Annotated in this window: 395 protein-coding genes and 2 tRNA genes (2 of these 397 only partly in view); 140 read left to right on the top strand and 257 right to left on the bottom strand. The window is 41.0% G+C overall.

Features of this window, described 5'->3' with window-relative positions; translation table 11 throughout:
- Window positions 1-1168: the 3' portion of a TlpA disulfide reductase family protein gene (locus IM797_RS08115; protein ID WP_194126593.1), read on the top strand. The gene continues 26 nt to the left of window position 1, outside the view; 1168 of the gene's 1194 nt are visible here — the last part of the coding sequence; its start codon lies off the left edge, out of view; the stop codon is at window positions 1166-1168.
- 62 nt (window positions 1169-1230) lie between these two features.
- On the opposite strand, the gene wrbA is transcribed toward IM797_RS08115, so the two are convergent.
- Window positions 1231-2442: an NAD(P)H:quinone oxidoreductase gene (gene wrbA / locus IM797_RS08110; RefSeq protein ID WP_228098757.1), complete on the bottom strand. Its 1212-nt coding sequence runs from the start codon at window positions 2440-2442 to the stop codon at window positions 1231-1233.
- Between the two features lie 97 nt (window positions 2443-2539).
- Between wrbA and IM797_RS08105 the strand changes: the two genes are divergently transcribed.
- The 4 genes from IM797_RS08105 (at window position 2540) to arr (ending at window position 5809) form a co-directional block, all read left to right on the top strand.
- Entirely contained in the window at window positions 2540-3322 is a 783-nt protein-coding gene (locus tag IM797_RS08105) for an AraC family transcriptional regulator (RefSeq protein WP_194126592.1), read from the top strand.
- Window positions 3323-3383: 61 nt separating this feature from the next.
- Window positions 3384-4412, top strand: coding sequence for a cytochrome-c peroxidase (locus tag IM797_RS08100; RefSeq protein WP_194126591.1), 1029 nt, complete (start codon window positions 3384-3386; stop codon window positions 4410-4412).
- 92 nt (window positions 4413-4504) lie between these two features.
- On the top strand, window positions 4505-5332 hold the full coding sequence (locus tag IM797_RS08095) for an SGNH/GDSL hydrolase family protein (protein ID WP_194126590.1): 828 nt from the start codon (window positions 4505-4507) through the stop codon (window positions 5330-5332).
- A gap of 33 nt (window positions 5333-5365) precedes the next feature.
- Window positions 5366-5809 (top strand): NAD(+)--rifampin ADP-ribosyltransferase, encoded by a 444-nt coding sequence (arr, locus tag IM797_RS08090; protein ID WP_194126589.1) that lies wholly within the window; start codon window positions 5366-5368, stop codon window positions 5807-5809.
- Window positions 5810-5812: 3 nt separating this feature from the next.
- Here the strand turns inward: arr and IM797_RS08085 are convergent, their stop codons facing one another.
- Window positions 5813-7567 (bottom strand): ABC transporter ATP-binding protein, encoded by a 1755-nt coding sequence (locus IM797_RS08085; RefSeq protein WP_194126588.1) that lies wholly within the window; start codon window positions 7565-7567, stop codon window positions 5813-5815.
- Between the two features lie 2 nt (window positions 7568-7569).
- Window positions 7570-8349, bottom strand: a complete 780-nt coding sequence (gene truA, locus IM797_RS08080) for a tRNA pseudouridine(38-40) synthase TruA (RefSeq protein ID WP_370583070.1) — start codon at window positions 8347-8349, stop codon at window positions 7570-7572.
- Window positions 8350-8426: 77 nt separating this feature from the next.
- Between truA and IM797_RS08075 the strand changes: the two genes are divergently transcribed.
- Together IM797_RS08075 and IM797_RS08070 are read left to right on the top strand one after the other, a co-directional pair.
- The gene (locus IM797_RS08075; RefSeq protein ID WP_194126586.1) at window positions 8427-8894 is read left to right on the top strand and encodes a DUF4293 domain-containing protein; all 468 of its coding nucleotides are present in this window, start codon (window positions 8427-8429) and stop codon (window positions 8892-8894) included.
- A gap of 84 nt (window positions 8895-8978) precedes the next feature.
- Window positions 8979-10859: a DEAD/DEAH box helicase gene (locus IM797_RS08070; RefSeq protein WP_194126585.1), complete on the top strand. Its 1881-nt coding sequence runs from the start codon at window positions 8979-8981 to the stop codon at window positions 10857-10859.
- 69 nt (window positions 10860-10928) lie between these two features.
- Here IM797_RS08070 and IM797_RS08065 read toward each other — a convergent pair whose 3' ends face one another.
- The 4 genes from IM797_RS08065 to IM797_RS08050 form a co-directional block, all read right to left on the bottom strand.
- A complete protein-coding gene (locus IM797_RS08065; protein WP_194126584.1) occupies window positions 10929-11273 on the bottom strand; it encodes a hypothetical protein in 345 nt (114 codons plus the stop codon).
- Between the two features lie 63 nt (window positions 11274-11336).
- A complete protein-coding gene (locus IM797_RS08060; protein WP_194126583.1) occupies window positions 11337-12335 on the bottom strand; it encodes an NAD(P)H-dependent glycerol-3-phosphate dehydrogenase in 999 nt (332 codons plus the stop codon).
- Between the two features lie 75 nt (window positions 12336-12410).
- Entirely contained in the window at window positions 12411-13769 is a 1359-nt protein-coding gene (locus IM797_RS08055; RefSeq protein ID WP_194126582.1) for an efflux RND transporter periplasmic adaptor subunit, read from the bottom strand.
- 40 nt (window positions 13770-13809) lie between these two features.
- Window positions 13810-15180 carry a TolC family protein gene (locus tag IM797_RS08050; protein ID WP_194126581.1) on the bottom strand — a complete coding sequence of 457 codons (1371 nt, stop codon included), beginning with the start codon at window positions 15178-15180 and terminating at the stop codon, window positions 13810-13812.
- A gap of 94 nt (window positions 15181-15274) precedes the next feature.
- On the opposite strand from IM797_RS08050, the gene IM797_RS08045 reads away from it, so the two are divergent.
- Together IM797_RS08045 and IM797_RS08040 are read left to right on the top strand one after the other, a co-directional pair.
- On the top strand, window positions 15275-15892 hold the full coding sequence (locus IM797_RS08045) for a polysaccharide deacetylase family protein (protein WP_194126580.1): 618 nt from the start codon (window positions 15275-15277) through the stop codon (window positions 15890-15892).
- 291 nt (window positions 15893-16183) lie between these two features.
- Window positions 16184-18460 carry an aconitate hydratase gene (locus IM797_RS08040; RefSeq protein WP_194126579.1) on the top strand — a complete coding sequence of 759 codons (2277 nt, stop codon included), beginning with the start codon at window positions 16184-16186 and terminating at the stop codon, window positions 18458-18460.
- A 73-nt stretch (window positions 18461-18533) separates the two neighbouring features.
- Here IM797_RS08040 and IM797_RS08035 read toward each other — a convergent pair whose 3' ends face one another.
- Together IM797_RS08035 and IM797_RS08030 are read right to left on the bottom strand one after the other, a co-directional pair.
- Window positions 18534-19871, bottom strand: coding sequence for a GH1 family beta-glucosidase (locus IM797_RS08035; RefSeq protein WP_194126578.1), 1338 nt, complete (start codon window positions 19869-19871; stop codon window positions 18534-18536).
- Between the two features lie 31 nt (window positions 19872-19902).
- Entirely contained in the window at window positions 19903-21723 is a 1821-nt protein-coding gene (locus tag IM797_RS08030) for a DNA mismatch repair protein MutS (protein WP_194126577.1), read from the bottom strand.
- A gap of 125 nt (window positions 21724-21848) precedes the next feature.
- Here IM797_RS08030 and rlmH point away from each other — a divergent pair, with 125 nt between their 5' ends.
- Window positions 21849-22322, top strand: coding sequence for a 23S rRNA (pseudouridine(1915)-N(3))-methyltransferase RlmH (rlmH, locus tag IM797_RS08025; RefSeq protein ID WP_194126576.1), 474 nt, complete (start codon window positions 21849-21851; stop codon window positions 22320-22322).
- 252 nt (window positions 22323-22574) lie between these two features.
- Here rlmH and IM797_RS08020 read toward each other — a convergent pair whose 3' ends face one another.
- Window positions 22575-23111 carry a DUF5606 domain-containing protein gene (locus tag IM797_RS08020; RefSeq protein WP_194126575.1) on the bottom strand — a complete coding sequence of 179 codons (537 nt, stop codon included), beginning with the start codon at window positions 23109-23111 and terminating at the stop codon, window positions 22575-22577.
- Between the two features lies 1 nt (window position 23112).
- Window positions 23113-23574: a peptidylprolyl isomerase gene (locus tag IM797_RS08015; RefSeq protein ID WP_194126574.1), complete on the bottom strand. Its 462-nt coding sequence runs from the start codon at window positions 23572-23574 to the stop codon at window positions 23113-23115.
- Window positions 23575-24531: 957 nt separating this feature from the next.
- Here IM797_RS08015 and IM797_RS08010 point away from each other — a divergent pair.
- Window positions 24532-25713 (top strand): asparagine synthetase B, encoded by a 1182-nt coding sequence (locus tag IM797_RS08010; RefSeq protein ID WP_228098756.1) that lies wholly within the window; start codon window positions 24532-24534, stop codon window positions 25711-25713.
- Here the strand turns inward: IM797_RS08010 and IM797_RS08005 are convergent.
- The 3 genes from IM797_RS08005 to lpxK are packed head-to-tail and all read right to left on the bottom strand — an operon-like array spanning window position 25710 to window position 29591.
- The gene (locus IM797_RS08005) at window positions 25710-27743 is read right to left on the bottom strand and encodes a putative porin (protein ID WP_194126572.1); all 2034 of its coding nucleotides are present in this window, start codon (window positions 27741-27743) and stop codon (window positions 25710-25712) included. The genes IM797_RS08010 and IM797_RS08005 overlap by 4 nt on opposite strands.
- Entirely contained in the window at window positions 27743-28558 is an 816-nt protein-coding gene (locus IM797_RS08000) for a purine-nucleoside phosphorylase (RefSeq protein WP_194126571.1), read from the bottom strand. The genes IM797_RS08005 and IM797_RS08000 overlap by 1 nt, the downstream gene beginning before the upstream one ends.
- Window positions 28530-29591, bottom strand: coding sequence for a tetraacyldisaccharide 4'-kinase (lpxK, locus tag IM797_RS07995; protein WP_194126570.1), 1062 nt, complete (start codon window positions 29589-29591; stop codon window positions 28530-28532). Before lpxK ends, IM797_RS08000 begins: the two co-directional genes overlap by 29 nt.
- Before the next feature lie 113 nt (window positions 29592-29704).
- Between lpxK and pruA the strand changes: the two genes are divergently transcribed.
- Window positions 29705-31333, top strand: coding sequence for an L-glutamate gamma-semialdehyde dehydrogenase (gene pruA, locus IM797_RS07990; protein WP_194126569.1), 1629 nt, complete (start codon window positions 29705-29707; stop codon window positions 31331-31333).
- A gap of 99 nt (window positions 31334-31432) precedes the next feature.
- On the opposite strand, the gene IM797_RS07985 is transcribed toward pruA, so the two are convergent.
- From IM797_RS07985 to IM797_RS07975, 3 genes are all read right to left on the bottom strand, one after another.
- Window positions 31433-32104, bottom strand: coding sequence for a carbonic anhydrase (locus IM797_RS07985; RefSeq protein ID WP_194126568.1), 672 nt, complete (start codon window positions 32102-32104; stop codon window positions 31433-31435).
- A 5-nt stretch (window positions 32105-32109) separates the two neighbouring features.
- Complete coding sequence (locus IM797_RS07980) at window positions 32110-33714, bottom strand: SulP family inorganic anion transporter (protein WP_194126567.1); 1605 nt, start codon at window positions 33712-33714, stop codon at window positions 32110-32112.
- 83 nt (window positions 33715-33797) lie between these two features.
- The gene (locus IM797_RS07975; protein WP_194126566.1) at window positions 33798-34136 is read right to left on the bottom strand and encodes a hypothetical protein; all 339 of its coding nucleotides are present in this window, start codon (window positions 34134-34136) and stop codon (window positions 33798-33800) included.
- A gap of 200 nt (window positions 34137-34336) precedes the next feature.
- On the opposite strand from IM797_RS07975, the gene IM797_RS07970 reads away from it, so the two are divergent.
- The 6 genes from IM797_RS07970 (at window position 34337) to IM797_RS07945 (ending at window position 41397) form a co-directional block, all read left to right on the top strand.
- A complete protein-coding gene (locus IM797_RS07970; protein WP_194126565.1) occupies window positions 34337-35575 on the top strand; it encodes a porin in 1239 nt (412 codons plus the stop codon).
- A gap of 44 nt (window positions 35576-35619) precedes the next feature.
- Window positions 35620-37161: an acyl-CoA carboxylase subunit beta gene (locus tag IM797_RS07965; RefSeq protein ID WP_194126564.1), complete on the top strand. Its 1542-nt coding sequence runs from the start codon at window positions 35620-35622 to the stop codon at window positions 37159-37161.
- Window positions 37162-37177: 16 nt separating this feature from the next.
- Window positions 37178-37606 (top strand): GNAT family N-acetyltransferase, encoded by a 429-nt coding sequence (locus tag IM797_RS07960; RefSeq protein ID WP_194126563.1) that lies wholly within the window; start codon window positions 37178-37180, stop codon window positions 37604-37606.
- 39 nt (window positions 37607-37645) lie between these two features.
- Window positions 37646-38761, top strand: a complete 1116-nt coding sequence (locus IM797_RS07955; protein WP_194126562.1) for a M42 family metallopeptidase — start codon at window positions 37646-37648, stop codon at window positions 38759-38761.
- An 87-nt stretch (window positions 38762-38848) separates the two neighbouring features.
- On the top strand, window positions 38849-40399 hold the full coding sequence (locus tag IM797_RS07950) for a helicase HerA-like domain-containing protein (RefSeq protein ID WP_194126561.1): 1551 nt from the start codon (window positions 38849-38851) through the stop codon (window positions 40397-40399).
- A gap of 98 nt (window positions 40400-40497) precedes the next feature.
- Complete coding sequence (locus tag IM797_RS07945; protein ID WP_194126560.1) at window positions 40498-41397, top strand: sugar phosphate nucleotidyltransferase; 900 nt, start codon at window positions 40498-40500, stop codon at window positions 41395-41397.
- A gap of 72 nt (window positions 41398-41469) precedes the next feature.
- Here IM797_RS07945 and dnaK read toward each other — a convergent pair whose 3' ends face one another.
- Both dnaK and IM797_RS07935 read right to left on the bottom strand, forming a co-directional pair.
- Window positions 41470-43386, bottom strand: coding sequence for a molecular chaperone DnaK (dnaK, locus tag IM797_RS07940; RefSeq protein ID WP_194126559.1), 1917 nt, complete (start codon window positions 43384-43386; stop codon window positions 41470-41472).
- A gap of 178 nt (window positions 43387-43564) precedes the next feature.
- The gene (locus tag IM797_RS07935; RefSeq protein WP_194126558.1) at window positions 43565-44776 is read right to left on the bottom strand and encodes an SAM-dependent methyltransferase; all 1212 of its coding nucleotides are present in this window, start codon (window positions 44774-44776) and stop codon (window positions 43565-43567) included.
- A gap of 57 nt (window positions 44777-44833) precedes the next feature.
- Here IM797_RS07935 and IM797_RS07930 point away from each other — a divergent pair, with 57 nt between their 5' ends.
- A complete protein-coding gene (locus tag IM797_RS07930) occupies window positions 44834-45388 on the top strand; it encodes a 2'-5' RNA ligase family protein (protein WP_194126557.1) in 555 nt (184 codons plus the stop codon).
- A gap of 55 nt (window positions 45389-45443) precedes the next feature.
- Here IM797_RS07930 and rplQ read toward each other — a convergent pair whose 3' ends face one another.
- The 31 genes from rplQ to IM797_RS07775 form a co-directional block, all read right to left on the bottom strand.
- Window positions 45444-45998, bottom strand: a complete 555-nt coding sequence (rplQ, locus tag IM797_RS07925) for a 50S ribosomal protein L17 (RefSeq protein WP_194126556.1) — start codon at window positions 45996-45998, stop codon at window positions 45444-45446.
- Between the two features lie 86 nt (window positions 45999-46084).
- Window positions 46085-47077 (bottom strand): DNA-directed RNA polymerase subunit alpha, encoded by a 993-nt coding sequence (locus IM797_RS07920; protein WP_194126555.1) that lies wholly within the window; start codon window positions 47075-47077, stop codon window positions 46085-46087.
- A gap of 77 nt (window positions 47078-47154) precedes the next feature.
- The gene (gene rpsD, locus IM797_RS07915; RefSeq protein WP_194126554.1) at window positions 47155-47763 is read right to left on the bottom strand and encodes a 30S ribosomal protein S4; all 609 of its coding nucleotides are present in this window, start codon (window positions 47761-47763) and stop codon (window positions 47155-47157) included.
- A 65-nt stretch (window positions 47764-47828) separates the two neighbouring features.
- Window positions 47829-48218 (bottom strand): 30S ribosomal protein S11, encoded by a 390-nt coding sequence (gene rpsK, locus IM797_RS07910; protein WP_041878538.1) that lies wholly within the window; start codon window positions 48216-48218, stop codon window positions 47829-47831.
- Between the two features lie 21 nt (window positions 48219-48239).
- A complete protein-coding gene (gene rpsM, locus IM797_RS07905; protein ID WP_194126553.1) occupies window positions 48240-48617 on the bottom strand; it encodes a 30S ribosomal protein S13 in 378 nt (125 codons plus the stop codon).
- 84 nt (window positions 48618-48701) lie between these two features.
- Window positions 48702-48818 carry a type B 50S ribosomal protein L36 gene (gene ykgO, locus IM797_RS07900; protein ID WP_082434884.1) on the bottom strand — a complete coding sequence of 39 codons (117 nt, stop codon included), beginning with the start codon at window positions 48816-48818 and terminating at the stop codon, window positions 48702-48704.
- Window position 48819: 1 nt separating this feature from the next.
- Entirely contained in the window at window positions 48820-49038 is a 219-nt protein-coding gene (gene infA / locus IM797_RS07895) for a translation initiation factor IF-1 (RefSeq protein WP_008244555.1), read from the bottom strand.
- 71 nt (window positions 49039-49109) lie between these two features.
- Window positions 49110-49895: a type I methionyl aminopeptidase gene (gene map / locus IM797_RS07890; RefSeq protein ID WP_194126552.1), complete on the bottom strand. Its 786-nt coding sequence runs from the start codon at window positions 49893-49895 to the stop codon at window positions 49110-49112.
- An 8-nt stretch (window positions 49896-49903) separates the two neighbouring features.
- Window positions 49904-51241 carry a preprotein translocase subunit SecY gene (gene secY, locus IM797_RS07885; RefSeq protein ID WP_194126551.1) on the bottom strand — a complete coding sequence of 446 codons (1338 nt, stop codon included), beginning with the start codon at window positions 51239-51241 and terminating at the stop codon, window positions 49904-49906.
- Window positions 51242-51244: 3 nt separating this feature from the next.
- On the bottom strand, window positions 51245-51691 hold the full coding sequence (gene rplO, locus IM797_RS07880) for a 50S ribosomal protein L15 (protein ID WP_194126550.1): 447 nt from the start codon (window positions 51689-51691) through the stop codon (window positions 51245-51247).
- 111 nt (window positions 51692-51802) lie between these two features.
- Window positions 51803-51982: a 50S ribosomal protein L30 gene (gene rpmD / locus IM797_RS07875; RefSeq protein WP_194126549.1), complete on the bottom strand. Its 180-nt coding sequence runs from the start codon at window positions 51980-51982 to the stop codon at window positions 51803-51805.
- A 4-nt stretch (window positions 51983-51986) separates the two neighbouring features.
- Entirely contained in the window at window positions 51987-52505 is a 519-nt protein-coding gene (gene rpsE, locus IM797_RS07870) for a 30S ribosomal protein S5 (protein WP_008244566.1), read from the bottom strand.
- 18 nt (window positions 52506-52523) lie between these two features.
- The gene (gene rplR / locus IM797_RS07865; protein ID WP_194126548.1) at window positions 52524-52877 is read right to left on the bottom strand and encodes a 50S ribosomal protein L18; all 354 of its coding nucleotides are present in this window, start codon (window positions 52875-52877) and stop codon (window positions 52524-52526) included.
- 5 nt (window positions 52878-52882) lie between these two features.
- Window positions 52883-53440 (bottom strand): 50S ribosomal protein L6, encoded by a 558-nt coding sequence (gene rplF, locus IM797_RS07860; protein WP_090777437.1) that lies wholly within the window; start codon window positions 53438-53440, stop codon window positions 52883-52885.
- Window positions 53441-53458: 18 nt separating this feature from the next.
- On the bottom strand, window positions 53459-53857 hold the full coding sequence (gene rpsH, locus IM797_RS07855) for a 30S ribosomal protein S8 (RefSeq protein WP_194126547.1): 399 nt from the start codon (window positions 53855-53857) through the stop codon (window positions 53459-53461).
- 115 nt (window positions 53858-53972) lie between these two features.
- Window positions 53973-54242, bottom strand: a complete 270-nt coding sequence (rpsN, locus tag IM797_RS07850) for a 30S ribosomal protein S14 (RefSeq protein WP_012780786.1) — start codon at window positions 54240-54242, stop codon at window positions 53973-53975.
- Entirely contained in the window at window positions 54242-54808 is a 567-nt protein-coding gene (gene rplE / locus IM797_RS07845) for a 50S ribosomal protein L5 (RefSeq protein ID WP_194126546.1), read from the bottom strand. Before rplE ends, rpsN begins: the two co-directional genes overlap by 1 nt.
- Window positions 54808-55146 (bottom strand): 50S ribosomal protein L24, encoded by a 339-nt coding sequence (rplX, locus tag IM797_RS07840; RefSeq protein WP_012780784.1) that lies wholly within the window; start codon window positions 55144-55146, stop codon window positions 54808-54810. The genes rplE and rplX overlap by 1 nt, the downstream gene beginning before the upstream one ends.
- A 1-nt stretch (window position 55147) precedes the next feature.
- A complete protein-coding gene (gene rplN / locus IM797_RS07835) occupies window positions 55148-55516 on the bottom strand; it encodes a 50S ribosomal protein L14 (protein ID WP_008244575.1) in 369 nt (122 codons plus the stop codon).
- 1 nt (window position 55517) lies between these two features.
- Window positions 55518-55772, bottom strand: coding sequence for a 30S ribosomal protein S17 (gene rpsQ / locus IM797_RS07830; protein WP_133556531.1), 255 nt, complete (start codon window positions 55770-55772; stop codon window positions 55518-55520).
- 13 nt (window positions 55773-55785) lie between these two features.
- Window positions 55786-55995 carry a 50S ribosomal protein L29 gene (gene rpmC / locus IM797_RS07825; RefSeq protein WP_194126545.1) on the bottom strand — a complete coding sequence of 70 codons (210 nt, stop codon included), beginning with the start codon at window positions 55993-55995 and terminating at the stop codon, window positions 55786-55788.
- 72 nt (window positions 55996-56067) lie between these two features.
- Window positions 56068-56490, bottom strand: coding sequence for a 50S ribosomal protein L16 (gene rplP, locus IM797_RS07820; RefSeq protein WP_008244578.1), 423 nt, complete (start codon window positions 56488-56490; stop codon window positions 56068-56070).
- Window positions 56491-56528: 38 nt separating this feature from the next.
- The gene (rpsC, locus tag IM797_RS07815; RefSeq protein WP_194126544.1) at window positions 56529-57386 is read right to left on the bottom strand and encodes a 30S ribosomal protein S3; all 858 of its coding nucleotides are present in this window, start codon (window positions 57384-57386) and stop codon (window positions 56529-56531) included.
- 5 nt (window positions 57387-57391) lie between these two features.
- Complete coding sequence (rplV, locus tag IM797_RS07810) at window positions 57392-57754, bottom strand: 50S ribosomal protein L22 (protein WP_194126543.1); 363 nt, start codon at window positions 57752-57754, stop codon at window positions 57392-57394.
- A 7-nt stretch (window positions 57755-57761) separates the two neighbouring features.
- Window positions 57762-58028 carry a 30S ribosomal protein S19 gene (gene rpsS, locus IM797_RS07805; protein WP_008244581.1) on the bottom strand — a complete coding sequence of 89 codons (267 nt, stop codon included), beginning with the start codon at window positions 58026-58028 and terminating at the stop codon, window positions 57762-57764.
- Window positions 58028-58852: a 50S ribosomal protein L2 gene (gene rplB, locus IM797_RS07800; protein ID WP_194126542.1), complete on the bottom strand. Its 825-nt coding sequence runs from the start codon at window positions 58850-58852 to the stop codon at window positions 58028-58030. The genes rpsS and rplB overlap by 1 nt, the downstream gene beginning before the upstream one ends.
- Window positions 58853-58876: 24 nt before the next feature.
- Window positions 58877-59164 (bottom strand): 50S ribosomal protein L23, encoded by a 288-nt coding sequence (gene rplW / locus IM797_RS07795; RefSeq protein ID WP_194126541.1) that lies wholly within the window; start codon window positions 59162-59164, stop codon window positions 58877-58879.
- Window position 59165: 1 nt separating this feature from the next.
- Window positions 59166-59795, bottom strand: a complete 630-nt coding sequence (gene rplD / locus IM797_RS07790; protein ID WP_194126540.1) for a 50S ribosomal protein L4 — start codon at window positions 59793-59795, stop codon at window positions 59166-59168.
- A 4-nt stretch (window positions 59796-59799) separates the two neighbouring features.
- Window positions 59800-60417: a 50S ribosomal protein L3 gene (gene rplC / locus IM797_RS07785; protein ID WP_194126539.1), complete on the bottom strand. Its 618-nt coding sequence runs from the start codon at window positions 60415-60417 to the stop codon at window positions 59800-59802.
- A gap of 182 nt (window positions 60418-60599) precedes the next feature.
- On the bottom strand, window positions 60600-60995 hold the full coding sequence (locus IM797_RS07780) for a DUF1634 domain-containing protein (protein ID WP_194126538.1): 396 nt from the start codon (window positions 60993-60995) through the stop codon (window positions 60600-60602).
- On the bottom strand, window positions 60995-61831 hold the full coding sequence (locus IM797_RS07775) for a sulfite exporter TauE/SafE family protein (protein WP_194126537.1): 837 nt from the start codon (window positions 61829-61831) through the stop codon (window positions 60995-60997). Before IM797_RS07775 ends, IM797_RS07780 begins: the two co-directional genes overlap by 1 nt.
- 80 nt (window positions 61832-61911) lie before the next feature.
- On the opposite strand from IM797_RS07775, the gene IM797_RS07770 reads away from it, so the two are divergent.
- Entirely contained in the window at window positions 61912-62520 is a 609-nt protein-coding gene (locus IM797_RS07770; RefSeq protein WP_194126536.1) for a hypothetical protein, read from the top strand.
- A 139-nt stretch (window positions 62521-62659) separates the two neighbouring features.
- Here the strand turns inward: IM797_RS07770 and rpsJ are convergent, their stop codons facing one another.
- From rpsJ to IM797_RS07745, 5 genes are all read right to left on the bottom strand, one after another.
- Entirely contained in the window at window positions 62660-62965 is a 306-nt protein-coding gene (gene rpsJ / locus IM797_RS07765) for a 30S ribosomal protein S10 (protein ID WP_008244591.1), read from the bottom strand.
- 61 nt (window positions 62966-63026) lie between these two features.
- Entirely contained in the window at window positions 63027-65141 is a 2115-nt protein-coding gene (gene fusA / locus IM797_RS07760; RefSeq protein ID WP_194126535.1) for an elongation factor G, read from the bottom strand.
- A gap of 18 nt (window positions 65142-65159) precedes the next feature.
- A complete protein-coding gene (gene rpsG, locus IM797_RS07755; RefSeq protein WP_121269375.1) occupies window positions 65160-65627 on the bottom strand; it encodes a 30S ribosomal protein S7 in 468 nt (155 codons plus the stop codon).
- A gap of 16 nt (window positions 65628-65643) precedes the next feature.
- Window positions 65644-66057, bottom strand: coding sequence for a 30S ribosomal protein S12 (gene rpsL / locus IM797_RS07750; RefSeq protein WP_008244597.1), 414 nt, complete (start codon window positions 66055-66057; stop codon window positions 65644-65646).
- A gap of 191 nt (window positions 66058-66248) precedes the next feature.
- Window positions 66249-66470 carry a VF530 family DNA-binding protein gene (locus IM797_RS07745; protein WP_194126534.1) on the bottom strand — a complete coding sequence of 74 codons (222 nt, stop codon included), beginning with the start codon at window positions 66468-66470 and terminating at the stop codon, window positions 66249-66251.
- A gap of 124 nt (window positions 66471-66594) precedes the next feature.
- On the opposite strand from IM797_RS07745, the gene IM797_RS07740 reads away from it, so the two are divergent.
- Entirely contained in the window at window positions 66595-67230 is a 636-nt protein-coding gene (locus IM797_RS07740) for a hypothetical protein (protein WP_194126533.1), read from the top strand.
- 153 nt (window positions 67231-67383) lie between these two features.
- Here the strand turns inward: IM797_RS07740 and IM797_RS07735 are convergent, their stop codons facing one another.
- The 3 genes from IM797_RS07735 to IM797_RS07725 all read right to left on the bottom strand — a co-directional run bounded on the left by IM797_RS07735 (window position 67384) and on the right by IM797_RS07725 (window position 70661).
- On the bottom strand, window positions 67384-69354 hold the full coding sequence (locus tag IM797_RS07735; RefSeq protein WP_194126532.1) for a M1 family metallopeptidase: 1971 nt from the start codon (window positions 69352-69354) through the stop codon (window positions 67384-67386).
- Between the two features lie 72 nt (window positions 69355-69426).
- Window positions 69427-70164: a hypothetical protein gene (locus IM797_RS07730; RefSeq protein WP_194126531.1), complete on the bottom strand. Its 738-nt coding sequence runs from the start codon at window positions 70162-70164 to the stop codon at window positions 69427-69429.
- 101 nt (window positions 70165-70265) lie between these two features.
- Window positions 70266-70661, bottom strand: a complete 396-nt coding sequence (locus IM797_RS07725) for an ArsC family reductase (RefSeq protein ID WP_228098755.1) — start codon at window positions 70659-70661, stop codon at window positions 70266-70268.
- 68 nt (window positions 70662-70729) lie between these two features.
- Here IM797_RS07725 and IM797_RS07720 point away from each other — a divergent pair, with 68 nt between their 5' ends.
- The 5 genes from IM797_RS07720 to IM797_RS07700 all read left to right on the top strand — a co-directional run bounded on the left by IM797_RS07720 (window position 70730) and on the right by IM797_RS07700 (window position 79079).
- Complete coding sequence (locus tag IM797_RS07720) at window positions 70730-72190, top strand: sensor histidine kinase (protein WP_228098754.1); 1461 nt, start codon at window positions 70730-70732, stop codon at window positions 72188-72190.
- Between the two features lie 20 nt (window positions 72191-72210).
- Window positions 72211-72897 (top strand): LytTR family DNA-binding domain-containing protein, encoded by a 687-nt coding sequence (locus IM797_RS07715; RefSeq protein WP_194126530.1) that lies wholly within the window; start codon window positions 72211-72213, stop codon window positions 72895-72897.
- Window positions 72898-73150: 253 nt separating this feature from the next.
- Window positions 73151-76633, top strand: a complete 3483-nt coding sequence (locus tag IM797_RS07710; RefSeq protein ID WP_194126529.1) for a response regulator — start codon at window positions 73151-73153, stop codon at window positions 76631-76633.
- 2 nt (window positions 76634-76635) lie between these two features.
- Window positions 76636-77460 (top strand): protein-glutamate O-methyltransferase CheR, encoded by an 825-nt coding sequence (locus tag IM797_RS07705; RefSeq protein WP_194126528.1) that lies wholly within the window; start codon window positions 76636-76638, stop codon window positions 77458-77460.
- Between the two features lie 29 nt (window positions 77461-77489).
- Complete coding sequence (locus IM797_RS07700) at window positions 77490-79079, top strand: response regulator (protein ID WP_194126527.1); 1590 nt, start codon at window positions 77490-77492, stop codon at window positions 79077-79079.
- Here the strand turns inward: IM797_RS07700 and pth are convergent.
- From pth to IM797_RS07685, 3 genes are all read right to left on the bottom strand, one after another.
- Window positions 79069-79629: an aminoacyl-tRNA hydrolase gene (gene pth / locus IM797_RS07695; protein WP_194126526.1), complete on the bottom strand. Its 561-nt coding sequence runs from the start codon at window positions 79627-79629 to the stop codon at window positions 79069-79071. The genes IM797_RS07700 and pth overlap by 11 nt on opposite strands.
- A gap of 131 nt (window positions 79630-79760) precedes the next feature.
- A complete protein-coding gene (locus IM797_RS07690) occupies window positions 79761-80339 on the bottom strand; it encodes a 50S ribosomal protein L25/general stress protein Ctc (protein ID WP_194126525.1) in 579 nt (192 codons plus the stop codon).
- 27 nt (window positions 80340-80366) lie between these two features.
- Window positions 80367-81308 (bottom strand): ribose-phosphate pyrophosphokinase, encoded by a 942-nt coding sequence (locus tag IM797_RS07685; RefSeq protein WP_194126673.1) that lies wholly within the window; start codon window positions 81306-81308, stop codon window positions 80367-80369.
- Window positions 81309-81953: 645 nt separating this feature from the next.
- Between IM797_RS07685 and IM797_RS07680 the strand changes: the two genes are divergently transcribed.
- Window positions 81954-84977, top strand: a complete 3024-nt coding sequence (locus IM797_RS07680) for a DUF2723 domain-containing protein (RefSeq protein WP_194126524.1) — start codon at window positions 81954-81956, stop codon at window positions 84975-84977.
- Between the two features lie 352 nt (window positions 84978-85329).
- Here IM797_RS07680 and IM797_RS07675 read toward each other — a convergent pair whose 3' ends face one another.
- From IM797_RS07675 to IM797_RS07615, 13 genes are all read right to left on the bottom strand, one after another.
- The gene (locus IM797_RS07675; RefSeq protein ID WP_194126523.1) at window positions 85330-86295 is read right to left on the bottom strand and encodes an acetyl-CoA carboxylase carboxyltransferase subunit alpha; all 966 of its coding nucleotides are present in this window, start codon (window positions 86293-86295) and stop codon (window positions 85330-85332) included.
- Between the two features lie 47 nt (window positions 86296-86342).
- Window positions 86343-88250, bottom strand: coding sequence for an alpha-amylase family glycosyl hydrolase (locus IM797_RS07670; protein WP_194126522.1), 1908 nt, complete (start codon window positions 88248-88250; stop codon window positions 86343-86345).
- A gap of 17 nt (window positions 88251-88267) precedes the next feature.
- A complete protein-coding gene (locus IM797_RS07665) occupies window positions 88268-89641 on the bottom strand; it encodes an MFS transporter (protein ID WP_194126521.1) in 1374 nt (457 codons plus the stop codon).
- An 11-nt stretch (window positions 89642-89652) separates the two neighbouring features.
- Window positions 89653-91401, bottom strand: coding sequence for an alpha-amylase family protein (locus tag IM797_RS07660; RefSeq protein ID WP_194126520.1), 1749 nt, complete (start codon window positions 91399-91401; stop codon window positions 89653-89655).
- On the bottom strand, window positions 91398-93710 hold the full coding sequence (locus IM797_RS07655; protein ID WP_194126519.1) for a glycoside hydrolase family 65 protein: 2313 nt from the start codon (window positions 93708-93710) through the stop codon (window positions 91398-91400). The genes IM797_RS07660 and IM797_RS07655 overlap by 4 nt, the downstream gene beginning before the upstream one ends.
- Window positions 93711-93750: 40 nt before the next feature.
- Window positions 93751-94416, bottom strand: a complete 666-nt coding sequence (gene pgmB / locus IM797_RS07650; RefSeq protein WP_194126518.1) for a beta-phosphoglucomutase — start codon at window positions 94414-94416, stop codon at window positions 93751-93753.
- Between the two features lies 1 nt (window position 94417).
- On the bottom strand, window positions 94418-96265 hold the full coding sequence (locus IM797_RS07645; protein WP_194126517.1) for a glycoside hydrolase family 13 protein: 1848 nt from the start codon (window positions 96263-96265) through the stop codon (window positions 94418-94420).
- Window positions 96266-96399: 134 nt separating this feature from the next.
- Window positions 96400-97866, bottom strand: coding sequence for a SusE domain-containing protein (locus IM797_RS07640; RefSeq protein ID WP_194126516.1), 1467 nt, complete (start codon window positions 97864-97866; stop codon window positions 96400-96402).
- Window positions 97867-97877: 11 nt separating this feature from the next.
- Window positions 97878-98654, bottom strand: coding sequence for a hypothetical protein (locus tag IM797_RS07635; protein WP_194126515.1), 777 nt, complete (start codon window positions 98652-98654; stop codon window positions 97878-97880).
- 6 nt (window positions 98655-98660) lie between these two features.
- A complete protein-coding gene (locus IM797_RS07630; protein ID WP_194126514.1) occupies window positions 98661-99158 on the bottom strand; it encodes a DUF5004 domain-containing protein in 498 nt (165 codons plus the stop codon).
- Between the two features lie 23 nt (window positions 99159-99181).
- Entirely contained in the window at window positions 99182-100552 is a 1371-nt protein-coding gene (locus IM797_RS07625) for a RagB/SusD family nutrient uptake outer membrane protein (protein ID WP_194126513.1), read from the bottom strand.
- Between the two features lie 17 nt (window positions 100553-100569).
- On the bottom strand, window positions 100570-103632 hold the full coding sequence (locus IM797_RS07620) for a TonB-dependent receptor (RefSeq protein ID WP_194126512.1): 3063 nt from the start codon (window positions 103630-103632) through the stop codon (window positions 100570-100572).
- Between the two features lie 504 nt (window positions 103633-104136).
- On the bottom strand, window positions 104137-105150 hold the full coding sequence (locus IM797_RS07615; protein ID WP_194126511.1) for a LacI family DNA-binding transcriptional regulator: 1014 nt from the start codon (window positions 105148-105150) through the stop codon (window positions 104137-104139).
- A gap of 276 nt (window positions 105151-105426) precedes the next feature.
- Between IM797_RS07615 and IM797_RS07610 the strand changes: the two genes are divergently transcribed.
- Complete coding sequence (locus IM797_RS07610; RefSeq protein WP_194126510.1) at window positions 105427-106563, top strand: acyl-CoA desaturase; 1137 nt, start codon at window positions 105427-105429, stop codon at window positions 106561-106563.
- A 9-nt stretch (window positions 106564-106572) separates the two neighbouring features.
- Here the strand turns inward: IM797_RS07610 and IM797_RS07605 are convergent, their stop codons facing one another.
- The 6 genes from IM797_RS07605 to IM797_RS07580 form a co-directional block, all read right to left on the bottom strand.
- Window positions 106573-107262 carry a GDSL-type esterase/lipase family protein gene (locus tag IM797_RS07605; RefSeq protein ID WP_194126509.1) on the bottom strand — a complete coding sequence of 230 codons (690 nt, stop codon included), beginning with the start codon at window positions 107260-107262 and terminating at the stop codon, window positions 106573-106575.
- Window positions 107263-107405: 143 nt separating this feature from the next.
- On the bottom strand, window positions 107406-108818 hold the full coding sequence (locus IM797_RS07600; protein ID WP_194126508.1) for a calcineurin-like phosphoesterase family protein: 1413 nt from the start codon (window positions 108816-108818) through the stop codon (window positions 107406-107408).
- Between the two features lies 1 nt (window position 108819).
- Window positions 108820-110370: a DUF5689 domain-containing protein gene (locus IM797_RS07595; RefSeq protein ID WP_194126507.1), complete on the bottom strand. Its 1551-nt coding sequence runs from the start codon at window positions 110368-110370 to the stop codon at window positions 108820-108822.
- Between the two features lie 21 nt (window positions 110371-110391).
- Window positions 110392-111957 carry a SusD/RagB family nutrient-binding outer membrane lipoprotein gene (locus tag IM797_RS07590; RefSeq protein ID WP_194126506.1) on the bottom strand — a complete coding sequence of 522 codons (1566 nt, stop codon included), beginning with the start codon at window positions 111955-111957 and terminating at the stop codon, window positions 110392-110394.
- An 11-nt stretch (window positions 111958-111968) separates the two neighbouring features.
- On the bottom strand, window positions 111969-115286 hold the full coding sequence (locus tag IM797_RS07585) for a SusC/RagA family TonB-linked outer membrane protein (RefSeq protein ID WP_194126505.1): 3318 nt from the start codon (window positions 115284-115286) through the stop codon (window positions 111969-111971).
- Window positions 115287-115353: 67 nt separating this feature from the next.
- Window positions 115354-116964, bottom strand: coding sequence for a glycerol-3-phosphate dehydrogenase/oxidase (locus IM797_RS07580; RefSeq protein ID WP_194126504.1), 1611 nt, complete (start codon window positions 116962-116964; stop codon window positions 115354-115356).
- A gap of 129 nt (window positions 116965-117093) precedes the next feature.
- On the opposite strand from IM797_RS07580, the gene IM797_RS07575 reads away from it, so the two are divergent.
- From IM797_RS07575 to xrtN, 5 genes are read left to right on the top strand one after another with little or no spacing between them, the layout of a single operon-like run.
- Window positions 117094-117714 carry a hypothetical protein gene (locus IM797_RS07575; RefSeq protein ID WP_194126503.1) on the top strand — a complete coding sequence of 207 codons (621 nt, stop codon included), beginning with the start codon at window positions 117094-117096 and terminating at the stop codon, window positions 117712-117714.
- The gene (locus tag IM797_RS07570; protein WP_194126502.1) at window positions 117711-118013 is read left to right on the top strand and encodes a transcriptional regulator; all 303 of its coding nucleotides are present in this window, start codon (window positions 117711-117713) and stop codon (window positions 118011-118013) included. Before IM797_RS07575 ends, IM797_RS07570 begins: the two co-directional genes overlap by 4 nt.
- A 51-nt stretch (window positions 118014-118064) precedes the next feature.
- Complete coding sequence (creD, locus tag IM797_RS07565; protein WP_194126501.1) at window positions 118065-119402, top strand: cell envelope integrity protein CreD; 1338 nt, start codon at window positions 118065-118067, stop codon at window positions 119400-119402.
- A gap of 4 nt (window positions 119403-119406) precedes the next feature.
- Window positions 119407-121932, top strand: a complete 2526-nt coding sequence (locus IM797_RS07560; RefSeq protein WP_194126500.1) for an XrtN system VIT domain-containing protein — start codon at window positions 119407-119409, stop codon at window positions 121930-121932.
- Entirely contained in the window at window positions 121920-123131 is a 1212-nt protein-coding gene (gene xrtN, locus IM797_RS07555; RefSeq protein WP_194126499.1) for an exosortase N, read from the top strand. Before IM797_RS07560 ends, xrtN begins: the two co-directional genes overlap by 13 nt.
- 7 nt (window positions 123132-123138) lie before the next feature.
- Here xrtN and IM797_RS07550 read toward each other — a convergent pair whose 3' ends face one another.
- The 6 genes from IM797_RS07550 to IM797_RS07525 form a co-directional block, all read right to left on the bottom strand.
- Window positions 123139-124110: a polyprenyl synthetase family protein gene (locus IM797_RS07550; RefSeq protein ID WP_194126498.1), complete on the bottom strand. Its 972-nt coding sequence runs from the start codon at window positions 124108-124110 to the stop codon at window positions 123139-123141.
- Between the two features lie 11 nt (window positions 124111-124121).
- Window positions 124122-125537 carry a rhodanese-like domain-containing protein gene (locus IM797_RS07545; RefSeq protein WP_194126497.1) on the bottom strand — a complete coding sequence of 472 codons (1416 nt, stop codon included), beginning with the start codon at window positions 125535-125537 and terminating at the stop codon, window positions 124122-124124.
- A 69-nt stretch (window positions 125538-125606) separates the two neighbouring features.
- Window positions 125607-126623, bottom strand: coding sequence for an asparaginase (locus IM797_RS07540; protein WP_194126496.1), 1017 nt, complete (start codon window positions 126621-126623; stop codon window positions 125607-125609).
- Window positions 126624-126626: 3 nt separating this feature from the next.
- The gene (locus tag IM797_RS07535; protein WP_194126495.1) at window positions 126627-127394 is read right to left on the bottom strand and encodes a TatD family hydrolase; all 768 of its coding nucleotides are present in this window, start codon (window positions 127392-127394) and stop codon (window positions 126627-126629) included.
- A 123-nt stretch (window positions 127395-127517) separates the two neighbouring features.
- The gene (locus tag IM797_RS07530; protein ID WP_194126494.1) at window positions 127518-128528 is read right to left on the bottom strand and encodes an FKBP-type peptidyl-prolyl cis-trans isomerase; all 1011 of its coding nucleotides are present in this window, start codon (window positions 128526-128528) and stop codon (window positions 127518-127520) included.
- 75 nt (window positions 128529-128603) lie between these two features.
- Window positions 128604-129614 carry a bifunctional oligoribonuclease/PAP phosphatase NrnA gene (locus IM797_RS07525; protein WP_194126493.1) on the bottom strand — a complete coding sequence of 337 codons (1011 nt, stop codon included), beginning with the start codon at window positions 129612-129614 and terminating at the stop codon, window positions 128604-128606.
- A gap of 139 nt (window positions 129615-129753) precedes the next feature.
- Between IM797_RS07525 and IM797_RS07520 the strand changes: the two genes are divergently transcribed.
- From IM797_RS07520 to IM797_RS07510, 3 genes are all read left to right on the top strand, one after another.
- Entirely contained in the window at window positions 129754-130173 is a 420-nt protein-coding gene (locus IM797_RS07520) for a nucleoside-diphosphate kinase (protein WP_194126492.1), read from the top strand.
- 118 nt (window positions 130174-130291) lie between these two features.
- Entirely contained in the window at window positions 130292-131035 is a 744-nt protein-coding gene (locus IM797_RS07515; RefSeq protein ID WP_194126491.1) for an FKBP-type peptidyl-prolyl cis-trans isomerase, read from the top strand.
- A 52-nt stretch (window positions 131036-131087) separates the two neighbouring features.
- Window positions 131088-131261 carry a hypothetical protein gene (locus IM797_RS07510; protein ID WP_194126490.1) on the top strand — a complete coding sequence of 58 codons (174 nt, stop codon included), beginning with the start codon at window positions 131088-131090 and terminating at the stop codon, window positions 131259-131261.
- Between the two features lie 7 nt (window positions 131262-131268).
- Here IM797_RS07510 and IM797_RS07505 read toward each other — a convergent pair whose 3' ends face one another.
- Together IM797_RS07505 and IM797_RS07500 are read right to left on the bottom strand one after the other, a co-directional pair.
- The gene (locus IM797_RS07505) at window positions 131269-131559 is read right to left on the bottom strand and encodes a DUF721 domain-containing protein (protein ID WP_194126489.1); all 291 of its coding nucleotides are present in this window, start codon (window positions 131557-131559) and stop codon (window positions 131269-131271) included.
- Window positions 131552-132655: a DNA replication/repair protein RecF gene (locus tag IM797_RS07500; protein WP_194126488.1), complete on the bottom strand. Its 1104-nt coding sequence runs from the start codon at window positions 132653-132655 to the stop codon at window positions 131552-131554. Before IM797_RS07500 ends, IM797_RS07505 begins: the two co-directional genes overlap by 8 nt.
- Window positions 132656-132833: 178 nt before the next feature.
- On the opposite strand from IM797_RS07500, the gene IM797_RS07495 reads away from it, so the two are divergent.
- The 3 genes from IM797_RS07495 to ytxJ all read left to right on the top strand — a co-directional run bounded on the left by IM797_RS07495 (window position 132834) and on the right by ytxJ (window position 134725).
- Window positions 132834-133502, top strand: a complete 669-nt coding sequence (locus IM797_RS07495; RefSeq protein WP_194126487.1) for a tetratricopeptide repeat protein — start codon at window positions 132834-132836, stop codon at window positions 133500-133502.
- A 192-nt stretch (window positions 133503-133694) separates the two neighbouring features.
- Window positions 133695-134186, top strand: a complete 492-nt coding sequence (gene ribH, locus IM797_RS07490) for a 6,7-dimethyl-8-ribityllumazine synthase (protein WP_194126486.1) — start codon at window positions 133695-133697, stop codon at window positions 134184-134186.
- Between the two features lie 206 nt (window positions 134187-134392).
- Window positions 134393-134725: a bacillithiol system redox-active protein YtxJ gene (gene ytxJ, locus IM797_RS07485; protein WP_194126485.1), complete on the top strand. Its 333-nt coding sequence runs from the start codon at window positions 134393-134395 to the stop codon at window positions 134723-134725.
- Here ytxJ and IM797_RS07480 read toward each other — a convergent pair.
- On the bottom strand, window positions 134715-135119 hold the full coding sequence (locus tag IM797_RS07480) for an OsmC family protein (protein ID WP_194126484.1): 405 nt from the start codon (window positions 135117-135119) through the stop codon (window positions 134715-134717). The genes ytxJ and IM797_RS07480 overlap by 11 nt on opposite strands.
- Before the next feature lie 99 nt (window positions 135120-135218).
- Between IM797_RS07480 and lipA the strand changes: the two genes are divergently transcribed.
- The 3 genes from lipA (at window position 135219) to IM797_RS07465 (ending at window position 137577) form a co-directional block, all read left to right on the top strand.
- Window positions 135219-136097, top strand: a complete 879-nt coding sequence (gene lipA, locus IM797_RS07475) for a lipoyl synthase (protein ID WP_194126483.1) — start codon at window positions 135219-135221, stop codon at window positions 136095-136097.
- A 66-nt stretch (window positions 136098-136163) separates the two neighbouring features.
- Window positions 136164-136715, top strand: a complete 552-nt coding sequence (locus IM797_RS07470) for an RNA polymerase sigma factor (RefSeq protein WP_194126482.1) — start codon at window positions 136164-136166, stop codon at window positions 136713-136715.
- A 1-nt stretch (window position 136716) separates the two neighbouring features.
- Window positions 136717-137577, top strand: coding sequence for an anti-sigma factor (locus tag IM797_RS07465; protein WP_194126481.1), 861 nt, complete (start codon window positions 136717-136719; stop codon window positions 137575-137577).
- Here IM797_RS07465 and IM797_RS07460 read toward each other — a convergent pair.
- From IM797_RS07460 to IM797_RS07445, 4 genes are all read right to left on the bottom strand, one after another.
- Window positions 137574-138488: an NAD(P)H-hydrate dehydratase gene (locus IM797_RS07460; protein ID WP_194126480.1), complete on the bottom strand. Its 915-nt coding sequence runs from the start codon at window positions 138486-138488 to the stop codon at window positions 137574-137576. The genes IM797_RS07465 and IM797_RS07460 overlap by 4 nt on opposite strands.
- Window positions 138489-138499: 11 nt before the next feature.
- Window positions 138500-141343, bottom strand: a complete 2844-nt coding sequence (uvrA, locus tag IM797_RS07455) for an excinuclease ABC subunit UvrA (RefSeq protein WP_194126479.1) — start codon at window positions 141341-141343, stop codon at window positions 138500-138502.
- A gap of 95 nt (window positions 141344-141438) precedes the next feature.
- Window positions 141439-142491, bottom strand: a complete 1053-nt coding sequence (locus IM797_RS07450; RefSeq protein WP_194126478.1) for a 2Fe-2S iron-sulfur cluster-binding protein — start codon at window positions 142489-142491, stop codon at window positions 141439-141441.
- An 88-nt stretch (window positions 142492-142579) separates the two neighbouring features.
- The gene (locus tag IM797_RS07445) at window positions 142580-143335 is read right to left on the bottom strand and encodes a lytic transglycosylase domain-containing protein (RefSeq protein ID WP_228098753.1); all 756 of its coding nucleotides are present in this window, start codon (window positions 143333-143335) and stop codon (window positions 142580-142582) included.
- A 465-nt stretch (window positions 143336-143800) separates the two neighbouring features.
- On the opposite strand from IM797_RS07445, the gene IM797_RS07440 reads away from it, so the two are divergent.
- Together IM797_RS07440 and IM797_RS07435 are read left to right on the top strand one after the other, a co-directional pair.
- Window positions 143801-145276, top strand: a complete 1476-nt coding sequence (locus IM797_RS07440; RefSeq protein ID WP_194126476.1) for a pseudouridine synthase — start codon at window positions 143801-143803, stop codon at window positions 145274-145276.
- Between the two features lie 8 nt (window positions 145277-145284).
- Complete coding sequence (locus IM797_RS07435; protein WP_194126475.1) at window positions 145285-146403, top strand: lactonase family protein; 1119 nt, start codon at window positions 145285-145287, stop codon at window positions 146401-146403.
- A gap of 56 nt (window positions 146404-146459) precedes the next feature.
- Here the strand turns inward: IM797_RS07435 and bshA are convergent, their stop codons facing one another.
- The 3 genes from bshA to tilS form a co-directional block, all read right to left on the bottom strand.
- Window positions 146460-147608, bottom strand: a complete 1149-nt coding sequence (gene bshA / locus IM797_RS07430) for an N-acetyl-alpha-D-glucosaminyl L-malate synthase BshA (RefSeq protein WP_194126474.1) — start codon at window positions 147606-147608, stop codon at window positions 146460-146462.
- A gap of 113 nt (window positions 147609-147721) precedes the next feature.
- The gene (locus IM797_RS07425) at window positions 147722-148204 is read right to left on the bottom strand and encodes a hypothetical protein (protein ID WP_194126473.1); all 483 of its coding nucleotides are present in this window, start codon (window positions 148202-148204) and stop codon (window positions 147722-147724) included.
- Between the two features lie 58 nt (window positions 148205-148262).
- Window positions 148263-149627 carry a tRNA lysidine(34) synthetase TilS gene (tilS, locus tag IM797_RS07420; RefSeq protein ID WP_194126472.1) on the bottom strand — a complete coding sequence of 455 codons (1365 nt, stop codon included), beginning with the start codon at window positions 149625-149627 and terminating at the stop codon, window positions 148263-148265.
- Window positions 149628-149828: 201 nt separating this feature from the next.
- On the opposite strand from tilS, the gene IM797_RS07415 reads away from it, so the two are divergent.
- A complete protein-coding gene (locus tag IM797_RS07415) occupies window positions 149829-152162 on the top strand; it encodes an OstA-like protein (protein WP_194126471.1) in 2334 nt (777 codons plus the stop codon).
- Here IM797_RS07415 and rdgB read toward each other — a convergent pair.
- Together rdgB and IM797_RS07405 are read right to left on the bottom strand one after the other, a co-directional pair.
- Window positions 152137-152712 carry an RdgB/HAM1 family non-canonical purine NTP pyrophosphatase gene (gene rdgB, locus IM797_RS07410; protein WP_228098752.1) on the bottom strand — a complete coding sequence of 192 codons (576 nt, stop codon included), beginning with the start codon at window positions 152710-152712 and terminating at the stop codon, window positions 152137-152139. The genes IM797_RS07415 and rdgB overlap by 26 nt on opposite strands.
- A complete protein-coding gene (locus tag IM797_RS07405; protein ID WP_194126470.1) occupies window positions 152712-153227 on the bottom strand; it encodes a hypothetical protein in 516 nt (171 codons plus the stop codon). The genes rdgB and IM797_RS07405 overlap by 1 nt, the downstream gene beginning before the upstream one ends.
- 176 nt (window positions 153228-153403) lie before the next feature.
- On the opposite strand from IM797_RS07405, the gene IM797_RS07400 reads away from it, so the two are divergent.
- From IM797_RS07400 to IM797_RS07390, 3 genes are all read left to right on the top strand, one after another.
- Window positions 153404-153925 carry a hypothetical protein gene (locus IM797_RS07400; RefSeq protein WP_370583069.1) on the top strand — a complete coding sequence of 174 codons (522 nt, stop codon included), beginning with the start codon at window positions 153404-153406 and terminating at the stop codon, window positions 153923-153925.
- 68 nt (window positions 153926-153993) lie between these two features.
- Complete coding sequence (locus IM797_RS07395; RefSeq protein ID WP_194126468.1) at window positions 153994-155352, top strand: peptidylprolyl isomerase; 1359 nt, start codon at window positions 153994-153996, stop codon at window positions 155350-155352.
- Window positions 155353-155358: 6 nt separating this feature from the next.
- Entirely contained in the window at window positions 155359-156321 is a 963-nt protein-coding gene (locus tag IM797_RS07390; protein WP_194126467.1) for a MoxR family ATPase, read from the top strand.
- Between the two features lie 5 nt (window positions 156322-156326).
- On the opposite strand, the gene IM797_RS07385 is transcribed toward IM797_RS07390, so the two are convergent.
- The 7 genes from IM797_RS07385 to mutL all read right to left on the bottom strand — a co-directional run bounded on the left by IM797_RS07385 (window position 156327) and on the right by mutL (window position 164288).
- Complete coding sequence (locus IM797_RS07385; protein WP_194126466.1) at window positions 156327-157202, bottom strand: glycerophosphodiester phosphodiesterase family protein; 876 nt, start codon at window positions 157200-157202, stop codon at window positions 156327-156329.
- 100 nt (window positions 157203-157302) lie between these two features.
- On the bottom strand, window positions 157303-158157 hold the full coding sequence (locus IM797_RS07380) for a DUF4440 domain-containing protein (RefSeq protein ID WP_194126465.1): 855 nt from the start codon (window positions 158155-158157) through the stop codon (window positions 157303-157305).
- A gap of 81 nt (window positions 158158-158238) precedes the next feature.
- Window positions 158239-159702, bottom strand: coding sequence for a cysteine--tRNA ligase (cysS, locus tag IM797_RS07375; RefSeq protein ID WP_194126464.1), 1464 nt, complete (start codon window positions 159700-159702; stop codon window positions 158239-158241).
- 18 nt (window positions 159703-159720) lie between these two features.
- A complete protein-coding gene (locus IM797_RS07370; RefSeq protein WP_194126463.1) occupies window positions 159721-160833 on the bottom strand; it encodes an endonuclease/exonuclease/phosphatase family protein in 1113 nt (370 codons plus the stop codon).
- Window positions 160833-161696, bottom strand: a complete 864-nt coding sequence (locus IM797_RS07365; protein ID WP_194126462.1) for a rhomboid family intramembrane serine protease — start codon at window positions 161694-161696, stop codon at window positions 160833-160835. Before IM797_RS07365 ends, IM797_RS07370 begins: the two co-directional genes overlap by 1 nt.
- Window positions 161689-162426, bottom strand: a complete 738-nt coding sequence (locus IM797_RS07360) for a rhomboid family intramembrane serine protease (RefSeq protein WP_194126461.1) — start codon at window positions 162424-162426, stop codon at window positions 161689-161691. The genes IM797_RS07365 and IM797_RS07360 overlap by 8 nt, the downstream gene beginning before the upstream one ends.
- A 5-nt stretch (window positions 162427-162431) precedes the next feature.
- Window positions 162432-164288, bottom strand: a complete 1857-nt coding sequence (mutL, locus tag IM797_RS07355) for a DNA mismatch repair endonuclease MutL (protein WP_194126460.1) — start codon at window positions 164286-164288, stop codon at window positions 162432-162434.
- 135 nt (window positions 164289-164423) lie between these two features.
- Between mutL and IM797_RS07350 the strand changes: the two genes are divergently transcribed.
- Window positions 164424-166238: a serine hydrolase gene (locus tag IM797_RS07350; protein WP_194126459.1), complete on the top strand. Its 1815-nt coding sequence runs from the start codon at window positions 164424-164426 to the stop codon at window positions 166236-166238.
- A 14-nt stretch (window positions 166239-166252) separates the two neighbouring features.
- Here IM797_RS07350 and IM797_RS07345 read toward each other — a convergent pair whose 3' ends face one another.
- Window positions 166253-167215 carry an isopenicillin N synthase family oxygenase gene (locus IM797_RS07345; protein WP_194126458.1) on the bottom strand — a complete coding sequence of 321 codons (963 nt, stop codon included), beginning with the start codon at window positions 167213-167215 and terminating at the stop codon, window positions 166253-166255.
- 245 nt (window positions 167216-167460) lie between these two features.
- On the opposite strand from IM797_RS07345, the gene msrA reads away from it, so the two are divergent.
- Window positions 167461-168060, top strand: a complete 600-nt coding sequence (gene msrA, locus IM797_RS07340; protein ID WP_194126457.1) for a peptide-methionine (S)-S-oxide reductase MsrA — start codon at window positions 167461-167463, stop codon at window positions 168058-168060.
- Window positions 168061-168276: 216 nt separating this feature from the next.
- Here msrA and IM797_RS07335 read toward each other — a convergent pair whose 3' ends face one another.
- Entirely contained in the window at window positions 168277-169563 is a 1287-nt protein-coding gene (locus IM797_RS07335; RefSeq protein WP_194126456.1) for an SGNH/GDSL hydrolase family protein, read from the bottom strand.
- 17 nt (window positions 169564-169580) lie between these two features.
- Entirely contained in the window at window positions 169581-170786 is a 1206-nt protein-coding gene (locus IM797_RS07330; RefSeq protein ID WP_194126455.1) for an OmpP1/FadL family transporter, read from the bottom strand.
- A gap of 326 nt (window positions 170787-171112) precedes the next feature.
- Between IM797_RS07330 and IM797_RS07325 the strand changes: the two genes are divergently transcribed.
- Window positions 171113-171745: an NAD(P)H-dependent oxidoreductase gene (locus IM797_RS07325; protein WP_194126454.1), complete on the top strand. Its 633-nt coding sequence runs from the start codon at window positions 171113-171115 to the stop codon at window positions 171743-171745.
- A gap of 163 nt (window positions 171746-171908) precedes the next feature.
- On the top strand, window positions 171909-174638 hold the full coding sequence (locus tag IM797_RS07320; protein ID WP_194126453.1) for a carboxypeptidase regulatory-like domain-containing protein: 2730 nt from the start codon (window positions 171909-171911) through the stop codon (window positions 174636-174638).
- A gap of 20 nt (window positions 174639-174658) precedes the next feature.
- On the opposite strand, the gene IM797_RS07315 is transcribed toward IM797_RS07320, so the two are convergent.
- Both IM797_RS07315 and IM797_RS07310 read right to left on the bottom strand, forming a co-directional pair.
- Window positions 174659-176224, bottom strand: a complete 1566-nt coding sequence (locus IM797_RS07315) for a PspC domain-containing protein (RefSeq protein ID WP_194126452.1) — start codon at window positions 176222-176224, stop codon at window positions 174659-174661.
- On the bottom strand, window positions 176221-176553 hold the full coding sequence (locus IM797_RS07310; RefSeq protein WP_194126451.1) for a PadR family transcriptional regulator: 333 nt from the start codon (window positions 176551-176553) through the stop codon (window positions 176221-176223). The genes IM797_RS07315 and IM797_RS07310 overlap by 4 nt, the downstream gene beginning before the upstream one ends.
- A gap of 305 nt (window positions 176554-176858) precedes the next feature.
- Between IM797_RS07310 and IM797_RS07305 the strand changes: the two genes are divergently transcribed.
- Entirely contained in the window at window positions 176859-177017 is a 159-nt protein-coding gene (locus IM797_RS07305; protein ID WP_194126450.1) for a hypothetical protein, read from the top strand.
- Between the two features lie 19 nt (window positions 177018-177036).
- Here IM797_RS07305 and IM797_RS07300 read toward each other — a convergent pair whose 3' ends face one another.
- Complete coding sequence (locus tag IM797_RS07300; RefSeq protein WP_194126449.1) at window positions 177037-178179, bottom strand: putative sensor domain DACNV-containing protein; 1143 nt, start codon at window positions 178177-178179, stop codon at window positions 177037-177039.
- 21 nt (window positions 178180-178200) lie between these two features.
- Window positions 178201-180510: a TonB-dependent receptor gene (locus tag IM797_RS07295; protein WP_194126448.1), complete on the bottom strand. Its 2310-nt coding sequence runs from the start codon at window positions 180508-180510 to the stop codon at window positions 178201-178203.
- 101 nt (window positions 180511-180611) lie between these two features.
- Here IM797_RS07295 and IM797_RS07290 point away from each other — a divergent pair, with 101 nt between their 5' ends.
- Entirely contained in the window at window positions 180612-181274 is a 663-nt protein-coding gene (locus IM797_RS07290; RefSeq protein WP_194126447.1) for a metal-dependent transcriptional regulator, read from the top strand.
- 22 nt (window positions 181275-181296) lie between these two features.
- Here the strand turns inward: IM797_RS07290 and IM797_RS07285 are convergent, their stop codons facing one another.
- From IM797_RS07285 to IM797_RS07275, 3 genes are all read right to left on the bottom strand, one after another.
- Window positions 181297-184173 carry a glycosyl hydrolase gene (locus IM797_RS07285; RefSeq protein WP_194126446.1) on the bottom strand — a complete coding sequence of 959 codons (2877 nt, stop codon included), beginning with the start codon at window positions 184171-184173 and terminating at the stop codon, window positions 181297-181299.
- A 119-nt stretch (window positions 184174-184292) separates the two neighbouring features.
- On the bottom strand, window positions 184293-185801 hold the full coding sequence (locus IM797_RS07280; protein ID WP_194126445.1) for a RagB/SusD family nutrient uptake outer membrane protein: 1509 nt from the start codon (window positions 185799-185801) through the stop codon (window positions 184293-184295).
- 31 nt (window positions 185802-185832) lie between these two features.
- Window positions 185833-189030, bottom strand: coding sequence for a TonB-dependent receptor (locus IM797_RS07275; RefSeq protein ID WP_194126444.1), 3198 nt, complete (start codon window positions 189028-189030; stop codon window positions 185833-185835).
- Window positions 189031-189243: 213 nt separating this feature from the next.
- Between IM797_RS07275 and IM797_RS07270 the strand changes: the two genes are divergently transcribed.
- Window positions 189244-190533, top strand: coding sequence for a DUF2130 domain-containing protein (locus IM797_RS07270; protein WP_228098750.1), 1290 nt, complete (start codon window positions 189244-189246; stop codon window positions 190531-190533).
- Window positions 190534-190539: 6 nt separating this feature from the next.
- Here the strand turns inward: IM797_RS07270 and IM797_RS07265 are convergent, their stop codons facing one another.
- Window positions 190540-191289 (bottom strand): SDR family NAD(P)-dependent oxidoreductase, encoded by a 750-nt coding sequence (locus IM797_RS07265; RefSeq protein WP_194126443.1) that lies wholly within the window; start codon window positions 191287-191289, stop codon window positions 190540-190542.
- A 129-nt stretch (window positions 191290-191418) separates the two neighbouring features.
- On the opposite strand from IM797_RS07265, the gene IM797_RS07260 reads away from it, so the two are divergent.
- Window positions 191419-191739, top strand: a complete 321-nt coding sequence (locus tag IM797_RS07260) for a hypothetical protein (RefSeq protein WP_194126442.1) — start codon at window positions 191419-191421, stop codon at window positions 191737-191739.
- 6 nt (window positions 191740-191745) lie between these two features.
- Here the strand turns inward: IM797_RS07260 and rlmF are convergent, their stop codons facing one another.
- The 8 genes from rlmF to IM797_RS07220 all read right to left on the bottom strand — a co-directional run bounded on the left by rlmF (window position 191746) and on the right by IM797_RS07220 (window position 197903).
- Window positions 191746-192687 (bottom strand): 23S rRNA (adenine(1618)-N(6))-methyltransferase RlmF, encoded by a 942-nt coding sequence (gene rlmF, locus IM797_RS07255; RefSeq protein WP_194126441.1) that lies wholly within the window; start codon window positions 192685-192687, stop codon window positions 191746-191748.
- Window positions 192688-192843: 156 nt separating this feature from the next.
- Window positions 192844-192918 (bottom strand) — tRNA-Val (locus tag IM797_RS07250).
- Window positions 192919-192954: 36 nt separating this feature from the next.
- Window positions 192955-193032 (bottom strand) — tRNA-Val (locus IM797_RS07245).
- A gap of 122 nt (window positions 193033-193154) precedes the next feature.
- Window positions 193155-193880: a DNA repair protein RecO gene (gene recO, locus IM797_RS07240; RefSeq protein ID WP_194126440.1), complete on the bottom strand. Its 726-nt coding sequence runs from the start codon at window positions 193878-193880 to the stop codon at window positions 193155-193157.
- Window positions 193870-194229 (bottom strand): diacylglycerol kinase family protein, encoded by a 360-nt coding sequence (locus IM797_RS07235; RefSeq protein WP_194126439.1) that lies wholly within the window; start codon window positions 194227-194229, stop codon window positions 193870-193872. Before IM797_RS07235 ends, recO begins: the two co-directional genes overlap by 11 nt.
- A 75-nt stretch (window positions 194230-194304) precedes the next feature.
- Window positions 194305-196461 carry a peptidase domain-containing ABC transporter gene (locus tag IM797_RS07230; protein WP_194126438.1) on the bottom strand — a complete coding sequence of 719 codons (2157 nt, stop codon included), beginning with the start codon at window positions 196459-196461 and terminating at the stop codon, window positions 194305-194307.
- A 5-nt stretch (window positions 196462-196466) separates the two neighbouring features.
- Window positions 196467-197639, bottom strand: coding sequence for an HlyD family secretion protein (locus tag IM797_RS07225; RefSeq protein ID WP_194126437.1), 1173 nt, complete (start codon window positions 197637-197639; stop codon window positions 196467-196469).
- 57 nt (window positions 197640-197696) lie between these two features.
- On the bottom strand, window positions 197697-197903 hold the full coding sequence (locus IM797_RS07220; protein WP_194126436.1) for a hypothetical protein: 207 nt from the start codon (window positions 197901-197903) through the stop codon (window positions 197697-197699).
- Between the two features lie 237 nt (window positions 197904-198140).
- On the opposite strand from IM797_RS07220, the gene IM797_RS07215 reads away from it, so the two are divergent.
- From IM797_RS07215 to IM797_RS07200, 4 genes are all read left to right on the top strand, one after another.
- Window positions 198141-199739, top strand: a complete 1599-nt coding sequence (locus tag IM797_RS07215) for a tetratricopeptide repeat protein (RefSeq protein ID WP_194126435.1) — start codon at window positions 198141-198143, stop codon at window positions 199737-199739.
- A 258-nt stretch (window positions 199740-199997) separates the two neighbouring features.
- A complete protein-coding gene (locus IM797_RS07210; protein ID WP_194126434.1) occupies window positions 199998-202769 on the top strand; it encodes a TonB-dependent receptor in 2772 nt (923 codons plus the stop codon).
- A 33-nt stretch (window positions 202770-202802) separates the two neighbouring features.
- Entirely contained in the window at window positions 202803-204056 is a 1254-nt protein-coding gene (locus IM797_RS07205; RefSeq protein ID WP_194126433.1) for a right-handed parallel beta-helix repeat-containing protein, read from the top strand.
- A gap of 80 nt (window positions 204057-204136) precedes the next feature.
- Complete coding sequence (locus tag IM797_RS07200; protein WP_228098749.1) at window positions 204137-205159, top strand: phytase; 1023 nt, start codon at window positions 204137-204139, stop codon at window positions 205157-205159.
- A gap of 83 nt (window positions 205160-205242) precedes the next feature.
- Here IM797_RS07200 and IM797_RS07195 read toward each other — a convergent pair whose 3' ends face one another.
- On the bottom strand, window positions 205243-206505 hold the full coding sequence (locus IM797_RS07195) for a PepSY domain-containing protein (protein WP_194126431.1): 1263 nt from the start codon (window positions 206503-206505) through the stop codon (window positions 205243-205245).
- A 131-nt stretch (window positions 206506-206636) separates the two neighbouring features.
- On the opposite strand from IM797_RS07195, the gene IM797_RS07190 reads away from it, so the two are divergent.
- A complete protein-coding gene (locus IM797_RS07190; protein ID WP_194126430.1) occupies window positions 206637-207125 on the top strand; it encodes an AraC family transcriptional regulator in 489 nt (162 codons plus the stop codon).
- On the opposite strand, the gene IM797_RS07185 is transcribed toward IM797_RS07190, so the two are convergent.
- The 3 genes from IM797_RS07185 to IM797_RS07175 all read right to left on the bottom strand — a co-directional run bounded on the left by IM797_RS07185 (window position 207122) and on the right by IM797_RS07175 (window position 211137).
- Complete coding sequence (locus IM797_RS07185; protein ID WP_194126429.1) at window positions 207122-207598, bottom strand: OsmC family protein; 477 nt, start codon at window positions 207596-207598, stop codon at window positions 207122-207124. The genes IM797_RS07190 and IM797_RS07185 overlap by 4 nt on opposite strands.
- Window positions 207599-207677: 79 nt before the next feature.
- Window positions 207678-210215 carry a phosphocholine-specific phospholipase C gene (locus tag IM797_RS07180; RefSeq protein WP_194126428.1) on the bottom strand — a complete coding sequence of 846 codons (2538 nt, stop codon included), beginning with the start codon at window positions 210213-210215 and terminating at the stop codon, window positions 207678-207680.
- 100 nt (window positions 210216-210315) lie between these two features.
- Window positions 210316-211137: an ATP-binding protein gene (locus tag IM797_RS07175; protein WP_194126427.1), complete on the bottom strand. Its 822-nt coding sequence runs from the start codon at window positions 211135-211137 to the stop codon at window positions 210316-210318.
- Window positions 211138-211391: 254 nt separating this feature from the next.
- Between IM797_RS07175 and IM797_RS07170 the strand changes: the two genes are divergently transcribed.
- The 4 genes from IM797_RS07170 (at window position 211392) to IM797_RS07155 (ending at window position 215053) form a co-directional block, all read left to right on the top strand.
- Window positions 211392-212537 carry a glycoside hydrolase family 105 protein gene (locus tag IM797_RS07170; protein WP_194126426.1) on the top strand — a complete coding sequence of 382 codons (1146 nt, stop codon included), beginning with the start codon at window positions 211392-211394 and terminating at the stop codon, window positions 212535-212537.
- Window positions 212538-212589: 52 nt separating this feature from the next.
- Window positions 212590-213867 carry a sorbosone dehydrogenase family protein gene (locus tag IM797_RS07165; protein ID WP_194126425.1) on the top strand — a complete coding sequence of 426 codons (1278 nt, stop codon included), beginning with the start codon at window positions 212590-212592 and terminating at the stop codon, window positions 213865-213867.
- A 5-nt stretch (window positions 213868-213872) separates the two neighbouring features.
- Window positions 213873-214319, top strand: coding sequence for a cytochrome c (locus IM797_RS07160; RefSeq protein ID WP_194126424.1), 447 nt, complete (start codon window positions 213873-213875; stop codon window positions 214317-214319).
- 278 nt (window positions 214320-214597) lie between these two features.
- A complete protein-coding gene (locus IM797_RS07155) occupies window positions 214598-215053 on the top strand; it encodes a hypothetical protein (RefSeq protein WP_194126423.1) in 456 nt (151 codons plus the stop codon).
- A gap of 206 nt (window positions 215054-215259) precedes the next feature.
- Here IM797_RS07155 and IM797_RS07150 read toward each other — a convergent pair whose 3' ends face one another.
- From IM797_RS07150 to IM797_RS07130, 5 genes are all read right to left on the bottom strand, one after another.
- Window positions 215260-216906: a hypothetical protein gene (locus tag IM797_RS07150; RefSeq protein ID WP_194126422.1), complete on the bottom strand. Its 1647-nt coding sequence runs from the start codon at window positions 216904-216906 to the stop codon at window positions 215260-215262.
- Window positions 216907-217024: 118 nt separating this feature from the next.
- The gene (locus IM797_RS07145) at window positions 217025-217732 is read right to left on the bottom strand and encodes a hypothetical protein (RefSeq protein ID WP_194126421.1); all 708 of its coding nucleotides are present in this window, start codon (window positions 217730-217732) and stop codon (window positions 217025-217027) included.
- Between the two features lie 5 nt (window positions 217733-217737).
- Window positions 217738-219285 (bottom strand): RagB/SusD family nutrient uptake outer membrane protein, encoded by a 1548-nt coding sequence (locus IM797_RS07140; RefSeq protein ID WP_194126420.1) that lies wholly within the window; start codon window positions 219283-219285, stop codon window positions 217738-217740.
- Between the two features lie 5 nt (window positions 219286-219290).
- Complete coding sequence (locus IM797_RS07135; protein ID WP_228098748.1) at window positions 219291-222410, bottom strand: TonB-dependent receptor; 3120 nt, start codon at window positions 222408-222410, stop codon at window positions 219291-219293.
- A 245-nt stretch (window positions 222411-222655) separates the two neighbouring features.
- Entirely contained in the window at window positions 222656-224155 is a 1500-nt protein-coding gene (locus IM797_RS07130) for a polysaccharide lyase 6 family protein (RefSeq protein ID WP_194126419.1), read from the bottom strand.
- A gap of 205 nt (window positions 224156-224360) precedes the next feature.
- Here IM797_RS07130 and IM797_RS07125 point away from each other — a divergent pair, with 205 nt between their 5' ends.
- The 9 genes from IM797_RS07125 to IM797_RS07085 all read left to right on the top strand — a co-directional run bounded on the left by IM797_RS07125 (window position 224361) and on the right by IM797_RS07085 (window position 238816).
- Window positions 224361-225152: a heparin lyase I family protein gene (locus IM797_RS07125; RefSeq protein ID WP_194126418.1), complete on the top strand. Its 792-nt coding sequence runs from the start codon at window positions 224361-224363 to the stop codon at window positions 225150-225152.
- A gap of 241 nt (window positions 225153-225393) precedes the next feature.
- The gene (locus tag IM797_RS07120) at window positions 225394-225942 is read left to right on the top strand and encodes an RNA polymerase sigma-70 factor (RefSeq protein ID WP_194126417.1); all 549 of its coding nucleotides are present in this window, start codon (window positions 225394-225396) and stop codon (window positions 225940-225942) included.
- A gap of 70 nt (window positions 225943-226012) precedes the next feature.
- Window positions 226013-227182: a FecR family protein gene (locus IM797_RS07115; RefSeq protein ID WP_194126416.1), complete on the top strand. Its 1170-nt coding sequence runs from the start codon at window positions 226013-226015 to the stop codon at window positions 227180-227182.
- A 238-nt stretch (window positions 227183-227420) separates the two neighbouring features.
- Window positions 227421-230618: a SusC/RagA family TonB-linked outer membrane protein gene (locus IM797_RS07110; protein WP_194126415.1), complete on the top strand. Its 3198-nt coding sequence runs from the start codon at window positions 227421-227423 to the stop codon at window positions 230616-230618.
- A gap of 11 nt (window positions 230619-230629) precedes the next feature.
- Window positions 230630-232084, top strand: coding sequence for a RagB/SusD family nutrient uptake outer membrane protein (locus IM797_RS07105; RefSeq protein WP_194126414.1), 1455 nt, complete (start codon window positions 230630-230632; stop codon window positions 232082-232084).
- An 8-nt stretch (window positions 232085-232092) separates the two neighbouring features.
- A complete protein-coding gene (locus tag IM797_RS07100) occupies window positions 232093-232563 on the top strand; it encodes a hypothetical protein (RefSeq protein WP_228098747.1) in 471 nt (156 codons plus the stop codon).
- 11 nt (window positions 232564-232574) lie between these two features.
- Entirely contained in the window at window positions 232575-235394 is a 2820-nt protein-coding gene (locus IM797_RS07095; protein WP_194126413.1) for a pitrilysin family protein, read from the top strand.
- Window positions 235395-235399: 5 nt separating this feature from the next.
- Complete coding sequence (locus IM797_RS07090; protein WP_194126412.1) at window positions 235400-237178, top strand: hypothetical protein; 1779 nt, start codon at window positions 235400-235402, stop codon at window positions 237176-237178.
- A gap of 72 nt (window positions 237179-237250) precedes the next feature.
- Window positions 237251-238816 carry a calcineurin-like phosphoesterase family protein gene (locus IM797_RS07085; RefSeq protein ID WP_194126411.1) on the top strand — a complete coding sequence of 522 codons (1566 nt, stop codon included), beginning with the start codon at window positions 237251-237253 and terminating at the stop codon, window positions 238814-238816.
- 46 nt (window positions 238817-238862) lie between these two features.
- Here IM797_RS07085 and IM797_RS07080 read toward each other — a convergent pair whose 3' ends face one another.
- Both IM797_RS07080 and IM797_RS07075 read right to left on the bottom strand, forming a co-directional pair.
- Window positions 238863-239243: a VOC family protein gene (locus IM797_RS07080; protein ID WP_194126410.1), complete on the bottom strand. Its 381-nt coding sequence runs from the start codon at window positions 239241-239243 to the stop codon at window positions 238863-238865.
- Between the two features lie 125 nt (window positions 239244-239368).
- On the bottom strand, window positions 239369-242770 hold the full coding sequence (locus IM797_RS07075; protein ID WP_228098746.1) for a DEAD/DEAH box helicase: 3402 nt from the start codon (window positions 242768-242770) through the stop codon (window positions 239369-239371).
- Between the two features lie 44 nt (window positions 242771-242814).
- Here IM797_RS07075 and IM797_RS07070 point away from each other — a divergent pair, with 44 nt between their 5' ends.
- A complete protein-coding gene (locus tag IM797_RS07070) occupies window positions 242815-245160 on the top strand; it encodes a phosphocholine-specific phospholipase C (RefSeq protein ID WP_194126409.1) in 2346 nt (781 codons plus the stop codon).
- Here IM797_RS07070 and IM797_RS07065 read toward each other — a convergent pair.
- Window positions 245129-245404 (bottom strand): isoleucyl-tRNA synthetase, encoded by a 276-nt coding sequence (locus tag IM797_RS07065; RefSeq protein WP_194126408.1) that lies wholly within the window; start codon window positions 245402-245404, stop codon window positions 245129-245131. The two genes, IM797_RS07070 and IM797_RS07065, sit on opposite strands and share 32 nt — an antisense overlap.
- 188 nt (window positions 245405-245592) lie before the next feature.
- On the opposite strand from IM797_RS07065, the gene IM797_RS07060 reads away from it, so the two are divergent.
- From IM797_RS07060 to IM797_RS07035, 6 genes are all read left to right on the top strand, one after another.
- Complete coding sequence (locus IM797_RS07060) at window positions 245593-249243, top strand: CheR family methyltransferase (RefSeq protein ID WP_194126407.1); 3651 nt, start codon at window positions 245593-245595, stop codon at window positions 249241-249243.
- Between the two features lie 268 nt (window positions 249244-249511).
- The gene (gene ileS / locus IM797_RS07055) at window positions 249512-252913 is read left to right on the top strand and encodes an isoleucine--tRNA ligase (protein WP_194126406.1); all 3402 of its coding nucleotides are present in this window, start codon (window positions 249512-249514) and stop codon (window positions 252911-252913) included.
- A gap of 54 nt (window positions 252914-252967) precedes the next feature.
- Window positions 252968-253351, top strand: a complete 384-nt coding sequence (locus IM797_RS07050; RefSeq protein ID WP_194126405.1) for a TraR/DksA C4-type zinc finger protein — start codon at window positions 252968-252970, stop codon at window positions 253349-253351.
- 2 nt (window positions 253352-253353) lie between these two features.
- Window positions 253354-253956, top strand: a complete 603-nt coding sequence (locus IM797_RS07045; protein ID WP_194126404.1) for a lipoprotein signal peptidase — start codon at window positions 253354-253356, stop codon at window positions 253954-253956.
- A gap of 81 nt (window positions 253957-254037) precedes the next feature.
- Window positions 254038-254748, top strand: coding sequence for an SIMPL domain-containing protein (locus IM797_RS07040; RefSeq protein ID WP_194126403.1), 711 nt, complete (start codon window positions 254038-254040; stop codon window positions 254746-254748).
- Window positions 254749-254880: 132 nt separating this feature from the next.
- Window positions 254881-255195, top strand: coding sequence for a hypothetical protein (locus IM797_RS07035; protein WP_194126402.1), 315 nt, complete (start codon window positions 254881-254883; stop codon window positions 255193-255195).
- A 100-nt stretch (window positions 255196-255295) separates the two neighbouring features.
- Here IM797_RS07035 and IM797_RS07030 read toward each other — a convergent pair whose 3' ends face one another.
- From IM797_RS07030 to serS, 4 genes are all read right to left on the bottom strand, one after another.
- Window positions 255296-258475 (bottom strand): efflux RND transporter permease subunit, encoded by a 3180-nt coding sequence (locus IM797_RS07030; protein ID WP_194126401.1) that lies wholly within the window; start codon window positions 258473-258475, stop codon window positions 255296-255298.
- A 15-nt stretch (window positions 258476-258490) separates the two neighbouring features.
- Window positions 258491-259609 (bottom strand): efflux RND transporter periplasmic adaptor subunit, encoded by a 1119-nt coding sequence (locus tag IM797_RS07025; RefSeq protein ID WP_194126400.1) that lies wholly within the window; start codon window positions 259607-259609, stop codon window positions 258491-258493.
- Between the two features lie 7 nt (window positions 259610-259616).
- Window positions 259617-260966: a TolC family protein gene (locus IM797_RS07020; protein ID WP_194126399.1), complete on the bottom strand. Its 1350-nt coding sequence runs from the start codon at window positions 260964-260966 to the stop codon at window positions 259617-259619.
- Window positions 260967-261190: 224 nt separating this feature from the next.
- Window positions 261191-262462, bottom strand: a complete 1272-nt coding sequence (serS, locus tag IM797_RS07015) for a serine--tRNA ligase (RefSeq protein WP_194126398.1) — start codon at window positions 262460-262462, stop codon at window positions 261191-261193.
- Window positions 262463-262607: 145 nt separating this feature from the next.
- Here serS and rsmI point away from each other — a divergent pair, with 145 nt between their 5' ends.
- The 3 genes from rsmI to lnt are packed head-to-tail and all read left to right on the top strand — an operon-like array spanning window position 262608 to window position 265663.
- Window positions 262608-263321 carry a 16S rRNA (cytidine(1402)-2'-O)-methyltransferase gene (gene rsmI, locus IM797_RS07010; RefSeq protein ID WP_194126397.1) on the top strand — a complete coding sequence of 238 codons (714 nt, stop codon included), beginning with the start codon at window positions 262608-262610 and terminating at the stop codon, window positions 263319-263321.
- 45 nt (window positions 263322-263366) lie between these two features.
- Window positions 263367-264032 carry a PH domain-containing protein gene (locus IM797_RS07005; RefSeq protein ID WP_194126396.1) on the top strand — a complete coding sequence of 222 codons (666 nt, stop codon included), beginning with the start codon at window positions 263367-263369 and terminating at the stop codon, window positions 264030-264032.
- An 8-nt stretch (window positions 264033-264040) separates the two neighbouring features.
- Window positions 264041-265663, top strand: a complete 1623-nt coding sequence (gene lnt / locus IM797_RS07000) for an apolipoprotein N-acyltransferase (protein ID WP_194126395.1) — start codon at window positions 264041-264043, stop codon at window positions 265661-265663.
- Here the strand turns inward: lnt and IM797_RS06995 are convergent.
- Both IM797_RS06995 and IM797_RS06990 read right to left on the bottom strand, forming a co-directional pair.
- Window positions 265660-267300 (bottom strand): NAD+ synthase, encoded by a 1641-nt coding sequence (locus tag IM797_RS06995; protein ID WP_194126394.1) that lies wholly within the window; start codon window positions 267298-267300, stop codon window positions 265660-265662. The two genes, lnt and IM797_RS06995, sit on opposite strands and share 4 nt — an antisense overlap.
- Before the next feature lie 36 nt (window positions 267301-267336).
- Window positions 267337-268005 carry a porin family protein gene (locus IM797_RS06990; protein WP_194126393.1) on the bottom strand — a complete coding sequence of 223 codons (669 nt, stop codon included), beginning with the start codon at window positions 268003-268005 and terminating at the stop codon, window positions 267337-267339.
- Window positions 268006-268106: 101 nt separating this feature from the next.
- Here IM797_RS06990 and gldB point away from each other — a divergent pair, with 101 nt between their 5' ends.
- Window positions 268107-269096, top strand: a complete 990-nt coding sequence (gene gldB, locus IM797_RS06985) for a gliding motility lipoprotein GldB (protein WP_255526772.1) — start codon at window positions 268107-268109, stop codon at window positions 269094-269096.
- Between the two features lie 2 nt (window positions 269097-269098).
- Window positions 269099-269875: a patatin-like phospholipase family protein gene (locus IM797_RS06980; protein WP_194126391.1), complete on the top strand. Its 777-nt coding sequence runs from the start codon at window positions 269099-269101 to the stop codon at window positions 269873-269875.
- Here the strand turns inward: IM797_RS06980 and IM797_RS06975 are convergent.
- The 7 genes from IM797_RS06975 to IM797_RS06945 are packed head-to-tail and all read right to left on the bottom strand — an operon-like array spanning window position 269855 to window position 276766.
- Window positions 269855-270571, bottom strand: coding sequence for a 2-phosphosulfolactate phosphatase (locus IM797_RS06975; protein ID WP_194126390.1), 717 nt, complete (start codon window positions 270569-270571; stop codon window positions 269855-269857). The genes IM797_RS06980 and IM797_RS06975 overlap by 21 nt on opposite strands.
- Before the next feature lie 31 nt (window positions 270572-270602).
- A complete protein-coding gene (gene gcvT / locus IM797_RS06970) occupies window positions 270603-271682 on the bottom strand; it encodes a glycine cleavage system aminomethyltransferase GcvT (protein ID WP_194126389.1) in 1080 nt (359 codons plus the stop codon).
- Window positions 271683-271723: 41 nt separating this feature from the next.
- A complete protein-coding gene (locus tag IM797_RS06965; protein ID WP_194126388.1) occupies window positions 271724-272926 on the bottom strand; it encodes a glycosyltransferase family 4 protein in 1203 nt (400 codons plus the stop codon).
- A 17-nt stretch (window positions 272927-272943) separates the two neighbouring features.
- On the bottom strand, window positions 272944-273555 hold the full coding sequence (locus IM797_RS06960) for a ribonuclease HII (protein WP_194126387.1): 612 nt from the start codon (window positions 273553-273555) through the stop codon (window positions 272944-272946).
- Between the two features lie 28 nt (window positions 273556-273583).
- Window positions 273584-274675, bottom strand: a complete 1092-nt coding sequence (locus IM797_RS06955) for an ABC transporter permease (RefSeq protein WP_194126667.1) — start codon at window positions 274673-274675, stop codon at window positions 273584-273586.
- Complete coding sequence (locus tag IM797_RS06950; RefSeq protein WP_194126386.1) at window positions 274675-275811, bottom strand: glycosyltransferase; 1137 nt, start codon at window positions 275809-275811, stop codon at window positions 274675-274677. Before IM797_RS06950 ends, IM797_RS06955 begins: the two co-directional genes overlap by 1 nt.
- Window positions 275786-276766, bottom strand: a complete 981-nt coding sequence (locus IM797_RS06945; RefSeq protein WP_194126385.1) for a hypothetical protein — start codon at window positions 276764-276766, stop codon at window positions 275786-275788. The genes IM797_RS06950 and IM797_RS06945 overlap by 26 nt, the downstream gene beginning before the upstream one ends.
- Window positions 276767-276809: 43 nt before the next feature.
- Between IM797_RS06945 and ruvC the strand changes: the two genes are divergently transcribed.
- Complete coding sequence (gene ruvC / locus IM797_RS06940; protein ID WP_194126384.1) at window positions 276810-277373, top strand: crossover junction endodeoxyribonuclease RuvC; 564 nt, start codon at window positions 276810-276812, stop codon at window positions 277371-277373.
- A gap of 53 nt (window positions 277374-277426) precedes the next feature.
- Here ruvC and IM797_RS06935 read toward each other — a convergent pair whose 3' ends face one another.
- The 11 genes from IM797_RS06935 to IM797_RS06885 all read right to left on the bottom strand — a co-directional run bounded on the left by IM797_RS06935 (window position 277427) and on the right by IM797_RS06885 (window position 285557).
- Window positions 277427-278275, bottom strand: a complete 849-nt coding sequence (locus tag IM797_RS06935) for a DUF4349 domain-containing protein (protein WP_194126383.1) — start codon at window positions 278273-278275, stop codon at window positions 277427-277429.
- A 137-nt stretch (window positions 278276-278412) separates the two neighbouring features.
- Entirely contained in the window at window positions 278413-278628 is a 216-nt protein-coding gene (locus tag IM797_RS06930) for a hypothetical protein (RefSeq protein ID WP_194126382.1), read from the bottom strand.
- 59 nt (window positions 278629-278687) lie between these two features.
- Entirely contained in the window at window positions 278688-279470 is a 783-nt protein-coding gene (locus IM797_RS06925; RefSeq protein ID WP_194126381.1) for a 5'-nucleotidase, lipoprotein e(P4) family, read from the bottom strand.
- A 318-nt stretch (window positions 279471-279788) separates the two neighbouring features.
- Entirely contained in the window at window positions 279789-280673 is an 885-nt protein-coding gene (gene atpG, locus IM797_RS06920; protein ID WP_194126380.1) for an ATP synthase F1 subunit gamma, read from the bottom strand.
- Window positions 280674-280700: 27 nt separating this feature from the next.
- On the bottom strand, window positions 280701-282275 hold the full coding sequence (gene atpA / locus IM797_RS06915) for a F0F1 ATP synthase subunit alpha (protein ID WP_194126379.1): 1575 nt from the start codon (window positions 282273-282275) through the stop codon (window positions 280701-280703).
- Between the two features lie 57 nt (window positions 282276-282332).
- Window positions 282333-282881, bottom strand: coding sequence for an ATP synthase F1 subunit delta (atpH, locus tag IM797_RS06910; RefSeq protein ID WP_194126378.1), 549 nt, complete (start codon window positions 282879-282881; stop codon window positions 282333-282335).
- Window positions 282882-282915: 34 nt separating this feature from the next.
- Window positions 282916-283413, bottom strand: a complete 498-nt coding sequence (locus IM797_RS06905; RefSeq protein ID WP_194126377.1) for a F0F1 ATP synthase subunit B — start codon at window positions 283411-283413, stop codon at window positions 282916-282918.
- 88 nt (window positions 283414-283501) lie between these two features.
- On the bottom strand, window positions 283502-283714 hold the full coding sequence (gene atpE, locus IM797_RS06900) for an ATP synthase F0 subunit C (RefSeq protein WP_084237872.1): 213 nt from the start codon (window positions 283712-283714) through the stop codon (window positions 283502-283504).
- 41 nt (window positions 283715-283755) lie between these two features.
- Window positions 283756-284880, bottom strand: coding sequence for a F0F1 ATP synthase subunit A (gene atpB, locus IM797_RS06895; RefSeq protein WP_194126376.1), 1125 nt, complete (start codon window positions 284878-284880; stop codon window positions 283756-283758).
- Between the two features lie 17 nt (window positions 284881-284897).
- Window positions 284898-285329 (bottom strand): hypothetical protein, encoded by a 432-nt coding sequence (locus tag IM797_RS06890; protein ID WP_228098745.1) that lies wholly within the window; start codon window positions 285327-285329, stop codon window positions 284898-284900.
- A 6-nt stretch (window positions 285330-285335) separates the two neighbouring features.
- Window positions 285336-285557 (bottom strand): AtpZ/AtpI family protein, encoded by a 222-nt coding sequence (locus tag IM797_RS06885; RefSeq protein ID WP_194126375.1) that lies wholly within the window; start codon window positions 285555-285557, stop codon window positions 285336-285338.
- Between the two features lie 211 nt (window positions 285558-285768).
- Between IM797_RS06885 and IM797_RS06880 the strand changes: the two genes are divergently transcribed.
- The 3 genes from IM797_RS06880 to uvrC are packed head-to-tail and all read left to right on the top strand — an operon-like array spanning window position 285769 to window position 292631.
- The gene (locus IM797_RS06880; protein ID WP_228098744.1) at window positions 285769-288567 is read left to right on the top strand and encodes a tetratricopeptide repeat protein; all 2799 of its coding nucleotides are present in this window, start codon (window positions 285769-285771) and stop codon (window positions 288565-288567) included.
- A 1-nt stretch (window position 288568) separates the two neighbouring features.
- Window positions 288569-290791: a transglycosylase domain-containing protein gene (locus IM797_RS06875; protein WP_194126373.1), complete on the top strand. Its 2223-nt coding sequence runs from the start codon at window positions 288569-288571 to the stop codon at window positions 290789-290791.
- 25 nt (window positions 290792-290816) lie between these two features.
- Window positions 290817-292631 carry an excinuclease ABC subunit UvrC gene (gene uvrC / locus IM797_RS06870; protein ID WP_194126372.1) on the top strand — a complete coding sequence of 605 codons (1815 nt, stop codon included), beginning with the start codon at window positions 290817-290819 and terminating at the stop codon, window positions 292629-292631.
- Window positions 292632-292666: 35 nt separating this feature from the next.
- On the opposite strand, the gene gldN is transcribed toward uvrC, so the two are convergent.
- The 7 genes from gldN to IM797_RS06835 all read right to left on the bottom strand — a co-directional run bounded on the left by gldN (window position 292667) and on the right by IM797_RS06835 (window position 300143).
- Window positions 292667-293650 (bottom strand): gliding motility protein GldN, encoded by a 984-nt coding sequence (gldN, locus tag IM797_RS06865; protein ID WP_228098743.1) that lies wholly within the window; start codon window positions 293648-293650, stop codon window positions 292667-292669.
- Between the two features lie 3 nt (window positions 293651-293653).
- Window positions 293654-295195: a gliding motility protein GldM gene (gene gldM / locus IM797_RS06860; RefSeq protein ID WP_194126371.1), complete on the bottom strand. Its 1542-nt coding sequence runs from the start codon at window positions 295193-295195 to the stop codon at window positions 293654-293656.
- Between the two features lie 45 nt (window positions 295196-295240).
- Window positions 295241-296056, bottom strand: coding sequence for a gliding motility protein GldL (gene gldL / locus IM797_RS06855; RefSeq protein ID WP_194126370.1), 816 nt, complete (start codon window positions 296054-296056; stop codon window positions 295241-295243).
- Window positions 296057-296097: 41 nt separating this feature from the next.
- On the bottom strand, window positions 296098-297465 hold the full coding sequence (locus tag IM797_RS06850) for an SUMF1/EgtB/PvdO family nonheme iron enzyme (RefSeq protein WP_194126369.1): 1368 nt from the start codon (window positions 297463-297465) through the stop codon (window positions 296098-296100).
- Window positions 297466-297569: 104 nt separating this feature from the next.
- Window positions 297570-298340 carry a uroporphyrinogen-III synthase gene (locus IM797_RS06845; RefSeq protein ID WP_194126368.1) on the bottom strand — a complete coding sequence of 257 codons (771 nt, stop codon included), beginning with the start codon at window positions 298338-298340 and terminating at the stop codon, window positions 297570-297572.
- An 18-nt stretch (window positions 298341-298358) separates the two neighbouring features.
- Window positions 298359-299342, bottom strand: a complete 984-nt coding sequence (locus IM797_RS06840; protein WP_194126367.1) for a DUF4271 domain-containing protein — start codon at window positions 299340-299342, stop codon at window positions 298359-298361.
- Between the two features lie 24 nt (window positions 299343-299366).
- Complete coding sequence (locus tag IM797_RS06835) at window positions 299367-300143, bottom strand: SGNH/GDSL hydrolase family protein (RefSeq protein WP_194126366.1); 777 nt, start codon at window positions 300141-300143, stop codon at window positions 299367-299369.
- Window positions 300144-300368: 225 nt separating this feature from the next.
- Between IM797_RS06835 and IM797_RS06830 the strand changes: the two genes are divergently transcribed.
- From IM797_RS06830 to IM797_RS06815, 4 genes are all read left to right on the top strand, one after another.
- A complete protein-coding gene (locus IM797_RS06830; RefSeq protein ID WP_194126365.1) occupies window positions 300369-300821 on the top strand; it encodes a hypothetical protein in 453 nt (150 codons plus the stop codon).
- Window positions 300811-301011 (top strand): helix-turn-helix transcriptional regulator, encoded by a 201-nt coding sequence (locus tag IM797_RS06825; RefSeq protein WP_194126364.1) that lies wholly within the window; start codon window positions 300811-300813, stop codon window positions 301009-301011. Before IM797_RS06830 ends, IM797_RS06825 begins: the two co-directional genes overlap by 11 nt.
- Before the next feature lie 381 nt (window positions 301012-301392).
- Window positions 301393-302067 (top strand): DUF6266 family protein, encoded by a 675-nt coding sequence (locus tag IM797_RS06820; protein ID WP_194126363.1) that lies wholly within the window; start codon window positions 301393-301395, stop codon window positions 302065-302067.
- A 2-nt stretch (window positions 302068-302069) separates the two neighbouring features.
- Window positions 302070-302711, top strand: a complete 642-nt coding sequence (locus tag IM797_RS06815) for a DUF6266 family protein (protein WP_194126362.1) — start codon at window positions 302070-302072, stop codon at window positions 302709-302711.
- A 113-nt stretch (window positions 302712-302824) separates the two neighbouring features.
- On the opposite strand, the gene IM797_RS06810 is transcribed toward IM797_RS06815, so the two are convergent.
- The 17 genes from IM797_RS06810 to IM797_RS06730 form a co-directional block, all read right to left on the bottom strand.
- Window positions 302825-304579 (bottom strand): HEPN domain-containing protein, encoded by a 1755-nt coding sequence (locus IM797_RS06810; RefSeq protein WP_194126361.1) that lies wholly within the window; start codon window positions 304577-304579, stop codon window positions 302825-302827.
- 12 nt (window positions 304580-304591) lie between these two features.
- On the bottom strand, window positions 304592-304840 hold the full coding sequence (locus IM797_RS06805; protein WP_194126360.1) for a hypothetical protein: 249 nt from the start codon (window positions 304838-304840) through the stop codon (window positions 304592-304594).
- Window positions 304841-304895: 55 nt separating this feature from the next.
- The gene (locus IM797_RS06800) at window positions 304896-305156 is read right to left on the bottom strand and encodes a hypothetical protein (RefSeq protein ID WP_194126359.1); all 261 of its coding nucleotides are present in this window, start codon (window positions 305154-305156) and stop codon (window positions 304896-304898) included.
- Between the two features lie 530 nt (window positions 305157-305686).
- Window positions 305687-306523, bottom strand: coding sequence for a DNA damage-inducible protein D (gene dinD, locus IM797_RS06795; RefSeq protein ID WP_194126358.1), 837 nt, complete (start codon window positions 306521-306523; stop codon window positions 305687-305689).
- Window positions 306524-306694: 171 nt separating this feature from the next.
- Entirely contained in the window at window positions 306695-309487 is a 2793-nt protein-coding gene (locus IM797_RS06790; RefSeq protein ID WP_194126357.1) for an outer membrane beta-barrel protein, read from the bottom strand.
- 9 nt (window positions 309488-309496) lie between these two features.
- Window positions 309497-310228: a hypothetical protein gene (locus IM797_RS06785; protein WP_194126356.1), complete on the bottom strand. Its 732-nt coding sequence runs from the start codon at window positions 310226-310228 to the stop codon at window positions 309497-309499.
- A 110-nt stretch (window positions 310229-310338) separates the two neighbouring features.
- A complete protein-coding gene (locus IM797_RS06780) occupies window positions 310339-310581 on the bottom strand; it encodes a helix-turn-helix domain-containing protein (protein WP_194126355.1) in 243 nt (80 codons plus the stop codon).
- 26 nt (window positions 310582-310607) lie between these two features.
- Complete coding sequence (locus IM797_RS06775; protein ID WP_194126354.1) at window positions 310608-311750, bottom strand: thioredoxin family protein; 1143 nt, start codon at window positions 311748-311750, stop codon at window positions 310608-310610.
- Between the two features lie 20 nt (window positions 311751-311770).
- Complete coding sequence (locus IM797_RS06770; RefSeq protein WP_194126353.1) at window positions 311771-312949, bottom strand: retropepsin-like aspartic protease; 1179 nt, start codon at window positions 312947-312949, stop codon at window positions 311771-311773.
- A gap of 20 nt (window positions 312950-312969) precedes the next feature.
- On the bottom strand, window positions 312970-314124 hold the full coding sequence (locus IM797_RS06765) for a TlpA disulfide reductase family protein (protein ID WP_194126352.1): 1155 nt from the start codon (window positions 314122-314124) through the stop codon (window positions 312970-312972).
- A gap of 81 nt (window positions 314125-314205) precedes the next feature.
- The gene (locus IM797_RS06760; protein WP_194126351.1) at window positions 314206-315597 is read right to left on the bottom strand and encodes a TlpA disulfide reductase family protein; all 1392 of its coding nucleotides are present in this window, start codon (window positions 315595-315597) and stop codon (window positions 314206-314208) included.
- A 46-nt stretch (window positions 315598-315643) separates the two neighbouring features.
- Window positions 315644-317164 (bottom strand): PKD-like family lipoprotein, encoded by a 1521-nt coding sequence (locus IM797_RS06755; protein WP_194126350.1) that lies wholly within the window; start codon window positions 317162-317164, stop codon window positions 315644-315646.
- Between the two features lie 26 nt (window positions 317165-317190).
- Window positions 317191-317952, bottom strand: coding sequence for a DUF4843 domain-containing protein (locus tag IM797_RS06750; protein WP_194126349.1), 762 nt, complete (start codon window positions 317950-317952; stop codon window positions 317191-317193).
- An 11-nt stretch (window positions 317953-317963) separates the two neighbouring features.
- Window positions 317964-319406 (bottom strand): RagB/SusD family nutrient uptake outer membrane protein, encoded by a 1443-nt coding sequence (locus IM797_RS06745; protein ID WP_194126348.1) that lies wholly within the window; start codon window positions 319404-319406, stop codon window positions 317964-317966.
- A 12-nt stretch (window positions 319407-319418) separates the two neighbouring features.
- On the bottom strand, window positions 319419-322721 hold the full coding sequence (locus IM797_RS06740) for a SusC/RagA family TonB-linked outer membrane protein (protein WP_194126347.1): 3303 nt from the start codon (window positions 322719-322721) through the stop codon (window positions 319419-319421).
- 277 nt (window positions 322722-322998) lie between these two features.
- Window positions 322999-324135: a FecR family protein gene (locus IM797_RS06735; RefSeq protein ID WP_194126346.1), complete on the bottom strand. Its 1137-nt coding sequence runs from the start codon at window positions 324133-324135 to the stop codon at window positions 322999-323001.
- 70 nt (window positions 324136-324205) lie between these two features.
- Complete coding sequence (locus tag IM797_RS06730) at window positions 324206-324790, bottom strand: RNA polymerase sigma factor (RefSeq protein ID WP_194126345.1); 585 nt, start codon at window positions 324788-324790, stop codon at window positions 324206-324208.
- 206 nt (window positions 324791-324996) lie between these two features.
- Between IM797_RS06730 and hemW the strand changes: the two genes are divergently transcribed.
- Window positions 324997-326139 carry a radical SAM family heme chaperone HemW gene (hemW, locus tag IM797_RS06725; protein ID WP_194126343.1) on the top strand — a complete coding sequence of 381 codons (1143 nt, stop codon included), beginning with the start codon at window positions 324997-324999 and terminating at the stop codon, window positions 326137-326139.
- A gap of 8 nt (window positions 326140-326147) precedes the next feature.
- Entirely contained in the window at window positions 326148-326933 is a 786-nt protein-coding gene (locus tag IM797_RS06720) for an SDR family oxidoreductase (protein WP_194126342.1), read from the top strand.
- Here the strand turns inward: IM797_RS06720 and IM797_RS06715 are convergent.
- The 4 genes from IM797_RS06715 to IM797_RS06700 are packed head-to-tail and all read right to left on the bottom strand — an operon-like array spanning window position 326930 to window position 333383.
- Entirely contained in the window at window positions 326930-328045 is a 1116-nt protein-coding gene (locus IM797_RS06715) for a formylglycine-generating enzyme family protein (RefSeq protein ID WP_370583068.1), read from the bottom strand. The two genes, IM797_RS06720 and IM797_RS06715, sit on opposite strands and share 4 nt — an antisense overlap.
- A gap of 40 nt (window positions 328046-328085) precedes the next feature.
- Window positions 328086-329354 carry a DUF1501 domain-containing protein gene (locus tag IM797_RS06710; protein WP_194126341.1) on the bottom strand — a complete coding sequence of 423 codons (1269 nt, stop codon included), beginning with the start codon at window positions 329352-329354 and terminating at the stop codon, window positions 328086-328088.
- A 17-nt stretch (window positions 329355-329371) separates the two neighbouring features.
- Entirely contained in the window at window positions 329372-331375 is a 2004-nt protein-coding gene (locus IM797_RS06705; protein ID WP_194126340.1) for a DUF1800 domain-containing protein, read from the bottom strand.
- A gap of 58 nt (window positions 331376-331433) precedes the next feature.
- Complete coding sequence (locus tag IM797_RS06700; protein WP_194126339.1) at window positions 331434-333383, bottom strand: DUF1800 domain-containing protein; 1950 nt, start codon at window positions 333381-333383, stop codon at window positions 331434-331436.
- Between the two features lie 156 nt (window positions 333384-333539).
- On the opposite strand from IM797_RS06700, the gene IM797_RS06695 reads away from it, so the two are divergent.
- The 6 genes from IM797_RS06695 to IM797_RS06670 all read left to right on the top strand — a co-directional run bounded on the left by IM797_RS06695 (window position 333540) and on the right by IM797_RS06670 (window position 340085).
- Window positions 333540-334091 carry a fasciclin domain-containing protein gene (locus IM797_RS06695; RefSeq protein ID WP_194126338.1) on the top strand — a complete coding sequence of 184 codons (552 nt, stop codon included), beginning with the start codon at window positions 333540-333542 and terminating at the stop codon, window positions 334089-334091.
- Between the two features lie 171 nt (window positions 334092-334262).
- A complete protein-coding gene (locus tag IM797_RS06690) occupies window positions 334263-335144 on the top strand; it encodes a cupin-like domain-containing protein (RefSeq protein ID WP_194126337.1) in 882 nt (293 codons plus the stop codon).
- Between the two features lie 102 nt (window positions 335145-335246).
- Complete coding sequence (locus IM797_RS06685) at window positions 335247-336128, top strand: cupin-like domain-containing protein (protein WP_194126336.1); 882 nt, start codon at window positions 335247-335249, stop codon at window positions 336126-336128.
- Window positions 336129-336207: 79 nt separating this feature from the next.
- Complete coding sequence (locus IM797_RS06680; protein ID WP_194126335.1) at window positions 336208-337305, top strand: VWA domain-containing protein; 1098 nt, start codon at window positions 336208-336210, stop codon at window positions 337303-337305.
- A gap of 23 nt (window positions 337306-337328) precedes the next feature.
- Complete coding sequence (locus tag IM797_RS06675) at window positions 337329-338822, top strand: sigma 54-interacting transcriptional regulator (protein WP_194126334.1); 1494 nt, start codon at window positions 337329-337331, stop codon at window positions 338820-338822.
- Between the two features lie 21 nt (window positions 338823-338843).
- On the top strand, window positions 338844-340085 hold the full coding sequence (locus IM797_RS06670; protein WP_194126333.1) for a metallophosphoesterase: 1242 nt from the start codon (window positions 338844-338846) through the stop codon (window positions 340083-340085).
- 60 nt (window positions 340086-340145) lie between these two features.
- Here the strand turns inward: IM797_RS06670 and IM797_RS06665 are convergent, their stop codons facing one another.
- The 3 genes from IM797_RS06665 to IM797_RS06655 form a co-directional block, all read right to left on the bottom strand.
- A complete protein-coding gene (locus IM797_RS06665; RefSeq protein WP_194126332.1) occupies window positions 340146-340835 on the bottom strand; it encodes a response regulator transcription factor in 690 nt (229 codons plus the stop codon).
- 111 nt (window positions 340836-340946) lie between these two features.
- The gene (locus tag IM797_RS06660) at window positions 340947-342614 is read right to left on the bottom strand and encodes a sensor histidine kinase KdpD (RefSeq protein ID WP_194126331.1); all 1668 of its coding nucleotides are present in this window, start codon (window positions 342612-342614) and stop codon (window positions 340947-340949) included.
- A gap of 9 nt (window positions 342615-342623) precedes the next feature.
- A complete protein-coding gene (locus IM797_RS06655; protein WP_228098742.1) occupies window positions 342624-344522 on the bottom strand; it encodes a prolyl oligopeptidase family serine peptidase in 1899 nt (632 codons plus the stop codon).
- A gap of 138 nt (window positions 344523-344660) precedes the next feature.
- Between IM797_RS06655 and IM797_RS06650 the strand changes: the two genes are divergently transcribed.
- Genes IM797_RS06650 through rfbC form a run of 3 tightly spaced genes read left to right on the top strand, consistent with a single transcriptional unit; the run spans window position 344661 to window position 347346 of the window.
- Entirely contained in the window at window positions 344661-346472 is a 1812-nt protein-coding gene (locus tag IM797_RS06650) for a tetratricopeptide repeat protein (protein WP_194126330.1), read from the top strand.
- Between the two features lie 15 nt (window positions 346473-346487).
- Window positions 346488-346790 (top strand): DUF4286 family protein, encoded by a 303-nt coding sequence (locus tag IM797_RS06645; protein WP_194126329.1) that lies wholly within the window; start codon window positions 346488-346490, stop codon window positions 346788-346790.
- 1 nt (window position 346791) lies between these two features.
- Window positions 346792-347346 carry a dTDP-4-dehydrorhamnose 3,5-epimerase gene (gene rfbC / locus IM797_RS06640; protein WP_194126328.1) on the top strand — a complete coding sequence of 185 codons (555 nt, stop codon included), beginning with the start codon at window positions 346792-346794 and terminating at the stop codon, window positions 347344-347346.
- 386 nt (window positions 347347-347732) lie between these two features.
- Here the strand turns inward: rfbC and IM797_RS06635 are convergent, their stop codons facing one another.
- The 27 genes from IM797_RS06635 to IM797_RS06505 form a co-directional block, all read right to left on the bottom strand.
- Window positions 347733-348575, bottom strand: a complete 843-nt coding sequence (locus tag IM797_RS06635; protein ID WP_194126327.1) for a flagellar motor protein MotB — start codon at window positions 348573-348575, stop codon at window positions 347733-347735.
- 48 nt (window positions 348576-348623) lie between these two features.
- Window positions 348624-349286 carry a DUF2461 domain-containing protein gene (locus IM797_RS06630; RefSeq protein ID WP_194126326.1) on the bottom strand — a complete coding sequence of 221 codons (663 nt, stop codon included), beginning with the start codon at window positions 349284-349286 and terminating at the stop codon, window positions 348624-348626.
- Complete coding sequence (locus IM797_RS06625; RefSeq protein ID WP_194126325.1) at window positions 349283-349681, bottom strand: DUF983 domain-containing protein; 399 nt, start codon at window positions 349679-349681, stop codon at window positions 349283-349285. The genes IM797_RS06630 and IM797_RS06625 overlap by 4 nt, the downstream gene beginning before the upstream one ends.
- A complete protein-coding gene (locus IM797_RS06620) occupies window positions 349674-349919 on the bottom strand; it encodes a hypothetical protein (RefSeq protein WP_194126324.1) in 246 nt (81 codons plus the stop codon). Before IM797_RS06620 ends, IM797_RS06625 begins: the two co-directional genes overlap by 8 nt.
- 116 nt (window positions 349920-350035) lie before the next feature.
- Entirely contained in the window at window positions 350036-351313 is a 1278-nt protein-coding gene (locus IM797_RS06615; protein ID WP_194126323.1) for a DUF4302 domain-containing protein, read from the bottom strand.
- An 11-nt stretch (window positions 351314-351324) separates the two neighbouring features.
- Window positions 351325-352605 (bottom strand): DUF4302 domain-containing protein, encoded by a 1281-nt coding sequence (locus IM797_RS06610; protein ID WP_194126322.1) that lies wholly within the window; start codon window positions 352603-352605, stop codon window positions 351325-351327.
- Between the two features lie 17 nt (window positions 352606-352622).
- Window positions 352623-353471, bottom strand: a complete 849-nt coding sequence (locus tag IM797_RS06605; RefSeq protein WP_194126321.1) for a substrate import-associated zinc metallohydrolase lipoprotein — start codon at window positions 353469-353471, stop codon at window positions 352623-352625.
- Between the two features lie 25 nt (window positions 353472-353496).
- Complete coding sequence (locus IM797_RS06600; protein WP_194126320.1) at window positions 353497-354957, bottom strand: RagB/SusD family nutrient uptake outer membrane protein; 1461 nt, start codon at window positions 354955-354957, stop codon at window positions 353497-353499.
- A gap of 16 nt (window positions 354958-354973) precedes the next feature.
- On the bottom strand, window positions 354974-358585 hold the full coding sequence (locus IM797_RS06595; RefSeq protein WP_194126319.1) for a SusC/RagA family TonB-linked outer membrane protein: 3612 nt from the start codon (window positions 358583-358585) through the stop codon (window positions 354974-354976).
- Window positions 358586-358618: 33 nt separating this feature from the next.
- Window positions 358619-359581 carry a FecR family protein gene (locus tag IM797_RS06590; protein WP_194126318.1) on the bottom strand — a complete coding sequence of 321 codons (963 nt, stop codon included), beginning with the start codon at window positions 359579-359581 and terminating at the stop codon, window positions 358619-358621.
- Window positions 359582-359684: 103 nt separating this feature from the next.
- Window positions 359685-360311 (bottom strand): RNA polymerase sigma-70 factor, encoded by a 627-nt coding sequence (locus IM797_RS06585; RefSeq protein WP_194126317.1) that lies wholly within the window; start codon window positions 360309-360311, stop codon window positions 359685-359687.
- 171 nt (window positions 360312-360482) lie between these two features.
- Window positions 360483-361019 carry a DUF420 domain-containing protein gene (locus IM797_RS06580; protein WP_194126316.1) on the bottom strand — a complete coding sequence of 179 codons (537 nt, stop codon included), beginning with the start codon at window positions 361017-361019 and terminating at the stop codon, window positions 360483-360485.
- 10 nt (window positions 361020-361029) lie between these two features.
- Window positions 361030-361737: an SCO family protein gene (locus tag IM797_RS06575; protein WP_194126315.1), complete on the bottom strand. Its 708-nt coding sequence runs from the start codon at window positions 361735-361737 to the stop codon at window positions 361030-361032.
- Window positions 361737-362087 (bottom strand): cytochrome C oxidase subunit IV family protein, encoded by a 351-nt coding sequence (locus IM797_RS06570; protein WP_194126314.1) that lies wholly within the window; start codon window positions 362085-362087, stop codon window positions 361737-361739. Before IM797_RS06570 ends, IM797_RS06575 begins: the two co-directional genes overlap by 1 nt.
- Window positions 362088-362106: 19 nt before the next feature.
- Entirely contained in the window at window positions 362107-362814 is a 708-nt protein-coding gene (locus IM797_RS06565; protein ID WP_194126313.1) for a cytochrome c oxidase subunit 3, read from the bottom strand.
- A gap of 30 nt (window positions 362815-362844) precedes the next feature.
- Complete coding sequence (locus IM797_RS06560) at window positions 362845-363435, bottom strand: cytochrome c oxidase subunit 3 (protein ID WP_194126312.1); 591 nt, start codon at window positions 363433-363435, stop codon at window positions 362845-362847.
- Window positions 363436-363445: 10 nt separating this feature from the next.
- Window positions 363446-364321, bottom strand: a complete 876-nt coding sequence (gene cyoE / locus IM797_RS06555) for a heme o synthase (RefSeq protein WP_194126311.1) — start codon at window positions 364319-364321, stop codon at window positions 363446-363448.
- 17 nt (window positions 364322-364338) lie between these two features.
- Complete coding sequence (locus IM797_RS06550; RefSeq protein WP_194126310.1) at window positions 364339-365397, bottom strand: heme A synthase; 1059 nt, start codon at window positions 365395-365397, stop codon at window positions 364339-364341.
- 87 nt (window positions 365398-365484) lie between these two features.
- Complete coding sequence (locus tag IM797_RS06545) at window positions 365485-367383, bottom strand: cbb3-type cytochrome c oxidase subunit I (RefSeq protein ID WP_194126309.1); 1899 nt, start codon at window positions 367381-367383, stop codon at window positions 365485-365487.
- Window positions 367384-367404: 21 nt separating this feature from the next.
- A complete protein-coding gene (locus IM797_RS06540) occupies window positions 367405-368637 on the bottom strand; it encodes a cytochrome c oxidase subunit II (protein ID WP_194126308.1) in 1233 nt (410 codons plus the stop codon).
- A gap of 69 nt (window positions 368638-368706) precedes the next feature.
- Complete coding sequence (locus IM797_RS06535) at window positions 368707-369921, bottom strand: quinol:cytochrome C oxidoreductase (protein WP_194126307.1); 1215 nt, start codon at window positions 369919-369921, stop codon at window positions 368707-368709.
- Between the two features lie 15 nt (window positions 369922-369936).
- Window positions 369937-370434 carry a cytochrome c gene (locus tag IM797_RS06530; protein ID WP_228098741.1) on the bottom strand — a complete coding sequence of 166 codons (498 nt, stop codon included), beginning with the start codon at window positions 370432-370434 and terminating at the stop codon, window positions 369937-369939.
- 100 nt (window positions 370435-370534) lie between these two features.
- Window positions 370535-371071 carry a DUF3341 domain-containing protein gene (locus tag IM797_RS06525; RefSeq protein ID WP_194126305.1) on the bottom strand — a complete coding sequence of 179 codons (537 nt, stop codon included), beginning with the start codon at window positions 371069-371071 and terminating at the stop codon, window positions 370535-370537.
- A 2-nt stretch (window positions 371072-371073) separates the two neighbouring features.
- Entirely contained in the window at window positions 371074-372546 is a 1473-nt protein-coding gene (nrfD, locus tag IM797_RS06520) for an NrfD/PsrC family molybdoenzyme membrane anchor subunit (protein ID WP_194126304.1), read from the bottom strand.
- Window positions 372547-372569: 23 nt separating this feature from the next.
- Entirely contained in the window at window positions 372570-375647 is a 3078-nt protein-coding gene (locus tag IM797_RS06515) for a TAT-variant-translocated molybdopterin oxidoreductase (RefSeq protein WP_194126303.1), read from the bottom strand.
- A gap of 46 nt (window positions 375648-375693) precedes the next feature.
- Window positions 375694-376992 (bottom strand): c-type cytochrome, encoded by a 1299-nt coding sequence (locus IM797_RS06510; RefSeq protein WP_228098740.1) that lies wholly within the window; start codon window positions 376990-376992, stop codon window positions 375694-375696.
- A 252-nt stretch (window positions 376993-377244) separates the two neighbouring features.
- Complete coding sequence (locus IM797_RS06505) at window positions 377245-378225, bottom strand: deoxyhypusine synthase family protein (protein WP_194126302.1); 981 nt, start codon at window positions 378223-378225, stop codon at window positions 377245-377247.
- Between the two features lie 115 nt (window positions 378226-378340).
- On the opposite strand from IM797_RS06505, the gene IM797_RS06500 reads away from it, so the two are divergent.
- On the top strand, window positions 378341-379474 hold the full coding sequence (locus IM797_RS06500; protein ID WP_194126301.1) for a BamA/TamA family outer membrane protein: 1134 nt from the start codon (window positions 378341-378343) through the stop codon (window positions 379472-379474).
- 11 nt (window positions 379475-379485) lie between these two features.
- On the opposite strand, the gene IM797_RS06495 is transcribed toward IM797_RS06500, so the two are convergent.
- A complete protein-coding gene (locus IM797_RS06495) occupies window positions 379486-380109 on the bottom strand; it encodes an SAM-dependent methyltransferase (RefSeq protein ID WP_194126300.1) in 624 nt (207 codons plus the stop codon).
- A 35-nt stretch (window positions 380110-380144) separates the two neighbouring features.
- Here IM797_RS06495 and IM797_RS06490 point away from each other — a divergent pair, with 35 nt between their 5' ends.
- The gene (locus IM797_RS06490; RefSeq protein ID WP_194126299.1) at window positions 380145-381014 is read left to right on the top strand and encodes a transglutaminase-like domain-containing protein; all 870 of its coding nucleotides are present in this window, start codon (window positions 380145-380147) and stop codon (window positions 381012-381014) included.
- Here the strand turns inward: IM797_RS06490 and IM797_RS06485 are convergent.
- The 3 genes from IM797_RS06485 to IM797_RS06475 all read right to left on the bottom strand — a co-directional run bounded on the left by IM797_RS06485 (window position 381009) and on the right by IM797_RS06475 (window position 383584).
- Complete coding sequence (locus IM797_RS06485; protein WP_228098739.1) at window positions 381009-381929, bottom strand: alpha/beta hydrolase; 921 nt, start codon at window positions 381927-381929, stop codon at window positions 381009-381011. The two genes, IM797_RS06490 and IM797_RS06485, sit on opposite strands and share 6 nt — an antisense overlap.
- Window positions 381929-383003, bottom strand: a protein-coding gene (gene prfB / locus IM797_RS06480) for a peptide chain release factor 2 (protein WP_194126298.1) whose coding sequence is annotated in 2 segments (ribosomal slippage) — window positions 381929-382942 and window positions 382944-383003 — 1074 coding nt in all. Because the reading frame shifts where the segments join, the coding sequence is not laid out codon by codon here. Before prfB ends, IM797_RS06485 begins: the two co-directional genes overlap by 1 nt.
- Window positions 383004-383080: 77 nt before the next feature.
- A complete protein-coding gene (locus tag IM797_RS06475; protein ID WP_194126297.1) occupies window positions 383081-383584 on the bottom strand; it encodes a hypothetical protein in 504 nt (167 codons plus the stop codon).
- Window positions 383585-383634: 50 nt separating this feature from the next.
- Between IM797_RS06475 and pgi the strand changes: the two genes are divergently transcribed.
- Both pgi and IM797_RS06465 read left to right on the top strand, forming a co-directional pair.
- Window positions 383635-385284: a glucose-6-phosphate isomerase gene (gene pgi, locus IM797_RS06470; RefSeq protein WP_194126296.1), complete on the top strand. Its 1650-nt coding sequence runs from the start codon at window positions 383635-383637 to the stop codon at window positions 385282-385284.
- A gap of 122 nt (window positions 385285-385406) precedes the next feature.
- A complete protein-coding gene (locus tag IM797_RS06465) occupies window positions 385407-385937 on the top strand; it encodes a DUF4251 domain-containing protein (protein ID WP_194126295.1) in 531 nt (176 codons plus the stop codon).
- A gap of 62 nt (window positions 385938-385999) precedes the next feature.
- Here the strand turns inward: IM797_RS06465 and IM797_RS06460 are convergent, their stop codons facing one another.
- The 10 genes from IM797_RS06460 to IM797_RS06415 form a co-directional block, all read right to left on the bottom strand.
- A complete protein-coding gene (locus tag IM797_RS06460) occupies window positions 386000-387097 on the bottom strand; it encodes a glutaminyl-peptide cyclotransferase (RefSeq protein WP_194126294.1) in 1098 nt (365 codons plus the stop codon).
- Window positions 387078-387440 carry a YraN family protein gene (locus tag IM797_RS06455; RefSeq protein WP_194126293.1) on the bottom strand — a complete coding sequence of 121 codons (363 nt, stop codon included), beginning with the start codon at window positions 387438-387440 and terminating at the stop codon, window positions 387078-387080. The genes IM797_RS06460 and IM797_RS06455 overlap by 20 nt, the downstream gene beginning before the upstream one ends.
- 1 nt (window position 387441) lies before the next feature.
- Window positions 387442-389430, bottom strand: coding sequence for a DNA primase (dnaG, locus tag IM797_RS06450; protein ID WP_194126292.1), 1989 nt, complete (start codon window positions 389428-389430; stop codon window positions 387442-387444).
- A gap of 61 nt (window positions 389431-389491) precedes the next feature.
- The gene (locus IM797_RS06445) at window positions 389492-390424 is read right to left on the bottom strand and encodes a hypothetical protein (RefSeq protein WP_194126291.1); all 933 of its coding nucleotides are present in this window, start codon (window positions 390422-390424) and stop codon (window positions 389492-389494) included.
- Between the two features lie 7 nt (window positions 390425-390431).
- The gene (locus IM797_RS06440; RefSeq protein ID WP_194126290.1) at window positions 390432-391619 is read right to left on the bottom strand and encodes a M20 family metallopeptidase; all 1188 of its coding nucleotides are present in this window, start codon (window positions 391617-391619) and stop codon (window positions 390432-390434) included.
- 34 nt (window positions 391620-391653) lie between these two features.
- Entirely contained in the window at window positions 391654-392106 is a 453-nt protein-coding gene (locus IM797_RS06435) for an SPOR domain-containing protein (RefSeq protein WP_194126289.1), read from the bottom strand.
- 69 nt (window positions 392107-392175) lie between these two features.
- A complete protein-coding gene (gene secA, locus IM797_RS06430; RefSeq protein ID WP_194126288.1) occupies window positions 392176-395484 on the bottom strand; it encodes a preprotein translocase subunit SecA in 3309 nt (1102 codons plus the stop codon).
- A gap of 151 nt (window positions 395485-395635) precedes the next feature.
- Window positions 395636-395938 carry a hypothetical protein gene (locus tag IM797_RS06425; RefSeq protein WP_194126287.1) on the bottom strand — a complete coding sequence of 101 codons (303 nt, stop codon included), beginning with the start codon at window positions 395936-395938 and terminating at the stop codon, window positions 395636-395638.
- Window positions 395939-396095: 157 nt separating this feature from the next.
- A complete protein-coding gene (locus IM797_RS06420) occupies window positions 396096-396713 on the bottom strand; it encodes a hypothetical protein (RefSeq protein WP_194126286.1) in 618 nt (205 codons plus the stop codon).
- Window positions 396700-397203, bottom strand: coding sequence for an RNA polymerase sigma factor (locus IM797_RS06415; protein WP_228098738.1), 504 nt, complete (start codon window positions 397201-397203; stop codon window positions 396700-396702). Before IM797_RS06415 ends, IM797_RS06420 begins: the two co-directional genes overlap by 14 nt.
- Before the next feature lie 118 nt (window positions 397204-397321).
- On the opposite strand from IM797_RS06415, the gene IM797_RS06410 reads away from it, so the two are divergent.
- From IM797_RS06410 to purD, 3 genes are all read left to right on the top strand, one after another.
- Window positions 397322-398218 carry a LysR family transcriptional regulator gene (locus IM797_RS06410; RefSeq protein WP_194126285.1) on the top strand — a complete coding sequence of 299 codons (897 nt, stop codon included), beginning with the start codon at window positions 397322-397324 and terminating at the stop codon, window positions 398216-398218.
- 74 nt (window positions 398219-398292) lie between these two features.
- Complete coding sequence (locus tag IM797_RS06405; protein ID WP_194126284.1) at window positions 398293-399237, top strand: YeiH family protein; 945 nt, start codon at window positions 398293-398295, stop codon at window positions 399235-399237.
- A gap of 276 nt (window positions 399238-399513) precedes the next feature.
- Window positions 399514-400785 carry a phosphoribosylamine--glycine ligase gene (gene purD / locus IM797_RS06400; RefSeq protein WP_194126283.1) on the top strand — a complete coding sequence of 424 codons (1272 nt, stop codon included), beginning with the start codon at window positions 399514-399516 and terminating at the stop codon, window positions 400783-400785.
- Between the two features lie 70 nt (window positions 400786-400855).
- Here the strand turns inward: purD and IM797_RS06395 are convergent, their stop codons facing one another.
- Together IM797_RS06395 and IM797_RS06390 are read right to left on the bottom strand one after the other, a co-directional pair.
- A complete protein-coding gene (locus IM797_RS06395; protein WP_194126282.1) occupies window positions 400856-401998 on the bottom strand; it encodes a TlpA disulfide reductase family protein in 1143 nt (380 codons plus the stop codon).
- An 89-nt stretch (window positions 401999-402087) separates the two neighbouring features.
- A complete protein-coding gene (locus IM797_RS06390; RefSeq protein ID WP_194126281.1) occupies window positions 402088-403269 on the bottom strand; it encodes a formimidoylglutamase in 1182 nt (393 codons plus the stop codon).
- 74 nt (window positions 403270-403343) lie between these two features.
- Between IM797_RS06390 and IM797_RS06385 the strand changes: the two genes are divergently transcribed.
- The 5 genes from IM797_RS06385 to IM797_RS06365 all read left to right on the top strand — a co-directional run bounded on the left by IM797_RS06385 (window position 403344) and on the right by IM797_RS06365 (window position 410040).
- Entirely contained in the window at window positions 403344-404309 is a 966-nt protein-coding gene (locus IM797_RS06385) for an NAD-dependent epimerase/dehydratase family protein (RefSeq protein ID WP_194126280.1), read from the top strand.
- A gap of 70 nt (window positions 404310-404379) precedes the next feature.
- Window positions 404380-405678 (top strand): HAD-IB family phosphatase, encoded by a 1299-nt coding sequence (locus tag IM797_RS06380; RefSeq protein ID WP_194126279.1) that lies wholly within the window; start codon window positions 404380-404382, stop codon window positions 405676-405678.
- 45 nt (window positions 405679-405723) lie between these two features.
- The gene (locus IM797_RS06375) at window positions 405724-406689 is read left to right on the top strand and encodes a tryptophan 2,3-dioxygenase family protein (RefSeq protein ID WP_194126278.1); all 966 of its coding nucleotides are present in this window, start codon (window positions 405724-405726) and stop codon (window positions 406687-406689) included.
- 76 nt (window positions 406690-406765) lie between these two features.
- A complete protein-coding gene (locus IM797_RS06370) occupies window positions 406766-407830 on the top strand; it encodes a branched-chain amino acid aminotransferase (protein WP_194126277.1) in 1065 nt (354 codons plus the stop codon).
- 89 nt (window positions 407831-407919) lie between these two features.
- A complete protein-coding gene (locus IM797_RS06365; protein ID WP_194126276.1) occupies window positions 407920-410040 on the top strand; it encodes a DPP IV N-terminal domain-containing protein in 2121 nt (706 codons plus the stop codon).
- A gap of 1 nt (window position 410041) precedes the next feature.
- On the opposite strand, the gene IM797_RS06360 is transcribed toward IM797_RS06365, so the two are convergent.
- Both IM797_RS06360 and IM797_RS06355 read right to left on the bottom strand, forming a co-directional pair.
- On the bottom strand, window positions 410042-411832 hold the full coding sequence (locus tag IM797_RS06360) for a hypothetical protein (RefSeq protein ID WP_194126275.1): 1791 nt from the start codon (window positions 411830-411832) through the stop codon (window positions 410042-410044).
- Window positions 411833-411888: 56 nt separating this feature from the next.
- Window positions 411889-413637: a hypothetical protein gene (locus tag IM797_RS06355; protein ID WP_194126274.1), complete on the bottom strand. Its 1749-nt coding sequence runs from the start codon at window positions 413635-413637 to the stop codon at window positions 411889-411891.
- A 160-nt stretch (window positions 413638-413797) separates the two neighbouring features.
- Here IM797_RS06355 and IM797_RS06350 point away from each other — a divergent pair, with 160 nt between their 5' ends.
- From IM797_RS06350 to IM797_RS06310, 9 genes are all read left to right on the top strand, one after another.
- Entirely contained in the window at window positions 413798-415354 is a 1557-nt protein-coding gene (locus IM797_RS06350; protein ID WP_194126273.1) for a MiaB/RimO family radical SAM methylthiotransferase, read from the top strand.
- A gap of 22 nt (window positions 415355-415376) precedes the next feature.
- A complete protein-coding gene (locus tag IM797_RS06345) occupies window positions 415377-416615 on the top strand; it encodes a sigma-54-dependent Fis family transcriptional regulator (protein ID WP_194126272.1) in 1239 nt (412 codons plus the stop codon).
- A 25-nt stretch (window positions 416616-416640) separates the two neighbouring features.
- Window positions 416641-417144: an LptE family protein gene (locus IM797_RS06340; protein ID WP_194126271.1), complete on the top strand. Its 504-nt coding sequence runs from the start codon at window positions 416641-416643 to the stop codon at window positions 417142-417144.
- 34 nt (window positions 417145-417178) lie between these two features.
- Window positions 417179-418228, top strand: a complete 1050-nt coding sequence (locus IM797_RS06335; RefSeq protein ID WP_194126270.1) for a hypothetical protein — start codon at window positions 417179-417181, stop codon at window positions 418226-418228.
- 14 nt (window positions 418229-418242) lie between these two features.
- Window positions 418243-418581: a preprotein translocase subunit SecG gene (gene secG, locus IM797_RS06330; protein WP_194126269.1), complete on the top strand. Its 339-nt coding sequence runs from the start codon at window positions 418243-418245 to the stop codon at window positions 418579-418581.
- Between the two features lie 214 nt (window positions 418582-418795).
- Entirely contained in the window at window positions 418796-419086 is a 291-nt protein-coding gene (gene groES, locus IM797_RS06325; RefSeq protein ID WP_194126268.1) for a co-chaperone GroES, read from the top strand.
- Between the two features lie 106 nt (window positions 419087-419192).
- Complete coding sequence (gene groL, locus IM797_RS06320; protein WP_194126267.1) at window positions 419193-420833, top strand: chaperonin GroEL; 1641 nt, start codon at window positions 419193-419195, stop codon at window positions 420831-420833.
- Between the two features lie 85 nt (window positions 420834-420918).
- On the top strand, window positions 420919-421575 hold the full coding sequence (locus tag IM797_RS06315) for an MgtC/SapB family protein (RefSeq protein ID WP_194126266.1): 657 nt from the start codon (window positions 420919-420921) through the stop codon (window positions 421573-421575).
- Window positions 421576-421637: 62 nt separating this feature from the next.
- Window positions 421638-423065 (top strand): L-serine ammonia-lyase, encoded by a 1428-nt coding sequence (locus IM797_RS06310; protein WP_194126265.1) that lies wholly within the window; start codon window positions 421638-421640, stop codon window positions 423063-423065.
- Here IM797_RS06310 and IM797_RS06305 read toward each other — a convergent pair.
- Genes IM797_RS06305 through IM797_RS06280 form a run of 6 tightly spaced genes read right to left on the bottom strand, consistent with a single transcriptional unit; the run spans window position 423062 to window position 429151 of the window.
- Window positions 423062-424408, bottom strand: a complete 1347-nt coding sequence (locus IM797_RS06305) for a DUF58 domain-containing protein (protein ID WP_194126264.1) — start codon at window positions 424406-424408, stop codon at window positions 423062-423064. The genes IM797_RS06310 and IM797_RS06305 overlap by 4 nt on opposite strands.
- Window positions 424409-424411: 3 nt before the next feature.
- On the bottom strand, window positions 424412-425389 hold the full coding sequence (locus IM797_RS06300) for a MoxR family ATPase (protein WP_194126263.1): 978 nt from the start codon (window positions 425387-425389) through the stop codon (window positions 424412-424414).
- Window positions 425390-425393: 4 nt separating this feature from the next.
- Complete coding sequence (locus tag IM797_RS06295) at window positions 425394-426569, bottom strand: DUF4350 domain-containing protein (protein ID WP_194126262.1); 1176 nt, start codon at window positions 426567-426569, stop codon at window positions 425394-425396.
- A complete protein-coding gene (locus IM797_RS06290; protein ID WP_194126261.1) occupies window positions 426566-427312 on the bottom strand; it encodes a DUF4129 domain-containing protein in 747 nt (248 codons plus the stop codon). The genes IM797_RS06295 and IM797_RS06290 overlap by 4 nt, the downstream gene beginning before the upstream one ends.
- A gap of 1 nt (window position 427313) precedes the next feature.
- Window positions 427314-428198: a hypothetical protein gene (locus tag IM797_RS06285; protein WP_194126260.1), complete on the bottom strand. Its 885-nt coding sequence runs from the start codon at window positions 428196-428198 to the stop codon at window positions 427314-427316.
- Window positions 428195-429151 (bottom strand): stage II sporulation protein M, encoded by a 957-nt coding sequence (locus IM797_RS06280; protein ID WP_194126259.1) that lies wholly within the window; start codon window positions 429149-429151, stop codon window positions 428195-428197. The genes IM797_RS06285 and IM797_RS06280 overlap by 4 nt, the downstream gene beginning before the upstream one ends.
- Before the next feature lie 93 nt (window positions 429152-429244).
- Between IM797_RS06280 and IM797_RS06275 the strand changes: the two genes are divergently transcribed.
- Entirely contained in the window at window positions 429245-429982 is a 738-nt protein-coding gene (locus IM797_RS06275) for an RDD family protein (RefSeq protein ID WP_194126258.1), read from the top strand.
- Window position 429983: 1 nt separating this feature from the next.
- Here the strand turns inward: IM797_RS06275 and IM797_RS06270 are convergent, their stop codons facing one another.
- The 5 genes from IM797_RS06270 to IM797_RS06250 all read right to left on the bottom strand — a co-directional run bounded on the left by IM797_RS06270 (window position 429984) and on the right by IM797_RS06250 (window position 433044).
- Window positions 429984-430691 carry an SGNH/GDSL hydrolase family protein gene (locus IM797_RS06270; protein WP_194126257.1) on the bottom strand — a complete coding sequence of 236 codons (708 nt, stop codon included), beginning with the start codon at window positions 430689-430691 and terminating at the stop codon, window positions 429984-429986.
- A 43-nt stretch (window positions 430692-430734) separates the two neighbouring features.
- Window positions 430735-431076 (bottom strand): DUF2752 domain-containing protein, encoded by a 342-nt coding sequence (locus IM797_RS06265; RefSeq protein WP_194126256.1) that lies wholly within the window; start codon window positions 431074-431076, stop codon window positions 430735-430737.
- Between the two features lie 2 nt (window positions 431077-431078).
- A complete protein-coding gene (locus tag IM797_RS06260; protein ID WP_194126255.1) occupies window positions 431079-431612 on the bottom strand; it encodes a DUF5684 domain-containing protein in 534 nt (177 codons plus the stop codon).
- 84 nt (window positions 431613-431696) lie between these two features.
- Window positions 431697-432392, bottom strand: a complete 696-nt coding sequence (gene lipB / locus IM797_RS06255) for a lipoyl(octanoyl) transferase LipB (protein ID WP_194126254.1) — start codon at window positions 432390-432392, stop codon at window positions 431697-431699.
- Between the two features lie 10 nt (window positions 432393-432402).
- On the bottom strand, window positions 432403-433044 hold the full coding sequence (locus tag IM797_RS06250; protein ID WP_194126253.1) for a 4'-phosphopantetheinyl transferase superfamily protein: 642 nt from the start codon (window positions 433042-433044) through the stop codon (window positions 432403-432405).
- A gap of 149 nt (window positions 433045-433193) precedes the next feature.
- Between IM797_RS06250 and dcd the strand changes: the two genes are divergently transcribed.
- The 4 genes from dcd to IM797_RS06230 all read left to right on the top strand — a co-directional run bounded on the left by dcd (window position 433194) and on the right by IM797_RS06230 (window position 438166).
- Window positions 433194-433730: a dCTP deaminase gene (dcd, locus tag IM797_RS06245; protein ID WP_194126252.1), complete on the top strand. Its 537-nt coding sequence runs from the start codon at window positions 433194-433196 to the stop codon at window positions 433728-433730.
- A 77-nt stretch (window positions 433731-433807) separates the two neighbouring features.
- The gene (locus IM797_RS06240; RefSeq protein WP_194126251.1) at window positions 433808-436516 is read left to right on the top strand and encodes a carboxypeptidase-like regulatory domain-containing protein; all 2709 of its coding nucleotides are present in this window, start codon (window positions 433808-433810) and stop codon (window positions 436514-436516) included.
- 9 nt (window positions 436517-436525) lie between these two features.
- On the top strand, window positions 436526-437287 hold the full coding sequence (locus tag IM797_RS06235; RefSeq protein ID WP_194126250.1) for an enoyl-CoA hydratase/isomerase family protein: 762 nt from the start codon (window positions 436526-436528) through the stop codon (window positions 437285-437287).
- Window positions 437288-437290: 3 nt separating this feature from the next.
- On the top strand, window positions 437291-438166 hold the full coding sequence (locus IM797_RS06230) for an SDR family oxidoreductase (RefSeq protein WP_194126249.1): 876 nt from the start codon (window positions 437291-437293) through the stop codon (window positions 438164-438166).
- Window positions 438167-438176: 10 nt separating this feature from the next.
- Here the strand turns inward: IM797_RS06230 and IM797_RS06225 are convergent, their stop codons facing one another.
- Entirely contained in the window at window positions 438177-439223 is a 1047-nt protein-coding gene (locus tag IM797_RS06225; protein ID WP_194126248.1) for a 3-oxoacyl-ACP synthase III family protein, read from the bottom strand.
- Between the two features lie 81 nt (window positions 439224-439304).
- On the opposite strand from IM797_RS06225, the gene IM797_RS06220 reads away from it, so the two are divergent.
- Entirely contained in the window at window positions 439305-439586 is a 282-nt protein-coding gene (locus tag IM797_RS06220) for an ATP-dependent Clp protease adaptor ClpS (RefSeq protein WP_133575372.1), read from the top strand.
- Here the strand turns inward: IM797_RS06220 and IM797_RS06215 are convergent.
- The gene (locus IM797_RS06215) at window positions 439583-440188 is read right to left on the bottom strand and encodes a thioredoxin family protein (RefSeq protein ID WP_194126247.1); all 606 of its coding nucleotides are present in this window, start codon (window positions 440186-440188) and stop codon (window positions 439583-439585) included. The two genes, IM797_RS06220 and IM797_RS06215, sit on opposite strands and share 4 nt — an antisense overlap.
- 97 nt (window positions 440189-440285) lie before the next feature.
- Here IM797_RS06215 and IM797_RS06210 point away from each other — a divergent pair, with 97 nt between their 5' ends.
- The 4 genes from IM797_RS06210 to IM797_RS06195 are packed head-to-tail and all read left to right on the top strand — an operon-like array spanning window position 440286 to window position 446558.
- Complete coding sequence (locus IM797_RS06210) at window positions 440286-442778, top strand: outer membrane beta-barrel family protein (protein WP_194126246.1); 2493 nt, start codon at window positions 440286-440288, stop codon at window positions 442776-442778.
- 12 nt (window positions 442779-442790) lie between these two features.
- On the top strand, window positions 442791-445205 hold the full coding sequence (locus tag IM797_RS06205; RefSeq protein ID WP_370583067.1) for an outer membrane beta-barrel protein: 2415 nt from the start codon (window positions 442791-442793) through the stop codon (window positions 445203-445205).
- A gap of 34 nt (window positions 445206-445239) precedes the next feature.
- The gene (locus IM797_RS06200) at window positions 445240-445794 is read left to right on the top strand and encodes an NUDIX hydrolase (RefSeq protein ID WP_194126245.1); all 555 of its coding nucleotides are present in this window, start codon (window positions 445240-445242) and stop codon (window positions 445792-445794) included.
- Between the two features lie 14 nt (window positions 445795-445808).
- Window positions 445809-446558 (top strand): 1-acyl-sn-glycerol-3-phosphate acyltransferase, encoded by a 750-nt coding sequence (locus IM797_RS06195; RefSeq protein ID WP_194126244.1) that lies wholly within the window; start codon window positions 445809-445811, stop codon window positions 446556-446558.
- Here the strand turns inward: IM797_RS06195 and IM797_RS06190 are convergent.
- Both IM797_RS06190 and IM797_RS06185 read right to left on the bottom strand, forming a co-directional pair.
- Window positions 446555-447307: a LytTR family DNA-binding domain-containing protein gene (locus IM797_RS06190; RefSeq protein ID WP_194126243.1), complete on the bottom strand. Its 753-nt coding sequence runs from the start codon at window positions 447305-447307 to the stop codon at window positions 446555-446557. The two genes, IM797_RS06195 and IM797_RS06190, sit on opposite strands and share 4 nt — an antisense overlap.
- Window positions 447304-448341, bottom strand: coding sequence for a sensor histidine kinase (locus tag IM797_RS06185; RefSeq protein WP_194126242.1), 1038 nt, complete (start codon window positions 448339-448341; stop codon window positions 447304-447306). Before IM797_RS06185 ends, IM797_RS06190 begins: the two co-directional genes overlap by 4 nt.
- Window positions 448342-448582: 241 nt before the next feature.
- On the opposite strand from IM797_RS06185, the gene IM797_RS06180 reads away from it, so the two are divergent.
- The 3 genes from IM797_RS06180 to IM797_RS28655 all read left to right on the top strand — a co-directional run bounded on the left by IM797_RS06180 (window position 448583) and on the right by IM797_RS28655 (window position 451359).
- Window positions 448583-448753: a hypothetical protein gene (locus IM797_RS06180; RefSeq protein ID WP_194126241.1), complete on the top strand. Its 171-nt coding sequence runs from the start codon at window positions 448583-448585 to the stop codon at window positions 448751-448753.
- Between the two features lie 210 nt (window positions 448754-448963).
- Window positions 448964-449341, top strand: a complete 378-nt coding sequence (locus tag IM797_RS06175; protein WP_194126240.1) for a BlaI/MecI/CopY family transcriptional regulator — start codon at window positions 448964-448966, stop codon at window positions 449339-449341.
- Window positions 449338-451359 (top strand): TonB family protein, encoded by a 2022-nt coding sequence (locus IM797_RS28655; RefSeq protein ID WP_194126239.1) that lies wholly within the window; start codon window positions 449338-449340, stop codon window positions 451357-451359. Before IM797_RS06175 ends, IM797_RS28655 begins: the two co-directional genes overlap by 4 nt.
- 82 nt (window positions 451360-451441) lie before the next feature.
- Here the strand turns inward: IM797_RS28655 and IM797_RS06165 are convergent, their stop codons facing one another.
- The 4 genes from IM797_RS06165 to IM797_RS06150 form a co-directional block, all read right to left on the bottom strand.
- Window positions 451442-452212, bottom strand: a complete 771-nt coding sequence (locus IM797_RS06165; RefSeq protein WP_194126238.1) for a succinate dehydrogenase/fumarate reductase iron-sulfur subunit — start codon at window positions 452210-452212, stop codon at window positions 451442-451444.
- Window positions 452213-452231: 19 nt separating this feature from the next.
- A complete protein-coding gene (locus IM797_RS06160) occupies window positions 452232-454211 on the bottom strand; it encodes a fumarate reductase/succinate dehydrogenase flavoprotein subunit (RefSeq protein ID WP_194126237.1) in 1980 nt (659 codons plus the stop codon).
- A gap of 30 nt (window positions 454212-454241) precedes the next feature.
- Window positions 454242-454922: a succinate dehydrogenase cytochrome b subunit gene (locus IM797_RS06155; protein WP_194126236.1), complete on the bottom strand. Its 681-nt coding sequence runs from the start codon at window positions 454920-454922 to the stop codon at window positions 454242-454244.
- 238 nt (window positions 454923-455160) lie between these two features.
- A complete protein-coding gene (locus IM797_RS06150) occupies window positions 455161-456711 on the bottom strand; it encodes a trypsin-like peptidase domain-containing protein (protein ID WP_194126235.1) in 1551 nt (516 codons plus the stop codon).
- Between the two features lie 201 nt (window positions 456712-456912).
- Between IM797_RS06150 and dapF the strand changes: the two genes are divergently transcribed.
- A complete protein-coding gene (dapF, locus tag IM797_RS06145; protein ID WP_194126234.1) occupies window positions 456913-457698 on the top strand; it encodes a diaminopimelate epimerase in 786 nt (261 codons plus the stop codon).
- A gap of 1 nt (window position 457699) precedes the next feature.
- On the opposite strand, the gene IM797_RS06140 is transcribed toward dapF, so the two are convergent.
- Window positions 457700-459991: a helix-turn-helix domain-containing protein gene (locus tag IM797_RS06140; RefSeq protein WP_194126233.1), complete on the bottom strand. Its 2292-nt coding sequence runs from the start codon at window positions 459989-459991 to the stop codon at window positions 457700-457702.
- 24 nt (window positions 459992-460015) lie between these two features.
- On the bottom strand, window positions 460016-461373 hold the 3' portion of the coding sequence (locus IM797_RS06135; protein ID WP_194126232.1) for a DUF4153 domain-containing protein. 445 nt of this gene lie beyond the right edge of the window; the window shows 1358 of its 1803 coding nt (coding positions 446-1803); its start codon lies beyond the right edge, outside the window — the gene reads right to left on this strand; the stop codon is at window positions 460016-460018.

The raw sequence follows: 461373 nt of genomic DNA, 5'->3' as shown, positions 1-461373 counted from the left end.
TGCCCTTGTGCTTGCTCCCTTATTCGGAGCAGCACAAGCTGGCAATTCCTTTACCTTAACAGGAAAAGTATCAGATTATCAACGTGCAGTTGACAATACCGTTTATCTACAGTTTAAGCAAAACGGAAAAGAAATCAAAGACAGCGCTAAGCTGATCAATGGCACCTACAGCTTCAAAGGTATAATCTCCTACCCTGTTAACGCTATCCTCCAATTGAAAGTTGCCGACAGCGTAGCACAATACCACAAACAAACCCGGATTCTAAAAGATTATGCCTGCGAGTTTTACCTTGACCAGGGTAAACTCCTTGCAAATGCCCCACAAAAACTAAACAGCACGGTTATTCAAGGCTCTGCTGCCGATACAGACCGCCAGCAATTGAAAGCAATCTTAGATCCTTACTACGACGCCAGTAACAAACTTTACAGTAAGGAGGGAACTCCTGCTTACAAAAGTAAAGACAGCATTGCCATAGCAAAATACACCAAAAAGAGCTATGCCCTTCAAGATAAAATTGATTCTGCCAAGAAAGCCTTTCTGTTCAGCCATCCGCAATCGGGTATGGTACTTGATATGCTTAGCGAATACACCCGAACCATTTTGGAACCGGCAGAGATCGAACCTTTTTTTAACAAGATCCAACCTGCTTTAAAAGCCTCGGCCGAAGGCCAGGCTTATGCCAGCCGCATAGAAAAATCTAAGGTTACAGCCCTTGGTGCTCAAGCAGAAAACTTTGTTTTAAAAGACAGGAATGGTAAAAACGTCAGCCTGGCCTCGTTAAAAGGCAAATTGGTTTTACTTGATTTCTGGGGAAGCTGGTGTTTTCCATGCCGCTCTACCCACCCCCATTTGCGCAAGTTATACGCCGAATATAAAGATAAAGGGTTTGAGATTCTGGGTGTAGCCAGCGAGCGGGGCAAACCAGACGAAAACTATAAAAAATGGACAGCAGCATTGGATCAGGATCAGATGACCTGGGTTAATGTATTAAGCGAGCAAGCAGAAAAAGGACAACAAACTGTTCCGGGCAAGTACAATGTCAACGCCTATCCAACCAAAGTATTGATCGATCAGAACGGTATCATCGTTAAGAAATTTGTAGGTAGCGGCGCAGCAAATGCCGAAGCACTGGATAAGCTGGTTGAACAGCTCTTATCTAAAAACTAACCAAAAAAGGATGCTTCTCGTAATGAAAAGCATCCTTTTTCAATATCAATCCAACTCAAAATTTATTCATCCAGCTCAAACACCGCCTGTATCTCAACCGCAGAATTCATTGGCAAAGACGACGCCCCTACCGTAGCCCGCGTGTGCATGCCTGCCTCGCCAAATATCTCCACCAGTAAGTTCGACGCTTCGTTCATCAGTATCGCATGTTTCGTATATCCGGCAGGCGTATAAAAGAACCCCGTCAGCTGTACCGCTTGCTTTACACGATCCAGATCACCGCCAGCAGCCTGTTTCAATACCGCCAGTACATTAAGCAAAGTTTGCCTGGTGGCCAGCTTGGCTTGCTCCTCAGTTACTTCCTTCTCAATCATTCCGGGATGTTCCAGTTTACCTGCTTTCAACGCAATCTGGTTAATGAATACCTGGTTTCCAACAATTTTAAAAGGTTTGTAATTCCCTACCGGAGCCGGAGCATCTGGTAAAGTAATGTTTAGTGCTTTCAAGCGCGCTTCAATCACCTGTGTTTTCATCGTGGTATAGTTTGATTGTTGATTTATTCCTACAGCCATACGCATCATCTGATACCCTTTTGCTGCTTTAGCTAAGGCGTAGCCTTGCAGTGCCGCAATGTGTTTTTCACCTTCAGATGGACGGGCAGACCCCGTCACACTGGCTAAAGATGAAGCACCAAATGCCGTATTGCCCTGTCCAATGCTCTTGTCGATATCTGCCGTGCCCATAATCCCAGTAGGTACAATCAGCATCCCATGAACCGCAAGCGTATTCCAAAAGGACAATATCGCAGCTTCCCGTCCGGCACCACTACCGGCCGACATAAACACCGTAGCCGGTATACCTTCCAGTTTACGGGCCGTCCAAATCGCTACCGACTGGTCTAAAAAGTAACGCATATCTGCACTCATGTTGCCAAAATGTACCGCAGACCCAAAGGCAATGCCATCATAATCCGGCAATTCATCTATGCTGGCATAAGGTATTGCCGCAAATGCTTTTTCCTTTTCTTTATCCAAAGCCTTAATCCTTGGCACTTGTTTCAGCACTGCTTTTGCACCTGGCAACCTATTCACACCAGCTGCAATTTCCTGTGCCATTTTGTAGGTTCCACCACTTTCTGTATTGAAAAGAACCAGTATTTTTAAAGTTGCGTCTGCTGTTTTCATAATTGTCTGAGCTTTGAGTAATGCGCTGCTAAACAAGAACAATAAGCCAAGCAAGCTTGTTTTTAAACGCATAGAATTGATCATATTCATGTATTAAATGTTTATATAGATTTATCCCGACAAAGGTCTGTAAAACAATCTGTCACTAAATATCTATATTTGCCAATCACATGTTATAATACGACAAATGGAACGTGCCCGATTTTGCCACTTAACCGTCGATGCGGTTCAAAAACAAGCTTATGTATGGCACGAGGCCGATTGGAAGTTTTCAGATGAGTGGCATTCGCACCATATGGGGCAATTGATCTTTGTAGAAAAGGGCGTTCAATATTTACATACCGCCGAACGGACGTATTTACTGCCTACACACCATTGTGCCTGGATCCCGCCGGGTTTAGCACACCGTACTTCCAGCCCGGTTAGTCCCGTTTATCTACGTTGCATTTTTCTAAACCACACGGTTGATGATTCCTTTTTTAAGGAGCTCAATATTTTTCACACGCCGAAAGTATTGAGAGAGATGATCCTGTTTACCGAACAGTGGTCCCGGCTGGAAGAAGAAGATCAGCTGGAACTTGATTTCTTAAAAGCCCTGGCAGGCATTTTACCAGTTACCTTTCAATCTGCACTGCCCCTGGTTTTACCTGTCCCACAGAATCCCAGGATTGCCAGTATGATTGATTACCTGACAGGGCACATAGCCAACGATATTAAAATCCCTGAAGTCGCCTCAAAATTCAATCTTTCTGCCCGTACCATGGAGCGGTTATTTAAGCAAGACATCGGCATTACCGTAGCAGGCTACATCAAGCTTTACAAAATCATTAAGGCAGTTGAGTTGCTTTCCGTTACCGGAGAAACTGTAAAAAGTGTAGCGCTTCAAGTGGGGTATGACAGTGTATCTACTTTCAGCAATACGTTTTACAATGTACTGGGTTTACGTCCGCAAGACATGATTGTTGGATAAATTACTTACTTTTGCGGCTTCAAAGTTTAGCCCGTCAATACGTGCTATACAATAGGGTGATATGGCAGGACAACAAAAAGGGAAAATCATTATATTAGTTATGCTGGCTGTCAGCTTCGGTATCCTGGCTTTTGGCTTTTTGTTTTCGTCTTCCGATTCAAAAATGGCGCCCAATCAGCCTTTAAATTTCCCTAAACTACCTGCAGATACCAACATCGCTACACTAAAAGGAATTTCCTTAGGCCGCACACTATTTCAAGACCCAGGCTTATCTGCCGACCGCAGCGTGTCATGTGCTTCCTGCCATAAAAATGAAAATGCGTATTCCGATCCTGGAATCATTTTCAGTAAGGGAAGCGACACTGTTCATGCCGCCAGGAATACACCGGCTTTGATGAACCTGCAATGGAAAAAAAGTTATTTTGCTGATGCAAGGGCACATCTTCTATCACAAACAGTAGCCAATGCCATTCAAAGTCCTGTAGAAATGGCTTCCAGCATACCGGTAGTTTTAGCGCGACTAAATAAATCGGACAGTTATAAAAAGCAATTCCAAAAGGTATTTGGAACGGAAGAAATTACCGAAGAACGACTCATGAAGGTATTCAAAGATTACCTCGAGACCCTGGTTACCTCCAATTCCCGGTACGATGCCTATTCCAGACAGGAAAGCTTGAATTATACGCTTGAAGAGCATAGAGGATTAACTTTATTCAGACAAAAATGCAGCCCTTGTCACGCAGGTGAATTATTTACCGACGAATCATTGAGAAATGCAGGTACCGGAACAACCGCCGACCAAGGTAGGGGAACGCTGACTAAAAAAGCGGAAGATATGGGAAAATTTAAAGTGCCAAGCCTCAGAAACATAGGGCTGAGTTCACCTTACATGCATGACGGCCGTTTCACGACCTTAGCACAGGTGTTGGAGCATTACAGCAATGGCATAAATCAGACTAAAGGATTAGACAGTGCGCTGTATACCAACGGCAAGGCAGGAATTCCGTTAAACAGCACTGAGAAAAAGCAACTTCTGGCATTTTTGAATACCCTAACCGATCCGATATTTATCCGACAGGGAAATTATTAATGCAATTGTCTTTAAACCAACCTACTTCTCTTGCTAAGACAATTCAATAAAAAAAGCTAATTTCAAACTTCAAAACAATACCATAAACTTTAATGAAAAAACTGTTATTCCTATTGCCTTTATTACTGCTATTCACCTCTTTTAGCGGTCAGCAAGTGTTGTGGACTGCCATTGGCGATTCCATTACTTATATGAATGAACATCCGGAAGAAACGCAAAATCGGATCAGCAAAGGTTATATGACCATGGTTACTGAAAAGCTTCCTGCTGTAAAATACATTAATCAGGGCCACAATGGCTGGACTGCAGGAGGAATTGCAGAGAAAATAGAGAAACTTGACTTGAAAAAATCTGACATCTACTCTGTGTTCCTGGGAACCAACGACTGGTGGCATGGCCGGACAATAGGCACTCTGGCCGACTATACCAATGGAAAAGGTAATGAAACTTTTTATGCCTCTTACCGCATCATCATCAATAAGCTGCGCGAACTTAATCCTAAAGCTGAAATCATCCTCATGACACCAATGCAACGTGGAGATTTTGTGTATATCAAAAACGCAAAAAACAATGCTTACGGTTCCTATAAACCTAAAGATGGGCAATCCTTAGCTCAGTTCGCCAATGCAGTAAAAGAGATTGCTGAATATGAAAAACTAAAAGTAGTAGACTTATATAACGAGAAAAAACTGGCTGTAAAACATGTAGTAAAATATAAGCGCCTGAAAGATACTAAAACCGGATTTTACAAAAACTTTAGTTACCCGGCATACATCGGCCTACCATTCGATCCGTTAAAAGATGAATACCCATACCCGGTTGAAGCCGGTGCAATGACATATGATGGATTGCACCCTTCGGATCAGGGCTATAATATCATTTCTAAATTGATGATTAAGGCAATCAAACCTATACTTTGATTTAAAATCTCAGCATACTTTTATAACCATCCTATGGCTACGATTCAATCAGAAAACAAAAACGAAACTCCAGGCTCTGCTCCATTTGCCCAAACTTATTTTCACGGAACAAAGGCAGATTTAAAGATTGGAGATTTTATTGAAGTTGGTTTTATATCCAACTTTGCCGATAGACAACTAAAACACGTTTATGCAACATCCACTTTACATGCAGCCATTTGGGGAGCAACGCTTGCCGCAGGTGATGGCCGGGAAAGAATTTACCTGGTTGAAGCAACGGGCTACATCGAGGATGATCCGAATGTAACGGATAAAAAATTTCCCGGGAACCCTACAATGTCATACCGCTCAGAACATCCGTTTAAAGTAGTTGGCGAAGTAACCATCTGGCAAAGACACTCGCCTGAGCAGGTTGAAGCAATGAAAAACGGATTGAAAAATCTTAAAGAAAAAGGTATAGATACGATTGAAGAGTAACGCTTAATTTTTAAACTGCAAATCATATAACTTTTTATAATAGCCATTTAGCCTCAGCAATTCCTGATGTGTGCCAATTTCTTTAATTTCCCCTTTATCCAGCACCATAATCTGATCGGCCTTTTGAATGGTCGATAGACGGTGTGCAATCACAATAGAGGTGCGTCCCTGCATCAGGTTCTCAATGGCATGCTGAATCAGCATTTCTGTTTCTGTATCTACAGAAGAAGTCGCCTCATCCAATACCAGGATAGAAGGATTATAAACCAGCGCCCGGATAAAGGAAATAAGCTGTGCCTGACCTGCAGACAATGTAGCCCCACGTTCCATTACATTGTATTGATAACCGCCAGGTAAGCGCTCAATAAAATCATGTGCACCTACTTTCTTCGCCGCATCTACCACCTGTTCCATGCCAATGTCCGGATTATTGAGTGTGATGTTGTTGAAAATCGTATCGGAAAACAAAAACACATCCTGCAATACCGTAGCAATATTGCTGCGCAGGAAATTCAGTTCATAGTCCTGGATTTTAACGCCATCAATTTTGATCTCTCCTTTTTGAATTTCATAAAAACGGTTTAGAATATTGATTGTAGATGATTTACCTGCCCCTGTGGCACCAACCAAAGCAATGGTTTTACCGGCCTTTACCTGGAAGGAAATATCTTTCAGAACATAGTGATCATCATTATATGCAAACCATACATGATCGAATGAAATGGCTCCCTGCATCTTTGCAGGAACAAAAGTTCCGTCATTCTTTGTTACTTCCTGTGTATCGAGCACTTTAAATACCCGCTCAGCCCCTACCATTCCCATTTGCAGGGTATTGAATTTATCGGCAAGCTCGCGGATGGGGCGGAACAGCATACTGATGTACATGATAAATTCGGCAATAGTTCCTGGTGTAACGGATAGTGGTTTGGCCAATATGCTTCTGGATCCGTACCATACAAGGAGGCCGAGCGACATGGCAGAAATGATCTCTACTACGGGGAAAAATATCGAATAATACCAGTTGGAGCGAATATTGGCATCGCGGTAGCGGGCATTAATCTTAACAAACTTTTTATACTCCTGCTCTTCACGTGCAAAATACTGGATGATGGAAATACCGGAAATATGCTCTTGCAGATAGGTGTTTAAATTAGACACCTCGGTTCTGATTTCCTGGAAAGCAGACTTGATGGCTTTTTGAAATATAGAAGTGGCGATGATGAGTAAGGGCATAGGTAACAAAACAACCAGGGTCAATGCCCAGTCGCGGTACACCATCACACCGATGATCACAATGACCATCAAAATATCTCCAATGATGACAATTAACCCTTCCGAGAAGATTTCGGCAATAGTTTCCAGATCTGAAACGGTACGGGTAATCAATTGCCCGATAGGTGTATTGTCAAAATACTTGAGCCTTAGACTACTGATATGGTTAAACACATTGATCCGCAGATCACGAATGGCCGACTGTCCGAGCGTATTGGTCAGTAAAGTATGACTAAACTGAATGCCTGCCTGCACAATTAACAAGACCAGCATGAGTACGGTCATGTTTAAAAGTCCACCATACTGCCCGGTCATGATGTAATGGTCAAGGGTATATTGAATCAGGAAAGGACGGGCCGGCGCAATGAGGGCTAGCAGAATGGTTAAAATGATCGACAGGATAAAAATCCTGCGATAAGGCTTTACATATTGAAAAACCCGTTTTAACAAACCTACATTTAAGGCATCTCCGGTTATTTTAGACATAGTTATTGGACAAAGGGATAAATGACATTCACCAGATATAAGCCACAGGCTGGAACACTCTGCCCGGCATTGCTTCTGTTTTTACTCACAATAATTTCTTCAAATTGTCTGGCATTAATTTCCTTTTTCCCGATGCGAATTAAAGTGCCTACCACAGCTCGCACCATATTTCTGAGAAAGCGGTCGGCCCGTATGGTGAACTTCAAACCATCTTCCTCAACCTCAAAAAAAGCTTCAGTTATTTTGCAGTTATTGGTAAACGTTTGCGTATGGGATTTGCTAAAACAAGAGAAATCAATGTGATTGAGCAATATTTTGGCAGCTTGGTTCATCGCTTCCACATCTAATTCACCCTTAAAAAGCCAGGAACGGTTTAATTTAAAAGGATCTTTATGGAAATGAAGGTGATAATGATAGGCACGTTCTGTAGCCCCAAAGCGGGCATGAGCCTCATTCTCGACTTCAAATACACGTTTTACTGCAATTTGATAAGGAAGCAGGGAATTGATGCCAGTTACGGAACGTTCAATGGCTACAGGTTTTTCCCCCTCTGTTTCGTCTACTGGAATTTTCAGGTCAAAATGTGCATAAAACTGGGTGGCATGTACGCCGGCATCGGTACGGCCACAACCCAAAGAGGCTATAGGCTGGCGGAAATAAATGCTCAGTGCTTTATCCAGACATTCCTGTACGGTACTAGCATTGGGCTGGATTTGCCAACCATGATAAGTACTCCCGTCGTACGATAATTCAATAAAATAACGTTGTGTCTTCAATACCACAAAATTATCTTTTTAATCGGATATCAGATTGGTTACTATCCTCCTTTTAATATATTTGTTGAAATTATTGAACTGATATGATACAAAGAGTGCAATCTATATGGCTTCTTTTAGCCACCTTAACGCTGATCAGCTTACTGTTTTTGCCTTTAATTACCAAAAATGTAGATGCTACAGCCTATAGCATTTATACTAACGGACTGCATCAAAAAACGAACGCTGCCTCGGGCAATGGCTTAATTATAGAACCTTTCTTACCACTGATGATTGCAAACATTGCTTTAGCTGCAATTTGCTTTTTCAATATTTTCGCGTTTAAAAACAGGTCTGCTCAAAAAAGAATTGCTGCAGTAAGTATTGTTTTGGTTCTGGTACTTGCTGGCTGGAGCAGCGTTTACGGGCAACATTTACCTGGCGGACTAACCAATGCCTCAGTAGGTTCAGGTGCCATTTTATTACTTTTAGCGATCATATTTTGTGCACTGGCGATACGTGGAATACGTAAAGACGAGCAATTATTAAGGTCGGCCGACAGGCTTAGATAATTAAGCAGCTCATTTTTATTTAGTTAGGCCGCGTTGAAATACCAATAATTAAACTTACCTTTGCGGCTTAATAAATTATAATACATGATAAACCCATTTAGTAAATTGGGGATAAGTGATGACGTTGTTAATGCTGTAAAGGATTTAGGTTTCGAAAATCCAACACCTATTCAGGAACAAAGTATTCCTGTGCTGTTAGAGGGCAATAACGATTTTGTTGGTTTGGCCCAAACAGGAACAGGAAAAACAGCCGCATTTGGTTTGCCGCTGTTAGAATTGATAGACTTTAAGAGCAATAAGCCTCAGGCATTGATTTTATGCCCTACCAGAGAGCTTTGCTTGCAAATTACTAGCGACATCAAGAATTTCTCAAAAAACATCAGTGGTGCTAATGTCGTTGCCGTTTACGGTGGCGCAAACATTATGCAGCAGCTGCGTGAAATTAGAAACGGTGTACAAATTGTAGTGGCTACACCGGGCCGCATGTTGGACATTATTGGCCGTAAAGCTATTGATTTCACAAACGTGAAATACGTAGTGTTAGACGAAGCCGACGAAATGTTAAACATGGGTTTCCAGGAAGACATTAACGATATTTTGTCTACTACACCTGACGACAAAAAAACATGGTTATTCTCAGCAACTATGCCTCCTGAGGTTAGAAGAATAGCTAAGAACTACATGGACTCACCGGTTGAGTTAACCATGGGTACTAAAAACACAGGTAACGTAAATATTGAGCATGAGTACTATATTGTACGTGCAAGAGATAAATACGCAGCTTTAAAACGCATTGTGGATTTCAATCCGGAAATTTTTGCAGTTGTTTTCTGTAAAACCAAATTGGATACACAAGATGTAGCTGAGCACCTGATTAAAGATGGTTACAATGCCGATGCTTTACACGGAGATTTGTCTCAACAACAACGTGATAAAGTAATGCAGCGTTTCCGTGAGCGTAACATGCAGTTGCTGATTGCTACTGACGTTGCTGCGCGTGGTATTGATGTAAACAACGTGACACACGTAATCAATTACTCATTACCTGACGAAATTGAAAGTTATACCCACCGTAGTGGCCGTACTGGTCGTGCTGGTAAAACAGGTATTTCGATTTGTATCGTAAACTCTAAAGAAATTGGTAAAATCCGTCAGATTGAAAGAATCATTGGTAAACAGTTTACTAAAGCTGAATTGCCTACTGGTTTTGATGTTTGCGAAAAACAACTGTTCTCTTTAGTTCACAAAGTTCATAATGTAGAAGTTAACGAAAGCCAGATTGAGCAGTATATGCCGCGCATTATGGCTGAGTTTGAAGAACTGAGCAAAGATGAGGTGATCAAACGTTTTGCATCTTTAGAGTTTAACCGCTTTTTAGAGTATTACAAAAATGCACCTGATTTGAACTCTTCAGCTGATGACAGAGGTGAGCGCGGTGAACGTGGAGAAAGAGGTGCAAGAAGCAGCGAAGGTTATACCCGTTTGTTTATCAACGTCGGTTCTGTTGATGACTTTACAAGAGGCGACTTGTTATCTTTTGTATGTAATAACGGTAAAATCAGTGGAAAAAGCATTGGTAAGATCGACCTAAAGGGTGTTTATTCATTCTTTGAAGTTGAAAATGCAACTGTGGAATCTTTATTCAACAACTTTAAAGGTGTTGAGTTTAACAACCGCGGTGTTAGAATTGAAAAAACAGCTGATGGTGAAGGCGGCGGTGGCGCTGGTCGTAGTCGTGGCGGCTTTGGTGGCGGTGGAAGACGTGAAGGCGGAAGTTACGGCGGTGGAAGACGCGAAGGCGGCGAACGCAAAAGCTATGGCGGTGGCGGCAAACGTGAAGGCGGGAATAGCGGTGGTGGTTTCAGGGATTTCTCTGGAAGAAGCCGTGAAGACAGAGGTGGAAATGCTGGTGGTGGCAGACGCGAAGGTGGAAGCAGTGGCAGCGATAGAAGACGCAGATCTTAATTCACAAGCGATAAAAAAAGCCCTTTGGAAATTCCAAAGGGCTTTTTTCATTTCAATGGTAAATACGGATTATTTTTTAACCTCTGGTCTGTCTTTAATCTGTGAAGCTTTCAGATAAACCTTTTTACCTTTTTTGTTGACGTAGTATTTTCTATTTTTACCATCGATGTATACATCTGTTCCATCCGGTGCCATTTTACCTTTGAAGGTTTGATCAGCTACTTTAGAGCTTCCTTTAACTGCAACTTCAGCGGTTTTGTTTCCAACCGTAGTAGCCGTTTTACCTATTGCTTTTCCGGTTTTATCCAGGGCTTTACCTACTCCTGTTTCCTTCTTTTCTTGTGCATTTGAATTGAAGGTGAGTGCGCCGCAAATTGCCAGGGTTAATAAACCCGATACATACTTTGTTTTCATTTTTGCATGATTTTTAAAACGTTATGCAACATGAACAATTAACGAGCCAATTTTGTTTGGATATTAATTGAGTTGTTCTGTTAACAAGCGCATTTCAATATGAGGTGAATGCTTTTCGTATAAGATGGCATATACAGCACGGCTGATCGGCATGTCAACTTTATATTTTTTATTGATTACATGCATACAGCTAGCTGCGTAATAACCTTCTGCCACCATATTCATTTCCAATTGGGCCGACTTGACCGTATAACCCTTACCGATCATATTACCAAAGGTTCGGTTCCGGCTAAATTGCGAGTAGGCAGTTACCAACAAATCTCCCAGGTATGCAGGCTCTTTAATGTCCCTGGAAATTGGATGTACAGCATCCACAAACCTGCTGATTTCGCGGATAGCATTGGAAATTAATACTGCCTGGAAGTTATCGCCATAGCCCAAACCATGACAGATGCCGCTGGCTACGGCGTATATATTTTTCAACACTGCAGCATATTCAGTACCGAATATGTCATCAGAAACATTGGTTTTGATATAACGGGTTTGCAAGAGACCAGAAAACCGTTTTGCGGCTTCCAGATCTACAGAAGCAATAGTCAGATAACTCAATTTTTCAAGCGCAACTTCTTCCGCGTGACAAGGCCCTCCTATTACGAGGATATCAGACAAAAGTACGCCATATTTTTCATGTAAAAATTCGCCGATAATCTGGTTTTCATCAGGAACAATTCCTTTGATAGCAGAAATGATTTTCTTGCCTTTCAACTGCTCGGGCGTAAGCCCATTGAGCGTAGCCTTTAAAAAAGCCGCAGGTACGTTTAAAATGATGTAATCAGCTTGCCTGATGATCTCAGACAAGTCGTCGGAAATATTTTTTTCCGGCATCCGTATCTCAACAGAGCTCAGGTAATTCGGGTTGTGCTTGTATTTCTGTAAATGCGTAATGGCATCTGCATTGCGCATCCACCAATAAATCTCTTTTTCTGCGATGTTATCAGAAAGCATTTTTATAATAGCAGTAGCCCAACTACCCCCACCAATCATTGCGACTTTAGGTATCATACATTATAAATAAAAAATCCCGGTTTAATGTTTTAAACCGGGACAATTTACTCAATAAAAAAGGATTGGTAAAGACTACTTCTTATCAGAATCGGCAAACAATTGATCCTTAGTCGTTTTCTTTACCTTCATCCCATCTTTTAATTTGTTCTGAATGGCCGAATATGGCCCAGTTACGACATCCTGTCCGGCTTTAAGACCCGATTTTATAATGATGAACTGATCGTTCTGAATGCCGGTAGTCACTTCTACCTGCTTTACCGTTTCGCCATTAAATAGATAAACGTATTGTTTAACTTTTTTGTCGGCCAGTTTAGACTTCTGCTTGTCACTATCCTCCTGGTTGTCGGTAGCAGGCTTTTTATCTTTGTCGTTCTTCTTCTTATCAACGGTAAATACAGCCTGAATTGGTACGGACAAGCCCTCAACAGTTTCACTTTCGATATCAACCGTAGCAGATAGTCCTGGCCTGAAAGGCGAAGGCAAATCCTTAGCTCCGCCTTTAACACCACTATAAGAATCTGCCAGGATACGCACTTTCACCACAAAATTGGTTACCTGATCAACAGAACTGGTTGCAGTACCTACATCCTTTGAAGAACTGGCAATTTCCGTGACAGTACCTTTAAATTTCTTGTCGGCAAATGCATCAACTTCTATCGTTGCCTGATCTCCAACATGCACCCTATTGATGTCATTTTCGTTAACGTCTACGTTAACTTCCATAGAAGAAAGATTAGATATCCTCATGATCTCTGTTCCTGCCATTTGCGCCGTCCCAAGGATACGGTCGCCCAGCTCTACAGAAAGTTTCGAAATTACACCGTCAACTGGTGCAAAAATAGTAGCCTTTGCTAAATTTGCAGTGGCTTCCTGAACGTTGGCGCCAGTTTGCTCCAGGTTAAATTTAGCACTTGTCAAATCTTCCTTTGCACGGCCCAGATTTGTTTTTGCAGTCAAATAGGCTGCTTTAGCTGCATCAAATTCAGAAGCTGAAATCACCTGCTTTTTAAACAATTCTACATTTCGTTTATACGTAGCTTCTGCATTTACGAAATTACCTTCGGCTTGTTTAAGCAATTGTCCTGCACCTGCCATACCAGCTTTTTGTGCACTGTAAGAAGCGACAGCACGATCGTAACCGGACTTAAGAACATCCGGACGTACTTTAATGAGCAACTGTCCTTTTTTAACCACGTCTCCTTCTTTAACCAAAAGTTCCGTAACCTCTCCCGAAACCTCAGAACTCAGTTTAACTTCCGTTTCTGGCTGTATTTTACCACTGGCAGTCACCGTTTCAATAACTTTCCTATTTGCAGCTTTATCTATAGTGACCTGCTCTGTCTTATCTGCGCCAATAAGTCCGGTAAACTTAGCGACAACCAGTAGCACCGCAACTATACCTACTATAATTAAAATGGTTTTCAGTTTCATTTGTGTTTGTTAATTTGTATGCTCTATCTATTTTTATGTTCTAAAAAGCAATTTGCTTGCCTAAATAATAATCAATCACTTTTGACCGGAATAACAGATCATATTTAGCCCGGATCATGTCAATTTCTGCTGAATTTTTCTTGGTAAGTGAAGTACTATAGTCTAATGAATTTACTAAACCTACATTATACCGTTGCTCAATTACGGAATAAGCCTCTTTTTGCGCTTCAAAAGCTTTTTTTGCAGATGCAAAAGTACTTTCAGCTGCCCTCAGATCCGCTACCGCCTGATAAATGATCTTATTTAAATTATTTTTGGTGATCTGTTCATCAGCCTGGGTTTGCAGTAAATTGATTTTCGCTTTTTTAATGCCTGACTTTGCTTGCAAGCCATTAAAAATCGGAATGCTTAAACTTAAACCCAATCCCTTTGAAACATTGTTTTCAATCTGATCTCTAAAAGCCCTGTTTTGAATTCCTGCTGGCATATTGTAATTATAACTATAAAACGAACCGTAACTCCCGTTTAAGGAAAGTGTTGGATAAAGGCTCCCTTTAGCAATGTCTATTCCCTTTTTCGCAGCCTCAGTTTGCAAGGCCGCCAGCTTAACATCCGGAAAAATCTGCAATGCATCGGTATATACCCTTTCTGCATCGTAAACTGCAGCAGTTCCGGCAAAATTAAGACCTGCAGGCGCCTGAACTTCAAACCGGGTTGAGGAAGGAATATCCATCAGCTGGGCCAGCGTTATATATGAAATGGTCAAAGCATTGGTTGCAGTAGTTACATTTAATTCTGCCGTAGCCACTTGCGATTTCGATTCAGCAAGATCGGCAAGCGTTTTATTACCCACATTTAAAAGCTCTTGTTGTTGCTGCAATTGCTTTACTGCAACTGTAAGCTGATCCTTGGCTGCTTTTAAACGATCCTTATTGTATAATATCTCCATATATGAAGTCACCACATTTAAAGTCAGGTCATTCTTAACCTTGTCAACACCGGCTTTTCCAGCTTCCAATAAAATTTTATTTTGTTTGATCTGATTGATTTTGGAAAGACCGTTAAATAAATCCAGACCGATGCCAATGCCAGGGCTTAAACTATAAGTTTGAGTATTTTCATAAATACCAGTATTACCAATATTGTTCCTTCCCCAGGCTAAATTCTGATTTGCTGAAGCATTTACCCGCGGATAAAGCGCTAATTTGGCCTGTTTTAAGTTCTCTTCTGCGAGGTCCTGACTCAGTTTAGATTTCGTTACCTGCAGGTTATTTTGTAAAGTAACTTCGATAGCGCGTTGTATAGTGATGACCTCCTGTGCTGATGAATGCAGGGTAATACCTGTAGTAAGCGCCAGAGATAAAATTAAAGTCAGTCCAAACCGAGCATTAATAAAGGGAATTGATTTCATATTTCTATTTTCGTTGAGCACGAAGCTCTTTTTTCAAATGTATACATTTCGCAATTTTATAGGCAGCGTACCTGTATTTTATTACTTTTGATTCATGTACCTGGTCAAATCCCCACTGTTATTAAAATGGTATTATCCAAGCTTAATCTGGAATAAGTCCCGTAATGAAAAAGTTATTTATTTAACCTTTGACGACGGACCTATACCCGATGTTACAACCTTTGTTCTAAATACTTTAAAAAGTTTTGATGCCAAAGCCACCTTTTTCTGTATCGGAGACAATATCCGAAAACATCCTGACATTTTTGAAGCGCTAAAATCTGCTGGCCACAGCATTGGTAATCATACTTTCAATCATTTAAAAGGATGGAAAACAGCCGATCAGATCTATGTACAGAATTTCCTAAAGTGTCAGGAACTAACCGGAACCAATTTGTTCCGTCCGCCATATGGCCGGATTAAAAAATCGCAGATCAGCACCATTAAGGCATTGAAACCTGATGTAAAAATGATCATGTGGGATGTATTGAGTGGAGATTTTGATTTGCAACTGTCTCCTGAAAAATGTTTTCAAAATGTGATTAATCATACGAGTAACGGGTCAATTATTGTGTTTCACGATAGCTTAAAGGCTTTTGAAAGACTAGCGTATGCATTACCCAAAGTCCTGCGGCACTTTCATAAACTTGGCTATTCGTTTGGAACACTCTAGCATAAAGCCCCATTCACTAAGTTCAGGCCAAAACTAAAAAAACCGATACGGGCGATGATACGACAATTTGGCCTGATATACAGCAATCAAACTGTTCATTTTTGATCAGTACCGTTCAAAAATGAACAGTTCGACTTCAGAAAGCCTGAAAATCATGGGCGAACCCATTATTTAGAATTTTTATAAATAATATAATGATCCGCAGATGATGACCAAGGCCTGTTTTTTTTCGTAAATTCGCTACAATTAAATAATAGTTAGAATAAGTTACCCTTTTAAAACATATTATCAATGGCTTTTGATATAGAAATGATCAAAAAGGTGTATGCAAACTTTGGCCCCCGAGTTGAGGCGGCCCGTAAATTAGTAGGCAGACCTTTAACACTTTCAGAAAAAATACTTTATACCCATTTATGGGATGAGAATACCAATACCTCTTATGTAAGGGGTACGGATTATGTAGATTTTGCTCCTGACCGTGTGGCCATGCAAGATGCAACTGCTCAAATGGCTTTATTGCAATTTATGCAGGCAGGCAGACCTCAGGTTGCTGTACCTTCTACTGTTCATTGTGATCACTTAATCACAGCGAAATTAGGTGCTGAAATTGATTTGCCTGCAGCAAACACTGAAAGTAAAGAGGTTTTTGACTTTTTAGCTTCTGTATCAAACAAATATGGCATCGGTTTCTGGAAACCAGGTGCTGGTATTATCCACCAGGTTGTTTTAGAAAATTATGCATTTCCGGGCGGGATGATGATCGGTACAGACTCTCACACTGTAAACGCAGGTGGTTTAGGTATGGTTGCCATTGGTGTTGGTGGTGCTGACGCCTGTGATGTGATGGCTGGATTACCTTGGGAGCTTAAATTTCCTAAATTAATCGGCATCAAATTAACTGGTAAATTGAATGGATGGGCATCTGCGAAAGATGTGATCCTTAAAGTTGCCGGTATTTTGACAGTTAAAGGCGGTACTGGTGCTATTGTTGAATATTTTGGCGATGGTGCAGAAAACTTAAGCTGTACTGGTAAAGGTACCATCTGTAACATGGGCGCTGAAATTGGTGCTACGACTTCAACTTTTGGCTATGATGAGAGCATGGAACGTTATTTACGTGCAACCAACAGAGCTGATGTTGCTGATGCAGCCAACGGAATTAAAGAACACTTAACAGGTGATGCAGAAGTTTATGCAGAGCCTGAAAAATATTTTGACCAACTGATTGAGATTAACCTTTCTGAGCTTGAACCGTATTTGAACGGTCCATTTACACCAGATCTGGCTACGCCAATTTCTAAAATGAAAGAAGTGGCTATTGCAAACGGATGGCCTTTAAAAGTAGAATGGGGCTTAATTGGCTCGTGTACCAACTCATCTTACGAAGATTTATCAAGGGCAGCGTCTATTGCCCAGCAAGCGATTGATAAAGGTTTAACTACAAAGGCGGACTTTGGTATCAATCCGGGTTCTGAGCAGGTACGTTATACTGCAAACCGTGACGGCTTATTGGGTACTTTTGAATCGTTAAATGCAACTATATTTACCAACGCCTGTGGACCATGTATTGGTATGTGGGACAGGGTTGGTGCTGAGAAACAAGAAAAAAACACCATTGTACATTCCTTTAACAGAAACTTTGCCAAACGTGCAGATGGTAATCCAAATACTTTTGCTTTTGTAACTTCTCCTGAAATTGTTGCTGCAATTGCCATCGCTGGGGATTTAAGCTTCAATCCCCTGACAGATACACTGACAAACGATAAAGGTGAACAAGTTAAATTGGATCCGCCTAAAGGTGATGAGTTGCCAACAAATGGTTATGCTGTGGAAGATGCAGGTTATCAAAAACCCGCGGAAGACGGTAGTAATGTACAGGTCGCTGTATCCCCTACCTCACACAGGTTACAATTGTTAGATCCGTTTACAGCATGGGAAGGTACTGACCTGAAAGGCTTAAGACTGTTAATCAAAGCCAAAGGTAAATGTACAACGGATCACATCTCTATGGCTGGCCCATGGTTGAAGTTCCGTGGTCATCTGGATAATATTTCCAACAACATGTTAATTGGTGCCGTAAACTTCTTCAACGACAAAACAGACAATGTTAAAAATGAACTGACAGGAGAATATGGTCCGGTACCTGCAACTCAACGTGCTTATAAAGCTGCAAACATTGGCTCTATAGTAGTTGGTGATGAAAACTACGGTGAAGGATCCAGCCGTGAGCACGCTGCCATGGAACCTCGTCACTTAGGCGTTCGTGCTGTACTGGTAAAATCATTTGCCCGTATTCATGAAACCAACCTGAAAAAACAAGGTATGCTTGGTTTGACGTTTGTAAACAAAGATGATTACGATAAAATTTTAGAAGATGACGTAATTGACATTGTTGGCTTAACGACATTTGCACCAAATGTTCCGTTGACACTGGTATTACATCATGCAGATGGTTCAACAGAAGAGATTTCTGTAAACCACAGTTACAATGCACAACAAATTGAGTGGTTTAAAGCGGGTGGCGCATTAAACATCATCCGCAGAGAAGCTGCAGCAAAGAATGCTTAATTAGCCCAAGCTAATTCATTTCATAGATTTAAACTCCCGGCGATTAACCGGGAGTTTTTTTATGACTTTTAATTTATCGATTTAAGAACTTCTGAAACCAGTGTCCGGAGTCTTTAACAATCCGCTCCTGTGTTTTAAAATCGGTATGTACCAATCCAAACCGCGCATTAAAACCCTCAGCCCATTCAAAATTATCGGTTAAAGTCCATGCCATATACCCGGTAACATTGAGCCCGTCCTGCTTAGCCTTTAATAAAGCTGCCAGATGTTGTTCAAAATAGGCAATTCGTGCCTCATCGTGAACCTGATGTTCACTTACTTTATCGTGATACGCCGCCCCATTTTCAGTAACCATCAGGCTTTTGATTTTAGGGTAAGCTGCATATTGCTTGATGATATTGATAAAACTATCGGGATTAATCTCCCATCCCATGGCCGTATGTGGCTTTTTTCGGTTAGCTGCTTTAACTTCCCAGGCCTGTACAACGGGAATAAATGCATTGTATTTGATGGTTAAAGGGAAATAGTTTTGAATGCCGATAAAGTCGAACTCGAACGTTAAGCGTTCGGTATGCCGCCAGGTTGAATGCTGTACTGCGAACTTCTCCAGTACATCCCAGTCTGCAGTTGGATAACCTAAGCCCATAAGCGGCTCCACAAACATTCTGTTCATCAGGCAATCGATTCTTTTGGCTGCCAGTAAATCCGAATCACTCTGGGTATAAGGTAATATTTCTGAGCAAGAGAAACTGGTTCCGATATGTGCATTTTTAACTTCAGCCCTTAAAATCCGACCGCCATCGGCTTGAGCTATCGCAGCGTGATGAACCGCCGAGAAAAAATTGGTCAGTCCGGTTTTTCCTGGTGCATGAATACCCAGCATATAACCTAGTGAAGTAAAGCCAAACGGTTCATTGAGTACAATCCAATTCTTTACCCGATCTCCATATTCACGGGCGCAAAAAGTAACAAATATATTGAAACTATCATTTATCGAATAGGCAGTCCAGCCACCCTCGTCCTCCAGTGCTTGTGGCAAATCCCAATGGTATAAAGTAATATATGGAACCAGGTTTTGTGCCAGGCACTCGTCAATTAAACGATGGTAAAAAGCAATTCCTTCGGGATTCACTGCTCCATCACCCAAGGGAAAAATACGGGACCAGGAAATGGAAAATCTGAAAACGCCAAAGCCAAGCATTTTTACCAATGCCACATCATCTTTGTAGCGGTGATAAAAATCGCAAGCCACAATCGGTTGATGGCCTTTTTTTATCTTTCCTGACCTTTTGGAAAAGGTATCCCAAATAGAGGCTCCCCTACCATAAGTTTCTGCAGCACCCTCAATTTGAGCAGCCGCAGTGGCCACTCCCCAGACAAAATCGTTTCCAAAATCGGAGGCCTTAATCATATCGCTTTATTTTAAAAGACAATATGGGAAATTACTGTGAATTTAATGTTAAGCCAATCTCTTTTAATAACAATGCAGCATTGAATGTAGTGCAGGGTCCATTTTTAAGTTGATAATCAAAATTCATTTCGCCTTCAGCAATCTGTATATCAAAATGATAATTGCGAACCTGCAAAGGATAGCTCTGCTGCATCTCAGACAATTGCAAATCATGCGTAGCAAACAAAGCAGGCGTCTGCTGTTCGATCAGCTTCTCAATAAACACTTTAGACCCCAGGTATTTATCTTTGCTATTGGTTCCCCTCAACATTTCATCAATCAGCACAAATGAATTGGGATGCACATGTATCGCATCCAAGATCATTTTAAGCCGGTTTAATTCTGCCTTAAAGGTAGATGTCTGATCATTCAGCGAATCTTTGATCCGCATGTACGACAGTACCTTAAAAATGGACACAGACATACGTTTAGCGCATACAGGAGCCCCGGCAAAGGCCAGGGTCATATTGATACCGACTGTTCTTAGAAAAGTGCTCTTACCTGCCATATTGGATCCTGTAACAATATCTACCGTAGGTTTTGACTCGACTTGAAAATCGTTCATTACCCGCACTTGCTCCGGGATCAGGGGATGACCAAGCGCTGTCGCTTCCAAATGAAAATCTCCTTCAATTGTTGGGAAGGTCCATTCCGGCTGATTATAAGTTAGCGTAGCCAAAGAAATCAGCTCTTCAAACTGACTGATCCTTCCCATGGCTTTAATGGTTTGTTGGGCCGACTGATCGTGCCAGTTGCATAAAGAGATAGAACACCTGAGGTCCCAAACGAGAAAGATGTTCAGCACCATACTTACAATAATATTTAACCTGGCATCAAAGGCCTGGATAATAGCAGCTAATTTTCTAATCTGTTTACTGATGGGTATAGTTTGATTGGATTCATCAAAAAATTCTTCGATGTAAGTACTTTTCCAATTCACATCCTCCGTCCATTTGATGGTATCGGCAAATGCAGCCAATAAACTTGATTCTCGACTAAAACCATAATATACCTGGTTGATAGGCGTCATATTTAACAAAGTCAGCGCTGCGTTAAAAACAGCAACCAGGGCAAAGATTTGCCAGACTACGCCCCCAAATATCAATCCGGTGGTGAAAATTCCAATGGTGATAAACGGAACCACTTTAATATAAAAGCGTAAAGACTTTTTACGCGTAAAATTCAACTGCTCTGGCAATTGATGCTGTAACTTATTAATAATAATCTGCAACTGACCAGGTTTATGGTTCTGCAGCTCAGCACGGAAATGGTAAGTCTGGTCAATTTGACCTTTCAATTCTTGAATCGCTTCTTGTCGTTTTTCAATGCCGAGCTTGTCTTTAGGCTGGCTTAAATTGGCGGCCAGTAAATCCATCCCTTGCTGTGTATTGCATCGATTAATAAACGCATATAGCGAACCGGAGCCAAAAATATCAAGATCGGACGAGTAAGGGTGATATTCATCGGCATAAGCTTCGCCATGATCATACCCATTTTTTCCCTGCTTAAGCTGATCAATCTCATTTTGATACACCCACAACAGTTTACCTGCGTAGGTCAGCTCGTTTTGTACTGCCGTTTGTTTTTTAACCAGGAATAGGAAAAAGACAACAGGAACAATCAAGAATGCAGTTAAAAAAGTCGAAAAACCAAAATTAATAATCAGTGCAATGAGCAGAATTTCTGTAATAAACAAACCTAATCTGGAAAAGGAAATGGTATTGAGCCTTTTTTTAAGGGTATCAATCTGCACTTGCTGCGCATTTACGTGATTTTGGTAGTCATTGAGGATACTAATTTTTGTTTTTACCATTATATTTGAATTCCTGTTAGATTTTGCTTTAAACTTGGACGATGATCAACACCAGATGTTACGAATTGCGAGTGTATAAAGATAAAGAATAGATTGATGCAGGCAAATTGATCAAATATAGTTAAATGAAGATAACCCTGCTCGTTGTTGGTAAAACGGAAGATAAATACCTGATCGAAGGCATTGATAAATACCTGAATCGTTTGAAACATTATATTGGTTTCAATCTGCTGGTTATACCCGATGTAAAAAACACAAAAAATCTGACCGAGGCACAGCAAAAAACAAAAGAGGCAGAACTGATCTTAAAGCAGCTCAGCAATCTGGATACTGTGATTTTAATGGATGAGAAAGGAAAAAAGTACACTTCTATGGCCTTTTCTAACTACCTGAACAAACAAATGATCGGTAGCGTTCAGCACTTGATTTTTGTTATTGGCGGACCTTATGGATTTGATGACAGTGTATATAAACGTGCAAATGGAAGCATGTCCTTATCAGACATGACCTTTTCCCATCAAATGGTACGTTTGTTTTTTGTAGAGCAGCTTTACCGCGCTTTTAGCATATTAAAGGGAGAACCCTATCATCATGAATAATTTGCATTGATTTTGTGGAAAATAAAACAATGTTTCATCATTAAATAAAAGGAGGTCATTATGCGTTTACCATCGGAATATAAAAGGGATTATAAATTTAAGAGTGATAAAAAGAACGACCGGTTGAGTTACATTATTGCTATCGTAATTTCGGCAATCGCTTTCGCTGTTATCTGGTTCTTATTTTAAAAATTGTTTTTCAACAAAAAAGGCGTTCAATAGAACGCCTTTTTAAAATATAATTCAGGAAGTCTAAACTCCTTTTTTGCTAGTCATATTCGCTTTTTTTGCTGGTTGAGCAGTTTTACTAGGCGCCTTGGCATTTGCAGGTTTAGCTGCAGCTTTAGGCTTTTTATCTAACTTTTCTTCGGCTTTAAGCGCTTCATGTTCTGCCGTATCCTTTGGAGCTTCCTCGGTAAACAAAGGCAGATCTTTCAATAAATGATACCAGCTAACAATTTTCTTCATATCAGAAGTATATACTTTAACCGGATCATGCCCCGCTGCAACTTCTTTAAAGAAAGCTTTCAACACATTGGCATCAGCTTTTAAATCAGGTACGTTTTTAGCAGCAGCGATATTTGCCATTACATCAAGTAATTTCAAATCATCGTCTTCACCATACACAGTAATGTCTTCTAATGAAGCCAGCTTGGTTGTAGTAATATTGGCTACAATCTTAACCTTTTGGGCATCCAGACTTTCCAGCACATATCCACCTTTATTCTGACCTACCAGTTTAAATAAACCGGGTCTTCCGGATACTGCTACAATTCCTCTTAAATTCATATTAATCCGCTATTACTTCTATACCTAAAATCTTATCTCCTTGTCTGATATCATCTACAATATCAACATTTTCAATCACCTTACCGAAGCAAGTATGATTTCTGTCTAAATGCGCAGTATTCTCTCTGCTGTGCACAATGAAAAATTGTGAACCGCCAGTATTCCTTCCTGCATGTGCCATAGACAACACACCACGGTCATGGTATTGATTTTCACCAGTAAGCTCACAATCAATTTTATAACCCGGGCCACCTGTACCTGCTAAATGTGCTTTTGCAGGATCTTTTGAGTTTGGACAACCGCCTTGAACCACAAAGTTAGGGATCACCCTATGGAAAGTAACGCCATCATAAAATCCTTCTTTAGCTAATTTTTTAAAGTTAGCAACGGTATTAGGTGCATCCTGATCGTAAAACTCAACGGTCATGTTGCCTTTATCTGTTTTAATTATTGCTTTGCTCATGATATTTTTTTGTAAAAGCCAAACTTAGATAAAATTGCGTTTATATGCAATTTTATCAATCCGTAGCCATCAAATGAATGACAAACGAAAGTGGATGTGAAATTAATAAAATAGTATGATTGATAATAAAGGGAGAATGTTAAAAAACGTTAAGACTATTGTGGAAAACTAAAATGAAATAAATCAAGACATTAAGATGGTTTTATAAAAATTAATACTAGTTTTAAAAAAAGAAAGGGTTGTTCCATCCGGACACTCCCCTATTCTAACCAAATATAAACCTGTATGAACGGGTTTTTCTTTAAACTTCCTACTGCTCAAATGAACTTACACTCAGTAGCTCATTGCATGGAATTGTGTTGTCTTTATTTTAAGAAACCTATCAATCTAATTCATGCTATTGATATGTTCTGATGTATTAACGATACAAATATACAAATATTACACCATAGTGTACTTTACACACGTAAATATTTAACTTTTTTTAACACGTGAATACTTCTCACACAATCAAAACACTAATAGTTAACCCTTCACAAGCGTATTTTTTAATTAAAATTAGTTTTTACACCTTAAAAAAAGCATGTACAAACGTGACATTTCAAAACAAGAGAAGCATTCATGACAAAATTGCTTACAAAAAAGATAAAATCACATAACAAAACCTCGTTTTAAAAAGAAAAAACAACAAACAAAGCATGAATACCTAATAATTCAAAGCAATCGCTACAAAAATTGGCATAAAAATTAAAAATAATGCGCCCGACAACCTAATTTAAAACTAAGGGTGAATTCAATAACTGTTATTAAAGCAGCCTATAATTTGCTTTTTTTTATAACGTTATATAATTACATTCGTATTTATGCCATATCCTTATGATTTCTAAACGACTTTGTGTTCTAATTATTCTACTGATGTTCAATATTTTGGTCAGAGCCTCATCCATTTTAATTTATATGGACGAAGATCAAAAAAACCATTTGAAAGCATACGGAATTGCTTACTGGGGAATTAAACAACAGGCAGACGTAAGCTGGTTATTGAATTATAGAGGAGGAAGCTTCCTCATTAAATACAATAAAGCGGTAGAAGACGAATGTAAAGCAAGGGGAGTTTCTTACCAGGTACTTGCAGATGGAAAAGTTACGGGTATATTGAACGAAATCAGTGATCCACAGGTAAACATGGAAATGGTAAAACTTGAAAAAGCACCTAAGATTGCCGTGTATTCGCCGAAAAGTAAATTGCCTTGGGATGATGCCGTAACACTGGTACTCACCTACGCTGAAATTCCTTATGATATTATATATGATGATGAAATTTTAAAAGACAAACTTGCGGCGTACGATTGGCTGCATTTACACCACGAAGATTTTACTGGTCAATATGGCCGGTTCTGGAGCAATTTCAGGAATGCAACCTGGTATCGGGACGATGTCAAAAACCAGGAAGAAACAGCGAAAAGAAATGGATTTAAAAAAGTTTCAGAAATGAAGCTGGCTGTCGCTAAACACATTAAGGAATTTTGTTCTGGCGGTGGTTTTCTATTTGCTATGTGCTCTGGAACAGATAGTTTTGATGTCGCTTTAAGTGCAGACGGTGTAGACATCTGCGAAAGCATGTTTGATGGAGATCCGGCAGACCCTCAGGCACAGGCTAAGCTCAATTTTAATAAGACATTTGCCTTTAAAGATTTTCATCTAGATTTAAATCCGAATAATTATGAATTTTCGGACATTGACGTTACCCAAACCCGCAGTTTAAATCAAAGCAATGACTACTTTACCTTATTCGACTTTTCAGCCAAGTGGGATCTGGTGCCAACCATGCTCACACAGAACCATGATAAAGTAATTAAAGGTTTCATGGGCCAGACGACTGCATTTAGGAAAGGTCTGGTTAAACCCAGCATTACCGTACTTGGTGAAAACAAAGGCGCGGAAGAGGTAAGATATTTAAATGGTGTCATCGGTAAAGGTCAGTTTACCTTCTATGGTGGACATGATCCTGAAGATTATCAGCATCAGGTTGGAGATCCACCAACGGATTTAAACCTTCACCCAAATTCACCTGGATATCGCTTAATTCTGAATAATGTATTATTTCCAGCTGCTAAGAAAAAACAACAAAAGACCTAATCATAGAAGTTCCAGCTTATACCGAATTTAAGCATCACACGGTCCGGCATCGGATATTGATTTACGGTATAATAACCTTTAGACAATAAACCCTGGTTGACATAGTCGCACTTCACAAATAAATTGGCTTTTCTAAGACTGGCTTTAACCCATACATCCACAATAGGCGTGCTGTCAAAAGTTTTTTGAGAATTGATATAGAATTGTCCTGCGTCAGGAGAGTAAGAATAGTTTTTGTACGGCGAGTTATAACGTATATCGAAACCAACATGGGTTTTCAGCGCTTTAAAAAATGTTTGATCCAGATAAAAAGTATTGAAAGTATACAACTCTGGCGTCCGCAATACATCAGGATTATCCGTTTTTTGATAAACCAGATAACTCTCCAAATGGAATCTGCCAAAATTAAATTTCTTACCAACAGTCAGTTTTAATAGGTTAAGACTTCCATTAAGTTGTTTAGGTGCAATGGTGATACTATCTAAAGCAACTTTCGGGTTATCGTTGGCCATGCCAAAATACAAATACTTATTAATCAGATAATATTCTGCACTTGCATCCAGCTTCAATTTCTCATTTAGATATTTGAATGAGAAATTAATCGTTTTAGTCCGGTCAAAACCATTCCCCTTTCCGTCACCAATCCATTGGTAATGATTACCAAAAAAGCGGTTATAAACTTCTTCAGGCGATTTATTCTGGAAATATGCACCCAGTACAACCCGGCCCACCGAGTTACTCAGCAATACATTACTTTTAGCGTCGTATAAAAAATCGCCCATGTTATTTCCCTGGATGATCTGATCGACATTTACGTTCAGGTCAATCCTATTGCTAAACCTATATCCAGCAGCTCCCAATAGTGTAATATTTTGAAAAGAGGTGGTATATTTATAATAGTTTGTCCGATCCGGATACATCACACCTTGGGCATAATTGTAAAATTCGTGCTTGATACCCGCGTCGATTTTTAGCTCATTTTTAATAATAGCACTTGACTTTGCACGAAGAAAAAAGCTGTAAATAAACTCATTCTGTACACGCGTGTACCGTGTACTATCATTGGTATAAGTAGCACTCGCAAGCCCTTTTGGCAAAACAGTAAAATTATCTGTTTCATCTTTTTGAAAAGCATAAGAATTTGCATCATACCTAAACGAATAAGAAATCTTATTTGTAGGCAGGATTTTATCGGATATTTCCTGAGAAAGACTATCAATGCGGCCAACAAAATAGGTCTGCTTGACTAAAAACGAAGTCTGACGCCAGATTTGCCTGGAATTACTTAATCGGACATTCTCTGCCATCCGGTCAATCGGGAAATATTTACTGGTATAAAGGTCAAGATTAGGGGTCGAGCCATTTTCCTGCGCCTTAAGCGTATTAAAAATTAGGTTAGTCCACAAATTATATCGTTTATTGGGCGATTCATACCAGCTGAAAAGCGCGCCATTTAAATCATCCCCTCTTTGCCTGTTATAATAGCCATCAGCACCGATCCGGTTAAAATTAGCACCAATATTGAAATTCTTTTTGATATTTTGCGAATGGGTAACCTTAAAATATTGCTCTTTCAGTCCGGCCGCTACATAGTATAACCTTGTGAAAGGTGTTCTTGCCTTATAATATATGATATCGTCATGCGTCAATGCATAATAATCAAGTGTATGAAAGCCGGCATCAAAACCAATTGTCTTCCTTGGTTCAAACAAAAGTGGCATAGCAGCCAAGCCTACGTTACCTGTTCCGATCGTTGGATTTCTGGGTTGAATTAAGGGATTGAAATTTTGAATTCCATTTAAACTCGTATCCAACGCCAGTGTTTGAATGCTATCTTTGGTCAGTTTAAGCGTAGTATACCGGATGTATTTTGAGGTAAAGATCACTGAATCTTTACCCTCTTCTTCTTTTTTCCGTAACGAATCCAGTTCTTTATTGTCTTTAACACTGGTCTTTAAATCTTGCGCACGCAATTCTCCCACACCCAAAACAGCCAGCAGCAGAACAAATAGAATAAGGCCTCTATACATTACAAAGTAGAAATTAACTGGCTTAATATTTTTGTCATCTCAGGTTCTGCCTTACGGGCTGTCTCCAAAATCTCTTCCAGGCTAACCGGGCTTAAAACCTCTGGGAAGCCTTCATCTGTAAGTACAGAAATGGCAAAAACAGGAATATGCATATGGTTTGCAACAATCACTTCAGGCACAGTGCTCATTCCTACTGCATCTCCACCAATGATGCGGAGATAATTATATTCAGCTTTAGTTTCCAGATTAGGTCCGGTTACCGATACGTACACGCCCTGGTGACATTTAATTTTTTCATCTACTGCGATTCTCATAGCGATGTCAATTAACCTACGACTGTAAGGCTGACTCATATCTGGAAAACGAGGTCCCATATCGGCATCATTATGACCTCTCAGTGGGCTTTCAGGCTGCAAATTGATGTGATCATTAATAATCATCAGATCACCCTTTTTAAAATTAGAATTCAAAGAGCCTGCCGCATTGGATACAAACAGGCAGTGCACGCCAAGCGCCTTCATTGCGCGTATAGGAAAAGTGATTTGCTGCATGCTATAACCTTCGTAATAATGCAGACGACCTTGCATGGCTATTACTTTTTTTCCGTTTAGTGTTCCAAAAATAAGCTTGCCTGAGTGAAATTCTAAAGTAGAAATTGGAAAATTTGGAATGTTTGAGTACATCAAACTGTAAGCAACCTCTATCTCATTAACCAGTCCGCCAAGACCAGTACCAAGAACAATACCTATTTCCGGTTCAAAATTCTCCGTTTTACGTTTTATATATTCAACGGTTTCGTGTAGTGCTTGAAACATAATCTAAAATCTTTTGATCAAATGTAACTTTATCTTCCTCTTGTAACGCAATTTTAATTGGCAAATAAAAGACAGGCAAATTTAGCAGTAATTCTTTGAAAGAATCATCTAATAAACGTTGCGCATCCTTTTCTGTTGTGATGATTAATTTTTCTTTTGATGGATTGCGATTGAATGCATCCACCAGAGTTTTAATATTTTGTAAACTGAACCGATAATGGTCCGGGTATTCATGGTGGTCAATGTGCGCCGTATAGCCTTTAAGGTGATTGACGAGTGGTGAAGGATTTGCTATTCCAGTCAATAAGTACACCCTTGTTGTTTCATAAACCGTAGAACAGGCCTGTTCCGCTTCAGAGAATAAGTGGATTAAATTCCCATATTGAAGTGCTGAAAAAGAAATTGTGTGATTTGACGACTTGTTAAATTTTTCGACGATTTTCATTCTCTCTACATTGGAAATCTGCGTTGGCGATTTGGTGATCAAAACGGCCTGCGCTCTTTTATAACCAAAAAAAGGTTCCCTCAAATTCCCCCCAGGCAGTAAAAACTGTGGCCTTAGAAGCTTCTGAAATTCAAACAATAAAACACTAAATCCTGGCTTCACCCGACGGTGTTGATAAGCATCGTCCAAAATCACCAGATCATGTTGATCTTTAAGCAGGTTAATACCTTTAACGCGGTCCTCACATACCGCTACGGTAACGTGCGGAAATTTATGATAAAACTGCATAGGTTCGTCTCCAATGCTCAAAGCAGTTGCACTTTCATCGGCTAAAATAAAACCCTTGGTTTCCCGCCCATATCCACGACTTAAAATGGCGATTTTATGACCGTGCAGCAAACGCACCAGATATTCTGTTACCGGACTTTTTCCTGAACCGCCAACCACCAGATTACCTACACATATAATTGGAATATCGAAAGCTATAGATTTAAATATACCCATATCATACAGCTTATTGCGCAATACAATCACAATTCCGTAAAGGACTGAAAAAGGAAGTAGTAGTAACCTGAGATATTTAACCATGCTTTCGCTTCAAAAATAAGAATTATTACAGCGCCTTGCACCAAGTTAATACAGAATCATCAATACCACTGTAATAAAAATTACCTTACCTTTGTAGAAATAACTTATTAAATATGCTTAAAGGATTTTTTAACGTACCAGCTCCTGTAAATGAGCCCATTTTGGGTTACGCACCAGGAAGCAAAGAACGTGAACTTTTAGAGGCTGCCCTAGCCGATGCCCGTTCAAAACAAATTGAAATACCCATGTATATTGCAGGGCAGGAAGTTCATACCGATAAAAAAGGAATTGTAACTCCTCCACACGATCATCAGCATGTACTTGGTCAATTTAGCAAAGGCGACAAGACTCATGTAAAACAAGCAATTGATGCTGCATTAGCAGCTAAAGCAAATTGGGAAAACCTGGCATGGGAACACCGTGCGGCCGTATTTTTGAAAGCTGCTGATCTGATTGCAGGTCCTTACCGTTATAAATTAAATGCAGCAACCATGCTGGGCCAGAGTAAAAATGCATACCAGGCAGAAATTGATTCTGCATGTGAGCTGATCGACTTTTTGCGGTTCAACGTGAGCTACATGTCAGATATATACAAACAACAACCTCCGGTTTCTCCAAAAGGATCATGGAACCGAGTTGAACAACGTCCCCTGGAAGGTTTTGTTTTTGCCTTAACACCTTTTAATTTCACAGCTATTGCGGGAAATTTACCTACTTCTGCAGCAATGATGGGAAATGTAGTGGTTTGGAAACCAGCTAATACTCAAATCTATGCAGCAAATGTACTGATGCAGATTTTTAGAGAAGCTGGTTTGCCGGATGGTGTAATTAATCTGGTTTACGTTTCCGGACCCGAAGCAGGTGAAGTGATCTTCAACCATCCTGATTTTGCAGGCATCCACTTTACAGGGTCAACTGGTGTATTCCAGGACATCTGGAAAACTATCGGAAACAACATCCACAAGTTTAAAACTTATCCGCGTATTGTTGGAGAGACCGGCGGTAAAGACTTCATCATGGTTCATGGTTCTGCCGAAGCTGAATCTGCGAGTACGGCAATTATCCGAGGTGCTTTTGAATATCAGGGACAAAAATGTTCTGCGGCATCACGTGTTTACGTAGCAAAAAGCATCTGGACAAAAGTAAAGGAATATATGTTGCGTGATCTGGCAACCTTTAAAATGGGTGGTACAGAGGATTTCAGCAATTTCATCAACGCTGTAATCGACAACAATTCATTCGATAAATTGGCTAAATATATTGATGAAGCAAAAAAAGATAAATCAGTTGAAATCATTGCCGGTGGAAACTATGATAAGAGCAAAGGCTATTTTATCGAACCTACGGTACTGGTTGTAGACGATCCGATGTATACGACCATGTGCGAAGAGCTATTTGGTCCAGTACTGACAATTTACGTTTATGAGGATGCAGATTTTGATAAGGTCCTGGATATTGTTGACTCAACGTCTATCTATGCCTTAACAGGTGCATTTATCGCTCAGGATCGCTATGCAATTGAAAAAGCTACCCATAGATTACGTAACGCTGCCGGTAATTTTTACATCAATGACAAATGTACTGGTGCCGTAGTTGGGCAACAACCATTTGGTGGTGCCAGAGGTTCTGGTACAAATGATAAAGCCGGATCTATGATCAATCTTTTACGTTGGGTTTCTCCACGTACAATAAAAGAGACGTTTGATATGCCAAAAGATTACAGGTATCCATTCTTAGGATAAAAATCATCAACAACAAAAATAAAGCCTCCCGATTTGTCATCGGGAGGCTTTTGCAATATCAAGCCGCTGTTTGCGATCAAACAACAGGATGATGTTTGATTATTTGTGAGCTTGCATTTTAAATACCGGAGAAATATCGTCAGGTCCGGATGCACTAACCTTCAAATCGGTAATCAATCCACTCTCTAAGCTATATACCCAGGCATGAACACTCAATTCTTGTCCAGAAGCCCATGCATTTTGTACAATAGAAGTGCTCATTACATTTGCAGCACCTTCAATTGCATTGAGCTCAACCAAACGGTTTGATCTCTTCTGCGGATCTTTAATGGTTTGCATCTCACGCTCGTGTAGCCTGATTACATCTTTGATATTCCTTAACCAATTGTCAATCAAGCCAACTTGCTTATCACCCAACGCAGCATTTACACCACCACAACCGTAGTGACCGCAAACAATAATGTGTTTCACTTTCAGTACGTTAACAGAATAATCCAGTACACTCAACAGATTCATGTCCGTATGCGTAACCACATTTGCAATATTACGGTGTACAAAAATATCACCAGGCATGGTATTCGTAATCTGATTGGCCGGTACACGACTATCAGAACATCCGATCCAAAGTACCGGTGGAGCCTGACCAGCAGAAAGCCTGTCGAAAAAAGCAGGATCTTCCTGAAGCGTTGCAGCAACCCAGTCCCTATTCCCTTGTAATAAACCTTCGTATGTTATTTTATCTGTCTCTTGTTTTTCTAATTTCGCGCACATAATAATTAATTATTAATTTCTTCTATGACTTTATTATTCAATTTTGGCACAGTATACTGTGTCTTTATATTTTCTAAAATTACAATAATCCCCTTAGTATAAGCATTGTGCTTATAATTAAAAATCGTTTCCAATACATCCGGGTCTATATACCTCGAATTTGTTCCGTCAATAATGACATTGGTTTCTCTAGGGATTTTATTGAGCACCACCTGAATGGCAGCTTTGTTTAAGAATGAAACTTCTTCTGCTAATTTAATTCTGATGTTCTTTTTATCTCCCTCTTCCTGAATTTTATAAAAATACGGATTACGCATATTGGTACGTAATAAATAAAATACGGAGAACAACATCCCAATAGCTACACCTTTCAACAGGTCAGTAAGCAATACTGCTATAATGGTGATCACAAAGGGTACAAACTGGTCCCATCCTTTATGAAACATGTGCTTAAATAAAGCAACCCGTGTAAGTTTATAACCGGTAACCAGGAGTATCGCTGCCAAACATGCCAAAGGGATCATATTGATCACACCCGGGATAAGTAGGAAGGATAAAAGTAACCAAACACCGTGAAAAATAGCAGACATTTTGGTACGGCCACCCGCATTCACATTTGCTGAGCTTCGTACAATTACCGATGTAAGCGGTAAACCACCGAGCATACCGCTAGCCATGTTACCAACACCCTGTGCAACTAGCTCTCTATTTGTAGGCGATACCCTTTTTATCGGGTCAATTTTATCAACAGCCTCTATACTAAGCAATGTTTCTAAACTTGCCACCACAGCAATGGTAACAGCAACGATCCAGACTTTTCCATTCAGAATCTCAGAAAAGTCAGGTGCTGTAAAAAGACCTGTAAATTCCGACCAGCCATTGACTACCGGTATTTCTACCATTTGTTTCGCACTTAAAGCAAATCCTGTAGATTGAAAAGCAATGCTTAATCCAACCCCCAAAACAACGACTACCAACGGCGCTGGTACAACGCTTAGCTTTTTAAATTTAGGCCAAAAGATAAGGATCAGTATAGATAATCCACTGATCACTATAGCAGCCAGGGTAAAATGACTCAATGCATTTTGAATGGCCGAAAACGTATTGTTATGGTCTGCCTGGAAAAAGCTCTCATCACCAAAAAAGTCAGAATCAACACCAAGGGCATGAGGCAATTGTTTCAAAATAAGGGTTAAACCAATAGCAGCCAACATTCCCTCAATAACACTTGACGGAAAATAATTACCAATTGTCCCTCCTTTTAAAAACCCAAGAATAAGTTGCATCCCCCCTGCCAGCACTACAGCTAGCAAAAAGGTCTGATAGCTACCCAACTGCCCGATCGCTCCCAGAACAATCGCAGTCAAACCAGCCGCAGGTCCACTTACACTTAATTGTGAGCCACTAAAGCTAGCCACCACAATACCACCAACTACGCCGGTAACAAGACCAGCAAATAGCGGCGCGCCTGAAGCCAATGCAATACCTAAACAAAGTGGCAATGCCACTAAAAATACGACAATGCTTGACGGTAAATCCCGCTTCAGATTTTTTTTCAATATATATTTCTTCACTTCCAATCTTGAAAAGATTGAGTCTCCTCTTTGCATAAAAACTATGTTTTAATTCTTTTAAACTAATTTATAAAAATGCATAAACGTGCCAGCGTACTGGTCGTCAAATACATCTAAAACTAGCTTAGGTTAGGAGGCGGTGTTGGTACAGAGGGGTGGAAAGGATCCACGTACCGTTTAAAGTGCTCTATAAAGCTACTGTTTATACCGTAGATACTGAGTACAGCTGCAAAGCTATAATCGTAATGTAAATCAATTTTGAAATCGCAAATCTTAACTTTTGCTTTCGCACTATCATTATCCGAACTATGCTCTACTTCAATTTGCATAATTACGGCTTTCATGATTTCTTTATCGATGTGGTTAAAAAATAAGGGCGCACCAGATATCATCATCTTTGCAGAAAAGATGGCCAGAAAGGCAATGATTATCGATATACGGTATTTCCTTATAAACATTAAATGTGTGTATTTGTTCTAACCTTTTCAAAAATAACTCCAAAACATACCTATTTGCAAATTATCATGTAATAAAAATGTAAATTAGTTAAAATAGAGGGTTTGGAATAGCCTATTGCATATAAATAATTAAAAAGCATAGCCCTAGGAAATAGAAGCATTAAATGTAATTTTGGCAGCTCAAAATCTTTACATTAACTATGAAAAAATCATGGCTTGGCGTGGCGTTTCTTTGTCCGCTATTTAGTTTTGCACAGAGCAACAATTCACCTTCATCTTATGATCCACATGAAATTGCCATTACAGGTTATTTGCAGACGCAATTTCAAAAAGCACAATCAGCGGGCATAAACTCCTTCTCTGGTGGTGATTTTTCAAAAAATTCAGACAGTCGGTTCATGATCAGACGTGGGCGGTTAAAAATTGATCGCGCCGATAAGTTCTCCAGCATCGTATTTCAAATTGATGCAACGCAAAATGGCCTGCAGTTGATGGATGCTTTCATTCAACTGCATCAGCAAAATTCCAAGTCATTAATGTTTACAGCGGGTTTATTCAATCGTCCTTTTGGGTATTCTATTGTTTACTCCTCGGGCTACAGGGATTTTCCAGAAAGAGCAAGGGTCTTTCAAACATTAATGCCCAGGGAACGCGATTTAGGTGCCATGATTGGTTTCAGACCTGATGGCAAATTTCATTTCTTAACCTTGGAGCTTGCCGCTGTAAATGGAAGCGGTCTTACAGCCAGAGATTATGATTCGAAAAAAGACATCATCGGGAATATAAGTTTCAAATTTGATAGTCTGGCAAATAAAAAACTTCACATTGGCTTCGGCACTTCCTTTTATAAAGGGTCCGTGCGTAATGATACTGAGAACTATTATTCCGATAATGACAATTCAGGTTATGTAAAGAATACAAGTAAGGAAAATATAGGCTGGAATGCGAAACGAAATTATTTTGGAGGTAACGTGCAAATCCAGTATGACAATACTTTTGGCATGAGCCAACTTAAAGCAGAGTTTATAGGTGGCACGCAGCCCGGGATAGCAAACTCATCCAGTGTTACCGGGCCTAATGCCAGTCAGAGTTTCGCCACACAGCCGGCCACAGACTTATATATGCGAACCTTTGCCGGCTATTATTTCTGGTTTACGCAACAAATCGCTAAAACAAAATTCAGAGCCTTACTGGCATATGATGTTTATGATCCAAACGTACACCTTAAAGAAGCACAGATCGGTGCACCAAACAGCAATACCACAGCAGGAGACATCAAATTTAGCACATTGGGCTACGGAGTGGCATACCTGTTAAATTCCCGTTTAAAATTTACACTCTATAACGAGCATGTGGTTAATGATGCGACCTTGTTACCCGAATACCTGGGTGATTTAAAAGATGATGTATTTACAGCCAGACTACAATACCGCTGGTAGCCGTAATATTTATATATTTATAAAATTTGACAAAAGCAGGTTACATGAAGAATAAAATAGATTTACTGCAGGATAAGATTAAACAAGCACAGGTTGGCGGTGGTACAGCAAGAATTGAAAGTCAGCATAAGAAAGGAAAACTTACGGCAAGAGAACGAATCCATTTCCTATTGGACGAAAATTCTTTTGAAGAAATCGGAATGCTGGTTACCCATCGCAGCACAGATTTCGGAATGGAGCGGGAAAAGTACCCTGGAGATGGCGTTGTAACGGGATATGGTAATATTAACGGCAGACTTGTATATGTCTTTTCTCAGGATTTCACCGTATTCGGTGGCTCACTCTCAGAAACCCATGCTGAAAAAATATGCAAGATCATGGATATGGCTATGAAAAATGGTGCGCCTGTAATTGGTCTGAATGATAGTGGTGGCGCAAGGATTCAGGAAGGGGTAGTTTCCTTAGGCGGCTATGCAGACATATTTTATCGCAATGTTCAGGCATCTGGTGTTGTGCCACAGTTATCTGCCATCATGGGTCCCTGCGCCGGAGGTGCTGTATACTCCCCTGCCATCACGGACTTCATACTGATGGTTGAAAACACCTCTTATATGTTTGTAACCGGTCCTAATGTAGTTAAAACGGTAACGCATGAAGAGGTAAGCTCCGAAGAATTAGGGGGCGCATCAACACATGCTACAAAATCCGGGGTTACACATTTTGCCTGTGTCAACGAACTGGATGCCATCAATCATGTGAAGAAACTATTGAGCTATATGCCTCAGAACTGTGAAGAAACACCTTCATCTCTACCTTACGATTTTGGCAATGAAATGCGTCCGGCGTTAAATGATATCATGCCTCAAAATGCCAATCAGCCCTATGACGTTAGAAGCATCATTGCTGAGACCACAGATGCAGATAGCTTTTTAGAGGTGCATGCAGCTTATGCAGAAAACATCGTTATTGGCTTTGCACGTCTGGCAGGTAGAAGCATTGGAGTTGTAGCCAATCAACCGGCATACCTTGCCGGGGTTCTTGATAACCACGCCTCTACCAAAGCAGCCAGATTTGTGCGCTTTTGTGATTGCTTTAACATACCACTGCTTGTTTTTGAAGATGTCCCTGGTTTTTTACCGGGTACAGACCAGGAATGGAATGGAATCATTACCAATGGCGCCAAATTGTTATATGCTTTTAGTGAGGCAACCGTACCAAGGATTACAGTAATTACCAGAAAAGCTTATGGGGGCGCTTACGATGTCATGAACTCCAAGCACATAGGTGCCGATATGAATTACGCCTGGCCAAGTGCTGAAATTGCAGTGATGGGTGCAAAAGGTGCTGCAGAAATTATCTTTAAAAAAGAAATTGCTACTGCGGTAAACCCAGACGAAAAATGGTTGGAGAAAGAAAAATTATATTCTGAAACTTTTGCAAACCCTTATCGGGCTGCAGAACGGGGCTTTGTTGACGAGGTAATAGAACCTTCAGAAACCCGTAACAAACTCATTAAAGCATTTAAAATGTTGGAAAATAAAGTTGTTAACATGCCGCGAAAAAAGCATGGCAACATACCATTGTAAATGATATTCTTAATTTATGGCTGTACAAATTGAGCAAATCAGATATGAATTAACCTGGCGTATCAGACGGGATGCGATGTATCCCGACGCAGCGTATGAAGTGGTACAACTTAAAGACGATCCAAATGGTTTACATTTTGGCCTATATGCTGAGGATCAGCTGACCGCAGTTGTGTCCCTATTTGATGAAGATGGCATTTACCAATTTAGAAAGTTTGCCACCATTCCAAAGGCACAGGGAAAGGGTTATGGTACTTTGCTGCTGAACCATATTATTGATTATACAAGACAAAGAACCGCAAAAAAAATATGGTGTAACGCAAGGTTATCTGCCATTGAATTTTATACCAGATTTGGCTTTACCGCCAAAGGTGAATCCTTTACTAAAAATGACATTGACTTTGTCATGATGGAGTTACAACTTGATAATAAACTTGAAGGTTAACACCTGATTTATATATTTGTTCATCACAAAAACAGAATAATGGCAAAAAAGAAAGACGAAAAACAGAATCATGTTTCTGTTGTCAATAAAAAATCACTTGAATTTTTTGAAGCATATATCAATAATCCTTCTCCAACCGGATTTGAGTATCCTGGTCAGAAATTATGGTTGGATTATCTGAAACCTTACATCGACGAGAGCTTTATAGACAATTATGGAACCGCGGTAGGTGTAATTAACCCAAAAGCAGATTTTAAAGTTGTGATTGAAGCTCACGCTGATGAAATCTCCTGGTTTGTGAATTACATCACTGCTGATGGATTAATTTATGTCATTCGGAATGGAGGTTCAGATCATCAGATCGCTCCTTCTAAACGCGTAAATATACATACAGACAAAGGCTTGGTCAAAGCCGTTTTTGGATGGCCGGCAATTCATACCCGCCATGGTGGAGAGAAAGAGGAAGCCCCAGCATTAAAAAATATCTTTTTAGATTGCGGATGCACCACTAAAGAGGAAGTAGAAAAGCTTGGCATACACGTTGGTTGTGTAATCACCTATGAAGATGAATTCATGGTACTAAACGACCGTTATTATGTTGGTCGCGCTTTAGACAATCGTGCCGGTGGCTTTATGATTGCCGAAGTAGCGCGTTTACTGAAAGAAAACAACAAAAAACTTCCTTTCGGATTGTATATCGTAAACTCAGTACAGGAAGAGATTGGTTTACGTGGGGCTGAAATGATCGCAGACAGAATTAAACCTCATGTGGCTATTGTTACTGATGTAACCCACGATACCACCACGCCAATGATCAATAAGATCACGCAGGGCGACCTGGCTTGTGGCAAAGGACCTGTAGTTTCTTATGCCCCTGCTGTGCAAACCAATTTGAACAAATTACTGATTAAAACGGCGGAAGAGAATAATATTCCTTTCCAACGTCAGGCTTCATCTCGTTCAACAGGTACAGATACTGATGCATTTGCCTATTCAAATGGTGGCGTTCCTTCTGCATTAATTTCGCTACCCTTACGCTACATGCATACCACGGTAGAAATGATTCATAAAGAAGATGTAGATAATGTAATTAGCTTAATTTACCACGCTCTTTTAAACATTAAGAAAGATCACGATTTTAAATATAATAAATAGTAGCGAAATACCTGTTAATTGAAGCGCGCTTGACAAAATCAGGCGCGCTTTTCTTATTTTTATAAAACAATCATCAAAATTTGCTTTATGAGCGACCAATGTATAAACTTCATCAATAAGATTAAGGCATCTTATCAACCCTCTGGTTCCGCTATTTATCTGGGAGCAGGAATCCTTGACGGAGAGGTATTAGCCGCCGCGGAGATCAATCTCTCTTTAGATATGATGAATCGCCACGGCTTAATTGCAGGGGCAACTGGAACTGGAAAAACAAGAACCTTGCAATTGTTAGCGGAACAATTATCTGATGCTGGAGTTCCCGTTTTTATGCTAGATGTCAAGGGAGACCTTTCAGGTTTGCATCAGGGAGGAGAAAACAATCCAAAAGTAGCAGAAAGAGTAAAAGAATTGAATAAACCTTTTACGCCTTCCGGATTCCCAGTGGAACTTTATTCTCTCTCTGGTAAACTGGGTGCTCAAATGCGTGCTACCGTCCTGGAATTCGGTCCAACCTTATTAGCAAAGGTTCTTGACCTAAACAATACACAAACAGGTGTCTTATCCGTAATTTTCAAATATGCCGACGACAATAAACTTCCGATCATTGACCTGAAAGATCTTAAAAAGTTAGTTTCTTATTTATCCGAAGGAACAGGTGCTGAAGAAATTAAAAGCGATTATGGTAAGATCTCAACAGCTACTTCAGGAACCATCCTTAGAAAAATTGTAACTATAGAACAGCAGGGACTCGGCGCCATGTTTGGAGAAACGTCATTTGATACCGAAGATCTCTTTAACAAAATTGATGGCAAAGGCACCATTAGCCTGCTAAACATTTCTGACGTACAGAGCCAGCCAGTTTTGTATTCTACCTTTCTCCTGAGTCTTTTAGCGGAGATTTTTTACAATATGCCCGAAGTTGGTGACCTCGATAAACCCAAACTGGTTTTCTTTTTTGATGAGGCTCACCTACTGTTCAAAAACTCATCGAAAGCATTTCTGGAACAAATTGAAACCATCATTCGGTTGATCCGTTCCAAAGGAATCGGTATTTTCTTTTGCACCCAATCGCCAACAGATGTACCAGAAAGCATCTTGTCGCAACTAGGAAACCGCATTCAACATGCTTTACGTGTATTTACACCAAATGATGCTGATGCACTTAAGAAAACTGTGAACACCTATCCTCGATCTGATTTTTATAACATAGACAAAATATTAACCTCACTAGGCACCGGACAAGCCGTCATTACGGTATTAAATGAAAAAGGTATTCCGACAGAACTAGCCTCAACGCTACTGAGTCCGCCAAGATCAATTATGGGACCATTAAATGTTGCAGATTATGCTTCGCTTGTGAATTCAAGTGAAATGACTATAAAGTACAAAGATACTGTTGATCCGGAAAGTGCATATGAAATATTAACTAGACGGATAGATGATAAACTAAAAGATGCACAACAGAGTCCGGAAATCGATCAGGAAGTACCAAACAAAGCTGAAAAAAGCATCGTGGAACAGGTCATGGGCGCCACGATTACCCGACAGATTGGCAAAGAAATTGTCAGAGGGCTATTCGGGATGCTAACTGGAAAAAAACCAAGAAGCAGCGGTGGGAAAAGTATCTTTGGGTTTTAGCTAAAAAACTATGCCGAATAAACCAAAAACCTATAACTTAGCAATTTAAAACGTGTAAATTAAACTTTGAATATAAACATTATTACTATTTTCGTTGAATGAAACCTACTTTACTTATACTCGCAGCTGGCATGGCAAGTCGCTATGGCAGCATGAAACAAATTGATGGCTTTGGCCCAAATAATGAAACCATTATTGATTACTCTATATATGATGCAATTAAAGCCGGATTTGGCAAAGTAGTATTCATTATAAAAGAAGAGTTTCTGGAAGATTTTAAAGCCATTTTTGAACCAAAATTAAAGGGCAAGATTGAAACGGACTATGTATTCCAAAATTTTGACCTTAAACAGTTTGGTATCGAAGAAGAAATTTATCGCGAAAAGCCTTGGGGTACTGCCCATGCTATTTTAGCTGCAAGACATGCTATTAAAGAACCTTTCTGCGTAATCAATGCCGATGATTACTATGGCTTTGATGCATTCCAGAAAATGGTTGATTTCTTAAATGATGAGGCTAATGATAGCAATTACGCCATTATTGGTTATCAAATTGGTAAAACGCTCTCTGATTTCGGATCGGTGTCACGTGGCGTTTGCAAAACCAATGATGCCGGTTACCTGGAAGAAATTACAGAGCGCACCCAGGTTTATAAAAAAGATGACGCAATCGTTTACGAAGAAAATGGCACTGAATATCCTTTAGCATATGAGACACCAGTTTCAATGAATTTCTGGGGCTTCACTCCTGCCGTATTCGGACTGACAGAAAAGTTATTTAAAATCTTTGCTATAGAAAACAAAGAAAAGCCTAAAGCAGAGTTCTTTATTCCCTTAATCGGAGAAAACCTGGTTAAAACTGACACAGCAAGCTTTAAAGTAATTCCAACCGATAACCAATGGTTTGGTGTTACCTATAAAGAAGATAAGCCCTTTGTTCAGGCATGTATAGACCAACTCGTTAAGGATGGTACTTATCCTGCAGATCTTTGGAATTAAGTGTATAAAAAACATTAAACAAGAAAGGCCCGATCAATTGATCGGGCCTTTCTTGTTTATATCAATTAACAATTACTTCTTGTCGTCTTTTACTTCTTCAAAATCAACATCAGTAACGTTATCACCGCTATCTTGTGCCTGTCCACTAGCCTGCGCATCAGCACCAGCTTCTGGTTGAGCACCATCCTGACCAGCTTTATACATATCTTCAGAAGCAGCATTCCAAGCTGTTTGTAAAGCTTCCTGAGCAGCATCGATGTCTGCAAAATTTCTCGAAGCATGTGCTGCTTTCAATTTTGTCAAACCTTCTTCGATAGGTGCTTTTTTATCAGCAGAGATTTTATCACCGAACTCTTTCAGTTGTTTCTCTGTAGAGAAAATTAAAGCGTCAGCACTATTGATTTTTTCTGCTTCTTCCTTAGCTACTCTATCCGCATCTGCATTCTGCTCAGCTTCTTCTTTCATCTTTTTGATCTCTTCATCAGTCAGACCAGAAGAGGCTTCAATACGAATTTTTTGCTCTTTACCTGTTGCTTTATCTTTAGCTGATACATGCAGGATACCATTTGCATCAATATCAAACGCAACTTCTACCTGCGGAACTCCACGTGGAGCTGGTGGGATACCATCCAAAATGAAACGGCCAATAGTACGGTTCTGAGCAGCCATTGGACGCTCGCCTTGTAAAATATGGATCTCAACTGAAGGCTGGTTATCAGCTGCTGTAGAGAAAGTTTCTGCTTTTTTAGATGGAATTGTTGTATTTGCTTCGATCAGTTTAGTCATTACACCACCCATAGTTTCAATACCTAAAGAAAGTGGGGTAACATCTAACAACAATACATCTTTAACTTCTCCAGTCAAGACACCACCTTGGATTGCAGCACCAATAGCTACAACCTCATCAGGGTTTACACCTTTAGAAGGTTCTTTCCCAAAGAAAGCTTTAACTGCTTCCTGGATAGCAGGCATACGGGTAGAACCACCAACAAGGATGATTTCATCAATGTCACTAGTTTTCAAACCAGCATTTTTCAAAGCAGATCTGCATGGATCAATTGTACGTTTGATCAAATCACCAGCCAACTGCTCAAATTTAGCACGGCTCAACGTTCTTACCAAGTGTTTAGGACCGGTTGCATCCGCAGTGATGTAAGGCAAGTTGATTTCAGTAGAAGTTGTACTGGAAAGCTCAATTTTAGCTTTCTCAGCAGCTTCTTTTAAACGTTGTAATGCCATTGGATCTTGATGTAAGTCCATGCCATACTCATTTTTAAATTCGCCTGCTAACCACTCAATAATGATGTGATCAAAATCATCACCACCTAAGTGTGTATCTCCGTCTGTTGATTTTACTTCAAATACACCATCACCCAATTCCAATACAGAAACGTCATGAGTACCACCACCACAGTCAAACACAACAATTTTCATGTCTTTGTGTGCTTTATCTAAACCGTAAGCTAAAGCAGCAGCCGTTGGCTCGTTGATGATACGTTTTACAGTTAAACCAGCAATTTCACCAGCTTCTTTCGTAGCTTGACGTTGTGCGTCGTTAAAGTATGCAGGTACAGTAATAACCGCCTCTGTAACTTCATGACCTAAAAAGTCTTCAGCTGTTTTTTTCATCTTCTGCAAGATCATTGCAGAAAGTTCTTGTGGCGTATATTTACGGTCGTCAATTTCTACACGTGGTGTATTATTATCACCTTTTACCACTTTATAAGGTACACGCCCTATTTCTTTAGCAACTTCAGCGTAGCTGCTGCCCATAAAGCGTTTAATCGAATAAATTGTTTTTGTTGGGTTTGTGATCGCCTGACGTTTAGCCGGCTCGCCTACCTTACGCTCTCCATTTTCTGCAAAAGCAACAATGGATGGTGTAGTACGTTTACCCTCACTGTTGGCTATAACTACAGGTTCGTTACCTTCCATTACGGCTACGCAAGAGTTTGTTGTTCCTAAGTCTATACCAATAATTTTTGACATGTTATTTATCTCTGTTTATGTTATGAAATCTTTTTATTTATACTATTGTTATCTGATTAACAACCAATGTGCCAATTGAGTTTTGGCAGATTTTATTGAAAATATCCATGAATTATAGAATTTTATGTCCGAATGCTGTTACAAAAATGTGACAGTATGACAGAAATCAATCCTAACCTTAGTTATCGAGTTCTAAAAGACGTTCCAAATGATGATAACCAATTCCGAAGTAAGCTTTTGTCTCTGCGATTTTCTTCTTGATGTCGGCCTTTCTCCCTTCCCTGGCCTGCTCCTGCTGTGATGTAATCATTGTTTTTGTACCTACAATCAATACATTTTTAGGCGTGTGTGCATCGGATATAAATTCAAAAACTTTTGTTTTATATCCAAAATACTCCAGAATCAGTGCACGAATACCGTCAGTAACCATTTCAGCCTGACGCTCCATAAATATTCCGTGCTTCGTCAGTACAGAAATTTCATTTTTTACCTTATTTTTTTCCATTTCTCTTCTGATCTGCTTATGGCAGCAGGGAGCTACTACAATCAGTTTAGAGTTCGCTTTAATACCTTTAAAAATAGCGTCATCTGTAGCAGTATCACAGGCATGTAGTGCAATCAAAAGATCAATGTCAGTAACATTATAATCTTGTATGGTTCCTTCCACAAACCGCAAGTGTCTAAAAGCTGAACGTTCAGCAATGGCGTTGCACAAAAGAACCAAATCTTCCCTATATTCCACACCAGTAACACTCGCGTGTCCGCCCATTACCACATTGAGGTAATCATACAACGCAAACGTGAGATAACCTTTTCCAGAGCCCATATCAACAACACTCTTAATGCTGCCTGCAGGTAATTCTTTAATCAGGCTATTTAAAATTTCTACGTACTGGTTAATCTGTTTGTACTTATCCTGCGCATTTTTGAAAACATTTCCATCGGCATCGGTCAGCTTAAGCTCAGTAAGATATTGTTTCCCGGCAGGCTGAATCAAACGTTTCTTTTCCTTGTTGTGCGACAAGTCGGGTTGAAGTGCTTTTCCAATTAGACGCTCACGCAAGGTGATCAATTGCTTTTTCCCCTGTTCAATAATGACTTCTTTCTCCGAGGTAAATAAAGTCGAAATTTTAAAATCATTACTCGCAAAATTGCCAATCAAGTTAACCCCTTCGACTATAGGAAAATTTTTAATGATATCGCGCGTCTTATAGCGGTAAGTGAAAGAGAGCATATCCACTCTTTTTATCTTCACTTTACGCACATAAACATTTTTAAGCTCCTTTTCATTTCCCTGGTAGTTTCCCATAGAAACTTTAACAAATGCGTTGTTTAGAATACTCTCCGACAGCTGATCCTTAAATTGCTGTAAACTGAATTGATTAGACATGAAATTTGATTACAGTGCAAAGATACCCTTTTAGACAGGGATTCGTAAATTAGCTTTATGGAATACCTATTTTTTGTCGCCATTCTTCCTCCACCAAAGATAACTGATGACATTGAGGAAATCAGGAACCAGTGTTCAGTAGACTATAAGGTATATACCGCCCTAAAGCCGCCGGTACATATTACATTAATACCGCCATTTAAATTGGAAAAAGAGTTAGAAATAAAGCTAGTCTCCAGTTTGGAACAAAGTAGTCGTTTTGAACCTTTTGAGCAACAACTGCAGGATTATGGAGGCTTTCCACCACGAGTTGTATTTATAAATGCCAATAAGAATCCAGGCATAATGGCCTTAAATAAAATCCTTAAAGAGAAATTAAACCGCTTTCTTAAAGAAAGTGCCGGATCATTTAATCCACACATCACCATCGCGTACAGGGACGTAGAACCTTTAGTTTATGGACAGATTATGGAGGCCTACAGCAAACGACGCTTCCGGGAAACTTTCACTGTAGACAAGTTTACTTTATTAAGGCATGACGGCCAGAAATGGAATCGCTACAAAGAATTTGAATCAAAGCCTGGACACGATCAATATACCCTAGATATCTAAAAACAAAAACCCCAACCGATATGGTTGGGGTTTTCTTATAATGATCAGGGAATAATTATTCGCCTTTATCTTCTTTAGGTGCTTCAGCTTCTGGAGTTTCTTCAACTGCAGGTGCTTCTTCAACAGCCGCTTCAACTTTAATATCAGCAGTTTTTTCATCTTTTGCTTCAGAAGCATCAGATTTTTTAGCTTTACTTCTACCGCGACGAGTTGTCTTCTTCTCAGCAGATTCAGCTTCTTTACCATAAACCTCATTGTAATCAACCAATTCGATCAATGCCATTTCAGCATTATCTCCTAAACGATTGTTTAACTTAATGATTCTGGTATAACCACCCGGACGGTTTGCAACTTTAGCTGCGATATCGCGGAATAATTCAGTAACAGTTTCTTTATCTTGCAAATAGCTAAATACAATACGACGTGAGTGTGTGGTATCCGTTTTAGATTTTGTAATGATTGGCTCAACATACATACGCAAAGCTTTTGCTTTCGCTAAAGTAGTTGAAATCCTTTTGTGTTTAATTAACGATGAAGCCATGTTAGCCAACATCGCTTTACGATGTGAATCTGTTCTTCCTAAGTGGTTGTTTTTCTTACCGTGTCTCATTTTTTGATTTATTGAGTGTATACCGTCTCTGTGAACTTAATCTGAGGGAATTATACACCATTAACAATATGTTATTTATTTGCTTGTTATTCTTCGTCTAATTTAAACTTCGATAAGTTCATACCGAAAGATAAACTTTTAGATTTTACAAGCTCCTGGATCTCTGTTAAAGATTTTTTACCGAAGTTTCTGAATTTTAACATATCAGCAACATCATAAGAAACCAGATCAGCAAGGGTGCGGATATCAGCTGCTTTAAGGCAATTCAATGCACGAACCGATAAATCTAAATCAACCAATTCAGTTTTCAGGATCTTACGCATATGTAAAATTTCCTCGTCAACTTCTTTAGTCTCTTCTTTAGCTTGAGATTCCAATACCAGGTTCTCATCAGAGAACAACATAAAGTGCTGGATCAAGATTTTAGCAGCTTCTTTAAGTGCCTCCTCAGGATGGATAGACCCATCTGTAGAGATATCCAATATTAATTTTTCATAATCTGTTTTTTGTTCAACACGATAATTTTCGATCGTGTATTTTACATTTTTCATTGGGGTAAAGATCGAATCGATCGCAATTACGCCAACAACAGCATCATTGATTTTATTTTCTTCAGCAGGTACATAACCACGTCCTTTATTAATGGTCAATTCCACTTCTAAAGTAACAGATTTCTCCATGTTACAGATAACGAAATCAGGGTTAAGAACCTCGAAATTATTAGAGAATTTAGTAATGTCACCAGCAACAAACTGCTCCTGTCCATTTACCAAAATAAATACTTTCTCTGAATCGCCAGCATCACCAGATTTTTTGAAACGTACTTGTTTCAAATTAAGAATGATTTCTGTCAAGTCTTCTACAACACCTTTCATTGTAGAGAACTCATGAGATACGCCTGAAAAACGAATACTTGTAATGGCATAACCTTCTAAAGAAGAAAGCAATATTCTTCTCAAGGCATTACCAATTGTTACACCGAAACCGGGCTCTAAAGGACGGAACTCAAATGTACCATCGAAATCAGTAGATTTCTGCATGATTACTTTATCGGGTTTCTGAAATGCTAAAATTGCCATTTATAATGTTTTTAGATCGTTATTAAAATTATGTAACGTAAAACAGTTAATTGCCCGTAGGCAATTAACTAAATATATTACTTAGAGTATAACTCTACTATAAGGTTTTCTTTGATATTTTCTGGTATCTCGTCGCGGTTTGGATAAGCCAGGAACTTACCTGTAAGTTCTCTTGCATCCCAGTCTAACCAATTGAATTTATTGATTACTCTACCAGCTACAGAATTTGTAATAGCTTCTAAAGTTTTAGACTTTTCGCGTACTGCGATAACATCACCAGCTTTCAATTGATAAGATGGAATATTTACTACTTCACCGTTAACTGTTACGTGTTTATGGCTAACTAACTGGCGTGCAGCTGAACGAGTTGTAGCAATCCCTAATCTGTAAACTGTGTTATCTAAACGAGCTTCTAATAATTGTAATAAGTTATCACCTGTAATACCTCCACGTGCAGACGCTTTAGTAAATAAGTTACGGAACTGACGCTCTAATACACCATAAGTATATTTCACTTTTTGCTTTTCCATTAACTGTACTGCGTACTCAGATTGTTTTCCTCTTCTTTTGGAAGCACCGTGCTGTCCAGGAGGATAGTTTTTTCTGTCTAGTACTTTATCAGGGCCGAAAATTGGCTCTCTGAACTTACGGGCGATTTTGGACTTTGGTCCTGTATATCTTGCCATTGCTTTTTGTTTTAAAGTATCATACAGCCTTACGCTGCAGACTCTTAGCTTTAAAAATTAATAAATTAAACTCTTCTCTTCTTAGGAGGACGACATCCATTGTGTGGAAGCGGTGTAATATCTTTGATCGAGGTTACTTCGATGCCTGAAATTTGCAATGTTCTAATTGCAGATTCACGACCAGAACCTGGACCTTTAACAAATACTTCTACTTTACGCAGACCTAAGTCAAATGCTACTTTACCGCAATCAGATGCAGCTTGTCCTGCAGCATATGGAGTGTTCTTTTTAGAACCTTTGAATCCCATTTTACCTGCTGAAGACCATGAAATAGTTTGACCATTGTTATTTGTTAAGGTAACAATGATATTGTTAAAAGTAGCATTGATGTGTGCCTGTCCAACAGGCTCGATAACAACAATACGCTTTTTGGTAACTTTTTTACTCTTAGCCATAATTATTATTCAGTACTAATTTTATTTAGTAGCTTTTTTCTTGTTAGCAACTGTTTTTCTCTTGCCTTTACGTGTACGAGAATTGTTTTTAGTACGTTGACCACGTACCGGCAAACCTTTTCTGTGACGTAAACCACGGTAACATCCGATATCCATTAAACGTTTAATGTTTAACTGAACTTCCGAACGTAAAGCACCTTCTACTTTTACACCGTCGTTGATGATGGTACGAATTGCTGATAACTCATCATCAGACCAATCCTGTACTTTCTTGTTAAAATCGATACCTGCTTCCGTCAATATACGTTGTGCAGTTGCTTTACCTACTCCGAAGATATAAGTTAGCCCAATTTCACCTCTTTTGTTTCTTGGTAAATCAATACCTGATATCCTTGCCATATTTTATACTAATGTTTGATTATTTGATGGTACGCCAGATTGAGTAACCTGTACATCCAATCTAAATCATACTTCAATAACTTCTTAACCTTGACGCTGCTTAAATTTAGGGTTCTTTTTGTTAATTACATAAAGCTTACCCTTACGACGAATAATTTTGCAATCAGCGCTGCGTTTTTTAATTGATGACCTAACTTTCATTTTATTTATATCTATAAGTAATCCTGCCTTTTGATAAATCGTAAGGCGACATCTCTAATTTGACTTTGTCCCCTGGTAAAATTTTGATGTAGTGCATCCGCATTTTTCCAGAAATATGAGCGATTATCTCATGTCCGTTTTCAAGTTCAACCCGAAACATCGCATTTGATAATGCTTCTCTTATTACACCGTCTTGTTCAATTGAGGCTTGTTTAGCCATATAATATTGATTTTTACTTAATTAGCTGCTATTAAACAGGGTTGCAAAATTAAATAAAAAAATTTAATTATTTATCTTTTTTCTTTTAAAACTTCTTCAATAAGAGAAAAGGTAGATAAAACATCTGCATTACCCTTTTTTACTGCAACAGTGTGTTCAAAATGGGCCGACGGTCTGTTATCCTTACTGGTCACAGTCCATCCATCTGACCAAAATTTTACACCTGCTGTTCCTGCATTGATCATCGGTTCAATGGCAATTACCATCCCCTCTTCCAACTTCATACCACTTCCCCGCTTTCCATAATTTGGCACTTCTGGTTTTTCGTGTAATTTAACACCAACACCATGACCTACCAATTCACGTACTACTCCAAATCCATTAGTCTCAGCATGAGCCTGCACAGCAAGCCCGATATCTCCGATCCTCGATCCAACAACGGCCTTTTCAATAGCAAGCTTTAAGCATTCCTGTGTTACTTCTACAAGCTTTTGCTTCTCTGCATCAATTTCCCCTATGGAGAAAGTATAAGCAGAGTCGCCATAGAAATTGTTCTTGATTACACCACAATCAACTGAAATCAAATCACCTTCCTGAATCACATAATCACCTGGAAATCCATGAACAACCTGCTCATTTGGTGAAATACATAAAGAGTAAGGAAAACCGTTATAATTCAGGAACGCGGGGATTGCCCCATGATCCTGAATAAAAGTTTCTGCAAGATCATTCAACTGCTTTGTAGTCACTCCCGGCGCAATGATTCTGGCTACTTCCGCCAGTGTCTCTGATACCAGGAGAGAACTTATTCTAATCAGCTCTATCTCTTCCTGAGATTTATAATAGATCTTAGACATCAGTAATGTTAAATCACTGCATTACTACCGCTCGCAGCAGGTATACCTGTACGACCAGTTACTCTACCAGTTTTCATCAATCCGTCATAATGACGCATCAACAGATAACTTTCGATTTGCTGTAATGTATCTAAAACTACACCTACCAGAATTAATAAAGAGGTTCCACCGTAGAAATGTGCAAACTCGGACTTAATTCCAAATTTAACCGCTAATGAAGGCAAGATAGCAATGATAGCCAGAAAGACAGCACCTGGGAAGGTGATCTTCGAAATCACATCATCGATAAATGAGGAAGTTGCTAAACCTGGTTTGATACCTGGAATGAACCCCCCGTTTTTCTTCATGTCATCCGACATTTGAGTCGGGTTGACCGTAATAGCGGTATAAAAGAATGTAAATGCAATAATTAAAAATGCAAAGGTTAAACTATAAGCTAGTGAAGTATAATCACTGAACTGTATCAACCAAGTGTTTTGTAATGAAGGGAAGAAACCTGTTAACGTTGCAGGAATAAACATCAATGCCTGAGCAAAAATGATCGGCATAACACCTGCAGCATTCACTTTTAACGGAATGTACTGTCTAACTCCACCAAACTGTCTGTTTCCAACAATTCGTTTCGCATATTGAACAGGCACCTTACGTACCCCCTGAACAATCATGATGGTAAACATAACTACCGCAAATAAGGCAACAATCTCCAATACAAGAGCGATCAATCCACCGCCTTCACCAACCAATCTCGAAGTGATCTCCTGGTAAAGTGCAATTGGCAAACGTGCTATAATACCAACCATAATGATCAGTGATATACCGTTACCAATACCTTTATCAGTAATTTTTTCTCCCAGCCACATCACAAATAATGTACCTGCGGCTAAAACAAAAGTGGCTAAAACAAAGAACAAGGTATGATCAATAACGATCGCCTCTACCGGAACCTGGGTTTTAACATAACCAACAGCCTGTACTGCTGTAATAGCTACAGTCAGGTAACGGGTTATCTGATTAAGTTTATTTCTACCACTTTCACCTTCTTTTTGCATTTTTTGAAAAGAAGGGACAGCAATTCCCAAGAGCTGAACTACAATTGACGCAGAAATATAAGGCATTACCCCTAAGGCCAGAATAGATACACGTGAAAAAGATCCACCTGCAAACATATCCAATAAACCCAAAAGGCCGGACTTCGTGTTATCACCTAAAAGATTTGCATCTACTCCAGGTAAAACCACGTGAGAGACAAACCTGTAAATCAAAAGAATCATGAGCGTATAAACTATACGCTCTTTCAATTCCTGAATTTTCCAAATATTACTTAAAGTAGTGAACAGCTTCTTCATTAATTACAATTTTTCGATTGAGCCACCAACAGCCTCAATAGCTTTTTGTGCAGTTGCAGAAAAAGCATGTGCTTTAACTTCTATCTTAGATTTAACTTCACCACGACCTAAAATTTTAACCAAGTCGTTTTTAGATGCCAAACCATGTTGTTGCAAGGTAGCGAAATCTATGCTTGACAAGTTAAATTTCTCTGCCAAACCTTGTAATACGTCTAAGTTTACACCTACGTACTCTACACGGTTAATTGGCTTGAAACCTACTTTTGGTACACGACGTTGTAATGGCATCTGTCCACCTTCAAAACCAATTTTAGTTTTGTGGCCAGAACGAGATCCAGCACCTTTATGACCACGGGTGGAAGTTCCACCACGGCCAGATCCTGTACCACGACCAATTCGTTTATTATTTTTAGTGGAACCTACTGCAGGTTTTAAATTACTTAAGTTCATTTTTGAAACTTATTGTGCTGCCCTTCGCTTTCACTAATCAGGGCAACGGTTAAACAATATATAAAGGTTGCAAATGTAATTATATTAACCACATTTACAACCTTTAAATAATTATATACTCTCTATAGCTACTAAGTGATTCACTTTTCTTACCATTCCAATAATGGCAGCGTTCGCTTCTACTTCTACACTCTGGTTCATTTTAGTTAAACCTAAAGCTTGCATCGTTCTTTTCTGGCGTTCGCTTCTATCGATAATGCTTTTTATCTGGGTTATTTTGATCTTAGCCATAATATTATCCGTTAAAAACTTTATTTAAATCAACACCACGTTGTTGTGCTACTGTATAAGCATCACGCATTTTAGTTAAAGCATCAACAGTTGCTTTTACCACGTTGTGAGGATTTGATGAACCTTTTGATTTCGCCAATACGTTGTGTACACCAGCGCTTTCTAATACAGCACGCATCGCACCACCAGCAATAACACCGGTACCAACCGCTGCAGGTTTGATCAATACAAAACCTCCAGAAAATTTACCGATTTGCTCGTGAGGAACAGTACCGTTTAACAAAGGAACTTTTACTAAGTTTTTCTTTGCATCATCGATACCTTTTGCAATTGCCTCTGTTACCTCTTTCGCTTTACCCAATCCGTAACCCACGATACCGTTTTCATCTCCAACAACCACGATTGCCGAGAAGCTGAAAGTACGACCACCTTTGGTTACTTTGGCTACACGTTGTATGCTAACTAAACGATCTTTTAATTCGATCTCGCTAGTCTTAACTCTTTTTATATTGATAGTTGACATTCTTATCTAATTTTCAGATTAAAATACTAAACCAGCTTCGCGAGCACCTTCAGCCAGCGATTTAACGCGACCGTGGTATAAATAGCCGTTTCTATCGAAAACAACTTCTTTAATACCTGCTGCTATTGCTTTTTCAGCTACTAATTTACCTACAGCTACTGATTGATCAGATTTGCTGCCAGTACCAGAAAAGTCTTTAGATAAAGATGACGCTGATACAATTGTATTGCCGGTTACGTCGTTAATGATTTGAGCATAAATTCCTTTATTGCTTCTATAAACCGATAAACGTGGACGGCTTTCGGAACCTGTTAATCTTTTTCTGATTCCTTTTTTTATACGATCTCTACGAGATAATTTTTTCCCTGCCATGATGATTATTTTTTAGAAGCTGATTTACCTGCTTTTCTTCTTAACACTTCGCCTACAAACTTGATACCTTTACCTTTATATGGCTCTGGTGCACGTAACGAACGGATTTTCGCCGCTACCTGTCCGATCAGTTGTTTGTCAATACTTTCTAAAATGATTTTAGGAGTCTGACCTTTTTCTGAGGTTGTTGTTACTTTAATTTCTTCTGGCAATTGGAAAACATAGTGGTGGGAATAACCCAAAACCAAGTCTAAAGTGTTGCCTGTGTTTGTAGCACGGTAACCAACACCAACTAGTTCTTGAGAAATTTTGTAACCTTCAGTTACACCTACAACCATATTGTTAATCAAAGCACGGTATAAACCATGTAATGCTTTGTGTCTTTTTTGCTCTGAAGGGCGTTGTACTGTTAATACACCTTCTTCTTGACTTACAGTGATATCTGAATCTACTGCTTGAGTTAATTCTCCCTTAGGGCCTTTAACAGTTACTACATTATCTTTAGATACGGTAATTGTTACGCCTGCAGGTACATTAATTGGGGCTTTTCCTACTCTTGACATTTTGTTATCCTCCTTTAATTAATAAACGTGACACAAAACTTCGCCACCAATGTTAAGTCTGGCCGCTTCTTTATCTGTCATTACACCTTTAGATGTAGACAAAATTGCGATACCCAAACCGTTTAATACTCTCGGCATATTCTCTACACCGGCATATTGCCTCAAACCTGGCTTGCTAATACGGGTTAACGTACGGATAGCTGATATTTTTGTAATAGCATTATATTTTAAAGCTATTTTAATCGTGCCCTGAACAGTACTGTCCTCGAATTTGTAGTTGGCAATGTAACCTTTATCAAAAAGAACTTTAGTGATTTCTTTTTTCAGGTTTGACGCAGGAATCTCAACAATTCTGTGATTTGCCTTGATGGCATTTCTTACTCTTGTAAGATAATCTGCTATTGGATCTGTATTCATTTTTGTATAGTTGTGATAGTGGTTTCCTTTCCGAACCATTCGGAACGACCTTCCATCGGTTAAATTTTTATTTCATTACCAAGGTCTTGAAACCAAGGTAAAAAAGTAAGCTGTATTACCAGCTTGCTTTTCTTACTCCAGGAATTTTACCTGCTAAAGCCATATCGCGGAACAATACCCTTGATATACCGAAAGTACGCATATATCCACGAGGACGACCAGTTAACTTACAACGGTTGTGCAAACGTACAGCCGATGAGTTTTTTGGTAATTTATCTAATCCTTCGTAATCACCTGCAGCTTTTAATTCTGCACGTTTCTCAGCATACTTAGCAACCAATTTTTGGCGCTTAATTTCGCGAGCTTTTACACCTTCTTTTGCCATTATTGCTCTGTTTTTTGATTTTTAAATGGTAATCCAAATTGTTTTAACAATTCCAATGCCTCAACATCAGTGGTAGCAGAGGTTACAAAAGTAATATCCATACCTAAAATCTTATTGATTTTGTCGATGTTGATCTCAGGGAAGATGATCTGCTCAGTTACACCTAAAGTGTAATTTCCTTTTCCATCAAAACCTTTATCGTTGATACCTTTGAAATCACGGATACGTGGCAAAGCTACGGAAATTAAACGATCTAAAAACTCATACATGTTGTTGTCACGTAAAGTTACACGTACACCTACTGGCATACCTTTACGCAATTTAAAGTTTGAGATATCTTTTTTAGATTTTGCTCCAACTGCTTGCTGACCTGCGATTGTAGTCATCTCTAAAATAGAGCTGTCCATAATCTTTTTGTCAGTTACAGAGAAACGCCCAACACCCTGGTTGATTGCGATTTTCTCTAACTTAGGAACCTGCATAACGCTCTTGTAATTGAACTTGTCTTTAAGTGCAATTACAATTTCCTCTTTATATTTACTTTTTAATCTTGGTACGTAAGCCATTATTTGATCTCCTCTCCTGATTTTTTAGATACCCTAACTAATTTCCCATCAGCATTAAGCTTTCTGCCAACGCGCGTAGTTGCACCTGTTTTAGGATCAATCAGCGCTACGTTAGAAATATGAAGAGCAGCCTCTTTTTTAATGATACCACCATTAGGGGTAGCAGCATTTGGTTTTGTATGTTTTGATACAAGGTTAACACCTTCTACAAGAATTCTGCTTTTAGAAATTAATACTGAAAGCACAGTACCTTGTTGGCCCTTTGAATCGCCAGCTATAACCTTTACTAAATCTCCTTTACGGATTTTAATTTTTGGTGTAGTTACTTTATTTTTCATTTTATAATACCTCCGGTGCTAATGATACAATTTTCATGAATTGTTTTTCACGCAGTTCTCTTGCTACCGGGCCAAAAATACGTGTACCACGCGGCTCATCTTGTGCATTTAATAATACTGCTGCATTGTCGTCAAAACGAATGTAAGAACCATCCTTACGTCTGATCTCTTTTTTCGTTCTTACCACTACTGCTTTAGAAACTGTTCCTTTCTTAATGTTTCCTGAAGGCAATGCGCTTTTAACGGTAACAACGATTTTGTCACCGATAGAAGCATATCTTTTTCCAGTACCACCAAGTACACGGATAACCAATACTTCTTTTGCGCCGCTATTATCGGCTACGTTTAATCTTGATTCCTGTTGTACCATCTTATTTAGCCCTTTCTAAAATTTGCACCAATCTCCAGTTCTTGTTTTTACTCAGCGGACGAGTCTCCATGATCAGTACTGTATCTCCAATACCGCAATCGTTTTTCTCGTCATGAGCCATAAATTTGGTAGTTTTCTTAACAAACTTACCATAGATCGGGTGTTTCACTTTACGTTCTACCGCTACAACAACAGATTTATCCATCTTGTTGCTTACCACCAACCCGGTTCTTGTTTTTCTTAATTGTCTTTCCATTTCGACTCTAAAGTTATTTAGTTTCAGTAGCAGACTGAGCTTTACGCTTAGTCACTTCAGTATTTAATCGGGCAATATCCTTCCTTACCTTATTGATGCGGCTTGGATTTTCTATAGCCGAAATTGTATGCGCAAACTTTAACTTCACTAAGTTTTCGGTCTCTTCTGCAATCCTGGCTACTAGCTCTTCTTGTGAAAGCCCTGTAATTTCTGAGTTCTTCATTTTATTAATTTTTATTTTGCGGGTCCAGAGGTTATAATAACAAGTTACTTACAACATTCAACCCTACACTAATTATGCTTCTACGTAATCTCTACGTACTACAAATTTTGTTTGAATCGGTAATTTTTGAGCTGCTAAACGCATCGCTTCTTTAGCAATTTCTAAAGGAACACCTTCTGCTTCAAAAATAATACGTCCGGGTCTAACAACGGCAACCCAGTATTCAGGGGCACCTTTACCTTTACCCATACGTACCTCAGCTGGTTTCTTAGTTACCGGTTTGTCCGGGAATATTCTAATCCATACCTGACCTTCACGTTTCATGAAACGAGTTACCGCGATACGGGCTGCCTCTATCTGACGACTGGTGATCCAGGTCGACTCTAAAGATTTGATCCCAAAAGATCCGAATGATAATTCAGCACCACGAGTTGCTAAACCTTTCATTCTGCCCTTCTGCATCTTTCTGAACTTCGTTCTTTTTGGCTGTAACATTTTATTTTAATATTATCGTTAAACGATCTGTTAACTAATTATTTACGAGGACCTCTATTCTGAGTATTTCCGCCTCTATTATCTCTTCCTGCACCAGGACCGCCTTGACCAGGACCTCTTCCGCCACGATTACCACCACCGCGGTTATCGTTTCTTCTGTCGCCACCGCCACGGTTATCTCTGTCTCTGCCGCCACCAAAAGCACCTTCTGGTCTGCCACCTTTACCTGGAGCATTGCTCGTAGCACCGATGTTTGGAGAAAGATCACGTTTACCGTAAACTTCACCTTTACAGATCCATACTTTAACACCTATTTTACCATAAGTAGTCAAAGCTTCTGCTAATGCATAGTCAATGTCTGCACGGAAAGTATGCAAAGGAATTCTTCCTTCTTTATACTGTTCGCTACGAGCCATCTCAGCACCACCTAAACGACCAGAAGTCATAATCTTGATACCTTCAGCACCCATACGCATTGTTGATGCGATCGTAGATTTCATTGCTCTACGGAATGAGATCCTTGCTTCTAATTGTTTTGCAACACCTTCTGCTACCAATTGTGCATCAAGCTCAGGACGTTTGATCTCAAAAATGTTGATTTGAATTTCCTTTTTAGTCAATTTCTTCAACTCTTCTTTGATCTTGTCAACCTCAGCTCCTGCTTTACCGATCACAATACCCGGACGAGCTGTGTGGATAGTTACCGTGATACGTTTTAACGTACGCTCGATTACCACTTTAGCTACACCGCCTTTTGCGATACGTGCAGAAAGGTATTTTCTTATTTTTTCGTCCTCAACTAATTTATCAGCATAGTTGTTGCCACCGAACCAGTTAGAATCCCAACCTTTGATGATTCCTAACCTGTTACCTATTGGATGTGCTTTTTGTCCCATTTCTGTTAATTAGTTTGAGTTTCAACGTTTTTACTATCTACTACCAATGTTACATGGTTTGAACGCTTACGTATTCTGTAACCACGTCCTTGTGGTGCTGGTCTTAATCTTTTTAACTGACGACCACCGCCTACCATTATCGTTTTCACGTATAATTGGTTTTCTTCAGGGCGAGAACCTTCATTTTTGTTTTCCCAGTTTTTGATAGCTGATAATAAAAGTTTCTCAACTCTTATTGCTGCATCTTTATTGGTAAACTTTAAAATATGTAAAGCTTTCTCAACACGCTCACCTCTGATAAGATCTACAACCAAACGCATTTTACGTGGTGAGGTTGGACAATTGTTTAATTTCGCTACTGCTTCCATCTCTTAATTATTTTTTCTTTTCAGAGTGACCCCTAAATGTTCTGGTTGGAGCAAACTCTCCCAGCTTGTGACCAACCATGTTTTCTGTTACGTATACCGGTATAAATTTATTACCGTTGTGTACTGCAAATGTATGACCCACAAAATCTGGTGAGATCATTGATCTGCGAGACCAAGTTTTAATGACAGACTTTTTGCCTGAATCATTCATAGAGACTACTTTCTTCTCTACGTTATGGTCAATATAAGGTCCTTTTTTAATCGAACGAGCCATTATTTCTTCCTTTTCTCTATGATGAAACGATTTGAGTATTTTTTAAGTGAACGAGTTTTAAATCCTTTCGAATAAACACCGTTTCTTGACCGAGGTTGACCTCCTGATGAGCGACCCTCACCACCACCCATTGGGTGATCTACTGGGTTCATCGCTACCGGACGTGTTCTTGGACGACGGCCTAACCAACGTTTACGACCAGCTTTACCTAATACCTCATTTGCATGATCTGAATTGGAAACAGCTCCGATTGTAGCTAAACAAGTAACTAAGATAGATCTTACTTCACCTGAAGGCATTTTCAATGTAGCATATTTACCATCACGAGCTGCCAATTGTGCATAAGCACCAGCGCTACGTGCCAATTGAGCACCACGACCTGGATTGATCTCCACATTGTGGATAATAGATCCCAATGGAATGTTACTCAATTTCAAAGTATTCCCAACTTCTGGAGTTGCAGTATCACCCGACACAACTTTCTGTCCAACTTGCAATCCTTCCGGTGCAATAATATAACGCTTCTCACCATCCGCATAATGTAATAATGCGATACGTGCTGTACGGTTTGGATCGTATTCAACAGTAGCTACTGTTGCAGGAATATCAAATTTCTCACGTTTAAAGTCAATTAAACGATAAGATTTTTTGTGACCACCACCCATGTAGCGCATAGTCATCTTTCCTGTATTGTTACGTCCTCCCGATTTTTTAGAAGATACAACCAATGATTTTTCGGGCTTGGTTGCTGTAATCTCCGTAAAGCTGGCACCAACTCTAAAGCGGGTTCCCGGAGTAACTGGTTTAAATTTTCTTAAGCCCATAGTTTATAAATATTTCAATTCTTATTAAATATTCGAGTAATAATCAATTGTTTCTCCTGCTGCCAGGGTTACAATCGCTTTCTTGTATTTCGGGCTACGTCCCGTCACTAATCCACCTTTAGTATTTCTAGACTTTACTTTACCATTTACAACCATTGTATTGATGGCTAAAATGTTAACGCCGTACATCTTTTCGATGGCTGCTTTAATCTGCAACTTGTTAGCTTTAGGCTCTACTTTAAAAGTAAAACGGTTAGACTTTTCTGTTAGTGCAGAAGCTTTTTCTGTTAATATTGGTTTCTTTAAAAACATATTACTTGGCAAATGCCTCCTCCAAAGTTTTAAGAGAATCAGCAGTTAACAAAAGTTTGCCACAATTCAATACATCATAAGTATTCAATTGATCTGCAGTGATAACTTTCGCTTTCTGGATGTTTCTGCTTGATAAATAGATATTGTTATTTTGTGAAGGTAAAACCAACAATGTCTTTTCGCCAGCTAAATTTAAAGCGCTAACTAAATTGATGTAGTTTTTAGTTTTGATTGAATCAAAAGAAAAGTCTTCCAAAACAACAACACTGTTGTCTTGTGCTTTGTAACTCAATGCTGATTTACGAGCCAATACTTTTAATTTTTTATTCAATTTGAAACTATAATCACGTGGCTGAGGACCAAACACGCGACCACCACCATTAAACAATGGAGATTTAATACTTCCGGCACGAGCACCACCAGTACCTTTTTGTTTGTATAGTTTACGGGTCGAACCAGCAATCTCATTACGTTGTTTAGACTTGTGTGTACCTTGACGTTGATTAGCCAAATACTGTTTAACATCTAAATAAATTGCGTGGTCAACAGGCGTTATGCCAAAAACCGACTCAGGAAGTTGCACCTTGGCACCTGTCTCTTTTCCTGAAATGTTTAATACTTTAACTTCCATCTGCTTACTTATCTAAGATTACGTAAGAACCCTTAGCTCCTGGAATGGAACCACTAACTACCACAAGGTTTTGATCAGCATAAACTTTCAAAACTTGTAAATTCTGAATTTTTACTCTGTCACCACCCATTCTGCCCGCCATACGCATACCTTTAAATACACGAGCTGGATACGAGGCTGCACCCAATGAACCTGGAGCACGCATCCTGTTGTGCTGTCCGTGAGTTTGACCTCCAACACCACCGAAACCATGACGTTTTACAACACCCTGGAAACCTTTACCTTTTGACGTACCAACTACATCCACAAAATCACCCTCATTGAAGATACTAACCGTTACTGTGTCGCCTAAACTTAACGACTCTTCAAACGGTTCAAACTCAACAAGTTTACGTTTTGGGGTAGTGCTTGCTTTCGCAAAGTGGCCTTTAAGAGGCATGGTTGTGTTCTTCTCTTTGGCTTCGTCGAAACCTAACTGAACTGAAACGTAACCGTCTTTCTCTTCGGTCTTTACCTGTGTTACTACACAAGGCCCAGCTTCGATCACCGTACAAGGAATATTCTTCCCATCGGCGTCGAAAATGCTGGTCATTCCTACTTTTTTTCCAATAATACCTGACATTTTCTTTTTTTAATTTAACACCCATCGAAGCAGTAGGGCTTCGTTCAAGGTGGATACACATCCCACTTAAGGGAGGGCAAAAATAAGAAAGAAATCTTAATTTTCAAACAGTTAGCTAATTATTTTTTCAAATAAAAGCTAAAATTCTGTTTTGATGGTGTAACATGCAATTAAAGTTAGATTTAACCTACCAGCTTGTCACTCAAACTATAAAGGATAATACACAAAACAAACAGTCCGATCAGTACATACAGGTAATCACGCTCTATCAAAAAGCTGAAAACCGAGAAAATCACCCGTGCTACAGGCGTAAAAATCAACAACAATACGCCAAATTGAATAATCGCACTACCATCAAAATGGGCCAGACCATGAAATATTGCAGCAACAGAAGACAAGCCTGACTTATCCGGATTAAACTTGCCATAATTAATGGTGCCATCATAGTTTGAATACAGATAGATGAACCCACCAAGCAGCACCACACTGATGGAAGCAATTACTCCTACACGAAGCAAAGTGCCCAATATCAGTTGTATATCTTTATCGGCGAAGAAATTCTTAGTTTGTTTACGCATTATAACCTCCCTGATAATCCATTATATATCATTTGAAATGCCAAAAAAGCAACCACAATCGCAAATACAATTTTCAGCTTGTCGGTCTTAGTTTTCACCAGGATCTTCGAACCTATTGTAGCACCCAGTAACACCCCCACAGTTACCGGCATAGCAATCCCCGGATCAATTTGTCCGCGGTGCAGATAAACGATGGCACTGGCAGCCGCAGTTACACCCATCATGAAATTACTTGTCGTTGTCGACACCTTAAAAGGAATACGCATGATGTTATCCATAGCAATAACTTTTAAAGCACCGGAACCAATGCCAAGTAAACCAGAAATAACCCCCGCCACAAACATCATCAAAAAACCACCAACCACATTGTGAACGGCATATTTTTTCACTCCATTTTCCGTCGGATATGTCCCGTTAAGTTTAAAAAAAACAGCCAGCTTCCCGGAAGTATTGTTATCAGAATGGTCTACTTTTTTCCGAACCATCATCGCTGCTGAAAACAGTAAAATCAGTCCAAAAATCACAGCAATATAGCCTGGATTGATGTAAACAGTAATTACTGCCCCTAAAATAGCGCTTATAGTCGTTGCAATTTCCAGAAACATTCCAATTCGGATATTCGTAATCCCTTCCTTAACATATGCAGCTGCAGAGCCTGAAGAAGTCGCGATTACAGAAATGATAGAGGCTCCAATCGCATAATGAATATCAACGCCCAAGCCTAGCGTAAGCAGGGGAATAATGATCACTCCACCGCCAAGTCCGGTCAAGGATCCGACCAGTCCGGCTAAAAAAGCACCAATTAAAACAATAACTGTAAATAGTAATACCGACATTGCTGCAAATATACTATCTACAATCAGAACACAATAAAATTAAAATATGATTGTTAAATTAGTAGCAAACTATCCCGCATATGAGAAAAATTATATTCCCTATCCTCTCCTTTATCTTATTAAGTTTTACCATTCAGGCGCAGGTAATTACAGATTCTTCCGCCACAGATCCCTCATTAAAAGGACAATATCAATTGATGCTGGCAAAATCAAAAACCATCAATGGTTACAAACTTGTAAATCCTTCGCGAATTGCAGCTTTTTGGAAAAACCTGCAGGACACGCTTCACACCGAGCGCAAACAACTTCAAACCACTAAGCTTAAACTACGGGAACAGGAAAAAAATATCACAGAACTGAAAGCGCAAATCAGCGGAAAAGAAAGTTCATTGGCAAGCACCAATGCCCGTGTTAATGAAATCAGCTTCCTGGGCATGTCTTTCAGCAAGTCCAGTTACAACACTACCGTATGGACACTCATCATAGGTCTTGCTGCCGCACTGGCCTTTATCATTCTGAGGTCGGCCAGACACATCCACGAAGCGAAGTACAGAAGTACACTGTACGAGGAGATCTCCCAGGAGTATCAAAACTATAAAACAAAAGCCAACGATAAAGAGAAAAAACTTGCCCGTGAACTTCAGGATGAGAGAAACAAGTTCGAAGATTACAAAAGCCGGGAACGTTAATAATCCCCTGTTAGTCCGGGATCTCTCAATTGCAAGACCGATTTTCTATTCCAGAATGCCAGGCTTAGCCGGCCATGGGGACAAACAAAAAGGCCTCTGTATAAATACAGAGGCCTTTTTGCTCAATAAAGTATCGTCATTAAACTTTAATTTCAACTTCAACACCGCTAGGCAATTCAAGTTTCATCAAAGCGTCAACGGTTTTAGAGTTAGAGCTATAAATATCTAACAAACGTTTGTATGCGCACAATTGAAACTGCTCACGTGCTTTTTTGTTCACGTGTGGTGAACGCAAAACAGTGAAAATTTTCTTTTCTGTAGGCAACGGAATTGGTCCGCTAACCACTGCACCCGTAGGCTTAACAGTCTTAACGATTTTCTCAGCAGATTTATCTACCAAGTTATAATCGTAAGATTTTAATTTGATTCTAATTCTTTGGCTCATGATATTTATTTATTTTAAGACAACCGGTTAGAGCTATTAATAACCGGTTGCCGATTTGTTTTTATTCTACAGATTTAATTCTGCCTTTTGATTTAGCAATTACTTCATCCTGTACGTTTCTTGGTGCTGGTTCGTAGTGATCAAACTCCATTGTAGAAGTTGCACGGCCAGAAGTAATGGTACGTAACTGAGTTACATAACCAAACATTTCAGAAAGTGGTACAGTTGCTTTAATTACCTGAGATCCGTTACGGGTATCCATACCTAATAGTTGGCCACGACGACGGTTCATGTCACCGATTACATCACCCATATTTTCTTCTGGGGTCAGGATTTCGATTTTCATGATTGGCTCCATCAATACTGGATTACATTTAGGTAAAGCCTCACGGTAAGCCATTTTAGCTGCAAGCTCAAATGACAAAGCATCTGAATCGACTGCGTGGAATGAACCATCAATTAGGCGAACTTTCATGTCTGGTAGTGGATAACCAGCCAATACTCCATTAGCCATAGATGCTGCAAATCCTTTTTCAACTGAAGGGATAAATTCACGAGGAATTGAACCACCTGTAATTTCATTTACGAATTGCAATCCACCTTTTTCGAAATCAGCATCGATCGGAGAGATAACAACCTGGATATCCGCGAATTTACCACGACCACCTGATTGTTTTTTATAAGTCTCACGATGCTGAACAGTACCATTGATAGCCTCTTTATAAGCTACTTGTGGCGCTCCCTGGTTAACCTCAACTTTGAACTCACGTCTTAAACGATCGATCAAGATATCTAAGTGAAGCTCACCCATACCTGAAATTACAGTCTGTCCAGTCTCCTGATCAGTCTGAACCCTAAAGGTAGGATCTTCTTCTGCTAATTTACCAAGACCAATACCCAATTTATCAACGTCAGCCTGAGTTTTAGGCTCAATTGCTAGACCGATAACCGGCTCTGGGAAGTCCATAGACTCCAGAATGATCGGGTTTTTCTCATCACAAAGTGTATCTCCGGTTTTGATATCTTTAAATCCAACTACAGCAGCAATATCACCAGCACCTACGTTAGGAATTGGGTTTTGCTTGTTAGCATGCATTTGGAAGATACGGGAAATACGTTCTTTATTTTCAGAACGTGCATTATAAACGTATGAACCAGCTTCTAAGTTACCTGAATAAACACGGATAAAGCACAAACGACCTACGAAAGGATCTGTTGCGATTTTAAATGCTAAAGCCGCAAAAGGTTCGTTTACATCTGGTTGACGGGTTACTTCTTCACCTGTTTCAGGGTTGGTACCTGTGATACCATCCACATCCATTGGCGAAGGCAATAATTCCATTACCAAATCTAACATGGTTTGAACACCTTTGTTTTTGAAAGATGAACCACAAACCATAGGAACGATTTTAGCGTCCAAAGTAGCTTTACGCAATGCATCAAGAATTTCACGCTCAGTGATTGAATTTGGATCTTCGAAGAATTTCTCCATCAAAGACTCATCATAATCAGCAACAGCTTCTAATAAATTCTCTCTCCATTCAGCAACCTCATCTACCATATCAGCTGGAATAGGCACTTCAGTAAAAGTCATACCTTTATCGTGCTCATTCCAAACAATACCACGGTTATTGATCAAATCAACAACACCAGTAAAGTTATCTTCAGCACCAATTGGCAACTGCAATGGAACAGCATGACTGCCTAACATATCTTTAACCTGTTTAACAACTTTTAAGAAGTCAGCACCGGAACGGTCCATTTTGTTAACAAAACCGATACGTGGAACTGCATAGTTGTTAGCCAAACGCCAGTTGGTTTCAGATTGAGGCTCAACACCATCAACTGCTGAAAACAAGAACACCAATCCGTCAAGTACACGTAATGAACGGTTTACCTCTACGGTAAAATCCACGTGTCCAGGAGTATCGATAACGTTCACCTGATATTTGTTACCGCGGTAAGGCCAGAAAACAGTAGTAGCAGCAGACGTGATGGTTATCCCACGTTCCGCTTCTTGTACCATCCAGTCCATGGTCGATGCACCTTCGTGTACCTCACCAATCTTGTGGTTTACCCCAGCATAATAAAGAATACGCTCAGTAGTTGTGGTTTTACCCGCATCAATGTGAGCCGCGATTCCAATATTTCTTGTGTATTTTAAATCTCTTGACATTTTATGATTCTAGTATAATTAGAAACGGAAGTGAGAGAACGCTTTATTGGCTTCAGCCATTTTATGCGTGTCTTCTTTTTTCTTAACTGCTGCACCTTCACCTTTAGCTGCTGAAACGATTTCACCTGCTAATTTCTCTTTCATTGTTTTCTCACCGCGTTTACGAGCATATGAAATTAACCATTTCATACCTAAAGCGATTTTACGGTCAGGTCTAACCTCTGTTGGAACCTGGAAGTTAGCACCACCAACACGGCGTGACTTTACCTCTACTGCAGGCATAACATTAGTTAAAGCACGTTTCCATACTTCTAATCCATTCTCACCAGCTTTTTTCTCTGCCAATTCTACAGCATCATAAAAAATTGAATAAGCGATAGATTTCTTTCCGTCAAACATCATGTTGTTTACGAAACGGGTCACCTGAACATCGTTAAATTTTGGATCAGGAAGAATGATTCTCTTTTTTGGTTTTGACTTTCTCATTTTTGTTTCCTCCTAATTATTTCTTTTTACCTTTTGTTGGTGCCGCAGCTACTTGTCCTGGCTTAGGACGTTTTGTTCCGTATTTAGAACGACGTTGGTTACGACCAGCAACACCTGAAGTATCTAATGCTCCACGGATGATGTGATAACGTACACCTGGCAAATCTTTAACACGACCACCACGGATCAATACGATCGAGTGCTCCTGTAAGTTGTGACCTTCTCCAGGAATATAGGCATTCACCTCTTTTCCATTGGTCAAACGTACACGGGCAACTTTACGCATTGCTGAGTTTGGTTTTTTAGGGGTAGTGGTGTACACACGTGTACATACACCTCTTCGCTGTGGACAGCTGTCCAACGCCGGAGACTTACTCTTGAACTCCAGTGCTACTCTACCTTTTCTAACTAATTGTTGAATGGTTGGCATTGTTCTTTTGTTGTTTTCTATTAATGTTTAAAAACTTTACCCCTATAATAAGGGACTGCAAAGGTAAGACAATACAATTTATAAATCAAGGGGTTAACAGAAATTTAATTTGACCCTAATTTCAATCAAGTCGCATGAACCCTGCAACTTAACCCCATTCAAAAATAGAAATGCACAATTTGGCGTGCCAGTTAGTGAAAAGTATTTAAATACAGCTTCTCCACCTTTTTTCGTGCCCAGTCTGTTTTCCTTAAAAACTTCAAACTGGAATTCATCGTAGGATTGTTGTTAAAGCAATCGATTTTAACCAACATACCCATTTCTTCCCAGCCATAGTGCCATACCAGTTGCTTCAAAATAAACTCCAGGGTTTTGCCATGTAGCGGATTGTTTACTTGTTCCTGTGTTGCCATGCCACAAAAATAATAAGAATAACTAAATTTACAGCCGGGCTAAATTTAATTGGCACATTTAAAGCAACAGATTTACTCCAATATGCAGGAGGGAAATCGAAAACTACTTAAAACAAATCAAAAGATGGATTTAAAATTAGGAGATTTTGTTCGTTTCGTAGACGAAAACATAGAAGGGTATATTACCAGGATTATCGATAAAACAACCATTGGCGTAACCGACTCCAATGATTTTGAAATTCCGGTACTGGCCAGCAAAGTAACCCTGGTACATGGCGACATACCAGACAATGATATCGTCTCTAACCGCACTAACACCCCTATAGCCGAAGCCGTTTTCATTACAGAAGGTGTTTACCTCGCCCTCGTTGCAGATCAGCACAGCAATTCTGTAGTACACTTTCACCTGGTTAATGAAAGCTCATTTCAGCTGCTATCCAGCTTTACAACAGAGAAAAACGGAACGTTTAAAGGTGATTTCGCTGGAGTCATTTCAGCCAATTCGAATAAAAAAATCTATTCTGCTCAATTGGGCGACATCCAGATCTGGCCAAAATTCAGATTGGAAATACTATTCAACACGCCTGCCAATTTTGAGCCTAAAGCGCCTTTGATCTTCCAAACCTATATTAAAGGAAAAGATCTTTCTGTAGCTAAAGAAGAAATTGCGCCCTTAAAACAAAAAGGATGGATCATTAAGCTGGAAGAACCAGAAACAATAGTGGATGCAGAGAAATTGAAAGCAAGTTTCTTTAAATAAACGTAAATTAAGCCATTCTCCTCTAAGGCTGGAACAAGCTGTGCTGAAGAAGCGCAAATTATTCCCAGGTCTTCTAGGAGAACGGCTTATCTAAGTTATCGCATGGTCGCCAGGCTAAGAATGCCAATATTTATTAGACATACCTGGTGATATTTAAAAAGGTCCAGTTTTAGTATTATTCTCAGCGTTTACATCCGGTAATACATGATTTGGATTTAATGTAAACGAAACTACTTCCTCATTTGTCGGGTAATAAACCGTCCAGGTCTTATTCCGCATCCACACGTCAACGGGAACTTTAAGTGTTTCTGTTTTGCCATTTTTTGTTTTTACTTCCAGAATAATCGGCATAGGCAATTTTTCCAGGTTAGCAACCACAATATCATAACCGGTAATCTGACCATTGGTTTTAACTTCTTTTACCTCGGTAATCGCCTGGTCCATCTTCCAGTTATCCAAAAACCAACCTCTCCAAAACCAGGATAAATCCTCACCCGCTCCGTTTTCTATAGATCTGAAAAAATCATCAGGCGCAGGATGTTTAAAAGCCCATGCTTCAATATATTTCTTAAAGGCATAATCAAAACGATCCGCACCTAAAATTTCATTTCTTAAGATTTTTAAACCCGCTGCCGGTTTGTAATATAAATTTAAGCCAATATTGACTTCGCGCATGGCATCCGGACTCAACATGATGTATTCGGCTTCAGGTTTTTCCGTCCGTTTGGCCAGCATGTGCATATTGGAAGGGGATACATCATACTCTCCTTTGTTAAATGCAGCCGTAGACAATCCGTTGATCATCATATTAAAACCCTCGTCCATCCAGCCATATTTACGTTCATTACTTCCTACAATCATCGGAAACCAGGTATGTCCAAACTCATGGTCAATTACCCCCCATACACTTGATCTTTTAGCCGTCCAGCCACAAAAAACAATTCCCGGATACTCCATCCCACTTACATTACAAGCAATATTCACGGCCATTGGATAGGGATACTCAAACCATTTATCAGAATAATGTTCAATAGCCGCTTTCACATATTCAACTCCCCTGCCATAACTGTCCTGGCCATTGCTTTCAACCGGCTGAGCAGAAACAGCCAGTGATTTTTTACCACTGGGTAAGTTAATTCGTGCCGCGTCCAACACAAAGGCTTTCGACGAGGACCAGGCCACATCACGGGTGTTCTTCATTTTGAACTTCCAGCATAACTTATCTTTCAATGGCCGCGATTTCGGATCGGTCACTTCTGATTCTGAACGGATTGCAATAGTTTTATCACTTAATTTTGCAGCATTCCAACGCTGTAGTTGTTGAGCAGTGAAAACATCCTGAGGATTCAGGAGCTCTCCCGATCCCATAACGATATGGCTTGCAGGTACAGTAACCGAAAAATCAACATCGCCATATTCACAATAAAACTCGCCAGCACCCCAATAAGGTAAAGTGTTCCAACCCAAAATATCATCGTACACACACATTCTGGGAAACCACTGGGCGATGCTGAAAATCTCGCCATTTTTAGTTGTCAGGTGCCCCATCCGATCAGAACCATTTACAGGTACAACAAACGAAAAGTTCATTTTAAGGGTAATCACATCTCCCCCAGCGCCCATTGGCTGATCCAGACGGATCTGCATACGGGTATCCTCAATCAGGGAACTAAATTTTACTGGCTTTAACTTCTGGGAAACAGAAATGCCACTAACCTGGTAACCACCCTCCACTTTTTCGCCCCGGGCACCATAACGGCTACCCGATTCGATAACGGCATTCCCCCGGGATCCGTAAGCAAATAAATTCTGATCCAGCTGCAACCAGAGGTAATGCAATTTATCCGGGCTGTTATTTTTGTAGGTGATCGTTACTGTTCCTGAAACGATATGCTTAGTCTCATCAAGATCCGCGGTGATGCTGTAGTCTGCCCTATTTTGCCAGTACTTTGGTCCGGGCGACCCATTAGCTGATCGATATTCATTACCATTATGGGTATAAAAAAGTGGGGCAAATGCCGCATGTGGATCGTAGCCTGCTGATTGCTGCGAACGATCCTGACTAAAAACAGTCAGCCCGCACACACACCACAGTGCCCACAATAAAATTGATTTATGAAACATAATTTAGTTAGTCTTAGATTTTAAATAAAGGTATAAAATCAACGACTAACCAATAGCATTGTAACGGTTTTATTAGTCGGCCTTCAGTTTAGGTACCGAAGATAGTTTCCGTTGCTCCGGTGGAAGTTTTAACCAGGTATGGTAAGCCTGCACCGTATAATAAGCATAGTTAAACGGACGCTCGCTTTTTACCAATTCCTCTGGTGGACGATATAAAGCCATAAAGTTTTTCAAATCTTCACCTTTAAGCTTAACCAAACCAGAAACATAGAATTCTGTAAAAACCTCATTGATCTCATTCAAATACTGATCACGCTCCTCCAGCAATCGAATTTTTTCTTGTTGCCTTTTATATTTACCGTAACCCAGGTTAAACAACAGTCCGCCGGCACGGTCGCCATTCTTCTTTCCCTGTAAACCATCAGTTGCGACACGCGTATAAGGCCGTGCTTCTGGATCAGGGGACAACAAAGATGAATTTACTTTGGCACCAACAATATCCACCTGCTTCAATGCTTTGGAATTTTCTGGAAGATATATCAATTTAGGACTCAAATTGATCAGGTAAAGTGTATCTGTATGATAGCCCATAAAAGACAATTCCAGCAAATCGCCTACTTTAGCAGCTATGGTAAACTGCCCGGTAGCTCTGGTTAAAGCAAGCTGATTATTCGTCAGATTTTTGACCTTAACATATTGTAATGGAAATTTTTTATCATCAAAATCGTAAACCGTACCCGAAACAGCACTTTGCGCCCAGATTTTTAACGGTAAAATAAGTATGAAAAGTAAAAATAACTTTTTTTGCATGACCCAAATATAAAGCTCTCGAGCGGTGTAAATTATACTTTAACAAACTTTAACAAGCAAAAAATGAGCCATTAAGCAGATACCGAAAATAATCAGAAAGCCTACTTCAGTGCTTTTTCGTAGGCTGCTTCACTAAAACTAATCAACAAGGGCTTCCCATCTACTTCTACCACAGGACGCTTAATGGCGCTGGTATGTTGCAGCAACAGCTTAACGGCCGATGCCTGATCAGTGATCCCATCCTGCTCTTCCTTCGCTAAACCTCTCCAGGTAGTCCCTTTTTTATTTAAAACAGTTTCCCAACCAAAAGTATCACACCATTGGTTCAATTTTTCTACCGAGATCCCCTTTTTCTTGAAATCATGAAACTCAATATCAAATCCATTTTCCTCAAGCCATACCCTGGCTTTTTTTACTGTATTGCAATTTGGAATTCCGTAAACGATCATAATCACAAAAGTAAAAATTAAATTCATCACTTTTTTCCAGCCTTTCATCACATTTTAATTTTTGAATGCGATAGCCTTTGTAACATTGTACATCAAACCAATAAAGCAAACTGACGATGAAACTTAAAGACATTGCAAAAATAGAATTCTGGGTAGCTACGGCACTATACGGCATTGCCGTACTAATGCTCATCTCAAACTCCGGAGAAGGTGTTTCCTCCACCTACCTGTCCAGCTTTTTCTTACCCGAACTTTTCAGATACTCCATAATTTATTTTAGTTTTCTGCTGCTGAATTTCTGTGTCCTCCCAACTTTATTTCAACAAAAAGACAAATCGCTTCCCATTGTGCTCTTAACCGCCTTGCTGCTTACAACCGGAATAATCACAGGTATTTTCAATACTTATAAAGAAGCATACATGTTTCAACAGTTTGACAGTTTAACAGATGCTTACAACTATTTTTTCCTTAAAGGCTTTAAATATTCAATCTGGCTCATCCTCACCATCAGCATTTACGTATGCCTGAAAAAACTCATTGTTTATTTTAATGATGCAGATAAAAGAATTCAGGATGCCAACAATCAAATGAAGCTCGACGCCGTATTTGGTGCCGGTGTATGGTTTGTTGGACTCCTGCTCCTACTGGCAACAGGAGCACCTTTCGAAATGATCCTATGCTGGACACTCGTAACATTTGCCGCAACAGCTACCGTAGTCTATTCCATCTACCACCTGATCCCATTGGTAAAAAGTAATGGAAAGTCTTTCAAATCCTATTTCTGGAAACTATTCCTGCTAACAATTATATCCTGCATTCCACTCGGACTAATCGCCATGTTATTTGGGCATAGAATTTTACCCGCAGTGGTTGTACTCGTTCATACAGGTACGCAAGTAATAGTCAGTGCTGCCTTATCCTGGCACATCTATAAAAAAAGGACTGCAGCCACCACTGAGCTCACCAAATTAAGAACAGAACTGGGCCAATCAGATGCAAGCTTAAGCTTTTTGCGTTCACAGATCAACCCGCATTTCCTTTTTAACGCACTAAACACTTTATACGGAACTGCCCTACAGGAAAAAGCCGAGCGTACAGGTGAGGGCATTCAGAAACTTGGCGATATGATGCGATTTATGCTGCAGGAAAACCATCAGGACAAAATCTCATTGGTAAGAGACATCGACTACCTGAACAACTACATTGCGCTGCAAAAATTAAGAATATCCAGAACTTCGGATATCACTATAGAAACACAAATTGAAGACCATCTCGACAACCTGCAAATCGCTCCCATGTTACTCATCCCTTTTGTAGAAAATGCATTTAAACATGGCATCAGTTTGCAGGAACCTTCACACATTAAGATCTCCCTGCAAACCCAGGCGCAAACCTTGTATTTTGATGTATATAACAGCATCCATTTAAAAAAGGACAACGATCCCGAGAAACTGCAAAGTGGCATCGGATTACAGAATGTAAAACGCCGCTTAGAACTCCTATATCCTAAACAGCACGAACTGATCATCAGAGAGAATGCAAAGGAGTTCTTTATACACCTAACCCTCCAATTCTAAAGAAATACTTACCTTTAAAAATGATTGCAATTGCGATAGACGATGAACCTATAGCTTTGGATGTGATAAATTCACATGCATCTAAAGTGCCTTTTATTGAATTGAAAGCAAGTTTCACCAATGCTTTTGATGCCATAACCTATCTGCAGCACAACAAAACAGACCTCATCTTCCTGGATATTAAAATGCCCGATATCAATGGTATTGACTTTCTGAATAGCCTGACCAATCCTCCAATGGTTATTTTCACCACAGCTTATTCAGAACATGCTGTCAAAAGTTTTGAGCTGGATGCCATTGACTATCTACTCAAACCCTTTTCCCTTGCCCGATTTCTAAAGGCCAGCAACAAAGCGCTGGAAATCTATAATTATAGAAATCAGGCCGACACCTCGCCTGCAGATCCATTTTTATTTATTAAAGATGGTTATGAACAAATTAAAGTTCTCATTAACGAAATTCTTTTCATTGAAGCCTCTGGAAACTATACTCAAATCCATTTAAAAGGGAATAAACTCCTGAGTACACGAGTTACACTAAATGAAATGTTACTCCTGCTTCCGCAAAAAAAATTCATCCGTGTTCATCGCGCTTTCATCATCTCAAGAGCCCAAATCACGAAATTCGATCGCAATCAAATCTGGATTGAAGATCAGATTGTTCCCATTGGCCCCACTTATACGCAGGCCTTACAAGAGCTTGGATAAATTCATAAAAAAATTTTCTCTCACAAAGATTAACCATTCGTTTGGCAGTGAAACACGCATTTGATAATGTCAAAGAACTTGTCGAAATTAGCTCCCGGATGATTTGGAGCGCTCTTACAAGTCCCAGCGCAACAACTTAAAAATCAAAATGATAGAAACCAAACAACGATGACCATTTCCAGAGGTTAAGCAAAAAAATCCAACGAAATAAAATAATTAACATTACTGAAAATTTTCAATCATCAATCTCCATATGTTTAAACTCACTTTTAAACAACAAGTACTAACCGGATTCGCCATTTCATTGACATTTGTACTGGTTTCTGCTATCACCTCTTACTTCAGCATAAATAAGTTGAAAGATGATACCAAATGGCAAAGCCATACCTATGATGTCATCAACCTCGTCAAAGATGTAGAGTTTAGTGTGCTCAACTCTGAAACTGGCATCCGGGGTTATATCTTATCCGATAACAGAGATTATCTGGCTCCCTACAATAAAAATTCAGCTAAAATACTTCCGCAAATCCTGGCTTTAAAAAACCTGATTAGTGACAATCCGGAACAAATTGCAAGAGTAGACTCCATTGACTTCTATGGCCATGAGAAAGTAGAAGAAATGAAGGAAGTATTGCATATTTATGCGATCAATGGAAGAGAAGCCGCTGCAACCCGTGTCATGCACGGACCAGGCCAGAATTTCAAAAACCAGATTCTTAAAATCAGTACTCAAGCCATCGATGCAGAGCTTAAACTGTTGGCAAAAAGAAAAGCTGAAATCCTCCGTAGCAGCCAACAAAGTGAATGGGTGGTGATGGGCAGTGCATTTATCATATTCTGCCTGATCTTATTTCTATTTACTTATATCAAACGAACCTTTGATCAGCAAAAAGAAACAGAAGAACAAATTCGAAATTCTAATCTACAATTGGAACAGGTTTCTGCAGAGAACGAACAAAAAAACTGGTTGTTGTCTGGTGCTACCGCAATTAACGAGTCCATGCGCGGTGAACAGGAAATTGAAGAACTTGCAGTTAACATCATCACACAGATTTGTAATTACGTTAAAGCACCGATTGGTGCCTTCTTCCTGGTTAACCCAGCCAGACAAACATTTAAATTCGCCGGAGGCTATGCTTATCAGAACACCAAGTCAACACATAAAGAATATTTCCTGGGCGAAGGACTGATCGGACAGGCGGCTGCGGAGAAACAAAGCAAAATACTTGAGAACATCCCGGCTGACTATATCAAAATCAATTCTGGACTTGGAGATACGCCGCCAACCTGCATATTCGTGCTACCTATCGTTTTTGAGGATGAGGCGATTGCCGTGATCGAACTTGGCCTCAGCCATGCACCGGATAAATCGGCCTTACTATTCCTCGAAACCATAACAGAGAGCATCGGCGTAGGTGTCAATAGCGCAGTCGCACGCGTTAAATTAAGAGCGCTCTTTGAACAAACGCAACAACAGGCCGAAGAGCTGGAAAGCCAGCAAGAAGAGTTGCGCACCACCAATGAAGAGCTGGTTTACAAATCAGAACAATTACAGGCTTCTGAAGAGGAACTGCGTGTTCAACAGGAAGAACTTAGACAAACCAATGCCGAACTCGAAGAAAAAGCACAACAGCTTGAGGAACGAAATATCGCTGTAAACCAGGCCAAAGAAGCGATGAGCCTCAAAGCAGAAGAACTGGAAATTTCTAGTAAATACAAATCGGAATTCCTGGCCAATATGAGCCATGAGCTCAGAACACCTTTAAACAGTATCCTGATCCTGGCCAGAATATTAAAAGAAAACCGTCCCGAAAACTTAACTGATGATCAGATCAAATATGCCGGTGTAATTCACAATGCAGGTACCGATTTGCTCACCCTCATCAACGATATTCTTGATCTTTCTAAAATTGAATCGGGTAAATTAGACCTGACCATTGAACAGATCGGTCCCGAGGCCGTCAAACAAGATATGGACTCCTTGTTCGGAGAGCTTGCAAAAAGTAAAAAAATCAAATTCAATGCTGTGCTTTCCAATAATCTGCCTGATAAAATCTCAACAGACCAGGCGCGTCTGGAGCAGATCATCAAAAACATGCTTTCCAATGCCTTTAAATTTACGCCAGAGCATGGAGAGATTACCATTGACATTAGCAAAGCCAGTCAAAACACACAATTCTTCTCTGAACAACTGAGAAATTCCAGGGATGAAATTATCGCGTTTTCGGTAAAAGATTCCGGAATTGGAATTCCTCTGGATAAACAGAAGCTCATATTTGAAGCCTTCCAGCAAGCAGATGGCTCAACCAGCCGAAAATACGGTGGCACCGGATTAGGCCTCTCCATAAGTAAAGAACTGGCCTTTATCCTGGGCGGGGAAATTCAAGTTAAAAGTAAGCCGAATGAAGGCAGTTGCTTTACCTTATACATTCCAAAAAACCATACCGGAGCGCAGGAAGAAAAACAGCCGTTACAGCAGGCCGAAACAATTAAGACGATTCCATTAATCCCTCATGAGCCAATTCTGGCGCCAATAAATCCAAACAGAACCGAATCACAGAAGTTACTGATCGTAGAAGATGATATTGTTTTTGCAGATGTATTAAATGATTATGCGATTGAAAAAGGGTTTAGACCAATTCTGGCACATAGCGGTGATATTGGCCTGGAAATGGCCTTCTCCGAACTTCCCGATGCCATTGTGCTGGATATCATGTTACCTGTAATAGATGGATGGACTATATTGAAAAAACTGAAGGCTGATCCGAGAACAAAACACATCCCGGTTCACATGATGTCCGCCGGAAATGAAAAAGCAGGAAAAGCTCAAAAAGAAGGTGCCATTGGCTTCCTTAAAAAACCAATAGAAAAAGACCAGCTTGATGAAGCGTTCCACCTGCTGAGCTCAGCGTATTCAAAATACAGCCTGAACAGGGTATTGGTTATCGAAGATCAGGAGTTACATAGCAAATTACTCACCCAACAGCTAACAGATAAAGGTGTTGAAGTGAACCAGGCCTTTACTGGAAAAGAAGCGCTCGATTTACTGGAAGAAAGCACATACGACTGCATTATTTTAGATTTAAAATTACCAGACATCTCCGGCTTCGATCTGCTGGACCAGATCAAATCCAAACCCAACCTGCAACATGTACCGGTGATCATCAATACTGCTATGGAACTGGATCAGGATAAAATGGCCCACATTATGAAATATACTGAAGCCATGGTATTGAAATCCAATAAGTCCAACGACAGGCTAATTGACGAAGTTAGCTTGTTTATGAACAAGCTAAAGCAAGGTCAGAACCAGAGTCCGGCCCTGGCTGGGAAAGCAAAAAATGCCTCTACAATGGAAAAGGTGCTGAAAGACAAAACCATCTTAATCACCGACGATGACATGCGTAACATTTTCGCGCTATCCAGTGCCCTGCAGGCTTATGATCTTAAAATTGTAATTGCCAATAATGGTCGTGAAGCCATCGAAAAGCTTGAGGAAAACGATCAGATTGATTTGGTACTGATGGACATCATGATGCCTGAAATGGATGGATATGAAGCCATGCGTGTAATCCGTACAAAAAAAGAATTCTCAAAACTACCGATCATTGCCTTAACCGCCAAAGCAATGAAAAACGACCGTGAAAAGTGCATTGAAGCAGGTGCAAATGACTACATCTCAAAACCTGTGGATATGGATAAACTACTGTCCATGTTAAGAGTTTGGCTAAGTTAATTATGCATACAGAAACAGATACCATATCCTATAGTGAGTTGACAGAACTGATCACGCTGATCAAAAATGTACACGGTTTTGATTTCAGCGATTATTCTGCGGCTTCATTAAAAAGGCGGGTAACCCGGATCATCCAGCTTCAAAAACTGACGCTTTTTGATTTGCGTACCTTACTAACCAATGACCCTGATTATTTCGAATCCTTCCTGATCGAGGTCACTGTAAATGTGACGGAAATGTTTAGAGATCCCCAGTTTTACAAATCTGTATCAGAAAACATCATTCCCTATCTCCGGTCCTACCAACGCATTAAAGTGTGGAACGCAGGTTGTTCTACCGGGGAAGAACTCTATTCCTTTGCCATCCTGTTCTCAGAAGAAGACCTCTATGAAAGATGTTTCTTTTATGGAACAGACATCAATGTAGATGTGCTTGAACACGCAAAAACAGGAATCTATGACCTTCAAAAGATGCGGCATTATTCAGAGAATTACCAAAAAACAGGGATCATGCATACCCTCTCCAATTACTACACTGCAAAATACGATGCCGTATCCATCAACCATTCCTTGAAAAAAAATGTGCTGTTCTCTGTACATAACCTGGCTTCTGATGGGGTATTTAATGAATTTCAAGTCATATCCTGCCGCAACGTACTTATTTATTTCAATACCGATCTTCAAAAAAAAGTCATTGAGTTATTTTACAATAGTTTAGCTAATTTTGGCTTTTTATGCTTGGGGTCTAAAGAGACCTTGAGAAGCACAGAGTTAAGCAGGTTTAAAGTAATAGACAAGAAAAACAACATTTATCAAAAGATAGGGTAAGCTTCAACAAGATCCCAACAAACACATCTATGGAAAAAATTAACATATTAATTGTTGATGACAGGCCTGAAAATATAATCGCTCTGGAAGCTCTGCTGCAAAGAAACGACATCAACCTCATCAGCACCACCAATCCCAACGAGGCCTTAAGGCTATCTTGGGAAATGGATATTGCCATAGCTATGGTGGATGTTCAAATGCCGGAAATGGATGGATTTGAACTCGTAGAAATTCTAAAAAGCAATCCCAGAACTAAAGATATACTCATCATTTTTGTTACTGCAATTTCTAAGGAAACAAAGTATGCAGTAAAGGGATTAAATACCGGAGCCGTAGATTATTTATACAAACCACTTGATCCATTTGTGACCTCAGCTAAAGTTGATTCCTTTATTCAGTTTGTCAGGAACCAGCGCGAAGTCAAGAAAAAAAATAAGGAACTGGAGGCTTATCAAAAGGAACTGATTAAAGCCAAAGAGCTGGCCGAACAGGGAAAACGAATCAAAGAAAACTTTCTGGCCAATATGAGCCATGAAATACGCACCCCCATAAACGGGATTATTGGAATTGCCAAATTATTGAAAAATACCGGACTGAATGAAGAGCAACTGGAAATGGTTAACCTATTGCAAATTTCATCAGACTCTCTTTTAGGTGTGATCAATGATGTTCTGGATCTTTCCAAAATAGAGTCCGGCAAATTCAAAATCAACCGCACGCAAACCAATGTAGTCAGCATCTGCAATGCAGTAGTCAATTTGCTTCGCATCCCTTCCTTGGAAAAAAAATTAGAACTCTTAACTGATCTGGATCCTGAGCTTCCTAAATTTATACTTGCAGACTCACTCCGTTTAAATCAGATACTTATGAATCTGATTGGAAATGCCATTAAATTCACCAATCACGGCACTGTGATGCTAAAAGTGCAAATTCTGGATAGAAAAGGAAATAATCTGCAGATAAGGTTCTCCGTATCCGATACAGGAATAGGTATCGCCAAAGAGCATATTGAAAAAATATTCGAAACCTTTGAACAGGCAGATGAACAGACCACCATCAAATTTGGTGGCACCGGCCTGGGTTTATCTATTGTAAAAAACCTGGCCAAACTTAAAGGAGGTACACTGGAAGTTCAAAGTGAAGAATTTAAAGGAAGTACATTTAGTTTCACCAATTGGTATGAAGTATTGAAAGACACAGAAGAAACACTCGCAACTATTGAAAAACCACTGCAGCCTTTTAATGGGGTAAAAATCCTGGTCGCAGAAGACAATCCGATCAACAAGTTTTTACTTGTTAAAATATTAAAAAGCTGGAATATTGATCTTGATGTGGTAGAAAATGGAAAAGATGCTATTGATATGCTGAAAGAACACGATTACAACCTGATTTTGATGGATACTTTTATGCCCATTATGAATGGTTTAGATGCGATCAGGCTGATCAGAGGGGGCTATGCAGCCGGTAAAGAAAATATTCCGATCATTACCTTCTCAGCCGCAGTTCTGGATACAGATAAAGAAACTGCCATAGCGGCAGGTGCAAATGATGTCATCAGCAAACCCTTTGAGCCAGCAATCCTGCATCAAAAGATAACCGATTTTACCACTACTGGTTAAAAGCGGTCATCGTTTTAGCCGGACCAATGGTCACAAAACTCTTTATAAGTTCTACACTTTTATCGATGAGGGCCGGTAATTCCGGTTCTTCATCTTTATCAAACGGTGCCAGAACGTAATCTGCCTGTTGGCCACGACCAAAATTGTCACTTATCCCAAACCTTAGTCTCGGATAAGCCTGTCCCCCGCATAAGCCTTCAATACTCTTCAAACCATTATGTCCGGCACTACTTCCCTGTAGTTTGAGCCGCAATTTACCCAATGGCAAAGCCAGATCATCTACAATAACCAATACGTTTTCCAATGGAATTTTATGTTCCTGCATGTAATAATTTACAGCTTTACCACTTAAGTTCATGTAAGTGGTCGGCTTAATCACATATAGTTTACGACCTTTAAAGGAAACCTCAGCATGATAGGCCAGGCGGATATTTGAAAACGAGCCTTCCAGCTGTCTAACCAACTCATCTGCAATCATAAATCCAATGTTATGCCTTGTTCTGGCATATTCCGGCCCAATATTCCCTAAACCAACAATTAAATATTTCATGTCCTCAAATATAATAGTAAATTCTAAAACCTCAATCCCGGCGCCACAACTACTGCCCCTAAAATAAATGCTCATAAATAAAAAAGCAGCACCTTTTCAGATGCTGCTTTTGATCAACTGCCAGAGTTAAATTATTTTTTACCGCTAGCTTGTTCTGCTTGTTTTAAAGCTCTTGACATACCTACAGAAACGATTGTATCTTCGCCTGTGTTGGTAATTGTATAGTCACCTTTTGCAAGGTCACGTACACGGAACAAGTTACCTACTTCTAATTTAGCAATACTAACTTCTACTGTTTGTGGCATATCCTTAGGTAATGCTTTAACACGAAGTTTACGTAATTTCTGAACCAATTTACCACCCATTTTAACACCTGGAGAAGTTCCGGTTAATTTAATAGGGATCTCCATTAAAATTTCTTTGTCGTCAAACAACTGAAGAAAATCAACGTGCAACAACACGTCAGTTAATGGATGGAATTGTAATTCTTTAATGATAGCTTTAACTTTACTACCTTTTACTTCGATTTCAACAAAGTTAGCTTCAGGAGTGTAAATAGCATCCTTTAAATCAGTAATAACTACAGCAAAGTGAACTTGCTCTTTACCACCATACAATACTGCAGGAACTTTACCTTCATAGCGAAGCTCTTTAGCATCGCGTTTCCCTACGTTCTCTCTTGGAGAACCGCTAATTGCGATTGTTTTCATTTTATATATATTTAATTATTAAAATTATTAAACGTTAAACAGGTCACTAATAGATCCATGTTCATTTACATTGGCAATTGCCTTTGCAAATAATGGAGCTGTACTTAATACCCTGATTTTTGAACTTTCTTGTTTCAACGGAATGGTATCTGTAACAATCAGTTCGGTTAGCATAGAATTCTCAACAGTTTCATAAGCTTTTCCAGACAATACCGGATGCGTACAAACTGCTCTTACACTGTTTGCTCCTTTTTCCATAATCAGGGCAGCAGCTTTTGCAAGTGTACCTGCAGTATCACAAATGTCGTCAATTAACACCACATCCTGTCCAACTACATCACCGATAATTGACATCGATTCAATTTCATTGGCACGTTTCCGTCTCTTATCACAAATCACTACCTCTGCATTGAAAAACTTAGCAAAAGTACGTGCACGATAAGAACCACCCATATCCGGAGAAGCGATGATCAGGTTTTCAAGTCCCAGACTTTTAATGTAAGGCACAAAAATCACCGATCCATCCAAATGGTCTACCGGGATATCAAAAAATCCCTGAATCTGTGCAGCATGGAGATCCATGGTCATGATCCGGTGGATACCCGCAGATTTCAATAAATTGGCAACCAGTTTAGCGCCAATGGCTACCCTTGGTTTATCTTTTCTATCTTGCCTGGCTAAACCGTAATAAGGAACCACCGCGGTAATGTAATGAGCTGAGGCGCGTTTCGCAGCATCAATCATTAACAAAAGTTCCATTAAATTGTCATTAGGCTGATAAGTAGAATTGATCAGGAATACGTCGCAACCGCGTACGGTTTCATCGTATGAAGGCTGAAACTCACCATCGCTAAATTTATTTAAGGTTACAACACCAAGGGGCTTGCCGTAGTTTTCGGCAATTTTGATTGCTAATTCTTTTGTACCGGTTCCGGCAAAAAGCTTAACTGGGTTAAACTGCAATGGCATGTTTAAAGGTGTATCAATGCTGGTTAAAAAAAATCGGATTGTGGTTTTATTCACAATCCGAATATTGTTAGTTGTCCGACCTGGATTCGAACCAAGACAAACGGTACCAAAAACCGTTGTACTACCCTTATACTATCGGACAATCTTCATATCAAGGCTTTCTTTAAAAACGATTGCTTTGAAACGGAATGCAAATGTACGCACATTTTTTAATTTTGCAAATCAAGAAGCAAAAAAAATTAAAATATTTTTAGCCTTTGTCTCGTTTGTTGTAATAACTTATTCAGAATGAATCGCTTGATAGCAGAAAAAAAAAGCAATAATTTTTCACATTTGCCTACCTGATTCGGATCTGCTTTAATTTTAGCAGCACACTATCCGGCATCAGGTGTGGCGTTTTTCTAGAACTAGACACAGATCTCAAAGTCGCATCATGGTCGTATCAACGTTAGCATTACAGGGGCGTTGGTAGGGCCTTAAGGAGGCATTGGTGGGGCCTTGCTGGGGCCCCAGGCTTCTTCACAGCCTGCTAAATACCTTAAAATATGTTAAACTACCCTTAACTTTGCCCAACTGTCAATCTTATTCTTTATTTTCGGCTGCATTTTAATAGCCTCAACAGTACATTAACTATTCAATAAAAAAATGAATTATTCAAAAATTAATAATCTTACCGGTTGGTTTTGCTTCCTAGTCGCCGCTGTAACTTATATTTTAACACTTGAACCCTCCGTTAGTTTTTGGGATTGTGGCGAATTTATTGCCTCAGCATTAAAAATGCAGGTTGTTCACCAGCCAGGAGCTCCGCTCTTCCTGATGATTCAACGCTTCTTCTCCTTGTTTGCTTTTGGCGACCTTCAAAAAATTGCTTATTTCATGAACGTTGGATCTGCGCTGGCTAGTGCTGCAACAATCTTATTTCTGTTCTGGACCACCACTGCACTCGCAAAAAAGGTGCTGATCAAAGAAAATGAAGAAATCACAACAGGTAACCTCATCGCCATTATGGGTGCTGGAGCGGTTGGTGCTTTAGCGTATACATTTTCTGATAGCTTCTGGTTTTCGGCTGTCGAATCGGAGGTTTATGCCTTATCGTCCTTATTTACTGCCATCGTAGTATGGGCTATCATGAAATGGGAAGCACATGCCAATGAACCGCGTGCCGACAAATGGTTGCTCTTTATTGCATATATCATGGGGCTTTCCATCGGAATCCACTTGTTGAACTTATTAACCATTCCAGCTTTAGCATTTGTTTATTACTTCAAAAAAACCGACAAGCCAACCACTTCAGGTATCGTTAAAACTGGCATTGTAGGTATACTGATCCTTGCCATCATCCAATACGGAATCATCCAATACCTGGTGTCTTTTGGTGCTTATTTCGATTTGTTCTTCGTTAACACGTTAGGTATGGGCTTTGGTTCAGGTGTCGCTGTTTTTGCGATCCTCGTTATTGCGGCATTGGTTCTTGGAATCCGTTACTCGATCAAACATCAAAAAAAGGTGCTGAACCTGGCCTTGTTGTCTACAGCACTGATTATTTTTGGTTATGGCTCATTTGCGATGATCGTGATCCGTGCTAAAGCAGATCCAAATCTGAATAATAGTGATCCGGACAATGCCTTTTCTTTCCTGGGTTATTTAAACAGGGAACAATACGGCGACAGACCTTTATTATTCGGTCCAAACTACAATTCTCAAAAAGAAAACATCACACAAGGCAAAACATTATATAGAAAAGGTGCGGAAAAATATGAAGTAGCGGGTAAAAAGACCGACTACGAGTATGACAGAACTACGCCTTTTCCAAGGATGTATAGCGATGACGCCAGACACGTGGGTTACTATAAAGACATGATGGGTTTTGACGATGCTCATTTCCCTACCCTATTTGACAATATTGGCTTCCTTTTCAGCTACCAGATCGGACAAATGTACATGCGTTATTTCATGTGGAATTTTGTGGGCCGTCAGAACGACGACCAGGGTCAGGGTAGTTTATACGAGGGACAGTGGTTAAGCGGCGTTAAACCGATTGATGGCATTATGCTGGGTAATCAAGCTAATTTACCACCTTCGATTAAAGATAGCAATGCGTATAACAGGTTCTTCTTCCTTCCTTTAATTCTGGGTTTACTCGGTGCCATCTGGCACTTCAAACGCAACCAGAAAGATGCTGGTATTGTGGCCTTGTTGTTTTTCTTTACAGGTATTGCCATTGTACTTTATCTCAATCAGAAGCCATTAGAACCAAGAGAGCGTGATTATGCTTATACCGGCTCATTTTACGCCTTCTCTATCTGGATTGGTCTGGGTGTCCTGGCCATCAGGGAATGGTTAATGAAAAAAATCACCCCGGCAAACGGGGCGATTGCAGCTACGGTGATTGGCTTATTTGCGGCACCGGTAATTATGGCTGCTCAAGGATGGGATGATCACGACAGATCAACCAAAATGGTGGCGCATGACATTGCTGTGGACTACTTACAATCCTGCGCACCAAACGCCATTCTATTTACTTATGGCGACAATGATACTTACCCATTGTGGTATGCTCAGGAGGTAGAAAATATTCGTCCGGACATCAGGCTGGTTAACTTAAGTTTATTTGATACCGATTGGTATATCAATGGTATGCGCAAAAAGCAAAACGAATCCGCGCCATTGCCGATTAGCATGAAACCTGAGCAATACGTACAAGGTGTGAGAGACGTGATGTACTACCAGGATTACAAACTGGCAGGCTCGGTGGAGTTGGCCAATATTCTGGGTGTATTGTTATCAGATGATCCGGAGGATAAACTGGCCCTTCAGGATGGTTCAAAAGAAAATTTCATTCCAACCAAAAACTTCAAGTTAACGGTTAACAAAGACGATGTACTTAAAAACGGTGTGGTAAATGCTTCAGAAGCTGATAAAATTGTACCGGAACTGCAATGGACCTTTAACAAAAACTATGTAACCAAAGGTACTTTGGCTATGTTTGATATTTTGGTTCACAACAACTGGAAGCGACCGATTTATTTCGCCAGTACAGTTCCATCAGACCAATACAATGGTTTGGATAAGTACTTATACAATGAAGGCCTTGCTTTACGCTTATTGCCATTACAAACAGATACTGCTGATAAATCAGAGCTGATCAATACGCCTGCACTATACAACAATGTCATGAACAAGTTTGTATGGGGTAATATTAAAAATGCCAAATACCTGGATCCACAGTCATCTGATGACATTTCCATCTTTGCCAATGTATTTAACAATACCATCAGCAGCTTAATCAAAGCAGGTAGAAAAGCCGATGCAGAAAAAGTAGTAAACCGTTATTATGAGGTTATGCCAGAGAAATTCTACGGCATGCGCTCGATGATGGGTTCTTACTTCATGGCTGAAAATCTATATCTGCTTAATGATACGAAGCGTGCAAATGCACTGATAGAAAAATCTGCTGATTATATCCAGAAAGAACTGACCTATCTGGCAGATGTATCACAAAGCAAAGGTAAATTCATTGGTGGTCAGAATGTCCAACTCGGACTTTCATTCTTAAACCAAATGGCTAAAACTACTGCAGAGAACAAGCAAACTAAACTTAGCGAGAAACTAATGCACCAGTTTGAAGGATTGGAATCGAGGTTCTCAGCTTACTTCGCACCTCAGTAGTAGTGGTAACCTAAATAGATCGTTACAATATTTAATATAAAGAATAAGCGGCTGTATCAAATGATACAGCCGCTTATTCTTTATATGTCTACCCAGTATTGTCGTAATTATATTAAAATAGCCATCTTACTAAATTTTTCAATGGTATGGATAGGCTAACGATGCTGAAATAAATTCAGCATGACGAGGGGCTTACAAACAAAAAAGGTTTACAGTTAAACTGTAAACCTTTCAATATCTAAAAAGAATCCACTATATACCAACTCTAACTAGACGCTAACTCTAATTATCCTACCAATTCAGTTATGTACTCTAACTCCGGTAAGCACTAAACTGTGTAACTCGGTAGCCTTTATCCTTCGTGCACCACTCCCATCGCACAGAACTTCTCAATTCTGTTGTTGATCATCTTTTCTGTTTTTTCTTTTTTAAGCACTTTTAAATCGTCCAGAATCTGTTGCTTCAATGTCGCAGCCATTTCTTCAGGATTTTGGTGTGCACCGCCCAGAGGCTCCTTAATCACCCCATCGATTAATTTGTTACCAAACATATCTGCTGAAGTCAATTTCAGGCACTCTGCCGCACGTTCCTTATAATCCCAGCTTCTCCATAAAATAGAAGAACAAGATTCAGGTGAGATCACCGAATACCAGGTGTGCTCTAACATATATACTTTGTCACCAATACCGATGCCCAATGCACCACCAGAAGCACCTTCACCTACCACAAAACAAAGTATAGGTACTTTCAGCACAGACATCTCAAGCAAGTTACGGGCAATCGCCTCCCCTTGTCCGCGTTCCTCTGCTTCCAGACCCGGGTAAGCACCCATGGTGTCAATAAAAGAAATTACTGGTTTATTGAATTTTTCAGCTAAACGCATCAGGCGTAGCGCTTTCCTATATCCTTCTGGATTGGCCATACCAAAATTACGGTACTGACGCTCCTTGGTATTTTTACCTTTTTGATGACCGATAACCATTACAGTTTGTCCATCAATAGTAGCAAAACCGCCAATAATGGCTTTATCGTCTTTTACAGTCCTGTCACCATGCATCTCAATAAAATCATCGCAAATCAAGCTGATGTAATCTAAGGTCTGCGGTCTTTCCGGGTGACGGGACATTTGAACTTCCTGCCATCCAGTAAGGTTATTATAAAGATTTTCTCTGGTTTCAACCAGCTTCTCTTCCAGTTCTGTTAGGGTAGCAGACATATCTACTTTGGTTTTATCGGCAACCTGTTTTACCTTTTCAATCTGCTGAACAAGTTCAGCTAAAGGCTTTTCGAAATCAAATGATGTTTTTATCTGTTCCATAAGTGGGCTGTAAAAATAGACATTTTATTTTAAAATCAAGGCTTATTTCATCCGCCACTCAAAGCCTTTAAACTATAGATGTGATATTCGCCCGGTGCGAGTAACATATTATAGGTATTTCCGGTTAAAGTAATTGGGTTTCCGGTTACTGCATCATACCATTTCCCAGCGGTTCCAAAATCGATATTTGCCTGTACTTGCTGCACATCAAAATTTCCTACCACCACTACAGTATTACCTCCATCGGTAAGCCTGATGTATTTTACACCAGTAGCCAGGTTGTAAGTAGGCGTACCCGTGCTGAAAATACCATTGGCTTTTTTTAAACCAATAAACTTAGCATAGGCATTATACAGCGCTTTACGATCGGATTGTTGAAAATATTCCCAATGGATGGGCTTAACTCCAGTACGGTCATTATAATTAATACTGATTTCATAACCCAGCTCTTCAAACTGCCAGATCATTTTAGGCCCGGGAACCGAAAACAAAAAAGCTGCAGCCATCTCCTCCCTCTTCAATGCAGTAGCCAATTGCTGGACGTTGTAAGTACCAGATATATTGCCATAAGCCAAATTTTTAAACATGGTACGTTCCTCATCATGACTTTCAATAAAATTAATCAGGTTATCAGGTTTGCTAAAGCCATGCTTAGCTGAAAAAGCCCAGGAAAAATCGGAAGCACTGATCCAACCCATTGTAGCTTCATTGACATTGTAATTTAAATTGTTCCAGAGCATCATACCTTCATTTGCCAAAACGCTTTCTTCAGCCGCATCTGCAAAATGCTCCAGGATCACATAAAAATTATTGCCATCCAGACTTTTGATGTAATTGTTATAGTCTTTCAAGATTGCAATTCTACTGGCATCGTAGGCACTGAAAGAAGCATCATCGGTAGATATCCTTTGCGTAAAACCTTTAGACAAGTCAAAGCGGAATCCATCAATTTTGTATTGCTGCACCCAGAATTTCAATACGTTTTTCACAAAAACCTTGGTTGCCGTACTTTCGTGGTTAAAGTCGTACCCAACATTGTAAGGATGGGTCTCTTTAACATTAAACCAAGGGTTTTCAGCTGTAGGTTTGTTTACGGAACGGTCAAAATAAAGCTGTACCATAGGCGATTGGCCGAATGAATGATTAAAGACCATATCTAGTATTACAGCGATCCCTTTACCGTGGCATTCATCAATAAAATTCTGAAGTGCCGTTTTCGTACCGTAATATTTATCTGGTGCAAAATAGAAAGAAGGATTATATCCCCAGCTTAGGTTGCCTTCAAATTCATTGACCGGCATCAGTTCAATGGCATTAATCCCTAGTCCGGACAGGTAGTCAAGTTTTTGAAGCGTTGAAGCGTAATTGTGATCATTGGTAAAATCCCTGACCAACAATTCATAGATCACCAGGTTGTTTTTAGCTGGGCGGACAAAGCCGGTATTTTTCCAGTTATAGACCGGCTGATTGCCTTGCATCACACTCACAATTCCAGTTGTTTTCCCTGCTGGATAAGCTTTTAAATTTGGATAGGTTGAGCTTTGAATATAGGTATCATTATCGGGATCGAGGATTTTTTCGCAATATGGATCTGCTATTTTCAATTGATCATCTACCAAAAACTGATAAGCATATTCCGTATTTGGATCCAGCTGATCTATTTGTACCCACCAGGTATTTCCATCGACCGCTTTTTTCATGGTCAGCAATTTCCAGTCGTTGAAATCACCTGTCAATTCCACTTTGGTTTTTCCAGGTGCATATAAGGTAACAATTGCTGAAGCACCGTTATTGATAAATACTACACCTTCCTTTGCGGCAGCAGGTAAACCTGGGTCAACTGGTGTCACCGGTGGGTTTACGGTCGGTACTTCAGGTATATTACGAACATTATTTTTTTTGCATGCAGTGGCCAATACCGATAAAATCAGTACCATTAGGAAAATTCTTTTCATGAAATTATTTTTAAATGCTATTGATTACGCTCTCCCATGGCCATTCTTTCAGCCGAACTCTCATCTACTTTTTTAGGTTCTCTCACAAAAAGGTAACAGATCAATGCGGCAATGATCATTAAGGCACCTCCAATCTGGACAGCCAGGAGGCGATCGTTATGTAATACTTCGCGCATCAACCAGCCAAACCCCAGGGAGGCAATAATTTCGGGTAATACGATGAAGAAATTAAAGATCCCCATGTAAATACCAATCTTGTCTTTAGGCAAGGATCCGCTCAACATCGCGTAAGGCATAGACAGGATGCTGGCCCAGGCAATACCTACACCTGTCATACATAAGTACAACATATTTTTGTCCTGTACCCAGGCTACACTGATCAGTCCGAATGCGCCACACAATAAACACAGTGCATGTGTGGTTTTGCGGCCCAGTTTATCGGCAATTTTAGGTAGCACCAATGCAAAAAGGAAGGTCACTACGCTATAGTAAGCCAAGGTTAAACTACCAAAATCGGCGCCATGCGCATAGACCGGATCACTGGCATCTTTACCGCCAAACACATTTACTGCAACCGCAGTTGTATAATAAAACCACATCAGAAACAACCCTGGCCAGGTGAAGAATTGCACAAGGGATACGATCTGCATCCTTTTGGGCATATTTAATAATGAATGCCAGATTTCGTGGGCACCCGCGGCAAATCCTTTGCTGCTTTTGGCTAACTTCTCTTGATCATCCAGATCTGCAGGTGGATATTCTTTAGTGGTAAAAACGGTATACAATACAGCGGCAAGGAAAAAAAAGGCCCCGATGTAAAAAGAGAACTTCACGTTTTCAGGTATATTTCCCTGCTCAGCAGTATTGGCCAAATGAAATACATTATTCATCAACCAGGGCAGTGCCGAAGCAATACTACCACCTAGCCCAATCATCATACTCTGCATGATGAAACCACGGTTTACCTGAGCATCTGGTAATTTATCGGTCACAAAAGCACGGAAAGGCTCCATGGCCACATTACCGGCAACATCCAGAATCCAAAGTAAGCCTGCAGCCATCCACAATGCACTGCTATGTGGCATAAAAATCAGGGCAATAGAGCTTATGATGGCACCAATCATAAAATAAGGTCTTCTTCGTCCCCATTTTGGATGCCAGGTACGGTCGCTCAGGTAGCCGATAATCGGCTGAACCAACAATCCGGTTAAAGGAGCTGCTAAAAACAACAGTGGAACCTGATCTGGATTTGCGCCCAGATTCTCATAAATACGTCCCATATTGGCACGTTGTAAATCCCATCCAAACTGGATTCCGAAAAAGCCAACACTCATGTTGATGATCTGGACTAAAGTCAGTTTTGGATTTTCTGTTAATGTTTTTAAGCTCATTTAAATCGATTTTAGAATACTATAATCTGTGCGGAAACGGGTGCAACTTTTACCGGAATACTGGTGCCTGCCGGAATGTTTAGTTTACGATCAGTCAGCAATTCGGTTACACGTACCGAAGATCTGGCTTTTAAGATCTGTTCCGGGATCTGGATATCGGCATCTAATGTCTGCTCCCGGTCGAAGTTCGCCAGGATCAGCAGGCGCTGCTTACCGTTATACCGGATAAAGGCATACATTTTATTGTTCATATTGCCGCTACGCGGGACTTCGTAAATCGCTCCTGTTTTGATGGCATCAGAACCGGAAACAATCTGAATCAGCTTTTTATAATAATTACGCAGGCTGGTCTGCCCCTTACTTAATAAAGCACCGTCGAATGCACCTTTGTTCATCCATTTCTGATGTTCAGGAACACCCCAGTAATCAAATATGGTGGTTCGGTTGTCGTCACCACCAAAACCTTCAATGCCTTTTCCTGGCTCCCCAACTTCCTGCCCGAAATACAACATGACAGGCCCCCCACTTAAGGTTGCAGAGACAACCATTGCTGGCAGCGCCAATTCCGCTTTACCAGCAAAACCTGCAGAAGCAATGCGTTCTTCATCGTGATTTTCTAAAAAACGCAGCATGCGATCACCATAACCTGCACTCTCTACCTGCCAAACCCGGCTGATTTCTTTGACATCCGCGGCAGCTTCGTTTTTGATCAGTTTTTTCAAACTGTCATACAAACCAACTTTATCATATAGGTAGTCAAAATTTCCAGTGGTTAGATATTCTTTATAAGATGCCGCATTGTAGGCTTCTCCCAAAAATATAATCCCTGGATGTTTGGCTTTAACCTGTGGTATAACCCATGCCCAAAAGGCTACAGGTACCATTTCGGCCATGTCGCAACGGAAGCCGTCAACACCTTTATCAGCCCAATAGGTTAATATATCTTTCATTTTAAGCCATACACCCGGTATTGGCTCAAAATAATGTTTTTCGCCATTGGCATAATCTATACCATAATTTAGTTTTATCGTTTCATACCAATCGTCGTAAGCTGGCTTTTCAGAAAAGACATTGTTTCCTGTTGCCTTGGCCGGGTTTTCATTAAACTGCCCATCTTTTAAATTTTTCAAAGGGTCATTGGGATCCGGATTTAAAGGCACAACAAGTCCTTTACCTGGAATATAGTAATAGTCATTAGTCTGACTAAAGCTTTTACTCACCTCATCTCGGGCGCCAAAATCTGCGATACCCGCTGGTTTAGCCAGCGAATGATAATCACGCGCCACATGGTTGGGTACAAAATCAATAAGTACTTTCATTCCCTTTTGATGTGTCCTTGCAATTAAGGCTTCAAATTCCACCATGCGTTTACTCACGTCAACAGCCAAATCCGGGTCTACATCATAATAATCGCGAATGGCATAAGGAGAACCGGCCCTGCCTTTGATTACATCGGCATCGCCGGCTTTAATACCAAAAGAACTGTAATCCGTTAAACTGGCATGTGCAATGACACCAGTATACCAAACGTGACTTACGCCCAGTTCTTTAATTCCATCGAGGGCTTTATTGCTGATATCGTTAAATTTTCCGCTGCCATTTTGCTCAATGGTACCGTAGGTGGTGTTATTGGTTTGGGTATTGCCAAACAAACGAGGTAAAAGTTGGTAAATAATAGGCTTGTTCTGAGCCATACTGCTATCTGTAATGCCAAAAATAGTCAATGCGATTAAAGTGGTTTTTCCGAGTGAAAACTTCATACCAATTCCTGATAAGTAATCACCTGTTCACCTGGCGTAATTTGATGAAGTTCATTAAATATACCGATTGTTACTGTTTCTCCGCTATGGTTTATAATGGTGATCTGTCCCGCAGCAATACTTACTTTCAGCGCAACGCCCCTAAAACCTACCGTAAAGGAGAAGGAAGTCCAGTTTTTGGGTAAGAAAGGGTTAAATTTCAACTGCCCGTTGCGTACGCGCATTCCCGCAAAACCTTCTACAATACTCATCCAGGTACCGGCCATAGACGTGATGTGCAGACCGTCTTCTGTATCGTTGTTGTAATCGTCCAGATCAAGGCGTGCTGTACGCAGGTAAAATTCGTAAGCCTTTTCTTCATCATTTAACTTTGCAGCCAGGATGCTGTGCACACATGGTGACAGAGAGCTTTCATGTACCGTACGGTTTTCATAAAAGGTAAAGTTTCTTTGCAGTGTTTCCTGATCAAACTCATCTTCAAAGAAATACATCCCCTGCAACACATCGGCCTGTTTAATAAAACAAGAACGTAAAATCCTGTCCCAGCTCCATTTCTGATTTAATGGGCGTTCTGAAGCCGGCAGGTCTTTTACCAGAATCTGCTCCTTATCCATATATCCGTCCTGTTGTAAAAAAACAGCTGCTTTTTCATCGTATGGATAATACATATTTTCTGCGATGTCTGTCCACTCGGCAAACTCTGTGGCTTCGTCTAAACTGATTTTAGCCTGAATACGTGCGTATTGATCCGGAGCTGTTACTTTTACAATTTCAGTTGCTTCGATGGCATAGGTTAAACACCAGGAGGCCAGTTTATTGGTATACCAGTTGTTGTTGATGTTGTTTTCGTATTCATTCGGACCAGTTACCCCCAGCATGACATACTGGTTCTTATCTGCGCTCCAGTTCACACGCTGTTTCCAGAAACGCGCGATACCGATCAGTACTTCCAGGCCATATTCAGCAAGGTAGGCCTGGTTTCCGGTATAACGGATATAGTTAAAAATGGCGAAAGCGATCGCACCATTGCGGTGGATTTCCTCAAAAGTAATTTCCCATTCATTGTGGCATTCTTCGCCGTTCATGGTCACCATAGGGTACAAAGCTGCGCCTTTGTTGAAGCCTAATTTCTGTGCATTCTCTATCGCTTTGTCCAATTGTTTATAACGATAAATCAGTAAGTTCTTGGCCACGTCTTCCGGAGAGGTAGACAAGTAAAACGGAATGCAGTAAGCTTCGGTATCCCAATAAGTAGAACCTCCGTATTTTTCACCGGTAAAACCTTTCGGGCCTATATTTAAACGGGCATCTTTACCTGTATAAGTTTGATTTAACTGAAAAATGTTAAAGCGGATGGCTTGCTGTGCAGCCACATCGCCATCAATCACGATATCGCTATCCTGCCATTTGGTAGCCCAGGCTTCTGCTTGTTCTGCTAGCAAGGTTTTAAAGCCTTTTGCAATTGCCTTATTGACACTGGTTTTGGCAGCATCCAGCAATTCCGTTTTCTCATAGTTTTGAGAAGAAATCGTAGCTACAATTTTATAGATCTCAACAGTACTGTCTTGTTTTACACTGAAAGTTGCTGTTTTTTCTAAATATTTATCACGAGCTCCGGATTTCAGATTTTGCAGGTTACCATTTACAAAAATGGTTGTATTGCTCGCAGTACACACTTCAAATTCTGTCTTTTTAGTTCTCAAGACCAGGTAATCTGTACTTTTTTCCTGCTTTTGCGTTACTTCATCCCAAAACTTTTCGTCGTAGTTTGCATCCTGGTTTTTTACATCCCCATCTATAAATGCAGCAATTTCAATTGTTCCATCGAAGTTTAAAGCAGTAAGGTGATAGTGTAAAGCAGAAATTTCATCGTCGGCAATACTGTACAAGCGCGTTGCTTGCACTTTAACCTTTTTTCCACTGTTCAGTTCAGCGGTAAAAGTACGGATTAGTACACCGGCTTTCATATCCAGCACACGCTTAAAATCGCTAACCTTAGTCTTGGCCAAATCCAGGGTTTCCCCTTCAATTACAATATGCAAACCGATCCAATTGATCGCATTTAATACCTTTGCAAAATATTCCGGATATCCATTTTTCCACCAGCCTACGCGTGTTTTATCAGGATAATACACTCCCGCAACATAATTTCCCTGTAAAGTTTCTCCAGAGTAACTTTCTTCAAAATTTGCCCGCTGCCCCATCCGGCCATTTCCAATACTGAATAAACTTTCTGATATTTTATTTAAGTGCGCATCAAAACCACTTTCTATAATATTCCACTCGTCTGCTATGATGTAATTCTTCATCTGATAATCTTTATGAGCAATACTGCTATTCCTTATTCAACTAATTAATCAATGCTGATATTTCAGCAACATTTATTTCCGACAGGTTCTTAACCCATACATTTGCTCCGGGCAGGTTTTCTGCCTCACCTACACCTACCACTTTCATCTCTCCCGCTATGGCAGCCTGTACACCTGCAAGGGCATCTTCAAAAACTACGCAAGTTGTATTTTTAGCCCCAAGCAATTCTGCTGCTTTTAAAAACACTTCAGGATCAGGTTTAGAAGTGCTAACAGCATTACCATCCACAATGGCGTCAAAAAAATGAGCCAGTTCGGTACGTTCTAGGATTAGTGCAGAGTTTTTACTGGCTGATCCCAAAGCAATTTTAGCACCTGCAACTTTTAAATCCTGCAATAGCTTTAGCGAACCCGGCAATACTTCATCCGTAGTCATTTTACTGATCATGGCTACATACCAGGAGTTTTTCAGATTGGCCAGCTCTTCTTTTTCCTCTGCCGTTTTTTCAATGCCACCCCAGGACAGGATCATATCGAGTGACCGCATCCGGTTTACCCCTTTCAGTTGCTCGTTCTGGGCATGTGTAAAGTCAAAGCCCAGCGTGTTTGCCAATTGCTTCCAGGCCTGATAGTGGTAAACAGCAGTATCTACCAATACACCATCAAGGTCGAAAATACAAGCGATGTGTTTTATAACGTTGTCCATTTTAATTAAGTTCAAGTACCAGGGTTGTTTTTGCAGGAACAGCGATGGTTTTTAAGGTATTTAGTTTTTGATTGGTGATGATATTCGTTGCAGAAGTTGCATTTTTTATACTTTCTTCAAATCTTGAGCTGTCCAGCGTTTTAGCCTGGTCTTCATTGTTAACAATAACCATCACGGTTTTGTTGTGATTGGCTGTATATCTGAAATATGTATAGATTCCATGTTCCGGTACATACTGCATCAGTTTACCTGTTTTTAAAGCCGTGCTGTTTTTACGGTAATTGGCCAGGGTTTTTACAAAATTGAAAGCTTCATTTTCCTTTTCAGTTCTACCAGCCGCTGTAAATTTATTCACTTTGTCTTCCGGCCAGCCCCCTGGGAAATCTGAACGTACCAAACCATCGGGGTTGGAGTAGTTTTTCATCAGGATTTCTGTACCATAATATATTTGTGGGATACCACGCATGGTCAATAAAATTGACATACCGGATTTAAATCTGTCAAAATCTTCATTGATCATGGAATAAAAACGACTCATATCATGGTTATCCATAAAAATCACATTTTGATCTGCATGTTTATAAAGGAAATCCTGCGCAACAGTAGAATACAATCTGAATACCCCATCTGCCCAGCCATTTTTGCCGTTCAGCGCTTCATAGATTGCGTCTTTAATTACCGCATCGGTAACACCCGGAAGCTCGGTATCAAAACCACGGTTTACGGTATTACCACCCGTAAAATAGGCTTGTGCCGCAGCACTATGCACCAGGGTCTCACCAAATACAGATAATGTGGGAAACTCTGCATGGATTTTTTGATACCAGTCTTTCATGTATTCCGGATCGTTGTACGGATAAGTATCTAATCTTAGGCCATCAATCCCAGCATATTCTACCCACCAGATGTGGTTTTGCGTGATGTAAGTTTGCACAAAAGGATTGCGGTGATTGAAATCCGGCATTGTTGGGACAAACCAGCCATCCAGCATTTTCTTTTTATCCGCTTCCGAAGTATATGGATCCATGACCGGCTCATCACGATAGCTGGTCTGGGTATATACCGGCCATTGGTTTACCCAGTCTTTCATTGGCATATCCAGGAAAAACCAATGGGTGCTGCCCATATGGTTGTGTACAATATCTTTTACTACTTTCAATCCTCTTTTATGCGCTTCATCTACATACTTTTTATACAGATCAAGCGTACCATACCGTGGATCAATTTTGTAATGGTCTGTTGCAGCATAACCATGATAGGATGCGTGCACCATGTCATTTTCAATTTCCGGAGTCATCCAAACGGCGGTTACACCAAGGTCTTTCAGGTAATCCAATTTGCCAATTAAACCCTGAATATCACCGCCGTGTCGGTAATACATCGAATCTCTGTTGAGCTTTATTTCACGCATACCTTTCACGATGTCATTCTTTTTATCGCCATTGGCGAAACGATCTGGCATAAGCAGATAAATCAAATCGGCACTGGTTACCGATTGTATCCGACTGGCCGATTGATCCCGGTTTTTTAGTTCATAATCATATTGCAATTTCTTTTTTCCATTCAGTACAAACTGGATAGGAAACGTACCCGCTTTGGTATCTTTTGAAATTTCCAGATCCAGGAAAAGATAGTTGGGATTTTCCACTTTATTGACCTTAGTCAAGGTAACACCTGGGTAATTTAACTGAGGTTGCAACAAAGCAATATTCTCTCCATGCACCAATAACTGAAGTTTAGGATTGTGCATCCCAACCCACCAGTTCATGGGTTCAATTCGTTCTAATTTTTGCGCCTGGACACAAGATGCAGCAATGATAAAGCAAATGGCAAGGAGTAGTTTTCTCATGTTAATCGTCGGTTACGTGCTAAATAAATGCTTAATGTTTATTGGAAATAAGTTAAGAAGAGATCTCCTGACTATGGAGTAGTACAAGAGATCTCCGTTATAAATAGATTTTTGAGGAGCTGCCCCCCTCTCGCTTATTTACTGTAGAAAATGTATGCTTTGGTCAGGTCATTGAACATCACTTTATAAGTGCCTGCTTTTACCATCAGGTTACTGGCATTATCCTGTAAGCCAATACCATATTTACCATTTACATTGTTACCTGCAGCACCCCAGTTAACTTCCCAGCCACCATTTGCTCTGAATTTTAGTTCAGTATCGGCAGTGAACTTATTCGTAACCGTCCAAATGTGCGGGTTAACGGTGGTATTCGTCATTTTCAGATCGGCATTCCAATCGTTAAAAGCACCAATCAATGAAATGAGGGTATAATTGGTTGCGCCTGTAGCATTATACGGAGAGATAGAGAAAGTCATCGCATTGATGTCAATTTTCACCGTATAATAACCTGCGGTGGTTACATGATAAGTACCCGGGTCAGGATCCGACCCTTTTGCCTTTAAAGCCACTCCCCCAGTACCATTGTTACCATATTGGGTATCCCAGCTGCCAACAACACTGATAAATTTAAAATCACCTGCGTTTAAATAACCTGTATAAGTATAAGCACTTCTGTTGGTCTGATCGCGGTACATATAAGTTGGGGTGGCATTATCCCATCCAAATTCACTGGCATCACCAACCATATATAAGTTCACATCTCTCAAAATTGAGATGTCGTTCACGTAGTCAGAGAATTTGGTAAAAGTGCCAGAGGTGGCTTCAACACTCCATTTCAAGGTAGCGATTGCAGATTGATCGGCCAGGCCCGCGGCGGTCAATGCCGCATCAAAATCCTTATAAGATACGTTTAGCGCAGAATCCAGACCGCTGTTATTAGAAACAAATTGGAACAGCGGCGTACTAAAATTTCCATCTGGTTTGATAAACTTCACTTTATAAGTTACGTTTGAACCTGTTTTACCTGCAAAAGATTTCTGCCATTTGAAGTTCAGGGTCTGAGAAGTCAGAATTGGGTTGATGGTAATGACATCAGAACTTGAAAGTGGTCCGTAAAGCAGGAAGTTCGACACCCCATCACCAAAGCGGGTTACAGAGATGTTAAACACCCCTCCATTTACTTTCAATGTACCGTTATCCGCAACGACCGTCCAGATTAAATCCGTTTTAGCACCATCGGCGATGCCTTTTGCTTTTAAGGCATCATCCAGCTGTTTTTGCGTTAATGTCAAAGTGGTTGACTTACCGCCGTTGTCGGCAGCAAATTCAACAATTGGCTGATCAATAGTTCCGGTTTTTAAAGCCGCAACAAATTTATATGTTGGTGCAGTGCTTACACCTGGCTTAGCTGCCGCCCAGGTGATGCTTATTGCTTTATTTGGCGTAGCGGAATTTAAGACCATCATGGTATTATTTACCGGTGCTGAAATGGTAAATGTGCCTAAGGCCTCTCCTTTCGAAGTTTCATCAAAACTTGTTTTCTTACACCCAAATGCGAATACCACAAGTGCCAGCAGTGTGTTTAATATTTTATGTCTCATCGTTTTAATATTTAATTGAACACGGTATAGACCACTTCATTCACAGGACCCGATGTCGTCACGTCCTGTCCATTAGCATCCTTAACACTACCGGTAAACTGGTAAGTAAACTTGCCCAATTTAGTTCCGGCAGGAATTGTGATCACACGCTCTGGTATAAATGCGTAAGAATACAATACGGTAGACTCTTTCTTCGCTACTATTGCAGTTTTCGAACCAACTGCGATCCCTCCTTCATTGTAAAAAGTTAAATTCACTTTCACATTATACATTCTCTGAAGGTTAATATCTGTTGCCAGATCCTGGTGAAAGTAAACAGTAGCCATATCGGTATAATCAAATTTGGCAGGAAATACACGGAATTGTGAAGGTGTAAACACCAATGGATCAAATTTAAAAGGCTTAAAATCCTGGCTTTGTTTAGATCCGTCTTTAGTTTTTGCCAGGAAACCAAAGTTGATCAGCTCAGCCGGACTTTGGCCAAATAAAGTGGTCGCCACAAATTTAAACTGAAAAATATTGGCAGATACCAGGGTCATCTTTGCGCTTTCTGAAGAAGCTCCCCATTGTCCGTTTGTAGTTGCATCTTTTCCACCACCTACACCATCATTAGAAAAGGCCCATACATAAATTGCAGTTTGCCCCACCAATGGTGTACCTGTAATGTCTAATGTTATCGTTACTTCATCTTCCGCGGTAAAACTAGCCGGACTAAAAGTAACTTTACCTTGTCCAAATGCAAATACGGCAGTCAGACTACATATTATAGATAATAATAATTTTTTCATATCTGGTTACTTTTTAGTGAATTCATATTGATACGACAACAAGACTTTGCCGTTTAATTTCTTGTCTTTTTTAATGGTTAATACTCCTGATTTCAGACCTAAGTAAGATCCTACGCTCAAGGTGTTAACCACCGTCCCGTTTTTCAACTCGATGGTTGTAGGCGCCATCGGATCATTAACAGACCAGGTACCAGAAGTTAAATCCACAATCTTAGGTGAATTGCCTGGGGTAATTGTAAATGTTGTCGGGTTGCCTTGTCCGTCACCAACAAGTGCAAACACCAGTTCTGTATATGGATAAACCGATGTGATGTCTACCTGTTTGTAAGGAAATCCTTTGGTAGATGCATCCTGATCGATTTGAGTAACCTTGCTTAATGCCCAGGTACCTTGCATTTGCTTCACTACGTTAATATCGGTAGTAATTGGTGCAAATTTTTCTGGTTTGCAGCCCCACAGGGAAATCATGCAAATTGCCAGGATTAAATATTTTAAGTTCTTCATTTCTATAAAATTTAAGATAATCACTAATTACAACCGCCTTCTGGATTACGTATAAAATTCTTATCGCTGGTAATCTCTTCCTGGGGAAACTGCAATACAAGTCCTGGGCAATTCCAAACCGCACCACGCCTGTCTACATTCTCACCTTTCGCCCCAATACGTTTAATTTCATAAAGCCTATCGCCTTCTGCAATCATTTCTATGCTGCGTTGTAAACGCACGTTTGTCTTGATTAAAGCTGCAGAAGAATTCGCAGGTATATTTCGAGTCCCAGCATAAGCCCGATTCAAAATGTCATTGATATCTCCGACTGCGATAGTTAAATTATTATTCAATTCGGCAGCTGATTCTGCCCTGATCAATTTCATCTCTGTAAGATGTAAAACCGGAACACTAAATCTATCCTTATTATATTTGGTTGTAGGTATCTCACCCGGATATTTAACCACATCAAACCATACTTTCCGTATATCACTTGAATTATTTACCAGGGCATAAGTCGCTGGTGTAAAGCGAAGCGTTGGCAAATTAAAATCCGATCGAAACTGCCCTCTAAGTTCACCTCCAGCATCGTAAGTATTCGGCGCATTGACCATAGAGAAAATCGCTTCCGTACTCAAGCCTAATGAAAAACGTTTGCTATAATCAGATTCAAACTGAAATTTGCCACTGCTGATCACAGCATTTGAGTAGCTATATGCATTGGTAAAATCATTCATTGAAAAATACACCCTGGCCAATAAAGCCTTAGCCGCCCAAGAAGTGGCATATCCATCATTGTCTCCCGGCAATTTGGTTTCAGCAATTTTCAAGTCAGCAATAATCTGATCATACACTTGTTTAACAGTGGCACGTACACCTGGTTTTATTTCCGTACTTAACTTTAAAGGTACTCCTAAATGGCTATTATCTGGGGTATAACCGTATGGTTGCGCAAAAAGACGTACTGATATAAAGTGGGAAAGAGCACGAATGAATAGTGCTTGTCCTTCTAAATTATCATGTCTACCGGCAGTAACATTTAAGTTTTCTAAAACAGTATTTGCTCTATAAATGCTTTGATAAGTATCCAGATAGAAGTCTTTTTTATAAGTTCCAAATACAGAAGATTTACGCCCGTAAAATTCGCCGAAATCCCCGTTTAATAAATTCCCCTGGATATTGTCACCCATTAATTCGGATATCACCTGATATTTGCCACCAAGAACATTATCATTTAGCTTTTTATAAGCGGCAGTCATTACCGCATCTACTCCTGCCTCATCCTTTAATGCATCACCTTTGGTAATGGCATCTATTGGGGGTGCATTCAAATAGTCTTTACATCCGGCAAAACCGAGAATTAAAGTAAGGAGGAAAATTCCTGTAGTAAATATTTTTATATTATTTTTCATCTTTAATGCTTTTTAGATTAAAATGAGGTTGAAAGACCAAATGTTACAGACTTTTGCTGAGGCGTTGTCAAATAAGAGATATTCGGACTCATATTGCGATCCTGAGGGTTGTCGAAATCACGCGCAATTTCCGGATCCCCACCTGGATATTTCGTAAATGTTAGCAAGTTCATGCCAGTTGCAAACACCCTCGTATTACGCATTCCTAACTTTTTCGCAAAAGGTGCAGGTAATGTGTAAGAAAGCGTCAATTCTCTCAAGCGCATGAATGATGCATCATATAAAAACATGGTAGAATTGTAATTCCATTCATTTGATAGTCCAGGATAAGTACTGGTATTCATGGTTAATCTAGGAAATTTCGCAATATCTCCAGGTTTTTGCCACCTGTCAGAGATGTCGCTCCTGATATTCCAATCTGTTACAATTCCCAATTGACGTTTAGCAGAAGCGTCATATATATTACCACCGATAGCAAATGTAAATAGGGATGTTAACTCAAAACCTTTATAAGAAAAGGTGTTGCCCAGACCGCCCACAAAATCAGGGATAACTTTACCAACAGCAACCCGATTATCCAAAGAAAACACCTTCGTTTCATAACCGTCTTTATCTAACCATATAGGCAGACCGTCTGTGGGATCTACACCTTTATATCTAACCAAAAAGTTAGTTCCCACTGGCTTCCCAATAACAATTCGGGTATCATTTGTTGCACCTAAAATACCGTCAGCTGATAGTGTTCCGATACTAACGACTTCATTATAGTTCTGAGAAATATTAAAATTGGTAGTCCATTTAAAATCTTTTGTTTTAATGTTGATAGAATTTAAACTTAGCTCTAATCCCTGATTCAAAATCTCCCCAACATTCTGATAAGCACTTAAAAAACCGTTTGAAGGCGAAATACCTGCATTAATCAAAACTTTTGTAGTTCTCTTGTTATAATATGCAAACTCACCTGATAATCTATTGTTAAAAAATCCAAATTCAATTGCCGCATCAAAACTTTTTAACTGCTCCCATTGTAGGTCTGGATTCTCTACATTGTCCGGTCTAACAGAACCGTTTCCATTGTAAGAACCATCATTGTAAAACTTAGAATAATACTCTCCAGGAGGGATGTTGGCATTTCCCGTGATACCATAACTTGTTCTCAACTTCAAATTATTAACAACGGTACTTTCTTTTAGGAAGTTTTCCTGGCTGATTGTCCAGGCAGCGGAAACAGCTGGAAAAAAGCCGTATTTGTGGTTAGTACCAAATTTGGATGATCCGTCACGACGAGCCAAAACTTGCAGGAAATAGCGGTTATCATAGGAATAATTTGCACGGGCAAACAAACTTGCAAAAGTTGTTCTATTAAGGCCATTCACATAAACCAGTGCTTTATTATTGATCATTGTCTGCATAGCAGCATATAAAGCGCCTTTATCTTTTGAAAATGGTCCGTTTGTATCGCCGTTAATACCGGAAGTATAACCGTTCTGCTCGAAATTCTGAGCTTCTGCACCGGCTAATAGCGTTAGCTTACTTTTTTTCGTGAAATTAATTTCATAATTCGCTGTTCCTGTAAAATTACGGTTTAGGACTCTATTGTCCCATCTGTCAGCATGGCCTAAACCATTTTGATTCCCTGTTAGTTCATTAGGCGAAAACTTATCTTCAATAACCTGCAGGTTATCCATATTCGCAATACCCTTGATCGTGAAATTTTTGAATGGCTTAAGTTCCATTGTAATACCAGCTAATAAACGCTGATCTACACTTTTCCAATTCATATAATTAATTGTTCGCACAGGATTAGCTCCATTCTTCCAATAAGTTCCATCTTCATTGAAAATAGGATAAATTGGTAGTGCAACAGACATCGCATCTCCAATACCTCCATCCCATGCAGCACTAACACGCTGATTGGTTCCCTGACTATACCCTACATTGATACTGGTACTAAAATAATCGGTTGGCTTAATATCTATATTTGTTCTGAAACCATATTTCTCATAAGAATTTCCCTTTAAGAAACTCTGGTTATTGTCGTGATTTGCTGCGATATAGGTTTTAATCTTATCTGTACCTTGAGATAAGGAAATGTTTTGTTCATTATACTTTCCGATGCGGGTTACTTCGTCAAACCAGTCTGTATTTGTATTCTGTGCCTGAGCCCAGGTTATACCCTGCGGCAAAGTTGCCAAACCTGTATTACCATCATTGATCCAGGCCTCCTGACGTAAAGCCAACCACTCAGCTCCGCTTACAAATTTTGGTTTGTTTGCATAAGTGCTCAAGCCATATTTAGTAGAAAAATTAACCGTTGGCGTACCAGATTTACCACGTTTGGTGGTGATCAAAATAACACCATTGGCACCTCTGGAACCATAAATACCTGCAGCACCCGCGTCCTTTAAAATCTCAATAGATTCAATATCTTCTGAGTTAATTGTAGCAAGTGGGTTTTGGTTCATCGCCCCCCTATTTCCATTAAGAAAAGGATCTGAAGTAATTGGAATCCCATCCACAACATACAATGGATCTCCTCCAGCACTGATTGATCCAATACCTCTTACCCGGATTACTGATCCACTACCAGCCAAACCACTGCCCGTTGTTACCTGCACACCTGGAGCCCGGCCTTGTAAACTCGCTTCAAAACTTGGCGTTGGTAAAGCAGCAATTTTTTCACCAGACACTTTCGCTATTGAACCAGTAACCTCTCTCCTGGTTTGCGTACCATACCCAACTACCACAACCTCATCCAATCCCTGAGCATCCGGCTTCACATCGAAATTTGCAGTTGTACTTCCATTTATGGTTACAGACTGGTCTTTGGTTTGGTAACCAATGAAGCTAATGGTAACCGTTACGGGTCCGTTGTTCAAACCGGTAATTTTATAAGTACCATCCGTATTGGTTGCTGTAGTTCTGCCTAAACTTTTAATTTGGATTGATGCGCCCGGAAGCGGCAATCCGGTTTCATCAAGCACCTTTCCGGCAAGCGAACTTGTCTGTGCATTTGCCGTTAATGCAGTGATCAAGAGAAGCACCGGAAGGCAAAGCTTGATTAAGTAAAATACTCTCATATTTATGCTCTTTTTTAATGTAAATATTTGGTTAATGTTAACTGTATGTAACAGTTATGGTAAATTTACAGGTACACCTGACAAATCAAAATTTTATATTACATTTTTTTTAGACACCATATTTTATATTCTGAAAACGAAAAAATCAGATGAAATATTTGCAAGTAGATTTTCTAAAAAACCAATCATAAAAAACATATACAACTACATATCAATAAGTTAAAAATAAAAATAAGCAATCTAAGTGTATTTTTTACACTATTATTTTTTCGACTCATTTTTCGGGATCGTTCCCGGGATCGTTCCCGAGGTTATCAACATATTTTTTTAAAAACTTTTGGGAGAGGTATCCAAATTCTGCGTGAAATTGGAAATTCACCAAAAGCTTTTGTTAAAAAATGAAGATTTTGAAGGCAAAAAAACAAGGAATTTACTGCTTAAAAGCACAGTGGATTTCGCGCGATTTTTCCGCACAAATTGAGCTAAAAAACATAGCATCTACGACTACTTTTTTTGGGTAGAACGTCTTTTAATCAGCTTAGAGTTGAGCACTATTTTTTCACTCTGATCTACCGAACCAGGATGCTCTAACATCCGGAACAATAGATTGACGGCTTCGGTACCAATTTGAGTTGCAGGCTGCGTTACTGTCGTTAGCGATGGATTTAATAAGGGTGCAATTTCCAGACTAGAGAAACCAATTACTTTCAATTGTTGAGGCACTGAAATCTCCAGGTCGTAACAAGCGTAATATGTAGCGAAAGCGAGGCGTTCAACTGAAGTAAACACACCATCCGGTGTCAATTCCTGTAACATCCGTTTCAAAATCACATTGTTCTTACTATAACTGTTGGTGCAATCTACAACCAACTGATCGTTATAAGGGATGTGATGTTTCTTAAGCGCATCAATATAGCCCTGCATCCGGAACTTACCGATGGAAAGGTTTTTATTAATCACCAGGTAAGCAATCCTTTCACAACCTTGTTTAATCAAATGCTCAGTAGCCGAAAAACTACTGTCATAATCATTGGTAATTACCCTTGGAGTTACGATATCCTCATATACCCGGTCAAAAAATACCAGTGGCAGTCTTTTATGACTAAGCTCATTCAGGTAATTGTGATCATTGGCCTCTCCGGATACCGACATGATGATTCCATCGGCACGCCCATTGTGTAAATGCCTGATAAAAGAAACTTCTTTCTCATAATCATCATCTGTGGCATAGATCAGGATATGATATCCTTTTGCTCTCGCAACCTGTTCAATTCCACGGATTGCCTGCGAGAAAAAATTATTGGCGAGCTCCGGTACTATAACAGCAATGGTTTTACTTCGCTGTTCCCTCAGATTACTGGCATAGTGATTTGGTTGGTAATTAAACTCCCTCGCTTTAGATAGTATCCTGTCTTTTGTTTCCTTGCTGATGTCACTACTGTCCCTGAAGGCCCTGGACACTGTCGACGTTGATAAATTTAATGCCTTGGCCAGCTGCTTGATATTGACGTTCTCCATCTATTTTCCAATAATGATTGATATAGCACCATTAACTGATGGTAAATATAACCGAAAATACAAAGCTTAAACAAATTGAGTCAAAAAAAGTAATAAAGCAGGACGATTATTGCATTACAGCCTATGCCTAATCCATTTTGCATCCTAAAATCCAAAGGGGTTATAATTTCGTAATTGAATAATAACATCATGCCGGCCCAATGTGAATTTAAATTATGGTACATTAGCCAAACTATCATCAGGGGTAAGCGAAACATTTCAAAGGGAAAAGTATTAATGACAAAAAAAGTCAAATTCAAAAACATCAGTAAATCCACATTTTACGCAACAGTTCGAAAAAGAGTAGATACCCATTTTATTGATAACAAGCTATCCATTCACGCGAATGGCGCCATGTGGTTTAAAACCCTATTTTTCTTGGTTGGCTTAGTTTCTCTTTACCTGTTACTGCTTTTGGGCAACTTTAGTTTTCCGGCTATGACTCTTCTTGCCGTATTATTGGGCGCATTTGGTGCATTTGTAGGATTTAACGTTTGTCACGATGCCATTCATAAGGCTTATTCTGCCAATGCGAAGGTCAATGCGACCTTTAGCTTTATATTTAATCTGATTGGCGCAAGTCCTTATGTCTGGAACATTTGCCATAATGTCGTACACCATACCTACACAAATATTGCCGGGCATGATGAAGATATTGATGTAGCTCCGGGGCTGATCCGTTTTTCTGATGCAGAAACTGTAAATAAAGTGCAGCGCTACCAGCATTATTACGCGTTCTTGCTTTACAGCTTTGCCATGCTAAGCTGGGTATTCAGAAAAGATTACAAGAAATTTTTCCAAAAGAAGATTGGCGAGCACGTTACAAGCCATCCCAGGATTGAATATTTCAACCTGTTTTTCTACAAAGCGATTTACTATTTCCTATTCATTGCTTTGCCTTTACTAGTCATGAACGTCACTTGGTGGCAATTTATGATTGGATTTCTGGTGATGCAATTTGCACAGGGACTGGTATTGGGTCTTGTTTTCCAGTTGGCACATGTGGTGGAAGGCACCAGCTTTCCTTTACCCGACACCAACGGTGATATCGAAGAAGCATGGGCAGTGCATCAACTCGCCACCACGGCTAATTTCGCGGGTGATAGTTTATTGGCTGGCTTTCTATGCGGTGGTTTAAACCGCCAGATTGAGCACCATCTTTTTCCAAAGATTTGTCACATACATTACCCTGCCATTGGCGCCATTGTAAAACAAACCGCAGCAGAATTTAATTTACCATACATAGAAAGCCCAACTTTCGGAGCTGCATTGGTTTCCCATTACAAAATGCTCAGAAAATTGGGTAAAGAAACTTATATCGAAAATAGGTATATCAACAGACCTGTACCTGTTTTAGTCCTGGCTATCAAATAACCGGATGGCTTATTTCAAATATCCCCCTGTTTTCAAGACTTCAGCCCAGATTTGATAACCTTCTGTTTTCAGGTGTAAACCGTCAGCCGTAATTTCAGGTTTTAAATGCTGATCTGAATCTGTGAAATGGGGATATAAATCAATTATTGTTACTTTTTTACTGGCCAACTTTCTGATCTGCTCATTTAACCATAAAATGTGCTGGTCTTTATTGTAATGGTTTTTAAATTTATTAAATGAGGCATTTACCGGAAGCAAGGTATAAAAATAGATTTTTGTTTTTTTAGACCCATATTGGATGCGTTGTATTATTTTCTTGTAGTTGCCCAGGATTACGCTATCGGGTATATCTTTTGAAATGTCATTGATACCAATTAATACAAACACTTTTGCTGGTTTGCCAATGATCACCTGATCCAAACGTTCCAATACTCCAAAAGTAATGTCGCCAGAAATCCCCCTGTTTTTTGCATTGGGCAGATTGAGTAACTTCCCCCAATCAGTCCCAGCTGTAATGCTGTTCCCTAAAAAAACAAAATCTTTTTTGGTGATGCCCTCAGCTTGAAAAGCCTCTATTTTTTTAAGGTAGGAACCCGGACGATATGTACTATCCCAGCTCGATTGCTGGGCGTTGGAGGATAAATTTAAAGCCAGCATGAGCGCCAGGCTAAGCATAATTTTGTAAATGGCTTGTTTCATTTTAATGATTTGGGGTTAAATAAGAAACGGATAAGATGATCTTAACCAATAGTCAAAGACAACCTTATCCGTTATTTTTTTAAATATATCAATCACATTAGCTATTCACCAAATTTTCTTTTTGGTGGCCCAGTTATAGTTAGCTAGGAGGCGATAGTAGCGGTGTATTGGACACCAAAGCGATCTGTTGCAATCACTTTAACTTTCTTTACCGAAGAATCAAAATGAGCCATAAACAGATGGTCCATTTGCCTGGGTTCAACAAAAGACCTGCTTGCCGGAAGTTTATCCCCTTTATACAATTCTACTGCCTGCGGATCATAGCCTTTCTGCTGCTCCATTGCACCTTTAGATTGATCGTCAAGAAAATATTCTACTTTCCATTCCGGATCCCAATTCCAGACATTGGCCAGGAGCCGCTTCTGATTGTTTAATGTATCCAGGTATAGGCTCATCTGTTTTGACTTATCAAAACCAGTAGATTTATAATACCATTTCAACTGGTTACCGTTTACCTCATACACACCATAACCGCGTGGTGTACCATCTTCACAGATTGGGCCTGTCCACCAGGCGCCGCAAACTGTCCCGTGATTGTGTTCATAAATACCATTAGCAAGGTTATTTTCGTTAAAATGTGTATGGCCAGACATAATGTGTACATTGTTGAAGCCAGCTAAAATCGCGTATAGATCTGCATTATTTTTAACCGAGTTGTGTACAGGGATATGCAGACATAAGATAATCAATTGATCTTTGTCAACATATTTCAGATCCTTCGCCAGCCAATCCAGTTGGTTTTGGACGATGAAACCGTCGTAATCTCGTTCACTACCTAAATAGCGCACATCGTCCAAAACCACGTAATGTGCTTTCCCCCTGTTGAAAGAATAATAGGTTGGCCCAAATACTTCTTTAAATGTTTTATCTGAGGTTTCATCCCCACCCTGTCTGTAATCCATGTCGTGATTACCCAGTGCCTGGAAAAACGGAATACCGATCTGCGCCACGGCATTGTTGTAATCCGGGAATAAGGCATGGTTATCCCATACAATATCGCCTACACAGATTCCATGAACCAGTGCATCTTTACCCATGGATTTGATGACTTCCTGCACATCAGGGACCGAAGTATCCATCATCTGTTGTACGTCTTTCTTATTTTTAACCTGCGGATCAGCCCAGATGATGAAATTGTGCTGATCATCGCTTCTTTTAAGGGCTTGCAGTTTAAAGTCATACTCGTTACGGCTGCCAAGGGTTTCGTATTGCCTGACTACACTGTAATCGGTTTTAAATTCATAGCCAGCAGGCGTACTCATGAATATGTTTGTTGCCTTAACATCTGGTGTGATGCTGTAATTCCCTTTTTCATCGGTTAAAACTACGTTATAGCCATCAGAAATGACTACGTTTTTAATTCCTTTAGCTCCATCTGTAACTTTTCCCCTTATGGCTTCACCATGTTTGAGTTTAGTAAACGCATCCGATTGGAGCGCTATAAATGCACTCCCTGTTATCAGGCCAAGGCCTTGTATAAATGATCTTCTGTTCATGTTAATTGGTCAATTTAGTAACGTCACTACCGTTTTGTATCTCAGAAATTGCTGTCGTAGCAGTCATCAAATACACCGAAATCCCTCTATTTGTCTCCCATTTCCTTTCAGCCGCATTAAACACACCTCCAAGTTTCATAAAAACCCCCTGATCTGCCGGGTCTACATGTTTAATTACATAATTATTTGTTCCCTGATAAAAGAAAGGTTGAGGAATTGAGGTAGTTGGATCTACCGTTTTATAACGATCATTATCTGCAACCCTGTATCCAAGTTTCGCATTTTCATTTACTATAGTTGTTTTTCCGGTACCTCCGTAAAAAACCACATCAATCGGAGTAGTTGCTTCCATAACTGTAGTACCAGCAAATAAAGCGATTCCACCAGCATTACCACTGTTTGGCAATAGACCTCCGCTTTTATCACCAATTCCGTCCCCAGGATCGTTCCCATAAGTAATGAACCTAATCCATTTTGCCGAGCTGATGTCTGTAGAACCAGGTCCGTTGATTCTTCTATTGCTTCCTCCAACGTAGAAAAACTCTCCTTTTCTTACAATACCAGTTCTCAGGTTAAACTTATAGGTTCTTCCACCTCCGGTTGCCCATCCTGCACCTGGTGCAGCGCCAGCATTAGGAGCGTTAGTCCCGGCATTGGTACACACGACAACAGAAAAAGGTGTTTTAGAAAAATCAACATCTGTAGTTGCCATAAGCTGAACATATTCAGCATTAGCATCACTGCCTTTCACATCGTTCGCAAAACCGGTAATGATCACCCTTCCTCTTGCTGTTTCCGGATCTTGTTCTCCCGGATCACTTACATCCTTGATATCGGCGAAGGTTCTTGGCCAAAGCTGAATCACCTCTGCACCTACTGCACCAACGCGAAATGGAATTCCGGTTACATCTGCACTTAAGGGCAATAACTCCGCTGCATAATTTGCTTTAGCTTCTGTATGCAACGTGAATCTATTTGTTCCATTTACAAGAATCTTATCACCCTGATAGGTTTCTCCAACAGCAGGTTTAGGAGAAAAGGAGCCTCCACCAACGATAATCAGTGTACTTTCATACGCATCTGGTGATGCCAGCAATGCCGTTGAAGACACAGATTGCACCTGTTGGGGTTTGTTTGACGCTACCTTACTGATGGATTGAGCAGATAAACCAACAATTTGCAGAGAACCATTTACTTTTGTCAAGGTACCTCCGGTAACATCAACAACTAATGAATCTCCAGGCAGATAATTAGATGCATCTGCTCCAACCACAAGGTTAATACCTCTTAAAAAATTTCTTCTAAAATTTTGCAGCACAACAACTCCTGCCGGTGCATTCCCTGATGATGCATCCGAAATAACGATACCTACGATTTGATCGGCACCGGATAAATTCTCAGTAGTTAGAGGTATATCAGACCCCTTATATAGGGCCCTCAAATCAGATACTGCAATAATGGGACTTAATGTTCCATTAATATAGTCTGGCTTTTTACAAGCTGATAAGCAGGCGACTATAACAATCAAAAGGTATAAATATATATTTTTCATCTTTTTGGATTTATTTTTTAATTACGGTTTCTGCCACCAAACTTGTGTATAAATTTCATCAGCACCCTGAATAGCTATTACATTTTTATAATTGGTTGGATTAGTAGACTGGCTGATAACAGGATAAGCCATTCTTGCAGGCATCACCTTATTATTTAACAGGCCAGCCCCTTTTGGGAGAATTGGATGGCCGGTTCTACGATTCTCAAACCATTGTTGCATGTCTACCAGAAACAATCCATAATATTTCTGTAAATGTATTCTTTCCATCTTGCTGTCCCCTGTTGCAGCATCTAGCGCCAAACTTGCATTCCATCTTACATTGGGATTAGTAACATAAGTTAAAAATGTATTGTCGCTTATGCCTGCCGGAGCCCAGCTTGGAAGCCAGTAATTAATGCCATAATATATACCTTTATTATAATAGGTCTCTGCCGAACCGCTGATCCATCCTTTGGCTGCTGCTTCTGCCAGTATAAAATTCACTTCTGCGCAATTCATGATGATGCCAGTATAAGGATCAGTTTGTAAGCTATACCCTGTACCTGCAGGATCAGAATAAAAATACGATTGACGGACAAAGGATTGATCTTGCGGATATCCGCTTGGAACGCCTTCATAGTCACCGATTGTTCCTCTTGCTATTCCCCACCTTGGCACATTGCCCTTTCCAAGTACAGGATTAATTAACGGGTAATTCCAGCCCACTATATTGTCAATAAAGAAACTGGTAATTGAAGGTGTTCTGAAATCAACTGGTCTTACGTTTACCATAAAGGGCGAAGAATATACTGAAGTGCTACTATTTGTGCCGTTCCACAATATTTTAGCGGTATCATCATTAGTCGCCATAATTGGATACTGACCAGGGTTAGTATCTATCATTTCCCTGATCTTTGATGTTACCTGTGCAGCCGTTTCAGATTTACCGGAAACACGAAGTAACAACCTTAGATAAAGCGAGTTTCCAAACTTTCTCCATTTGGCTATATCTCCTTTAAATATAGGGTCGCCGGTTGCGGTAATCGTCGTACCTATACTTAAAGAAGTATTTGCTTCCTCTAGTTTTGCAAACATATCCAGGTAAATGTCCTTTTGCCTGTCGTAAGCCGGCTCAATTATGCCATCCTTACCAAGATTAGCTTCAAAATATGGTATGTCGCCATAGGTGTCAGTAAGCAGCGAATAAGTCCATACTTGTGAAATTAGTGCAATACCCTGATAAGATTTGTTCAAACTTTCAGGACTACTGGCTATCTTATACATATCCTTAAAATTGGTAATTTGAGGATACCAGTTGTTCCATAAATAATCAGAAAAAGTACGCCTATAATCATACCTGAATACTTTACCATCTGCATCACTAATATCAACGGTAACCTGCATCAGCTCATTGTTAAAATTACGGTTACGAACCATATTGGCACTCAACACATTTACAAGCGCAGGTGCCAGCAGTTGATTGGCACTAACATTCGCAACCCCAATAGGATCAGTATTCACTTTGTCAAAACCTTTTTTGCAGGAAGATAACGTGCTTACAATAAGAATTGATAAACAACTTATTTTTATAATTAATTTTTTCATATCATGGAGAATTAAAGGCCAACAACTAAACGTACACCATAGGTCCGGGTAGATGGAAGCTGGCCGGTTTCAAAACCTGTAACAATGTCAGTCCCGGACAACGTTCCAAATTCAGGATCAAATGCAGGCCATGGCGACCAGATAAACAGGTTACGGCCATATACTCCTATCGTTAATTTATTCAAACTTATCTTTCTCAGGAACGCCGTTTTAAAAGAATATGTAAAGTTCGCTTCTCTGAATTTGATAAAATCAGTGCTAAAAACACTTCCCTCTGCTTGAGACGAACCATAGATCGAGTCATAATAAGCTGGCACATCAGTTGCAATTACATCATTAGTACGGTAACTTCCATCTGCATTTTGAACAACACCATTCCCTATTATTCCACTATAACGCCCTGGAAGAGTGACTTTTAATTTACCTCCAGATGCCATTCTGGAGAAAGTAAGAGAATGGGCTACGGCTCCAACCTGCGCGTCAAAAAGCGTGCTCAGACTAAATCCTCTATAAGCAAATGTATTGCTCACACTAAACTTATATTTAGGAATGGTATTTCCAAGGTAAACTACACCAGGCGTAAATTTCGCATTTCCAGTAGTGGCATCAAAAATGATCTGTCCATCAGGAGCACGTAAAATCCCTAATCCATAAAGATCACCCATACTGCCCCCTATATTGGCCACAACTTGCCCGCCACCTAAAGCACCGGTCCGTAACACAACAGAGCTGTCTGCCAACTCTTTAATTTTATTTCGATTGGCCGAGAAGGTCAGATTTACACTCCAGTTGAATCCTTTATTAGATGCGATAGGCTTTCCATTCACCGCAATCTCAACCCCTTGATTATCCACACGTCCAACATTAACAATTTGGGTACTGTATCCTGTTGCACGATCAATCTGGCGGTTCAAAATCTGGTTTTTAGTACTTCCAGAATATGCAGCAATATCAAAACCCAACCTACTGTTAAAAAGCCTAATGTCAGCACCCACCTCATAAGTAGTTGTTTTCAGTGGTTTTAAATCTGGATTCGGCAAAACTGAAGGATTCTGCATTGCATTACCTGGGTAAATTCCATTAGAGGCTAAGGTGTAATTATAAGAAGTACGGTATGGTGTAGTACTACCACTCCCTACTTGTGATGCGGAAAATCTGAATTTTGCCAAACTAATTGCTCTTGGTAGTTTAAAATAATCTGAGGCAATAAAACTCACACTTGCAGATGGGTAAGAAAAACCTACATTATCTGTACGTGTAGGCGTGGCAAGCACGCTACTCCAGTCTGTTCTGCCAGTTAAATCCAGGTATAAATAGTTTTTATAAGAAAAAGATACAAGTGCGTAAACGCTATTGATCTTATACCTTGCTGTATCTGGCACAGATATGATCGCATTCGCTGCATTATCAAGTCTATAGTATCCAGGCATAACAAGGCCGTCTGCACGTTGTTCTCCTTTATTGTAAACGTTACTCAACATACTACCGCCGACAGATGCATTCACGTTCAAATCACGACCAATTTTTTTGTTGTATTTTAGCATAAAATCTGCGTTAACTTCATGCGAATTGATGTGCTGAACACGATAAGACCCTTGTGCAAATTTACTTCCGGCCGCATCCCATGGACGTTTTTGCTCGCGGTTATCAACATTTTGGTCTAGTGTAGCCCTTACCATTAAACTCCATTCCTTATTAAATTTGTAATTGGCCTGTACGTTTCCTGTAATTCCGTTACGGCGCTGGGTATTCAGGTATTGTTCTGAAATAGCATATGGACTTTCAGGATTACTAGTTGTAATGTTTACAAACTGTTGCAGCTCTTTACCTGGAGCCCAGTAGTCTCTGTACCAATCTACATTTACATTGGGCTGGGCAAACATAAACCAATACATTAAAGATTGGTTGCCATAACCCGTAGCTGGAAGGTTATCACTATGCCTATTGTTGTACATCGCTTTGATATTGATATCGAGCTTATTATTTACCTTGGTATTTGCAGTTAATGAAACAGAAGTTCTTTCCAAGCCTGTATTAGGAACAATCCAATCATTGTTGCCATGACTTGCAGAAAAGCGTAATGCTGTTTTTTTATATGTACCATCTAAACTCACGGAATTGGTGGTTTCATATCCGGTTCTAAAAAAGGCAGAAATCGGGTTTTCATAAGGCACCCAAGGTGTACGTTCTAAACCTACTCCTTTCCTGGCGGGATCGTACTGAAAGTAAGATTGCCCGTCAAACTTGGCTCCCCAGGCAGAACTAGTACCATTTGTACTTGCACCATCTACTGTACCTCCATAAGAGAAGTAATTTACACCAGCTAAACCTTGTCCATATTCGTATTGACTATCTGTTTGGCGGTTAACTTGTTCCCATGAAGTATTTGAGGTAAAGGTTACCCCAAGAATCTTCTTTTTTGCATTCCCAGACTTCGTTGTAATGATAATGGCACCATTAGCACCGCGCTGCCCGTAAAGGGCCGCAGCACCGGGGCCCTTTAACACAGTAACACTTTCAATATCTTCAGGGTTTAGGTCGCTGATCGCACTACCAAAATCGGCAGGTAAATTATCTCCTGACGTCCCGTAAACACCTCCCGAAGGTGCCGACGTACGCTTGGCACTGCTACTGGCTACTACCCCATCAATCACAATTAAGGCTTCGTTATCACCCGTTAGGTTATTTTCACCACGCAAGATAATTTTATTTGATCCTGCAGGTCCACCATTACGAACCAGATTTAATCCTGCAACTTTTCCAGATAAAGCATCTGTCCAGTTACTGGAGACAGCATCAGTTAATTGATTGCTATCGATTTTAGTAACTGAATAACCCAGCGAGCGTTCTTCACGTTTAATACCAAGGGCCGTAACCACTACTTCATTAAGATCAGAACTCGAACTGCTCATACTAACAATCATTCCATTAGCTGCAGAAGTCACCGTACGTTTGGTAACAGTATAACCAAGCATATTAAATGAAATTTCAGTTCCTTTAACAACTTTCAAATTAAAATTACCATTCACATCCGTTACGCCAAGAACTTTTCTTTGACTGTCTGATATGGTAACTCCTGGTAATGGCTGCCCATCCCCGGCGTCTTTAACTGTACCCTTTAAATTAATTGTTTCCTGAAAAAACAGGTTCCCTGAAACAGGTACTACACTAGCCCTAAGTAGTTGTGGCAATTGCATAAAAACCAATATCCAAGCAAAAGCCAGATATTTAAAAGGCCTCATTAATTGCATGCTTTTTGTTAAATTTCTCATAACAGCGCCATTCGAAGGATCAGACTGATCCTTTGCTCTTGCAGCATTTCGTATCATTTCGTTTATTTGAATTTACTGCAAAGATCGGCTTAGCCCGTTAAGGCTATATTAAGTGCTTATTAAGTTAGCCTATTTCTTTTACCTGTTTGATGAGCCTCGCCCAGGCCTCAGGGCTGTATAACAGATACTGCCTGGCCAGGGTGATAAATCCATTTATTTGGTCATTTATCCAGGCTTCATCTTTACCCAACGCAGTAGCCATCAGCCTGGCTACTGCCGGAGCAAGCATCAAAGCAGCCTTCGCATCTAAGAATAACAATCGCATTCTGCGGGACAATACATCTTCTATTGTCCTGGCCATTTCCTGTTGGACCATCCAAATGACTTCTGCCTGCACATATTCATAATCGGGGTGCAACAATTTATTCAATTCTGGTCGCTTTTCGATTAAAAGCAGAATCCCTGCAGCATCAGCCCCATACAAAGCTAAATTACCGGTCTGCATCACGGCTGTATACCCATGAATTCGGATATCCTGGGTAATGCATGCTTTCTTGACGAGCTTCCCAAGTTCAATCGCTTTATCCACTACATCCATAGCCATCCGTCGGTAAGTTGTCCACTTGCCCCCGGTAATGGTAATCAATCCAGAATTACTAACCATCAATTTATGGCTACGCGAAATTTCTTTAGTGCTGCTGGTATCTTTTGTTGGAGCCGCCAAAGGACGTAAACCAGCAAAAACAGCTAAAACATCCGCGCGCCCAGGTTTTTTAGTCAAGTAATGACTTGCTGTGTTCAGGATAAAATCTATTTCCTGATCCAGAGGTTTTGGTTCCATACGATGCTCGTGTAAAGGTGTGTCGGTTGTCCCAACCAATACCCGGCCATGCCATGGGACCGCAAATAGCACGCGTCCGTCCGAAGTCTTAGGAATCATCAGCGCACTGTTGCCATTTAAAAAAACCGCATCTAATACCACATGGGTACCCTGACTAGGCCTTACAATTTCCCGGCCGTCCGGTACATCCATTTTTAAAATTTCATCTACAAACACACCGGTCGCATTGATCACTACTTTAGCATTCACATGATAAGATTGGCCGCTCTCCAGATCAATGCAGGAAACACCGCTAATGTCTTTACCTATTTTCGTTAAACCTGTAACCTGAGTGTAGTTCAATACCACAGCGCCATATGCCACGGCAGTCTGCGCCAGGTTTAAAGCCAACCTTGCATCGTCAAATTGCCCATCGCTATAGCTAATTCCTCCCATTAAACCATGTGGTTTTAGACCAGGGATAGCACGCATGACTTCATTTGCAGACAAAAGTGAGGATTTGGTAAAGCCACTTTTACCTGCCAGCAAATCGTAAAACTTCAATCCAATCAAATATTTATATTTAGAAAACCACGAATACACAGGAATGATAAACTCCTGATCCTTGACCAAATGAGCTGCATTTTTAAGCAACAGGCCACGCTCGTGTAAAGCCTCATAGACGAGGCCTATATCACCCTGAGCAAGATAACGGACACCGCCATGAACCAATTTGGTACTTCTGCTGGATGTTCCTTTGGCAAAATCGCTTTGCTCCAGTAATAAGGTTTTATAGCCTCTGCTGGCTGCATCAACTGCAGTACCCAACCCGGTGGCCCCACCTCCAATAATAACAACATCCCAGCCTTGCTGTGTTGCCAACTGTTCTACAAACGCATCCCGATTAAAAACCATGATTTAAGCTGTCTTTCTTTATTACAGACAATATAAACACTTAAATCGTCAAATTTATTTTTCAATGAATTGCATAAAACCTTGCAGGAATGAATTTTATTACCTTACTTTGAAATACAAAGTACTTTTATGGAAGAGAAAGAAATTTATACCGAACTCAATTCTATCAGAAACCTGATGGAGCGGTCTGCCAAATTCATATCCTTAAGCGGATTGTCTGGCATATTGGCTGGAGTTTACGCACTCATTGGTGCCGGTTTGGGTTACTATATTGTGTATGGTCCTTATGGAGGTTTACAATACCGGAACTATTATGTTACCGAAAAAGAGATCATCTGGCAATTGTTTTTCATTGCACTGGCCGTTCTTTTCCTTTCATTGACTACAGGAATCCTGCTTACGTTAAAAAAAGCCAATAAAAAAGGGCAAAATGTATGGAATCCAAGTAGTAAAAAGTTATTGATCAACATGTCTATTCCTCTTTTTACTGGTGGATTATTCATTCTGATCTTATTGTTAAGGGGTTATTATGGAGTGATTGCCCCAGCAAGCTTATTATTTTACGGCCTTGCGCTGGTTGCCGCTAGCCATTACACTTTTGAGGATGTGAAGTGGCTAGGCTTACTTGAAATTATACTGGGGCTATTGGCTACCTTAATGCCGGGCTACGGCATCGTGTTCTGGTCGCTCGGTTTTGGCGTACTCCACATCATTTACGGTTCTATTATGCATTTTAAATACGACAGGTGAAATCAGCACTAGAACATTTCGATAAGGCTTTTGAGAACAGGATCCGATTGCAGGTCATGAGTATCCTTGTGGCCAATGAAAACTATGATTTCAATTCTTTGAAAGAGTTGCTTGGTGTAACTGATGGCAATCTGGCTTCCCACCTTAAAGCACTCGAAAAAGAAGAATACATTCACATTTACAAATCCTTTTTAGGACGAAAGCCCAATACCAGCTATGCTGCGTCAGAAAAAGGCAGGGCGGCATTCAGGAAACACCTGGAAGCCCTGGAAAATTTAATTAAACAACAAAAACCGTAATTTTTTTTACCCATCCACTTTGAATTACAAAGTACTTTTAAAAACAAGAAAATGGAAACAAATCAAGTACCTCCGCAAAAATCTTTTATCAGTCAGCTACAAGAATCAATTGGTTTCAAGTTATTACTAATTGGGATATTGACGCTACTCCTGCTCATACCCTCTTCCTGGATTCAAACCCTAATTACTGAAAGGCAATACAGGCAGGATGAGGCCACCACCGAGATCGCAGAAAAATGGTCGGGTAGCCAGGTCATCGAAAGTCCGGTCATGCAGGTATCCTATCAGAGTCCTTACGACAAAAGCAAAATTCAAACGGTTTACATCCTTCCGGAAGATTTAACCATCAATAGTCAGGTCAATCCCGAAATTCTGCACCGGGGTATTTTTGATGCCGTGGTTTACAATACCAATATCAAAATACAAGGAAAATTCAGCGAACTAGAACTTAAAAAGTCGGGCATTGACCCTGCCTTTGTGCTTTGGGATAAAGTAAAAATCGTTGCCGGTGTAAGCGATTTCAAAGGATTGGTGAATAACCCGGTGATTAAAATCGAAGGCCTTAATTATGAAGCAGAACCCGATTTCGCAGCCGAAAATATATTTAGCAATAGCCTCGCCATACAAACCAATTTAAGCAGCACGAAAAAAACAACCATCGGCTTCAATTACGATATCAATTTACGTGGAAGCGGAGCGCTCAATTTCATGCATTTAGGTAAAAACACCCAGGTTAATGTCAAAGGCAATTGGAACAATCCCAGCTTTGACGGCAACTATCTGCCAGAAAAACGCAACATCGGCAAGAACGAATTTACAAGCAGTTGGAAGATGTCAAATTTCAACAGACCTTTTCCTCAGCAATGGATTGGAAAAAACAGCAATATCAACGAGCAGAACAAAGCTAAAGCCACTTTTGGAATTAAATTTTTACTACCGGTTGATCAGTATCAAAAAACCATGCGCTCTGCGAAATATTCCATTCTCATCATTTTATTGAGCTTTATTGCCCTGTTTTTTATCGAGTTGCTGAACAAAGTTAAAGTGAACCTCCTGCAGTATGTGCTCATCGGAGCGGCAATGATCATTTATTACAGCCTGTTGCTCTCCTTTACAGAACAGGTTGGATTTATGCTGGCTTATGTCATTGCTTCCCTCGCGACCATTATATTGGTCAGCACTTTCATTTCTGCTTTTCTCAAAAATAAAAAAGCGGCGGTGATCTTTGCCTTGATCCTCAGCATTTTTTACTTATTCATTTACATAATCATACAACTTCAGGACCTTGCGCTGCTGTTTGGCAGTATTGGTTTGTTTATCACTGTAGCTTGCCTGATGTATTTCTCTGTAAAAATCAACTGGAATAAAAATCAACCGGTTACGGCTTAACATCATGAAAAAGTTCCGCTCCATTCTACTCGAAGATTCATTCCGCTTAAGCGGAATGATCTTCATCCTCCTATCCCTTGCCATATTCAGCATAGGCGCCTTTCTAATTCCAAATAGTGAAACAGAGCTAACCTCCTTTTTCATTTGTTATTGTATTACTACCGTTTTCACCTTTGCGGTACTGTTACGGGCGCTCGGCCAATATGGCTGGAAAATCAGCAGGGCAAAGCTTGATCACACGGTGATTCTACTGATTTTTTGGCTGATCAGTGCATTTGCATTTAATAAGGAAATGTCTGTATTTGACAATTCGGCCTCATGGGTAAGTACCTATATTTGCTTAGCCGCGGCAACAGTATTACTGGCTCTATTCCAAAAAGAGCTAAGCATACGCGTAAAGTATGTGTTGTCCTTTTTCATGGGCACTGCTTTAGTCCTGTTTGGCTATTACGCGATGTATTTACTTCCTTTATATATTATTGGTGCCTTAGCAGCCATATTTCTGGGCCTTTCTGTACATGTATTTATTCCCTTTTTCTTATGTATAGTCATCCTGGTTTATGCTTACCGCTTCCATCGCATTACCCCAGGTCTGAAATACGCCTTTGGAGCGGGTATAGTACTTCCTTTGTTTATCTTGTGTGGATTTCTGCTGCAGTGGATCAATATACAAGGTAAAGTAGTCACCGTACAAGAGCAAAACACATCTGGAAATAACATCCTGCCAGATTGGGCAAACATCGCTCAAGCGTTGCCCCATACCAGTATAACTGAAAAGTTCTTAAAGGCGGGATTGGTTTATACCATACCGGACAAATCCAGCAATTGGTTTTGGGGCGACTTTGGTAGGAACTCTTTTGGCGAAGCGCGCAAACATGATCCCATGGTCATGATTGCTTCTCTACTGGTAGGAAAGATAGACTTATCTGACGAAAATCGCATTCAGATCCTCAAAACAGTATTTGATTCCAGACATCTGGCCGAAGAAAGGTTATGGTCTGGTGACGATCTGATCACCTCCAGGGTAATTACTGAAGCTAAGCTCTATCCTGAATACAGAATGGCTTACACAGAAAAAACCCTGAGCATTAAGAATACCAATCGCAATACCTGGCGGGGAAGCCAGGAAGCCATTTATACGTTCCAATTGCCAGAAGGTTCCGTAGTCAGTTCCCTCTCGTTATGGATCAATGGGGTTGAAGAGCATGCTCGTTTAACCACCAAAGGAAAAGCCGATTCGGCCTACCATCAGATTGTCGGTGTAGAAAACCGGGACCCTTCTGTGGTTCATTGGCAGGAGGGCAACCAGGTTACCGTTCGCGTGTTTCCTTGTGCAATCGAAGAAGATCGAAAATTCAAAATTGGCATCACCAGTCCGATGCTTTTAGAAAACGGCCGCTTAATTTATCAGAATTCCAGTTTCAAAGGACCAAGCCCCAATCGTGCCGATGAAAAGGTCAGACTCAGCTTTTCGTCTGTTCCGAAATCTATCGACACCGACCTTTCGGGAATTGGTCTAACCTATACAGATAACCGGACTTACCAAAACGACTGGCAGCTTTCTATGAATTCAGTCCCTCTGGCAAAAGCTGGCTTTTCATTTGCCGGTAAAAGCTATAAAATCAAAGAATCGGCCGATATTAATACATTTTTCAAACCAGATTACATTTATCTGGACATCAACAATACCTGGACTAAAGCCGAATTAACCAATTTATGGGCGAATATCAAATCACATCGTGTCTATGCTTTTGACCAGCAATTACTGGAATTGAATGAGAAGAACATCTGGAGTACTTTTGATAAACTAAGCCAATTGAACTTCAGTCTATTTCCTTTATATACCATTCCTGATGTAGAAAAAAGCGTGGTAATTACCAAATGCAACAGCCAGAGCCCAAATTTGAGCGATCTGGACCAAAGTAAGTTTTATACATCCAGCAAAAGTTTCCTGTCCAAAGCAATACCGATCCATGTATATAATATCGGGCAAAACCTAAATCCTTATTTACAAACCTTAAAACAGTTCAACCTCCTTCGTTATACTACCGGAACGATTGCTCAGTTCAACCAACAGGTTCAGCAAAACCGCTTCCCTGAGCAACAGGAGCTTGATAATGCGATCAGCATTAAAAGTTCAAGGCTAATGATCCAGGAAAGTGCAGATACCACCAGTGATCAGGCACCCGACCATTTACTCCGGTTATTTGCTTACCACAAAATACTGAGAAACATCAGTGCGACTTACTTCCAAAAAGATTACACCAATCCCGACCTACTCAAAAATGCCGATCAGGCTTTTATCGTCTCACCGGTATCCAGCCTCATCGTATTAGAGACAAAAAAAGATTATGAGCGTTTCGATATCGACGAGAGTAAGAACAGTTTAAAAAATGCCAGCATACAATCTTCCGGAGCGGCTCCGGAACCCCATGAATGGGTATTGATCATACTTTGTACAAGCATCATGATTTATGTTTATTGCCAATCTGTCCATTTCAAAAAGCTACGTAGCAAATGGGCAGTTTGATAATCTACCTTGGTTTGGCCATACTCCCTTTTTCATTTCAGATACAGAAGGGGGTATATGCTAAACGTTACCTCATTCCTGCCCTGTTTTTCATCGCATTTGGTCTGATGATGCCTGTACGTTCTGTGATCTATTTCGCTGTTCTATTTACCGCATTGTTGCTATTCGAAAACTTTAAAGGAAAAATAAATATCAATACCCTCTTTGTACTGATCATCATTTCTCCCCTCTTTAAGTTCTTTAGTGACACGCTCGGCTTTCCGCTCAGGCTGTGGTTAAGCAAGCTCGTTGCGCAAACCATGGCCTTTGCCGGAATGCAATGCCGGTCGGCAGGTAACATCATTTATATCGACCAGTATGAGTTTTACATCGATCAGGCCTGTGCAGGATTAAACATGCTCCATGTTTCCTTACTATTGGGGATTTTCATCATCAGCATGCAGCAAAAAAAGGAAAACAAACAAATCGGTTTCTTTCCAACAACCTTTTTCCTGTTGATTGTCCTGATTCTGAATATCTGCTCCAATTATTCCAGAATCCTGTTGATCGTTATTTTCAAAATTATGCCAGGGACGACCCTACACGAGTTTGCAGGGATATGGAGCATGTTGGCATATGTTATCCTGCCGCTCTTTTATTTGAGTAAGAAAATGATTCAATGTTTTGGCAGGCCTCGGGTTGAAATCCTCATTTCAGAACCGGCAACACGCTACTCTTTTAAAAATCTATCATTACTGCTTATACTTGTCGGTATGCTGGTCATATTGATTACGAAACCAAGGAAAACAACATTCTATGAAAATCCCAAATTAAATACCCTTCAGCTCAGCGGATATCAGAAAAACATCATGGCTAACGATGTCATCAAATTTGAAAACCCAGAGGCCATCATATATTACAAACCCACACCTTGTTACGCACCTGAGCACAATCCTATGATTTGCTGGACAGGTAGCGGATATGAATTCAAGTTCATAGAGAAAAGAATGGTAAAGGGCATAGAAATCTATACCGGAACGCTTGAAAAAGGCAAAGACAAGCTTTATGCTGCCTGGTGGTTTGACAATGGCAAACTCAAAACCATTAATCCTTTAAGCTGGCGCTGGACCGCAGCAAAAGGAGGCTCTCCTTTTTACCTCGTCAATGTAAATACAGCGATCAAAAAGGACTTGGAAAAAATCATATCTCGGATGCTTTGAGCACCAATTATTTTTTGCGCTCCGTGGTGTACCGAACCAATTGCTCCAAGCCTGTACGCGCTTCTCCCGGTTCAAAGCTATGCAAAATGGCAAATGCTTCATCCTGGTACTGGATCATTTTTTCATTGGCATAATGCACACCTTGTTTTGCATTTACAAAATCGATGATCTCCTGTATTTTTTCAGGTTCATCCTGGTGGTTTTTGACCAGGTTGATGATGCGTTTTTTCTCCGCCTTGTCTGCACGGTTCAATGCATAAATCAATGGCAAAGTCACTTTCTTTTCCTTGATGTCAATTCCAAGCGGCTTACCCACGTCATCTGTTCCAAAATCAAAGGTATCATCTTTGATCTGGAAGGCAATCCCTACCTTCTCACCAAACAAGCGCATCTTTTCTACGGTCTCTTCATCAGCTCCGGCAGAAGCGGCACCACAAGCACAGCAAGAAGCAATCAGGGAAGCTGTTTTCTGTCTAATGACATCAAAATACAATTCTTCACTGATGTCCATACGCCGCACTTTTTCGATTTGAAGCAACTCACCTTCGCTCATCTGTTTTACCGCCTCAGAAACGATCTGTAACAAACGAAACTCAGAATTGTGTACCGATAACAATAATCCTTTAGCCAGCAAGTAATCACCAACCAATACGGCTATTTTATTCTTCCAAAGCGCATTGATGGAAAAAAAACCCCGCCGCTCATAAGCATTGTCCACCACATCGTCGTGTACCAGTGTAGCGGTATGCAACAGTTCCACCAGGGTGGCACCGCGATGCGTAGATTCGACAATTCCTCCACAAAGCTTGGCTGCAAAAAAAACAAATATCGGACGGATCTGCTTACCTTTTCCTTTTACGATATAGTGTGTAATGCGGTCTAATATTTTAGCATCGCTGCGCATGGCAGCTTTAAATTTCTTTTCGAAGATTTCGATATCGGCGGCTATCGGTAGTTTGATTTGATTTATCCCTGGCATTCAGTTTCTTTTTAAGCTTTCATTGCCTTGGAAGGACAGGCAAAATCGGTACGTTTTAAACCTGTTGTCTTAATTGCACCATATCCACCTGCAATATCAATTACATTTTCGATACCCCTGGCTTTAAGGATAGAAGCAGCAATCATAGAGCGATAGCCACCGGCACAGTGAATATAATAAGTTTCTTTATGGTCTATTTCATTCGTCCAGTCATTGATATAATCAAGTGGGCGGGTCAAGGTCATTTCAAGGTGTTCTGATTCATATTCACCAGGCTTTCTCACATCAAGCACTTGTGCATCTGGATTAGCCTGGGCAAGCAGCTCAAATTCCTGTGCAGATATGGATTGTATTGTATCGATGTCTTTACCGGCTTGTTCCCATGCCGCAAATCCGCCAGACAGGTAGCCAATGGTATTGTCGTAACCTACACGCGCCAGCCTGGTAATGGCCTCTTCGGCCTTATCTGCTTCTGCAACCAATAATAAAGGCTGTTTCAGATCAGTAATTAAAGCACCTACCCATGGCGCAAACTGTCCATTCAAACCAATATTTACTGCCGAAGGAATAAAACCTTTAGTAAACGTCTGCGGATCCCTGGTATCGATAATCAACGCGCCAGTTAAGTTGGCCATAGCTTCGAACTCATCCGGATTTAAAGGTTTCAGTCCCTTTTCATACACATCATCCAGACGCTCGTAACCATTTTTGTTCATGGCCGCATTCTTAGCAAAATACTGAGGAGGAGGTAAAATACCATCCGTTACTTCTTTTACAAATTGTGCTTTCGTTGAGGCTTTCAGAGCATAATTTACAGCTTTCTGATGTCCTAAAGTATCAAAAGTCTCTTTACTCATGTTTTTACCACAGGCTGAGCCCGCCCCATGCGCAGGATAAACCAGGACTTCATCCGGTAGTGTCAGGATCTTACTATGTAAAGAGTCGTATAACGTGGCCGCCATGTCTTCCATAGTCAGGTCTCCTTTCTGAGCCAGATCCGGCCTTCCAACATCACCTATAAACAAAGTATCGCCACTAAATATACAATGCGGTTTACCAGCCTCGTCACGCAATAAATACGTTGTAGATTCCGGCGTATGCCCTGGAGTATGTAAAGCCACAATGGTCAGATCCCCTATTTTAAATTCTTCCCCATCACTGGCAATGTGCGATTTGAATGTGGTCTTAGCTGTAGGCCCGTATACAATTTCTGCACCTGATTTTTCAGCCAGGTCGACATGCCCTGAAACAAAATCCGCATGAAAATGCGTTTCAAAGATATATTTGATTTTAGCATTGTCTTTAGCCGCGCTTTTGATATACGACTCCACCTCACGCAGCGGGTCAATAATGGCAGCTTCGCCGTTACTTTCTATATAATAAGCGGCTTCTGCCAAACATCCCGTATAAATTTGCTGTATCTTCATTCCCATGTTTCTGAAAAACAAAATTAAGATTATAATTGCTGTACAAAAAACTATTACCTAAGTTTTACCTTATGCAGTTAATTCTCCGCGTAAAGACTGCTCCATCAACTCGATTACCTCTTCTTTAGTCAGGCCCTGCCCCATTAAATACATCAGCTTGGTAATGGTGGCTTCAAAAGTCATGTCATATCCACTGATTACGCCCATTTGTTGCAACTTTTTACTGGTTTCATATTTACCAAGCTCTACAGAACCACGCTGACATTGAGAAATGTCCACAATAATCTTCCCGCTATCTATAGCTTCCTGCAGACAATTGATAAACCAATCGGCAGTGGTTGTATTTCCCGAGCCAAATGTCTCTAAAACAATGGCATCAACCGGCGAGTGGGTAATTGCTTTAACTGCCTGGGCTGAAATTCCGGGATACATTTTTAAAACACCAATGTTAGAATTGAAGTTTAAAAGTACCTTTAATGGTTTTCTGGGTTGTGGTAAGATGTAATTATTAAAGAAGGTGAGGTGTACCCCGGCCTCGGCCAATATTGGATAATTTGGAGACCTGAACGCTTCAAACTTTTCAGAATTGTATTTAATCGAGCGGTTTCCACGGAACAATTGTGAATCAAAATAGATACATACCTCCGGGATCTTTGCCAATCCGTTATTTTTAGTAGCTGCGATTTCAAGTGCAGTAATCAGGTTTTCCTTGGCATCGGTTCTAATCTCCCCTATTGGTAATTGAGAACCCGTCAATACTACCGGTTTACTCAAATCCTGAAGCATAAAACTTAAAGCCGAAGCCGTAAAGGCCATGGTATCTGAGCCATGCAAGATGACAAAGCCATCAAACTCATCATACTTGTTATAAATAAGCTGGGCCATCTCGGCCCAGATTTCCGGATGCATATTGGACGAATCCAGGATGGGATCAAAGGAATGTACCTCCAGATCGTAATTCAAACGTGCCAGTTCTGGTACATTTTGTTGTATCTGATTGAAATTGAAAGGGATTAATGCGCCGGTATTGGTATCATTAACCATACCGATGGTGCCCCCTGTATATATGATGAGTATTTTGGTCATTGTTTAGATTTTAAAAATGCTGATGGAGTTTGCGGTGGTAACTGCAGCGATTTCTTCTACACTGGTTTGGTAGATTTCGGCTAGTTTATCGGCTACATGAACCAGATAACTACTTTCATTAGGTTTACCCCGATAGGGTACTGGAGCCAGATATGGGGAGTCGGTTTCCAACACCAGCTTGTCTAAAGGCACAGACTTAAGCACCTCATCCAATCCTGATTTTTTATAAGTAACTACCCCCCCAATGCCCAGGTAAAAGCCTAAATCGATTGCCTGTTGTGCCTGGGCTACATTTCCTGTAAAACAATGCAATATTCCTCTTAAGCTTTCCTCTTTTTCTTTTTCCAGAATCTCAAAAATCTCATCAAAAGCTTCCCGGCAATGGATCACAATGGGTAAGTCCATATCTTTTGCCCATTTGATCTGCTCCTGAAAAGCAGCCTTTTGAATTTCTAATGTGGTTTTATCCCAATGCAGGTCAATTCCAATTTCGCCAATGGCATAGATATCACGATCCACCATGCTTTCGCAGATTTCATCCAGAACAAGCTCGTAATTTTCCTTTACATCACAAGGGTGTAAGCCGGCCATAGCAAAACAATTGTTGGGATATTTTTTTACCAATGCATCAATTTTAGCGATAGAAGCAAGGTCAACATTCGGCAAAAACAGTCGGTCAATGTTATTATCGAAGCATCGCTGCATCAGTTGGTTCAGTTTTTCCTCGTCTGTTTCGTAATACAGATGAGTATGTGTGTCAGTTAAACGCATTGCCGAAGTTAATAAAAACCAACGGAAGCGTGTACTAAGAAAAGTTTAATAATAGAAAAGCCTTGCCCAAATGATATGGACAAGGCTTTTCTAAAATTTATAATCCCTATTGAGGGCTTGTACTTATTTCTTTGTAGGTTGAGCCGGAGCAGTTGGAACTGCTACTGCTCCTGGTGCAGCTACCGGAGCAGCACTAGGTTTTTTAATGTCTGCCAATTCAACTTCAAATACCAATGGAGAGAAAGGACTGATACCACCCTGAGGCATACCACCTTCGCCATAAGCTAAAACTGAAGGAATAATTAAGGTAATTTTACCACCTTTACCAATCAATTGCAAACCTTCGTCAAATCCAGGAATTGCTCTTCCTAAAGTAATTGCACGGGGGCCATATTGTGCCATTGCATTGTATTTACCTGATGCTTTAGCAATTTTCTCATCACTTGTATCGAAGATGTTGTCTTTACCGTCAGATTTTTTAGTAGTCAATTTACCAGTATAAATAACCATCATGGTATCACCGATAGCTGGTTTTACAGCATCACCCGGCTTGCTGATTACATATTGTAAACCAGAAGCGGTAGTTGTAGTTTTCAGGTTATTATCAGCAATATATTTTTTGATTTTACCAGCTTCAGCATTTTTCTTTATTTCCATGCTTGCTTTGTAATCTTTTTCAAAGAAATCTCTAGCACCTTTTTGGAAAGTAGAATCTGCTTCACCAGCTTTTTTAGACAATACTTTTTCAATTTTAACTGTAAATACAATGTATTTATCTTTGCTACCAGCAGGTTTTGGCTGACCAGAGTGTTTAGCCATCGTATCTAAATCCAATTTGAATGTAGCACTATCACCTTCTCCGAATAAAGTCAACACGTCATTCATGTCACCTGCATACATTTTTTTAGCAACAGGAAAAACAGCTGGTTGATCGTTGTCCCAGGTATTTAACATCACCGAATCTTTCTCACTTTTCTGGATATAGTTCAATTTAACGATATCACCTTCTTTAATTTTAGCTTTCCCGCCATCCTTATGGATGATGTAAGACAGGCCTCCCGGACCTTTTTTGTAGTTGTTACAAGCAGCTAGCCCAAGTGTAGCTGCGAAAAGAATCACTATACCTTTCTTCATGTGGTTTTTTAAATTATTTTTTGTTCGTTTTATATTTATTTTACCTTTTAGTTATTTGCTATAAAGCCGCAGCTTTTATTGTAGTAACTGGTTTTTATAATCGCCAAGCAGACCTTTAAATTCTGCTACAGTATCTGCTAAGTTTTTATCAGAATATCCTCCGGCAGCATTGCGATGCCCACCACCATTAAAATATTTCTTACAAATCTCATTAGCGGGAAAATCCCCAGTCGAGCGCAAAGATAATTTAACTTTATCAGTTCTTTCAATAATAAATGCAGCCAGTTTGATCCCATTTACAGACAGGGCGTAATTCACAATTCCCTCTGTATCTCCGGTTACGATGTTATAGAAATTCAGTTCTTCCTTAGTTACCGGAATAATTGCGGTATTGAATTCTCTTAAGATCTCCAATTTATTACTCAGGCAATGGCCCAGAAAACGCAAACGGTTTTCCGTCGCATTGTCATACACCAATTGATGTATTCTCCAGTGCTCTGCACCCAGATCAATTAAATCTGCCGCAATTCGATATACCGTTGAATTGGCAGATTCAAATCTGAATGAACCCGAATCTGTCATAATTCCGGTATACAGACAAGTGGCAATATCTTTATTCAGGAAACTACCATCTTCTAACTCATTCACAATAAAATCATACACCAATTGCGCTGCAGCGCAGGCATTGATACTCCAATGGCGGTAATCGTCAAAATCTTCCGGATCCAAATGGTGATCAATCATCACTTTTACTGAACCTGAAGCTCTTACCAATTCACCAAGTTCATTGATACGGCTGAGCGTATTGAAATCCAGGCAAAAAATAATAGCAGCTTCGTCTACCAGTTTTGCAGACTGCTCCTTATCATCTGTATAGATCAACACATCGGAATTGTTAGGCATCCAATGCAAAAAGTAAGGATAATCTGTTGGGGTAATGACTTTTACATGGTGCCCTTTCTGAATCAGGTAAGCATATAAACCCAAAGAAGAGCCCATCGCATCCCCATCTGGTTTATGGTGCGTTGTAATTACGATTTTTTGTGGCGTCGCCAGCAAAGACTTTAGTTCTGAAATAGATAGCATATTCGCTGCAAAGCTAATAATTTAATGACAATTGACACCTATTATATTTTACCGCTTAAGGTGAATTCAAAATGGATGTTGAACTTGACTATAATATTAACGGTATAAAATGTAATTTTGCAAAAAAATAAACAAAAAGATGACTACAAACAGAACTTTTACAATGATTAAGCCTGATGCGGTAGCAAATGGCCATATTGGTGCAATAATCAATGACATCACTGCTGCTGGCTTTAAGATCATTGCCCTAAAATACACTAAATTAACTGCGGAGACTGCTGGTAAATTTTACGAAGTTCATGCTGCACGCCCTTTCTATAAAGACCTGGTTGAATTCATGTCTTCAGGACCAATCGTAGCTGCGATCCTTGAAAAAGACAATGCAATCGAAGATTTCAGAAAATTAATTGGCGCAACCAATCCTGCTGAAGCTGCTGAAGGAACTATCCGTCAGAAATATGCAAAATCTATTGATGCAAATGCAGTTCACGGATCTGACTCTGATGAGAATGCACAGATTGAAGGCGACTTCTTTTTCAGTGCTGACGAGAGGTTCTAGAATTTATTGTTAGCTATAAAGCTAAGGTTCATGATGACTGAGCAAAAAATAAGCACCCAAAAGGTGCTTATTTTTTTTTGTAAAAGTTTGTACCTTTCGCCAAAACAAATAAAACTCAATGAAGAAAGTTATCATTACGCTCATGCTTCCGCTGTGTGCCTTCTCTGCACTGGCTCAAACCAAGAAAACTACCACTACAACCACAAAAAAAACAACGGTTACTCGTAAAGCGCCAGTTAAGGCCGGCCCGGCTGCAACCTTAAAATCAGCACTGGATTCAGCAAGTTATGCTTTTGGAACCAGCATGGGTGGCAATTTAAAAGGAAATGGAGTAACCCATTTGAATTACGATCTGTTAATTAAAGGCCTTAAAGATACTTTTGAAGGAAAACCCCTGGCTTTAAGCTCAGATAAATCCCAGGCTGCCATTATGAAAATCATAGAAAATGCCAGCAAGCAAAAATTCTCCGGGAATATTGCTGCGGGTAAAACGTTTTTAGAGCAGAACAAAAAGCAAGCTGGTGTTAAAGTTACGCCAAGCGGCCTACAATATATTGTGGTTAAAGAAGGCCAGGGTGTTAAACCAACCGCTACTGACACTGTACTGGTTCACTATACCGGAACTTTATTAGATGGTAAAAAATTCGATAGTTCTTACGATCGTAATGAGCCATTATCCTTACCGCTAAACGGCGTGATTAAAGGCTGGACTGAAGGCGTACAATTGATGACCCCTGGTTCAAAATATAAATTCTTTATTCCATACCAAATGGCTTATGGAGAACGTGGTGCCGGACAAGATATTCCACCATACAGTACCCTGATCTTTGATATCGAATTGCTGAAAGTAAACGGAAAATAGATATCCCTAAAACCATTGTGTGGGTTATTTGTTGTTAAAAAAAACATAACCTATGATGACTAAAAGATATTTACCATTGGCAATCATTGCCTTCCTGTCCACAACTTTAATGAGTTGCGAATTGGTTCAAGGCATTTTCAAAGCGGGTCTGTGGACCGGGATTATAGTAGTTGTATTGGTGCTCGCACTGGTCATCTGGATCATCAGCAAGATATTCGGTGGTTAAATCCAGGCTACAAGAAAATAATTTCCAAAATCACTTCAGAACCGGCACGTTCATTAATTTTTTGAATGATGCCGGTTTTGACCATTAAAAGCTCATTTTTAATCACAGAAGATTCAATACGTACAAATAATTTTTTTTGTGAGACGTAAATCTGTGTAGTTCTGTTCGCGATCGCCTTTCCCATCAGGTCAGGCCACAAGGCGACAACCGAAGTTTCATCAAACTTGCCTTTCAGCTTATATACATTAAGTAATTTCCCGATACCTTCTTTTAAGGTGATGTCATTTGGTTTACGCATGTTGTATTGCCCCGTTATTTACCTCAAATAGGGTAATTGGTACTTCTATTTTGTGAAATACAGCTTGCACCCGCTCCCTGCCCGTATCCGTAATAAAGATCTGTCCAAAATCATGATGAGACACCATTTGCATCAGTTTATGCAAGCGCCGGTCATCTAGTTTATCAAAAATATCATCTAGCAGCAGCAAGGGCTTAAAGCCTTTATACTTCTGAAGATAAGCATATTGTGCCAATTTCAGTGCAATTAAAAAGGATTTTTGCTGTCCCTGCGATCCAAACTTCTTTAAAGGCATTTCCGTGATGGTAAATACCAGTTCATCTTTATGAATACCTGTGGTTGTCCTTTCCAGCACTTTATCTTTTTCTATAGACTGCTGCAGCAATTTTTCAAATGGCGTATCACTTAGCTGGCTTTGATATTGTAAACTAACCTGCTCTTTATCTTCCGTTAAAAACTGGTAATAATGATCAAACAGCGGAATAAAGTCCTCCATAAACTGTTTCCTTTTGGCAAAGATTTTATCACCGGATTGCACCAGTTGTTCATTGTAAATTTCCAGTAAGGTCGGATCATAACTTCGGGTCAGCGCAATTTGCTTCAATAATGCATTTCTGTTGAGCAGATGGCGGTTGTATAAAATCAGCTCGTCCAGGTAATGCGTATCGGTCTGCGAAATTACATTGTCCATAAAGCGACGGCGTTCTTCACTTCCCTCCATAATGATATTGGTATCATAAGGAGAAATCATAACCAAAGGAAACAAACCGATGTGATTGGCCAGTTTATCGTACTCCTTTTTATTGCGCTTAAACTGTTTTTTCTGATTCCTTTTTACCCCACAGGTGATCTTTTCATTTTTTTCCTTGCGGTCAAAATCACCCTGGATCAGAAACAAATCCTCGCCGGTTTTAATTTGCTGGCTGTCAATCGGATTAAAATAGCCTTTACACAAGCACAGGTAATGGATGGCATCCAGCAAATTGGTTTTACCGGCCCCATTATCCCCTACAAAAGCATTTACCGTCTTTGAGAAACTGATACTTGCATCTGCGTAATTCTTAAAATTAAGAAGTGTAATGTTTTTTAACCACATAATTCAATTCAAAGTTACCGTTTAGCTTTGTCAATTCTGAGGCCTTACAACTGATTTCTTGATTATTCACGCTTCTAATTCAGGCTCAGTTCATTAAAGTTTAATTAAATACTTGCAAAAGGGGTTGATACTTTGATGTAAAAATGTATTTTTGCAATCCTTAATTTTTTTAAATAAAATGTCCACAACAGAAAAAGAAATAAATCAACCGGTAAGAAAGGGTTCTTTTTTAGAAGAAAACTCAAAAAGCCTTTTATTTATTGCAGGCGCAATCATCTTATTGATAGGAGTTTACTTTTGGTATCAAAATGTATATCTTAAAAACAGGGCTGAAGAAGCGTCTAAGCAAATGTTCAGAGCTGAACAGCTTATTGGCACAGATTCTTTGGCTAACAAAGCAATCAATGGCGAAGGTGGTTACCCTGGATTAGAGAAGATTGCAGATGAGTATAACAATACCAAATCTGCTAACCTGGCTAATTTATATCTGGGTGGTATTTATTTACGTAAAGGCGAGTACAAAAAAGCTTCTGAGTTTTTAGGTAAATATGCTGAAACTGGTAGTGCAGTGATCGATCCATTGGCTTTAGGCTTATTGGGTGATGCCTATAGCGAATTGAAAGACATGAAACAAGCTGCTACTTATTATAAGAAAGCAGCTGATAAAGCAAGCAATAAATTCACTTCTCCAATGTTCCTTAAAAAACTAGGATTGGTTTATGAGAACCTGAAAGACTTTAAATCCGCTGAAGAAGCATATACCAAGATCAAAACGCAGTATCCTGAAAGCCAGGAAGCGACAATGATTGATGAGTATATTGCTCGTGCAAATGCACAAGTTAAATAAACAGAACAAATTATATTGGAAAGGCCGGCAGCAATGCTGGCCTTTTTTTTATGCAGGTCATACAAAGTCTTTTAATACATCAGGTTTAACGCATTGGGTTTAACACATTCCGTCCTGCTGAATTTAACACAACAAACGGCTTTAACCTAAGTAGAACTTCAGCATTTCTGAAATTTTAGCTAAGTTTGTATTATGGCAACACAATTAAAAAACCTCTCCGATTTCTCTCATACTACCGTTCCAAATGGTCGTGCTTACAAAATTGCAATAGCTGTTGCAGAGTGGAATGCAGAGATCACCGGAGCTTTATACAATGGCGCTTTAGCAACCTTAACTCAAAATGGTGTATTACCAGAAAATATACTTTCTGTAGCCGTACCCGGAAGCTTTGAATTGACTGGCGCAGCAGAGATCTTACTGAAAAAACATACAGAACTTGATGCTGTAATTTGCCTCGGCTGTGTAATCCAGGGAGAAACCAAACATTTCGACTTTATATGTGATGCTGTAGCAAATGGTGTTACTCAAGTGGGGATCAAGTATAGCAAACCAGTTATATTTGGTGTATTAACCACTAACGACCAACAACAGGCCATCGATCGTGCGGGTGGCAAACATGGCAACAAGGGTGACGAAGCCGCAATCACTGCTTTAAAAATGGCAGAATTTGCAGCAACTTTGTAACAGCTTTGTTTTAATTGTTAAAAACCGTAGCTTAGTTACACATTACAGATAGATATATGAAGAAAGTGGCAATATTACTGCTTGGCGTATTTTTTGCAATAACCCTTTTAGAAGCATGTTCTAATAAAATCTGTCCGGCTTATAGTTCATATCCGGAAAGCAGAAAAAGAAGAGGATAGTGTTGATTTAATTTAGAAGGGGATATTATGCAGTGGAAAAATATTACTGATCTGGAACAGATCAGCCAGATCAAACAAAAAACAGGTTACAGTTTAATTTTCAAACACAGCACACGTTGCTCGGTGAGTTCAATGGCAAAAAGACGGTTTGAACTGGACTGGTCGGTAATTCCTGAAGACACCAACTTGTACTTTTTAGATTTAATCAGCTATCGCGACATTTCTGCGCAGATAGCTGAAACTTTTCAAGTACAACATGAGTCGCCGCAAATCTTGTTAATCAAAAACGGAGATTGCGTCCTGGATGCTTCTCACAGTGACATCTCTGCGGATGAAGTAGCTGAAGTCATTAATAATTAAAAGAAACTGTCTTTACAATGTCTGGATGTAAGCTATATGCTACCGGACAAGTATGGGCAGATCTTTCGATAATTGTTTTCACCTTATCGGAGTAATCATTGGTAGGGAACTGGAAGTTAACTACAATTTCCGTTACCCTCCTTGGATTTTCAGCCATAATTTTGGTAATCTCGCAAGTAGCTCCATCGATATTGAAACCATGCTCATTAGCTGCAATACCAACAATGGTCAACATGCAATTGCCCAATGAGGTAGCCAGTAAATCTGTCGGAGAGAAAGCCTCACCCTTTCCTTTATTGTCAACCGGGGCATCTGTAATGATTTCATTTCCTGAACGCTCGTGTACTGATGTGGTTCTCAAACCACCGTTATAAGTTATTTTTGAAGTAGCCATACGGTAAAATTAAACATTCTCTTTGAAGCATACGCATCTTTACATGCCAAAAACATTTCCTGCTCCCAACTATTCAAACAGATTGTTTAACTTTGTACCATGATCGCACTTCCGGTTGTTTCAGAAAACCCAGTACAACGTAAACCAGATTGGCTTAGAGTAAAGCTTCCTGTTGGTAAAGAATATGCTCAGGTACGTAGCTTAGTGGATACCCATAAGCTCCATACCATTTGCGAAAGTGGTAATTGTCCAAATATGGGCGAATGCTGGGGAGCAGGTACAGCAACCTTTATGATTTTGGGTAACATCTGTACCCGGTCTTGCTCCTTTTGTGCTGTTGCTACAGGCAGACCCCTGGCTGTGGATACCGACGAACCCAATCGTGTTGCCAATTCGGTAAAACTGATGCAGGTAAAACATTGTGTAATTACTTCAGTTGACCGGGATGATCTGAAAGATGGTGGCTCAATTATTTGGGCTGAAACATTACAAGCCATCAGAAGAGAAAGCCCGCAGACCACACTGGAAACCCTGATCCCTGATTTTAAGGGGCAATGGGACAACCTGTACCGCGTATTGGAAGAAAGACCTGAAGTAATGTCTCATAATGTAGAAACGGTTAGACGTTTAACTAAGCAAGTTCGGATTCAGGCAAAATACGACCGGAGTCTGGAAGCATTAAAAAGAATTTCTGAATTTGGGTTAAGAACCAAAACTGGTATCATGCTGGGCCTTGGCGAAACAGAGGATGATGTGCTCGAGGCAATGGATGATCTGGTTGCCAATGGCGTACATATCCTGACTTTAGGCCAGTATCTACAACCTACCCGTAACCACCACCCTGTTGTAGACTGGATACATCCGGATCAGTTCGCTAAATACAAAGAAATTGGCCTGGCAAAAGGTTTGAGATATGTTGAAAGTGGCCCCTTGGTGCGTTCTTCTTATCATGCTGAAAAACATTTGTTCGACTTCTAATCAATTAAATATAAAAAAACATTTTTCATTTTGTTGTTGTTCTAGTTTCTGTATATTAGCAAACCCTTGGCAACGACAAAAAAAATATCACTATCTGAAGAAGAGCTGGTTGGCGCACTGAAAAATCGACACACGATTGCAGTACAGGCGCTGTATGATATGTATTCGGCAGCATTGCTGGGTGTGATATCGAGAATTGTTCAACCGATTGAACTCGCAGAAGATTTATTACAAGAAACTTTCATAAAAATTTGGAATTCAGGAGAAAGCTACGACGCTTCTAAAGGGCGTTTATTTACCTGGATGATGAACATTGCACGTAATTTAGCTATCGATAAATTACGCTCTAAAGATTTTAAAAATTCTAATAAAAACCAAGACATAGAAAATAACGTAGATTTCATTGACGCACAGAAAGAGATCAGTTTTAATGCAGACACCTTGGGTATCAAAGACATGGTAACTGCGTTAAAGCCTGAATTTACGAGCGTTCTTGATATGGTGTATTTTAAGGGATATACACACGTTGAGGCAGCAGAGGAGTTAAATTTACCATTGGGTACGGTGAAAACACGTATCCGGATGGCGATTATGGAGTTAAGAAAGAATTTTAATTGAAGTGGAAGAGGTAAACGCATATATAGAATCAGGCATACTTGAGCTTTATGTTCTTGTACAGTTAACTGTACAGGAACAACAGGAAGTTGAAGAAATGGCGGCCAGATATCCTGAAGTAAAACAGGAAATTGCCGCGATTGAGCTCGCTATGGAACAATATGCCCTGCAAAATTCAATCGAGCCTTCGGCGGAACTGAAAGATCAAATCATGAACCGCTTATCGGACAATGAAACCATTGTACCGGTAACTGCTGAAGTTGAACAGGTTATTAAACCGACACCTGTTGTTCCCATACAGCAGTACAATGAATATGAGGCAAAAATAAGAATATTGCGATTCGCCTTAGCCGCTTGCGTAGCCATGCTGGTTGTGAGCGCGATTGCCCTATACTCCGCACACAATGAACTTGGCCAGGCCAAAACTGAAATTTTAGCCCTGAATCTGGATAAGCAAAAATTCGCCAGCACCACCAGCTATTTAACCGAAGAAAATACTGACTTACGTAAAATTGCCGATATGGCTGACGATCCGGACTGGAAAGTGGTAAAACTTGCCGGTACTAAAATGGATCCTGCAGCAAAAATGGTAGTTTACTGGCACACCAGCGGACAGCATGTGATGGTTGACAATTCAAAAATGGCTTTGCCTGCGAATGACCAAAGCCATCAATATCAATTGTGGGCACTTGTGAATGGTAAACCAGTAGATCTGGGTGTTTTTGATGTGAAGTCAGACACCACACAGATTTTATTGGCCATGAAAGAAATTGCCGGCGCTCAAGCCTTTGCTGTCACCCTGGAAAAACGTGGTGGAAGTGTAAGCCCTACGATGGATCAGATGATCGTGATGGGTGGCGTTTAAAGCTTTAACAAACGTTTCAACGTTTTAGGTATTTCTGTTGCAACCTGCGAAGCCGTTACATTAAAATAGGATTCAGCTAGGTCATCACCCGATTTTCCATGTAAATAACAGCCCAAAATAGCAGCGTCTTTTACAGGGTAACCTTGTGCAACAAAAGCAGTGATTATACCTGCAAGCACATCACCCATCCCCCCTTGTGCCATTGCTGGATTTCCTGTTGTGTTGATATATACCAAACCTTTCTGGTCTACAATAAAAGTATATTGGTTTTTAAGTACAATCACGATCTTTCTGGCTTTTGCTTCACGAATAGCAGTCTGCAAACGGGCCCACCAGGTCGTATGTATGCCAAATAGGCGATCAAATTCTTTGATATGCGGTGTAATTACAGAATGCGGCGACAGCCCATCCAGCATTTTTTTATTGACGCTTAGCATATTCAGACCGTCAGCATCTATAATTAAAGGTAATTTCAAACGAATTAAGCCTCCAACAAGGCTTAAATTAGATTCTTCATCCGATAAGCCCGGACCAATGGCAATGGCATTGTAGGGCTCAATAGCACCCGGACTTAAAAGCATCTGTTTCTCCACAAACATCACCTCAGGAAGCGCAGCGTTTAACGCAGATAAACCACTTACGGGAATGGCAGCCGTAGTTAAGCCAGCTCCGGCACACAAACAGCCCTTTGCAGATAACAGCGCTGCACCCATAGTCAGCGTTCCGCCTGCAATGATCAGTGCATGACCATATGTACCCTTATGGCTAAACGGTTTTCTCAAATGGAATAGTGACCGGACGTCAGCCAGCTCTACCGCCATGTAGTCATTTAGATACTGCATGCCTATTGCGGCCATTTGCCCTTCAGGTGCTGAAGCATCTGGTAAAAAATCATTCAGTCTTTTGTCCATATTGGTCCTTTTTAAAGGCCCATTTCTTTTTTAAGAAATTTGCCGGTTAAACTAATTGGATTTTGAACCAATCCTTCAGGCGTGCCCTCAAAAATGATTCTACCCCCACCAACTCCTCCTTCTTCACCAAGATCAATTACCCAATCTGCTACTTTTACAACATCCAGATTGTGCTCAATAACCAATACTGTATTCCCTTTTTCAACCAACTCGTTCAATACACCCAATAAAACATTGATGTCTTCAAAGTGCAAACCTGTAGTTGGCTCATCTAATATATAAAAAGTTCTGCCGGTATCCTTTTTAGAAAGTTCGGTAGCCAGCTTAACCCGTTGTGCTTCCCCACCTGATAAGGTTGTAGAAGATTGTCCGAGTGTAATGTAGCCTAAACCAACATCTTTTAAGGTTTTGATCTTACGGTAAATGACTGGCATATTCTCAAAGAAATCGCAGGCATCTTCAATGCTCATATCTAAAACATCGCTAATGGATTTCCCCCTGTAACGCACCTCGAGTGTTTCGCGGTTATAACGTTTGCCATGGCACTCCTCGCAAGGTACCTGTACATCTGGCAGAAAATTCATTTCGATCACTTTCATACCACCGCCCTGACAGGTTTCGCAACGTCCGCCTTTCACATTGAAAGAGAAACGCCCCGGTTTATAGCCCCTTATTTTTGCTTCCGGCAATTGCACATATAAATTCCTGATGTCAGAGAATACACCGGTATAAGTTGAAGGATTTGATCGGGGTGTACGACCAATAGGTGCCTGATCGATTTCGATTACTTTATCAATTTCTTTTAAACCATTGATTTTCTCATAAGGCAGCGGGTGTTTTTTAGCCCTAAAGAAGTGATGGTTTAAAATCGGGTACAGGGTTTCGGTAATCAAACTGGATTTACCACTTCCGGACACACCAGTAACCGCAATGAACTTACCCAATGGAAAATCTACAGAAACATCTTTTAGATTATGGCCACTGGCTTTAATCAAAGAAAGTTTGTGTCCCGTACCTTTTCTACGTTTTTTAGGAACTTCAATCCCCTTTTTACCATTCAGATAAGCTGCGGTAAGTGTATCTGATTTCAAAATCTGCGCCGGCGTGCCTTGCGCAACAATTTGTCCACCATGTACACCTGCAGCAGGCCCAACATCAATCACGTGGTCGGCCTCTAAAATCATGTCTTTGTCGTGCTCCACAACCAAAACAGTATTACCCAGATCACGCAAATTTTTTAAAGCACCAATTAGGCGCTCATTATCCCGCTGGTGCAAGCCGATACTCGGTTCATCCAGAATATACATCACATTCATCAGCTGCGAACCTATTTGCGTAGCCAAACGAATGCGTTGCGCTTCACCACCAGAAAGGGTACGTGCCGTACGATCCAGCGAAAGGTAATTTAACCCAACATCAGTTAAAAAACCCAACCTCGATCTGATCTCTTTTAAAATCTCTTTGGCGATGGTATTTTGACGTTCAGACAATCGGTTTTCTAAATCCACATACCAGGTTTTTAGACTGTTTATGTCCATTTCTGCCAGCTCAAAGATATTCTTGCCGTCAATTTTAAAATGTAAGCTTTCTTTTTTCAGACGGGCACCGTTACATACCGGACAGGTTTTAAGTTTACGAAAACTTTCCATGTCATCCGTTGCGCCTTCGCCCTTACGCTCTTGCTGCTCCTCCAGTAATTTAATTACACCATCAAAAGTGATCTGGTAATTTTGTACGTTCCATTTATTATATTCTACAGCTACACTCAACAATTCGTGGGAGCCGTTAAGGATGATATCGATCACCTCCTCACTTAATTTCTCAAGCGGGGTAGACAAAGAGAAGTTGTACTTTTTTGCCAGGGCTTTCAACACCTGGAACATCCAGATCTCACGATACTCACCCATTGGCGCCAAACCACCGTTCATGATACTCAACTTTAGATTTGGCATGATCGATTCTTTATCGACCACAAAGATATACCCCAATCCGTCGCAGTTGTCACAAGCTCCATAAGGAGAGTTGAATGAAAAGCTATTGGGTTGCGGTTCATCGTAAGAAATCCCTGTCGTTGGGCACATCAAAAAACGGCTGAAATGAGATACATTATTCTCTTTATCGCTGATCTTAATGATGCCCTTACCCAGACGCATGGCCGTTTGCAGAGAATCTTGTAAACGTTTAATGTCTTTCCGGTCAATAATCAGGCGGTCTACCACAATTTCGATATCGTGAATCTTATAGCGGTCTACCTGCATTTTAGGCGACAAGTCCTGAATCTCTCCATCAATGCGCACCTTCACGTAACCCTGTTTACGAATCTGCTCAAATAACTCCCGATAATGCCCTTTTCTCCCCTTAACAACAGGAGCCAGGATATTGACAGGCATGTCATCGTATTTATTGAAGATGTTATTCAGAATCTGATCCTCACTCATGCGCTCCATTTTCTCACCGGTATTGTAAGAAAAAGCATCTGCTGTACGGGCATACAGCAAACGCATAAAATCATATATTTCAGTAATCGTACCTACCGTAGATCGTGGGTTCTTACTGGTTGTTTTTTGTTCAATGGCAATAACGGGACTTAGGCCAGATACTTTGTCTACGTCAGGACGCTCCATTCCTCCCATAAACTGACGGGAGTAAGCACTAAACGTCTCCATATAACGCCTTTGCCCCTCGGCATAAATGGTATCAAAAGCCAGTGAAGACTTGCCGCTACCACTCAGGCCGGTAATCACGACCAACTGGTTGCGCGGAAAGGAAATGTCTATATTTTTAAGATTATGCACCCTGGCACCGTATACTTCCACATCTTTTTGCTCGCCCAGGTCAACTGTTTTTTTGCTCATATATATTTTAAAAAAAGCTACTGAATGGATTGATTCATACAGTAATACTTACAACTGCAAAATTGCTAAAAATTTTATCATTTTACACCAATAAACTACCAAACCAAAGTTGTGCCATTCTCGGTTGGATGCCCAGTGCAGATCAATACCCTGCCAGCGGCAATTTCATCATCCATCAAAACCTCGTTATAGTCCATTTCTACGCCGCCTTTAATGCAATTGGCGGTGCAGGTACTGCATATGCCAGCATGGCAGCTATAAGGCAGTCTGATTCCATTGGACAGCGCAGCATCCAGGATTGATTGATTATAGGGCACATCAATGGTATACACTTCAGATTGATAGTTCAGCACCACAGAATAAGTATTGGTATGCTTTACTTTCTTCTCTGTCATATCGTCTTCATCCGCCTCATCTTCAGGAAGCACAAATGTTTCCCTTTTAATCTGGTCTTGTGAAAAACCAAGGTTCAATAAAGTAATGCGGCAAACATCCATATAGTCAACCGGTCCGCAGGTATATAATAAGGTATCCTTTTGCTCAAACATCAGGTTGTCCCTGATAATTTTTTCAATCAGCAAGCCGTTCAACCTGGCCATCATCAAATTTTGCGACTGGCTAAAAACGTAGATCAATTTAAAGCGATCAGAATAGGCTTGCTGCAAGGCATTGAGCTCCTCATAAAAAAGTGTTTGTGCCGCCGAACGGTTGCTGTAGGCCAGGACGATTTGCGTATCTTTCTCGCGTTTTAATGCAGTCTTGGCAATAGAAAATAAAGGGGTGATACCTACTCCTGCACCAAACATAAAAACTGTTCTTTTCGCATCCGTTTCGGGAACATAGTTAAAGCGGCCATTGGGCTCAACAGCTGTCAGCACATCTCCTATTGCCGTTTTATGATGTAATAGACGCGATATCGCACCATTTTCAACACGTTTGATCGCAATTGCTAACGGCTCATCGATGTCGGGAGAACTACAAAGTGAATAGGAACGTCTCAATTCTTTTCCAGCCACGTTAAAAACCAGTGTTAAAAACTGTCCGGCCTGGTAGTCTGGCCTCACACCATCCAGCGGTTCAAAACTGATAATCAGTGTTTCGCCAGGGCAAAAGACCATATTTGTAATCCGTAATTGCAGCAAATTCATAGCCGGGTAAATTAATGATTTTATTACAAAACAAAAAGCCGCCCCGATAGTTCGGAACGGCTTTCCCCAATTGCATTCTTTCTTAAAATTATTCGATATTTTTATCCTTATCGCTTTTCTCGTTAGCAGCCAGCATCGATCGGGATGCTTTATAGCCATATCGAACAGGATTTTCCATGATCTGTTTCATAGAAATCAATTTATAAACATAGCTCCCAGTTTCCCGGTTCAGCTTCATTTTAAAATAATTATCCTGGTTCTGCGCATTTATAGCTCTTCTCATGCTGCCATCTCCTACATTGTAAGCAGCGGCAACAAGTGTCCAGCTGTCAAAAATTTCGTAAAGGTCTTTGATGTATTTAGCCGCTGCTACCGTCGACTTGCGTAAATTGTTCCGCTCGTCTGTAGAACGATTGACTTTTAAACCGTAAGTCCGTGCAGTTCCCGGCATAAATTGCCATACTCCTGCGGCTCCCTTTGGCGAAACTCCGCCATGTAATCCAGACTCAACCAAAGCCATATACTTAAAATCGGCTGGAATGCCGTACGCGGCAAGGATCGGTTCAATGATTGGAAACCAAGCTGCCGCCTTCTGGTGCAGTTTATTGGTTTGTAAATTACTGAAATAATGTGCAGCTAATGTTTTCTTCATTTTTTTCTCCACTCTGGCATCTCCTGCCGGAAGGGTTTCATCTGCAAAATTCAATTGAGCCATTAAAGATTTGGGCTCGTTGGTGTGTGTTGTAACGGTATCTTTTACTGTAGTTTTTTCTTCTTTTGAAAGATTTTTTGATGCTTGGGGCATGTTGAAAGCGAACACTGTTGCCATGACAAATAATCCCATGATTATTGCACATGTCATTAGGTGTTTCTTGACCATTTTCCTCCTTTTTTTGGTTAACAATTTTAAAACGGCTGCAAATATAATGGATATTTATCTAATTATCAAGCTATTACAAAATAACCTATTAAAATCGGGCTTTAAAGATGTTTAAACCACGATTTTAATATACAAAAGACACAATGATGCATTTACCCAAAAAACTGGGTGTTTTTAATGGTTTTCAAGGTCCCGATATCTACGAAGAAAGACCTATATAAAGGATATCAAATGCGCAAAAAGACGCCTAAAATGCCTGAACAGGAAATAATGGAGATGCTGCATAAAAAGCGGCAGACATTTCCAAAAACACATGACTGGCAACCACTTATGTATAAATAATTACACCGAGCCTACACATTCCATTGTGTATTTGATCAAATTTACCTACCTTTGTGCCCGCATATTTTATGCGATTAATAGCGTATCATGATCAAAAACAACAACAGGAACAGTCGGGATGACAAGTCCAAGCCGGGAAACCGAAGTACAACAGGCAGAAGCCAGAGCGGAACTGATAGTTCCTACAAAGGCAAACGCAAGTTTGAAGATAAAGAAGGAAGAGATAATAAAAGCGATAGTCGCGGTGGTTATAAACCGCGTGAAGGCGACAGAAAAGATTTTAAGCCAAGGGAAGGCAGAGATGGGGAAGCCAGAAGCTTCAAACCACGTGAAGGCGATAGAAAAGACTTTAAGCCAAGAGAAGGTGATAGAAAAGACTTCAGACCAAGAACTGAAGGTAAAGATGGAGGCTCAAGAAGTTTCAAACCAAGAGAAGGCGATAGAAAAGATTTCAAGCCTGGAGAAGGCAGAACAGGAGAAGCGAGAAGCTTTAAACCGAGAGAAGGCGATAGAAAAGACTTCAAACCAAGAGCCGAAGGTGCTTCTGGAGAAAAAACCCGTAGTTATATTAAAAAAGACAATTTTGGCACTGGTGACAAACCTTTCCGCAAATTTGACGACAAGAAAAGTCAGAGTTCAAGAAGTACGGACAGCAGACCTTTTAGAAAAAGAGCTGATGAGGGTACAAGCAGACCTCCATATAAAGATCGCGGAGAGCGGACGGAACGTCCGGAGCGTGATGAATTTTCAGTACGTGGCGCCCGTCAGGAGCGGAATTCAAGTTGGGCTGGACCTGAAAAGGCGCCAACCATGCGCGGACGTAAAAATCCGGTACAACAAGATGACGGCTTAATCCGCCTAAACCGTTACATTTCCAATGCTGGTATATGTTCCCGTCGTAAGGCTGATGAACTGATCGCTGCGGGTGTAGTTTCTGTAAATGGTGTTCCAATTTCTGAACTTGGCCATAAAATAGATCCTTACAAAGACGAAGTGCGCTACAATGGTGAACTGTTGAAACGTGAAAAGAAAGTTTACGTATTATTAAATAAACCTAAAGATTACATCACCACTACTGATGATCCTCAGGAACGACGTACCGTGATGCAATTGGTTGAAAAAGCCAGCAGGGAACGTATTTATCCAGTAGGTAGACTGGACAGAAACACCACTGGTTTGTTGTTGATGACCAATGATGGCGATCTTGCCGATAAATTATCCCACCCAAGAAACGGTATCACCAAAATATACCATGTAGAACTAAGCAAGAGCTTAAGTCAGGGAGATTTAAACAAAATTCAATTCGGATTGGAACTGGAAGATGGTTTGATTAAACCAGATTCTGTATCTTATGTTACAGGCGGATCTAAACGCGAAGTAGGTATACAGATCCACAGCGGAAAAAACAGGATTGTACGTCGTATATTTGAACACCTGGGATATGAGGTGGTTAAACTAGACCGCGTTGTTTATGGCAACTTGACCAAGAAAGACTTGCCGCGTGGCAGATGGCGTTTCCTGGAAGAGCATGAGCTGATCCAGATCAAACACCTGATCCAATAAAAATAACCATGAAGAAAATTCTCTCGCTTTTACTGCTGACAGCACTGTTTGTACAAGGCTTTGCACAAACAAAGGAATACAATTTAATTGTAGGAACTTACACTAGTCCGGGTAAAAGCGAGGGAATTTATACCTATACCTTTGATGCCAACACAGCTGAATTTAAATGGAAAAGTGTTGCCAAAGCGGTAACCAATCCGAGCTACTTATCCGTTAGCAAAGACAATAAGTTCATTTACGCAGTAGCTGAAGCGACAAACAATAGTGCCGTAGCTGCTTTTGCGTTCAACGGCATTACCGCTGAGCTTACCTTTTTAAATAAAGAGGCGACTACAAGTCCGGGTCCCTGTTTTGTGCTTACCGATGGTAAAAATGCTTTCAGTGCCAATTATGGCGGCGGCAGCATTTCTGTATTTGGAATTAACAAAAATGGAGCGCTAACTCCCTTAAAACAACTCTTACAACATACAGGTAAAAGCATCGACCCGCTAAAAAGACAAGAAAAAGCACATGCGCATCAGGTTCAGTTTACTCCGGACCATAAATATGTGACTTGTACTGACCTTGGCGAAGATCAAATCTATATTTACAACTACCACCCAGAATCAAAGGATCAGGTGCTGACTTTAAAATCGGTATTTAAAACGAATGCAGGTACAGGCCCCAGACACCTTACTTTTAGTCCGAATGGCAAATTTGCCTATCTGGCCCATGAATTTAACGGCAGCATTACCACTTTTGCATACCATAAAGGCCAGTTAAATAAAATCCAGGAGATAGCAAGTACCGACGCAGACTTTTCAGGGAAGGTTGATGGCGCTGACATTCACCTATCGCCTGATGGTAAATTCCTATATGAAACCAACCGTGGAGACGCCAACAGCATATCGGCATTTGCAGTGCAGCCTGATGGCAAATTGACCTTTGTAGCCAGAACAAGCACCTTAGGCAAGGGCCCCAGAAACTTTACTATTGATCCAAGTGGTAAATATTTATTGATAGGCCACCAATACAGCAATGAGGTCGTGATATTTGAACGCAACCAGCAAACCGGTACATTAACAGATACCGGAAAAAGAATAAATCTAGGTGCACCAGTTTGCCTGGTATTTGCACCGATCAGCTAAAAAAAAAGGTCCCTGGAAAATCCAAAGACCTTTTTCTACGACCACAAACAAGCCAATTAAACAGCCAATTGCTTGTTCTTTGCCGTTTCAATCACTTCATTATAATAAGCGATATATTCAGGAAGAATCTTTTTCAAATCAAAATCCTGTGCCCTTGTCAATGCATTCTCTTTAAATTGCGCCAGCACCTCGTCATTCTCCAGAATACGTATAGCCTTAGCTGCCATATCATCTACATCGCCCACGTTACTCATAAAGCCACAAAAGCCATCTACATTAAGTTCTGGTAAACCGCCAGCATTGGATGTGATTGCAGGAACCTTACAAGCCATTGCTTCAAGCGCTGCCAAACCAAAGCTTTCCGACTCTGAAGGCATTAAGAAAAGATCAGACACCGAAAGAATCTCTTCAATCGCATCCTGCTTGCCTAAAAAGCGAACGTGTTCGCAAATACCCAGGCTCCGGCACAGTTGCTCATCGTAAGCCCGCTCAGGTCCATCCCCTACCATCAATAATTTGGAAGGGATAGTCTCCTGGATTTTTTGGAACATCCGGATCACATCTGCCGTGCGCTTTACTTTCCTGAAATTGGACGTATGAATCAAAATACGTTCGTTATTCGGCGCTATTGCTTTTTTAAAATGATCCTTAGGCTTTAAACTGAACCTGCTAAAATCAATAAAATTCGGAATCACCTTGATTTCGTTGGTGATCTCAAAATGCTTTTCTGTATCGTCTTTCAAACTTTGAGATACCGTCGTTACACCGTCAGATTTATTGATAGAGAAAGTAACTACAGGCTTATAGGTCGGATCTTTACCAACAAGCGTAATATCTGTTCCGTGCAAAGTAGTCACAAATGGAATGTAAATGCCATAGGTTTCCAGAATTTGCTTGGCCATAAATGCTGCCGAAGCATGCGGAATGGCATAATGAACATGTAAAATATCCAGATTTTCGAAGCGGACCACATCTACCAGTTTGCTGGCTAAAGCAGACTCATAAGGCGCATAATCAAATAGGGGATAATCCCTTACGGATACCTCATGATAAAATAAATTGGCAGAGAAAAAATCCAGACGCGCCGGCTGGCTATATGTAATAAAATGAACCTGGTGCCCCTCATCAGCAAGTGCCTTACCAAGTTCAGTGGCTACAACACCGCTCCCCCCAAAGGTCGGATAACAAACAATACCTACTTTCATTAATTTAGAATCTGTTTAATGGTTAAAAACCGGGAAGTTAAATCTTCTTGTTTTGTTAACGCAAAGTACACTACTTAAATTGAGCTTTGTGTTAAACTATTGCAATTATTTAACTAGGCTTTCATTTCTGCCTGAATCACCAAGAACATCTCATTTGGCCTTTGGGTGCCAATGTAATATTCAAAGCCATCGCGGTCGGTCAATACCACGGCATCTTTTCCCGAAGAATAGAAGCGCACACTGCCTTTGCGGTGCAGGTTATAAACCGGATTATTGAACAGATAATTACTATAGGTGTCTTTTCTAACTTTTGTAATGGTATTTAAATCGATCTCTACACGTTTTGCCGACCATAAGCCTTCAATAATAATGCGTTTATTATCAATCGTAGTTTTGTATTGAATCAAAAAGAGCAGAAGTATCGAAACACCGATGATACCAAAACCAACAACCAGGAATAAGTCCTGCGTATTGTCCCGGTCACGCTCATAAACATAAGCCGCAAAACAAAAGGCAGCCATAATCAGGCGAATACATATCCTGATATAATCACGGCCAATGTACTGTTTCTCAAAAAATGCGTATCGGTTACCCATTATTATAATTTTGCATTAAAGTTAGTCGTTTTTTCATAGCCTTGGCACATTGATTACATCAAGATTGTTTAGAAATTGTAATATGTAGACTACGCAATTCAAATATCGTTACAGTTTTTGTTAAAGAAGTAATCCGATAGCGTTCATCCTGGCGCAAACCAGCGATCCAGATGATTTCCCCGTTTCCATTGATCAGTACCGGAACCTGATCCTTAACAGACAAGGGAATTTTTTCGTCAATCAGGTAGTCACTTAACTTTTTGAAGCCCTTCATTCCGATCGGTTTGAATTTATCACCAGGCTGGCGGCTTCTCAATACCAGGGGAAATAAAAGCTTAGCTGTATCTACATATGCCCTGGCCTCATTCTTTTCAAACTGAATACAATCTGCATTTGAAATTTGTATTTCTTGCCCGGCAAATGCTACACGACTATCGTTAGAATGAATCATCTGCAGCTGATTTTCACCTGCAGCAGTTAACAATGGACTCACAATCAAATCCGAACGATCGATCGTGAAACGATGGGTATGGCTAAAAAAAGAAGTTCCGCTCTGTTTACCGAGGCTCTGCAAAATCTCTGCAATTAAAAATTCCGAAGCGGAAAAAGGCTTTAACAACTCAAACAGCAGTAAAGTTTGAGGCGCCAGTTTTTCAATCTTATTCAAAGAGATGTGCAGGGTATCATTTCTCCTGTCTAGCATAGAAAGGCTCAAATCCGCAACAACTTTCTGTAATACCTGTTCCGTTTCAGCAAAGCGCTGGATGTTATGTGCAAAGGTTTGTTCCAGATTGGGATTAAGCTCTTTGAGCTGTGGAATCACTTTTAACCGAAGTTTATTACGTGCATATTTAGTACTGCTGTTGGAGCTGTCTTCTACATATGCAATGTTATGTTCAGCAATCAGCTGCTCTATTTCATTTCTGGATAGAAAAAGTAGTGGCCGGATTAAATGGCCCCGCTTTGGCAGGATACCGTGTAAGCCTGCAATGCCAGTGCCCCGTGTTAAATTTAACAGCACCGTTTCAATGGCATCATCCTGATGTTGGGCCAATGCGATTAACTGATAGTCCTCCGCTTGCCTGATTTGTTCAAACCAGTCGTAACGTAATGTTCTGGCGGCCATTTGTGTAGAAACCTGATGGCTTGCGGCGTAAGCAAGGGTATCAAAATTTGTGAAATGAAAGGAAACCCCTAGGTTCAGCGCAAGCTCCCTCACAAAATCTTCATCCCGCTGGGACTCCTCCGCCCTTAAATTAAAATTACAATGCGCAATGCCGAAATTGTTGCCCAGAAGCTTAAACAGGTGTACCATCAACACAGAGTCCTTCCCCCCGCTAACTGCCAGCAAAACCTTGTCTTTGCTGGTAAAAAGTGCGTGCTGACCTATAAAGGTCTTAAAATTTTGAAGGGGTAGTAACATAATTCAAAAATATTAGTTTTAAAGCTGATTGTATACAATCTACAAAAAATAACACATGCGACTGCTGAATATCAGTCTAAGTAAAAAAGTACTTCGTTGAAATAACCGGCGGCTTTATATCGTTAATAAGCCACTAATACACAAAAAATAAATAGATGAAATTTGAATACAAACCATCCTGCAAAAAATTAACTTTGTAAAGTGCAGAAATTACGTTTTTTCCTGATCATACTTCTATTTCCGTTCGCCACGCTTGCGCAACAGAAGACTAAAATTATTGTGCAAAAGTTTGATGCTACAAATACTGATGCAACAGATAAGAACAATACGATCACTTACCTTAGGAACCCGGTATTCAGACAAGACAATGCAACTCTAACTTGTGACAGTGCTGTATTTTATGTAACAAAAAACACTTTTGACGCCTATAACAATGTACACATTAATCAGGGAGATACGGTCAACATTTATTCCACGCGTTTAAATTACAATGGAAATACCAAGATTGCCCATTTGACCGAAAACGTGAAAATGATCGATAAGGAGTCTGTGCTAACCACCAATATTCTCGATTATAACATGGCTACCAAAATTGGGACTTACATCACCGGTGGCAAGATTGTGACCAAGGACGTGACCATAACAAGTAAAAATGGATACTATTTTTCAAAAGACAACGATGCATTCTTTAAATACGATGTAATTGCTGTAACGCCACAAAGTGTGATCACCTCAGATACCCTGAAGTACAATACGAAATCCAAATGGACGTATTTTTACGGCCCAACCAATATTAAAGGAAAAGACGATAACCTCTATACCGAAAACGGAGCCTACAATACAGAAACTCAAATTGCCTTTTTTGGCAAAAAAAATCTATATACCAACGGTACCAAATCTTTAAAAGGTGATAGTTTACATTACAATGGAGCACTGGGAATTGGCAAAGCGGTACGAAATATTGTATTTAGGGATACAACCGATAAAACAGTATTGTACGGACAATTGGGCTATTACTACAAGAAGGACGAGCGAACACTGGTTACCAAGAACCCCTATATGGGAATGGGGACTTCAGATTCTATCAAAGTTAATGGGAAACTTCAGCCAGACAGCCTTTGGCTTGGTGCAGATACGCTGGAAACGCAAATGGTGCTGAAGAAATCCTTAAAGTTGATTTCCTCTCCTGTCATCAAAAAAGATAATGAACTTGGCGAAGAAGAAAAACCGGAAAAGAAAGTTGGCGAAGGAAAAACAAAAACTGTAGCAACCGAGCCTGCAGGCAAGCAAAAGCCAGATAAAAAACAGCCGAAAAAGAACGGCAAAGACGAGAAAAAAGATATTGCAGCAAAAGGAAAACCTGTCATTCCTCCAGATAGCACATTGAAGGCGTTAAAAGACTCCATACCGATCCAGATCAAAACAGACAGTTTACTAAAGAAAGCAAAGGATACGATTCCTAAACTGATCAAAACGATGCCTCTTTCCATTAAAGCGAAAGCAGATTCGGTTTTAAAAGGAAAGGCTGATCCTTTATTAAAAGGGAAAACCGAAGGTTTGTTAAAGGCAAAACCAGATTCTTTGTTAAAAGGAAATGCGTTGAAAGGAAAGGTCGATACCAGTTTAAAAGGGAAACTGAACCCGAAAAACCCAACACTTAAAGACAGTGTTCCATTTAACCCTGAGGATACGGTAAGGACACGGGTAATTAAAGCCTACCACAAAGTAAGGGTCTACAAATCTAACATGCAGGCTGTTGCGGATTCACTTTTTTACACCAGTGCCGATTCTACTCTACGTTGGTATAAAAACCCAATCCTATGGTCAGAAGGCTCACAGCAGACGGGCGACACGCTGTACCTGCAACTTAAAAACAAAAAACTGAACACTTTGCAGGTATTGCAAAATGCATTCCTGGTGAATGTCAATGCAGACTCCGCGCGTTACAATCAGATTAAAGGTAAGCTCATCACTGTATTTTTCAAGGATGGCAAAATGAAAAACATGTTTGTAGATGGGAATGCGGAGAGCATTTACTTTAATCAGGACGATAAAACGCACGATTACACAGACATGAACCAGACGGTGAGCAGCAGGCTTAAAATCATATTTAAAGAAAAAGCGATCCAGACCATCACAACCGTAAAAGAACCTGATGGGGTAAGAACACCTATGGTAGAGTTAAAAGAGGATGTCTTTTTGACCGGCTTTACCTGGAGGCCTGAACTCAGGCCATTGTCTAAAAAGGAGGTCATCAATGGCAAACCAAAAGTCGCAGCTAAAAAAGCAGGTCAGACCGGAGCCAAGCCGACAAAAGGTGCTGTTGGTGCGAAACCTGGAATCAAGCCGCCCATAGATACCAAAGGAAAACCAGTAAATCAGGCGGTCCAGGACCTCAGTAAAAAAGCAGTGCCGATCATAGGTAAAGACAGTACGATCTTAAAAAACGCAGCCAGCAAAATGGACTCCCTTCTTCAAAAAGAATTCAAACTGGATTCGTTGAAACCGGTTAGTGTTCCTTTAAAAAAGAAATAAGTTTTTTCATGGCGATGGCCCGGTGACTGATTTCGTTCTTTTTAGCCATATCCATTTCTGCAAAAGTAATGTCGTAACCATCTGGTTGGAAAATAGGGTCATATCCAAAGCCCTTTACACCCGAAGCTGCTGCCCTGATTGTACCTTCAATTACGCCTTCAAAAAGATAGTTTTCACCATCTCTGATCAGTGAAACCACAGTTTTAAAGCGTGCTTTTCTATTCTTCTGTCCGGCCATTTTTTGCAATACCAGGTTCATATTGTCCAGATCGCCACGTTTCCCCGAATACCTTGCCGAGTAAATACCTGGCTCGTTGTTCAGGGCCTCCACTTCAAGACCACTGTCATCAGCAAAACAATCCAGCCGGTAGTTTTCAAACACATAAGCAGTTTTCAAAGCTGCATTTTCAGCAAAGGAATTCCCCGTTTCCGGGATGTCTGTCGTGCAACCAATATCATCCAGGTTTAACACCTCATATTGATCTTTAAGCAGTGCAATTACTTCAGCCGTTTTGTTCTTATTATTGGTAGCAAATATTATTTTCTTCATTACAATCCAAGTTTTTGCAGACTTCCCCATAAAGCTTTTTTGGTTGCTGCATCCTGATCAAGTGCTTTCAATTCCGTTGAGAAGATGAGTCTGACCTGCCCTTGCTGAACAATAGCATTCCTTGCCTGGTCAGGCAAAGCCAGTTGCAGGGGGCTAACGCCAAAAGCAAACACCAATGCTGGTGAAAAGTAAGACTGAAACTGTTCAAATTTCACATCAGGGTAGGCTGCATAATTAACCAAAGCAAAATCAGCAGCACTCAGGTTCACTGATTTTACTATTTTGCGCAGCAGTTCTCTTCCTTTTTCATCACTGACTTCGTTTTGAGAATCGTTTACCAGGATGAGGACATTCCGTTTGTTGCTGCCCAGGAATTTGAATGCAATCGCTTCTGCTCTCGGTTTGGTCTGCACAGCTACCGCATCTATCTGATCATCAGATCCATTCACAATATAGATATCATCGGTAAAAAACAAACGCAGGGCTGCTTCATTCGCAGTAAGTTGACTATCCATTCAGAATCGTTTTATGGGAAATCTTTTTTCTGTTAAAATTAGTTAAATATCTTATTATAGTGCCTTTATTTATTACTTTTATGCCTTAAAAAAATATACACCATATATCTTTTGTGAGAAAAACGTACTGCATTATTATTTTGTGTTTCATAACGGCAAATACATTTGCACAAAATGTGGCAACGATTAACGGGAAGCCATTAAGCGCTAAAGAATTTATATGGTTTTATAAAAAAAATCATCAGAACGACGCGAATGCGTATAAGGATTTGGAAACATATTTAAATCAGTATATTAATTTTAAACTCAAAGTACTTGATGCCAAAGACATGCATTTGGATACAGATACAGCCTATCTCAACGAGATCAAAAATTACGACATCGCTTTGCGTGCCCAAAAACACGTTGCTAAAACGAATGCGATGTACAACATGATCCTGAATGAGTATAAAGATGCTGCATTGATGTTCAATGTTTCAGAAATGAAAGTCTGGAACAAAGCGCAAAGCGACGAAAATCTGCTCCGTGCTTTCTATGATAAAAATAAAAACACTTATACCTCAACTTTCGAAGACATCAAAACCCAGGTCATGAATGATTATGAACAGTACCTGGAAAACGAATGGGTACAGGCATTAAGAAAAAAATATACGGTAAAAGTTAATCTGCCAGAGGTACGTAAACTCGTAAAGTTATAAGGCCGGCTACCTTAAAAATTATTGATAATATTAAATTTGCAACAGGAATACAATTGAACAAACATAGAATGAAGAAATTTTTAGTAATGGCAAGTGGATTAATCTGCTTGTTTTTGAATACACAGGCACAGAAAAAAAACATAGATAAAGTTGTTGCGGTGTTGGGTAATAACATTATTCTATTGTCTGATTTAAACCAGCAATATGCACAATTTTTAAATCAGGGAAATCCTGACGATCCCAAAATAAAATGCATGATCTTACAGCAAATGCTCGCTCAAAAACTATTGAAGCAGCAAGCTGAAATTGACTCTGTGATGGTTGATGATTCTCAGGTTGATGAAGAAGTAGAAAAAAGAATGCGTTACCAGATTCAGAAAGCTGGTGGGCAGGAGCGTTTGGAGCAATTTTTAAACCGCTCAGTTCTACAATATAAAGATGAGATCCGACCAGACATCAAAGAACAGCTGATCTCTAATAAAATGCAACAAAAAATCACTCAGGATGTGAGCATCACCCCTTTAGAAGTAAAAAAATATTTTGAAAGCTATAAGAAAGATAGCTTACCTGATATCCCTACCGAGTTTGAAATTGGGGAGATTGTAATGTATCCAAAACTGACCAAGGCAGAAAAACAGAAGTTTTATGATAAAATCGATGCCATCCGTCTGCGGGTGAAAAGCGGTGAAGACTTTGCCTTCCTTGCAAAATCTTATTCAGAAGATCCTGGATCAGCAGCTGAAGGCGGAGACCTTGGTTTCTTTGACCGCCATGCAATGGTAAAAGAATTTACCGCACAGGCTTTCAAGTTAAAACCAGGTGAAATGTCGCCAGTATTCGAAACAGAACACGGTTTTCACATTTTGCAGGTAATTGAACGTCGCGGTGAGCAGGTTCAGGCCCGTCATATCCTGGTCAGACCACAAACTACACCGGCGAGTTTAGACCGTATCAAATTAAAAGCAGATACCATTTACAAGAACATTTTTGACAAAAAACTTCCTTTTTCCACAGCCGCTTCAGAATATTCTGACAATAAGGAATCTCAATACAATGGCGGGATGTTGTTATACGCCGACAACGTAACGGCCAGAACAACTTTCATTCCTGCAGATAAATTAGATCCGAAAGTATTTTTAATTGTAGACACCATGAAGGTTGGAGAAATCTCTAAACCTGTACTGTTTACAGATCAAAGTGGAAAAGATGGCTATAAAATTCTGTACCTTAAAGCAAAAATCCCACCGCACAAAGGAAACCTGGAGCAGGATTATGCCAAGTTCAAAGAGCGTGCACAGGAAGATAAAACCAATAAATATTTGAGTGACTGGTTTGAGAAGAGAAGAAACAACACCTATATCCGTATTGATGAAGATTATGATCAATGCGATGAGTTAAAAATCTGGACTCAGGCTTCTAAAAAATAAGCAACTATGCAGTTTGATAATGATATAAAAGCAGTTGACGCACTGCACCAAGCCTACAAAAGCATCAAAGCTGAAATAGGAAAAGTTGTTATTGGACAGGATGAAGTGATTAAATCTGTTTTAATCTCTATTTTTAGTAACGGTCATTGCCTATTGGTTGGCGTACCCGGACTGGCAAAAACATTGTTGGTTCAAACGGTAGCCAATGTGCTTGACCTGAACTTTAACCGCATACAGTTTACCCCGGATTTGATGCCCAGTGACATCATTGGTGCAGAAATCCTGGGTGAAGACAGGAGTTTTAAATTCATCAATGGCCCGATATTCTCCAATATCATCCTGGCTGATGAAATCAACAGAACACCTCCAAAAACGCAGGCAGCCTTACTGGAAGCCATGCAGGAGAAAGCCGTTACGGCAGCTGGATTAAGGCATGTATTGCCCAATCCTTTCTTTGTACTGGCCACACAGAACCCCATTGAGCAGGAAGGCACCTATCCGCTTCCAGAGGCGCAACTGGACCGTTTCATGTTCAACGTACATCTAGGGTATCCAAGCTTTGAAGAAGAGCTTACCATCGTTAAAAACACCACCAGCAACCGCGACGTTCAACTGAACAAAATCATCAATGCCGCGCAGATCCAGTATTTTCAAAAACTGATCAGAAACATTCCCATTACAGATAATGTAGTAGAGTATGCGGTGAAACTGGCTAGTAAAACCCGTCCGAACACACCTTACGCCACAGATGCGGTCAATAAATACATCAGCTGGGGCGCCGGACCGAGAGCTTCACAATTTTTAGTAATTGGAGCCAAGTGCCATGCGGCCATCTCTGGCAAATATGCTCCGGACATTGAGGATGTACAAGCCGTTGCAGAAGCCATTTTACGTCACAGAATCGTACGTAACTACCGTGCTGAAGCCGAAGGCTTATCCATTGAGCAAATTATCAAAGACCTGTTTTAAAGGCTTTAATTTAAAGCCTGCTTATATAAATTTGGGTAATCGGTTACAATTCCATCTACGCCCAGATTGATTAGGTATTTCATGTCTTTGATTGAATTTACTGTCCATGGCAATACCTTTACCCCAGCTTCATGGCAACGATCTACCAGCCCTTTTCCTACCAGTACGTAATATGGACTATAATAGGTTGGTGTAAAGCCTAGCAATTTAATACTGTCTTCAAAATCCTGTTTCTCATCAATCATCAAAGCAGTTTTAACTGTTGGGTATTTTTCATGTAAATATTGTAGCGTACGCATGTCAAGCGACTGTATAATGATGCGCTTGAGCAGTTTCTTTTCTGTTACAATTTCCATGATCTTCTCAATAAACACAGCAGCATCAGGTTGAAATACGCCATCGCCCTTTCTGATCAGCGCAGTTTCAATATTATAGATTGGCTTAGGCAATCTATTCCGCTTCACATACGCCTCTACAGAGTCAATCGTTTCTGCTAGCAAAGGTTTATAAGCCGCCATTTTCATTTGTCCGGGAAAACGGTTATGAATTTTATTCCCTACATCAAACTTCCTGATCTCCTCATAGTTCATTTTGAACATATTGTATTTCTTCTCATCCTTAAACGTAATGGATTTACCATCAGGCCGGGTACTGATTTCATTGTTAAAATAAGGCTCATGCGAAAGCACAACCTGTTCATCTTTAGAAATGACTACGTCCAGATCCAATACATTTACTTCCAGATCTAAGGCCTTAATCATGCCGGGAATGGTATTCTCGGGCATAATACCCCTTGCACCCTGGTGTCCGATAAGCATAAATTTCTGGGCCTGTACTTGCGTAGACAAGGCAATAATGGCAACGATTAGTAATTTATTCATGTATGTAAGCTATAACGACATAAAGTAAGGGTTTATTGGGCTTTAAAACAAAAAGGTCCCTTAAATAATTAAGAGACCTTTTGCAAAATGAGTTTCGATATTAACGTTCAGCAGGTGTAAAAGCCTGAACGATGATATTCCAGTTGTGATCAGCCTGACGTTCGTAAATGAATACATAATTAAAGCTTTCACGCAGGTCTGCTTTATAATCAACGGTAGCTACGCCATAAGTGTAAGCCAGGTCGCCACCATCGGCTTTACCTACCTTGGTAGTTTTCAGGTTCACTTTACTTACCATTCCATTAAAAAAGGTAATCGCTTTATCTTTACCTACAATAGGTTCATAGCCTGGAAATAATACCCTGGCGTCCGGATTCAGGAAACCAGCGAAAGCAGCGATGCCATGTGTTTTAAGCAGGGTATTTAAGGTTTTTTCTGTTGTTGCAATGATATCGGCACCAGCAGCACGTTGCTTATCGTTTAAAAACTTAGGTTTATAGCTATCCTTTGGCTCTATAAATTCCGGCGTAACTTTAGCTAAAGGTTTGTTGGTTGTGGTACCTAAATCTAAAGCCAGTTCCCATTTACCTTCTTTTGCAGTCCACACCGATAAATATTGACCATATGTTTTTGCTCCTTTGACCTCATACGGACCAGTTGTAAAACCCCAATCCCCACTTCTCGATACTTTGGCATAAGCCGGTGTCCAGCTGATGTCTTTACTTTCAGGCTGTCCGGCATAAAAAGTTTTCGCATTTACCGGGTTTGGTCTAAACACCAAACCATCCGCAGCAGCAAATGTGGTGTAAGCTGTTTTTGCACCATGTTTTGCAAGGCTTTCAGCGAATTCTTTTTCAGCTTTAACCAACGATTTGGTACTTCCATCAGATTTTTGAGCGTAGGCACCAACAGTCAATGAAGCAGCAATAATTGTATACAGGAATTTGTTCATCATAATATTTAAATAATACGGCACTAAGATAATATTTGAAGCGTTTTAAGCATTTAAAAAGTAATTAACAATTAAACAATTGTGTTAAATCTTACTCCAGGTAGTACCTTCTTTACTATCTTTCAATTGTATGCCCATACCTTGCAACCCGATCCTGATTTTATCAGAAGTGGCATAGTCTTTATTTTCTTTTGCTGCCTTGCGGATATCGATCATCATATCCAGTACCGAGTTCAACTCTACATTTGAAGCATCTTCGTCTTTCAATCCGAAAATATCAAACACAAAATCCTGAATCAGTTTTTTAAGCTTTTCCAATTCAGCAGCATCAATCTTTGCCTTACCATCGTAAACGATATTGATGATCCTTGCTGCTTCAAAAAGCTCAGCAATCACTACCGGACTGTTGAAGTCATCATCCATTGCCTTGATGCAGTTTTGCTCAAGGCTAGCTAGATCAAAGTCATTACCATCCGTAGACGGCACCAATTTATCCAGAAGGCTTACTGCGTTCATCAACCTTCTGAAACCCTTTTCAGAGGCATCCAGGGCTTCATTGGAGAAATCCAATGTACTTCTGTAATGCGCTTGTAACATGAAAAATTTAACGGTCATCGGGCTAAACCCTCTGTCCAGTAAAGGATGGTCGCCGGTAAACAGTTCACCTGGTAAAAATCCATTACCTGCAGACTTAGACATTCGGGCTCCATTTACTGTCAGCATATTGGTATGCATCCAATATTTAGCCGGCTGTTTGTGACTGCAAGCTTCGGATTGTGCAATTTCATTGGTATGGTGCGTTGCAGCCAGGTCCATTCCACCACCGTGAATGTCAAACTCCTCACCCAGATATTTAGCACTCATGGCTGAGCATTCAATGTGCCAGCCCGGAAAGCCTTCTCCCCAAGGAGATTGCCAACGCATAATGGTCTCGGGCTTGGCTTTAATCCAAAGCGCAAAATCCAAACGCCCCCTTTTGTCATCCTGTCCACCCAATTCTCGGGTATTGGCCAGCATATCCTCCAGGTTTCGGTTCGTCAATATGGTATAATTGTAAGCCTTGCTATACTTCTCAACGTCAAAATAAATTGTTCCGTTCACCTCATAAGCATAACCATTGGCAATGATCACTTTGATCATTTCAATTTGCTCAATGATATGTCCGGTTGCCGTAGGCTCAATGCTCGGTGGAAGCGTATTGAACATACGCAAAACATCATGAAAGCCCAGGGTATACTTTTGTACAATCTCCATTGGCTCCAATTGTTCCAGCTTGGCCCTTTTGGCAAATTTATCATCACCTTCATCTCGGTCACCTTCCAAATGCCCGGCATCCGTAATGTTTCTTACATAACGCACTTTATAACCCGAATATTTGAGGTATCTGAAGATCAGGTCAAAGGAAATAAACGTACGACAATTACCCAAATGCACATCACTGTAAACGGTAGGTCCGCAAACGTACATTCCTACATGAGGAGCGTTGAGCGGTTCAAAATGTTCTTTTTTCCGTGTAAGGGTATTGTATAGGTGTAAGCCTTTTTCCATTGTGCAAAGGTAAAAATTTTAGGGGTTTAATCTCAAATCACTGCGAACAGGAAAATGGTCTGACAATTCTGCTTCAATGACCCGGTAATTCACAACTTTAAGGTCCTTGGTGGTGGCAATATAGTCAATCTGGAAGTTAGGAAATTTACCGTTATAGGTCTTTCCAAATCCTGTTCCCTGTTCTTTAAAAGTATTGTTTAAGGATTTTGTGAGCTGCGTTACCGCATAAGAAGCCGGCGTATCGTTAAAATCACCTGCAATTAAAAAGGGGGTTTCACAGGTTTTCATATGCGCTTTCATAATGTCGACTTGCGCACTTCGCTTTAAAAAAGCAGTTTTCAACATGCTCACAATCCTTTTGGAAGGTAAAATCTCCGGTTCCATTTTTTGTTTTACCTGGTCAATGTAACTATAATCCTGTTTATCAAAAGATATGGATTGCAGGTGTACATTATAAATCCTCAATTTGCTGTTGTTGACAACAATGTCAATATAGATACTCGCATTGCCCCCGTAATTGGCACCAAATACGATAGTTCCTTTATCTTTTATCGGATACTTGGAAAAAATAGCCAATCCGGTAGCCTCATAGTCATTCTGAGCAGAAGGCACAAAATAATAATGTGGCTTACCCAGGATGCGAATCAGGCTATCCGTAATGTCGAAAGTCCCTTTCCGACGGGTGAAATATTCCTGAAAACAGATGATATCCGGATTCTCATTTTCGATCAGGCTTAACATTTTTTGTTTCACCGGCTCTACATTTTCCTGCCCATATGGTTTAAAGCTGTGCACATTATAGGTCATCATCCTAATCAGGGTCGGATCAGTTTTAGGTCCTAAACCCGCTTCTCCGATGAGTCCAAAAGTGGCTGTCAAAGCCTGCCATCCCAATAAGATAAGCACAACAGTACCAAGGGCGAAAGTCCAGCGTTTACGCAGACACCACCACAAGATCATCAGCATATTGAGAAACAGGATATACGGATAAGCCAGGCCAAAAAAGGCGATATACCGATAGTGTCTTGGATCAAACCTTCCGGCTAAAAAACCCAACACCAGGGCAATGGCCAGCAAAACAGCACCGGTCCGAACCAATCGGTCTAAAAATGTAGGCTTATCTTTCTTCATCAATGCTTACTTGCCTTAAATAAAGTTTCCTTTTCCGTTTTACTTAGTTTATCATATCCCGATGTAGAAATTTTATCTAAAATACGGTCAATCTCATCCTGATTTACCTTTTCAACCGTCCGTCTGTCAGTAGCACGACCAAAATCATTTTTAACTACTTTTAGCTTAGGCTTACGTTTAAAAAGTTTGCTCCAGTCTGTTCCTTTTTTTAACAAAAAGATGTAGAGAAAACCAAATAATGCACCACCAAGGTGGGCAAAGCTACCACCGGCATCGGTACTGGCAATTCCGATTAAATCCAGCACGATATAACCCAATGCCAGGTATTTCAGCTTCACATCCCCCAAAAAAAGCAAGCGTATGCTATAATCAGGCACTAAGGTAGCTGTAGCTACTACAATTGCCATAACCGCAGCAGAAGAACCAATGATATTGGCACCTGCCGTATATGGTTCAAATACAGGAAATACATTATAAGCCAGCAAATACAACAAAGCCCCAGCAAAACCGCCGAACAGGTATACAAAATGAAACTGCCGGGGCTTTAAAAAGTCAAGGAATATTTTACCCATCCAATACAACCACAGCATGTTAAACAATACATGCATAATGCCACCATGAAAAAACTGGTAAGTTAAAATGGTATAAAACCTGGTAGGTAATTTGGCGATAGAGGCAGGAAAACCCGCATATTCCCTAATCAGACCTTCGTAAGTCGACCCGCCGTTTCCGGAAAGAAAAAACGGGACATTGATGAGTGCGAGCACCACAAAAATGAGCACATTGATGCCTATGTAAAAGAAAGCCGGATTGCCCGACTGGAAAACCTTAAATTTCAAATCCTTCAGCAGACTGTTATTCATAATATGTATAAAATCTATCGTTGTTTTTATCCTTCCAAAGCTTAACAAGTATGAAGCCAATTAATGCACCGCCCAGGTGCGCATAGTGCGCAACCGAATCACCCGGCAGGTTGGCCACCCCCATATACAACTCAAAAAGAATGTATAGCGGAATAAAAAATTTAGCCTTTACCGGAATCGGAATAAACATCAGGTACAGTTCCGTATTTGGATACAACATACCAAACGCTACCAGGAGGCCAAATATTGCACCAGAGGCACCAATCATCGGAAAGCCGTAAATGCCTATTAAAGTATTTTGATGGGCCTGTGTTAAACCCGGGGGCAATTGTACATGATTGGCTGCAATATCGATAAATACCGGATTATGAAATACAGAACCCGTAATGTGATAAACTTCATAAGCCTGAACACCCATTTGAAGTGCAACAGCCCCCAATCCGGTAATCATGTAAAAATTAAGGAAACGCTTCATGCCCCATCTGGCTTCCAATACCCCACCAAACATGAACAAACCGAACATGTTGAACAGGATGTGCATAAAATCACCATGCATAAACATGTAACTGACCGGTTGCCATACCCTAAAAAACTGCGAATCGAAATAAAATGCACCCAACAGATAATCCAGGTCGATATTTGCATTTTTCAGTACATACTTTGCTGCAAAAAAGAGGGCGTTAATGATCAGCAGATTTTTAACTACCGGAGGTATGTGTATTTGGTTCATGCGTGCTATTTATCAAATTTTTTATCTAACTCTGTCAATCCAATCGTTTGAACCACAGGCTTGCCACTGATACTAAAATTAGGACTTTTACAGGCAAAAAGCTGTTCAATCAATGTATTCATCTCTTCCTGGCTTAAAACCGTACCGTTTTTTATGGCGCTGTTGCGGGCCATACTTTTGGCCAGGGCATCTCTTTTATCCAGCTTTAATTCTTGTTGTGAATTTTTAAAACCTTCAATCAGGTGTTCAAACAGCTGGGTTTCATTGATATTGCTGCTTCCCAGATCTACAGGAATCCCTTCGATCACCAAAGTATTTTTCCCAAACTCGCGCACTTCAAAACCTAAGCTTTTAATGTCGTCCAGCAAACTTTTAGCCAGTTCATAGTCATTAGGACTTAAAGTAACCGTTTGCGGGAACAGGCTTTGCTGCGACGCACCCTTTCTATCTTCCAGGTGTACAATAAAACGTTCGTATAAAATACGTTCATGTGCGGCCTGCTGGTCAATAACCATCAATCCAGACTTAATCTGCGAAATGATATAACGGTTATGCACCTGCATCAGTTGCTTTTGAACAGGTACAAAAGTATCGTCTTGTAACTCGCCTGGTATCTCTATCGCCGTTTGCTCAGGCTCCTGATGATTTGCGATTTCATATAATGAGCCCCAATTTCTGGTACTTGGAGAAATACCACCGCCCCAATTGCTACTGCCCGCATAAGAGGCGCGGTTTGACGTACTCTTATCTCCGGAGAAAGGATTAAAATCAGGATTAAAGCTAATGCTTGGTGGCACAATTTCATCCGGTGCTTTAGGGGTAATCATACCACTAAAGCCAGTTTCCTGGTCAAAGTCAATAGTCGGACTGATGTTAAACCTGCCCAACGAGCGTTTCACCGCCGAATGGATGATGGCATAAATGGACTTTTCATCCAGGTATTTGATCTCCGTTTTGGTTGGATGTACATTCACATCAATATTGGCCGGATCAATGTCGATAAACAAGACGTAAAGTGGAAAATGATCGTCCTGAAGCAATTCCTCATAGGCTTTACTTACCGCATGATTCAGATATGGATCCTTAATGAAACGGTTGTTCACAAAGAAAAACTGTTCGCCACGCGTTTTTTTAGCAAACTCAGGCTTGCCGATATATCCTTTTAAATTGATGATGCTTGTTTCCTCTTCAACGGGTATTAAACGCTGATTGTAATTGTTTCCAAACAGATGGACAATGCGCTGTTTCAATACCGACGAAGGAAGACGGTAAATCTCTACCCCATCGTGGTGTAAACTGAAAGCAATTTCAGGATGTGCCAATGATACGCGTTGAAATTCGTCAAGCACGTGCCGCATCTCTGCAGGGTTACTTTTCAAAAAGTTACGTCTGGCAGGAGTATTAAAAAATAAGTTCTTGATGCAAATGCTGGTACCTTCTGAAGCCGCAACCGGTTCCTGTTTGATGAACGTAGATCCTTCAATCTCAATGAGGGTAGCCAACTCATCGTCATGACGACGTGTTTTCATTTCCACCTGGGCAATTGCAGCAATAGAAGCCATCGCTTCTCCCCTGAAACCCATCGTCCGGATGGCAAATAAATCTTCGGCTTTCCTTACTTTCGAAGTGGCATGCCTTTCAAAGCACATCCGTGCATCGGTTACACTCATTCCACTTCCGTTATCAATCACCTGAATCAATGCCTTTCCGGCATCTTTAAGGATGAGTTGAATTTTATTCGCTCCTGCATCTATGGCGTTCTCCAATAGTTCTTTTACTGCCGATGCAGGTCGTTGCACGACCTCTCCTGCCGCTATTTGATTGGCAACGCTATCGGGTAAAAGTTGTATAATATCTGACATGTATAATCGCTCCGGTAAAGCTGCTAATTTAGGCAAAATAAGGCTTATTTAGGTATATTTACGGTCAAAATCCATACCTTAAACGATCAAAATACGTTTACAATAAGCAAAAGCTTATTACAAGGCACAAAACATATGAGAAAAAATCGCTTATCGGGCATCATCAGCATCAGTCTTCTTGCTTTATTCACTTTCAATGCCTGCGCGCAGGAACATCAAAGAAATGAGCAAACGGTAGCCATTCTAAACAACATCAGCAACAATACAGTATTACTCAACAACCAGGGCAATATACTTCCGCTGAGTAACCTGGATAAAAAAAACATAGCATCGGTCAACCTCGGATTTCCACAGCAAAGCGTATTTGACAGCCTGTTGAGCAAATACACTAAAATCACCACCTTCTCCGCCAGCAATTACCAGGGCACACCAACACTTAACGACCTTGAAGATGATCTGAAATATTTCAATACCATTGTGGTTGCCATACCTTCAGCAGCAAGCAGCGATTTAAGAACAGTCAACTTCATCCTCAACCTGGCCAAAAGTAAACAGGTCATCCTTACGATATTTGGCGAAGGAAAATCTGTTGCAGCATTTGATGCCTTACAATCGCCCATTTTATGGACCGACCAAATTACACCTTTGGCTGCATCCGTTTTACCACAAATCATTTTTGGCGGCATAGGCCTGAATGCCAAATTACCAGTTACCCTTTCTCCAAAATACAGCGCCGGCACTGGCTTTAGCACCACTGCCAGCCGTTTCAAATACACGCTACCGGAGGATGCAGGCGTTAATTCCGACAACCTTAAAGAAATTGATAACATTGCCAACGAAGCCATCCGTGCCCAGGCCGCCCCAGGAATCGTTGTTTTTGTGGCCAAAGACGGCAAAGTTATTTTTAATAAAGGTTATGGCCACCACACCTATGAAAATGGAATTTCAGAAAATGTAGCTGATATATTTGACCTGGCCTCTTTAACTAAAACAACAGCAACTACACCAACAGTGATGCGACTGTACGAGCAGCACAAACTCAACCTGGACACCAATATTGGGGCTTATATACCAAAAGCCAGAACATCACCCATGAATGAGATTAAAGTTCGGGAAGTGATGTTGCACCAGGCGGGTTTCATTCCTTACATCCCATTCCACAATTTTATCAAAACAGGCGATTATAGCCGGGATTCCAGCACCGCCTACCCTACCAAAGTTGCCGACAACTATTTCATCAAAAAAGATTACTTCAAAGATGTGATGTGGCCAAAAATGCTCAGTTCTCCAATCAAAACCAGGGGACAATATGTATATAGCGACATCAGCATGTACGTGATGAAAGATATTGTAGAACGTATCAGTGGCATCCCCTTAAACCAATATGTGCTGGACAATTTTTATACGCCATTAGGCATGCAAACTGCAGGCTTTTTACCGAGAGACCGTTTCGCAAAAGATAAGATCGTACCTACAGAACAAGACACTTACTTCCGGAAAACTTTACTTCAGGGCTATGTGCATGACCAGGGTGCGGCACTTGCGGGAGGCGTTTCCGGGCATGCCGGACTCTTTGCCAGCGCCAATGACGTAGGTATTCTATACCAAATGTTGTTAAACAGGGGAACCTATGGTGGGCAGGAATACTTCAAGCCGGAAACTGTGGATATGTTTACCGCCAAGCAATCCAATGTAAGCAGACGCGGACTGGGCTTTGACCGTTGGGATCCCGACCTGACTAAAAAATATCCGTCAGAACTGGCTTCTGCGCAAACCTATGGACATACCGGTTATACTGGCACCTGCGTATGGGTTGATCCAGCCAGAGGTCTGGTTTACGTATTTTTATCCAACAGGGTTTACCCAACAGTAACCGATAAACTGAGCAATTTAAAAATCCGTGGCAGAATACAGGATGCCATCATAAAAGCAATAGAAAAGGGGCTTTAAAAGCCCCTTTTTCACTATTTTTTCAAACCAATTTCTCTTAATCTTTCGTCCAGATACTCCCCTGCTGTCATGTCAGTATAAGCCTTTGGATGTTCCTCATCGATACAGGAATCCAGGCTGGTTAAATCCATATCACTTCTTGGGTGTAAAAAGAACGGAACGGAGAACCTTGAAGTTTTCATCAGTTCACGAGGTGGATTAACCACACGGTGCGTAGTTGATTTCAATTTGTTATTCGTTAACCGCTGTAACATATCGCCTACATTAACTACGATATCAGTATGGTGTGCTTTAATTGGCAACCACTCGTTGCTACGTGTCAAAACCTCTAAACCATCGGCACTGGCACCAATCAACAAGGTGATCAGGTTGATGTCTTCATGTGCGCCGGCACGTACCGCATCGTCAGGCAAAGCATCTGGATTTTCAATTGGAAAATAATGAATTCCCCTCAAAATCGAATTGCCATTGTGCACCTGCTTATCAAAATAGTCGATAGGCAAGTTCAGGTAAGTGGCAATGGCGCGCAGCAAGTGTGTACCATTACTTTCTAAACGCTGATAAATTTCGCGGGTTACTTCATTAAAGCCGGGAATCTCTTCCAGAAATTCATTATCAGGATATTGACTTTTAATCGGATCACCATCCGTAACTTCCTGACCAATTTGCCAGAATTCTTTTAAATCGGCTGTTTTAGCGCCCTTTGCAGTTTCCTTACCCGGACTGGTATAGCCCCTTTGTCCGGCCAATTCAACTTTTTCATATTTCTTTTTTTGCTCAGGTGATAAACCAAAGGCAGCCTGTATATTTTTATAAAGCTGATCAATCAATTCCTGACTAACCCCGTGATTGGTGATGGTTACAAAACCGGAGTCGTTAAAAGCACGACCCAGTTCGTCTGAGAATTTTTTACGCTGTTCTTCATTTCCATTGATGTATGAACCAAGATCCAGACAAGGAATATAAGGTGTGGACATAATATTTTATTTATGAGTAATAACAGTTAAATTTAAGAAAGTATTGTTAATAAACATCAAAAGCTGGATTTTTATACATCGAAAACACTAATCAACAAGACTTTAAGTTATTAACAGCCAGACCGGCGAGTTGTAAAATTATCACCTATTTGTAAAGTTAGCCCCCAACTTTAATCTGTAGAAACTATCTGCACATTAGTTGCGTACTTTATATAGGGAAATAAATCCCTTTAGATTTTAACATCATGAAGCTATTGTCATTAATGGTCATCGTCCTTTTATCGGTAGGCAGTGTAAATGCCCAACCTAAAAAACTGCAGAAAGCAACTTTTGGAATGGGTTGCTTTTGGTGTTCGGAAGCGTTATTTCAGCAACTTAAAGGCGTTAATGCCGTCAAATCAGGATATGAAGGTGGCACCGTTGCCAGGCCTTCTTATGAAGATGTATGCACAGGCACAACAGGGCATGCTGAAGTTATTGAGGTCACTTATGATCCCGCAGTTATTAAGTATGAAGAATTACTGGAGGTATTCTGGAAAAGTCATGATCCAACTACATTAAACAGGCAAGGTGCCGACGTTGGCACTCAGTACCGTTCCGTTGTTTTCTACCACAATGACGAGCAAAAACTGCTCGCAGAAAAATACAAAAAAACCCTGAATGATGCGAAAGCATTTAATAAGCCAATTGTTACAGAGATTACCAAAGCCAGTCCGTTCTATGTAGCAGAAAATTACCATCAGGATTATTTTAATAAAAACGGCAGCGAACCCTATTGTAAAATGGTGATTTTACCCAAAATGGAAAAATTGGAAAAACTGTTTAAAGATAAATTGAAGCACTAAACGGTCGGGCTTAGTCTGAATTCCTTCGGAGCTTCGTCTGTTATCGTCCTAAAAAAGCCCTTTTCTCCGAAGAAGGTCAGAAGCAGGTCAGAAGAAAGTCGGAAGAAGCTAGCCAGGAAAGCCCAAAAGGCAACTCTACTTATATAAAAAACAGGCCCTGGAAGAAAACTTCCAGGGCCTGTTTGATGGTCACCAAACCGGTCTAAACGGCCAGTCTTAAGGGAACTTAACTCCCCTGTAATTCGTTACGTCAACTGTTGGAATACTTGAACCGTATTTGCTATTGATTGCATTAATAAACGCGTTAGCAGTGATTGCATAACCAAGTGGTGTCAAATGGATGCCATCTAAAGAAAACAGATTTCCTTTGATAAAATCGGCATTTACAAATACACCATTTACCCATTTACCGGCACCATATTCATTAAGCAAGGCATAAGCATCTACGATAGCCAGGCCTTTTGCGTTGGCAATACTTTTAATGCTTGCATTATAAGAGCTGATGTAATCATTAACCACAACGATCTCTGCCGGATCTAATACATATTTGCTTTCAACCGGATTGCGTGGGTCTAAACCATAAGGCTGCAAAGCAGCATTCGGTTTCCCCATTACACCATCAGAACTTAATGGCAAAGTAAATTTATCTGCAGCAGTGGCTGCCCTTACTGCACCAGTACCTGTTTGAATATAAATGGTGGTGACACTAGCTCCTGCAGGTGTAGCATTAATTGCAGCCAATAAAGTTTTTAGAGTTACCGTATTGAAATAAGCGACTTTAGTTACGTCTGGAATGGTAGCAACAACACCTTTGGCTCCATTGGAAGTAAGCTTATCTGTTACCTGTTGGTAAAGCGCAGTAAATGTAGCTTTTGGCGTAGGTGCAGCACCTGTTGCTCCGGCAGTAGCATAGCCTAAAACATCATTATTACCTAACCAGTTGCTAAAAAAAGTAAATGGTTTGGCCGTTACAAAATCCAGATACTTGGTATCCAAAGTAGCATCAGTTAACAACCGTTCATAATAAGGGTTAGCTCTACCATAGCCAGCTACCTGAGCATATAGAAGCTGAATTCCAGGAACACCGTAATTATTGATTTCACCAGTATACCTGATTAAAAAATTAACTCCGCCTACTTGTGCACGTACCGCCAGGTTAGAAGTTTCAGGAGCAATAGTTGGAACATTATTGGTTAGGGCAGTTAATTTAAGATAACCACTTCCATTTGCTTTATCAGCAGGGAAGAAAGGTGTAGCAAAATCGCCACCGCCTACAGTTTTCATTTGATTGGCGATCATTAACGGAAAGGAGTTCTGTTGTCCTTCCAGGTATAAACCTCCATCTGCAAAGCCCGAGGTAAGGGAGTTACCAATAGCAATGTAACGCGAAAAATCTGCACTGCCTTTACTCGGTTTTACTTCCGAATCAATGGTTGGCTTGCAGGCTGCCATACCAAGAATGGCAAGGACAAATGCACTTTTGTAAAAATATGTTGGTTTCATGATGTTTCTGTTGAGGATTAGAATTTATAAGATAATGCCATTCCAGGAATGTAAGCAACGGTTTTAAACGTTCCGCTTAAGCCCGACTCGATATTGGTTTCTGTCCTGGCTTTTACATTTTCGTATAGGAAAGAAAAGTCGATGTTAAAACGCGCACTAGGTTTTAAACCAATACCAGCGCTCAAAAGTACACGGTCGGCATCAGGAACCTCTGGGGTTACATAACCTGTACCTACCGGACTAAGCGCGTAGCCTGCTCCTGCCCTTAAGGTTAAGAAAGAAGTCGTTTCATTCTGGATACCCACGCGGAAAGTAGCTGCATCATGGTAGTTACGGGCAGAAGGCGTAGAGGTATTGTTATTGTAATAAAAAGTCAGGTCTTTATAAGCATGCCACCAAACCCAGTTTACATCAAGCGCAATGGTTGTCTTTTCTGATGGATAAAAGCCGAAACCAACAGTACTGGTAGCAGGCAAAGGTAAGGTAGCATCAAAGCTACTAGGTAAAGATGGTTGAACAGAAGCTGGTGCATTGAAGAAATTGGCTTCGCCGCCTTCAACTTTGGCCGTTACTTGTGAACGGTGGGTAACACCGATAGACACACCTGAAATGGTTTTGATAAAAATACCTGCATTCCAGCCAAAGTCTTTAGAGTCACCTTTCAGCTGCGCGGTAGTTTGTTGGCCGTTATTACTGTATGGCAATGCTTTTTTCAGATCTACATGTCCCAACGCATATACTAAACCACCACCAATACCTACATTATCGCTGATTTTTAAGCTCAAAGTAGGTTGGATATAAATAGCACGTAAGTCCAGCGAGGTTACCGTGTACTTACCGGTCCAGTTCTCTTGCCAGTGCATCGCACCACCAAATGGAGTATACACCCCCAAACCAAACCTTAACCTATTCTCTGGCGATCCGAACACTGCGTAAGCCGCAAAAGGCGTTGGTATTTTATTCTTGTTATATTCTGTAACATTAGATCCGCTTGCGTTGAAAGCTGTTTTCAACATAATGGCATGTGCTCCTGCCTGTACGCCGTTTTGCTTCAAAAAGGAAATCGCCCCCGGGTTAAAAAATACGGATGCTTCATCCAATGCCACTCCGGCACCAGCACCACCCATGGCAGTTTGCTTTTGTCCCTGAAGATTGACCTGAAAGGATTGTGAAAATCCCAGAACAGGTACTGCCAGTAAAAAACTGAGTAGAATCTTTTTCATTTGGTTGTTGTTTTTGTTTAAAGATGATTTCTAATCATGAAGTTTTAATGAATTGCTTTAACTCATGACGATTTCGTTATTTGGTTAGTAATTTATTTTGCCTGCATATTATCTCTAGTAACAATAATAGCCTTGCTATGTTTTATCTAATATAAGAACTATGCATGCATAACAAAGAAACGATTTTTCATTTAAAAGTCAAATGCTAAATAATAATTCTTTCAGACTGAATAACATAAGTACATTTGCTAACACTGTTATCTTTTTCATCATTAGAATGAGGAATGTGATTTGACAGCTTAATTTAAAATTTAAGAATAAGATATATGAGTTTAATTGAAGCCCTGAACTGGCGCTATGCAACTAAAAAAATGAATGGCAATAAAGTGCCTCAAGAGAAAGTAGATCAGATTGTTGCGGCAGCGCACCTGGCTCCTACTTCTTCAGGTTTACAACCATTTAAAGTAATTGTGGTAACTAACCCTGAGCTGAAAGAAAAAATAAAAGCGGTAGCTTATGGTCAATCTCAGGTTACTGATTCTTCGCATTTACTGATTTTCGCCGCCTGGGATAATTATACCGAGGAACGCATCAGGGCGGTATTTGCACGTACCAATGCAGAGCGCGGCGTACCAGATTCTGCGACTGCAGATTATGTAAATACTTTGTTAGGTATGTATTTAAACAGAACAGCAGATGAGAATTTTCATCACGCGGCAAAACAAGCATATATCGGTTTTGGTGTAGCACTGGCCGAAGCAGCTTTGTTAAAAGTTGACGCAACGCCTATGGAAGGCTTTGAAGCTGGTAAATTAGATGAATTGCTTGGCCTGGATAAATTGGGTTTACGCAGTACTACGATTATGCCTTTAGGTTACAGAGATGAAGCCGGAGATTGGTTGGTAAATTTGAAAAAAGTACGTACACCTTTGAATGATTTTGTAATCGAATTTAAATAGCATTTAAATTCCGGGAAACGTGCAAAAAGAGCGGCTGATCAAAAACCATGATCAGCCGCTCTTTTTGTTTCAACTGTCAAAAAATGTTAAAGCCTTGTTACATTTAACCTATTCACTTTATAAATGAATATATTAGCGCTGTTAACAGCATATATTCATATTGATGAAATTTATAAACTACGTAATTGCCCTTATATTGCTCTCCACAACAGTTCACCTGTCTTCCCTTGCTCAGCAACAGGATAGTGTTGTTTTAGACAATATCCTTAAAAAGACCAAAAAACTAAGTGATGAACGGCCTGTAGAAAAAGTGTATGTCCATTTCGACAAGCCTTATTATAGCGTAGCAGATACCATCTGGTTTAAAGCATATTTAACGATGGAGCAAAATCTCCCATCGCAACTGAGCAAAATTGTGTACCTGGACGTGATCAACGCCAAAGATTCGTTAATCACCACCATTAAATTACCAGCTACCAATGGTGTAGCTTATGGCAATATCCCGCTTACCCTGGGCACTTATCAGCAAGGCAATTATTTCATCAAGGCTTATACCCAATGGATGCTTAATTTCGGAGAGGATTTCTTTTTCAGTAAAACCATTCCTGTAGGTGAAGCTATAGATAAACAACTCCTCACCAATTTCAAATACAGTACCACAGAAACAGATAAAACTCAGGTTATTGATGCGATTGTCCAATATAAAAATGCTGATAATGTGGTTCAGGCTGGTAAAACTGTAAACTGGCGTGTACTCTCCAATTATGATGTGGTGGCAAAGGGAAAAGGGACCACAGACGCCAGCGGCATTGTAAGGATTAAGATAGATCCACGTAAAAACGAAAAAATCACAACTGGAGAACTGATTACAGACATCAGTCTAAATGACAAAGATTTCATTTCATCTGCTTTTAAACTGAAACCGGTTTCTTCTGCGGCCAATGACGTACAGTTTTTTCCTGAAGGTGGTGAAATCATTGAAGGTTTGGCTTCGCGCGTAGCATTCAAAGCCATCAATGGCAAAGGTGCAAGCGTAGACATTAAGGGTACGATAAGCGATAATTCAGGAACAAAAGTGGCCGACTTCAGTTCAACCCACCTGGGCATGGGCTCCCTGTACCTGAATGCAGAACCTGGAAAAACCTATAAAGCCAATGTGACCTTTAACAATGGTGCCACCAAAAGCTTTGATTTACCAAAAGCACAGGCCAGTGGTATTGTAGCCCAGGTAAACAACACAGATTCTTTGGCTTTCAATTTGAAAATCATTGCCAATGATCCTTACTATACTGCCAACAAAGGCAAAACACTATTTATCGTAGCCACTCATGAAGCCCTGATCTACTATGCAGCTAAAACTAAATTGAACAACCAGGTTACTGCGGCAAGAATTCCGAAAGACAAATTTCCGGCGGGTATTGTACAAATCACCCTGTTCAATGAAGCAGGCGAGCCAATCAGCGAGCGCCTGGCCTTCAATTACCAGCCCAGCGCTTTAAAACTTTCACTTAAATCTGACCTTCCAAGTTACAAACAACGTCAGAAAGTAAAACTTTCCGTACTGGCTAAAAATGCGGCTGTAAATGCTGAAGGTAACTTCTCCGTTTCGGTGATTGACGAACAGAAAGTACCGGTAAATGAAAATTCAGAGATCACCATACTCAGTTCTTTACTGTTAACTTCTGATTTGAAAGGTTACGTAGAACAACCCAATTATTATTTCAACAAAACGAATGAAAAGAAACTGGCCGATCTGGATGTATTGTTATTAACCCAGGGATTCCGCCGTTTTGCTTATAAAGATATCCTGGCTGCGAAATTCCCACCCGTGACGTTCCTACCTGAACAGGACATGCGCATCACCGGAACTTTGAGGGACCGCACAGGTATGCCAGTAAGAAAAGGTGGTTTACGCTTAACTGTACCTGGGACCACCATATCTGCAGAAACCTTAACAAGCCCTTCAGGAATATTTGCATTTACCAATCTGAATATCCCGGACTCATCTGAAGTGACCATCAACGCAAAATACAGTGCCAATGGTTCCAACCTGATGATCATTGTTGATCCACAACCTGCACCACAACTGACACGCAACATCTACAGTCCGGATGAAGTGGTGAATATTGATAGTGCCATGGCGCCTTACCTGAACAACAGCAAGAGACAATATAGCTTTCTACGCACACTGAAAGAGGTAAAAATTGAGAGTGCCAAACCTAAAAAGCCAAGCCATGCCGATTATCCGGCTTTATCTGGCTTAAGCTCAATCATGAGTACTACAATTGAAGGAGAACGCTTTAGTGGCTGTAACATGTTTGCCATGTGTTTACAGAGCATGGCTACAGGACTAACTTTTTATGAAAATGCTTTTTATGTAACGCGTGACTACAATGCTGGTAGCCGAGTTCCTGTTCAGATCTTTTTGAATGGAATGCCTATTGATTATTTTGGCCTTTCAGGTGTAAATTCAGCTGAGGTAGAGTCGGTAGAGGTGTTTACGAAGGATGAATTGGGCACCGTAAACCGGATGTACAATACCAATGGTGTATTGGTAATCAATTTGAAAAAAGCGCCTAAAGGCACCAAATTGAGTATGGAAGAGTTTAAAAAATTAATTCCTCAGCCAAATGTTATTAAATTCTCGCCCAAAGGCTTTGCCAAGCAGCGTGAGTTTTATGCACCTAAATACGTAAACCCGGCAGCGACTTACAATTTCAACGACCTGCGCAGTACGATTTACTGGAATCCTAAAGTGGTTACTACTGCAGATGGCGCACTTTCTTTAGAATATTATAATGCAGATGGTAAAGGAACTTATCGCGCTGTTATTGAAGGGGTAGACAAGAACGGAAATATTGGCCGTTATGTCTACCGCTATACTGTCAAATAATTTAAACTATCCGGGAAGGATTAGTGTTCTTCCTGATCTTTCCCGGGTTTTTCGTATTTACATTTCAGGCCGTTCTCGGTCATGATCCATTCCACGAAAGGCTCATTTTCTTTTTCTTCTACCTGCTCGCAATCCCATGAGCGATAACTACTCAGGTATTGGTTCAGCTTTTTAGATATGATTAAACTGGTTCCTACAGGCATCTTAACCGTTAGGGTTACTTCCTGATTTCTCCATTTTGTTCGTTGGTCCATGTGTGGTTTAGAACTAAATTTAAGGACAGAATCCTGTTGCAAAAAGTCGTACTTGATGGCCTGGGCATTGCTCAGCGCATCGCCAAAAGTTTTTCCGTTGGCTCCCATGGTTTGTACCACAGCATATTTTCCATCCAGGCTTTTCTCAATACGGATATTCACATTGTCTGGCTCCTGAAAAGGACGGTCGTCATCATCTAAAATGACACGGCCTTTATGTGTGCCTGCTATTTGGTAGGTGATGCTGTCCTGATGGCTAAATGTTTTGTAATTATCCAGCTCCAGCGAATAGGTCTGGTATGCCTTTAATGGATTAACCTGGGTAATTTCAGTATGCTCCTTAAAATCAGAAACTGTTTTAGCAACCATATAAGCTGTACTGCCTATCGCAAAAAGCCAGATAATCAAAAGGCCAAATGAAACGCTACGGTGTACCGGCCGGCCATTAAAAGCCACCCTTATCGAAAATAGAATCAGGGCCAGCAATGGTACGGCAATCAGGGTAAAGCCCGAGAGCAATAGCCAGGGTACATAGCTATCATTCACCATACTTAAAGGAAAAATCTCATTGGTTGCGGTATCAAATACACCAAAGAAAACTGCCCCGGTCATGATGGCGGAAACCAGCATTACGCCACACATAAATATGATAAAGCCTGCGGTGATTTTTAAAATCACTTTTCCGGTACCACCAAGGAAGTTGCCTGTCACGCTAAGGAATTCGCTGATAAATGTTCCGGACTGCTTGAAGAGATGGTGATTTTCCAGCTCTTCCTGAAAATTGCGGATAAAGCCCTGTAAATTCACAGCTTCACCTTTCATGTACATTTTCTCTGAACGGGTCTGTGCACGGGGTATGATGATCCAGGTAACCAGGTAAGCCAATATACCGGCGCCACCTGCAAGTATGCTGAGTAAAGCAATCAGTCTGATCCACCGGGCCTCTATATCCAGGTAATGTCCCAACCCTGCACAAACACCAGCTACCATCCCGTTATCGATATCGCGGTATAAACGTTTAACACCTGGGGTATGTGGTGGTACAAATTGTTCTGGTTCATCCTCACTGGATTCAAAATCTTTTACCGTTCCCATCTGCGTAATGATCTGTTGTACATCATTAATGCCTATGGCTTGCTTTTGCTGACCGGTTAAAATTTCCCTGAACATTTCTGCAATGCGGTTTTCAATATCGGTTACAATTTCAAAATCGTCTGCGTTACGGGCAAAATGCGCTTTGATGTCATTCAGGTAAATCGTCAATGCTTCGTAGGCATCTTCTTCAATATGAATGATGGAATTGCCTATATTTATATTTAATGTTTTTTTCATTTCTTGGTTTGTTTAGAGGTTTCAATTGCATAGGATAATTCCTGCCAGGTGGTGTCCAGTTGCTGCACCATCGTGCTGCCCAGTTCTGTAATCACATAATATTTACGTGGCGGTCCGGAAGTGGACTCTACCCAGTTGTAACTCAGTAGTCCATTATTCTTTAACCGGGTAAGCAAAGGATATAAAGTCCCTTCCACAACCAATAACCTGGCTTGTTTCAATTCCGCGATAATATCAGATGCATAGATCTCTCCACGTGATATTATAAGCAGCACACAGTATTCCAGTATGCCCTTTCGCATTTGTGTTTGCGTATTTTCTGCTATCATAAAACAAAGTTATGTGTTTTATATAGTAATATGCAATACATAGTACTGTATTAAATTCAAAAACACATGTAATGCATTGATAATGAGTTAGATTATTTTATATACAATAAAAAAATAGCTTTATGCTAAAAAAAGGACATGTTGTGGAGCTGGGCCACAACAACTGGTTAAGAATGAGGACAATTGCAACAATAATATAGACAAACAATGTGCAAAACGTAAGTTATTAACATTTTAACAAAGTTGGCATATTTTGGCTTGGGGTTTGTATTGGAATAAATATCGTCTATCAAAAACATCTACCTATGTTAATGAAACTAAGTTCTATATCTCCTACATTTGCCAGGCAAAAAGCGGAGAAGGTTGAAAGACCACTAACAAGGCAAGAGTGGATCAAAGCAGATCGCATTGTAATTGCATTGTTGTTTGCAGCAACCATCGTTGCCGCGATCATTTTTTCTTAATAATTTGAATTATACAGGCTTATAATAACAAAGTATCAATGCGGTGAGCCTGAACACGTTGCTGCATTTCAGACCAGGTATATATAGTAAAATGCCCATCCTGAGAAGCCACCAAAGCTGTTGCATCACGCTGGTCATGAACAAATTGCGCTGCAGAAAGATGTCGGGTACCCCCCACTTTAGCCGGATGCATGACTACAGCTGTACCCCCTACTATGGGTTCTGAAAAAGACAATTCATCGATGTTCTCTTTACCTTTAGCCCGACCGATTTTAGCGCCAAAAGCGAGCAACTCATAATCGTTGCTGATGATCGTTGCGCCATCCACAGCCGTTAATCCAGCGAGATGTTCAACTTCTCTTTTCAGTGCAGTTTGCCAGAAAATCTGACTGGCTTCTTTCCTGTCTTGCTGTAACAATTTAGAGAGCCCGCTAAAAGCTGGTTGAATACCATACTGTATTGGTTTAATGATAGACTGCAGCCAGTTTTTGCTTTCATTTGATACCACCAGCAAAGTACCGCCTCTGCCATGTGCACGCATGGAAACCGCAAGCTGAATCATCACATTTACAGAATCATTCCAATAGGAAGGCGCGGTTAAATCCAGCAGAGAGAGTAACATAGGCGGACAATCCGGAAGGGTTGTATTGTGCCCGTCAACCATTTTTACCTGGTCGCCCTTCAACACGGCAATATTTGTAAATTTTCCAAATCCGTAGATACGGCGGTGTTTAATCACCAGCAATGCAGGTTCAGAAACATCCACCACAAAACAGAAATTGGGTATACTTACCGTAGTTCCCCAAATGTACAACTCTCCTTCATCGCTCCAGATCCCCAGATGTATTCCTGCCCGCTCGATCCCCGGTGCAAGTTTGGTTAAAGAGCCGGGATTTAAAGGCAACCGCTGTTTGAACAACAAGGGATTTCCGGCCTGTGCAGGTGGCAGAAATGCGAGTGAAATTTTAGGGGAATGCCCTTCTTCTTTACGCAAACTGGCCCAAAAAGTTGCATCAATAATGGTTTCAACCACATGCGCGGTAGGCAGTGGCGCCAGATCTTCTTCCCCACTTTCCCTGGCAGTAGACAAATGCTGTGCAAAAATAGCCTCCACTTTTGGGGCAATAAGCTTGGCTGCCTGATAGGTTGTGCGGTAGATCATGCTATAAAGTTACTATATAATTTACATAGGCACTATCATTTTAAAGCTAAAATTCCGACCAATGTTATAAATTCCGCTCTTGCCATTTGGACTGGAATTGTAATACTCAAAATACTTAAGCCGGTTTAAATTACTTTGATAGGCCAGATTAAACAGGTTATCACCCTGGATAAACAAGTCAAATATCCTCCGCTGTTTTTTATTATTACAGGTAAAACCAGCACCAGCATTGATCAGGGTATACCCAGCAGTGCGGGTTTCCGTATCGTCTAAAGCATAAAAACGATTCTGTGCAGCATAAGCATCAGCTTCAAGTTTAAAGTATGGTTTACTAAATTTACCCTTTGCTTGCTGGATGCTAATTTTAAATTCTGACCTGAAATGCAATGGAGGCAATAAAGGCAGGTATTGTTCTCCGGTTTTACCGCTCACGTAAGCCAGGCTATTGTTGAAACTGAACCATTTCAAATGATCTGGATGAATGTTTAAGCTGAATTCTGCGCCATACAAACGGGCTTTGGATTGCTGATATTGATAGGTGAGGTTTCCTGGCACAACGACCACGGGATCGCCATTTTCGTCAGCCAGCCTGGCCTGGTAGATGTAATTCTGAATGTTGTTGTTGAAGAGTTCTACACTAATGTCAAGATTTTTGAGGTAGGCGATAAAGCCAACGTCTTGTTGTAAATTAAACTCAGGTACAAAATTCCGGTTTCCCAGGTATACTATATGTGCACCCGGATCTAAACCATTTGAGCCGATCTCGGTGATGTTTGGTGCCCTGTACCCCCTGGCCAGATTGGCTTTTACCAGTAACCGCTCGGTGATGTTATAAGTCAGGCCCAGACTTCCTGAAATGCCTTTATAATTGTGATTGAAGGCGGGGAATTGTAAATCTGCCATAGCAGTTTCCGCTCCGGTTGCTCTTTTTCCAAATCCGGTTACCGGATTTTGTCCGACATAGAAATCATTCCAATTGACATTGCGGTGATCGAAACGGAGCCCACCCGATAAGTCTATTTTTCCAAAACTCTTTTTGGCGAACAAAAAGCCTCCGATATCGAATAAATTATAGTCAGGGATCGGAAAATCTGTCGCATTCTTACTTTTGTTCTGCTGATACATTCCGCTTACACCCACCGTGGCTTCCAGACCATTAAATTCTGGCAAATTGTATTTGGTATCAAAATTCAAAGAATTCAAAACCACATACAATCCGGGCTGCACAGGCAGCGTAGGATGGTTATACTCCCGTCGTACGCTCTGTTGGCCACCAAGCAATACATCTATTGTACCCTCACCGATTTTAAGCTGACTGGTATTGTACAGACGATAATGCTGAATGTGCTGGTGTAAGGGGATAATCTGGTAGGACTTCAATTCAGCATCGCTTACCAGTGGGCGGTTCTTAATGTCATCACCACCGTCCAGAATTTGTTTGGTAAATCTACGGGTTAAAGAATCTCTGCTGCCGTCCGGAATTTCCTGAAGGTTGTTGTAAATGTTTCCCGCAATCTTGGTGTGTCCCCATTTCTTGTTCACCTGTGCACTGGCAGAAAAGTTATATTCTTTAAACCCGGTGCCATAAACGATGCCATCAATATGATTACGGTAACTGTGCGCTTGTTTACGGGTACCACGGATCAGGTATTTCCAATCATTTTTTACATAGCCCAATCCCAAAGACGTACCAAACATCCCATTGTTGCTTTGATAATCCTGGGTAAGATCACCTTTAAACCCATCTTGTGGAAATGCAGGTACATAAGGGATCATGTTGATAACACCAGCTACTGCGTCAGATCCATAAGTTAAACTTGCCGGTCCTTTAACCACTTCTACCCTGCCAATACCATATTGGTCAATTTCAATACCATGCTCATCGCCCCATTGCTGCCCCTCCTGTCGCAACCCATCATATAAGGTAAGTACCCGGTTGTATCCCAGACCGCGGATAAAGGGTTTGGAAATGTTGGGTCCAGTGGTTACAGCACTCACCCCCGGAACACCTTTCACAATCGCATCAATCAAATTGCTGTTCACTTGCTGATCCATGCTGGCCCTTGACAGTACCGCTATCGGAACCGGACTTTTTCTAAGTACTGTGCTACGGCTTACACCTGTTACCACAACCTCGTTCAGATTGGATTCATTTCTAATGTCGTGCTCAACATCCCTTACAGGCGTAATACGCTTTGTAGTGGTGTCTTTTACTGCATCCTTAGCTTTCTCCCTGGTTTGCGCTAAAAGTGTATAAAAAGGAAACAACAGCAACAAGATCAGTACGCTGCATTTTATCTTATGAAAAGTAAATGGTAATGGATAGCTCATATTTTAGTCTGTCTAATTCAATTAACAACAATGCAAAACTATAAAAGTTAGACTTACCTAACAAATATAATTTGATATTTATTATTTCTTATATTTGCGACATGCTATCTTATACTGAAGAAAACTATTTAAAGGCCTTATTGATGCTGAGCTTTCAAAATGAAACACGTCCAGAGGCTGGTACCAACGAAATGGCAGCACATTTGGGGGTAAAACCAGCTACAGCAACTGACATGCTAAAAAAGCTAAAAGAAAAAAACCTGGTGACTTACCAAAAATATGGTAAGATTTTACTGACCGAAGAGGGCAAGAAAAACGGGATTACGATTTTGAGGAAACATCGGCTATGGGAAACCTTTTTATACGAAAAGCTTGATTTCAGTTGGGATGAAGTACATGAAGTGGCCGAACAGCTGGAGCACATACAGTCGCCAAAACTAGTTAATAAGTTAGATGAGTTTTTGGGCTTTCCAGAATTTGACCCGCACGGTGACCCCATTCCTAAAGCCAACGGGGAAATGCCTTCTTTTGAAAAAACTTTATTATCAGAACTTACAGCAGGAGAAACGGGTAAAGTTACGGCTGTAAAAGATACTTCGACGTTATTTTTACAATACCTGGAGAAACTAAACATCACTATTGGCACCAATATTAAAGTATTGGAGTTGATTGATTTTGACGGCTCCTTAAATATTCAAATAGAAAACGCCCCTAACCGGAGCGTTTCTATGAAATTTGCAGGCAGCTTATACGTTAAACGCTAAGCTACCTGCATTCGCATTGCAATTAAGGCAATACCTGTGGATTCGTATATTTGATACCTGTTAAAGTAACCGGGCTGGTTAATCCGGATGCTTTAGGGCTCCACTTTTCTGCTGAGAATTTACCATCTGTACCACGGTTTTCCGGCAAATGGGCAGGCATATTGATGTTATAAAACTTTTTCCATGGCATATGGTTCTGATCCATGTAAATGATGCGGTTGGCCATGGAGTTCGAAACTTCTACTTCAAGGATATTTTCTTCGCCAAACAGCTCTGCCGGGATTTCAAATTTATATTCTGGTCCGATTGCTGTACCGATCACTTTGCCATTTAACCTGACATTCACACTTTCCTGTGCATTACCCAGGTCAAGTTGCCAGGCGTCAACCTTGCCAACCGGCTTTTTAACCGAAATGGTATATTTAGCTGTGCCAGAGAAGTTTTTGGCATTGGGATCATTAAATTCTGTCCAGGAACTCAGTTTAGTGGTTTTAGTTGAGGCAGGGAGTACAGGTCCACCTTTGATGAACTGCACATCCCAGGTACCTTTAACTTCCTGTGGTTTAGTGACCATTTTTGCATATGGATAAACAGAACCTTGCTGCTGCTCAGATGAAGTCTGAAGAATACAACTCTCGCCAGGAGAGAGCTGTACATAAACTTTGGTTCCTCCATCACTGTTGTTTAACACAGATGCGTAACCCGTTTGCTCGGTCATCGGGTTAAACACGGCTACAGATCTGGCTGCTGCTTGGATGCTGATCCAGCCATCAATAGCCTTTCCAGTGCTGTTTACGACGAAGTAATTCATGCCTTTATCATATTTCCGTCTGGTGACTTCGAAACCCTGATCTACCATAGTTTCTCTCGCTACGCCAGCAAAGCTCAGGGCTTTATCCATGTCATCGCTTAGCACAAATGCACCCTTTCCAATAGCAGCACGTTTTACGCCGCTAACCTGTGTGTCGTTAAATGTAAGTTGAGCCAGCATCGCATTAAAAGTCTTTCTACGCTGCTCCAAATCTCTTAATCCAGAAATATCCTTCGGTGCTTTTTTAAATAAGATGATGTTGGCTCCATCTTTAGCCAATTCAAACAGTTTTTGAAAAGTTTCGAGCGGAATATATTCAGGTGCGGGAACCACGACGGTCTGGTAAGTTATACCACCAGTAGCAATCAATTTATCTTGTGAGGAAGTTTGCAAAATCTGGCGATCTGAGATAAAATCGAAGCCATAGCCTTTGCTTTGCAAGGCAGCAGCTCCTTCTTCCAACACAGTGCCTTTAAATCCATGATCTATACCATCAAAGTGCTGTAAAAGCGATTTTCCAGGCTTAGAAAAAGTATCGTAAATAGGCAGATACAGCAAAACATCATTATTTGGTTTTCCTTGTTGCATGAAAGACTGTACATGCGCCACGTAATTGTTCAACTTGGCAAAGTCCGCCCAAAAAGTATTATTTGGCGTAAAATGCACGGCAGCGTAGAACAACCAGCCTGGCCAGGCCGCTTCCTGTGGCGTATAATTCACACCGTGGTAAAAGGTATGGTTTACCCCACCCAGCAAAAATATGTCCATGCGTTTTTTTACATCGCCCAGTTTAGAGAGAAAATGCTCGTTTTCCCAGGTTGCTGACTCAGACGAGATCAACGCTTTACCGGTAACATTGGCTGCGGAAGAGGCAAACTTAATTCTAAAAATATCGGTTCCCTCGATTTCCGGAATATCGGTAGCCGCATAAAGATCCAGAATATTGGCTGGTGAGCCATGTGCCTGGTTCCGGATCAAAGCACCCCGGTCTTTAGCCCAGGAATGCCATGTTTTGGTATAATTATCGAGTAACAGATCGGAAATGGTTTCGCGGTAATCGCATAGTACACGTTTATCCAGGTCGCTTTCCATTTTACCAAACAATGCTGGCAGGTAATCTTTCAGCTCATAACCCCTGCGTTTTCTAAATTCTTCAAAAAACAGGGGTGTCCAGCTGGCCTCACCGCTGGCATCATCAACTTCATAAGAATCATTAAAGAATGAACGGATTTTACTCAGGTCACTGCCTTTAAAAGCTTCATCAAAGTGTTTCAGGTAATTGCTGGTTGCCTGGTGTGAAAAATGGTCGATGGCATAGCCTTCCCCCCCCGGTCCGGCACGCTCTACCATCTTGCCATGCCAGCCTTCAAAAACAGCATATAAAGTCCAGTTTCCTGCTGGTGCTTTCCAATTGAGTTTGCCATCTGCAGTAACTTTAGTGGTCAAGTCTAATTTCGAGCCTTGATCCGAATAAGCGATTAAAGCCTGAAGAGGTAATGGTTTTTGAAAACGCACCTGGTCGAAGGCATGCAGTTGAAGATTGGGATTGGATGCGATAGGCTCTTTCAATTTAGAAATATCGATCTTCTCTCCTTCTACCCGAACAATTGGCGCCTGAATGAATTCAATTTTTTCAGTGAGCTGTGCTCCGGATTTGAGTTGATAGATTTTATGTGCTACGTATTTACTGGCATCTTCATTGGTAACCCAGGGACCGCCAAAGGGCCATCCAGAGGCCATAGCCATATCAATCCCCAAACCTAATCTTTGTCCTTCAGATAAGGTGAATTTAAGCATATCAACCCATTTTGGGGAGAGGAAATCAATGAATTGCTTTTCGGAACCTTTCACGCCGTAAATGGGGGTGATCTCTAATCCGCCCAATCCTACTTTCTGATATTCCTCCATCATCCAGGTTAAGCCTTTAGGGCTAACGGCACTTCCCTGCCACCACCAGCGTGCCCAGGGTTTATTCTGTTGGGTAATTTGTGGCCATTTTGGTTTACTAATTTGTGCCGATACATCGGAATTCAGAACAGAGGCGCTTAGAAACGCCGCAACAAAAGCTTGTTGTAATCGTTTGTTCATAGTTTATAATTTGGTTTATTTGTGACGGTTGTATTGAAAGCGTTTTTTTAAAAGCAAATAAGCCTGTACAAATAGGAATTTGCACAGGCTCTTGTATTTAATTGAAAGATCGGTTCATCTTAATATCCGGCATTTTGGGAGTATAAGCCTACTTTAACGTCAAGCTGACTTTGTGGAACCGGATAGATGATGTAGTTTTTATTGAAGGGCTGCATCTGGTGTTTCACGTCGTCTGCAGTGATCCAGGCAGGCATAATGGTTTCGATCTGCCCACTACGTACCAGGTCATGCCAGCGCAAACCTTCACCCACAAATTCTTTTCTGCGTTCTTCCATCAACTGAGCAAGGGTTACATTGCTTTTATTGCCTGCTAAGCCGGCTCTTACACGTACCTTGTTCACCACAGCATCCACATCCGTAGCCGTTGAGCCCGCAGCGCCATGCAATACACACTCTGCTTTCATCAACAACACATCGGTGTAGCGGATCACGATGAAGTTGATCGGCCAATCTGTTCTTGATGCCGGAACCTTAGTTACATCTACATATTTTACAATAAAGGACTGGGTTTCGGTAGCGCCTTTAGGAATGGTATAGCCAGTCTTAATTGCAAAAGTTTTCCGGATATCATTAGCCTCAAAAGAATTTAACAAGTTGTTAGATACCGGGCGTATTTGCAATCCACCCTGAGTGGCAATGCCTAGAGACTGGAAATAACCATCAGGTACCAGTACCCATGGAAAAGTTGCACCTACTTGTGGGTTAAAACCAGTAGCATATTCTACGTTAAAAACCACTTCTTTGTTGTTTTCATTGGCATATCCAAAGATGCTGCTGTAATTATCGATAAAAGAATATTGGTTGCTGCTGATCACTTCATTTAACAAAGTAACTGCCTGGTCCCATTCGTTTAATCCCAATCCCGGGCCTTCAATGCCATAGGTTGGCGAAGAACGTGTCATATAAACCAGGGCCAGTAATGATTTTGCGGCATATTTGGTCGCCCGGCCTTTATCTGCAACTGCATATTCAGATGCCATCGGTAAATTGTCACCTGCAAATTTCAAATCGGAAATGATCAGTTGATAAACATCAGCAACAGGACTTCTTGGGATAGTTAAAGCTTCGGCAGCAAGTACGGCGTGATCTGTTAACGGCACTTTACCATAAGTACGTACCAGGTCAAAATAATAAAAAGCCCTTAAAAATTTAGCCTGTGCCTCATAACGTTTTCTAGTCAAATCATCAGGTAAAATACTGCCATTTTTTACAAGTTGTTCAATCATGGTATTGGCCCTCATGATTCCGTTGAAATCTTTTGCCCAAGCCTCTTCTATGCTGGCATTCGCAGCAATCGTTTTTTGGAAACTGTTGATACCTTCCCAATCGCGTACACCACCTTCCGAGGCTGCATATAAATTGTCTGAACGGGTCTCTGATAAATTCATCAACCGATCCGGGAAAGTACGCAGGTCGTTATAAATGGCATTGTTCCCTTGTAAAAAATCGTTTGGCGTAGTAAAATAAGTATCTATGGTATTGTTAGATATGGATTGTTGATTCAGTTCTTTTTTACAAGAGACAGTGAATATCGCAGCTCCCAATAAGGTATATAGTATTTTTTTCATCTCTTTATGATTTAATGTTGATGACTACGTGTTAAAATGTAAAGTTCAATCCCAGGATTAAAGATTTAGGCAAAGGCAACCCACCATAATCTCCTGCTTCCGGGAATTCAGTACTACCACTCAGGTTTGTATTGGTTGCCTCTGGATTGAACCCTCCTTTATAGCTGTCGTGTCCAAAGAAATTTTCTGCTGTCATGTAAACTCTTGCACCTTTGATGGCTTTAGTTTTGAATTGTTTACCTAAGTCATAACCCAGTGTAATATTGCGCACGCGGAAATAGTTAGAAGAATATAACCAGTCGGTATTTTTAATACGTCCGAAAGTTGAATACGCTTTACCTACTTCTCCAGCACCCGGGTCAGCTTCTGAACGCCAGCGATCTCTGTAAAAACCTAAAGCATTGTCTGGCACACCTTGTCCGGTTCTACCTAAAGCACGACCAAGTAGGGAGTAAATAGAACCACCAGTCTGGCCTTGAACAAGTACGCTCAGGTCAAATCCTTTGTATTTAAAAGTATTGGTCATACCATAAGTCCAGGTCGGATTTGGTTTACCTAAAATCTGACGGTCATTGGCGTCAATCACACCATCGCCATTGAAATCTACATATTTTGGATCACCAACCGTCTGACTACCAAATAGGGCTGCTTTATTGGCGATATCCTGAGCAGTCAAAATTCCATCTTGTTGAACCACATAAATGCTATACATGGGCAAGCCAACTTTTAAAATGCTATGCGAAATATCGAAACTGGAAGGAATTAAAATCTGATCCTGACCAGGAGCCAATGAAATTAATTTATTGGCGTTATGACTGGCATTTAAAGATGTTGTCCATTGAAAATCGCCAGTTAAGTTACGGGTAGTCAATTCAAATTCTAATCCTTTATTACTTACACTCCCAGTATTACTCAATTGCGTTGGAAACGCGGTTATAGCTGCAATTGGAACGTTTAACAACAAGTCGCTACTCACTTTACTATAATAATCTACAGATCCGGTAATGCGGTTGTCAAACAAACCATAATCTAAACCAATACTTTTTGTTTTAGATTTTTCCCATCCTAAATTGGGATTAGCCAGATTACCCAATGCCTGACCAAAAGCGACAACATTGTTGAAGGTATAGTTGCTAGCTCCCAATAGGCCCAATGCACTATAATCTCCAATACTGTAATTACCCGCAACGCCGTAACTCACCCGCAATTTCAAATCACTAATTTGTGGTATCGCTTTCATGAAGCCCTCCTCAGAAATTCTCCATCCTGCTGATGCAGAAGGGAACCAGCCATACTTATTAGTATAACCAAAGCGGGACGAACCATCTCGCCTCATACTGGCCGACAACAAGTATTTACTTTTATACGCGTATTGAGCACGTCCGAAAAAGGAAACCAGGTTATTCAAACCTTCATAGGTACTCGCAGCAATATTTGCAGCAGCATTTAAAGTAGTAATACCACTTACACCAAAACCACCTACAGATGACATCGAGCTACTTTCTAATTTAAAAGAGTTGTAGGCCTGCCCCAATAAGATTGATAAATCATGATCTTTATTGATCACCTTGTTATAAGACAAAGTATTCTCATTTACAAAAGTCCTTTTTCTATAGGTGTTGTATGAACCAGAAGTACCCAGGTTAGGTGTGGTAGTACGCGTGCTTAAAGAACCAGTAATGGTATAGGGCACATAACTTTTTGAAGAGTTATCTGTATTGTCTAAGTTAACTGTTGTTTTAAAGGTCAGGTCTTTTAAAATATCATAAGATGCATAAATGGTACCTAATGTCCTGAATTTTTTAGTGGTACCAATATTGTAAGTCAATTTAGCCAGTGGATCATTGGTAGAAACACCCCAGATATATTGCGCATTATTAAATACATTTACACCTCCGGCTTCGTTTTCCTGTATTGGAGACATAGACAGCAACTGGTGTAGAATATTATCTTTTCCTTCTACACCCGGATCATTAGTAATGGAATAAGTAGGCGTAATGTTTAAACCAAATTTCAATTTATCATTAGCCTTTACTTCGACATTAGCCCTCGCTGAGTAAGCCTCGTAACCCACCCCTTTCACTATACCATCCTGATTGACATAGTTACCGGAAATATAATAGTTTACAATGTCAGTTGCACCACTGGCACTCAACTGATAATTTTGGGTAATACCTGTTCTAAAGGTTTCATCCTGCCAGTCGATCACTTTTAAACCACCATAATTAGGCTGAGCCCAACGGTCGTCCAGCATAAAACCAGCGTTAATTTGTCCTGCAGCTAATCCCAATATGGTGCGACGCTGTTCGGTAGTCTGACTGGCCGTTCTGCCAGCGCCAGAGGCCACCCATTGGGCATTGATCATTTCTGTAGCCCGGTCGATCCATTCCGCACCATTTAGCATGTCGAGTTTTTTACTGCGCTGTACGGTACCAGCATAGGTATTCAAGGTAATGCTAGGTTTACCAGTTTTACCTCTTTTTGTGGTAATTAAGACCACTCCGTTTGCTGCACGTGACCCGTAAATTGCAGCTGCAGAAGCATCTTTCAATACCTGAATAGATTCAATATCGTTCGGATTGATGTTATCTAAAGGATTTCCCGTAGCAAAGTTACCAGAACCATTCACGATATCACCACCCAAAGGGAAACCATCCAAGACATATAAAGGTTCAGCACCTGCTGATATGGAATTTGTCCCCCTCACCTGCACGGTAAATCCTTTACCTGGAGTTCCATTAGTTTGTTTTACAGAAACACCGGCCATTTGCCCAACCAAAGCCTGGTCAACACGCACAATCGGACGTTCTTCCAGCTGATCGGCCTTAAAAGTAGCCATGGCTCCGGTAACATTCGATTTTTTCTGAGTTCCGTAACCAATCACAACAACTTCGTCCAGCTTGTTATTCTCCTCAGCCAGTTTCACGTTGATGGGGCCGGATTTAAGCACGGGAATTTCTTGCGTAGCATAGCTTAAATATTGATAAACCAAGGTTGCTCCCACAGTAGTCTTAATGGCGTACTGACCGTTACCGTCGGTTGCAACAGCTTGTGTTGTCCCTTTCACCTTTACAGACACTGCAGGCATCGGCAAGCCCTTTTCATCTGTAACCTTGCCAGTTACATTTACGCTTTCCTGAGCGTAAGCAGCCTGAAAGAAAAAGAGAGAGAGAATCGCTAATAGCGGCATGATTTTGCCGCCGCAGTACTTAAATGTTGTTTTCAGCATAATGACCCGTTTTTATATTGGTTTTTTAAAACTAAAGGATATTTATAGGAAAGGCATCCTGCTGTGTCCTGTTAAATGCAAAAATAATTGCAGAAAGCCCCCCTACATTGTACTTTTTTTTCAGAAATTCTATTGGTATCTTTGACCTGAAGCTGTTTCCGCTGGTCAATCCATGCATTCTTCGCAATCTGATAATCCCAATAACACGAACCTATGTCAACAGAAATAAAATGCCCCAATTGTGCACATACTTTTCCTATTGAAGAAGTAATGGCCGAGGAGTATAAAAAAGACCTTCGGGAAAAGATGGTTTCTTTTACCAAACAAAAAGACGAGGAGTACAATAAAAAGCTGCATGAATTTGCCCAGCAACAAAAGTTGCAGGAACAGACCTTTGAGCAACAGAAGTTACAGCAAGCCCAGTTGTTTGAGAAAAAACTGGCGGAAGAAAAGAAGCAACTGCAAACGGTATTGGAAGAAAATTTGCGTAAAACCATAGCCTCTGACTTTGAAAATAAGCTCCAGATGCTCGACAATGCGCATAAAGAAAGTGAAGAGAAGTTAAAACTCGCGCGCTCCAAAGAACTCGACTTCATGAAGAAAGAGCAGGCCATGAAGGAAAAAGAGGCCGAGATGGAATTGGAAATTCAGCGCAAAATCCAGGAACAACGTGCGGAAATGGTTGAGCAGGTACGCAAACAGGAAGCTGAAAAAAGCAGCTTGAAAGATACCGAACACCAGCTTCGGGTTAAGGAATTGGAAAAACAACTCGACGACCAGAAAAAGCTGGCCGAGGAGATGAAACGTAAAGCTGAGCAGGGTTCGATGCAATTACAGGGTGAGGTTCAGGAACTCATCCTCGAAGAATTGCTGCGCAACGCCTTTCCTTTTGACTTGGTATCTGAAGTTGGTAAGGGTGTACGTGGCGCAGATTGTGTACATCATGTACGGAATCAATTTGGCCAGGAATGCGGAAAAATCATTTATGAAAGTAAACGCACCAAGGATTTCTCTATGGAATGGATTGAGAAACTTAAAAAAGACATGCGCAGCATGGGTGTGGATGTGGCTGTCATTGTTACACAGGCTTATCCCAAGGGAATGGATTGTTTTGGCGAAAAAGATGGGGTCTGGATTTGTTCTTTCGATGAGGTAAAAGCAGTTTCTTATATTTTGAGGGATGGCATAGTGAAGTTATTCAGCGCAGCTAAATCCCAGGAAAACCGTGGCGATAAAATGCACATGTTATACGACTACCTAACCAGCAATGAATTTTCAGAGCAATGGAAAGCGATTCGGGAAGGATTTATGAGCATGAAACTGTCGATACAAAAGGAAAGGGACGCCATGGAAAAACTGTGGAAGGCCAGGGAAAAGCAATTGGAAAAAGTATTGTTAAATGCAGCACACATCCGTGGCTCCATTGAAGGCATAGCTGGTACCGACAGTATCCAGCTTAGCCTTACAGATGATGAAGAGGACGATGCCCTGCTTCTGGAATAAATCTAACTACTGCGCCAGGTAACCACCATCTGCCGCATAATAAGCTCCGGTAACAAAAGAAGCCTTATCGGAGCTTAGCCACAACACCAACTCAGCAATTTCCTGCGCTTCGCCCAAACGGCCAATTGGGTGCAAAGTAACCAGACCCGACATTTGTTCATCAGTCAAATGCTCTTCCAGCAATGGCGTTTTGATGTATCCAGGCCCCACAGAATTGATTCTGATGCCTTTATCAGCGTATTCTAAGGCCGCAGCTTTAGTTAAACCCACTACACCGTGTTTGGCAGCCACATATGCGGGCGACATCCGCGTTCCAACCTGTCCCAATATAGAAGCCATGTTGATGATGCTACCTCCGGTTGGAAGCATAGCTTCAATCTGGTAACGCAAGCCATAAAACACACCTGAGAGATTAATTCCGATTACCTTTTCCCAGCTATCTAAAGGATACTCTCCCGTTGGGGCCGCTGCGCCACCAATACCAGCATTATTTACCGCAATGTGTAAAGCTCCGTAATGCGCCAGGGTTTCTTTGACAAGGCTTTCATTGTCGGCCGCAACCGAAGTATCTGCTTTATAAAATATCGCATCACCTCCATTTGCTTTAATCTCAGCTACAACCGCCTGACCACCTTTTTCACTGATGTCTGAAACGACTACTTTCGCACCGTTTGTAGCAAGGGTTATCGCTACAGCTTTTCCAATACCTGAACCAGCTCCTGTAACAATGGCTACTTTATTTTCTAAATCTTTCATTATATTATATTTAATGATTATTGGTAGTAGAACATACCAGCATACGCATTGGTTTGTTGACCAAAAGTCATAAGCAAAATTGCATATCTGCCGAATGCGCTGTTTCTTTGCAAAGAAAACTGACGGCTTATGATTTACGCAAAGAAAAAAGTTCAGAGCAATGCCAATCTGGCGGCACAGACCGCAAAAATAATTGCAAATGTGAAAGCACTGGAAGAGAAAAATATGCTCAGGATTGAGGGTAACGTTGTTTTTGTCTATCCCGAAATATGGAAAGACCGCGCAACCGCATTAAACTGGATGAAGTGTCTGCACCTCTATTGTATGGTTAAGAAAAGGTTTAAAGAAAGTGATGCACTTTACTTTAAACATTTTGGATCTTCGGCAGACTTAGGTGCTTTTAAAAATAAGAAAGCAAGCTTACTGGCAATTGAGGCTTCGTCAGCATGATTAAAGTTACCAGCGTTTTTTAGCCCAGGCGCCCTGTTCTTCAAATGAAAGGAATGTCCAGGCTACAAATCGACTTATTTTTTGTCCCTGCGCCATTTCTACTGTACGGACTTCAAAAGGTTTAACCCGCTCCAAAGCGCGATAAATGAAAGGTAGATTACTACTTTTTGACACCAGTGAAGTAAACCAAAGGCATTGATCAGCAAGGTCGGTACTCTCGTCGATCATTTTTCGGATGAAGGAAACCTCACCACCTTCGCACCAAAGTTCGGTATGCTGACCACCGAAGTTCAGAACTGCTTCTTTTGACTTTTGCTTACCCAGGTTACGCACTTTCTTTGTGGAGCCTGCAGCAGCTTCAGCAGCCGAAGCATGAAAAGGCGGATTACAGATACTAAAGTCAAATTGTTCACCTGGCTTAACCACCCCTTTAAAAATGTGATTGCGCTGTTGCTGATGCCTTAGTGTGATGGCATCTGACAATGGCAGATTGGCTGCAACAATATTTTTGGCCGCTTTAACGGCTAAAGGATCGATATCAGAACCAATAAAGCTCCAGCCATACTCCTGATGTCCAATAATCGGGTAAATGCAGTTGGCTCCTACACCAATGTCTAATCCTTTGATGTTTTTTCCGGTTGGAATGACACCCTGATTGATTTCGCTCAGCAAATCTGCCACATAATGGATATAATCGGCCCGTCCAGGAATGGGCGGACAAAGATAATGCTGAGGAATGTCCCAGTTTTTGATCCCGTAAAAGTGGCTTAGAAGTGCCTTATTTAATGTTTTAACAGCCACAGGATTGGAAAAATCAATAGATTGGTCGCCATAAGGGTTTAGTGCCACAAAAGGACGAAGCTCCGGACAGCTTTTGATCAGTTCAGGAAAATCGTAACGGGAACGATGTCTATTTCTGGGATGAAGGATATTTTTTTCTGCAGACATGTAGTTAAAATTAGCCAAATGCAAATGAATTACAACCGTCATCCTGAATTTATTTCAGGACCGCACATTCGCTATTCCGTTACCCTGATATAAATTCAGGATGACCGGGTACAAAAAAAGCCTGATCATGATGAATGATACAGGCTTTTTTTTTTGTGGGAAATGAGGGGTTCGAACCCCCGACCCCCTCGGTGTAAACGAGGTGCTCTGAACCAGCTGAGCTAATTTCCCTTTTGGTCGTGTCATTTAGCGCCTGACGGGCGTTGTTGGTGGGAAATGAGGGGTTCGAACCCCCGACCCCCTCGGTGTAAACGAGGTGCTCTGAACCAGCTGAGCTAATTTCCCTTGGTTATGCTCTTTTGTTTTTCAACCAGTCGAGCAGACTGTAATTCCTTGCGAAGATCCCTTCGATTTGGGATTGCAAATATACACCCTAAAATCATTTTTGCAAAAAAAGATGTTCTTTTTTATGAAAGTACATCTTCTAAAATTTGATGAGAACGGATATTTCCAAAAGAAGCTGTATGTAAAGTATAGTAAACCAATATTTTATCTAATACCAACCTACGGGTACTGTTCTCTAAAATAATTTCATTTATTTTTTCAAAGGGTAAAATAAAGAGCGAAATGAAGTGCCCTGCATCTTGTTTATCCATAAAATAGGCATGTGCCGGTGGCATAGATTTAAATTCTCCTTCTTGCAAATCGAAATAACTCTGGTCGCTTTTGGTTTCCATACTTGGTGCAAAACCTAAAAACCGGGACAGTTTCAATAAAAAGGCCAGGTGAAAGTTTACGTTAAGTTCTTCCGTTTCATCAAACCAGCAAATGGCGTTAAAAATAAAGTCAAACAAATGTTCATCGGTCATTTGCTGCCGGATGCTTTTATACAACACCTCATTTAAGAAGAGCACAATGGTACTTTTGATGATATCATAAGGGATGCTACGGAATACCGGAGATGGCCGTAGTTCCGAAACGCGTTGAATATCCGAGTTCATTTTGTTATAAACTACCATGTCCACCAGATGCAGGGGCTGCAACATATTCATGCTGATCTTAGCCTTTGGCTTTTTCACCCCATTGATGATGTAAGACTGGATACCGAATTTTTCAGTAAAGATTTGTACAATGACGCTATTTTCACTGTAAAGCGTTGTCTTCAATACGATGCCCCGGGTTTTATGAAGCATAAGCTATAATTTTAGGCATAAAGATCAGCAACCCCACCACAATTGCAGTAACCGCAGCAATCAACACTGCAGCAGCACTGACATCTTTAATGATTTTTGCTTTGGGATGAATTTCCGGGGAAACCAGATCTACAAGCACTTCTATGCCTGTATTGAATAATTCGGAGGCCAATACAAAGCCACAGACCATTGCAATCCAAAGCCATTCCTGCGTCGACAATTTAAAATACCAGCCCAGCAAAATTACAAATGCCATAGCCAGGCAATGAACCTTAAAATTCAATTGCGTTTTTAAAACATAACCTATACCTGCAAATGCGTAACCAAAACCTCTTAAAAACTTTTGCATGCTTCTTTATTTTGCATCAGAACACTGCAAAGTACGACATGCTTTTGAACATATGCAATTGTTATGTTCTGAACGCTATATTTCTTCAGGCATCTGAAGCTTCCACAGGTCACTATAGTGGGATTGTTTTTTGTCCCGAAGCTCTTTATGACTTCCTTGTTCAATCACCTTACCGTGGTCCAGCACAATGATTTTATCGGCATTGTTTAAAGTACTTAAACGATGTGCAATTACGATTACTGTTTTATGCTTTGCTTTTAGCATTTCGATCATACGCTGAACATATTTTTCTGAAGCTGAATCAAGTGAAGAAGTCGCCTCATCTAAAATCAGGATTTCAGGGTCGCGGTATAAGGCGCGGGCTATGGCAATACGCTGTCTTTGGCCGCCCGACAAAGTGGTACCATTCTCTCCTAAATAAGTCTGAAACCCTTTAGGCAAGGATTCAATAAAATCAATCAGGCCCAATTGGGTAGCAATATCGATGATCTTCTGCATATCGGGTTCATAATCGCCCACAGCTATATTTTCGATTACATTACCAGCAAATAAATCAATTTGTTGTGGCACTACAGATACCATCCGCCGTAATGACGTCTTACTGATGTATTTCAAATCATATTTACCGATGTAAACATTCCCTTTCTGAATGGGATAAATATTTTGCAGGATAGACATTAGAGTAGATTTTCCAGAGCCGCTTTCCCCAACAATGGCAGTGAACTTCCCCCGCTCAATGCTTAGCTTTAAATCTTCAAATACCGCCACCCGGCTGCCATATCTAAAGGACACATGTTCGAAATGTATATCGCCGATCTTATCCGGACTCAGCTCAATCTGACTTTCATCATTTTCACGCTCCAGATCCATAATCTCAAACAGCCGGTCTGCTGCGATAACAGCATCCTGAACCGTTTTATTCATCCCGATTAAGGACGAAACCGGGGCTGTAAAATACCCGATCAGTGTATAAAAAGACAGCAATTCTCCAGGTGTAATCTGACTATCCAACACATAACCTGCACCTACCCAGAGCAACACAATGGTTAATAATCTGGATGTCAGTTCCGCAGAGGTTCCGGAAAAGACCGTATTCATATTGGATCTGAAGCCATCTTTTAAGAGCTTAATGAAACGGGTTTCAGTTTTATCATTGGCAAAAGATTCGAGACCAAAACGTTTGATGGTTCCTATCGCGTTTAGGCTCTCCACCAATTGTGACTCCAGTTCTGCCGCATCTTCCATTAACTTCCTTTGGGCACGCTTATTTAAGCTATCTGTAACAAAGTATATCAATAAATAGATCGGGATCACAGCCAACATCAACAAGGCCAGCTTCCAGTAATAGGTAAACATCATGATGAATGAAAAGATCACAATGAATATATTCACCAGGAAATTGATACTGACATCATTTAAAAAAGTCCTGATTTTAACCGCATCATTAATCCTGGAAATGATTTCTCCCACCCGCATGGTATCAAAGAACTGCTGAGGCAGCTTCAACAAATGCTTATAGTAACCCAGGATCAATTGAGCATCGATCATCTGGCCTGTTTTTAAGGTAAATAAAGTTTTTACAGTGCCAATAAAAAGCTGCACCGCCAGAATAATCACCATGCCAATACTCATGAGGTTGAGCAAATTTCTATTTCCATCCACCAAGACAAAATCGACCAGCTTTTGTACAAACACAGAAGTTGAAAGCCCAAGAATGGTATACACCAAAGCACCGAATAAAGCTTGTATTAAAATGCTTTTATGTGGTCTGACCAGATTCCAGAAGCGCCCACTGACTGATCTTTTTTCATTGCCTGCGACAAATTCTTCCGAAGGCAGGAGCAGCACAAGTGCGCCTGTCCATTCATCTTTAAAGGCAGCATGGTCTTTGCGGTGTATCTGGCCATCAAAAGGATCCATTACTTCGATGAATTTCTTGCTGACCTTATAAATTACTACATAATGCTGCAAAATCCCCTTCACAACCAGATGTGCAACTGCTGGCGTTGGTATTTTAAATAAGCTGTCAAATGATCCTTTTACCCCTTTGGCTTCAAAGCCAAGCTTTTGAGCAGCCTCAACCATGCCCAATACATTCGTTCCTTTTTTATCTGTTCCAGCAAATTGCCGGATTCGGGCTACGGGCAAATCCAGCTTATAATGAGAAGCTATCGAAGCCAAACAAGCTGCTCCACAATCCGTAATATCCCGTTGTTTTACTTTAATACTCATCTGCTTCAGGTCTTGGTGTTAACGTTAGGATTTACCCAATCATCAACCTTATCATACAGCAACTGGTATAAGCTTCGATTGGTAACTGTGAAACGTGCGGTAAAGTTCATTCCCTTTTTCAGGTACCCCTTGTATCCATTTTTTAAAGACAAGTGATCTGCATTTAATTTACACTTTACTTTAAATACAGGCTGATTGCCGTTCAAAACAATGATATCGTCAGAAATATCCACCACTTTACCTATTGCCGAGCCCCATTGATTGTAATTGTAAGCTTCTACCTGGAAACGAACTTCCTGCCCTTTCCGGATCAATCCGATATCCGCGGGTTTGATATAACATATGGCTACAATTCCCGCATCTGGCGAAACCTCACCTATTTTTTGATTGGCAAACACATAACTGCCTTTCTGCAGACCAACCAGGTTTTGAACAGAACCGCTGACTGGGGCCTTTACCGTATATTGCTTTTTTTGCTCACTAAGCTCGGCCTGCTGCCCGGATAACTGACGCAATTCATTCCGGTATTCATTGGCTTCAGTTTGCCATTGGGTTTTATATTTGCTACGGATCAGGGCATAGGCCGATTCGGCTTGCTCCAATTCATATTTGTATTTTTCATATTCAGATTCTGTAAGCACCTTACTCTGGTATAGTTTATTATAGCGGGAAAAGGTATTGGAAGCCTGCCTTTTCACAATTCCGGCATTGTCCAGCTCCTGTATAAATTGTTGCCATGCGGCGTTGTACTGCCCTGTTTGAAGCGAAGGTGAGTTGGTTTTGTTCAGCGTACTGAAAGACAAAAGCATATCAATGTCGGCAAGAAACTGACGTAACTGGCCTGCACGACCTTGGACTAAGGAACTTTGCTGGCTAGGTAATCCGGCGTCAATAACCAATAGCAGGTCACCCTGATTCAGCTTTTGATTATCTGTCAGTTTATATTGAATTAAGCGCCCATTTATTGGGATAATGAGTTCAGTTTTTTCAATGGATGATTGAATCATGCCATTGCCCTTCACACTGATAGCCGTTCTGATGAAAGGCAAAGCAGCAACAGTAAGCAGGATAAAAAGTACAGCCGTCAAATATATCAGCTGTGATGACTTGCTGATTTGTGAGCGGTAAACTAAAGATGTGGAAGAAATAGATTCGGCTGAATGGCTGGAAAGGGGCATGTTTTAAATATTAATTAACCGTTATTCTGGCAGCCAGAATAACGGTTAAGGCTGATTTTACAGGCTCCAAACAAATTTGAAAACATTAGCTAATGTTTTATTTAAGAAACTTGATAAATCAGTCCCTAAACTGTTTACAAGGCTTCCTGCAGAAGTTAACGTTCCGTTAAGTGCACTGTTTAATAAACCACCGCCTTCAACGGTTGTCATTTCATTTGCGTTCATTTCCTGAACACCAAGGTTTTTCAGTTCTAGATTTTTCATAATAGGAGTTCTTTTAGTTTACTTTCCTTACTCTGTTTATGGCTTTTCGGGTACCGCCTGTGTTGGCCAAACACCATGACTAAGATAATAGGAACAGCCAAGGCCAGGTCTGTTCAATTTATTCATTTTAACCGCCTGCTAGTGCCCGGTTTTTGTTCAGGATTTCAGTAAATATCAAGTCCACCTTAGCAAAGGGATTTAACATATCCTTAACACTGCCCGCCCTAATTTTAAATTGTGAAACAAATCTTTTTAAATCGGATCAGGACTGCTTTTTTTCTGATCTGTGCGTGCAGCATTTTCTGCTCATTTGGGCAGACAAAAAAAACAGATAAAGCGGTAATCGATTCGCTCATTAAACGCAATCCCGATGCGGCGTTTGTAAAAATAAAAACAGCCTTAAAAGAAGCGCTGGATAAAAACGATCCGATAGCCGCAGCCCTATGTTATCAATACCTCGGCGAGCTATTTTACAATCAGGCAGCCTATACCCAGGCGGTCAAATATTATTACAAAGCTGATCACATCTTCAGGAAACATCAGGATTACTTAAATCTGGCTAAGAACCTCAATAAAATTGGAGAAACTTATTATTATGGCAAACAATATCGCATTAGCCTGTCCAAATTTCAGGAAGCACTGGACAATTATCAGAAAATAAAAAACGGCAAGGGCATTGCCGAATCTTATGGTTTGATCGGACAAACCTACGAGAAGCACCAGAACTACGAAAAAGCTGTAAAATATCAGCAATTGGCACTATCTGCCTACCAAAGGGAACAGGATTCACTGGGCATAGCCAAGATTTATGAAAATATAGGTAGCATTTATGAAGATAAACTGGAGCTGGACTCTGCACTTAGAAACTATCAATACGCACTCGAGATCAATCAACGCAACTCAAATGAGCTGGCGCAAATAGAGATCGTCAACAACATTGGAGATGTTTACCGCAAAACCGGAAAATATGCACAAGCACTTCGCTATACCAAAAAAGCTGCTGCTATGGCCGTAAAACTGAACGATCCTTATCAGCTGAGTAGCGCTTACCGCGATCTGTCGAAGAATTTTGACCTGATGAAAAGACACGACAGTGCATACCATTATAGTGAACTGGGCCGCAATATTTTTCTCAAAATATTTACAGAAGACAATAACAAGCAATTGACCTTATTGCAAACTTTATTTGAGATCCAGCAAAAAGATGATGCCATTACACAGTTTGAGCAGGAAAGAAGGGCAAACCAGTTCATTTATATTGGTACAGCACTGATCATTGTGCTTTTGATCATGCTGGCAGTAAGTATCATCAGCAGGCAGCGCTTAAAACTCAGAAATGAAAAAGCGGCCAATGAGCAAAGCAATGCGCTTTATGAAATACAGAAGAAAGCAATTGAGGCAGATCTGGAGCTTAAAAGTCAGGAACTTAGCAACAATACCCTACACGTGATACAAAGCAATCAGTTTCTGGAAGAGTTGCGGAATGAGCTGGAAGAAATGATCCGGGACGACAAAAGAGATCAGAAAAAAAGGCTCCAGCAAATTGTCACTAAAATCAGCAAGCGCGCCAGTCATGATAAACACTGGAAAGAATTCAGTCATATGTTTGAGCAAATCCACCAATCTTTTTTTGACAATCTGAAAAAATATAGTGGGGACTTAACGGCAAATGACCTTCGTCTGGTTGCGCTGATCAAGATGAATTTGAGCTCTAAAGACATGGCCATTTTATTCGGTATTTCACAAGATAGTTTGCGGGTTTCACGCTACCGTTTACGGAAAAAATTAGTCATTCCACAGGGCGAAAATCTAAGCACTTTTATACAGTCACTTTGATAAAAATCAGCAGATCGACCAACTTAACACAATGTTAATGTTACGCTAACTTAATGATAACGGCGGAAAAAGCAACAAATAAATAGCTAAAAACAAGCATTTAAATAGAATCTGTATACGTTGTACACGTTCTGTTTACAGGAGCTGTAACGATGTATACATTTTGTTTACGGCACAAATCTGCAAGTATGAACCGGGCTTTACAGATTTGCAGCATAGTTAGAAAAACACAAACCCCAAACAAAAACGATTTACAAAATGAAGTCAATTTTACAAGTTTTTTTATGTTTACTACTCAGCGTAGCAGCAGCCAAAGCAACCAGCTTAAAGGGCTATGTATACGATCAAAAAACTGGTGAAGCCATGATTGGTGCTTCGGTTTACTTGGAGCATACAGATAAGGCGGTATTAACCGGCTTAGACGGCTCTTTCGAAATCAAACATCCACCAGTTGGTAATTATACCCTAAAGGTGTCTTACGTCATGTATAAGAGCCTGCAACAAAAAATCACCATCCTCAAGGAGGATAACCCGGTTTTAAAAATTTATTTATCTGAAACCAGTGATAAGGAATTGAGTGAGGTTGTCATTTCAAGTAAGGGAGACGGTGCTGCAGAAAAAACCGCCCGGCGCCTGGAGCAGAAATCATTATCACTGATCAATGTCGTATCTGGCCGCGCCATTGAAGCATCACCGGATTTAACTGTTGCAAATGTTGTACAGCGTGTATCTGGAATTTCCATTGAAAGAAGTAGCAGCGGCGACGGGCAATATGCCATCATTAGGGGAATGGACAAAAGATACAACCAAACCCTGGTAAACGGGGTGAAAATTCCAAGTCCTGACAATAAATACAGGTATGTCCCCCTGGATATTTTCCCTGCTGAACTGTTAGAGCGATTAGAAGTCAATAAAACCTTAACGCCAAACATGGAAGCAGATGCAGTTGGCGGTGTAGTCAATATGGTGATGAAAGATGCACCTGAAAAGCTGAGAATCAATGCCAATCTCGCCACAGGATACAGTCAGCTATTTATCGACCGTAACTTTATGGGTTTTAATGCCTCAGACATCAATCACAGATCGCCTTATGAAATCAATGGTAAAAGTTACAAAGCAACCACTGCCGATTTTCCAAAAGGCACGGTAGATTACACTTCCAAACATCCTGCTCCAAATCTTGTCGGTGGTTTTTCTATCGGTAACAGGTATTTGAACAGTAAACTTGGTGTGTTGGTTGCAGGTAGTTATCAGAACACTTACAGGGGTAGCAACAGTACCTTTTACAATACTTCCGTAGTTGGAGCAGCCAGTAAATATGGAACGGTAATGAGCAAAGATGAAAGGCAATATTCAGAACAAAACAAACGTTCTGGCCTACACGCCAAACTGGACTATGTATTTAACAAAAATCATAAATTGACTTTATATAATGCTTATGTTGATCTGATCAGTTTACAAACGCGTGATTCAAAACAAGCAGATTTTACTAGCGGCTATGAGCCCGATAAAGGAAATGCGAAACTGAATTATGCAACCCGTACGCGCTACACCGAACAACAGATTTACAACAGTACACTACAAGGCAGTCATCAACTCATTCCGGAAAAATTTAAAATCACCTGGTCGGCAGTTTATTCGTCGGCAAAGAATGATGTACCTGACCAAAACAACATCAACATTCTTGGTGTACGCGAAAACTTTGTTGACCGTCGTACCTATGCGCCCGCGATCGGTGATGCTTACACACGCCGCTGGGAGCGAAATACAGAGGAAGATAAAGCAGGTTACCTGAATTTTATTTACAATGTAAAAATTTCCGATGCCAAACTTGAATTTAGCGCAGGCGGTTTATATCGTGATAAACAACGCAGTAGCTTTTACAATCAATACATCTTCACTTCTACTAATCCAAATGCATTATACGGAACAGACTTCAATCAGTACACCGAAATTGCATGGACAATTAAGAACCCTACAGGATCAGTTGACAACGCATTAACTTATGATGCATCTGAAAAATTAACCGCAGGTTATGGCATGTTTTCATTGATCAGCAAAGACCTGGAACTAATCGGTGGTCTGAGAATAGAACATACCAATCAGGGCTATCACATGTTGTTCCCGGCAGCAGAGTTACGTCCGGTAGGTAGCCAGGTATATACAGATTTTTTACCGAGTCTGAATTTGAAATATAAACTAACCGACAAACAACAACTGCATGCTTCTTATTTTCGCGCGCTGAACCGTCCTGGATTTTATGAACTGGTACCGGGTGGAAGTTTAATTCAGGATGATTACAAAGAAAAAGGTAATCCAGACCTGAAACGTGCTATCGCAGACAACTATGATTTGCGGTATGATTTCTTCCCAAATGAAACTGACCAATTGCTGGTAGGTGCCTTTTACAAAAACATCAAGAACCCCATAGAATACAGCTTTCAGGCCGATCCGATCCGTCCTCAGGACACTTATTATTTACCAGGAAACTTTGGAAATGCACGCAACTATGGACTTGAAGTAGATTACGTTAAGTTTGTACACAAATTCGGGATCAAGGCCAACTATACCTATACCCACTCTAAAATTACTACACCAAAAAGCTCAAGAATCAGAGATGAACAGGGCGATTTAAAAACAATTTTTGTTGACCAGAGCAGGCCGTTATATGGACAATCTGAGCATATCGCCAACATTTCGCTACTTTATAAAGGCGGAAAGCATGGATATGATGCACAATTGGCTGCCGGTTATACCGGACCAAGAATCAATACTGTTTCTCAATTTTTAGACAATGATTTGTGGCAACAGGGCTTTATCCAAATGGATGCCTCTGCGGAGAAAAGGTTCAAAAATAACCTGAGCGTATTTATCAAAGCTGGAAACCTGTTAAATACACCGACCAAATTATTCATTAAAGGAACCAATCCTGAAAATGCAAATACAGCAACAACGTTTGACGGAAAAACACTGATCCGTAACGACCACTATATGCAGACCTATTTATTGGGTGTACGTTACAAATTATAAATCCACTTGACCATTCATCATAAAATAAAGAAAATGAAAGCAAAACAAATGTTAATCTGCCTGATGGTACTTGCAGTTAGCTATACCGGTTGTAAAAAAGCAAATATTGATGTGGATACAGATTCTGCAAACGGTTCTGCCATTGGTGAAATCTCAGGCGTATGGAAAAGGGGAAGTGTGCAACACATTACAGGAGATATCATTATCCCGGAAGGCCAATCACTTACCATAGAAGAAGGTGTAACTGTAATCATGGATACGGAAGCTAAACCGGAGATCATTGTAAAAGGAAACCTCTATGCAGAAGGTACTGCGGCATTCCCAATCAAATTTACAGTTGATGAATCAAAACGGACTGAAGAAAATAAGTTTGGCCGTTTATGGGGTGGTATCCTGGCTGCCCCGAGTTGCACTGAATTACTACTAAATTATACCATTATAGAATATGCAGGGGCAACAACTTCTGATGCCTCTACATCAGTGAAACAAAAATTGTATAAAGGAAAGGCCGGAGAAAACCTCCCTGCACTTTGGTTTGCCAATGTAAACGGTAAATTGGTTGTTACCAATAGCATTTTCAGAAACCTACAGGAAGACTGTACCTATATAGAGGGTGGAAAGATCATCTTCGCAAATAACAAGTTTTATACCACAGGCTTAACTGGTGGTGAAGCCATTAACTTCAAATCAGGATGCTTAGCTGATGTGGCATATAACCTGGTATATAGCACCAATACCAATGCTTTGAAATTATCAAACAGTGGCGACAGAACCCCACAAGCCTATATCATCGCTTATAACAATACACTGGTCAACACTGGTTGGCGCAGACCAACAGCTAAAGGGGGTTCTATATGGGTAGAAGCGACAGTAAGGGTAAGCATATTCAACAACCTGTTTGCCAACACCCGCTTTGGTATCAAGCGCGACACCAAAGGCCCAGAAGACAGTCGGTCGCTATTTGGCAACAACCTATATTACGGCTATAGCCAAACTACCGCCAATCAGTTTCAACCCAGCACTGAAATTATTGCAGGAACAAATGATGTGATTGGTAAAAATGCAGGCGACAATGACCCTAAATTTGTGAGCTACCCGGTAAATACAGATGTAAACAATGCCACATTCAATACCGCCTGGGACTTTCATTTATTGGCCGGATCGCCAGCCCTTGGAAAAGGAAAGACCGACTTTACCCGTCATCACGCTGCCGGTCTTGTTTTAAATGGCATCACTTACACTTCTCCTGCACCTTCTACCTATATTGGTGCTTACGGAACCAACTAAACATAAACTTTAACCAAATAAATATAACACTAAATTCAATGCATAATTTTAAATCAATAGCTTTCCTTACCGCCTCAGTCATGCTAACATTGACTGCTTGTACACAAAAACCAGTTGTAGACGCTACGGCAGTAAAACCACGCTATGTTACCGAACCTGTACAATTTGATTCTGACGATCCTGCAATCTGGGTGAACCCTGTCAACCCTGCACAATCATTGGTCATCGGAACAGATAAAGACGAAAATGGCGGGCTGTATGTATTTGACCTCAAAGGAAAAATCATTAAAGAAAAAACAATTTCAGGATTGAAAAGACCGAACAATGTAGACATCGCTTATGGATTGATGCTTGGCGGCAAAAAGGTGGACATTGCTGTAACTACAGAACGGATGACACATAAGCTGCGTATTTTTTCTTTACCGGACATGAAGGCCATAGACAACGGCGGAATACCTGTTTTTGAAGGTGAGACGGGGGAAATGTTCCGTGACTTGATGGGTATAGCTTTATATACCAATCCACAGGGGCAGATTTACGCCATTGCTGGTAGAAAAACAGGTCCGAAAGATGGGGGGTATTTATGGCAATATTTGCTGGAAGATGATGGCAGTGGTAAGCTAAAGGCTACTTTAAAAAGAAAGTTCGGGAAATACAGCGGTAAAAAAGAGATTGAAGCTATTGCAGTTGACAATGAATTGGGCTACATCTATTATTCGGATGAACAATTTGGGGTAAGAAAATATTATGCGGAGCCTTCCAAAGGTAATGAAGAGTTGGCTGTATTTGCCAAAACCGGATTTAAAGAAGATCATGAAGGAATCAGCATTTATAAAACGACCGACAGTACTGGCTATATCCTGGTATCTGATCAATCAGCCAATCAGTTTCAGGTATTTAACCGTGAAGGAAAAACACCAGCAGATCATCACCTGGTCACCATTGTCAAAACGTCAACCAATAACAGTGATGGATCCGATGTGGTTGCGATCCCATTAAATGACGACTTTAAACATGGTCTTTTTGTGGCCATGAGCGACAATAAAACCTTTCAATACTACCGTTGGGAAGACCTGGCAGGAAAGAAGTTAAAAATCAGATAAACGCCTAAACAAAATAACCCCCTTATACAATTGTTATAAGGGGGTTATTTTGTTTTATGATTCGTTTCAGCTCAATACCGTTTTTAGACTGGAACAGGAACCTGTTCTATTTTTTTGATTGGAAGTACCGCTACTTTCGCAGGTTTCTTCTTTTTAAATTTACGCCCGTACCAGATCAAAAATCCGGTAATTGGTAAACTAGCTCCTATCAAAGCCGCTAAAAACGCCAGTACCTTTCCTGGGAAACCTAAAATACTGCCTACATGGATATCATAATTCATTTTGCGCAGTTTATTACCAAAGCCAGCATTTGCATATTCCACTGCATAAGCATCCTCACGCTTCAGCTCCTTTAAGGTATGCTGGTCAAATGTATAACCCTGACTGTTGTAGAACTGGCCTTGATTAGGATAAACAGTAATGCTTATTGATGATTTTGATTTTGACGTATCCGGGTAATTGTAATAAAACCCCGCTGATTTTGGATGTTTTGCAATCACCTTATTCCAGGCCAGGTCCATCGCCACCTCTGGTTTGTAAAACTTACCTGCCTGCAAAGAATCTGATTCCAAACGCTTAAACTCTGTTAATTTCTCTCCGCCAGAAGTTACCCAATACAAACCTTCACTATACCATTTGATCCCATATACCATACCCGTAAGCGCAATGGCCAACAGAAACAATAGAGAATAAAAACCAAAGACATTATGTAAATCCAGGTTTACCCTTTTAAATGAGGCACCCCATTTAATTTTAAAACTTTTATCCACTGTAGATTTATTCCATTTCTTTGGATACCACCAGATCAAACCAGTAATGAGCAAAACCACAAAAACCATCGTACCGTAATTTACAATTGGACGCCCAATTGCATATGGCATCCATAAAAAACGATGTCCGTTTAAAATGAACCTAAAGAAATCGGTTTCTCCCTTTTTGCGGACCTCTTTAGCCACAACTTCTCCAGTATAAGGATTCATTTTTAAGGTAACACCTCCACCGCCTCTTCGACCTTCATCTTTTGCCCCTCTTAACGACAGGTTTACGGTACGTCCCTGTTGATAATTGGCATAAGAAGGTACCAGATCAGGGTAATTGCGCTTAGCAATAGCCGCAAGCTGAGAGGGCATCAGGACCGGCTTATCTTGTCGCTCAACTTTGGTTTCTGGTTGCAACAAGCCGGTAATTTCTTCATTAAATACCCATATACATCCGGTAAGACAAACAATTAAGACAATTACTCCAGAAACCAGGCCCAGCCAAAGGTGTAACCACTTGTTAACCCTGGTAAAAACAGAGTCCTTTTTTTTCTTTTTAGCCGGAGCGTTGTTTGTGTGCTTATTCATTGCTGATATCCCATTACAGCAAGCTGGTTTTAATACCGCAAGCTATTTATTTAGACTTATTCTTGATTATTACAAAACTAAGCGTTACTTTGTACAAAATTTGCAGGAAATTATACGAATTAAGCAGAAACATGTTAGATATCTACATTAAAGACCATTCTGGAAACATTGTATACGCCAGGCAGGTTGATGAATGCCATACGCAAGAACATCAGGTCTTGATGAATGACAATCATGTCATGACCATAACCATTGCTTTCAGTACCAACAAAGAGTTGTCGTTTATTTCTAAAAAGGAACAAGCTATATTTAACAAAATAGCGAACTATATTCGTGAAAACCTTTCCGAGAATCTGTCTATTCAACAATTGGCTACTCTTGCCGGGATGAACCGGACTAAGTTACAGGCAAGTTTTAAATTGATTTTTGGTAAGACTCTAAACCAATTTACCAGGGAACTAAAAATGCAAAAAGCAAAAGAACTGCTGACCAGCACCTCAGCTTTTAGCCATAAAGAAGTTGCAGCAATGATCGGCTACAAATACACCAATCATTTCTCCGCAGCATTTAAAAAGCATTTCAATTTTCCACCATCAGCCTTTAAAACAAAAAAAAACTAATTTGTTTCAGCAATGCATGTAGGTTCGTGTTTAACAGGAAAATTACAGGAGTTGGCAATGAAACACATTTTATTGGCTTCTGCATGTAAAGCATTTGCTTTTTCAATATCAGCATCTGACGCAATAACTACTGAAGGATGTAATATCACTTCAGTAAACCGGCCACTTCCATCCGCATCTTCGGACATGCGGCCTACAGCTTTATCTTTATAATCCAGCACGATGATGCCATGTTGTGAACAAAGGTGCAGATACCACAGCATGTGACAAGCCGACAAAGAGGAAACTAATAAATCCTCAGGGTTATGCTTGTGCTTATCACCTAAAAAAGCGGAATCCGAAGAGCCCAGTATATCAGGCTTTTGATCAATTGAAATCACATAACTGCGGTCGTACGATCTATAGTCCATTGTTCCTGACCCTTTATTTCCTGCCCAGGTAAGGCTCGTCTGATATTGGTGTAATTTCGGCATAACTCGTTATTTATATTGTTTATCCCAATTTAAACATTCTTACCATGGATTGCCAAACTTTATTCAAAAATGCAGGAATTTAAACCATCCCCCCCATTAAAGGATCTGTAAAGCTTTCTTTTCCTGTTTCTACCCGGCCTGCAAAACGTTGCTCAAAAAGTGTCGTCCCTAGTACTTTCAAGCTTACATCATACCAGCCATGATGTTGTGTTGTGTCAATTACGATACTTTCTGTGGCGCCGGGCTTTATACTTTTTTTGATCAGATCCTTTCCATAGCTTTCATCCTTAAGGATGACCTCATAGGCTTTCAAAGTATCTGTGTTCCTCAGTTTCAAAACCACCTGTCCGGTTAACCGTCCAGACTGACCATCATAATCACAAAGTATAGCCAGGTTAGGATCGGCCTGATTACCCTTAAAGGATCTGAAGAACCCATTGGGTCCGTGTACAAGTAAATGATAATTACCCTGTTCAAAGGCCTCCAATGGCCATTGATAAGTCAACGTATCACCAGCTTTCACTGCAAAAGCCCAATTTCTGCACCGTTCTGCATTTTTGGTTTCCGAATCAGTAAAACTACCTGGAGCAATGGCTGTAAAAGGGGCACCTGCAGATTTTTCAGCAAAAACTTTGTTGCCCGCAGACAATTTTACTTCAAATTGCTTTTTCCCGGTATTTAAACCGCCCTGAACATACAACTCGTAGGGCAATGCACAAGCTGGTCGCACACCCTTTTCCTGTCGGGACATGCAATTCGCTGATGTTGGATCCTGAATAAATGCCCGGATGTCTGAATCTGTTATTTTCTTAAATCCATCAGGTTCTGCCCTGAATTTCGCATTATAAATATCCTCCACTAAACGATCGCGTTGAAGAAAATTAAGTTGGTCAAATTTTTCGCCGTTATACGGACTAAATACGGACGTCAGGTCGCCACAAATCGTACGTCTCCAATTGCTGATGTTTTCTATATGCAGTTTCTTATTTAACTTGCGGTTGAAAAATACTTCCAGAAATTGTAAGGTTGAGGTATGGTCAAAAACCTCAGAGCATACCTTACCACCCCTGCTCCATGGTGATGCAATTATCATCGGCACTCTGAAACCAAGCCCAATAGGAGCCTCACGAGCAGCCTTTTCAGGAATTCCCTGCTTCAATTCGTTAGACAGCCTGACCTGCTCTATCTCGGTATCAATACCCTTTGAAACAAGTCCGGTACCAGGTAATTTTTCATCGGGGATAGAAAATGGAGGTATATGATCAAAATATCCATCATTTTCGTCATACGTTGTAATAAATATGGTATTTTTCCACACTTCAGGATTCTTGGTGAGAATATCCAATATTTCTGAAACATACCAGGCTCCATACCATGGCGCACTTGGATGGTCAGAAAAATTCTGCGGACCAGCTAACCACGATACTGCAGGTAATTTACCTGTATTTACATCTGTCCTAAACTGATGTAACACATCCCCCTTAGGCACAGTAACCTCACGTTTGGTGTTGCCTTCTGTGTAATTTAATGTGGTGATACTTCGGTAATCAGGATCACCAGAATTGATCACAAAAGCACGTTCAAACAACGACTTTTGCTGCTCAGTCAGTTTATGATATTCGTCCCTGCTCCATTTCTTCAATTCGGCTGCCGCATTGTCCAATGCCTGCAGTTTCTTTTTCAGATCAGTTTGTGTTTTTTTAGCAGCCTCCTCACTAGAAGGACTTGCTTCTTGCAGTTTATTAATCTCCCCAGGTAAGGTATCCACTACCTTTTCGAGATTTTTTACGTATCGTGACGAAAATTTCACGTGGTAAGCCTCAAAAAACTCCAGTAAATTACAACCGAAATTTGCCAACCAGGCACGTTCTTCCTTTTCATATCCACCACCGCAGCTGATGTCATTCTGATAAAATTTCCATGGGATCTGATTATCTTCCAGTAATTCCGGAAAGGTCTTCCAGGGCAATTTGCCATAGCTGTAATCGTCGTTTCTAATGTTTACTTTTTGCAGTCCGTCCAAATCATAGCTGATCTTTCCGGTCCAAAAAAACGAGCGGTTTGGAGTTGTGCTTGTCATACCCGAACAGAAATTCTGGTCACATACCGTAAAAGCGTCAGCCATTGCATAGTTGAAAGGCAGGTCTGCACGGGTATAGTGGCCAAGCGTTAATGGCATATCACTATACTTTTTATTCCCCGACTTTTTGGAAGGCAACCAGCCATCATACTTTCCACGATTGTAGGCATCCACCTGACTGGCCCTTGAATGCGGCAAATCGCCCATCCAGGTCACTTTAGAATCTTTCATGTTTAACCGGAACGGTGCGTAAGTATTACCCAATGCATCGCTTTGCATCCATACTGGTTTTTGGTTGGGCAAAGTTATTGCCCTTGGATCATTAAAACCTCTTACGCCTTGTAAAGTGCCAAAGCAGTGGTCAAAAGATCTGTTCTCCTGCATCAGGATTACAATATGGGCTGCATCAAGAAAAGAACTTCCCAATTTTGGATCTATAGCCAGTGCGCGCTGTATAGATGCCGGAATAATCGTGGACAGCCCTGCAGCACCAGACAACAGCAAAGATTTTCGAATGAATTCTCTTCTTGATTCCATAATTTATGTAATAAGTACATTAGTCAACTTATTGTGTTCAGGCGCCTAATTTCTACCTTTTGAATTACGAAATTGCTGCTGCGATGTGATTTTTTTGTTATCATTTCAATTGATATGCCATCACAGTTTTTTTGTAAAAGGTTGGAATGTACAAAATCTTTTTCACAGGGTCATAGCCAAGATCTGCAGTGTTTTTTTTCTCCAGATGGGTATCTAACAACAGTTCATATTTACCATCAGCGCTTACATAATACACATATCCCGCCCAGGCCGTAAAGAGAAAATCTCCATTTCCAATGGGTTCCAGTCCATCTCCCCCATTAGGCAGCTCCGCAAGTTTGGTCATTTTTTTCTCCGCATCTGCTTTCCAGATGTTTTTACCCCCAATAATGTATAAATCTTTACCAATTGCCTTCAAACCATTTACACCATTGACGTTATCGAGATATAAACCAGGTTGATCATTTTCCAGGCGATGAATCTTCTTGGTTCTTGAATCCGATACATATACAATTCCCTGATCGCTCACTGTAATGTCGTTTAGAAATTTAGCACTATCTATGGCGATGATCTTTTTCACCTTTCCTTTGGCGATGTCAATAACCACTACATCGGTCAGATCGGCAGCATACATCAGATTTCCGAAACGGGCAAGACCTTTAGGCGAATTCAGGCCAGTAATCCAGTTCAGATCGATAATTTTTCCATCCAGACCGATCTTCGCTACACCTCCGATCCCGTCTTTATCATTTGGATTATTTCCCATTTGAGAGACATACAGTATCTTCTCTTTCAGATCAGGCAATACTGATTCAGGCAAATTAACCACGCTATCTGTTTCCCAGATCTTCTCCAGTTTATGCTGCGCCTTTGAATGTAAGCTTAACAGCACGATGACGGCAATTCCAAAATAAGTTTTCATAAATTTAAATCATTAATTAGCTAAGCAATTTAACCAGTTTCGCTTGTTACATTTATCTATGCAATAGAGCAATTCCAACCTAAAAAACACTGTCCCAATTTGGCTAAGTGTTATACAATTTTATCATCCAGGTTCACTGGCACTCAATAAAGCCCACATCTTGATTTCAAGCATTTTAAAGCGTTTTATTCCCTTCGAATAAAGTTTAACTTTAAAATTCCAATTTAACAAATCAATATTAACCAAATGCAAATATGAACAAAAATCTTACTCAGGGACTTGCCGGTTTAGCGTTGATGCTGTGCGCGATCAGCCCAAATCAAATCTATGCCCAATCAAAAGCTGCCGATTTAAAAAACTGGCCCAAAGGGGCGTCACCATCAGAAATCGGCATTAGAATAGCCAATCATTTTGTAGCAACACCACACACCAATTTCAACAGGCCTGGCCCCCCAAAAGTGATTACTTATCCTGAAACCTGCACCTGGTACGGGGCACTAACCTTTGCTAAAGAAAGTAAAAACAAGGCCCTTACGAGTAAATTAGCAGCAAGATTTGAACCGCTTTTTGGTGAAGAGGCCAAAATGATTCCAGTACCAGACCATGTAGATTATAGTGTATTTGGATCTGTGCCGTTAGAACTGTACCTGCAAACTAAGGATAAAAAATATCTGGATCTGGGCAAATCAATAGCGGATAAACAATGGGGGCCGCCAGAAGGGCCAAGAGTAGTTAAAGAATCGCAGGGATATTACGATCAGGGATTCACCTGGCAAACCCGCTTATGGATAGATGATATGTTTATGATCACAGCTGTACAGTCGCAAGCCTACCGCGCTACAGGCGATCAAAAATACATCAACCGTGCAGCTAAAGAAATGGTATTTTACCTGGACAAGTTACAAACACCAAATGGCTTGTTTTACCATGCCCCTGATGTACCTTATTACTGGGGACGTGGTGATGGCTGGATGGCTGTAGGTATGGCAGAGCTATTGAGATCTTTACCTGCTAGTAACCCAGATAGATCCCGCATCATGAAAGGTTATACCGAAATGATGGCAACTTTGCTTAAATATCAGGCTGAAGATGGTATGTGGAGGCAACTGATCGACAAACAGGAGTCCTGGCCAGAAACCTCGGCAACCGGCATGTTTACTTTTGCCATGATTACGGGTGTAAAAAATGGCTGGCTAGATAAAGAGGTTTACGGTAAAGCAGCCCGCAAGGCCTGGCTTAAACTCATTACTTACATCAATGAAAATGATGACATCACTGAAGTCTGTGAGGGCACCAATAAGAAAAACGACCTGCAATACTATCTTGACCGCAAGCGCGTGGTTGGCGATTTACATGGCCAAGCACCTCTTTTATGGTGTGCAACAGCTTTGCTTAGGTGAAAATTTGCTTAACTTTATCATTACTCAATGACAAAAAACTAAAACACACCAGATGAAGAGAAAATTTTTATGGCCGGCGTTATTGCTTTCGGGCGCATTTTTAACGCTATATGCTTTTAAAAGCATTTCCGTTTTACCTACTCCAGACCCAGACAATGCAGGATTGGTTTTGCCACAGGGCTTTGGCGCGCTAAAGGTAGCTGAAACAGGCGCAAAGCCCAGACACATCGTTGTTACCCCACAGGGAACTATATATGTTAAACTGGCAAGAGTAAAAGACAACAAAGGAATCATGGTTTTGCAGGAAAATAAGGATGGCAAAGCGCAGGTTACCGGTGGCTTTGGCGATTATCCAGGAACCGGAATCTATAGGAAAGACGGCTACCTTTACACCTCCTCAAACACTGAAGTTTTCAGATACAAACTGAATGATAAAAATGAAGTGATCGACCCAACCAAACCGGAAAAAATCGTTACTGGCTTAAAAATGGGTCGTCAGCATGAAACCAAATCTCTTGTACTTGACAACGATGGCAATGTATATGTGAACATCGGTGTCAACTCCAACTCCTGCCAGGAACAAGATCGTGGCTTGCGTTCAGCTGGTATCCCCGGATGTCCCTTGTTGGATTCTATGGCCGGCATCTGGCAGTTTAAAAAAGATAAACTGAACCAAAGCTATGGTCAAGGCATCCGCTACGCAAGTGGTTTAAGAAATGTAGTGGGTTTAGACTGGAACCAACAGAACAATCAACTTTTTGTCATGCAGCATGGCCGCGATAACCTGAACAGTTCATGGCCGGAATTGTACAACGAAAAAGAATCGGCAGAGTTACCTGCAGAATGTTTGTATGCACTTAAAAAAGGCGACAATGCAGGTTGGCCGTTTATGTATTATGATGGGGTACAGAACAAAAAGATTGTAGCGCCAGAATATGGTGGTGACAAGAAAAAAGAGGCTGATGCCAAGTATTTAGACCCGGCAGTAGCCTTCCCGGCACATACGGCACCGAATGGACTGTTATTTTATACCGGCAATATGTTTCCTGAGAAATATAAGAATGGTGCATTCATTGCCTTTCATGGTTCATGGAATCGTGCACCGGAACCTCAAAAGGGCTTCTTCGTAGTTTTTCAGCCTTTTAAAGATGGCAAACCTGTCGGAAAATGGGAAATCTTTGCCGACAATTTTGCAGGTAGCCCGGAGAAAGCGGCCAGTGGAAGAGTGGATCACCGTCCTTGCGGACTGGCACAAGGCCCCGATGGTTCGTTGTACGTAACAGATGATTCTAAAGGCACCATATATCGAATCGTTTACAACAAAAAATAGAGTTAATGACAAGAATATTAATGGTCTTATTGACCATAATGGTAGGTGGCAGCACACAACTTTCTGCACAAACCAAAAGTAAACAAGCACCAGTTGCCAAAACTAAAGCGGTATCCGCTGCGGTTTTGGCCAATGGCAAAAAAGTATATACTAAATATTGTCTGGCCTGCCACATGGCTGACGGTGGTGGCGTGCAGAATATGAATCCACCGCTAATTAAAACATCCTACGTTTTGGGCAACGCGACGAAACTGATTAAGGTTATTTTAAATGGCATGTCTGAAGGTGTAGAAATTGATGGAGAGACTTATACCAATATCATGCCTCCACATGGCTTTTTAACAGATCAGGAAGTTGCTGATGTGCTGACTTATGTACGCAGTAGCTTCGGCAATAAGGCACCTGCAATTAAAGTCGCAGAAGTTAAAGCCGCAAGAACGGCAAAGAAATAAAACATATTTCAGGTTTAATTTTAGGAGCGAATGTTTTTGAACAGTAATCAAGAGCATTCGCTCCTTTATTTATAACGGTCTCTTCATCCGAAGGCTAGTTATCATCTCTTCTTAAAATCCGAATACAAGAGCAAATTAACCGCTTCTAAAAAATGGATGTTGCCAAGATTGCTTAAACGTATGCCAATTTAACTGACTAATTATCAAACAGATCCATCGCATACAGATTTTAAAAATCATAAATTGAATTACCAAATAATTAAATAATCCCTATTATTATGAACAAAATTAAAATTACGTTTAGGCAAACGTTCAGACAGGCCTTACTGGCCATTCTTGTACTGTTTACCGCTGCAAATGCCTTCGCACAGCAAAATTTAACAAATGCTAAAAAGCAAAGTACGGCACCTCCACCAGCGATATATGCGCATTTGGAGCTTGACAATGACAACGGCTGGGAAAATGGAGAGAGACGGGCAGATGTCATGGTTCGTTTCTATAGTGACTATGCGTTAACTACCCCTGTGAGTGTAACAGATATCGGGGTGGGTTTTGCCTGGAGTTATTATGACTACACTACAGATATCTACCAATATGAGCAAGGCTCTTCTTCGCAAACAGGAAGTGGAACCGAATTTTTACTTCGTGCCAATGCCTTATTGGAGAGCTTCTATGGTGAATCTTATTATAGGTTAATTTATCCATCGCCCAGCCCATACATAATTGTTCCATAGCTTGAACTAAATTAAACCATTACCATAAAATCAAGATCAAACCTCTCTAATTGACAGTTGAAGCCTATGCAAAAACTTGCATAGGCTTCAACTGTTCCCTCATGGATTACAGCCCACTTAAAGTAGGTCCATTCAGGGTATATTTCTCAAAAGATTAGTGGAGTCTATTAGGCACAGCACATTTGCGTCTCTAAAAATAACACAAATTATAACTCTGGCAATTTGCCTTGTCCGGCCCAGTTTTTCAGCAGATCATATATTGAGCCATTGCGTTGCGCTGCAGTGGTTATATTGTTTACCGCAGTGCTGCCTAATCGATCACTAAGCTGAGCGATGTACAGACTTCTAGGCAAAACATGAGCTCCCCAACTCTCCCAGTATCCAGCACCATTTTTCTGCGGCCCTATGCAACCTATACCCCAATTTTTTGCACCTGCAGGGCTCTCTACCTTGATGTCATAATTCGAAGACTTACAGTTCCAAAACATCGTTTGCGCACCTGCCCAACCATGACCAGATCCCATCGCTTTACGATTCTGCACATGAATTTCGCCACCATAAATGTTATCGAAAAGAATACCCGTGGCCCAGCGGTGATGTGGTCCTATATCTGCTTTGGTGTTAATCGAATAGCTGTCCAGAAAAACATTAGGCCCCGGAACACGTGACCCGCTCACATAATCATGTCTGCCACCATTGGTATAGCAGCGCTGAAACAAGTTAAAACTTGCCCCGGCTTCCAAATTAAAAGAATATTTACGACTACCTGTAGTTTGCGATTTAGGCTCCAACATTGCACATTCTTCAATGGTATTGAACACCGAAAGTGTGCTTACCGAAACAGCAGCATAACCAAAGTACTGGGCAGTTACTTGTTTTACCCAGCAATTTTCTGCTCTGGTTAACACGATACCGTTCCAGCCATGATCTTCATCATCGTCATTGGTGTAATAAGAGGTTACCCTAAGATTTTCAACGCCAGAATTACTGATCCGGCCGTTCACATTGGTTTTGTAAATAAATCCGCCACCATACTTAGTTTGCAAGGGGTCAACGATAGGCGCATTTAATGTAACTGTATTTCCATTAATCGCTACGATTCTACGTTCGTGACTGATGGCATAATCCTGAGCTGTCCAGCCATATTGCGCCATATCCAAAGCATTGATCCAATCTACATTCGGTACGCGATAAACCGCAATACGATCACCAACCATATAACCAGCTGTTGATTCCACATCAAAACTCAATGCTCCTGTTGGCACATAGCTACTGGTAATCTTTTTTCTGGTACCAGTCACTTCAGCCAAACCAGATCCTGTACCCTTCAGCTCAATCAAATCGTGCTGTGTTTTCTTCGTGGCTTTAATAATTGTACCACTCGCCCCTTGCCCCACACCACGAAGCACCACTCCGCTTTGATCAATAACCAGTGTTCCTTCTACCTCATAAGTGCCAGCCTGCAGCAATACAGCTCCCCTAAAACCATTGGCGTCAGGTGGAAGATTTTTCACCTCATTAATCGCATTTTGAATATTTAAACGGTTATCGCCGGCAACAGTAGTAATGGTTTTCTTTACCGGAATTTCGGGTAATGCTACCCCAGCACCTTTGTAACCTGCTGTAGAAAAATCGGGGATAATATTGTCTTTATTAGTCTCTCCCTCATTTGCAAACTTATTATAGGCCAGTTTACCTGATGCGGACAGGTATACCAGTGAAGTCGTATTACCCGTAGGCGGCACCACTACTGGTGGGACAACAGGAGGATCAACTGTGACTGGAGCAGTTTTTTTTGAGCAAGAAACGGTCATTAAAGCCGCTCCAACAAAGCAGCAAATTACATTACGCATAAATAAGAGATTAGGATGAATATTTATTTTAAGGTAAAACAGAAAAAAAAACAGCATAACGGTGACTTGAAGTAAGTCAGCCCTTATGCTGTTCAGAAATAATATAGAACTTTTTCTACTAGTAAAAAACGGTTGGAAGGATTGGAGTAATGTATTTTTCTACGACGTGTATCGTTCCATTAGTCGCTAATAAAGACGATGTTCTAATCGTAAAACCATTGTCATTTACAACTATAGGATAATCCTGCGTATTGCCATTAGATCCAGTTGAAATTCTAAAATAAATAGCAGATTCCGGATTCGGGGTGAAGCCTGCTAAAGTAATTCCTGTTGGCAAGCTGTTCCAATATCCTTTTGGAGATAAGGTTTGGGCTTTTACAGATGATGTTGGAGGCAGTGTATAATGGTCATACACCCCATCCACGATCATATACAACAAGTAATTCTTAACGAATTCTTTGGGATAAGCGGTCCAGGCAGTTGGTGTTTTGTTCGCTACCAAGAAATTCGGCCACACTCCAACAGTCGCTTTACCAACAGCATCTTTATTCAAGAGAATAAAGGTTCTGTTGGGCTTCATATATTCCATGGTATCAATTTCAGAGTAGACAATGGCAGCCATCAAACGCTCAAATGTTTTATCTCCGGTAGTTGCCCTTTCTTTAATAAATTCCCACGCTGATTTATTGATATGTGGATCCAATGTATGCGGAACCCGATCTGTATCTTTTTGAATATCCAACCCAAATAACGTGCATCCAAACAACGTAGATGACAAGCAAAATAGAGCTGCTAATTTTCCTATTTTTAAATTCAACTTTTTCATAACAATTAATTATATGGCAGATTTTGAACTAATTTATTATTGTCTTCTAACAGCGTTTTATAAATTGGCCATAGAATTCTATTTGGATCACCAAAACCAACACTTACTGGTACACCACCAGCTTTATTTGACAATCTCCTGTTGATAATTGGATCCATAATTTTAAATACATGATTTGTACGTACCAAATCAAACCATCTTTTTCCTTCACCTAACAATTCGTACTGTCTTTCCTGTAAAATTGCATCTTCCAATTTAGTTGCATCAAGCACCCCAGCTGTAGATACCAACGGATCTGTAGCAAGTATAGCTGGCATTCCTGCACGAACATGTATCAAATTCATCATTTTTAAAGCATTTACCCTATCACCTGTTTTATTCAGGGCTTCTGCATATAGTAAATACATATCTCCAAGACGGTACATTACAGGAAGTACATTGATTGGAATTGGATCATCTGCAACCACAATCTGCGTTGCATAAGTGTAATACTTAAGTAATTTATCCTGGTGATTAGTTCCAGTAAGTGTATCAATCGTTTTTAACACACGCTGATCCAGTTTATTCTTCTTCCAGGTTGCATGGATCAGTGAATCGACCATTACCGGATTATTGCTCTTTTGTTTGCCAACAGGAATACAGGCACAGCCATTAAAAATGCTATTCCAGTTGATGCTCCAAATTGCCTCTTTGGTACTTACAGGATTCAGAAAAAGGTTTTTCCAGCTAGCTATAGGCTCTAGATTAGCATTGGTTTCACCATAAACTGCACCAGTAACACCTTTTGCTGCAAATACCCTTTTAAACCAAGTAATGGCAGTTGTGTAATCAGCTGCGTTGCTTTTGGTTCCAGCATTCCACATATATACATCTGCCGCAACTGCCGCAATTGCACCTTCGTTAAGGTTCCAAATATTAGCCGTTTGTTGTTTACTAATTAACTGGTAAGCCAATTCTATATCGGGAAGAATTACTTTAGCCATAATCTCATCCTTTGGTGTTCTTGGTAACCTAGGTTCCTCAGCTAAACTTTCATAAGGAGCGGTGCGCAAAGGTGCATCACCCCATAAGCGAATGATATAAAAATAACACAAAGCTCTCATGGCATAAGCCTGGGCTAAACCATTGTTAATTAACGTTTGGGTTGCATTTGGATCATACTTGGAAATTTCCGGAAAATACTTGATACAATTGTTTGCAATAGCTATTGTTCTGTATAGCCCTTCCCAGTTTGATACAGTATTTCCAGATGTGAGTTGATTGAGTGAAAATTGAACACTAATTCCACTCCTATACCCAGAATCTTCGAAGTTATCCGACCGTCCCTCTCCCCAATAATGATACTTGCCTCCCATTTTACTATCACCATCACCTAACATTTCTACTTGAAAGGACCCGTAAAGCCCAGCCAACGCAGAATTAATATCTCCTGCCTTTTTATAATAATCGCTTACCAAAACGTTAGATGGTGGGGTTTCCTGTAAAAAGCTTTTACAGCTCCCCAGTGTCAACACAACACCAAGTATCGCAGTAATTTTAAATATACTCTTCATCTCTCTTAAAAATTAATATTAACACCAAAACCAACTTCTCTTCTTCTTGGATACTTTCCCCCATCTACGCCTGGAGTTAAAGCATCCGCTGTAAACTCAGGATCATACCAACTGTAGTTGGTCCAGGTTGCCAGGTTAGTACCATATATAAAGATACTGGCATTTCTCATTTTTGCTTTAGTAGCCCATGCTGGATTTAAAGCATAACTAAGTCTGGCACTTGCCAATCGGATAAAGCTACCATTCTCAATATACAAGCTGTTGTAATTATTTCTGATGTTTCCATGAGTATCTTTATCCAAAATATTTGGATATAATGCAACATCGCCTTTGTTCCACCACGAATTTGTAATCATTTGGTAAGTCGGGGGTGAGTAAGTGGAACTACCTGTATTTTGTCCATTAGCAACAGAATTATAAACTTCGTTCCCCATTTGTCCATTAAACAACAAATTCAAAGAAAAACGTTTATATGTAACTGTATTGCCAAAACCAAAATAATAATCCGGTACGCCATTACCACCTACCACAAGATCTGCGTCATCAATCTGGTTATCATTGTTTACATCCAACCACTCGGTATCTCCACCACGCATCACGTAAGTACCATTCATACGTCGTTTAATTTCTCCAGTATATTCCTGGCCATTTAAGAAATATCTAGACACCACATCCACCTTTGTGTCACCAGGCAAAATTGTCATTGTTGATAAATCCGGAGTTAACCTTCTTCCGTCTGGGGTATAAGCGTTAGAAGAATCATATTGATATACACCCAGATTTTTATAAACAAACATATTACCAATTCTACCTCCTTCTCTCAAGATAAAGATGTTTCCAGCCGTATAGGGAACATGGTTAGCCAGTTCAATAATTTTTCCTTTTTGGAATGACATGTTATAAGAAACATTCCAGGTGAAATCTTTTGTTCTAATCGGGGTAGCATTTATCGCAAACTCAAATCCGTTATTTTGAATTGTTCCCAAATTCACAATTGCATTTGTTTTTCCTGTCTCCTTCGGAATCTCATTTTTGTACAATAGATCTTTAGTTGTCTTTTTATAGTAATCTAAGGTCAAGCTAACCTTACCTTTAAGTAAAGTAAAATCAGCACCGATGTTGCTTGTCCTAACAGTTTCCCATTTAATATTGGGGTTACCCATGGTTAAGCTTTCCGTAGCGCTGTTCTGTCCATTGTAATTATATGTCCCGAAATCCATAGTATTTACATCTTTATAAGCTGGAATAGCGTCATTTCCAAGTTGTCCATAGCTATATCTTAACTTCGCATCATCCAACCAGCTTTTTGAAAAGGCCATAAATTTTTCGTCAGAAAGACGCCAGGCTGCAGAGCCGGAATAAAAATCACCCCATTTGTTGATGTACCCAAATTTAGAAGAACCATCTCTGCGATAATTTGCCTGTACAATGTATTTACCTTTATAGCTATAATTACCCCTAAGAAAGGCAGCAGCACTAGCGTTTCCCGAAGCAGTTGTTCTCGTTTTCGTTAAGTCAATAGTACCAGCATTTGATGTATTAATGGCCTCACTCAAATAGTTTATCATTCCAACGGTATAACCATCGTTTCTGTTTTTCTCTGAAGTAAATCCAAGTGAGGCTGTAACCGTATGATCAGTACTAAATGTCCTCTGGTAGTTTAAATATGTTTGCGCTTCCCAATATATCCTTTTGTTAAAAGTATTACTCCCGGTTGCTGTACCCGTTCCGCCACTCGTCAATGATGAAGGAGAAAAGGTCTTATTTGTTTTGTTCTCTAACTGTGCATTGAAGAGCCCCGTCAGTTTAAGGTATTTAGTAAGCGCATAATCAGCCTTTGTATTGTATTGCGCTGTAAAATTATTATCCACATCATCTACCAATAAGGCAAAAGCAAGCGGATTTCTTTTTGATTCCGTGTAATTTGCAAGCGATCCGTCTGGACGATAAACTGTTGTCCATGGATTTTTTTCAAACACTTGTTTAGCACTTGTACCCACTGGAATCTCATTTCCTGTTTGATAAGCAAATGCCAGGTTATTACTTAAAGTAAGCTTATTGCCTAATTTACTTTCTACATTTAGTTTAGTTTGCAATCTTTTTAACGAACTGTTTACAACAAGTGCCTGATCATCTGTGTAATTCACACTGGTATAATATGTAGAACCCTTTTGGCCTCCACTGGCTGTGAGCGCGATAACCTTTCTATTAGATGTTCTAAATAACAAATCCTGAAAGTCATTATCTGCATTATTATATGGATTCACTGAATCTGGATTTGCTCCATTACCACTACCATTCCTCATTGAACGATATAAACGTAACTCATCTGCACTTAAAGTGTGTAGTTTGTGAGCCAGTTTACCAAAAATATTGTTATAACTAACCCCAATATTAGGCTTACCATCTTTTCCTCTTTTCGTTGTAATCAAAATCACACCATTTGCACCCCTGGCACCATAAATAGAGGCTGAGGAAGCATCTTTCAGAATTTGAATATCCGCAATGTCCATCGGATTTACGAAATCTGCATTTTCACTGGTAATTCCATCAATTACATATAAAGGGCCATTCCCAGAATTGATACTTGATGCTCCCCTGATCTGGATTGTACCTTGACCAGAAGGTGATCCGCCGTCGGTGGTAACCAACAATCCCGGAGCCTGGCCTTGAAGTGCTTCAGCTAAAGTAGTTGGCTGACGCTCCTCAATTTCTTTTGAACTTACACCTGCCGTGGCACCAGTCAAATCTTTCTTGGCCATTTTTTGCCCGAAACCCGTTACAACTACCTCTTCCAGACTACTATCATCGTCCTTTAACTTAATACTGATGTTTTTCCTTGTCCCTACGATCTCTTCTTGTTTAACAAATCCTATATAGGAAAACACCAACACTGAAGTTGCGCTTGGAACACTGATAGTGTACTTGCCCTCTCCAGATGTCGATCCACCAATGGCAGTACCTTTAACTTTTACACTCACCCCAGGTAAAGGCTCCCCTTTACTATCTGTTACTGTACCAGTAACCTTAATTAACTGGGCATATGTAACACTCCCAAGCATTTGTAGCAAGACCAATAGCAGCAATGCTTTTAGCCCTCCACTCTTCAGCCAGAATGTGTTCATACTAAATGACGTTTTTTTAGTACAATTTTTATTCATATCGTTTATTATTTGGTTTCTTTAAAAGATTGCTGTTAATTTATTTATCCTATATCTGATATAGAATTACAGTTGGAGAACTGCCAATTATTCCTCGTTCACATGTTTGCTGGTTTTTACAATTTATTGGTTTATGCAATTGACAAATAAGTTTTCGCTTTTTATTTGCTCAAATTAGCAAAGCTGTCAACTATATTGGCACAGTCAAGTTACAACGGTTTAATGATCAGTGAAGCCCCCAACCCTGTAAGCCATACAGGACCTATTCCATTTGCCTTCAACAAATCTTTATGTAAATTATCAATTTTATTGGCACCTGCGTCGACCACTTGAAAAAAAGCATAACTACCTTTAAACGCTCCGATTACCGGACTTCCAACTGCAGTAGAGTAGGTTCCTGTTTCGTTTAACGTCAACATAGGGTTTGTAATTAGAAACCCTGTAGGCAGATTATTAACTGCATCCATTCCATATGCAATATTACCTTCGTAGTTAAATCCTGTAGGCGTATCTGTAAATTTAATGAGCGACGTTCCTGATTTCAATTGCATCACATTATTGGCGATGCTACAGTTGCCCGGAGGTACTGTCCGGTCGTTCCCACCTTTACCGGCACCAACATCAAAGGCCTGCGCACAGTTAAGCACAGTATTCCCCACCACCTTCACATTCTTAACCTGAAAATAACCACTTGCCGGAGAATTGGGAACCCCATCCAACATCGCAATAGCACAAGTTTGCCCGGTGGATGCAATACCCTGGAGATAATTATTATACACCAGATGCCCCTCCCCAACAATACGGATTCCCCCCACACCAGCAATGTTGTTACCGATCAGGTAATTGCCATATACCTCAGTATTGTTGCCATGACGCAGGCATAGCGTTCCTTTACTCTCAAAAAACAAATTATTTCTGATGATGTTCTTACTCATTTTATTAGAAATCACCTCTGTTTCCCCATTGCAATTGTCAAATATATTCTCTTCTACAATTACCAAACTCTCTGTTAAGTAATAATCACTTGTTCCCACCCTGATTGTTTCTCCGCCATTACTTCCAAGTTCAGGCCGCGGTCCAAAATAATTGTGATCTATCCGATGAGACAAAGCATCTTTAGCACCCCAAACTACGACGGTAGCTCCTGCATGCGCCTTTCCTTTGATGTAACAATGATCCAATCTGTTGTTTTTACCATTCAACGATACCCACCGATAGTCAACCGATTGATCAACCGGGTTGTAATCTACAATAGAAGTGTTTGTTAAACGGCAATTTCTCGAAGCAATGGTAAAATCGATGATATTTAACTTGGAAACACTCAGATCACCATTCTTAAAGTTCAAACCATCTACTACCAACCAACTACCATCGATCACTAATGATGATGAACCTGACAAGTTAACCTGTCCACCTTTTTCTGCCAACAATACGATAGGCTGTTGCATAGAACCCGTTCCCGTAAACACCACTTTCTGATTACTCCATTCACCCGATTGCATGATCACAGTATCTCCTGGCTTGGGACTTAACGCACTTAGCTCAACCGCCGATTTCACTTTTTTACATGAGGCACAAAATTGATTTCCTTGATTTGGGATTTCTATTACCTTTTCATCAACAGGATTTTTAACATTTTTCTTGCAGCCAGAATAAATTAATGAAATGCTGGTGAAGAAAATAACGAGCAAATAATATTTGGACTTCATACGTTTATTTACGGTCTACTTTGGTTGCTGCAATTAAGATAAAATAAACTCATCATTGTTCAATTTATTTAGCCGAACTGTCATCCACATTGGCAAATCGAGACACACGTAAAGGGCTGACATTCTTGATTGATTGGCTAATAATAGAGAGAAATCCAGTGGCACATCTCGATAAATTAGTGTGTGTTAACCAAAAATAAAATGTATGAAGAAAATTGAATTAGTAAGCCTGGCCATGCTGGGTATCACCCTGGCATCTACCAGTTGCAAGAAAGAAAAGGAAGCAGATTCTGCATTAACCGAACTCAACAAATCCGCGCAAACGCAAACTACATCCGGACAAGTACAGATTATGTCGGTTCTTTTTAACGGCGATGCAACGAATGGTTCTGCGAACGTATGGAAAAACATCAACATTGAAGGCACCGGAACTGTCACTACCGTAAATGACGAAACCGGTACCTTAACCTGGAAATTTTTAAAACCAAACGGTAGTCACCGAACGGAAGGTCGTGGTGCAAAAAACTACCAGGCACAGGACGGTGACGAAATTTACATCGGCTGGACGAGTAAAATTTATATGCCAACAGACTTAAAAACGGAAGCCATATTTCAATGGAAATCCTATCCAACGGAAGGCGCACTACAGAACCACCCCATTATGCTCAGAACCAAAGCCGGAATGCTGGAATTGCAGCATTTTGACGACAGCCATATAGCTACCGTGCCCTGGTCAACCGCAATTTCCGTAAATACCTGGCTTAAATTTGTCATCCGGATGAAGGTGTCCAGGAATCCAGCAGTTGGATACATCGAATTTTGGTACAATGGGGTTAAACAAACCTTTTCAAATGGCAATCAACGCCTTTACTGTCGTACGCTTGATGTAGCCGATTGCGATCCGAAATGGGGAATTTACGGCGGTGACGAAGCTCAGGCAACACATTTCGTAAAAAAAATCAGAATAGCCTCTTCATATGCAGATGCCGCACAATAGTACCCTAAGTAAATAAGCAAATGTTGATGTTAAAAGGGGCACGCTATTAACTAGATTGCCCCTTTTTAACGCTAGCTCGAGCTACGCTGAACAGGATGTCTTTCGGCTTTCTGGTAAACAAATAAGTGCAATTAATTCCAATTGAGTAAATTATCAGACAATTGTAATGAATATCAAACACTTGTATTGCTGATAGATAAACCTTATTTTTGGATCAAGGATTTCATTTCATACTAGCACCTTGCCCAAAGAGCCACATAAAATTGTTCCCTCGTTTGAAGAATTGTTTAGAAACAACTATGCAAAATTATGCGTATTTGCCAGACAATTTTTGAAAGATGACGATGCCGCAAAAGACATTGTTCAGGAAGCTTTTGTGACCTATTGGAATAACCGAAATGAACTGGCCGAATCCGAAGCTTCCATAAACAGTTTTCTTTACTCCTCAGTTAAAAATGCCTGTTTAAATAAGCTCCGCAGACAAAAACTGGAACATTTGTTCCTGAATAATCAGGATGCAGACCCTGCTGAAGACGCCGCCGTTTTAAATGCGATGATCAGATCTGAGGTCATTGTGGAACTACACAAAGTCATTACCACTTTACCAGAAAATTGCCAGAAAATATTCAGGATGGGCTATCTGGAAGGCTTAAAAAACCCCCAGATTGCCGAAGAATTGGGCTTAAGTATCAACACCGTCAAAACGCAAAAAAAACGCGGTTTACAGCTGTTACGTGTACGATTAAATCCAGATTTTTTTGCGCTCCTTTCCCTATTCCTACTCAAGTAGACAAATTATTTTAAAATAATTTACATTCCTTTTCACCCCAATTTAGTTTTCAAGTTTCTTACAGATAACTATGGAAACAAAAGGCAATTTCAAATACACCTCGGAACTCATCATCAAATTCCTTAAAAACGACCTCTCTGATGCCGAGATGATAACTTTTGAACAATGGCTGGCTGCCGATCAGAAGAACAGGGATTTGCTGGATTCTTTTAAAAATACAACAGACATACAGCAGGACATCAACTACATTGATGCAATGGATACAGATATGGCCTGGGCAAATGTTTCCAGGTTAACGGAAAACAAACCTGTTAAAACAGTAAACTGGAATAAAATAGTAAGGTACAGCGCAGCTGCGATGGTACTGATTGTTGCTGGGTTAGGATTTTATAAATTTAGCAACACCACAAAACAGGTTAAAAATGAAATGGCAGCCGTACAGGACATCATGCCAGGCGGCAAAAAAGCAGTGTTACAACTGGCAGACGGATCTACCATTAATTTGAGCGATGCAAACCTGACCTTAAATGCACCAAATGGAAAAGCTGCCTTAGGCGCCAGGAATGGAACCCTCGCGTTTAGCACAAAAAGAAAACTGAACACTACCGAGGGTTACAACAAATTAAGTACACCCAGGGCCGGAGAATATAAAATGATCCTTCCCGACGGCACTAAAGTATGGTTAAATGCCTCCTCTTCCCTACGCTTCGCTACCACGTTTAATCAAACAGAACGCAGGGTAGAATTGACTGGGGAAGCATATTTTGAAGTGAAACACAATAAAAAGCTACCCTTCAGGGTGTATTTTAACCAGACTGAAGTAGAGGTACTGGGAACCCACTTTAACATCAGTTCTTTTGGCGATAAAAGTAAAACCACACTCCTTGAAGGTTCTGTAAAAATCACCAATGCAGGCAAGCAACAAATGCTTGTTCCTGGTGAAGAAGCCACAATCGGCTCAGGAGCACTAGATATACATCAAACAGACACTTACAAATCCATTGCCTGGAAAGAAGGAGCCTTTTATTTTAAAGATGACCTGATTCCCGATGTGATGAACCAGATATTCAGGTGGTATGACGTGGAAGTTGTTTACAAAGGAACACCGGACCTGAAAAGATACAGTGGTAACATCCGCCGGCAAGCAACCTTAAATCAGGTTCTCGAAATGCTGAATGCTGTGAGTGGCAAAAAGTTCGAATTAAAAGGACGAACTGTAATCGTAGATTTTAACCCATAATAATTAAATCAAACCGTATGAAATAAACCTTTACTAAACCCCCAGCAACGTACAGAACAGACATAAAAAATCCGGAAACACTGCAATGTTCCCGGACAAATAGTGTGGGCTGTGCTTATTTGATCGCTATCGAATTCAACCAATTTTCAAAACCAACACATACAAAAATATGAAACAATTCCTTCTCGGCAAGTGTACGGGAAATTACAGGTCATTTAATAGAAAACTACTATTAGTTATGAGGTTAACTATTTTCTTATTAATAACTGGCTGCCTTGCTGTTCACGCTGCAGGATATGCCCAAAAAGTAAACCTATCCGTTCGAAATGCAGGTATAGAAAGCGTGTGCCAGGACATTAAAAAACAGACTGGTTATTTCTTTTTATATGATGCCGCTATCCTAAAAAAATCAGGAACGGTTAGCCTCGAGTTAAAAAACACAGAACTAAACGATGCCTTACAGCAATTAACCGCGGGAAAAGCACTGGATTACAAAATCATTGATCAAACTGTGATCATTTCTGAAGCGAAGACCAGTACAAAAACTGCGCAGCAGGAGATTATTGTGAAAGGTATTGTAACGTCCAAAGGAAACCCTGGGCAACCGAACCAGACCATGCCCGGCGTGGTAATTACCGTAAAAGGCACTAAAAAAGTAACCACAACTTCTGCTACAGGCGCTTATTCCATTCAGGCACCTGCAAATGGCATCCTGGTTTTTTCTATGATTGGTTATGAAACCAAAGAAGTAGCTATTAGCGGTAGTAAGCTCATTGATGTACTGATGATCGAATCTGCAAGCGAGCTTAATGAAGTGATTGTAACCGCCTATGGTACTTCAGAGAAAAAGGAAAATCAAATTGGAAGTGCCTACGTGGTTACAGCTAAAGAACTTGAACGTAAACCTGTAGATAGGATAGATAAACTATTGGAAGGGCTTGTACCCGGCTTACAATACGACGTGCAAGATGGTTCAACCAGCAGCATCAGGCCAAGATACCAAACGCGTATTCGTGGTGAAGCATCGTTTGGCGCTTCCAACGACCCATTATGGGTAATAGATGGAATTCCTATAAAAACAGGAAATGAAACCAATCAGATTCTTGGAGTAAACACAAGTATCAGTCCATTAACCTATATCAACCCGGAAGACATTGAATCTGTAGTGGTGCTTAAAGACGCAACCGCAACCTCAATATATGGAGCAGACGGCTCAAATGGAGTAATTCTAATCACCACAAAAAAAGGAAATTCTGTAAAAAATTCGATTAGCTATGGTTTCAGGACTGGAGTAAACCTCATCAACAACAGCCGCTTTAATGTACTCAATGCTGATGAATACCGCGAACTGTATACAGAATCTTACCGAAATAATACGGCATTGGATCAAAGTAAATTGCCAGATTTAGGCACGACCAATACAGACTGGTACGACACCTTCTTCCGTACAGGAATCAATAGCCAGCATAATCTGTCTTTTTCAGGAACTTATAACAAAACCAGGTATTATGTATCCGGTTCTTATTACAGCGAGAAGCAGATCATGATCCAAAATCAGGTACAAAGGCTTTCGGGTAGAATAAATATCGATCAAAAGGTCAACAATTCCATAGAGTTATTTCTCAGAGTAGGTGCTTCACGCAATATCAATGATATGTTTAATCCTTCCAGCAGTTATTATATCAACAGACCCATCGATAGCCCCTATAATCCAGATGGATCGTTCGTGGATGCATTTTATAACAAAGTACGCGAATCGGTATATAATGACAACAATCAAAAAACAAATTTCGTTAATGGAAATGTTGGTGGTACTTTCAAAATTATACCTGGTCTTACCTTTACCAGCACGAACGGTATAGATTATACGTCAACCAGAGAACATATTTATAATTCTATGTTTGCCTTCAGCAACAAAAATGAAGGTAAGGCAGAGTTCGCAAAAAGTAAAAATTTCGGCTGGAACAGTCAACAACGTCTTAATTTTGCAAAAACAATCAAACAACATGAATTTTCAGCATTATTTGGTGCTGAGGCAAAAAGTGATGACAGAAGATCCAATTCGATCATCGGATATGGTTTTGAAAATGATTACATCAGAAATGCGAATGAAGCACAAAGAATTGTCAACACATTTTCAGGTGAAGATAAAACGGGGGTATCTTACTACGGGCAATTCAATTATACTTTAGCCAAAAAATACAGCTTGCTTGGCAGTTTCCGGAAAGATGGAAATTCCGATTTTGGCTCAGATGTAAAATGGGCTACATTTAATTCTATAGGTGCCTCCTGGACAATAAGTAATGAAGCTTTCTGGAAAGTTAAACAAATAGACTTTGCCAAACTTAAACTGAGCTACGGTACAAATGGTAACTCCCGCTTAGGATCTTATAAGGCTAAAGGAATTTACAATTTAAATTTGATGGGCACTACTTACAATGGAACAAACGGAGCGATAATGGCATCCGGAGAAAATCCAGTGCTTTCCTGGGAAACAACCTATATTGTAAATGGAGGAATCAATTTGAGCTTCTTTAAAAGAATTTCAATGGAAGTGGAACTCTACCAAAACATCACTAAAGGAATGCTTGATGAGGTCGACGTTACACGTACTACAGGATTTACCAGCATCGACCAAAATATAGGATCAGTGAGAAACCGCGGTATCGAAATGAACCTGGTAACACAAAACATCCAGAACAAAAACTTTCAATGGTCAACGAAATTTAACATCGCACGCAACACCAGCAAAATCCTTAAATTATACAATGACAATACTAAAATACTAGACAAAACCATCAGAGAAATAGGTAAAGATGCCAGTACATTTTATCTGGTGCGTTGGGCAGGTGTTGATCCCCGTGATGGTGGCCCCTTATGGTACGATGCAAAAGGAAATATAACGAAAGTATTTGACCTCGCAAATCGGGTAACCGTAGGTTCAGGTACTCCTGATTTTTTCGGTGGAATGACCAATACATTCCAATATAAAGATTTCTCCCTATCCGCTTTACTCATCTATAATGTGGGTGGATACGCATTCAGCGTTCTGCAACGTGATGCGGAATCCGATGGTCGCAACCTTGCCAGCGACAATCAATCCACCAATCTGCTAGACAGATGGAGAGAACCTGGAGATTTGAGTAATATCCCTAAAACAGTGTTGGGTGAAAACGTAAATAACGCACGAAACTCTACGCGATTTTTACATCAAAAAACAAGCCTTCGTTTAACAAATGTGAGTGTAAACTACAATTTACCTAAGTCCTTACTTAAACGCGTGAGTCTGGACCGTGCAAGTGTTTACTTACAGGCAGATAACATCGGCTTCTGGACACCATACAACACCAAATCAAACCGAAACGATTTTAAAAACTCGTTTAATCCTTATCCACAACCACTTGTGCTTTCATTTGGTTTAAACGTTAGCTTATAATACAAATTGTGATGAAAAAGATTAGCTATACCATAACAATATTAAGCCTTGTGTGCATCACAATGGTTTCTTGTAAAAAATTCCTGGAAAAAGAACCTTTTGGAAAAACAGGTAGAAATACCCTATTTGAAACTGTAGAAGGAGCCAAACTGGCGATAAATGGTTCCTATAATGTCATTTTAGCTTATTATAAAAGCGAATTTGGCATGTATGCCGAGGTGGCCTCTGATAATTTGATTCAAGGCGGCAATACATCAGTCATGTTGCCGCAGTATAATTTCCAAAGTTCAATAGGCGATGATGCATTTGCTGTCGGACATATCTGGCTAAATGTATATGAGGCTATTAACAACGTAAACAATGTTTTAAATGCCATTCCGGAATTGAAAACAAAATTCCCAAACCAAGCCAAAACCCTGGATTCTATTACCGGACAAGGGCTGGCCATGCGGGCATTATGTCATTTCGATTTGAGCAGAGTGTATGCTCAACCCTATAATTACACAGCTGATGCCTCACACCTCGGAATACCGGTATTACTTAAAACACCCAGTCCGGGCGAACAGGTACCCAGAAAAACAATGAAAGAAACTTACGATCAGATTATTTTAGACCTTAACAATTCACTTCCCTTATTGCAACAGTATGCCAACCATACAACTCAGGCGGCAATAAGCTATGAAGCAGCGATCGCATTACTTTCCCGTGTTTATCTGTATAAAGGAGATTGGGAGAAAAGCGTAGCTAATGCGAGTCTTGCCATTAACGACAATGCTTATCAGCTTGCCACATCAGCAAATTACAAAGCTGTCTTTAACACGGAGATCGACAATTATGCCAGCTCTAAAACAGAACGTATTTTTGCATTAACGAACATCAACCTGAACGCTGCCGTATCAAATATCTACACAGTATTCTCTGATACGACTAATGCTTCATTTGTGATATCTGCAAAAACCAGGTTTCTATATGATGCCGACGACATTCGGCTAACGCAGATGTTTAACATACCTAAAACGGGGAATAACAAGGGAAGATTAATAACCACGAAATACTCCAATGGATCTGTTGGTGTTTTAAATCCTCAGATTATACAAATTATTCGCTTGTCTGAAATGTATTTAAACCGCGCAGAAGCAAACTGGAATTTGAAAAAATATGCTGAAGCTGCTGAAGATTTACGCATCATTTCTCAAAGGGCGCACCCAACCAGAACCATCAGCATTAATTACACCTCTAATGCCGATCTGTACAAACAAATTGCTGATGAAAGAAATCGCGAACTTTGCTTTGAAGGTCAACGGTTTTTTGACATCGTTCGCCGAAAAGAAAATCTAGTTCGAGGCTCAGATTGTAGTTCATCTGTTTGCAGCCTCAACTACCCTAATGAAAAATTTGTTTTGCCAATTCCAGGTAAAGAAATAGATGCCAATAAAGCCATCATCCAAAACCCGGGATTTAATTAATTAAGAAAATGAAACACAAAATAACATATGTTTTAGCACTGCCGGTTTTTGCGGCCATGCTGTTTATCGCTTCTTGTGCAAAAGACGAGGTAAAACCATACGACCATCCTTTCTTTCACATCATGGTAGACAATAAAGGTGAAATAGATGTACTTTCTAACCGTAAAGACACAGTAGATTATAAAGTTTACCTGAGCGCCCAACTGCAATTCGAGCCAATTACAGTGCAATATGAAGTTCAAGTCGGAGACGGTTTAAAAGAAGGCCGTGACTTCGACCTGATTACCGAAGGAACTACGTTAACATTTCCACAGGGAATCTTTGAACGGCCAGTTAGAATCGCCTGGAAAGAATCAACCCTCGATCCTGCAAAAAACAATACCCTCATTATCCGTTTACTCAGCAACAGCAAAAATTTCACCATGGGTCTTCCTGGGCCAGATCAGCTGCAGAAACAATTGGTCATCACTAAAAAATAAGGAGGGATCAGATGATAAAGAAAATAAATCTCTTTGTTCTACTCGGTATTGGCCTTGGATTATTGAATTCAGGTGCCTATGCACAGCAGTTAAAACAAGACCCAAACCTGGTTACAGGCAAACTTAAAAATGGCTTCAGCTATTACATTTACAAAAGCAACAAAACACCTGGAAATTCAGTACTAAGGCTGTTTGTTAATGCGGGTTCACTTCAGGAAAATAACGACCAGCAAGGCCTTGCTCACTTTATCGAGCACATGGCCTTCAATGGCACCAAACACTATTCAAAAAATGATGTCATTGAGTTTCTGGAGTCCAAAGGTGTAAAATTCGGTGCCGATTTAAATGCACATACCAGTTTTGATGAAACCGTGTATAAAATCAGTATCAATACCGAAGACGAAAAAAACCTGGAAAAATCCATAGATATTATGGGCGACTGGGCTTTTGGCGTAACTTTCGACAGTCATGAGATTGACAAAGAACGTGGCGTAGTGATCGAAGAATGGCGCAGTAAACAAGGTGCTGCAAATCGCTTAAGAGAACAATATCTGCCTGTACTGTTTAACAAATCAAGATATGCAGAACGCTTACCTATTGGTAAAGTCGATATTCTAAAAAGCTTCAAACGACAAACTATTGTTGATTTTTATGAGAAATGGTACCGTCCCGATCTGATGTCCATCGCCATTGTAACAGATATCGATCCAAAAAAGGTAGAAAACTATATCAAAAACGAATTTAACCAATACCAGGCAAAAAGTAAGGCCGCAAGGGTTTATTATGAATTGCCAGCGCATCAGGACACCCTATTCTCTATCCTCACCGATAAAGAAGCCAATGCGATTGAATTGAGCGTTTTCAATAAAATCAAGTCGTTTAAGGGCATTCAAACCGAACAGGATTATAAAGCGCAGCTTACCAGATCTTTTTTTAATGCATTAGCGAAAAGCCGCTTTAGCCGGATTTCGCAATTGCAAAACGATTTTAAAGAGGGCAGCTTTTCTATAAGCAATATTGTGTTAAAAAATGGAATTGTTTCAGGTGGTGCAGCATTATATCACGATAAGATGAATGAAGGAATTGCACAGTATTTAACCGAAGCCCAACGCATTTTCCGTTATGGATTTACCAGAGATGAAATCAAGAAATACCGGAACGAATATGTAGCAGCCATTAAAAGGTCTGAACTGGCTGAAGACAAAACCCAGCCAGAAACCTATGTCAATGAAATTCAGGACGTATTTTACAATGGCAGTACCATGCTTGCAAAAAAAGAACGCAACAGGCTGGCTTTAAAATATGTGGATCAGATCGATTCTTTGGCTTTACTCAGCTTTTTAAAATCAGTAAATAAACCCGGCAATACCGTTGTGTTGCTAACCGCTCCGGAAAAAGACAAGCAGAATTTGCCTAGCCAGGCTGCTTTAAAAATGATGTTTGCTAAAGCAACCACAGCAAAAATTGCACCCTGGGCAGACCAGCTTACCGTTCCGAAAAAACTGTTAACAGAACAACCTGTTGCAGGAAAAGTAGTAAAAACAGAAAGCCTGGCCCCTATCGGGGTAACCAAATGGACCTTATCTAACGGAACTATCGTATACCTCAAACCTACCACCGAAAAGAAAAACTACATTTCACTATCTGGTTTTAGACAAGGTGGCATTTATGCGCTTGATTCCCTTCAATACGTAACTGCGCAGTTTGTTAAACCCGTAACCGGTTTAAGCGGAGCGGGAGCATTCAGTCGCTCAGCCCTTACACAATTCCTTACAGGAAATTCAGCATCTGCAACCTTAGTACTTTCCGGCACAAGAGAAGGTGTGGTTGCCAGCGCCGATTGGAAAGATGCCAATACCATGTTCCAGTTGATGTACCTGAAATGGATGTATCCAAACGCAGACCCGGTAACCTTTGAACAAGCGAAACGCCAAAGCATAGAACAAATGGAGAACAACAAATTATCTCCAAACTATGCTTACAACAAAGCCATTGCCGAGTTGTTAAAAGGAGATGACGACTTTGCCTCCGATCTTTCACCAGAAAGATTGAATAAAGAAGCGCACTTAAACAAGATCATCCCCGTATTTAAAAGTCGCTTCGGCTCTGCAAAAGATTTTCAGTTTGTCATTGTAGGTGATTTTAATCCCGACAGTATCAAACCACTCCTGGAACAATACATTGGTGGCTTACCTGGAGGTGAATACAATAAGCAATTTCAATACAAAGGCCCCGTTGGCGGTCAGACTGCCAAAGACATCCTCATGTATGCAGGTGCAGCACCAAAAAGCACAGTAAACATTTTTCACCAAAGCAATAATGTAACATATGATTATCCAGATATCCTGGTTCAAACCTTACTGCAAGAAGTATTAAAGGTAAAACTGCGTTTGAATTTACGCGAAGAGAACTCAGGAGTTTATGGAGTTGGTGTTTCCATCTCATCAACCAGGATCCCTGCGCCACTTATCCGTTCCAGGATCTCTTTTACCTGTGCGCCCGAATCGGCTCAATTCCTGATCAAGCAGGCCCAGGAAGAGGTAAAGAAAGTAGCTGCCAATCCAAAATATTTTGTTAGTGACCTGAACAACATCAAAGTACAGCAAATTGACGGCTATAAAAAACAGGCTGATAAAAATCTATTTTGGAGTTCGGCCCTTAGAAACCAATTTTACTTTGGCTTTAAAGACTACAGTTATTTCAATGATTTTGAAAATATGATCAATAAAATCACTCCGGAAATGGTTGCTGATTTAGCCAAAAAATATCTGATCGATACACCTGGTATAAAAGCAGTACTCATGCCAGAAAATTTTAAGACCCTAAACTAACCGTGATGAAAAACATTAAAAATATCATAGCCTTAATCCTGTTCATCGCAATGGGCATTGCAGCAGGTTGTAAAAAAGATCCTGTCATGTATGCTAAAGGAATTGAAACCTTTAAATTCATTGTTAAAGATGCACAAGGATTAGACAAAGAATATGCAGGCACAATAGCTGGTGACGAAATTGTAGTAAACTTACCTATAGAAGTTGACGTAACCGAGCTGAAAGCGAGTTTCACCGTAGACAATCCCCGTACCATTGTACAGGTAGGTAACGTGGTGCAGGAAAGTGGCATATCTGAACAGGATTTCAGGACCCCTATCACATATAAAGTAAAAGCTGAAGATAGAAGTACACGCAGTTATGCAGTACGGGTAGAAAAAAAGATTGCCCTGAAATCATTTGGGTTCTTCGCCGAAGATAATCCAGGATTACAAGGTAATTTCCCTGGAGTGATCAAAGGCTTAAACATCGACATGCCAATTGCCGAAACAGCAAACTTAAGTAGTCTCGTGGCCCGGTTTGAAACGACTACTGGTGCTATCCTTAAAGTTGGCGCAACAACGCAGGAAAGTAAAAAAACAATAAACGATTTTAGCAATACAGTAGTTTATTCCTACAACGATCCAAATTTACCCGCTGCACTAAACTATACCGTAAATATATCCTTCATCGGCCGTCAATGGACATTAATTGGAGATAACCTAACCATACCAACTGCTTCTGCTATAAAAATGGCAATCAACCCAATCAACAATTATCCTGCATTCATTTATCAGCGCTCAGGTAAAGATGAAAGTGGTGTCGCTTTACCTACCGATAAAAAGGATATAGCCGTAATGAGCTACAATGGCACGGAATGGCAATATCTGGGCCCTAAAACCGGAATTACCCAGATAAGGGCCGAAGTCCCTGCAATTGCATTCAACCAGGAAGGAACACCTTATATCGCTTATAAGGATTATCTGAATAACGAACAGAAAGGAACGGTATTGAAATACAATGGAGCAACCTGGTCGGGCGTTGGTTCAAACAATTTCACACCTGTTAAGGTCGATTATTTATCATTGACTATAGGTCCGGACAATAATCCCACCATTGCCATGGCAAAAAATGGAACGGATGCAAGTGGTATCATTGCCAGGGGATTATATGTAACCAGTTACAAAAACTCAACATGGACAAACAATACTCCTCCAGGTGGGGTTGTCGTATTCTATGATCAGATCATCACCGGTCTGGATGGAAAAATGTATGTGGGTGTGATGGACAGAACTACGGGTGTCAATAAACCATCCCTGTTCGTAAATAACAACAATCAGTGGACGGCAGTCGGCCCTACATCTTTCACCGCTCCTGATGCCATGGTTGGATTCCAAATGGTCAGTGTTGCTGTTGACAAAACCGGTCAGGCTTACCTGGCATATGGCATCGCACCTTCATCAGGAAGAGCAACGCACATCATGAAATTTAACAAAGCCACTTCAGTATGGCAGGAACTCGGAACTGCAGTATCTGCCGGAGGTGAAAAGGATAAATTTGTACTGGCTGTAGATCAGGATGGTGTACTCTATTTTGCTTACGCCAATGCCTCGTCAGTTTCAGTAAGGACATTTAATAACGCTACCAATAACTGGAATGCAGACAGAAAAGTAATCAGAGAGAAAGTAAACGAATTTGATATGCAAATTGCTCCAGACGGAACAGCATATATTGTAGCAAGCATCCCGGTTACCAGTCCCACAGGCAGCAACAGCAAAACTGTTGTTTACAAATACGCTAAATAATCTACCTATTTTAAACAGCGTAACCCATCATGAAGTCTTTCATGGTGGGTTTTTCACAACCAACACCTGCAGATGAAAAAATTCAGTTTACTGGCCCTCACCTTAATGGCCTCCACATACTTACACGCCCAATCCACAGTTTCCGGTTACGTTTTTGCTGATGCCAATAAAAATGGCAAAAAAGACAAAACCGAAAAAGGCATTGCCTATGTATCGGTAACCAACGGCCAGGAAGTGGCCCGTACAGACAGCAAAGGCTTTTACCAGCTACCCATTGGCAATGACAACATCATCAGTGTCATCAAACCTACAGGTTATCAGGTACCACTCAATGCTGACAATCTACCCCAATATTTTTACATTCATAAACCGAAAGGCTCACCAGTACTCAAATACAAAGGGGTAGCGCCAACCGGTCCCCTGCCCAAATCTATTGATTTCGCACTGCAGCCTGCTGCTGAAAAAGACAACTATACTGCCCTTATTTTTGGGGATCCACAAGTTTACACTATGGAACAAGTTGATTACTTCATCAAAGATGTAATAAGCGAAGTTGAAGGTATTAAAAACGTATCATTCGGCTTAAGCATGGGTGATGAGGTTGGTGATAAACTCGATCTTTTCCCTGCCTATACCGCAGCCGTTAAGCGTGTTGGCATCCCCTGGTATAACATGATGGGCAATCACGATTATAACGCCGATGCAACTACCGATTCCCTCTCAGACGAGTCCTTCGAAGCCCACTTTGGCCCAACTACTTACGCATTTAATTATGGCAAAGTACACTTTATTGTATTGGATGATGTTTTATTTCCAGATCCCCGTGATGGCCATGGTTATTACGGTGGCTTAAGAGCGGATCAATTAAAATTTGTAGAGAACGATCTGAAATATGTTCCAAAAGATTACCTGGTGGTCATGACCATGCACATCCCATTGAGCGAACCGGAATTTCTATTCAGCACTGCAACCAGAAAAAGTTTATTTGAAATGCTCAGGGACTTTCCAAATACGCTGACCATATCAGCACATACACACATGCAACGACAAGACTTTTATGTAAAAGGTACAGAGTGGTTACAGGACAAACCGCATCATCATTTCAACATCGGCACAGCCTCCGGCGATTTCTACTCTGGCCTTAGCGACAAGAATGGGATACCTGTCTCTACCATGCGGGATGGAACACCTAAAGGATATGGATTTATTCATTTTAAAGGGAACCAGTATGTAATTGATTATAAAGTTGCGGGTAAAGATGTTGCAGAGCAAATGAGAATTACCGCACCTGAAAAGCTCAAAAAGAATAGCGATAGCCTGGCCTATGTTTACGTGAATTTTTACACAGGGGGTAAAAATGATCAGGTTAAATACAGGATAGATGACTCAGCATGGAAAAACCTGGAGCACACCACAGAATTTGATCCTTTTTATCTGGCCGAGGTAGCTACCTGGAAAAGCATTACCGATAAAACAAAAAAAGCCAGGCGCCCTTCAAACCCGGCAAAAAGCACACATTTATGGAAGGCTACTTTAACCAGTAATCTACCGGCAGGAAAACATACCCTAACCGTAAGTGCAACAGACATGTATAACCGTACATTTACACAAAAACACAGTTATATTATTGAAGAATAGTCAATGGCGGGTATAAGACATACTTATGCCCGCAACTATTGATAACCTAATCATCTTTGGGTTCCCAAAGCTCAATCACATTCCCTTCCGGATCCAGTATATGTACAAATTTACCATAGTCGTATTCCACAATCTCATCAATAATGGTTACGCTGTCCTTTTTTAGTTCGTCTACCAGCAAAACAATATTTTCCACCCGGTAATTGATCATAAAAGGCTTAGTAGAGGGATCGAAATATTTGGTGTCCTTTGGAAAGGTACACCAGGCCGTCGTTCCTTTTTTCGATGGATCATCGGCCTCCAGCCATTCAAACGTTGCGCCATATTCGCTGGTCGCCAATCCAAGGTTTTTGGCATACCATTCGTTCATACCTTTCGCATCATCGCATTTAAAAAATACGCCGCCAAGGCCTGTTACTTTTTTCATATCTAAACGTATTTGGTATAAGTAATTTCCATCTATTTTAAGACATTACCAAATCTGTTTTCAAATCGTCTGCCCATATCCGGAAAATCACAATACCGCCCACAGTACGCACAGGTGCATTTTATTTAGAACAAGCCCAATAAATCCTTTTTTGAAAGCGTTTTATAAATAGAAACTTCCGTTTTGATCAGATCATCAACCAGCTCCCTTTTCGTAGTCTGCAATTTCATAATCTTCTCTTCAATCGTATCCGGACAAATCAACCGAACAGCAACTACATTTTTGTCCTGCCCAATCCGATAGGTTCTGTCAATAGCCTGGTTCTCTACCGCCGGGTTCCACCAGGGATCAACCAGGTAAACATAATCTGCACGGGTTAAATTCAAGCCAACCCCACCCGCTTTCAAACTGATTAGAAATACACGGATTTCAGGATTATCCTGGAAAGAATTGACTACCTGCTGCCGATTCCTTGTCTGCCCGGTGAGATACTCGTGTGCAATACCACGCTCCCGTAGCTGCGCCCGGATCAAATCCAGCATTCCTACAAATTGCGAAAACACCAGGATCTTATGATGAGGCGATTTGCTGTCAATCTGCTCCAGCAAAACCTCCATTTTGGAGGAAGCATTGCCATAAAACTTATCATCTTTCAATAAAGCAGCCGAATTACAAATCTGGCGCAACCTGGTCATTCCCTGCAAAATGTGCATACTGCTTTTAGCCAGTTCGTCTTCAGCAACCCCCTCAATGTAATCTTTAATATCCTGTACTGCAGCCTCGTAAACCTCACGTTGTTCCGTGCCCATTTCACAATAAATTACCATTTCGGTTTTATCGGGGAGTTCTTTAGCTACCTGTTCCTTGGTGCGCCTTAAAACAAAAGGGCTGATTCGTTTTTGAAGCTCCTTTGCCCTCTTTTGGTCTTTAAACTGGTCAATGGGTACAGAATACAGCTCTTTAAACTGTTGTTTGGAGCCAAGTAAACCCGGACAAGCGAAAGACAACTGCCCATATAAATCGTAGGTATTGTTTTCTATTGGCGTACCTGTAAGTACGACTTTATTTCGTGATTGCAGCAATCGGACAGCCTTATATCGTTGAGAATCCGGATTTTTGATGGTTTGCGATTCATCCAAAAAAACATAATTGAAATGGTATGATTTTAAGAAACGTATGTCTGCCAGTAAAGTTCCGTAAGAAGTGAGGATAATTTCATACTGATCAAACTGCTGAATATCCTTTAAACGATCAGCACCGTAAACCGTATGGATTTTTAAAGAAGGCGCAAATTTGGCCACCTCGGCCTGCCAGTTAAAAATTAAAGAGGCCGGTACTACAACCAGGTTCGTATTTTGATGTTCTTTGGTACGCTGGCTCAAAATAAAAGCAATGATCTGAATGGTTTTACCCAAGCCCATGTCATCGGCAAGGCAGGCACCAAAGTTAAAGCCATCTAAAAAGTTAAGCCAGTTTAAACCGTCCTGCTGATAACCGCGTAGTTCTGCGTTCAGCCCCTCGGGCACCTGAACAGGCAAAATGCTGTCAGGCCCGGAAAGCTTGGCCCGGTAAATCGCCAGCTGGTCTTTTACCGATTCATCAAACAGTTGTTCATCATACAGCTCGGCGATCATATTGTAATTGATCTTATAAGTATGTAAGGTATCATCCACCACTTCCCCCGCATTAAAGTAAGCCGTAAACTTTTCCACCCACTCATCCGGCAAAATACCCATAGTCCCATCATCCAGCTTGATAAACTTACTTTTATTCCGAATGGATTTATGCAGGTGCTTTAAAGAAATAGCCTCCCCATTATATTCCACTTTTACCGCAGTCTCAAACCAGTCGATTCCACTGATCACCTTAATCGTGATATTGGGTTTATACGGGCTTAAGTTATTATTGTTCAACTTATTGAAGCCCATAATGGTAATTCCTTTACTGCGCCAGGCCTCAAAAGCATTTAAAAACCATTCGATCTCCAAAAAATGTTTTCGGTGCATGTAAAAACAGTCAACCACCATGCCCTCATCAATTTGTTCCTGGAAGAAAGGATGCTGCTTGGCTATATTTGCTGTAAACTGAAGCTCTTCTTCTTCATCGCGCCGCAGCATAAAAGTAGTACCATATTTATCCCTCCCCCGAATTTGTTTTTTAGAAAGGATCGGGATTTCGGTATTGCTATAACGCATTACAGGTGTCAGCAGCACAAAATCTTCCGACTCCGATAGATAGATCAGGCATTCATTTTCCAGGTCAAAGCCCTGTTCTTCCTTTTGCGTTTTGGTCGCGGGTTTTAAATAGGCATAGTTAATCTTCACCTTTTCTTCCAGGTTGGATAGGATCGTTTCATAGAACTCATCAAACTTAGATTTGTGAATCAGCATTTTATCATGATGCTTTTTAAAGAAATCCAATACCTTCAGAAAATCTGGGTTGTCAATCAGATGTAACCGATCTTCCAGCTGAATAAAATAATGGTGCTTGATTTGTAAATTTTCTAAAGCATAATCCTCACCTTCCAATAGCATTCGGCCAGACACCTCGTAGAAATCACCTTTCTCATGAACGGATAAAACCAGGTCTATACCTAAAACTTTAAGTTTTACCTTCTTGATCGAACTGGCACTGATGCTCGGTGAAATCTTAATGTCATGCATATAAACATCCAGGCCCAATGGATTTTTGGCCAAAGCTTTTAAAGCCTCCAGATCAGAATCTGAAGCCTCTGCATTGTAATTGTTCTGAAACTTTAAAACCCCACTTAAAAATTTAAGCTCAGCAGCATTCTCGGCCTTCCAGATCAGATCCGAAGGATCAACAAGATTTAAGGGGTTTTTGATCTTGCCATCTTTACTTTCTTCTCCCTGAAAGAGACTAATGGTTAAATGACTGTAGAAGCGATGCTGACTGAAGACAATGATCGTCTTCTTTCCCTTTTTCAATAAACCTGTTATCGGCAATAAAGTATTGGGCTTGGTTAACAGCACCTGCCCCACTTCATTACGGGTTTGCCGGTTTACCGGGAACAATTCTTTAATCCGCGGATTAACAACAACGTCATTCTTTTCATATTTCAATTCAAAATGGACGTCCAGATCCTTTTCCTGTACTAATCCATAGTCTACTGCAAAGGTCCGCAGCATTTGATCTCTTAAAGGTGCATCAAAAAATAGGCGCAATGAACGCCGGTTCATCAGGTTGTATAATACCCGCGACTGGTGTTCGCACAACAGATGTTTAGCGGCAGTACAGCCGCAAGACAAAATGACCCGGTCTTTGGTTTGCACCACCGTAACCAAAGGAAATATCGCAAAATCAATAGAGATTTCCTGCGGTTGCAGCTCATAAAAATCTTTGGTCCCGGTATCCACATCTCCGGCACTCCGCTTTAATATATCCAGCATAGTCAATGCAGAAATATTAAAATTTGCTAAAATGTAATCGCCTTTATGATCATGAACACCCTGCTGCACCTGTTGAATTTTAGGAATAAATAAAAAGCCTAAAATACCAAAAAACAATCGGCAATCTTATTACTTTTGAAACAAACCAAGCAAATTACCACATGAGCAGTAGAAGAGATTTTCTAAAGAAAGCAGCCATCCTAACCGGTGCCGCCAGTTTGCCAAATGTGATTCCCATGTCCATTCAAAAAGCCATGGCCATTAGCGCCAAGCCGGGATCAACCTTTTACGATGCAGAACATGTGGTATTTTTAATGCAGGAAAACCGTTCTTTTGATCATATGTTTGGAAAAATGAAAGGGGTAAGGGGGTTTAACGATCCCCGGGCTTTTATCAAACCCGACGGAGAAAAAGTATGGGTTCAAAAAGATGATGCCGGCAAAAGTTATGCGCCTTTTCATGTCGACATCAATAAAACAAAAATTACCTGGCAAGGCGGACTTCCACATTCCTGGAACGACCAGGTCGCTGCACGTAATAAAGGTCGGTACGACAAATGGGTTCCTGTAAAAACATCGATGTGCCTGGGTTATTACGACAGGCATGACATCCCCTTCTATTATGCCATGGCTGATGCTTTTACCATTTGTGATCATCACTTCTGTTCTTCACTGACCGGCACTACGCCCAACCGGCTATTTTTCTGGTCGGGCACTATACGGCCTGAACAAAATGGAACAGCCGTAGCTGCGGTAAACAACGCCCAGGCAGAATCCAGAAAAGACGTGTATGTGGATTGGGAAACTTTTCCGGAAATTCTGGAAGACCACAACATCAGCTGGAAGATTTATCAAAATGAAGTGTGGACTGCAGATTTACCTGAAGAGACGGACCAATGGCTGGGCAATTATGGAGACAATGCCATTGAATACGTAAAAAGATATAACGTAAAGCTATCAGAATATTTTAGAAAAAATGGCGACCAGAACAGCAATACGAAACTCAGTGCCGCTCAGGTAACCGAAAAATACAATAAGCTGTCCAAACGGGAGAAAAACCTGATTGATAAAGCTTTCGCTACCAATATCAATGCGCCGAAGGATTACCTGGCACTGGAACCCTTTTCCTACAAAGATGACAATGGAGCAGCGCAAACCATGAACATCCCCAAAAACGATATTTTTTATCAGTTTCGTAAGGATGTAGATGGGGGTAAATTGCCTACCGTATCCTGGCTGGTGGCACCTGAACGCTTCTCAGACCATACCAGCTCTCCATTATACGGAACCTGGTACGTGTCTGAGGCTATAGATATCCTAACCAAAGATCCGGAGGTATGGAAGAAGACCATTTTCATCCTGACTTACGATGAGAATGATGGTTATTTTGACCACATGCCTCCTTATGTAGTACCTAAACCGAATGCCGCAGATACAGGAAAGGTCTCAACCAAAATTGACGTTTCTGCAGATTATGAAAATAAAAAAGATAGTCCGATAGGCTTAGGCTATCGGGTGCCTATGCTGGTCGCCTCACCCTGGAGCAAAGGTGGCTATGTAAATTCACAGGTATTTGACCATACCTCCTGCCTGATGTTTTTAGAGCATTTCCTGGGTAAAAAAACCGGAAAACAGATCAGAAGCAAGAACATCAGTAGCTGGCGGAGAGCCATATGTGGTGACCTGACCTCTGTTTTCAGGCCAGCAAAAGAAGACGCCATAGGCATTCCAGCTTTGCTAAACCGGGAGCAGGTCATTACCAATATCAACAATGCGAAAAATAAACCGCCCCAGGTTAAGCCGACCCCATTGACACCAGAAGAGATCAAAACACGGTCTTATTTGCCTAAACAGGAATCGGGTACAAAACCGGCATGCGCATTACCCTATCAGCTCTATGTCGAATGTAAACTCGACAAATCGGGAAAACACATCGAATTGCTACTTTCCACTGGAAAGGGAAACTTCGGACAAAAGATCGTTCCCACTGGCGCAGCATTCAACATGTACACCAATCAGAACTACAAAGGTCTTGCTGGTAAAACATGGAATTATGCATTAATCACCGGAGATCAACTGAAAGAACAGTTGCTTTTAAATAATTTTCAACAAGATCAATATGATTTAACTGTAGCCGCAGCCAATGGTTTTTTCCGCCGATTTAAGGGCGACAAAGAAGATCCGGATTTAAGTCTAGCCTGTGGTTATGAAGCAGCCGGACTGGTTACTAAAAAGCTAACGGGAAATATTGAACTGTTGTTGGAAAACAATGGAGATAGAGAAATTAAGCTGAAGGTTACCGATAATGCTTATAAGCAGTCCGAACAGCAGATCGCATTAAAGCCTGGTGGCAAAGCAAAAATTACAATGAACCTAAAAAATAGCAGTAGTTGGTACGATTTCACAGTAGTAGTTCTAAACCATTCTCAGTTTTCCAGGCAATATGCCGGGCACGTAGAAACCGGTGAGGACTCGATTACTGATCCACTGATGGCTGGGCTGATGTAACTGGATCTGCAACTTTGGGATGTTTCTCCGGATCAAGTTGCACTTCTTCATCATTGATCTTTTTGGCAAATAAGATTGGATAGATCAACCATAAGGAGCCGATTAAGAAAAGCAGGCCAGACAGTTGCAATACATATATGCTGGATTGTATTTTGTTCATGCTCATTATTTGATAAGCAATCAACCCGATTACACCAAGTAAAATGACGTATACCGCTTTCTGAAGTTTCAGTACTTTAATCATAACATATCCATTTTGAATTTTAGATTAAAAAGGCAATACAAAAACTAAACCAAAATTGAACCAAATAACACTTTGATTCCCATTCAAATAGCTCTACCTTTAAAAGGTATTTATTTCCGGTTAAATAAGTAGCATACTTGTTCGTCAATTTTTCTTCTGCTGCCGATCACATATTTTTAACAAATTACATGAATAAAATAAAAGGCACTGAAGATGAGCGTGTTTCGCCAGCTCAATTTCCAATTGTTGGAATCGGAGCATCAGCTGGCGGATTAAAGGCGATAAAGCAATTTTTACAGGCATTACCTGAACATTCAGGAATGGCCTATGTATTTGTGCAACATCTAAGCCCAACAAACGAAAGCAGTTTACCCGAAATTCTAAAAAAAATATCCAAAATTCCGGTTCATCTAATTACTGACAACATCCACCTGGAGCCAGATAATCTATACATTATTCCGGTGAATAAAATAGTGACAGCCACCGACGGTGTACTTAAACTCGTCCCACTGGATGAAAAACACCATCGGGTTAAAATCATTGATCTATTTTTCTCTTCACTTGCTGTTGTACACCAAAGCTATGCCATTGGCATAATATTATCAGGAACTTTAACTGATGGCACCCTAGGTTTAGACACCATTAAAGCTTATGGGGGAATCACCTTCGCTCAAGATACATCCTCTGCAGAATATGATGGCATGCCTTCCAGTGCAATCAGCTCCGGATCAGTAGATTTCATCCTGCCGCCTGATCAGATTGCCGAGCACTTAATGACAATCAACCATCCTTTTAATGCAAAAAAAATAGAATCATCTAAATCTGTAGTCGCATCGCAACAGGATGAAGAAATCTTCAAGCAACTATTAACTATACTTCGGGTTCGTAGAGGGGTGGATTTTACATATTACAAGCCCAGCACCCTAAAAAGGAGAATTGTAAGGCGTATGGCGCTAAACGATCAGCAAAGTCCGGCAGATTACCTTGGTTATCTGCGTGAAAATAAATCGGAGCAGGATGCGCTGTATAATGACATGCTCATTTCAGTTACTCATTTTTTCAGGGACCCAGCCAGCTTTGAAATGCTTTATGATAACATTTTACCAGCATTGATGCAACAAAAAGATGGCAATGAGCCCTTGCGCATCTGGATTGCCGGCTGTGCTACCGGTGAAGAAGCCTATTCTATGGCCATCTGCCTGCAGGAGCAACTGGGCGATAAAACGGCTGCTATGAAAATCCAGATTTTTGCGACCGACATTTCCGAAACCGCCATAGCCAAAGCCAGAACCGGTCTTTACAGACCAACAGATCTGGAAGGACTTTCAATTTCCAGATTGGATCAGTTTTTCACAAGGATAGATGGCAGTTTCCAGGTAAACAAAGCCATCCGCGATATGTGCGTATTTGCACATCACAACTTACTGAAAGACCCGCCATTTTCAAGAGTAGATCTGATCAGTTGTAGAAATGTACTCATTTACCTGGAACCTGTGCTTCAAAAAAGAGCGCTTACTACTTTTCATTATTCGCTGACTGAACAAGGTTTTCTAATGCTCGGAAAATCAGAAAGCATCGGCAAAAATACCGACCTTTTTGCAGCCTATAACAACAGCACCAAAATCTTCAGACGAAATGGCACACGTGGAAGGTTTATGCAGGTAACATCTGTTGGCAGCGAACAAAACTTCAAAACCCTCGACCAGCCCATTCCTAAAAAGACCGGAAAAGCAGATATTTATAAAATTGCCGACGAATTGATATTAAGCAATTATACCCCGGCAGGTGTATTGGTTGACGAACAGTTCGATATCATCCAGTTTCGTGGTGTTACAGATCAATGGCTTTCTCTTTCACCAGGAAAGGCCAGTTTAAACTTATTAAAAATGGCTCGCATAGGCCTAACCTTCGAACTGCGAAATTTATTGCATCAGGTTAAAAAAACGAACGGACCGGCAAAAAAAGAAGGTATTGTATTTACAATCAATGAGAAACAAGACTACGTAGACATCGAAGTTAGTCCTTTAAACGATGCCGGAGATACACACTACCTGGTTTTATTTAAAAAGGGCATGATTCCGGGACTGGAAAAAATCTTCACGGCATCTGGAGATCATAAACTTCCAGACCCCAGGGATTTACGGATCAGTCAATTAGAAAATGAACTCCTGCAATCCCGTACGGATATGACCGCGATCACCGAAGAACAGGAAGCTATTAATGAGGAACTCATCAGTGTAAATCAAGAACTCCTGTCTGGTAGCGAGGAACTGCAAAGTTTAAATGAAGAATTAGAGACCTCTAAAGAAGAACTTCAAAGTACCAATGAAGAAATTACGATCATCAACAATGAACTGGTTGATCGAAATGAACAATTGAACAATGCCCGGATTTATACCGAAGCCATCATCAATACCATTCGCGATCCATTGATTATATTGGACAAAGACCTCAAAGTAAAACGGGCTACAGACGGCTTTTACGCTAAATTTAAAGTGAGCGCTAAAGAAACAGAAGGTAAATTATTTTATGAACTTGGCAACCATCAATGGGACATACCCGCGCTCAGAGTTTTACTGGAGGGTATCCTTCCAGAAAAAAAATCCCTCGCCGATTATGAAGTCACACATGTTTTCCCAAATATAGGCCGAAGGGTAATGTGGCTCAATACCCGGCAACTGGACGACCTGATCTTGTTGTCTATTGAAGACATTACGGATAAGCGCAAAGTGGAAGAAGGGCTGGCAGCTGTAGAAATGTTATTTCAGGAAAGTAAAGAAAGATTAAAACTGGCCATTGAGTCTACGGGATTGGGCACCTGGGACTACAATCCATTAACAGGAGAGCTGATTTGGGATAACCGATGTAAACAATTGTTTGGCGTACTGCCTGAACAGCAAATTAATTATACGCAATTTATTGACATGCTCCATCCTGATGATGCTCAAAAGGTAGATGTAGATCTAAAAAGGGCATTAAAAAGGATAAATGGGGGTGAATATGATCAGGAGTTCCGTACGGCAGCAACGGCTGACAATAAATTAAAATGGATCAGGTTTAAAGGGAAAGCTTATTTTAATAAGCAAGGAATTGCAAATCGGTTTGTAGGAACTTCATTAGACATTACCAGGCAGAAATTACTGGATGAGGCAACAGTAGAATTAATGCGTCAAAAAGATGATTTCATCAGCATTGCCAGCCATGAGCTCAAAACACCTATAACCAGTTTAAAAGCCTCCTTACAACTCATTCACCGTATGAAAGACAATCCATCACCTGCCTTGTTGAGCAATATGATTGAACTGTCGAACCGCAGCCTGGATAAAGTAAGTATTCTTGTAGAGGACTTATTAAATGCAAGCCGGATCAACCATGGCCAATTACACCTCAATAAGGGCAACTTTAAAATTGCTGAGATGGTGGAAAACTGCTGCAGCCATGTACGTTTAGCAGGCGCTTATACTATTGAGACTACTGGCGATCTTGAGCTGGAAATTAATGCCGATAAAGACCGGATTGAACAGGTCATCGTCAACTTTGTTAACAATGCCATTAAATATGCCCCAGAGTCTACAAAGATTATCGTATATATTGAAAAACTGAAAGAATTTGCCAGGATATCAGTCAGCGACATCGGCCCCGGTATTCCGGCGGAAAAGATACCGCACCTGTTTGATCGTTATTACCGTGCTGATGAACGCGGACTCCAATATTCTGGCCTGGGTCTGGGATTGTATATCTGTGCAGAAATCATCAAGAAACACGAAGGTCAGATCGGCGCCGAAAGTAAAGAAGGTAAAGGCAGTACCTTTTGGTTTACGCTCCCATTGGATCATTAAGCCTCTTTTTAAATTAATTTTAAAAAAAAATCAAATTCACAAAACTAAAGGGAATGTTTTTGCGTTTATATTTCCGAGAGCGTTAATTTGGATGACGGGGCAGGTTTCTATACTTTGCCCCGTTTCCTTTTTTAAACACCTGGACGCAACAGATTGGAGTAAAATCTTCAGATCATCCCATACATTTTATTTTTTGACTTAAGCAGATGATGGTTTCATTTTAAAAAACCTTAACTTTGCATCCTTAATTTTTGGAGATACTTGATTGATGTATAGGGAATTTAAACAACTAGAACTAGCTAAAATAGGCAAAGAGATACTTGATTTTTGGAAAGCAGAAAACATCTTTGAAAAAAGCATTTCGTCCAGACCAAAAACCAACCCTTTTACTTTTTACGAAGGGCCACCTTCTGCAAATGGAATGCCCGGCATTCACCATGTGATGGCACGTGCCATTAAAGACATATTCTGCAGATATAAAACCCTTAAAGGTTACCAGGTTAAACGTAAAGGTGGATGGGATACCCATGGCCTGCCGATTGAACTGGCCGTTGAGAAAAAACTAGGCATTACCAAGGAAGATATTGGGAAGAAAATATCTGTAGAGGAATACAATACGGCCTGTAAGGAAGAGGTGATGAAATACACAGATGTATGGAACGACCTGACTGAAAAAATGGGCTATTGGGTTGATCTTGAAAATCCATATGTCACTTACGAAAACGAATACATCGAAAGTTTATGGTGGATCCTGAAATCGTTCTACGATAAAGGACTATTGTATAAAGGATATACCGTTCAACCTTACTCTCCAGCTGCAGGAACCGGATTAAGCTCGCATGAGCTGAATCAGCCAGGGACTTACAAAATGCTGAAAGATACTTCCATCACCGCCCAGTTTTTCCTTAAAAAAGATCAGCAGCATCCTTTGATGCCGGTACTGGTTGAAAACGAAACCGAAGAGACTGCGATACTGGCCTGGACCACTACACCATGGACTTTACCCGCCAACTGCGCTTTAGCCGTTGGGGACAAAATCCAGTATGTAAAAATCAAAACCTTTAACCCCTATACCTTTTTACCGGTAAGTGTAGTATTGGCCAAAGAATTGGTCGGCAAACACTTTAAAGCGGATGCGAAAGATCTTTCTTTTGAAGACTACAAGGGAGGTGACAAGTTAATACCGTGGACACTGGCTGCAGAATTTACCGGTAAAGACCTGGTTGGTTTAACTTACCACCAGCTGATGCCTTATGTAAACAATGAGGATCTGGAGAAAAACGCTTTTCGCATAATTCCTGGCGATTTTGTGACCACCGAAGACGGTACTGGTATCGTGCATACCGCTTCTGTATTTGGTGCAGACGATTTTCGGGTTGCCCGCGAAAATGGCGTACCTGCAGTAATGGTCAAAGACGAGCAGGGCAATGAACTTCCCCTGGTAGACAAACAAGGTAAATTTGTTCAGGAAGTGACCGATTTTGCCGGTCGTTATGTAAAAGAAGAATATTATAGCGACGAAGAACGAGCGGCTGCTGATTTCAAACCTACAGATGTGCTGATTGCCATCAAATTGAAAGAAGACAATAAAGCTTTTGACGTTAAAAAATATGAACACAGTTATCCGCATTGCTGGAGAACCGATAAGCCCATCCTTTATTATCCTTTAGACAGCTGGTTTATAAAAACTACGGTGTTAAAAGATAAAATGGCGGCATTGAATAAAACCATCAACTGGAAACCTGAAGCTACCGGAACAGGTCGTTTTGGCAACTGGTTGGAAAATCTGGTAGACTGGAACTTATCACGTTCCCGTTATTGGGGCACTCCACTGCCGATCTGGCGTACAGCCGACGGAACAGAAGAGAAATGTATTGGTTCTATTGCTGAACTGAATGCAGAAATCGCCAAATCTGTAGCCGCAGGTTATATGGAAGCTGATTTTGAACTGAAAGACATGCACCGTCCTTACGTGGATGATGTGATCTTAACTTCATCAACCGGTGAGAAAATGGTACGTGAACTTGATCTGATCGACGTTTGGTTCGACAGCGGCGCCATGCCTTATGCACAGTGGCACTTCCCGTTTGAAAATAAAGAAGAATTTGAAAATGCCTACCCTGCAGATTTCATTGCTGAAGGTGTAGATCAAACCCGCGGTTGGTTCTTTACCCTGCATGCCATAGCTGTAATGCTCAGCGAAAGCAGTGAAGAAATCAAAGCCATCAATGAACGGATTGAAAACGGTGGTGTAGCCTATAAAAACGTAGTTTCAAACGGCCTGGTATTAGACAAAAATGGAAACAAAATGTCTAAACGCCTGGGTAATGGTGTCGATCCATTTACCACCATAGACACCTATAGTGCTGATGCAACTCGCTGGTACATGATCAGCAATGCCTCTCCATGGGACAATCTGAAATTTAATATGGATGGCTTAGATGAAGTGCGCCGTAAGTTTTTCGGAACACTTTACAATACTTATGCTTTCTTTGCCTTATATGCAAATATCGACAAGTTTAAATTCAACCACTTCATCTTAACTCCCGTTGCACAACGCACTGAACTGGATCGCTGGATCTTATCGTTACTGCAGGATTTAACTGCAGAGGTTGATGAAAGCTATGCAGCATACGAGCCTACAAAAGCTGCGAGGGCCATTCAAAACTTCGTAGATGAACACCTGAGTAACTGGTACATCCGCTTGTCACGCCGCCGCTTCTGGAAAGGTGAAATGACTGCAGATAAAAAAGCGGCATATGAAACGCTTTACACCTGCATCATGACTGTAGCGCAATTGATGTCGCCGGTAGCCCCTTTCTTCTCCGATTGGTTATTCCTGAACTTAACCAGGGATGATCAGTTCAACAATTTCGAGTCTATACATTTAACCTTGTTCCCGTCAGCGGATGAGCGGCTAATGGACAAAGAGCTGAACGAAAGAATGCACCTTGCACAGGACATATCATCTATGGTATTGTCCCTGCGTAAAAAGACAAGCATCAATGTGCGTCAGCCACTGGCAAAAATATTAATCCCGGTACTGGATCAGAAATTTGCCGAAAGAGTAGAGTTGGTGAAAGACCTGATTTTGTCTGAAACCAATGTAAAGGACATCGAGTACATCACTGATACTGCGGGCTTTATCAAGAAAAAAATCAAACCTAATTTTAAAACATTAGGTCCAAAGGTTGGTAAAGATATGAAACTGGTGGCAGAAGCAGTAAACAACATGAGCCAGGAGGATCTAGCGAATTTTGAAAATACCGGCAAATTTACGGTTAGCGGCACGGATTATGTGATTGAGCTGAACGATGTTGAAATCATTGCAGAGGACATTCCAGGCTGGCAGGTAACCAATTTGGGAAGTTTAACCGTAGCCCTTGATGTTTCAATTACCGAAGAATTGAAACAGGAAGGATTATCCCGTGAACTGATCAACAGGGTTCAGAACCTTAGAAAAGAACTGAACTTTGAAGTAACGGATCGGATTAAGGTTACTTTACAAAACCACAGTTTAATTGCTGGCGCAGTAGCACAAAATAAAGCATACATTTGCTCGGAAGTTTTAGCTGATGCTTTTGATTTAACAGAGAACTTAAATAATGGAAACAAAATAGTGATTGATGAGGTTGAACTGCAAATTTTAATAGAAACCGTAAAAAAATAAAGCTCTTATTGGTTTCGCAGTGTAAACAGCGTCAAGCGTAAAACAAAAATTATTATGGAAAAAGCTACAAAAACCAGGTATTCGGATAGTGAATTGCAAGAATTTAAAGTCTTGATTCAGGATAAATTAAGAATGGCTAAAGAAGAATTTCTTTCTTTAACCAACTCTTTAAGCAGCCCCAATTCGAATGGTACGGAAGATACTTCAGGTACCTACAAAACCCTGGAAGACGGATCTGCAACTTTAGAAAAAGAGCAGTTGAACCAATTGGCTGCCCGCCAGAAAAAGTTTATCGAAAACCTGGAAGCGGCATTGGTACGTATTGAAAATAAAACTTATGGCATTTGCAGGGAAACCGGTAAACTGATTCAGAAAGAACGTCTGCGCGCAGTTCCACATGCTACATTAAGTATGGAAGCTAAACTGAAGCAGTCGTAAAAATGAAAGGTTATACTAAACCCTTGTTAATTATTTTCTTAGTGCTATTGGTAGACCAGGTGGTTAAAACCTGGATCAAAACCAATATGTACCTGGGCCAGGAGTTTAAAATTATAGGCAACTGGTTCATTATTCATTTTACAGAAAATAATGGTATGGCCTTTGGCCTTGAGTTCGGCGGCGAATTTGGTAAACTGGCCCTGTCCTTATTCAGGATTGCTGCCGTTGCTGGTATCGGTTATGGTTTACATTACCTCATCAAGCAAAAATACCACAGGGGCCTGATCTTAAACGTAGCCCTGATTTTTTCCGGTGCACTGGGAAATATCATTGACTCTGTTTTTTATGGTAAAATATATGGTTACGAAGGCTGGTTTCATGGTCGTGTAGTAGACATGTTTTATTTTCCGCTGGTACAAGGTGTATTTCCTAAATGGGTTCCGGTTTGGGGCGGTGAAGATTTCATTTTCTTCAGACCGGTATTTAACGTAGCCGATGCAGCCATTTCCGTAGGCGTAGTTTTAATCCTGATCTTTCAGAAAACCTATTTCAAAGAAGATGTAAAGGAAGAAATTGGTCTTAATAATGAGATAGTTGAAGAATAACTGATAATTATTTAAACACAGCGTATGGAATTGGTATGATAATTTCATCTAATAACCAGACACACAAAGAAAATATTTATTATGAAAAAGTTATTAGCCTTTGCCTTCGTTGCTTTATTTAGTTTTAACGCTATGGCTCAACAAGTAGATTTACGTAAAAAGATCAGCGTAAGCGGGTCGGCAGAAGTAGAAGTTACACCGGATATCATTTATATCAGCATCTCTTTAAAAGAATACCTTAAAGACAACAACAGTAAAAAAAAGGTAGAAATTACCACCCTGGAAAACGAACTGTATAATGCAATACAACAAGCTGGTATACCAAAAGAAAACTTAACCATCAGCAACATTTCAAGCTATACTACGGTAGAGAAAAAGAAAAATCCAGATTACTTAGCTAGTAAACAATATCGTTTAAAAGTTAATGATTTAAATAAATGGAATGCTGTAATTGGTGACGTTGACCCTAAAGGTGTAGCATATACCAATATCGATAGCTACGACTATTCTAAAATTGAAAGCCTGAAAAAGGATTTAAAAATCAAAGCCCTACTTGCTGCTAAAGAAAAAGCTACCTATTTGGTAACTGCTTTAGGAGACAAATTGGGTAGTGCAATTGACATTCAGGAAGTAAATAATGAAGCCTATCCTCAGCCAATGTACCGTGCTAACGTACAGATGAAATCTGCAGCTTTCGAGAGCGATTCAGCGGCATCTGCTCCTGAACTTGATTTCAAAAAGATAAAATTGAATTATGTCATGAATGTCGTATTTGAAATTAAAGGTTTTTGACCTATTCAGTAGACACTATATTTTTTAAAAGCTTTAAAAACCTATCAAATCAACTTTGGTAGGTTTTTTGTTATTTACGAGTTATACCCAGTTTAAGGGGGATCACAGATTTACAAATTCAACTCAAAGACTATGAAAAAATTACTCTACGCTTTAGCACTGGTATTTACAATGGCCGCAAGTGCAAATACGGTATCGGCAGCGGATAAATCGCCAAATGCCAAGACTGAAATGACAGCCGAGCAAAAAGTTCAGTTGGAAAAAATCGTTAGCCGTGTTAACGAAATCAAAGCAATGGATAAATCGGATTTAAGCCGTGCAGAGAAAAAAGAATTGCGCAAAGAATTGAAAAGCCTGAAAAGTCAGGCCAATGCGATCGGTGGCGGCGTGTACCTTTCTGTTGGTGCAATTATCATTATTATATTGTTATTGATCCTTATTTTGTAGGATTTTAAGCAAGAAACGCATACTAATACAACAATCATCTACCTATTAAAAAAGCTTCCCCTAAAGGAAGCTTTTTTATTTAAATCAATTTTTCACATCATTAATCCTCATCGGCATGTAGGGTATCTTTATGGTCTTCTGGCCTGTAAGCTGCTTGTAGTTCGGCTAGCTTTTTCTTACCGTAAGCCAAACGGGTAATCAATACAAACAGTACTGGTACAATAAACAAAGCCAATATCGTTGCCGAGAGCATACCCCCAGCAACGGTCCAGCCAATGGTTTGCCGGGAAACTGCACCTGCGCCGCTGGAAATGATCAACGGAATTACCCCTAGAATAAAGGCCAGCGAGGTCATGATAATTGGTCTGAGCCGTAAGCGAACCGCCTCGATAGTCGCCGCAATCAATTCCATGCCCCAATCTACCCGCTCTTTTGCAAACTCGACAATCAGAATCGCATTCTTTGCAGATAAACCAATAAGCGTGATCAAACCTACCTGTGCGTAAATATTGTTATCCAGTTTAGGTAAAAAGGTTAAAGCCAGGATAGCACCAAACAGCCCTAACGGCACCGCCAGTAAGATAGAAAAAGGCACCGACCAGCTTTCGTACAATGCAGCCAGCAGTAAAAACACAAATACAATCACCAAAGAGAAAATCATGATGGTACTATTGCCGGCTTCTGTTTCCTGTAAACTTAAACCAGAAAAATCATAACCATAATTGGCGGGCAGCGTTTGTGCAGCAACCTCCTGCAATGCTTTAAGTGCATCACCAGAACTGCGTCCAGGCTTGGCTGCACCACCGACCTCGATCGATCGGAACAGGTTATAGTGATTGATGATCGAAGGGTTTTCGATCACTTTATATGATACCATAGAACTCAAAGGAACGGAAACACCGGCGGCATTTCGCACGTACAAATAATTGAGGTTTTCAATTCTGGCGCGGTAATTCGTATCGGCCTGGCTCACTACACGGAAGTTTCTACCATACTTGGTAAAATCATTGATATAGCTACTGCCCAAATAGGCCGAAATGGTGCTGTAGATCGACCCGATAGACACGCCCATCTTTTTGGCCTGCTCCCGGTCAACACTCACCTTATAATTCGGTGTTCTGGTATTGAACAGCGTATAAGCCATACCAATCTCCGGTCGCTGGTTAGCTGCCCCCAGAAACTTGCCCACATTGCCTTCAAACTGCTTGATATCCCCGCTTTGTTTTTCCTGGATCTGCAAACTAAAACCTCCGCTGATTCCTAAACCTGGAATGGCTGGTGGCGCCACAACCAATACGCTTCCTTCTTTATCTCCGGCAAAATCCTGCTGAACTCCGGCGATGATCGCATTCACATCTTTTTTACGTTCATCCCAGTTCTTAAGCTGCACAAAGAAAGTTCCCGCATTGGATTTGAAAGACATGTTTAGGATATTGATCCCGCTAAGTGAAGTAATGTTGTCTACCTCTGGATATTTAGACCGGATATTATCGGTAATCCTTTTGATAAAAGCATCGGTCCGTACAGCAGAAGCACCTTCAGGCAATGAAGCACCGATCAGGAAGATACCGGCATCTTCATTTGGAATAAAGCCAGTCGGTTTTTTAATAAACAAGCCCCCGGTTCCGATATAAATACAAACGAGAATAATCATGACCAGAGGTGCACTTTTTAATGCTTTTTTTACACCTCTGGAATAGTTATGCGTCACACCGGCAAACCAGCGGTTAAATTTGTAAAAGAATTTATTTAGTCCTTTAGAATTTTTATCCAGCTTCATTGGTGTCAGCAAAATCGAACACAGTGCCGGGGTAAGCGATAAAGCAATAAATGCCGAAAGCAACACGGAAACTGCAATGGTAATCGCAAATTGTTGATACAATTGTCCAACCATACCCGGAATAAAGCCAACCGGGATAAATACAGCGGCCAGAATTAATGCTATCGCGATTACAGGGGCCGTAATGTCCTTCATGGCCCTACGGGTAGCATCAGGTGCCGAAAGTCCATCGTGATCCATGTAATGCTGTACAGCCTCTACAACTACAATGGCATCATCTACCACAATACCTATAGCCAGTACAAAACCAAACATAGTCAACACATTGATTGAGAAACCAAAAAAGGTAAAAAATATAAATGTCCCAATAATAGATACCGGAATGGCCAGCACCGGGATCAGTGTGGCCCGCCAGCTTTGCAGAAAAAAGAACACCACCAGGGTTACCAGAATCAGGGCTTCAATCAGGGTGTGCACCACTTCGTTAATGGACACTTTTACTACCGTAACCGTTTCATAAGGCACTTTATAATCTAAATCCTTAGGAAAAGATTTTTTCAGTTCTACCAGAGCTTTTTGGATCCCGTCAGCCGTTTGAACGGCATTACCACCCGGACTTTGGTTAATGGCCATTAAAGAAGCAACCTTACCATTAACTCTGGAACTCAGCGCGTAGCTGAAAGAGCCAAGTTCTACCCGGGCCACATCCTTAAGGTATACCGGCGCGCCGTCAGCACCCGTTTTAATGACAATGTTTTTAAACTGGTCTATGGTGTTCAGATCCCCGTCCAGGATCACAGAAAACTCGAATGTCTGATAATTGTGCTGCGGTGGCCCACCAACACTACCGCCCGGAATACGGGTATTCTGTTCCTGTATCGCTACAGAAACATCAGCAGGAGTCAGTCCCAGTCTGGCCAGCTTATTCGCATCCAGCCAAACCCGCATACTAAAGGGTTGTCCAAAAGCTTGCACGTCCCCAACACCTTTTACCCGCAGCAAAGCATCTTTAACATACAAATTGACATAATTGGAAATGAATTTATCATCGTATGTTCCATTAGGTGAGTATAAACCAACCACCATCAGGATGTCACTATTTGCTTTCTTAGTGGTTACACCCAATCGGGTTACTGCCTCCGGCAGGGAAGGCTCTGCAATCCCTACCCGGTTTTGTACATCCAGGGCCGCAACATCAATATTGGTCCCCACATCAAAGGTTACGGTAATGGATGAACGCCCATCAGAGGTACTACTGGAAGACAGGTATTTCATACCCGGTGTACCATTAATCTGGCTTTCAATAGGTGTCGTTACCGTTTGTTCTACCGTTTGGGCATCCGCACCCGTATAAGCACCGGAAACCGTTACAGTTGGTGGCGCAATACTTGGATACTGACTGATGGGAAGTGTGGTAATGACGATCACCCCAATCACAACAATTAAAATGGATATGACGATGGCAGTGACCGGGCGCTTGATAAATACTTCTGAGATCATAAGCTTGAAATTCTTTTAAAATTTAACTACGGCTCCTGGTCGTACATTCTGTGCGCCATCGGTAACAATTGTTTCCCCCGCTTTCAGTCCCTCTTTAACCACCACACGCTGATCGAACTGCTTACCCAACTTGATGATCCGTTGTTGCGCCTTACTGCTGTCTCCCACCACATATACATTATATTCTCCCAATTGTTCCATTACCGCCTTGTATGGAATGACCAATTCGTTTTCGGCAGATTTATTCAAGGCCTGCAGATTGACTGTCATGCCTGCAATTAGCCGGTTTCCTTCATTGGGATAACTGATCCGAACCTTAATGGTTCCTGTAGAAGGATCAACTGCCCGGTCGATCGTTACAATTTTACCTTGTCGATGGTACATACTACCATCCTGCAACTGTATGCTAAAAAGAGAATCTTTTACCGCAGTAGCATTATTTTTCATAGTCAAAAAGCGGGGGATCTCGGCCTGGTTCACAGAAATATCCACTGCAATTGGATTGTTGGTAGACACCGTATTTAAAAGTGTAGAACCCGCAGCAACCAATGCACCCAGCTTAACCTGCGAGATACCAATAGTACCATTCAATGGAGATACGATAATCGAACGCTGCAAATCATTGGCCGCAGAAGACAGGTTTGCTTTCGCAGCCTCCACTTGAGATTCGGCATTCGCCAGATCTGTCAAAGCATAATCCACCCGTTGTTTGGCTATTGCATCCTGTGCGGCCAGTTTCGTATAACGATCTGCATCTTTCTTCGCTTTGTCCCGATTGGCCATAGCCATTTGCAAATTCGCTTTTGCTGAATTGTTTGCCGCAATATATTTGGTACGGTCAATCTCATATAGTTTTTGCCCCTTACTTACTTTCTGACCGTCCTTAACATATATGGCCGTAATATAGCCCCCGACCTGGGCACGCAATTCTACCTCGTCAAGTGCCACAACTACCCCCGGATAAGTATCTACCGTAGTTACAGGTTGTGAAGTTACTTTATAGGCTCCAACAGGCGTTGCCGGAGGCGGCCCTGCTTGTTGTTGCTTCGCTGCCTGATCACCGCCGCCACAAGAGGCTAAAGAAATGGACCCTAAGATAACAATGCCTAGTTTTAAATGATTAATCGTCTTCATCGGTTGCTTATTGGTTTACGGTAATTGTTCCTAATGCTTGCTGTACATCCAGTTTAGAAGAAAGCAGGCTGTACAATGAATTTAAATAATTGAGCTGCGCAGTCCGAAGGTCTGTTTCAGAGGTCATCAGATCCAGATAAGCTTTAATCCCCTCATCATACTGCAACTTAATCGTATTGTATACCTGGCGGGAAATCTCCACATTGGCGGCAGCCGTTTTCCAATCGTTCAGGTTAGCCTTATACGTGGCCATCGCTTGCTGGTACTGTGTATTGATCTGATTTTTTGCTTGCAGCAGATCCAGGTCAATCCTGCGCTCCATCAACTCCGATTTCCGGATTTCCTGGGTACGTTTTGTGCCCAAGAAAATTGGTATGCTCAGTTTTAATCCGAATATGGAACTCGGGAAATTCTGGTCATATAAATCACTAAAGCTATTGTTCAGGTAATTCCAGTTGTAATTTAAAAAGCCGGAAACCGTGGGTAAATACGTCCATTTGTTGTAACTGGTATTTAATTGCTGCAATTGCTTTTGGGTTTGCAATAACCGATACTCAACCCGATTTTCGTAGGTAGCTTGCTGCGTGGTATCCAATAAAATTTCTTTTTCCATACTGCTCGCATTGAAATTAAGACTCAACTGCCTGTCATTTCCGTAGCCGATCAATTCCTGCAGGTAAGCATATTTATATTTCATCAATTCTTCAGTACGCTTTTTATCGGCCTTAGAATTACTCAGACTAATCTGCGCGCGCTGGTAATCCGTTTTATCCACCAGTCCGACTTCATATTGCGATTTTGCATCTTTCAATTGCTTCTCCAAACGGGCAATGTTTTCATTAATGATGTTCAATTGCTCTTTACTGGTCAGGATATCGTAAAAACCTTTACTCACATTCACAATCGTAGTGATTTTGGTATTTTCCGTATTCTGTTTGTATTGCTGTCTATAAAATTTGGCTGCCTTAGATGCCTGTATTAAGCCTGCATTTAAAAATTGCTGATCGGCTTGCAATGTAAAACTGGAAGTATATTTGGAGCCAAACGTAATGTATTGTGTCTGGCCATTGGTCGTTAGCGCATTTACGGCCTGTTTTAAGTTATCATTAAAATTGGCGTTGCCCGTAATCTGCGGGAACCAACCTGATAATGCAGATTTGATATCCCTTTCACCAATTTCCTCATCAATCAGGGATTGCTTTACTCCTGGTTTATGGTTCAGGGCGTAATCAATCACCTCCTGAAGCGATGCATTTTGAAGTACTTTATCCGGAACCGGCGTTTGTGCAAATGCCGTTGCATATAAAAGCACCGGCAAACTGAAGAGCAGCGCTAATTTTGACTTTTGTAAATTCATAGGTTGCAAAATGAAATAGATGAGGGTTCATTCTTAACACAAAAAGACCGGATAGAATAGGTATGGGGAAAGGCGTAAGCAACAGGGATCAGCTCAACAAACTTATTATAAAGACTTTATACTACACCTAAATGTAACAAAAGTTATGAACAAATACAAAAATAAAAAGGGGACTGCGCCAAAATTAATGGCACACTCCCCTTCTCAAAACAGCTTTATTTTTTTTAATCGATATACTCGAATCCGGTATATTTAACCAATACTTCCGGAATTCTAATTCCTTTTTCGGTTTGATTATTTTCCAGAATTGAAGCCACAATCCTCGGTAATGCCAGGGCACTTCCATTTAAAGTATGCGCCAATTGTGTTTTTCCCGTAGCACCTTTAAATCTCAATTTAAGTCGGTTACTTTGATAGGTTTCAAAATTAGAAACAGAAGAAACCTCTAACCAGCGTTGTTGCGCGGCACTCCAAACTTCCATATCGTAAGTCATCGCAGAGGTAAAGCCCATATCACCAGCACATAAACGTAAAACACGGTAGTGCAGGCCCAATTCCTGAAGCAAAGACTGAACATATGCACTCATCTCTTCCAATACCTGGTAAGAGTGATCCGGGTGTACCACCTGTACTACTTCTACTTTATCAAACTGGTGTAAGCGGTTCAAACCACGAACATGCGCACCATAAGAGCCTGCCTCCCTACGAAAACAAGGTGTATATGCCGTGTTTTTAACCGGCAATTCCTCTTCTTTTAAAATCACATCCCTGTACAAATTGGTTACAGGAACTTCTGCCGTAGGAATAAGGTATAAATCATCTACCGTAGAATGGTACATCTGCCCTTCTTTATCCGGCAATTGTCCCGTTCCAAAACCAGAAGCCGCATTAACCAGGTGAGGTACCTGCATTTCTTTATAACCTGCTGCTGTAGCACGGTCTAAAAAGAAATTGATCAATGCCCTTTGTAAACGGGCACCTTTACCTTTATACACCGGAAAACCAGCCCCGGTAATTTTAGTACCAAGTTCAAAATCTATAATATCATACTTGGCGGTCAATTCCCAATGTGGAATTGCTTTTTCATGCAATTCAGCTGGCTCACCATGCTCATAAACTACCTCATTTTCTTCAGGCGTGCTTCCTGATTTTACCAGATGGTAAGGTAAATTAGGCAATTGAACCAGCAAAGTATGCAATTTGGCTTCAACACCAGAAAGCTCCTCTGACAAATTTTTGATTTGCTCTTTATTGGTACCGGTTTCAGCTTTCAATGCCTCAGCTTCTTCTTTTTTACCGTTACGCATTAACTCGCCAATCTGTTTAGCACTCGAATTAGCCGCCGCAGAGAGATTGTCCAATGAAGTTTGAATTTGTCTTCTTTCCTCATCGGTTTTAATAATTTCATCAACCAGTTCAGGTTGCCTGAAGTTTCTCAGGCCTAAGCCTTCCAAAACTTTCTCTCTATTTTCGCGGATATAGTTAACTTGCAACATTATTTATTTTTTTAAACAAAGATAAGATTGATTTACGAATTTAGATTGAAGAATTACGATTTTTAGGCTGAGCTTAACCTTAATTCATAAATTTGGAACCTCGCATGACCAATCAAAATTCTTAAATCGTAAACCGTAAATTCAAATGGGTAAACTTTTTCTTGTTCCTACGCCAATTGGCAACCTGGAAGATATGACCTTCAGGGCCATCAGGATTTTAAAAGAAGCCGATATCATTTTGGCAGAAGATACCCGTACCAGTGCCCCCATGTTAAAACACTTCGGTATCGACAAAAAAGCCTATTCTCATCACCAGCATAACGAGCATCAGGCTACCTCAGAGATCATCCGCTTCCTTAAAGAAGGGAAAAATGTGGCCTTGATTTCTGATGCAGGTACCCCGGCGATTTCCGATCCCGGCTTTTTCCTCGTCAGGGAAACCCTGAAACATGAACTCGAAGTAGAGTGCTTACCAGGAGCTACGGCTTTTGTTCCGGCCCTTGTCAATTCTGGTTTACCTTGTGACGCTTTTGTATTTGAAGGCTTTTTACCGGTAAAAAAAGGACGCCAGACACGCTTCAAAAAACTGGCGGACGAAGAAAGGACCATGATCTTTTATGAAAGTCCGCACCGCCTACTCAAAACTCTGGAAGAGTTTGCACAATACCTGGGCGCAGACAGACAAGCCTCGGTAAGTCGGGAGCTGACCAAACTTTACGAAGAAACCGTCAGGGGAACACTGACAGAGATAAAATCACATTTTGAAAACAATATATTAAAAGGAGAATTTGTAATTTGTATTGCCGGAGCAGAAGAACGAGTTAAAAAGAAGAATAAATACAAAACCGACGAAGATTAGGTTCAATTTTTGATAAAGCATAGCAAATTCTTATAAAGAAACATCATGATATTAATAGATAGATTTTTAAGTGACGAACAAGATCCTAAGGCCGTTGAAAAAGTTTTAGGGAAGTTAAATGACATGTTAACCACCAGCGAAGAGCTGATTTACCTGGCAGTACAGAAAAAACCGGCAGTAAACCTGCTACCAGACTGTATTGCGGTTAGTAATAAAAGAATCTTTTATTGTGAGCCGGGTAATTTTGGTATCACCATGAATTTTAAAGACATTTCCTGGAAAAGCATCAAAGAAGTCTCTTTTAAAGAAGAACTTTTTGGCTCTAAATTCATCTGTGTGCCTTTGCATGGCGAAAACATCATCACCGAATATATCCCCAAAGTCCAGGCCCGCAAATTATACCAGGCCGCTTACGAGCAACTGGAAAGCTTTAAAGAACAAGCCCGGATCAAGGATCTGGAAGAGAGACGTCCTTCAGCATCGCCGGTTACCGTAAATGCAGTGAGTCCTGAAACTGCACCAATTGAAGAGCCACAAGCTTTCATGCCGCCTCCTGCCCCTGTATTTACACCGGCACCGGAAGTTCATGTCGAAGAACCGGAAGATGAAACCACACTTAAACTAAGAAAACTAAAAACCTTGTACGACAAGCACCTGATCACGCAGGATGAATATGAGGCTAAAAAAGCCGATATACTGGACGCTCTATAAGCCTGTTCATGAAAACGAAAAATACCGTATTGCTGGCCCTGCTCAGTTCATTTCTAATGTGGCTGGCATGGCCGCCAATACCTTATACCACACCGATATTACTGGTAGGTCTGGTTCCTTTATTTATTGCCTTAAAGCACATCTTTGATCAAAAAGCAGCCAAAACCGGAAAGCGGGTATTTCTTACCGCGGGCTTAACCTTCCTGGTCTGGAATACAGCCTCCATCTATTGGGTATACAATGCCATCAGTGCAGTCAATCCCGCTGTGGTGGCCATTTTCGTATCCTTAATTCCATTCGGACTGGGTGCTTTATTAATGACTTTTGCCTTCTGGCTCTATTACCGTTTAAACCTGGTTACTGGTAAAATCACAGCTTACACTGGTCTGATTTGCTTTTACATTGCCATGGAATACCTGCACCAAACCTGGGATCTGGCTTTTCCATGGATGACACTGGGCAATGGGCTATCTGGGATGCACCAGCTGGCACAGTGGTATGATTATACCGGGATTTATGGGGGATCTGTATGGATCTTGCTGAGTAATATCCTGGCATTTGAACTTTATAAAAGGTTAAAATCCCCGGCAAAAGACACCAAAAAGCTAATTCCCGCATTAAGCTGGATACTGGTTGTGCTGATTCCCATTGCTTTTTCTTTTTCAAAATACAATCAGTACGTCGAAAAATCAGTGCCTGTAAATGTGGTTACTGTGCAACCCAATATTGATCCTTACCAGAAATTCGGTGGCATGTCTTCCGGAGATCAGCTGCGGATACTGACACACCTTTCCGATTCCATCGCCCAACCCAATACTGAATATTTCATCTGGCCGGAAACTGCCATTCCAAGCGGTGTAGATGAGGCCCGGATCCGCAGTAATTCCGACTTTCTTTTTGCACAAAGCTTCCTGGAAAAATATAAAAACGGAACCTTAATCAGCGGTATTGAAAGTGTAAAACAGTACCCAGATAAACAAACTTTGTCTGCCAGAAAATACGACAACAGTACCTATATCGATGTTTTTAACTCAGCCATACAAATAGAAAATTCTTCCAATGTACAATTTTATCACAAATCTAAACTTGTACCCGGCGTAGAAAAAATGCCCTTCCCCACAGCGCTTTCCATATTAGCACCTGTATTTGAAGGTTTCGGTGGAACAGTGGGTGGTTATGGCTGGCAAGAACATCCAGGTGTATTTTATGCCTACAGCGGGATTGGCGTAACCCCAGTGATTTGCTACGAGTCCTTATGGGGCAACTGGATTGCGGAATCGGTAAAAAGCGGCGCCCAGTTTATAGCCATCATCACCAATGATGGCTGGTGGGGCAATACCTCAGGAAAAGACCAGCATTTATTGTACGCTACACTCCGTGCTATAGAGACCAGACGATATGTAGTACGTTCTGCCAATACCGGGATTTCCTGCTTCATCAACCAAAAAGGAGACATCATCAAGCAAAGTAAATGGTGGACCAGAACTGCGCTAAAGGCCGATATCAATTTAAATGATGACCTCACTTTTTACGTCAAACACGGTGATTATATCGCTAAAGCTTTAAGTATCCTGGCCTTTTTACTCGCCATGATCATCCCTTACCGGAAATGGCTAAGTAAAAAGATTTAAGAAAGGTATTTACCTACTATTGGCATCCTGCGGCCCATGCCAAAGGCTTTTGGTGATACCCTTAAAATTGGTGGTGTCTGGTAACGTTTAAATTCTGCATTATTCACCATCTTAATGATCCTTCTCACCAGGGCTTCATCATAACCTTGTGCAATGATGAAAGCGGAACTTTGTTTCAATTCAATGTATTGATATAAAATTCGATCCAGTACGTCGTAATCCGGAAGGGAATCAGAATCTTTTTGCCCTGGTCTCAATTCTGCCGAAGGCGGCTTCACGATGGAGTTCTCCGGAATTACAATACCGTCTTTATTGATGTGATGTGCCAATTGATAAATCTGCGTTTTATACACATCGCCAATTACACCAATCGCACCACACATGTCTCCGTATAAAGTACCATAACCTACTGCACATTCACTTTTATTTGATGTATTCAATAAGATATAGCCAAATTTATTGGACATGGCCATCACCACAATACCGCGGCATCTGGCCTGAATATTTTCTTCAGCAACATTAAAAGGTAAACCTTTAAAAGCTGGAGCTAACATCTGATCAAAGGCATCGGCAGCATCTTTAATTTCAATGATTTCATGCATGCAACCAAAATTCTTAACCAGATCCAATGCATCCTGGATAGAATGGTCAGAAGAGTATTTGGAAGGCATCAGCACTGCCATCACATTTTCAGGTCCAAGGGCACGACAAGCCAGAGCACAAACAATCGCCGAGTCTATACCGCCCGATAAACCCAGTACCGCTTTGGTAAAGCCCGATTTCACAAAATAATCTTGAATACCCAATACCAATGCTTCATAAATCTGCTCAATATCAGGCATAGCCTTATGCTCAATCGGTTTATATTCCTGAATGGCATTCTCCGCAAATTCATAAATTCTCAAATCTTCCTTAAAATAAGGCATTTCATCCAGCAAATTTCCCTGGGCATCAAAAGCCATAGAACCGCCGTCAAAGATAATTTCTGTTTGCGCACCAACCTGGTTTACATACAACAAAGGCAAATTGTATTTCTTTGCATTATCAGACAAAACAACCACCCTTTCATCATCGTGAAAATAAGAAAAAGGCGAAGCTGCGATATTGATCATCAACTTTGGTTTCTGTCTGATCAGCTCATCCATAGGAGAAGCAATATAAAGCGGGTTGTTATTGATGTTCCACAAATCTTCACAAATGGTCAGCGCAATTTTTATCCCCATAAACTCTACACATTCAAACTGGCTGGCAGGTTCAAAATAGCGGTACTCATCAAATACATCGTAATTGGGCAACAATGCCTTTTTAGCCACATATTTTACCCGTCCGTTTTCAATAAAATAAGCAGCATTGTACAAGTCTTTACCAGCCAGGATCTCATTCTTCACAGGCAAGCCAATGATACAGGCAATATCCCTGCATTCTGCCGCAATCTGCTGCGCAGCTTTAGCGCAGAGGTCGATAAATTCATCAAACTCCAGAAAATCCCTTGGTGGATAACCACAAACAGCCAATTCAGCAAACACAACCAAATCTGCCCCCCGATCTTTGGCCAGGTGAATGTGCTCAATGATCTTCTTTGTATTGTATTCAAAATTACCGATGTGGTAATTCAGTTGTGCTAATGCTATTTTCATGTTTGTGTGCTATAATAAAATACCGGCGTTAATTACTTAAAAGAAAACACCAATATTAAGGCCAATATAATGATTCTTCACCGATCTGTTTTTGTCCGATGCAATATTCGTAAATCCATTGTTTAGTGTCAAACCAATCGCTACACTGGTATGATCGGCGATATCGTACTCACCACCAGCCCCAACAATCAATCCGGCTCTATAAAAATTGGTGTATTTTCCAATACCCTGGTCGGTCTTAACTTTCTTACCCGCAATGTCCGCATCTTGCTTCGCCCCAATCTTAAAATCATTAGAAAGACCAAATTGTCCATACCAGCGGATGTCCCCCATCTTATCGGTTTTTAATTTTATGGTCAGTGGCACCTCAATATACTGAAGCTTATAACGCAAACTGTAAGCCGTTTGTCCAGAGCCACCATCATAATAAGGTGGAATATTTACCTCAGTACTTTTACCGTTAATGGTGGTAATGGTCAGACCAGTAGCAAAGCAATAGTTCTCTGCAAAATTAAAATCAGCCAGTAAGCCGTAAGAAAAGCCTAGCGCGATGCCATCAGATTTACCCACTTCAGGCTTTACCCAACCCAGTGTCGGATGCGCAGTTAAACCTAATCTAAAGCCATAATCAATGCCGGGAGAGGTTTGCGCGTAAAGGCTGGAGGCTAAAATGCTCAGTAAAAATACAGTAATTAATTTTTTCATAAGGGTATCTATTTTATGCAGGTATGAACCAGTTCTTTTTATATTTGTTTATCATGATACATCACGTTAAACCCGGTCAAATCTATCTATTTATTCTTGTTATGCTTGTTTTTGTTTCCTGCCGGCAAGATACAAAACCCGATGTTAGCGCCATAAAACTCGAGATCAAAATCTCCCGTTTTGACAAAGATGTGTATAATGGTAAAGGGAAAGATCTGATGCAGACCAATCAGACCCTGCAAAAGACATATGGCCCCTTTTACGATGACTACATCCATAGAATGATTGGCACACCTGAATATAGCAACGAAGAAATCCTGAAAATCTTATATCAGGATCAGGCGTACACCGATCTGACCCATGAAGTAGACAGTATTTTTAAAGAGCTTAACACAACGGAGCAACAATTAACCCAAGCCTTTAAATACATCAAATATTATTATCCACAATCTAAAACGCCGAAATTCATCTCATTTGTTTCTGGTTTTGCCGTGCAGACACCCATCGGCGACGATTATATGGGCATTGGCCTGGACATGTTCCTGGGTAAAAACAGCAAATTTTATAAGGCCATTGTACAAAGTGTCCCTGTTTATCTTTCCAGGAGATTTGCACCGGAATACATTACACCGCGTTTAACGGAAACCTATGCACGCGAAGAGCTCTTCCCGGAACGTGATGCCGACCACTCGCTGTTATCTAAAATGATTTACAATGGTAAGATCCTGTATTTTATGGACCAGGTACTGGACGATCAGGTGCCCGATTCGGTCAAGATTGGCTACACTGCGGCACAACTGGAATGGTGTAAACACTTTGAAGGAAACATCTGGGCGTATTACCTGGAAAACAATTTATTATTTGAAACAGATTATCAAAAAATACAGGTGTTTTTAAGCGAAGGCCCATTTACCCCCGGCCTTGGCGAGCGTACAGAGTCAGCGCCGAAGCTAGGCCTTTGGATTGGCTGGCAAATTGTAAGGAAATACATGCAGGAAAACAAATCGGTTACCCTGCAGCAGCTCATGACCGAACAAGACACACAAAAAATATTAACGGCTTCTAAATACAAGCCTAAACAAGAAAAATAAGTATGAAGGTTGGAATCGTATTATCTGGTGGCGGGATTAGAGGAATTGCCCATTTAGGCGTGTTGAAAGCATTTGTAAAAGCAGGAATTAAATTCAGTCACATTAGTGGAACCAGTGCCGGATCTATAGCAGGTGCACTTTTCGCCGCCGGTATAGATCCGGAAGAGGCCTTGAACATTTTCATCAAAACCAAGCTCCTCAGATTAATACGCCCGGCAGTAGGCTCATTGGGCTTACTCAATATGGAAAATACCTTCAACATTTTTAAACCCTATTTTCCGGACGATAAAATAGAAAGCTTAAACATCCCACTAACCATTGCGGCAACCAACTTTAGTGAAGGTAAGCTTGTTTATTTCGACAAAGGGCCTTTAATCAGCTCCATACATGCATCAAGCTGTATCCCGGGCATATTCAAACCCATTATGATTGGCGGACACATGTATGTTGACGGCGGCATTCTGAACAATTTCCCGGTTGAACCTTTGCTGAACAATTGTGATTTCATCATTGGATCTTCCTGCAACCACCTCAAGCCTGTAGATAAGATCAGCAAGATCACTACGCTGATGAGCAGGGCCGGCGTCATGTCCATCAATAAGGATATGGAACAAAAAGCAGCATTCTGTAACATCATGGTAGAGCCGCCGGGATTGGGCGAAATCAGCACTTTTGACACCGCTAAAGCGGAAACCATTTACTGGCTGGCTTACGAAGAGGCTTTAAAAACGATTAAAAAGAATAAGGCCTTATTGGATTTAAGCCTTCAGGGCAACTAATTTTTTGCCCTCCAATACCGGAATGGTCTGGCAAAGGTTTAACTGCAGACAGAACTTCACATCTTCTTCGATGTTCAGTTGTGCCAGTCGGTGGCTATGTGAAGATTTATGCAGATAAGCCCTCAAATCGTCTTTAGCTAGCAGGTATAAATCTTCAGCAGCAACACAGGAATCGTCAAAATGATCAAAGTCCTTCCTCAATTCGCTCACCACCGCACCAGCAAACAGGGTATCTTCCAGGTTAAAATTATCCTTCCAGCCCGAACAAAGTAACAACACATTTTTATCCTGACTCTTAAGCCAGTTACACAAGGCTTTCAGGTTTAAAAAAGAACCAATAACCACCTGATTGGCCCTGCTGCTTGCCATGTGCAGCGCTTTGGTACCATTGGTTGTGGTCAATACAATGGTTTTCCCCTTCACTTTGTCGGTAACATAAGAAAATGGAGAGTTGCCAAAGTCATAGCCTTCCACAACCTCTCCATTTCGCTCTGCAGCCAGCAAATACCCTTTACCTGCATAGTCCAGACATTCTTCCACCTGCGAAACCGGAATGATCGCTTCCGCACCATTGTCTATACCATAAACTATAGATGAGGTTGCTCTCAATATATCAATCACAACCACAATGCTGTGTTCAATATCATATAAATTCAGTAAGGCAGGGGTTAAACAAACTTCTATACTTTTCTGCATCGGTTAATCAGGGATTAAGGGCTAATGATAATTATTTATAAAAAGGGAATTTAACCACTTTCGCTTTAATTTTCTGGTTACGGATCAGGATAAAAATCTCAGAACCTTCTTTGGCCGATGCTTTATCAATATACCCCATGCCGATGGCTTTTTGTAAAGAGGGCGACTGCGTACCAGAAGTTACCCTTCCAATTACATTTCCTTCAGCATCTACAATTTCATAATCGTGACGTGGAATCCCCCTGTCAATCAATTCAAAACCGATCAGCTTACGTGTAACACCCGCTTCTTTCTGTGCCAGCAAGGCCTCAGAATTGGTAAATGCTTTAGTGAATTTGGTGATCCAGCCTAAGCCGGCTTCAATTGGAGAAGTGGTATCGTCAATGTCGTTTCCATATAAACAGAAACCCATTTCTAACCTTAAAGTATCCCGTGCAGCCAAACCGATTGGCTTGATGTTAAACGGATTCCCAGCTTCAAAAACTGCATTCCAGATCAGATCTGCATGTTCATTGTCAAAGTAAATTTCAAAACCGCCAGCACCGGTATAACCTGTTGCTGAAATGATCACGTTATCGATACCCGCGAACTTACCTTTTACAAAATTGTAATATTCCATAGAGGCCAGGTCTACATCTGTTAAGCTTTGCAAAGCTTCAGCTGCTTTCGGTCCCTGAATCGCCAATAAAGAAGTTTTGTCAGAGATGTTGTGCATTTCTACACCTTTAGTATTGTATTTCTGAATCCAGTTCCAGTCTTTTTCTATATTAGAAGCATTGACAACCAGCATATAGGTTTGCTCATCCAGGCGATAAACCAATAAATCATCTACAATACCACCATCTTCATTCGGCAGACATGAATATTGAATTTTACCATCATACAGTTTTGACGCGTCATTGCTGGTTACCCGTTGAATTAAGTCCAGTGCATTTTCGCCTTTCAAAATAAATTCGCCCATATGGCTGACATCAAAAACGCCAACACCATTACGAACAGTAGCGTGTTCTGCATTAATACCCTCGTACTGTACGGGCATATTGTATCCGGCAAATGGCACCATTTTAGCGCCCAAAGAAATGTGTTTATTGGTTAGTGCAGTATTCTTCATGTCGTGTAATAAGTCTAAAAACGTGGCAAAGGTATATAAATTTACACACTAATTAATTTTTCATAAACTTTCAGCATTCTTTGCGAAATGGTGTTAATGTCATGGTCACGTTCTACTGTTTTACGCGCATTTTCGCCGATTTCCTGCCACTGCGTGGGATTGGTTACACATTGCAAAATGGCCCGGTAAAATTCATCCGCGGTATCCGCAATCAGGATATCCTTGCCATGCTGGCAGCGGATTCCCTCAGCAGCCATACTCGTTGCAATGATGCATTTCCGCATGGCCATTCCCTCAATGATCTTCACCCGCATCCCACTGCCCGATAATAAAGGAACGATCATAATGGCTTTGGAATTCATAAACTCTACCGCATCAAATACCTCGCCTTCTACCACCAGGTTGTCAGAGTCATATTCAAAAAACTGGCGCTGCATATTTTTTCCGGCAATGTAAAACCGAAGCTCGCTGTTTAAGGTTTCAATATCCGGCCAGATTTCTTCCAGGAACCACTCCAAGCCCTCCTTATTTGGTCGCCAGTCCATCGCACCCAAATGAAATAAGGTAGGAAAACTGGTTTTAGACTGATCCGTAATGTACTTTTCAAAATCCAGGGCAACTGGAAAAACTTCCAATGCTGTTTCGCAACCAAAGCGTACAATACTTTGCCGGTCCTGTTCACTAATGGCAAACACCTGGTGAAAGCGATTGGCTTGTTCAGTTTCGTAATGTTTCAACCTGCGCGCCAAAAATTCAAGGTAACGTCGTCTTGGCGTAAACCGCTCAATCCTGGCGATGCGCTCCCAAACTTCAAACTCTATATTATGGGCCCGGTAAATGACTTTAGCACGGCTATTGGCTTTGACAATATCCAGGTAAGGCACCACAAACAATCCCTCAAACTGGATGATGTCAAACTCATCTTCTCTCAGGATATCTTCAAGCAAACGAGCCGCATCCTCGTCAAAATATCGGGACACGTTGTAGGATTGGTCGGAAAACAGATTGTTCAATGCCCCCCAGACATTCACCTCCGTATCCAGATGAAAAACATGAAAATTAATCTGTTCAAAAACCGGATCGTAAATATCGTCTGTATCTACGCGGTGCTTATTGGTATTGAGGCTAAACAAAGTAATTTCTACGCCAAGTTTCAGCAAGCCCTTAATGGTATTGTAAACCACAATGGGATAACCGCTATTTGGCGGAAAGGGAACTCTATTTGTCAGGATCAGCACTTTCACTCTCGTGAAAATACTAATTATTCACTGATTTCTGAAAACAGACTCAATTGCGGTGCAGTAATTGTAAAAGTTTTACGGTGATATGGCGATAAGCCAAATTCTAAAGCAGCATTCCGGTGAACAATGGTTGGATAACCTTTATTTTGATGCCATTGGTAATGCGGGTACTCCAAAGCAATGCGTTCCATAAACTCATCACGATGTGTTTTAGCCAAAATCGAAGCTGCTGCAATGTTCAGATATTTCCCGTCTCCTTTAACTACACAGGTATGAGGGATATCCGGATACTTTTTGAAACGATTGCCGTCTATGCTTAAATATTTTGGCTGGGTACGCAATTGCTCAATTGCCCTGTGCATCGCCAGAAACGAAGCGTTCAAAATGTTAATCTCATCTATTTCAAAGTTATCGCAGGATGCTACAGCCCAGGCAATTGCTTCCCGCTCAATAATCACCCGCAATTTCACCCGCTGTGCATGCGTCAGCTTTTTAGAGTCGGTGAGTTCACCTGCTATAAAATCAGCTGGTAAAATCACAGCAGCGGCAAATACAGGACCAGCTAAACAGCCCCTGCCCGCTTCATCGCAACCTGCCTCTAAAAATTCTTGTTGATAACAGTTTAATAGCATACGGTTGCAAAGTTAATAAATTAGGAAGTTAAACAGATATGTTTTGCGACTTCACATCAAAGGCATCTCTTAAACCAATGGCCAGCAGGTTGAAAGCATATACCGTCAGCATAATGGCCATGCCTGGCAAAACGGCCAGATAAGCTGCATCCATAATGATGTAACCATAATGTTCCTTGATCATGCTACCCCAACTTGGCATGGGCGGTTGGGCGCCAAAACCCAAAAAACTCAATCCGGTCTCAAGCAATATAGCAGAAGCAAAATTAGCCGAAGCTACGACCAGAATGGGGCCGGCTATATTGGGCAAAATGTGTTTAATAATTGTTCTGGAAGTAGAAAAGCCCAAAGCCTTCGAAGCTTCTACAAACTCCACCTCTTTCAATGCCATCACCTGCCCCCGCACCAAACGCGCCACATCAACCCAGGTTGATAAACCTACAGCAATAAATATCTGCCAGAAACCTTTTCCTAAAGCAAAAGAAATGGCAATCACCAATAGCAAAGAAGGCAAAGACCAGATGACGTTCATAAACCAGCTGATCGAACCATCAGTTTTACCACCAAAGTAACCCGCTATAGCACCCAATCCTACCCCAATAAAAAGAGAGATCAATACGGCCATCAAGCCTACCGATAAGGATACCCGAATGCCAATAATCAAACGGCTTAACAAGTCGCGGCCATAAATATCCGTACCCAGCCAAAAGGTCTGTTCATATTGATTATTTCCGGCAATTCTCGGATAAGCTTTTTCTTCAATCGTTTCGTCATCCCCAATGTATTCCCGGGCGAAAACCTGATTGCCCACTTCCCGGTAGGAAGTGATTGGAATACTTTTATAATCCAGCTCTTGCCCGAATAGCATTTTGGAGAAGATATTCACTTTTACAACGTCGTTTTTCTTGCTAACAATCAAAAACTTAAAAGATCTTCCCGGTTTCTTATTGCTGAGCTGGAGGTGCATGGTATTGGCCTGCGGACTCTGATCTGGCGTGATGAGGTAACCTAAAATGCCCATTACAGCAAGTATCACAATAAATAACAATCCTCCGAAAGCCATCCGGTTCTTCTTAAACCGCTTCCATATCTTTCCTGAAGGACTGCTACTTTGTTCCATCATTTAACCATTCTTCCTTTCCAATTGTATTTACCCGTATTTCCTGCTATTCCAATGTAAATGAAATAAACAATGTGCATCAAATTAAGCACTGGAAGTAACAAAAGCAATTCTTTTCTTTTCGCAAACTTAGTCACGTCGTATAAAAAGATAAACTCAATTAAAATCTTAGTCAGCAGTTGTGCCAAAGCCAGCTTTAAAAAGCCGATATGGAACAGGCCAATTCCTGCATTCACCAGGATACTCAGGTTAAACAGCCATACACAAAGGCCCAGCACAATGACCATTTTATTTTTATACCGCGTAGTTTTAGATGCCCAGCGCTTTCTTTGCTGGATAAACTCTTTCAGATTCGGTTTAGCCTGGGTATATACAATCGCATCGTTATTTTTCAGGAAGCCTACTTTGTTGTCATAATGTGCAGCAATCTTATGCAATAACAACTCATCATCACCAGAAGCCAGATCATCGATTCCCTTAAAACCGCCTACCTCATAAAAAGCTTTACGCTCATAACAAAGATTTGCGCCATTACAGGTAGAAGGGTTTCGATTACCAATGGTCGATGCCCCCAGGCCGATCAGGTATAAAAATTCAAGCGTCTGTACCCGTTCAAAAAAATCGTTTTCTTCAAAATACACCACTGGCGAGGAGATCATCTTATAATCGTGCGCTTCATAAAAATGCACTACCGTGCTTAGCCAATTCGGGCCCACTCTGCAATCCGCATCTGTAGTCACAATCAAATCGCCGGTTGCCTGCCCAATAGCCGTTTGAATGGCTTTCTTTTTATAAGAATTCAAGGCCTGATCCTCATTCAGCTTGATGAGCTTTACGCCACGGTTGGCATAGGAAGCCACGATATCCGCAGTATGGTCTGTTGAATGGTCATCGATAATGATGATTTCCATAAGGTTTTTATCGTAGCGCTGGGCAATCAGGTCCTCAATCGTTTTAGCGATACAAGCCGCCTCATTACGTGCGGCAACCAATACAGATACCTTCGTGCTGGAAGTGCCTGCACCTGGTTTAAAATAAATGAGTTTACGCCATCCAATGATGAACAAAATCACAATGACTACATAAAGAGCCGTTAAAAATATAGAGAGATTACTGACTACGCTGATTATTTCCAAAAAAATTAAGTTTAAACACAAAATAAGAACCCAATATTGCCGGAATAATGATATTCATCAGCCATACACAGGCTGTACAAGCAATAACGGCTACATCGTGCTTCGTTACAAAACTAAAAAAGTAAGAAGCGGTCATACTTCTCACACCAATATCAAAAAGGTCAAGCGAAGGTAAGGTAGACTGAACAAAAAACATAATGTTAATCATCATTAACACATCAATAATATGTACTTCCGGTACAAGCCAGTAAAAAAGGATCAGGTATTGCAGGTTAAACACCAAATTCCGCGATAAACAGAACAGCAGAATTTTAAGCAGTTCCAGCTTGCTGTAACGGGCCAGAATGCTGTAAAACTTTTTGTATTTCCGGGTAAACTTAATGGACAATAAAATGCCGTTGAGCCATTTAATATTGAAAAAGAAAATGATATAAAACAAGCAAAAAGCAGCACCAAGAATAAATAAGGCGTACATGAGGCGATAATCCAGGTGCACATAGCGGTAAATGAATGCAATCAGCGCAATCGCACCGAAGATATTGGTCAGCACCATTTGGCCAATGTTGCCCACAGCCATCGCCACTACCCCCATGATCCTCCTTTTGGGCATCAGAAAAAATACCCGGCCACCATATTCACCCAATCGGTTTGGCGTAAACACTGCCCAGGTTAAGCCACAAAATACCGATTCAATGGATTTCCACAAACTGATCACTTCAATTCTGGATACAAGTCTGCGCCATTTTACGGCTTCCAATCCCCAGTTTAAAAGCATCAGGCCAAAAATAATACCCATGACCAGGGCAACTTCCTCCCGGGGGATTTCTTTCAGCAATGCTTTAAACTCAGCAATGTTTTTATTATGCACCAGTTTTCTATAGATAAACCAAAAAGCAAACACTACGATTGCGGTTTTCAGGATATAGGATAGGATCTTTTTGTGCTTAGATGTCAACTTTTTTGCTTTTACTCTGTGCAAATATGCTTAATATTGTTTTATGTTGGTTGAAAAAAAGGAAAGGGTGATTATTGGTATCGATCCGGGCACTTCTATTATGGGATATGGTGTGATATTGGAAAAAGGGAGTAAAATGGAATTGGTTAGTTTAGGCATAGTGAGGATGGATCATCTGGACGACCACTTTTTAAAACTACAACGGATATTTGAAAAAACAATTGCCCTCATTGATGAATATAAGCCGGACACCATGGCTTTAGAAGCACCATTTTATGGAAAAAACATCCAGGTGATGCTCAAACTCGGACGTGCACAGGGCGTTGCCATGGCGGCGGCTTTGTCCCGGAACATTCCCATTACAGAATATGCCCCCCGAAAAATTAAGCAATCCATCACCGGAAACGGAAGTTCAAGTAAAGAACAGGTAGCAGCCATGTTGCAGCGCTTGTTAAATTTTAAAGAAACTCCAGAGTTCCTGGATGCCACAGACGGGCTGGCAGTAGCGGTTTGCCATTCCTTTCAAAGGGTAAGCAGTTCCGGCACCGGCAAATCTTATTCCGGTTGGGATGCCTTCGCTAAAGACAATAAAAAGCGGTTAAAATAAAAAAGCGCCTGCATCTTAAATTAGATTCAGGCGCTTCAATACCAATAAGCATTTTAAGCAGATACCGCTGTGCGTTTATTTTTCCGGTAATATTTATAAGCCAGATATCCCCCGCCAACCAGCAGGATGGCAACCCATAGATTGGTCATAATCAGCAAAAACTCTTTAAATATCATCCAGCCGTTCTGAATATTTAACCAGAAGCGAAGGAAAAACGCCGGCCGCTGGTCATACAGATTATCATTACTCACCACCATTTTCGTTACGGTATTGTCCTGATAAAAATTAAGGGTGATGTTACTGTATTTTACCTTATTTGTAATGCTCAGGTTTTCCAATTTGCGGTCTACATAATCGTCTTTCAGGCCCAAAGCAGTTTCCACATTATTGCTTTTCTTATTCGCTTTTTTGTTCAACTGGGTCACAGCTTCAACCCGGTTCTGGTTTTTCAGATTATTGGCCAGATAAGAAATACTCTGGTCGTCCAGTTTAAGCGATTGCTGATCAACAAACACAGCCAGTTTGGCCACCTTATTTGTAAAATCATCCAGTTGATCAGAAGGCACTTTGGCAGTCACCAAACCTTCCTTGCGGTAAGCGGTAAGTTCCAGCAGTGAATCGGCAGAATAGCCAACTTTTTCAGATTGCTGTACCTGACTTTGTATCGAAAACGCTGTGATGCTACCACCTTCTGCTTTGATCGCGGCACTTAATTTCTCCTTGGTATCCTGCACATCTTTTACCCGAAACCTCATATCGGCGGTTTTGATGATCTGTTCTGTCAACGCAGTATCTGCTGATTCCAGACTGGTAGAAGTTACGTCAGCACTGTTCATTTTTTTTTCACTATTGCAGCCGAAAACAGCCATTGCAAATACACAATAGATTAAATAATTTTTCATAGTATTAATTATAGATGGTTTTCCCTTAATACCAAATGGCCCGGAAGGTAACCCATCATCTGAATATGCTATAAAAAAAAGCGTCCTTACTGGTTCTTCACCAATAAGGACGTTTTAAAAAAAATCTATTTAAAATGCTATGCAGCCAGAATTTTGAAAACTCCTTTACAAGCGATAAAAGCACCGATAAAAAGAATAGCCCATGAAACGATCGACAAGGTCGTGTTATCACCAGCAAAACGTAAAAATACGCCTAAAACGCTGACCAGGACCCCCAGAGTCATCAATTTATAAATTGAGATTTCGTTAGCTCTTTTCATGCTTTCAGTATTGTGCTTTGGTGTTTGTTCCATAGTATTTTTTATTTAATGCCACAAAAATAATATTAATTCAATAAAACACAGCACAATCCCTAATAAGTTTTTAAAGATTCCAGTCTTTGTTTAGATCTGTCGGCTTCCTTCAGCCCCTCACCTTTGTAAAACTGCTTTTCCCAATCACCATACATCGGATTTGGGAGCACAATGTATTTCGTCCCAAACAGTTGTTGGGCAAGATCAACCTGTTCCCTCGTATTTTTACCTTCCCGGTAAAACACGTTTGAAAAATCGCTCAGGTTGTCACCACACAACAATAAAATATTATATTTCTGCAATACCTGCTGCCTGCGGGGTTCCTTATCGGATGTTGATGATTTTAAAATCAAATGTGCCTCATCGGAATAAGGAAATCCAAAATGTTGCAGATTAGCGAGTGTCCCGTTATGCTCCTTCAATTCCCTGTTGGTGATGTAAAAGGTTTCTACTCCCTGCATAGCTGCATACTTCAGGAAAGCCAAAGCACCTGGCACTGTGTCAGCTGCTCCTTTACTGGTCCATTCAAACCAATCCTTCGCCTGATAACTGATTCCCTTTTTGATCTCAGTCCCCTGAAAAGGCGAATTGTCCAAAACCGTCTCATCAATGTCAACCACCACGCAATTCAGTTTACCGCGATCTGCCTGTTTAAGCTGTTCCAACAAAGAAAGACGGGCAAAGTTATAGGCCTGGAAAGATAATGCCCTGTACTCGCCAGAATGCTGTTGCCAAAGCACCGCATTGGTATAATCCCTTGCCGCTGCCGCAGTTTCATCCTGGGCCATCAAACCCAATGGCAAAACGATCATGAATAAAAAGGAAAAAATTAAAGATTTCATAGATAAATATTTTTACAAAAATAAGCCCTTAATGGCGGTTGTCCCAAGATTAGCAAAAAACTTACTTAAACCGTACGAATGGGAAATTTCTTATCCAGCCAATGCATCGAAACATTCATCGGTATAAAGTAACTATCCGAACATAATATATCATCATATTCAACATCAAAAACAGGTAAATAAACAAAGGCTTCTGTCTTTCGACAAAAGCCTTTGTTTATTTCGCAGAAAAATCAGTTTCTCAGAAAGAGCCTCAGCTGCTTTGCGCTTCTTCAGCGCCTAAGGAGCAGCTCTTGAAGAGCATACTTATTTTTCCCTTTATCCGTTTAACGCTGCCGCACCACTTACAATCTCTGTAAGCTCAGTAGTAATCGCAGCCTGACGTGCCTGGTTGTAAGAAAGTTTTAATGCTTTCAACAGATCACCGGCATTTTCAGTTGCTTTATCCATTGAGGTCATCCTTGCACCATGTTCCGAAGCATGCGAATCCAGCACCGCTTTATACAATTGAATCTTAATCGACTTAGGAATCAACTGAGACACGATTTCTTCCTGAGATGGCTCAAGGATATAATCGATCTGGTGCGCTGTCTTAGCAGTTTTTACTTCTTCGTTTTTAGGCAAAGGCAGCAATTGCTCCGTAGTCAGGATCTGAACTGCAGCATTCTTAAATTTATTATAAACTAATTCAACCCTGTCGTACTCACCTTTTTCAAAACCAGCCATGATCGCTTCCGTAATTTTGGTCACGTTTTCAAAAGTAAGCGCTGCATACACTTCGTTATTGTTTCCAACCACGTTGTAATTGCGTTTCTCGTAAAAATCCTGAGTTTTTTTACCGATAGCCAGGATACTTAAATTGCCGTTTTTGTATTGTTCGTTATATTTTTCAGCAATTAAGTTATTGGTAGTTTTGATGATGTTCATGTTGAAAGCACCAGCAAGACCACGGTTAGAAGAAACCGCTACAATCAATACCTTATTAGGCTCACGCTCCTGAATAAAAGGTGAGGATGATCCTTCAAGGCTAGCCGAAAGATTTCCTAAAATCTCTTTCAGTTTGGTCGCATAAGGACGTAATTGTATAATCGCATTCGTAGCACGCTTCAACTTAGCTGCAGAAACCATTTTCATGGCTTTGGTAATCTGTTGCGTAGATTGTACCGATGCTATACGAATTCTTACTTCTTTTAAATTAGCCATTCTTTTTTAATGTTCAGTCTGGGGTAATTAGTATTTACTTGAAAGCTCTTTTGCTACAGTTTCCAATACACCTGTAATTGTGTCATCAAATTTACCTGCTTTCAAAGCCTGTAAAGTTTCAGGATGACGTTGCTCCAATTGTTGTAAATATTCAGCTTCAAATTCCCTTACTTTATCTACAGGAACCGAACGCATCAAGTTTTTAGTACCAACATAGATGATCGCAACTTGTTTCTCTACAGTCATTGGAGAGAACTGACCTTGTTTAAGGATCTCCACGTTACGTGCACCTTTATCCAATACAGATTTAGTAGCCGCATCCAAATCAGAACCGAATTTAGAGAAAGCCTCTAACTCACGGTATTGAGCCTGATCCAGTTTCAAGGTACCAGCAACTTTCTTCATTGATTTGATCTGCGCGTTACCACCTACACGTGATACCGAGATACCCACGTTAATAGCCGGACGGATACCTGCGTTAAACAAGTTAGATTCTAAGAAGATCTGTCCATCAGTAATTGAAATTACGTTTGTTGGAATGTATGCAGAAACGTCACCAGCCTGAGTTTCGATAATTGGCAAAGCAGTTAATGAACCACCACCTTTAACAATACCTTTCAATGACTCAGGTAAATCGTTCATCGCTTGTGCAATCTCATCGTTAGAGTTGATCTTTGCAGCACGCTCTAACAAACGACTGTGCAGATAAAACACGTCACCTGGATAAGCCTCACGACCCGGTGGACGACGTAACAACAAGGACACCTCACGGTAAGCTACAGCCTGTTTAGACAAATCATCATAAACGATCAATGCAGGTCTTCCGGTATCGCGGAAAAACTCACCGATAGCTGCGCCAGAGAAAGGTGCGTAGAACTGCAATGGAGCAGGTTCAGCAGCTGAAGCAGCAACAACTACAGTATAAGCCATTGCACCGTTCTCTTCTAAAGTACGTACAATGTTTGCAACTGTACTTGCTTTCTGACCACAAGCGACATATATACAGAATACAGGATTACCTGCTTCATAAAATTCTTTTTGGTTGATGATGGTATCGATACAAACCGCAGTTTTACCAATCTGACGGTCACCAATAACCAACTCACGCTGACCACGGCCGATTGGAATCATTCCGTCGATCGCTTTGATACCTGTTTGTAGGGGCTCAGTAACCGGCTGACGATAAATTACACCAGGTGCTTTACGTTCAATCGGCATTTCATAAGTTTCGCCAAGGATTGGTCCTTTACCATCAATTGGCTCACCCATGGTATTTACCACACGGCCCAACATACCTTCACCAACTTTGATAGAGGCGATTTTCTTAGTACGTTTAATCGTATCACCTTCTTTGATTTTGTCTGACGGGCCTAACAATACCACACCAACATTATCTTCTTCAAGGTTCAAAACAATTCCTTGCAAGCCTGTTTCAAATTCAACTAATTCTCCAGACTGAACTTTAGTTAAACCATAAACACGGGCAATACCATCACCCACTTGCAATACGGTACCAACTTCTTCCAGTTCTGCTTCTGATTTGAAGCCCGCCAATTGTTGCCTGATAATTGCCGATACTTCGTCTGGTCTTACCTCTACCATAATTTTATATTATTTCTTTTGTAAATTCAGTATTTGTTATCTGTTATTTTGCTCTGGTTAAACAATGCCCTGAGCAAATTCTTTTTTAAGTTTACTTAAACCGCTGGAAATACTTGCATCAAACTGCTTATCTCCAACTTTCAAAATAAAACCACCAATTAGTTTTTCGTTTACTTTTTCTTTAAGTAGAACTTCATTGGCACCAATTTCTTTTTTAACAATGGCTACAATTTCTGCCCTGCTCTCCGCAGTCAATGCAGTAGCTGAAGTCACATGTGCAGTTACAATACCTTTCAATGCATTATACTGGGCAATAAAAGCTTTTGAAGTTCCAAATAAGATCGCTGAACGGCCTTTACTTACAACCAGTTTATAAAAAGTGCTTGTAAGTTCATTTACCTTACTTCCAAATACGTTTTCTAAAATTCCTGCTTTTTTATCCAAAGGAACAATAGGGTTATTCAGGATAGCTTCCAACTCAGGGTTCTGATCGATCACCTGCTCTAAAAGAACCATGTCATTTTTAATCAACTCCAGGGCATTGCGCTCTGTAGCAAGATCAATTAATGATTTGGCGTATCTCGATGCTGCTTTATTTTCTGACATTTTTTACGGTATATCTAGCTAAATAAACTAACAATTAGTTTAATTCAACATCTTTTAAAAGGTTAGCAACTAAGTCCTCTTGTTTTGCTTTATCCTGTAACTGGTTACGCAATACACGCTCAGCAATATCCAGTGATAAACTTGAAACCTGATTTTTCAATTCGGCCAAAGCAGCTTTCTTTTGATTTTCGATCTCAATTTTAGCTTTTTCAATCAGTTTAGCGCCTTCAACATGAGCAGAAGTCTTAGCTTCATTGATGATACTGTCTTTAAGTGCTTTTGCTTCTTTCAGGATCAGATCGCGTTCTGCACGGGCAGATTTCAACAAATCCTCGTTTTGAGCAGTTAAACGGGTCATTTCCTGTTTCGCTAATTCTGCTTTATTAAGGGCTTCGTCAATGTTTTGTTCACGCTCATGAATTGCAGCCAGAATCGGCTTCCATGCAAACTTTTTAAGTAAAATCAACAGACCAACAAAAGCTACTGTTGTCCAAAAAACTAATCCTATACTTGGGAGAACTAAAGGGTTCATATGTTTTTAACTTTCTTAATGTAATTTAATTTAGATCAGGAAAAAACCAATCGTTTTCTCCTGATCATAAAAATAATTCTGAATCCTATTAAACTTGTAAGCCTAATAAAGAAACTACCACACCGAATAATGCAGCACCCTCAATAAGGGCAGCAGCAATAATCATTGCAGTTTGGATTTTTGATGCAGCCTCAGGTTGACGAGCAATACCTTCCATTGCTTTTCCACCAACTTGACCGATACCGATACCGGCACCAATTACTGCTAAACCGGCACCTATCGCCGCGATTGAACCTACCATAACTAATTTAATTTATATAATTTGTAAAAAATAGTTTCTAATTAATGATGCTCCTCTACTGCCATACCGATAAATAAAGCAGTAAGCAAGGTGAAAATAAAGGCCTGTAAAAATGCAACCAGCAGTTCCAGTACATCCATAAACAAAACGAATGCAATAGATACCGGTGCCATAGCCAAAGTTTCAAATATAAAGATCAATGAAATTAAGCTCAACACGATAATGTGTCCGGCAGTAATGTTTGCGAACAAACGAATCATCAATGCAAATGGTTTTGAAATGATACCGATCAATTCCACTGGAATCATAATCGGATACAACCACCATGGTACATCTGGCAACAGAATATGCTTCCAGTAATATTTATTACCATTCAGGTTAACGATCAACAAAGTACCTAATGACAATACCAGTGTTAAAGCGATGTTACCAGTTACGTTGGCACCACCCGGGAAGATCGGCACCAGCCCCAACATGTTGTTGATCCAGATGAAGAAAAACACCGTCAGCAGGTAAGGCATAAATTTCGCATAACCATGACCAATGTTTGGTTTGGCAATATCATCCCTAACAAAAACAATGATCGGCTCAATTAAAGACTGTAAACCTTTCGGTGATTTACCAACACGCTTTTTGTATGCTCCGGCAACCGAAATAAACACGATCAAAATCAAAGCAACCGCAACAAACATCGCTGCTACGTTTTTGGTAATTGAGATATCGTAAAGATGTGCAGTTGCAGCCTCATCAATCTGACCATCTGCGCCAACAATCTTAACCTGATCTTCTACCAGGCGATAGGTATTTTTAGCGCTGGTATAATCATGTTCTCCATGATGAAAATTACCTGAAGAAAATACATCAAGACCAGCCTGAGTATATACAATTACAGGAAGCGGCAAAGAAGTATGCCCCCATAAATGCCACATGTGCGAATCCGCAATGTGCTCCATAATTACTTTTGTAGGTTCGAATTTTTTACTTCCATGTTCACCACCATGAGCAGCTTCTTCAGCATGTGCAGCAACAACCGCAGTATCCTGAGCAACAACAGCGCTGTCTACCTGGGCAAAAGCCGGCGACGCAACAGAGAAAAACGCTAAAAAAAGCGCAAAAACAACAATTAACCTATTAACTTTAAACTTAAAAACGTGGCTACAATCCATTTAGTCGCAGATTTTTACTATTTATTTTGGTGGCGCAAGTTACGTAACAAAGAGTATATTTCAAAGAAGCTGAACAATAAATATAAAGAAAAAAAATTCAGCACTAAAACAACGCCCTTTTCCTGGCTTTTAACGCTGTAAATCAGCACAAAAGCCATTGAGAAAATCATTTTCACAGCAATAGAGCCCATAATCGCCATAATTCCCGTTTCAGGGTTGCTTTTTATACCGATATAAGCCAGAACATATCCAATAAAAGTAATACCTGCTAAAAAGCCGAACATCACCCAGAATCTGGACACCAATAACTTCACATCAGGAAAGGCAATCGGAAGAAAATAAGCAATTACACCCAGAACAGCGGTGTACAATAAGTAAGAGAAAACAAATTTAGTCAGACCCAATCTCGTATAATTTTTACAAAAGTATACAATTAGTCTAGCTTTCAATAAACATCAATCATTTTTATTCAATTGTTTTACAACCTGATACATGGCAACAGCGACCCCTACCAGACTCATCGCTGCAGTCACGAGCGGCGTTTTCGCATTGCGCCTGGTGTCTATTTTAAAGCCTATAAATGCAAAAACACCAATAATCGCAATCATTTGAAAGCTAATTGACGAGTATTTGGCAAAATTACTTATGCTCTTTTTTTTCTCTTCCGGATCGGTCATTATAAATAGGTATGAAATAAAAATACGTTTTGTTAAGAAGTTATTGTCTAATAAAATACTTTTGCATATATTTTGTTGTTTATAAGCATTAACTTATCTCATCTAATTGAAAAATTACGCTAACCACAATTTAAAGGTAATATTATTTAGTTTATGCATTGGCATAATATATTCCTGCGGCACCCAAAAAGATACTGCCACAGGCAGGGCAATGCAAAATTTAACTGCACGTTATAATTACATATACAATGCCAAAGTTATCCTGGCCGATCAACAGGAAGCCCTTGCCGAAAGTTATCCGGAAAACTTTGACCAGATCCTGCCTGTATATCTGGGCCCTGAAATAGATGAAAATTTCAACATGGCCAGACCTCCTGCCCAATCAGGTGGTAAGTCGCTGGACGACATCATCAAAAAAGCACAAGCCATCATTCTGGAAAAAAGCAACAGCAATTATATTGACGATGCCTACCTCCTGCTTGGAAAAGCGCACTATTTTAAAGGCGCATACTTCAACGCAACCGAGTATTTTGATTATGTTTCCAAAGCCTACCAGAAACAAACCATGGTACGTATTGAAGCACTCAACTGGAAAGCCAGAAGTATGATGCAATTGCGCAGGCTAACAGAAGCCTCCCTGGTACTCGATACCCTGGTTGATGCGCTGGAGCCGATCAAGAAAAACCAGTCAGAGCCCCTGGCCACCATCGCACAAATGTGCATCTACCGGGAACGGTATCCGGAAGCAACCTCATTCTTAAAAGATGCCATCAAGGCAAGTCACAATACACAGCACAAAATCAGGTGGACTTACATCCTAGCCCAACTTGCTGAACAACAAAAAAACTATCCCGAAGCATTGCTCAACTACAGAAAGGTTGAGAAAAGCAATGCACCTTTCGAAATGTATTTCAATGCCAACCTCAACCGCATCAAACTGAATGCACTCATGAGTGGCAAAACCACCAATAAGCAAGCCGAACTACTCGCCATGCTTAAAGATGATAAAAACACGGATTATAACGATCAGATCTATTTTCAGGTGGCACAAAGCCTGGCTGCCGATGGCGATTTTGTCGGCGCAAAAAAGTACTACAAACTGTCTATTCAAAACAGCAGCAAGAACCAGTACCAGAAAGGCCTTTCTTACCTCAGTATAGCGGATGTTCATTTTAAACATGACCGCGATTACCTGCAGGCAAAATTGTACTATGACAGCGCAGTAAACACGCTACCAAAAACCTTTCCTGGTTATGCAGTAATCTTAAAAAAGAACCAGAACCTGGAATACCTTACCGACCGCTATAAAATCATCGCACGCGAAGACACCATGCAAATGCTGGCAAAACTTCCGGAACAAAGCCGAAATGACAAAATACAGGCCATGTTCAAACCGGTACAAGTAGCAGCTGTGGATAATAATAGCGCTGCCAGTACAACCTTTACCGGCTTCAGCAATACTGATCTCAACGGAACCAGAGCACAGGGCGCGAGCAGCAATACTTTCTATTTCAGCAATCCAAGTGCGCTTAGTCGTGGTTTTTCAGACTTCAAAAAGAAATGGGGAAACCGTAAACTGGAAAACAACTGGCGCCAGAGCATCCGATCTTCTCAGCAAAATACCATTCAGGATGTGGTTGCTGCAACAGGAGTTCCAGCCAATCCGGATCAAAATGTAGCAAGTACCGGCGATCAGACTTCCGCAATTAAAGCGTATACAGATGCCTTGCCCACAACAGCGCCGCAACTGGCCAAGTCCGACCAGCGCATCATCGATGCCTATTATGAAATTGCAAATTTCTACCTGCAGGAACTGAACGACGCTAAAGAGGCAGAAGACGTTTACCAAACCCTGTTAAAACGTTATCCGGACAACAACCACCTCGGTGCACTTTATTATAGCTTATACCTGATCAATCAAAAAGAAAATCCGGCAAAGGCCGAAGGTTATAAAAACAGTCTGTTAAAGGATTTCCCAAGTTCTGTGTATGCCAAAATCATCCTGGACCCATCGTTCTCGATGAAGCGCAATGCGATGGAAACAGCCATCAATAAACAATACAACGAGCTCTTCGATCTCTACCAGCAGAAAAACTTCCCTGCGGTAATCATGAATGTCAATGAAACCATGAAAAGCAATTCGGACAATTATCTTGCACCGCAATATGATTATCTGAAAGCCATTGCCATCGGCCGGACCAATAACGTAGACAGTTTAATATCCGCCTTCAACAGCATCAATACGAAATATCCGAATGATCTGCTCATTACGCCATTGGTTAGAGAGCACCTGGCCTATATCAATGAACACCTGACCGAGTTCCGTAAACGCAGCATTGCCTTACCGGATTTCGATCCGGGCGAATCTCCTTTTGCGCCACGTACAACTCCGGTGCCAATAAAAACGGCACCGGTTATTGCAGCCAATACGTATAAAAAACCGAAGACAGCCACACCAGTTGAAACTGTTGCCCCGGTAAAAACAACAAAACCAGTGCAGGTTGCAGAACCTGTTAAAACAGCCGAACCCGTTAAAACGTCAACGCCTGACAAGCCTGCAGAACCGGCAAAAATTACAGCGCCTGTTAAAACCACAGAACCGGTCAAACTTGCAGAACCTGAAAAACCAAAGCCTGTAAAAATACCGAGCATCTTCAGCACTGCGGCTTCAGCTACCTATTATTATGTCATAGATGTAGCCGATGCTTCCTTAACCTTAAGCTCTTCGCGATTTGGAATCGGCCAGTTTAACCGCGGAAACTATGCTGGAAGCAATTTAAAGCACCAATTGAAAGAATTTGACAATGATCAGCTCATATATGTAGGGAACTTTAGTAATTTTGACGACGCTAAGACATATGCTGAAGGTATTACTCCTCAGCTAAAACAGATCATGAAGGTTCCGGCGAATATATATACCGGCTTCATTATTAGCAAAGAAAATTTCGATAAGTTAACCAACAAGGATACCCTCAACAAGTACCTTGAATTCTACAAAAACAACTATTAAAATGAACAATAAACTTTCGCAGGAAGACATCAGAAAGTATAATTTTAGAATATGGAAGTTACTGATCGGTGGAATGGTCCTGTTTGCAATGTTCATCATGGCCATTGGTTTCGGTCTGTTAGGCCCCTTGCCTTCCTTCCGGGATATTGAACACCCAAAAAGCAATCAGGCCTCAGAAATTCTGGCCGACGACAAACGCGTATTGGGTACTTATTTTATACAAAACCGTTCTAATGTATCTTATGCGCAGATCTCTCCGAATGTAATCAATGCCTTGATCGCAACCGAAGATGTCAGGTTTAAAGAACATTCAGGTATAGATTTCAAACGTACCTTCACCATTTTTCTTTATGCACTTATTGGCAAGAAGCAAGGTGGAAGTACCATTACCCAACAACTGGCCCTGAACCTTTTTTCAGAAGAAGGCCGGCAAAAAAACTTTAGCAAAAGGATCCTGCAAAAGTTCCAGGAATGGATCATTGCTGTAAAATTAGAACGTAACTATACCAAGGAAGAAATCCTGGTGATGTACCTGAATACCGTAGATTTCGGCAACCAGGCTTATGGCATCAAATCGGCAGCAAGGGTTTATTTCGACACCACACCAAGTGAACTGACCGTGCCTCAGGCGGCTACATTGGTGGGGATTTTGAAAGGAACCGGCAGATACTCGCCTACCCGCAACCCCGATCGTTCACTGGCCCGCCGGAACACCATTATGGGTTTGATGGTTAAAGCAGACTTCCTTACCCAACAGCAAATGGACGCCGATAAGGACAAACCACTCGGACTAAAATTTGCCGCGGCAACCGTAAACGATGGGATCGCACCTTATTTCAGGGCTGTACTTAAGAGTGACATCAAAAAAATATTCCAGGAACGTTCCATCCTCAACAACGGAGTGCCTTATGACCTCGACAGAGATGGTCTGAAAATCTATACCTCCCTCAATTATGAGATGCAGGAATATGCAGAAGAAGCACAAAAAGAGTACATGAAAATCCTACAGGCTTCTTTCCTTAAAAGCTGGAAAGGAAAAGATCCTTTCAAAGGCAAAGAACTGCAGATCGAACAGGGAATGAAGCGGTCAGACCGGTATCGTGCGCTCCAATTGGAAGGAAAGTCAGAAGAAGAGATCCGCACAGACTTCAATACCCCAACCCGTTTAACCATATTCAGCTGGAGGGGTAACATTGATACCCTGATGAAACCGATCGATTCTGTCAAATACAATAAACTGCTCTTAAGAAATGCCATGATGGCCATGGATCCACAAACAGGTTATGTAAAAGCCTGGGTTGGTGGCATCAATTATGAACATTTCAAATACGATCAGGTAAAAATGGGAACCCGTCAGGTCGGCTCTACCGCCAAACCTTTCACCTATACCGTAGCCCTGCAAAGTGGCTATTCACCTTGTTACAGTGTTTTAAACGAACCCGTAACCATAGATGTTCCAGGCAGCAAACCATGGACACCACGCTCTTCGGGTACTGTACCTGGTTATTTAACCCTGCAAAAAGCCCTGGCCTTGTCACAAAACTACATTGCAGCCTATATCATGAAACAAGTTGGTCCTGCCGCAGTAGCTAAACTGGCTAAAAAGATGGGTATTACTTCTGATGTACCTGTTGTGCCTTCTATCGCCCTGGGTTCTTTTGATGCCTCAGTTTATGATATGGTCGGCGCATACAGCGTTTTTGCCAATAAAGGAATCTGGACAAAGCCAACTTATATTTTAAGAATTGAAGATCGCAATGGTGTAGTCCTTTATGGAGAAAAGCCAGTTCCTGTACCGGCTATGGAAGAGGATGTGGCTTATGTCATGACCCGTATGCTGCGTGGTGTAATCACCAATGGAACAGGATGGCGCCTGGCAGGAAAGTTCGGCGTAACCGGCCCTATCGGCGGAAAAACAGGTACCACCAACGCCAACTCCGATGGTTGGTTTATGGCCATTACCCCGCAATTGGTTGCTGGGGTGTGGACAGGTTGCGAAGACCGTGCCTTCCACTTCACCAGTACTGCACAGGGTGATGGAGCAACTACAGCCTTACCAATCTATGCAGGCTTTATGAAGCGTGTATATGCCAGCAAAAAGCTAAACCTGAGCAAAGCTGATTTTGAACCGCCAAAAAGTGGGGTATCCATCGTGTATGACTGCAACCAATACCAGCAGCAGGAACAAAGTAAAACAGACTTAGACGAGAAACTGGGTTTTTAAATCCAGATTATATAAAAACCAATACATGAGTGCTTTTGACTATAAAAAGGCCCTGGCCGACATTCCGCATAAACCTGGAGTTTACCAGTACTGGGATGCCGAGGGGATACTTATATACATCGGAAAAGCCAAGGATTTAAGAAACCGGGTCGGCTCTTATTTCAACAAGGACAACCAGATGAATGGCAAAACCAGGGTGCTGGTTTCCAAAATCAGGAACATCACCTTTACCATTGTAGATACCGAAATTGATGCCTGGCTGCTTGAAAACAGCCTGATCAAAAAGCACCAGCCCCGGTATAACATCATGCTGAAGGATGACAAGACCTACCCCTGGATCATCATTAAAAAAGAAGCCTTTCCGCGTGTATACTGGACACGAAAAATGATCAAAGATGGCTCCACCTATTTCGGCCCGTATGCCTCTGTAGGCATGATGCACACCATCCTGGATCTGATTAAAGAGACTTATCCCCTTCGGACCTGCAACCTCCCGCTCAATCAAAAGAACATTGAGGAGGGCAAGTTTAAAGTTTGTCTGGAATACCAGATCGGCAATTGCAAAGGCCCTTGTCAGGCGTACCAAACTGCTGCCGACTATGACAATAGCATTGAAGAGATCAAAGATATTTTAAATGGTAAAATTGGTGCGGTTATCCGCGATGTCAAACAGGTCATCAAAAATGCGGTAACAGACCTCAACTTCGAGCAGGCACACCAATACCAGCGTAAACTGGTGGTGCTGGAAAAATACCAGAGTAAATCAACGGTGGTTAATAGCGCCATCACCAATATCGACGTGGTGAGTATTGCCTCCGATGAACGTTATGCCTTTGTAAACTACCTCAAAGTTATGAATGGTACCATCATCCAAACGCAAACCATTGAAATCAAAAAACGGCTAGATGAAACCGATGAGGAGCTATTGACATTGGCCATCACCGAATTCCGGACCAAGTTCAACAGTACATCGAAAGAGATCATTGTACCCTTTGAGATCACTTTGCTGGACGAGGACCTGAAGTTTACCCAACCCAAACTGGGCGAGAAAAAGAAATTACTGGAGCTATCCCAAAAGAATGTGTTGTTCTTCCGAAAGGAAAAACTCAACCAATATGAAAAATTAAACCCGGATCTGAGAACAGACCGCATCCTGGGTCAAATGCAAAAAGACCTGGGCTTAAGCCAACTCCCTCAGCACATCGAATGTTTCGATAACTCCAACTTCCAGGGCGATTATCCGGTATCTGCGATTGTGGTTTTTAAAGATGCCAAACCTTCCAAAAAAGATTACAGGCATTTCAACGTAAAAACCGTAGAAGGACCGAATGATTTTGCAACAATGGAAGAAGCCGTTTACAGGCGATATAAGCGCATGTTGGAAGAAGAGCACACATTACCTCAGCTGATCATCATTGATGGCGGTAAAGGCCAGTTATCTTCTGCTATGACGAGCATTAAAAAGCTGGGCATGCAACACAAGGTTACGGTGATCGGAATTGCCAAGAGGCTGGAAGAACTCTTCTTCCCCGGCGATCCATACCCGCTTTACCTGGATAAAAAATCTGAAACCCTGAAAGTGATCCAGCAGCTCCGTGATGAAGCCCACCGCTTTGGAATCACTTTCCACCGCAAGAAACGCGACCAGGGTACGTTAAAAACCGAACTCGAACAAATTACAGGCATTGGAAAAACTACTGCTGATAAACTATTGAGACAGTTCAAATCTGTTAAAAAAATCAAAGAGGCCACAGAAGAAGAGCTGGCAAAAGTATTGAACAAAGCACAGGTTAAAACCTTGCTGGATTATTTTACAAAGCTAAAAGGCGCGGATATTTAACATCCGCGCCTTTTTAATGAAGTATAAATGGAATATTAATATTCCCACAAACTCTGCTCAAAGTCAGAGATCGATTTTTTAATCTTTTCCGATTCGTATAATTTCCTTGGGTCTTTAACATCCGTTACACCCAATACATCAGCAATACTTTTATTAGACGGATTGGTTTCTTTAACTACATAACTAGAGAAAAGACGTCTGACAAAGAAATCATCAAAGGTCAACTGTGAAGCATCATTTAAAGGATTGATCATTCTTTTTTTGCTCAACAATTCTCTTGCATCATCATAATAGACCCAAAATACCGGCTGCCAGTGTCCTTCAACCATTTTCATAGGTGCAATACCTACAATCCTAGGTTCAAAAATAGAACGTTTGGTATCCAGGATCCAGTCTTCCTTAATTCTAAACTTCACAAATTCTTCAGAACGCAATCTTCTCAATTGTGGTTCACCGATTTTACCGGTGGTAGAATCGGCTACCCCTTCTACCGTACCCCTTGCATTTTGCAGCGCCTGCTGTGCAGTAAGTGCTATTTTAAAAGAATCATTATCTTCCAAAACCTTACCAGAAGCAGTATCCTTAGGAGAATATGCTGCCAGCTCTTCGTTGCCGATCGCTTCCAAAAGCACATCAATCAGTTTTGCGCCTTCGGCACTCAATACTGAATTGATCGTATCCCTGACATCAACCTCACGCCAGATGCGTTTCGAATAATATACATCCTCCTCGCGAACATCTGCATACGGTACCATCACATTGCTGTCAATGTCCATCCTTACCGCAAAACCGTCCTTCGGTGGTGTTTTAATTTTCGTTTTAGCCTTAGCTATTGTTGTATCCTTAACCACAGGCGCAAGTGTAGTTACCGCTGCCGGAGGTGGCGTAACTGCTGCTTTCGGCTTCGCCTTTACAGCTGGCCGGTATGCTTTTTTAACCACCGTTGTCTTATTCTCCTGGGCAAAAGTAGCCGAGCATAACAATAAGAGCGCAACAGTATATAAAACCTTCTTCATCATCTTCTATTTAGCTAAAAATGTTATTCCATCTAAATTCTTTTGTCTGCCATCCGGACCTTCACAAATGATATCTTTAAAGATTACAGTTGCACCCGGTTTTAAAGAGTTCAATGCCCCTTTAATCTGACCGCTAAAACCACCGCCGCTATTGGCAATTGTCACCGCATCCGATCTTGGATTAATAAAGGTAGCAGAAAAACGAATCACTTTATACTTGATGTCAAAAACAAAATCATCCAATTGGGTATCAATCCCTGAGGATCCTTCTAAAAATTCCAATGGCACATTACCACCGGATTTTCCTTTAACCATCGCTTTTGGCGTAGGCAAAGCTTTCACCCTAAACTGTTGCGAGCCTAAATTTAAGCTCTTACCACCGCTGTTTGCAGAAACACTGATGTTTAACGTTTTACCAATCTGATCACCTCCAACATTTACAGCATACTGGCCACCTCCAACTTTCTTAATTGAGCCGCCGGAAATGGTTGCATTTACACTCTCCAATGGGAAACCAGCTGCCGAAACCGAAAATGGATTCGAAATACCGGCATAAATCACATTCATTTTATCCGGAGAAACAGTTGCAGAAGGTTTGGCAACCTGGTAACTCTGTTCTGCAGTAGTATATTGTTTGATTTGGCCATCCGTTTGTTTCACACTGATGATCCCTCTCCATTTAAAGACCCCTACAGATCCTGTACCACCGGTATAAGTACCTTTACCGTCTCTAACTGCCAGGTTATTTCCACCTACCGATATACTCGGTGTAGATCTGGAATCGCTGGCCGTTAAAAATACCTGGGCAACATAAGGCTGTCCCTGAATCACGTAAGAACTTGGTGCAACAGCAACCGCCTCAAACTGATCCAGATTGACCATGGCTTTATCCATGTTACCGAATAATTTTTTAACTACTTCAGCTTCCGCATTTCGTACGTCCGACTGGATTTTACTTAAAATCGTATTGGCTGCAGTTAATGGCGTACCCTCACCAAAATTGATATCGGCCCATTCTTTCTTTCCATTAACCGATTTTACCGCATCCTTAGCTTCCAGTGTAAAAGTCACACCAGCACGGTCTTTTTCATCCAGTAAGCCAATCAGTTTCTCGCGTGTTTCATTGATCTGTGCTTTCAATTTAGCACCCTCTTTTCCATTGATCATGATTTCCTGCGCGATGTCCATATTTTCACGAAGTTTCAGGTCGCCCGTCTCTTCGTTGATCCCTTCACCAGCATGCAAAAATTCATCTTTCAGTTTCTGCACATAGCCATTCAATTCATCCGCATAAGCTTTGGCTTTATTGGCCTTTTCCCAAATGGGCTGTGCCCTCGCAGGCTCATCTTTCAGTTTGGTATTTTGAAACGATGAAAACAATTGATCAATGCTGGCACTTACGTTAGTTTTGGATGTCACCAAACTATCGTTTATATTTTTAAAAGCATTAAGTATAGTATCTGATACGTTTAAAGCAAGCATAGCTAACAATACCAAATACATGATATTGATCATCTTCTGCCTTGTTGTTTCTTTTCCTCCGGCCATCTTTAATTAGGTCTGTTTAGTTAAATATTAACGAATTGATACTAATTAGGTACGCGGCTGGTTCATTGCAGACAGCATATTACCGTAAATGGCATTTAATGATGATAAGTTTTTGGCCAGTTTACCCACTTCGTCTTTAAACTGTTTCGAATCTTCCATAGACTCGTTGAAGTTGTTCATGGTTAACGAAAGGTTCTGGTAAAATTTGTTCATAGATTTCAAATGTGCACTCGAATCCTGCAATTCCAACTCATATACTGCATTCAAAGCAGAAAGGTTTTTAGCCAGATTGTTCACCTGCTCATGATAACTCTGGGCAGCAGAACTGCTTTCGCCCAATTCTACCAGCTGACTGGTTGCTTTGGCAAAAGCACCATTTAAGTTATCGAAACTGGCAGAAGCCGTTTTCAACTTACCTGTAAACTCAGAAGTAGCCGAAGAAGCATCAGCGACATTAGAAATTGCAGCAACCTTATCACCAAAAGTACGTAAACCAGTACCCAGGCTTTCAATCAGTTCCGGACCGATTTTGGCATCAGTCAGCATTTTGTCCAAAGCTGCTGTGGAAGAAAAACCAGAAGCCGCCACTGGCGCAGCTGCCCTGATCGTTGCCTTAGGCAACTCTCCATTAAAATCATCTCTCAATTCAGGATATACCCGCTCCCATGGAAGTTCAGATTCAGGTTGTCTGAAACCGGTTAAAAAGAATAGAATTGCTTCAACGATCAATCCAAATCCAATAATATAATTTGCGTACGAGCCACCCCAGTGGACAATTTTAGCAAGCGCTCCAATAATTACAATACTTGCTCCCCAGGATATTGCAACGTGTAACCAGTCAAATTTTTTCTTTGCAGCCATGTTCTTCGTTCAGATTGAGATAAAAAAAGGTTTTTTTAATTTTAGTTTTTATAGGTAATATCAGTGCCAGGATATGCAGAAATACATCTGAATCCAATATATGATCTGGCCTGATCCTGGTACTCGTAAGTACCCACAGCATTCTGTAAAAAGAAACCAATATCTTTCCAGGAACCACCTCTTACCACTTTGCGTTTAAGATATTTGCTGTCTGCAGCCTTGGCTACATAAGTAAAGTTAGGGTTAAAATCTAACAGCATGGGTGCTGCACTCTGGTTGTAAGCTGTAATGGTCCATTCGGCCACATTACCCGCCATATTGTACAAACCATAATCGTTCGGGAAATAAGACTTCACGTTTACAGTATATAAACCTCCGTCGTCAGAATAATTTCCTCGGCCTACTTTAAAGTTGGCCTGCATACAACCCTTGGTATTGCGCACATACGGGCCTCCCCAAGGATATTTTGTTTTGATATTACCACCTCTGGCTGCGTATTCAAATTGTGCCTCACTTGGCAACTGGTACTCCGGACGCGCGTTTAAAGGTTGTTTTCTGGCCACGGCTACAGATTCGTAAAGACGGGTGCGCCAAACACAGAAAGCAGTAGCCTGCTCCCAGGTTACACCAACAACAGGATAATCGTCATAAGATGGGTGGTTAAAATATGTTTTAACCATCGGATCGTTTTGTGAATAAGAGTAATCCACCTTCCAAACCAGTGTATCCGGGTAAACAGCAATCGAAGGGTGGCTGTTTGGATTTCCCGAATCCGGGTTATCGGTATAACTTACAATAAAGTCCTGTCTTTTTTTATTCGGATCTTTTCTACCCGCAACAGCCAGATCAGTACTCACATAACTGTACGCGTATTTTAATTTTCTAATGTCAATTTCATTGCGGCCAGGTAAGGCATCTGCTCCGCTGTAATACATATCATTTAGCTTTGAGCCCAGACCATTACCTTTTGTACTCCATATTCCAGATCCATTACCTACTTTTTTCCAGTCGATATTTTGATTTGCACCTAAAACTGCCGAACCATTTGAATTGGTAGGTGCAGGTTTAAAATAAGCTGCTGCACCAGATGGGCCTAAAGAAGTCAGGGCTACAGAATCACGCACCCAATTTACAAACTGACGGTATTCTGCATTAGAAATCTCCGTCTGATCCATGAAAAAGGCACTGAAAGAAGTCATCCGGCTTGGGGCACTTTGAGAGTTGGTAATGTCTTCATCAGACATCCCGATTAAAGTCCGCCCCGGGGGTATGTAAACCATTCCCAGGGGCACTCTATTGTTTTTGAATTTCTTGTTATATACACCGACCAATTCACCCTGTCCCCCTTTTCCACAGCTCGACAACAGGCCGGTGATGATCATGCAACCAACAATATATAGGTTCTTCATATAGCGCTAAGCAATTTTATAACAATTTTATCAAATCCGATTGACATAAACAATTATTACGCCATAAAATTCACCTATTTTTAAAAATGAACAAGTGAATGAACCTACTTATTCGACTTTTTAATATAGTTCTCAATAGCCATGATCATTGAAGGTGCTTCCGGAGATGGAGCAGCAATATCGACAATAAGTCCGGCATCTTTAACAGCCTTATGGGTATTTAATCCAAATGCTGCAATACGGGTATTATTTTGCTTAAAATCGGGAAAATTGGTGAACAGCGACTGGATGCTTGAAGGACTAAAAAAGCCAATCACATCGTAAAACACCTCGGCCAGGTCAGACAAATCTGAAACCACGGTTCTGAAAAGAACTGCCGGGGTCACATTGTAACCGTTCTTCTGCAAAAAGTTCATGGTATCCTCTGTAGCCACGTCCGAACAAGGGTATAAGAACTTCTCATCCGAATGTTTTTTCAGGACCTCAGCCAAGTCAGCTGCAGTTTGTTTACCAAAGAAAATCTTACGTTTTCTGTATTGGATGTACTTTTGTAAATAGAGCGCTGTAGATTCCGAAATACAGAAGTATTTCAGGTCGGCAGGAACGTCGTAACGCATCTCTTCACAAATTCTAAAGAAATGGTCAACGGCATTACGGCTGGTAAATACCACCGCAGTAAACTCATTTAAAGTAATTTTGTCTTTTCTAAAATCTCTGGCAGGAACGCCTTCCACATGAATGAATGATCTAAAATCAATTTTCAGGTTATATTTCTTTGCCAAATCAAAATAAGGAGACTTCTCTGTTTCTGGCTTTGGCAAGGTTACCAATATACTTTTTACCTTTCGCAACCTATCTTCTGTCTTTTCTTGCATTTTACTTTATTACCGCGTTTATAATCCTATTGCCTTGATTAATATTAATATAGGGCAGATTTCGAGGGCACAAAAGTACAAAAACAAATAGACTTTTGAAAACCGATAATGAGATAAAATATTTACCCCAGCTCTAATAAACTGAAATACAAAGATTAGACCGATCAGAATAAAGGAAATAGCCACATAGTAAGGCCCATATGCTAAGGGAGATAGTGCAAAAGCGATCACCAGGGGCGTAAAAATGAGCGCAATATTAAAATAACTTAAATATAATATAGAAACGTATTCATGCACTGCTTTCTGGACGTTAAACAGCTGACCAAGCATACGCAGAATGACAATTTTAATCACGTAAAGTAGAACAATCAGTATGGAGATGCTGATGTAAAACTTAAAACCACTATCCGCAAACGACACATGGTAAAACTGGGATACCAGGTAAAAGAACATCCCGATCGTAAAACCAAATTGTATAAACAGCAGTAAAAATGGCCATGACGTAAAGAGATTGTCTTCTTTATTTAAATTATTGAGTACCCTATTGCTAAAAAAAGACTGTACAATGGTTTGCAATTGTTTAGAAAACGAAATTTTTAACGAAGCAAACAAGAGCAGCAATACAGCAACCATACCCAATACCCACATTTCTCCTTTAGGGACAGGACTACCTGTCCGGTAGCCCATTACTTTTTTATTGGAAGCATATTCTTTATAGCGGTTATACAAATCCAGGTGCCCCGTAGTTTGCGCCTTGATGATGCTGTCAATGATGATGTTTTTATCAATCAATGAGTCTGGCAGCAACCAGGTATGCGTCATGATCGAGTCAGTCACAAACTTTTGCCTTGCGTAAAAAGCAGCATCCTTAACTACCCTGGTCCTATAAACCGGGGCTGCCGCCAGGCTGTCTACAGGCACCGCTGCAACCTGGGCAGTAGCCTGGTTCAGGAGGATTCCCAAAAATAAACAGCTTAAAAAAACAATGCGGCTCCAATTCATCGCCGCAAATTTAGCTTATTATTATCATTTTATCGTATCCAACCAGGCATTTGCCATCAGCTGTGCGCCAGCTACACTGGGGTGTACACCGTCTTTTGTCCAGTATACGCCCGGAGCAGTTTTCTCGGCATTGTCAAACACTTTCTGATACGGAATCCAGCTCGCTTTGTACTGTTTCGCAATGTCCTGAGCAGCCGTACGGTAATCGTTAAACTCCGGGTACCAGGTCTCATCTACAGCCTTCACACCTTTGACGGCAAAAGGCTCTGCTAAAATCAATTTCAGATCAGGAAATTGCTGTAATGTCCGGTCCAGTAATTTCTTCAAATCATCCGAATACACTTTAACTGTTCCTTCATACTTCCCATTATGCTTGTGCCAATAATCATTCACGCCAATCAAAATGCTTAAAACTGTAGGTTTAAGTTCCAGGCAATCCTTATCCCAACGCTCAGCCAGCTGGTATACTTTGTTGCCACTGATTCCACGGTTATAAATTTTCAGATTCTTGTCTGCATATTTAGTCAGCAATGCCGATGCCGCAAGAAAAGCATAACCAGTACCTAAAGCGGAATTATTATTGGCCTCGGCCACGTCTCTTTTCCTACCGGCATCCGTAATGGAATCGCCCTGAAATAAGATGACATCGTTATTGGACAAAGTGATTTTACCGGCTCGTTCCGCAGTAGGCTCTGGAGCAGGACTTGCAAAAAGTGCTTGTGGAGCTGCAATGGTCAGTAAACCGCCTAGGGTCGCTTTTTTCAGGAAACTCCTGCGTTCATTTTGATCTTGTGAATTCATATTGGTTTATGGGTTTGATGCTTTAAAGATAGGGCGCCGGATTTAAAGAAACAATCCTTAACAACAAATTGACACAAGCTCATTTGCCTGCAATGTGAATTGTGAAGACCGGGCAGGGCCTGTATAAGAGAAAAGCGGAGGAAAAGAAAAATATTTAAGACTTTTTGTCAATTTAACTTGACATTAATGTAAGAAATACTTTACATTTGGTAAAAACAAATTGACATGAAAAATAACCTACTCATTCCAAACAAGTACAAGGTATTTGGCTGGATCATTTTTTTAGCTTTTATACTGTTACACATTTTCACAAATATCATCTACCCGGAGATTGGAGAAAAACTTCCACTTTCTACGGAGAACACGTCTCGTTCTTTTTTTGATGCAAGCTCGAATATGACGCTCGCTGGCGCAGGAATCTTACTGGGCTTAATTATGATCTGTTTTACAAGGGAAAAAAATGAGGATGAATACATCTCCTACCTCCGGCTACGCTCCTGGCAGGTTTCTGTCCTCATATCATATTCCATCTTATTTATTGCCAACCTATTCATATACGGCTCGTGGTTTCTGAGTTTCATGATTTACAATTTGCTTACTGTACTTCTTGTATTCATCATAACTTTTAATCTAAGTTTGTATAAAATAAAAGGAGAAAGGACTGGAGATGAAAAATAACCTGCGTGTACAAAGAGCCATCAAGAACATTACCCAGGCTGATCTGGCAGAGTTAATCCAGGTATCCAGGCAAACCATCAATACGATCGAATCTGGAAAATACGTCCCTTCCACAGTACTAGCCTTAAAAATGGCGAAGGTATTTGGTGTAGCCGTCGAAGCCATTTTTGAACTGGAAGATGAGGACTAACTTACTCACTTTCCTGATTATTTGCCTCTAGTTTTATATCAATTTCTCCAATATTCGGATCAATAAGCTAATAAATAGCCCCATACAGGTTTGATATAAATTCAGTAAAAGTACAGGATAACTACAGCTAAAATACGGACCCGCTTTACCCCTGCTTTACCCCCTCTTTAGGGCCGCTATCCCCCTGCTATACCCCTAGGGTATAGCAGGGGGATAGCGGGGGTGCAGCAGCGGCATAGAGTTACTGTACTTTACCTGTAGTTTGTCTGCACTTACCATGTAGGTATCCAGAACCCTACTTATTGTTTATCAATTGATTATGTATTATATTTGTAATAAGGACACAATAAAGTGAGCCTTTTTATAACAAATATTAATCATATGGGTATTTTACTCGGAGGTCTAAATGGACCGTTTAAAGGAAGAATAGGCGATATCGTCTGTTATTTGACCAAATCAGGCAAAAATGTGACGCAACGAGTTGGCGTAAACAACGTTCCGCCATCAGAATTACAGCTCAGAAACCGGATCGTCACTAAATTATCAGGCGAATTTTTCTGCTGCGTAAAGGATTTCATCGAAACTGGTTTTAGCACCGAAGCTGCACTGATGAAGGACAATGCCTACAACATGGCAGTAAAAAACAACAAAAAACAAATGGTAACAGGCGCCTACCCAAATCTGGAACTTAATTATTCGCAGATCCTACTCAGTAAGGGCTTGTTAAAGCCTGCAACAGATTGGCAGGTTAGCCAAACCACTATGGGTTTACATTTTAGCTGGGAAACTGATCCTAAAATGGCCTGGCCAGAATCTGTTGAACAGGCGATGTTACTGGCCTATTTTCCAGAAGAAAAACGTTCAGAATATGTATTGTTCGGCAGTGCAAGAAGTTTCGGTACTTCGGAACTGGAAATTCCGCCTAGTCTGCAGGGCAAATACATGGAAACTTACCTGTCTTTTATTGCAGCGGATAGAAAACAAGTGGCAAACAGCATTTACACTGGTAGTTTCAACAAAACACAGGAAAATGATCATTTATTGTTAATCTCTTAGACATGGGCATCTTAAAATCAGGGATTCTTGGCCCAATGACCAACAAAACCGGGCCCGCAACCGGCCGTATGTATAGGGGTACAAATGTGATTACTTCAGCATATCGAAAAAGTAATAAGCCGCCCACTGCCTCACAGGTTGACAACCAGGCTAAGTTTGGTACGCTGAATAGTTTTCTAAGCAATATTGAAAATCTGATCAGAATTGGCTTTAAACAATTTGCTAAAAGAAAAGATCCGCTGAATGTAGCTTATTCTTACAATTACGATCATGCTTTTCTAAGCACTGACACGGAATTTGATTTGAATTATCCGGAACTGGTGTACAGCAGGGGTTATATTTTACCGCCCGAAAGTCCGGCTGTTTTTGCATTACCCTCACAGATCGAATTTAATTGGTTACCGCAGCGCCAATCTAAATATTGCCAGTTTACCGATTTGGCTACTTTTATGGTGTACAATCCTACGAAAGAACATGCTTTTAAGAAAATTGGGGTAACTGACCGTTATGAGCAGGGTTATCTGCTGGACTTGCCTAAGCATTACACCGGTGACACAGTTCATTGTTATATGAGCTTTGCTTCAAAAGATGGAAAGCTGCAGGGAAACAGTATTTATATTGGCGAAGTGCTTTGCATTAAATAAATACGTGCTTGCCTAATTTACGACACGATAAACCTATTTGAGTGTATTATTTTATCTTTCTAAAGCATAAAATAATGCACTCAAACTTGGTCTGACAAAACAAGAAAAATGATCTAAGGTTCAATTATTTCATTGTAGGATTCAAGAACCCCAAACTTTTCACTGACCAACTCCTTCGCCTTTTCCATCCATGCATTGCACCGGCGGTGTATAACACACAAATCAATCTGATCTACATTGATGAAATGCCTGTGACGCAGATCCTTGCTGGCATCGATCAATATCTCCAGTAGCTCCTTATCATACGCATTACCAGTCGGAAATACCGCGTCAATGACGGGATTGATGTAGCGACAGATGTTAAGCAGATGCTTCAATGAATGCTGATTGGGTCTATAACCAATGGTGGCATATATAAATCCAATACAAATTTGTTCTACAGCCTGGCTAATCAAACAAGCTTCTACTACCCCTTCGTCGCGCTCGGAAATATCAACTGCAGCTGCGAGCATTGCTGCAGCCCGGCTATTTCTCTTGCACCAAACCAAACGTCCGTTGAGCACATCAGATTGATCATATTCAGGCAGATCAATGAATCCCGAAGTAGTCCTATTCTGATAAATCAGTCCATCTGACCGTAAAACCTGATGAAAAAACGGGTTATTATCCAATAAAGCATCATTCAAATTTTTTAAGCTGTGCATCAGTAGCGTGACGCCAGCCGAATCCGTACTTTGGTTTACGACACTCTGTAAATTAAAAGACTCTGGACCACATGGTTCTTTTGTAATCACCAGTAGCATAAGATGCTGACCATGGTACTCCATGGTATCAGCTTGAAAGATTCCTTTTTCCACAAATGAAGTACTTTTATGATAAATTGAATATATACGCTCTACGTCCACGTGTTTGGTAATGATAGCCACAATATCAGCTAGGTAATCAGCGTTTAGTACCTCCTTAGTGACTAGCTTTGCAGTTTCAATTTTTTCATCGATGTTTTTGATTACAGTTTCGTCAGTAACGCATGTTGTGGTTACAGCTTGTTGATTCGCTAGCTTATATTCAAATCCAACGATCATTTCCCCATAGATATCGTTGACTTTTTGCTGCATCTCTTCTCCTTTTTTCATGGCTTTTAAAAGCTTCTCTTGATTGATCTGGTAGCCCTCGCCATAACGCACCTTCAGGTAAGCATCGTCCAAATGCTGCATCAACTTATTTTCATCATCATCAGCTTCATCAAACAAGGTTCCTAGCTCCGACAAATATGGCTTTACATGCTTTTGGTGCACACGTATAGCATGCGTCATTTTATCCTTACCCATCGCAAATAGTTCGATGGCACGATAAGCCAGTTCAATCTGCTGGTGCACCATAAATGCCGTCAACGCATAGTTTTCCTTTTCCCAATAAAAAACGGCGCCATCATTAAAAGCTTGTATTTTGGCCATTTCAGCATTAAACGCTTTTTTTGCTTTTTCAATTACATTTTCGAGACTTTGCATCTGTGAGAATAGATTCAATTCTGCCATTGGATCAGAAAAACAAAGACTCTCAGGAACACAGACCTGGTAAAAAAACAAATTGCCTTTCTTTATGCTATCTTTTACCTGATGTACGTGATACAAGCGATAACAATAATCAGGGTAATCTTCAAATACCATATCGATGATGGGAAAAAGCTCTATCAGCGTTTTCGAACATTTATCAGAAATCAAAATGATCAGTTCGGTGCAGGACTGTCCGTCCAGAAATCTTTCCGAATGGTAAATCTGTTGAACCATAATCAGGTTAACAATTCTGGTCACAATTTCATTGGTTTGATCTATATTATTTATTGTCAAAGGTAATTTCAATGTATTCATAGCAGTTTAATCTTAATTTATCCTATCTGTTAAATGGTTATCAATGACTATATCGTTCGTTCCAAACAAGCTTTTAATTTTTTGTTCAAAAATGGCGACAGAAACATTTTCAACATCATCTAATAAAGGGACAACATCCAATATTTCTGATATGTCAAAATATCTCGCCGTTGCCGATTCATGTGCCGTACTGAGTGATTCAAGTACCGAATCATTGTCATTTGCATGACCTCTGGAGTTCATTTGCAGATTGCTTCCCATAATTTTTTGTTTTATTGTTGAATATTTAGTGATTTAAATCGTTGAAGTGGTTGTTTCAAGAATTGGGATAGATTACATGAATCGCCGTAAGCAGTTCATGAAGGTGTTCATAAAGCGCAATTATATTTTCACGATCGTGCCGATACAGACCATTTTTATCATCGATAAAAATAATTTTCGTCATTAGCCAAAGTGTGTCATGCGCCACGGCGAGGTCATAATTAGTAAAAAAAGCTTTGGTAATGTTGGTAGCGTATTCTTCAACCGCATCAGGCGTGGCGTCAAGCCATTGATAAATGTTGTGTAATTTTCTCATTTTAGTTGATTTAAACTTTAAAATGAGTCCCGGTTGGGATAAAGAAAACGCTTCGAATTTCGTTTGTCGATTGGAATGATCAGTATTCATACTGATCCTATATAAAACGAAGATGCAAATAGCGGGCTCTAAATACCGCCCTGGCAGGCTTCTCACGGCCTTGGGGAACGGATTTACAATAGAGCCCATGACGCTATTTGCACCTGTAAAAGTACAATAAATATTGTCATGGGCATTAATCTATTGTCCCTTCCCCGTGATTGTGAGAATTTGCCAGGCGAGACTCTTTAAATTAACACCTCATTTAAGAAGTAGTGATATGTCATTGTATTTCTTTATTTCATTGGCTTATTTTTAATTAGTCATTATATTTTGTTACTAATACCATTTCGTTGAGGTCTACGAAATAGTCAATTTATTTGAACTTTGATTTTTAACTTAATCGAATTCAATCAAGTTAAAAATGAGCTTCTTTGCGTAGTCAGACCACTTTGTTGATATCAACAAAGTGATCAGAATGCCATTTATAGTTATCTAATCTTTCCGGAGCTTTTCAACACCTTCCTATTATCACTATTTAGCTTACGTTGTACTTTCTTCACATCTTCGGCTGGCGGCAAGGTCTCCAAATATATTCCTCTCTCCACTAGCATCTCTCTTACAGCAGAGTTATTATCTACATGTTCATTCTCAATTGGAACGTAACCTCTTAAGTCCTTATTCAATACATTCATCCCCGTCATTTCTGCAGCAAGATCTTTAGCTTTTATACTGATTGTAGGTAAGAAATCAGCAACAGGCCGTTTATCTGGAACTCCTAATTTCTTTTTTAACTGCTGCGTTGAAAGCAAAAATAAAGCCTGATCTCCTTTAGATCGAATTACTGCAAATCCTGCATGATCTACGCCACGTTCGAATAATATTCCTGAGAGTTGCTTTTCGGTTTGACTCAACTTTTCCCTTGCTTTTACCCTCTCATAATCCAGTAATCTTTGTTCAATGATTTCCTGCTTACGTGTTTGTACCGCAAAATAGGTTTGTGCAAAAGCAATTTGTGATTTTGAAGAGTCTCCATTTTGCGCAACTAGATAGCAAGCATATCTGGTTAAAGCGATATCTTCTACCTCACGAACTGCTCCCTTAGCCAATGGGATCATTTTGTTGACGTCAACAAAATGATCTGAAACTACATTAGAGCTGTTTTTGCATGCATCTTTGGCTTTATCTAATACTTTTACAAAGTTCCGCCATTCCTTATACTGGAATATTTCCTGGAGCTCCCTTGCGCTCCAGCATTCCACACCCTCAATTTCTAGTTTCACCGATTCAAATCTGGCAAACAGTATATTTATTTCTTCCGCTTTCATACATACTTAAAACTATATAAACAAATATAATCAGATAACTTAAACAACCAAATATTTCTCAAAGATTAATATTTTGAGAAATAATCAAGCAATTTGGGTGATTTCACAGAATTTTGAGACTTGTCCATTGGAAAAATCAATTAGACCGAAAACTCTACCTTACAACAGCGGCTAGCGTTGATCGATAAACATTCCATCGCTTTGCCTGGCTTTGCCCGCATTCTTTCCTGCGCCCCAATGTTGTGGATTCCATGAAAACTGGAGTAAAAAATAACGACTGTTGAGGTTAGAACGACTGTCGACATATCCATTGGCAGTTAATGTTCTGGAAACTAAGTTGTTTTGTTTCAAGGCATCCATCAAAACCAGACTTAATATGCCATTCTTTTGTTTAAGCATTCGCTTTTCCAGGTTCACATTGACAATGAAAGGATTTGGAGTTCCAATTGTACTCAAGCCTTGCACCAGGTTTTTACCTATGTCAAAGCCAAATATCAGCAACTTGGTAAAATAGACTTTACCATAGGCATTGAATTCAATAATACTGGAATTGATTTCGCGGAAGCCCATTAAAGTAAATTTGGTTCTGCTTAGGTTTAAGTTAATGCGCGGATTAATCTCTAACCAGTTTACCGGAGTTGCATTTACACCGAGAGACTGCCCCACATTAAAACCTTTACCAATATTCCGTAAATTATTGCTCATGGAAATTGAATTGGTATAGTTAAGTGAGCTGTTGAGGTTAATGGAATAACGCGAATCGGAAAAAGATTTGGAGCCCGTAATAAAGGTTGACAAGCTATAATCGCCATTGGCATTGATGAAGCGCGTCTCTCTACGTATGCCCAGTTGCGGATCATTGATCAAAATCTGGTTGCTGATCACCTTATCATTGATGAATACTGCTGACATGCGGAGGTTCAAGTTAAACTTAGAAGCCATTGAATACATCGTGTAAGAAAAACCGGCCCGATGTATAAAAGCGCTTTTTAAATCCGGATTGCCAAACTGCGTATTTAATGGGTCAGTTACATCAGGGATAGGTAACACCTGATTAAAAGTGGGTTGCTGAACGGAAGCATTATAGCTCAATTTGAATTCTGTTCTTTTGCTACTGCTTAATCTTAAATCCAACTCAGGCATCAGGTTGTAAGCATCCCTTTGAATGACATTTTTTAAGGTTTTGAAAGAACCACGCATATGGCTTCCCAATACTTTAAGTCCGAATTGCAGATCATACCAGGTGTTTCTATTATAAGAAAACCTTAATGTAAATGGACTTTCGATGGTTTGATAATTAAAAATACGGCTCAGTGAATCAACTCCCTGAATTTCTCCATTCGGATTGATGCTGCTAACCAGCTGGTGGTTGTCATAGTTGGCGTAATTTAACGCAGCCACCAAACCTAGTTTCAAAAACTTGTTGACGGATTGGCTATATATGGCTTGCGCGGTGTTATTGCTATTTGAGCGCGAAATATCACGTAGGTTATGTAATTCGTAATCACTTGCATTACCAGCTGCGGGAACAATACTGGAGAAAGTATTGTGATCGTCACGATCTTCCTCCTCTTTTTTTGAACTGGAGCTTAGTTGAAGAGAAATGTTTGAGCTTCCACTTTTAAAAGAATGGGTATACAATGCCGATGCCCTATAATTGGGCATCTTGGTTTGGCTGGAATTGATGGTACGCTGTTCCACATTAATTGCCCCCGTTTGCAGAAATTTATTATCTGATGCGCCTTTATTTTCTGCGTAGCCGAGATCGGTATTGAAGGTTAGTTTATCCAATTTACTGGGATTATAGTACAGTGTCCCTCTAAACAGATGACTTTGCTGTTGGTTATCTGCAGTTATGGAACGGCTTCCATTCACTTGTCCATCGTTATAATACTCTTCTGAAAGGCTATTTTTATAGGTATTGCCGCTTGACTTCTTAAAGGTGTAATTGCTCTCTAAAGTAATCTTATCACTAAGCTTGTTACTGAAGACCAGACCACCATCCAGATTATTAAGGCGACCGCCATCTATGTTTGAACCAGATCTAAAAAGACCACTATAGCCATTACTTTTAGTGCTGCTAATGGTTCCAACTGCTGGACTAGCATTGATTCCGGCCGGGCTACGCCCTACAGAGGCGTTGACGCTAATTTGCTTGTACCCATCAAGGCGCATTAAAGATGCTCCGGCATAATTGCGGTCATTGAAATTTGACTCGCCGGTAAGTGAGTACATTGTTCCGACCGATTTATCCACTTTGGATACCACGTTTAAGACTTTGGTTGGCTCATCGGTTTTGACACCTGTGGCCGCAGCCTGATCGCCATAATCATCGATGATTTGAATACGCTCCACGATATTAGCCGGCAATTCTTTAATGGCATTTTTAATATCACCACCAAAATAGTTGATACCGTTAAATTTTGCACGTTTCACCTCCTGTCCCTGATGCGTTACTGTTCCGTCTTTATCGACAGATACGCCTTCCATTTTTCTTAAAAGATCCTGGAGTTTCGCATAATCCCGGATGATGTAATCGTCAGCCCAGAACTCAACCGTATCTTTTAAATATTTTGGTCCTACTTTACCTTTTATTGTGACTTCATTTAAAAGTTGATTTTCAGTTTTTAACATGATGGGTTGGAGGACCAGTCGGGCTTTGGTATCGTTGTTCAAATACTTTTGCGACTTTCTTAAAAAGCCAACGCCACCAACAGTAATGATAAACTCGGCAGATTTCACGTTTTTGAAGATAAAAATGCCTTGGTCATTGGTTGTAGTTTGCAGGGTATCTTTGTTGGAAACGAGCCGAACTGTGGCGCCTGCTGCTGCATCACCAATCGAATCTCTGACAATTCCGCTTACCGCTCTGAGCGCCAAGGGAACAGTTACAACCGGTTTATTTTGAGCTTTTAAGACATGGTTTGTTAAAAGGAATATAAAAACGCAAATAATTCTCTTCATTATCTGATTTTATGGCTTTGCAGCCAGTTTGTAACTACCCCAGAACTCCGACCAAATCGTCCTATCTATCATTCCAAGCAGTTGTTCTTTACTAAATCCAGGGTTGAGCTCTGGACTGGGGTTGGCCATCATTGCGGCCTCTGCCGGGCTTAAAGCTTTACCACCGCTCCCCCGGAGCAGCATGTTGTAATAAATCGTTTGACCTTGGTTTATCCCTAACAATTTTAGTGGAATCGCTAATTCATAGGTATAAATTGGACCATCATCCTTATCTTCCAGCTTCCAGGCTACTTGTATCCTTTGTTCATTGTAAATCGAAATGAGCGTATCGGTTATCCCGGCAATATCACGCACATCTATTTCATTCCATTCTGTTTTTGGAACTGGCTTACCATCAATAATGGGTACAGGAAAAGTAACCGCCGGCAAACCAGCTGTTGACTTTGTTTCTTTACTGCTGATAAATAGCTTTATCCCACCTCTTGCATAAGCTTTACCCGGAAATTTATCTTTTTTAACGGCCAGGTATAAGAATTTATCATCATTGGACATACTGTACCACAGATTATTTTCTTTATTATAGGCTGCCATTTCTTTGCCCCAATCATCTAGTTTACCGTCTATTTTTACTTGTTTAGCCCAGATGCTTTGGCTTTGTATATTGGGCGCTTTTTGGGCGTAAAGGACTGAAGTGAATAGAATAGAGAGGAGTAATGGCAAGGCAAATTTCATAAATAACATAGGATTATTGATTTTAAAGTTATGCGCTAAATTTACCAATAGCAATAGAGTCAGTCTATAAAATTACCCGACTGGCACCTTCTTCATTTAAAAGCGTTTGCACCATGGCTTCAACCTTCAATTCCATTAAAATAACCATTCAAGAAATCCTGGGGTTCCAACTTGAATATGATGGCTATTTGTAATAGCCTGTCAAAGTTGAATTTGGTTTGTCCATTTTCCAATAGGCAGTAAGAGTTTTGCGATATAGCCAGAGCATGGGCCATAAAGTATTGCGAATAACCCTTATCAATTCTAATTTTTCGGATATAATTGCCGAGACTAACAGAGGTCGTATCTATAGTAATATTCATGAGGAGTTAATTTAAGGGTCGGAATTTTAGTTTAAAAAGGACTCAAAATATTTTGGACTTTTGCTGATCAATTTTGCTTTTTTAAGACCCCAGGTTGCATATTGCTTTGCTTTTGCTGGCTCATTCTGTTCCTTCATAATCCTTGCAGCTGTTCTTAGAACCTCCGTGCCTGAATTTTCAGAAACCACCAATTGCATCCAGTTTGCAAAGAGTTTGTTTCCTTCTGCATCTTCTGTTGGAGATTTCAGGTACATAGCCATATAACGTATTTTATTGTCATCATCGTTGTAATTGGCCACAGCGTACTTGTAAAAAGCTTTGGTATCTTTTTGCTGCCTGTAATAGTACTCCTCGGCAATATCAAGCTTAGCATATGGCCAGTCTGCAGTAGAAAATAAAGGTTTAACTTCGTTTAAAAAGGATTCGAATTTAGCATCATCACGTGTTGAAATCGCAGCTTTCATTCTGGTATTGATCACCTGAAGGCGACGGCCCCAAACCAGATCTTTACCATACAAAGATTCTAGTTTCGCATAATTTTGAAGCAGGAAGTCTGCTAATTCCGGACTCATTTTGCTGGTCATTAGAAATGGAATCGCATTTCCCTCTTCCAACAGGTTTTTCGCTTTTAGATAGGCCGCTACTTCATCTGCATTCATAGGTTTGCGTTCGGTAAACATAACTGGATAAAAGGCCGGATAATTTACATCCAAGGAAGAACTGAAACCTTTCATGGCTTCTCCCTTTTTAGATTTTGCCATAGCTTCTTTTAAAAGGTTTTGAAATTTATCGGCTTCTTTATAGCCGGAAAATCTGGCGACTAGCTGTCCATCAGCATTTAACAACAAAAAGGTGGGAAAACCGGTAACGGCATATTTTACCTGTAGCTTTTTACCTAGATCTTCGGTCATGAAGTCGATTTTGGTGCTGACAAAGTTATCTTCCATCAGTTTCTCAACTTCTGGCAATACAAAAACTTCATCGTCCATTTGCTTACAGGGGTGACAGCCTACGAAATAGCTATCTACAAATACCATTTTATTCTCCTTTTTGGCTTGGACAAACAGCTCATCCATAGTTCCAGCCTTTACAAACTGGCCTTCCTGAGCCTTAACCGATGCGATAACTGCTGTAAACAGCAGCATGCCAAGTAATTTAATTCGTTTCATATTCAGTGGATTGGGTTTGATTATTTAACAATAAGATCTTTAACTGAAATGCCATTGTACACTGACACAAAAGTATAGGTACTGCCTGCGGGCAAGGCCATCAGTTTATAGAATTGTTTAGGGTCTTTTAACAGTACTTTAGCGGTTAATCCATTCAGCGTTTTTATGATGCCACGAGCTTTGAGACTTACTTTTGAATTTTCGGGACCAGTTAAGCCCATGACCTCTAGCTCACCAGTTGGATTAAAGCCAAATAAGTATCCCCCAATGGCAAAATCATAAGGATAATTATAGTTCTTGTTTGGACTGAAGTGAATTTCTTTCTTTTGCATGTTGATGGTAAAGTTGTACCTGCTGATTAAGCGAACACCTATAGAGCCATCAAAGCCCGGATTCCAACTTTCGCTTTGTCCACCGCCGGCCATTAAGGTCACCGGCAGGTCATTGATTGCCGGCATATTGGAAAACGTAAAAGCTGCTGCTTTACCACTAAAAGTTGGGGTAATCATCCCCATACTGGTGGTTGACCCACTGTATTCTGATTTAAAGCCACTAACCAGCAATTTGTTTTGCTTAACAAAAGGGCGGAAACAGATTAAACTGTAGGAAGCTCCGGTATCAAAAACGAACTCGCCTTGATGCGCGGGCTCGGTGGTGATGCTTAAAGCTCCGGGAATGATAAACAAACCGGCGGGCATGGTAAAGGGAACTGAAGCTCCTTCTTTTTCATAGGTATAATCGCCAAAACTATACAGTACCATTTCCTTTTGATCATAATTTACTCTGGTGATGTACCGCCTGGCTAAGGCATTGCCGATAATGCCATCATTCCCTTTATGCATTTCTTTAAAGATGGCAATGCTTTGGTTTTTAAAATCGAAGTTGGGAAAGTGCACCGTATTGCCTTCAGAAACAGAGATTTCCATGGAACCACCCACTACTGAGGCTTTTTGCTTACGCGATACTTTTAGTCCGATGGAATCGGCTAAGGACTGGCTAATTGCCATCCCATCAGCCCCGGTATCAAATAACAGGCGAAGCGGACGGGGAAAATCGTTCAATTTAACAGTAAGAATGATTGTTCCATTGTCGGTTTCGAATGGAAACCGCGCTACTTCTTTAGCTTGTTGCGCTTTGGAAAATGAACTGTAGCCGATTAAAACCAGGATTGGGATAAGGAACCTATAGGATCGTGTCATTGTATGTGATATTATATTGTTTAAAAGCCATATATGCGTTCAAGTGCCTGATCTATATCATCAGTAGCACTTGCTGAAATACGCAATATGATTTTTCCATCGGCACCGATCAGTATTTTTGTTGGAAAGGCATTGACGTGAAAAGTGCTTACTAGATTTTGCTGCGCTATCCCATCCTGATTTAGCAGATGCACCCAATTGATCTGATCTTCCTGAATGGCTTTAAGCCAGGTTGCTTTACAATCGTCGAGTGTTTTCCCCCGCTCCTGAGCAATGGCAACAATTTCAAAACCTTGGTCTTTGTATTTGCTGTATAGGCTTTTTAAATGTGGGTGACTTGCCCGACATGGACCGCACCAACTGCCCCAAAAATCGAGCAGGTAAGTTCTTCCTTTTAACAACTCCGGACTTACTTTATTGCCATTTTTATCAATCCGCTCAAAAGCAAAAACAGGTATTCCGGCCATTGTTGGGGCAAGCTTTTCAAGCGTTTTCTTAATACTTTCCGCTTCAGCAGTGTTTTTATATGTTGGAGCCAAAGTATTCCAAGCCTTGAGGTAATCATCTGCGGTATAAAAACTACCCAAACGGTTTAGCAAAAAAACCGACGCAAAGGATTTCGGATTATTCTTTACAAATTCCTTCTCTCTGAAATAGCCAGAAAGAGATAGTTTCTTTAGCTCCTGATGTAGTTTTGTAGAATCTTCAGGAGTTCTTTTAATATTTTTGTCGAATGCTGTTGACAGTAACTCCCGATATCTGATTTCAGATTTTGCACCTTGTTGGATCAAAACATTATATAAATCATTTTCAGCATCACCTTGAACCACAGCCACATTTACAAGTGCTGCATTTCCTTTAATTTGAAGGTTTTTGTTCCAGATGAAAAAGTTCAGTGGTGGTATCATCATGGAGTTTGCAGCAGAATTTTCTGGCAAAGCAACAGTTAATCTGGCTGGAGCGGGGGCATTTTGAACTGGTAAACGTACAGAGAATTTGTTGTCGACCCCTGCTACAGATTTATATTGGTTTTTGCCCGCATTATCGGCAAATGAGATGTTTACTTTTTGGTTGGCTAAACCGGCGATTGTTCCAGATACAGTGATGCTGTCGGTCTGTGCACTTGAAAACAAGCTTAACATGAGCATTCCAACTGTTAAATACAGTAATTTCATCAGGATAATTTGGTTTTAGGAGATATAAAATTCCACATCCTGAGCCTATGAGGCTCGAGATGTGGGATACTTAAGAGATAATTATTTTGCCAATGTTTTTTCCAACAGTTCCTTTAGTTTAGGATCTGAAGGTCTTGGAGAATCGACACTTACAATTTTTCCGGCTTTATCAAACACCAGGAAGCGCGGAATGGTATTGACTTTATAATATTGAGAAAAATCATTTCCAGGGCCGCCAGCAAATAACTGTGTACCACCCAGGCTTTCATCTTTAATCATTTTCAGCCATTTCTCTTTATCTTTGGGATCATCGGTTGAAAGGCTGATGATTTCTACATCTTTTCCTTTCATCGCTTCTTCCAGCTTTTTCAGGTGTGGAATTTCTGCTTTGCATGGTCCACACCAGGTAGCCCAAACGTCAACCAATACCACTTTACCTTTTAGACTGGCCATAGTTACTGTTTTACCCCCTTTATCTGGAAAAGAAAAAGCTAAGGCATCATCGCCAGGCTTCAACAAGGCCAATGGCGTAACGATGTCTACATTGCGTTTTTTCTGACTTGCAGTAAGGATGTATTTTCCGTAGCTATCGATCAAAGCTTTGTAATCAACAAAGTTCTTATACCTGGCTGCAGTTTCTAAAACAGCATCTCCTTTTAAGGTATCGTTAGGTAAAAAGTCCAGGTCGCTCTTCAGGTTTTCCAATCCACCAGTAAATTTAATATTCTGCTGTCTTCTGTTTATACTGATTAATCCATTTAGTGTTCTATTACCCCAAGGCTGGCTATACACCGCGGCGGTGTTTTTAGCAAAATCCTGAGCTTTAAGTGTGCCATAAAAAGGGCTGTACTCTTCTACAGAAGGATGCGCTGAACGTGGGGTATTTAGGAAATTAGAAGCGTAAGCAGCCATATCCCAAGCCATGTATTGCGGCATATTTTTATCAAACTTGGCATTACCTGTGGCTTTGCCAGTCAGGAAACCTTTGGTTTTGCCAGAAATCTCTTCCAATACCGGAAAGAAATCAACAAAGGTACTCTGCACCTTCATGAAGTTCACTGCTTTCTGCTCCAATGGATTTACAAAATCATGCCATTGGGTCAATACCACATTTTCTTTCGAATTCAACTTCCCGTTTAACACATAGCTTGAATCCAGTATAGAAACAGATAACTTATCTCCGCTTTTAAAGTAGAATTTATAGTTGTCATTTGGACTTCCAGGATTCCCTGTACCAATAACATACAACCCTTCGTAATCAGGGTAGAACAAAAAACCAAACTTACCTGCTTTTTCATCTGGTGTGCTGTTGCCAATTTCGACTACTTTACCTTCTACCACTTTGAATAGTTTTACAGGTGTAACTCGTTTCTTTTTAACTTGCCCTGTAACTTCTACAGGAAGTTGGGCAAATAAGCTGCTGGTACCCATGCAAAGGATCAATGCTACACCAAATAGTTTTTTTATTATCATAAACTGTTTTTTATTTAAAATTTAACAATATGTCCTCTAACGCCTACTAGCGCTCTCTGTAAGTTAGGCTCTGTACCTTGCCAATGCCAGAATATGAACTAACAGGTATCAAGTCAGCATTTAGAGATGGTACTGTAAATACTTCCATTTTACCATTTGCCCCTTCCGGTTTGGCAGGATCATAGCTACATACAATTAACTTATTCCCATCCGTGTATTTTGAGGACAAAAACGTTTGAAATTTTATTAAACTAATTTTTTCAGCGCCCTTATCAAGCATAACTTTTGTAGTTTTAAGCGACCTGTCGTACTGGTATAGTTTACCGCCAATTTTATAAAATAAATAGCCTAAATCTGGACTTACGGCATATTGTTCCGCTTTATCAAAATCAGTTGCCAGTATTTCAGCATAATATGATTGTACATTGCTAAAGCCATCAAAACTAGCCAAGAAGCGTTTATTAGAGGTTGGATCCTTTAAAACACTAAAAATCTCTCCTGCTCCAAAAGGGGAGTAACACATATAAATCATGTTCATGCCTGTAGAAAAGCTAAATAACTTATTCTCCTTTGGATCCGGAATGGCTGTACAATAGTTATCTATATCCGTATGTTTTACAAAACGCTTATTGTCGGTATCATAAAATATCCCTATCTGAGTTCTATTTACAGCAGAAGTTAATGGAGGAGCTGCAAAAGGCGCAATTTTAAAACCATTAGGCTCAGTTGGCAGATAATTAATTGGCACGCTGTATGCAACATTCCGAGTTCTATCGTACAGATATGCATCATTTCCACCCACCATATAACTATGCACACCTCCTGCCTGAACAATCACATCTGCATGAAAATCAGCAGGCATAGGTGCAAATATCTCCGTTTTTAAATTGTAAAGTGGTTTCCAACTAAAATTCTCAGGGTCAATTCGTTCTGTAGCCTCATCTGTCCCCAAATAAATTGCATAAGCAGCGTTTAAACCTGGCCCAGTAGATATTCCTCTATTATAATTATAGACCATGTGAGGTTTTCCCTTAAGAACCAAATCGGAACCTGTTGTTTTTAATAAATCGGGTATGGCAATAAATGTTCCATCTGTTAGTTTAGAAAGCATATCTAAACGAGCCTTACCGTTTACTTCACACATTAAAAACCAACCCTCGTTTATTTCATTAACAACTTTTAAAACGAACTTTTTTTGGTATTTCACACCTGTTTCTTTTACTGTAACTCCATAAAAAAAGTTATAAGTATCTGCCGTAAGCGTCATATTAACATCTAAATTCTTAGTATTGGTCATTTTATACAAACCCCTACCACCCAAACCATTCGGACCATCAAATAACCATTCATAGCTATATTTGGTGGTATCAGTTCCATCGTCCTGGCTAAAAACGAGTTGTGGTTTTAATACAAATCGCTTCCCGAAAATAGCCGTAGTATCATTCAATGATCTAATTACTACGTTATTTATTTCGTGATAGCTGTAGTTACCCAGATCTTTTTTACAAGATTGTATGTTATACATTGCCAATAAGGCAATCATGTATATGTAAATATTTTTAAGCATTGTCTTACATTTTTAATTTTAAACACTTATTGTGAACTTGGCCCCATCATCATTGGGCTTCCATCTTCTTCCAGAATGGTATTACCCGCAGCTTTCTGCTCATTAAAATATTTTTGGATGAGTCTGCCATACGCTGGAGCTTCTGCCAAACCAATTGTTTTATCTAAATAATCGGGGGTTATATTCAGAAATCCGCACATGAAATTCAACTTCTTCCTGGTAAAGACGCCAAAATAGGAATCTTGCCATCTTCCAGGTTTTTTAACGATATCATTAACCATTACTCGATATTTTATGAAGCTCATTCTTTTTCCTGTTGCCACATCGATAACTTTATCTTTCATTTCAGTAACAAAATTCTCATTGGCATTCAGATTCAAAATAATGCTTAGATTTTTGGTTTGCATATCCAGTGTACGATGCATCTTCAACAAGACCGTGTCTTTTACCATATTCTTTTTAATGGTGAAGCTTGTTGGTAAAACATCGTAGTCTTTACCAGCAACAGCGGTGGAGCTGGCATCCACACTTAAGCTATACGTACGATCTACAGTAGCAGGTGCTCCTGCCGCGTTAATAACAATTTTGCGAACAGAATCCTTTACAGTTACCAACGAGAATGATATTCCAATCGTATCTGCTAAGGGGTTTTCTGTACTTCCCGATGTCTGGGCAGCATTATTAAAATAGATATCTGCTTTGCCCTGGTAGGTGATCAATTGTCTTTTGCAGGAAACAGCTGTGATGAACAGCAGCATTACTGCCATACTATAAATAATCTTTTTCATGATTCTGTTTTTTAGCGGTATTGGATTTCAGAAATTGGCAGAGGCAGGACAAGGATCTTTGTTGTCAAAGTCAGATTCCCACTTCCGGCTGCTCCATTCGGTATCGATAGTATATTTCTCCGTTTGTAATAATAAAACAGCTGTCCCTCACCGTAAAATTCTTTTTGATACTCCTTTAGCAATTCTGAATTTAAAGTGGCTGTAGTGGTCACAGCAAGATTTAATAATCCCCTATTATTTCTAACGGTATTTAAATACCCAAAACTCTCGGTTAAATTTGTAGCAGTTTCTGCTGCGATATAGTACATCTCACTGATTTTAACCAAGGGGATAGTGAATCGAAAAGGTTTTGTCTTATCAACCACATCAGCATATTTCAAAAATACGGAATAAGATTTACCACCTGTAGAAGGTACAACCCAGTTCAAATTATAACGATAGTCATTAACATTTGACTCAAACACAGTAGCTAGCCTGGTAGGATTGGGCGCTAAAATATTCTTATCTTCAAGATCTGGTGAAAATGTGTTTAAGTAATTGTCATACAATTTCGAATTTTGGATACCAGATATCATCTCTGTTACGAAAACCCTATCCGGATTTGCTTTCTCATTTAATGCATTGGTAATGGTTACCCATGGGAATTTTGAGGCATTGTCTAGAACTACCTTTGCAGCCTTAAAAGCACCAGAATTGTTTCCGCGATATAAATTTACTCTTGCCTGCAATGCTTTAATTGCATAATAATTAAATCTATAATTTCGATTGCGCAGAAAATCAGTCCCATCATTTGTGGCTGTTGACATAACTCCATTAGCTATAATGGGATCGTTTTTTAATAACCCTTCTGCCATAGCCAAATCTGCCAGAATCAAGTCCATTACTTTATTCGCAGGCAATAAATCGGCAATTTTTGTACTTGGTTCTGTGTAGTATGGAATAGAAGTATTCAAAGAGTCAGCAGTGCTATATCTAGGACCAAATAGGCGTAACATGTCAAAATGCAGCATGGCACGCATTCCGATAGCCTCGCCTCTATAGATAGAATCAGTTTTGGCATCCAGAACACCTTTATAGGTAATTAAATTATCATTAAAAGCATTGATATTCAAAATTGAAGTATATGCGCTCGTCCAAATGTTATCTATGACATCAATAGTAGGCTTTGATCCATAGGCATATGCTCCTGTATTGTAAAGTGTATGCAAACTACCTACATTATACCTTTGGGCCAAAATATCAACCGTACTCAGGGTTAAATTACTACCATACAAACTATTGTTTGCAAGGTTGAGATACAAACCATTTAATACCGAATTTATTTTCTTTTGGGTTGAATAAGCATCCGCTTCCAGCACTCTATCTTCAGGTTTTACATCAAGGTACTTTTTACAGGAAAACAAGCTGGATAAAAATACTACCACCAATATTGACTTTATATATTTTTTTTTCATCGTCTTAATCAATTAAAATGAAGCTCTTAAACTAAATGAAACCGTCTTTGCAAAAGGATAATCAATCCCCCGTTCTCTGTTAATCGTTGATATTCTAAAAATATCATTGGTTAATGCCGATAAATTGACTGTTTGAAGTCCCATTTTTTTTAGCCATAAACTCCGGTCAAAAGTATAACCTATGTTTAGCGATTCGCCAGTAATCATATTTTCTCTCTGCACAAATCTTGATGACGCCGGGGTTGTGCTAGTTTGTGATATTCCTTTAAATTGTGCAATATCTCCAGGTTTTTTCCACCTGTCATACAGTGCTCGTCGATCCTGATTGTTAGCAATATTAGTGTAACTAATATTCTCAACCTTATTGAATAAAGCAGTATTAAAAATATCCCCACCAATACTGTAGCGTAAGTTTATTCCCAGATTGAATCCCTTGTAATAAATATTATTGCTAAAAACACCTTCCACAGCCGGGGTTGTATTGCCTACAGCCTGTACATTTCCTATATTATAATCAAATGTATATTGACCATCTGCAGCCAGGAAAATTTCCCTGCCGCTTCCCGGGTCAATTCCCAGTGATTTAGCTGCCCAAATATCGTCAGGACTGTAGCCATCTTTAAAACGCAATAAAGCTTTACTCAACTCCTGCTGTTTATTTAAAGCATTAAGGGAGTTACCAAAGCCATTGTATTTACTTTTATAAGTACTACCTGTTACACTTATTGTCCAAACCACCCGATCAGCAGGTCTGTAAATTGGAGAAAATCCGATCCTTGCCTCTGCCCCATTTGTATTTAAGTTACCGGTATTTAGGGGATAACCAACAAGGCCCGTTGAGGAAGGAAGATCAACCATAACAACTAATGGATCCGTACGTTTATTATATGCATTGATGTAACCTGTTAACCTTCCTTTAAATATGGAATAATCAATACCAACACTAAGTTGTCTCGTTTTTTGCGGGTTTAAATCAGGATTACCTAAAGTAGCTAGTGTAACTCCTTGTCCAAATTGATTGAAACTGGTTCCAGAACTATAATTATATACAGATACAGAAGTAATGCTACCATAGTTTTGATTTCCTGTTATCCCAATATTGGCAAATAATTTAAACCGATCTAACCAGGCCAGATTTTTCATGAATTTTTCTCGATGTAAGTTCCATCCAATACCACTTGACCAATAAGGCGAAAATTGTTTGTTTTTTCCGAATGCAGTAGAACCATCTAAACGGTAGGAAGAATCAAAAAGAAATCGTTGATCATATGCATAATTTACAGAAGCAGTTGCACTAGCTGTACGATAAGTATTTGAAATAGCCGATGGGGCTGAGTTTGCCACATAGCCAAAAGCAAACCGTGGATTTCCAAGACTCCCTTCCGGAAAACCTTCAGCAGAAAACCCTAACCTTTGCGTTTGGTTGTTATTGACCTCAAACCTAGCATTAGCGGTTACAGCATGCTTATCGCCAAACACCTTACCATAAGTTAAAAGTGTATTGGCCTGGTATGAAAAGTTGTCATTTTTTGTGTTTGAATATTTCCCTTTCTGGAATATACTAACTTCTTCAAAAGCACTATTTTCCGGTGCTAAAAAGATCTCATTGGTAGCACTTCCTTTGATTAGTTGCAAAGCCCCCCTTAACTCTAAATTGTTATTAAACTTATAACTAAGCTGAAAGTTATTTTGAACCTCTAAATTCTCTGTTGTATTGGTATTAGGCAATGACGCATCATACAATGGATTCCTTACTTTTAACTCAATAGAATACTGTGCCGTTCTAGAAATTTCAAGGTATCGTTGAGTTGGATCTTTAACATAATACGGATTCGCATTTACGAAATTTGCAAATGAACCGTATGGTGATTCTGTGGCAGAATACCCACGAATGTAGGTAACGTTGTTGATGTTTAGTTTATTTTTTCGATAGGTTAGGTTAATACTACCGCTCCAGGTATTACGCCCGGATCCTTTCATGGCCCCACTTTGGCTTTTATAATTTAAACCAATCCCATAAGTAAAAGCCTCGTCACCACCCTGGGCAAAAATAGAGTTATTTTCACTTATCCCAGTTTGCACCGGCTCGTTAAGCCAATATGTATTAACGCCTTGTTTTACTGCAGCCAGGTGGGTATTGTATAATTGGCTCAAAAATATATCTGCAGAAGGGGAACCACCAGAAGTGTATATATATCTGCCAGAGAGTCTTTCGAATTCTAACTTTTCTTCTGCATTCATCATATTATAACCAGAGAGATCTGGACTTTCTATACGGAAATCATTTGAATAGGTAAACCTCAGCTTTCCGGCGGTTGGTCTGATTGTTTCAATTACAACTACTCCATTTGATGCCCGGGCTCCATAAAGCGCAGTTGAGGCAGCGTCTTTTAATATACTTACAGATCCCACCCTATTCATATCCAAATCGACAACATTTTGTAAAGTAGTTTCAAAACCATCTAAAATAAATAAAGGCTGATTCGGGTCAGTTGCAAACTGATCTTTTAATGTATTGGTATTCGGAATACTGGTTTTTCCGCGAACTTCAATCTGTGGTAAAACATTTGGATTTGCACCAGCAAGATTATTTTCCATTAGAATAAAGGACGGATCCAAGGTTCTTAAACTCTGAATAATATTGTTATTACCAACACTTTTTAGCTGATCCTGAGTAAAAAAAGCGGTGGCCCCAGTAAAACTATTCTTGTTACGCGTAATACCAGTACCAGTAATTACCACGTCTTTCATATCGTTTTGAGCAATGTCCAGTTTCACCGTTATCGGAGACTTAATTCCTTTAACTTTAACCTCTTTGGTCACATAACCGATATAAGAAATGACCAGGACGTCGTTGTCAGAGGCCGGTATAATTACAAAACGGCCTTCTTTATTACTAACAGTAGCTCTGCTGGTTAATCCTTTAATTCGGATAGATGCTCCTGGAATTGGATTGGTGTTTTCATCCAAAATCACCCCACTTATTACGAGTTGTTGTTGCATCAATACGACGTTAACCAAAGATTTAGGTTTAATGATAATTGACTTATCTCTGATTTCGAAAGTCAGATTCTGCCCATCTAAGCAAGCGAATAATGCATTTGACAGACTTACATTCTGCAAATCAACATCTACAGTCATTGTTGATTTGATCAATGAGGCATCATACATGAAATCATATCCGGTCTGACTTCTAATCTCTTTGAAGACTTTTTTTAATGGAATATTTTTTTCAGAAATGGTTACACGTTGTCCATATGTTGCGGCACTAACCTGCAATAAAGACATCATCATCATAATTATGATCATTTTCATAATTAATAATAGTTTGGGCGGCAGCCAAAATTTCGGCATACCTAGGTTAAAAGCATTTGATTTCATACTTTTGAAATGGTTTGAGTTGATACTTGAATGGTTCGATTAATTATTCTTCTCTACTTTGTGTAGAGAAAGGTTACCTCAAACTTTTGCCGGATTGTGCTTCCAACACTTTCCGGCTTTATTTTGTAAAGCCCCTGATTTTTCAACTCTAGTTTGGTAGTGGTTTCTTCATTTTTAGTTGGTTTAAATTGATTGGATATTTAGTTCATTATTACTTTGTTACTGTAATCTTTCGACCCTCGATTTTAAAATGGACTTTATCTGTTGATTCCATCAGCGAGAGCACTTCTTCAATACTTTTAGAACGTGACACCAGTCCTTCAAGTGCAATATTTTTCGGAATACCTTCCTGATAGTCTACCTCAACGTTATACCATCTGGCTATCTTACGCATGATGCTCTGCAGGTTTTCTTCTTTAAAAACAAAGTCGCCATTTTTCCAGTCTATTTCATCCTCAACGTCTACAAATGAGACTTTTATGGCACTGGAATTCAATTCACTTTGCTGGCCGGGTTTAAGGACAACAGCTTGGGTGTTTGATTGTAAAGTAACTTGTACAGATCCCTGCAGCAATGTTGTTTTGGTACTGAAATCATCATCATAGCTTTTTACATTGAAATGTGTACCTAAGACCTTAACTTCCTGTTTACTGGTCACAACCAGGAATGGTTTATGTATATCTTTTGCAATTTCAAAATATGCTTCCCCATTTAGTTCCACTCTTCTTTCTTTCAAGCTAGCTAGATTGGCGGGGTACTTTAATGAAGAGGCCGCATTTAACCATATTTTAGAACCATCAGGCAGTCGCAATTGATACTGCCCCCCTTTGGGTGTTGCAATAGTATTGTACATTGATTTTGAATCTGCAGCACTTGATGCATCTTCAATGGTATAGATCAAATGCCCATCGTCAGTCTTGGTGATCTGTATTCCTGCTTGTTTATCCAAATCTCCATTTTGCGCATTGCTTAGATTGATCACTTTTCCATTCGCCAAGGTCAATGTTGCTCTATTTCCTCCAGGAACAATACTTTGTTGCGCTAATAAATTAGCTTTAGTTTTTTCATATTTTAGATAGAAGAATAAGCCAACAGAAGTCAGTACAAACAATACCGCAGCAGCTATCCGAATTGGCCATAGCTTCTTTTTAACCTGACTTTGTTTTTGCAACTGCTTAATGTTGCTGAGAATTTTATCCAAATCCCTTGCTCGGGATTCCAAGTCAAACTCATCAGGTTCAGGCTCCTGAAAACTTAAATACCAGCGCTCCAGCAAAGCTTTTTCAGCCTCGCTTGCCACTCCATTTTTGTAGTTTTTCAGTATATCTTGTATTTCCTTTTCTTGCATAAATCAAATAGCCGGGACTGCGCTTATAATAGTAAGACAAGATCATCGTAGACAAGAGGTATTGAAAATCTTAAAATTTATAAAATAATAATAAGTAGTTAAGCAAGCCCAGTTTACCTCTTAGCACTTTAAGCGTATTTGTCATTTGTTTCTTTACGGTTTGCTCTGTGGTACCCAGGAGTTCAGCAATCTGCTTGTGGCTTAGGTTCTCCCTACGACTGAGCAGAAAAACTTCCTTCATCCTTGGCGGCAGTGCATCGATTTCGTTCTCAATCTGTACTTTCAATTGGTTTTCACGGACGCGATAATCTGCATTTTCAGTATCACAATCTACAAAAGACTGAATCGAGGCGATGTATTTATCCTGAACGGATTTATGTGCAATCTGGTTGAGGATATAATTCCGCAAACTAGTATACAGATAGCCCGATAAATTTGTACTGACATCCATACTCTCTCGTTTTGCCCAAAGCATGGTGAAAATTTCCTGTACGATATCCTGACTTTCCTCCCGGTTGCGGGTCTTGTTCCAGGCATGATTATGAAGTATGAATTTGTACCGGTGATAAATTTGTTCATAAGCTGACCAGTCCCCAGCTTTTAACAGCAGCAACAATTCCTGATCTGAAACAAGTTTTAAGTCTTTGTTTTGCATTTACCACCAGGGCATTGAACTATATCCCAGTACAATAATAGGAATTTAAAAGTTTAAGCGTATGCCTTGTCAGACTAAAAAATTTACAATAAGCCCAGATTTTTCAATCATCTTCAATCTTTACCCATTTATCATCGCCAAATAATATTTATCCAGCTTCCTGGTAGTATCAAATTGATAAACAACAAACGCTTATCTTTGTCGCTATGTCCGGAATTTATATCCACATCCCATTTTGTAAAAAGGCCTGTACCTATTGCGATTTCCATTTCAGCACTTCATTGAAATATATGGACGAAATGACTGACGCCATTTGCAGCGAAATTGTTAAAAAGAAAGACCGGATTACGGACCAGGTGGGGAGCATTTATTTTGGAGGCGGTACCCCTTCTGTACTTCCCGCAAAAGCTTTTGAAAAGATATTCCATACCATTACCTCCAATTTTTCGGTGTCTTCAGAGGCTGAGATCACTATAGAAGCAAATCCGGATGATCTGGATGCTAAAAAAATTGCGGAGTTCAGGCAACTTCCTGTAAACCGTTTCAGTATCGGGATACAGTCTTTTTTTGACGAAGACCTGCGCTGGATGAACCGGGCACACAGTGCCGCTGAAGCCGAAACCTGTATTAAACGTAGTCAGGATGCCGGATTTGAAAACCTCAGCATTGACCTGATTTACGGTTATCCATTGCTGACCGATCAAAAGTGGCTGAGCAATATCCACAAGGCCATTGCCTTTGAAACACCACACATTTCGGCCTATTCCTTAACTGTAGAGCCGCGAACGGCCCTGGCCAGTGCCATCAGGAAAGGAAAGCAAACTCCGGTAAATGATGAACAAAGTGCAGCTCAGTTCATTACCCTGATCGAAAAGCTACAACAAGGTGGTTTTGAACAATATGAAATCTCGAACTTTAGTCAGCCGGGTAAATATGCAGTTCACAATACCAATTACTGGCGTGGTGTACCTTACCTGGGTATCGGCCCTTCGGCGCATGGTTTTGACGGACAAACCCGTTATTTAAATATCGCCAACAATGCTTTGTATTTGACGGAATTAAGCCATGGAAAATTAGCTGAAACCATAGAAGAGCTGGATAGTTACGACCGCTTTAATGAGTACATCATGACTTCTTTAAGGACGATGTGGGGCACCAGCATGGCTAAAATAGAAGCAGATTTTGGAAAACTGTTCAGGGCAGATACCTTAAAAAACATGGAACCTTTTCTGGAAAGAAAATGGCTCACACACCAAAATGACCACTTAATATTAACCCCGGATGGCAAATTGTTTGCTGACCATATTGCTTCTGAATTGTTTTTAATTACAGATGACCACCATAAATAGCTTAAAATATGAACAATAAAGTCATTTGGATCACAGGCGCCTCATCTGGAATTGGCGAGGCCCTGGTTTATCAATATAGCCAGATGGGCGCCAAGCTAATTCTTTCTGCACGTAACCGGGACGAACTGTACCGTGTCAAAAACAATTGCAAAAGCCCGGTTAATGTACATGTACTCCAGCTGGATCTGGAAAAGACGGATGCCCTGACAGACAAAGCACAGGAAGCCTTGCGGATTTACGGTCATATCGATCTGCTGATCAATGCTGGTGGAATCAGTCAGCGGGCATTGGCGCTGGAAACCACACATCAAACTGAAAAACGCCTGATGGATGTTAATTTCTGGGGTACTGTTGCTTTGAGCAAAGCAGTTTTACTAGGAATGATTGCTAAAGGTGAAGGAAAAATTGTTTGCATCAGCAGTTTGGTTGGTAAGTTTGGTACTCCCCTGCGCTCTGCTTATGCCGCATCAAAACACGCGTTGCATGGTTATTTCGATTCTTTACGGGCCGAAGTAGGGGACAAAAACATTAACATCATCCTGGTTTGCCCTGGATTTATCAAAACAAAGGTAACAATCAATGCGCTGACCGCAGCAGGAACTCCACAAGGTACCATGGATGAGGCCCAGGAACAGGGAATGCCTGCAGATGAATGTGCCAAACAAATTGTTCAGGCCATTAAAAATAATAAAGAAGAGGTATACATCGGTGGCAAAGAAGTTAAAGGTGTGCTGCTTAAACGTCTTTTTCCGTTACGTTTTTCCAAATACATCAAAACAGCAAAAGTAACTTAATTAGATACGCACCTGAAGCCTGTATTTTCTAAACCTGTATCTACAGAAGATTTCATTTTAGACGTTACCCTATAACCTTTACAGTAGGAAGAATGGCACATGAAAGAACCGCCCCTGATTACTTTTTTAGGTACCGTTGGCTCTTCAGGATCGTAACTTTTGGCTGGTCCGGCAGGATTGTGCACTTCTCCTTTCAGGGTTTTGTAGTAATCTGCGGTATACCAGTCGGCCGTCCATTCCCAAACATTTCCAGCCATATCATATAAACCATAACCATTGGCTGCAAATGATTTGACCGGGGCCACATGGTCAAATCCATCGGTTTTTAAATCCTGGTAAGGAAATTCACCTTGCCAGGTATTGGCTTTTGCTTTGCCTTTGTTAAGATCTTCATCACCCCATGGGTATTTTTTGCCTTTTAAACCACCCCTGGCGGCATACTCCCACTCCGCTTCGGTAGGCAAACGTTTACCGGCCCATTTGGCATAAGCAGCAGCATCTGCCCAGGAAACCTGGGTAACCGGATAATGCGCTTTACCTGAGATACTGCTTTTAGGTCCCTGGGGATGTTTCCAACTAGCCCCTGTAGTCCAGGTCCACCATTGCGAAACGTCATTGATATTTACACGGCCTGCTGGTTTTCGAAAAGTTAAGGATGCAGGTTGCAGCAGCTCATCCGCTGGCTTTGCGGTACCTGGAGGCAATTGTTTTTTCAATTCTTCCCAGTCCGGCTTGCGTTCTGCTTCAGTTACATAACCTGTTGCTTTGACAAATTTTGCAAACTGGGCATTGGTTACTTCGGTGGCATCGATCCAAAAAGCGTCCATGCGAACCGGATGGGCGGGATATTCATCCGGCCGGCCTTCCTGATCGGAAGCCCCCATAACAAAAGTCCCTGCAGGAATCAGCTTCATGCCTTCATGTGATACTTCGGTACCTTGATGAAGTGTATCTAAGCCACTTGTTTCGGGCAGTGCACCAAAACGTTTGGGCAAATTGGCATTGCAACAGGTAGAATCAGTACCACTGGTTGCCTGGGTATTTTTATTGTTTTTTTGAGTACAGGCCGACAAGAGCAGCGCGACAGCCATTGATAAAACCGCTTTCTTCACCTGGCTAAAATAATCATAAATAAAATAGTATTGAAGCCGTCTAACGCATTACACCGATTTTGTTACCATCCCAATCCGGGAACAACACTTTATCATTATTGATGTTCAAATGCTTATCTGCCACTTCACTAAACACACTTCTAAAATCCGTGGTGACTGCCAGGTCTCTTCCATCTTCCAGATTCTCCACAGCCAATGGGTTAACCAGGCCATGCACCAATCCCCCATTTACGCCATTGCCCAGAATGAAATTACAGGAACCGCGTCCATGGTCTGTCCCCCCTGTACCGTTCTGTTTTACTGTACGTCCAAATTCGGTCATGGTCATTACCGTTAAGTCATCCTGATAGGTACCCATATCTGTCCAGAATGCCATGATGCTATTACTCAAATCGTTTACGTTTCTTGCAAAAATACCGGTTTCGGCCCCCTGGTTAAAGTGCGTATCCCAACCGCCAGATTCAGCAAACGCGACTTCCATACCCACATCCATTTTGATGAGTTGGGCAATCTGTTTTAAGGAATTACCCAATGCTGATGCCGGATAAACGGCATTATTAGCTGGTTTGTAATTTTTAACATCAACTTTAGACAACATTTTGATCGCGTCAAAACTCTCCTTACCGGTTTCTTTTAATAAGCCCGAAGAAGTTGTATCGTATAAATCTTCAAAACTTTTGGCAGCCATATTGGCGCCTTTAACATTACCTTTTAACTGAATGTTGAAATCCTGCAAATTACTGATTGCCACTGCCGGATTGTCTCCGTAAAAGGATCTCGGCAATGAAGAAGTGAGGCTCACCCCCTGGAAAGGCGTTGCCGCATCGTGTCCCAACAAGCCAACTGCGCGGTTTAACCAGCCACTGTCTGTACCTTTTCTAAAAGGTGTACCGGATTCCATATAATCCTGTGCATCAAAATGCGAACGGGTGGTGTTTGGTGAACCGATCCCATGTACAATGGCCATTCTTTTATCGCGGAACATACTTTCAAATGCAGCCATAGATGGGTGCAAGCCAAAGCGGCCATCCAGATCAATCAAGGGTGTATTTTTACCATTTCCCCTGGCAGCATCCATAAATAAGGTTGGCCTTGCTGCTTTGAGGTACTGATCGGTAAAGGGTGTCACCGCCATCAAACCATCCATAGCCCCGCGCTGAAAAATGCAGACCATGATCTTTTTACGTTTAAATAATCCGGGAGCCCTGGTATTGGCAACAGCTTCTGTTAAAAATCCAGGTATACCACCCAATCCAATTCCGAATAGGGCTAGTCCCCCTGCTTTTAAAAATCCTCTTCTTGATGTCATGACGGTTCTCTTTAGGTTTATTTACGTTGAAATTCTGGTGATCCGATAATTACACCCACCACCTGTGCCAGCATGGTATTGTTGCCATTGGCCATCACTACCTTACTTGCTTTTTTACCATATCCTTTGTTCGCTACTTTCGAGGCGTCTTGATCAGCTTTAGCCATCATCAGCTCCTCTCCTGTGCTATTCATGGAATTTTTCATTTCCGGCGGCGCTGCTTTTGCGGCGGCTGTTTCTACCTTATTCATCAGCTCCGGATCATTTAACATCGGAGTCAAACGTTTCACGGTTTCTGTCAGGTTTCGTTCTGGCATAATCAGTTTGCTGTAAGTAACCAATGCCGCCGCAGCACTTTCCGGTTCATGATGACCATTCATGGCCGACAGGTTAACTTTAATCCCAGGAATCCGCTCAGAGGCCAGTGCCAGTCCAAAATTCATCCTGTTTAATAATGCTCCGGTATTGATCCAATATTGCCCACGATCAGGAAAACCTGTTGGTGCCTGGTAGAAATACATTTTTTGCCCCATTTTATTGATCCAGACATAAAGTTGATAAGGCTGGTTGATCTGGGCATCCAGGCTGCGTACCGCACTGATGGCCAGTTCAAAAGGCGATTTTGTTTTTTCGCGCAAGGCATCAGGAGCCCAAAATTCTGGTGAAGAAACCATGGTAATCATCACCTGCTTGATATCGCCATCCGTTTTAAGAAAGGTTTTAGCCATTTTATCAACCAATGCAGTTGCCGGGTTGTCGTTCACAAAACGGGTAGCCAGTTTTTTAGCAATGAATTTTGCTGTGGAGGGGTGGTGTGCCAGCATCGACAAGAGTTCTACACCTTCATCGTAACCTCTGTTGGCAGGAAAGCGTTTTCCCAGCACCAGTTTCTCCCCATTGTCATGCCGTGTAGGCACAAACAAGAAATCACCATCGTGTACAAAGCCACGTTTCTCGAGGTTGGCATCGCCTACGCGGTCCATTAAGTTTTTCATCGAAGAGCCATATCCATTCTCGCCCATTGGCGCAATGGTCCAGCCGGTAAGGACACGTGCAGCCTGGGTAACATCGCTTTGCGTATAACCTCCGTCTACACCTAAGGTGTGTAATTCCATTACCTCCCGTGCATAATTTTCATTCAATCCACCCTGTTTCTTTTTAGCTGGCGCATTTTTTAGCGTTAATGCTTTTGCCCTGTTCCTTGCGATTGCTTTAGCTGCTGCTTTGCCGTTCAGCATCATCCCATCGTTCATTTGCATACTGCCCTCGCTTACTGCAGTTTGCTGTCCGCTACTGGAAAAGTTATCCAGGTACATGAGCATGGCCGGCGATTTTGCAGTAGCCAGTAACAGGGTTTCGAACTTGCCCGTCACATTTGGCCTGATCACATCCCTTTCATAAGCGGGGATGAAGGAAGCACTTTGGTTTTTGGTCAATGAAACATTAAAATGGTTGAACCAAAAATCTGTAAGCAGCTCATGCAATTGGTTATTGGTATAGGCCGAACGTAATATCTTTTGGTTAAAAAACTGTCTGAATAATTCCTGCTGTGGTTTGTAGCCTTTAGATTCCATATAATCCTGTACCTGCTTCCGGTATTCTTTTCCATTGGCTTTATTTACAGAGTCTTTATTGATGACACCATCTTTAATCGCCATCCTGACCGCAAGGCCTGGTCGCGGGTATTGATTTTCGACTTCAGTATTGCTTAGGTTGATCGCATCAAACTTATGCAAGAGGGTATTGAGCGAATCGTCTTTAATTTTTCCATCAAGTTGTTGTTGAAACCACTTTTCCAATCCAATTTTCAGGACTGCATCTACATCACCTTCACCCGTTCTGCTGCCGTAAGTAAAACGGCTGATGAGATGTGCCGCAGCCTGCCTTTCTGTTAGACCTGCTTGTTTATACGGAAATACAAATTTTATGGCCGCCGGTTTTTCCTTTTGAAATGAAGAAAAAAGTACAGTAACGCCGAGGAGGAACAGAAATGAATAGAAGACCTTTACTGGTGTTTTCATAACGTTGTTTGTGTTTGGTTACGAGACTATGACAGCAATAAACAAAGAAGGTTTAATGTTAACGTCTTTGAAATTCGGGAGAACCGATGATGATACCCACCACCTGGGCCAGCACATTACTGTTGACTGCAGGAACAGCTTCTTTCTTTTTCTCACTCAGTTCTTCTGCACCAGAAGTGGCGTCCATGCCAGAGAATTTGCTGGATGGCTGTATCACTGGATTTGAATTCGTTGCTGGTGTTTTGGACGCTTGTTTACTGACCTTTTCCGCTACATTGGGGATATTTAACAAGGGCTCCAGCATTTTGTAGTTAGGGTCAAGATTACGTTCCGGCATCACCAGTTTACTATAGGTAGCCAATGCAGCCGTTGCACTTTCAGGTTCCCGCTGGTTATTCAATGCAGCCAGGTTTACCGACACACCAGGAATACGCCCCGAAGTAAGTGCCAATCCAAAGTTCATGCGGTTAAGCAGGGCACCTGTATTGATCCAATACGCACCACGGTCAGGAAAACCTGTTGGTGCCTGGTAATAATAAATCCTTTGTCCCATCCTGGCAATCCAGTTGAAGAGCTGATAAGGCTGATCCACATCAGCATCTAAAGCCCTGACCGCACTGATGGCCAGTTCAAAAGGAGACTTCGTTTTTTGCCTAAGCACTTTGGCATCCCAAAACTCAGGAGCCGACAACATGGTGATCAATACCTGCCTGATGTTTCCATTTTCTGCAGTAAATGTTTTTGCCATTTTTTTGACCAGACTTGCCGGTGGCGTATCACTTACAAAACGGGTTGCTAATTTGGTAGAAATAAACTTGGCTGTGGCCGGATGATGGGCCAGCATCTCTAAAAGTGCGACACCTTCTTCATAGCCACCATTCGCCTCAAAACGTTTTCCCAATACCGTTTTCTCTCCTTTATCATGTCTATTGGGTGTAAATAGAAAATCGCCCTCCCTAACAAAGCCTTTTGCAGCGAGGTTATTTTCTCCGATTTTGGTAACCAGGCCTTTCATGGCACTACCATATCCAGTACTGCTGATCGGATAAATGGTCCATCCCGTTAGTATTCTTGCAGCCTGGGTGACATCAGACTGGGTGTAACCACCATCAACCCCAAGCGTATGCAGCTCCATTACTTCCCTGGCGTAATTTTCATTTAAGCCGGGCGTATTCTTAGCAGGCGCCGCTGGAGCAGGCTGGGTTTTTGCTTTTTGTGCAGTTTCCCCCATCATCATCATGTTCATTCCAGTCCCACCAGCAGGAATGGGTGCGCCCTGACTACTAAAGTTATCCAGGAAGTATAACATGGCAGGGGATTTTGCTGATGCTAAAAGCAACTGATCAAAGTTTCCGGAAACGTTAGGCCTGATGACATCCCTTTCATAGGACGGAATAAACTGGGCACTCTCTCCTTTGGTGAAGGAAACATTAAAGTGATTGAACCAGAAATCCGTCAGTACAGCCTGAACCTGGTTATTGGTATAGGCAGCACGTAAAATATTCTGGGATATAAATTGTTTATATAATTCCTGATCGGACTTTAATCCCTTTTTGACCATATACTCCTGAATCTGGTTGTTGTAAGCTTTTTTATCTATGGCTTTGCCCACAGAATCTTTGCTAATCACACTGTCTTTTATGGCCATTTGAACCACAACAAAACCAGGTGGGTATTTGCTCAATACTTCGGTATTGGTCAGATGAATGGCATCATAGGCTGCCAGCCTTCGGTTTAAGGAATCATCAGGCAAATTGGCATCCATTTGTTTATTGAACCAGTTTTCTAAACCCATTTTCACGACCTCATCAACCTGACCTGGTGTTGCCCCATAGGTAAGTCTGCTTAAAAGATATGCTGCGGCCTGCCGCTTGGTTAGACCGCCGTGTTTATAGGGAAAGCTAAAGGCTACTGCTTTTGAAGGCGGTTTTATTAAAAAAGAAGGTAATGTAAATAGTATTAATGAACATAAAACAGCCGAGCATATCAATCGAAAAAAAAATCTCATGGCATTATTGTTTAGTAGAAGATTGATATTAAGACAATTAAAACGCCCAAATAGTTTAAAAAGTATGAAAAAGAATTTTCAATCACATTTCTGAAATCCGTATTGTTTTTTTTCTCGTAACTGCATTCAGGAACACAAAAACTAAAAATAACTAAAATGAAAAAAATCTTTTTATCCGTTGTTGCCCTGGTAGCCTTGGCTTTCACAACACAAGTTTATGCTCAAAAAAATCCAATGGTAGGCGGAGCAGCCATGTATGCCAACAAAGACATTGTAGACAATGCCGTAAATTCTAAAGACCATACCACATTGGTTGCAGCAGTGAAAGCTGCTGGATTGGTTGAGACTTTAAAATCTGCCGGACCTTTTACCGTTTTTGCACCAACCAATGAAGCTTTTGACAAATTACCTGCCGGAACGGTAGCGACCCTACTGAAACCTGAAAACAAAGCCACTTTAACTAAAGTACTGACTTATCACGTAGTTGCCGGAAAATGGGCTGCTGCTGACATCGACAAAGCGATTAAAAAAGGTGGTGGTAAAGCTGAATTAACTACCGTTGAAGGTGGCAAATTATGGGCCTGGATGGAAGGTAAAAAATTAATGTTGAAAGACGAAAAAGGTGGTACTGCGACAGTGACTATCGCCAATGTAATGCAAAAAAATGGTGTGATACATGTAATTGACACCGTATTGATGCCAAAATAATTTTGATGATTAATAGGTTTGGAAACCGGTGTCAGCAATGACATCGGTTTTTTTATGCTTTAAAAAAGCTGACTTTTGCCTGTGATTTTGTCAGGCTTTTTCAATTTTTCCGACAACTGTATTTACACGTTTTATTTTTATATATTTTTGTTTAATTAACACGGTATTAATATGGAGTTTGACTTATCACCAATCGATGTCGTAAACGATATTTCGAAAGAGGATTTCGAAAAAAACTATCTGAATACACGCAAGCCACTGATCATCAAAAACATGTCTAAAAGCTGGCCGGCTTACGAAAAATGGAATTTAGATTATATGAAGACTGTTGTTGGTGACCGCACAGTCCCCTTATACGATAGTGCCAAAGCAGACCCTGCTAAACCCATCAATGCGGCAGCCGCAGAAATGAAGTTTGCAGATTACATTAATCTGATCAAAGATACACCTACCGATCTGAGAATATTTTTATTTGACCCGATCAAACAGGCACCCAAATTACTGGAAGATTATCGTGCACCTAAAGATTTAATGGGTGGTTTTTTGGACAGCTACCCAAATATGTTTTTCGGAGGTAAAGGTTCAGTGACTTTTTTACATTATGATATTGACCTGGCCCATATTTTCCATACGCATTTCAACGGACGTAAACACGTGATTTTATTTGAAAATAAATGGAAGGAGCGGCTTTACCAGATACCCTATGCTACCTATGCCCTGGAAGACTATGACGTAGAGAAACCAGATTTCAATCAGTTTCCTGCGCTAAAGGGGGTGAAAGGAATAGAAGCTTTTCTGGAGCATGGCGATACCCTGTTTATGCCTACCGGCTACTGGCATTGGATGAAATACCTGGATGGTTCTTTCTCGATCAGTTTACGTGCCTGGGATAAATCACTGGCTGTAAAAGCAAAGAGCTTATATAACCTGACCATTCAGCGTAAATTTGACAATTTTATGAAGGCCAATTTCAGGGAAAAATACATGGACTGGAAGGAGCAGCTGGCGATCAAAAGGGCTAACAAAGCTTTAGCAGCAAATAAGCCATTATAAAATTTAAAGGCATTTGAATTTCTAAATTTTAATTTACATTTGTTTTAAATAAGGTCGGTAAAGGGCATTTAGCTATTCACAGGTATCTTATCTGAAACATATATGAGCTTTATTTTAAAGCCGGTAGACACCGTTGAAAGCATCAGCCCTGCTGATTTTAAGAAGAACTATCTGGATGCCAGACGTCCGTTAATCATTAAAGGCCTGACCAAAACATGGCCAGCCCGCGAAAAGTGGACAACCGATTATCTGAAAGAAATTGGTGGTGATTTACAGGTCAGCTTGATGGATAATTCCAAAGCAGATCCTTCTAAACCGATCAATGCTTCGGTAGCAGAAATGAAATTTGGCGATTATCTGGATCTGATTAAAAGAGAACCTACCGAACTGCGTATTTTCTTTTTCAACCTGTTTAAACATGTCCCTAGTCTGATTAAAGACATCGTGATCCCTAAAGATCTGATGGGTGGCTTTATCGAAAGCATGCCGGCAATGTTCTTTGGTGGCTCAAACTCGGTGACTTTTTTACATTACGACATCGACTTACCACACCTGTTTCACACGCATTTTGGTGGCAGAAAACACATCATCCTGTTTGACAACAAATGGAAAAAAAGGTTGTATTGCATTCCAAATGCAACTTACGCCCTGGAAGATTATGATGTAGCCAATCCTGATTTTGAAAAATTCCCTGCCCTGAAAGGTGTAGAAGGATACGAGGTTTTCCTGGAACACGGGGACACTTTATTTATGCCGACAGGCATGTGGCATTGGATGAAATACCTGGATGGTTCTTTCTCTTTAAGCTTAAGAGCCTGGGACGCATCCATCAGCAGAAAGGCTCAAAGTGTATTCAACCTGGCTATAAAAGGTGGTTTAGACAGCATGTTGAAAATGGCTTTTAAAGCCCCTTATGCAAAATGGAGAGAGCGTTTGGCCATTAAACGAGCCGAACGTGCTTTAGCAGCCGGCGATCCCAAATAAAGGGGGCGCCTTTTTACAAGCAGATAACATTACTGCGCGTTCAAACTTTTATCTTCGATAATTCGTTTATAATGAATACATGAGAGGATTTCAATTTTCCAATTTCAAGCCCGATGATCTGCCCAAAGGTGGATTTGACGAACTGCTCAAATTATTTACCCAGGTGTTGAACTATACCGCTGGTGATGCCGGCGAAGCCCTGGCCTGGATGAATGAACTGGATAAGCAGTACAAGCTGACCACTAATGATTATGGTATGGGCGATTTCATTGATGAGCTGAAACAAAAAGGCTATATCAACGAAAATCCTGCCGATGGAGAAATGCGCATCACGGCAAAAACTGAACAGACCATTCGGCAATCGGCCCTCGAAGAAATCTTCGGCAAGCTAAAAAAAGCAGGACGCGGAAATCACAATACCAATATATCTGGAATTGGTGAGGAGAAGAATGCCGACCGGAGGGAATACAATTTTGGCGATAGTCTGGATCAGATTGACATGACGGCTTCGATTCAAAATGCCCAGGTGAACCATGGGATCGGTGATTTTACCCTGACTGAGCGTGATCTGGAAGTAGAAGAGAAGGATTATAAGACGCTGACCTCTACCGTGCTGATGATCGACATCTCCCACTCCATGATTTTGTATGGGGAAGATCGGATTACACCCGCAAAAAAGGTAGCGATGGCTTTGGCCGAACTCATTAAAACCCGTTATCCAAAAGACACCCTGGATATTGTTGTTTTTGGAAACGATGCCTGGCCAATCAGCATTAAAGATCTTCCTTATTTACAGGTTGGCCCCTATCACACCAATACCTTTGCCGGATTGGAACTCGCCGCAGATCTATTGCGTCGCAGGAAGACGCACAACAAACAAATTTTTATGATTACCGATGGCAAACCCACCTGCTTAAAAGAAAATGGGCGTTACTATAAGAACAGCATGGGACTTGACCGGAAAGTCATCAGTAAAACACTGAATATGGCCGCACAGTGTAAACGGCTCAACATTCCAATCACAACATTTATGATTGCACAGGACCCTTATTTACAACAATTTGTACGCGAATTTACCCAGGTAAATGGTGGCAGGGCTTTTTATAGCTCTTTAACAGGTTTGGGTGAATATATTTTTGAAGATTATATTAAGAACAGAAGGAAAACAGTAAGGTAACAGTCCTCGACTAAAAAACAAACATGAGCTATATCAACATAAAAACACTTGGAGAATTAAAAGCTTCTGGCTACAAATCTCTTCCCGTAAAGGACGAACTTCGAAAAAACCTGATCAAACAACTTCAGGATAAAGATGCTGGATTTGAAGGTATCCTGGGCTACGATGAAACGGTTATTCCGGAATTGCAGACCGCAATTCTATCGAGGCACAACATTCTCCTGCTTGGTTTACGTGGCCAGGCAAAAACCCGTATTGCCCGCCTGATGGTGAATTTACTGGATGAGTATATTCCTTATGTAACTGGCAGCGAGATTTTTGATGACCCGCTCAATCCGATATCCTGGTATGCCAAACACGAAATTCTGATCCATGGTGACAATACACCCGTAAGCTGGCAGCACCGCTCCGAGCGTTATACGGAGAAATTAGCTACGCCTGATGTGACTGTAGCGGATTTAATTGGCGATGTGGACCCGATTAAGGCTGCTACGTTAAAACTAACCTATAATGACGAGCGTGTCATCCACTTTGGATTGATACCAAGGGCACACCGCAGCATATTCGTCATCAATGAATTGCCGGATTTACAGGCACGTATTCAGGTGGCTTTATTTAATATGCTCCAGGAAAAGGATATCCAGATCCGCGGCTTTAAACTCCGGTTGCCTTTAGACGTTCAATTTGTATTTACGGCAAATCCTGAAGATTATACCAATCGCGGTTCTATCGTAACCCCTTTGAAAGATCGTATTGAAAGTCAGATCTTAACCCACTACCCTAAAACCATTGCGATTTCCAGAAAAATCACTTTCCAGGAGGCCAGGATTAGTCCGGAGCAAACCCAAAATATTGAAGCTGACGGACTGGTTAAGGATTTAGTGGAGCAAGTGGCTTTTGAGGCCAGAAAAAGTGAATATATCGATCAGAAATCTGGCGTTTCCGCTCGTCTGACCATCTCTGCTTATGAAAACCTGATCAGTACTGCAGAGCGCAGAATGCTGGTTAACCGTGAAAAAAGCACTGTGGTCAGGTTATCAGACCTGGTTGGGATTATTCCTGCGGTAACCGGAAAAATAGAATTGGTTTATGAAGGAGAATTGGAAGGACCAGCAAAAGTAGCCAATACATTAATTGGGAAAGCTGTAAAAGCTTTATTTGCCCGTTATTTCCCGGATCCTGAAAAAGCCAAGAAAAGCAAATCTGCCAATCCGTATTTATCCATCACAGAATGGTTTACAGAAGGCAACACTTTAGACATTTCAGATCAGCTCACGGCAGCTCAATACAAGAAAGAACTGATGAAAGTGGATGGCTTATACGATATGGTTAAAAAGTTTCATCCCAAGCTGAGTGCTAATCAGACTTTGCTGTTGATGGAATTTGTATTGCATGGGCTGGCGGAATACTCCCAGTTAAATAAGAAATTTCTGGATGGTGGGTTTGGGTTTTCAGATATGTTTGATAGCTTATTTAACATCGATGCTGAAGCGGATGAGGAAGACGACTTCAGGTAAAATAAATTTATAACAGACCTTATGGGCAGATTACCCCTCATTATATTCTTATCCGTTTTTTTACTGACCTTCGATTATTATTGCTTCAAAGCAATTTTAGCTGTATTTAAAAACTGGAAACCACGCACCAAACGCATATTTAGTATAGTATGGTGGGGCTATACCGCCTTTTTAGTAGTTGGAATATTTTCTTCCATTTATTTGAACCTCTTCCTTACGGTACGGGCAATCATTATGGTGGCCTTCTTTTTAACCGTTGGCTGTAAGTGCGTCATGCTTCCATTTCTGCTGATTGATGATTTACGGCGTGGCCTAATCAAATTATCAAGGTGGCGCAAAAAAGAGGCATTGCCCTCAACATCGGCCGAGCCGATCAGCCGTTCTGCTTTTATTGTCAAAGCTGGATTATTGACCGCCTCAGTGCCGCTGGCATCTTTAAGCTGGGGCATTGTATCTGGTGCCTATGACTATAAAATCAAACGTAAGACGATCATTTTACCCAATCTGCCCAAAGCTTTTGACGGTATCCGCATGGGACAGATCTCGGACATCCATTCTGGAAGTTTTTATAACCGGAAGGCCGTAAATGGTGGTGTGGATATGCTACTCGCAGAAAAAACTGACTTCATTTTCTTTACCGGAGATCTGGTGAACGACATGGCCAGCGAAATGCGCGATTATCAGGACATTTTTACCCGGGTAAAAGCTCCGCTTGGTGTGTACTCTACATTGGGAAATCACGATTATGGTGATTACCATTTTGGAAAAGGTCCTTCTCCTGCTAAAGCGAAAAACCTTCAGGATGTGATTAAAACACACAAATTAATGGGTTGGGACTTGTTGATGAATGAAAACAGACGTTTAAAAGTAGACGGTGAAGAGATTGGCATTTTAGGTATCGAAAACTGGGGTATGGGTAGGTTTCCTAAATATGGACGCATGGATCTTGCTGTTAAAAACACGGACGACCTGCCTGTTAAATTGTTACTGTCGCACGACCCTTCGCACTGGCGAGGCCAGGTGCTTGAGCAATATCCCCAAATAGACATCATGTTTAGCGGCCATACGCATGGCATGCAGTTTGGCGTGAGGACCAAAGATTTCCAATGGAGCCCTATTCAATACATTTACAAAGAATGGGCGGGATTATACCAGGAACAAAAACAACAGCTGTATGTTAATGTAGGCTATGGTTTCCTCGGCTATCCCGGAAGAGTTGGGATATTGCCTGAAATTACCATATTTGAGTTTAAAAGAGCATAGTGCATAAAAAAGGGCCTGATCTTAACTGATCAGGCCATTTTTCGTGTCTTAACATTCCCTTTAAGCCGGATTAAAACGATAGCCAACCCCCCTTACGGTTTGCAGCAATTGCGGATTATCCGGGTTAAGTTCAATCTTTTTACGCAGACGTACAATGTGCATATCCAGTGTTCTGGTATTCACATCAGAATTGTAACCCCATACCACCAGCATCAATTCATCGCGGTTGATCACTTTATTTGGATTACGCAGGAAATACAATAAAATCCTGTTTTCCAGGATGGTCAATTCAATCTTTTTTCCATTTCTAAACAAGGTATGGATATTGGGATGGTGTTCCATATTGCCGAAACGATGAATTTCGGAACGGTCGTTGTTGATGATAAACTTCACTTTGCTTTCCAGCATGGCCACCAAAACATCCATATTAAATGGTTTAGTCACATAATCAGATACACCAAAATTATAAGCATCAATCTTGTCTACATCCTGTGCTTTGGCGGTCATCATGATGATCAGATTGTCAAAGCCTTGCTTACGAACATCTGCACACACTTCTGCCCCCTGTTTTCCTGGCAACATCCAGTCCAACAGCACAATATCTGGTTGCTCGGCCAAAATGGTTTTCTCTGCAGCTTCTCCATCCCCTACCTCCAATACTTCATATCCTTCAGATTTTAAACGATGAACAACTAAAAAACGCAAGTTCTCGTCATCCTCAACGATTAATATTTTAATTCCCTTCGACATATCTTCTTAATTTATAGTTCTCTAATTTCTTTATTTGTTATGCCTTTTACTTATTCCCATCCTGAAATAAATTCAGGATGACGGCAGTGGTAACTAAATCCTGGGTAGCACTTAATCGTTATATGGCAACACGATTTTAAATTCAGTACCTTTATTTACCCGGCTTTTGACTGTAATTTCACCCTTCATAAAGTTAACCAGTTCCTTACAAAAAGCCAAACCAAGTCCAACACTTCCATTTTGGTTGTATTGGTTTTGTATCCTAAAAAACTTCTTAAATATATTATTAATTTCTGAAGCCGGGATACCGATCCCCTGATCTGTAAATCTGAATACCACTTTACCTTTAATCAACCTGGCGCTAATGTGGAGTTTCTTACGTTCCGCAGGCGAGTACTTATAGGCATTCTCTGCCAGGTTATCGAACAGACTACCCAATAACACCGGATCGGTAATGAAAGTTTTAAAGCCGCTAACCTCATAACTCAGGTTAAAATCCGGGTGTTTTAAGCGGTGAGATTCGACGGTACTTTCAATAAAATCATGAACATTGATTTCATCACGGTTCAGCTCTATCGCTTTATTTTCGATCTGGGTAAAAGCCAGGAGTTTATTCATTAAGCCATTTAACTTATCGGCCTCTTCATCCAGTATCCGTCCATACATGCCCAGTTCCCTTTCGGTCAGGGATGCTGCACTTTTAATGTTATTTCCGGCAATTTTAATGACACTGACCGGCGTCTTAAACTCATGTGTCAGGTTGTTCACAAAGTCGTACTGAAGCTTAAACATTTTCTGATTGATATTCAGGTTGCGGTAAATAAGGAAAGCAACCAGCACCAGGATGCTGTAAAAAACCAGAATGGCCAGGGCAATTGGCCAGAAATAACTTCGGATTTCCTTATCTAGAAAGGATTTGGAGGACATGAAGTACAGTTTAAAGTCAGAAAAGGGCCCGGGTAAGGTAATTTCCGTACTCAGGTAAGCTTCGGATGTCTCCAGTGGATCGTAAGTTAAAGGTTGTATTTTAATGAACTGATACAGCTTTGGCCGGGAATTGATGATCTTGATTTTATAAGGATCCAATTGAAAAGAAAGCATATCCTGCTGATAAACAGGCTTTGGATCAAGATTTTTTCGGATCATTTCTTTATAAATCTTTAAATCTTCAATTCTGGGGATATTGAGGTAAGTGATTTTATTGGACCGTACATTGCTAAAGGCACTAAAAAGCTCATCCTGGCTTGGTACATGCGTGGTATCCAGGCTTTCCAGATAGGAAACCAGTTTCAGTGCCAGTGCGTTAAAATCATCCCCAACTACAAAGCTACGTTTGTTTTTCCTGGAAAAAAGCTGGATGGAATCATTGGGTACCAGGCTGCCAAACTGATAAATATTTTTAGGACCAAAAGAAAACTTACCGATATTGAGTCCGTCACTAACCGGGGTATTTCCGACTTCAGAATCGTAAAAAATCACCTTAGAAACAAAAGGGTATTCCAATTGCACCGTATCTACAAAATGAGAGGCTGTTGCAGAGTCGAGATAACCGTTGTAATAAGAAACTTCCGGTAGCTTTTTCTGAAAAAAATCATTGTAAGGTTTGATACTTTGCTCCAGTACATTGACTTTTTCCGAGGCAAAATCATTCTCTACATATTTGGTGCTGAAACGATAAGCAAGACCGAGTGAAAGCAGGAACAATACCGACATCAGACCGATGAATGTAAGGATCAGTAAAAAATTCTTCCGATAGCCGCCTTTTTTCCCTAAAGTCATGCTTTTGATTTACTTACGTTTTAGATTGATGTTCAAAAACTCCTCTAATGTAGTATAAAACTTCCGTCTGCTTTCCTGATTTTTTCCAAAAATGGTATCTCCTTCGTTTTCGAGATAAGTCACACTGATGCCCCGCTTTTTCAGATTCTTGACAAACTGTATGGTTTCTCCGGAATTGTTGCCCGGGTCTTTAATGTTTTGAGCAACAAATACAGGTGCATTGAATTTATCCGTCTGAAATAAAGGTGAAGCCTGGCGCATTCTATCCACTTCTGTTAAGGGATTGCCGATAATTTCATAGAACATTTGCAGGTTCGGCTTCTGATAAGGCGGTATGGATTTCAGATAGGTGAATAAGTTGATCACCCCGGCATTTGAAGCCGCACAAGCATAAGTACCCTGGTTTAAATACAAGCCGTTTAAGGCAATAAAACCACCAAACCCGGTTCCGTATATCCCTACACGTTTCGGATCGGCTATGTTACGGCTAATGAGCCATTGTACCCCATCGTAAATGTCATCCTGGATCTTGCCGCCCCACTCTTTGAAACCGGCGGCGACAAACTTCTTACCATAACCTGATGAACCCCGGTAATTGATTTGAAATACGGCATAACCCCTATTTGCCAAAAACTGCACCTCAGGATTGTAGCCCCATAAATTACGGTCGCCGGGACCATCATGAGGCAGTACCACTACGGGCAGGTGCTCTGCTTTTTGATGAAGCGGCAGGGTCAGATAACCATGAATGGTTAAGCCATCACGACTCGTGAAGCTGACAGGCTTCATTTCACACATTTCAGCTTCATGAATGGAGGAATTGAAATCACTCAGCTTCCTCAGCTGCCCAGTATTGGCAAAATACAGGTAATAAGAGCCTGGATTTCGATCGGTAAAAGACCTGAGGATAAATACATTTTCAGCATTGTCTTTATCAAAGATCCGGGTTTCTGTTTTGGGCAGGAGCTTATCCAGGTTATCGTAAAATAATTTTACAGAATCGTTCAGGAAATGTTTTTCCTTTTTCCAGGTTTCAAACACCACGAAAGACATTTTCTGCTTTTTCCTGGAATATTGTGCATCGGTAATATTCAGGGTATCATTACAATACATGTTTTTCAATTCCTTACCTGTATTGCAGTCAAATTCAACCAAAGCACTTTTATCCCGGTTCACATTGGAAATGGCATAAATGATATTGGGTTTACTGTGTGAGAAGGCAATAGGCCTGAAAGTATCTTTAAAGTTGCTGGTCAGCACCGGTCTGAAAGCTTCACTCTCCTGATTGCGGTACAGTATGGTGGTATTGACCCCATCGCTGCTCATGGCCAGCCTAAGTTTGCCATCGGCATCGGTACGCCAATCTACAATGTTACCCGGATTGCGCGCCGCCATTTCCATATTGCCATTTCGCACATTTAAACGGTACACGTCAAATACGGTCGAATCTCTCTTATTAGACGAAACCAACAAATACTTATTGTCGATCAACTGGTCATCCAGTACTTTTAACCGGCTTTTATCACTACTCAATAGCTGGCGCTGATGCCCGCCATTTTTATCAATGATAAAAACATCCGACTGCGATTTTGCGGCATCAACTTCTTTGTAGTAAATCAATTCGTTATTACTTACCCAGAAATAGAACACAATGCGCTTATCTCCCAAACTTGTTACATTTTTCCCTGCTCCGGTTGCGATATCCTCGATGTAAATATTCTGTTCGGTGCCTTGTAGCTTAAGGTAAGAGAGGTACTTTCCATCCGGAGACAAGCGGTATGCAATCTTATCCTGAGACTTAAAAAAATCGTCCACAGGAATTGTTCTGGCCTTTTCATTCTGCTGACAAGCGGAACAAAGGGCCATTACAATCAGGAAAATATATCTTTTAAATCCAATCATATCCATTCTTAGGTACAAAGCTACACAACACGGGCTTTGCAAACGGGCTATACACCAATATTGTTACTTTAGTCATTCCTCATCTTGCCTGTAAGGAAGTGATTTAAAATCATTAATTTTAGATTCTGGAATTTAAAATTACCAATGAAACAACTCTATATAATCGTTTTATGTTGCTTTGCCAGTCTGCTATGCCGGGCTCAGCAAAACGTAGACGATGCGCTGGCCTACCGATACTACCAGCAGGGACAATATCAGGAAGCCGCAGTACTGCTTGAAAAGCTATTTAACCGTACAAAAAGTGACAGCTATTTTGAGATGTACCTGAACAGCTTACTGAAATTAAAGAAATTTGATGACGCGGAAAAAACGGTTAAGAAGTTAATACGTCAGGACACAAAGAACTTGCAGTACAGCATTGCCCTGGCACGTATTTATCAGGAAAAAGGACAAACTGAGGTAGCCAACAAAATGTATCTCCAGGCGGTCAACAACTTACCCGCAGATGAGTTTAAAATCAGAGAAGTAGCCAATTATTTCTACAATTTCCTGAACTATGACCTGGCCATTGCTACATTTTTGCAAGGCAGAAAAATATTAAATAACAGCAAATTATTTTCTTACGAGGTACTGAGCATTTATCGGTTTAAAAAAGATAAAAACATGCTGATCCAGGAATACATCAATGTATTGCCAGAGATGCCTCAAATGTTACCACAAGCAGAAAGCGTATTGGCCTCCGTATTTGAAAGCAATGCCGATTATCAGATTTTGCAGGGTGCTTTGTTAAAAAAGATCCAGAAAGATCCTGAGACGGAAGTGTATACGCAATTGCTGATTTGGCAATACCTGCAACAACAAGATTATGAGATGGCACTTCGGCAATTGATTGCGCAAGATAAGCGACTGAAAACCGATGGCGCAATTTTGTTCAATACTGCAAACACTTTTTTAGCCAATCAGGCTTATCCCACAGCGATTAAAGCTTTTGAGTACCTGGTGACCAAGGGAAAGGAAAATCAGTTTTACTTACCTGCCAAAATTGCCTTAATCAATACCAGATATGAACTTGTGGTGGCCGGAAAATATGATCAGAAGGCCGTTAGCGATCTTGCGGCCGAATACCAGGGGATATTGGATGAATATGGCAAAACACCTCAAACAATTTTTGCTTTAAAAAAGTGGGCGAACCTACAGGCATATTACCTGAACAACCTGGACAAGGCTGAAAAAGGATTAGAAACAGCACTGACTATCCCTGGAATAGCGGCATCTGAAATCGGGCAGATTAAATTGGATTTGGGCGATATTTACATCTTGACGCAACAACCCTGGGAAGCTATTTTAGTCTACGAGCAGGTAGCCAAAGATTTCGACAATCAGGCCATCGGCAATGAAGCCAGATACCGGACAGCCAAACTATCATTTTACCAGGGTAATTTTGCTTATGCCAAATCACAGGCAGATGTTTTGAAAGTGGCCACCTCGCAACTCATCGCCAATGATGCCCTAAACCTGAGTCTGCTGATCTCAGACAATACACAATCTACCGTAGACAGCAATGCCCTAAAAATGTATGCTGATGCAGAAATGCTGCAATTCAGAAACCTTCCTGCCAAAGCTTTGGTCAAATTGGATAGCATTGCCATTGCTTTTCCGGGGAATGGCCTGGCAGATGCCATACTGATGACGAAATCAAAGATTTATCTCAAACTCAACGAACCTGATCAGGCTATTGCTGCACTTAAAGCCATCATTGAAAAACAAAACAGCAGCAGCATCTGGGCGGATGACGCCTTGTTTACCCTGGCCGACATTTACGAGAAAAACGGGAAGGATATTGAACAAGCCAAGGTTTTGTACCAGAAGTTGATCAATGATTATCCGGGTAGCATGTTTAGTACAGAAGCGCGTAAACGTTTCCGGAAACTTCGGGGAGATAATATTGGTGCATAGTGTTATCTTTGTCCCATGCTTTTATACAATGTAACTACGATAATTGAAGATACAGCGGCAGAACGCTGGCTTCAATGGATGCAGGAATACCACATCCCGGCCGCGATGGAATCGGGCAAATTTGTTTCTCATCGCCTGCTTCGCGTATTGGACTCACCTAATGAGGGTGTAACTTATTGCACACAATATATCGTTGAACATATGGCCGACTACCTGGATTTCCAGGAGAATTTCGGTCCGGCACTTCAGGCCGAGGAAACCCAAAATTTCGAAAATCAACTGGTATCATTCAGAACTTTAATGGAATATATTGCTTAATATGAATATTATACAAACACCAATCGCTGATCTGCTGGTTATTGAGCCCAAGGTTTGGAAAGACAACCGTGGTTATTTTTATGAAAGCTACAATGCAAAATTGCTTGGGGATGCAGGCGTTGATGTTGCCTTTGTACAAGACAACCAGTCTTTCTCACAAAAAGGGACATTGAGAGGCTTACATGCACAAAAAGCACCTTTTGCCCAGGGTAAACTGGTTCGGGTAATTCAGGGCCGTGTTTTGGATGTCGCTGTTGACATTCGGAAATCATCTCCAACCTATGGACAGCATTTTTCAATTGAACTAAGCGGAGAAAACCACAAGCAGTTGTGGGTACCACCAGGGTTTTTACACGGGTTTTTAACGCTTGAAGACAATACCATTTTCACCTATAAGGTGAGTAATTATTACGATAAAGACGCTGAAATTGGCGCCATGTGGAATGATGCAGATTTGAACATCAACTGGAGTGAAGAGATTGCTTTGACGGATTTGCTGCTTTCTGATAAAGATCAGGTACTGCCTGCTTTTAAAAATTTGGAAAGTCCGTTTTAGTAATTAAAAAGAATTTGATTGCGTATTCTTTTTAATTACCTTAGTATGAACATTAAACGCTTCATCATGCTAAAAAATAAATTAGTTTATTACATTTTGATATTCGCTCCACTACTCGTCCTTTTTATGTTAGGAAGAGATCAAGCAATATCTGCCCAGGTATTTGTAATTTTTCTTTTTGTATATATTTTCATATACAGAAAATTCACTGATATATACAGATTGATACAAATTAATGCACTAACTAAAGAAGACAGTCTTAAATATTATCTACCCTGGAGAGTTATTTCGGCTAAGTTTTTCAAACCGCTGTATTTTTAACTAATAATTCCAAGTAAAAAAGGTCTTTTGTAAATTACAAAAGACCTTTTTTATTTTAATATGAATTACTGTTTAATCAAATCGTACAACTCATCCAGTTTAGGAGAGAGTACAATCTCAATTCTTCTGTTCTTACTTCGGCTTTCGGCACTGGTATTGGGGCCTAAAGGCTGAAATTCACCTTTACCAGTAGCCGTCATTCTAACAGGCTCTACTTTGGCAACCTCAGTCAGGTATCTTACTACTGAAGTAGACCTCAATACACTCAAATCCCAATTGTCTTTGATCTGGCCCAGGTTGTTAATTTTCTGCGAATCCGTATGTCCCTCAACTGCAATGTTAATTTCAGGCTGTTGCTTAAGTACTTCTGCCAGTTGCGTTAAAGCCTGTTTACCTTTTTCATCGATGATGATACTTCCTGAAGGGAATAACAACTTATCAGTCAGGGAAACATATACTTTTCCGTTTTTAATTTCAACGGTTAGTCCATTTTTGGTAAAGCCTAACAAAGCCTGTTGTAATTTTTCTTTCAGCTGATTGGTTGCTGCATCACGCTTACGCAAAATCTCCTCTACTTCTTTTAGTCGTTGTTCACGTTTCTTCAAGTCGGCAGACAGCTTATTGATCTCATTAGAGCTATTGCTACGCAGTTTGGAGTAGTTGTTGTCCATATCTGAGTATTTGCTCTTTAAATCGTTTAAAGCACTACTTAAACCGGTTGTATCTTTACGAAGTTTAGCAATCAGACTTTCCAGATTTTCATTCTTAAGCTGGGATTCAGTCCAGCCATTGTTTAAGGAGTCTTGTTTAGACAATAATGCTTTGTACTTTTTTGGGGATAAGACAACACAGGCACTGAATGCTGAGGCAAACAATCCCGCAAATAAAAATAAAATGATTCTCTTCATTTCTTGTATTCAGGTTTTATGTGTGACAGGTTTGGAAGGCTGCAGAAATTAGGGTGCTACAGCTTTTCTCAAAAATAAAATAAACGGATAAACACTTTCAAAAGCATTTTTCAATTGATTAACGATCGCTGGCTTAAAAAATTCTTCGTCCTTAATGGGAAAAGTAGCAATAAAGCTTTTCAATTTTAAAAGTTCGATTTGGGGATGATCGCTTTCATAGCCTTTAGGGGCTTTTTTCAATTTATCTTCCTGACTTAATTGAAAGGTATTTTTAAAAGACCTGGCTTCGATAATTTCCAAAAACTCCGAAGTATTGTAATCAATCTCTTCGCGAATCTTTTTCAGGTCAGCCGCCTCAGGCATCCAGAAACCAGCACCAAAAAAGCAACTTCCAGGTTGAATATGCAAGTAATAACCTGGTTCGTTGACCCCCTTTCCTTTCACCGCGAAGGAAATTCCGTAATTGTTTTTGTAAGGATCTTTGTTTTTACTGAACCGTACGTCACGATAAATCCGCAGCAGACACTTCTTCGCAGATGTTTCTACCGAAAATTCAGGATCAGCTGCTGCCAATAAAGGAATCAGCTTTTCTACAAATTGCAATACATCTGCTTTTGCAACTTCATAGCGGTCTTTATGTTCGGCAAACCATTCTCGGTTGTTGTTGTTTGCAACATCGGTAATAAAGGCAAGGGTTTCTGGTTGTATCATGGCTTATCGTAATAGGCGTTGTATTTTATTTTTGGAGATAGCCAATGTAATAAAATCACCCTGGAATAGCGATAATTGAAGGGTGCTAAAAGTAAACATCCTGTAAAAATTACACCAATGTAAAGCCAGAAAGATTCAAAGGCCAGATTACCACCGGATAAAATATACGTAGCGACGCCTAAACTGATCATCTCGGCGCAGTTCATTGCATAACTGACATACATGGCGGCATAGAAATAACCAGGCTCTATTTCAAAGCGCTGAGCGCAGTGCGGACAAACGGTATTGGTATGTTGTATATTGAATCCGTACATGCTGCCGGTGAAAATATCGCCTCTGCGACATTGCGGGCACTTACCATGCACAATGGCGTACAACTTGGTTGTTTTACTCATATCTTACTGATTTTTTACGGTACTTTAAATACCATAAAACACCAAGTGCACCGATCATGAGGTAAGGAATGGCCATGAGATAAAGAACACCTGTATTGATTCCTTTTGTTTGTGTATTGCCATTTGCTGCACCTTGTTCTGCGTTAATGGTACACATGGAACATTGGGCACTGGCTGTATTGCTTACCGAAATGGCAGACAGTATGACAAAAATGAAGACAAATGCGATCCTTTTCATGTTTACAAATATAAGTAAAGAACGTTAATGCCGGGTAATGAATTGTGAAGAGCTGGTCATTAAATGAAAAAAGCCGGACATTCGTCCGGCTTTGATTATGAGCAATTAATTCGATATTAATGAAAAGAAATCCAAGCAGTTGCATCCCTAGCATTAACTAGATCATATGTATTCGCCCCAGTTATTGCTGTTGTAGGGATTACATAAAATCCTTCCGCTTGCGTGATTACTGTAGTATAGCTAATAACACCGGCGGTGATTGTCGCATTAGTTGAAGTTCCGGCATATCCTGCCAGTTTACAGAAAAGTTTTCCATCTGCAGGAGTTGTGCATGTGAAAGCAGGTAAATAGCCATAATATCCTGTTGCCAAATATAACCGCAATGAACTATATGATGCAGTACCTATTGTCACCTTAGCAACAAAATCCAATGAAGAAAATCCGGAAAGACTAGTCGTTCCAAGCCCATCTGCTACACCATTGATTGTAAAACCAGTAAAAGACTCTGCATATGTTCCTTGCGGCGGTTTGGAGATGAAAGTAGCAGCAGCAGTTTTATTTACTGCTACTGGTGAAATTTCATTCGTAAGCGTTGCTGCGGCCCCACCTGAAGTAAGCGTTGCAGTACTTGAAGCCACATCTACAGCCAAATTTTCAATGGAAGAGATCTTATTCGCACCATCGACAAAAGGAGTTGTTAAAACTACACCACTATTTGTGTAATAAATCTTACTTTTAAAAGTGGCCCAATCTGTTCCATTACTATACATAAAAATTAATGACTTAGTAGGGATGTCGAACATAATATCATAACTCTTTCCTCCAGTAGTTAATCGTTTAAAGTATTTTTTAAACTTATTCAGGTTGTCTATCGAGGTAAAAACTGTTCCCATTTTTCCAGCCAGATAGTCATCGCCAACCGCTTTAGTTACTTTAACAAGCTTGAGCTTCGTACCAGTAGCGTTCCCTGACAACTTTAAAGTATCACCCACACTCATTTTATAAGTATATGATGTATCTGCTGCAATTCCTGCCGCAAAAAGACTAAAGTTTCCAGTTTTACTAAAGCTCAAAACAGAATTTGTTTGGCTGATGGCCAAAGTGTACTTGGTATCTTTTGGAGTGGTGGCATTAGTCACGTTGTTATCGCTAACAAATTTTGCGTTATTTGAACCGTCCAATTTAATGTATCCAGCATATATTGGGCCGGCTGTAGTTTCAATAATCATTTGAAAACCATCCGTCCCAGTTGCCATCGCTTTTTTAAAATCTTCAAATCTAACAGCCGGGTCAGGAAAAGATTTCTCAATCTCATAACTGACAACCCGATCTTTTTTACAAGCAGAGAAGCCTATAAACAAGACCATCATGTATAATATATTTTTCATTTTCATTTTTCTAAAGATTAATAGAATCTAATCCAATTTTTCGCATCTTTCACACTTACAAGGTCAAAGCTGTTTAACCCTGTCTCGAACACATAGTATCCTTGTGCTTCAAGTAGCTGCGTCCTAACAGCGGTAACAATAGCAGCACCCGCTGCTCCCGGGCTTGTCCCAAAAGCACCAGCATACCCATATAATACAAGCTTTCCATCTGCAGTCATCCTGTTTAAAAATGCAGGAGCATAAGAGGCAACTTTTCCCGCAGTATTGGTATAGTAAAAAGCCAAAGCATCATATCCCTGAGCGTAGTTAAAATTATATTCAATACCAAGGTAACCAGGAATATTGGTTACTTTTTGAGCGTTTTCCACACCGTTCATAGTAAAGCCAAAATCACTGGTAAAAGCATAACCTGAAGAAACCATACGCCTTGGGGCATCCAAATCTATAGCCAGCGGAGTAGCTTCATTTGTTGTCGAAGCTGACGTCTTACCTGCAACCATGGTCATGGTTTTTGTTGCATCATTTACAATAAAATCATGGAACTCTGCAATCACAACCTCTCCGTCAACAAATGGCTTTCTTAACACGATACCGGTCGCAGCCGTTGCGTATTCTGTAGTGAAGCGGGTAAATACTCCATTATTCATATAATAAAAACTAATGGTGTGCATACTTGTATTGATAGTAGTATTGTATTTTTTCCCGCCTATCGTCAATAGGTTATAATAATAAGAGAACGTATTTAGTTTCCCAATTAAAAGATTTGTATTGAATGCCTTTGAGATATAATCATCACCCTGGTCAGCTTGTGCCCTTACCAATACCAGATCACTTTTATTGAAGTTACCCAATAATTTTATCGTATCTGGACTAGAGGAAATGAATGAAAATTCAAAATCTGACTCTTTTCCGTTTCCAGTTGCAGAGCCACCACTAATCGCAGGATCTGGATCAGCAATAATATTCAAATACGTGTAAGTATCAAAGTAAAGTGAAGGCAACTGAGCTGCACGTAAACGATACGAACTCTCCTTCGGAGTAGTAGAATAAGCACTTTTCAGATCAGAATAAGTAACCACCCGGTTATTTTTATCAAATTTAAATTTGAAAGTATATCCACCTCCACCTTTTGGATATAAATAACCAATCCACCCATTCGGCGAGCCTATCAACTGATCCTGATACGCCGTCAACACCTCTGTTAAACGCTCGTCAGGTCTTTTATCCGGTTCATTATTAATTTTTTTACAGGCGCCTAAACTCATCAACAGCAACCCATATAGTAATATCTTTTTCATGTTCAATTAGGTTAAAATTATTGACTGATGGCTATAAATGCAGCTTTGATTTCAGCTTGCAATGCCCTGAAATCTATTTTGTAAGCAGTACGGTAATAATCAACAACCATAGCTTCTTTAGTTCTTAACGTAGTAGCCGCATAACCTGGGTTAGCAGCAACCATTGCATCAAATGCAGTTTGTCCTTCAACAAGCAAATAAGCAATAGTTTCTACCCAATCGTCATCCGCTCCAACCTTTGCATAGGCTGTAACTAAACCCTGGGCATTTGCCTGAACATTTGTCGTATTGAACCAGCTTGAAGTATAGTATTGCTCACTTATTTTCTTAAAATCTCTGGGGTAGTTAATATTCTGATGTAAAATATGTCCAAACTCATGATTAATTGTATGCAACATTTGTTTAACAATTGGTGCATTCTTACGATCATAGGAGTTTGCAACAAGTAATGAAATACGTTTGCCACCTTCTGCTTCTCCTAAGGTAATTGTTCCATCAGAATTGTATTCTGCACTACCAATTAATACAAGTTGCTTCGGAGCCAGTTGCCTCATGAATTCCATTCCAGCCAGTTTTTGATAAGGTTGAATCCAGATCTTCTGAGTAGCCTCAAGTACGGGAATAACTACGGCCTCATCAACAGGAGCCATATTTTTATTATACTTAGTTTCCCATGGATCCCATTTGTATTTTACCTCAATATTCAATGGGTCTGTAAAATTCGTTTTTATATAAGCATCAAGTGCACCAGGCACCCAATAATCACCTCCCAGGCCAACAATAGGTGTATCTGGTAGTGTTTCTTTTTTACATGAGTTTAATATGATACACATTAAACAAATCATGATAACTGATATCTTTTTCATATCTGATAATTTCTAAAGTAATTGATTAACGTGGATTTCTTTCAATTCCTGCCAACGTAGCTTGCTCAGGAATCTGGAATACCCTTCTTGGATCATTCGGACCTAAGGTTAGCGTGGTTAACAAATCAGCTGTTTTATGTACAACTGGAAGGTTGTACCTTAAAATATCAAACCACCTTAATCCTTCAAATAAGTACTCTGTCTTTTTAAAATCAAGTACTGTTTTTACAATCCCTTCTTTCAAGTTTACAGGTTTATAATAACTGGTGATTTTTGCAGCAGTAACAGTGTTACCCGCTATAATCCTTTTATTAACAAAATCTGTTAAATCTTTAAGGGATGCATCAGTATTCCCTAAATATGCATTTGCCTCTGCTCTATTGAACAAAACCTCCTCTGCTGAGAAAATAGGAATCATTGCGTAGCTTTCACCCACATCGGAATTTGGATTGGTTTTCACAAAATGTTCAGGAAATTTACTCGTATTCAAGGTAAACTCTCTTCCAGAAACTTTATAATCCCAACTTGCGCCGGTCACATTAGGACCAAACATTGTAGTATATAACAAATTATTTGTCAATGCATAACGATAAGAAGCCAGTGATCTTGCCCAACCGGTTCTAGTCTCTTGCAACAAAATATTCGCAGGATTATCAGCAGCAGTATAAAGCGCTTGTCTCGCACCATACTCTAAAGTTGTAAATGCCGGAATAACAAAATTTCTAAGATTAGCAGCAATATTACCACCAGCGAATACCAGGTTCGCATGCTCAACTACTTTTGCATAATCTTTTTTAAACAAGAAGAATCTGGCAGCAAAAGCATGTGCAGCAGAAGTCGTAAAATGGTATTTAGGGATCTTATAAGAATTATCATTGATCAATGGTAATCCTTCTGTTAAGTCCTTTTCAATCTGCTGATAAACATAAGCTACTGTTTTACGTGAGTATTTTTGAAATACAATAATCTCCGGTTCAGTAACGTAAGGAATTCCAGGATCAGTTTCGGCTGTAGCTGGATCATATACATGTGAAAACAACGTTACGAGCATAAAATGTGCATATGCTCTGGCAACAAGGGCCTCACCTGTTTGCGCAGTATAAGCCTGGGGATTTCCATTTGCCTTAATAGATGCTAAAGCTTGATTTGCCACAGCAATTGCTGCATAACATTCATTCCAGTAATTATCAGGAGAATCTGCATCGTTACTTTTAATGTCTCTAAAGTACCATGCATCACGATTAACTGGCCTTGCCGGTAAATCCTCGTCAGTTGCTGCAATACCCTTATCTTCGGCATTATCGCTGGCAGCTTCGCAAAAGGTAATATAACTACCTCTTGGATAAGCCGTAACCAACAATTCAGAAACTTTTGCTGGCGTATTAATTGTTGCCCTTAAATCCGGAGCCTGCTCTAAATACTTCTTGCAACTACTTGCTGAAGTAAGCACAGCTACTAGTGTTAAATATTTTATAGTGTTTTTCATTTCTAATCTGTTTTAATTATAATCCAACTTTTAACGACAAGGTAAATTGTTGTGGGATAGGTAATGCAACCCCTCCAGAGCTAAAGAATTCAGGATCCTGTCCATTCAGTTTCTTATCTGAATAAATCAGGAACAAGTTATTACCTACAACATTTAGTGAGGCTGTTTTAAATCCGATTCTGTTGATGGTTTGTTTCGGCAGCGTATAGCCAAAAGATATTGACTTAAGTCGAACAAATCCACCATCAGCCACGCGTTCAGTTGAATAATTATAAGCATTATACGGATAAGCTCCATTTAACGCCGTACGGTTTCTAGGATCTAAAATCGATGGTGTTCCCGAATCTCCATAAAACAGGAAGCGATTTAAGAAATCATTCGGCGTTGCATCCAAATCAGAGTAAACATTTTTATACGCTGGATTTAAACGCACTTTATTACCGGCACTAAAGGTAAGCAATACCGATGCTGTGAAATTTTTGTAATTGAAAGAGTTATAGAAACCCCCATTAAACAAGGGATCAATCGGTCCTTCATATTTCAGATAATCAGTAATTGTACTCTGCAAATACACTTCGTTACTTAATTCCCCAGCTTCATTGATAAAGAACGGAACTCCATTATCTGCTGACAATTTTTGAAAATCTATGGAGTACAATCCTCTGTAAGGATGACCGATCTGAGGCCCGCCATCAGGTCCAACCTGATCAAAAATTGTTGGTTCTCCTTTTAAATTAGTGATTCTACCTTTGTTATATCCAAACGTAATTTGTGATTTCCAACCCCAGTTTTTTTCTCTTACGATATCGCCGCCTACTGAGCCTTCAATACCTTTTGAAATCATATCAGCATAGTTAGCATATTTAAGTACCTCACCACCAATTCCAGAATTTCTAATCTGACCGATTAAATCAAATCCACTTCTCCGATAGGCATCCACTGTCACATTCATCCTATTCTTAAACAATCCAACATCTAAACCTACGTTAGCCTCATACTGTTTCTCCCAGGTCAATTCAGAGTTCGCCAATGATGCAATTGTCAATCTATTTTCAATCTCGGACAAACGCGGACGTAATGTGCTTGAACTTCTAACAATTAAACTTGAATTAGTTGCATTCCCTAAACTGGCAGTCAACCCGTATGTTGCTCTAAGCGTTAATTTGCTAATGGTTTCCTGACGTTTCATAAACTCCTCTTCATCAGCATTCCAAGAACCACTCACATTCCAGGTTGGAAGCCAGCGTGCTTGAGCAGATTCACCAACTTGATTAGACCCATCATATCTAATGGTTCCATTAAGTTGGTATTTATTGTTATATGAATAAGATGCGGTACCTGCGAAGGCCACATAACGATCAAAATTACGCACCATTGAGTAATAATTGAAGTTACCTTCCACAGCTTGTTTAATTGCATTAGGATCAATGAAAGGGGTTCCACCTTTGTCATATTGGTATCCATAACCTGTAAACTGCGTATTCTGCCTATCTGCATAACGCAATTCTTGAGAGGCAAATACCCTAACAATGTGTTTTTCATTGAAAGTTTGGTTCCAATCGAGACTGTTTCTCACAAAGAAACTTTTCATAAAATCATCGTTGGTATAATAAATACCACCATTTGGAAGTACTGAAACAGCATACGCATCAGGATCAGTTGGATTTTTGTAAAGAAACCTATTGTTATCTCTGATAAATGAGTTTTCAGGATATACACCTGCACGGTAAGCATTCGCTGTATTTGAATCGTCAAATACTTTATGTTCCTGTCCACTTTTTGTATAACGATAAGAACCGAGGAAATTATAGGTCAAGTTTTTTAAAATTTTATATTGACCTTCTCCTTGTACTTTAAAATCTATTTGTGTTAGATCTAATGTGTTTTTCCTCAACTCATCAATAATGTTAAATGGCGCGTAATTTCTAGTAAAATACTCCAGATTTCCATTTTCATCATATGGAGTTAAAGTACGACTTGTATTCAACGCATAACTAAATGGATTCAAATCGAAGTCTCTGGAATACTCACCTGTAACCGGATTTGTGGTACGACCCAATGTTCCTGGCGCTTTCTGATCACGAACAGATCCTGTTGTAATTAAACCAAAACTAATTTTATCATTAATTTTCCAATTCCCTCTAACATTACCAGTAAACCTTTGTACTTTATCTCCTATAGTCCAACCATTATCTTTCAAATAACTTGTTGAATAATACATTTGAGATTTTTCCGTACCTGTTGAAACACTCAGGGAGTGTTCTTGCATGAATGAATTTTTAAATAGTACGTCAAACCAATCTGTATTTGCATTGGCATAGCGTGTTAAAAAAGAAGATCTTCCGTCTAACGTATTGATTACAGTGGGAACTGTTGATCCTGGTGCAAAGTCCAGGCTCTGAAATAATTTTTTATAAACCCCTCCGTTTGCCTCATTTACAGTGGTACTATAATTAAGTAAACCTTTGCGATACATCTCAGAATATACAGACATTTGGTCATAAGAGTTCATGATATCAAATGTTCTGTAAGTAGGTTTCAGATAACTAGATAAATTGGCTGTGTAAGAGATTGCAGGAGAGCCGTCACCAACTTTACCTTTTTTGGTCGTAATCAAAATTACGCCATTCATCGCCCTTGCTCCATAAAGAGAAGTAGCAGAAGCATCCTTTAAGATCTGGAAACTTTCAATATCATCAGAGTTTAGGCCTGCTACTGCAGATCCTAACAGGGTACTTGGATCTCCAGTTGAAAGTTGTTCATTAGAAACATTAACTACGTCCTCAAGTACAACTCCATCTACTACCCATAATGGCTTATTATCACCAGTAATTGATGTAGCTCCACGAACACGGATCTTAGGCGCAGCACCAAAAGTACCCGATACGTTTTGTACGGATACACCGGCAACACGACCCTCAAGCATTCTACTTACATCTGCAATACCATCACGTTTTGCATCTGCACCACTCAGCGTAACAGCTGATCCGGTAAAGAGCTTCTTACTGATGTTTTGATAACCAGTCGAGATCATAACCTCTTTCAACTGACTTACATCATCATCTAAAGACACATCAATTGACGTCCTTCCAGAAACGGCAACTTCTCTAGTTTTGTATCCAATTGCAGAAAAAACAAGTGTAGCCCCTTCTCTCACTTTAATCTGATAAAATCCATCTCCATTTGTAGAGACACCATTTGCGACGCCTTTTTCTTTAACGCTTACACCAGGAAGGGATTCTTTATCTTTAGTAGACGTAACATGACCTTTGACAATCAGTTCCCGAACAGTGACAGGTATAATAATTTTTTTAAGGATAACCTGTTTACCTACAATATTGTAATTGATTCCGTTTGCTTTAAGTGGTTCTAAATCGGAATTAATAGAGGTTAGTTTTGATGGTACATCAATACTCATCGATTTGTTGATCTGACTTGCGTCATATACAAAACTTACCTGATAGGCAAGTTCTATCTTTTTAAGGTAATTGTCGAGACGCTCGGCCACGAGCGGCCCCTTTTGCACGCTTTCTGCGCGAACTAATGACACGCAAAGGAGCGCACAAAGCAACCCGCCGAATAGGGAGTGACTCAGTCTTCGCATGGTCTTTTTGTAGTTTTTCTCCATAAAATAAATAGTTAATGATTGGTATTCAGTTGATTATAAGTTTTTAATATAAATAGCACTATCTTTTTGCTGTACCTGTATCGGATATGTTTCTTTAAGTACCGTCAGTACTTCATCGATACTGCTATTGTTAAATTTGGCATTTAGTTTTTTCGCGGTATTCATGTGATCCAATAGAATAACCTTCACGTTATAATAATTGCTTAATTCTCTGCAAACTGCATCCAGCGGCATATCTACAAAGTGAAGTTCCTTCGTCAGCCAGCCATTGGAATTAATACCGTTTTCCTGTGTCAGCTGATTCTTTATCAGGTTATAGCTCACAGCATCACCAGCAACTAAGATAGAGGGCGCGCTTTTTTGGTTCGGCGTAAACATTACCCTACCTGTTTTTACAGACACATCAATCTTACGCTCGGAATAGTCGATGTTAAATGAAGTACCCAAGACCTTAACCGTAGAAGGTCCTATCGAAATTTCAAAAGGATGCGCTGGGTCTTTAGTCACTAAAAAGAATCCACGTCCTTTGACCAGCGTAATGGGCCTGTTTTCACCAGTAAATTTATCGGGATATTGAACCGTACTATTTTCAGCAAGAATAACCTTAGTTCCATCACTTAACAATACAGAGTCGATCTGAGCACCAGTTTGTTTAACCAGGTAATTAACCTCCACTTTCTCTTTATACATCCAGAAACCAGCAGCCAATAGCACTACAGCAGCAGCAATTTTTGGCCATAGAGAACGACTACGGGCAGGAACAGCGCTAAGCTCAGTCAGCTGGGTCTTAAAATTAACAGCGGAGTTCCTCACATTAACCCCTTCCAGTCGCCTGGTTTCAGCAGCAGCATCCCAAAGCATTTTCGTGGATTGAAAATAGGCTTCATTTTCTGCAGATGCTGCCCTCAACTGGTTAATTTGGTCAATTAAAGCGGGGTCTTCTGGTTCGTTAAGATACTTCAGGATGATATCCTGAATGGGTAATTTTTCTTGCAAGTGATTTCTGTTTTTTTATATAAGACAAATGGATGACTAAAAACCCCTAGTCACTTTCTATAAAAAAACGATCTTTTTGAAATAAATTTCGATTAAGCTTATGTTAATACAAATACACGGCCATTAAACTGAAGTATTTATACCTGCTTTTACCCGTATTGACGTCCATCGCCTGTTCGAGAATACGGGATCTGAGAATTTTAAGTGCATTTCCCATGTGATTTTCTACCGTTTTCTCTGAAATGCCGAGTTGACCGGCAATATCCCTGTATTTAATGCCCTCCAACCTGCTCATTTTAAAAACCCGCTGGCATTTTTCAGGCAACAAGGCAATTTCGTCGTATAAAAGGACAATCAGTTCATTGTGGCTGTCTTGTAAATCCAGATCTTCCGGAGAAATATTTTCTGCAATCTGCAAGTGGTGCTTCTCGATGTTCCTTTGACGGTTGATATAATTGATTGAAGAATTGACTACACTTCGGTACAAATAAGCTTTAATAGATTTAATCTCCAAAAGAGCGTCCTGATCCTCCCATATCTTTAAAAAAACATCCTGTACCAGCTCTTCAGCAACTGGAATGCTTTGAACATACTTATCAGAGACCAATATGAGCTTTCTAAAGTTGTCCAGATAGAAATTCGTGAATGCATCTTTATCCCCATCAGCAATCATTGACAGCAAATCTTGCCCTGTGGCAATAGCATCAGTCGCTTTTTTGTGGATCTTCATGGTCCTTTTAACATTAGGGATGATTGAAAGGTTAATGAGTTTTAAAACCCCAATTTACAACTTATGGCGCAAAATTGTGCCAAAAAAGCCTACAGTTTTTTTAAAAGGCAAAAAAACGCTTCCCCATTTGCAAAATCAAATAGATAATCAGAGAATAAAAAAAATAAAAAGCTAGTATATGTAATAAGGAGAAATCATCAGATAAACCACCACACCCGTAACAGCCACATATAACCAAAGCGGAAAAGTGATTTTTGCTATTTTACGGTGCCTGTCAAAGCGTTCCGCCAAGGCCCTGACATAAGTTACCAGCACCAGCGGAATAATGGCTATAGAAAGCAGGATATGCGTCAACAGGATAAAGAAGTACACATACTTCACAGCGCCGTCACCGCCAAATTTGGTCGAGGGTGTAGTCATGTGGTAAGCGATATACAATACCAGGAACATTAAGGAGCAGCCAATAGCCACTTTCATCAAGTTCTCGTGTAATTTTAATTTTCCATTTTTAACCGCCCAAACAGCTACAACCAACAATACGGCAGTAATACCATTGATGGTTGCGTAAATTGGCGGCAACATTGGTAAGGGAGTTGCATTGGGAATTTTAACAAAAAATAAAATGGCTACTGCAACGGGAATCACCACAGATAGCAGGATAATCCACTTATTGTATTTTTTTTCTATTGAATCTTTTGCCAAACTCATAATTCACTCCTTATCTTCCGTCTTTGTTATTTCTTAATTCTTCTGTAATCAGTACTTTAACCTCGTCATCTAATTTAGACAAGTCTTCCTGACTACTCACTTCATAGTACCCACGTATGCGATGCTGAGGATCCAGCAACACAAACATATTACTATAGGTGAACTTCAACTCACCTTTTTCTTTTTCTTGCAACGCATCAACCAATAAACCTTTATTGATGAGGTTAAACATTACCGTACTATCGCCAGTCAGCAAGTCCCATTTACCAGCATTTGCGCCAATGGTGTTGCTATATTTAGCCAAAACAGCTGGTGTATCGTGTTGCGGATCGATGCTCAAACCAATAAAGTTGACTATCTTATTTTTCGAATAGGTATGGTGATATACTTTCATCGCCTTATTCGCAAAGTCTACAGAACCAGATGGCTTGCTGGCATAAAAAAGGTTAACAATCAGTATCTTTCCTTTATAATTTTCTAAGCTAACACTGTCTCCGACCTGATTGGCTAACTTAAAATCATTCACCTGGTGATAAATGGTATCAGGAATTTCTTTACCTCTAACCGAATGAAAGGTAGTAGCCACTTTTTTGGGACCAAAAAAAGGCAAAGGCTTGTACCTGTTCTTGCCCTGATCCTGTAGTAAATAATACAAAAATCCTGGTACCGCTAAAATGGTGACCAGGATTAATATTTTTTTTATTAGACTGCTATTCATTAAACAAGTGGCATGTGAAGATGCAAATAGCCACCTTCAATCAGCATCAATACAATGAAATAGAAAATAAAAATAAATGAAACAGACAATACAACCTGTAAGCCCACTTTCTCAAATTTAAGGTGCATGAAATAAGCAACAATATAAAACGCTTTCAATAATGTTAAAGCGATGTATACGTAGTTACCAATATGCTGAGACATGTGCTTACCTGGGATTGCCCATAAGGCGATGATAAACTCAATAGCTGTAATCAACACCAAAATACCCAATACTTCAAATATTTTCTTTTTGGTTAGACCTGCATGCTCACCATGTGCATGCTCGTCTGTATGTGAATGTTCTGACATAATATTTTAAATTGAAGAATTAAACCAAATAGAAGAATGTAAAGACGAATACCCACACCAGATCAACAAAGTGCCAGTATAAACCAACTTTTTCAACCATTAAATAGTGTCCGCGTTTTTCAAAAGTACCATTAATGGTCATGCATAAAATGATGATATTAATAACTACGCCACTAAATACGTGGAATCCGTGAAATCCGGTGATGGTAAAGAAAAGGTTAGAGAACTGCTGTGCAGAAACAGTAGATACCTCACCTGTAAATAATTCCTTTAAAGTTTCATGATTAGGAATTTTACCCCAACCAAATCCTTCATGGAATAAGTGAGTCCACTCTAATGCCTGGCAACCTAAGAACATGAAACCGAAAATAATGGTTGCGACCAACCACCAGATTACTTCTTTCTTAGAACGTCTGTGACCGGCCTCTACAGCCAATACCATAGTTACAGAACTTACGATCAAAATGAAGGTCATGATACCTACGAACACCAATGGCGCACCTTTATCCAGCAAGCCAGGAACCGATTGGAAAACCAGATCCGGATCAGGCCAGGTAAATTTTGAAAAGCGCTGCGCTCCGTAATAAATCAATAATGATGAAAAAGTGAAGGCATCAGAAAGCAAGAAAAACCACATCATTAATTTGCCGTACTCTACAGACCACGGCGAGCGGCCTCCGCTCCATGGAGTGGTTTTTACCTGATCTAATTGTGATAGTGAACTCATTTTATAAATTGTAATAGTTTGTTAAAAAGTCTAACTGTTCAAAAGTAAAAAAACATACAGATATATCCATAATATATCTATAAAATGCCAAAATATCGAAGCAATTTCCATCCGGAATTTGCGCTTTTCTAAAGATAAGCCGGTATAGGCACCAAAAAGGTTGCTAAGAATGAAACAAAGGCCTGCAAAAATATGCAGTAAGTGGAAACCTGAAACGATGTAAATCATCGAAATGGCCGCATTGTTATTCACCAAAACGGCACCTGTATGGAATAAAGCCGACCAGGCATCAAATTGCAGATAACCAAAAGCCAGACCCAATACCAGGGTAATCCATAAGAATAACTTTTGCGCACTGATGTTATCCTTTTTCAAAGCTTTTGAAGCGAGGAATAAGAATAGACTACTCAGCAACAGCACAACTGTACTGTAAATAAAAACATCCGGCAGCACTAAACCATGTCCCTTACCTTTCGATGCCGCAAACACGATGTAATAACTAGTCCAGCCACCAAACATAATGGTTGATGAAACGATAAACAGCCAGATCAGGAACTTTTTAGGCTTACCATCAAAGCCCGTACCTGCACTTAAATCCTGTTCTTTTAATGTATGTACCATATTTAAATTATTATCCTAAAAAATCAAACAACAAAACCAACTGCACCAGGGGCAGATAAAAGAAAGAGCAAAACATCACTTTCCTGGCACTGGCGAGATCCAGGGTCTTCCAAAGCTTAAATCCAAGCCAGGCAAAAACCAAACCTGCAATCAATGAAACACCCCCTATATAATACCCCCCAAAGCCATAAAACGTTGGCAATAAACTAACCGGGATCAAAATCAATGTACTTAAAAAAGTAATGAAAGCACTTGTCTTATCCCTTTTGGTGGTCGGTAACAACCTAAAATCTGCTTTCTTATAGTCATCATCCAGTACCCAGGCAATTGCCCAAAAATGTGGGAACTGCCATACAAACTGAATCAAAAATAAAATCACCGCAATCTTGTCAATCTTTCCATGAGCAGCCACATAACCAATTAGTGGTGGCAATGCACCTGGAATTGCGCCAACAAATACAGCAATCGGAGATTTACGTTTTAAAGGAGTATAAGCAAAGGCGTATAAAAAAATAGAGAATACCGATAACAATCCGGTTTCAATATTCAGTTTCCCCAATAACCAGGTCCCCAATAAACCCATGACCAATCCGGATACCAAACCTTGTCCCGTAGTCATATGCCCTGCCGGCATCGGACGGTCTTTAGTCCTGGTCATCAATTTATCCAGATCTACTTCAATCACCTCGTTAAAACAATTGGCAGCAGAGGTTACTAAAAATCCACCAGCAATCAGAATCAACCAGTTTGTCCAGTTGATACCTGGGATCACTCCGTCAATTGGAACCTGACAGCCAATTAAAAAAGTAACCGAAGCCGAAAATACGACCAGAAAGGTTAATCTGAACTTAATGAGCTTGGAGAAATCTGCTAAAAATTGTTTCAATTTATATATAATTAATACTACTTATTGTATGTGTCAGTCCTGTAAACCAAAAGATATAGGTAATACTGTAAAGTAAATAATACCGTAGAAAACAGGATGTGTGCTGCCTGTGCATAAGGAGGCAGCGCAAAGTTAGATAATAATAAGCCAGTTACGATCTGAATAATCAGAACTATGGCAATTGAATTACCAACCATTAAAGCTGCGGCCTTACCATTGAACCTATCTTTTACGATTTTGTAGATGACTACGTTTGAAATCAACACGAACATGGCCATGTCCCTGTGGTAAGAGAACATATCGCCGACTTTACTCACCCAGGTTGAACGGCCATTGTAAAGCAAGCTTTTCGAAATCTGATCAATCGCCTCCCGAACCTCAGTCCCCAGTACAATCTGAATTACAGTCAGTACAATAGAAACAAAAATCAGTAGTTTCAACCAAATGATGTTAGACATGATCACAGTGGTTTGCTGCCCCAACTGCCTGGCATAATTATAGGTATAAACCAATATGGCCAAAATGACCAGGGCCAGCAGCATATGTACAGTAACCACCCAGGCCAATAAATTAGTAGAGACTACGATCGATCCAAGCCAGGCCTGAAAACCCACCAGCAGAACGTTAAAAATACTGAGTAGTATAATCCGCTTAGCACTTTTACGGTAAGCAAAAGAATAAATGACCAGGCCCAGCAATAAAAATCCTGTCAGGGCCCCCATCAACCGGTTCAGATACTCTGTCCAGGTTTTGGCTGCATTAAAAGGCTCATGCTGTAAAATCGATTGATCGTGTCTGATGCTGTCCGCAAGATGCGCTTTACCCATCCGTTCCAGGGTTTTGGCAAAACGTTCATTCTTCGCCACGCGCTCAGCTACATATTTTGTATCGTAATTGGCAGGAAGCTGCGATGCCGATGTAGGTGGTACATACTGGTCAAAACACTTTGGCCAATCCGGACACCCCATGCCCGACCCCGTACTTCGTACGATCCCTCCTGCCAGAATCAGCAGTAAGGTTACAACTATTGTGATGAGGTTTAACCGGATAAATCTCTTTTCAGATTTAGCAACCATGGTGTGTATTAGAGTTAAAAAAAATGAGGTATCTGTTGTAAGTATTTACCTACTGCAGATACCCCATTATGTATTAGGAACTATAAACTAGTCTAATTTTGATGCATCTGTAGAAGAAGCGTTCTTATTTTTAGCTTCCCATTCTCTCTGGATACGCTCAGACTCACTATTGCCCTCAAAATCATGTGGCATGTTAGAAGTCATCGTTTGAGAGAAAGGAACAGTCTGAGGAATGAAATCCTCTTCAGCACCTGGCTTGCTATAATCATATGGCCAACGGTATACTGTTGGGATCTCTCCTGGCCAGTTACCATGGATACGCTCAACCGGTGTAGTCCACTCCAAAGTATTTGCACCCCAAGGGTTTTGAGAAGACACTTTACCTTTGAATATAGAGTAGAAGAAGTTGAACAAGAAAGCTACCTGAGCCAATGCTGCAATGATAGCAGACCAGGTTACCAGGATATTTACCGTAACCCATTTGTGCATGAACTCAAATTCAGTAAATGCATAGTAACGACGAGGTACACCATCCAAACCTAAGAAGTGTAATGGGAAGAATACCAGGTAAGCACAAATAAATGTAATCCAGAAGTGCAGGTAACCCAATTTAGAATCCATTAACCTTCCGAACATTTTAGGGAAGTAGTGGTAAACACCTGCCAACATACCAAAGATCGCAGCTGATCCCATTACCAGGTGGAAGTGGGCAATTACGAAATAAGTATCGTGTAAGTTGATATCCAAAGAGGCATTACCTAAGAAGATACCAGTTAAACCACCAGAGATGAAGAAAGATACCATACCGATCGCAAACAACATCGCCGGAGTGAAACGGATGTTACCTCTCCATAAAGTGGCCAGCCAGTTGAAAGTCTTAACCGCAGAAGGAACCGCGATAATCAATGTAGTGATCATGAACACACCACCCAACAATGGGTTCATACCTGTTACGAACATATGGTGACCCCATACGATAAAAGATAGAATGGTAATACCGATCAAAGAGTAAATCATCGCATGGTAACCGAAAATTGGTTTTCTTGAATTCACAGACATGATCTCTGAAGACAAACCCATCGCTGGCATGATTACAATATATACCTCCGGGTGACCTAGGAACCAGAATAAGTGTTGCCATAAAATTGGCGATCCACCTTCATTTGGCAATACCTGAGTACCCAATACAATGTCAGAAAGATAAAAACTGGTACCGAAGCTTCTGTCGAAAATCAACAATACCACACCTGCTACCAATACTGGGAAAGATAAAATACCTAAAACTGCAGTCAGGAAGAACGCCCAGATGGTCAATGGCATTTTCCACATATCCATACCTTTAGTACGCATGTTCAGGATTGTACTCACATAGTTGATACCACCCATTAAAGAGGAAGCAACGAAAAGTACCATACTGATCAACCACAAGGTCATACCCAAACCAGATCCGCTAATCGCAGTTGGCAAAGCAGATAATGGCGGATATACCGTCCATCCAGCACTCGCCGGTCCTGTCTGTATGAAGAAAGAGCTCATCATGATCACACAGGCTGCAAAGAAGAACCAGTAAGAAAGCATGTTCAGGAATGGCGAAGCCATATCCCTTGCACCAATCTGAAGCGGGATTAATAAGTTACTAAAAGTACCACTCAAACCAGCAGTCAATACAAAGAATACCATGATGGTACCATGTATCGTTACCAATGCCAGATAAAAATCAGGCTTGATACGACCACCTTCAGCCCATTTTCCTAAAAACGTTTCCAGAATAGGGAAGTTCTTTTCAGGCCAGGCCAGTTGTAAACGGAACAATATCGATAAGCCCATGGCAATAACAGCCATAATAATACCTGTGATCAGGAACTGCTTAGCAATCATCTTGTGATCCTGACTAAAGACGTATTTCGTTAAAAACGTCTCTTTGTGATGCCCATGATCATCATGGTTATCGTGGTTATGTGTATCGTGTAATGATATAGTTGACATAATGTGCTATTCCAGTATTAATTATTTTAAAGCTATTTGATTTGTTTTAACCGCTGCAGTATCTTTTGCTACAGAATCAGCAGGCTTAGCCACTGGAGCTGCTGCCACTGGCAGGTTAAATTCCTTTCTCAAGTCGTCGGTTAAATAAGTTGGCTGTTTCTTCAACCAGGCTTCGTATTCAGCCATAGAAACAACTTTAACTTCTTTTTGCATTTTATAGTGACCATCACCACAGATCTTGTTACACAAGAACAAATACTTGAAAGCAGGATCATTTGTCTTAGCTTTCATTTCTTCAGTTGTAATGGTTGGTGTAAATTCAAAATAAGAAGTCATACCAGGAACAGTGTTCAACTGAACCCTGAAATGCGGCATATAAAAACTGTGAATTACGTCTTTACTGGTCAGAATTAAACGAACTGGTTTATTTACTGGAATTACCATTTCGTCTGCCGACTGATCATCCAGATTATTTTTATCCTTAAAGTCCATTCCCAATTGGTTCAGGGAATTGATCAGTTTGAAGTTTTTAACCCCAACGATACCATCCGGACCTGCATAACGAATTGCCCAGGCAAATTGAGAAGAAGTTACTTCAATACTAATTGGCTTGTTGTTCGGATCTTCAATTTTGTAGAAGATAGATCTCCAGGTTAAGAAACCCATTAATACCAGTACAGTCAATACCAAAGCAGGAACGATTGTCCAAACACGCTCAATCGTATTGTTGTGTGGATAGTAATAAGCTTTTCTTTTACCAGTATGTTTATAGATGTAAGAGAAACCGAATAAAAGAATGTGCGTCGAAATGAAAACAATAGTCGTCAAAATCAAAGTGATGTTAAACATCTGGTCGATCTTCTTACCGTGCTCTGAAGCTGCTTCCGGTAAAATCATGTTACCATGAACCGTATACTCCCAGTATACACCATATAAACCTACAACCAGGAACAATGCAAATAATGTTCCGTTGATCGTGTTCCAGTTTAATCCTTTTGGTTTATCCTGAGCCTTACGGGTTAGTTCATACACCGATAATGCTTTTCCAATGATTGCTACAAATAAGCAAACCAGCAGGAAAGCCAGGGCATAAAAAATAACCGTTTTGTAAATCGGCCCCATATCCACAGGTTTTACTACGGTTGCAGCGGCAGCGCCTGCCTCCTGGGCAAATGCGCTGGTGTTTGCAAAGGCAGTTAAAATCACTGCTAGTGCCGCTATTGTTTTGTTACTTATAAATTTTCTTAAACTCATTTCCTTAAAAGTAGTAACGCTGTACTTCTATTATACTATTATTTTATTATATGCTATTCAGATCACCTATTACAAGTGATGATTCAAACTTTCCTGTAAGAACGGGTGGTTCTTGGCAATCAAAGGTTTCTTACTCAAACCATTTAAAACCGTAAAGGTAAACAATCCTACAAAACCTACCGCGATTCCAACCTCAATAAATCCAAAAGCATGGTGTTCTTCAACAGTTCCAGGCATAATCATTTGGTAATAATCAACCCAGTGTCCACAAAGTACAATAATTGACACCGTTAATAAGATATTCTCCTGTCTCTTGTTATCCCTGTCCATCAACAACAATACCGGAGCCAGGAAGTTCAGGATCAGGTTCAGATAGAACCAGAACTCATAATGCTCAAATCTTTTGTAAAAGTAAACCGTTTCTTCCGGCATGTTTGCATAATAGATCAATAAGAACTGAGCAAACCAAACATAAGTCCAGAAAATAGAGAATCCGAAAATAAACTGTCCCAGGTTATGTAAGTGACTTTTGTTAACCCATTGCATATAACCTGCTTTTTTCAATAAAATCAGGATGATGGCAATTGTTGCTAAACTACTTACCCACATGGCAGCGAAGTTATACCAGCCAAACATGGTAGAGAACCAGTGTGCTTCTAATGACATTACCGTATCAAAAGCGAAAATTGGTGTAGTAAAACCGTAGATTACCAGGAATATACAAGAGTATTTAAAGCTCTTTCTGTAAGAATTCAAACCACCTTCTAAATCCTCATTGTTAGATAACTTAGCCAATAAAAGTGCGAAGATTGAATAGATTCCAAGAAAGATAACCTGACGTCCCATAAAGAACGGTACGTTCAGGAATGCTGATTTCCCATCGATTAATTTATCATAGTTTGGACTGCTTGGATCAGTTAAACCGTCAGCATGCCAGTGATGATATAAGTTATGTGTATATAAACCCAAGCCCATAACCACGATCAAAATAATCACAGCTACCGGTAAGGCCTTAGCCATTGCCTGAGGCACACGTAAAATAGAGGCAGACCAACCTGCCTGTGCTACAAACTGAACAGCAAGAAAAAATGCGCCCGACATGCAAACACATGCGAAGTAATAAGCCATTAGCAACAGGTTGGCGAAAGTACGCTCATGAAGCGACTCTGCAGAAAAACCGTAACCTATAGCCGCTATACCTACTACAATAGCGATTATACTTAAAGTTTTAGCTTTACCTGTAAACTCAAACTGCTCAGTTAAATTATAATTGTGAGTTCCCATTTATATTGTGCTTTTCTATTGTATTTTTTGTAATTGTTGAACATACATCACTACTTTCCATCTTTCGTCTGGAGAGAGCTGAGAGGCATGCGATCCCATATTATTTAAACCATACAAAATTGTATGATAAATCTTCCCTGCTGTTAAATCTTTCATTAAACCACCACGGGAAGAGTTAGCGTCACCATGATAGGAAGGAATTCCACTGATTTTTTCGATTTTAACCAAATGACCTTGTCCGTCACCTTTTTCTCCATGACATGGAGAACAGAATACGGTAAAGTAATGCTTACCTGCTGCCAGATTCTGCTCATTTACAGGAAATGGATTAACAAGCGTAGCACCTGCAGCTTCATATCCTTCTTTAGTATTTGGATACTCATCGTAACGGTTAAACCCTACCGGAGTAGTATGTGCCGGTGGCGTTTGCGCCGTCTGACCTTTAAAGCTTTTCAACATATCGTTGGTAGTAGAAACTGGTTGGTCCGGATTCAATGCAATCGGATCATACATATTCCTTGCGTATTCAAGGCCCGTACTTCTCTTATCCTTACATGCTGAAAATATAACAGCACTTGCAAGAATACAAAATGAGGCTAAAACGACTTTATTCTTATTCATAGCTAATATACTTCCTTTCATTATGCTTTACTTCCAAAGCACCAGCTTCTTTTAATAAATCATCAATTTTATTGTGCTCGGTATTTTGTTTTGCATCAACTGCAATGATAAACCGGTCGTCTGTTGCTCTTAGATCCATTACTCTTGGCGCTCTGCCCGGGAATAAATGTGTAGATGCATAATAAGAACCTACTAAACCAAAAGCACAAAACAAAATGGTCAACTCAAACGTAATCGGAATAAAATCCGGTAAAGCGAAGTGTGGCTTACCACCGATATTAACCGGCCAGTCCAATACTGCTGCGTAAAATACAAACGAAAGCATGGTACAGGTACCGGTTATGCCAAAGAAGAAAGCGGCAATGTCTAACCTTGAACGTTTAACTCCTAATTTAGCCTCTATGCCGTGAATAGGCATTGGTGTATAAACATCATGTATCTTAATGTTGTTTTCCTGTAATTTCTCGATGCCATGCATCATTTCATCAGGATCACCAAAACTGCCTAAAATATATTTGATATTATTCATTGTTATATTTTTGCGTAATCTTCTTGTTTAACACTATCAAATTTATCTAAAGACTCTACGTATTCTGCAACGTGAGTTTTATCTAAATGACCTTCTTTAATTTGTTGCAGCTTCGCTTGCTCACTCGCGCTCTTCAGCAACAATTTAACCTCTGCAATCGCGATAGACGGAAGCACCCTTAAGAACAACAGGAATAAAGTAAAGAACACTCCTATCGATCCAACGAATACACCTACGTCAACCCAGGTTGGATAGAACATCGCCCAACTTGAAGGAATATAATCACGGTGTAATGAAGTTACAATAATTACGAAACGCTCAAACCACATACCGATGTTTACCACGATAGATAAGATCCAGGTCGCAGGAATGCTGGTACGGATTTTTTTGAACCATAACAACTGTGGAGAGATTACGTTGCAAGTCATCATCATCCAGTATGCCCACCAGTACGGACCGGTTGAACGGTTGATAAATGCGTATTGCTCATATTCAGAACCTGAGTACCAGGCGATGAAAAACTCTGTCAAGTAAGCCACACCCACAATAGATCCAGTTAAAATGATGATCTTATTCATCGATTCAATGTGGAACATGGTGATGTAGTTTTCCAGACCCAATACTTTACGTGCAACCAGTAACAAGGTTAACACCATAGCAAATCCAGAGAAGATCGCACCCGCTACGAAGTATGGCGGGAAAATGGTCGTGTGCCATCCCGGAATTACCGAGGTTGCAAAGTCCATAGATACAATCGTGTGTACAGAAAGTACCAGTGGCGTTGAGATACCGGCCAAAATCAATGACACAGCCTCAAAACGTTGCCAGGTTTTTACATTCCCTGTCCATCCAAATGATAAAATTGAATATACTTTCTTTCTGGTACCTGTAGCACGGTCACGGATAGTCGCGATATCAGGCAATAAACCTGTATACCAGAATAACAATGAAACCGAGAAGTAAGTGGAGATCGCAAACATATCCCAAACCAGCGGTGAGTTAAAGTTAACCCATAATGACCCGAATTGATTTGGTAGTGGAAGTACCCAGTAAGCCAACCATGGTCTACCCATGTGAGATACTACATACGTTGCGGCACAGATAACGGCGAAGATTGTCATCGCCTCTGCAGACCTGTTAATTGAGTTCCGCCAGTTCTGACGGAAGAGTAATAGTACCGCAGAGATCAGCGTTCCTGCGTGACCGATACCTACCCACCACACGAAACCGGTGATGTCCCAGGCCCAGCCCACTGTTTTATTCAAACCCCATGCTCCGATACCGAACCAGAAGGTATAACTTACAGATACCACCCAAAGTGTAGCACCGCAAAGTGCGAGTATAAATCCTATCCACCAGGCCTTGTTTGGCTTGTTCTCTACTGGCATTAAAATATCATTCGTAATTTTTGCATACGTGATATCTTTACCGGTGATTAATGGTTCTCTTAATATTGATTCGTTATGTCCTGACATAATTTATTTTCTTTAATATCAGCTTACGCTTGTACTGTTGTGTCTGTATTTCTAATTTTAGTCATATAACCTATACCCGGTTGTACGCTGATCTCTTCCAAAACGTAGTAGATTCTTTCGCTACGTAATGCTTTAGACACTTCCGAATTAGGATCATTGCTATCTCCAAATATGATTGCATTTGCAGAACATGCTTCCTGACAAGCCATTTTGATATCACCATCTTTCAATGGACGTTTCTCAATTTTAGCGGCCAATTTACCTGCCTGAATACGTTGAATACACATTGAGCATTTCTCCATAACACCTCTTGAACGTGTAGTTACATCCGGGTTCAATACCAGTTGTGTAAATTCATTGTTCAGATAGTTGTCAAAACGTGAATCATTCCAGTAGTTAAACCAGTTGAAACGACGTACTTTATATGGACAGTTGTTTGCACAATAACGTGTTCCTACACAACGGTTATAAGCCATGTGGTTTAAGCCGTCTGAAGAGTGAACCGTTGCCAATACCGGACAAACAGTCTCGCATGGCGCGTGATCACAGTGCTGACAAAGCATCGGCTGGTGAACTACAGATACGTTGTCCATCTGGTTATCCTGCAGATGTGCAATTTCTTTCTCTTTAGTTACCGCATTGATACCTGTATCGTGTCCGTGTGCAGCATGCTCAGCATGTGCATCATTGTCCTGGTTAAAGCTATAGTAACGGTCAATACGAATCCAGTGCATCTCTCTGCGTCTGCGTACTTCGTCTTTACCTACAACAGGAATGTTGTTTTCTACGTTACAAGCTACAATACAAGAACCACAACCCGTACAAGCATTCAAGTCGATTGCCATTACCCAGTTGTTACCTGGTTTTTCGTATTTATCCCATAAATCGTAAGATTTATGTTTAGCATGATCATTTCCGGAACCAGCAGCAGGATTCTTTTTGTAAGCAGCAAAAGTAGCTTCACGTACCACATTTCTACCCTCAAAAGAATAGTGTGTCTGCGTTTGTGCCAATTCTTCTCTTCCACCTGTAGCGGTTAATTTAACCGTAGTTGAATATTTTGAAGTACCATTGTTAAAGCTTACAAACGGATAAGCATTTTTACCCACATTGTCACCTGCTTTACCAACTTTGGTACGTCCGTATCCTAAAGCAATTGAAGCAGTGCCTTGCGCCTGTCCTGGTTGAATCAACACAGGAAGGTCAATGCTGTAACCGTTCTCTCCTTTTACAGATACAATATCAAATTCTTTATAACCTAATTTCTCAGCAAACTTAGGAGCTAAAGCAATGTAGTTATCCCAGGTTACTTTAGAAACCGGATCAGGTAACTCCTGTAAGAATGCGTTGTTGGCATGTTTACCATCACGCATCGGAATACTTTCATAAACCTGTAATTCGATATCTTTTGCCAATGCTTTGCTGTTATTTACAATCGTTGGGATTACAGCAGCTAATGATAAGGTAAAGCTGTATGATCCGGCAGTTTTCTGCCCAGATGTAAATGAACCTTTTTGCAATACATCTTTCCAGCCAGTACCAAACAAAGGAAGGATATTTTTTTCCCAGTTGTTACGTACATACTGATAGTATTCTTTAACTGCATTATCAGACCAGATCAATAAACTTTCTTCAGCCTGACGTGAGTTGAATACCGGGTTAATTGTTGGCTGTACAATAGAGTAAGATCCTTCGTAAGCACTTGCATCACCCCATGCCTCTAAATAGTTATGGTTGATCGCAATTACATTACATAAGCTCGCAGTTTCATCTTTACGGTCAGAGAAAGATACCCTCAAAGGTACTTTAACCAAACCTTCTGTAAACGCTTTGTTATTCGCTACGTCATAACCAGGATTGGTATCCAGGAAGAAAACAGCAGCAACTTCGCTTCTGTTCATCTCGTTGATGAATTCAGCAAATTCAGCATCGTTACCAGCGTAAAGCTTGCAAGGATTATCTAAATCAATCGTGGTACCATAACTGCCAATTGCAGAGTTAATCGCATTGACCAGAATTTGAGTAGATACATCGTTAGATCCGGAAACAACCAGTGCTTTTCCTTTATTCTGTACCAGTTCTTTAGCTACCAACTTCAATGCTTTATCAGCAGTTACGTTATTAGGTAAAGCACCGCCAGCCAGGTTATTGCCAGTAATTGCATTGTATAAAGTAATCAATGCCGGACCTTCTTCCGATAATTTTATCGGTACACGGGTATCTGCATTGGTACCGGTTAAACTCATGCCTGCTTCAAACTGGAAGTGACGTGACATTTTACCGTTTTTAAGCGAAGTATGATTTCTGTTCGAAATGTACTGGGCAGTAAATTCTTCACCACTAATCCAGGTACCCAGGAAATCTGCTGCAAAACTTACAATCAGGTCCGCTTTTTCGAATTTATATTTAGGAACAACTGCTTTACCAAAGCTATTTTCATTCGCTTTGATGATACCAGTATAAGAAACAGCGTCGTATTGTACGTGTTTGGTATTTGGATAAGCCGCTGCAAAATCAGCAATTACGCCTTTTGTAGAAGGACTGTTAACCGATGAAGAAACAATCCGGATTTTCTTACCTGATGCCTGGGCCTTGTTCAGCTCAGCCTTCACAAACTCGTCAATTTTAGACCAGGTTGCTTCATTATCAGACAATACCGGTGCTTTCAGCTTTGAAACATCATACAAGTCCAGTACAGAAGCTTGCGCTTGTGCATCAGTACCGCAATTGAACTCACCTGCATTTACATTTGCTTCAATTTTAATTGGCCGGCCTTCCCTGGTTTTAACCGTGATCGGGTGACCTTTAAAGCTTGAAACATAATAATTCGGGATACCAGGAACAACTTCCTCCGGTTTAACTACATAAGGAATTGCCTTATGAACAGGAGTTGACTGACATGCAGCTAGTGTTACCGCACCTAACCCAAAACCTAACGCTTTTAAAAAGTCGCGGCGTGGAGTTACTGTGCTTAATCCTGCTTCATTTAAAACATCTTCTATTGGAAGGGGCTCAGCAAATTCGTTTTTGTTGTTTTCAACAAAATCCGGAGTGTTGTTATACTCTTCTAAGCCTTTCCAGTATTTTTTATTGCTTTCCATTTAAGCTATATTACTGTTTATCGAACGTTCTTTTTATTAAACTCTATTAATAGTGACATTTACCACACTCTAAACCACCCAGGGCAGCCGGCGTAATTTTCTCGCCTTTCTTGATCTTCTCATGTGCTTCGATGATCTTGTCGTAGAATGCATTTCCTTTAACTTCCAGGTTTGTCTCTTTGTGACAGTTGATACACCATTTCATCGTTAACGGAGAATACTGATAAATCTCTTCCATGGTATTAACCGGACCATGACAGGCAAAACATACCGGCTCGTTTGGTTGTAAACCTTTTGCTTTTCTGATTGACTCTTCAGCAACTACTACGTGTTGTGAGTGGTTGAAGTAAGCAAAATCAGGCAAGTTGTGTACACGTACCCACTCTACTGGTTTTTCTTTCGATTTGTCGTAAGTCAAAGTGTTTGGGTCATAACCAATCGCTGTGTAGATCTTTTGGATCTCCGGAGAAATTTCCCCATTGTACTTTTCTGTAGCCTGTACCGATTTGTGACAGTTCATACAAACGTTTACAGAAGGTATAGTTGCATTTTTAGATTTAAATGCACCAGCGTGACAATACTGACAGTCAATCTGGTTGGTACCCGCGTGTAATTCGTGTGAGAATTTAATCGGCTGAACTGGCTGGTAACCGGTATGAACACCAGTGTTCCACATGCCCATCCATCCAAATGAACCCAATGCGATAACCAACAGCAATACGAAGAAAAGCACAAATTTCTTGTTCTTAAACATTCTGCGTGTATTGTCTGCAAAAGATAAACTCTCTTCCTCAACAATTTCAACACCTTGTTTCTTCAGGATCATGCGCTCCAGCATTTTTACTGCACGGCCCAACACAACCAATACTGCGATCGAGATTAAGATGATCAATGCAATACCTGCGATAGAGAAGTCTGAAACTTCATCAGAACCGGCAGCAGCACCTGCTGTAGCAGGATCATCTTTCTTTTTAGGCTCGCCAGCTTTTGCGTAAGCGATTACACTTTTAATCTGCTCGTCGGTCAACTGCGGAAAAGTACTCATCTCTGATGGAGAGAACTTAGTAGCTTCGATAGCTTGTTTATCGCCGGCATCAACCAAAGCTTTCCAGTTACGGATCCATTTGATTGCCCAGGCTTCATCCAGCTCGTTCAATTTAGCTGTTAGTGCCGGACCTGTACTGTTACGGTCTAACTGGTGACAAGAAGAACATTTATCCTTAAATATTTTTCTTCCCTCCACTACATCTTGCGCTTGTGTTGCAGAAACGATTAAAACAGATAGAGCCGTAAACATGAATGCCGACTTCCAAACTCTTCTAATGATCAATGAGATATCCCTCATAATGAGTATTTTATGCTATTTTTTAAAAAACTTTATAACCGTAATTGATGTTCGAACTTAGATTCTCCACCAAAACGTCCACAAAAGTAAAATTTATTAACGTACCAATGACAAATTAATGACAGTAAATGCAATTTATAATCAATCTAAACAATGCCGTTATTATGCTTTAAACAAAGAAAATCACCAATTTTTCTAAAAATTGGTGATTCTCATGTTGCAACATCTGCCAGACGGATTTGCAAATTTAATTTACATTTTTAATATCCATGCAAACATCAGCGGCGCCACAATTGTTGCATCTGATTCTACAATAAATTTAGGGGTGTGAATATCCAGCTTGCCCCAGGTGATCTTTTCATTAGGCACAGCACCGGAGTAAGAACCGTAAGAAGTCGTAGAATCCGAGATCTGACAGAAATAACTCCAGAAAGGGATGTTAGGCATTTCCATATCCTGATAAAGCATCGGAACCACACAAATCGGGAAATCACCGGCAATACCTCCACCAATCTGGAAAAAACCAATTCCTTTACCTTCGCTATTCTTGATATACCAATCCGCCAGATAGCCCATATATTCAATACCACCTTTTACAGTAGTCGCTTTTACTTCGCCTTTCATCACGTATGAAGCAAAAATATTACCCATGGTCGAATCTTCCCATCCCGGTACCACAATCGGCAAATTCTTTTCAGCAGCAGCCAGCATCCAGGAGTTTTTAGGATCAATTTCATAGTATTGTTCCAAATCTCCGCTCAGCAACATTTTATACATAAACTCATGCGGAAAATAACGTTCTCCTGCTTCTTCAGCATCTTTCCAGATCTTATTGATGTGCTTTTGTAACCTGCGGAAAGCCTCTTCTTCAGGAATACAAGTATCCGTTACCCTATTGTAATGGTTTTCCAATAAATCCCACTCATCCTGCGGACTCAAATCACGATAATTAGGTACACGTTTATAATGTGAGTGCGCAACAAGGTTCATGATATCCTCTTCTAAATTTGCACCTGTACACGATATAATAGACACTTTATCCTGACGGATCATCTCTGCCAATGAAATACCCAACTCAGCAGTACTCATCGCACCGGCCAGGGTAATCATCATTTTACCGCCTTCATCCAAATGTGTTTCGTATCCTTTTGCTGCATCCATCATCGCTGCGGCATTGAAATGGAGGTAATTACGCTCCATGAACTCTGATATCGGTCCTCTTGTTGTACTCATCGTCATCTTTATTTTGTTGCTGCAAAAATAGCATAAATTATATCAATTGGTAATAATGGCCTTAAACTTGCTCAGCAGATCAGATATTTTAAAAATTCTACTACATTAGCCCCTGATGAAGAAAATCTCAATTTGCGCCCTATTGTTCTTATTTGCCGTAACCACCGTTTCAGCTCAAAAAAAGTTAATAGAAAAATACCTTTCCAATAAAACAGACTCATCGCGCAAGGCCAGTTTTATGCCGGTACCCGTATTCAGATATACCCAGGAAATTGGACTTGAATTCGGCTTAGGAGCCATTTACTCCACTTATCTGGATCGGAAAGACCTCGCCAACAGAAGCTCTAATTTTGTGGGCATCGCCTCCTGGTCAACCAAAGGACAATATAATTTCTCGCTGAAAAGTGACATCTGGACCAAAAACAACGACCACCATTACATCACCGAAACCAGGTTCAGAAGCATGCCTTTTAATTTCTACGGCGTAGGCAATGAAACCCTGGCCAGCAATGAAGACCGCCTCATCCAAAAACAAGTACGCGTATTGCTCGAAGCTGAAAAAAGACTGGCCCCTCATCTATATACAGGAATCTCTGCCGGATTTGAAAATTACCATTATGAAGATAAAGAAGTTGGCGGGATCTTTTCAACGGACAACAGTCTGCACCATAAAATTGGCGGCTCTGTAGGTTATATTGGATTGTCTCAAAGTTACGATACCAGGAACTCGAATAACTATACCACCAAAGGTTTTATGGGCCGAATTTCTTACCAGTATGCCCCGGATTTCTGGGGTGGAGAAAACTTCACCGGCAGCCTGATCCGGGTAAATGTCCGCAACTTCTGGTCGTTGTCTTCTAAATTTGTATTGGGCGTAAATGGCCTGCTCCATTCCATTCAGGGAAAAGACATTCCTTTCTACCTCTTACCGCAAATGGGTAGCGACGAGATGATGCGTGGTTATTATACCGGGCGTTACCGCGACCGCAATTACCTTGCCGCCCAGGCAGAACTGCGGTACCGCTACAACAATCGTTTTGGTGCAGTGATCTTTGGTGGCACCGGACAGGTCTTTAACAACAGCAGTTTTGCTGTTAAAAGCTTCAAACCATCTTACGGTGCCGGTGGAAGATATTTCTTTGACCCGGAAAAAGGACTCAGTGTACGGATTGATTATGGCGTAGGAGAAAAAAGACCAAATGAAAAACGGCAGACCGGCTTCTACATCAGCATGGCCGAAGCCTTCTAAATTTAGCCTGGTTAAATTTTAATTTTAAAATGTTCTTTAGCCTGGCCTTTTCTAAAATAAACCAAACCGATCCAGAACAAGTCTACAGTGACAGTAACGCGTTCATGTGCCTTAATTTCTTTCCAGGACGCTTTGATTTCTTCATTGGTATAAATGCCCTTAACCATCATCAGGCTTCCGGCATGAAATCTGGGCAGATAGGTATAAAAATAATCCATCAGCAAAGCCCCCGTCTTACAGGCTCCGATGTACAGTAAATCAACAGTTCCCGTAACTTCCTTAAGTACAGTATCCCCTGCTTTTACACTTGTATAAGAAGCGGCCAGATAAGCTGTAGTCACTTCAGATGCGTTTTCCAGTTCCACAATATGAACCGGCCTGTGGTCCTTTGCAATCCGGTAAATCAACTGATCCAATCTCGGGCTGTTATTCCGGGCCAAAGTGCCCTTTCCTTGTATCAATGCGTCATTAGAAAGTTTTTTTCTCAACGTTTCCAGCAGAATGTAAATACTTTTAGGCTTAAAATCGTAAATTACCTCATCGGTAAGTTTATATACAAAGGGAGAGTGTGTACCATGCCTGGTTTTCGCAGTAATACGATGCTTTAAATAGTCGCGGATGAAATTGAAACCCATGGTCGCAAAAATAAGCATTCAAATCTGCAAGTGTGATGGAAAATAGTAAAGAAATAGGTGCACTGGTTAAGTTACTGGACGATCCTGATCAGGAAATTTATGAGCATGTGGAAAAGCGTTTACTCGAATACGGTACAGAAGTGGTTGACTTTTTGGAAAATGCCTGGGAGCATTCATTAGATACCTTATTACAGGAACGCATTGAAAATGTGGTACACAAAATTCAATTTAGAAGTGTAAAAGAAGACCTGAACCTGTGGTACCAGAGTGGTGCATTTGATTTAATGCAGGGCGCTTTGGCCATCAACCGTTACCAATATCCCGACCTCGATGAGCAAAAGGTCATTTACCAGATAGAAGAGATTAAAAGTGAGATCTGGCTGGGCCTGCAATATGAAATGAGCTCGATTGAAAAAATCAAACTCATCAACCATGTCTTCTACAACGTATATGGCTTTAGTGGCAATACCAAAAACCACCATGATCCGCAAAACTCTTACATCAGTCAGGTACTGGAGAGCAAAAAAGGAAACCAGATTTCACTGGCCATCATTTATGCTACGCTGGCACAAAAGCTGGACATTCCGGTTTATGGTGTAAACCTGCCCCAACACTTCATCTTAGGCTATATCGATGAAAGCAAAAGAGAAGAACATGAGTTTGGGGTACTTTTTTACATCAATGCCTTTAACAAAGGCGCCATATTTGGCAAACATGATGTAGACCAGTTTTTACGTCAGCTGAACCTGGACCCGCTGCCGGGATTTTACGCACCCTGCAGTAATGTCGAGATCATCAGAAGAATCATCCGAAACCTGATTTCCGCTTATGAAAACCTGGGCTCAAAAGAAAAAGTTGATGAACTGAAAGAACTGCAGGATATCCTGAGTTTGGAAAACCTATAAAAACGAATTCTGTTTCATCCAGCTTTCCAGGCTTTTGAACCAATCTTCAGTAGTCGTCTTATTTTTCAAACCAAAACCATGGCCACCAGCCTGGTAAATGTGCATTTCCCCTTTTACTTTAGCCTTAACCAGGGCAAGGTTAAAAAAGAGGCTATTCTGCACAGGCACTGTTCCATCATCATTTGCATGGACCAGAAAGCATGGCGGTGTTTGCGCATTCACGGCTTTATCATTTGAAAAGTATAGTTTCTGTGCTTCTGTCGCATCTGCACCAACCAGGTTCTTAACAGAACCGGTATGCGCCGACTCTGTAAATGAGATCACCGGGTAAATCAAAATGGCGAAATCCGGTCTCAGACTCAGACCTTCTTTATTTTCGATTTTAACATCGCCATAATGTACGGCCAGACTTGAGGCCAGGTGCCCACCTGCTGAGAAACCAATCACCCCAATCCTTGCAGGGTCGAGATTCCATTTTGCGGCATCTTTACGTACCCGGTAAATCGCTTCCTGCGCGTCCTGCAAAGGCCCAAAAGCTTTATCCACCATAATCGCATCGCTAGGCAAACGGTATTTCAATACAAATGCAGTGACCCCCGCTTCATTAAAGCGCTTGGCAACATCATCCCCCTCATGCCCCATGGCCAGTCCGGAGTACCCGCCACCAGGACAAATGATCACAGCTGTACCATTGGCCTTTCCTTTCTCTGGCTGATAAATGCTCAAAGTAGGTATAGATACTTTTGATACCCCCGCCCCGCGTCCTTCACGCATCACCGTCACTTCTTTATAATCTTCCGGAGTCGGTTTAGCTCCGGGAATTGCGCCCCGATACAGGTTAACCACTTCTTGTGCCTTCAACCCACTTGCTGATACCAGTATGGCCATGAATAAAACGTTTAAATACTTCATCATTAAAACTCCATTAAATATGCTTTTAAAAAATCATTTAAATCACCATCTAATACCGCCTGCGGATTGGAAGACTGGAAGTTTGTCCGGTGATCTTTAACCCTTCTGTCATCCAATACATAACTTCTGATTTGAGAACCCCATTCAATCTTCTTTTTGTTCCCCTCAATCAAAGCTGTCGCCTCCATACGCTTCCGCATTTCAGCTTCATACAATTGCGACTTCAGCAAACGGATCGCATTTTCTTTATTCTGCAACTGAGACCTCGACTCCTGGTTCTTAATCACAATCCCCGAAGGCTTGTGGTATAAGCGAACTGCAGTCTCCACTTTATTTACATTTTGCCCACCGGCACCACCAGAACGGAAAGTTTCAAATTCGATTTCCGAATCCTTCACTTCTATTTCAATGGTATCATCTACCAGGGGATATACATAAACCGAAGCAAATGAAGTATGCCTCCGTGCATTGGAATCAAATGGAGAAATGCGGACCAAACGGTGTACCCCGTTCTCCCCTTTCAGATAACCGTAAGCAAATTCCCCAGAAAACTGAAGTGTAACCGATTTCACACCGGCAATCTCCCCTTCCTGAAAATCCTGCTCAGTCACTTTGTAACCATTCTTTTCTCCCCACATCAGATACATCCGCATCAGCATATAGGCCCAGTCGCAACTTTCCGTACCTCCAGCGCCCGCTGTAATCTGCATCACTGCCGGCAACTGGTCTTCCTTATTTTTGAGCATATTTTTAAGCTCCAGATCTTCAATAGCCTTTAAACACAAGTCGTATTGCTCCTGCATCTCTTCTTCCGTGGCATCTCCGCTCTGCAAAAAATCGAAAAGTACCTGGGTATCTTCCAACAGGCTGTTGGCTTGCTGCCAGGCATCTGTCCAGACTTTCTTGGAGTTAATTTCTGCAATGTGTTTTTCCGCTTTTTTAGGGTCATCCCAAAAATTGGGCTGCAGGGTAAGCTCCTGCTCGATACGAATATCTTCTAGTCGGTTTTCGACGTCAAAGATACCTCCTCAGTGACGTTACTCTGTCCCTTAAATCCTGTATTTGTTCTTTTGTCATAATCACAAATATATAATTAAAACAGAAAAGGCTATCTAAAACTCATTTAAATAGCCTTTAAAATATGAACTTGGGTTTTAGCTGAACAAGCCCTTTAATTTATCAATCACACTATCGTCTTTACCATCACCATTGGCATCTGTTTTCTCCGTAAATATACGCGTCACGTCAGACAGGTCAAACTTCCCATCCGGACCGGAAACTTTACTAATGACATCATGGATGTTAAAAGAACTGTCATTCGGATCATTGGTTTTATTGACAAACTTACCTACAATAACAGGGATCACCGAAGCCGCAATACCCTTCGCCGTATCCAGATTGATGCCCATTCCGGCAAGTTTATCTGTAAAGCTTGCCGTCGCATCCTGCGCAACAGAACTACCTTCGGCATTTCCACCTTTAAAAGCATCCACCAGGTTACTCAGGTCACCTGAAGACAAATGCTGTTTGATGGTATCCATAATCGATCCGGAAGCAGCTGAAATCGCAGCCTCATTTTGTTCGTTAGGAACAGCACTGTTATTTACAATGGCCTCCTGAACATTTTCTTTTACGAGTTGATTTAAATTGTCTAACATAGGTGTTTTTTTAAAGGTGTTGTTATATTTGAATAAATATAAACAATATTATGCTTCCTACCATAAACTTTACTGAAACAGCTGCTTACAAATATCTGGCTGATCATTTCATCGATATCAATAAGAAAAGTTTAAAAGAACTCTTCGCTGAAGATGAATCCAGATTCGAAAAATTCTCGCTTCTATTTGAAGATATTCTGGTTGATTATTCTAAAAACCGCATTGACGATACCACCCTTGCCTTGCTGATTCAACTCGCCCGCGAGTGCAAATTGGATGAAGCAATCAAAGCCATGTTCAGCGGCGACAAGATCAACCAAACGGAAGGCAGGCCTGTGTTGCACATTGCTTTACGTAATGCCAGTAATACCGAGATCCTGGTTGAAGGTAAGGATGTGATGCCTGAAGTAAATCAGGTGCTTGACAAAATGAAAAAGTTTAGTGATCAGATCATTTCAGGGGATTGGAAAGGATACACCGGCAAAGCAATCACGGATGTGGTAAATATTGGTATTGGTGGTTCAGACCTTGGGCCTGTTATGGTTACAGAAGCCTTAAAGGCCTATAAAAATCACTTAACCATGCACTTTGTATCAAATATAGATGGTACACACATTGCTGAAACACTGAAAACAGTAAATCCGGAAACAACTTTATTCTTAATTGCTTCCAAAACCTTTACTACACAGGAAACCATGACCAACGCCAATACGGCGCGCGACTGGTTCCTTGAAAATGGTGCGCAAAAAGCAGATATAGCCAAACATTTCGCCGCTTTGTCAACCAATGCCAAAGATGTTGAAGCCTTCGGAATCGATACCGCAAACATGTTTGAATTCTGGGACTGGGTAGGTGGCCGCTACTCACTATGGAGTGCAATTGGTCTTCCTATTGCCTTAAGTATTGGCTTTGACAATTTTAAACAATTGCTTGCGGGTGCACACGCAGCAGACCAGCATTTTGAAAATGCAGAATTTGAAATCAATATTCCGGTCATACTGGCCTTGATCGGCGTATGGTATATCAATTTCTTTGATGCAGAAACCCAGGCTATATTGCCTTATGACCAGTATATGCACCGCTTCGCAGCTTATTTCCAGCAAGGCGACATGGAGAGCAATGGTAAACATGTAGACCGCAATGGTCAGGATGTCACTTATGAAACCGGCCCGATCATCTGGGGTGAACCTGGTACAAACGGACAACATGCTTTTTATCAATTGATTCACCAGGGAACCCGCATCATTCCTTGCGATTTCATTGCACCAGCACAAAGCTTAAATCCCATCGGTCAGCACCATCCCATCCTTTTATCCAACTTCTTCGCACAAACAGAGGCCCTGATGAACGGAAAAACACTGGAAGAAGTGACTGCCGAACTTCAAAAAGATGGAAAAACCGGGGCAGAAATTGATAAACTGGCTCCTTTTAAAGTATTTGAAGGCAACAGACCAACAAACTCTATCCTGCTTAAAAAAATCACACCATTTAGCCTGGGTAGCCTGATTGCCATTTATGAGCATAAAATATTTGTTCAGGGCATCATCTGGAACATCTTTAGTTTCGACCAATGGGGTGTAGAGCTTGGAAAACAACTGGCCAAAAGCATTTTACCTGAATTGAGCGATGACCAACCGGTTTCGTCTCATGATGGCTCTACAAATGGCCTGATTAATCAATACAAAAGCTGGAGAGCTTAACAATTAAAATTAAACTTTTGCGTATTATTTTATTCTAATTGAGTAAATTACCTACATGAGTGCTATCCACATTTATGGAAACCCATGTATTTAATCATCATTAATCTAAAATAATACGCAATATGAAAACGATTAAAAACCTATGCATACTTGTCGCGCTGATGATCAGTACACAAGTGCATGCACAAACAGACAAGGCTACCACAATAAAAATAGTTGGAGCGCAGCACTTTATATTCAATGCCACATCGGCCATGCCAATGGGCAATGCTGAGGTAAACCAGATCCTCAGCAAAATGGGTGGGGGCGCAGGTGGCGGAACCATTCAGCTTACAGGCTCGCAATATCAGTTGAAAGTAACCAAAGACAGCGTAGAAGCTTATTTGCCTTACTACGGCCGTGCTTATACAGCAACCATGAATCCCGATGACTCAGGCATTAAATTCAAGTCTAAAAATTTCAATTATAAATCTGAAAAGAAGAAAAAAGGCAACTGGGTAATTACCATAAATCCAAAAGATGTTAAAGATTCGCCCAACATGAATCTGACAGTTTCGGATAACGGTTATGCTACACTGAATGTCAATACCAACAGCAGGCAGCCGATTAGCTTTTATGGCTATCTGAGCGAAGTTAAAGACGCAAAGAAATAGAGATAAAAAAAAGGCGGGATTTGAAAATCCCGCCTTTTTTTTATCTCTATTTTTCTATACCGCTATTTTTTCGGCATCACCTCCACCTGGAACAGGTGCGGCCATTTCTTACCGGTTACAAACAGACGTTTACCTGCTTTATCCCAGGCAATTCCATTCAATACATTGTTTCCGCGTGCATCTTCATCTTTATAATAATCCGGTGCCAGTAAGCCCGTAAAATCAATTTTACGTTCTACAACGCCCGTCGCAGGATCTATCACCACAATATAATTCTGCTGGTATACATTGGCATACAATTTACCATCAATATACTCCAGTTCATTCAGCTGGTCAACTGCGCCTGCATTGTCAAATACATCAATCGATCCTTCTTCTTTATAAGTATCTTTATTCAGGAACCAGATCTTATTCGTGCCGTCAGATTTTAAAATCCGGTTTCCGTCAAAGCACAGTCCCCAGCCTTCCCTGCTGCTCTGGTAAGGAAAAGTCTGCAGTTGTTTAAAGGTTTTGGCATCATAAATTAAACCCATATTATTTTGCCAGGTCAGCATAACTACCTTATCATCAACCAGGGTAGATCCCTCTCCAAAATAATCATCCGCAAGCTTCACTTTCTCCAGCACCTTACCAGAATTCACTTCCACCCATCTTAAGGTAGAAAAACCTTTTTCACCGGTACTTTCCAAAAATCGTCCATTGTGATATTCTAAGCCCTGCGTATAGGCAGAAGTATCGTGAGGAAGTGTATTGATGATTTTATAAGTATACAGCGCTGGCGTAACGGCCGATTTCAAGACAATGTTGATCGTCAGCGTATCCTTTTTGCTCCCATCGTCAACAATCGCGGTGATCAGCTTATAACCCAGGGATAAACCTTTCGTACTGATGGAGACCGCATCTCCATTGCTTTTTGCAGCAACTTCTTTACCGTCCAGCAAATATTTAGCGGAGCTTACCGTACTTCCCGCAGGAATATCCAAAGTAACTGGAACATCGTCCCCAAGATTAAAGGTTGCCCCCTGTTCCGGAGCCTTAAACCCGATTTCCTGTACTGCAGCCTTATCTTTGCAAGACAGGATAAACAGGGCACTAAAAAACAGACTAAGCATGTATATTGCTTTTAGGGTATTGGTATTTTTAACTTGGCCAGAATGCATCTTCTATATGATTAATTTTATAAAGGTCTTTATTTTCGAAAACAATTGCAATAATATCAAAACGAATCTCTCCCTGGTGATTGCGTTGTTCAATATAAGCAGCAGAAGCCCATTCCAACTGTTTTTCTTTTTTACTGCACACAAAATCTTCGGGCTCCCCGTAATCGGTAGAACTGCGTGTTTTGACTTCCACAAAAATCAGCTTACCATCCTGGTTGGCAATTACGTCTACTTCCGATCGTCCGTATTTCCAGTTCATATTTAAAATACCATACCCCAGGTTTACCAGATAGTCCTTTGCGATTGTTTCACCACGCCTGCCCAATTCGTTGTGTGCTGCCATATTATTTTACAATTACCGAGCCAAGGAACTTGGAAATCTCGCGTTCTACATTTTTAATCTGTGCATAACGCTGCATCAGAATCTCCTGGTTTACCGGATCCAGATCCGTCTTGATTTCAGCCAGCAGGTCCAGCAGCATCCGGTCAACTTTCCTTTTTTTTAAGTGAAAAATGCCGCCCAAAATCGTCGCTTTTAAGTTTACCGATTCATCCCTTACATAGATCTGGTGCTTATTGTACCAGTTTTCACTTAAGGTATAGGGCGAAGTCGACAACGTAATCGCCAGATTGGCTATTTCCCGATCCGAATTTTTCAGAAACTGATTCGCCACAGGCAAATGTCCGTTCTCAATCTCTTCCCGATAATGCGCAATGATCTTGCTGCACATGCGGTCTGTAAACGAGACATCTGCAAGGTTTTGCATGATGAAGGAACCAATATACATGTTGTCAATGCCATCCCAGGTAACCAGTTCATGTCCAAAAGCAAGCAACAACCTCACAATTTCCTGTTCCTGGATCAGATCATCAGCAGGACTGGAGCCGCCACCCGGTTCTACAAAATCATCCGGGCCTGCATGGTCATCAAACAGGTTGTCTGGCGGACCATCCGGATAGGGCTGATAGGTCTGCTGCTGATTTTGAAAACCTGAAGGCGCATTGCTGCTTCCCGAAGCTTTTTTAAGCTTTGCAGCCCGCATTTTGTTCAGTTCAGAAAGTAAAATTCTTTCTTCAACCTGCAACAAACCACTGCACTCCCTGATGAAGACCGAAGCCTTGATGTCATCCGGAATTTTAGCGATACTTTCTACAATATCCCGGATAATTCCCGCCCGTTTAATCGGATCAGTACCCGCTTCTTTGAGTAAAATGGTCGCCTTATACAGGATAAAATCTTTGCGGTTCTCCTCAATATAAAGCTTAAAGGCACCAGACCCCACATGGTGCATATAGGAATCCGGATCATGGCCATCCGGAAAGTTAACCACTTTCACGTTTAAGCCTTCTTCCAGAATCATATCCAGCCCCCTTAACGAAGCTTTGATCCCTGCGGCATCACCATCATACAAAATGGTCACATTTTCTGTAAAGCGGCCGATTAAGCGAATCTGCTCTGTCGTCAATGATGTACCCGAAGAGGCCACCACATTCTCTACCCCAGCCTGGTGTACAGCCAATACATCGGCATACCCTTCAACCAGGTAACAGTTATCGGTATCCCGGATTGCTTTCTTGGCATGAAATAAACCGTACAGTACATTCGACTTGTGGTAAATGTCACTCTCTGGTGAGTTCACATATTTAGGAACCTTTTTATCGGTTTTTAAAGTCCGCCCGCCAAAACCGATTACCCGGCCTGTAAAATTGTGAATGGGAAACATCACCCGACCTCTAAAGCGATCGTATAGTTTACCCTTGTCGTTCCGTATCGAAAGCCCGGCTTTTTCCAGGTATTCTTCCCTGTGCCCGGCGCCCGTAGCACTGACAATCAGCGCATCCCACGCTTCCGGAGAATAACCCAACTGGAACTTCTTGACAATATCTTCTCTAAATCCCCGCTCCTTGAAATAGCTAAGGCCAATCGCGCGGCCCTCCTGCCCTGTCCACAGTTCATTGGCGAAATACCCCGCAGCATACTCAGAAACGATGTATAGGCTTTCTCTCGCATTCTGCGCCTCTATATTCTGAGGGCTCTGTACGGTCTCTTCTACTTCAATGTTGTATTTCTGCGCCAGGTATTTCAGTGCTTCCGGATAGGAATATTTCTCATGATCCATGATAAAATGGACTGAATCCCCTCCTTTACCACATCCAAAGCACTTATAAATCCCTTTCGTTACAGAAACGTTAAACGAAGGTGTTTTCTCGTTGTGAAAAGGACAATTTCCAATCAGACTGCTACCCCGCTTTTTTAAAGCCACAAAATCTCCAACCACCTCTTCAATGCGGGCAGTATCCATGATTTTGTTAATGGTGTCCTGATTAATCATGCTTTTCCCTTTCTCTTATCAATTGACTTTATTTAAAGTTATAAAAAATCCCGCTTCTTTATTATCGCCCCTGGTGATAGCCGCTTTGTAAAACCAGCACACTTGCACGTTCCTGTTTCTTCAAAGGCACGTTCCAATTGCCCTGGTAACTGATTTTAGCCGGCAATTTCTCTTCCCCAAAATAACGCATTTCAATATTCATCTGCACGTCAAAGTCAAACAGCATATTGCTGTATTTCATATCTACATACCTGCCCAATATTTCAAAGTTCCGCTTGTCAAAAATAGTGGTCAGCTCTTTGATCATTAAACTACCTTTGGTCCATCTACTCAGGTCAGGCTTTACAGTTACTTTAAAGCGGTAAACCGGGATAGAATCCAGGTAAGTGCCACTGGAAAAAGCGTAATCATAATACTGACGCATATTGGCGGTAAAGATCTCGGTCTTATCGCCAATAAAGGGTAAGCCTTTAACCGGCCTGCCCGGCGAGAAGATCAGTGTTTTCAACTTTTCTTTATACCCCGCATTGGCACCCGACGCTTTACCCACTGCAGAAGGCCCATCGGTGTAGGCCGACTGGTAAGCATTCATGAAAATATAATCAAACATCTCTGCCGTATACAGCTCGTATTTGCCATTCTTTTTAAACAAATGCCCTGTATCCTGCTTCACCACATATTGCAGCCAGGGGGCTGATGTTTGCCTTTTCACCTTGCGGTATAAACGTCCGGTTACTTTATTTTTCTTATCGTAAGTATAAATGCTGTTTTCTGCTGTAAAAGCATACTTTTTCATGTTGCGGAAAGCCTGATAAAAACTGGTATCCGTAGTCACCGCACGGATAAAAGTCTCTACACTCAGCCGCTCTGCAGTAATGTTTACCGCAGAATCAAGCTGTATCGTTTTAATCGTATCTGCAGTAAAACGCTGAATTTCCTGATTATATCCTTTTAAGCCGCACAGCAACAGCAGCACAAGCAGCCTATACTTCATACCCAAATTAATTCCCCAGCTGTTTTAAGGCAATATAAGCCATTAAGCCGGTTGATGACCTTAGCGCGTCCTCGTCAATATCAAAATTCGGTGTATGTACAGAATAACAGGTATCCTTGGCTTTATTTCCAGTACCCAACCTGTAAAAACAAGCATCGGTAATTTGTGAATAATAGGCAAAATCTTCCGCAGCCATCCAGATGTCCAGGTCAATTACATTTTCCTTACCCAAATATTCCTCCGCATAAGCCTTTGCATTTGCCGTCAGCTGCTCCTCGTTAATCAAATAAGGATAACCATCCATGATCCTGAAATCACAGCTTCCGCCCATACTTTCGGCAATACCTTCAGCCATTTTCTTCATCAGTCTTTTCGCTTCTTTGCGCCAGTCCTCATTCAGCGTCCTGAAAGTACCTTCCAGTTTCACTTCATTCGGGATGATATTCGTTGCCCCATTGGCGATCACCTTTCCAAAAGAAAGTACCGAAGGCAAACGCGGATCTGCATTACGGCTTACAATCTGTTGCAAAGCCACAATGATGTGTGAAGCAATCAGTACCGGATCTATATTTTGCTGGGGCTGGGCTCCGTGTCCGCCTTTGCCAATCACAGTCACATACAATTCATCGGTAGATGCCATGTAAATGCCAGATTTGAAACCTACTTTACCAGCATCAATCAAAGGCATCACGTGCTGCCCTACAATATGATGTGGTTTTGGATTCTCCAATACACCTTCTTTAATCATGATACTTGCACCACCGGGCAAAATTTCCTCCCCAGGTTGAAAAATCAGTTTCACTGTGCCGCCAAACTCAGCTTTTAAACTGTTCAGGATATAAGCTGTTCCCAGCAGCGAAGAAGTATGTACATCGTGGCCGCAGGCATGCATTACACCAGGATTTTTTGAAGCATAAGGTTTGTCGTTGGCTTCCAAAATCGGTAAAGCGTCCATATCGGCACGCAAAGCGATCACCTGATCAGAAGGCAATTCGCCTTTAATCAAACCAACCACACCGGTATTCGCCATTTCCGAAAAAGGGATACCCAGCTCAGTCAATTGCTTTTTGACATAAGCAGAGGTTTCAAACTCCTTAAATGAGAGTTCCGGATTGGCATGTAAATGCTGACGGTGACCATTTACCTGTTCAAATATGTTGGAAGAAAGTTCCTGAATCTTTTCTTTGATTTTCATCAGTATATAATTTTATTTGTGACCAGTGATGAAACTATTCACTGCTATAATTTAAAATGGGTGCATTGATTTTTTCCCTGAAGATGAACAAGGTAGGAAAAGTACCCCGCAACTCGTTCATCAAACGCTGCGCCTCCAGTCTTGTTCTAAAATCACCAACACGTACGTAATAGTTCGGTTCTTTATAAATGACATAAGTATTCAATTCCGGATACAGCGAATTGAACTTACTCTGTTCGCCAAAAGCTTCCCGCCGGTCAGATCCATAAAAAATCTGTACCCTAAAACCCATTTGCGAAACAATGGTCTTACCCGGTTTACCCACACTCACTTCCGGAACGGAAACGGCCGACTTCATATTCAATGCAATACGTTTGGCAATTAAACTATCGATCATTGGATCTTTAACCACAGCGACTACGCCCTTTTCCTGCGCAAAAACACCGAAAGTTAAACCACACAATATACCTGTAAACAAATTCCTCATGAAAAGCTATTAAAAAAAGAATGCCGAATTCTGATTACAAAACTCGGCATTCTATATGTTTATTACAAATTACAATCCTGCTCCGTGACAGTTTTTGAATTTCTTACCGCTGCCGCATGGACAAGGTTCGTTCCTGCCTACAGTAACCTCTTTACGAACCGGTTGCTGAGGGGCAAGTTCACGGGTATCTTCCATCACATCAGCCGTACTGCTTGACTCGTTGAACTCTGGTTTAGACATTTTCAACCTGCTTGGCGCTGGTCTTGGTGCCTGAACTTCACGTACATCATCCGGATCAGTCTGAATTGGAATACCACCTTTATACAAGAAACTCACCACTTCTTTGTTTACCGCATTCAGCATATTCTTAAACAAATTGAAAGCTTCCATTTTATAAATGATCAATGGATCTTTTTGCTCGTATACCGCATTTTGTACCGATTGCTTCAATTCATCCATTTCACGCAAATGCTCTTTCCACGACTCGTCAATTAAGGCAAGAACAATGGTTTTTTCAAATGATTTGGTAATCTCGCGGCCGTCGTTATCAATTGCTTTTTGTAAAACAACAGGAACCTGGATGCTGCGCATACCATCAGTAAACGGTACAACAATCTGTTCGATCTGCTCACCACGCTCCGCATATACCTGGTTTAATACCGGCATGGCCTGCGAAATGATGGCATCAGATTTACGCTCATAAAATGTACTTGCTTCTTCAAACAATTTATCTGTCAAAGCATGGATCCCTTTAGCATGGAATTCAGCATCGTCAATAGAAGTATCAAAAGAGAAGTTTTTAATCACTTCCAGTTTAAACCCTTCAAAATTGCCTTCTTCTTTATATTCAGTCGCAATATCTTCGGCAACATCAAACACCATATTGCTCATGTCTACATCTAAACGCTCACCAAATAAGGCGTTTCTACGTTTAGCGTAAATTACAGAACGCTGAGAGTTCATCACATCATCATATTCCAGCAAACGCTTACGGATACCAAAGTTGTTTTCTTCTACTTTTTTCTGTGCACGTTCAATAGATTTGGTAATCATCGAATGCTGAATCACTTCGCCATCCTCAATACCCATTTTAACCATGATGTTTGAAATCCTTTCAGATCCAAATAAACGCATCAAGTTATCTTCCAGCGATACAAAGAACTGGGATGAACCCGGATCACCCTGACGACCGGCACGACCGCGCAACTGCCTGTCTACACGACGGGACTCATGACGCTCTGTACCTACAATTGCCAAACCTCCGGCTTCCTTAACACCTGCACCCAATTTAATGTCGGTACCACGACCGGCCATATTCGTTGCAATGGTTACCTGACCTGCCTGACCTGCTTCAGCAACAATGTCTGCCTCTCTCTGGTGCATCTTCGCGTTCAACACATTGTGTTTAATCCCGCGCAGTTTCAACATCCTGCTCAGCAATTCCGAAATCTCTACCGAGGTTGTACCCACCAAAACTGGTCGGCCTGCCTGGGTAAGCGAAACAATCTCTTCGGCTACCGCATTGTATTTTTCACGGATGGTACGGTATACATAATCCTGGTGATCTTTTCTTGAAATTACCCTGTTGGTCGGGATTTCAACCACATCCAGTTTATAAATTGACCAGAACTCGCCGGCTTCTGTAGTTGCCGTACCAGTCATACCACAAAGCTTGTGGTACATCCTGAAAAAGTTCTGCAAAGTCACTGTAGCATAAGTTTGTGAAGCATCTTCTACTTTCACATTCTCTTTCGCCTCAATCGCCTGGTGTAAACCATCAGAATAACGGCGACCGTCCATGATACGGCCAGTCTGCTCATCTACAATTTTGATCTTACCTTCATCGATGATGTATTCCACATCAATTTCAAACAAAGTATAAGCTTTCAACAACTGGTTTACCGAGTGGATACGTTCAGCTTTGATCGAGTAATCACGCATCAGGGCATCCTTATGTGCAATTTTCTCTTCGCTGCTTAAAGCAGATTTCTCGATTTCAGCAATCTCAGTACCTACATCAGGCAATACAAAGAAATGCGCGTCTTCACCAGATTTGGTAATCAGCTCAATACCTTTCTCTGTCAGCTCTACCTGGTTATTTTTTTCATCAATATAGAAATACAGTTCAGAATCTACCTTAGGCATATTCTTAGACTGATCAGCCATATAGTGATTTTCAGTTTTCAATAAGGTTTGCTTCACACTACCCTCACTTAAAAACTTGATCAATGCTTTATTCTTAGGCAAACCACGGTGTGCACGCAACAATGCCAAACCACCTTCACCTTCTTCGGTTCCGGCTTTACCGTCGTTAATTAATTTCTTCGCTTCGTTTAACGCTTTGGTTACATACTCTTTTTGTGCATTTACCAAACGCTCAATCCTTGGTTTCAATTCATGAAACTCGTGCTGATCACCAAAAGGAACTGGTCCTGAAATGATCAATGGCGTACGTGCATCATCGATCAATACGGAATCGACCTCATCCACCATCGCAAAGTGCAGTTTACGCTGAACCAGTTGATCCGGAGTCTGCGACATGTTGTCACGTAAATAATCAAACCCGAATTCGTTATTGGTACCATAAGTGATGTCTGCCAGGTAAGCATTTCTACGTTCCTGAGAGTTCGGCTCATGTTTATCAATACAATCTACAGAAATGCCATGGAACTCAAACAAAGGACCATTCCACTCCGAGTCACGACGGGCCAGGTAATCATTCACGGTTACAATATGCACACCCTGTCCGGCTAACGCATTCAGGTAAGCCGGCAATGTACTTACCAAGGTTTTACCCTCACCAGTCGCCATCTCCGCAATTTTACCATTGTGCAATACCATACCACCGATCAGCTGCACATCATAGTGCACCATATTCCATTTCACTTCTACTCCAGCAGCTTCCCAGGTATTGGCCCAAAAGGCTTTATCGCCTCTGATCACCACATTCTTCTTGCGTGCAGCATAGTCCCGGTCAAACTGGGTTGCAGTCACTTCAAGTTCTGCATTTTCTGAAAGTCGTCTTGAAGTTTCTTTCACTACAGCAAATGCCTGGGGCAGGATTTCCTGTAATACAACTTCGAGTTCTTTATCACGATCTTTGATCAATGCATCAATCTGATCGTATAAAGCTGTTTTTTCATGTAATGACAATGCTTTATCTTCAGCATTAGTTTTCAATCCACTGATTTTTTCATCAATGCCTGCAAGTGCTTTGGCAATTACATCTTTGAAGTACACGGTTTTATTCCGCAATTCATCATTGCTCAATACCGATAACTTTTCGTATTCCTGGTTTATCTTTATTACGATAGGCTGTAAAGCCTTAATATCTCTTTCCGATTTGCTTCCAAATACCTTGGTTAAAAATCCTAACATGTATGTTTTGTGTTTGTTTTCGTTAAAAATGATCAATTACAACAACCAAGCCTATGACAGTCAAGTCAAATTGTCAGTTGCCGGGCGCTAAAAATACAAAATATCCTGTACTTTATATGGATAGACTGGGCTTTATTTAAGGAGGATAAAGCTAAGGGCTGTTGTTTTTAGTGATTTCCTTGATCGTCAGATCAACGATGATATATTGGTCAATGCGGTGTTTTTCAATTGGCTTTTCAGCTTGGACACCAATAGCGGTCAAGGCGCTGTACGACAAAAAGAAAGGGTGTCTGGGGGTATCCGGTTGTGCCGCACGGACAGCAGAAGGCTCTTTATTCACCTGCTGGCTATCACAATACTGTTTCGTTAACAGTCGCATTCCTTCAATCCGCTCCGCCTTTGCCAGGTGAGTCAGACTAAAAAATACCAATGATAAAGTAACAATATGTTTCATCTTTGTGGGCAAGCGTTTTAATTCTTTCTGGCCTTTCAGCGGCCAAAGCTATATTTTATCTTTAATATAAAGAAATCTGCTAGCTGCAAATTCTGTTCCAACATCAAAAGCAAATGCCAGGACCGCCAAAACGCAATCAATCAAACCAGGCTACCCATCAGGAAGTAAATTCCTTCAACTCCGCTAAATCCGCCCGCAAACCTTTTTCGGCATCTCCTGGTTTCCATCCGCCTTTCTTTGCAAAATAAAAATACACCAGGAGTACAATGAGCGGAGAAAAAGTGGTCAGCAAGGCCATTCCCAAACCGGCTTCCGGTATCCTCCGTGGTAAAAAAGACAAAATAACCATGACCGAAGAAGCTTGTATCATCGCAACAGTATACTTCATAATCTGGCGATACCTGGAATACACAACAATGAGCTCTTCCAGTGCCTGTTGCAGGTTCATTCCTTCCAGTGCTATTTTTTTAAGATCCAGGTTTGCCTTCAGCAGGATCAATACCAATGCGAGACTACATGAAGTTAAAAGCCCCAATGGCACAAACTCAAAACCCATCTTATAATCAAATGGATTTCCGGTCAGGCAAAAGATAAAACATACCGAATAAAATAGAAAAAGTGTAATCAATCCGAAATAAAACCGCCTGATCCGGGCAATCCGCGAAACAGAGCGGGCCCTGATCATACTTACCACAATTTTCTGATTGATTTCTTCTGTAGCCTGAAGTCTGCGATCATATTCCAGCCACACAGTCTTTAACTCATCTAAGTTCATAACGATCTGATTTAATTATTTTTTCAAGCTTAATTTTGATTCTGTTGATCCGGACCCCAACATTAACTTTACTGATCCCTATAATTTCGCTGATCTCTTCATAATTCTTATCTTCAAGATACAGCAGAATAACTGCCCTTTCTATTTCAGAAAGCAAGCGTATAGCCCGCTTCAACTGCGACATCTGCTCATCAGCTGCCGCAAAATCACTGACATCCGGAATTTGAAATTCATCGGCCGACAAGTCCTTGCGCTCCGGCATCTTACGTTCCTTTCTGAAAACGGTAATTGCGGTGTTCAATGCAACCCGATACATCCAGGTACTTGGTTTCGATTCTGCCCTGAAAGATGGGAACGACTTCCAAAGTTGCAGTACAATCTCCTGGAACAAATCCTTTTTGTCCTCCGGATGATGCGCATAAAGGTTACAGACCTTATAGATGATTCCGCGATGTATGTTGATCATGTCGACAAATACCTTCTCCATCATTTTCTTTATTTGCAGCATAAGTCGCAAAATCAGCAGTGAAATTACATGTTTCTAAAAATATCTGCAGACTTAAATGACGATGGTTTAGTTATTTCGCATCTTTGCCCGAAAGATTACCATGGCAGATTTCCGTTTAGAAGTATTTTATGCTGTAGCCAAAAGGTTGAGTTTTACCAAAGCCGCAGCCGAATTGTATGTTACACAACCGGCGGTTACCAAACACATCCACGAACTGGAACAGCAATACAGCAGCAAATTATTTGACCGCCAGGGCAATAAAATACAACTCACCGCTGCAGGAAAAATCTTACTGAACCACGCAGAAAATATCTTTGGCATTTACAGGGCCATTGAGTTTGACATGAATGCCTTGCTCCAGGTAGACAAAGGCACCCTACATCTTGGCGCCAGCACCACAATTTCTCAATACCTCATTGCCCCCATACTCGCGGGGTTTAAAAAGAAATTCAAAGAAATAGAGCTCCGCCTCACGACTGGGAATACCGAACAAATTGAAGCAGCATTGCTTAAAAAGAACATTGAACTCGGCATTGTAGAAGGCCAGTCGCGCAACCCTGAAATCAGTTATTCCGATTTCATCAAAGATGAAATTGTACTGGTTTGCAGTAAAGACCACCCATTGGCCAGAACTGCCGAACTGGAGCCCGAAGCACTAAAATCACTCCGGTTTGTTTTAAGAGAGCAGGGATCGGGCACCAGGCAGGTGATTGAACATGCCTTAAAAACAGTAAATCTGAAAATCTCTGACCTGCCCCTGGAAATACAATTGGGCAATACCGAAAGCATCAAGTCTTACCTGATCCATTCTCATGCAGTCGCTTTTTTATCTATCCATGCCATCACCAGGGAGTTGATGAATGGAGAACTGAGGATTATTGATGTAAAGGATCTCGCCATTACCAGGAGTTTTCACTTCATACACCTTCAGGGCCTTGCAGATCCAATTGCTGAGAAATTAATCCGCTTTGCCAAACTTCATTATAACCTGCAGTAATACTCCATAAATAACGGGAATAAGCATAACCTGGCTGGCCAACGTAGATTTGCGATAGAAAATACCTCAAAACTATGCATCCTACATCCAATATACTTTACCCCAAAATCATTTTCTTCGGTTGTGCCCTGCTTTCCTTATTGCCTTTCATCTCCCCTGCATTTGCTTTGCTGATGGGTATCTTTCTTGCGCAGGTCATGATCCATCCCTATACAGCACAAAGTCACCAAGCCACTGGTTTGTTGTTAAAGATAGCCGTGGTAGGTCTGGGGTTTGGCATGAATTTGTTCAGTGCCCTGAAAGCCGGGGAAGAAGGCATTTTATTTACCATTGCTTCCATTTTTGGGGTGTTGACACTCGGTTATTTCCTGGGCAGGTGGCTTCATATAGAAAGTAAAATCTCCGCTTTGATTGCCGCCGGTACCGCCATTTGTGGCGGCAGTGCCATCGCGGCGCTATCCCCAGTGGTCAATGCCAGTGAAAAGCAGATTTCTGTTGCCCTGGGCACCGTATTTATCCTCAATGCAATTGCCTTAATCCTGTTCCCTTCCATTGGACATTGGCTACATCTGACACAGACACAATTTGGCATGTGGTGCGCCATCGCCATTCACGACACCAGCTCGGTAGTGGGTGCGGCCAGTAAATACGGCGACCAGGCGCTTCAAATTGCCACAACAGTTAAACTAGCCCGCGCTTTATGGATTATTCCGGTTTCCCTGGCCGCGAGTTATCTGTTTAAAACGGACAGGACAAAAGTACAGATCCCCTATTTCATCGCCCTGTTTATTGCCGCCATGTTAGCCAATACCTATATCCCTTTTGTTGCACAGCTATCCCCTTACCTCACAGCTTCAGCCAAATCAGGATTAAGCTTAACTTTGTTCCTCATCGGCTCAGGCCTGTCCTTTAAAACCTTAAAAAAAGTGGGCCTTGCACCTTTGGCACAAGGCATCGCCTTATGGCTTTTCATCTCTGTGTTTAGCCTTTGGGCAATCACGACATTATTTCGTGTATAAGCCGCTGCTAATTCGCACTTTCTTCGGTGTTTCTTCGGACATTCTTCGGCTAAAGACCCTTTTAACGAAGAATGTCCGAAGAAAGTACGAAGGAGGTCAGAGGAAAGTATATCGAATGTGCAGCAAATTCATTTCTGATCAACAGCAAAAGCAGCAGGCGTATCGCCCCATAACCAGATCAATATTGAAACTTAAGCTGTGATAATTTAGCTAAAGCGGTATATTTGCCCAAAGGACAGACAACAGTTCTTCAATTAAAACCAAAAATCACAACAGATGAACATTTTACTATTAGGTTCTGGAGGCAGAGAAAGCGCTTTTGCATGGAAAATCAGCCAATCCACTCAATGCTCACAACTATTTATTGCCCCGGGTAATGGTGGTACACATGCGTATGGTAAAAACATCAACATCAATCCAAATAACTTTGATGCAGTAAAAGCACTGGTACTTAAAGAAAATATTGAACTGGTTGTGGTAGGTCCGGAAGAACCCCTGGTAAATGGTATCCACGACTACTTTGTGAATGATCCTGAACTTTCCGGAATTCCGGTGATCGGTCCTAAAAAAGAGGGTGCGATTCTGGAAGGAAGTAAAGACTTCTCCAAGCAATTTATGGCGCGCCATGGTATTCCAACACCAGGTTCCGAATCTTTTACCAATGAAACTTTAGCTGAAGGACTGGCTTACCTGGATAACCACAGTTTACCCATCGTATTGAAAGCTGACGGCCTGGCCGCTGGTAAGGGTGTTGTGATTTGCCAGACCGTAGCTGAGGCTAAAGAAGAACTGCAACTGATGCTGGGTGGAAAATTTGGCACTGCCGGCTCCCTGGTCGTGATCGAAGAATACCTGACAGGAATTGAACTTTCCGTTTTTGTACTGACAGACGGCGACAATTATGTGATCCTGCCGGAAGCTAAGGATTATAAAAAAATCGGACAAGGCGATAGCGGCCTGAACACTGGCGGCATGGGTTCGGTATCACCGGTTCCTTTTGCCGATGCCAAATTCCTGAAAGCAGTAGAAGACAGCATCATCATTCCGACGATAAACGGTTTAAAGAAAGACAAAATAGACTATACTGGTTTTATCTTCTTCGGCTTATTTAAAGTTGGGGATAAACCAATGATCATTGAATACAACTGCCGCATGGGCGATCCGGAAACGGAAAGTGTTTTACCACGCATCGAGAATGATCTGGTTGAACTTTTCATCGCCACCGCTAAAAAGCAATTGGGTAATTATACCTTGAACATCAGCCCTAAAAACGCGGCAACAGTGATGTTGGTTGCGGGCGGCTACCCTGGTGATTATGAAAAAGGGAAAGCCATTTCAGGCATTGAAAACATCCGTCAATCTTTAGCATTTCATGCGGGAACTATATTGGAAGGTGGGGTAGTGAAAAGCAATGGCGGCCGCGTTTTAGCGGTTACCAGTTTACAGGACAACCAGTTTGAAGCCTTGCAATCGGCAACAGCCGATGCGGCACGCATTTATTTTGACGGCAAATACTTCAGGGAAGACATCGGCTTTGACCTGGTCTAAGCAAAACCTCAGTAAACAAAAAAGACCTGGCATATAGCCAGGTCTTTTTTGTTTACTGAGGTTTGATCAATTATTTCGATTTACCTAAAATTTCAGCAAGTTTTGACTGCAACTCTTCGCCTCTAACATTTTTAGCAATGATTTTTCCAGAAGGGTCAATCAGGAAGTTTGCAGGAATACCACGCACACCATACATTTTAGAAGCTGCATTTTCCCAGCCTTTCAAATCTGACAGTTGTGTCCAGGTCAAACCATCTTTTTCAATCGCGTTTAACCAGTCTTGTTTTTTACCAGGGTTATCCAATGAAACACCAAGAACAGTAAAGTTTTTGTCTTTGAAAGCATTGTAAGCTTTAACTACGTTAGGGTTTTCACCACGGCATGGTCCACACCATGAAGCCCAGAAGTCAAGCAATACATATTTTCCACGGAAATCAGATAATTTAACCGGTTTGTCATTCACATCATTCTGGGTGAAATCCATCGCTATTTTACCAATATCTGTGTTCTTAGCACCGCTGATTTGCTGAGCAATGCTTTTACCCAGGTCTGTCGCTTTTACCGCAGCAGAAAATTTGTTGAATTCAGCTTCCGTTCCATTCAGATCTTTGTCAATATCCATGGTTCCCTGATAGGCAACCAGACCAACATAAGAGTTCAGGTTGGCTTGATAAAACTGTTTGTTCAACACATCCATTTCTGCTTTATTGGCATCATCACGGCTGTAAACCGTTTTCATGTAAGCTTCATCGTTACGTTCTGCTTCAGTTTTACTGCGGTATTCAGCCATCAAAGCTGCGCTTTTTGCACGTACAGCTTTGGTAAGGACTTTATATTTAGCATCATCCTCATTAATTTTCGAGCCGGTGATTACCGCGCGGGTTAATGAATCTGTAGCAGAATTAACCTGAAGTACAGCAGGCTCAAGATAAAGCATAATGGCATCATTAGGCGTACCTTGTTTTGTAGGTTCAGCATGTTTAATTCTGAGTGAACCCTGTGCAATACCTTGTATTGAGCCGGTAAAAGAAAATTTACCTCCAACAATGGCTGCCGAATCCACAATTGGATTAGCCCTGGTGCCATAATATAAATAAGCTTTTGCTGGTGCGCCCAGGTTTCCGATTTTACCGTTAATGGTAAATTTACTTGGGGCTTGTGCCATAACAGCTGCAGGCAACAAACAAGCGGCGATCAACGAGATCTTTTTCATAGTTCTTTTTTTGATATGTAATAAGTTTGGTTATTAGGATTCAAATGTAGTTAATGCACAAAAAATATAACGAAAAATCAAATGTAATATTATAGTAGCTTTTGAAAGGTACGCCACCATAAATCAGGCATTTCGCCATTCACAGCAGTGGTATAATCGTCGTAGCGGCAAGGAACCAGGTGAAAACGTTCATTTTTTGACAATCCGGTTGGATAAGGCACCTGCATCCACCAGCGATCGGATTTCTTGCTCTTCACAAATAACATCTCCCCTGAACCATCATTTAAACTGGCCCTGTAAATCAGGTATTGTGATTTCGGACTCAGTGGAAAATCTTTCTTGCGGTTGTAAAAACCATCAATGAAATACCAGACCATTTGTGCCAGAAGCATCGCCGTTTGTCCATTCTGGTCAAATACGGGGTTAAACTCATAGAAACCAATAGAACTCAATTTATCGCTCATTCCGGCATACCGGGTAATGCGACAGGCCTGTTCACCGTAAAAACCGTTCGGACTGGCATTGGCATTTCCTTTGGCGTCTGAGGAACGGATGGCACCCATGTCAAAACTGATCATACTGGCATTTCTGATGATCGGCTCTGTAAGCGTGATGTCTGCAGAGAATTCACCCAAACGATGGGCATCAAAATAAAGCTTGCTCATCACTTTCAGACTGTCCTGATTGACAAAATAGGTTTGATAACCGATGTTACTGAAATTGAAGAGGTAATTGGGTTGATGTAGGAGGATTTTATTCAGATAAGTATCTGATTTGGCAGCAAGGCCTTCCTGATCTTCCTCATCCAGGTCAAACTTACTGTCAACCACCACCAAGTCTACCTTTTGCTCCAGACTTTCATAAGCCAGGTACTGCGCATAAGTCAGGTCTTGTCCGCCGCCAATGATTATCGGCAAAATGTCCATTTTAATCAACTCTGCAACCACCATTTTAACGGCTACATAGGTATCTGAAATGGCAGCTCCGGCCCTGATGTTTCCAAGATCTATAATGCGGCTATTGAAAGCCCCTTCATTTAACGTATAAAATTGAGCACGGAAATATTCCGGCCCCAATGCGCAGCCTTCGTTGTTTACCGCTGCCCGGTCGTCTAAAACCCCAAAAATGGCAATATCATATTGCTTATCTTCCAGATCAGGAAATGTATCGGTATAAAAACTGGCTTTTAAACCGAGCTGACTGGTATAAAACCCATGTTTTGGAGTGAATTTGTCCGTGCTTAAGGGAGAAAAAAAATCTGCTAAAGACATATTGTAATATAATGTATGACATCAAATATCTATTTTTGAGCCCATATATTAATGAACATCCTAAAAAAAATGAAATGATATTGGTTACCGGTGCTACTGGATTTTTAGGAACAGAGTTGATTCAACAACTGAGCGTGCAGGGTTTAAAACTGCGGGCATTGAAGCGCAAAACATCGGTTGTACCTGATTTACTGCGGAACAACAAACAGATTGAATGGGTAGATGCAGACATCAATGACCTGGCTTCGCTGGAGGATGCTTTTGAAAACATAGACCAGGTATATCATTGTGCAGCGCTGGTTTCTTTTGACCCGAAGGACAAGGCCAGACTTTTGAAAATCAACATTGAAGGCACCAGCAATATCGTCAACCTTTGCAACCATTTTGGTGCACGTTTACTCCATGTGAGCTCTGTAGCGGCCCTGGGAAATGCAAAAAAAGGCGCGTTAATTACCGAAAAGGATTTCTGGGAATACGATGCTAAAGCACATGCGTATGCCATTTCAAAATATGAAGGTGAAATGGAGGTCTGGCGGGGCATTGCCGAAGGGCTGGATGCGGTGATTGTCAACCCGTCGGTCATTATTGGTGCTGCCGCAGGGTTTAAAGGTAGCGGAGCCATTTTTAAATTGGTTAAAGACGGCCTGTCTTTTTACACCGGAGGCGCGACCGGCATTGTTGACGTTCAGGATGTTGCCAAAAGCATGATCAGCCTGATGAACAGTAGTGAAAGCGCAGCCCGGTTTACCATTTCGGCCGAAAATTATCATTATCAGCAATTTTTCTCAGAAATAGCGAAGGGCATGGGCGTTAAAGCTCCCGCCCGCGAGGCCAAAGCCTGGATGCTGGGCATTGCCTGGCGTGCGGCAAAACTGGCTTCCCTGTTTACAGGTAAGCCCGCAGCATTAACCAGCGACGCAGCCAGGAGCAGTCTGAATGAAAGTCTGTACAGCAATGAGAAGATTAAAAGCACCATTGACATTGAGTTTAAACCCCTTAAGCAAAGCATTGCCGAAATTTGCGCAGTACTCCGCAATTAGCAAGCTTTGTGCAATTGAATACCTATATTTGACATTATTAACCCCCTAGAACCACCTATTCCTGAAACGGATGAAACAAAAAAACTTTTACATTATTGACTTTGACAGTACCTTTACCCAGGTAGAGGCCCTCGACGAACTGGCCCGTATCTCCCTAAAAAAGCATCCTGAAAAGGAAGCCATTTTCCAAAAAATTGAAGACTATACCAACCTTGCCATGGAAGGAAAACTTTCATTTGGTGAAAGTTTAGCCCAAAGGGTGCGACTGCTGGAGGCCACTGAAGATCATTTGAAGCAGCTGATCAAGGTGCTGAAAAAGAAAGTATCTGCTTCTTTTTCCCGCAACGCGGCTTTCTTTAAAAAACATGCAGATGAAGTGCTGATTGTGTCAGGCGGATTTAAAGAGTTCATTACGCCTGTAGTAAGCCAGTACCACATCAAAAAAGAAAACATTTACGCCAATACCTTTGTCACAACCGGTGATGGCAAGATTATAGATTACGACCACTCCAATCCTTTAAGTGAAGAGGGCGGAAAAGTAAAACTGATGCAACAGATGAACCTTGAAGGCGATTTATACGGCATTGGTGATGGCTACTCAGACTTTCAACTGCGCGAAAGCGGCCTGATTAAAAAATTCTATGCCTTTACAGAAAACATCTCGAGGGAAAGTATTGTCAAAAAAGCAGATCATGTTACGCCAAGTTTTGACGAGTTCTTATATGTAAACAACTTACCGCGGGCAATATCTTATCCAAAAAACAGGATTTTGTGCCTGATCATTGGCGATATAGACCCGAAAAGCGTAGAGATGTTAAAGAAAGATGGCTTTTCTATTCGTCATAAAACAAGTTTTGAAGAGAAATATGTGGCCGATGTACACATGATGCTACTTGCTGACGGTGAGAAGATCACAGCCGATCAGTTGCAAAGGGCAGTTACCTTAAAAACCATTGGCTACCTGGGCAACGCAAAACACAAAATTGACCTGCAAAGGTGTACGGAACAAGGAATTGTTGTTTTTGACGACACCAAAGCAAATCCCCGCAACAATATTTTCATTCCTAAAAGGATGATCGACTTTATGAATTCGGGTACCACACACCTCAGCAGCAATTTCCCGAACCTTCAGTTACCGAGAATTGACAAGTCGCACCGCCTGATCCACATCCATAAAAACGTTCCTGGAATTATGGCAAAGATCAATATGGCCTTTGCTTACCATGACATCAATATTGTGGGCCAGTTTCTGATGACGAACCCGAGTATTGGTTATGTAATTACGGACATCAATGCGCAGTACGACAAGCAACTGTTTAAATTTTTAAAGACAATTGAGCATACCATAAAGTTCCGCGTTTTGTATTAACAGTACAATTCGGTTTGTTTACCTTTGTGGCAAACTAACTTACGAATGGAACTTACACCACAAATTAAAGAAAAGCTAGATAAGCTGCAGGAGAAATATGCTGCCATGGGGCAGGATATGGCAGCTTATCTGGATGGTTTGCTGTACGCAGATTTCTTAACCTACTGGGATTACATCCACCTGGATACTTTGCTGAGCCTGCAAAGCCCAAAAACTTCCTTTCCTGATGAAGAGATTTTCATCATGTACCACCAGATCACCGAGCTTTATTTTAAGCTTTCATTACATGAGTTTAAGCAAATTGCCGCACATCCGGACCTGACAGTGGAATTTTTCACGGCCAGGGTAAAACGTATCAATGCCTATTTTAATGCACTGACCAGCTCTTTCGACGTGATGGTTGAGGGCATGGAAAAAGAACAGTTTTTAAAATTCCGCATGTCCCTCCTGCCGGCCAGTGGTTTTCAGTCCGGCCAGTACCGCATGATTGAAATTTGCGCTACTGATTTCATTCGTCTGGTAGATAAAAGTAAAAGAACGGAACTTGCCAATGCCGATATAGAAACACAGTTTGAGCACATTTACTGGAAGTTTGGGGCAACCGAACTGGCTACAGGTAAACAAACTTTAACCCTCAAACAGTTCATCAACAAATATGCGGACCAGTTTTTACAATTGATCAAAGATCGCAAAGACAGTAATTTAGCTGCGCTTTACCATAAACTTGTAGCCGAAGGAAAAGATGTGAGCGCATTGGCAGAAGAACTGCGCAAGCTGGATTTATTTGTCAATGTAGAATGGCCCTTGTCGCATTACAAATCTGCAGTACGGTATTTGGAGCGCGACCCGGTAGACATTGCGGCTACCGGCGGAACCAACTGGCAGAAATACCTGCCTCCGCGCTTTCAGAAACGAATTTTCTATCCATTTCTTTGGACAGCAGAACAAATGGAAGAATGGGGTAAAGGCTGGGTTCTTAGTGTATTAAAAACACTTAGAAATGAGGCTTAAACATTCTGTAAATCAAAAATAAAAGTGCTTTAAAGGTCAATTTTTCTTACTTTTGCAGCAAGTAATAAGTACTATAATGAACGAGACACTGGATATCACAATCACTAAAGCTGAAACAAGCAGGCTAACAGTAACAGATTTTTCTCAATTACCTTTCGGAAAGGTATTTTCTGACCATATGTTTATTGCAGAATATGACAATGGCGAATGGGCAAATTTACAGGTCATGCCTTATGGACCCATTCCGATGAGTCCGGCGATTTCAGCCCTGCATTATGGTCAGGCTATATTTGAAGGTATGAAAGCTTACCGCCAGCATGATGGTAAAATCAGTGTATTCAGGGCCGGGAAAAACTTTGATCGTTTCAACAAATCTGCCGCACGTATGTCTATGCCGGCTATCCCTAAGGATATCTTTATGCAAGGTATTGCGGCATTGATTGATATTGATGAGCAATGGGTACCTGCGCAAGACGGCTACTCGCTATACATCCGTCCGGTTATGTTTGCCACTGACCCGTATTTAGGTGTTAAACCTTCAGACAAATATACCTTTGCTTTATTGACAACGCCTACCGGCCCTTACTACAGCAAAGCTTTAAAAGTAAAAATCGAAACAGAATATACCCGTGCAGATGACGGCGGTGTAGGTTATGCAAAAACTGCAGGAAACTATGCGCGTTCTTTATACCCTTTTGCTGAAGCGCAGAAAGAAGGTTTTGATCAGTTGATCTGGACAGATGCGGCTTCACATGAGTATATTGAAGAGGCCGGAACAGCCAATTTAATCTTTGTGATTGATGGCAAACTGGTTACCCCTTCGGTAAGAAGTACGGTATTAGACGGTGTAACGCGTGATACCATCATTCAGCTGGCTAAAAAAGCTGGTATTGAAGTAGAAGAAAGACGTGTTACTGTTAAAGAAATCATCGAAGGTATTGAAAATGGCAGCTTAACCGATGCTTTTGCAGCCGGAACCGCAGCAACAGTAACCCCGATTGGAGAAATTGGTTATGAAGGCAAAACGTATACCCTGACTGATCCGGCTACACGTACCATCTCAGCCGGTATTGCCAAAACACTGAACGATATCCGCTACGGACTTGCGCCGGATGAATTTGGCTGGAACTGGATTGTTTAACCCGCAATACCGATAGTAAAACTTTAAGGCGCCTGGAACAGGGCGCCTTTTTTATAAAGCGTTTATCCTAACCAAACCGATATTTCAACATGAAGAAAACATTATTCCTCAGTTTAACCATGTCTTTATTTCTTGTCACCCATACACAGGCTCAACTCAAAAAACTGAGTCAGCAACAAACATTTGGTACCGCGGCCTCATTGACTCAACCCATGTCTACCTTAAACGGCTGGCGCGATGACGCGCACTATATTGAGGTAGATCCCAAAGACAACCGGATGTATGCTGTGGATATCAAATCCGGTGCAAGAACAGCTTATACGCCACCACCAGTAAGCAATGTCAATGTTTTTGTCAAAGACAAAGATGTGTACATCCAATATGGGAAAGAAGAACCCAAACAATTGACCAGCAATTCTGCCGAGGAGAAGAATCCGACCTTATCACCAGACGGAAAATATGTTGCGTTTACCCGCAACAACGACCTGTATGCAGTTAACGTGGCCAACGGCCAGGAAATCAGGTATACTACAGATGCTACCGATGTCATTTACAACGGCTGGTCATCCTGGGTTTATTATGAAGAAATTCTGGGCCGCCCCACCAATTACCGCGCCTTCTGGTGGTCGCCAGACAGTAAAAAACTGGCCTTTATGCGTTTTGACGACACCAAAGTGCCCATGTTTCCGATCAATGGCTCAACCGGGCAGCATGGCTATGTAGAAAAAACCCGCTACCCTAAGGCCGGCGACCCGAATCCGGAAGTCCGCGTAGGTTTTGTACCTGTTACAGGGGGGCAAGTGACTTGGGCCGATTTCAATGAAAAAGACGATCAGTATTTCGGCACCCCTTACTGGAGTTTCGACGGCAGCAGTCTGATGGTTCAATGGATGAACCGCGGTCAGGACAACCTGAAATTTTACGCTGTTGATCCCCTGTCAGGCGCCAAGAAGGAAATTTACGATGAGAAACAATCGTCATGGATAGACCTCAGTTACTACGGCAGGATTGAATACCTGAAAGATAAAAAGCACTACATCCTGAAAAGCGACAAAACTGGCTGGGCACATTTCTATTTGTATACCCTGGATGGGAAGCTCGTTAACCCAATCACAAGCGGCAAATGGCAGGTGACCAACATCATGCAGATCGATGAAAAAAACAAGGTCATTTATTTTACCGCACGTAAAGAAGCATCTACACGCAGTGATTTTTACCGGGTTGACTATACTGGAAAGAACCTGAAACGCCTTACTTTTGGCGACTACAGTCACCAGGTGCAGCTGTCGCCGGGCAGCAAATACTTCATCACTACCTATTCTAACGTAGGTACGCCACCTCAAAGAGCCTTACTGGACAATACCGGCAAATTCATCAAGTCGCTTGGCGACAGCAAGTCAGCTGATTTTGACCAATATGTTTTTGGCAAAACAGAAATGATCACCATTCCTACCGAAGATGGCTATCAGCTTCCCGCAACCATTACCTACCCCACAAATTTTGACCCGGCCAGGAAATATCCGGTAGTCATGAGTATTTACGGCGGGCCGAATGCAGGTACCGTGAGCAATACCTGGAAAGGTACCGGCAACCAGTGGTGGGCCAACGAAGGGATCATTCAGATTGCCGTTGACCACCGTGCATCGGGACAATTTGGCAAAGCGGGTGTTGCGCTCATGCACCGCCAGCTGGGTCACTGGGAATTGATTGATTACACTACGGCAGCAAAATGGCTGAAAGCCCAACCCTGGGTAGATAACCACAAGCTGCTGATTACGGGACACAGCTACGGCGGTTACATGACTTGCCTGGCCTTAACCAAAGGTGCCGATGTTTTTGATTTCGGCTATGCCGGGGCCCCGGTTACCAGCTGGGAGCTTTATGATTCACATTATACCGAACGTTTTATGGACAGCCCGCAGGAAAACCCCGAGGGCTACAAAAACGGGTCTGTACTGACTTATGTAGACAATTATAAGGGCCTATTGCGCATTATGCACGGTGATATGGACGACAATGTACACCTGCAGAATACCATACAGCTCATAGATAAACTGCAAAATGCCAACAAACACTTTGAACTGATGATTTATCCGGGCGGCCGCCATGGATGGGCCGGGATCAAAACGCCGCACGACCGCATGGAACGCATCCGTTTTTATTATCAGAATTTATTGAACAAACCGGTTCCAGCAGAACTGCTTAAATAACTTATTGCTGAGCTGCCCGTCGTTTTTCGCGGGCAGTTCTTCTTTGCTCCCGGTCTCTCTTCATCTTTTCAAAACGCGCCACCCGCTGTTTGATTTCCGCTTCCTTGGCTGGGGTAATTCCAATACTATGTTTAATGCCCTGAAACAGGGTTTTCCAGATGAAACTAAAAAAGGATGCAGAATCCGGACGTTTAAAATGGATCGGTGCAGTAACAAACACGCCATCCTTACGTGGATTATCCGGACTGAGCACCATTGCATTGGCCAAAATAGACATCAAGCCCTGCTTAACCAGGCGATCTTCTCCTTTTACCTTTCTCAATAAAGCAACGGAAAGGTTATTGTAGGCAAATTTCAGTTGCCCGTTAGCTTCGCGATCATTGGCTTTGATGTTAAATTCCAGCTTTTTAGCGATTCCGCTTTGCACCTGCAACAGCCCCAGCGGTTTGGTAATGCGGTTCATGTCGCGACCGTCCATGTTTTTCAGAGTACCGCTATACGAGAAGGCGCCATCCTGAGCTGCCAGGTCAAACCTGAATTGCACATCAAGCTTACCGGAGCCCATCATATAAGTACTCAGATCGGCGGTGATCAAGTGATTTCTGGCCTTTGCTTTAGGCACATTTGTCAAGTTGAGTACGGTTCCTGAGGTCCGTTCAAAAGTAATGACCCCTTTACGCTGGCTATCGCGGTCGAACTGGGCATAACTGAACAATACGTTACTGATGTTCAATTTACCGATATACAATTCTGAGGCTGCACGCTGCAATAGCTGATGCGGATACCTGCCAATTTTATTGCCTGAACTCCGGGGAAAAGCATTGTTGTTGAACACAGAAATATGGCCATCGGAGACATTCATTTCCTGTGCGGACAAATCCTGTTTCAACACATACAATTGCAAATTGACACCACTGAGCCCAATTTCATTCATCTCTACATGATAACGGTCCTTTGCATAACCGGCAGCTTTAGCAAAGTTCTGTTCATCCAGACGGGGGAGTACACTTAAATTTTTAATGTTCAGTTTTCCGGTAGCCGAAGAAAAATCAAGTTGTTTGAAGTTGACATGGTACAAACTGTCGGGACTGGCGAACCTGTAATTGTGCAAATTGATCATCACCTCTTTGACCAGGTAAATCCTGGATGAATCTACTGCCGAATGGGGATCAATCAGCCAGTCTTTCAAAATGATATTCAGGTTTGCAATGGTATCTGTAGTGGGCTTTGCCAGGTTATTGTTTACATATTTGAAATGGATGTTTCTGAAGTCAATCGTTTTTACCCGCAATTCTTTTAAATACCGTGCAATGTAATCATAGGGCGAGCGCTTGGGAATGGGCGATTTATCTTCATTAAAATCGAATTGCTTGTTCGTCATCACGATGGCTGGATTTTCAAACAGCAGCAGATCAATGTCCAGCTTTTTCTTCTGATAGACCCGAAGGGGATGGAAATTGCGCACAGAAAGCTTTTTAAGCTTCACATGATACAGGTTATTGGGTGCGCGTTTGGAAAGGATCATTTGGTTGAACACATTGGTGTCGGGGATGATCTCTACGTCCTTAATCGCCGAAATGCCCGTCAGCACATTGGTATTTACTTCCGAAAATTCAATGCGGTACAAGCCTCCTGTAGCCTTCAGCACCAGATCCTTGAGTTCGGTCGTAATGATCGGTTTCAATTTAATACTCAGGTAAAAGGTAAGTCCGCCCAATAACACGGCACAAAATACCAACGACACCGCAAACCATTTAAGAAGTAAATATTTTTGTCTGACTTTAATAGTCATAGGCAATCTTGTAGTTTATCCCAATATACATTTTTTAACGTACAGCCACAGGCGCATTATTTATTTTTTCGCGCTTCTTTTTTATCCTTGATTTTCTTCATGGACTGCTCCGGGCTTTTTACGGGAACGATTCCCAGACCCACATTTTCGCGCATCCCGATAAACACGCCTTTCCAGAGCAGGTTAAAGAACGATGCCGCTGGAGTACGTTCAAATGTAACATGTGCTACCCGTGCTGCCTCGCCTTTAGTCGGGTTGTCGTCATTAATCAACAGTTTATTGGCCAGGAAGGATAGGAAACCTTTCTTTTTCGGCTGTTCACCGTTTTCTCCTTCTTTCAGCAATTTTACCTTGAGGTTGGTATATAAAAATTGTACGGTACCTGACAACCCTTTGATATTGGCTTTGATGTCAAAATCAGTGCTTTGCATTTTCCCGCTTTCCAGTTCTACCAGGCCCATATTTTTAGCCATCGGGTTCAGAACCATCAAATCCATTGGTCCCACATGCCCTTTATAGCTAAAGGCCGCAAGCTTGTCGGTCAGGTTAAAATTGATATGTATATTGATCTTACTGGATTTCATGACCAGGGCATTCAGGTTAGCGATGGCATGGTTGTTTTTAGCCAGGCGACTGGAGTCGTTGGTTACATTTAAGATATGACCACTTAAATTGTCAAAGTAAATTGTTCCCCTTTTCTGGCTAATGGGATTATATTCTGTATATGCGATGTCAACCTTTCTCAATTGTATGGAATCAATAATGGTGGGTATGGGCAATCTCTTCAAGGCTATATGCGGGAAGTTATGTGCCTTGTCCAGGTTTGGCGGGGCAGGCAATTCCCGGTTTACAAAAATCCCAACTTTAGCCGGGCCGATTTTCAATACCCTGGCTTCCAGTTCCGCATCGGTATTGAGTTTTACAAAGTTTATTCCTTCAAATTCAATGTGATCAAACTTCATGTCGTACCGGTCTTTACCATATTTATACTTCCTGGTAAAGGTCAGGTCCGGATATAAGGGAATCATCTGAAAACCGGTTACACGGATTGTTTTCCCGGTTGCCGAACCTTGAATGGTATCCACTTTCATGGTATACATTTTATCCTTTCCGGTTGAGCGGAGATTGGTCAGTTCAAAATTCACATCTTTTGCATAGTAAAAACGAGTCGTGTCGTATTGAGATAACGAGTCGATCAACAGCTCTTTGATGTTCATGTTGAAGTGTTTGATCGAATGTAACGGTTTTAGATTGATACCATTGATGTAATCTACATCGGCATCCACAATCCGGATTGCCCCCACATGAATGGATTTCAGGCTTTTTGAGATTTGCTGGTATAAGGTACTGTCCCCTTTTGAAGTATCCGGTCGTTTGGAAACTTTGTTGTGGATCACGTGAATCGAAGGATGATCCAGGACAATAGAACTGAGGTCAATTTGTTTTTTAAAATATGCCCGCAGCACCGATACCCGGTTGATCTGCAGTTTTTCCAGCTTGATCTGGAACAGATGGGCCGGAGCCATTTTCACCGCTTTCATCCGGTTATAAACCGCCGTATCGAGAAGCAGGGAGACCTCGTCCAACACTGCGGTTCCGGTCAACAGGTTTAGCCGGATGTCCTTAAAATCAATGTGGTACAGTCGATGTGAGCCCGAATAGACACCTTCTTTGATCTTCTCTGTAAGCAAAGGCTTCCATTTTGCACTAAAATATAGCGCTAAGCCAGCTACAATCAATACCAACACGCCGACTATACCGCCGAGCCACTTTAACCATTTATATTTTCCAGACTTATTTTCCATCGTAAATTTATTGTCAAAGTACTAACAGCATTAGGGCCACAATGTTTGCGGCAAGGCCTGAAGCGGGATCTGCCCAACGCTTCTTTTTTTTAACTCTGCCAATTTGTCATTTCTAAATTAATTTGTGTAATTTTGAAACCCATATTCTAATTGACCATTTATGATTGATTTACAGCTAGCAGATAAGAAACACGATGAAGAGCGCCAGGGCGAAGCTTTGGTTATTGACGCACCTTTAGTGCGCAATGGCCGGAAACTGTATATCGAAAGTTATGGTTGCCAGATGAATTTTGCGGACAGTGAAATTGTCGCTTCTATCTTGCTGGATCAGGGATTTGAAACCACCGGAGATTACAAAGAGGCGGATGTGGTATTTATCAATACCTGCTCTATCCGTGAAAATGCGGAACAAAGGGTGCGCAACCGCTTGTCACAATTTGGTGTAGAAAAGCGCAGAAACCCAAAACTGATTGTCGGTGTATTGGGCTGTATGGCCGAACGCCTAAAATCAAAGTTTCTGGAAGAGGAGAAATTGGTTGACGTCGTGGTCGGACCAGATGCTTACCGTGAACTTCCAACCTTGTTAAGTGAAGTAGAAAGCGGACAAAAAGCAATCAATGTGCTGTTGTCCCGTGAGGAGACTTATGCGGATATTAGTCCGGTGCGGCTAAACGGGAATGGCATTACTGCTTTTATTTCCATCATGCGCGGTTGCGATAACATGTGTTCTTTTTGCGTGGTTCCTTTTACCAGGGGCCGTGAAAGAAGCAGGGATCCCTTTTCAATTTTAGCAGAGGCCAGGGATCTGTTTGACAGGGGGTACCGGGAAGTGACTTTATTGGGCCAAAACGTTGATTCGTATCAATGGAGCCATACCAAGGGCGACAATTCTAAAATCAGCGACCTGACGGATGATATCAATACCCTGACCGGTGATGCACTTCTGGATGCTTTGAGCAGAGAAAGTGAATTACCTGCCCACCGTTTAAAAGCGGGCCTTGGACATGCAGATGTAAACTTTGCCCAATTGTTGGCCCAGGTAGCAGAGATCAGTCCGGATTTAAGGATCCGTTTTTCTACATCTCACCCCAAAGACATTACAGATGAAGTGTTGTATACCATCAAGAAATATGACAACATTTGCAATTATATCCACCTTCCTGTGCAATCGGGAAATTCCAGGATACTGGCTTTAATGAACCGTACCTATACCCGGGAATGGTATATGGAAAGGATTGATGCCATCCGTCGCATCATTCCTGGCTGTGCCATATCTGCTGATATCATTGCTGGTTTTTGTACGGAGACCGAAGCGGAACACCAGGATACATTGAGCATTATGGATTATGCCAGGTACAACTTTGCTTACACGTTCTCTTATTCGGAGCGTCCGGGAACACTGGCTGCCCGTAAATATAAAGATGATGTTCCTGAAGAGGTAAAAGCGCGCCGCCTGGCAGAAATATTTAAGAAACAGCAGGAAGATTCTTTGGCTTGCCTGGAAGAATTTGTAGGAAAAACCGTTAAAGTATTAATTGAAGGTTTTTCTAAAAAATCAGATCAGGAATACAGAGGCCGGAACGATGAAAATGCGATGGTTGTTTTTCCGGTTACAGACCAGGTGAAACCCGGAGACTATGCTTATGTTTATGTACAGAGCTGTACTTCGGCCACTTTAATTGGAACTGTTGCTGATGCTGAAGAAAAGAAAGCCTAAACAGAAAAAAGAGAGACCCTAGATGGACATACAAGATATTAAAAACCGCTTTGGGATTATTGGAGGCTCGCCTCTGTTGAACCGGGCCATAGACATCGCCAGACAAGTTGCTCCAACAGATATGTCTGTATTAATTACTGGTGAAAGTGGTAGTGGAAAAGAAGTATTTTCACACATCATCCATCAGATGAGCACGCGTAAACACGGTGCCTTTATTGCCGTAAACTGCGGTGCTATACCAGAAGGAACTATAGATTCAGAATTATTTGGTCACGAAAAAGGCTCATTTACCGGAGCACATGAAGCCCGTAAAGGTTATTTTGAAGTGGCCAATGGCGGTACGATCTTTTTAGATGAAGTTGCCGAATTGCCATTGGGTACACAGGCCCGCTTGCTGCGGATTCTGGAAAGTGGTGAATACCTGCGGGTGGGTTCATCCAAAGTACAAAAAACCGACGTGAGGATTATTGCAGCAACCAATGTTGATGTGTATAACCGTGTAAAATCAGGCAAATTCAGGGAAGATCTGTATTACCGTTTAAATACAGTACCCCTGCGTATTCCTGCCTTACACGAACGTAAAGAAGACATTTACCTGCTTTTCCGTAAATTCTCTGCAGATTTTAGCGACAAGTACCGGAGTCCGGGAATACAACTGGAACCGGATGCGATCCAGATGCTGAGCAATTACAGCTGGCCGGGAAATGTACGTCAGCTGAAAAACATTGCTGAACAGATTTGCGTGCTGGAAAAAGACCGCAACGTTAGCGCTGCGGCTCTGCTCAACTATATTCCAAATGAGAGCGCCGGTAATTTACCCATGACGATTAATGGTGGCAACAATACCAAGGAAGACTATACCGAAAGGGATATTCTTTACAAGGTGCTTTTCGACATGAAAAAGGACATGATGGAATTGAAAAAGCTGGTTGCGGAAATTATTCAGAGTGGGGGCAATACCTCACACGTGATGGCCGACAATACGCATTACATCAACCAATTGTACCAGGAAGTAGATCAGACTATGAATACCGACGCTACTTTAACGATCAAAAAGCCACTTCAAAATGCGCCGGTTGATTACAATTATACCCAGGATGCGGAAGAGGTTGAAGAATCGCTTTCACTGATTGACAAAGAATCTGACCTGATTAAAAAAGCGCTCAAAAAGCATAAAGGCAAACGTAAATTTGCGGCACAGGAACTCGGAATTTCCGAACGCACCCTTTACCGTAAAATTAAGGAGCTCAATTTAAATTAGAAAAACCCTGCTAAAAAGACATTTCATGAAGAAACTGGCGATATTAATTTGTGTTGTAATGCTGTTCAACGGCTGTAAAATTGGTCTTAATGGGGCTTCTATTCCAGCTGAGATGAAGACAGTGTCTGTACAGTTGTTTGAGAACAATGCCCCCCTGGTGATCCCCTACCTGAGCTCCCAGTTTACAGAGGATTTCAAAACCAGGATTAGAAACCAAAGCAGATTGAGCATCACACAAAATGATGCAGATGCCGTTTTTACGGGGAACATCTCCAATTATGAGATTGTTCCGGTGGCCATTCAGGACAATAAAAACCCAACACCGGGAGCAAACAGGCTCAACATCCGTGTCAATGTAAAATACACCAATAACCTGAATCCTAAATTAAGCTTTGAAGAATCTTTTGAACGTTTTGAACAATTTAAACTGGACGGACAGAGCATACAGGCGCTTGAGCCGCAACTGATTAAAAAGGTAACAGCACAGCTTACCGAAGACATCTTCAACCGGGCATTTGCAAATTGGTAGGCAAAAATGGGTTTTCAATCACTAACTTAGCGACGTGGAGCAGGAATTAGATAAAAGACAGCAACTGGCAGTATTGCTTGCAGCACCAGAAAAGGTAACTGCTGCCGATGCCATATTGTTAAGGGCCTGTGCCGACTTATATCCTTATTTTCAACCTGTGCATCTTTTACTGGCCAGGGCTACCCAGCATGAGCCTGCAAAATATAGAGAACAGGCTACAGCTGCGCTATATACGAACGGTACAACACTGCACAATACTTTACAGCGTACTGAACCTTTGGCAGAAGTCGATTTTAATGTACTGAGTCAGGAAGCAAAGCAAGTTGAACAGCCTGCTGTTGAGGTTTCAACAGATGAACTGGTGATCGACAACATTGCTGCGACTGATTTTTTCGCTTTTCAGGAGCATTTTGCAGTAGAGCCGGCTCCTCCTGAAGAATCAACTGCTGAAGCAGATCCCGAAGTGCCGGAAACGCCAATTGAAACACAGACAACACCAATAGAAACACCGGCAACACCGGTTGATAAAGAAGTTGTTGCTGAAAAAACAGAAAGCATTGTGATCAGCAAATACGATGACGATCAAATGCCTTACACTTTCCTGTGGTGGCTGGCCAAAACCCGTAAAGAATATCAGCAGATTTTCCAGCCTTATGCTTCTCCTAAAAAAGGAGCCGCCGGCGATCAGCCTGCGGGCAATTTACGGAGCTTACCAAATGAACTTCAGCACCAGTATGTAGAGCATATTTTTCACATGCAAAGTCCTTTTGATGAGACAGATGAAGACAGCTACAATACTGAAGGATTCAGAAAGCCGGCAAAGGGTGCCGAACTGATTGAAAGCTTCATTAAGAACGATCCGCAGATCAGTCCGCCAAAGCCTGAACAGATCGACAATGAGAACAAAGCAAAGAAAAGCGCAGAGGATCACAACGACCTGGTATCGGAAACTTTAGCTAAAATATACATCGAGCAAATGCTTTATGATAAGGCGATAGAAACCTATGAAAAATTAAGTTTGAAGTTTCCAGAAAAAAGCCGTTACTTTGCCGACCTTATCCAATCTATAGAAAAGAAAATTTAACAATATAACATATTATGCTTTTTTTAATTATTTTATTGATCATTGTTTGCGTTGCCTTAGGGCTATTTGTTTTGATCCAGAATCCTAAAGGTGGAGGCTTGGCAACGGGCGGATCTGGCAGCAATATGTTTGGTGTTCAACGTACAGGTGATGTACTGGAAAAAGGCACCTGGGTATTGTTAGCTTTAATTGTGGTGATCACTTTATCGATCACGACCATTGCAAAAACTGGTGGACAGTCTACTGGTGGCGCATCAAAAATTCAGGAGCATCTGGACAAAACCCCGTCTGCATCTCCAATTGGTAGCAGAATGGCTCCGGCACCTGCTGCGACGGATACCACTAAAAAATAATAAAAACGAACAATATTGAAAAGCCTGGTATACGTACCGGGCTTTTTTGCGTTCTGCCACTCTGACACAAATTCAATCCGCCACAACCCTTTAGCTGACAATGCGGTGTAAATTTGTCAAGCATCAAGCCTTGGCACAAAAACTGATACGGCTATACTAAGCAGTCCGAACTGCAAGTTTTAATGTTAACTTAAAAAATAAATTAATATCATTTATGGCTTTAAACCTTAAACCCATTTCAGGTACAGCAAATAGAGTAATTGTTGAACCTGCTGCGGCAGAAGAAAAGACAGCATCCGGAATCTATATTCCTGACACTGCAAAAGAGAAACCATCAAAAGGAACCGTTGTATCCGTTTCAGAAGAAGATTCAGAAGGTAAAAAACCAACAGTTAAAGTGGGTGATGTAGTTATTTACGGAAAATATGGTGGCACTGAGCTTCCTTATGAAGGTAAAGACTATTTGATTATGCGCGAAAGCGACATTTATGCAGTTGTTTCTTAATCACTGAACTGCACACTGCATATCAATTGATTGATAATCAAATCAGGATTAACTAAGGCAACAATACACATTGCTGCCAGATATTAACGAATAATTATTACACAAGATGTCAAAACAAGTAAAATATAATGTAGAAGCCCGTGACGCCCTGAAAAGAGGTGTGGATACTTTGGCCAATGCAGTAAAAGTAACTTTAGGTCCTAAAGGACGTAACGTAATTATAGATAAAAAATTCGGTTCACCAGCGATCACTAAAGATGGTGTTACGGTAGCTAAAGAAATTGACTTAAAAGACCCAATTGAAAATATGGGTGCACAAATGGTTAAAGAAGTGGCTTCTAAAACTGCAGATATTGCAGGTGACGGAACCACTACTGCTACTGTTTTAGCTCAGGCTATTGTAACTGCTGGTATTAAAAACGTTGCTGCTGGTGCAAATCCAATGGATTTGAAACGTGGTATCGATAAAGCGGTTACAGCGATTGTTGAAAACCTGAAAGCTCAGTCTCAAACTGTAGGTGAAGACAACAATAAAATCAAACAGGTTGCTTCCATCTCAGCAAACAATGATGAAGTAATCGGAGCCCTGATTGCTGAAGCCATGGGTAAAGTAGGTAAAGATGGTGTAATTACTGTTGAAGAAGCAAAAGGTACTGAAACTGAAGTAAAAACAGTAGAAGGTATGCAGTTTGACCGTGGTTACTTATCTCCATACTTTGTAACCAACGCAGATAAAATGGAAGCGGAATTAGAAAACCCTTACATTTTGATCTACGATAAAAAAATCAGCAACATGAAAGAATTGTTGCCTGTATTGGAAAAACAAGTTCAAACTGGTAAACCATTATTGATCATTGCTGAAGATTTAGACGGTGAAGCTTTAGCTACTTTGGTAGTGAACAAGATCCGCGGATCCCTGAAAGTTGTTGCTGTTAAAGCTCCAGGCTTTGGTGATCGTCGTAAAGCTATGCTGGAAGACATCGCTATCTTAACTGGTGGTACAGTAATTTCTGAAGAAAGAGGTTATAAATTAGAAAATGCTGACCTTTCTTACTTAGGTACTGCTGAGAAAGTTGTTGTAGATAAAGACAATACAACTGTAATCAATGGTGCAGGTAAATCTGAAGACATCAAAGCCCGTATCGGTCAGATCAAAGCTCAGATTGAGACTACTACTTCTGACTACGACAAAGAAAAATTACAAGAGCGTTTGGCTAAATTGGCTGGCGGTGTTGCAGTTCTTTACGTTGGTGCAGCTTCTGAAGTTGAGATGAAAGAGAAAAAAGACCGTGTTGACGATGCTTTACATGCAACCCGCGCAGCGGTTGAAGAAGGTATTGTTGCTGGTGGTGGTGTTGCTTTCATCCGTGCAATCGAAGCTTTAGAAGGCATGAAAGGTTCTAACGATGATGAAACTACTGGTATCCAGATCATCCGTCGTGCCATTGAAGAGCCTTTACGTCAAATCTGCCAGAATGCAGGTATCGAAGGTTCTATCGTTGTACAAAAAGTTAAAGAAGGTAAAGCTGACTTCGGTTACAATGCCCGTACTGATGTATACGAAAACTTAATCGCAGCAGGTGTAATTGACCCAACTAAAGTAGGTCGTGTAGCCTTAGAAAATGCAGCTTCTATTGCAGCGATGTTGCTGACAACTGAGGTTGTTTTAGCTGACGATCCGGAAGATGCTCCAGCTGGTGGCGGTATGCCTCCAATGGGTGGCGGCGGCATGGGCGGCATGATGTAATATTCATCAATCCATGATATAAAAAAAGACCACAGATTTGCTTCTGTGGTCTTTTTTTATGCCTATATTCAAGCATTTAATTGCCATGGAAAACATTTTAGAGCACAGCCATTTCATTACCCAAAGCGAGGTAAATAAATTTTTAATTGCCACACTGCTATGTGGTTTAATCGGGTTGGAAAGGGAATTTAGAAGCAAACAGGCCGGACTAAAAACGATGATCATGATTGGCCTTGGCTCTGCGCTGTTTACCATCCTTTCCATCAAGATCGGGCTTAGCAGCCACGATCGCATTGCCTCTAACATTGTGACCGGAATTGGCTTTCTCGGTGCCGGAGTGATCTTTAAAGAGGAGAACCAGGTACGTGGTTTGACCACGGCCTGCGTGATCTGGATTGTAGCAGCCATCGGGATGGCCGTAGGTTCAGGTTTTTACGAACAGGCCATTGGGGTAACTGCAGTCGTTTTACTGGCCCTGCTCATTTTTCCTTACCTGGAAGAGTTTGCCGACAAACGTTTCACCAAAAGGGTTTATAAGATTGTCAAGAAATACGAAAATGAGAGTCTGGAAAACTACGAAGATTACCTCAAGACCTCAAAGTTAAAGCTAACGCGGGGGAAACAGGAACTCGCCAATGGGATCATCAGTGGCACCTGGACCGCCGTTGGAAGTCCTGAAAACCATAAGAAGTTTGTAGATAAAATGCTGAGTGATGCTAAGATCATTGCTTTTGATTTTTAAGTCATCATTTCTGCTGCAGATAGCCATACAACATATGCGAAAACTGTAGTAGCTTTGCGGCTATGCAAAGGGAACAAATCTCCGTATTCGATATTTTTAAAATTGGTATCGGCCCATCAAGTTCACACACTTTAGGCCCATGGCGTGCGGCACAGCAATTCACGGCTTCACTTGTGCAACAAGGCGTTTTAGAGGCTGTAGAACAAGTGAAAATACTATTGTATGGCTCACTGGCCAAAACAGGTAAAGGACACGGCACAGACATCGCCGTTTTACTTGGCTTAATTGGTGCCGATCCGGTGACTTTTGATGTGAATGCGATTGATTCAACTGTTGAATGCATTAAGAAAGACCATACGCTGGAACTGGCAGGCAGTAAAACCTTACCTTTCAGCTATGATGAAGACCTGGTTTTCTTATTTTTTGAAAGCCTGCCCTTTCATCCCAATGCAGTTACCTTCCAGGCTTTTTTAAACACAGGGAAAGCCATTTCAGAAACCTATTACTCGGTAGGTGGCGGTTTCGTAGTGAAAGAAGGCGAATCTGGAACAGAAAAAGAGCAGGTCGACCTGCCTTTTCCGGTTGAAAAAGCGAGCGAGCTGTTACATTGGTGCTTATCCACAGGTTTGAAAGTATCAGAAATCGTGATGGAAAATGAATCGGCCTGGCGTCCTGAAGAGCAAACCCGGAAAGGCGTCATGCAGCACTTTAACGTGATGAAAAACTGCATTTACCGGGGCTGTCATACCTCTGGCTTCTTGCCTGGAGGATTGAATGTAGGCAGGCGTGCTGCTGCGCTCAATAAAAGATTAACCGGAAATAGTGTATACAGCGATTACAACAGCTGGGTAGCAGCAATTAAAGCCGGGGGGAATGGCTTCAATTATACGCTGGACTGGGTAAGCTGTTTCGCACTGGCTGTAAACGAAGAGAATGCTTCCTTTGGACGTGTGGTAACTGCGCCAACCAATGGTGCTGCAGGCGTTATTCCTGCTGTTTTGCAATACTACATTACTTTTTGCGACGGTTTTACCGAGGATAAGATCATTCAATTCATTACCTGTGCTTCTGAGATTGGCAGTATATTTAAGAAAGGCGCAACCATATCCGCAGCAATGGGCGGTTGTCAGGCAGAAATCGGCGTCTCATCAGCAATGGCTGCAGCTGCGCTGACAGAGTGTTTAGGCGGCTCACAGCGACAAGTGCTGATGGCTGCAGAAATAGCTATGGAACATCATTTGGGCTTAACCTGTGACCCGATTGGCGGCCTGGTACAAATTCCCTGCATTGAACGCAATACCATGGGTGCAATCAAAGCCATTACCGCGAGTCAGCTGGCCCTGCAAAGTAATCCCGACAAAGCCAAAGTGAGTCTGGATGCTGTAGTGAATACCATGTGGGAAACCGCTTTGGATATGAACTCCAAGTACAAAGAAACTTCTGATGGCGGACTGGCCACCAATATTCCGATCAGTTTACCAGAATGTTAAATTTTTTGTTGTGCCTTGATCGCCAGGTAGCTGTTCACCACATTAACCGTTAATTTATCCGGAGGTGTCAGCAGGCTTAAAATACCATGCCTGGCCAGTTCTTTTACCATGAGCTTCTTGTCATACGCGAATTTTTCAGCTATGGTCTGAATGTAGATTCCTTCAACATCCCTTGCCGGTTTCTCACTGATGACCTTTAACTCTGTATTTTCAAAAAATACGATCAGCAACAAATGATATTTGGCAATACGTTTTAAAAAAGGCAATTGCCTGTTCATGGCCGACATGCTTTCAAAATTGGTAAAAAAGACGAGTAAACTCCTTTGTTTAACTACATTCCGGATGCTGAGGTATAAGGCTTCTAAATTCGTTTCCAGGTACCGCGTTTTCTCTTTATACAGCACGGACATGATCTTACCCAATTGGGTTGCCCGCCGGTCTGCCGCGACGACACTACCGGTCCGCTCTGCAATGGTGATCAAACCCGCTTTATCTTCCTTAATCAGGGCCACATTAGACAAGACTAAACTGGCATTGATGGCATAATCCAATAAACTTAAGCCTTCAAAAGGCATTTTCATGGTTCTCGATTTGTCGATGATGCAGTACATATGCTGTGCCTTCTCATCGACATAGGAATTGACCATCAGCTCACCCTTTCTGGCTGTAGCCTTCCAGTTCAGACTGCGGTAGTCGTCACCCTGTACATAGTTTTTCACCTGGTCAAACTCCAGGCTATGCCCTACCCTGCGTATTTTCTTGATACCAATTTCTGTTAAACGATTTGAGATGGCCATCAGTTCGTATTTGCGAAGCTGCAGAAAAGAGGGGTAAACCGGAACGGTAACCTCGGTCCCAAAATTAAACCGCCTGGAGATCAGGCCGAGCGGAGAACGTACAAAAAGCCTGACCCGGCCAAACACATATTCGCCCCGCTTGGTAGGTCGTAAAGTATAAGCTATCTTTTTCTTTTCCTGTGCTTTCAGCTGACTTTTAAACCAAAGATCCCGCTTTTGAAACTGAAAAGGGATTTCATCAATGATCCCAATCCGGATAGCGAAAGCATAAAAATTTTCGAGGTAAATTGTCAGTTCATTTTCATCGCCGTTACTTAACCTTTCCGGAAGGTCCCTTCGTAAAAACACGCCTTTCCTGATCCTGAACAGCAAAATAAAATCCAAAACCAGGAGTGCAATGAATACCCAAAAGCACAGATAGGGCAAATCGCCCAGCCAGGGCAGGAAAAAGGAGAATAAAAATAAGCTTACGCAAATCCCAACGGCAATAAAAAGCCTGCTGCTGAGGAAAAGGTCGCGGTAGTATTTGCTGAACAGGCTTTTCATCCTTTATCTTGGGATCTCTATTTTTTGAATGATCTGTGCAACCACATCAGCGGTGGTCAGCCCCTCCATTTCCTTGTCGGGTGTAAGCATGATGCGGTGTGCCAATACCGGGGTCGCCACTTTAATGATGTCCTCCGGGGTTACAAAATCTCTACCCTGCATGGCCGCAACGGCTTTAGCACTGTTGACTATAGCCAAAGATGCCCGTGGCGAAGCGCCAAGGTACAGTGATTTGTTATTCCGGGTCTCATGTGTAATGCGGGCTACATATTCAATCAGTTTTGGTTCTACATGTAAGGCTTTGATCAGGGCGCGGCAGGTTTTAATCTGCTGTATACTCAGTACTGCTTTTACCGCCTTAAGTTCATCTTCCAGCTTGCGCTGGTGCTGGTTCATCAAAATCTGGGTCTCTTCTTCCAGACTTGGGTATTTGATCTCTATTTTAAAGAGAAAGCGATCCAGCTGGGCCTCAGGTAAACGATACGTTCCTTCTTGTTCAATCGGGTTTTGTGTAGCCAGTACCATGAAAGGTTCATCCATCAGATAGGTATGTCCGTCTACGGTAATCTGCCGCTCTTCCATGACTTCAAACAGGGCCGATTGTGTTTTGGCTGGGGCACGGTTGATCTCATCAACCAATACAATATGGCCAAATATCGGTCCCTTGCGGTATTCAAAAGAAGCCGATCGCGGATCGAAAATCGAAGTCCCTAAAACATCAGAAGGCATCAGGTCCGGCGTAAACTGAACCCTTGAATAAGAAGCGTCTATACTTTTAGCAACCAGCTTGGCACTTAATGTTTTGGCTACTCCAGGAACCCCTTCCAGTAAAATATGTCCATCGGCAAGCAAGCCGGCAATCAGAAAATCAATGGTTTCCTGCTGGCCAACGATGATTTGCCCCAGGTTTTCCCGGATCTGCTGAACCGCAGCATTCAATTCGCTGAGGTCTGTACGTTGATTAAATATTTCTGAGTCCATAGTTTTAAGCTTTTTTATAAAATTTTTCAATGCATTTATTGAGTTCGATGAGTTGTTCATCGCTCACTTTTTCACTGTGGTTTATCGTTTGAATAATTTGAATTAAGGCCCTGATTGTTTCTGGATCAATACCCGATCTCTGCACCAGTGCAGCTTCAAATTCCTGATCCGGCACCGTCGTTTTTAAGCGATAATTGCTACGGATGTATTCCATCAGGTAATTGATCTTTTTCTGCGCCAGATCGGTATGGTTCCGCTGCTGGTAATAAAGCCTGCCAACCACTTTTACAAAATCAACCGAAGTATTTCTAAGGGGCTCGATGATCGGGATGACCCTTTGCCTGCGCTTGATTTCAAAAAGCACAAAGACGATCAGACTGACTAAAGCCAGGTAATAAGCCCAGCGCAACTGATCGTACTTAAAGAACACCCTTAATGGGGATTCGTCATCTACATTACCCCTTGTATTGTACTCATCCCAGATCAGCGTTTCATTATCTGGCAGATAAGACAATGCTTTAGCGGCATAATCCGCTCCTGACTGGCCAAGTAAATTGTAATTGCTGAGTAATTGCGGATTGGGCAAAATGTACAGCGCACCCTTGCCAAAAGTATATTTGATAAAATTAACGCCGCCTTCTGCATTTTTCCCCAGTACGGTCACTTTTGCACTGTCCAGGCGACTGAAATACATCCCCCCCAGATTTTTATTGAAAACATAATCTTGTGCCCGCTTTACAGCCGGGTTTACAAAGTTAATTGGTGTTCCTTTTTCTTTCATCAGCACCGCAGTGCTCATCTCTGTTTTTAAAGCCCGTGAAAGAAAACGTCCCAGGTTAAAACTCGCAATAAAAACGGAATTGCCTTGATTCATGTAGTTTTTCAACTGTGCAAAATCCAAACTATCCATATTGATGCTACCTGCGACCAGCAAATAACTGCTGCTTTTAAAATGCTGCCCTTTTAGAGTATTGTAAACGGGTTGCCTGGAGACCCGGACTTTCGCCCCTGGCAAAATATCTGTAATCCTCTGCTTTAAAATATATAAGCCATAGGGGATTTTGTCTTCTTTCAAATAGGTTGGGGTCCAATTTGTTGGCTGCGGCTTATAATATTGTGCAACCAGGTAAGCAATAACTGCGATCGCACTTCCGATCAGATATAACCTCAATCCCTTCATGGCCTTTTCAGATTAAATTGATCAAATAGCCCCTTGATTGCTGTGAAATTCTGCTTGTCAATAAAAAACTCGCCATACCATACATATTCAAATTGCAGGGTGAGTTGCTTAAAAGGCTCCTGTTTTTCTGAAGCAGCCAGTTCAGTAACATAATCTTGATTGGTTTTCTCCGGCTGCCAGTCGATCAGTTGCTGATCATTCAGTTTTTTAAGTGTATGCAGATAAAATAGCCGCACAGCGAGACGATAATTTCCAGCAGCTATTGCTTTTTCTATTTCTTCTTCAAAATTGATTTCATGGATATTGTCCATAGACTCGACATAAGGTACCTCAATGGCCTTTGATTTCCTTGCAAAAATCTTCAGGTCGAGCCCCATTACTTTCACGAGGATGAAAACCACCAGTCCGGCAAGTACTGCCATCACAATATACTTTACAAACCAGAAGTAATTGGTTTGCGGAACACCTGGTTTTACATCACCAAACCAGCTCCGGATAACCCGCCACAACCAGTTCCAGAAACGGGACCAGAAACCTTCATCCTGGGTCTGGTCGCGATCATATATAAACGCTTTGTCTTTGCGGTAAACGTTCAGTTCAGCATTGTTGAAACTGCGAACAACAATCTTACTGCTGTCTGCCTGTAGCTCTGTTTTGGGTAGAGCCGGGGCATGAGCCACCTGCGTAGGATACCCGGCGGCAGCCATACCAAACATCAGTAAAAACACAAAGAAAATCCGCATGTTAATATTGTTCAGGAGCGCCAAAAGGATTTTTTGCCTGGCCAAAATCATCGATCCTGGACATCAGCCCTAAATTCTCTTTACGCTCTACCAGGTTAAAATAACATAGGGAAAGTGCAATGATCGGGATGATCATAAATACCTGTCCGATACACTGGATAATGGTACCCACAATGATCATGGTTTCACTCATGGTCTTTGCGCCCTGGGTAAAGGCACTTGCCATGCCCATGATGGCAATGGGCACAGAAATAAAGGACATGCAGGCCATGGTAATGATGTACACAATAAATATGGTTGCTGCGGTTACCCACCACTGGTCTTTGAGCAATTTAAACGAACGGCCAAAAGTATAACCCCAGCTGCCATTTTCAAAAATCATGACCGGAAAGAACAGCGACATTGCCGGAAACACGTAAATACCGGGAACAATGCAGGCGATAAAGCATACCAGGAAAAATAAGGATACCAGTATACTGCTGCCAAATACCCTGAGGAAATAATATTTAAAATAGGACCAGACCTCATCTACCCCCGGCACAACTTTACCCTTTTCAATGTAAAGGGTGATAAAGCTCAATACGGAAACATACATTGCGGCATAATTGGCCATTGAAAACAAAATGACCAGCAGATAATTGACGGTAAATATTTTGTTAAAGAAAGCGAAAGGGCTATCCGGACCGTGTTGGCCCATTTCCAGCATGGCATTGCGCATGCCCAATTGCTGGAATACCGATGCCACGCCGCTGGCTAAGACAAAGAATCCACAAAAGTAAACGAATACTTTGAGCAGTGGCTTGATGTTTTGGCGGATGAAGACAAAGGTATCATTGATTACATCTCCAAAGCCTCTAAGCTTTTTAAATTCTAGTTTATCAGTCATTTTAAGGTAGTTTGATTGCGTTTATTTAATTGATAAGGGTACAAAATCACGTACCAGATGATGAACAATAGAGAACCGCCAAGAATACTGATACTCAACCATAAAGGCATACCTGTATGGCGGGTAATAAAACCTTCAAAAAAGGCAGCCAGGATAATGATGGGGATGATGCCCAGGGCTATCTTAGTCCCATCTTTTGCACTGCGTTTAAAGGCTTCAAGACGTGTATATGTTTTGGGGAACAATAAACCTTGCCCCAACACCAACCCTGCGGCTCCAGCGATGATAATGGCCGAAATTTCCAGCGTTCCATGGATCCAGATGACAAGTACCGACTCGGCACCAAGGCCTTTGCTAAAAAAATAATACTCGAAAGAGCCAAGCATAATTCCATTTTTCAGCATGGCATAAATCGGCCCGATCCCCAGGAATACCCCGCTTACAAAAGCAATCAAGGACACATAAATGTTGTTTGCCGCAATCATCAGGAACATGGCAACCTCGCCCTGCTGCTTATATACGCCAAAAGGATCTCCCTTAGCAATATTTTCATTGGTCATGTTCACATAACGATCTCCCAGGATTAACCGCACAAAAGTATCATCGTATTTTGCAGACAATGCACCGATCACACAAAAGGTCAGAAAAAACAAAAAGGCATACAGCAACTGTCTGCGATAGGCATAAAATAAGACCGGCAATTCTGCTTTCCAAAAAAGCAGGAATCGATTGGTATCTTCTTTCTTGTTTTTATAGATGGACTGGTGCAAGGTTGAAGCCAGGCCGTTTAAATAAGCTGTAGTTTTAGACTCGGGATAAAAGGTTTTGGCATAAGCGAGGTCGTTTGTGATGTCGACAAAGCGGTCGGCAAGCTCGTCGGGATTGCCGGACTGTAACTGTTCGTAAGCCTTCCACTTTCCTGAATTTTGTTTTACAAACAGCGCCTCTCTCATTTTTTCTTGTTGAAAATCTAATTTTCTGTTAAAATAGTTACAAAAATCAATTTTCCAAGAATAAATTAAACAGCAATACTATATTTGATACGTATGGAGACGATAAAAGTAAACACCAGTCAGCATGTAGAAATTGATTACCCAATAGCAGGGCTGGGTGAACGCATTGCTGCGCGGCTTATTGACCTGGCCCTTTTTTTCGGTCTGTATATCTTAATTATATTTTCAGGACTACTGACCGTTTCCTTTAAGTCACCAACTATCTTTTACGTACTGATCGGCATTTTTGTTGTCATTTACGTTTTTTATAACCTGGTTTGCGAAATTTTCATGAACGGCCAGTGCGTTGGCAAGAAGATGATGAAAATTAAAGTCATCAGTCTGGATGGCGGACAGGCAAGTATCGGGCAATACTTTATTCGCTGGGTTTTCAGACTGGTAGATTTCGTGTTAACCGGACAAGTTGGGGGTTTGATTTGTATTGCGTTATCTGAAAAGAAACAACGCATTGGTGATATCGTAGCCGGAACGACAGTCATTAAAACTGTTCCGCCAACCAAAATAGAGCACATTGCATTCAGACCATTCACAGAAGCAGATTATGTACCTTTAATAACCAATGTGGCTGAACTGAGTGACCGGGATGTAGAGCTCATCCACGAAGTGCTGAGTACCTATTATCAAACCTATAACCATGACCTGATCTATACCATGTCGGCCAAAGTAGCTGCACACCTGGGGATCAGTCAACTTCCGGAAGGCATCAATGAACTCGAATTTTTAAAAGTTGTGGTTAAAGATTATAACCACATTACTGCAAACGCAGAATAAATCATTTCAATTGCTGAACAACTGAAGGAGCGAGTAACGAAACCCATTCTGCATACATCCTGGCTGAGGGGTGCAATCCATCTGCTGCCGTCAGTCCGGGATCGGTAGCTGCTTTTCTGGATCCAGGTGTAATGTCGGTATAACTGATGCCCAGCGCCAGGGTTTCTTCCTTATTGATTGCATTGAAGACATCGATTTCCCTGGAAACCGCTTGCTGATCGCGTCCACTACTTTTTCCGAAGGGCGTAACACCCCAGTCTGGTATTGAGACTACAAAAACATGTTTTTGAATACCTCCGGCAAAGTCGATGGCTGTTTGTAACAGCTCCTTAAATTCTTTTCTGTAAGTTGTGGTTGACCCGCCCCGGTACTGATTATTTACTCCGATCAATAAGGTCACAACCTTAAACTTATCCTTCAAAGCGGCCGTACGAATGCCCGCTTGCAGTTCATCGGTAGTCCAGCCGGTTTTGGCAATGATGTTTGGTTTACCGAGGTCTATACCCTTGGTTTTTAACGCCGCCGATAACTGGTAAGGAAAATTACTTTCCAGGGGAACGGCCTCACCAATGGTATAAGAATCGCCTATAGCCAGGTAAGTCCCACTTCCGCCGATGTTAAAATCTGAATGATCGTTCATGGTTTGAGATGCACTTTTTTTACAGCTCAATATTACCACTAAAGCACCAATAATTACAAGAAATTTCATGAAGATATTTACGAAGTGCAGTCCACTGTGGTTTTATGAAACCTTAGCCATGCACATGCCCGGTAAAGAGTTTGATCAAATAACTGATCAGGATGACAGATCCGGTAATGACGTATAAAATTTTAATCAGCAATTCCCAGTTCTCAGGTATCAGTTTTTTAGCTGGCCAGGCCGTACCAAAAGTAACCAACAGCGGGATGGTTGCGGGATACAAGTGCAAGCTGCGGCTCAGGTTTCCTTGCAGCAAGGCGAGCAAAGATCTTTGAAAGCCACACCCCGGACAGTCAACACCGGTGAGGTATTTAAATGGGCAGGGTAGAAAAAAAATATCCGCCTGGCCTAAAAAAGAAGACCAGGCGGATAAAATATGTAAAACAAAGGCCACGGTTATGCTTGTGGCGGAGTTGTTGGTTTATTCGGATCTTCCGGATTGTTAGGGTTGTTGAATGGGTTATTTGGAGAATTGAACGGATTGTTTGTGTTGTTAAACGGATTGTTCGTTCCACCAAAAGGATTGTTGCCACCATTGAACCCATTTTGAGCTTCTGCTGCTGATGGGCCTAAATAACGGGCATCACCAAAACCTAAGAGTGGATAAAAAACAAAAGGCAATAAAATTAAGCCCACTGTAAAACCTTCAGTTTTACCAAAGCTTTTAGCCATCAGATTTGTTGCCCAGATCAGAAACACAATGTTTACGCAAGGGATCAGCATCCAAAGGATCCAGATGGTCGGTTTGCCAATAATTTCTAATAAAATGATAATGTTATAAATAGGTATAATTGCGGCCCATCCCGGTTTTCCAGCCTTTTCGAAGACTTTCCACATTCCGACAATGTAAAGCACAATAATGCCCAGATAAAGAATGACACCAAACATGCCAATGCCTGCCCCAACGGCAGAGTAAGATTCTTGTTCCATAAGTAGTATATTTTTCTAGTATTTTGTAAATATAATATTTATAGGAGAAAAACAAACAAAATTCTGACAATTCTCAAAATTTGTTTAACACAATTCCATTTTAAACAAGGAGGCAATATGGCCTTTTAAGCGCATTTTAACTTCATTCATGTCCAAGGCTGATCCCAATTCGCGTTGCATTGAGGTTACATCTTTATCGTCTATACCACAAGGGACGATATTTTTGAAATAATCCAGGTTGGTATTTACATTGAAAGCAAAGCCGTGCATGGTTACCCAGCGGCTGCACCTTACCCCCATTGCACAGATTTTACGGGCCCGGTCATTATCTGCATCGAGCCACACCCCGGTAAAACCAGGATACCGCTCGCCAGCCAGGCCATAGTCTGCCATGGTCAGGATCACGGCTTCTTCAAGTGTTCTGAGATAAAGGTGTATATCGGTAAAGAAATTGTCCAGGTCTAGAATGGGATAGCCAACAATTTGGCCCGGCCCGTGGTAGGTGATGTCGCCGCCCCTGTTAATTTTATAATAAGTGGCTTGCTTGTCTATTAGCGCGGCCTCGTCCAGTAAAAGATTTTCCGGATGGCCGCTTTTGCCAAGTGTATATACATGCGGATGTTCACAAAATATGAGGTAATTGGGTGTCTCCAGTGTAGTTCCATCCGTCCGGTTTTGTGTTTTAACTGCAACGGTCTGGTTAAACACAGACTCCTGCCGATCCCAGGCAGCCTGGTAATCGATCAGTCCCCAATCTATAAATTCTACTTTCTTATTCATTGTGCAAAACTTAAGCAACTACATAGCCCAGCATGTAACCATCCCTGGTTTTAAAATACTGTACTGTAAGTTCTGTTGTACCCCCAGGCAAATCAACCAGTGCATTCAGTTGTCCTTCGTCTTTCAATTTAAAAGGTTTGATGTGCATGTCCTGCTTAAACTCCAGACCTTTCCGCCCATTCCATTTATAAATGGCCTCCTTAGCACACCAGCATACGTAAAGCCCATTGATATTGTCACCAATCTGTTTTTGCGCCAACTCTACATCTGAGAGAAATTTATGCCTGATGCCTTTTATTTTATGTTTGATCAACTCGATATCTACCCCAACTTTTCTTTTTTTACCGATAATTACCGCAGCATAATCGTAGGAATGACTTAAGGAAATGTGATAATCCAGATCAACCAGGTAAGGCTTACCGTGTTCGTCCATGCGGCAATCGATATAATCCGAAGTGTTGAGCATGGTCCTCAGGAGTAAGCGGGTGCTCAGCCAGTGCAGCAAACGTTTACCATTGTTTAAAGAGGAGATGAAATCGAGTTCATGTTGCTTCAGTTGCAAACCAGAAACCAGTTCCTCTTCGCTTTCTTCGATCTTCCATACCGCAAGTATGGTATCGTCGTCAATATTTTTGTTAAAAACTACAGGCATCTCTATTTTAGAAAACAATGCAAAAGTATCTTAAATTAATCATAATTTCGTCGAAATACTTGAAACCTGCAAAAATCCCGCTTTTGAAGCGCTAAAATCGGATTTTGTTGTGTTAAAGACCTGACAACACCATTATATTTCAATACATCATGATCCTCTCCGATAAACGAATTCTGGAAGAAATAGATAAGGGTACAATTATCATTGAACCTTTCACAGCGGAATGCCTGGGTACGAACTCCTATGATGTACATCTGGGAAAATACCTGGCTACTTATAAAGACCGTGTGCTGGATGCCAAAGCACACAACAAAATTGAACATTTCGAAATTCCGAAAGATGGTTTTGTATTGCAGCCCGGAACGCTGTATTTAGGTGTAACGCTGGAATATACAGAAACACATGCACATGTACCCTTTTTAGAGGGAAAATCGAGTACCGGCCGACTGGGGATTGACATTCACGCCACTGCCGGAAAAGGCGATGTAGGCTTTTGCAATACCTGGACACTGGAGATATCCTGTGCCCAGCCTGTAAGAATTTATGCCGGCATGCCGATTGGTCAGCTGATTTATTTTGTGGTGGAAGGTAGTATAGAAACCATGTACAATGCAAAAAACAACGCCAAGTACAACAACAAAACAACCAAGCCCGTAGAAAGCATGATGTGGAAGAATAAATTTTAAAAAACACCTGTTTTTTAATTCCATAAATAAAGCCTCAATATTTGTATATTGAGGCTTTGTTATTTATGTCAAAAAATATGAAATCCAGATTCATTATCCCTATACTCTTTCTCCTGGGAGTAGTTGTGACACTCGCTTATACTGCAGACGATGACCCCTTCAGCCAGCTCCTGAAAAGGATGGATGAATACAACAAAAAATATGCGCAGGAAAAAGTTCACCTTCATTTAGATAAGCCTTATTACGCCATTGGAGATGACATTTGGTTTAAAGCTTATATCCTAAATGCTTCAAGCTCCGAACCTTCCGACATCAGCAAAGCATTATATGTTGAGTTGATCAATGAAAAAGACTCCATCAAAAAGCAAATTAAGATTCCGGTAAGTGGTGGTGTAAGCTGGGGAGATTTTAAACTGCCCGACTCTTTAAACGAAGGGAATTACAGGATCCGCGCCTACACCCAGTGGATGAGAAATGCCGGTCCGGAGTTCTTTTTTGATAAAACCATTAAAATCGGTAACTCCTGGGCCAATAAAGTATTTACCAGTACCAGCTATGCTTTCAGCAAACAGAACACGGCTGAAAAGGTGAGTACCAGGATCAAATTCACAGATAAAAATAATTTGCCTTACGCGGAAAGTGACGTCAGCTATGAAATTCGCCTTAACTCCAGGAACCTGGCTAAGGGCAAAGTGGTGACCAACGCCGAAGGGGAAGTAAATTTTGATTTCCTGAATACCCAGCCAACGCTATATAAATCAGGAAAAATTATTGCCACCATCACCCTGCCGAATAAACAAAAGACGGTTAAAGAAATTCCAATAGAAGCCACTTCCAACGCAGTCGACGTACAATTTTTCCCTGAAAGCGGTAATATCATTGAAGGGCTTCCCAACCGGATCGGCTTTAAAGCGGTTAATCCTGCAGGCCGCGGAGAAGACGTCAGCGGTACCATTCTGGACGATACCGGAACAGAAGTGAACAAGTTCAGCAGCAGTCACCTGGGCATGGGAAATTTCATCATCAATCCACAACCAGGACGGATTTATACGGCAAAAGTAAGCTTTAAGGATGGCTCTCAGCAAACCTTAAACCTACCTAAAGTTCAAACCAGCGGCTATATCCTGTCGGTTAACAACAACGGAGCTGATAAGCTCAACATCAGGATACTGATGAGTCCAGACCTGATGGGTGCCAAGCAACTTAAACTGGTTGCACAAAATAATGGCAATGTGTATTTTGTGAGCAAGCCAAACTCAGAAAAACAACTGATCAGTGCTTCCATTCCTAAAAAAGACCTGCCAGCAGGCATCATTCAGTTCACTTTGTTCAATGAAGCCAATGTGCCAATTTGTGAACGTCTTGCCTTTTCCAATAACCTGGACGAACGCATCAACACCAGTATTGAGGGATTGAAACCCAGCTATGCCAGAAGGGAAAAGCTGGACATCAGCCTCCTGAGCAAATTTGCAGACAAACCGGTACAGGGTAGCTTCTCTATCGCGGTAACCAATGCCTCGGTAGTGATCCCGGATCCTGAAAATGAAAGCAATATTTTTGCAGACATTCTGCTGAAATCTGATATACCAGGCTATGTTGAAAATCCAAACTATTATTTCTTAAACAGTGATGAAAAAACAGCACAGGATTTAGACAACCTGATGCTTACACAAGGATGGAGAAGGATTTTATGGAAAAATGTCATCAACAATGCCCCAGCGATCATTACTTTCCAGCCAGAGAAATCACTGGCCATTAGCGGGGTGCTGACCAGTTATGGCGGCAAACCCTTACCGAATAGCAAGGTATCTCTGTTTTCATCTTCAGGTGGTTTCTTTGCCGTTGATACTTTGACTGATGCCCAGGGACGTTTCAATTTTGATAAATTGATTTTTGGAGACAGCACCAAGTTTATCGTTCAGGGGCGTACCGGCAAGAACAAGAAAAACGTAGACATTAAACTGGATGTTGTAGCCGGACAAATTGTAACGCGCAATAAAAATACCGGCGATATAGAAGTCAATGTGAACGAGGCGCTGGCTGGTTATCTGAAACAAAGCAATAACTATTTTGATGAGCTGACCAAACGTGGATTGCTGGAACGCAGCATCATACTGAATGAAGTGAATATTGTAGAAAAAAAGAACCCCGCCAAAAACTCGAATAACCTGAATGGTGCCGGTCAGGCCGATTTTACCCTGACTGCCGAAATGTTGCAAAATTGCGTGACATTGTCGCAATGTTTACAGGGCCGCGTAGCTGGATTGATCATTGAAGGTGGGGTACCCTACCTGACACGGAATATGTTCTCCAGTATGTCGGGCAAAGTACCGATGCAGATTATACTGGACGGGATGAACGTAGGCTCGGATTTCCTGGACAACATTCAGCCCAGCGATGTGGAAAGTGTTGAAGTTTTAAAATCAATCAATTACACCGCCATTTATGGTTCACAAGGTGGTGGTGGTGTCCTGGTTATTACCACCAAAAGGGGTGGTGGATATTCTGGATCAACTTTTGCACCGGGTATCATTACTTATGCCCCGAAAGGATATTACCTGGGCAGAGAGTTTTACGCGCCTAAATATGATCCGGCTGTGCCAGATAATAAACCGGACCTTAGAACGACAGTATACTGGAAACCGAATCTCATCACCAATCCGGAAGGAAAAAGTGCCATCAGTTATTTCAATACAGATCAGGCCGGGCAATACCGAATTGTGGTAGAAGGAATTGACATGATGGGTCATCTGGCCAGAGCCGTATATACTTATGAAGTAAAATAAACACCTGCAATGAATACAATTAAAGTAACAGTAAAAGACCATTTAGCAATCATTACTCTGGACAGAGGCCGTTCAAATGCCTTAAACCGGGAGATGATCACTGAATTAAATGACATATTAGATAACATCAGTACAGATCCAAATATTGCCGGGGTGATCATAACCGGAAAAGAACCTTTCTTCTCGGCGGGCTTAGACCTGATTGAGCTTTACAGTTATACTGAAGCCGAAGCTGAATCGTTCTGGCACCTGTTTTTGAAATTCATTGCCAACATCACGGCTTTTAAAAAACCCATGGTTGCGGCCATCAATGGCCATAGCCCTGCTGGCGGTTGTGTGATTGCGCTGGCCTGCGACTACAGGATTATGGCCGAAGGCAAATATATTATTGGTTTAAATGAAGTACCTGTGGGCATTATTGTACCCAATAGCATTTTCCACTTGTATGCATTCTGGATTGGCACTGCCCATGCCTCCAGAAGTTTGCTGGAAGGCCGCTTGTTTAGTCCGGAAGAAGCTCTTGAAACCGGCCTGATCGATGAGCTGGTCAACCCTGCCACCATATTAACAGCTGCAGAGCGAAAAATACGGAAATATATGGCCATGGAACGCAATACCTGGGAACAAAGTAAACTCAGCATCAGGCGCGACCTGATTGCCATTACAAGTGCCGACCAAACGGAGGCCCTGGCCATCATGTTGAAACAATGGTGGGCACAGAGCACCCGTAGTATTTTAAAAACAATTATTGATAACCTGCAAAAGAAATAAGCCATGTTTAACGAACCTATGTTAAGAGATGATGCGCTGAAAGGCAAAACGATAGTAATTACTGGCGGTGGTACCGGGCTTGGAAGGGCCATGGGTACTTATTTTTTAACACTGGGCGCAAACCTGGTCATCACCAGCCGTAAAACGGATGTGCTCCAAAAAGCCGCAGCGGAGATGGAACAGGAAACCGGCGGAAAGGTGCTGGCTGTAACCTGCGATGTACGGGATTATGAACAGGTAGAAAATGTTTTAGCTGAAGCCCTAAAGGCTTTTGGCAAAGTAGACGGACTGTTAAACAATGCTGCCGGCAATTTCATTTCACCTACGGAACGGCTTTCTGCCAATGCTTTTTCCAGTATCATCGACATTGTACTGAAGGGCTCGGTCAATTGCACACTCGCCTTTGGTAAACACTGGATTAAAGAAAAACAAAAAGCAAGTGTATTGAACATTGTGACTACCTATGCCTTCACGGGATCGGCATATGTGGTACCATCAGCCTGTGCAAAGGGCGGTGTATTGGCGATGACCAGATCCCTGGCTGTAGAATGGGGTAAATATGGCATCCGTACCAATGCCATTGCACCCGGGCCTTTTCCAACTAAGGGAGCCTGGGAACGTCTTTTACCAGGCGACCTCGCCGAGAAATTTGACTTTAAAAACCGTGTTCCGCTAAAACGCGTGGGTGAACATCAGGAGCTCGCCAACCTTGCTGCCTTCCTGATCAGTGATTTCGCCGGCTATATCAATGGTGAAGTGATCAGCATAGATGGTGGTGAATGGCTGCAGGGTGCCGGTCAGTTCAACGGACTGGAAGCCATACCCAACGAGATGTGGGATCAGTTTGAAGCCATGACCAGGTCAGCAAAGGGGAGCTAAAGCTTCCCGGCTACCACCTGATTAAGGCACTTGCCCAGGTAAACCCGGAACCAAAAGCAGCCAGGCAAACCAGGTCGCCTTCTTTAATCTTACCGGCTTCCCAGGCTTCGCAAAGCGCAATCGGTACCGATGCGGCTGTGGTATTTCCATATTTTTGAATGTTATTGAATACCTTTTCATCAGGCAAGGCCAATAACTGTTGTACATATTGGCTGATCCGTAGATTGGCCTGGTGTGGCACCAGCAGGTCGATATCTGCAGGAGTCATGTTGTTTGCCGTTAGTGCCTCTTTAATAACTTCCGGAAACTTCACTACTGCTTTTTTAAATACCGCTGGTCCGTCCATATAAGGTAAAGCGGCTCCACTTTCTATTTGTTCGCTTGTCATGAACAGGCCGCCCAGCTCCTGATCGGGATAACCGGGTTTATCTTTAAGCCATTTGTTGGCACTGGCACCTGGGTAATACATGGCTAATATTTCAGCCTCAGCCCCATCACTGTGTAAATGTGTGCTTAAAATGCCCTGACCTTCTCTTTCTGCGGGCTGTAAAACTATAGCACCTGCGCCATCGCCAAAAATCACCGATACATTTCTGCTCCGGGTTTCGAAATCCATCGCAAAGGAATGTTTTTCACTTCCCACAACCAGGATATTTTTATACATGCCGGTCTTGATGAATTGATCGGCTACCGATAAGGCATATACAAAACCAGAACATTGGTTCCTGATGTCCAATGCGCCAATTTCTTTCATTTTCATTTCCCTTTGCAGCAATACTCCACAACCCGGAAAGTAATAATCAGGGCTTAGGGTAGCAAAAATGATAAAATCTACATCCTGAGCTGTAATTCCAGCGCGTTCAATGGCTATTTTGGCAGCTTCCACGCCCATTGTAGTTGTAGTTTCCTCCAGGCGATCTGCAAACCTGCGCTCTTTGATACCGGTACGTTCCTGAATCCATTCATCATTGGTATCCATAAAACGAGATAAATCGTCATTGGTATACACATTTTTTGGAACGTAATAACCTATTCCGGCAATCTTTGAACGCTGCATAATTATGGAGTTAAATACAAAATTTAAGCAAATTTAACTTTTAACTACAACATTATTTTGAAATTAGCTTATTTTTGTAAGATGTCAACAGAAACAAAAGAAGAAACTTTTACATTAGAAGAGATCCTAACCTCGTTAAAAACCGTTCACCGACTGATCCTTTGGAACGATGATGTAAATACTTTTGACCATGTGATCCATTGCATGATGAAATATCTTGACTATTCAGAAAACCAGGCTGAAAAAATTGCATGGGAAGTCCACAACAAAGGCAAATGTGCCGTATTGGAGGGATCCTTCACCGAAATGGAAGTCTACCGTAAAATATTACAACAGGAAGGCCTGACGGTTTCTGTAGACTAAACGATCTGATCGTTATCAAAAAATTCAACCAGCTCTTTTTGGGTAGCTTCGGTTTTGTCCTTCGCATACCAGCTGTGCAGTTTTTCTGCAAGAGCCATCATGTCCGTTTCTTCTTTTTTCCAATCTGCCAGCAAGCTTTGTAATACCTGCGGTCTCGGTCCCCATTTGGCAATCACCTCGCCGGCAGCACTCAATACCAATAACACCGGAATTGCTCTTCCCCCATTCGTCAAATGCGCATCGATCAGTGGTAAATTCTGGTCCCGTAAAACAAAACGTAAGTCAAAATGATTTGGAAAAGCACCCACTATCCGATCAAATAAAGGCACAATCTGGGCCGCATCGCCACACCATCCTTCAGAAATAACCAGTAAACGGTATTTATTTTTCACCCGACTTAACACCTCCAGCAAGGCCGCATTTAAAACTGCAGTTTTATCCACCCGGTTCATACGGGCCACATTCATTTTGGTATAATGCAGCATGGCGTCCGAATTGTCCGGGCCTGTCGTTTTGTGTTCTGCCAGCAGATTATCAATCAAAGTTCTGTAGTTTGAATAGCTGATGCCTTGTTCGGCGAAAATAGTGTTGTAATTGATCATATTTACCTGTAATAAAATAGTTACGACTAGTCTTTTTAAACTTCCTCACCGTTAATTTGTCCATCTTAAGCTAAACACACGATAGAAACCAAAATAAATGAAGAGTTATACTTGCAAAGTTCTGTTTTTAATATGCACAATTTGTACGATCACTGTAAAACTTAATGCTCAAACCCCTACCGACGGAAAGATTATTGCAAAAGTTATTGATGCACAAAGTAATGAAACCATCCCTTTCGCCTCTGCCATCCTCATCAACCGGAAAACCAAGGCTGTTGTAAAGGGTGCGCAGACTGATGTTAATGGAAACCTGATCCTTTCAGGCCTTCCAAAAGGCGTATTTACCTTTAAAGTGAGTTATGTAGGCTACCAGACGATGGTGAGGGATTCTGTGGCTATTACCGACACCCATAAAGAAGTCAATTTTGGCTCCATCAAAATGAAACCTGCTAAGGGAACCGCCCTGAATGAGGTTAAGGTAACTGCCCAAAAAAGCACCATGCAACTGGGCATAGACAAAAAAGTATTCGCTGTTGATCAAAGTCTGGTAAGCGAGGGCGGATCAGCTTCTGACCTCTTGCAGAATGTACCTTCTGTACAATCGGATATTGATGGAAATATCAGTTTAAGGGGATCTACCGGAGTAAAAGTACTGATTGATGGACGCCCATCTGTCATTGCAGGGGGTAACGTAGCCCAAATCCTGCAATCTATCCCGGCAAGTTCCATTGAATCTGTAGAGCTGATCACCAATCCTTCTGCCAAATACGATGCCGAAGGCCAGTCAGGCATCATCAACATTGTACTTAAAAAGAACAAGAAATTGGGTTTAAATGGATCAGTAGCGCTTACGGCCGGTAACCGGGATAACTATAATGCCAACACCAGTTTGAGTTTCCAGAACAGCAAAATCAACGTATATGGCAATTACAGCTATCGTTATGGCAACAGAATAGGTGGTGGTTACAGCAATATTACTTATGTAGATAATCCATTGGGTATTGCACAAGCCAATCAAAGCACCAGGGGCACTTCGACAGATAAAGGGCACAATGTGAAGGCCGGAATTGATTATAACATCGCGGCCAAAAGTCTGATCAGTTTATCTGGTGGCTTTAACCTGCGTGACAATGACCGGAATGAAAACCTGGGCATCAACCAATACAATAAATTGGGTAACCCGATTTCACTGAGCAACAGAAACAACATCAATAACGGATCTGGAGGTAGTTATGACCTGAACCTGGACTTTGTACAAAAGTTCAAGAAACCAAAGGAAGAGCTGACATTCAACTTCGGCTATTCTGAGGGTAATAATGACAATGACCAACGCTACAGCACCAACATTTACAACATCGGCGGAACTCCGGTAAATACCTTAGCAGATGTCCAGCTGAATACCGGAAATGGGATCAACAGCAGTTACAACATACAAACCGACTATACGTTACCTGTAGGCGCAGCCGGAAAAATTGAAGCTGGCTACCGCAGCCAGATCCGCCTGGCTGAAAACAATACCTTTTCTCAAAACTACAATAACCTGACCGATGAATACGATGTCAACTTTGCGCTGACCAATGACTTTAACAGCAAAGACCAGGTACATGCACTCTATTTAAATTACCAGAATCAGGTTAAAAATTTTGGTTACCAGATCGGTTTAAGAGCAGAAGATGCAACGCTGGACACCAAACTGGGGGTATATAACAAATCTGGTCAGTTGGACTTTGTCAACGGAAAAATCCATTATGAAAGGTTGTATCCAAGTGTGTTTTTAACGCAAAAATTTAAACAGGAACAGCAATTACAATTGAGCTATACCCGCAGGGTAAACCGCCCAAGAGGCTGGGATACCAATCCATTCCTCGATGTTTCCGATCCATTGATCTGGCGCCAGGGAAATCCCAACTTAAGGCCTGAGGATGTCCATTCCTACGAATTGGGCTACAGCAAGTTCTGGCCAAAAGTAACCTTTACGTCCAGTGTGTACATCCGGCAAACCAATGATGTGATCCAGCGGGTAAGAACCGAAGCTGACGCCAATGGGGTAACCATTGTTACACCACGCAATTTAACCAGGCAGGTATCCAGTGGCTTGGAGCTGATCACGCGTTACGATGTCATCAAAGCCTGGAACTTTACCGGAAACGTGAACCTGTATCAGCAAAGCATCAAAGGTGTACCAGCTTTCGGCATTGTGGAAAGCTCAGGCTTTAGCTGGAATGCCAATCTGACGAATAATTTCATCCTGCCTTACAACATCACGCTACAGGTAAAAGGGGATTACCGCTCTAAAGAGGTAATGGCCCAAGGGCGAAGAAACGCCATGTATGCTGTGGATGCCGGAGCCAAATATGACTTTAAAGACAAGAAATCATCGCTGAGCTTAAATGTACGCGATGTATTCAATACCCGGGCATGGAGCATGACCAGCTACGGTCCAAACTCCACCACCGACTTCAGGCGCTATATGCAGGGTACGATGGGTAGTTTAACCTACTCTTACCGCTTTGGACAAACAGATTTCAAAGCCAAAAGAACCAAGAAAAATGACCAGCAGGAAATGCGCCCGGATGAAGAATCTTTTTAAGTAACAGCTATTGTGAAACCCCAGTCTATTGCGCTCTTTCTGTTTCTGACTTTATGCACTGCCGGCGTTTTTGCCGCAGACAAGGGCCTCATTACAGGTAAAGTAGTGGAACAGATTGGTGGTTTGGCTGTGCCTTCGGCTGTCATAGCCATTTATGAGAGCGGTGCAGAACGTCCGCTGAGTACTACCTCCGCCGATGAAAATGGCGTATTTAAGTTCAATGCGCTCAAATATGGGACCTATAAGGTACGGGTCAGTTATGTAGGTTTTACCAGCCTGACCATCAATGAAGTGACCCTGACTGCGCAACAGCCGGAAAAAAACCTGGGCACCTTAAAACTGGCCAGTGAACAGAACAACCTCAACGAAGTGACCATTACCGCAGAAAAACCGGTGATTGAATTTGCAGCAGACATGATCACCTACAACGTTGACAAATCTATACTCGCAGAAGGCAGTACGGCCACCGATATTCTAAAAAATGTACCCATGGTACAGGTCGACATTGACGGCAATGCGACGATCGCCGGAAAGCGCTCTACACGGATCTTTATTGACGGGAAGCCTTCGGATTACATGACCTCTAACATTTCCGACCTGCTCAATGTTTTACCCTCGGATGCCATTGAGAAAATCGAGGTGATGACCAATCCACCGGCAAGATATTCTGCTGATGGCGAAGGCATCATCAATATTGTCATGAAAAAGGGATTCAAAATCGGATTTAATGGCAATGCTGGTGTGACCGCGGGCCTCCAGGGAAATACCAATATGAATACCAATGCCTCCTATCGCAGTAAAAATTATTCCTTAACCGGAAGTGCAGCCTACAGAAGCAATATCAACAAGAGCAGTTCACATGCCTACCGCGAAAACTTTGACCTGGTTAAAGACACGACTTTTTACTATGACAATTATGGCAACAACAAAAGCAATAGCAATGGCGCCAATTTTAGAGCTGGCTTAGACTGGGACATCAATCCGCAGCAAAATCTGCGCGTATCGTCCAACTTCAACACGAATAGCAATAACAGTCGCGCTGGCACCGATTTTAACTATTTGAATGAAGAACTTGCATTGAAGCGCCTGCGTCAGCAGATGAGTACCGCCGATGGTGCCAGCCATAACTTTGTGTTCAACGCCGATTACACCTTGAAATCGACAGAAAAAGGCGACAAGCTGAGTTTAGGACTCACGATCAACAGAAATGCCAGTGACAACTTCAGGCTTTTGGACCGTCACGAAATTTTCCCGGCCAATTCAAAAATAAAACCCTCCTTACGGGAAAACACGGATGACCTTGCCAACAGCGGTCTGACGCTCAATCTGGATTACGACCGCCCCGTATTCAAAAAGCGGGACCAACTGGAAGCCGGAATTCAGTTTAACCAAAGAAATAATGACAATGGCATGCTGGTACGCGATTTCGACTTCGATACAGAACAATATCTTATTGCCGAAAAACTCAGCAACCAGTTTCAGTATCATGAACGTATTCTGGCCGGTTACACTTCATACAACTACCGAGGCAAAGGCATAGGCATCAAAGCAGGGCTCAGGGCCGAGTTAACTGATGTAAATTTTGACATTTCTACCGGAAGCAATTACAACATTAAACCCTACCTCAGCCTCTTCCCTACCTTATCCATCAATCATTTTTTCAATAAGCGCTATAACATCGGGGCTACTTATAGCGTGCGCATCAACAGGCCGAGGGAAAATGCATTAAACCCACAGATTAACGACAACGACACCCTGAACATCTCTTACGGGAATCCTAAACTAAGTCCCGCCTATACGCATCAAATGGACATTAGTTTTGGTGCCTTTGGTGAAAAGTGGTCGTTTACCCCGCGCTTATCTTATTCCAGCAGCCGTGGGGTGATCGAACGCTATCGCGAAGTCAATATTATAAACGGAACAGCCTATTCCGAATCTACTTATTTCAATGTCGGCACCAATAACATCTTCGGGCTAATCCTGATCGGCAATTACCGGCCTGGTAAAAACCTTTCCACCAATGCCAATTTTACACTGAGTCAGAGCAATTACAGATCCAGCATGAATACTGCACTGAACAGGAAGGGGCTAAGCCTAAGGAGCGCCCTGGGTATTTCTATGCAGTTGCCACTAAAAACAGCTTTTGAAGCCAACCTGAACTACGCCAATAATGTGAACGCCCAGGGGCGGGCAAAAGGTTCCATAACCAGCAGCATGGCCGCGCGGAAAGTATTCCTTAAAAACCGGCTGAATGCCAGAGTTAGTGTATCTGATCCTTTTGGCAGGCGAAACAATACGCTCTTTAGCGAAGGCATCAATTTCAAAATGCAGAACTATACGAACAGCAATACCAGCAACCTGACTTTGAGCTTAAACTATCGTTTTACCAAAATAAAAAAGGTACCGCCCCCACCAGAAAGCAAATAGCAGAGAAAAAATCAGAATTTCGTATATTGCGGCCATGGAACAGCACAATCCCTGGGTAACAATCGAAAGCCACAAGGTCTATGAAAACAACTGGATCGGATTAACAGAACACCAGGTCATCAATCCATCTGGTGGTCAGGGTATTTACGGCGAGGTTCATTTTAAAAACTACGCCATTGGTATCTTGCCTTTGGATGAAGATCACAATACCTGGCTGGTTGGGCAGTACCGATATCCGATTAAAGCTTACAGCTGGGAAATACCGGAAGGGGGCGGTCCCCTGGAAACTGAACCGCTGGAAAGTGCGCAAAGGGAACTGGCAGAAGAAACCGGGCTCATCGCTACAGAATGGCTGGAACTGCAGCGCATGCACCTGTCCAATTCCGTGAGCAATGAACTGGCCATCATTTACATTGCCAGAGGTTTAACAATGGGTCAATCTTCGCCAGAAGAGACTGAGGCACTCAGCATTCGTAAATTGCCTTTTGAAGAGGCTTATCAAATGGTTATACAGGGGCAAATCACAGACAGCATGAGTGTTGCCGCCATTTTAAGAACAAAAATATTAATCCAGGAAGGACACTTATAACCGTCAGGTCAATTATGAATAAGTTTTTAGGCTATATTTTCAGTCCGCTTTTCTATGTGATGTTCGGACTTTCCTTACTGATCTTCCACCCCATCCAATGGATCTGCTACCGCTTTTTTGGGTACAAAGCACATAAGGTATCTGTAGATGCCCTCAACTTCTGTTTAACCTATTGCGATCTGTTTTTGGGTTCTTCGGTTACTTTCATCAACCAGCAAAACCTTCCTGAAGGGCAGCCTAAAATATTTGTAGCCAACCACCAGAGCATGTATGACATTCCCGCACTGATCTGGTTTTTGAGGAAACACCATGTCAAGTTCATCTCAAAAATTGAACTCACCAAGGGCATTCCCTCCATTTCATTCAACCTGAAATACGGCGGTGGCGCCAACATTGATCGCAAGGACAGCAAGCAGGCCGTTTCAGAAATCATCAAACTGGGCCGCAGAATGAAAGAAAAAAACTGGTCTACACTCATCTTTGCAGAAGGTACACGGGCCAAAGACGGACAAATGAAACCTTTTCACGTGGGTGGCATTGCTACACTTTTGAAAGCAGCACCAGAGGCCCTGATTGTACCTGTGGCGATAGAAAACTCCTGGAAACTTGTCCAATATGGATCTTACCCCTTAAGCTTTGGCGAAAAGCTGAGGTGGACGGTACTTCAACCACTCCATACATCGGGTAAAAATCCGGAAGAATTGGTCCTGGAAGCTGAGAATGCAATTCGCGAAAAGCTTCAGCAGCCTGTCAGAACCCTTTAAATATTCTTATTGTCAATGTGCCTGAAAAATTCATCGCGGTAGGTATCCCCGATCGGAATCACCTTACCATGTATGGAAATCCGGCTGCGCTCTATACTTTCAATCTTATCCAATGCAATAATATAAGATTTATGTACCCGGATAAACTGAGCTTTGGGTAAGGTCTCTTCCATTTTCTTCATGTTCTGTAGCGTAATGATGCGCTCTGTCTTCGTAAAAATGGAAATGTAATCCTTCAAGCCTTCAATGTATAAAATATCTTTCAGTTCAATTTTTTGAATCTTATGCTCGGTCTTGACAAAGATGAAATCCTGAACGGGATGAGACGTAGCAGAAAAAGGAGCCGAACTGAGTATCGGCTGAGGAGCAGGCACTGCTGCGCCAGAAGCACTGACGCGGTTGTTAACCTTTTCCACCGCCTTATAAAAACGATCAAAAGCAATTGGTTTCAACAAATAGTCTGATACATTCAAATCATAACTCTCCAATGCATATTGAGAATAGGCGGTAGTCAATATATAGTTGGATTTTCCACTGGCAATTTTAAGAAACTGGATTCCTGTTAATTCAGGCATTTGAATGTCCAGAAAAACCAGGTCAATGCCACCAGCCTGTACCATTTGCAAAGCTTCGATCGCATTTTCTGTACGTTTTACCAACTCCAGAAAAGGCACTTTAGAGACATAATCCTCAATAATATCCAAAGCCAGTGGTTCATCATCAATAGCAATACATTTTAATTTTGTCATATGTCTAACATTAGTTCAGTGGTATAATGGGTGGCCGAATTTACGATATTTAATTTATACCTTTCCGGATATAGCAATTGCAGCCTGCGCTCTACATTGTTCAGGCCTACCCCCCCCATTTGGTCCTTATTCGATTTATTCTTTTTATTGCTCACACTGAAGTGTAATATTTTCTGATTGGCGATGATATCGATCTTAATGGGATCATTGGGATCGTTTGCTACGCCGTGCTTAAAAGCATTCTCCACGAAAGAGATCAGGATGAGCGGCACCACCGGCTGGTCATCAATTTCTCCATTTATGGTAAATTCAACCGCGGCACCATCTTTAAACCGCAATTTCTGCAATTCAATATAACTCTGTACATAGGTAATCTCCTTACTGAGCGAGACCCAGCTGTCGTTACTTTCGTAAATCATGTACCGCATGATCTCCGATAGTTTTAAAATTGCATCTGCGGTTTTGTCCGACTTCTGATAGGCCAGTGAATAAATATTATTCAGGGAATTGAATAAAAAATGTGGATTTAGCTGTGATTTTAAAAATTGAAGCTCCATGTCACGCTTCTCGCTGACCAGGTCGCGCTGGATGCGTTCACTGCCAAACCAGTCTATCGCAAACTTCAGCAAGGCGCTGACCACCACAAAAAATCCGGAAACAAAGATGGCCGAAAGTACATATTTGGTAATTTCGTAATATTCAATCTCTCCTGAGTTCTCGCTTAAGTATTTCAGGAACAAATCGGCGTAGAGTGTGGCCACTATGGTTTTAATCACCACCATCACCGCGATCAGCAGTATGATAGACACGATGTATAAACCGTATTTTTTCTTTTCCTTGACCAGGATTGGGATCAGCAAGGTATAGTTGATGTAAAATATAGATAGGTTGATCAGGGCGAAATAGCCAATCTTGATTAAAATCTCATTGCGCGAAGGCTGAGGGTCTACACCCGCCAAAGTATCCCATAGCAGTACCGTAAAAATCAGCAGCCAAAAAAACAAATGGACAATTAAAGGGCCTTTTCTTTTCATTATAAAACATTTTACCAGTCATGAAACTATTCAAAAATGCATCATGACCCATTCGATTTCGACAAACTGGCGATTTTCTTCTACCAACGGGTAAAATCTCCCAATCAATTACAAAGCTATTCAAATTAGCCGTTTATCTAAGATAATATACACTTGGTCTAAAAGATTTTAGCAGGATGTTTTTTATCATTCTATTTGTTTCAACAAACAGAAACAATATAAAAATTTAAATATAAAGACGATGAAAAAGCTAGCAAATGTATCTCCTTTCTTATTGCTGTTAATCCCTGTTTTTATGATGATGCTGCTTACTTTCGTAACCAGCCACAATGCCAATCAAGATGATGATTTCGCCACAAAACCGTCCGGATCAAAAACATCGTATATTAAAATTTCCAATCCGTTCAAATAAAAAAACACGCTTTAACAAGCTTCAAAATAGGAATACATCAATTTAGTTAAGTTAATAAGAAAAGAATGGCGGTGGATACTGCCATTTTTTTTGTGCTTTATTTTGAAAACTAAAATATTAGTTATAGCTTTATACTAAATCTTTAGTTATACTGGGAAATACGCGTTAACCAGAATTAACTTTTGAATAAAGCAACATAAACTAATCCATATGGACATTAAGGACCTGACCAAGGCAGAAGAACAAATCATGCAAATCATCTGGCAAATCGAAAAAGGCTTCGTAAAAGAGGTCATGGACTTCTTGCCCGAACCGAAACCTGCATACAATACTGTATCCACCATTATCCGGATTCTCGAGACCAAGGGATTTATAGGCCATGAAGCCTTTGGTAAATCACATCAATACTATCCGCTGATCAGTCGCGAAGACTATAAACGCCATGCGACAGAAAAACTGCTTGACAACTATTTTGAGAATTCTGTAGAAAGCATGTTCTCTTTCTTTGTCAAGGAAGAAAAGCTGGATGTCAGCGATGTAGACGAAATCCTGAAAATGATCAACAAAATTAAAAACAGACCAAGATGAGTTGGGCACACTACCTCCTGCAAGTCAACATTTACTTAATTGTATTTTATGGCTTTTATAAGTTCTTGTTAGACAAGGAAACTTATTTCATCCTGAACCGGATTTACCTGGTATCGGCAGCCGTACTGTCTTTCGCTATTCCTTTTCTCCGATTTGAATGGTTTAGCCAGCAAGCCGTCGCGGAACCGATCTATGCAAGTGTGGGACAACTCAACGACTTCATGACACAGGTCATTGTTGAACCGCAAGACAGCCATGCGCTAAGCCCGGGAAATCTATTGGTACTGATTTATGCTGTTGGGGTACTCTTTTTTAGCTGCAGGTTCATCATGAAACTGTATCTGGTGGGAAAAAGCCTTCGTCATCAGCCCTCAAACGGAGCTGCCTTTTCCTTTTTCAGTAAAGTCCATGTAGATCAGGAAATGCCGGAACACCAGACCATCAATATTCATGAAGCAACCCATGCCCGGCAACTACACAGCCTGGACATTATCATCTTTGAAGCCGTAGCGATCCTGACCTGGTTTAATCCCATCATTTACCTGTACAAAAAATCAATTAAAAATATCCATGAATACCTGGCGGACGAAGAGGCTGCCGAATTTCAGGGCGATAAAAAACAATACGCATTACTACTGCTCAGCAGTGCTTTTGGCGTAACCTCAGAATCACTGACCAATAGTTTTTTTAACAAATCACTAATTAAAAAAAGAATTTTTATGCTCTATAAACAAAGATCCAGAAAAACCGCCATCCTGAAGTATGGCCTGTTTTTACCCCTTTTTGCCATTGCACTGACCTTGTCATCGGCAACGATTAAAAACAATGAAAAAATCAAAGCCATCACTGAAGAGCTGCCATCGGGCAATCCGATCGATGTGGTTACAGAAGTGGTAACGGAATCTATCCAGCCCATGGTACCAAGCGCTTTAAAAAAGAAGCTGACCATTAATCAGGCCAGCGTTCAAACGCTTGAAGGCTGGGAAGATTTCTACCAGTATATGAAAAAAACAGTCAGATACCCTGCTGTTGCGCACCAGGATAAAATCCAGGGTACAACCATGATCAAATTTACCCTGACTGATGGAACCCTGGAAAACGTGGGTATTGCACAAAAATTAGCCGGAGGTTGCGATGCCGAAGTCATGAGAAGAATCGCTGTCTACAACGGCTATAAAGATCTTAAAAATGGCAATTACACCATTAAAGTTCAGTTCGTTCTTTCTGGTGCCAATACCCCAAAGCTCAACACCAATATCGCTCCGGTTAAGGGATATGCTGCTTTGAATGACATTTCAATAATGGCCTATGCCGGCGGAGCAGAAACTGCCCAAAAAACGATTAACCTGTCGCAGGTAGGGATAGATCAGAACGACACGAAGGTATATGATTTCGTTTCTATAGAAACCCAGCCTGGTTTTCCCGGAGGGATGCAGAATTTCTATGCTTATTTGAAAAGCAGCGTAAAATATCCGGCAGAAGCCGTTAAAAACAATACCCAGGGAAAAGTGTTTGTGTCCTTTGTTGTGGAAAAAGACGGAAAATTAACGGACATTAAGGTAGAGCGAAAACTGGGTTCCGGAACGGACGAAGAGGCAGTCAGGGTATTGGAAGAATCACCTAAATGGAACCCGGGCATTCAGGATGGTAAAGCGGTAAGGGTGAAATACAATATCCCGATCAGTTTTACCTTGAATAAACCTGCCAATCCAACTGGCGCAATAGAAAAACCCGCAGGAAGAGTAGAGGGTATCAGATTTGGCGATGAGGGTGGCTTAGCCATCAGAAACGGAGGTTCAGTAACCAATCCACCATTATACGTGATTGATGGAAAAATTACAGAAAATGTAGACATGAAAACACTTGATCCCAATCAGATCGAATCCATAAGCATATTAAAAGATGCAAACGCAACGGCAATATATGGATTGAAAGGCGCAAATGGCGTCATTATCGTAACCACCAAAGGAAAAGCCGCCGAGAACGAAAAGGCTACACCCACAAAAAACGAAAAATAAATTCCCCTATTAAAAGCGGAAAACCCCAGCTAAATTTAGCCGGGGTTTTCCGTGTAATACCTTGTCTCGTGCTATAAATCTATTAAATAGATTCCTCAGATACAAATTTAGCCGAATAAAAATCTCTGTTCATGCGTGCAATATTCTCTAGAGAGATGCCCTTAGGACATTCAGCCTCACAAGCTCCGGTATTGGTACAATTTCCAAAACCTTCTGCGTCCATCTGAGCAACCATACTTTGAACCCTGCGGTAACGTTCCGGCTGTCCCTGAGGCAATTGTGCCAACTGAGAAATCTTTGCAGAAACGAATAACATCGCAGAAGCGTTTTTACAGGTGGCCACACAAGCACCACAACCAATACAAGCTGCGGCTTCAAAAGCTGAATCGGCTTGTACCTTAGGGATCGGCAGGCTATTGGCATCCTGGGCGTTTCCGGTATTTACCGAAATAAAGCCTCCTGCTGCAATTACTCTGTCGAAGGCAGACCGATCTACCATTAAATCTTTAACTACCGGAAAAGCCTGCGCTCTCCATGGTTCAACCACAATGGTATCTCCGTCTTTAAACGAACGCATGTGCAGCTGGCAGGTGGTTACCCCCTGCAGCGGACCATGTGGCTGTCCGTTGATGAACATGGAACATGCACCGCAAATACCTTCGCGACAATCATGATCAAATACAACAGGCTCTTCTCCTTTATCAACAAGACCTTCATTCAATACGTCAAACATTTCTAAGAATGACATATCAGGTGAAATATCAGATAATTTATAATCTACCAAATTACCTTTGGCTTTGTGATCTTTTTGACGCCATACTTTCAGCGTTAAATTCATATTTTCTGTACTCATGGTATTGAGATTTTAAAACCTATTTATAACTTCTTTGTGCAACTTTGATATTTTCAAACTTCAGCTCTTCTTTATGAAGTTCAAATTTCACATCACCCTTATATTCCCAGGCGGCAACATAAGCGTAATTTACATCGTCCCTCAAAGCTTCACCTTCTTCAGTTTGATATTCTTCACGGAAGTGTCCTCCGCAAGATTCGTTCCTGTTCAGGGCATCCATACACATCAACTCGCCAAGCTCAATAAAGTCGGCCACACGACCTGCTTTTTCTAACTCAGGGTTCAGTTCGTTTGCATCACCCGGAACACGCAAATCGCTCCAGAAATCTTTACGCAACTGCTGAATCTCTTCAATACCTTTTTTAAGGCCTTCAGCATTACGCGCCATACCGCAACGCTCCCACATGATCTTTCCTAATTTCTTATGGAAATGATCTACAGACTTCGTTCCTTTAATAGAGAAGAATTTATCAATAATACCTTTTGCACTTGCTTCTGCTTCTATAAAAGCAGGGTGATCTTGTGGAATTGGTTTTGTAGCCAGTTCTTTAGACAAATAAGCACCAATGGTGTAAGGGATTACAAAATAACCATCAGCCAATCCCTGCATCAAAGCCGAAGCACCCAAACGGTTTGCACCGTGATCAGAGAAGTTGGCTTCACCTAAAGCATATAAACCTGGAACGGTAGTCATCAGGTTATAGTCAACCCATAAACCACCCATGGTATAGTGAACCGCAGGATAAATACGCATTGGCAATTCATAAGGATCTTCTCCGGTAATTTGTTTGTACATGTCAAACAGGTTACCATATTTCTCCTTGATTACCTCACGACCTAAACGCATACAGGTTTCTTTATCCGGATTGTGGATGTTCTGAACACTGGCTTCAATACGACCATAACGCTCGGTATTGGCTTTAAAGTCAAGATAAACAGCCAATTTAGATTTACCTACACCATAACCGGCATCACAGCGCTCTTTAGCTGCACGCGAGGCCACATCACGAGGTACCAGGTTACCAAAAGCAGGGTACCTGCGCTCTAAATAATAATCTCTTTCCTCCTCAGGAATGTCAGATGCCTTCCGGTTATCGTCTTTCTTTTTAGGTACCCAGATTCTTCCGTCATTACGTAAGGACTCAGACATCAAAGTTAATTTACTCTGGTGATCTCCGGAAACCGGGATACAAGTCGGGTGAATCTGTGTATAACAAGGGTTACCAAAGAAAGCGCCTTTTTTGTGTGCTTTCCAGGCTGCAGTTACGTTACTACCCATTGCGTTGGTAGACAAGTAGAATACGTTTCCGTAACCACCACTACACAGCAATACGGCATGACCTGAGTGACGTTGCAATTCGCCGCTAATCAAATCACGGGCAATAATTCCGCGTGCTTTGCCATCAACCACCACAACTTCCAGCATTTCATGACGGGTAAACATTTCTACTTTACCCATTCCGATCTGACGCTCCAAAGCACTGTAAGCACCTAAAAGCAATTGCTGACCAGTTTGCCCGGCTGCATAAAAGGTCCGCTGTACCTGGGTACCACCAAAAGAGCGGTTGTCCAGTAAGCCACCATATTCCCTGGCCAGTGGTACACCCTGTGCCACACACTGATCTATAATATTTGCACTCACTTCGGCCAAACGATGAACGTTGGCTTCACGTGAGCGGTAATCACCACCTTTAATGGTATCATAAAACAAACGATAAGTACTATCCCCATCGTTCTGATAGTTTTTTGCTGCATTGATACCGCCCTGAGCTGCAATAGAGTGCGCTCTTCTAGGCGAATCCTGGAAGCAAAAACATTTAACCTTGTAGCCCATCTCGGCCAGGGTTGCCGCTGCCGAAGCACCTGCCAGACCCGATCCTACAACGATGACCTCTATACTTCTTTTATTGGCCGGATTAACCAAGGGCATAGAAGAACGTAACTTAGTCCATTTTTCGGTTAATTCACCTTCTGGTATATGAGCATTTAATTCTGCCATGTTATTTTAAGCTTATACGTTGTTCAAAAATTAATTAATAATACCTGCATACATTGCAATCGGCATTGCCGCAAAAAGCAAAGCGATGATGATTGAATACCAAACACCCAGCGCTTTAATGATCGGCGAGTATTTTTTATGGTTCCAACCCAAAGTCTGAAATGCCGAAGCAAAACCATGTAATAAGTGGTAAGCCAATGAAATCATAGCCAATGTATATAAAACCACGATCCATAATTCTTTAAAAGTCTCTTTCATCACTGCATAAAGATCTTCGTGACCATTTGCATCTACAGTTGGAATGCCAGTGAACCTGGATACTACCCAGAAATTAGAAAGGTGAACAATTAAGAAAATCAGCAATAAAGTACCCAAAAGGCCCATAGAGCGTGAATACCATTTGCTGTTTGCTTTGCCATTGGTTACTGCATACTTCACCGGGCGCGCAGCCTGATTTTGAAAGGTTAAACGTGCTCCCTGAACAATGTGTGCGATCAATCCTACAAAAAGTACGATCTCTCCGGCCCTGATCAGCCAGTTACTTGCCATAAAGTGGGCGCCTATGTTGAAGGTAAGGCCACCGTCATTGAAAAAGATCAGCGCGTTGATAAAGCAATGCACTATTAAAAATAAAATTAAGAACAGGCCCGTAATGCCCATAATTAATTTTTTTCCGATAGAGGAGGAAAAAGCGTTTCCGAAACTAGCCATTTGATTGTTTTTTTATAATTCTATTCATGCAAAAGTATTTAATAAAAGAATTAATCTGGTAATTCCATCCATAAATCAGCTATTTAGAAACATTCTAATATTACAAAAGAATGATAATTCAAAAAGATAAGGGCGCAACTTTTATACAGCAGAAAGAACACTCTGAAGCTACTTATGCAAAAAAGGCCTACCATCCAACGGGATGATAAGCCTTTTTTACTCAAAAATTCAATTTTTATTATTTTAAGGTATAGGTAAACCTGCCTTGCGGACCTACACCAGTGATCATGGTCATTCCATTTTTAGAAACAGGCAATGCATTCTGAACATCTTTAGCACTGTTTACCGGAGTTCCATTCACAGAAGTAATGAGGACTCCTTTAGGGATTTCCCAGGAATCAAACAGTTTACCGCTTTCAATGCCGCTTACAACTACCCCGTTTTTCACGCCATAACGTGCTTTAAGCTGTGCGGTTGCAGGTTCAAACGAAGCACCCAACACCTCAATGCTTGTTCCTGTAGACTTACTGGCCAGCTTGCTGGTGTTCACACCCACACTACCCTCTCCTTTCAAAGTCACACCGATATTTTTCAGGCCACCATCACGTAATATGGTCAACTGCACTTTATCACCAGGGCTTAAACGGCCTATTCTTTCCTGCAAATCCGGAGAATCAAACACTTCTACACCATCTACTTTTTTGATGATGTCGCCTTGTTTAATTCCAGCTGCTGCACCCGCACCATTGGCAAGCACTTCATTTACATAAAGACCGTTGATGTCTTTAATTTTCAGTTCTTCTGCATAATCAGCATCCAGCGGACGGAAAGAAACACCAATATAACCGCGTTTTACGCTGCCATATTTTCTAAAATCATCCAATACTTTTTTTGCCAGGTTTACCGGGATGGCAAAACCATAACCTTCATTGGTGCCAGTTTGTGAAGCGATGGCAGCATTGATACCGATCAGCTCACCATTGGCGTTAACCAAGGCACCACCACTGTTTCCAGGGTTGATGGCAGCATCGGTCTGAATGAATGACTCTATACTGCTGTTTGCTTTTGGCGTGTACTTACCTGTTCTTTGATACTCTTCATACTCTTCCTGGGTAGGTTGTTGCTGCTGTCTGCCTAAAATACCGATACTTCGTCCTTTAGCACTCACAATACCTGCAGTAACTGTAGTTTGCAAATTAAGTGGAAAACCTACAGCCAATACCCATTCACCAATCTGCACATTGTCAGAATTCCCCATTTTTACCACAGGAAGATTGCTTTCTTCTACTTTAATCAAGGCCAGGTCGGTATTTGCATCTGTACCAATTACTTTAGCTAAAACTTTACGTTTGTTAGCTAAAATCACTTCGATTTTATCTGCATTCTCTACCACATGGTTATTGGTCACGATATAACCATCAGGAGTTAAAATTACACCAGAACCTGAAGCTGCTCTTGGTGCACGCTGCATCCGGCCACCGCCACCCCCAAACAGGTCGTCGAACATGTCAAATGGCGAACCACTACGGCTACGGCTATTGCCACCTTCATTTGAAGAACTGCCATATGAGGTTTTGATGTGCACCACCGCAGGAGATACTGCTGCAGCAGCCTGGACAAAATCTACCGCTCCTGTTGAAGCGACCTTAACCGGGTTACTTGCAAAAAGCACATTTTGTTGTTCGGCAAAGGATAAACCATTGCTTTTGCGCTCTAATAACTTATAGGCGCCAATTGCTGACGCGCCACCAATCAATGCGGCCATCACTATTATTCCTATTTTTCTCATCTTTTTATTTATTTACTGATCTACTATAAAACCTTTTTTTCTAAAATACCAGTACCTAATCTCATCCGGAATTCAATTTCGCGTATCCTGATATTTTATTTTCTTTGATTTACTCAAATTTAATACCATATAGACGATATTTGTATGGCAAAGACAGCTTATACTGTGTTAAAAAATGTTAAATGACAAGAACCTTCTACAATGACCATACATTTCTATAAATATCAGGGTGCCGGAAACGACTTCATCCTGATCGACAACCGGGATTTATCATTTAATGCACAGGACTACAAGACTGTACATGACTTATGTCACAGGCGCTTTGGCATAGGTGCCGATGGACTGATGCTGTTGCAGAACCACAAAGACTTTGATTTTGAAATGCTTTATTTCAATGCAGACGGAAATTTAGGAAGCATGTGTGGAAATGGGGGGCGCTGTATTGTTGCCTTTGCCAAACACCTCGGCATCATAGAGACAGAAACTAACTTTTTGGCAGTAGACGGCCCGCATTATGCCAAAATTACAGCAGAAGGCAACTGGGTAGACTTACAAATGATTGATATTGACACCATTAACACTGATGGAGAAGCCTATGTATTGAATACCGGCTCGCCACATTATGTAACCCAGGTAAACAATCTGGAGGTACTGGATGTTTTTCAGGATGGCAAAGCGATCCGCAACAACGATACTTATAAAAAAGAAGGCATCAATGTAAATTTTGTGGAAGACAAAGGCGATCACCTATTTGTCCGCACGTTTGAGCGCGGAGTAGAAGATGAGACCTATGCTTGTGGAACAGGCGTAACCGCAGTAGCGCTTTCCATGGCCAAGCACCAGCAACAAACCGGGCATATCGAAACTCCGGTAAAGGTGTTGGGCGGCAATTTAAAAATCAGATTTGACTATGACGGCAAGCACTTTACCAACGTATTTTTATGTGGTCCGGCAGAGCAGGTATTTACAGGCGAGCTGAGCATTTAGACTAATCTCTTTCTGCCAGGTGTGCCGCCACACCAATCTTGATCTCCCCAAAAGAATAGTCACGTCCGAGATGTTCCCGAATGGGGTTCATCTGCAACGTTTTTAGGTCTCGGATGGCATCCAGGATATTGTTCAACTTCCTTTTGCCGATGATATCTTTGGCATCTACTTCCTGTGTAGCTACATAATGGGCCAGGTGCCCTTCTATGGTACCCACCACCATTTTGCGCTCAATAGCAATTTCAGCTATGGTTTTACCTTGTTTCAACAATTCAAGCGACAACTCCTTGGTATCGGCCTTAGGTTCTTTGGGTGCTGCTTTGGCTTTAGTTCCGGCTTTACTGGTACGGGTTTTCTTTTCGGTAAAATCAAGTTTACCAGGCATAGCAAACACTTTTTCCATTTGTGCAGCACGGGCAGCCTGGCTTAACAGCGCGTTTACATCATCTTTGGTAAACTCTTTTCCATTAATTTTAGCCTGAAGCAAGGCTGTTGCTTTACGGATCTTTTTGAACTGCTCATAAAACAAAGCTTCCATTTCGAGCAGTTCTGTTAAGAATGCAGTAACCTGCTTATCTTGTTTGACCAGCTCCATACGTTCAAAGATGCGCTTGGAAAAACCAACGATCTGTGGATTGAAATAATTTTCAGCAGCAATGGTCCGATCCAGCAAAGCGGACAGACCTTCATCTGTCTTCACCTGGCATAAGCGCTGGATCTGCGACAGGAATTTGCTGGCGTGCACCTTCAGCTCACTCAGGTCCTTCAACAGTTGCTGCGCCCATTTGACATGTTTTTGTTTAGCTGATTTGTTGATGTCTTTGGTATAAGAATGCACATGTTCGTATACATAATTGTCCAAAGGCACAAGATCAAAACACTGTAAGAGGTAAGATTGTAAAAAGGCCTCGCTTTCTGCTCCGATTTGCGCTTCGAGCGTATTGTGGTCCCGTTTATTTTTTGAGAAGGAAGAGACATTCTGATCCTGACGGATGCCACTGCCCGAAATCTGAGAGGTGAGTACCAGGCCATCCAGGCTACGGAGGCGGGACAGGGCCACATAGATTTGTCCGGGTGCAAAAGCGCTGCCAATATCGACAATGGCTTTATCGAACGTTAAACCCTGACTCTTGTGTACGGTAATTGCCCAGGCCAGTTTAAGCGGATATTGGGTAAAAGTACCAACCAGGTCTTCTTCAATTTCACCGGTAACCTTGTCGGTGGTATACTTGATGTTTTTCCAGGTATATTTTTCCAGGATAATTTTCTCATTGTCACCTTCAGCCTGCACCTCGATCGTATCTGAGGTTAAAGCTGTTACCGTAGCAATCTTTCCATTAAAAAAACGCTGTTCCCCTTTAGGATCGTTTTTAATGAACATCACCTGTGCGCCAACCTTTAACTCCAAAATATGCTCTGCGGGATAGGCGTATTCACTAAATTCTTTCTCAATTTTAGCCCGGTAGAGATAAGAAACAGCTTTCAACTCTTCCAGTCGCTCTTTATTTAAAGTATCAGCTTTGTTGTTATGGGTAGTTAGGGTGATGTATTTATCGTTTAAAGCAGGCTTAAAATCGGCCTTATAATATTTATCCAGCAAAGTCACGTCTGCTTGTGTCACCTCATTGTTGCGCAGGTTATTGAGCAAATTGATGAATACATCATCCGCCTGCCGGTATATTTTTTCCAGTTCAATATATACTGGTGGATGTTGCTGTAAAGCCAGTGCATCAAAAAAATAAACACTCTGATAAAACTGCGCCAGCAAGTTCCACTCATTGGATTTGACTACCGGCGGCAATTGGTGCAAATCGCCAATAAAAAGCACCTGGACCCCACCAAAGCTCGCCGCGTTATTTCTACGGATATAGCGCAACACCATGTCCATGGCATCAAGCAGGTCGGCACGCAACATACTCACCTCATCGATAATCAGCAATTCCAGATCAACCAAGACCTTTCGTTTGGCAGCCGTCATGTTCAGGTGCCTGACAATAGATTTTGGCGTATTGTATTGCTGGTTATAATGGTCGCCATCCTGCGCTGGTGCTTTTGGTAAATACGTACCAAAAGGAAGCTGGAATAAAGAGTGGATGGTTACCCCCGCAGCATTAATGGCCGCAATACCAGTTGGCGCAACGATAACTGCTTTTTTATGGGTCAGTTGCATCAGCTTACGCAAAAAGGTAGTTTTACCCGTCCCAGCCTTTCCCGTTAAAAAGATGTGCTTTGACGTATAGTTTACAAACCTTGCGGCGATTTCTGCAGGATTGGCGATTTCTGAGTTCGACATAACTGCAAATCTACCAAGAACAAATTACTTTATCCTAATCAGCAGGAAACCATTGTAACTTAACCAGCTATTCAGCTCAGCTTCATCATCCATATTGGTATTGGCATTAAGTGAAGTGACCACCAATTTAATTTCCATGTTGTTCAACTTTCTGGTCATGGAAAGCACTGCTGAAGGAAGATAAAATAGCGCACTGTCATTTGGCGAACCTTTCAGCTTACCTGTTTTAAATTCCGCCACTGCTCCCCTGGCCATATCCCGCAGGTTGAACTCTACAGCTTTACCTCCTACGCTTATCTTCAAATCACGATCCCTTACTTTTTCGATCTGTAGGGTCACTTTATTTATTTTCTGTGTATTCTTGTTGGTATAGTTTTCAACCGGGATGACATAATCATAACCTTTCACATCGATTACACTGCCCGTTTCAGCCTCAAAGCGCTTATCGCTCCGATAGCGATAGCGATCTGTGCGCTTGATTTTAAGCAGGGCATAGGCGGTATCTAATTTATTGCCCTTAATGATATAGCTGAACCGGCCCGAATCTTTAAGTTCGATTTGCTGTTCCAATGCATCCAGGTTTACCTTGGTAAAAGGCTGTAATGCGGTTAAACCATGGCGATCGACCAGATAATCCACCACGTTCTCCTGCTCAGCCATATCTTTTTCAGCAGTAGAAATTCTCAACCTCTTCAATCTGGATATCTGTGAGAATTCCGACACCGAAAAGGCGCTTTGCGGGCCATAAGTTGCCAGTAGCGCCAAAATGCATAAGCTGATGGGAATGACCTTAATGTTTTGTTTTTTGCTGAACAGGAAGTAGACCGTAATCAAAGCTAACCAGGCAGCCAACACAATCAGAATATATCTGGATTCAGTAATTCCATAATGCCCTACCCTTTTCCAGACAGCCAATAACAACAGCAACACCAGCGGGATCATCATGAAATAAAAAAAACGGGAGAATAGTTTGATCCAGCCATTGCCTTCCTTTTCTTTGATGGGATAAACCAACAATAATGACAAAATGCCAAATACCGCGTACCCCAGGATAAGTGTCGAGACCAGACCTTTGGGCAACTGCCAGCTGATGATGATCTTCGCCTCATAAACCAGGAGGATCAACAGGTAAATGGTCATCAGTGGGATCAGGACATATTGAGTAAATATTTTAAGACCTTTGGGATAGCTTTCTTCCCGGTCCAGCGCCTTCAAATCAACAGGTACCCCAGCCAGGAAAAAAATGGTTTCAAATCCGGCAGTAACCACAGCAAACAGCCGCATGTAAACTTGCCAGCCGATTTTGACGCTGAATAAGCCATCGATGGCTACTAGTGCAATGGCCAGTCCGGCGTACAGTACCCCTGCATACAGCGCAGCAG

It is taken from the genome of Pedobacter sp. MC2016-24, assembly GCF_015223055.1.
In the GTDB taxonomy this organism is placed as follows: Bacteria; Bacteroidota; Bacteroidia; order Sphingobacteriales; family Sphingobacteriaceae; genus Pedobacter.
Note: the sequence above shows the minus strand (reverse complement) of the source record. Positions and strands in the feature narration are given on the sequence as shown.

What these genes read in the sequence shown, in the direction of transcription:
- wrbA (WP_228098757.1), bottom strand. Translation starts at nt 2,442, where the DNA reads ATGAATATGATCAATTCTATGCGTTTAAAAACAAGCTTGCTTGGCTTA.
- IM797_RS08105 (WP_194126592.1), top strand. Translation starts at nt 2,540, where the DNA reads ATGGAACGTGCCCGATTTTGCCACTTAACCGTCGATGCGGTTCAAAAA.
- IM797_RS08100 (WP_194126591.1), top strand. Translation starts at nt 3,384, where the DNA reads ATGGCAGGACAACAAAAAGGGAAAATCATTATATTAGTTATGCTGGCT.
- IM797_RS08095 (WP_194126590.1), top strand. Translation starts at nt 4,505, where the DNA reads ATGAAAAAACTGTTATTCCTATTGCCTTTATTACTGCTATTCACCTCT.
- arr (WP_194126589.1), top strand. Translation starts at nt 5,366, where the DNA reads ATGGCTACGATTCAATCAGAAAACAAAAACGAAACTCCAGGCTCTGCT.
- IM797_RS08085 (WP_194126588.1), bottom strand. Translation starts at nt 7,567, where the DNA reads ATGTCTAAAATAACCGGAGATGCCTTAAATGTAGGTTTGTTAAAACGG.
- IM797_RS08075 (WP_194126586.1), top strand. Translation starts at nt 8,427, where the DNA reads ATGATACAAAGAGTGCAATCTATATGGCTTCTTTTAGCCACCTTAACG.
- IM797_RS08070 (WP_194126585.1), top strand. Translation starts at nt 8,979, where the DNA reads ATGATAAACCCATTTAGTAAATTGGGGATAAGTGATGACGTTGTTAAT.
- IM797_RS08065 (WP_194126584.1), bottom strand. Translation starts at nt 11,273, where the DNA reads ATGAAAACAAAGTATGTATCGGGTTTATTAACCCTGGCAATTTGCGGC.
- IM797_RS08060 (WP_194126583.1), bottom strand. Translation starts at nt 12,335, where the DNA reads ATGATACCTAAAGTCGCAATGATTGGTGGGGGTAGTTGGGCTACTGCT.
- IM797_RS08055 (WP_194126582.1), bottom strand. Translation starts at nt 13,769, where the DNA reads ATGAAACTGAAAACCATTTTAATTATAGTAGGTATAGTTGCGGTGCTA.
- IM797_RS08050 (WP_194126581.1), bottom strand. Translation starts at nt 15,180, where the DNA reads ATGAAATCAATTCCCTTTATTAATGCTCGGTTTGGACTGACTTTAATT.
- IM797_RS08045 (WP_194126580.1), top strand. Translation starts at nt 15,275, where the DNA reads ATGTACCTGGTCAAATCCCCACTGTTATTAAAATGGTATTATCCAAGC.
- IM797_RS08040 (WP_194126579.1), top strand. Translation starts at nt 16,184, where the DNA reads ATGGCTTTTGATATAGAAATGATCAAAAAGGTGTATGCAAACTTTGGC.
- IM797_RS08035 (WP_194126578.1), bottom strand. Translation starts at nt 19,871, where the DNA reads ATGATTAAGGCCTCCGATTTTGGAAACGATTTTGTCTGGGGAGTGGCC.
- IM797_RS08030 (WP_194126577.1), bottom strand. Translation starts at nt 21,723, where the DNA reads ATGGTAAAAACAAAAATTAGTATCCTCAATGACTACCAAAATCACGTA.
- rlmH (WP_194126576.1), top strand. Translation starts at nt 21,849, where the DNA reads ATGAAGATAACCCTGCTCGTTGTTGGTAAAACGGAAGATAAATACCTG.
- IM797_RS08020 (WP_194126575.1), bottom strand. Translation starts at nt 23,111, where the DNA reads ATGAATTTAAGAGGAATTGTAGCAGTATCCGGAAGACCCGGTTTATTT.
- IM797_RS08015 (WP_194126574.1), bottom strand. Translation starts at nt 23,574, where the DNA reads ATGAGCAAAGCAATAATTAAAACAGATAAAGGCAACATGACCGTTGAG.
- IM797_RS08010 (WP_228098756.1), top strand. Translation starts at nt 24,532, where the DNA reads ATGGACGAAGATCAAAAAAACCATTTGAAAGCATACGGAATTGCTTAC.
- IM797_RS08005 (WP_194126572.1), bottom strand. Translation starts at nt 27,743, where the DNA reads ATGTATAGAGGCCTTATTCTATTTGTTCTGCTGCTGGCTGTTTTGGGT.
- IM797_RS08000 (WP_194126571.1), bottom strand. Translation starts at nt 28,558, where the DNA reads ATGTTTCAAGCACTACACGAAACCGTTGAATATATAAAACGTAAAACG.
- lpxK (WP_194126570.1), bottom strand. Translation starts at nt 29,591, where the DNA reads ATGGTTAAATATCTCAGGTTACTACTACTTCCTTTTTCAGTCCTTTAC.
- pruA (WP_194126569.1), top strand. Translation starts at nt 29,705, where the DNA reads ATGCTTAAAGGATTTTTTAACGTACCAGCTCCTGTAAATGAGCCCATT.
- IM797_RS07985 (WP_194126568.1), bottom strand. Translation starts at nt 32,104, where the DNA reads ATGTGCGCGAAATTAGAAAAACAAGAGACAGATAAAATAACATACGAA.
- IM797_RS07980 (WP_194126567.1), bottom strand. Translation starts at nt 33,714, where the DNA reads ATGCAAAGAGGAGACTCAATCTTTTCAAGATTGGAAGTGAAGAAATAT.
- IM797_RS07975 (WP_194126566.1), bottom strand. Translation starts at nt 34,136, where the DNA reads ATGTTTATAAGGAAATACCGTATATCGATAATCATTGCCTTTCTGGCC.
- IM797_RS07970 (WP_194126565.1), top strand. Translation starts at nt 34,337, where the DNA reads ATGAAAAAATCATGGCTTGGCGTGGCGTTTCTTTGTCCGCTATTTAGT.
- IM797_RS07965 (WP_194126564.1), top strand. Translation starts at nt 35,620, where the DNA reads ATGAAGAATAAAATAGATTTACTGCAGGATAAGATTAAACAAGCACAG.
- IM797_RS07960 (WP_194126563.1), top strand. Translation starts at nt 37,178, where the DNA reads ATGGCTGTACAAATTGAGCAAATCAGATATGAATTAACCTGGCGTATC.
- IM797_RS07955 (WP_194126562.1), top strand. Translation starts at nt 37,646, where the DNA reads ATGGCAAAAAAGAAAGACGAAAAACAGAATCATGTTTCTGTTGTCAAT.
- IM797_RS07950 (WP_194126561.1), top strand. Translation starts at nt 38,849, where the DNA reads ATGAGCGACCAATGTATAAACTTCATCAATAAGATTAAGGCATCTTAT.
- IM797_RS07945 (WP_194126560.1), top strand. Translation starts at nt 40,498, where the DNA reads ATGAAACCTACTTTACTTATACTCGCAGCTGGCATGGCAAGTCGCTAT.
- dnaK (WP_194126559.1), bottom strand. Translation starts at nt 43,386, where the DNA reads ATGTCAAAAATTATTGGTATAGACTTAGGAACAACAAACTCTTGCGTA.
- IM797_RS07935 (WP_194126558.1), bottom strand. Translation starts at nt 44,776, where the DNA reads ATGTCTAATCAATTCAGTTTACAGCAATTTAAGGATCAGCTGTCGGAG.
- IM797_RS07930 (WP_194126557.1), top strand. Translation starts at nt 44,834, where the DNA reads ATGGAATACCTATTTTTTGTCGCCATTCTTCCTCCACCAAAGATAACT.
- rplQ (WP_194126556.1), bottom strand. Translation starts at nt 45,998, where the DNA reads ATGAGACACGGTAAGAAAAACAACCACTTAGGAAGAACAGATTCACAT.
- IM797_RS07920 (WP_194126555.1), bottom strand. Translation starts at nt 47,077, where the DNA reads ATGGCAATTTTAGCATTTCAGAAACCCGATAAAGTAATCATGCAGAAA.
- rpsD (WP_194126554.1), bottom strand. Translation starts at nt 47,763, where the DNA reads ATGGCAAGATATACAGGACCAAAGTCCAAAATCGCCCGTAAGTTCAGA.
- rpsK (WP_041878538.1), bottom strand. Translation starts at nt 48,218, where the DNA reads ATGGCTAAGAGTAAAAAAGTTACCAAAAAGCGTATTGTTGTTATCGAG.
- rpsM (WP_194126553.1), bottom strand. Translation starts at nt 48,617, where the DNA reads ATGGCAAGGATATCAGGTATTGATTTACCAAGAAACAAAAGAGGTGAA.
- ykgO (WP_082434884.1), bottom strand. Translation starts at nt 48,818, where the DNA reads ATGAAAGTTAGGTCATCAATTAAAAAACGCAGCGCTGATTGCAAAATT.
- infA (WP_008244555.1), bottom strand. Translation starts at nt 49,038, where the DNA reads ATGGCTAAACAAGCCTCAATTGAACAAGACGGTGTAATAAGAGAAGCA.
- map (WP_194126552.1), bottom strand. Translation starts at nt 49,895, where the DNA reads ATGTCTAAGATCTATTATAAATCTCAGGAAGAGATAGAGCTGATTAGA.
- secY (WP_194126551.1), bottom strand. Translation starts at nt 51,241, where the DNA reads ATGAAGAAGCTGTTCACTACTTTAAGTAATATTTGGAAAATTCAGGAA.
- rplO (WP_194126550.1), bottom strand. Translation starts at nt 51,691, where the DNA reads ATGAACTTAAGTAATTTAAAACCTGCAGTAGGTTCCACTAAAAATAAT.
- rpmD (WP_194126549.1), bottom strand. Translation starts at nt 51,982, where the DNA reads ATGGCTAAGATCAAAATAACCCAGATAAAAAGCATTATCGATAGAAGC.
- rpsE (WP_008244566.1), bottom strand. Translation starts at nt 52,505, where the DNA reads ATGTCAACTATCAATATAAAAAGAGTTAAGACTAGCGAGATCGAATTA.
- rplR (WP_194126548.1), bottom strand. Translation starts at nt 52,877, where the DNA reads ATGGCAGGGAAAAAATTATCTCGTAGAGATCGTATAAAAAAAGGAATC.
- rplF (WP_090777437.1), bottom strand. Translation starts at nt 53,440, where the DNA reads ATGTCAAGAGTAGGAAAAGCCCCAATTAATGTACCTGCAGGCGTAACA.
- rpsH (WP_194126547.1), bottom strand. Translation starts at nt 53,857, where the DNA reads ATGAATACAGATCCAATAGCAGATTATCTTACAAGAGTAAGAAATGCC.
- rpsN (WP_012780786.1), bottom strand. Translation starts at nt 54,242, where the DNA reads ATGGCAAAAGAAGGTGTAAAAGCTCGCGAAATTAAGCGCCAAAAATTG.
- rplE (WP_194126546.1), bottom strand. Translation starts at nt 54,808, where the DNA reads ATGGCTTACGTACCAAGATTAAAAAGTAAATATAAAGAGGAAATTGTA.
- rplX (WP_012780784.1), bottom strand. Translation starts at nt 55,146, where the DNA reads ATGAAAAATAAAGTAACTACACCAAAAATTAAAATCCGTAAAGGAGAT.
- rplN (WP_008244575.1), bottom strand. Translation starts at nt 55,516, where the DNA reads ATGGTACAACAGGAATCAAGATTAAACGTAGCCGATAATAGCGGCGCA.
- rpsQ (WP_133556531.1), bottom strand. Translation starts at nt 55,772, where the DNA reads ATGGAAAGACAATTAAGAAAAACAAGAACCGGGTTGGTGGTAAGCAAC.
- rpmC (WP_194126545.1), bottom strand. Translation starts at nt 55,995, where the DNA reads ATGAAGAACTCAGAAATTACAGGGCTTTCACAAGAAGAGCTAGTAGCC.
- rplP (WP_008244578.1), bottom strand. Translation starts at nt 56,490, where the DNA reads ATGTTACAGCCAAAAAGAACGAAGTTCAGAAAGATGCAGAAGGGCAGA.
- rpsC (WP_194126544.1), bottom strand. Translation starts at nt 57,386, where the DNA reads ATGGGACAAAAAGCACATCCAATAGGTAACAGGTTAGGAATCATCAAA.
- rplV (WP_194126543.1), bottom strand. Translation starts at nt 57,754, where the DNA reads ATGGAAGCAGTAGCGAAATTAAACAATTGTCCAACCTCACCACGTAAA.
- rpsS (WP_008244581.1), bottom strand. Translation starts at nt 58,028, where the DNA reads ATGGCTCGTTCGATTAAAAAAGGACCTTATATTGACCATAACGTAGAG.
- rplB (WP_194126542.1), bottom strand. Translation starts at nt 58,852, where the DNA reads ATGGGCTTAAGAAAATTTAAACCAGTTACTCCGGGAACCCGCTTTAGA.
- rplW (WP_194126541.1), bottom strand. Translation starts at nt 59,164, where the DNA reads ATGTTTTTAAAGAAACCAATATTAACAGAAAAAGCTTCTGCACTAACA.
- rplD (WP_194126540.1), bottom strand. Translation starts at nt 59,795, where the DNA reads ATGGAAGTTAAAGTATTAAACATTTCAGGAAAAGAGACAGGTGCCAAG.
- rplC (WP_194126539.1), bottom strand. Translation starts at nt 60,417, where the DNA reads ATGTCAGGTATTATTGGAAAAAAAGTAGGAATGACCAGCATTTTCGAC.
- IM797_RS07780 (WP_194126538.1), bottom strand. Translation starts at nt 60,995, where the DNA reads ATGCGTAAACAAACTAAGAATTTCTTCGCCGATAAAGATATACAACTG.
- IM797_RS07775 (WP_194126537.1), bottom strand. Translation starts at nt 61,831, where the DNA reads ATGTCGGTATTACTATTTACAGTTATTGTTTTAATTGGTGCTTTTTTA.
- IM797_RS07770 (WP_194126536.1), top strand. Translation starts at nt 61,912, where the DNA reads ATGAGAAAAATTATATTCCCTATCCTCTCCTTTATCTTATTAAGTTTT.
- rpsJ (WP_008244591.1), bottom strand. Translation starts at nt 62,965, where the DNA reads ATGAGCCAAAGAATTAGAATCAAATTAAAATCTTACGATTATAACTTG.
- fusA (WP_194126535.1), bottom strand. Translation starts at nt 65,141, where the DNA reads ATGTCAAGAGATTTAAAATACACAAGAAATATTGGAATCGCGGCTCAC.
- rpsG (WP_121269375.1), bottom strand. Translation starts at nt 65,627, where the DNA reads ATGAGAAAGTCAAAACCAAAAAAGAGAATCATTCTTCCTGATCCAAAA.
- rpsL (WP_008244597.1), bottom strand. Translation starts at nt 66,057, where the DNA reads ATGCCAACCATTCAACAATTAGTTAGAAAAGGTAGAGTAGCACTGGAG.
- IM797_RS07745 (WP_194126534.1), bottom strand. Translation starts at nt 66,470, where the DNA reads ATGGCAACACAGGAACAAGTAAACAATCCGCTACATGGCAAAACCCTG.
- IM797_RS07740 (WP_194126533.1), top strand. Translation starts at nt 66,595, where the DNA reads ATGGATTTAAAATTAGGAGATTTTGTTCGTTTCGTAGACGAAAACATA.
- IM797_RS07735 (WP_194126532.1), bottom strand. Translation starts at nt 69,354, where the DNA reads ATGTTTCATAAATCAATTTTATTGTGGGCACTGTGGTGTGTGTGCGGG.
- IM797_RS07730 (WP_194126531.1), bottom strand. Translation starts at nt 70,164, where the DNA reads ATGCAAAAAAAGTTATTTTTACTTTTCATACTTATTTTACCGTTAAAA.
- IM797_RS07725 (WP_228098755.1), bottom strand. Translation starts at nt 70,661, where the DNA reads ATGAAAGGCTGGAAAAAAGTGATGAATTTAATTTTTACTTTTGTGATT.
- IM797_RS07720 (WP_228098754.1), top strand. Translation starts at nt 70,730, where the DNA reads ATGAAACTTAAAGACATTGCAAAAATAGAATTCTGGGTAGCTACGGCA.
- IM797_RS07715 (WP_194126530.1), top strand. Translation starts at nt 72,211, where the DNA reads ATGATTGCAATTGCGATAGACGATGAACCTATAGCTTTGGATGTGATA.
- IM797_RS07710 (WP_194126529.1), top strand. Translation starts at nt 73,151, where the DNA reads ATGTTTAAACTCACTTTTAAACAACAAGTACTAACCGGATTCGCCATT.
- IM797_RS07705 (WP_194126528.1), top strand. Translation starts at nt 76,636, where the DNA reads ATGCATACAGAAACAGATACCATATCCTATAGTGAGTTGACAGAACTG.
- IM797_RS07700 (WP_194126527.1), top strand. Translation starts at nt 77,490, where the DNA reads ATGGAAAAAATTAACATATTAATTGTTGATGACAGGCCTGAAAATATA.
- pth (WP_194126526.1), bottom strand. Translation starts at nt 79,629, where the DNA reads ATGAAATATTTAATTGTTGGTTTAGGGAATATTGGGCCGGAATATGCC.
- IM797_RS07690 (WP_194126525.1), bottom strand. Translation starts at nt 80,339, where the DNA reads ATGAAAACAATCGCAATTAGCGGTTCTCCAAGAGAGAACGTAGGGAAA.
- IM797_RS07685 (WP_194126673.1), bottom strand. Translation starts at nt 81,308, where the DNA reads ATGCCATTGCAGTTTAACCCAGTTAAGCTTTTTGCCGGAACCGGTACA.
- IM797_RS07680 (WP_194126524.1), top strand. Translation starts at nt 81,954, where the DNA reads ATGAATTATTCAAAAATTAATAATCTTACCGGTTGGTTTTGCTTCCTA.
- IM797_RS07675 (WP_194126523.1), bottom strand. Translation starts at nt 86,295, where the DNA reads ATGGAACAGATAAAAACATCATTTGATTTCGAAAAGCCTTTAGCTGAA.
- IM797_RS07670 (WP_194126522.1), bottom strand. Translation starts at nt 88,250, where the DNA reads ATGAAAAGAATTTTCCTAATGGTACTGATTTTATCGGTATTGGCCACT.
- IM797_RS07665 (WP_194126521.1), bottom strand. Translation starts at nt 89,641, where the DNA reads ATGAGCTTAAAAACATTAACAGAAAATCCAAAACTGACTTTAGTCCAG.
- IM797_RS07660 (WP_194126520.1), bottom strand. Translation starts at nt 91,401, where the DNA reads ATGAAGTTTTCACTCGGAAAAACCACTTTAATCGCATTGACTATTTTT.
- IM797_RS07655 (WP_194126519.1), bottom strand. Translation starts at nt 93,710, where the DNA reads ATGAAGAATTACATCATAGCAGACGAGTGGAATATTATAGAAAGTGGT.
- pgmB (WP_194126518.1), bottom strand. Translation starts at nt 94,416, where the DNA reads ATGGACAACGTTATAAAACACATCGCTTGTATTTTCGACCTTGATGGT.
- IM797_RS07645 (WP_194126517.1), bottom strand. Translation starts at nt 96,265, where the DNA reads ATGAGAAAACTACTCCTTGCCATTTGCTTTATCATTGCTGCATCTTGT.
- IM797_RS07640 (WP_194126516.1), bottom strand. Translation starts at nt 97,866, where the DNA reads ATGAGACATAAAATATTAAACACACTGCTGGCACTTGTGGTATTCGCA.
- IM797_RS07635 (WP_194126515.1), bottom strand. Translation starts at nt 98,654, where the DNA reads ATGAAAAAATTATTATTATCTATAATATGTAGTCTGACTGCCGTATTT.
- IM797_RS07630 (WP_194126514.1), bottom strand. Translation starts at nt 99,158, where the DNA reads ATGAAGAACTTAAAATATTTAATCCTGGCAATTTGCATGATTTCCCTG.
- IM797_RS07625 (WP_194126513.1), bottom strand. Translation starts at nt 100,552, where the DNA reads ATGAAAAATAATATAAAAATATTTACTACAGGAATTTTCCTCCTTACT.
- IM797_RS07620 (WP_194126512.1), bottom strand. Translation starts at nt 103,632, where the DNA reads ATGAGAGTATTTTACTTAATCAAGCTTTGCCTTCCGGTGCTTCTCTTG.
- IM797_RS07615 (WP_194126511.1), bottom strand. Translation starts at nt 105,150, where the DNA reads ATGGAGAACGTCAATATCAAGCAGCTGGCCAAGGCATTAAATTTATCA.
- IM797_RS07610 (WP_194126510.1), top strand. Translation starts at nt 105,427, where the DNA reads ATGACAAAAAAAGTCAAATTCAAAAACATCAGTAAATCCACATTTTAC.
- IM797_RS07605 (WP_194126509.1), bottom strand. Translation starts at nt 107,262, where the DNA reads ATGAAACAAGCCATTTACAAAATTATGCTTAGCCTGGCGCTCATGCTG.
- IM797_RS07600 (WP_194126508.1), bottom strand. Translation starts at nt 108,818, where the DNA reads ATGAACAGAAGATCATTTATACAAGGCCTTGGCCTGATAACAGGGAGT.
- IM797_RS07595 (WP_194126507.1), bottom strand. Translation starts at nt 110,370, where the DNA reads ATGAAAAATATATATTTATACCTTTTGATTGTTATAGTCGCCTGCTTA.
- IM797_RS07590 (WP_194126506.1), bottom strand. Translation starts at nt 111,957, where the DNA reads ATGAAAAAATTAATTATAAAAATAAGTTGTTTATCAATTCTTATTGTA.
- IM797_RS07585 (WP_194126505.1), bottom strand. Translation starts at nt 115,286, where the DNA reads ATGATACGAAATGCTGCAAGAGCAAAGGATCAGTCTGATCCTTCGAAT.
- IM797_RS07580 (WP_194126504.1), bottom strand. Translation starts at nt 116,964, where the DNA reads ATGGTTTTTAATCGGGATGCGTTTGTAGAACAGTTGGCAACACAGCAA.
- IM797_RS07575 (WP_194126503.1), top strand. Translation starts at nt 117,094, where the DNA reads ATGGAAGAGAAAGAAATTTATACCGAACTCAATTCTATCAGAAACCTG.
- creD (WP_194126501.1), top strand. Translation starts at nt 118,065, where the DNA reads ATGGAAACAAATCAAGTACCTCCGCAAAAATCTTTTATCAGTCAGCTA.
- IM797_RS07560 (WP_194126500.1), top strand. Translation starts at nt 119,407, where the DNA reads ATGAAAAAGTTCCGCTCCATTCTACTCGAAGATTCATTCCGCTTAAGC.
- xrtN (WP_194126499.1), top strand. Translation starts at nt 121,920, where the DNA reads ATGGGCAGTTTGATAATCTACCTTGGTTTGGCCATACTCCCTTTTTCA.
- IM797_RS07550 (WP_194126498.1), bottom strand. Translation starts at nt 124,110, where the DNA reads ATGCCAGGGATAAATCAAATCAAACTACCGATAGCCGCCGATATCGAA.
- IM797_RS07545 (WP_194126497.1), bottom strand. Translation starts at nt 125,537, where the DNA reads ATGAAGATACAGCAAATTTATACGGGATGTTTGGCAGAAGCCGCTTAT.
- IM797_RS07540 (WP_194126496.1), bottom strand. Translation starts at nt 126,623, where the DNA reads ATGACCAAAATACTCATCATATATACAGGGGGCACCATCGGTATGGTT.
- IM797_RS07535 (WP_194126495.1), bottom strand. Translation starts at nt 127,394, where the DNA reads ATGCGTTTAACTGACACACATACTCATCTGTATTACGAAACAGACGAG.
- IM797_RS07530 (WP_194126494.1), bottom strand. Translation starts at nt 128,528, where the DNA reads ATGAAGAAAGGTATAGTGATTCTTTTCGCAGCTACACTTGGGCTAGCT.
- IM797_RS07525 (WP_194126493.1), bottom strand. Translation starts at nt 129,614, where the DNA reads ATGCTATCTATTTCAGAACTAAAGTCTTTGCTGGCGACGCCACAAAAA.
- IM797_RS07520 (WP_194126492.1), top strand. Translation starts at nt 129,754, where the DNA reads ATGACTACAAACAGAACTTTTACAATGATTAAGCCTGATGCGGTAGCA.
- IM797_RS07515 (WP_194126491.1), top strand. Translation starts at nt 130,292, where the DNA reads ATGAAGAAAGTTATCATTACGCTCATGCTTCCGCTGTGTGCCTTCTCT.
- IM797_RS07510 (WP_194126490.1), top strand. Translation starts at nt 131,088, where the DNA reads ATGATGACTAAAAGATATTTACCATTGGCAATCATTGCCTTCCTGTCC.
- IM797_RS07505 (WP_194126489.1), bottom strand. Translation starts at nt 131,559, where the DNA reads ATGCGTAAACCAAATGACATCACCTTAAAAGAAGGTATCGGGAAATTA.
- IM797_RS07500 (WP_194126488.1), bottom strand. Translation starts at nt 132,655, where the DNA reads ATGTGGTTAAAAAACATTACACTTCTTAATTTTAAGAATTACGCAGAT.
- IM797_RS07495 (WP_194126487.1), top strand. Translation starts at nt 132,834, where the DNA reads ATGTCCACAACAGAAAAAGAAATAAATCAACCGGTAAGAAAGGGTTCT.
- ribH (WP_194126486.1), top strand. Translation starts at nt 133,695, where the DNA reads ATGGCAACACAATTAAAAAACCTCTCCGATTTCTCTCATACTACCGTT.
- ytxJ (WP_194126485.1), top strand. Translation starts at nt 134,393, where the DNA reads ATGCAGTGGAAAAATATTACTGATCTGGAACAGATCAGCCAGATCAAA.
- IM797_RS07480 (WP_194126484.1), bottom strand. Translation starts at nt 135,119, where the DNA reads ATGGCTACTTCAAAAATAACTTATAACGGTGGTTTGAGAACCACATCA.
- lipA (WP_194126483.1), top strand. Translation starts at nt 135,219, where the DNA reads ATGATCGCACTTCCGGTTGTTTCAGAAAACCCAGTACAACGTAAACCA.
- IM797_RS07460 (WP_194126480.1), bottom strand. Translation starts at nt 138,488, where the DNA reads ATGGACAAAAGACTGAATGATTTTTTACCAGATGCTTCAGCACCTGAA.
- uvrA (WP_194126479.1), bottom strand. Translation starts at nt 141,343, where the DNA reads ATGAGCAAAAAAACAGTTGACCTGGGCGAGCAAAAAGATGTGGAAGTA.
- IM797_RS07450 (WP_194126478.1), bottom strand. Translation starts at nt 142,491, where the DNA reads ATGAATTTGCTGCAATTACGGATTACAAATATGGTCTTTTGCCCTGGC.
- IM797_RS07445 (WP_228098753.1), bottom strand. Translation starts at nt 143,335, where the DNA reads ATGGGATTATTTGTCATGGCAACAGTGTTCGCTTTCAACATGCCCCAA.
- IM797_RS07440 (WP_194126476.1), top strand. Translation starts at nt 143,801, where the DNA reads ATGATCAAAAACAACAACAGGAACAGTCGGGATGACAAGTCCAAGCCG.
- IM797_RS07435 (WP_194126475.1), top strand. Translation starts at nt 145,285, where the DNA reads ATGAAGAAAATTCTCTCGCTTTTACTGCTGACAGCACTGTTTGTACAA.
- bshA (WP_194126474.1), bottom strand. Translation starts at nt 147,608, where the DNA reads ATGAAAGTAGGTATTGTTTGTTATCCGACCTTTGGGGGGAGCGGTGTT.
- IM797_RS07425 (WP_194126473.1), bottom strand. Translation starts at nt 148,204, where the DNA reads ATGGGTAACCGATACGCATTTTTTGAGAAACAGTACATTGGCCGTGAT.
- tilS (WP_194126472.1), bottom strand. Translation starts at nt 149,627, where the DNA reads ATGTTACTACCCCTTCAAAATTTTAAGACCTTTATAGGTCAGCACGCA.
- rdgB (WP_228098752.1), bottom strand. Translation starts at nt 152,712, where the DNA reads ATGAAGAAAATAATATTTGCTACCAATAATAAGAACAAAACGGCTGAA.
- IM797_RS07405 (WP_194126470.1), bottom strand. Translation starts at nt 153,227, where the DNA reads ATGGATAGTCAACTTACTGCGAATGAAGCAGCCCTGCGTTTGTTTTTT.
- IM797_RS07395 (WP_194126468.1), top strand. Translation starts at nt 153,994, where the DNA reads ATGAAGAAATTTTTAGTAATGGCAAGTGGATTAATCTGCTTGTTTTTG.
- IM797_RS07390 (WP_194126467.1), top strand. Translation starts at nt 155,359, where the DNA reads ATGCAGTTTGATAATGATATAAAAGCAGTTGACGCACTGCACCAAGCC.
- IM797_RS07385 (WP_194126466.1), bottom strand. Translation starts at nt 157,202, where the DNA reads ATGAATAAATTACTAATCGTTGCCATTATTGCCTTGTCTACGCAAGTA.
- IM797_RS07380 (WP_194126465.1), bottom strand. Translation starts at nt 158,157, where the DNA reads ATGATGAACAAATTCCTGTATACAATTATTGCTGCTTCATTGACTGTT.
- cysS (WP_194126464.1), bottom strand. Translation starts at nt 159,702, where the DNA reads ATGGAAAAAGGCTTACACCTATACAATACCCTTACACGGAAAAAAGAA.
- IM797_RS07370 (WP_194126463.1), bottom strand. Translation starts at nt 160,833, where the DNA reads ATGAAGAAAGATAAGCCTACATTTTTAGACCGATTGGTTCGGACCGGT.
- IM797_RS07365 (WP_194126462.1), bottom strand. Translation starts at nt 161,696, where the DNA reads ATGAATAACAGTCTGCTGAAGGATTTGAAATTTAAGGTTTTCCAGTCG.
- IM797_RS07360 (WP_194126461.1), bottom strand. Translation starts at nt 162,426, where the DNA reads ATGAACCAAATACACATACCTCCGGTAGTTAAAAATCTGCTGATCATT.
- mutL (WP_194126460.1), bottom strand. Translation starts at nt 164,288, where the DNA reads ATGTCAGATATTATACAACTTTTACCCGATAGCGTTGCCAATCAAATA.
- IM797_RS07350 (WP_194126459.1), top strand. Translation starts at nt 164,424, where the DNA reads ATGAGAAAAAATCGCTTATCGGGCATCATCAGCATCAGTCTTCTTGCT.
- IM797_RS07345 (WP_194126458.1), bottom strand. Translation starts at nt 167,215, where the DNA reads ATGTCCACACCTTATATTCCTTGTCTGGATCTTGGTTCATACATCAAT.
- msrA (WP_194126457.1), top strand. Translation starts at nt 167,461, where the DNA reads ATGAAGCTATTGTCATTAATGGTCATCGTCCTTTTATCGGTAGGCAGT.
- IM797_RS07335 (WP_194126456.1), bottom strand. Translation starts at nt 169,563, where the DNA reads ATGAAACCAACATATTTTTACAAAAGTGCATTTGTCCTTGCCATTCTT.
- IM797_RS07330 (WP_194126455.1), bottom strand. Translation starts at nt 170,786, where the DNA reads ATGAAAAAGATTCTACTCAGTTTTTTACTGGCAGTACCTGTTCTGGGA.
- IM797_RS07325 (WP_194126454.1), top strand. Translation starts at nt 171,113, where the DNA reads ATGAGTTTAATTGAAGCCCTGAACTGGCGCTATGCAACTAAAAAAATG.
- IM797_RS07320 (WP_194126453.1), top strand. Translation starts at nt 171,909, where the DNA reads ATGAAATTTATAAACTACGTAATTGCCCTTATATTGCTCTCCACAACA.
- IM797_RS07315 (WP_194126452.1), bottom strand. Translation starts at nt 176,224, where the DNA reads ATGAAAAAAACATTAAATATAAATATAGGCAATTCCATCATTCATATT.
- IM797_RS07310 (WP_194126451.1), bottom strand. Translation starts at nt 176,553, where the DNA reads ATGATAGCAGAAAATACGCAAACACAAATGCGAAAGGGCATACTGGAA.
- IM797_RS07305 (WP_194126450.1), top strand. Translation starts at nt 176,859, where the DNA reads ATGTTAATGAAACTAAGTTCTATATCTCCTACATTTGCCAGGCAAAAA.
- IM797_RS07300 (WP_194126449.1), bottom strand. Translation starts at nt 178,179, where the DNA reads ATGATCTACCGCACAACCTATCAGGCAGCCAAGCTTATTGCCCCAAAA.
- IM797_RS07295 (WP_194126448.1), bottom strand. Translation starts at nt 180,510, where the DNA reads ATGAGCTATCCATTACCATTTACTTTTCATAAGATAAAATGCAGCGTA.
- IM797_RS07290 (WP_194126447.1), top strand. Translation starts at nt 180,612, where the DNA reads ATGCTATCTTATACTGAAGAAAACTATTTAAAGGCCTTATTGATGCTG.
- IM797_RS07285 (WP_194126446.1), bottom strand. Translation starts at nt 184,173, where the DNA reads ATGAACAAACGATTACAACAAGCTTTTGTTGCGGCGTTTCTAAGCGCC.
- IM797_RS07280 (WP_194126445.1), bottom strand. Translation starts at nt 185,801, where the DNA reads ATGAAAAAAATACTATATACCTTATTGGGAGCTGCGATATTCACTGTC.
- IM797_RS07275 (WP_194126444.1), bottom strand. Translation starts at nt 189,030, where the DNA reads ATGCTGAAAACAACATTTAAGTACTGCGGCGGCAAAATCATGCCGCTA.
- IM797_RS07270 (WP_228098750.1), top strand. Translation starts at nt 189,244, where the DNA reads ATGTCAACAGAAATAAAATGCCCCAATTGTGCACATACTTTTCCTATT.
- IM797_RS07265 (WP_194126443.1), bottom strand. Translation starts at nt 191,289, where the DNA reads ATGAAAGATTTAGAAAATAAAGTAGCCATTGTTACAGGAGCTGGTTCA.
- IM797_RS07260 (WP_194126442.1), top strand. Translation starts at nt 191,419, where the DNA reads ATGATTTACGCAAAGAAAAAAGTTCAGAGCAATGCCAATCTGGCGGCA.
- rlmF (WP_194126441.1), bottom strand. Translation starts at nt 192,687, where the DNA reads ATGTCTGCAGAAAAAAATATCCTTCATCCCAGAAATAGACATCGTTCC.
- recO (WP_194126440.1), bottom strand. Translation starts at nt 193,880, where the DNA reads ATGCTTCATAAAACCCGGGGCATCGTATTGAAGACAACGCTTTACAGT.
- IM797_RS07235 (WP_194126439.1), bottom strand. Translation starts at nt 194,229, where the DNA reads ATGCAAAAGTTTTTAAGAGGTTTTGGTTACGCATTTGCAGGTATAGGT.
- IM797_RS07230 (WP_194126438.1), bottom strand. Translation starts at nt 196,461, where the DNA reads ATGAGTATTAAAGTAAAACAACGGGATATTACGGATTGTGGAGCAGCT.
- IM797_RS07225 (WP_194126437.1), bottom strand. Translation starts at nt 197,639, where the DNA reads ATGCCCCTTTCCAGCCATTCAGCCGAATCTATTTCTTCCACATCTTTA.
- IM797_RS07220 (WP_194126436.1), bottom strand. Translation starts at nt 197,903, where the DNA reads ATGAAAAATCTAGAACTGAAAAACCTTGGTGTTCAGGAAATGAACGCA.
- IM797_RS07210 (WP_194126434.1), top strand. Translation starts at nt 199,998, where the DNA reads ATGAAGTCAATTTTACAAGTTTTTTTATGTTTACTACTCAGCGTAGCA.
- IM797_RS07205 (WP_194126433.1), top strand. Translation starts at nt 202,803, where the DNA reads ATGAAAGCAAAACAAATGTTAATCTGCCTGATGGTACTTGCAGTTAGC.
- IM797_RS07200 (WP_228098749.1), top strand. Translation starts at nt 204,137, where the DNA reads ATGCTAACATTGACTGCTTGTACACAAAAACCAGTTGTAGACGCTACG.
- IM797_RS07195 (WP_194126431.1), bottom strand. Translation starts at nt 206,505, where the DNA reads ATGAATAAGCACACAAACAACGCTCCGGCTAAAAAGAAAAAAAAGGAC.
- IM797_RS07190 (WP_194126430.1), top strand. Translation starts at nt 206,637, where the DNA reads ATGTTAGATATCTACATTAAAGACCATTCTGGAAACATTGTATACGCC.
- IM797_RS07185 (WP_194126429.1), bottom strand. Translation starts at nt 207,598, where the DNA reads ATGCCGAAATTACACCAATATCAGACGAGCCTTACCTGGGCAGGAAAT.
- IM797_RS07180 (WP_194126428.1), bottom strand. Translation starts at nt 210,215, where the DNA reads ATGGAATCAAGAAGAGAATTCATTCGAAAATCTTTGCTGTTGTCTGGT.
- IM797_RS07175 (WP_194126427.1), bottom strand. Translation starts at nt 211,137, where the DNA reads ATGAAAACTTATTTTGGAATTGCCGTCATCGTGCTGTTAAGCTTACAT.
- IM797_RS07170 (WP_194126426.1), top strand. Translation starts at nt 211,392, where the DNA reads ATGAACAAAAATCTTACTCAGGGACTTGCCGGTTTAGCGTTGATGCTG.
- IM797_RS07165 (WP_194126425.1), top strand. Translation starts at nt 212,590, where the DNA reads ATGAAGAGAAAATTTTTATGGCCGGCGTTATTGCTTTCGGGCGCATTT.
- IM797_RS07160 (WP_194126424.1), top strand. Translation starts at nt 213,873, where the DNA reads ATGACAAGAATATTAATGGTCTTATTGACCATAATGGTAGGTGGCAGC.
- IM797_RS07155 (WP_194126423.1), top strand. Translation starts at nt 214,598, where the DNA reads ATGAACAAAATTAAAATTACGTTTAGGCAAACGTTCAGACAGGCCTTA.
- IM797_RS07150 (WP_194126422.1), bottom strand. Translation starts at nt 216,906, where the DNA reads ATGCGTAATGTAATTTGCTGCTTTGTTGGAGCGGCTTTAATGACCGTT.
- IM797_RS07145 (WP_194126421.1), bottom strand. Translation starts at nt 217,732, where the DNA reads ATGAAAAAGTTGAATTTAAAAATAGGAAAATTAGCAGCTCTATTTTGC.
- IM797_RS07140 (WP_194126420.1), bottom strand. Translation starts at nt 219,285, where the DNA reads ATGAAGAGTATATTTAAAATTACTGCGATACTTGGTGTTGTGTTGACA.
- IM797_RS07135 (WP_228098748.1), bottom strand. Translation starts at nt 222,410, where the DNA reads ATGAACACATTCTGGCTGAAGAGTGGAGGGCTAAAAGCATTGCTGCTA.
- IM797_RS07130 (WP_194126419.1), bottom strand. Translation starts at nt 224,155, where the DNA reads ATGAAGTCCAAATATTATTTGCTCGTTATTTTCTTCACCAGCATTTCA.
- IM797_RS07125 (WP_194126418.1), top strand. Translation starts at nt 224,361, where the DNA reads ATGAAGAAAATTGAATTAGTAAGCCTGGCCATGCTGGGTATCACCCTG.
- IM797_RS07115 (WP_194126416.1), top strand. Translation starts at nt 226,013, where the DNA reads ATGGAAACAAAAGGCAATTTCAAATACACCTCGGAACTCATCATCAAA.
- IM797_RS07110 (WP_194126415.1), top strand. Translation starts at nt 227,421, where the DNA reads ATGAGGTTAACTATTTTCTTATTAATAACTGGCTGCCTTGCTGTTCAC.
- IM797_RS07105 (WP_194126414.1), top strand. Translation starts at nt 230,630, where the DNA reads ATGAAAAAGATTAGCTATACCATAACAATATTAAGCCTTGTGTGCATC.
- IM797_RS07100 (WP_228098747.1), top strand. Translation starts at nt 232,093, where the DNA reads ATGAAACACAAAATAACATATGTTTTAGCACTGCCGGTTTTTGCGGCC.
- IM797_RS07095 (WP_194126413.1), top strand. Translation starts at nt 232,575, where the DNA reads ATGATAAAGAAAATAAATCTCTTTGTTCTACTCGGTATTGGCCTTGGA.
- IM797_RS07090 (WP_194126412.1), top strand. Translation starts at nt 235,400, where the DNA reads ATGAAAAACATTAAAAATATCATAGCCTTAATCCTGTTCATCGCAATG.
- IM797_RS07085 (WP_194126411.1), top strand. Translation starts at nt 237,251, where the DNA reads ATGAAAAAATTCAGTTTACTGGCCCTCACCTTAATGGCCTCCACATAC.
- IM797_RS07080 (WP_194126410.1), bottom strand. Translation starts at nt 239,243, where the DNA reads ATGAAAAAAGTAACAGGCCTTGGCGGCGTATTTTTTAAATGCGATGAT.
- IM797_RS07070 (WP_194126409.1), top strand. Translation starts at nt 242,815, where the DNA reads ATGAGCAGTAGAAGAGATTTTCTAAAGAAAGCAGCCATCCTAACCGGT.
- IM797_RS07065 (WP_194126408.1), bottom strand. Translation starts at nt 245,404, where the DNA reads ATGATTAAAGTACTGAAACTTCAGAAAGCGGTATACGTCATTTTACTT.
- IM797_RS07060 (WP_194126407.1), top strand. Translation starts at nt 245,593, where the DNA reads ATGAATAAAATAAAAGGCACTGAAGATGAGCGTGTTTCGCCAGCTCAA.
- ileS (WP_194126406.1), top strand. Translation starts at nt 249,512, where the DNA reads ATGTATAGGGAATTTAAACAACTAGAACTAGCTAAAATAGGCAAAGAG.
- IM797_RS07050 (WP_194126405.1), top strand. Translation starts at nt 252,968, where the DNA reads ATGGAAAAAGCTACAAAAACCAGGTATTCGGATAGTGAATTGCAAGAA.
- IM797_RS07045 (WP_194126404.1), top strand. Translation starts at nt 253,354, where the DNA reads ATGAAAGGTTATACTAAACCCTTGTTAATTATTTTCTTAGTGCTATTG.
- IM797_RS07040 (WP_194126403.1), top strand. Translation starts at nt 254,038, where the DNA reads ATGAAAAAGTTATTAGCCTTTGCCTTCGTTGCTTTATTTAGTTTTAAC.
- IM797_RS07035 (WP_194126402.1), top strand. Translation starts at nt 254,881, where the DNA reads ATGAAAAAATTACTCTACGCTTTAGCACTGGTATTTACAATGGCCGCA.
- IM797_RS07030 (WP_194126401.1), bottom strand. Translation starts at nt 258,475, where the DNA reads ATGATCTCAGAAGTATTTATCAAGCGCCCGGTCACTGCCATCGTCATA.
- IM797_RS07025 (WP_194126400.1), bottom strand. Translation starts at nt 259,609, where the DNA reads ATGAAGACGATTAATCATTTAAAACTAGGCATTGTTATCTTAGGGTCC.
- IM797_RS07020 (WP_194126399.1), bottom strand. Translation starts at nt 260,966, where the DNA reads ATGAATTTACAAAAGTCAAAATTAGCGCTGCTCTTCAGTTTGCCGGTG.
- serS (WP_194126398.1), bottom strand. Translation starts at nt 262,462, where the DNA reads ATGTTGCAAGTTAACTATATCCGCGAAAATAGAGAGAAAGTTTTGGAA.
- rsmI (WP_194126397.1), top strand. Translation starts at nt 262,608, where the DNA reads ATGGGTAAACTTTTTCTTGTTCCTACGCCAATTGGCAACCTGGAAGAT.
- IM797_RS07005 (WP_194126396.1), top strand. Translation starts at nt 263,367, where the DNA reads ATGATATTAATAGATAGATTTTTAAGTGACGAACAAGATCCTAAGGCC.
- lnt (WP_194126395.1), top strand. Translation starts at nt 264,041, where the DNA reads ATGAAAACGAAAAATACCGTATTGCTGGCCCTGCTCAGTTCATTTCTA.
- IM797_RS06995 (WP_194126394.1), bottom strand. Translation starts at nt 267,300, where the DNA reads ATGAAAATAGCATTAGCACAACTGAATTACCACATCGGTAATTTTGAA.
- IM797_RS06990 (WP_194126393.1), bottom strand. Translation starts at nt 268,005, where the DNA reads ATGAAAAAATTAATTACTGTATTTTTACTGAGCATTTTAGCCTCCAGC.
- gldB (WP_255526772.1), top strand. Translation starts at nt 268,107, where the DNA reads ATGCTTGTTTTTGTTTCCTGCCGGCAAGATACAAAACCCGATGTTAGC.
- IM797_RS06980 (WP_194126391.1), top strand. Translation starts at nt 269,099, where the DNA reads ATGAAGGTTGGAATCGTATTATCTGGTGGCGGGATTAGAGGAATTGCC.
- IM797_RS06975 (WP_194126390.1), bottom strand. Translation starts at nt 270,571, where the DNA reads ATGCAGAAAAGTATAGAAGTTTGTTTAACCCCTGCCTTACTGAATTTA.
- gcvT (WP_194126389.1), bottom strand. Translation starts at nt 271,682, where the DNA reads ATGAAGAATACTGCACTAACCAATAAACACATTTCTTTGGGCGCTAAA.
- IM797_RS06960 (WP_194126387.1), bottom strand. Translation starts at nt 273,555, where the DNA reads ATGCTATTAAACTGTTATCAACAAGAATTTTTAGAGGCAGGTTGCGAT.
- IM797_RS06955 (WP_194126667.1), bottom strand. Translation starts at nt 274,675, where the DNA reads ATGGAACAAAGTAGCAGTCCTTCAGGAAAGATATGGAAGCGGTTTAAG.
- ruvC (WP_194126384.1), top strand. Translation starts at nt 276,810, where the DNA reads ATGTTGGTTGAAAAAAAGGAAAGGGTGATTATTGGTATCGATCCGGGC.
- IM797_RS06935 (WP_194126383.1), bottom strand. Translation starts at nt 278,275, where the DNA reads ATGAAAAATTATTTAATCTATTGTGTATTTGCAATGGCTGTTTTCGGC.
- IM797_RS06930 (WP_194126382.1), bottom strand. Translation starts at nt 278,628, where the DNA reads ATGGAACAAACACCAAAGCACAATACTGAAAGCATGAAAAGAGCTAAC.
- IM797_RS06925 (WP_194126381.1), bottom strand. Translation starts at nt 279,470, where the DNA reads ATGAAATCTTTAATTTTTTCCTTTTTATTCATGATCGTTTTGCCATTG.
- atpG (WP_194126380.1), bottom strand. Translation starts at nt 280,673, where the DNA reads ATGGCTAATTTAAAAGAAGTAAGAATTCGTATAGCATCGGTACAATCT.
- atpA (WP_194126379.1), bottom strand. Translation starts at nt 282,275, where the DNA reads ATGGTAGAGGTAAGACCAGACGAAGTATCGGCAATTATCAGGCAACAA.
- atpH (WP_194126378.1), bottom strand. Translation starts at nt 282,881, where the DNA reads ATGTCAGAAAATAAAGCAGCATCGAGATACGCCAAATCATTAATTGAT.
- IM797_RS06905 (WP_194126377.1), bottom strand. Translation starts at nt 283,413, where the DNA reads ATGAACCCTTTAGTTCTCCCAAGTATAGGATTAGTTTTTTGGACAACA.
- atpE (WP_084237872.1), bottom strand. Translation starts at nt 283,714, where the DNA reads ATGGTAGGTTCAATCGCGGCGATAGGTGCCGGTTTAGCAGTAATTGGT.
- atpB (WP_194126376.1), bottom strand. Translation starts at nt 284,880, where the DNA reads ATGGATTGTAGCCACGTTTTTAAGTTTAAAGTTAATAGGTTAATTGTT.
- IM797_RS06885 (WP_194126375.1), bottom strand. Translation starts at nt 285,557, where the DNA reads ATGACCGATCCGGAAGAGAAAAAAAAGAGCATAAGTAATTTTGCCAAA.
- IM797_RS06880 (WP_228098744.1), top strand. Translation starts at nt 285,769, where the DNA reads ATGCAAAATTTAACTGCACGTTATAATTACATATACAATGCCAAAGTT.
- IM797_RS06875 (WP_194126373.1), top strand. Translation starts at nt 288,569, where the DNA reads ATGAACAATAAACTTTCGCAGGAAGACATCAGAAAGTATAATTTTAGA.
- uvrC (WP_194126372.1), top strand. Translation starts at nt 290,817, where the DNA reads ATGAGTGCTTTTGACTATAAAAAGGCCCTGGCCGACATTCCGCATAAA.
- gldN (WP_228098743.1), bottom strand. Translation starts at nt 293,650, where the DNA reads ATGATGAAGAAGGTTTTATATACTGTTGCGCTCTTATTGTTATGCTCG.
- gldM (WP_194126371.1), bottom strand. Translation starts at nt 295,195, where the DNA reads ATGGCCGGAGGAAAAGAAACAACAAGGCAGAAGATGATCAATATCATG.
- gldL (WP_194126370.1), bottom strand. Translation starts at nt 296,056, where the DNA reads ATGGCTGCAAAGAAAAAATTTGACTGGTTACACGTTGCAATATCCTGG.
- IM797_RS06850 (WP_194126369.1), bottom strand. Translation starts at nt 297,465, where the DNA reads ATGAAGAACCTATATATTGTTGGTTGCATGATCATCACCGGCCTGTTG.
- IM797_RS06845 (WP_194126368.1), bottom strand. Translation starts at nt 298,340, where the DNA reads ATGCAAGAAAAGACAGAAGATAGGTTGCGAAAGGTAAAAAGTATATTG.
- IM797_RS06840 (WP_194126367.1), bottom strand. Translation starts at nt 299,342, where the DNA reads ATGAATTGGAGCCGCATTGTTTTTTTAAGCTGTTTATTTTTGGGAATC.
- IM797_RS06835 (WP_194126366.1), bottom strand. Translation starts at nt 300,143, where the DNA reads ATGAATTCACAAGATCAAAATGAACGCAGGAGTTTCCTGAAAAAAGCG.
- IM797_RS06830 (WP_194126365.1), top strand. Translation starts at nt 300,369, where the DNA reads ATGAAAAATAACCTACTCATTCCAAACAAGTACAAGGTATTTGGCTGG.
- IM797_RS06825 (WP_194126364.1), top strand. Translation starts at nt 300,811, where the DNA reads ATGAAAAATAACCTGCGTGTACAAAGAGCCATCAAGAACATTACCCAG.
- IM797_RS06820 (WP_194126363.1), top strand. Translation starts at nt 301,393, where the DNA reads ATGGGTATTTTACTCGGAGGTCTAAATGGACCGTTTAAAGGAAGAATA.
- IM797_RS06815 (WP_194126362.1), top strand. Translation starts at nt 302,070, where the DNA reads ATGGGCATCTTAAAATCAGGGATTCTTGGCCCAATGACCAACAAAACC.
- IM797_RS06810 (WP_194126361.1), bottom strand. Translation starts at nt 304,579, where the DNA reads ATGAATACATTGAAATTACCTTTGACAATAAATAATATAGATCAAACC.
- IM797_RS06805 (WP_194126360.1), bottom strand. Translation starts at nt 304,840, where the DNA reads ATGGGAAGCAATCTGCAAATGAACTCCAGAGGTCATGCAAATGACAAT.
- IM797_RS06800 (WP_194126359.1), bottom strand. Translation starts at nt 305,156, where the DNA reads ATGAGAAAATTACACAACATTTATCAATGGCTTGACGCCACGCCTGAT.
- dinD (WP_194126358.1), bottom strand. Translation starts at nt 306,523, where the DNA reads ATGAAAGCGGAAGAAATAAATATACTGTTTGCCAGATTTGAATCGGTG.
- IM797_RS06790 (WP_194126357.1), bottom strand. Translation starts at nt 309,487, where the DNA reads ATGAAGAGAATTATTTGCGTTTTTATATTCCTTTTAACAAACCATGTC.
- IM797_RS06785 (WP_194126356.1), bottom strand. Translation starts at nt 310,228, where the DNA reads ATGTTATTTATGAAATTTGCCTTGCCATTACTCCTCTCTATTCTATTC.
- IM797_RS06780 (WP_194126355.1), bottom strand. Translation starts at nt 310,581, where the DNA reads ATGAATATTACTATAGATACGACCTCTGTTAGTCTCGGCAATTATATC.
- IM797_RS06775 (WP_194126354.1), bottom strand. Translation starts at nt 311,750, where the DNA reads ATGAAACGAATTAAATTACTTGGCATGCTGCTGTTTACAGCAGTTATC.
- IM797_RS06770 (WP_194126353.1), bottom strand. Translation starts at nt 312,949, where the DNA reads ATGACACGATCCTATAGGTTCCTTATCCCAATCCTGGTTTTAATCGGC.
- IM797_RS06765 (WP_194126352.1), bottom strand. Translation starts at nt 314,124, where the DNA reads ATGAAATTACTGTATTTAACAGTTGGAATGCTCATGTTAAGCTTGTTT.
- IM797_RS06760 (WP_194126351.1), bottom strand. Translation starts at nt 315,597, where the DNA reads ATGATAATAAAAAAACTATTTGGTGTAGCATTGATCCTTTGCATGGGT.
- IM797_RS06755 (WP_194126350.1), bottom strand. Translation starts at nt 317,164, where the DNA reads ATGCTTAAAAATATTTACATATACATGATTGCCTTATTGGCAATGTAT.
- IM797_RS06750 (WP_194126349.1), bottom strand. Translation starts at nt 317,952, where the DNA reads ATGAAAAAGATTATTTATAGTATGGCAGTAATGCTGCTGTTCATCACA.
- IM797_RS06745 (WP_194126348.1), bottom strand. Translation starts at nt 319,406, where the DNA reads ATGAAAAAAAAATATATAAAGTCAATATTGGTGGTAGTATTTTTATCC.
- IM797_RS06740 (WP_194126347.1), bottom strand. Translation starts at nt 322,721, where the DNA reads ATGAAAATGATCATAATTATGATGATGATGTCTTTATTGCAGGTTAGT.
- IM797_RS06735 (WP_194126346.1), bottom strand. Translation starts at nt 324,135, where the DNA reads ATGCAAGAAAAGGAAATACAAGATATACTGAAAAACTACAAAAATGGA.
- IM797_RS06730 (WP_194126345.1), bottom strand. Translation starts at nt 324,790, where the DNA reads ATGCAAAACAAAGACTTAAAACTTGTTTCAGATCAGGAATTGTTGCTG.
- hemW (WP_194126343.1), top strand. Translation starts at nt 324,997, where the DNA reads ATGTCCGGAATTTATATCCACATCCCATTTTGTAAAAAGGCCTGTACC.
- IM797_RS06720 (WP_194126342.1), top strand. Translation starts at nt 326,148, where the DNA reads ATGAACAATAAAGTCATTTGGATCACAGGCGCCTCATCTGGAATTGGC.
- IM797_RS06710 (WP_194126341.1), bottom strand. Translation starts at nt 329,354, where the DNA reads ATGACATCAAGAAGAGGATTTTTAAAAGCAGGGGGACTAGCCCTATTC.
- IM797_RS06705 (WP_194126340.1), bottom strand. Translation starts at nt 331,375, where the DNA reads ATGAAAACACCAGTAAAGGTCTTCTATTCATTTCTGTTCCTCCTCGGC.
- IM797_RS06700 (WP_194126339.1), bottom strand. Translation starts at nt 333,383, where the DNA reads ATGAGATTTTTTTTTCGATTGATATGCTCGGCTGTTTTATGTTCATTA.
- IM797_RS06695 (WP_194126338.1), top strand. Translation starts at nt 333,540, where the DNA reads ATGAAAAAAATCTTTTTATCCGTTGTTGCCCTGGTAGCCTTGGCTTTC.
- IM797_RS06690 (WP_194126337.1), top strand. Translation starts at nt 334,263, where the DNA reads ATGGAGTTTGACTTATCACCAATCGATGTCGTAAACGATATTTCGAAA.
- IM797_RS06685 (WP_194126336.1), top strand. Translation starts at nt 335,247, where the DNA reads ATGAGCTTTATTTTAAAGCCGGTAGACACCGTTGAAAGCATCAGCCCT.
- IM797_RS06680 (WP_194126335.1), top strand. Translation starts at nt 336,208, where the DNA reads ATGAGAGGATTTCAATTTTCCAATTTCAAGCCCGATGATCTGCCCAAA.
- IM797_RS06675 (WP_194126334.1), top strand. Translation starts at nt 337,329, where the DNA reads ATGAGCTATATCAACATAAAAACACTTGGAGAATTAAAAGCTTCTGGC.
- IM797_RS06670 (WP_194126333.1), top strand. Translation starts at nt 338,844, where the DNA reads ATGGGCAGATTACCCCTCATTATATTCTTATCCGTTTTTTTACTGACC.
- IM797_RS06665 (WP_194126332.1), bottom strand. Translation starts at nt 340,835, where the DNA reads ATGTCGAAGGGAATTAAAATATTAATCGTTGAGGATGACGAGAACTTG.
- IM797_RS06660 (WP_194126331.1), bottom strand. Translation starts at nt 342,614, where the DNA reads ATGACTTTAGGGAAAAAAGGCGGCTATCGGAAGAATTTTTTACTGATC.
- IM797_RS06655 (WP_228098742.1), bottom strand. Translation starts at nt 344,522, where the DNA reads ATGGATATGATTGGATTTAAAAGATATATTTTCCTGATTGTAATGGCC.
- IM797_RS06650 (WP_194126330.1), top strand. Translation starts at nt 344,661, where the DNA reads ATGAAACAACTCTATATAATCGTTTTATGTTGCTTTGCCAGTCTGCTA.
- IM797_RS06645 (WP_194126329.1), top strand. Translation starts at nt 346,488, where the DNA reads ATGCTTTTATACAATGTAACTACGATAATTGAAGATACAGCGGCAGAA.
- rfbC (WP_194126328.1), top strand. Translation starts at nt 346,792, where the DNA reads ATGAATATTATACAAACACCAATCGCTGATCTGCTGGTTATTGAGCCC.
- IM797_RS06635 (WP_194126327.1), bottom strand. Translation starts at nt 348,575, where the DNA reads ATGAAGAGAATCATTTTATTTTTATTTGCGGGATTGTTTGCCTCAGCA.
- IM797_RS06630 (WP_194126326.1), bottom strand. Translation starts at nt 349,286, where the DNA reads ATGATACAACCAGAAACCCTTGCCTTTATTACCGATGTTGCAAACAAC.
- IM797_RS06625 (WP_194126325.1), bottom strand. Translation starts at nt 349,681, where the DNA reads ATGAGTAAAACAACCAAGTTGTACGCCATTGTGCATGGTAAGTGCCCG.
- IM797_RS06620 (WP_194126324.1), bottom strand. Translation starts at nt 349,919, where the DNA reads ATGAAAAGGATCGCATTTGTCTTCATTTTTGTCATACTGTCTGCCATT.
- IM797_RS06615 (WP_194126323.1), bottom strand. Translation starts at nt 351,313, where the DNA reads ATGAAAATGAAAAATATATTATACATGATGGTCTTGTTTATAGGCTTC.
- IM797_RS06610 (WP_194126322.1), bottom strand. Translation starts at nt 352,605, where the DNA reads ATGAAAAAGATATTACTATATGGGTTGCTGTTGATGAGTTTAGGCGCC.
- IM797_RS06605 (WP_194126321.1), bottom strand. Translation starts at nt 353,471, where the DNA reads ATGAAAAAGATATCAGTTATCATGATTTGTTTAATGTGTATCATATTA.
- IM797_RS06600 (WP_194126320.1), bottom strand. Translation starts at nt 354,957, where the DNA reads ATGAAAAACACTATAAAATATTTAACACTAGTAGCTGTGCTTACTTCA.
- IM797_RS06595 (WP_194126319.1), bottom strand. Translation starts at nt 358,585, where the DNA reads ATGGAGAAAAACTACAAAAAGACCATGCGAAGACTGAGTCACTCCCTA.
- IM797_RS06585 (WP_194126317.1), bottom strand. Translation starts at nt 360,311, where the DNA reads ATGAAGATCCACAAAAAAGCGACTGATGCTATTGCCACAGGGCAAGAT.
- IM797_RS06580 (WP_194126316.1), bottom strand. Translation starts at nt 361,019, where the DNA reads ATGAGTTTGGCAAAAGATTCAATAGAAAAAAAATACAATAAGTGGATT.
- IM797_RS06575 (WP_194126315.1), bottom strand. Translation starts at nt 361,737, where the DNA reads ATGAATAGCAGTCTAATAAAAAAAATATTAATCCTGGTCACCATTTTA.
- IM797_RS06570 (WP_194126314.1), bottom strand. Translation starts at nt 362,087, where the DNA reads ATGTCAGAACATTCACATACAGACGAGCATGCACATGGTGAGCATGCA.
- IM797_RS06565 (WP_194126313.1), bottom strand. Translation starts at nt 362,814, where the DNA reads ATGAGTTCACTATCACAATTAGATCAGGTAAAAACCACTCCATGGAGC.
- IM797_RS06560 (WP_194126312.1), bottom strand. Translation starts at nt 363,435, where the DNA reads ATGGTACATACATTAAAAGAACAGGATTTAAGTGCAGGTACGGGCTTT.
- IM797_RS06550 (WP_194126310.1), bottom strand. Translation starts at nt 365,397, where the DNA reads ATGGTTGCTAAATCTGAAAAGAGATTTATCCGGTTAAACCTCATCACA.
- IM797_RS06545 (WP_194126309.1), bottom strand. Translation starts at nt 367,383, where the DNA reads ATGTCAACTATATCATTACACGATACACATAACCACGATAACCATGAT.
- IM797_RS06540 (WP_194126308.1), bottom strand. Translation starts at nt 368,637, where the DNA reads ATGAGTTTAAGAAAATTTATAAGTAACAAAACAATAGCGGCACTAGCA.
- IM797_RS06535 (WP_194126307.1), bottom strand. Translation starts at nt 369,921, where the DNA reads ATGGGAACTCACAATTATAATTTAACTGAGCAGTTTGAGTTTACAGGT.
- IM797_RS06530 (WP_228098741.1), bottom strand. Translation starts at nt 370,434, where the DNA reads ATGTATGATCCGATTGCATTGAATCCGGACCAACCAGTTTCTACTACC.
- IM797_RS06525 (WP_194126305.1), bottom strand. Translation starts at nt 371,071, where the DNA reads ATGAATAATATCAAATATATTTTAGGCAGTTTTGGTGATCCTGATGAA.
- nrfD (WP_194126304.1), bottom strand. Translation starts at nt 372,546, where the DNA reads ATGTCAGGACATAACGAATCAATATTAAGAGAACCATTAATCACCGGT.
- IM797_RS06515 (WP_194126303.1), bottom strand. Translation starts at nt 375,647, where the DNA reads ATGGAAAGCAATAAAAAATACTGGAAAGGCTTAGAAGAGTATAACAAC.
- IM797_RS06510 (WP_228098740.1), bottom strand. Translation starts at nt 376,992, where the DNA reads ATGAGGGATATCTCATTGATCATTAGAAGAGTTTGGAAGTCGGCATTC.
- IM797_RS06505 (WP_194126302.1), bottom strand. Translation starts at nt 378,225, where the DNA reads ATGAGTACAACAAGAGGACCGATATCAGAGTTCATGGAGCGTAATTAC.
- IM797_RS06500 (WP_194126301.1), top strand. Translation starts at nt 378,341, where the DNA reads ATGAAGAAAATCTCAATTTGCGCCCTATTGTTCTTATTTGCCGTAACC.
- IM797_RS06495 (WP_194126300.1), bottom strand. Translation starts at nt 380,109, where the DNA reads ATGGGTTTCAATTTCATCCGCGACTATTTAAAGCATCGTATTACTGCG.
- IM797_RS06490 (WP_194126299.1), top strand. Translation starts at nt 380,145, where the DNA reads ATGGAAAATAGTAAAGAAATAGGTGCACTGGTTAAGTTACTGGACGAT.
- IM797_RS06485 (WP_228098739.1), bottom strand. Translation starts at nt 381,929, where the DNA reads ATGATGAAGTATTTAAACGTTTTATTCATGGCCATACTGGTATCAGCA.
- IM797_RS06475 (WP_194126297.1), bottom strand. Translation starts at nt 383,584, where the DNA reads ATGTTAGACAATTTAAATCAACTCGTAAAAGAAAATGTTCAGGAGGCC.
- pgi (WP_194126296.1), top strand. Translation starts at nt 383,635, where the DNA reads ATGCTTCCTACCATAAACTTTACTGAAACAGCTGCTTACAAATATCTG.
- IM797_RS06465 (WP_194126295.1), top strand. Translation starts at nt 385,407, where the DNA reads ATGAAAACGATTAAAAACCTATGCATACTTGTCGCGCTGATGATCAGT.
- IM797_RS06460 (WP_194126294.1), bottom strand. Translation starts at nt 387,097, where the DNA reads ATGCATTCTGGCCAAGTTAAAAATACCAATACCCTAAAAGCAATATAC.
- IM797_RS06455 (WP_194126293.1), bottom strand. Translation starts at nt 387,440, where the DNA reads ATGGCAGCACACAACGAATTGGGCAGGCGTGGTGAAACAATCGCAAAG.
- dnaG (WP_194126292.1), bottom strand. Translation starts at nt 389,430, where the DNA reads ATGATTAATCAGGACACCATTAACAAAATCATGGATACTGCCCGCATT.
- IM797_RS06445 (WP_194126291.1), bottom strand. Translation starts at nt 390,424, where the DNA reads ATGAAGTATAGGCTGCTTGTGCTGCTGTTGCTGTGCGGCTTAAAAGGA.
- IM797_RS06440 (WP_194126290.1), bottom strand. Translation starts at nt 391,619, where the DNA reads ATGAAAATCAAAGAAAAGATTCAGGAACTTTCTTCCAACATATTTGAA.
- IM797_RS06435 (WP_194126289.1), bottom strand. Translation starts at nt 392,106, where the DNA reads ATGAGGAATTTGTTTACAGGTATATTGTGTGGTTTAACTTTCGGTGTT.
- secA (WP_194126288.1), bottom strand. Translation starts at nt 395,484, where the DNA reads ATGTTAGGATTTTTAACCAAGGTATTTGGAAGCAAATCGGAAAGAGAT.
- IM797_RS06425 (WP_194126287.1), bottom strand. Translation starts at nt 395,938, where the DNA reads ATGAAACATATTGTTACTTTATCATTGGTATTTTTTAGTCTGACTCAC.
- IM797_RS06420 (WP_194126286.1), bottom strand. Translation starts at nt 396,713, where the DNA reads ATGAACTTAGATGAGTTAAAGACTGTGTGGCTGGAATATGATCGCAGA.
- IM797_RS06415 (WP_228098738.1), bottom strand. Translation starts at nt 397,203, where the DNA reads ATGATGGAGAAGGTATTTGTCGACATGATCAACATACATCGCGGAATC.
- IM797_RS06410 (WP_194126285.1), top strand. Translation starts at nt 397,322, where the DNA reads ATGGCAGATTTCCGTTTAGAAGTATTTTATGCTGTAGCCAAAAGGTTG.
- IM797_RS06405 (WP_194126284.1), top strand. Translation starts at nt 398,293, where the DNA reads ATGCATCCTACATCCAATATACTTTACCCCAAAATCATTTTCTTCGGT.
- purD (WP_194126283.1), top strand. Translation starts at nt 399,514, where the DNA reads ATGAACATTTTACTATTAGGTTCTGGAGGCAGAGAAAGCGCTTTTGCA.
- IM797_RS06395 (WP_194126282.1), bottom strand. Translation starts at nt 401,998, where the DNA reads ATGAAAAAGATCTCGTTGATCGCCGCTTGTTTGTTGCCTGCAGCTGTT.
- IM797_RS06390 (WP_194126281.1), bottom strand. Translation starts at nt 403,269, where the DNA reads ATGTCTTTAGCAGATTTTTTTTCTCCCTTAAGCACGGACAAATTCACT.
- IM797_RS06385 (WP_194126280.1), top strand. Translation starts at nt 403,344, where the DNA reads ATGATATTGGTTACCGGTGCTACTGGATTTTTAGGAACAGAGTTGATT.
- IM797_RS06380 (WP_194126279.1), top strand. Translation starts at nt 404,380, where the DNA reads ATGAAACAAAAAAACTTTTACATTATTGACTTTGACAGTACCTTTACC.
- IM797_RS06375 (WP_194126278.1), top strand. Translation starts at nt 405,724, where the DNA reads ATGGAACTTACACCACAAATTAAAGAAAAGCTAGATAAGCTGCAGGAG.
- IM797_RS06370 (WP_194126277.1), top strand. Translation starts at nt 406,766, where the DNA reads ATGAACGAGACACTGGATATCACAATCACTAAAGCTGAAACAAGCAGG.
- IM797_RS06365 (WP_194126276.1), top strand. Translation starts at nt 407,920, where the DNA reads ATGAAGAAAACATTATTCCTCAGTTTAACCATGTCTTTATTTCTTGTC.
- IM797_RS06360 (WP_194126275.1), bottom strand. Translation starts at nt 411,832, where the DNA reads ATGACTATTAAAGTCAGACAAAAATATTTACTTCTTAAATGGTTTGCG.
- IM797_RS06355 (WP_194126274.1), bottom strand. Translation starts at nt 413,637, where the DNA reads ATGGAAAATAAGTCTGGAAAATATAAATGGTTAAAGTGGCTCGGCGGT.
- IM797_RS06350 (WP_194126273.1), top strand. Translation starts at nt 413,798, where the DNA reads ATGATTGATTTACAGCTAGCAGATAAGAAACACGATGAAGAGCGCCAG.
- IM797_RS06345 (WP_194126272.1), top strand. Translation starts at nt 415,377, where the DNA reads ATGGACATACAAGATATTAAAAACCGCTTTGGGATTATTGGAGGCTCG.
- IM797_RS06340 (WP_194126271.1), top strand. Translation starts at nt 416,641, where the DNA reads ATGAAGAAACTGGCGATATTAATTTGTGTTGTAATGCTGTTCAACGGC.
- secG (WP_194126269.1), top strand. Translation starts at nt 418,243, where the DNA reads ATGCTTTTTTTAATTATTTTATTGATCATTGTTTGCGTTGCCTTAGGG.
- groES (WP_194126268.1), top strand. Translation starts at nt 418,796, where the DNA reads ATGGCTTTAAACCTTAAACCCATTTCAGGTACAGCAAATAGAGTAATT.
- groL (WP_194126267.1), top strand. Translation starts at nt 419,193, where the DNA reads ATGTCAAAACAAGTAAAATATAATGTAGAAGCCCGTGACGCCCTGAAA.
- IM797_RS06315 (WP_194126266.1), top strand. Translation starts at nt 420,919, where the DNA reads ATGGAAAACATTTTAGAGCACAGCCATTTCATTACCCAAAGCGAGGTA.
- IM797_RS06310 (WP_194126265.1), top strand. Translation starts at nt 421,638, where the DNA reads ATGCAAAGGGAACAAATCTCCGTATTCGATATTTTTAAAATTGGTATC.
- IM797_RS06305 (WP_194126264.1), bottom strand. Translation starts at nt 424,408, where the DNA reads ATGAAAAGCCTGTTCAGCAAATACTACCGCGACCTTTTCCTCAGCAGC.
- IM797_RS06300 (WP_194126263.1), bottom strand. Translation starts at nt 425,389, where the DNA reads ATGGACTCAGAAATATTTAATCAACGTACAGACCTCAGCGAATTGAAT.
- IM797_RS06295 (WP_194126262.1), bottom strand. Translation starts at nt 426,569, where the DNA reads ATGAAGGGATTGAGGTTATATCTGATCGGAAGTGCGATCGCAGTTATT.
- IM797_RS06290 (WP_194126261.1), bottom strand. Translation starts at nt 427,312, where the DNA reads ATGCGGATTTTCTTTGTGTTTTTACTGATGTTTGGTATGGCTGCCGCC.
- IM797_RS06285 (WP_194126260.1), bottom strand. Translation starts at nt 428,198, where the DNA reads ATGACTGATAAACTAGAATTTAAAAAGCTTAGAGGCTTTGGAGATGTA.
- IM797_RS06280 (WP_194126259.1), bottom strand. Translation starts at nt 429,151, where the DNA reads ATGAGAGAGGCGCTGTTTGTAAAACAAAATTCAGGAAAGTGGAAGGCT.
- IM797_RS06275 (WP_194126258.1), top strand. Translation starts at nt 429,245, where the DNA reads ATGGAGACGATAAAAGTAAACACCAGTCAGCATGTAGAAATTGATTAC.
- IM797_RS06270 (WP_194126257.1), bottom strand. Translation starts at nt 430,691, where the DNA reads ATGAAATTTCTTGTAATTATTGGTGCTTTAGTGGTAATATTGAGCTGT.
- IM797_RS06260 (WP_194126255.1), bottom strand. Translation starts at nt 431,612, where the DNA reads ATGGAACAAGAATCTTACTCTGCCGTTGGGGCAGGCATTGGCATGTTT.
- lipB (WP_194126254.1), bottom strand. Translation starts at nt 432,392, where the DNA reads ATGAATAAGAAAGTAGAATTTATAGATTGGGGACTGATCGATTACCAG.
- IM797_RS06250 (WP_194126253.1), bottom strand. Translation starts at nt 433,044, where the DNA reads ATGCCTGTAGTTTTTAACAAAAATATTGACGACGATACCATACTTGCG.
- dcd (WP_194126252.1), top strand. Translation starts at nt 433,194, where the DNA reads ATGATCCTCTCCGATAAACGAATTCTGGAAGAAATAGATAAGGGTACA.
- IM797_RS06240 (WP_194126251.1), top strand. Translation starts at nt 433,808, where the DNA reads ATGAAATCCAGATTCATTATCCCTATACTCTTTCTCCTGGGAGTAGTT.
- IM797_RS06235 (WP_194126250.1), top strand. Translation starts at nt 436,526, where the DNA reads ATGAATACAATTAAAGTAACAGTAAAAGACCATTTAGCAATCATTACT.
- IM797_RS06230 (WP_194126249.1), top strand. Translation starts at nt 437,291, where the DNA reads ATGTTTAACGAACCTATGTTAAGAGATGATGCGCTGAAAGGCAAAACG.
- IM797_RS06225 (WP_194126248.1), bottom strand. Translation starts at nt 439,223, where the DNA reads ATGCAGCGTTCAAAGATTGCCGGAATAGGTTATTACGTTCCAAAAAAT.
- IM797_RS06220 (WP_133575372.1), top strand. Translation starts at nt 439,305, where the DNA reads ATGTCAACAGAAACAAAAGAAGAAACTTTTACATTAGAAGAGATCCTA.
- IM797_RS06215 (WP_194126247.1), bottom strand. Translation starts at nt 440,188, where the DNA reads ATGATCAATTACAACACTATTTTCGCCGAACAAGGCATCAGCTATTCA.
- IM797_RS06210 (WP_194126246.1), top strand. Translation starts at nt 440,286, where the DNA reads ATGAAGAGTTATACTTGCAAAGTTCTGTTTTTAATATGCACAATTTGT.
- IM797_RS06200 (WP_194126245.1), top strand. Translation starts at nt 445,240, where the DNA reads ATGGAACAGCACAATCCCTGGGTAACAATCGAAAGCCACAAGGTCTAT.
- IM797_RS06195 (WP_194126244.1), top strand. Translation starts at nt 445,809, where the DNA reads ATGAATAAGTTTTTAGGCTATATTTTCAGTCCGCTTTTCTATGTGATG.
- IM797_RS06190 (WP_194126243.1), bottom strand. Translation starts at nt 447,307, where the DNA reads ATGACAAAATTAAAATGTATTGCTATTGATGATGAACCACTGGCTTTG.
- IM797_RS06185 (WP_194126242.1), bottom strand. Translation starts at nt 448,341, where the DNA reads ATGAAAAGAAAAGGCCCTTTAATTGTCCATTTGTTTTTTTGGCTGCTG.
- IM797_RS06180 (WP_194126241.1), top strand. Translation starts at nt 448,583, where the DNA reads ATGAAAAAGCTAGCAAATGTATCTCCTTTCTTATTGCTGTTAATCCCT.
- IM797_RS06175 (WP_194126240.1), top strand. Translation starts at nt 448,964, where the DNA reads ATGGACATTAAGGACCTGACCAAGGCAGAAGAACAAATCATGCAAATC.
- IM797_RS28655 (WP_194126239.1), top strand. Translation starts at nt 449,338, where the DNA reads ATGAGTTGGGCACACTACCTCCTGCAAGTCAACATTTACTTAATTGTA.
- IM797_RS06165 (WP_194126238.1), bottom strand. Translation starts at nt 452,212, where the DNA reads ATGAGTACAGAAAATATGAATTTAACGCTGAAAGTATGGCGTCAAAAA.
- IM797_RS06160 (WP_194126237.1), bottom strand. Translation starts at nt 454,211, where the DNA reads ATGGCAGAATTAAATGCTCATATACCAGAAGGTGAATTAACCGAAAAA.
- IM797_RS06155 (WP_194126236.1), bottom strand. Translation starts at nt 454,922, where the DNA reads ATGGCTAGTTTCGGAAACGCTTTTTCCTCCTCTATCGGAAAAAAATTA.
- IM797_RS06150 (WP_194126235.1), bottom strand. Translation starts at nt 456,711, where the DNA reads ATGAGAAAAATAGGAATAATAGTGATGGCCGCATTGATTGGTGGCGCG.
- dapF (WP_194126234.1), top strand. Translation starts at nt 456,913, where the DNA reads ATGACCATACATTTCTATAAATATCAGGGTGCCGGAAACGACTTCATC.
- IM797_RS06140 (WP_194126233.1), bottom strand. Translation starts at nt 459,991, where the DNA reads ATGTCGAACTCAGAAATCGCCAATCCTGCAGAAATCGCCGCAAGGTTT.